Origin of the sequence: Janthinobacterium sp. PLB04 (assembly GCF_021165895.1) — a bacterium.
GTDB classification, from domain to species: Bacteria; Pseudomonadota; Gammaproteobacteria; order Burkholderiales; family Burkholderiaceae_D; genus Janthinobacterium; species Janthinobacterium lividum.
In genome coordinates, this window is record NZ_CP088968.1 from 4,960,674 (window position 1) to 5,422,046 (window position 461,373).

The 461,373-nt window shown below is 63.1% G+C and carries 394 protein-coding genes, 1 tRNA gene and 1 pseudogene (2 of these 396 running past the window's edge); 194 read left to right on the forward strand and 202 right to left on the reverse strand.

The features are described 5' to 3' along the window. The 18 genes from LSO07_RS21965 to LSO07_RS22050 all read right to left on the reverse strand — a co-directional run. Window positions 1-278 carry the start of a cupin-like domain-containing protein gene (locus LSO07_RS21965; protein WP_151096568.1) on the reverse strand. It extends 769 nt beyond the left edge of the window, so the window shows 278 of its 1,047 coding nt (coding positions 1-278); it begins with the start codon at window positions 276-278; its stop codon lies beyond the left edge, outside the window. Between the two features lie 78 nt (window positions 279-356). Continuing rightward, entirely contained in the window at window positions 357-2,294 is a 1,938-nt protein-coding gene (locus LSO07_RS21970) for a glycosyl hydrolase family 18 protein (protein WP_263643053.1), read from the reverse strand. A 396-nt stretch (window positions 2,295-2,690) separates the two neighbouring features. Further along, entirely contained in the window at window positions 2,691-4,034 is a 1,344-nt protein-coding gene (gene rlmD, locus LSO07_RS21975; protein ID WP_070282092.1) for a 23S rRNA (uracil(1939)-C(5))-methyltransferase RlmD, read from the reverse strand. Between the two features lie 240 nt (window positions 4,035-4,274). Further along, window positions 4,275-5,306: an RNA polymerase sigma factor RpoS gene (rpoS, locus tag LSO07_RS21980; RefSeq protein WP_151096569.1), complete on the reverse strand. Its 1,032-nt coding sequence runs from the start codon at window positions 5,304-5,306 to the stop codon at window positions 4,275-4,277. An 8-nt stretch (window positions 5,307-5,314) separates the two neighbouring features. After that, entirely contained in the window at window positions 5,315-6,232 is a 918-nt protein-coding gene (locus LSO07_RS21985) for a peptidoglycan DD-metalloendopeptidase family protein (RefSeq protein ID WP_151097878.1), read from the reverse strand. Window positions 6,233-6,274: 42 nt separating this feature from the next. Continuing rightward, entirely contained in the window at window positions 6,275-7,165 is an 891-nt protein-coding gene (locus LSO07_RS21990; protein ID WP_070254077.1) for a protein-L-isoaspartate(D-aspartate) O-methyltransferase, read from the reverse strand. A 9-nt stretch (window positions 7,166-7,174) separates the two neighbouring features. Beyond that, a complete protein-coding gene (gene surE / locus LSO07_RS21995) occupies window positions 7,175-7,912 on the reverse strand; it encodes a 5'/3'-nucleotidase SurE (RefSeq protein WP_034789072.1) in 738 nt (245 codons plus the stop codon). Window positions 7,913-8,006: 94 nt separating this feature from the next. After that, on the reverse strand, window positions 8,007-10,487 hold the full coding sequence (locus LSO07_RS22000; RefSeq protein ID WP_151096570.1) for a tetratricopeptide repeat protein: 2,481 nt from the start codon (window positions 10,485-10,487) through the stop codon (window positions 8,007-8,009). A 19-nt stretch (window positions 10,488-10,506) separates the two neighbouring features. Beyond that, on the reverse strand, window positions 10,507-11,112 hold the full coding sequence (locus tag LSO07_RS22005) for a toll/interleukin-1 receptor domain-containing protein (protein WP_034752049.1): 606 nt from the start codon (window positions 11,110-11,112) through the stop codon (window positions 10,507-10,509). A gap of 270 nt (window positions 11,113-11,382) precedes the next feature. Then, window positions 11,383-13,425, reverse strand: coding sequence for an ATP-dependent DNA helicase (locus LSO07_RS22010; RefSeq protein WP_034789073.1), 2,043 nt, complete (start codon window positions 13,423-13,425; stop codon window positions 11,383-11,385). Between the two features lie 43 nt (window positions 13,426-13,468). Next, complete coding sequence (locus LSO07_RS22015) at window positions 13,469-13,669, reverse strand: YdcH family protein (RefSeq protein ID WP_034752051.1); 201 nt, start codon at window positions 13,667-13,669, stop codon at window positions 13,469-13,471. A gap of 139 nt (window positions 13,670-13,808) precedes the next feature. After that, window positions 13,809-14,528: a hypothetical protein gene (locus LSO07_RS22020; RefSeq protein ID WP_225317386.1), complete on the reverse strand. Its 720-nt coding sequence runs from the start codon at window positions 14,526-14,528 to the stop codon at window positions 13,809-13,811. 19 nt (window positions 14,529-14,547) lie between these two features. Further along, window positions 14,548-15,645, reverse strand: coding sequence for a cell division protein ZapE (zapE, locus tag LSO07_RS22025; RefSeq protein WP_034789077.1), 1,098 nt, complete (start codon window positions 15,643-15,645; stop codon window positions 14,548-14,550). Window positions 15,646-15,715: 70 nt separating this feature from the next. Continuing rightward, entirely contained in the window at window positions 15,716-17,146 is a 1,431-nt protein-coding gene (gene lpdA / locus LSO07_RS22030) for a dihydrolipoyl dehydrogenase (protein ID WP_070282088.1), read from the reverse strand. Then, entirely contained in the window at window positions 17,136-17,525 is a 390-nt protein-coding gene (locus LSO07_RS22035; RefSeq protein WP_151096571.1) for a PspC domain-containing protein, read from the reverse strand. The genes lpdA and LSO07_RS22035 overlap by 11 nt, the downstream gene beginning before the upstream one ends. A 94-nt stretch (window positions 17,526-17,619) precedes the next feature. Then, on the reverse strand, window positions 17,620-18,876 hold the full coding sequence (gene odhB, locus LSO07_RS22040) for a 2-oxoglutarate dehydrogenase complex dihydrolipoyllysine-residue succinyltransferase (RefSeq protein WP_034789085.1): 1,257 nt from the start codon (window positions 18,874-18,876) through the stop codon (window positions 17,620-17,622). Between the two features lie 117 nt (window positions 18,877-18,993). Next, window positions 18,994-21,846 carry a 2-oxoglutarate dehydrogenase E1 component gene (locus tag LSO07_RS22045; RefSeq protein ID WP_034789088.1) on the reverse strand — a complete coding sequence of 951 codons (2,853 nt, stop codon included), beginning with the start codon at window positions 21,844-21,846 and terminating at the stop codon, window positions 18,994-18,996. A gap of 257 nt (window positions 21,847-22,103) precedes the next feature. Then, a complete protein-coding gene (locus tag LSO07_RS22050; protein ID WP_034789090.1) occupies window positions 22,104-23,078 on the reverse strand; it encodes a LysR family transcriptional regulator in 975 nt (324 codons plus the stop codon). A 116-nt stretch (window positions 23,079-23,194) separates the two neighbouring features. Here LSO07_RS22050 and LSO07_RS22055 point away from each other — a divergent pair, with 116 nt between their 5' ends. Beyond that, a complete protein-coding gene (locus LSO07_RS22055) occupies window positions 23,195-23,650 on the forward strand; it encodes a hypothetical protein (protein ID WP_052140697.1) in 456 nt (151 codons plus the stop codon). Between the two features lie 17 nt (window positions 23,651-23,667). On the opposite strand, the gene LSO07_RS22060 is transcribed toward LSO07_RS22055, so the two are convergent. The 9 genes from LSO07_RS22060 to LSO07_RS22100 all read right to left on the reverse strand — a co-directional run bounded on the left by LSO07_RS22060 (window position 23,668) and on the right by LSO07_RS22100 (window position 31,208). Next, window positions 23,668-24,210 carry an NAD(P)H-dependent oxidoreductase gene (locus tag LSO07_RS22060; RefSeq protein ID WP_151096572.1) on the reverse strand — a complete coding sequence of 181 codons (543 nt, stop codon included), beginning with the start codon at window positions 24,208-24,210 and terminating at the stop codon, window positions 23,668-23,670. 223 nt (window positions 24,211-24,433) lie between these two features. Continuing rightward, window positions 24,434-24,775 (reverse strand): winged helix-turn-helix transcriptional regulator, encoded by a 342-nt coding sequence (locus LSO07_RS22065; RefSeq protein WP_151096573.1) that lies wholly within the window; start codon window positions 24,773-24,775, stop codon window positions 24,434-24,436. 124 nt (window positions 24,776-24,899) lie between these two features. Further along, window positions 24,900-26,201, reverse strand: a complete 1,302-nt coding sequence (gene gltA, locus LSO07_RS22070) for a citrate synthase (RefSeq protein ID WP_035820759.1) — start codon at window positions 26,199-26,201, stop codon at window positions 24,900-24,902. 122 nt (window positions 26,202-26,323) lie between these two features. Next, window positions 26,324-26,605, reverse strand: coding sequence for an FAD assembly factor SdhE (locus LSO07_RS22075; RefSeq protein ID WP_034752073.1), 282 nt, complete (start codon window positions 26,603-26,605; stop codon window positions 26,324-26,326). Window positions 26,606-26,721: 116 nt separating this feature from the next. Next, window positions 26,722-27,432, reverse strand: a complete 711-nt coding sequence (locus tag LSO07_RS22080; RefSeq protein WP_034789099.1) for a succinate dehydrogenase iron-sulfur subunit — start codon at window positions 27,430-27,432, stop codon at window positions 26,722-26,724. 10 nt (window positions 27,433-27,442) lie between these two features. Next, entirely contained in the window at window positions 27,443-29,224 is a 1,782-nt protein-coding gene (gene sdhA, locus LSO07_RS22085) for a succinate dehydrogenase flavoprotein subunit (protein WP_034789101.1), read from the reverse strand. Between the two features lie 2 nt (window positions 29,225-29,226). Continuing rightward, entirely contained in the window at window positions 29,227-29,592 is a 366-nt protein-coding gene (gene sdhD, locus LSO07_RS22090; protein WP_034789102.1) for a succinate dehydrogenase, hydrophobic membrane anchor protein, read from the reverse strand. Beyond that, the gene (gene sdhC, locus LSO07_RS22095) at window positions 29,592-30,014 is read right to left on the reverse strand and encodes a succinate dehydrogenase, cytochrome b556 subunit (protein WP_034789105.1); all 423 of its coding nucleotides are present in this window, start codon (window positions 30,012-30,014) and stop codon (window positions 29,592-29,594) included. The genes sdhD and sdhC overlap by 1 nt, the downstream gene beginning before the upstream one ends. A gap of 306 nt (window positions 30,015-30,320) precedes the next feature. Next, window positions 30,321-31,208: a GntR family transcriptional regulator gene (locus LSO07_RS22100; RefSeq protein ID WP_081345455.1), complete on the reverse strand. Its 888-nt coding sequence runs from the start codon at window positions 31,206-31,208 to the stop codon at window positions 30,321-30,323. A 305-nt stretch (window positions 31,209-31,513) separates the two neighbouring features. Here LSO07_RS22100 and LSO07_RS22105 point away from each other — a divergent pair, with 305 nt between their 5' ends. The 5 genes from LSO07_RS22105 to LSO07_RS22125 all read left to right on the forward strand — a co-directional run bounded on the left by LSO07_RS22105 (window position 31,514) and on the right by LSO07_RS22125 (window position 38,463). Next, complete coding sequence (locus tag LSO07_RS22105) at window positions 31,514-32,503, forward strand: malate dehydrogenase (RefSeq protein WP_034789110.1); 990 nt, start codon at window positions 31,514-31,516, stop codon at window positions 32,501-32,503. A 111-nt stretch (window positions 32,504-32,614) separates the two neighbouring features. Beyond that, on the forward strand, window positions 32,615-33,613 hold the full coding sequence (locus tag LSO07_RS22110) for an HpcH/HpaI aldolase/citrate lyase family protein (protein ID WP_034789112.1): 999 nt from the start codon (window positions 32,615-32,617) through the stop codon (window positions 33,611-33,613). 13 nt (window positions 33,614-33,626) lie between these two features. Continuing rightward, window positions 33,627-34,187 (forward strand): hypothetical protein, encoded by a 561-nt coding sequence (locus LSO07_RS22115; RefSeq protein ID WP_034789113.1) that lies wholly within the window; start codon window positions 33,627-33,629, stop codon window positions 34,185-34,187. 88 nt (window positions 34,188-34,275) lie between these two features. Further along, window positions 34,276-36,996, forward strand: coding sequence for an aconitate hydratase AcnA (gene acnA, locus LSO07_RS22120; RefSeq protein ID WP_070254090.1), 2,721 nt, complete (start codon window positions 34,276-34,278; stop codon window positions 36,994-36,996). 213 nt (window positions 36,997-37,209) lie between these two features. After that, window positions 37,210-38,463 carry a DUF2863 family protein gene (locus LSO07_RS22125; RefSeq protein ID WP_151096574.1) on the forward strand — a complete coding sequence of 418 codons (1,254 nt, stop codon included), beginning with the start codon at window positions 37,210-37,212 and terminating at the stop codon, window positions 38,461-38,463. A 170-nt stretch (window positions 38,464-38,633) separates the two neighbouring features. Here LSO07_RS22125 and LSO07_RS22130 read toward each other — a convergent pair whose 3' ends face one another. Further along, the gene (locus LSO07_RS22130; protein ID WP_070282242.1) at window positions 38,634-39,098 is read right to left on the reverse strand and encodes a CYTH domain-containing protein; all 465 of its coding nucleotides are present in this window, start codon (window positions 39,096-39,098) and stop codon (window positions 38,634-38,636) included. Window positions 39,099-39,110: 12 nt separating this feature from the next. Beyond that, the gene (locus tag LSO07_RS22135; RefSeq protein WP_034789119.1) at window positions 39,111-40,232 is read right to left on the reverse strand and encodes a M14 family metallopeptidase; all 1,122 of its coding nucleotides are present in this window, start codon (window positions 40,230-40,232) and stop codon (window positions 39,111-39,113) included. A 461-nt stretch (window positions 40,233-40,693) separates the two neighbouring features. Here LSO07_RS22135 and LSO07_RS22140 point away from each other — a divergent pair, with 461 nt between their 5' ends. Together LSO07_RS22140 and LSO07_RS22145 are read left to right on the forward strand one after the other, a co-directional pair. Continuing rightward, window positions 40,694-41,356: a TetR/AcrR family transcriptional regulator gene (locus LSO07_RS22140; RefSeq protein WP_070282084.1), complete on the forward strand. Its 663-nt coding sequence runs from the start codon at window positions 40,694-40,696 to the stop codon at window positions 41,354-41,356. 96 nt (window positions 41,357-41,452) lie between these two features. Next, window positions 41,453-41,824: a hypothetical protein gene (locus LSO07_RS22145; protein WP_151096575.1), complete on the forward strand. Its 372-nt coding sequence runs from the start codon at window positions 41,453-41,455 to the stop codon at window positions 41,822-41,824. Window positions 41,825-41,888: 64 nt separating this feature from the next. Here the strand turns inward: LSO07_RS22145 and LSO07_RS22150 are convergent, their stop codons facing one another. After that, window positions 41,889-43,382 (reverse strand): acetyl-CoA hydrolase/transferase family protein, encoded by a 1,494-nt coding sequence (locus LSO07_RS22150; RefSeq protein ID WP_034789193.1) that lies wholly within the window; start codon window positions 43,380-43,382, stop codon window positions 41,889-41,891. Between the two features lie 160 nt (window positions 43,383-43,542). On the opposite strand from LSO07_RS22150, the gene LSO07_RS22155 reads away from it, so the two are divergent. Then, window positions 43,543-44,436 carry a LysR substrate-binding domain-containing protein gene (locus tag LSO07_RS22155; RefSeq protein WP_151096576.1) on the forward strand — a complete coding sequence of 298 codons (894 nt, stop codon included), beginning with the start codon at window positions 43,543-43,545 and terminating at the stop codon, window positions 44,434-44,436. 51 nt (window positions 44,437-44,487) lie between these two features. Here the strand turns inward: LSO07_RS22155 and fucP are convergent, their stop codons facing one another. Next, a complete protein-coding gene (gene fucP, locus LSO07_RS22160; protein ID WP_151096577.1) occupies window positions 44,488-45,792 on the reverse strand; it encodes an L-fucose:H+ symporter permease in 1,305 nt (434 codons plus the stop codon). Between the two features lie 436 nt (window positions 45,793-46,228). Between fucP and LSO07_RS22165 the strand changes: the two genes are divergently transcribed. Both LSO07_RS22165 and LSO07_RS22170 read left to right on the forward strand, forming a co-directional pair. After that, window positions 46,229-46,462, forward strand: a complete 234-nt coding sequence (locus LSO07_RS22165) for a DUF3563 family protein (RefSeq protein ID WP_080698581.1) — start codon at window positions 46,229-46,231, stop codon at window positions 46,460-46,462. 99 nt (window positions 46,463-46,561) lie between these two features. Further along, window positions 46,562-47,089 (forward strand): NADPH-dependent FMN reductase, encoded by a 528-nt coding sequence (locus LSO07_RS22170; RefSeq protein WP_151096578.1) that lies wholly within the window; start codon window positions 46,562-46,564, stop codon window positions 47,087-47,089. 58 nt (window positions 47,090-47,147) lie between these two features. On the opposite strand, the gene LSO07_RS22175 is transcribed toward LSO07_RS22170, so the two are convergent. The 4 genes from LSO07_RS22175 to LSO07_RS22190 all read right to left on the reverse strand — a co-directional run bounded on the left by LSO07_RS22175 (window position 47,148) and on the right by LSO07_RS22190 (window position 51,903). Next, the gene (locus LSO07_RS22175; protein WP_151096579.1) at window positions 47,148-48,851 is read right to left on the reverse strand and encodes a lactate permease LctP family transporter; all 1,704 of its coding nucleotides are present in this window, start codon (window positions 48,849-48,851) and stop codon (window positions 47,148-47,150) included. A gap of 87 nt (window positions 48,852-48,938) precedes the next feature. Next, window positions 48,939-50,384 carry a LutB/LldF family L-lactate oxidation iron-sulfur protein gene (locus LSO07_RS22180; RefSeq protein WP_151096580.1) on the reverse strand — a complete coding sequence of 482 codons (1,446 nt, stop codon included), beginning with the start codon at window positions 50,382-50,384 and terminating at the stop codon, window positions 48,939-48,941. Then, on the reverse strand, window positions 50,381-51,097 hold the full coding sequence (locus LSO07_RS22185) for a LutC/YkgG family protein (RefSeq protein WP_151096581.1): 717 nt from the start codon (window positions 51,095-51,097) through the stop codon (window positions 50,381-50,383). The genes LSO07_RS22180 and LSO07_RS22185 overlap by 4 nt, the downstream gene beginning before the upstream one ends. Then, a complete protein-coding gene (locus tag LSO07_RS22190; RefSeq protein ID WP_034789131.1) occupies window positions 51,094-51,903 on the reverse strand; it encodes a (Fe-S)-binding protein in 810 nt (269 codons plus the stop codon). Before LSO07_RS22190 ends, LSO07_RS22185 begins: the two co-directional genes overlap by 4 nt. A 152-nt stretch (window positions 51,904-52,055) precedes the next feature. On the opposite strand from LSO07_RS22190, the gene LSO07_RS22195 reads away from it, so the two are divergent. The 9 genes from LSO07_RS22195 to LSO07_RS22235 all read left to right on the forward strand — a co-directional run bounded on the left by LSO07_RS22195 (window position 52,056) and on the right by LSO07_RS22235 (window position 60,464). Continuing rightward, the gene (locus LSO07_RS22195; RefSeq protein WP_225317387.1) at window positions 52,056-52,757 is read left to right on the forward strand and encodes a FadR/GntR family transcriptional regulator; all 702 of its coding nucleotides are present in this window, start codon (window positions 52,056-52,058) and stop codon (window positions 52,755-52,757) included. Between the two features lie 21 nt (window positions 52,758-52,778). Next, the gene (locus LSO07_RS22200; protein ID WP_151096582.1) at window positions 52,779-53,252 is read left to right on the forward strand and encodes a hypothetical protein; all 474 of its coding nucleotides are present in this window, start codon (window positions 52,779-52,781) and stop codon (window positions 53,250-53,252) included. 239 nt (window positions 53,253-53,491) lie between these two features. Next, window positions 53,492-54,283, forward strand: a complete 792-nt coding sequence (locus LSO07_RS22205; protein WP_191909752.1) for a TorF family putative porin — start codon at window positions 53,492-53,494, stop codon at window positions 54,281-54,283. A 57-nt stretch (window positions 54,284-54,340) separates the two neighbouring features. Then, window positions 54,341-56,425, forward strand: a complete 2,085-nt coding sequence (locus tag LSO07_RS22210) for a methyl-accepting chemotaxis protein (protein WP_151096583.1) — start codon at window positions 54,341-54,343, stop codon at window positions 56,423-56,425. A gap of 61 nt (window positions 56,426-56,486) precedes the next feature. Then, on the forward strand, window positions 56,487-57,179 hold the full coding sequence (locus LSO07_RS22215) for a hypothetical protein (RefSeq protein WP_208672426.1): 693 nt from the start codon (window positions 56,487-56,489) through the stop codon (window positions 57,177-57,179). A gap of 130 nt (window positions 57,180-57,309) precedes the next feature. After that, window positions 57,310-58,338, forward strand: a complete 1,029-nt coding sequence (locus LSO07_RS22220; protein ID WP_099388501.1) for an acyl-CoA dehydrogenase — start codon at window positions 57,310-57,312, stop codon at window positions 58,336-58,338. A gap of 1 nt (window position 58,339) precedes the next feature. Beyond that, window positions 58,340-59,110, forward strand: coding sequence for a PIG-L deacetylase family protein (locus LSO07_RS22225; protein WP_151096585.1), 771 nt, complete (start codon window positions 58,340-58,342; stop codon window positions 59,108-59,110). Window positions 59,111-59,121: 11 nt separating this feature from the next. Beyond that, the gene (locus LSO07_RS22230; RefSeq protein WP_070254110.1) at window positions 59,122-59,751 is read left to right on the forward strand and encodes a class I SAM-dependent DNA methyltransferase; all 630 of its coding nucleotides are present in this window, start codon (window positions 59,122-59,124) and stop codon (window positions 59,749-59,751) included. Then, complete coding sequence (locus LSO07_RS22235) at window positions 59,748-60,464, forward strand: glycosyltransferase (protein WP_034789143.1); 717 nt, start codon at window positions 59,748-59,750, stop codon at window positions 60,462-60,464. The genes LSO07_RS22230 and LSO07_RS22235 overlap by 4 nt, the downstream gene beginning before the upstream one ends. Window positions 60,465-60,531: 67 nt before the next feature. On the opposite strand, the gene LSO07_RS22240 is transcribed toward LSO07_RS22235, so the two are convergent. Next, window positions 60,532-68,367: a putative Ig domain-containing protein gene (locus LSO07_RS22240; protein ID WP_231772993.1), complete on the reverse strand. Its 7,836-nt coding sequence runs from the start codon at window positions 68,365-68,367 to the stop codon at window positions 60,532-60,534. Between the two features lie 593 nt (window positions 68,368-68,960). On the opposite strand from LSO07_RS22240, the pseudogene LSO07_RS22245 reads away from it, so the two are divergent. The 4 genes and pseudogenes from LSO07_RS22245 to LSO07_RS22260 all read left to right on the forward strand — a co-directional run. Then, a pseudogene (locus LSO07_RS22245) lies at window positions 68,961-69,059 on the forward strand (tail fiber protein); the annotation flags it as partial. A gap of 144 nt (window positions 69,060-69,203) precedes the next feature. Beyond that, window positions 69,204-69,461 carry a phage tail protein gene (locus LSO07_RS22250; RefSeq protein WP_225317486.1) on the forward strand — a complete coding sequence of 86 codons (258 nt, stop codon included), beginning with the start codon at window positions 69,204-69,206 and terminating at the stop codon, window positions 69,459-69,461. Window positions 69,462-69,491: 30 nt separating this feature from the next. Then, window positions 69,492-70,025, forward strand: a complete 534-nt coding sequence (locus LSO07_RS22255) for a phage tail protein (RefSeq protein WP_151096587.1) — start codon at window positions 69,492-69,494, stop codon at window positions 70,023-70,025. Window positions 70,026-70,073: 48 nt separating this feature from the next. Further along, complete coding sequence (locus tag LSO07_RS22260) at window positions 70,074-70,607, forward strand: phage tail protein (RefSeq protein ID WP_151096588.1); 534 nt, start codon at window positions 70,074-70,076, stop codon at window positions 70,605-70,607. 72 nt (window positions 70,608-70,679) lie between these two features. Here LSO07_RS22260 and LSO07_RS22265 read toward each other — a convergent pair whose 3' ends face one another. Beyond that, the gene (locus tag LSO07_RS22265; protein WP_225317388.1) at window positions 70,680-70,973 is read right to left on the reverse strand and encodes a DUF6916 family protein; all 294 of its coding nucleotides are present in this window, start codon (window positions 70,971-70,973) and stop codon (window positions 70,680-70,682) included. A 168-nt stretch (window positions 70,974-71,141) separates the two neighbouring features. Continuing rightward, window positions 71,142-73,154, reverse strand: a complete 2,013-nt coding sequence (locus LSO07_RS22270; RefSeq protein ID WP_151096589.1) for a S9 family peptidase — start codon at window positions 73,152-73,154, stop codon at window positions 71,142-71,144. Between the two features lie 337 nt (window positions 73,155-73,491). Between LSO07_RS22270 and LSO07_RS22275 the strand changes: the two genes are divergently transcribed. Continuing rightward, window positions 73,492-73,980 (forward strand): DinB family protein, encoded by a 489-nt coding sequence (locus tag LSO07_RS22275; protein WP_331717117.1) that lies wholly within the window; start codon window positions 73,492-73,494, stop codon window positions 73,978-73,980. 596 nt (window positions 73,981-74,576) lie between these two features. Here the strand turns inward: LSO07_RS22275 and LSO07_RS22285 are convergent. From LSO07_RS22285 to LSO07_RS22310, 6 genes are all read right to left on the reverse strand, one after another. Beyond that, window positions 74,577-74,653 (reverse strand) — tRNA-Pro (locus LSO07_RS22285). Between the two features lie 102 nt (window positions 74,654-74,755). After that, window positions 74,756-75,370, reverse strand: coding sequence for a TetR/AcrR family transcriptional regulator (locus tag LSO07_RS22290; protein WP_070282345.1), 615 nt, complete (start codon window positions 75,368-75,370; stop codon window positions 74,756-74,758). A 62-nt stretch (window positions 75,371-75,432) separates the two neighbouring features. Continuing rightward, window positions 75,433-76,881: an AdeC/AdeK/OprM family multidrug efflux complex outer membrane factor gene (gene adeC, locus LSO07_RS22295; RefSeq protein WP_099394341.1), complete on the reverse strand. Its 1,449-nt coding sequence runs from the start codon at window positions 76,879-76,881 to the stop codon at window positions 75,433-75,435. Between the two features lies 1 nt (window position 76,882). Next, entirely contained in the window at window positions 76,883-80,047 is a 3,165-nt protein-coding gene (locus tag LSO07_RS22300) for an efflux RND transporter permease subunit (protein ID WP_151096590.1), read from the reverse strand. A 15-nt stretch (window positions 80,048-80,062) separates the two neighbouring features. Continuing rightward, window positions 80,063-81,271, reverse strand: a complete 1,209-nt coding sequence (locus tag LSO07_RS22305) for an efflux RND transporter periplasmic adaptor subunit (protein ID WP_269450108.1) — start codon at window positions 81,269-81,271, stop codon at window positions 80,063-80,065. A 103-nt stretch (window positions 81,272-81,374) separates the two neighbouring features. Further along, a complete protein-coding gene (locus tag LSO07_RS22310) occupies window positions 81,375-81,608 on the reverse strand; it encodes a hypothetical protein (protein ID WP_151096591.1) in 234 nt (77 codons plus the stop codon). Window positions 81,609-81,694: 86 nt separating this feature from the next. On the opposite strand from LSO07_RS22310, the gene LSO07_RS22315 reads away from it, so the two are divergent. Next, the gene (locus LSO07_RS22315; RefSeq protein WP_151096592.1) at window positions 81,695-83,206 is read left to right on the forward strand and encodes an ATPase domain-containing protein; all 1,512 of its coding nucleotides are present in this window, start codon (window positions 81,695-81,697) and stop codon (window positions 83,204-83,206) included. A gap of 7 nt (window positions 83,207-83,213) precedes the next feature. After that, window positions 83,214-84,758: a hybrid sensor histidine kinase/response regulator gene (locus LSO07_RS22320; RefSeq protein WP_151096593.1), complete on the forward strand. Its 1,545-nt coding sequence runs from the start codon at window positions 83,214-83,216 to the stop codon at window positions 84,756-84,758. A 3-nt stretch (window positions 84,759-84,761) separates the two neighbouring features. On the opposite strand, the gene LSO07_RS22325 is transcribed toward LSO07_RS22320, so the two are convergent. Beyond that, the gene (locus tag LSO07_RS22325; protein ID WP_092606387.1) at window positions 84,762-86,648 is read right to left on the reverse strand and encodes an MFS transporter; all 1,887 of its coding nucleotides are present in this window, start codon (window positions 86,646-86,648) and stop codon (window positions 84,762-84,764) included. Window positions 86,649-86,893: 245 nt separating this feature from the next. Here LSO07_RS22325 and LSO07_RS22330 point away from each other — a divergent pair, with 245 nt between their 5' ends. Both LSO07_RS22330 and LSO07_RS22335 read left to right on the forward strand, forming a co-directional pair. Continuing rightward, a complete protein-coding gene (locus tag LSO07_RS22330; protein WP_151096594.1) occupies window positions 86,894-90,106 on the forward strand; it encodes a DUF2339 domain-containing protein in 3,213 nt (1,070 codons plus the stop codon). Continuing rightward, window positions 90,103-91,560 (forward strand): DUF3999 family protein, encoded by a 1,458-nt coding sequence (locus LSO07_RS22335; RefSeq protein ID WP_151096595.1) that lies wholly within the window; start codon window positions 90,103-90,105, stop codon window positions 91,558-91,560. The genes LSO07_RS22330 and LSO07_RS22335 overlap by 4 nt, the downstream gene beginning before the upstream one ends. Window positions 91,561-91,584: 24 nt before the next feature. Here the strand turns inward: LSO07_RS22335 and LSO07_RS22340 are convergent, their stop codons facing one another. Next, window positions 91,585-92,328, reverse strand: coding sequence for a helix-turn-helix domain-containing protein (locus tag LSO07_RS22340; RefSeq protein ID WP_034785491.1), 744 nt, complete (start codon window positions 92,326-92,328; stop codon window positions 91,585-91,587). Between the two features lie 160 nt (window positions 92,329-92,488). Between LSO07_RS22340 and LSO07_RS22345 the strand changes: the two genes are divergently transcribed. Genes LSO07_RS22345 through LSO07_RS22355 form a run of 3 tightly spaced genes read left to right on the forward strand, consistent with a single transcriptional unit; the run spans window position 92,489 to window position 94,140 of the window. Further along, on the forward strand, window positions 92,489-92,911 hold the full coding sequence (locus tag LSO07_RS22345; RefSeq protein ID WP_151096596.1) for a hypothetical protein: 423 nt from the start codon (window positions 92,489-92,491) through the stop codon (window positions 92,909-92,911). Between the two features lie 24 nt (window positions 92,912-92,935). Further along, the gene (locus LSO07_RS22350; protein ID WP_151096597.1) at window positions 92,936-93,349 is read left to right on the forward strand and encodes a hypothetical protein; all 414 of its coding nucleotides are present in this window, start codon (window positions 92,936-92,938) and stop codon (window positions 93,347-93,349) included. Between the two features lie 5 nt (window positions 93,350-93,354). Beyond that, window positions 93,355-94,140, forward strand: coding sequence for a DUF2145 domain-containing protein (locus tag LSO07_RS22355; RefSeq protein WP_034785488.1), 786 nt, complete (start codon window positions 93,355-93,357; stop codon window positions 94,138-94,140). A gap of 48 nt (window positions 94,141-94,188) precedes the next feature. Here the strand turns inward: LSO07_RS22355 and LSO07_RS22360 are convergent, their stop codons facing one another. From LSO07_RS22360 to LSO07_RS22380, 5 genes are all read right to left on the reverse strand, one after another. Beyond that, window positions 94,189-95,262 carry an ABC transporter ATP-binding protein gene (locus LSO07_RS22360; protein WP_034785487.1) on the reverse strand — a complete coding sequence of 358 codons (1,074 nt, stop codon included), beginning with the start codon at window positions 95,260-95,262 and terminating at the stop codon, window positions 94,189-94,191. Window positions 95,263-95,297: 35 nt separating this feature from the next. Continuing rightward, window positions 95,298-97,088, reverse strand: a complete 1,791-nt coding sequence (locus LSO07_RS22365) for an ABC transporter permease (RefSeq protein ID WP_034785486.1) — start codon at window positions 97,086-97,088, stop codon at window positions 95,298-95,300. A 183-nt stretch (window positions 97,089-97,271) separates the two neighbouring features. Next, window positions 97,272-98,369, reverse strand: a complete 1,098-nt coding sequence (locus tag LSO07_RS22370) for an ABC transporter substrate-binding protein (protein WP_151096598.1) — start codon at window positions 98,367-98,369, stop codon at window positions 97,272-97,274. A 43-nt stretch (window positions 98,370-98,412) separates the two neighbouring features. Further along, window positions 98,413-99,408, reverse strand: coding sequence for a tripartite tricarboxylate transporter substrate binding protein (locus tag LSO07_RS22375; protein WP_070282362.1), 996 nt, complete (start codon window positions 99,406-99,408; stop codon window positions 98,413-98,415). Window positions 99,409-99,411: 3 nt separating this feature from the next. Further along, the gene (locus tag LSO07_RS22380; RefSeq protein ID WP_151096599.1) at window positions 99,412-100,473 is read right to left on the reverse strand and encodes a porin; all 1,062 of its coding nucleotides are present in this window, start codon (window positions 100,471-100,473) and stop codon (window positions 99,412-99,414) included. A gap of 214 nt (window positions 100,474-100,687) precedes the next feature. Here LSO07_RS22380 and LSO07_RS22385 point away from each other — a divergent pair, with 214 nt between their 5' ends. Together LSO07_RS22385 and LSO07_RS22390 are read left to right on the forward strand one after the other, a co-directional pair. Beyond that, window positions 100,688-101,410 carry a response regulator gene (locus LSO07_RS22385; RefSeq protein ID WP_035827948.1) on the forward strand — a complete coding sequence of 241 codons (723 nt, stop codon included), beginning with the start codon at window positions 100,688-100,690 and terminating at the stop codon, window positions 101,408-101,410. Continuing rightward, window positions 101,407-102,912 carry a sensor histidine kinase gene (locus LSO07_RS22390; RefSeq protein WP_151096600.1) on the forward strand — a complete coding sequence of 502 codons (1,506 nt, stop codon included), beginning with the start codon at window positions 101,407-101,409 and terminating at the stop codon, window positions 102,910-102,912. The genes LSO07_RS22385 and LSO07_RS22390 overlap by 4 nt, the downstream gene beginning before the upstream one ends. A 40-nt stretch (window positions 102,913-102,952) precedes the next feature. On the opposite strand, the gene LSO07_RS22395 is transcribed toward LSO07_RS22390, so the two are convergent. Further along, window positions 102,953-103,930, reverse strand: coding sequence for an alpha/beta hydrolase (locus tag LSO07_RS22395; RefSeq protein ID WP_151096601.1), 978 nt, complete (start codon window positions 103,928-103,930; stop codon window positions 102,953-102,955). Window positions 103,931-104,010: 80 nt separating this feature from the next. Between LSO07_RS22395 and LSO07_RS22400 the strand changes: the two genes are divergently transcribed. The 3 genes from LSO07_RS22400 to LSO07_RS22410 all read left to right on the forward strand — a co-directional run bounded on the left by LSO07_RS22400 (window position 104,011) and on the right by LSO07_RS22410 (window position 106,191). Further along, entirely contained in the window at window positions 104,011-104,916 is a 906-nt protein-coding gene (locus tag LSO07_RS22400) for a LysR family transcriptional regulator (protein WP_151096602.1), read from the forward strand. A 203-nt stretch (window positions 104,917-105,119) separates the two neighbouring features. Beyond that, entirely contained in the window at window positions 105,120-105,680 is a 561-nt protein-coding gene (locus LSO07_RS22405) for an outer membrane beta-barrel protein (protein ID WP_034785479.1), read from the forward strand. A gap of 145 nt (window positions 105,681-105,825) precedes the next feature. Next, window positions 105,826-106,191 (forward strand): ribonuclease E inhibitor RraB, encoded by a 366-nt coding sequence (locus LSO07_RS22410; protein WP_151096603.1) that lies wholly within the window; start codon window positions 105,826-105,828, stop codon window positions 106,189-106,191. Window positions 106,192-106,254: 63 nt separating this feature from the next. Here the strand turns inward: LSO07_RS22410 and LSO07_RS22415 are convergent, their stop codons facing one another. Together LSO07_RS22415 and LSO07_RS22420 are read right to left on the reverse strand one after the other, a co-directional pair. After that, entirely contained in the window at window positions 106,255-107,577 is a 1,323-nt protein-coding gene (locus LSO07_RS22415; protein ID WP_151096604.1) for a homoserine dehydrogenase, read from the reverse strand. A gap of 73 nt (window positions 107,578-107,650) precedes the next feature. After that, complete coding sequence (locus LSO07_RS22420; protein WP_151096605.1) at window positions 107,651-108,880, reverse strand: pyridoxal phosphate-dependent aminotransferase; 1,230 nt, start codon at window positions 108,878-108,880, stop codon at window positions 107,651-107,653. A gap of 424 nt (window positions 108,881-109,304) precedes the next feature. Here LSO07_RS22420 and LSO07_RS22425 point away from each other — a divergent pair, with 424 nt between their 5' ends. The 10 genes from LSO07_RS22425 to LSO07_RS22470 all read left to right on the forward strand — a co-directional run bounded on the left by LSO07_RS22425 (window position 109,305) and on the right by LSO07_RS22470 (window position 120,135). Further along, window positions 109,305-109,697 (forward strand): Mth938-like domain-containing protein, encoded by a 393-nt coding sequence (locus tag LSO07_RS22425; RefSeq protein ID WP_070260554.1) that lies wholly within the window; start codon window positions 109,305-109,307, stop codon window positions 109,695-109,697. Then, window positions 109,694-111,367 (forward strand): glycosyltransferase family 39 protein, encoded by a 1,674-nt coding sequence (locus LSO07_RS22430; protein WP_151096606.1) that lies wholly within the window; start codon window positions 109,694-109,696, stop codon window positions 111,365-111,367. Before LSO07_RS22425 ends, LSO07_RS22430 begins: the two co-directional genes overlap by 4 nt. A gap of 206 nt (window positions 111,368-111,573) precedes the next feature. After that, window positions 111,574-112,710, forward strand: a complete 1,137-nt coding sequence (locus LSO07_RS22435; RefSeq protein ID WP_070260552.1) for a DegT/DnrJ/EryC1/StrS family aminotransferase — start codon at window positions 111,574-111,576, stop codon at window positions 112,708-112,710. 11 nt (window positions 112,711-112,721) lie between these two features. Further along, window positions 112,722-113,717, forward strand: a complete 996-nt coding sequence (locus LSO07_RS22440; protein WP_034785511.1) for a glycosyltransferase — start codon at window positions 112,722-112,724, stop codon at window positions 113,715-113,717. Beyond that, window positions 113,717-114,634, forward strand: a complete 918-nt coding sequence (locus LSO07_RS22445; RefSeq protein ID WP_151096607.1) for a formyltransferase — start codon at window positions 113,717-113,719, stop codon at window positions 114,632-114,634. The genes LSO07_RS22440 and LSO07_RS22445 overlap by 1 nt, the downstream gene beginning before the upstream one ends. A 21-nt stretch (window positions 114,635-114,655) precedes the next feature. After that, window positions 114,656-115,708: a bifunctional UDP-4-keto-pentose/UDP-xylose synthase gene (locus tag LSO07_RS22450; protein ID WP_151096608.1), complete on the forward strand. Its 1,053-nt coding sequence runs from the start codon at window positions 114,656-114,658 to the stop codon at window positions 115,706-115,708. Continuing rightward, window positions 115,708-116,667, forward strand: coding sequence for a polysaccharide deacetylase family protein (locus LSO07_RS22455; RefSeq protein ID WP_151096609.1), 960 nt, complete (start codon window positions 115,708-115,710; stop codon window positions 116,665-116,667). The genes LSO07_RS22450 and LSO07_RS22455 overlap by 1 nt, the downstream gene beginning before the upstream one ends. Window positions 116,668-116,789: 122 nt before the next feature. After that, on the forward strand, window positions 116,790-117,212 hold the full coding sequence (locus LSO07_RS22460; RefSeq protein ID WP_217916808.1) for a peroxiredoxin: 423 nt from the start codon (window positions 116,790-116,792) through the stop codon (window positions 117,210-117,212). A 290-nt stretch (window positions 117,213-117,502) separates the two neighbouring features. Then, window positions 117,503-119,323: a PhoH family protein gene (locus tag LSO07_RS22465; protein ID WP_034785467.1), complete on the forward strand. Its 1,821-nt coding sequence runs from the start codon at window positions 117,503-117,505 to the stop codon at window positions 119,321-119,323. Window positions 119,324-119,460: 137 nt separating this feature from the next. Further along, entirely contained in the window at window positions 119,461-120,135 is a 675-nt protein-coding gene (locus LSO07_RS22470) for a site-2 protease family protein (protein WP_151096610.1), read from the forward strand. Between the two features lie 34 nt (window positions 120,136-120,169). On the opposite strand, the gene LSO07_RS22475 is transcribed toward LSO07_RS22470, so the two are convergent. Next, window positions 120,170-122,581 (reverse strand): TonB-dependent siderophore receptor, encoded by a 2,412-nt coding sequence (locus tag LSO07_RS22475; protein ID WP_225317389.1) that lies wholly within the window; start codon window positions 122,579-122,581, stop codon window positions 120,170-120,172. A gap of 146 nt (window positions 122,582-122,727) precedes the next feature. Further along, a complete protein-coding gene (locus LSO07_RS22480) occupies window positions 122,728-124,407 on the reverse strand; it encodes a serine hydrolase (protein WP_151096611.1) in 1,680 nt (559 codons plus the stop codon). A 197-nt stretch (window positions 124,408-124,604) separates the two neighbouring features. Between LSO07_RS22480 and yidD the strand changes: the two genes are divergently transcribed. The 3 genes from yidD (at window position 124,605) to LSO07_RS22495 (ending at window position 126,520) form a co-directional block, all read left to right on the forward strand. Next, window positions 124,605-125,030 carry a membrane protein insertion efficiency factor YidD gene (gene yidD / locus LSO07_RS22485; protein ID WP_151096612.1) on the forward strand — a complete coding sequence of 142 codons (426 nt, stop codon included), beginning with the start codon at window positions 124,605-124,607 and terminating at the stop codon, window positions 125,028-125,030. 265 nt (window positions 125,031-125,295) lie between these two features. Then, a complete protein-coding gene (locus LSO07_RS22490; protein WP_034788620.1) occupies window positions 125,296-126,237 on the forward strand; it encodes a bestrophin family protein in 942 nt (313 codons plus the stop codon). 82 nt (window positions 126,238-126,319) lie between these two features. After that, entirely contained in the window at window positions 126,320-126,520 is a 201-nt protein-coding gene (locus tag LSO07_RS22495; RefSeq protein ID WP_151096613.1) for a heavy-metal-associated domain-containing protein, read from the forward strand. A gap of 46 nt (window positions 126,521-126,566) precedes the next feature. On the opposite strand, the gene LSO07_RS22500 is transcribed toward LSO07_RS22495, so the two are convergent. From LSO07_RS22500 to LSO07_RS22535, 8 genes are all read right to left on the reverse strand, one after another. Further along, window positions 126,567-127,295, reverse strand: a complete 729-nt coding sequence (locus LSO07_RS22500) for a glutathione S-transferase (protein ID WP_151096614.1) — start codon at window positions 127,293-127,295, stop codon at window positions 126,567-126,569. Window positions 127,296-127,315: 20 nt separating this feature from the next. Then, window positions 127,316-127,735, reverse strand: a complete 420-nt coding sequence (gene cueR, locus LSO07_RS22505; RefSeq protein ID WP_034788623.1) for a Cu(I)-responsive transcriptional regulator — start codon at window positions 127,733-127,735, stop codon at window positions 127,316-127,318. A 1-nt stretch (window position 127,736) separates the two neighbouring features. Then, window positions 127,737-130,172 (reverse strand): heavy metal translocating P-type ATPase, encoded by a 2,436-nt coding sequence (locus LSO07_RS22510; protein WP_151096615.1) that lies wholly within the window; start codon window positions 130,170-130,172, stop codon window positions 127,737-127,739. A gap of 104 nt (window positions 130,173-130,276) precedes the next feature. Further along, on the reverse strand, window positions 130,277-131,032 hold the full coding sequence (locus LSO07_RS22515; RefSeq protein WP_225317390.1) for a FecR family protein: 756 nt from the start codon (window positions 131,030-131,032) through the stop codon (window positions 130,277-130,279). Next, a complete protein-coding gene (locus LSO07_RS22520; protein ID WP_151096616.1) occupies window positions 131,001-138,908 on the reverse strand; it encodes a YDG domain-containing protein in 7,908 nt (2,635 codons plus the stop codon). Before LSO07_RS22520 ends, LSO07_RS22515 begins: the two co-directional genes overlap by 32 nt. A 16-nt stretch (window positions 138,909-138,924) precedes the next feature. After that, the gene (locus tag LSO07_RS22525) at window positions 138,925-140,535 is read right to left on the reverse strand and encodes a ShlB/FhaC/HecB family hemolysin secretion/activation protein (protein ID WP_151096617.1); all 1,611 of its coding nucleotides are present in this window, start codon (window positions 140,533-140,535) and stop codon (window positions 138,925-138,927) included. A 210-nt stretch (window positions 140,536-140,745) separates the two neighbouring features. Then, window positions 140,746-143,001, reverse strand: a complete 2,256-nt coding sequence (locus LSO07_RS22530) for a CHASE2 domain-containing protein (protein ID WP_225317391.1) — start codon at window positions 142,999-143,001, stop codon at window positions 140,746-140,748. Then, complete coding sequence (locus tag LSO07_RS22535) at window positions 142,998-144,620, reverse strand: GAF and HD-GYP domain-containing protein (protein WP_151096618.1); 1,623 nt, start codon at window positions 144,618-144,620, stop codon at window positions 142,998-143,000. The genes LSO07_RS22530 and LSO07_RS22535 overlap by 4 nt, the downstream gene beginning before the upstream one ends. A gap of 197 nt (window positions 144,621-144,817) precedes the next feature. Between LSO07_RS22535 and LSO07_RS22540 the strand changes: the two genes are divergently transcribed. After that, complete coding sequence (locus LSO07_RS22540; protein ID WP_151096619.1) at window positions 144,818-145,714, forward strand: MBL fold metallo-hydrolase; 897 nt, start codon at window positions 144,818-144,820, stop codon at window positions 145,712-145,714. A 169-nt stretch (window positions 145,715-145,883) separates the two neighbouring features. Here the strand turns inward: LSO07_RS22540 and LSO07_RS22545 are convergent, their stop codons facing one another. From LSO07_RS22545 to rpsF, 7 genes are all read right to left on the reverse strand, one after another. Then, on the reverse strand, window positions 145,884-146,894 hold the full coding sequence (locus tag LSO07_RS22545; protein ID WP_034783457.1) for an inorganic phosphate transporter: 1,011 nt from the start codon (window positions 146,892-146,894) through the stop codon (window positions 145,884-145,886). Window positions 146,895-146,936: 42 nt separating this feature from the next. Further along, window positions 146,937-147,563 (reverse strand): DUF47 domain-containing protein, encoded by a 627-nt coding sequence (locus LSO07_RS22550; protein WP_010400015.1) that lies wholly within the window; start codon window positions 147,561-147,563, stop codon window positions 146,937-146,939. Between the two features lie 94 nt (window positions 147,564-147,657). Then, complete coding sequence (locus LSO07_RS22555; protein ID WP_034750488.1) at window positions 147,658-149,043, reverse strand: replicative DNA helicase; 1,386 nt, start codon at window positions 149,041-149,043, stop codon at window positions 147,658-147,660. Window positions 149,044-149,178: 135 nt separating this feature from the next. Next, window positions 149,179-149,634, reverse strand: a complete 456-nt coding sequence (gene rplI / locus LSO07_RS22560) for a 50S ribosomal protein L9 (protein WP_034783456.1) — start codon at window positions 149,632-149,634, stop codon at window positions 149,179-149,181. Window positions 149,635-149,661: 27 nt separating this feature from the next. Next, a complete protein-coding gene (rpsR, locus tag LSO07_RS22565) occupies window positions 149,662-149,952 on the reverse strand; it encodes a 30S ribosomal protein S18 (protein ID WP_010400024.1) in 291 nt (96 codons plus the stop codon). A 25-nt stretch (window positions 149,953-149,977) separates the two neighbouring features. Then, window positions 149,978-150,277 carry a primosomal replication protein N gene (gene priB / locus LSO07_RS22570; RefSeq protein WP_034783455.1) on the reverse strand — a complete coding sequence of 100 codons (300 nt, stop codon included), beginning with the start codon at window positions 150,275-150,277 and terminating at the stop codon, window positions 149,978-149,980. Window positions 150,278-150,297: 20 nt separating this feature from the next. Then, complete coding sequence (gene rpsF / locus LSO07_RS22575; RefSeq protein ID WP_034750499.1) at window positions 150,298-150,687, reverse strand: 30S ribosomal protein S6; 390 nt, start codon at window positions 150,685-150,687, stop codon at window positions 150,298-150,300. Window positions 150,688-150,962: 275 nt separating this feature from the next. On the opposite strand from rpsF, the gene lexA reads away from it, so the two are divergent. Continuing rightward, window positions 150,963-151,598 carry a transcriptional repressor LexA gene (gene lexA, locus LSO07_RS22580; protein WP_034783454.1) on the forward strand — a complete coding sequence of 212 codons (636 nt, stop codon included), beginning with the start codon at window positions 150,963-150,965 and terminating at the stop codon, window positions 151,596-151,598. Between the two features lie 67 nt (window positions 151,599-151,665). Here lexA and LSO07_RS22585 read toward each other — a convergent pair whose 3' ends face one another. From LSO07_RS22585 to leuC, 16 genes are all read right to left on the reverse strand, one after another. Then, window positions 151,666-152,907, reverse strand: a complete 1,242-nt coding sequence (locus tag LSO07_RS22585; protein ID WP_034783452.1) for a cystathionine gamma-synthase family protein — start codon at window positions 152,905-152,907, stop codon at window positions 151,666-151,668. 43 nt (window positions 152,908-152,950) lie between these two features. After that, entirely contained in the window at window positions 152,951-154,474 is a 1,524-nt protein-coding gene (gene purF, locus LSO07_RS22590; protein ID WP_034783451.1) for an amidophosphoribosyltransferase, read from the reverse strand. Between the two features lie 39 nt (window positions 154,475-154,513). Continuing rightward, window positions 154,514-155,002 carry a CvpA family protein gene (locus LSO07_RS22595; protein WP_034783449.1) on the reverse strand — a complete coding sequence of 163 codons (489 nt, stop codon included), beginning with the start codon at window positions 155,000-155,002 and terminating at the stop codon, window positions 154,514-154,516. 20 nt (window positions 155,003-155,022) lie between these two features. Next, window positions 155,023-155,994 carry an SPOR domain-containing protein gene (locus tag LSO07_RS22600; protein WP_151096620.1) on the reverse strand — a complete coding sequence of 324 codons (972 nt, stop codon included), beginning with the start codon at window positions 155,992-155,994 and terminating at the stop codon, window positions 155,023-155,025. A 24-nt stretch (window positions 155,995-156,018) separates the two neighbouring features. Continuing rightward, on the reverse strand, window positions 156,019-157,317 hold the full coding sequence (gene folC / locus LSO07_RS22605) for a bifunctional tetrahydrofolate synthase/dihydrofolate synthase (protein WP_151096621.1): 1,299 nt from the start codon (window positions 157,315-157,317) through the stop codon (window positions 156,019-156,021). Window positions 157,318-157,418: 101 nt separating this feature from the next. Then, complete coding sequence (gene accD / locus LSO07_RS22610; protein ID WP_010400390.1) at window positions 157,419-158,291, reverse strand: acetyl-CoA carboxylase, carboxyltransferase subunit beta; 873 nt, start codon at window positions 158,289-158,291, stop codon at window positions 157,419-157,421. A 197-nt stretch (window positions 158,292-158,488) separates the two neighbouring features. Further along, complete coding sequence (gene trpA, locus LSO07_RS22615) at window positions 158,489-159,286, reverse strand: tryptophan synthase subunit alpha (RefSeq protein ID WP_099388740.1); 798 nt, start codon at window positions 159,284-159,286, stop codon at window positions 158,489-158,491. A 133-nt stretch (window positions 159,287-159,419) separates the two neighbouring features. Further along, window positions 159,420-160,670, reverse strand: a complete 1,251-nt coding sequence (gene trpB / locus LSO07_RS22620; protein WP_151096622.1) for a tryptophan synthase subunit beta — start codon at window positions 160,668-160,670, stop codon at window positions 159,420-159,422. Next, window positions 160,663-161,346, reverse strand: a complete 684-nt coding sequence (locus LSO07_RS22625; RefSeq protein ID WP_151096623.1) for a phosphoribosylanthranilate isomerase — start codon at window positions 161,344-161,346, stop codon at window positions 160,663-160,665. The genes trpB and LSO07_RS22625 overlap by 8 nt, the downstream gene beginning before the upstream one ends. A 28-nt stretch (window positions 161,347-161,374) precedes the next feature. Continuing rightward, complete coding sequence (gene truA, locus LSO07_RS22630; protein ID WP_070260513.1) at window positions 161,375-162,178, reverse strand: tRNA pseudouridine(38-40) synthase TruA; 804 nt, start codon at window positions 162,176-162,178, stop codon at window positions 161,375-161,377. A gap of 173 nt (window positions 162,179-162,351) precedes the next feature. Beyond that, a complete protein-coding gene (locus LSO07_RS22635) occupies window positions 162,352-164,835 on the reverse strand; it encodes a FimV/HubP family polar landmark protein (RefSeq protein WP_225317392.1) in 2,484 nt (827 codons plus the stop codon). Between the two features lie 244 nt (window positions 164,836-165,079). Continuing rightward, entirely contained in the window at window positions 165,080-166,207 is a 1,128-nt protein-coding gene (gene asd / locus LSO07_RS22640; RefSeq protein WP_071653368.1) for an aspartate-semialdehyde dehydrogenase, read from the reverse strand. A 45-nt stretch (window positions 166,208-166,252) separates the two neighbouring features. Beyond that, window positions 166,253-167,323 carry a 3-isopropylmalate dehydrogenase gene (leuB, locus tag LSO07_RS22645; RefSeq protein WP_099388745.1) on the reverse strand — a complete coding sequence of 357 codons (1,071 nt, stop codon included), beginning with the start codon at window positions 167,321-167,323 and terminating at the stop codon, window positions 166,253-166,255. An 11-nt stretch (window positions 167,324-167,334) separates the two neighbouring features. Beyond that, window positions 167,335-167,982 carry a 3-isopropylmalate dehydratase small subunit gene (gene leuD, locus LSO07_RS22650; RefSeq protein WP_034783435.1) on the reverse strand — a complete coding sequence of 216 codons (648 nt, stop codon included), beginning with the start codon at window positions 167,980-167,982 and terminating at the stop codon, window positions 167,335-167,337. 51 nt (window positions 167,983-168,033) lie between these two features. Then, window positions 168,034-168,156: a lipoprotein gene (locus LSO07_RS22655; RefSeq protein ID WP_010400408.1), complete on the reverse strand. Its 123-nt coding sequence runs from the start codon at window positions 168,154-168,156 to the stop codon at window positions 168,034-168,036. Between the two features lie 68 nt (window positions 168,157-168,224). Beyond that, window positions 168,225-169,628: a 3-isopropylmalate dehydratase large subunit gene (gene leuC, locus LSO07_RS22660; protein ID WP_099388746.1), complete on the reverse strand. Its 1,404-nt coding sequence runs from the start codon at window positions 169,626-169,628 to the stop codon at window positions 168,225-168,227. A 328-nt stretch (window positions 169,629-169,956) separates the two neighbouring features. Here leuC and LSO07_RS22665 point away from each other — a divergent pair, with 328 nt between their 5' ends. Next, window positions 169,957-171,087 (forward strand): S41 family peptidase, encoded by a 1,131-nt coding sequence (locus LSO07_RS22665; protein WP_191909754.1) that lies wholly within the window; start codon window positions 169,957-169,959, stop codon window positions 171,085-171,087. 64 nt (window positions 171,088-171,151) lie between these two features. Here the strand turns inward: LSO07_RS22665 and LSO07_RS22670 are convergent, their stop codons facing one another. Then, window positions 171,152-173,038, reverse strand: a complete 1,887-nt coding sequence (locus LSO07_RS22670; protein ID WP_151096626.1) for a chemotaxis protein CheA — start codon at window positions 173,036-173,038, stop codon at window positions 171,152-171,154. Then, window positions 173,038-173,910, reverse strand: a complete 873-nt coding sequence (locus LSO07_RS22675) for a protein phosphatase CheZ (RefSeq protein WP_151096627.1) — start codon at window positions 173,908-173,910, stop codon at window positions 173,038-173,040. The genes LSO07_RS22670 and LSO07_RS22675 overlap by 1 nt, the downstream gene beginning before the upstream one ends. A gap of 478 nt (window positions 173,911-174,388) precedes the next feature. Here LSO07_RS22675 and LSO07_RS22680 point away from each other — a divergent pair, with 478 nt between their 5' ends. From LSO07_RS22680 to LSO07_RS22705, 6 genes are all read left to right on the forward strand, one after another. Then, entirely contained in the window at window positions 174,389-174,856 is a 468-nt protein-coding gene (locus tag LSO07_RS22680; RefSeq protein WP_070260284.1) for a universal stress protein, read from the forward strand. 155 nt (window positions 174,857-175,011) lie between these two features. Further along, on the forward strand, window positions 175,012-175,656 hold the full coding sequence (locus tag LSO07_RS22685; RefSeq protein ID WP_034783426.1) for a response regulator: 645 nt from the start codon (window positions 175,012-175,014) through the stop codon (window positions 175,654-175,656). A 340-nt stretch (window positions 175,657-175,996) separates the two neighbouring features. After that, entirely contained in the window at window positions 175,997-176,803 is an 807-nt protein-coding gene (locus tag LSO07_RS22690; protein WP_034783488.1) for a Crp/Fnr family transcriptional regulator, read from the forward strand. 251 nt (window positions 176,804-177,054) lie between these two features. After that, window positions 177,055-177,252 carry a hemin uptake protein HemP gene (gene hemP, locus LSO07_RS22695; RefSeq protein ID WP_034750559.1) on the forward strand — a complete coding sequence of 66 codons (198 nt, stop codon included), beginning with the start codon at window positions 177,055-177,057 and terminating at the stop codon, window positions 177,250-177,252. 85 nt (window positions 177,253-177,337) lie between these two features. Beyond that, window positions 177,338-177,664: a hypothetical protein gene (locus LSO07_RS22700; protein ID WP_070260285.1), complete on the forward strand. Its 327-nt coding sequence runs from the start codon at window positions 177,338-177,340 to the stop codon at window positions 177,662-177,664. Between the two features lie 39 nt (window positions 177,665-177,703). Then, on the forward strand, window positions 177,704-178,930 hold the full coding sequence (locus tag LSO07_RS22705; RefSeq protein ID WP_151096628.1) for a DUF2325 domain-containing protein: 1,227 nt from the start codon (window positions 177,704-177,706) through the stop codon (window positions 178,928-178,930). 3 nt (window positions 178,931-178,933) lie between these two features. Here the strand turns inward: LSO07_RS22705 and LSO07_RS22710 are convergent, their stop codons facing one another. The 6 genes from LSO07_RS22710 to LSO07_RS22735 all read right to left on the reverse strand — a co-directional run bounded on the left by LSO07_RS22710 (window position 178,934) and on the right by LSO07_RS22735 (window position 184,023). Continuing rightward, complete coding sequence (locus LSO07_RS22710; RefSeq protein ID WP_151096629.1) at window positions 178,934-179,485, reverse strand: glutathione peroxidase; 552 nt, start codon at window positions 179,483-179,485, stop codon at window positions 178,934-178,936. A gap of 69 nt (window positions 179,486-179,554) precedes the next feature. Next, a complete protein-coding gene (locus tag LSO07_RS22715; protein WP_151096630.1) occupies window positions 179,555-180,919 on the reverse strand; it encodes a sulfite reductase subunit alpha in 1,365 nt (454 codons plus the stop codon). Window positions 180,920-180,931: 12 nt separating this feature from the next. Beyond that, entirely contained in the window at window positions 180,932-181,960 is a 1,029-nt protein-coding gene (locus tag LSO07_RS22720) for an FAD:protein FMN transferase (protein ID WP_151096631.1), read from the reverse strand. A gap of 26 nt (window positions 181,961-181,986) precedes the next feature. Then, complete coding sequence (locus LSO07_RS22725) at window positions 181,987-182,811, reverse strand: DUF4198 domain-containing protein (RefSeq protein WP_034783418.1); 825 nt, start codon at window positions 182,809-182,811, stop codon at window positions 181,987-181,989. Window positions 182,812-182,821: 10 nt separating this feature from the next. Continuing rightward, window positions 182,822-183,337: a DUF2271 domain-containing protein gene (locus tag LSO07_RS22730; RefSeq protein ID WP_034783417.1), complete on the reverse strand. Its 516-nt coding sequence runs from the start codon at window positions 183,335-183,337 to the stop codon at window positions 182,822-182,824. Window positions 183,338-183,369: 32 nt separating this feature from the next. Beyond that, window positions 183,370-184,023 carry a PepSY-associated TM helix domain-containing protein gene (locus LSO07_RS22735; protein ID WP_099394377.1) on the reverse strand — a complete coding sequence of 218 codons (654 nt, stop codon included), beginning with the start codon at window positions 184,021-184,023 and terminating at the stop codon, window positions 183,370-183,372. 280 nt (window positions 184,024-184,303) lie between these two features. Here LSO07_RS22735 and LSO07_RS22740 point away from each other — a divergent pair, with 280 nt between their 5' ends. Next, window positions 184,304-184,801: a pyridoxamine 5'-phosphate oxidase family protein gene (locus tag LSO07_RS22740; protein WP_070260468.1), complete on the forward strand. Its 498-nt coding sequence runs from the start codon at window positions 184,304-184,306 to the stop codon at window positions 184,799-184,801. Window positions 184,802-184,934: 133 nt separating this feature from the next. Here the strand turns inward: LSO07_RS22740 and LSO07_RS22745 are convergent, their stop codons facing one another. The 13 genes from LSO07_RS22745 to LSO07_RS22805 form a co-directional block, all read right to left on the reverse strand. Next, entirely contained in the window at window positions 184,935-185,198 is a 264-nt protein-coding gene (locus tag LSO07_RS22745) for a hypothetical protein (RefSeq protein ID WP_034783412.1), read from the reverse strand. Window positions 185,199-185,404: 206 nt separating this feature from the next. Then, window positions 185,405-185,767, reverse strand: coding sequence for a KGG domain-containing protein (locus tag LSO07_RS22750; protein ID WP_070281141.1), 363 nt, complete (start codon window positions 185,765-185,767; stop codon window positions 185,405-185,407). A 193-nt stretch (window positions 185,768-185,960) separates the two neighbouring features. Then, window positions 185,961-186,635 carry a ligase-associated DNA damage response endonuclease PdeM gene (gene pdeM / locus LSO07_RS22755; protein WP_151096632.1) on the reverse strand — a complete coding sequence of 225 codons (675 nt, stop codon included), beginning with the start codon at window positions 186,633-186,635 and terminating at the stop codon, window positions 185,961-185,963. Continuing rightward, window positions 186,632-189,091, reverse strand: a complete 2,460-nt coding sequence (locus LSO07_RS22760) for a ligase-associated DNA damage response DEXH box helicase (RefSeq protein WP_151096633.1) — start codon at window positions 189,089-189,091, stop codon at window positions 186,632-186,634. Before LSO07_RS22760 ends, pdeM begins: the two co-directional genes overlap by 4 nt. A gap of 7 nt (window positions 189,092-189,098) precedes the next feature. Continuing rightward, window positions 189,099-190,742: an ATP-dependent DNA ligase gene (locus LSO07_RS22765; protein ID WP_151096634.1), complete on the reverse strand. Its 1,644-nt coding sequence runs from the start codon at window positions 190,740-190,742 to the stop codon at window positions 189,099-189,101. Next, entirely contained in the window at window positions 190,735-191,775 is a 1,041-nt protein-coding gene (locus LSO07_RS22770; RefSeq protein WP_151096635.1) for a ligase-associated DNA damage response exonuclease, read from the reverse strand. The genes LSO07_RS22765 and LSO07_RS22770 overlap by 8 nt, the downstream gene beginning before the upstream one ends. 89 nt (window positions 191,776-191,864) lie before the next feature. Then, window positions 191,865-193,556: a RecQ family ATP-dependent DNA helicase gene (locus LSO07_RS22775; RefSeq protein WP_404811506.1), complete on the reverse strand. Its 1,692-nt coding sequence runs from the start codon at window positions 193,554-193,556 to the stop codon at window positions 191,865-191,867. 113 nt (window positions 193,557-193,669) lie between these two features. Then, entirely contained in the window at window positions 193,670-194,068 is a 399-nt protein-coding gene (locus LSO07_RS22780) for an MAPEG family protein (RefSeq protein WP_034783403.1), read from the reverse strand. Window positions 194,069-194,116: 48 nt separating this feature from the next. Continuing rightward, complete coding sequence (locus LSO07_RS22785; protein ID WP_151096636.1) at window positions 194,117-197,500, reverse strand: hybrid sensor histidine kinase/response regulator; 3,384 nt, start codon at window positions 197,498-197,500, stop codon at window positions 194,117-194,119. Next, window positions 197,497-198,621 carry a hybrid sensor histidine kinase/response regulator gene (locus LSO07_RS22790; RefSeq protein WP_151096637.1) on the reverse strand — a complete coding sequence of 375 codons (1,125 nt, stop codon included), beginning with the start codon at window positions 198,619-198,621 and terminating at the stop codon, window positions 197,497-197,499. Before LSO07_RS22790 ends, LSO07_RS22785 begins: the two co-directional genes overlap by 4 nt. 108 nt (window positions 198,622-198,729) lie before the next feature. Continuing rightward, window positions 198,730-199,338 carry a chemotaxis protein CheB gene (locus tag LSO07_RS22795; RefSeq protein WP_151096638.1) on the reverse strand — a complete coding sequence of 203 codons (609 nt, stop codon included), beginning with the start codon at window positions 199,336-199,338 and terminating at the stop codon, window positions 198,730-198,732. Between the two features lies 1 nt (window position 199,339). Further along, complete coding sequence (locus LSO07_RS22800; RefSeq protein WP_200880276.1) at window positions 199,340-200,164, reverse strand: CheR family methyltransferase; 825 nt, start codon at window positions 200,162-200,164, stop codon at window positions 199,340-199,342. Window positions 200,165-200,302: 138 nt separating this feature from the next. Next, window positions 200,303-201,295: an aldo/keto reductase gene (locus tag LSO07_RS22805; RefSeq protein WP_151096639.1), complete on the reverse strand. Its 993-nt coding sequence runs from the start codon at window positions 201,293-201,295 to the stop codon at window positions 200,303-200,305. An 88-nt stretch (window positions 201,296-201,383) separates the two neighbouring features. Between LSO07_RS22805 and LSO07_RS22810 the strand changes: the two genes are divergently transcribed. Together LSO07_RS22810 and LSO07_RS22815 are read left to right on the forward strand one after the other, a co-directional pair. Then, a complete protein-coding gene (locus LSO07_RS22810; RefSeq protein WP_225317393.1) occupies window positions 201,384-202,274 on the forward strand; it encodes a LysR family transcriptional regulator in 891 nt (296 codons plus the stop codon). A 68-nt stretch (window positions 202,275-202,342) separates the two neighbouring features. After that, window positions 202,343-202,852: a GAF domain-containing protein gene (locus tag LSO07_RS22815; RefSeq protein ID WP_151097896.1), complete on the forward strand. Its 510-nt coding sequence runs from the start codon at window positions 202,343-202,345 to the stop codon at window positions 202,850-202,852. 4 nt (window positions 202,853-202,856) lie between these two features. On the opposite strand, the gene LSO07_RS22820 is transcribed toward LSO07_RS22815, so the two are convergent. Together LSO07_RS22820 and LSO07_RS22825 are read right to left on the reverse strand one after the other, a co-directional pair. Next, window positions 202,857-203,453 (reverse strand): O-methyltransferase, encoded by a 597-nt coding sequence (locus tag LSO07_RS22820; RefSeq protein ID WP_225317394.1) that lies wholly within the window; start codon window positions 203,451-203,453, stop codon window positions 202,857-202,859. Between the two features lie 38 nt (window positions 203,454-203,491). Beyond that, window positions 203,492-204,382 (reverse strand): DMT family transporter, encoded by an 891-nt coding sequence (locus LSO07_RS22825; protein WP_151096640.1) that lies wholly within the window; start codon window positions 204,380-204,382, stop codon window positions 203,492-203,494. Window positions 204,383-204,484: 102 nt separating this feature from the next. On the opposite strand from LSO07_RS22825, the gene LSO07_RS22830 reads away from it, so the two are divergent. Together LSO07_RS22830 and LSO07_RS22835 are read left to right on the forward strand one after the other, a co-directional pair. Next, complete coding sequence (locus LSO07_RS22830; RefSeq protein WP_034783391.1) at window positions 204,485-205,264, forward strand: AraC family transcriptional regulator; 780 nt, start codon at window positions 204,485-204,487, stop codon at window positions 205,262-205,264. 80 nt (window positions 205,265-205,344) lie between these two features. Continuing rightward, window positions 205,345-207,807 carry a tetratricopeptide repeat protein gene (locus LSO07_RS22835; protein WP_151096641.1) on the forward strand — a complete coding sequence of 821 codons (2,463 nt, stop codon included), beginning with the start codon at window positions 205,345-205,347 and terminating at the stop codon, window positions 207,805-207,807. A gap of 138 nt (window positions 207,808-207,945) precedes the next feature. On the opposite strand, the gene LSO07_RS22840 is transcribed toward LSO07_RS22835, so the two are convergent. The 4 genes from LSO07_RS22840 to LSO07_RS22855 all read right to left on the reverse strand — a co-directional run bounded on the left by LSO07_RS22840 (window position 207,946) and on the right by LSO07_RS22855 (window position 210,610). Beyond that, window positions 207,946-208,590 carry an FABP family protein gene (locus LSO07_RS22840; protein WP_070260323.1) on the reverse strand — a complete coding sequence of 215 codons (645 nt, stop codon included), beginning with the start codon at window positions 208,588-208,590 and terminating at the stop codon, window positions 207,946-207,948. 78 nt (window positions 208,591-208,668) lie between these two features. Next, window positions 208,669-209,193, reverse strand: coding sequence for a hypothetical protein (locus LSO07_RS22845; RefSeq protein WP_151096642.1), 525 nt, complete (start codon window positions 209,191-209,193; stop codon window positions 208,669-208,671). A 2-nt stretch (window positions 209,194-209,195) separates the two neighbouring features. Beyond that, window positions 209,196-209,999, reverse strand: a complete 804-nt coding sequence (map, locus tag LSO07_RS22850) for a type I methionyl aminopeptidase (RefSeq protein ID WP_052140206.1) — start codon at window positions 209,997-209,999, stop codon at window positions 209,196-209,198. Window positions 210,000-210,013: 14 nt separating this feature from the next. Further along, complete coding sequence (locus LSO07_RS22855; protein WP_034783384.1) at window positions 210,014-210,610, reverse strand: TetR/AcrR family transcriptional regulator; 597 nt, start codon at window positions 210,608-210,610, stop codon at window positions 210,014-210,016. A 122-nt stretch (window positions 210,611-210,732) separates the two neighbouring features. On the opposite strand from LSO07_RS22855, the gene LSO07_RS22860 reads away from it, so the two are divergent. Together LSO07_RS22860 and LSO07_RS22865 are read left to right on the forward strand one after the other, a co-directional pair. Next, window positions 210,733-212,247 carry an AMP nucleosidase gene (locus LSO07_RS22860; protein WP_034750639.1) on the forward strand — a complete coding sequence of 505 codons (1,515 nt, stop codon included), beginning with the start codon at window positions 210,733-210,735 and terminating at the stop codon, window positions 212,245-212,247. A gap of 435 nt (window positions 212,248-212,682) precedes the next feature. Continuing rightward, a complete protein-coding gene (locus tag LSO07_RS22865; RefSeq protein ID WP_151096643.1) occupies window positions 212,683-215,208 on the forward strand; it encodes a TonB-dependent receptor in 2,526 nt (841 codons plus the stop codon). Window positions 215,209-215,344: 136 nt separating this feature from the next. On the opposite strand, the gene LSO07_RS22870 is transcribed toward LSO07_RS22865, so the two are convergent. Beyond that, complete coding sequence (locus tag LSO07_RS22870; protein ID WP_151096644.1) at window positions 215,345-215,815, reverse strand: cyanophycin metabolism-associated DUF1854 family protein; 471 nt, start codon at window positions 215,813-215,815, stop codon at window positions 215,345-215,347. 2 nt (window positions 215,816-215,817) lie between these two features. Next, on the reverse strand, window positions 215,818-218,088 hold the full coding sequence (locus LSO07_RS22875; protein WP_151096645.1) for a cyanophycin metabolism-associated ABC transporter: 2,271 nt from the start codon (window positions 218,086-218,088) through the stop codon (window positions 215,818-215,820). 467 nt (window positions 218,089-218,555) lie between these two features. Here LSO07_RS22875 and LSO07_RS22880 point away from each other — a divergent pair, with 467 nt between their 5' ends. The 11 genes from LSO07_RS22880 (at window position 218,556) to LSO07_RS22930 (ending at window position 239,623) form a co-directional block, all read left to right on the forward strand. Further along, window positions 218,556-220,733 (forward strand): cyanophycin synthetase, encoded by a 2,178-nt coding sequence (locus LSO07_RS22880; protein ID WP_151096646.1) that lies wholly within the window; start codon window positions 218,556-218,558, stop codon window positions 220,731-220,733. Between the two features lie 77 nt (window positions 220,734-220,810). Further along, window positions 220,811-223,381, forward strand: coding sequence for a cyanophycin synthetase (cphA, locus tag LSO07_RS22885; RefSeq protein WP_070281178.1), 2,571 nt, complete (start codon window positions 220,811-220,813; stop codon window positions 223,379-223,381). 194 nt (window positions 223,382-223,575) lie between these two features. After that, complete coding sequence (locus tag LSO07_RS22890; RefSeq protein WP_225317395.1) at window positions 223,576-226,722, forward strand: EAL domain-containing protein; 3,147 nt, start codon at window positions 223,576-223,578, stop codon at window positions 226,720-226,722. Window positions 226,723-226,948: 226 nt separating this feature from the next. After that, on the forward strand, window positions 226,949-229,612 hold the full coding sequence (locus tag LSO07_RS22895; protein WP_225317396.1) for a TonB-dependent receptor: 2,664 nt from the start codon (window positions 226,949-226,951) through the stop codon (window positions 229,610-229,612). A gap of 296 nt (window positions 229,613-229,908) precedes the next feature. Next, window positions 229,909-230,193, forward strand: coding sequence for a hypothetical protein (locus LSO07_RS22900; RefSeq protein WP_070281185.1), 285 nt, complete (start codon window positions 229,909-229,911; stop codon window positions 230,191-230,193). Window positions 230,194-230,237: 44 nt separating this feature from the next. After that, window positions 230,238-231,125, forward strand: a complete 888-nt coding sequence (locus LSO07_RS22905) for a MurR/RpiR family transcriptional regulator (protein WP_151096648.1) — start codon at window positions 230,238-230,240, stop codon at window positions 231,123-231,125. 80 nt (window positions 231,126-231,205) lie between these two features. Beyond that, window positions 231,206-232,528: an aspartate aminotransferase family protein gene (locus tag LSO07_RS22910; RefSeq protein ID WP_151096649.1), complete on the forward strand. Its 1,323-nt coding sequence runs from the start codon at window positions 231,206-231,208 to the stop codon at window positions 232,526-232,528. Window positions 232,529-232,727: 199 nt separating this feature from the next. Further along, window positions 232,728-234,947 (forward strand): serine/threonine-protein kinase, encoded by a 2,220-nt coding sequence (locus LSO07_RS22915; RefSeq protein ID WP_151096650.1) that lies wholly within the window; start codon window positions 232,728-232,730, stop codon window positions 234,945-234,947. Further along, window positions 234,944-235,501 carry a hypothetical protein gene (locus LSO07_RS22920; protein ID WP_139091538.1) on the forward strand — a complete coding sequence of 186 codons (558 nt, stop codon included), beginning with the start codon at window positions 234,944-234,946 and terminating at the stop codon, window positions 235,499-235,501. Before LSO07_RS22915 ends, LSO07_RS22920 begins: the two co-directional genes overlap by 4 nt. A 397-nt stretch (window positions 235,502-235,898) precedes the next feature. Beyond that, window positions 235,899-238,589 (forward strand): DNA mismatch repair protein MutS, encoded by a 2,691-nt coding sequence (gene mutS / locus LSO07_RS22925; RefSeq protein WP_151096651.1) that lies wholly within the window; start codon window positions 235,899-235,901, stop codon window positions 238,587-238,589. Beyond that, window positions 238,586-239,623 (forward strand): hypothetical protein, encoded by a 1,038-nt coding sequence (locus tag LSO07_RS22930; protein ID WP_151096652.1) that lies wholly within the window; start codon window positions 238,586-238,588, stop codon window positions 239,621-239,623. The genes mutS and LSO07_RS22930 overlap by 4 nt, the downstream gene beginning before the upstream one ends. A 190-nt stretch (window positions 239,624-239,813) precedes the next feature. On the opposite strand, the gene LSO07_RS22935 is transcribed toward LSO07_RS22930, so the two are convergent. Further along, window positions 239,814-240,359, reverse strand: a complete 546-nt coding sequence (locus tag LSO07_RS22935; protein WP_034783360.1) for an FKBP-type peptidyl-prolyl cis-trans isomerase — start codon at window positions 240,357-240,359, stop codon at window positions 239,814-239,816. 93 nt (window positions 240,360-240,452) lie between these two features. On the opposite strand from LSO07_RS22935, the gene LSO07_RS22940 reads away from it, so the two are divergent. Together LSO07_RS22940 and LSO07_RS22945 are read left to right on the forward strand one after the other, a co-directional pair. After that, a complete protein-coding gene (locus LSO07_RS22940) occupies window positions 240,453-241,574 on the forward strand; it encodes a cupin domain-containing protein (protein WP_034783359.1) in 1,122 nt (373 codons plus the stop codon). Between the two features lie 354 nt (window positions 241,575-241,928). Continuing rightward, on the forward strand, window positions 241,929-242,183 hold the full coding sequence (locus LSO07_RS22945) for a hypothetical protein (protein WP_034783358.1): 255 nt from the start codon (window positions 241,929-241,931) through the stop codon (window positions 242,181-242,183). A gap of 279 nt (window positions 242,184-242,462) precedes the next feature. Here LSO07_RS22945 and bamC read toward each other — a convergent pair whose 3' ends face one another. From bamC to LSO07_RS22985, 8 genes are all read right to left on the reverse strand, one after another. Next, a complete protein-coding gene (gene bamC, locus LSO07_RS22950; protein WP_034783356.1) occupies window positions 242,463-243,656 on the reverse strand; it encodes an outer membrane protein assembly factor BamC in 1,194 nt (397 codons plus the stop codon). Between the two features lie 80 nt (window positions 243,657-243,736). Further along, window positions 243,737-244,615 (reverse strand): 4-hydroxy-tetrahydrodipicolinate synthase, encoded by an 879-nt coding sequence (gene dapA, locus LSO07_RS22955; RefSeq protein WP_151096653.1) that lies wholly within the window; start codon window positions 244,613-244,615, stop codon window positions 243,737-243,739. 84 nt (window positions 244,616-244,699) lie between these two features. Continuing rightward, window positions 244,700-245,272 carry a class I SAM-dependent methyltransferase gene (locus LSO07_RS22960; protein WP_151096654.1) on the reverse strand — a complete coding sequence of 191 codons (573 nt, stop codon included), beginning with the start codon at window positions 245,270-245,272 and terminating at the stop codon, window positions 244,700-244,702. Window positions 245,273-245,314: 42 nt separating this feature from the next. Beyond that, window positions 245,315-245,992, reverse strand: a complete 678-nt coding sequence (locus LSO07_RS22965; RefSeq protein ID WP_034783349.1) for a site-2 protease family protein — start codon at window positions 245,990-245,992, stop codon at window positions 245,315-245,317. A gap of 93 nt (window positions 245,993-246,085) precedes the next feature. Then, the gene (locus tag LSO07_RS22970; protein ID WP_034783341.1) at window positions 246,086-246,709 is read right to left on the reverse strand and encodes an L-threonylcarbamoyladenylate synthase; all 624 of its coding nucleotides are present in this window, start codon (window positions 246,707-246,709) and stop codon (window positions 246,086-246,088) included. 38 nt (window positions 246,710-246,747) lie between these two features. Beyond that, window positions 246,748-247,632 carry a protease HtpX gene (htpX, locus tag LSO07_RS22975; protein WP_151096655.1) on the reverse strand — a complete coding sequence of 295 codons (885 nt, stop codon included), beginning with the start codon at window positions 247,630-247,632 and terminating at the stop codon, window positions 246,748-246,750. A gap of 213 nt (window positions 247,633-247,845) precedes the next feature. Further along, window positions 247,846-248,679, reverse strand: a complete 834-nt coding sequence (locus LSO07_RS22980) for a 3',5'-nucleoside bisphosphate phosphatase (RefSeq protein WP_151096656.1) — start codon at window positions 248,677-248,679, stop codon at window positions 247,846-247,848. 90 nt (window positions 248,680-248,769) lie between these two features. Next, a complete protein-coding gene (locus tag LSO07_RS22985) occupies window positions 248,770-249,645 on the reverse strand; it encodes an alpha/beta fold hydrolase (protein ID WP_070260478.1) in 876 nt (291 codons plus the stop codon). Between the two features lie 206 nt (window positions 249,646-249,851). Between LSO07_RS22985 and LSO07_RS22990 the strand changes: the two genes are divergently transcribed. From LSO07_RS22990 to LSO07_RS23010, 5 genes are all read left to right on the forward strand, one after another. Continuing rightward, window positions 249,852-250,376: a gamma carbonic anhydrase family protein gene (locus LSO07_RS22990; protein ID WP_070260363.1), complete on the forward strand. Its 525-nt coding sequence runs from the start codon at window positions 249,852-249,854 to the stop codon at window positions 250,374-250,376. A gap of 4 nt (window positions 250,377-250,380) precedes the next feature. Continuing rightward, window positions 250,381-251,361: an Hsp33 family molecular chaperone HslO gene (gene hslO, locus LSO07_RS22995; protein WP_070281206.1), complete on the forward strand. Its 981-nt coding sequence runs from the start codon at window positions 250,381-250,383 to the stop codon at window positions 251,359-251,361. A 138-nt stretch (window positions 251,362-251,499) separates the two neighbouring features. Then, entirely contained in the window at window positions 251,500-253,908 is a 2,409-nt protein-coding gene (locus LSO07_RS23000) for a TonB-dependent receptor (RefSeq protein WP_225317397.1), read from the forward strand. Continuing rightward, window positions 253,908-255,038, forward strand: coding sequence for a glycerophosphodiester phosphodiesterase (locus LSO07_RS23005; protein ID WP_151096657.1), 1,131 nt, complete (start codon window positions 253,908-253,910; stop codon window positions 255,036-255,038). Before LSO07_RS23000 ends, LSO07_RS23005 begins: the two co-directional genes overlap by 1 nt. A 152-nt stretch (window positions 255,039-255,190) precedes the next feature. Then, complete coding sequence (locus LSO07_RS23010) at window positions 255,191-255,469, forward strand: hypothetical protein (protein WP_099394404.1); 279 nt, start codon at window positions 255,191-255,193, stop codon at window positions 255,467-255,469. A gap of 348 nt (window positions 255,470-255,817) precedes the next feature. Here LSO07_RS23010 and ftsB read toward each other — a convergent pair whose 3' ends face one another. The 3 genes from ftsB to LSO07_RS23025 all read right to left on the reverse strand — a co-directional run bounded on the left by ftsB (window position 255,818) and on the right by LSO07_RS23025 (window position 259,281). After that, window positions 255,818-256,141, reverse strand: a complete 324-nt coding sequence (gene ftsB, locus LSO07_RS23015) for a cell division protein FtsB (protein WP_010400534.1) — start codon at window positions 256,139-256,141, stop codon at window positions 255,818-255,820. Between the two features lie 62 nt (window positions 256,142-256,203). Next, a complete protein-coding gene (gene eno / locus LSO07_RS23020) occupies window positions 256,204-257,487 on the reverse strand; it encodes a phosphopyruvate hydratase (RefSeq protein WP_070260371.1) in 1,284 nt (427 codons plus the stop codon). A gap of 141 nt (window positions 257,488-257,628) precedes the next feature. Further along, window positions 257,629-259,281, reverse strand: a complete 1,653-nt coding sequence (locus tag LSO07_RS23025; RefSeq protein ID WP_034783327.1) for a CTP synthase — start codon at window positions 259,279-259,281, stop codon at window positions 257,629-257,631. A gap of 246 nt (window positions 259,282-259,527) precedes the next feature. On the opposite strand from LSO07_RS23025, the gene LSO07_RS23030 reads away from it, so the two are divergent. Next, on the forward strand, window positions 259,528-259,929 hold the full coding sequence (locus LSO07_RS23030) for a PRC-barrel domain-containing protein (RefSeq protein ID WP_034783326.1): 402 nt from the start codon (window positions 259,528-259,530) through the stop codon (window positions 259,927-259,929). A 138-nt stretch (window positions 259,930-260,067) separates the two neighbouring features. Here LSO07_RS23030 and LSO07_RS23035 read toward each other — a convergent pair whose 3' ends face one another. From LSO07_RS23035 to LSO07_RS23055, 5 genes are all read right to left on the reverse strand, one after another. Continuing rightward, window positions 260,068-262,326 carry a TonB-dependent receptor domain-containing protein gene (locus LSO07_RS23035; protein WP_151096658.1) on the reverse strand — a complete coding sequence of 753 codons (2,259 nt, stop codon included), beginning with the start codon at window positions 262,324-262,326 and terminating at the stop codon, window positions 260,068-260,070. A gap of 52 nt (window positions 262,327-262,378) precedes the next feature. Continuing rightward, complete coding sequence (locus LSO07_RS23040; RefSeq protein WP_151096659.1) at window positions 262,379-263,152, reverse strand: energy transducer TonB family protein; 774 nt, start codon at window positions 263,150-263,152, stop codon at window positions 262,379-262,381. Further along, window positions 263,149-263,574, reverse strand: a complete 426-nt coding sequence (gene exbD, locus LSO07_RS23045; protein WP_151096660.1) for a TonB system transport protein ExbD — start codon at window positions 263,572-263,574, stop codon at window positions 263,149-263,151. The genes LSO07_RS23040 and exbD overlap by 4 nt, the downstream gene beginning before the upstream one ends. Window positions 263,575-263,577: 3 nt before the next feature. Further along, entirely contained in the window at window positions 263,578-264,339 is a 762-nt protein-coding gene (gene exbB / locus LSO07_RS23050; RefSeq protein ID WP_151096661.1) for a tonB-system energizer ExbB, read from the reverse strand. Between the two features lie 141 nt (window positions 264,340-264,480). Beyond that, a complete protein-coding gene (locus LSO07_RS23055; RefSeq protein ID WP_151096662.1) occupies window positions 264,481-265,398 on the reverse strand; it encodes a ChaN family lipoprotein in 918 nt (305 codons plus the stop codon). A 189-nt stretch (window positions 265,399-265,587) separates the two neighbouring features. On the opposite strand from LSO07_RS23055, the gene LSO07_RS23060 reads away from it, so the two are divergent. Beyond that, window positions 265,588-266,997 carry an FAD-binding oxidoreductase gene (locus LSO07_RS23060; RefSeq protein ID WP_092606577.1) on the forward strand — a complete coding sequence of 470 codons (1,410 nt, stop codon included), beginning with the start codon at window positions 265,588-265,590 and terminating at the stop codon, window positions 266,995-266,997. On the opposite strand, the gene LSO07_RS23065 is transcribed toward LSO07_RS23060, so the two are convergent. Both LSO07_RS23065 and LSO07_RS23070 read right to left on the reverse strand, forming a co-directional pair. After that, window positions 266,998-267,471, reverse strand: coding sequence for a GNAT family N-acetyltransferase (locus LSO07_RS23065; protein ID WP_071653369.1), 474 nt, complete (start codon window positions 267,469-267,471; stop codon window positions 266,998-267,000). A gap of 39 nt (window positions 267,472-267,510) precedes the next feature. Beyond that, a complete protein-coding gene (locus LSO07_RS23070) occupies window positions 267,511-270,657 on the reverse strand; it encodes an error-prone DNA polymerase (protein WP_151096663.1) in 3,147 nt (1,048 codons plus the stop codon). A gap of 96 nt (window positions 270,658-270,753) precedes the next feature. On the opposite strand from LSO07_RS23070, the gene LSO07_RS23075 reads away from it, so the two are divergent. From LSO07_RS23075 to LSO07_RS23090, 4 genes are all read left to right on the forward strand, one after another. Continuing rightward, window positions 270,754-271,539, forward strand: coding sequence for a PhzF family phenazine biosynthesis protein (locus tag LSO07_RS23075; RefSeq protein ID WP_151096664.1), 786 nt, complete (start codon window positions 270,754-270,756; stop codon window positions 271,537-271,539). A gap of 177 nt (window positions 271,540-271,716) precedes the next feature. After that, window positions 271,717-274,119, forward strand: coding sequence for a TonB-dependent receptor plug domain-containing protein (locus tag LSO07_RS23080; RefSeq protein WP_151096665.1), 2,403 nt, complete (start codon window positions 271,717-271,719; stop codon window positions 274,117-274,119). A gap of 455 nt (window positions 274,120-274,574) precedes the next feature. Next, entirely contained in the window at window positions 274,575-276,773 is a 2,199-nt protein-coding gene (locus LSO07_RS23085) for an OsmC domain/YcaO domain-containing protein (protein ID WP_099388789.1), read from the forward strand. An 86-nt stretch (window positions 276,774-276,859) separates the two neighbouring features. After that, window positions 276,860-277,459 (forward strand): 2-hydroxychromene-2-carboxylate isomerase, encoded by a 600-nt coding sequence (locus tag LSO07_RS23090; protein WP_151096666.1) that lies wholly within the window; start codon window positions 276,860-276,862, stop codon window positions 277,457-277,459. Here the strand turns inward: LSO07_RS23090 and coaD are convergent. The 5 genes from coaD to LSO07_RS23115 all read right to left on the reverse strand — a co-directional run bounded on the left by coaD (window position 277,456) and on the right by LSO07_RS23115 (window position 282,966). Beyond that, window positions 277,456-278,610 (reverse strand): pantetheine-phosphate adenylyltransferase, encoded by a 1,155-nt coding sequence (gene coaD / locus LSO07_RS23095; protein ID WP_151096667.1) that lies wholly within the window; start codon window positions 278,608-278,610, stop codon window positions 277,456-277,458. The two genes, LSO07_RS23090 and coaD, sit on opposite strands and share 4 nt — an antisense overlap. A 94-nt stretch (window positions 278,611-278,704) precedes the next feature. Next, the gene (locus LSO07_RS23100; protein ID WP_151097904.1) at window positions 278,705-280,039 is read right to left on the reverse strand and encodes an ATP-binding protein; all 1,335 of its coding nucleotides are present in this window, start codon (window positions 280,037-280,039) and stop codon (window positions 278,705-278,707) included. 2 nt (window positions 280,040-280,041) lie between these two features. After that, complete coding sequence (locus tag LSO07_RS23105; protein WP_034783312.1) at window positions 280,042-280,701, reverse strand: response regulator; 660 nt, start codon at window positions 280,699-280,701, stop codon at window positions 280,042-280,044. Window positions 280,702-280,730: 29 nt separating this feature from the next. Continuing rightward, entirely contained in the window at window positions 280,731-282,245 is a 1,515-nt protein-coding gene (locus tag LSO07_RS23110; RefSeq protein WP_070281235.1) for a Do family serine endopeptidase, read from the reverse strand. A gap of 259 nt (window positions 282,246-282,504) precedes the next feature. Further along, a complete protein-coding gene (locus LSO07_RS23115) occupies window positions 282,505-282,966 on the reverse strand; it encodes an Hsp20 family protein (protein ID WP_034783311.1) in 462 nt (153 codons plus the stop codon). 222 nt (window positions 282,967-283,188) lie between these two features. Here LSO07_RS23115 and LSO07_RS23120 point away from each other — a divergent pair, with 222 nt between their 5' ends. Beyond that, window positions 283,189-283,539: a hypothetical protein gene (locus LSO07_RS23120; RefSeq protein WP_035827997.1), complete on the forward strand. Its 351-nt coding sequence runs from the start codon at window positions 283,189-283,191 to the stop codon at window positions 283,537-283,539. 74 nt (window positions 283,540-283,613) lie between these two features. Here the strand turns inward: LSO07_RS23120 and LSO07_RS23125 are convergent, their stop codons facing one another. From LSO07_RS23125 to imuA, 4 genes are all read right to left on the reverse strand, one after another. Next, the gene (locus LSO07_RS23125) at window positions 283,614-284,372 is read right to left on the reverse strand and encodes an alpha/beta hydrolase family protein (protein WP_151096668.1); all 759 of its coding nucleotides are present in this window, start codon (window positions 284,370-284,372) and stop codon (window positions 283,614-283,616) included. Between the two features lie 70 nt (window positions 284,373-284,442). Next, window positions 284,443-285,147, reverse strand: coding sequence for a glutathione S-transferase N-terminal domain-containing protein (locus LSO07_RS23130; RefSeq protein WP_070260403.1), 705 nt, complete (start codon window positions 285,145-285,147; stop codon window positions 284,443-284,445). Window positions 285,148-285,228: 81 nt separating this feature from the next. Then, window positions 285,229-286,716: a Y-family DNA polymerase gene (locus tag LSO07_RS23135; protein WP_151096669.1), complete on the reverse strand. Its 1,488-nt coding sequence runs from the start codon at window positions 286,714-286,716 to the stop codon at window positions 285,229-285,231. Further along, window positions 286,646-287,356, reverse strand: coding sequence for a translesion DNA synthesis-associated protein ImuA (gene imuA, locus LSO07_RS23140; protein ID WP_151096670.1), 711 nt, complete (start codon window positions 287,354-287,356; stop codon window positions 286,646-286,648). The genes LSO07_RS23135 and imuA overlap by 71 nt, the downstream gene beginning before the upstream one ends. A 206-nt stretch (window positions 287,357-287,562) precedes the next feature. Here imuA and LSO07_RS23145 point away from each other — a divergent pair, with 206 nt between their 5' ends. Beyond that, window positions 287,563-288,828: a putative Na+/H+ antiporter gene (locus LSO07_RS23145; protein WP_151096671.1), complete on the forward strand. Its 1,266-nt coding sequence runs from the start codon at window positions 287,563-287,565 to the stop codon at window positions 288,826-288,828. 52 nt (window positions 288,829-288,880) lie between these two features. Here LSO07_RS23145 and LSO07_RS23150 read toward each other — a convergent pair whose 3' ends face one another. The 3 genes from LSO07_RS23150 to LSO07_RS23160 form a co-directional block, all read right to left on the reverse strand. After that, entirely contained in the window at window positions 288,881-290,914 is a 2,034-nt protein-coding gene (locus LSO07_RS23150; RefSeq protein ID WP_151096672.1) for a GNAT family N-acetyltransferase, read from the reverse strand. A gap of 83 nt (window positions 290,915-290,997) precedes the next feature. After that, window positions 290,998-292,212: an MFS transporter gene (locus LSO07_RS23155; protein ID WP_151096673.1), complete on the reverse strand. Its 1,215-nt coding sequence runs from the start codon at window positions 292,210-292,212 to the stop codon at window positions 290,998-291,000. A 308-nt stretch (window positions 292,213-292,520) separates the two neighbouring features. Then, window positions 292,521-293,720, reverse strand: coding sequence for an extracellular catalytic domain type 1 short-chain-length polyhydroxyalkanoate depolymerase (locus tag LSO07_RS23160; protein WP_151096674.1), 1,200 nt, complete (start codon window positions 293,718-293,720; stop codon window positions 292,521-292,523). 237 nt (window positions 293,721-293,957) lie between these two features. On the opposite strand from LSO07_RS23160, the gene LSO07_RS23165 reads away from it, so the two are divergent. Beyond that, window positions 293,958-294,563, forward strand: coding sequence for a PRC-barrel domain-containing protein (locus tag LSO07_RS23165; protein WP_070281252.1), 606 nt, complete (start codon window positions 293,958-293,960; stop codon window positions 294,561-294,563). A gap of 116 nt (window positions 294,564-294,679) precedes the next feature. On the opposite strand, the gene hrpA is transcribed toward LSO07_RS23165, so the two are convergent. Next, a complete protein-coding gene (gene hrpA, locus LSO07_RS23170; RefSeq protein ID WP_151096675.1) occupies window positions 294,680-298,903 on the reverse strand; it encodes an ATP-dependent RNA helicase HrpA in 4,224 nt (1,407 codons plus the stop codon). 56 nt (window positions 298,904-298,959) lie between these two features. Here hrpA and argA point away from each other — a divergent pair, with 56 nt between their 5' ends. Then, window positions 298,960-300,270, forward strand: a complete 1,311-nt coding sequence (gene argA, locus LSO07_RS23175) for an amino-acid N-acetyltransferase (RefSeq protein ID WP_046685875.1) — start codon at window positions 298,960-298,962, stop codon at window positions 300,268-300,270. A 47-nt stretch (window positions 300,271-300,317) separates the two neighbouring features. Here argA and kdsA read toward each other — a convergent pair whose 3' ends face one another. Then, a complete protein-coding gene (gene kdsA, locus LSO07_RS23180) occupies window positions 300,318-301,163 on the reverse strand; it encodes a 3-deoxy-8-phosphooctulonate synthase (RefSeq protein ID WP_034750794.1) in 846 nt (281 codons plus the stop codon). A 219-nt stretch (window positions 301,164-301,382) separates the two neighbouring features. Between kdsA and LSO07_RS23185 the strand changes: the two genes are divergently transcribed. Together LSO07_RS23185 and LSO07_RS23190 are read left to right on the forward strand one after the other, a co-directional pair. Continuing rightward, on the forward strand, window positions 301,383-301,655 hold the full coding sequence (locus LSO07_RS23185) for an oxidative damage protection protein (RefSeq protein ID WP_034750797.1): 273 nt from the start codon (window positions 301,383-301,385) through the stop codon (window positions 301,653-301,655). A 188-nt stretch (window positions 301,656-301,843) separates the two neighbouring features. Then, window positions 301,844-302,368 carry a DUF6622 family protein gene (locus LSO07_RS23190; RefSeq protein WP_151096676.1) on the forward strand — a complete coding sequence of 175 codons (525 nt, stop codon included), beginning with the start codon at window positions 301,844-301,846 and terminating at the stop codon, window positions 302,366-302,368. Between the two features lie 32 nt (window positions 302,369-302,400). Here the strand turns inward: LSO07_RS23190 and rpiA are convergent, their stop codons facing one another. After that, a complete protein-coding gene (rpiA, locus tag LSO07_RS23195; RefSeq protein WP_092606625.1) occupies window positions 302,401-303,078 on the reverse strand; it encodes a ribose-5-phosphate isomerase RpiA in 678 nt (225 codons plus the stop codon). Window positions 303,079-303,284: 206 nt separating this feature from the next. Between rpiA and LSO07_RS23200 the strand changes: the two genes are divergently transcribed. The 23 genes from LSO07_RS23200 (at window position 303,285) to LSO07_RS23310 (ending at window position 323,293) form a co-directional block, all read left to right on the forward strand. After that, window positions 303,285-303,653: a response regulator gene (locus LSO07_RS23200; RefSeq protein ID WP_034786991.1), complete on the forward strand. Its 369-nt coding sequence runs from the start codon at window positions 303,285-303,287 to the stop codon at window positions 303,651-303,653. 2 nt (window positions 303,654-303,655) lie between these two features. Further along, window positions 303,656-304,282 (forward strand): chemotaxis protein CheC, encoded by a 627-nt coding sequence (locus LSO07_RS23205; protein ID WP_034786994.1) that lies wholly within the window; start codon window positions 303,656-303,658, stop codon window positions 304,280-304,282. A 5-nt stretch (window positions 304,283-304,287) separates the two neighbouring features. Next, a complete protein-coding gene (locus tag LSO07_RS23210) occupies window positions 304,288-305,259 on the forward strand; it encodes a sensor domain-containing diguanylate cyclase (protein ID WP_070281254.1) in 972 nt (323 codons plus the stop codon). 150 nt (window positions 305,260-305,409) lie between these two features. Continuing rightward, a complete protein-coding gene (locus LSO07_RS23215) occupies window positions 305,410-307,077 on the forward strand; it encodes a sensor histidine kinase (protein ID WP_170846325.1) in 1,668 nt (555 codons plus the stop codon). After that, window positions 307,074-307,775, forward strand: coding sequence for a response regulator (locus LSO07_RS23220; RefSeq protein ID WP_225317398.1), 702 nt, complete (start codon window positions 307,074-307,076; stop codon window positions 307,773-307,775). The genes LSO07_RS23215 and LSO07_RS23220 overlap by 4 nt, the downstream gene beginning before the upstream one ends. 248 nt (window positions 307,776-308,023) lie before the next feature. Next, window positions 308,024-308,170 carry a hypothetical protein gene (locus LSO07_RS23225; protein WP_157814672.1) on the forward strand — a complete coding sequence of 49 codons (147 nt, stop codon included), beginning with the start codon at window positions 308,024-308,026 and terminating at the stop codon, window positions 308,168-308,170. 83 nt (window positions 308,171-308,253) lie between these two features. Beyond that, window positions 308,254-308,427 (forward strand): Flp family type IVb pilin, encoded by a 174-nt coding sequence (locus LSO07_RS23230; protein ID WP_070281259.1) that lies wholly within the window; start codon window positions 308,254-308,256, stop codon window positions 308,425-308,427. Between the two features lie 95 nt (window positions 308,428-308,522). Further along, window positions 308,523-308,696 (forward strand): Flp family type IVb pilin, encoded by a 174-nt coding sequence (locus LSO07_RS23235; RefSeq protein WP_071653370.1) that lies wholly within the window; start codon window positions 308,523-308,525, stop codon window positions 308,694-308,696. Beyond that, window positions 308,693-309,763, forward strand: coding sequence for a phosphatase PAP2 family protein (locus LSO07_RS23240; protein ID WP_151096677.1), 1,071 nt, complete (start codon window positions 308,693-308,695; stop codon window positions 309,761-309,763). Before LSO07_RS23235 ends, LSO07_RS23240 begins: the two co-directional genes overlap by 4 nt. Then, window positions 309,760-310,347 (forward strand): A24 family peptidase, encoded by a 588-nt coding sequence (locus LSO07_RS23245; RefSeq protein WP_052140553.1) that lies wholly within the window; start codon window positions 309,760-309,762, stop codon window positions 310,345-310,347. The genes LSO07_RS23240 and LSO07_RS23245 overlap by 4 nt, the downstream gene beginning before the upstream one ends. A gap of 39 nt (window positions 310,348-310,386) precedes the next feature. Further along, a complete protein-coding gene (locus tag LSO07_RS23250; protein ID WP_151096678.1) occupies window positions 310,387-311,007 on the forward strand; it encodes a methyltransferase family protein in 621 nt (206 codons plus the stop codon). 31 nt (window positions 311,008-311,038) lie between these two features. Continuing rightward, window positions 311,039-312,385: an ATPase gene (locus LSO07_RS23255; RefSeq protein ID WP_070281263.1), complete on the forward strand. Its 1,347-nt coding sequence runs from the start codon at window positions 311,039-311,041 to the stop codon at window positions 312,383-312,385. After that, window positions 312,382-313,230: a Flp pilus assembly protein CpaB gene (gene cpaB, locus LSO07_RS23260; RefSeq protein ID WP_070281266.1), complete on the forward strand. Its 849-nt coding sequence runs from the start codon at window positions 312,382-312,384 to the stop codon at window positions 313,228-313,230. The genes LSO07_RS23255 and cpaB overlap by 4 nt, the downstream gene beginning before the upstream one ends. 22 nt (window positions 313,231-313,252) lie before the next feature. Further along, window positions 313,253-314,842, forward strand: a complete 1,590-nt coding sequence (locus tag LSO07_RS23265; protein ID WP_092606634.1) for a type II and III secretion system protein family protein — start codon at window positions 313,253-313,255, stop codon at window positions 314,840-314,842. Between the two features lie 9 nt (window positions 314,843-314,851). Further along, entirely contained in the window at window positions 314,852-315,130 is a 279-nt protein-coding gene (locus LSO07_RS23270; protein ID WP_034787014.1) for a hypothetical protein, read from the forward strand. A gap of 46 nt (window positions 315,131-315,176) precedes the next feature. Beyond that, on the forward strand, window positions 315,177-316,727 hold the full coding sequence (locus LSO07_RS23275; protein ID WP_151096679.1) for a Tad domain-containing protein: 1,551 nt from the start codon (window positions 315,177-315,179) through the stop codon (window positions 316,725-316,727). Between the two features lie 7 nt (window positions 316,728-316,734). Next, on the forward strand, window positions 316,735-317,202 hold the full coding sequence (locus tag LSO07_RS23280) for a TadE/TadG family type IV pilus assembly protein (RefSeq protein WP_034787020.1): 468 nt from the start codon (window positions 316,735-316,737) through the stop codon (window positions 317,200-317,202). 10 nt (window positions 317,203-317,212) lie between these two features. After that, entirely contained in the window at window positions 317,213-317,731 is a 519-nt protein-coding gene (locus LSO07_RS23285; RefSeq protein WP_099388799.1) for a TadE/TadG family type IV pilus assembly protein, read from the forward strand. 22 nt (window positions 317,732-317,753) lie between these two features. Beyond that, window positions 317,754-318,905 carry an AAA family ATPase gene (locus LSO07_RS23290; RefSeq protein ID WP_151096680.1) on the forward strand — a complete coding sequence of 384 codons (1,152 nt, stop codon included), beginning with the start codon at window positions 317,754-317,756 and terminating at the stop codon, window positions 318,903-318,905. A gap of 38 nt (window positions 318,906-318,943) precedes the next feature. Continuing rightward, a complete protein-coding gene (locus tag LSO07_RS23295) occupies window positions 318,944-320,311 on the forward strand; it encodes a CpaF family protein (RefSeq protein WP_034787023.1) in 1,368 nt (455 codons plus the stop codon). A 10-nt stretch (window positions 320,312-320,321) separates the two neighbouring features. Further along, window positions 320,322-321,296, forward strand: a complete 975-nt coding sequence (locus tag LSO07_RS23300) for a type II secretion system F family protein (protein WP_151096681.1) — start codon at window positions 320,322-320,324, stop codon at window positions 321,294-321,296. A gap of 19 nt (window positions 321,297-321,315) precedes the next feature. Further along, on the forward strand, window positions 321,316-322,263 hold the full coding sequence (locus LSO07_RS23305) for a type II secretion system F family protein (RefSeq protein WP_151096682.1): 948 nt from the start codon (window positions 321,316-321,318) through the stop codon (window positions 322,261-322,263). A gap of 13 nt (window positions 322,264-322,276) precedes the next feature. Beyond that, window positions 322,277-323,293: a LytR C-terminal domain-containing protein gene (locus LSO07_RS23310; protein WP_151096683.1), complete on the forward strand. Its 1,017-nt coding sequence runs from the start codon at window positions 322,277-322,279 to the stop codon at window positions 323,291-323,293. Window positions 323,294-323,319: 26 nt separating this feature from the next. On the opposite strand, the gene LSO07_RS23315 is transcribed toward LSO07_RS23310, so the two are convergent. From LSO07_RS23315 to edd, 3 genes are all read right to left on the reverse strand, one after another. After that, complete coding sequence (locus LSO07_RS23315) at window positions 323,320-323,832, reverse strand: type IV secretion protein Rhs (RefSeq protein ID WP_151096685.1); 513 nt, start codon at window positions 323,830-323,832, stop codon at window positions 323,320-323,322. A gap of 61 nt (window positions 323,833-323,893) precedes the next feature. Continuing rightward, the gene (gene eda, locus LSO07_RS23320; RefSeq protein WP_070260457.1) at window positions 323,894-324,523 is read right to left on the reverse strand and encodes a bifunctional 4-hydroxy-2-oxoglutarate aldolase/2-dehydro-3-deoxy-phosphogluconate aldolase; all 630 of its coding nucleotides are present in this window, start codon (window positions 324,521-324,523) and stop codon (window positions 323,894-323,896) included. A gap of 3 nt (window positions 324,524-324,526) precedes the next feature. Continuing rightward, the gene (edd, locus tag LSO07_RS23325) at window positions 324,527-326,440 is read right to left on the reverse strand and encodes a phosphogluconate dehydratase (protein WP_070281272.1); all 1,914 of its coding nucleotides are present in this window, start codon (window positions 326,438-326,440) and stop codon (window positions 324,527-324,529) included. A 334-nt stretch (window positions 326,441-326,774) separates the two neighbouring features. Between edd and pgi the strand changes: the two genes are divergently transcribed. Beyond that, window positions 326,775-328,439, forward strand: a complete 1,665-nt coding sequence (gene pgi / locus LSO07_RS23330; protein ID WP_151096686.1) for a glucose-6-phosphate isomerase — start codon at window positions 326,775-326,777, stop codon at window positions 328,437-328,439. 9 nt (window positions 328,440-328,448) lie between these two features. Beyond that, a complete protein-coding gene (locus LSO07_RS23335) occupies window positions 328,449-329,345 on the forward strand; it encodes an SMP-30/gluconolactonase/LRE family protein (RefSeq protein WP_151096688.1) in 897 nt (298 codons plus the stop codon). 171 nt (window positions 329,346-329,516) lie between these two features. Here the strand turns inward: LSO07_RS23335 and LSO07_RS23340 are convergent, their stop codons facing one another. Continuing rightward, window positions 329,517-330,470 (reverse strand): chemotaxis protein, encoded by a 954-nt coding sequence (locus tag LSO07_RS23340; RefSeq protein WP_070281275.1) that lies wholly within the window; start codon window positions 330,468-330,470, stop codon window positions 329,517-329,519. Between the two features lie 561 nt (window positions 330,471-331,031). Between LSO07_RS23340 and zwf the strand changes: the two genes are divergently transcribed. Together zwf and LSO07_RS23350 are read left to right on the forward strand one after the other, a co-directional pair. Beyond that, window positions 331,032-332,504, forward strand: coding sequence for a glucose-6-phosphate dehydrogenase (zwf, locus tag LSO07_RS23345; RefSeq protein WP_070260463.1), 1,473 nt, complete (start codon window positions 331,032-331,034; stop codon window positions 332,502-332,504). Between the two features lie 111 nt (window positions 332,505-332,615). Next, window positions 332,616-333,470, forward strand: a complete 855-nt coding sequence (locus LSO07_RS23350) for an SIS domain-containing protein (protein WP_034750862.1) — start codon at window positions 332,616-332,618, stop codon at window positions 333,468-333,470. Between the two features lie 50 nt (window positions 333,471-333,520). Here LSO07_RS23350 and LSO07_RS23355 read toward each other — a convergent pair whose 3' ends face one another. The 5 genes from LSO07_RS23355 to LSO07_RS23375 are packed head-to-tail and all read right to left on the reverse strand — an operon-like array spanning window position 333,521 to window position 340,421. Next, window positions 333,521-333,976 (reverse strand): DUF3304 domain-containing protein, encoded by a 456-nt coding sequence (locus tag LSO07_RS23355; RefSeq protein ID WP_151096689.1) that lies wholly within the window; start codon window positions 333,974-333,976, stop codon window positions 333,521-333,523. A gap of 35 nt (window positions 333,977-334,011) precedes the next feature. Next, a complete protein-coding gene (locus LSO07_RS23360; RefSeq protein WP_225317399.1) occupies window positions 334,012-336,246 on the reverse strand; it encodes a phospholipase effector Tle1 domain-containing protein in 2,235 nt (744 codons plus the stop codon). Then, window positions 336,182-336,634: a DUF3304 domain-containing protein gene (locus LSO07_RS23365; protein ID WP_151096691.1), complete on the reverse strand. Its 453-nt coding sequence runs from the start codon at window positions 336,632-336,634 to the stop codon at window positions 336,182-336,184. The genes LSO07_RS23360 and LSO07_RS23365 overlap by 65 nt, the downstream gene beginning before the upstream one ends. A 42-nt stretch (window positions 336,635-336,676) precedes the next feature. Continuing rightward, on the reverse strand, window positions 336,677-337,606 hold the full coding sequence (locus LSO07_RS23370; RefSeq protein WP_151096693.1) for a DUF4123 domain-containing protein: 930 nt from the start codon (window positions 337,604-337,606) through the stop codon (window positions 336,677-336,679). A gap of 13 nt (window positions 337,607-337,619) precedes the next feature. Further along, a complete protein-coding gene (locus LSO07_RS23375; RefSeq protein WP_231772994.1) occupies window positions 337,620-340,421 on the reverse strand; it encodes a type VI secretion system Vgr family protein in 2,802 nt (933 codons plus the stop codon). 207 nt (window positions 340,422-340,628) lie between these two features. On the opposite strand from LSO07_RS23375, the gene tal reads away from it, so the two are divergent. Next, window positions 340,629-341,564, forward strand: a complete 936-nt coding sequence (gene tal / locus LSO07_RS23380) for a transaldolase (protein WP_034787048.1) — start codon at window positions 340,629-340,631, stop codon at window positions 341,562-341,564. A gap of 228 nt (window positions 341,565-341,792) precedes the next feature. Here tal and LSO07_RS23385 read toward each other — a convergent pair whose 3' ends face one another. Further along, window positions 341,793-342,650 carry a hypothetical protein gene (locus tag LSO07_RS23385; RefSeq protein ID WP_231772995.1) on the reverse strand — a complete coding sequence of 286 codons (858 nt, stop codon included), beginning with the start codon at window positions 342,648-342,650 and terminating at the stop codon, window positions 341,793-341,795. Between the two features lie 203 nt (window positions 342,651-342,853). Here LSO07_RS23385 and LSO07_RS23390 point away from each other — a divergent pair, with 203 nt between their 5' ends. The 3 genes from LSO07_RS23390 (at window position 342,854) to LSO07_RS23400 (ending at window position 347,086) form a co-directional block, all read left to right on the forward strand. Continuing rightward, window positions 342,854-343,927, forward strand: a complete 1,074-nt coding sequence (locus LSO07_RS23390) for a patatin-like phospholipase family protein (protein WP_099388810.1) — start codon at window positions 342,854-342,856, stop codon at window positions 343,925-343,927. A gap of 122 nt (window positions 343,928-344,049) precedes the next feature. After that, entirely contained in the window at window positions 344,050-345,768 is a 1,719-nt protein-coding gene (locus tag LSO07_RS23395) for a methyl-accepting chemotaxis protein (RefSeq protein ID WP_151096695.1), read from the forward strand. Between the two features lie 130 nt (window positions 345,769-345,898). Then, window positions 345,899-347,086 carry a tetratricopeptide repeat protein gene (locus tag LSO07_RS23400; protein ID WP_151096697.1) on the forward strand — a complete coding sequence of 396 codons (1,188 nt, stop codon included), beginning with the start codon at window positions 345,899-345,901 and terminating at the stop codon, window positions 347,084-347,086. 14 nt (window positions 347,087-347,100) lie between these two features. On the opposite strand, the gene hemW is transcribed toward LSO07_RS23400, so the two are convergent. The 3 genes from hemW to rph form a co-directional block, all read right to left on the reverse strand. Continuing rightward, a complete protein-coding gene (gene hemW / locus LSO07_RS23405; RefSeq protein ID WP_151096698.1) occupies window positions 347,101-348,375 on the reverse strand; it encodes a radical SAM family heme chaperone HemW in 1,275 nt (424 codons plus the stop codon). Continuing rightward, the gene (rdgB, locus tag LSO07_RS23410) at window positions 348,372-348,956 is read right to left on the reverse strand and encodes an RdgB/HAM1 family non-canonical purine NTP pyrophosphatase (RefSeq protein WP_070281283.1); all 585 of its coding nucleotides are present in this window, start codon (window positions 348,954-348,956) and stop codon (window positions 348,372-348,374) included. Before rdgB ends, hemW begins: the two co-directional genes overlap by 4 nt. A gap of 138 nt (window positions 348,957-349,094) precedes the next feature. Beyond that, entirely contained in the window at window positions 349,095-349,823 is a 729-nt protein-coding gene (rph, locus tag LSO07_RS23415) for a ribonuclease PH (RefSeq protein ID WP_034787067.1), read from the reverse strand. Window positions 349,824-350,124: 301 nt separating this feature from the next. On the opposite strand from rph, the gene LSO07_RS23420 reads away from it, so the two are divergent. From LSO07_RS23420 to LSO07_RS23440, 5 genes are all read left to right on the forward strand, one after another. Further along, on the forward strand, window positions 350,125-351,015 hold the full coding sequence (locus tag LSO07_RS23420; RefSeq protein ID WP_034787070.1) for a YicC/YloC family endoribonuclease: 891 nt from the start codon (window positions 350,125-350,127) through the stop codon (window positions 351,013-351,015). Window positions 351,016-351,018: 3 nt separating this feature from the next. Next, the gene (locus LSO07_RS23425; RefSeq protein ID WP_099388811.1) at window positions 351,019-351,342 is read left to right on the forward strand and encodes a hypothetical protein; all 324 of its coding nucleotides are present in this window, start codon (window positions 351,019-351,021) and stop codon (window positions 351,340-351,342) included. 138 nt (window positions 351,343-351,480) lie between these two features. Continuing rightward, complete coding sequence (gene gmk, locus LSO07_RS23430) at window positions 351,481-352,119, forward strand: guanylate kinase (RefSeq protein ID WP_080753685.1); 639 nt, start codon at window positions 351,481-351,483, stop codon at window positions 352,117-352,119. Window positions 352,120-352,179: 60 nt separating this feature from the next. Continuing rightward, a complete protein-coding gene (gene rpoZ, locus LSO07_RS23435; RefSeq protein WP_010400723.1) occupies window positions 352,180-352,383 on the forward strand; it encodes a DNA-directed RNA polymerase subunit omega in 204 nt (67 codons plus the stop codon). Window positions 352,384-352,464: 81 nt separating this feature from the next. Next, the gene (locus LSO07_RS23440; protein WP_151096700.1) at window positions 352,465-354,747 is read left to right on the forward strand and encodes a RelA/SpoT family protein; all 2,283 of its coding nucleotides are present in this window, start codon (window positions 352,465-352,467) and stop codon (window positions 354,745-354,747) included. A gap of 55 nt (window positions 354,748-354,802) precedes the next feature. Here the strand turns inward: LSO07_RS23440 and greB are convergent, their stop codons facing one another. Continuing rightward, on the reverse strand, window positions 354,803-355,369 hold the full coding sequence (greB, locus tag LSO07_RS23445; protein ID WP_151096701.1) for a transcription elongation factor GreB: 567 nt from the start codon (window positions 355,367-355,369) through the stop codon (window positions 354,803-354,805). A 115-nt stretch (window positions 355,370-355,484) separates the two neighbouring features. Between greB and LSO07_RS23450 the strand changes: the two genes are divergently transcribed. From LSO07_RS23450 to LSO07_RS23510, 13 genes are all read left to right on the forward strand, one after another. Continuing rightward, a complete protein-coding gene (locus tag LSO07_RS23450; RefSeq protein WP_070259339.1) occupies window positions 355,485-356,072 on the forward strand; it encodes a hypothetical protein in 588 nt (195 codons plus the stop codon). A gap of 17 nt (window positions 356,073-356,089) precedes the next feature. Beyond that, entirely contained in the window at window positions 356,090-357,598 is a 1,509-nt protein-coding gene (locus LSO07_RS23455; protein ID WP_225317401.1) for a sensor histidine kinase, read from the forward strand. Window positions 357,599-357,621: 23 nt separating this feature from the next. Next, window positions 357,622-358,269 (forward strand): response regulator, encoded by a 648-nt coding sequence (locus LSO07_RS23460; RefSeq protein WP_034753998.1) that lies wholly within the window; start codon window positions 357,622-357,624, stop codon window positions 358,267-358,269. Window positions 358,270-358,470: 201 nt separating this feature from the next. Next, the gene (locus LSO07_RS23465) at window positions 358,471-360,042 is read left to right on the forward strand and encodes a GGDEF domain-containing protein (protein ID WP_151097914.1); all 1,572 of its coding nucleotides are present in this window, start codon (window positions 358,471-358,473) and stop codon (window positions 360,040-360,042) included. Window positions 360,043-360,255: 213 nt separating this feature from the next. Continuing rightward, window positions 360,256-360,912 carry a PEP-CTERM sorting domain-containing protein gene (locus LSO07_RS23470; protein WP_225317402.1) on the forward strand — a complete coding sequence of 219 codons (657 nt, stop codon included), beginning with the start codon at window positions 360,256-360,258 and terminating at the stop codon, window positions 360,910-360,912. Window positions 360,913-361,390: 478 nt separating this feature from the next. Beyond that, window positions 361,391-362,860, forward strand: coding sequence for a flagellin N-terminal helical domain-containing protein (locus LSO07_RS23475; RefSeq protein ID WP_151096703.1), 1,470 nt, complete (start codon window positions 361,391-361,393; stop codon window positions 362,858-362,860). Between the two features lie 84 nt (window positions 362,861-362,944). Then, window positions 362,945-363,307, forward strand: coding sequence for a flagellar protein FlaG (locus tag LSO07_RS23480; RefSeq protein ID WP_151096704.1), 363 nt, complete (start codon window positions 362,945-362,947; stop codon window positions 363,305-363,307). A 231-nt stretch (window positions 363,308-363,538) separates the two neighbouring features. Then, the gene (gene fliD, locus LSO07_RS23485) at window positions 363,539-366,214 is read left to right on the forward strand and encodes a flagellar filament capping protein FliD (RefSeq protein WP_225317403.1); all 2,676 of its coding nucleotides are present in this window, start codon (window positions 363,539-363,541) and stop codon (window positions 366,212-366,214) included. A 22-nt stretch (window positions 366,215-366,236) separates the two neighbouring features. After that, window positions 366,237-366,683, forward strand: a complete 447-nt coding sequence (gene fliS / locus LSO07_RS23490; protein WP_092608516.1) for a flagellar export chaperone FliS — start codon at window positions 366,237-366,239, stop codon at window positions 366,681-366,683. A 3-nt stretch (window positions 366,684-366,686) separates the two neighbouring features. Continuing rightward, window positions 366,687-367,013 carry a flagellar protein FliT gene (locus tag LSO07_RS23495; protein ID WP_070259351.1) on the forward strand — a complete coding sequence of 109 codons (327 nt, stop codon included), beginning with the start codon at window positions 366,687-366,689 and terminating at the stop codon, window positions 367,011-367,013. A 17-nt stretch (window positions 367,014-367,030) separates the two neighbouring features. Beyond that, window positions 367,031-368,218, forward strand: a complete 1,188-nt coding sequence (fliK, locus tag LSO07_RS23500) for a flagellar hook-length control protein FliK (RefSeq protein ID WP_151096705.1) — start codon at window positions 367,031-367,033, stop codon at window positions 368,216-368,218. Beyond that, window positions 368,211-368,537, forward strand: coding sequence for an EscU/YscU/HrcU family type III secretion system export apparatus switch protein (locus tag LSO07_RS23505; protein ID WP_034787205.1), 327 nt, complete (start codon window positions 368,211-368,213; stop codon window positions 368,535-368,537). Before fliK ends, LSO07_RS23505 begins: the two co-directional genes overlap by 8 nt. 25 nt (window positions 368,538-368,562) lie before the next feature. Then, window positions 368,563-369,309, forward strand: coding sequence for a flagellar brake protein (locus LSO07_RS23510; RefSeq protein ID WP_080753686.1), 747 nt, complete (start codon window positions 368,563-368,565; stop codon window positions 369,307-369,309). A 139-nt stretch (window positions 369,310-369,448) separates the two neighbouring features. On the opposite strand, the gene fliE is transcribed toward LSO07_RS23510, so the two are convergent. After that, window positions 369,449-369,751 (reverse strand): flagellar hook-basal body complex protein FliE, encoded by a 303-nt coding sequence (gene fliE / locus LSO07_RS23515; protein ID WP_230539976.1) that lies wholly within the window; start codon window positions 369,749-369,751, stop codon window positions 369,449-369,451. A gap of 338 nt (window positions 369,752-370,089) precedes the next feature. Between fliE and fliF the strand changes: the two genes are divergently transcribed. The 13 genes from fliF (at window position 370,090) to fliR (ending at window position 381,380) form a co-directional block, all read left to right on the forward strand. Next, entirely contained in the window at window positions 370,090-371,805 is a 1,716-nt protein-coding gene (gene fliF, locus LSO07_RS23520) for a flagellar basal-body MS-ring/collar protein FliF (protein ID WP_070281292.1), read from the forward strand. After that, on the forward strand, window positions 371,798-372,796 hold the full coding sequence (fliG, locus tag LSO07_RS23525) for a flagellar motor switch protein FliG (protein ID WP_034787109.1): 999 nt from the start codon (window positions 371,798-371,800) through the stop codon (window positions 372,794-372,796). Before fliF ends, fliG begins: the two co-directional genes overlap by 8 nt. 43 nt (window positions 372,797-372,839) lie before the next feature. After that, window positions 372,840-373,541, forward strand: a complete 702-nt coding sequence (locus LSO07_RS23530; protein ID WP_052140559.1) for a flagellar assembly protein FliH — start codon at window positions 372,840-372,842, stop codon at window positions 373,539-373,541. 89 nt (window positions 373,542-373,630) lie between these two features. Next, window positions 373,631-374,947, forward strand: a complete 1,317-nt coding sequence (fliI, locus tag LSO07_RS23535; RefSeq protein ID WP_225317475.1) for a flagellar protein export ATPase FliI — start codon at window positions 373,631-373,633, stop codon at window positions 374,945-374,947. A gap of 32 nt (window positions 374,948-374,979) precedes the next feature. Next, a complete protein-coding gene (gene fliJ, locus LSO07_RS23540) occupies window positions 374,980-375,420 on the forward strand; it encodes a flagellar export protein FliJ (protein ID WP_070259362.1) in 441 nt (146 codons plus the stop codon). Window positions 375,421-375,439: 19 nt separating this feature from the next. Further along, window positions 375,440-376,708, forward strand: coding sequence for a flagellar hook-length control protein FliK (locus LSO07_RS23545; protein WP_225317404.1), 1,269 nt, complete (start codon window positions 375,440-375,442; stop codon window positions 376,706-376,708). Window positions 376,709-376,894: 186 nt separating this feature from the next. Continuing rightward, complete coding sequence (gene fliL / locus LSO07_RS23550) at window positions 376,895-377,407, forward strand: flagellar basal body-associated protein FliL (RefSeq protein WP_070259366.1); 513 nt, start codon at window positions 376,895-376,897, stop codon at window positions 377,405-377,407. A 6-nt stretch (window positions 377,408-377,413) separates the two neighbouring features. Beyond that, window positions 377,414-378,400 (forward strand): flagellar motor switch protein FliM, encoded by a 987-nt coding sequence (fliM, locus tag LSO07_RS23555; RefSeq protein WP_034754035.1) that lies wholly within the window; start codon window positions 377,414-377,416, stop codon window positions 378,398-378,400. 50 nt (window positions 378,401-378,450) lie between these two features. Beyond that, the gene (fliN, locus tag LSO07_RS23560) at window positions 378,451-378,885 is read left to right on the forward strand and encodes a flagellar motor switch protein FliN (protein ID WP_034754038.1); all 435 of its coding nucleotides are present in this window, start codon (window positions 378,451-378,453) and stop codon (window positions 378,883-378,885) included. Next, window positions 378,882-379,457, forward strand: a complete 576-nt coding sequence (fliO, locus tag LSO07_RS23565; protein ID WP_151096707.1) for a flagellar biosynthetic protein FliO — start codon at window positions 378,882-378,884, stop codon at window positions 379,455-379,457. The genes fliN and fliO overlap by 4 nt, the downstream gene beginning before the upstream one ends. A gap of 7 nt (window positions 379,458-379,464) precedes the next feature. Continuing rightward, window positions 379,465-380,223: a flagellar type III secretion system pore protein FliP gene (gene fliP / locus LSO07_RS23570; RefSeq protein WP_370385431.1), complete on the forward strand. Its 759-nt coding sequence runs from the start codon at window positions 379,465-379,467 to the stop codon at window positions 380,221-380,223. A gap of 10 nt (window positions 380,224-380,233) precedes the next feature. Further along, entirely contained in the window at window positions 380,234-380,503 is a 270-nt protein-coding gene (fliQ, locus tag LSO07_RS23575) for a flagellar biosynthesis protein FliQ (protein ID WP_034754044.1), read from the forward strand. A 22-nt stretch (window positions 380,504-380,525) separates the two neighbouring features. Continuing rightward, window positions 380,526-381,380 carry a flagellar biosynthetic protein FliR gene (gene fliR, locus LSO07_RS23580; protein ID WP_034787136.1) on the forward strand — a complete coding sequence of 285 codons (855 nt, stop codon included), beginning with the start codon at window positions 380,526-380,528 and terminating at the stop codon, window positions 381,378-381,380. Window position 381,381: 1 nt separating this feature from the next. Here the strand turns inward: fliR and LSO07_RS23585 are convergent, their stop codons facing one another. The 13 genes from LSO07_RS23585 to flgB all read right to left on the reverse strand — a co-directional run bounded on the left by LSO07_RS23585 (window position 381,382) and on the right by flgB (window position 394,360). Next, window positions 381,382-382,641 (reverse strand): MFS transporter, encoded by a 1,260-nt coding sequence (locus LSO07_RS23585; protein WP_151096708.1) that lies wholly within the window; start codon window positions 382,639-382,641, stop codon window positions 381,382-381,384. Between the two features lie 48 nt (window positions 382,642-382,689). Next, a complete protein-coding gene (locus LSO07_RS23590) occupies window positions 382,690-383,133 on the reverse strand; it encodes a MarR family winged helix-turn-helix transcriptional regulator (protein ID WP_151096710.1) in 444 nt (147 codons plus the stop codon). A 167-nt stretch (window positions 383,134-383,300) separates the two neighbouring features. Beyond that, on the reverse strand, window positions 383,301-384,542 hold the full coding sequence (flgL, locus tag LSO07_RS23595) for a flagellar hook-associated protein FlgL (protein WP_191909756.1): 1,242 nt from the start codon (window positions 384,540-384,542) through the stop codon (window positions 383,301-383,303). 52 nt (window positions 384,543-384,594) lie between these two features. After that, a complete protein-coding gene (gene flgK, locus LSO07_RS23600) occupies window positions 384,595-386,562 on the reverse strand; it encodes a flagellar hook-associated protein FlgK (protein ID WP_151096711.1) in 1,968 nt (655 codons plus the stop codon). 214 nt (window positions 386,563-386,776) lie between these two features. Continuing rightward, a complete protein-coding gene (gene flgJ, locus LSO07_RS23605) occupies window positions 386,777-387,703 on the reverse strand; it encodes a flagellar assembly peptidoglycan hydrolase FlgJ (RefSeq protein ID WP_070253729.1) in 927 nt (308 codons plus the stop codon). 10 nt (window positions 387,704-387,713) lie between these two features. Beyond that, window positions 387,714-388,829 (reverse strand): flagellar basal body P-ring protein FlgI, encoded by a 1,116-nt coding sequence (locus LSO07_RS23610; protein WP_034787148.1) that lies wholly within the window; start codon window positions 388,827-388,829, stop codon window positions 387,714-387,716. A gap of 2 nt (window positions 388,830-388,831) precedes the next feature. Then, a complete protein-coding gene (locus LSO07_RS23615; protein WP_070281299.1) occupies window positions 388,832-389,482 on the reverse strand; it encodes a flagellar basal body L-ring protein FlgH in 651 nt (216 codons plus the stop codon). Window positions 389,483-389,532: 50 nt separating this feature from the next. Beyond that, window positions 389,533-390,315: a flagellar basal-body rod protein FlgG gene (gene flgG / locus LSO07_RS23620; RefSeq protein WP_034754070.1), complete on the reverse strand. Its 783-nt coding sequence runs from the start codon at window positions 390,313-390,315 to the stop codon at window positions 389,533-389,535. A 72-nt stretch (window positions 390,316-390,387) separates the two neighbouring features. Beyond that, window positions 390,388-391,131, reverse strand: a complete 744-nt coding sequence (locus LSO07_RS23625) for a flagellar basal body rod protein FlgF (RefSeq protein ID WP_070253727.1) — start codon at window positions 391,129-391,131, stop codon at window positions 390,388-390,390. A 60-nt stretch (window positions 391,132-391,191) separates the two neighbouring features. Further along, window positions 391,192-392,739 (reverse strand): flagellar hook protein FlgE, encoded by a 1,548-nt coding sequence (locus LSO07_RS23630; protein ID WP_151096713.1) that lies wholly within the window; start codon window positions 392,737-392,739, stop codon window positions 391,192-391,194. 53 nt (window positions 392,740-392,792) lie between these two features. Then, on the reverse strand, window positions 392,793-393,488 hold the full coding sequence (locus LSO07_RS23635) for a flagellar hook assembly protein FlgD (RefSeq protein WP_151096714.1): 696 nt from the start codon (window positions 393,486-393,488) through the stop codon (window positions 392,793-392,795). 15 nt (window positions 393,489-393,503) lie between these two features. After that, on the reverse strand, window positions 393,504-393,905 hold the full coding sequence (gene flgC / locus LSO07_RS23640; RefSeq protein WP_034754081.1) for a flagellar basal body rod protein FlgC: 402 nt from the start codon (window positions 393,903-393,905) through the stop codon (window positions 393,504-393,506). A gap of 2 nt (window positions 393,906-393,907) precedes the next feature. Beyond that, entirely contained in the window at window positions 393,908-394,360 is a 453-nt protein-coding gene (gene flgB, locus LSO07_RS23645; protein WP_034754084.1) for a flagellar basal body rod protein FlgB, read from the reverse strand. Window positions 394,361-394,551: 191 nt separating this feature from the next. On the opposite strand from flgB, the gene flgA reads away from it, so the two are divergent. From flgA to LSO07_RS23660, 3 genes are all read left to right on the forward strand, one after another. Then, window positions 394,552-395,247 carry a flagellar basal body P-ring formation chaperone FlgA gene (gene flgA / locus LSO07_RS23650; protein WP_151096716.1) on the forward strand — a complete coding sequence of 232 codons (696 nt, stop codon included), beginning with the start codon at window positions 394,552-394,554 and terminating at the stop codon, window positions 395,245-395,247. 111 nt (window positions 395,248-395,358) lie between these two features. Beyond that, window positions 395,359-395,667, forward strand: a complete 309-nt coding sequence (gene flgM / locus LSO07_RS23655; protein WP_034787161.1) for a flagellar biosynthesis anti-sigma factor FlgM — start codon at window positions 395,359-395,361, stop codon at window positions 395,665-395,667. A gap of 8 nt (window positions 395,668-395,675) precedes the next feature. Further along, window positions 395,676-396,143 carry a flagella synthesis protein FlgN gene (locus tag LSO07_RS23660; RefSeq protein ID WP_034787165.1) on the forward strand — a complete coding sequence of 156 codons (468 nt, stop codon included), beginning with the start codon at window positions 395,676-395,678 and terminating at the stop codon, window positions 396,141-396,143. 48 nt (window positions 396,144-396,191) lie between these two features. Here the strand turns inward: LSO07_RS23660 and LSO07_RS23665 are convergent, their stop codons facing one another. The 12 genes from LSO07_RS23665 to LSO07_RS23720 all read right to left on the reverse strand — a co-directional run bounded on the left by LSO07_RS23665 (window position 396,192) and on the right by LSO07_RS23720 (window position 409,360). Next, on the reverse strand, window positions 396,192-397,046 hold the full coding sequence (locus tag LSO07_RS23665; protein WP_151096717.1) for a hypothetical protein: 855 nt from the start codon (window positions 397,044-397,046) through the stop codon (window positions 396,192-396,194). A 72-nt stretch (window positions 397,047-397,118) separates the two neighbouring features. Continuing rightward, complete coding sequence (locus LSO07_RS23670; protein WP_151096718.1) at window positions 397,119-397,481, reverse strand: translation initiation factor Sui1; 363 nt, start codon at window positions 397,479-397,481, stop codon at window positions 397,119-397,121. Between the two features lie 94 nt (window positions 397,482-397,575). Beyond that, window positions 397,576-399,186: an S-layer protein gene (locus LSO07_RS23675; RefSeq protein WP_225317405.1), complete on the reverse strand. Its 1,611-nt coding sequence runs from the start codon at window positions 399,184-399,186 to the stop codon at window positions 397,576-397,578. A gap of 98 nt (window positions 399,187-399,284) precedes the next feature. After that, entirely contained in the window at window positions 399,285-400,055 is a 771-nt protein-coding gene (gene motD, locus LSO07_RS23680; RefSeq protein WP_151097926.1) for a flagellar motor protein MotD, read from the reverse strand. Between the two features lie 5 nt (window positions 400,056-400,060). After that, the gene (locus LSO07_RS23685; protein WP_151096720.1) at window positions 400,061-400,807 is read right to left on the reverse strand and encodes a flagellar motor protein; all 747 of its coding nucleotides are present in this window, start codon (window positions 400,805-400,807) and stop codon (window positions 400,061-400,063) included. Beyond that, window positions 400,789-401,520: an RNA polymerase sigma factor FliA gene (locus tag LSO07_RS23690; RefSeq protein WP_010400804.1), complete on the reverse strand. Its 732-nt coding sequence runs from the start codon at window positions 401,518-401,520 to the stop codon at window positions 400,789-400,791. The genes LSO07_RS23685 and LSO07_RS23690 overlap by 19 nt, the downstream gene beginning before the upstream one ends. Window positions 401,521-401,565: 45 nt before the next feature. Further along, window positions 401,566-402,429 carry a MinD/ParA family ATP-binding protein gene (locus tag LSO07_RS23695; protein WP_034785294.1) on the reverse strand — a complete coding sequence of 288 codons (864 nt, stop codon included), beginning with the start codon at window positions 402,427-402,429 and terminating at the stop codon, window positions 401,566-401,568. After that, window positions 402,422-403,750 (reverse strand): flagellar biosynthesis protein FlhF, encoded by a 1,329-nt coding sequence (gene flhF / locus LSO07_RS23700; RefSeq protein ID WP_034785293.1) that lies wholly within the window; start codon window positions 403,748-403,750, stop codon window positions 402,422-402,424. Before flhF ends, LSO07_RS23695 begins: the two co-directional genes overlap by 8 nt. Window positions 403,751-404,017: 267 nt before the next feature. Beyond that, window positions 404,018-406,114 carry a flagellar biosynthesis protein FlhA gene (flhA, locus tag LSO07_RS23705; RefSeq protein ID WP_151096722.1) on the reverse strand — a complete coding sequence of 699 codons (2,097 nt, stop codon included), beginning with the start codon at window positions 406,112-406,114 and terminating at the stop codon, window positions 404,018-404,020. Then, the gene (gene flhB / locus LSO07_RS23710) at window positions 406,111-407,304 is read right to left on the reverse strand and encodes a flagellar biosynthesis protein FlhB (RefSeq protein WP_034785289.1); all 1,194 of its coding nucleotides are present in this window, start codon (window positions 407,302-407,304) and stop codon (window positions 406,111-406,113) included. The genes flhA and flhB overlap by 4 nt, the downstream gene beginning before the upstream one ends. Window positions 407,305-407,563: 259 nt before the next feature. After that, window positions 407,564-408,562: a fumarylacetoacetate hydrolase family protein gene (locus LSO07_RS23715; protein WP_151096724.1), complete on the reverse strand. Its 999-nt coding sequence runs from the start codon at window positions 408,560-408,562 to the stop codon at window positions 407,564-407,566. An 87-nt stretch (window positions 408,563-408,649) separates the two neighbouring features. Further along, window positions 408,650-409,360: a pseudouridine synthase gene (locus tag LSO07_RS23720; protein ID WP_034785285.1), complete on the reverse strand. Its 711-nt coding sequence runs from the start codon at window positions 409,358-409,360 to the stop codon at window positions 408,650-408,652. Window positions 409,361-409,616: 256 nt separating this feature from the next. Between LSO07_RS23720 and LSO07_RS23725 the strand changes: the two genes are divergently transcribed. Next, on the forward strand, window positions 409,617-409,988 hold the full coding sequence (locus tag LSO07_RS23725; RefSeq protein ID WP_151096726.1) for a hypothetical protein: 372 nt from the start codon (window positions 409,617-409,619) through the stop codon (window positions 409,986-409,988). A gap of 367 nt (window positions 409,989-410,355) precedes the next feature. On the opposite strand, the gene LSO07_RS23730 is transcribed toward LSO07_RS23725, so the two are convergent. The 4 genes from LSO07_RS23730 to LSO07_RS23745 all read right to left on the reverse strand — a co-directional run bounded on the left by LSO07_RS23730 (window position 410,356) and on the right by LSO07_RS23745 (window position 413,514). Beyond that, window positions 410,356-411,357, reverse strand: a complete 1,002-nt coding sequence (locus LSO07_RS23730; RefSeq protein ID WP_034785283.1) for a S49 family peptidase — start codon at window positions 411,355-411,357, stop codon at window positions 410,356-410,358. 39 nt (window positions 411,358-411,396) lie between these two features. Then, window positions 411,397-411,774, reverse strand: a complete 378-nt coding sequence (locus LSO07_RS23735) for a Rieske (2Fe-2S) protein (protein WP_099388829.1) — start codon at window positions 411,772-411,774, stop codon at window positions 411,397-411,399. Continuing rightward, window positions 411,771-412,430 (reverse strand): HAD-IIIA family hydrolase, encoded by a 660-nt coding sequence (locus tag LSO07_RS23740; RefSeq protein ID WP_151096728.1) that lies wholly within the window; start codon window positions 412,428-412,430, stop codon window positions 411,771-411,773. The genes LSO07_RS23735 and LSO07_RS23740 overlap by 4 nt, the downstream gene beginning before the upstream one ends. An 88-nt stretch (window positions 412,431-412,518) precedes the next feature. Further along, window positions 412,519-413,514, reverse strand: coding sequence for an RluA family pseudouridine synthase (locus tag LSO07_RS23745; RefSeq protein ID WP_034785281.1), 996 nt, complete (start codon window positions 413,512-413,514; stop codon window positions 412,519-412,521). Between the two features lie 686 nt (window positions 413,515-414,200). On the opposite strand from LSO07_RS23745, the gene LSO07_RS23750 reads away from it, so the two are divergent. The 5 genes from LSO07_RS23750 (at window position 414,201) to LSO07_RS23770 (ending at window position 423,066) form a co-directional block, all read left to right on the forward strand. Next, window positions 414,201-417,344 (forward strand): Rne/Rng family ribonuclease, encoded by a 3,144-nt coding sequence (locus LSO07_RS23750; protein ID WP_151096730.1) that lies wholly within the window; start codon window positions 414,201-414,203, stop codon window positions 417,342-417,344. A 92-nt stretch (window positions 417,345-417,436) separates the two neighbouring features. Then, window positions 417,437-418,774, forward strand: a complete 1,338-nt coding sequence (gene chrA / locus LSO07_RS23755) for a chromate efflux transporter (protein ID WP_151096732.1) — start codon at window positions 417,437-417,439, stop codon at window positions 418,772-418,774. 29 nt (window positions 418,775-418,803) lie between these two features. Beyond that, complete coding sequence (moaA, locus tag LSO07_RS23760; RefSeq protein WP_151096734.1) at window positions 418,804-419,925, forward strand: GTP 3',8-cyclase MoaA; 1,122 nt, start codon at window positions 418,804-418,806, stop codon at window positions 419,923-419,925. A 62-nt stretch (window positions 419,926-419,987) separates the two neighbouring features. After that, the gene (gene moeA / locus LSO07_RS23765) at window positions 419,988-421,835 is read left to right on the forward strand and encodes a molybdopterin molybdotransferase MoeA (RefSeq protein ID WP_225317406.1); all 1,848 of its coding nucleotides are present in this window, start codon (window positions 419,988-419,990) and stop codon (window positions 421,833-421,835) included. A gap of 316 nt (window positions 421,836-422,151) precedes the next feature. Then, a complete protein-coding gene (locus tag LSO07_RS23770) occupies window positions 422,152-423,066 on the forward strand; it encodes an MHFG family PEP-CTERM protein (RefSeq protein ID WP_151096738.1) in 915 nt (304 codons plus the stop codon). Between the two features lie 9 nt (window positions 423,067-423,075). On the opposite strand, the gene rmuC is transcribed toward LSO07_RS23770, so the two are convergent. Both rmuC and LSO07_RS23780 read right to left on the reverse strand, forming a co-directional pair. Further along, window positions 423,076-424,446 carry a DNA recombination protein RmuC gene (gene rmuC, locus LSO07_RS23775; RefSeq protein ID WP_034785265.1) on the reverse strand — a complete coding sequence of 457 codons (1,371 nt, stop codon included), beginning with the start codon at window positions 424,444-424,446 and terminating at the stop codon, window positions 423,076-423,078. 5 nt (window positions 424,447-424,451) lie between these two features. Further along, window positions 424,452-424,847 (reverse strand): group II truncated hemoglobin, encoded by a 396-nt coding sequence (locus LSO07_RS23780; RefSeq protein ID WP_034785429.1) that lies wholly within the window; start codon window positions 424,845-424,847, stop codon window positions 424,452-424,454. Window positions 424,848-424,979: 132 nt separating this feature from the next. Between LSO07_RS23780 and LSO07_RS23785 the strand changes: the two genes are divergently transcribed. The 3 genes from LSO07_RS23785 to LSO07_RS23795 are packed head-to-tail and all read left to right on the forward strand — an operon-like array spanning window position 424,980 to window position 427,130. Beyond that, the gene (locus LSO07_RS23785) at window positions 424,980-426,245 is read left to right on the forward strand and encodes an MFS transporter (protein WP_151096740.1); all 1,266 of its coding nucleotides are present in this window, start codon (window positions 424,980-424,982) and stop codon (window positions 426,243-426,245) included. 12 nt (window positions 426,246-426,257) lie between these two features. Then, a complete protein-coding gene (locus tag LSO07_RS23790) occupies window positions 426,258-426,605 on the forward strand; it encodes a GIY-YIG nuclease family protein (RefSeq protein ID WP_151096742.1) in 348 nt (115 codons plus the stop codon). Between the two features lie 57 nt (window positions 426,606-426,662). After that, window positions 426,663-427,130 carry a MarR family winged helix-turn-helix transcriptional regulator gene (locus tag LSO07_RS23795; RefSeq protein WP_070281316.1) on the forward strand — a complete coding sequence of 156 codons (468 nt, stop codon included), beginning with the start codon at window positions 426,663-426,665 and terminating at the stop codon, window positions 427,128-427,130. A 10-nt stretch (window positions 427,131-427,140) separates the two neighbouring features. On the opposite strand, the gene cqsA is transcribed toward LSO07_RS23795, so the two are convergent. After that, window positions 427,141-428,388 carry an alpha-hydroxyketone-type quorum-sensing autoinducer synthase gene (gene cqsA, locus LSO07_RS23800; protein WP_070281317.1) on the reverse strand — a complete coding sequence of 416 codons (1,248 nt, stop codon included), beginning with the start codon at window positions 428,386-428,388 and terminating at the stop codon, window positions 427,141-427,143. Window positions 428,389-428,540: 152 nt separating this feature from the next. Between cqsA and LSO07_RS23805 the strand changes: the two genes are divergently transcribed. Beyond that, on the forward strand, window positions 428,541-429,839 hold the full coding sequence (locus tag LSO07_RS23805; protein ID WP_070253703.1) for a sensor histidine kinase: 1,299 nt from the start codon (window positions 428,541-428,543) through the stop codon (window positions 429,837-429,839). A 3-nt stretch (window positions 429,840-429,842) separates the two neighbouring features. Next, a complete protein-coding gene (locus tag LSO07_RS23810; RefSeq protein ID WP_151096744.1) occupies window positions 429,843-430,850 on the forward strand; it encodes a response regulator in 1,008 nt (335 codons plus the stop codon). Between the two features lie 2 nt (window positions 430,851-430,852). Here the strand turns inward: LSO07_RS23810 and LSO07_RS23815 are convergent, their stop codons facing one another. Then, window positions 430,853-433,384, reverse strand: coding sequence for an ABC transporter permease (locus tag LSO07_RS23815; RefSeq protein ID WP_151096746.1), 2,532 nt, complete (start codon window positions 433,382-433,384; stop codon window positions 430,853-430,855). Window positions 433,385-433,408: 24 nt separating this feature from the next. Further along, window positions 433,409-434,440 carry an adenosine deaminase gene (locus tag LSO07_RS23820; RefSeq protein ID WP_151096748.1) on the reverse strand — a complete coding sequence of 344 codons (1,032 nt, stop codon included), beginning with the start codon at window positions 434,438-434,440 and terminating at the stop codon, window positions 433,409-433,411. Between the two features lie 597 nt (window positions 434,441-435,037). Here LSO07_RS23820 and LSO07_RS23825 point away from each other — a divergent pair. The 14 genes from LSO07_RS23825 (at window position 435,038) to LSO07_RS23890 (ending at window position 451,938) form a co-directional block, all read left to right on the forward strand. Then, entirely contained in the window at window positions 435,038-436,960 is a 1,923-nt protein-coding gene (locus LSO07_RS23825) for a PrkA family serine protein kinase (protein WP_034785249.1), read from the forward strand. Window positions 436,961-437,032: 72 nt separating this feature from the next. After that, window positions 437,033-438,301 (forward strand): YeaH/YhbH family protein, encoded by a 1,269-nt coding sequence (locus LSO07_RS23830; RefSeq protein WP_034785247.1) that lies wholly within the window; start codon window positions 437,033-437,035, stop codon window positions 438,299-438,301. Beyond that, complete coding sequence (locus tag LSO07_RS23835; protein ID WP_052140385.1) at window positions 438,301-439,902, forward strand: SpoVR family protein; 1,602 nt, start codon at window positions 438,301-438,303, stop codon at window positions 439,900-439,902. Before LSO07_RS23830 ends, LSO07_RS23835 begins: the two co-directional genes overlap by 1 nt. A gap of 539 nt (window positions 439,903-440,441) precedes the next feature. Beyond that, a complete protein-coding gene (locus LSO07_RS23840) occupies window positions 440,442-441,098 on the forward strand; it encodes an energy transducer TonB (protein ID WP_034785244.1) in 657 nt (218 codons plus the stop codon). Between the two features lie 86 nt (window positions 441,099-441,184). Then, window positions 441,185-442,117, forward strand: a complete 933-nt coding sequence (locus LSO07_RS23845; RefSeq protein ID WP_162835768.1) for a MotA/TolQ/ExbB proton channel family protein — start codon at window positions 441,185-441,187, stop codon at window positions 442,115-442,117. A 5-nt stretch (window positions 442,118-442,122) separates the two neighbouring features. Further along, on the forward strand, window positions 442,123-442,551 hold the full coding sequence (locus LSO07_RS23850; protein ID WP_034785240.1) for an ExbD/TolR family protein: 429 nt from the start codon (window positions 442,123-442,125) through the stop codon (window positions 442,549-442,551). A 105-nt stretch (window positions 442,552-442,656) separates the two neighbouring features. After that, entirely contained in the window at window positions 442,657-443,088 is a 432-nt protein-coding gene (locus tag LSO07_RS23855) for an ExbD/TolR family protein (RefSeq protein ID WP_177886013.1), read from the forward strand. A gap of 78 nt (window positions 443,089-443,166) precedes the next feature. Further along, on the forward strand, window positions 443,167-444,378 hold the full coding sequence (locus LSO07_RS23860; RefSeq protein ID WP_034785237.1) for a hypothetical protein: 1,212 nt from the start codon (window positions 443,167-443,169) through the stop codon (window positions 444,376-444,378). Between the two features lie 186 nt (window positions 444,379-444,564). Continuing rightward, window positions 444,565-445,536, forward strand: a complete 972-nt coding sequence (locus tag LSO07_RS23865) for a bifunctional riboflavin kinase/FAD synthetase (protein WP_034785236.1) — start codon at window positions 444,565-444,567, stop codon at window positions 445,534-445,536. Between the two features lie 81 nt (window positions 445,537-445,617). Next, complete coding sequence (ileS, locus tag LSO07_RS23870; RefSeq protein ID WP_151096750.1) at window positions 445,618-448,518, forward strand: isoleucine--tRNA ligase; 2,901 nt, start codon at window positions 445,618-445,620, stop codon at window positions 448,516-448,518. Between the two features lie 83 nt (window positions 448,519-448,601). After that, window positions 448,602-449,111, forward strand: coding sequence for a signal peptidase II (gene lspA, locus LSO07_RS23875; protein WP_034754175.1), 510 nt, complete (start codon window positions 448,602-448,604; stop codon window positions 449,109-449,111). Window positions 449,112-449,128: 17 nt separating this feature from the next. Then, window positions 449,129-450,349 (forward strand): bifunctional phosphopantothenoylcysteine decarboxylase/phosphopantothenate--cysteine ligase CoaBC, encoded by a 1,221-nt coding sequence (coaBC, locus tag LSO07_RS23880; RefSeq protein WP_034785232.1) that lies wholly within the window; start codon window positions 449,129-449,131, stop codon window positions 450,347-450,349. A gap of 25 nt (window positions 450,350-450,374) precedes the next feature. After that, window positions 450,375-450,824, forward strand: a complete 450-nt coding sequence (gene dut / locus LSO07_RS23885) for a dUTP diphosphatase (RefSeq protein ID WP_034785229.1) — start codon at window positions 450,375-450,377, stop codon at window positions 450,822-450,824. A gap of 10 nt (window positions 450,825-450,834) precedes the next feature. Next, window positions 450,835-451,938 (forward strand): M48 family metallopeptidase, encoded by a 1,104-nt coding sequence (locus tag LSO07_RS23890; RefSeq protein ID WP_099388841.1) that lies wholly within the window; start codon window positions 450,835-450,837, stop codon window positions 451,936-451,938. Between the two features lie 146 nt (window positions 451,939-452,084). Here the strand turns inward: LSO07_RS23890 and LSO07_RS23895 are convergent, their stop codons facing one another. Next, window positions 452,085-452,225: a hypothetical protein gene (locus tag LSO07_RS23895; RefSeq protein WP_162835767.1), complete on the reverse strand. Its 141-nt coding sequence runs from the start codon at window positions 452,223-452,225 to the stop codon at window positions 452,085-452,087. Between the two features lie 98 nt (window positions 452,226-452,323). On the opposite strand from LSO07_RS23895, the gene LSO07_RS23900 reads away from it, so the two are divergent. From LSO07_RS23900 to LSO07_RS23920, 5 genes are all read left to right on the forward strand, one after another. After that, window positions 452,324-453,331 (forward strand): XdhC family protein, encoded by a 1,008-nt coding sequence (locus LSO07_RS23900; RefSeq protein ID WP_151096752.1) that lies wholly within the window; start codon window positions 452,324-452,326, stop codon window positions 453,329-453,331. Window positions 453,332-453,399: 68 nt separating this feature from the next. Further along, window positions 453,400-454,317 (forward strand): DNA-3-methyladenine glycosylase family protein, encoded by a 918-nt coding sequence (locus tag LSO07_RS23905; protein ID WP_151096753.1) that lies wholly within the window; start codon window positions 453,400-453,402, stop codon window positions 454,315-454,317. A gap of 57 nt (window positions 454,318-454,374) precedes the next feature. Beyond that, window positions 454,375-454,746 (forward strand): COG4315 family predicted lipoprotein, encoded by a 372-nt coding sequence (locus LSO07_RS23910; RefSeq protein ID WP_151096755.1) that lies wholly within the window; start codon window positions 454,375-454,377, stop codon window positions 454,744-454,746. Window positions 454,747-454,767: 21 nt separating this feature from the next. Further along, window positions 454,768-455,289: an RNA polymerase sigma factor gene (locus LSO07_RS23915; RefSeq protein WP_070253694.1), complete on the forward strand. Its 522-nt coding sequence runs from the start codon at window positions 454,768-454,770 to the stop codon at window positions 455,287-455,289. After that, entirely contained in the window at window positions 455,286-456,077 is a 792-nt protein-coding gene (locus LSO07_RS23920) for an anti-sigma factor family protein (protein ID WP_151096757.1), read from the forward strand. Before LSO07_RS23915 ends, LSO07_RS23920 begins: the two co-directional genes overlap by 4 nt. Window positions 456,078-456,120: 43 nt before the next feature. Here the strand turns inward: LSO07_RS23920 and mug are convergent, their stop codons facing one another. Then, window positions 456,121-456,642: a G/U mismatch-specific DNA glycosylase gene (gene mug, locus LSO07_RS23925; RefSeq protein ID WP_151096759.1), complete on the reverse strand. Its 522-nt coding sequence runs from the start codon at window positions 456,640-456,642 to the stop codon at window positions 456,121-456,123. Between the two features lie 150 nt (window positions 456,643-456,792). On the opposite strand from mug, the gene LSO07_RS23930 reads away from it, so the two are divergent. Beyond that, window positions 456,793-457,269 carry a (2Fe-2S)-binding protein gene (locus LSO07_RS23930; RefSeq protein WP_070281329.1) on the forward strand — a complete coding sequence of 159 codons (477 nt, stop codon included), beginning with the start codon at window positions 456,793-456,795 and terminating at the stop codon, window positions 457,267-457,269. Further along, window positions 457,266-459,572, forward strand: a complete 2,307-nt coding sequence (locus LSO07_RS23935; RefSeq protein WP_151096761.1) for a xanthine dehydrogenase family protein molybdopterin-binding subunit — start codon at window positions 457,266-457,268, stop codon at window positions 459,570-459,572. Before LSO07_RS23930 ends, LSO07_RS23935 begins: the two co-directional genes overlap by 4 nt. Here LSO07_RS23935 and LSO07_RS23940 read toward each other — a convergent pair. Further along, the gene (locus tag LSO07_RS23940; protein WP_151096763.1) at window positions 459,569-460,765 is read right to left on the reverse strand and encodes an MFS transporter; all 1,197 of its coding nucleotides are present in this window, start codon (window positions 460,763-460,765) and stop codon (window positions 459,569-459,571) included. The genes LSO07_RS23935 and LSO07_RS23940 overlap by 4 nt on opposite strands. A 110-nt stretch (window positions 460,766-460,875) precedes the next feature. On the opposite strand from LSO07_RS23940, the gene LSO07_RS23945 reads away from it, so the two are divergent. Next, a protein-coding gene (locus LSO07_RS23945) for a helix-turn-helix transcriptional regulator (RefSeq protein WP_099394472.1) crosses the window boundary here: on the forward strand, window positions 460,876-461,373 show its 5' portion. 291 nt of this gene lie beyond the right edge of the window; 498 of the gene's 789 nt are visible here — the first part of the coding sequence; its start codon is at window positions 460,876-460,878; the stop codon falls past the right edge of the window.

The window sequence follows — 461,373 nt, forward strand, 5'->3', positions numbered from 1 at the left end:
TGGTTCAGCTTGCGCTGGATGTCGATCACCCAGTCGCGCTTGGCCAGCCGGTTCGACAGGCGCACGGCGCCGGCCAGGTAGGGACTCTGCAGCGCCAGCTCCACTTCGCGGCGCGCCAGGGGCTCCGTAATGCCTGCCTTTTGCAGCACCGGCATCAGCGCCGACGGGTGGCTGCCCAGCATGAGGTTTTCCGCGATCCAGCTGCGCCATTCGCGGCTCAGCTCCTGTTCCGGCTGCTGTTCTTTCTGCTTGACTCCGAATGTCGATACCGCCGCCATCGCCCGTCTCCTGTTTTTTATGTGAACAAGCGGCCGGGCAGCGTATGCCGCCCGGCCGCCTCCTACTCTAGCGCAGTATTACCGCACCTTCCACACCTCGGTTGCCAGCACGCCATTCGCGTCGCCATCGAGTTCCCACGAGAACGCGCCGCGCAAGCCCTGGTCCTTCACATATTTCACCTTGGTGCCGATGACGGTCGGGTCATCATAGCTCCACCACTGGCCACCTGCACCCGTGTACAGGTACAGCTGCTTGGTCACGGGATGGTAGTAGCGCGTGCCAGCCTTGGCCACGAGGATTTTATAGTCCTCGATGCCCGACTCGTACGTGCCCGGCGCCGTGCCCGTGGCCGCCTGGTACAGGCCATCGCCATTCGGCCCCGGCGCCACGCCCGTCCAGCCGCGACCGTAGAACGGTATGCCCAGCAGCAGCTTGTCGCGCGGCACGCCGGCGGCAATCATGTACTGCACCGCCTTGTCACCCACGTATTCACGTGCCATGCCCGTCGACGGATCGGCAGGATCGGCAAACAGCTGGGCGTTGAAGTTGGTGCTGTTTTCCCAGCCGCCGTGGAAGTCGTAGGTCATCAGGTTGATCCAATCCATGTACTGCGAGTACAGGGCCGGTTCCGTGTTGTCGATCTTGTCCTTGCCGGCACCGACAGCGGCCGTCAACAGGTAGCGCTTGCCGTTGGCTGCACCGAGCGCATCGAGCTGGCTGCGGAATTCCGCCATCAGCAAGGTGAAGTTGCGCTTGTCGTTGGGGCTGACCGTGTTGTACGGCTGGCCGCCGCCGACCGGATATTCCCAGTCGATGTCGATGCCATCAAAGATGTTGGCCGCCGCGCCCACGCCACCGCGACCGCCCTGCACCGGCAGGTTGCCCTTGATGTAGATATCGATGCAGGAACGTACCATCTGCTTGCGCAGCGCATCCGTGGCCGAACCGACGGAGAAGTTCTTCGACCAGCTCCAGCCGCCCAGCGAGATGAACAATTTCAGGTTCGGGTGCGCCGCCTTGAGTTTTCTCAGCTGCAGGAAGTTGCCCGACAACGGTGCATCCCAAGGAATCGCCTGGCCATCGACGGTGCGCTTCGGCGTGCGGATGTAGTCGGCCTCGGCATCGCCGCCCGTGCCCGCGTCCGGCGAATTCGGATTCGTCGCCCCCGGCTCCGTCTTGGTGATCATGGCGCATTCATAGCCGCCGTTTTTCGGATAGATGTTGCCGAAGGCATAGTTGATGAAGGTCAGCTTGTCGGCCACGCCGCTCGTGTGCACGTTCGCCACTTCATAGTCGCGGCCATACACGCCCCACTGCGCAAAATAGGAGCCGACTTCGCGGCCCGTTGGCGTTGGCGTTGGCGTCGGCGTTGGCGTCGGAGTAGGTGTTGGAGTAGGCGTTGGCGTTGGCGTTGGCGTCGGCGTTGGCGTCGGGGTTGGAGTAGGTGTCGGTGTCGGCGTGGTACTGCAGATCTCCAGGCTGGTCCACGGCTTGCCCGTGCCGGCGGCGCCGCTGCTGGTCGACGGATTGTCGCCCTGCGTCCAGTAGTTGGCGCGGTAATTCGTGCCCGCATAGCTGACGGTGGCGCCCGCGCTGTAAGCCGTGCCGGCCACCCACGCCAGCGCGCAGGTGCCGCCGGTTGGCGTGGGTGTCGGAGTGGGCGTCGGATTCGGCGTAGGCGCCGGGGTCGGGGTTGGCGTTGGAGTCGGCGTTGGGGTGGGAGTCGGCGTCGGCGTGGTGCCACCGTCGCAGGTGCCGCCGGCACTCCACAGGCTCGGCGTGGAAACGGGATTCCAACCCGAGCCCACGTGATCCGTCTGCGTCACCAGGGCCGTATAGTTGGCGCCCAGGTAGGTGACCACCGTGCCCGCGTTATAGGTGCCGCCTTCTTGCCACGGCACGCAAGCGACCACCGTACTGGTCGCCAGCAATTGCGACCCAGCCGGCGCGCCGGCGTCACCGCCGCCACCGCCGCATGCCGCCAGCACGCCACCGCTGGCCAGACATACCATCATGTTCCTGATCGTTTTTTTGAGTATTAAATTTTCCACGTTGTCTCCTGTTCAGGTTTGCGGAAATACCACTTTGCTTCAATGAAGAGCTACCCTGTGATTTTGTTTTTTGCAGTTGCAAGAACAGCATGCTGCTGAAAAAATAGGCGGTCAAGTGGTTTTGAAGTGGCCTCAAAGTGGGCAATACCACTTTGTGCAAGAAGCGCAGCGGCGGAGGCAAATGGCGTGTTGTCCTACTGGACAATGAAAAAACGGCAGAGGAAGGATGTAAAAAGACGCTGGATCGGGAAAATACAGACCAGTTTTATAACACGCTGTAAGTGGTATTGGGGGAGCTCGCGGCGCCGCTGAACGCGGCAGCGGCGGGTGCCTGCCTGGCCACCCGCCGCGCGGCACTACTTATTGAGGCAAATCAAATACCGCCATCGACTCCACGTGCGACGTATGCGGGAACATGTTCACCACGCCCGCCTTGCTCAGCACATAGCCGGCTTCCAGCGCCAGGATGCCGGCGTCGCGCGCCAGGGTCGACGGGCTGCACGAGACGTAGACGATGCGTTTCGGCAGCAGGTCCGGACGCACTTGCGACAGGCCGACCAGCGCCTGGCACAGGGCCATGGCGCCATCGCGCGGCGGGTCGACGAGGATGCGGTCGAACTTGCCCAGCGCGATCAGGTCGTCCGTCGTCACTTCGAACAGGTTGCGCGTCGAGAACGAGGTTTTTTCCGCCAGGCCATTGGCCAGCGCGTTTTCCAGCGCCCGCTCCGTCAGGGTGGTGCTGCCTTCGATACCAACCACCTCGCTGCCCTGCGTGGCCAGCGGCAAGGTGAAATTGCCCAGGCCGCAGAACAGGTCGGCCACGCGGTCTGTCGGCTGCACTTCCAGCAGGCGCAAGGCTTTCGACACCAGCACGCGGTTGATGTGGTGGTTCACCTGCGTAAAATCGACGGGCTTGAACGGCATCTTGACGCCGAATTCCGGCAGCAGGTAATGCAATTGCTTGTCCAGCGGATAGAACGGCACGGCCGTTTCCGGCCCCTTGACTTGCAACCACCATTGCACGCCGTATTCGTCGGCAAAGGCCTTCAATTTCGTTTCGTCATCCGCCGTCAACGGCGCCATGATGCGCAAGACCATGGCGGTCACGTCTTCGCCCACGGCCAGTTCGATCTGCGGCATCTGGTCGAAGATCGACAGCGAAGCAATCAATCCACGCAGCGGCAGCAGCATGGCCGAGATGTGTGGCGGCAAGATCTCGCAGCTATCCATGTCGGCAACGAAAGCCGATTTCTTTTCATGGAAGCCCACCAGCACGGCGTCCTTCTTCTTGACGTGGCGCACGGACAGGCGCGCGCGGTAGCGGTAGCCCCAGGTCGGGCCATACATGGGGCGCATGATGCTTTGCGGACGCACCTTGCCGATATGCCACAGATTATCTTCCAGCACGCGCTGCTTGATCGCCACCTGCGCCGACGGCTCCAGGTGCTGCATCGAGCAGCCGCCGCAATTGTCGAAATGCTTGCACTTGGGCGTCACGCGCATCGACGATTCGCGGTGCAGCGCCGTCATGCGGGCCATTTCCCAGTTCTTCTTTTTCTTGAACGTCACAAAGCTGACGCGCTCGCCCGGCAACGCGCCTTCGACAAACACAACCTTGCCCGGCGAGCCGTCTTCGTTCTCAATATGGCCAACGCCACGGGCGTCCATGTCGAGCGATTTGATTTCGATGATATTTTCTTGCATAGCGATCAATAGGTAAGAGTGGGCCAGGGACGCAGGGCCGCGCTGGAACTTGAAAGAATGGGGGAAAGGTCAGGCGCCGCGAGCGGGGCGTATGATAGCAGATCGCGACAGGCAAAAGCCGCTCAAGCCCGCACCGGGCAGCAAGCCTGAGAAAATGCGCAGGGCAAGGCGCGTGGCCGAAGACAGTACGACAGTACGGCAAGGCCATGCAACGCCGCCATGGGCGTTTTATCAGACTTGCTACAGTAAGGAGTCGCGCACGACGCCGCGCGCGGCCATAGCCCGTTTGAGCTTGATCAAGGCCTCTTGCTGAATCTGGCGCACGCGCTCGCGCGTCACGCCCATTTCCTCGGCCAGGGTTTCCAGGGTGGCAGGATCGTCGTTGTCGAGGCCGAAACGGCGCATGATGACCACGCGCTGCTTGTCGGGCAGCTTGGTCAGCCAGTCGCGCACCAGCACCGTCATTTCATGGTGCTCCGCGCGCGCGTCAGGACCGTCTTCGCTGGCGCCGGGCAACATGTCCATCAGCGACGATTGCGGGTCGTTGTCGAGCGGCGCATCGAGCGAAGTAGCGTGCTCGGACAGGGCCAGGATATCCTGCACCTCTTCCACGGGTCGGCCCACCAGGTGGGCGATGTCTTCCGCCGTGGCATCCTTGCCATCGTGGTGCTGGGCTTCCAGGTGGTACTTGCCGCGCAGAATTTGATTCAGTTCGCGCACCATGTGCACGGGCAGGCGCACCGTGCGCGCCTGATTCATGATGGCGCGCTCGATGCTCTGGCGTATCCACCAGGTGGCGTAGGTGGAAAAACGGAAACCGCGCTCGGGCTCGAACTTGTCGATGGCCCGCATCAGGCCGATGTTGCCCTCCTCGATCATGTCGAGCAACACCACGCCGCGGTTGATGTAATGCTTGGCGATCGACACGACCAGGCGCAGGTTGTGCTCGATCATGGTTTGCCGGGCTTCGAAATTGCCCTGCTTGGCGAGGGTGGCGTAATGGACCTCTTGCGCCGCCGTCAGCAGAGGCCGCGTGCCGATCTGGTTCAGATAGTGCTGCGTGGTATCGGTCGACAGCTCGGCCGCCAGCACTTTTTTCAGTTCATCGACACTTTCGACCAGCACGCTGACGCTGGCCACCTCGCCGCCCTCGCCCGCGTCGACGGCGTCAATGCCGTCGAGTTCGCCGACATCGTCCGTCACGACTTCGTCTGCCCCGTCTTCCGGGGGGTCCGGGTCATCGTCCAGCTGATCGTGCGGCGCGTGTGTCATTGCTTTACCTAACGGTTAGGCAGGAATTTCGAAGGGTCGACAGGCTTGCCCTGCTGGCGGATTTCAAAGTGCAGCTTCACGCGATCGGCATCGGAATCGCCCATTTCGGCGATGGCCTGGCCTTTGTTGACGTTCTGCCCTTCCTTCACCAGGATGCTGCGGTTATGCGCATACGCCGACAATAAACTATTACTGTGCTTCACGATGACAAGATTACCATAACCACGGATTCCGCTCCCGGCATACATGACTTTTCCCGCGCCGGCGGCCACCACCTGCTGGCCCGCCTTGCCGGCGATATCCACGCCCTTGTTCTTGCCTTCGTCGAAAGTGCCGATGACCTTGCCTTCGGAAGGCCACATCCAGCTGATTTTCTCGTCGCCGGGCGCCGATGCCGCTGGGGCTGCCGCGGCGGCGGCCGGTGCGGTGGCGACGGCTGCCGCCGGGGCCGGCGCAGGCTTGACGTCGCTGCTGCCGCCATCGGCGCGCAATTCGGCCAGGGTGGCGTCGGAGTACGCGCGCTTCTCGCCGCGCGGGCCCGTTTTCTTCGGCACGACAGGCGCGGCCGGCTTGACTTCCGTCACCGGCGGCATGACGATGGCCGACGTTTGCGCGCCGCCCGTGTCGCCATTTGGCGGCAACACGCGCAGCACCTGGTCGACCTTGATGTCGTTCGGGTTGCTCAAGTCATTCCAGGCCACCAGGTCGCGGTAATTCTGCCCGTACTCGAGGGCGATACGCAACAGGGTGTCGCCACGCTTGACCGTGTAATAAGCCGGGTCGCGGTCGCGCGGATCGCTGGCTGCGGCGCTGCTGCTCGATGGCTGGCGCTCCACGACGGGCGCCTGGACGCCCGTGGTGCCGCAACCGCTCAACAGCGCGGCCAAGGTGATGCCACATAGAAGTATGTTACTTTTCTTAATCATTCGCATGTAATTGTATGTCCTGCTTGCTAGCTGATCCGGGGATCATATGGTGCCCGGGCGCAAAGGTACGAAATGGCAATCTTCCAGGGTTTGGCTAGTCCATTCCATTTTCCCCACCCGGGTAATGAGTTGTAAGTGTTGCAATTTAGCCCCCACCGGCGCAACCAGACGCCCGCCGGGCGCCAGCTGTTCCAGCAGGGCTTGCGGGACTTCCAGGCCGGCTGCGGCAAGGATGATCCCGTCGAAGGGCGCCGCCTGCGGCAGGCCAAGCATACCATCTCCGTACTGCAAGCGCAGATTTGACACGCGCAGCGGACGCAGATTGGCCTTCGCCAGCTCGTGCAGGGGCCGGATGCGCTCGATCGAATACACCTCTTTCGCCACCAACGACAGCACTGCCGCCTGGTAGCCGCAGCCCGTGCCGATTTCCAGCACGCGCTGCAGGCTGCCGCCCTGGCGCATCACTTCGATCATGCGCGCCACGATGTACGGCTGCGAAATGGTCTGGTGGTGGCCGATGGGCAAGGAGGCGTCGATATACGCCTGCGACGCCAGCGCCTCGTCCATGAACATGTGGCGCGGCACGGCTTGCAGGGCGTCGAGCACCACCTGGTCCTTGACGCCCTGCTTCGCCACGCGGGCTACCATGGCCCGGCGCACGGCCTCCGAGACGAGCGGGTTTTGTCGCGGCGGCGATACCACCGCAGGCTGCGCCCGCTCATTGGCGATGGCCTGGGCGCGCGACGGCGCGATGGCCGCGTGCGTGCCGTACGGCTGCGCCACGCCCCGCGCCGCGTTTTGCGCCGCATTCTGCGTGGCCGTCTGCGGCGTGGCGATCCTGGACTGGGCCAGCGACTGTCCCCCGCCCTGCCTGGCGGGCTTGCCGGCCAGCGAATCGAGGGACAGGGGGAAGGTACGCGGCTTATCGGTCATAGTGAGCGCTCATGCCAGGCCTTTTGCCAGTGCATCGAGTTGGGTGGTATGGGTCAGGTCGATCTGCAGCGGCGTGATCGATACTTGTCCATGCTCAACGGCATGGAAGTCCGTGCCCGGACCGCCTTCCTTGGCCGCGCCGGCAGGACCGATCCAGAAGATTTCACGGCCACGGGGGTCGAGCGCGCGTATCACGGGCTCGGCCGAATGGCGCTTGCCCAGGCGCGTGGCCACCACGCCTTGCATTTGCTCGTAAGGGATGGCCGGGATATTCACGTTCAGCAGATACGGTTTCTGCAGGGCGTCAAACTGGCGCTCGACGATTTCCCTGGCCACGCGGGCGGCCGCGTCCAGGTTGGCCCAGCCGAACTGCGACTGGGAAAAGGCGATGGCGGGAATGCCGAACAGATAGCCTTCCGTGGCGGCCGCCACGGTACCCGAATACAGGGTGTCGTCGCCCATGTTGGGGCCGTTGTTGATGCCGGAGACCACCAGGTCGGGGCGCTCGATGAGCATGCCCGTCAGCGCCACGTGCACGCAATCGGTGGGCGTGCCGTTGACGAAGTAAAAGCCGTTGGCGGCCTTGTGCACGGACAAGGGCCGGTCCAGGGACAGCGAATTGGATGCGCCCGAACGGTTGCTGTCGGGCGCCACCACGACGATGTCGGCAATGGGTGCGAGCGCGTCGGCCAGGGCCGCCAGGCCTGGCGCCAGGTAACCGTCGTCGTTACTGATAAGAATTCTCATAACGGGATTTTACCCGAAGCGATGCCAACACTGCGCATGCCGCACGCCGATAGACAGCATTATTTGTGCTGCCGCGCGGACATGGCGCGCCGCATCAGCGCTGCTCGATGCGCGCTTCCGACAACGCCCCTTCCAGCGCCTGCACTTCATCTTCCTGCAAGGCCAGCAAGGCATTCAGGTCGCCTTGTAATTTGTACATTCTTTTCAGCTGCGCCATGCCGCGCCTGCGCAGCTTGCCCGGTACGCCCGGGCGCAGCAGGCAGGACTTCAGATGTTCGGCCAGTTCGCCCGCCTGCGCATACTGTTCGCGTTCTATCATGCCTTGCAACATCGAGATCATGCTGGCCAGGGTATCCGGCTCGGCCCCTTCGTGCCCGTTGGCGCGGCCGGCCAGGATGGTTTCCTGCAAATGCCGCGCGCCGTCCAGCACGCTGTCCGCATGCCCCGTGACGGGCGCGTTCAAGAGCCGGTCGCTGCCGCTGAGCACGGCGTCTTCCAGCAGGCGCGCGGCCGCGCTGTCGCCCTGCTGCTGCAGGGTGCCGGCCAATTGCGTCTTGCTGTGCAAGGTATCGAGGTGGTCTTCGCCCAGCAGGCGCGCATGCACTTCCAGTACCTGCTCCTGCACGCTGCGCGCCGCATCGAGTTCACCGCGCCGCAGCAGCGCCTCGGCCAGCTTGCGCTGGCTCATCAGGGTTTCCGGATGGTCGAGCCCGCGCGTGCGCTCGCGCGCCGCCACCTGGTCTTCATGCAACTGGCGCGCGCCGGCCCAGTCGCCCTGCCCGGCCACGATATCGGCCAGCAAGTCGCGCGTGGCCAGGGTGGCCGCATGGTCGCTGCCCAGGCGCCGCTCCTGCGCCTGCAGCACGGCAGCGAACAGGCGCCGCGCCCCTTCCAGGTCGCCTTCGCGCCCCAATGCCTGCGCCAGGGCCAGCTTGCTGCGCAAGGTATCGCCATGCTCGGCGCCAAACAGGCGCTCGCGCGCCGCCACCACCGTGGACAGCACTTGCTGCGCCTGCGCCAGCCGGCCCATGCGCAGCAAGGTGGCGGCGCGGCCATCCATCGCTTCCAGGGTCAGCGGATGCTCGCCGCCCAGCTGGCGCGCATGGCTTGCCAGCACGGCATCCTGCAGCAACAGCGCCGCCGCCAGCTCCCCCTGCAGCAACAGGGTTTTCGCCAGGCAGGCGCGGGCAGCCAGAGTATCGGGATGCTCGCCGCCCAGCACGCGCTCGCGCACGTCGAGCACGTCCTCTTCCAGGAAGCGGGCTTCATCGAACTTGCCCAGCTGGCGCAGCAGGCGCGCCATGCCGCTCTTGCACGCCAGGCTGTCGGGATGCTCCTCGCCCAGCAGGCGCACGCGGATCTCGACGCTCTGGCGGAAGGCGTCGAGCGCCTGCCCGCTGCGTCCATCCTTGCGGTACAGCTCGCCCAGACGGGCCAGGTCGCGCGCCAGCGGCAGGGCCACGGCGCGGCCCGGTTCGGCCAGCAAGGCCTGGCGCGCTTCGCTGATGGCCCCCAGCAAGGCGATTTCACGGCTCGATTGCCAGGGGAAGTAGCCGCCCGTCAGCCAGTGCAAAAACGCTTCGAAGGTGCGCGTGAGGGAAAAACGGTCGCCGCCCTGGTCGATGCGCACGGCCAGCTGCTCGCCGTAGGCAAAGGTTTTCGTCTGCTGCAGCTGGACTTCGTCGAAATAGCTGTCGAGGGCGATCTGCGGCAAGCCGTAGGAAGCGCGCAGCAGGCGCTCGAACATGGGCTGGAAGCCGGCGATGCCCTTGTGCGCGTCGCCGCGGCGCCACTCGGCGCGCTGCGCGCCATCGCCCATTTCTATGCGCGAGGGCAAGGGGTACACGAGCAGCGGACGCTGTTCGTCTTCATGGCTGCGGCGGTACTCGATGGCCCGCGTGACGAGCGCATCGACGCCTTCCAGACTTTGCCGGTTCGGCGTGAAGACCACCACCAGTTTTTTCGGCAGCAAGGTGGTGCAGATGCCGGCGCTGTCCGTGCGTCCCGTGCGCGAATCGACCAGCACATAGCGGAAATGCTGGGCCAGGGTATCGGCGAAGCAGCGGAACAGGGCCGGGCACGTGTCGAACAGCTGATCCCAGCGCATCTGCGCCAGGCGCTCGCTGTAGCTGGCGTCGAAGCGTCCCGCGCGCATCAGGTACAGCGGGCTGCCCTGGTCGACGCGCACCACGTACTGCTGCCAGTCGATGGCGTCGAGCACGCGCTGGGCCAGCGCCGCGTCCTCGCCCCCCCCATCTTCGCGCCCCCTGGCCTGCCCGCCGGCGCGTCCGCCCGCCGTTTCCAGGCTGATGCGCTCAAGCTGCTGGCGGCACGCTTCGAAGAACTCGAGCACGCCCGGCCGCTCCTCGTGCTGCTCGAAATAATGGTGCAGGCCCGGCGCTTCCATGTCCCAGTCCAGCATCAGCACGGGCACGCTGGCGTTTTCACGGCGCGCCAGCAGGACGGCGATGTTCGACAGGGCCATGGTGCGGCCGGTACCGCCCTTGTAGGAATAGAAGGTGACGACTTCGCCAGGGGCGCTCAAAGGCGGCAGGGAGAGGCGTTGGCATTCCATGACAGGACCTTTTACGTGATTAACGCGGAAAGTGGGGAGGCGGAATGGCGCGCCATTCCGGTGGAATATCGGGCAACACGAAACGGCTGCAATCGTGGCCGGGCGGTGTTGACCGCTTGAGCAAGTGGTAATGCGTGGCGATGCGCTGCACGATGCGTTCGATATCGGGCAGGTATTGCGGATTCGATTTCAGGTCGCCGCTGGCCAGGGTGTAGCCGGAAAAATCGACATACAGGCCCGACTCCGTGATTTGCGGCGGCAAGCCGTCCGGATGGCGCGTCATGATGATGGGGATGATCAAGTGGCTGGGCAGTTCATACCAGGCGCGCCGCTCCTGTTCGATCAGCTGCATGGCGGCAAATTCGCGCCGCGTATAGCCGTGCGCTTCATATTTGGGCGTGTACAGCACGATCATGCAGACGCTCTGGCACATGGCGCGCGCCACGCGCAGGTCGATATCGTCGCCGCCACCCAGCTGCTCGCTGTCGATGAACAGGACTTCCTCGCGGTCCAGGTGCGGCTCCAGATAGCACGCCAGCGCCTCGATGAGGTCATTCTTGAACTTGTTCATGAACGCATACTGGCCGTGCGCGTAGCTCAAGAAACAGCCGTAGCGGATCTCCATGGCATCCCCCTGTTCCCCGTGCGGCCTGCCATCGCCGCGCCTTGATCCTGCAAGGCATGAGCTCACTGTAGACCGCTCGGCAACAAGCCTGTTTGCGCTGGCACAAAGATGTGTCTGGCGTCCTGGACATGCAGAAAAAAGCCAGAAACTGGCGTGATCGCGCCGATTTCTGGCATGCCAGGCGCGCAAGGCGGCGCCGCGCATAAAACGCTACTCGCTTGATAACAAAGAGAAATACGCCGGCGCGCGGACGGCGCCGGCAAGCCGGGCTTAAGCGCCCTTGGCGGGCAGGCTGCGGAAGAACTCCACCACTTCGGCGGTGTCGCGCGTGCGCTTGAACGGCGGCAGGCTTTGCCAGATGCGCTTGCCGTACGGCTTGGAAATGAGGCGCGGATCGCAGATCATCAGCACGCCACGGTCGCCCTCGTCGCGGATCAGGCGGCCCGCACCCTGCTTCAGGTTGATGATGGCCTCCGGCAGCGAGTGGTGCATGAATCCATTCTTGCCCTGCTTTTCCATCACTTCGATGCGCGCGGCCAGCACGGGATCGTCGGGCGGCGCGAACGGCAGCTTGTCGATGATCACCAGGGATAAGGCATCGCCGCGCACGTCGACGCCTTCCCAGAAGCTCTGGCTACCGATCAGCACGCCATTGCCGGCCGCGCGGAACTGGTCCAGCAATTCCGTGCGGCCCTTTTCTCCCTGTACGAACAGGGGGAAGTTCAGACCGCGCTGCTTGAATTCGTCGGCCAGGCGCTCGGCGGCCCGCTTGACGGCGCGCAAGGTGGTGCACAGGAAGAAGGTGCGCCCGCCCGCCGCCTCGATGATGGGCAGGGCGCAGTCGATGACGGCATCCGTGTAGCCCAGCGAGTTCGGTTGCGGCAGGTTTTGCGGCACGAACAGCAAGCCTTGCTGGCCATAGTCGAACGGACTCGGCCACGTATGCGACGGTTCGCCCGTCAAACCCATCTGTTCGGAAAAATGCTTGAAATCGTTTTTCACGGCCAGGGTGGCGGACGTGAAAATCCAGCTGCGCGGCGTGCCTTCGCGCTGGTTGTTGAAGATCGGTGCGATCGACAATGGCGTTTTATGCAACTGCAAGGAACTGGAAAACGCTTCCACCCAGAACACGGCTTCTTCGCCAGCCGCTACCTTGGCCTTCGGATCGAACTTCCAGCCGCTCAGCTGCTGCGCCAGTTCGACGCCGCGCACCCTGCACTGTTCCAGGGTTTCCGCCCGTTCCGCCTGGGTTTCCAGCACGGCCACCATGCCGTCGAGCTCATCCTTGAGTGTGTCGAGCGCGGGGAAGAAATCGCTCGACGGGGCGATCTGCGGCAGGGACAGGCGCACGATATCCTGCGGGAAGGTCAAACGCAGGTCGCGCGCCGCCTTTTCCACCACCGTGACCGTCTTGGCCCAGTCGATGCCGCGCGCATGCGCCAACCCTTCGGCCAGCACGTCGCGGCACAGTTCCAGGATTTGCGAGGTCGATACCGTATTGCCAAAGAATAAAGTGGCCGTATCGGGCAGCTGGTGCGCCTCATCGAAGATGATGGTGTTGGCCGATGGCAGCAATTCCGCCACGCCCGTGTCCTTCAGGGCCACGTCGGCAAAGAACAGGTGGTGGTTGACCACCACGACGTCGGCCTGCTGGGCTTCCTTGCGGGCCTTCATGACGAAACAATCCTGGTAATACTGGCACTCGGCGCCCATGCAGGTGTCGCGCGTGGACGTCACCAGGTTCCAGATCATGGCGTTTTCCGGCACCTTGGTCAGTTCCGCCTTGTCGCCCGAGCTGGTCATCTTGATGAAGCGCGAGATTTCGCGCAGATGGCCCACGTCGTCGCGCGACGTCATGCGGCCGTTTTGCAGGGTGCGTTCCAGGTGGTAATGGCAGACGTAGTTCGAGCGGCCTTTCAGCAAGGCGACGGAAACGGGCGCCTGCAGCGCGGCGCGCACGGTGGGTATATCGCGCAGGAACAATTGATCCTGCAAGTTCTTGGTACCGGTGGATACAATGGTCTTGCCGCCCCACATCAGGGCCGGTACCAGGTAGGCAAAGGTCTTGCCGGTGCCCGTGCCGGCCTCGGCGATCAGGGTCGTCTGGCTGTCGATGGCGCTGGCGATGGCTTTCGCCATCTCCGTTTGCGAACGGCGCGGCTTGTAGCTGCCCACCGCCGGACCGAGCGGGCCGCCGGCGCCAAACAGGCGCTCGATGTCGGCATCATGCTTGCCAGGCGCCGCCTGGGGTTCGGCTGGCAGATCGGCAGGCTGGCCATCTGGACTTGCGGGCAATAAATTGTGATCGGTCAAAATATACTTAGGTGAAGGCTGGACTGGACGCTACTGGCGCCCCTCAGGCGGGAACGTCGGGCACCAACTGCATTTTCAGCAAGGTGATGTGATCCTTCAATTGCAATTTGCGCTTTTTCAGGCGGCGCAGCTGCAGCTCGTCATGGTGGCCATCGAGTATCAGCAACTCGATGACGGCATCGAGGTCGCGGTGTTCCACGTTGAGTTCAATCAGGCGCCGCTCTATTTGCTGTGCATCGCTCATGTGTTGCGTTCCAGGCAGTGTTGGTAACAGTAATGGGAAACCGGCGCGCGCAGCGTACACAGGCAGCCATCGTGCGTAGTTTAACCTGCCGCGCGCGTTAGGGCACGCCATTTCCGGCATGCCCCCTGCGCGGCAGGTCTTATTTGGCAGGCGGCACAGGCACAGCCACGGCCGGCGTGCTGGCAGCGGCGGCAGCCGCCTTGGCAGCCTTAGCCTGCGCTTCGGCCTGGCGCTCGGCCAGGCGTTGCGCCACGCGTTTCTGACGCGCCACGGCATCCGCCTGTTTTTTCGCATACTGCGCTTCACGGGCCGCGCGGCGCGGCGCTTCGGCGGCATCGGCGGCGGCCTGTTTCGCCATCTTCGCCGCGTGCTCGGCTTCGCGCTCGGCCACGCTCTTGCCTTGCGCCTTCGGTGGCGCCGGCTCGGGCGCGACCACTTTCACGGGCTTGGGCACGGCCGCGGCGCGCTGCTCGGCATCCAGGCGCGCACTTTCCTGCGTCCGGGCCAGGTCGATATCGCGCAGGCGCACGGATTCGGCCCGCTTGAAGTAATTCGCTTCCGCGTCGACGGCACGCAGGCGCACGAGGATCAGGCGGCGCTTTTCCTTGGCCTGGTCCAGGCAGTTATTCACGAAAAACTTGTTGTAGCACTCGAGTTCGCGCGCGGCAAACTCATTTTCCGCCGCCTCGCGCTCGCTGGCCGACTGCTTCAGCTTGGCATCCGCTTCTTCCACCGACAAGGTGGCGGGCACCTGCGGCGCGCCGACCTCATCCAATGCTGCGCTACCCTGATGCGCGCAGGCGGACAACGCCAAGGCAAGGCCCAGCGCCGCGCCCAGCTTGTATAGTGTATTTGCCATCATGTTCCTTATCCCTGCCTCAAACGATCGCGTCGGCCGCGCCGCGCTGTTCTTTTTCCATGTATTCGCGCGATTGCATCTCGATGATACGCGAAACGGTGCGGTGAAACTCATTGGCCAGCATGCCGTTCGTGTACAGCTCATCCGGCGGCACTTCGGCTGACATGATCAGCTTCACCTTCTGGTCATAAAACACATCGATCAGCCACGTAAAGCGGCGCGCTTCGGACGACTGCGCCGCCGACATGGCCGGTATGCCGGACAATATCACCGTATGGAAGCGGCTGGCGATTTCCAGGTAATCATTTTGCGAGCGGGGACCGCCGCACAGGGTGGCGAAATCGAACCAGATGATGCCGCCGGCGCGGCGCAGGCAATGGATTTCGCGGCTCTCGATGCGGATGCGCGCGTCTTCGTCGGCTGTCTCGGCGATGCGCGTGTAAGCGTCGCGCAGGGCCTTGTCGGTGTCCGCGCCGAGCGGCGTGTAGTAGCTTTCCACCTGCTCCAGCGCGCGGCCGCGGTAATCGACGCCGGCGTCCACGTTCATCACGTCGAGCTTGTCCTTGAGCAGCGCGATGGTCGGCAGCATGCGGTCGCGGTGCAAGCCATCCGGATACAGCAGGTCCGGGTCGTAATTCGAAGTCATGATGAAGGACACGCCATTGGCGAACAGGGCCGACAGCAGGTTGTACAGGATCATCGCGTCGGCGATGTCGGAGACGTGGAATTCATCGAAACAGATCAAACGGTATTTCTTGGCGATGCGCTTGGCCACCTCGTCGAGCGGGTCGGCCACGCCTTTCAATTCATCGAGCTGCTGGTGCACGCCGCGCATGAATTCGTGGAAGTGCAGGCGCGTCTTGCGCACCAGGGGCACGACCGAGTAAAAACTGTCCATCAGGAACGATTTGCCGCGCCCCACCCCACCCCACATGTACACGCCTTTCGGCACGGCAGGACGGTTCAGCAGGCGCTTGAAGGTGCTCGAGCGCTGGCCCTTGTAGGCCACCCACTCGTCATAGCACAGCTGCAGGCGGTCGACCGCGCGCCGCTGGGCGGCATCGGCCTTGAAATCACGCTTCTGCAGCGCGTGCTGGTAAAACTCTTCTACGTTCATGGGATTCGCTTTAACGCACAAGGGCGCCGGCGGAAAAAATCCGCGAGCGCCCCTGTAGGACTAACTACAATTAAAAGTTCAACGTGCGCTTGTCAACCGCCAGTGCCGCTTCCTTGGTCGCTTCCGACAGGGATGGGTGAGCGTGGCAGATGCGCGCGATGTCTTCGGCCGAGGCCTTAAATTCCATCGCCACGACGGCTTCGGAAATCAGTTCGGACGCCATCGGGCCGACGATGTGCACGCCGAGGATTTCATCGGTGGTTGCATCGGCCAGGAATTTCACCATGCCCGAGGTGTCGCCCAGCGCGCGCGCACGGCCGTTGGCCATGAACGGGAAGGTGCCGGCCTTGTAGGCAATGCCTTCGGCCTTCAGGGTTTGCTCGGTCTTGCCGACCCACGCGATTTCCGGCGAGGTGTAGATCACCCAGGGAATCGTGTTGAAGTTGGTGTGGCCATGCTGGCCGGCGATACGCTCGGCCACGGCAACGCCTTCTTCTTCCGCCTTGTGCGCCAGCATCGGGCCGCGCACGACGTCGCCCACTGCCCATACGTTCGGCAGGTTGGTCTTGCAGTCGCCGTCGACGGCGATGAAGCCGCGCTCGTCCAGCTGCAGGCCGACCTTGTCGGCACCCAGGCCATTCGTGTTCGGCGTGCGGCCGATCGAGATGATCAGTTTGTCGAACACGGCTTTTTGCGCTTCGCCCTTGGCGTCCACGAATTCCACGGTGACGTCTTTCTTGCCCGGCGTGATCGCACCGATCTTGCAACCGAGGTTGATCTTCAAGCCTTGCTTGGTGAACAGCTTCGACGCTTCCTTGGCGATCTGCTCGTCCACGGCGCCCAGGAAGACCGGCAGGCCTTCCAGCACGGTGACGTCGGAACCCAGGCGGCGCCAGACGCTGCCCATTTCCAGGCCGATCACGCCGGCACCGATGACGCCCAGCTTGGCTGGTACGGCGTCGATGGCCAGTGCGCCCGTGTTCGACAGGATCAGTTTCTCGTCGAATGGTGCGCCCGGCAGTTCGCGCGCATTCGAACCTGTGGCGATGACCACGTGCTTGGCCGTCAGGGTTTCGTTGGCTTCGCCCGTCACGCTGATCTCGTACGCGCCAGCGGCGGCGGCAGCAAAGGCGGCGCGGCCATGGAAGAAGGCGATCTTGTTCTTCTTGAACAGGTACAAGATGCCGTCGTTGTTTTGCTTGACGACGGTGTCCTTGCGCTTGAGCATCTGGCCCAGGTTCAGCTTCAGGCCGGCGACATCGATGCCGTGCTCGGCGAAGCTGTGGCCCGCGTGTTCGAAATGCTCGGACGATTGCAGCAGCGCTTTCGACGGGATGCAGCCGACGTTGGTGCAGGTACCGCCAGGAGCGGCACCGCCCTTGGCGTTCGACCACTCGTCGACGCAGGCGACGGAAAAGCCCAGCTGCGCTGCGCGGATGGCGGCGATGTAGCCGCCAGGGCCCGCACCGATGACAACTACGTCAAATTGTTTAGTACTCATGTTTTGTTATTCCAATCTCTTCGTCTGGTACGAAAATCCACAATAGAAGGTAAATCACCACGCCGAAGCCGAAGGTCAATGTAAACAGGACGAAGACGAGGCGCCAGATCCACGCTTCCATGCCGGAAGCGCGGCCCAGGCCGCCGCACACGCCGCCAAGCCAGCGGTCGTTGCGCGAACGGCGCAGGCGGTTGAATTCCTGCACCAGGTCGTTCCCCGGGCCGGCCGCCGCATCGGCGCCGGCGCCGGACGTGCTGTCGGGCTTGTCCAGGTTGATATTGCTCAGGAGCTTGGCTTTCGCTTGCGCGAATTCCGCGTCGCTCAGGGCGCCCGCCAGGTGCAACTCGTGCAGACGCTTGATTTCTTCAGAGACGTTCATGGGAATCCTCTTTCATTGAGATCAGCCAGCTGCGTCTTCTGGCAAGGGGTATCAGCTACATTGCCCCGGCGGCGACGCCGGGGGACTACGGTGCTTACAGGTCCAGCAGCAGGCGTGCAGGATCTTCCAGCGCTTCTTTCATCGCCACCAGGCCCAGGACGGCTTCGCGGCCGTCGATGATGCGGTGGTCGTAGGACATGGCCAGGTAGTTCATCGGACGTACCACGATCTGGCCGTTTTCCACGACAGCGCGGTCCTTGGTCGCATGCACGCCCAGGATGGCCGATTGTGGCGGGTTGATGATCGGGGTCGACAGCATGGAGCCGAAGGTGCCGCCGTTCGAGATCGAGAACGTGCCGCCCGTCAGGTCGTCCAGGGTCAGCTTGCCTTCCTTGGCTTTCGCGCCAAATTCACCGATTTTTTTCTCGATGTCGGCGATCGACAGCTGGTCCGCGTTGCGGATGATAGGCACGACCAGGCCGCGTGGCGAACCGACAGCGATACCGATGTCGAAGTAGCCGTGGTAGACGATGTCGTTGCCGTCAACGGAGGCATTGATGATCGGGTACTTTTTCAGGGCGGCGACGGCGGCCTTGACGAAGAAGGACATGAAGCCCAGCTTGACGCCGTGCTCTTTCTCGAACTTGTCCTTGTACTTGTTGCGCAGGTCGATGACCGGCTGCATGTTCACTTCATTGAACGTGGTCAGGATGGCGTTCGTCGATTGCGATTGCAGCAGGCGCTCGGCGATACGTGCGCGCAGGCGGCTCATCGGCACGCGCTCTTCAGGGCGGTCGCCCAGGCTGGCGGCCGACGGCGTGGCAACTTGTTGCAGCGCTGGCTTGGCAGCGGCTGGCGCCAGTGGCGCGACAGCTGGCTTGGCGGAAGCGGCCAGGGCGTCGCCCTTGGTCACGCGGCCGTCTTTGCCGGAACCGGCGACATCGCCAGCGGACAGGCCTTTTTCGGACAGGATCTTGGCAGCGGCAGGCATGGCGACATCGCCTTTGGTCGCGGCGGCTGGCGCCGTAGCGTTAGCGGTGTCTTGCGCAGCGGCAGCCAGGGCTGGCGCGGCAACGGCCGACACTTCCATCGGGCTGACCTTGGCCGAGCCGTCGGTGTCGATGATGGCGATGACTTCGCCGGCGACGACGGTGGCGCCGTTATCCTTGATGATCTGCACGATCACGCCAGCGGCAGGCGCCGGCAGTTCCAGCACCACTTTATCGGTTTCGATATCGATCATGTTTTCGTCGCGCGCAACTGGTTCGCCGACTTTCTTGTGCCATGCCAGCAGGGTCGCTTCTGCAACCGATTCCGACAACTGGGGAACTTTGACTTCGATTTGTGCCATGTAAAACTCCGTTTATTTTGTTATTGCGGCGCCGCCCCTGCGTAGCAAGGGCGGCGCTCCGTCACGATGTATGCGAACAGGCGCCATGCATGCGCATGGCACCCGCTATCCTGCCACTTACTTGGTCAGGATAAAACCCTTCAGCTTCGAGAATGCCGTTTCCAGCAGATCTTTTTGCTGGGCGTAGTGCTTGTCATAGTAACCGACAGCAGGCGACGCCGAAGCAGGACGGCCGGCGTAGGCCAGACGCTGACCCGATTCCAGGCCTTCGAAGATGTTGTGCTGGATCTGGAACCAGGCGCCCTGGTTTTGCGGCTCGTCCTGCGCCCAGACGACTTCGACCAGGTTCGGGAACTTCTTCAGTTCAGCAGCGAACGACTTGTGCGGGAACGGATACAGCTGTTCCAGGCGCACGATGGCCGTGTCGGTCTGGCCACGGGTCTTGCGTGCGTTGACCAGGTCGTAGTAGACCTTGCCCGAGCAGGCGACCACGCGCTTGACTTTCTTGGCGTCGATTTTGTCGTCGACTTCGCCGATGACGGTCTGGAAACCACCCTTGGCCAGGTCGGTCAGCGGCGAACCGGCATCCTTGTTGCGCAACAGCGACTTCGGCGTCAGGATGACCAGCGGCTTGCGGAACTGACGGACCATCTGGCGGCGCAGCAAATGGAAGATCTGCGAAGCCGTCGTCGGCTGCACCACTTGCATGTTGTTGTCTGCGCACAGCTGCAGGAAGCGTTCCGGACGCGCGGACGAGTGCTCAGGACCCTGGCCTTCGTAACCGTGCGGCAGCATCATGACCAGGCCCGAAGCGCGGCCCCACTTCACTTCGCCGGAGCTGATGAATTGGTCGATCACCACTTGCGCGCCGTTGGCGAAGTCGCCGAACTGGGCTTCCCAGATCGTCAGGGTGTTCGGTTCAGCGGTCGAGTAGCCGTATTCGAAGGCCAGTACCGCTTCTTCGGACAGCACCGAGTCGATGACGGTGAACGGCGCCTGGTTGTCCGACACGTTTTGCAGCGGAATGTAGGTACCTGCATCCCAACGCTCGCGGTTCTGGTCATGCAAGACGGCGTGGCGGTGCACGAACGTGCCGCGGCCGGCATCCTGGCCCGTCAGGCGGATGGCATAGCCGGACGATACCAGCGATGCGTAGGCCAGGTGTTCGCCCATGCCCCAGTCCAGGTTCATTTCGCCACGGCCCATGGTGCCACGGTCGCCCAGTACTTTTTCCACCAGCGAGTGGACCTTGAAGTCTTCCGGCACGGTGGTGATGCGGGTGGCCAGGCGTTTCAGTTCCGTCATCGGCACGGCGGTATCGGCCGAATCGGTCCATTTCTTGTTCAGGAACGGCAGCCAGTCGACGGCGTACTTGTTCTTGAAGTTCGAGATGACCGGATCGACGGTATGCTTGCCGGCGTCCATGGCGTCGCGGAACGCGGCCACCATCTTGTCGCCGCCATCGGCAGGGATCACGCCTTGCGCTACCAGCTTGTCCGCGTACAGCTTGCGGGTGCCTGGATGCTGGCCGATCTTCTTGTACATCAGTGGCTGCGTCAGTGCCGGCGTATCCTGCTCATTGTGGCCAAGCTTGCGGTAGCAGATGATGTCGAGGACGATGTCCTTCTTGAATTCCATGCGGTAGTCGAGCGCGATCTGCGTCGCCAGCACCACGGCTTCCGGATCATCGGCGTTGATGTGCAGGACCGGTGCTTCGATCATCTTGACGACGTCCGAGCAGTACAGGGTCGAGCGGGCATCGCGCGGATCCGAGGTGGTGAAACCGATCTGGTTGTTGATCACGATATGCACCGTGCCGCCCGTGTGGTAGCCACGGGTTTGCGCCAGATTCAGCGTTTCCATGACCACGCCCTGGCCGGCGAAAGCGGCATCGCCGTGCACCAGGATAGGCAGCACTTGCGCGCCCTGCGCGTCGCCGCGGCGATCCATGCGGGCCTTGACGGAACCTTCGACCACAGGGTTGACGATTTCCAGGTGCGACGGGTTGAACGCCAGCGACAGGTGGACCGGGCCGCCCGCGGTGGAGATGTCCGACGAGAAGCCTTGATGGTACTTCACGTCGCCAGCAGGCAGGTCGTCGCCATGCTTGCCTTCGAATTCTTCGAACAGTTCCTGCGGCGCCTTGCCCAGGGTGTTCACCAGCACGTTCAGGCGGCCGCGGTGGGCCATGCCGATAACGATTTCCTGCACGCCTTTTTCGCCGGCGCGCTGGATGGTTTCGTCCATCGAGGCGATGAAGGTTTCGCCGCCTTCCAGGGAGAAGCGCTTCTGGCCCACGTAACGGGTGTGCAGATAGCGTTCCAGGCCTTCAGCCGCGGTCAGGCGGTCGAGGATGTGGATTTTTTTCTCTGGGGTGAAATTAGGGGTGGAGCGGATCGCTTCCAGTTTCTCTTGCAGCCAGCGCTTTTCGGCCGGGTCGGAGATGTACATGAATTCGGCGCCGATCGAACGCGTGTAGGTATCGCGCAGATAGTTCAGCAGATCGCGCAGGGTGGCGGTCTCGGGGCCAAAATAGGTATTGCTGATGTTGAACACGGTGTCCATGTCCGCGTCGGTGAAGCCGTAGAAGCTCGGCTCCAGTTCCGGGATCATCGGACGTTCCTGGCGTTGCAGCGGATCCAGGTTGGCCCAGTGCGAACCGAGGTAGCGGTAAGCGGCGATCAGCTGCGTGGCGGCGACGCGCTTGCGGCCCATTTCAGCATCGAAGGAAGCGGTCACTGTGCGGATAGGACCTGCTTTTGCGCGCTCGGCGAACGAGGCGACGACGGAGGCATGCGCCACGTCAGGCTTGTTGGTGCCATCGACGGCAGGCACGTGCTGCATTGCGTCGAAGTAGGAACGCCAGTTATCGGGTACCGAGCCTGGATTGTTCAGATACGCCTCGTACAGGTCTTCCACGTACGGAGCATTCCCACCGAACAGGTAGGAGTTGGTCGTTAATTGCTGCATATATTGCTCACCTTTCTTCGCGCTTCGCGAGGAATTAGCGGGTTAATCTAACCTTCCGCGACACGGCCTGACCGGTTAGCGGATTGCACATCAAGTTGTGGGGAAGGGCTTTTTTATTGCACCAGCATTCTGCATACCGTCATTTAGAATAGCACGCGGTATTGTAACGCAACAACGCCTAGTTGAATTTTATTTGGCAAGCAAATGTAAGCTGTGTTGTTGATTTTCCCGGGCTTGCAAGCCTGTCACTGTTATGCTTACAACACATCGGCGGCCCTGCCGGCGTGCCGCTTGCGTCCAACTGGTCTGCCCGGCAACGGCGCCGCCGCGATGGCCGCCAACCAATCGGGATCACCGGCAAACCACTCCACCAGGAAGTCGAGCATGGTGCGCAGCAGGGGCGACATGTGCTGGCGCGAGGTGTAGACGCCGTAGATGCCCATGTCCTGCGGCTGGTACGCGGGCAAGAGCTCCACCAGCTGCCCGCTGGCGATCAGCGGCGTGGCCGAAAAGCGCGGCTGCATGGCGATGCCCGCCCCCGCCACCGTGGCCACCAGCAGGACCAGCGATTCATTCGCCGACAGGCGGCCGCTGACGGGGACAGTGAGCGCTTCCCCGTCATGCGTAAACTGCCACAGGCTCTTGCCGAAATACGTGTACGTCAGGCAGTTGTGCAGGGCCAGGTCTTGCGCCCGGCGCGGCGTGCCGTGCGCCGCCAGGTACGATGGTGCGGCGCACACCACCGAGGCGCAGCTGGCCAGCTGGCGCGCGATCAGGTTAGGCTCGAGCGCGTTGGTGATGCGGATCGCCAGGTCGATGCGCTGCTCCACCAGGTTGACGGCGCGGTTCTCCATCTGCAGGTCGACGGCGGCGCGCGGATAGCGCCGCAGGTAAGCGGTTACTGCGCCAGCCAGCGCCGTCTGCGCAAGGGATTGCGAACAGGTGATGCGCAACAAGCCGTGCGGCGTATCGAGGCCCTCGGGCGAAGTGACGGCCATGGCGCCAGCCACTTCCAGCATCTGCCGGCAGCGCGCCAGGGTGGCATCGCCCGCATCCGTCAGGCTCAGCCGGCGCGTGGTGCGATGCAACAGCCGCGCGCCCGCCCACTGTTCCATTTCGGCCAGGTAGCGCGTCACCATGGCGCGCGACATGTCGAGCGCTTCGCTGGCGGCCACCATGCTGCCACGCTCGGCGATGGCGACGAATACTTGTGCGGCGGTGATGCGGTCCATGCGGTACTCCCTTGATTCGTCCGATCCATGCAACTAAGTATTGCAATCTACCCTATTTCTCGCGCCTGGTCGAAAGGATAATATGCGACAAGAGCATCCAATGCAGAAAGAATAATATGTTTGCACGCGCCGCCCGCCCCTCCCGCACGCTGGAGACCTTCCGCCTGGATGTGCTGGGCCGCGCACCGTCCACTTCGCTGCTGCTGAGCGGCATGGCGGACGCCATCCTCGTCAACACCCAGTTCCTGCGCGGCGATGCAGCGCAGTTAGCGCACACCATCGCCGCCAGCGGCAAGCGCCTGACCACCATCTATATCAGTGCGGCCGAACCGCAAGCCTATTTCGGCCTGGGCGTGCTGCAGCAAGCCTTTCCGCAAGCCCGCATCCTCGCCAGCGGCGCCACGGTCGAGGCGATCCGCCGCCAGGCCGGCGCCAGGGTCGCCCACTGGGGCGGCATCCTCAAGCACAATGCCCCGCACCGCATCGTCATGCCCCAGCCCTATGAGGGCGACAGCCTGCAACTGGAAGGCCGGCACGTCGCCCTGCGCCAGCTGGAAGCGGCCTTCAACTGACACGACGCAGGCCTGCCCTACAACGCACCCAGGAAGCGCTCGTATTCTTGTGCGCTGCGCGCCAGCCGATCGGCATAGCCCGCCTCCTTCGGCCCGTCTTCCGCGCCATAGAAGGCAAAGAAGCGGCGGTTGTCGGCGCCGATGTACGCCAGGGTGACATCGAACGGCGCCAGCAGCTGCGCCAGGGTGACGCTCCACTTGCCTTCCGGCGTGAAATCCTCCTCGCGGATGCCGGCCGTGACGGCCAGCGCCACCTTTCTCCCCCTGAAGGCATCGCCTCCCGTGCCGTAAGCCCAGCCATATGCCAGCACCTCGTCGAGCCACCGCTTCAGCAAGGGCGGGCAGTTGAACCAGTACATGGGGAATTGCAGGACCACATTGGCGTGCGCCTCCACCAGCGCCTGCTCGCGCGCCACATCGATGTTTCCATCCGGATAAGCCTGCTGTACGTCGTGGATGGTGTAGCGGTCCGGATACTGCGCCAGTTCCTGCAGCCAGCGCTTGTTGGCGACCGACGTGTCGATGGCGGGATGGAAGACGATAACGAGGGTTTTCATCATGCTGCTTTCCTGAAAATGGATGGATGCACCAGCCCGCCTGCACAGGAAAGCAGGCAAGCCGGTACCCTGCCCCGTGGCACGCGGCATGTGGCCGCGCGCCGGCAGGGGCAAAAACAGCATAACCATGGCGAGTACTTTTCACAAGTACGCACATTTACCACTCATACAGTAAGAAAAGTAAGCTGCAAGGCCGTGAAAAGACGTTTGGCCATGCGCATCCGCCTCAGGCTGGCTGGTGCCGTTCGCCCCACGCGCACAAGGCATGCAGCACGGGGATCAGCGAGGCGCCCTTGCTGGAAAGCGAATATTCCACCTTGGGCGGCACTTGCGGATATTCCTTGCGGACGATCAGCCCATCGGCTTCCAGCTCCTTCAGCACGACGCTGAGGGTCTTGAAAGCGATGCCACCGAGATGGCGCTTGAGTTCGTTATGCCGCAGCACGGTGTTTTCCGCCAGCGCATACAGGATCAGCATCTTGTATTTGCCGCCGATCAGCGACAAGGTATAACCAAATGCCGTATCGCCGAGAGCCACGCCGCTGGGGGCGCATATTTCTTCATTCATCGCGTTGCACTTCCTGTTGAACCAGGAACCGAGCATAACAGCCCGGCGGCCCTGGCTTGCATCGAACACGCACATAAAAAAACGGGCCGAAGCCCGTTTTTTGTTTGCTTGATACCGCTCTGGATTAACGCTTGTCCAGTGGCAGTACTTCGCGCGTGGTCGAACCGACGAACAGCTGGCGCGGACGGCCGATTTTTTGCTCTGGGTCGGCGATCATTTCGTTCCACTGGGCGATCCAGCCGATCGTACGGGCCATAGCGAAGATACCGGTGAACAGCGACACAGGGATGCCCAGTGCCGATTGCACGATGCCCGAGTAGAAGTCGACGTTCGGGTACAGTTTGCGCGACACGAAGTATTCGTCGTTCAGTGCAATCTTTTCCAGTTCCATCGCCAGCTTGAACAGCGGATCGTCTTGCAGACCCAGTTCTTGCAGCACTTCGTAGCAGGTTTCACGCATCAGCTTGGCGCGTGGATCGAAGTTCTTGTACACGCGGTGGCCAAAGCCCATCAGCTTGACGCCGGAGTTCTTGTCCTTGACTTGCTCGATGAAGGCAGGGATGTTCTCGACGGTGCCGATTTCCTTCAGCATGTTCAGTGCCGCTTCGTTGGCGCCGCCGTGGGCAGGGCCCCACAGGCAGGCGATACCGGCAGCGATACAGGCGAACGGGTTGGCGCCCGACGAACCGGCCAGACGGACGGTCGATGTCGATGCGTTTTGCTCGTGGTCCGCGTGCAGGATCAGGATGCGGTCCAGGGCGCGCACCAGCACGTCGTTGACCTTGTACTCTTCGCACGGGTTGGCGAACATCATGTGCATGAAGTTGGCGCTGTACGACAGGTCGTTGCGTGGGTACACGAACGGTTGGCCGACCGAGTACTTGTAGGTCATGGCGACCAGGGTTGGCATCTTGGCGATCAGGCGGATGGCCGACACTTCGCGGTGACGCGGGTCGTTGATGTCCAGCGAGTCATGGTAGAACGATGCCAGCGCGCCGACGGTGCCCACCAGGACCGACATCGGATGCGCGTCGCGGCGGAAGCCACGGAAGAAGAATTGCATCTGTTCGTGCACCATCGTGTGCTTGGTGACGGTGTCGACGAACTTGGCTTTTTGCGCCGCGTTCGGCAATTCGCCGTTCAGCAGCAGGTAGCACGATTCCATGAAGTCGGCGTTGACGGCCAACTGTTCGATCGGGTAACCGCGGTACAGCAGCTCGCCCTTGTCGCCGTCGATGTAGGTGATCGACGAGTTGCAGGCGGCCGTCGACATAAAGCCTGGGTCGTAGGTGAACTTGCCGCTACCGGCGTACAGTTTGCGGATGTCGATGACGTCCGGGCCAACCGTGCCTTTGTAGATTGGAAATTCAAGCGATGGGCTGCCATCGGAGAACGACAGGGTAGCTTTTGTGTCAGAGATATTCATGGGCTCTTCCTTCTCGGGAGTGAGTCGAAATTAAAATCAAAAATTCTGGCTGCAATTCGCACCGCAATTCGGCAGTGCTACAGCGCGCCACTCGCACCGTTTGCAATATATCGCCCAGGCGTCTAGGCAATGCGCAGTCGTTGCAGCAGTGCGCGCACATGCGGCAGATCGACTTCGCCTTCCGGCTCTTTACGGGCCAGTACCAGATCCATTAACGCATTGTCCGATAAATCCAGCAAACGCGTCAGCGCGTCAACTTCTTCATCGGTCAATTCGGTTTCATACGCATCGAGAAAACGGGTCAGGATAATGTCGTTTTCCAGCAGGCCACGGCGTGAACGCCAGCGCAGGCGGGCGCGGTTGGCCGGGTCGGCCTGATGCGAGGACAAAATTGATTCTGTCATTTGGTTTACCACTTTACGTGTGCCTTGCGGCACGGTGCTGCTTTGCAGGCGCCGCCTGCAGGCAAGAGAGGATACCCTCTTCCCGCAAACGGCGCCCGGCGGACGCGATCAGGGGATCAGATCGCGCGGCGGACCATCAATTCCTTGATCTTGCCAATCGCCTTGTTCGGGTTCAACCCTTTCGGGCAGACGTCGACGCAGTTCATGATCGAATGGCAGCGGAACAGGCGATACGGGTCTTCCAGGTTGTCCAGACGCGCACCGGTGGCTTCGTCGCGCGAATCGGCGATGAAGCGGTAGGCTTGCAGCAGGCCGGCCGGGCCGACGAACTTGTCCGGATTCCACCAGAACGACGGGCACGACGTGGAGCAGCATGCGCACAGGATGCACTCGTACAGGCCATCGAGTTCTTCGCGCTGTTCCGGCGACTGCAGGCGTTCTTTTTCAGGCGGGATCGAGTCGTTGATCAGGAAAGGCTTGATCGAATCGTATTGCTTGAAAAATTGCGTCATGTCGACGATCAGGTCGCGGATGACTGGCAAACCTGGCAACGGACGCAGCACGATAGGCTCCGACAGTTCGTTCAGGTTGGTGGTGCATGCCAGGCCGTTCTTGCCGTTGATGTTCATCGCGTCCGAACCGCACACGCCTTCGCGGCACGAGCGGCGCAGGGCCAGCGAGTCATCGACGTCCGACTTGATGCGCTGCAGTGCGTCGAGCAGCATCTTGTCGGTGTCTTTCAGTTCGACCGTCAGGTCTTGCATGTAAGGCTTGGCATCCTGGTCAGGATCGTAGCGGTAGATTTTGAATTTGAGAGTGCGTGCCATGTTCTGACCTTTAGAAAGTACGTGGTTTTGGCTTGAAGGTATCGACCGTCAGCGGTTTGGTCACGACTGGCTTGTATTCCAGGCGGTTGCCTTCCGAGTACCACAGCGTGTGCTTCATCCAGTTGTCGTCGTCGCGGGTCGGGTGATCATCCTGGGCGTGGGCGCCGCGCGATTCCTTGCGGGCTGCTGCCGAGACGATGGTCGCTTTCGCCGTTTCGATCAGGTTGTCCAGCTCCAGCGCTTCCACGCGGGCCGTGTTGAACACCATCGATTTGTCCTTGAACGAGACGTGCTTGCGGCGCTCGTCGAGCTTCATGATTTCGATCACGCCCTGGTCCAGCATCGCGTCGGTACGGAACACGCCACAGTACTTCTGCATGGTGGCGCGAATCTCGTTCGCCACGCCCTGCACGGTTTCCGTGCCGGTCGAATTTTCCAGGCGCGCCAGGCGGCCCATGGCGAAATCGGCAGCGTCGGCTGGCAAAGGCTTGTTTTCCTTGGCTTTCAGGCCGCTGTTGACGATGTGGTTGCCGGCCGCGCGGCCGAAGACCACCAGGTCGAGCAGCGAGTTCGTGCCCAGGCGGTTGGCGCCGTGCACGGAGACGCAGGCGCATTCGCCGATCGCGTACAGGCCGTTGACAACCTTGGCCGAATTGTCCGGACCGGTCGGGGTGACGACCTGGCCGTGGATGTTCGTTGGAATGCCGCCCATCTGGTAGTGAATCGTCGGCACGACAGGAATCGGTTCCTTGGTGGCGTCGACGTTGGCGAACTTGTGGCCGATTTCCAGGATCGACGGCAGGCGCTTGGCGATGGTGTCGGCGCCGATATGGCGCAGGTCCAGCATCACGTGGTCCTTGTTCGGACCGCAGCCGCGGCCTTCCTTGATTTCCTGGTCCATCGAACGCGAAACGAAGTCGCGCGGCGCCAGATCCTTCAAGGTTGGCGCATAGCGCTCCATGAAGCGTTCGCCTTCGCTATTGATCAGGATGCCGCCTTCGCCGCGCACGCCTTCGGTGATCAATACGCCCGCGCCGGCCACGCCGGTCGGGTGGAACTGCCAGAATTCCATGTCTTGCAGCGGCAGGCCGGCGCGTGCCGCCATGCCCATGCCGTCGCCGGTGTTGATGAAGGCATTGGTCGATGCGGCGAAGATACGGCCTGCGCCGCCCGTTGCCATGACCGTCGTTTTTGCTTCCAGGATCATGCATTCGCCGGTTTCCATTTCCAGCGCAACAACACCGATCACGTCGCCGTCGGCGTCACGGATCAGATCGAGTGCCATCCATTCGACGAAGAAGTGCGTACGGGCGCGGACGTTGCGCTGGTACAGGGTGTGCAACAGGGCGTGACCGGTACGGTCGGCTGCCGCGCAAGCGCGCTGCACCGGCTTTTCGCCGAAGTGGGCCGTGTGGCCGCCGAAAGGACGCTGATAGATGGTGCCGTCAGGGTTGCGGTCGAATGGCATGCCGAAGTGTTCCAGCTCGTACACGACCTTCGGTGCTTCGCGGCACATGAATTCGATGGCATCCTGGTCGCCCAGATAGTCGCCACCCTTGACGGTGTCGAACATATGCCAGAACCAGTTGTCTTCGGCCATGTTACCGAGCGACGCGCCGATACCGCCCTGCGCCGCAACGGTGTGCGAGCGGGTCGGGAAAACTTTCGACAGTACAGCGACGTTCAGACCGGCTTCAGCCAGCTGCAACGACGCGCGCATGCCGGAACCGCCGGCGCCAACGATTACCGCATCAAAGCGGCGGGTAGGGATTGCAGATTTATATGCTGCCACGATTACACACTCCAGAGTATCTGTACCGTCCAGCCGGCACAAGCGATCAACCACAGCATGGTGGCAATTTGCAGGGTCATGCGGAGGCCAACGCTTTTCACGTAGTCCATCCAGATATTGCGTACGCCGACCCATGCGTGGTAGAACAGGGCGACAAACGTCACCAGGCTGAATAATTTGAACCATTGCTGTGCAAACAATCCTGCCCAGCCTTCATAGCTGAAGTTGCTGCCGGTCAGGAAGGCGATCAGCAGGATGGCGACGTAGGCCACCATGACGAGGGCGGTGACGCGTTGCGCCAGCCAGTCGCGCAAGCCGTAATGGGCGCCGACGACGAGGCGTTTCGGTCCGATGTTATTGTTTGCCATTAAAATACTCCAAACAGTTTCAAAGCGACCAGAGCGGTCAGTACCAGGCTGATCACCAGAACGAACTTGGCGGTATTGCGCGCGGGCTCTTTCTCGGCGGCGACGTGCACGTCCATGAGCAAGTGGCGGATGCCGGCGCAGAAGTGATGCAGGAAGGCCCAGACCAGACCCAGCGTGATCAGCTTGACGAACCAGTGCGAGGCGATGCCCTGGAAGTAGGCGTAGGACATTTCGGAACGCAGGCTCAGTTCCAGCATGTACAGGATGCACGGCAGCAGGGCGAAAATGATGATGCCGCTGATACGATGCAGGATCGAGACGATGGCGCCGATCGCCATGCGGTAGTTCGACAATTCGGTAACATGGATGTTACGGAATTGCGGCCGTTCTTTTTTTGGTACTTCTCTTACGGCTTCAGACATAACAAAAACCTCCCCTTTGAATTTCAACTAAATATTGAAGCCGCGATTTTCGCCGATTTTCGCAACCGATACCAATATCTATTGTTACATATAACCAAAATGGTTTTTTACTACAAAATACCGCGCTACTTTCCGTAGTTCACGTAATTTAATTACAGAATCGCCGGCAAAACACGGCCCGCCGGGGCGGGCCATGCTGTCGCTGCGCTTTCCGTTGTCTCCGTTGCCCGCCTTGCGGCAGGCATCTTGCAAGCGATGCACTTCAGCCTTGCTGCTTGTTCGGACGCCCACGGGCGCCCCGCCGCTTCAGCTGAGTTCATTCTGATAATGATGGCGACTGGTCAGGTACAGGCCCCGGCGCAGTTCGACCGGCTTGTCGCCGTAGGTAAACGACACGCGCTCGGAACTGAGCAGGGGCGTGCCGAGGTCGATATTTAACAATTGCGCGGCGCCCGCGTCGGCGCACACGGCGCGAATCTGTTCGGACGCGCGTATCATGCGCGTGCCGAATTCCGTTTCAAACAGGCCGTACATGGGGCCCTTGTATTCCACCAGGCGTTCGGCCGTCAGGCCCTTGAAGATCAGGCCGGGCAGCCACAGCTCTTCGACGATGGTCGGCACGCCGTCGAAATACTGCACGCGCTTGATGAAGATGACGGCGTCGCCGGACTTCAGATCCATCAGGCGCGCCACGTCGGCTGGCGCGCGCACGCGCTTGACTTCGATAAACTTGCTTTCAGGATAATGCGGTACGCCTTCGTCCGGCACCAGGCGCAGGAAGCGGAAATGCGCGCGCGCCTCATGGTGGGTGGAAACGAAGGTGCCCTTGCCCTGGCGCCGCATGACGAGATTCTCGGCGGCCAGTTCATCGATGGCCTTGCGCACCGTGCCCTGGCTGACCTTGAAGCGCCCTGCCAGCTCGACTTCGCTGGGAATCAGTTCGCCCGGTTTCCATTCGCCCGATTGCAGGCTTTGCGTGATGAGCGCCTTGATCTGCTGGTACAGGGGGCTGAAGGTGGGCGATGCAGTTGCGGCAGGCGCGGCCACGGCAGCAGTGGTATTCACGCTGGCAACAGGGGTGGCGGCAGTGCCGGCCGCTGCGGCAACGGGCGTGGCCGGGGTGCCCGCGGTCGGACTGACCGCCCCGCTTGCAGCAGTGGCATTGTTGGTCAGATTGGACGAGGCGGAATTCATAGTCCGACATTTCAACACAAATCACTGCCCGCGTCCAGTAAAAGACTCGTAGTTATCTGTCTTATATAAGACATAAGATATGATTGACAGATGCAGATCAGGGGCCTAAACTGCCCTCGATAAAACTTGTGAGCCAGCGTTTTATGTTGTCGGCCAGCCACTCAGGCCTCGTGCAGCACAAGCGTGACGGCAGCGTACACCAGCAATTCGGTGGCGCGGGCCGGTTTTGGTATCATTATAGTTTTTCCGGATAAGCGTAAGCCCAGCTTCAAGCCCGTTTTCTTTCCCATTTTTGGAGATTCATCATGGCTAAAACCCCAATGCGTGTTGCAGTGACCGGCGCCGCCGGCCAGATCGGCTACGCCCTGTTGTTCCGCATCGCCAATGGCGACATGCTCGGCAAAGACCAGCCTGTCATCTTGCAACTGCTTGAAATCCCGGACGAAAAAGCCCAGAAGGCGCTCAAGGGCGTGATGATGGAAATCGACGACTGCGCATTCCCGCTGCTGACGGAAATGACCGCCCACTCCGATCCGCTGACCGCATTCAAGGATGTCGACGTGGCCGTACTGGTTGGCGCGCGTCCGCGCGGCCCAGGCATGGAACGCAAGGACCTGCTGGAAGCGAACGCCCAGATCTTCACGGTGCAAGGCAAGGCGCTCGACGCCGTCGCTTCGCGCAATGTCAAAGTGCTGGTGGTCGGCAACCCTGCCAACACCAACGCCTACATCGCCATGAAATCGGCGCCATCGCTGCCAGCGAAAAACTTCACCGCCATGCTGCGCCTGGACCACAACCGCGCGCTGTCGCAAGTCGCTGCCAAGACCGGCACCGCCGTGAAAGACATCGAGAAGCTGACCGTCTGGGGCAACCACTCGCCAACGATGTACGCCGACTACCGCTTCGCCACCGTGAACGGCAAGGCTGTGAAAGACCTGATCAACGACCAGGAATGGAACGCCAACACCTTCCTGCCAACCGTCGGCAAGCGCGGCGCCGCCATCATCGAAGCGCGCGGCCTGTCGTCGGCAGCGTCGGCAGCGAACGCCGCCATCGACCACATCCATGACTGGATGCTGGGCACCGCCGGCAAGTGGACCACCATGGGCGTTCCTTCGGATGGCTCGTATGGCATCCCTGAAGGCACCGTGTTCGGCTTCCCGGTCACCACCGACAATGGTGAGTACACCATCGTTCAAGGCCTGGAAATCGATGCATTCTCGCAAGAGCGCATCAACCTGACCCTGAAAGAACTGACCGAAGAGCGCGAAGGCGTGAAACACCTGCTGGCCTAAGTCCAGTTTTGGCGGCGCGGCAATGCGCCGCCCGCCAAAGAAGGCCGCCCTGCGAGATTCGCGGCGCGGCTGTTTTATCAAGTAGTTTTTACCTGCAGAAATGCCTTAAGCATGCACCCTTCCGAGGTTTTATTCCAAGGCAAACGCCAGCCGCTGTTGCTCGCCGCTTGCGACCACTACGCCGGCTCTGAAAAGCTGATGCGTAAATCGATTGCTTTGCAACAAGAGCTTGGCCCCCTGTTCGACATCACGTTCGACTGCGAAGACGGCGCCAGCGCCGGCAATGAAGAATCTCACGCTCTGATGATCGCGGGCCTGCTGGCCAGCGACGAGAACCAGTTCAACCGCATCGGCGTGCGCGTGCACGACGTCGACAGCCCGTTTTTCGCGCGCGACGTGGAAATCATCTGCACCGCCGCCTCGCGTCTGGCCTACATCGCCGTGCCCAAGGTGGGCGGCGTGCAGGATGCCATGCTGGCCATCGACCTGATCAACCTGCACGCGCGCCGCGCCGGCCGCGACAACCTGCCCGTGCACATCCTGATCGAGACGCATGGCGCGCTGCGCGACGCCTATGCGATCGCCGCCCTGCCCCAGGTCGAATGCCTGTCCTTCGGCATCATGGATTTCGTTTCGGCCCATTACGGCGCCATTCCCGCCGCCGCCATGCGCACGCCGGGCCAGTTCACGCACCCGCTGGTGGTGCGCGCCAAGCTGGAAGTGGCGGCCGCCTGCCATGCGCACGGCAAGGTGCCGTCGCACAACGTGACGACGGACGTGCGCGATTCGGCCGTGGTGGCCAACGATGCCCAGCGCGCAACAGCCGAGTTCGGCTACACGCGCATGTGGAGCATCCACCCGGACCAGATCAAGCCCATCATCAAGGCCTTCACGCCGCGCCTGTCCGAAGTCAACGAGGCCAGCAACATCCTGAATGAAGCGCTGCGCGCCAACTGGGGACCGATTGCGCAAAATGGCCGCTTGCACGACCGCGCCAGCTACCGATATTATTGGACCGTTTTGCAACGCGCCAAACTGGCAGGCCTCGGCCTGCCCGAGGCGGCCGCTGCATTACTCAACGCCCCCTCTTCCAGCACCACTGAAAACTGACAGGAATTACACGATGTCCCTCTCCAAATTAGCAATTGCCTGCAGCGTCGCGCTGGGCGCCATGACCCTCACGCTGGCGCCAGCCAGCTTCGCCGCCACGGATACCAAGGAAGCGGCAAACGCCAAGGCGGTCAAAGCCAAGGCCAAGCCGAAAGCCAAGGCCACCAAGGCAAAGGCTGCCGCCAAGGAAGCGCATCCGCTGGCCATGTCCATGGTCGACAAGGAAGAGTCCGACGAGCCGGATACCGCGGGTTCGGCCTCCACCGATTTCAATTGTGAACTTGGTAATAAAATTACCATCTACACCAATGCTACTGACGACAAACACATCGCCCTGCGCTGGAAGAAGCGCCTGCACCGCCTGAGCCGCGTTGGCACCACCACCGGCGCCAACCGCTTCGAGAACCGTTTATATGGTCTCGTCTGGATCGGCATCCCGGCCAAAGGCATGCTGCTCGATTCCAAACAGGGCCGCCAGCTGGCCAATGAATGCAAGGATGCAGAGCAAGCCAAGCCGGCGGCAGTGGTGGAAGCCGCGCCATCGCTGGGCGTGCTGCCGGCCACCGGCGGCTGATGTGCGTAGCAAGGGCCTCTTCGGGGGCTCAGTCATGTTTTGTAATTTGAATAATCAATAAATAGACGATACCCAACAAGGAGAGGTCATGTCCCGCAACACTCTGAACACGCTCAAGGACTTTAATATTTCGGATAGCAAGAAGGGCAAGCTGTACTCCCTGCCTGCACTGGAAAAAAGCCTGGGCATCAATGTCTCCCGCCTGCCAGTGTCGATTCGCATCGTGCTTGAATCGGTATTGCGCAACTGCGACGGCAAAAAAGTCACCGAAGAACACGTCAAGCAATTGGCGAGCTGGGGCCCGACCGCCGAGCGCACCGACGAGATCCCGTTCGTAGTGGCGCGCGTCGTGCTGCAAGACTTCACCGGCGTACCGCTGCTGGCCGACCTGGCAGCCATGCGCAACGTGGCCGCCAAGATGGGCATCAACGCCAAGAAGATCGAACCGCTGGTACCAGTCGACCTGGTGGTCGACCACTCGGTGACCATCGATCACTACCGCGAAAAGAAAGCGCTGGACCTGAACATGAAACTGGAATTCTCGCGTAACAACGAGCGTTACCAGTTCATGAAATGGGGCATGCAGGCATTCGACACCTTCGGCGTCGTGCCACCAGGCTTCGGCATCGTCCACCAGGTCAACCTGGAATACCTGGCGCGCGGCGTGCACCACGCAGGCAAGAAAGCCGGCGACGTGTACTACCCTGACACCCTGGTCGGCACCGACTCGCACACCACCATGATCAACGGCATCGGCGTGGTCGGCTGGGGCGTGGGCGGCATCGAGGCGGAAGCCGGCATGCTGGGCCAGCCGGTCTATTTCCTGACGCCTGACGTCATCGGCGTGAACCTGTCGGGCGCGCTGCGCGAAGGCTGCACCGCCACCGACCTGGTACTGACCATCACCGAATTGCTGCGCAAAGAAAAAGTCGTCGGCAAGTTCGTCGAATTCTTCGGCGAAGGCACCGAATCGCTGACCCTGACCGACCGCGCGACGATCGCCAACATGGCACCGGAATACGGCGCGACCATGGGCTTCTTCCCGGTCGACGAAGCCACCATCGATTACTTCAAGGGCACCGGCCGCAGCAAGGCTGAAATCGCCGCGTTCGAAGGCTACTTCAAAGCGCAAAACCTGTTCGGCGTGCCAAAAGCCGGCGAGATCGACTACACCCGCGTGGTGGAACTGAACCTGGCCACGGTCGCTCCGTCGCTGGCCGGCCCGAAGCGCCCGCAAGACCGTATCGAAATCGGCAACGTGAAAGCGAACTTCGCCGAGCTGTTCGCCAAGCCAACCACGGAAAACGGCTTCAACAAGAACCCGGCCGACCTGGCTGCCGTGTACGAAACGACGAACGGCGTGAAAGTGTCGAACGGCGACGTGCTGATCGCCGCGATCACCTCGTGCACCAACACCTCGAACCCGAGCGTGATGCTGGCTGCCGGCCTGCTGGCCAAGAAAGCCGTGGAAGCCGGCCTGAAAGTCGCTCCGCACATCAAGACCTCGCTGGCCCCCGGCTCGCGCGTCGTGACCGAGTACCTGACGGCTGCCGGCCTGCTGCCATACCTGGAAAAACTGGGCTTCGGCGTGACCGCCTACGGCTGCACCACCTGTATCGGCAATGCGGGCGACCTGACGCCTGAGCTGAACGCCGCCATTGCCACGCACGACATCGTCGCGTCGGCCGTACTGTCGGGCAACCGCAACTTCGAAGCGCGTATTCACCCGAACATCCGCTCGAACTTCCTCGCTTCGCCACCGCTGGTCGTCGCTTACGCCATCGCCGGCAACATGACGCGCGACCTGATGACGGAACCTGTCGGCAAGGGCAAGGGCGGCAAGGATATCTACCTGGGCGACATCTGGCCGACCTCGGCTGAAGTTTCGGCCATGATGAAGTTCGCCATGAACGCCAAGGTGTTCAAGGACAACTACGCCGACGTCAAGGGCGCACCAGGCAAGCTGTGGGAAAAAGTCACGACCGTGTCCGGTCAAGTCTACAACTGGCCGAAATCGACCTACATCGCGGAACCACCGTTCTTCGACAACTTCTCGATGACGCCAGCGGCAGTGGCCACCGGCATCGAAGGCGCGCGCGCACTGGGCGTGTTCGGCGATTCCATCACCACCGACCACATCTCGCCAGCCGGCTCGATCCAGGAAAACGGTCCTGCAGGCAAGTGGCTGAAGGAAAACGGCGTCCTGAAAGCGGACTTCAACTCCTACGGCTCGCGTCGCGGCAACCATGAAATCATGATGCGCGGCACGTTCGCCAACGTGCGTATCAAGAACCGCATGATCCCTGCCAAGGCGGACGGTTCGGCGGTCGAAGGCGGCATCACGATTCACCAGCCTTCCGGCGAACAGATGTCGATCTATGACGCAGCGATGAAATATGTTGCTGAAGGCACGCCAACCATGGTCTTCGGCGGCGAAGAGTACGGTACGGGCTCGTCGCGCGACTGGGCGGCAAAAGGTACGCAACTGCTGGGCGTGAAAGCCGTGATCACCCGTTCGTTCGAGCGTATTCACCGCTCGAACCTGGTGGGCATGGGCGTGTTGCCGCTGCAATTCATCGGCGACGACAGCGTGCAAACCCTGGGCATCACCGGCAATGAAACCTTCGACCTGAAAGGCCTCGAAGGCGAAATCAAGCCACAGCAACTGGCCACCCTGGTGATCCACCGCGCCGACGGCACCAGCGTCGACGTGAAAGTGCTGCTGCGCATCGATACGCCGATCGAAGTCGATTACTACAAGCATGGCGGTATCCTGCCATTCGTGTTGCGTCAACTGCTGGCCGAGTAATCAGCCCAGCTGTGAGGTAAGATAAAAGCGCCGGTTCCGACCGGCGCTTTTTTTCGTCCCTGCGCCCCGTTCCGACTTGAAATTCCGACTATTGGCATGATCTGAGGATAGCTTACGTATTGCGTGCGGCTGAATCCTCTACAATACGGTTATAAGGGTTTATCATTGTTTGACTGATCCATTTTTTTCACTTTCCGAGACTCTTATCCCGCCATGCGTCGTCCTTCCAAAGATTCATCCCATAAACTGACTGCCGACAGCCAGCGCCTGGTCACCTTTGCCCAGGCGATCGTACAGGCAGCCAGCCGTCTCGAAGAGCGGTCCTGGGAACACAGCCTGGATACGCAGCTCCAGAAATTACTCAAAACCGGCCACCAGGACACCATCGACAACACCCTGGGCAGCCTGTTCAAGGAAGACTTGAACGCCTACGACGTGCTGATGGACTGCGTTGAAGCCGTCAGCGAATCGACCGTCATTACGCATGAAGACGTGCGCTACGACGCCCTGCTGGTCGCCGTGCCCATCCTCGCGTGGACGCGCTTTTCCATCGCCTCCGGCCCCATGGCCGGCGACGCGCATGGCGTGCTGTCGGCGCATTTCGCCGCCCACCTGCTGGCCGATGGTACGAAGATGGCCATGGCGCCCACCCTGTATTCGATCGACCAGCTGCCGCGCAGCCACGTCGAGACCTATGCCAAGACGCAGAAGCTGGCACTGGCCGCCCTGAAAGGCACAGCCGTCAAGCCGTCGGCCAAAGAGGCGGAAACGGCGCCCTTCCTGGCCGACACACGCTACCTGCTGGTGGCCGTGGTGGCCCCTGCTGGCGCACCGCTGTTCCGCTGGCAGACGCCGGCCAGCCAGCTCGACTTCATCGCCGAGCGCAGCGCCGCCCTGGAACAATGGCGCACGCAGGCCACGCCGACGATCGCCCGCCTGCTGCCCGGCTGCGGCCTGGAATTGCTGCTGCCGGAAGCGTATTACGTGGCCTGCCGCGAAGCGGACAAGCTGATACGCCCCGTCTCCGTGCGCGCCGCCGTGCACTACCTGACGCACACGCTGGCCATCGAGCCGTCGGAACTGCGCGCCGTCATCGCCGGTTTCGGCGAGGAAGCGGCCGATGGCCAGGTGGACGAGTACCGCATCGCCTTCACCCTGCGCCAGGCGCCGGACGTGATCTACGGCATCGTCTGGCCTTTATATGGCCAGGAAGACGAGGATGGCACGCCGATCGAAGGCCTGATCCAGGTCGGCATCGCCGCGCTGGACAAGCAAAAGACGCCCGTCGATGAAATCATCGAGCACCTGAACGCCGCCGGCGTGACGCAGATCAAGCGCCACGCGGAACGTTTTGTCGGTGAATACTGCGACGATTGCGGCGCGCCCCTGTTTGCCGATCCCGTGGGCGAGCTGGCGCATGCGGAAATGCCGGAAGATACGCCGCAAGGCACGGAACACTTCCATTGATGCTGTAACGGTGTTGTCGGATTACGCGCTGCGCGCTAATCCGACCTACGTTGCTGGCATAGGCCGTAGGTCGGATTAGCCGGCACGGCGTAATCCGACAATACCCCTGATGCAAAAAAAGGCGGAACCGAGGTTCCGCCTTTTTCATTACAACGTCCAGTAATCCACCATCACCACTGCGAAAACGGGTGGCGGATCAGATTCGCGTTGTAGTAGCGCGCGTCGCCCGACACTTCCGCGCCGATCCAGTCGGGCTTCTCGAACGGCTGGTCTTCCGAGGCCAGTTCGATCTCGGCCACCACCAGGCCCGCATTCGCGCCCAGGAACTCGTCGACTTCCCACACCATGCCCGCATGTTCGATGCGGTGGCGGACCTTTTCGATCAGCGGCTGTTCGCACAGGCCGTCGAGCAGTTCGGCGGCGTCGGCCAGCGGAATCGGATACTCCCACTCGCCGCGCGTCGCGCCCACGTTCGCCCCCTTGATGGTCAGCATCGCCTGTTCGCCCTCGATGCGCACGCGCACCACGCGCTCGCGCGCGGACGACAGATAGCCCTGGCGCAGCAGGACCGCCTGGCCCAGGCCGCGCCAGGCGTCGCCGGCAAGCAAAAATTTACGCTCGATCTCGATACCCATGAACAACGCCGTTCAATCCAGCGACAGCAGGATAGGCTGCAGCATGGCCGCGCCCAGGGCCGCGCTGCGCGCGCCGTTCCAGCCGACGGCCGGATCCGGCAAGTCGGCGTTTTCCTTGAATGGCATTTCCAGCGTCAGCGCCAGGCAGCCGAAGTGGTGGCCGATGTATTTCGACGCCAAGGTCAGCATGTCCGATTTGTACTTGCTGGCCGCATAGCCGAACTTGTCCTGGAAATCGGGGCTGGCCTGCTTGTAGCGCTCGATGAAGGCTTTCTGGTGCGCCGCTTGCGCCGGCGTGAAGTTTTCCAGCATTTCATTGCCGGCCACAAAGTTGTACGGCAGCGCTTCATCGCCATGGATGTCGAAGAACATGTCGACGCCCGTTTCATGGATCTTGTTTTTCACGCACAGCACTTCCGGGCTCGATTCCAGCGAAGGCGTCATCCATTCGCGGTTCAGGTTGGCGCCTGCCGCATTCGTGCGCAGGTTGCCGCGGATGGAACCGTCCGGGTTCATGTTCGGCACGATGTGGAACACGGCGCGCTGCAGCAGTTTGCGCGCGATCGGGTTGGCGTCGTCCAGCAGCGAGTCGATCAAGCCTTCGACGAACCATTCCGCCATCGATTCGCCCGGATGCTGGCGCGCGATGACCCAGATCTTCTTTTCCGCCTGCGGGTTGCCGATGGTCACCATGTTCATGTCGCGGCCGTCGACCGTGCTGCCCAGGTCGGACACGCGCGCCAGCGGATGCTCGGCCACTTCGCCCAGCAGACGCAGATGGCGCTCCCACGAATACGGCTCGAAATAAGCGTAATACACGCTGTCGAGTTCCGGCGTGTGCGAGATCGTCATGACCTGGCCGTCGAACGAGGTCGGCACGCGGAACCAGTTTTCGCTGTCGTAGCTGGCCACGGCCTGGTAGTCTTCGTAGCCGGCCGGATAGGTGGCCTGGCCCGCGTTCAGGAAACGCATCGTGCATGCCTGGCCACGCGCGCCCTGCAGGCGGAAGTGGAACCACTGGTGGATGTCGGCGTGGCTATCCTTGCGCAAGTTCAGGTCGATGGCGCCGGCACTGGTGGCGCTCACCACGTCGATGGCGCCCGAGTCGAAGTTCTGGCTGATTTTAATGGTCATGTAATGATCCCGTCCGAATGTAAGTGTTCCGGCGTTGCCTCGTGGGCTGGCGCCGGCGCGCTAAGTAACCCCCAATAAATTCTTCTGATTTCTAGTCTCCACAATCGGCGCGCTGCTGTGTTGCCCACCGCTAGCAGTGCTCGCACTACGTCGCGGCGAGCGCCTTGCATCGCATCCGCTTCTGTTCGCTATAAATTCACAATAATTTCCCGGGGATTACTTAAAAACGCAGTGTAAGCTATCCCGCTATTTTCCGCCCTTTGGGCCCATTCGCAAAGCCTGGCCAGGCGATTTGTGCACCAATCCGGGGCATCGATGGAAAAGTGACGGGCAAAAGCACGAAAAATCGGTCAGCTGTTGCATCTACCGGACAAAAAACTGATTTGTAACAGCCGCTGACACATTGGCGCCCAATCGCCCCCCTATAATTCTTGCTTTCATAGAGTCGCCAGGAAAGAGTCGTGGACAAGAAGTTAACTAATATCCAGGAAAGAAAGTTACGCGAGGCTCAGGCGCGGCGCGAGCACATCATCGACGTCGTCAAAGATCTCATCAAGAAAGGAGGCGCGCGCGCCGTCTCCATCCGCAAGGTGGCCGAGGCGGCCGGCTTTTCCACCACCGTCGTGTACGCCCTGTTCCGCGACAAGGCCACCCTGATCGCCCAGGCCATGGACAAGGACTTGCTGGAACTGGTGCGCGCCATGCGCACGGCCTGCGCCGCCAGCACTGAGCCGTGGGAACGCATCCGCCTGGTCGGCCGCGCCTACATCGAGTACGGCTTCCAGCATCCCGACGAATATTCGCTGATCTTCATGGAGCTGCGTCCGCATGCGGAGCTCGACGCCGTCGAAGTCGAACACGGCAATATCGAGCAGGATCCGTACGCCTATGCGCTGCACCTGTTCGGCGAACTGGCGCAGGCGGGCCTGGTGCGCCAGGACGAGCCGGCGCTGCACACGATGACGCAAATCTTCTGGCAATCGCTGCACGGCCTCGTCTCGCTGCGCATCGTCATGGATGCGGGCGACCCATGGACGCCGCACCCGGAAATGAACGCGCATATCGACGATTTGCTGGCCGTCGTCACGGCAGGCATCCGTTTACGCTTTGCACCGGCTTCCTGACGTTTGATCCAGCGCAAACCGTCCCGACAGAAAAGGCGGACAGTGGAGTGAAGCCGCCTGCGCTGGTGCAGCGCGGCTCGCGCGAAGGAGGGCGAAATGAACGAAGCCTATGCCACGGACCAGCTTGACAAACAGCAAGGCCCGCACAATGCTGTACGCATGGAAGCGCGCCTGACAAAACTGGAAACGGACCGGGAACATGACCGGCTATGGTTCAAGACCCTGGAACAGCGTCTTGGCGACGGCCTCGACAATCTACGTACGGAGTTGCGCGACGAATCGCAGTTGCTGCGCGCCGACCTGACGCAGTTTCGCGGCGACTTGCGCGGCGACTGCCACGCCTTGCGCACGGAACTGGGCGACATCCGCAAGCACATGCACACCCACTTCCTGTGGTTCATGGGGATACAGGCCACCACCACGTTTGCCCTGCTGGGCCTGGGCGCCAAGGCGCTGCATATGTACTGAGGAAAAACAAAAAGGCAGGCGCGGTGCAGCACCGCCCTGCCTGTCCTGAGGTTAGCGAAGCCTGCTACGCTGCCAGCATGCTCTGCGTTTCCTGGTAGCGCGTATGCCACGACAGCGCCTGCTCCAGGATGTGCGGCGTATGGCCGCCGCGCTGGCATGCCGCGTCATAATAAGCACGCAGTTGCGCGCGGTAATCGGGATGCGTGCAGCGCTCGATGATCAGCGGCGCCCGTTCGCGCGGCGCCAGTCCGCGCAAGTCCGCAAAACCCCACTCCGTCACCAGCACGTCGACGTCATGCTCCGTATGGTCGACATGCGAGACCATCGGCACGACGCTGGAAATGCGCCCGCCCTTGGCCGCCGATTTCGACACGAACATCGACACTTGCCCATTGCGCGCAAAGTCGCCCGAGCCGCCGATGCCGTTCATCATGTGCGTGCCGCACACGTGCGTGGAATTGACGTTGCCGTAGATATCGAACTCGAGCGCCGTGTTCAGGGCGATGATGCCCAGGCGGCGCACGATCTCGGGATGGTTGCTGATCTCTTGCGGGCGCAGCACGATTTTCGAGCGGTAATGATCGATATTGTCCATCAGCTTCTGGTGCACGGCGGCCGACAAGGTAATCGACGAGGCCGACGCGAACGCCAGCTGGCCCGAATCGAGCAGCTCGATGGCGCTGTCCTGCAGCACTTCGGAATACATCGTCATGTTCTGGAAGGGCGAGCCGATCAGGCCATGCAGCACGGCATTGGCGATGGTGCCGATGCCCGCTTGCAGGGGCAGCAGTTCCGGGCCCATGCGCCCGGCCGCCACTTCGCCTTCGAGAAAAGCGATCACGTGGCCGGCGATGGCCTGCGTTTCCGCGTCGGGCGGCAAGGCGTTCGACGGGCTGTCGGGGCTGTCCGTGATGACGATGGCGGCGATGCGGGCCGGGTCGATGGCGATGGCCGTGCTGCCCAGGCGCTGGTCGACGCGCGTGAGCGGTATCGGTTCGCGGCCCGGCAAGGTTTGCGGTATATAAATGTCATGCAAGCCTTCCAGCGCCAGCGGCGTGGACAGGTTGATTTCGATGATCACTTGCGTGGCCTGCTGGGCAAACGCGGCGGAGTTGCCCACCGACATGGTCGGGATGATGGCGCCGGCGGCCGTGATGGCCGTCGCTTCGATGACGGCGATGTCGACGGCGGCCAGGTTGCCCGAACGCAGCTGCTCGGCCGTTTCCGACAGGTGCTGGTCGATGAACATGACTTCACCGTTGTTGATCTTGCCGCGCAAGACGGGGTCGACCTGGAACGGCATGCGGCGCGCCAGCACGCCCGCCTCGGCCATCAGGCCATCGCTGCCATTGCCCAGTGAAGCGCCCGTGATCAGGGTCAGGCTCAATGGATCTTGCAGGGCGCGTTCGGCCAGCGCGCGCGGCAAGGCCTTGGCGTCGCCGGCACGGGTAAAGCCGCTCATGCCGACACGCATGCCGTTGTGGAACAATTTGGCTGCCTCATCGGCGCTCATGATTTTGCTGAGCAAGCCTGGGTGGCGGATACGGTCCTCGTACATCGTGATGCTCCTGATATTCTTAATATTCTTAAACTGGATGGCTGTCATACACCAGCCCCATAAGTGGTTTCAGTATAAAATCCTGTCCACATGCATGGCATGAATTAATTTCGTCACATTCAGTCGATATTTTCATGCCCTGCCAACGCTGAGCACTCCCTTGGATATCCGTTCCCTGCGCTATTTCGTCGAAACCGTGCGCCTGTCGAGCTTTACGCAGGCGGCCGAGTCGCTGCACCTGACCCAGTCGACCATCAGCAAGATGGTGCGCCAGCTGGAAGACGAGGTGGGCGCCCAGCTGCTGGTGCGCGACGGGCGCAAGCTGACCCTGACGGACACGGGCCGCATCGTCTACCAGCACGGCAAGGAGATGCTGGCCAATATGCGCCAGCTGACCCTGGAAGTGCGCGACACCCAGGCCTTGCAGCGCGGCAGCCTGGCGGTCGGCATTCCACCCATGATCAACGTGCTGTTTACGCCCGTATTAAAAGCCTTTCGGGCGCGCCATCCGAACATCAGCCTGACCCTGCAGGAAGACACGGGCCAGCAGATCGAGCGCAAGGTGGCGGGGGGCGAGCTGGAAATCGGCATGACGGTGCTGCCGGCCGACCCGGAACTCGACCTCGTGGCGGTGGAAGTGGCCAACTACCCGATCTGGGCCCTGGCCGAGCCGGGCACGTTCCAGAAAAACCGCACGACACTGCCCTTCAAGGCGCTGGCAGAGCTGCCGCTGGTGTTATTGAAGGATGATTTCGCCCTCACGCGCAGCCTGCGCCAGCATTTCGCGCAAGCGGGATTCACGCCGACCATCGCCGCGCAGAGCGGCCAGTGGGACTGGCTGGTGGCGATGGCCTCGGCGGGCCTGGGCGTGGCCCTGCTGCCCGAGCCGTTCATCCACCGCCTGGCCGGCGAACGGCTGGAGGCGGTGCGCATCGTCGAACCGGAAGTGGCATGGCAGGTGGCGCATGTCTGGAGCGGACGTTATCTGTCGCACGCGGCGCGCGCCTGGCTCGAGGTGTGCCAGGACGTGCTGGGCACGCCATTCGCGCACTGACAAAAAAAAGGGTGGCCGAGGCCACCCTTTTGATTAATCACGCCACCTTGCTTATTTGGCGGCATCGTCCTTGTACATGCTGGCGTATTTCCAGCCGAAGTACAGGATGAAGGTGTAGCACAGGGCCGGCACGAGGAAGGACAGCTGCAGGTTGATGTGGTCGGCCAGGAAACCCTGGATGAACGGCACGATGGCGCCGCCGACGATGGCCATGCACAGGATGCCCGAACCTTGACCCGTTTGCGCGCCCAGCTTGTTCAGGGCCATGCTGAAGATGGTCGGGAACATGATGGAGTTGAACAGGCCGACGGCGATCAGTGCCCACATGGCCGTGTGACCGCTGGAGAACACGGCGACGAGGATCAGCGCGATGACGACGGCGGCGTTGAAGGCCAGGGTCTTGCCCGGGCTGACATAGCGCATCACGGCAAAGCCGACGAAACGGCCCAGCATGGCGCCACCCCAGTAATAGCTGACGAAATAGGCGGCATCGGCGTGGCTGAGGCCAGCGATATGGCTCTCGCCCAGGAAGTTGATCAGGAAGCTGCCGATGCTGACTTCACCGCCCACATACAGGAAGATGGCCAGCGCGCCCAGCACCAGGTGGCGGTGCGACCAGATCGAGGCCTTGTTGCCTGCCTGCGCCACGGCAGCCGCATCATCGGCGTGCGAAATCTTCGGCAATTTTGCCAGTGCGAAAAGCACGGCCAGTATCACCAGGGTGGCGGCCAGCACCAGGTACGGGCCTTGCACGGAGGCCGCTTCCTTGGCGCGGTAAGCCAGTTGCTCGGCTGCCGGCAGCAGGTCGAACTGCTGCACCGTCAGCACGGTGCCCGACAAAATCAGCATGCCGCCCAGGGCCGGCGCCACGGTGGTGCCCAGCGCGTTGAACGCCTGCGTCAGGGTCAGGCGGCTCGACGCCGTCTGCGGGTCGCCCAGTTCCGTCACATACGGATTGGCCGCCACCTGCAGCACGGTGATGCCGGCCGCCAGGATGAAGAAGGACAAGAGGAACAGCGCATAGCTGCCGGTGGACGCCGGGTAGAACATGGCGCAGCCGGCGGCCGCGATCAGCAAGCCGGCGACGACGCCGCGCTGGTAGCCGATCTTCTTGATCAGCATGCCGGCCGGCAGCGAGACGATGGCGTAGGCGCCAAAGAAGCAGAACTGTACCAGCATCGCCTGGACATAGGTCAAGGTGTAGATCGAGCGCAGATGGGGAATCAGCACATCATTGAGCGATGTCAGCAATCCCCACATGAAAAACAGCACCGTGACAATGATCAGGGCGCCTGTATTGTTTTGCGTGCCGGCCCGTGCGGACGGTACGCCCTGGCCTTGCTTTACGTATTCCATACCTTCTCCATTTTTCAATTCCAAGTTGATCGCGCCAGGCATGGAAGCGTTTCCACCCGGGCAGCGCCAGGACGCGCAAGCGCCACGCAGATATCAGCGTGGGCCATGACTGCCATCAACGATAGAGGGGCAGGCATGGCACGTCTCGCGCGCGGCAGGCGCACGGCCGACCGTTTCTCGTCAGAACGATGTCTTGTGGGCGCGGCACGCCTGCGGGCTGCGTCTGAAAACAACATCCAGGACAAAAACGTCTTGTAGTAAAACTACGGTACTGCGCCGGCATTATGCCTTAAAGCCCCGTATTGCGCAGCTTTCCCGCCTGTTATTTAAAAAATGAATAGCTGACATTTGAAATCAAAAGTAGCCTTATAACTTGGAATCGCTATACTTATATTGCAGTGCAGCACAACGCGGCACGCCACACAAGGAGTCTGCCATGTCTACCGCATTTACTTACCACACCACGCAAAACAGCAATATCGTCGCCACCCTCGTTCACGCCGCCAAGCGCGTGGGCGCCTGGCTGAACCAAAGCAGCGACCGCCGCGAGCGCGCTTACGAAGAAGCCTACCTGGCCGAATCGACCGACCGCTACGACCTGGAATACCGCATGCGCGAACTGGCCCGTGCCAACCCGCAGCCAAGCTGGATGAGCGGCCTGAGCCGTTAATCAGTACTGCAGCACGCAGCCCATCACCGGCTGTAGCAACAACGATAGCGCCATCCTGCTCGCCTTGCGCTTGAGCACAGGATGGGCTATACAGGCGGGATGCAAACGCCCATTACCATCCTCGCCATCGCCGGCAGCCTGCGCGCCGCCTCGCTGAACACCGCCCTGCTGCACGCCATCGCAGGGCTTGCCCCAGCGCCATTCGAGATCCGCATCTATCCCGGACTCGGTGAATTACCCCTGTTCAATCCCGACCTCGACGCCGACAGCCTGCCGGCCGTGACGGCCCTGCGCGACGCCATCCTGGCGGCCGATGTGCTGATGCTGGCCAGCCCCGAGTACGCGCACGGCGTGAGCGGCCCCATGAAAAATGGGCTGGACTGGATGGTGGGAAATGAATCGTTCATCGACAAGCCGCTGGTGCTGCTGAACGCCTCGCCGCGCGCCACGCATGCGCAGGCGGCCTTGCGCGAAACGGTACGCACCATGTCGGCGCGGCTGATCGACGAAGCCTGCATCAGCCTGCCCCTGCTGGGGTCGGGTCTCGATGCGGAGGGTATCGCCGCTGACCCGGCATTGCGCCGGGCCATCCTCGATATGTTGCAGTGCATCAGGTCATTTTCATGACCCTTTGCACGTTTTACTATCATTTCATCTAGTTTTACTACGCACTTCTACGGATCGCTCAGTGCGGGATCATGCCGGTGAACACGTACGCCTGCAGCATGGTGATGATGCCGATGATCACGGCAAACAGCAGGCTGTGCTTCAAGGTAAAGCGGAACAGGTCCGATTCCTTGCCCACCAGGCCAGTGGCGGCGCAGGCGACGGCGATCGACTGGGGCGAAATCATCTTGCCCGTCACGCCGCCCGTCGTATTGGCCGCCACCAGCAAGGTATCGGACACGCCGATCTGGTGCGCCGTGGTGTTTTGCAGGGAGCAGAACAAGGCATTCGACGACGTATCGGACCCCGTCAGGAACACGCCCAGCCAGCCCAGGAACGGCGAGAAGAACGGGAAGGCGGCGCCGCTGCCAGCCAGCAGCAGGGCCAGGGTGGACGACATGCCGGAATAGTTGGCAACGAAGGCAAACGCCAGCACCAGGCCGATCGACAGCACGGGACGGCGCAATTCCACCAGCGTTTCCACGAAGGCCTTGATGCCATCGCGCGGCGTCATGCGCAGCATCCACATCGACAGCACGGCCGTCAGCAAGATCGCCGTGCCCACGGCCGACAGCAGGTCGAGCTTGAAGACGGCGTCATACGCTTTCGGCGCGGCGACGATGGGCATCGTCTTGATCACAAGCTGGTCCAGGTAAGGCACGTGGATCTTCACGACCAGGCTGGATAACGCGCCGCCGACGGCGAACAGGGACTTGAAGCCGGGCAGGCTCCAGACGGTGACGATGGCCGTCAGCAGGCCGAACGGCGCCCAGGCGCGCGCCGTTTGCGCCAAGGTATAGGGCGAGGCAGCGCGGCTGCCGCTGCCGCGCAAGTCCGCACTGCCTGCTCCGCCAAAACCGGACAGCGCAGCGGCGCCGCCGCCGACGGCGTTGACCACCTTGGCATTCTTCGGCTGCCATACTTTCAGGAACAGGGTCAGCGACACCAGGCTGACGAGGGCCGAAGTGATGTCCGGCAGCTCCGGCCCAATATGGTTGGACGTGAAATACTGGGTAACGGCAAAGCTGGCGCCCGTCACCAGGGCGGCCGGCCACACCTCGCGCACGCCGCGCACGCCATCCATCATGAACACCAGCCAGAATGGCACGGCCAGCGACAGCAGCGGCAACTGGCGGCCCGCCATGGCGCCGATCAGGAACGGGTCGATGCCCGTCACCTGGCCTGCCACGATGATGGGGATGCCCATGGCGCCAAAGGCCACGGGCGCCGTATTGGCGATCAGGCACAGGCCCGCCGCATACAGCGGGTTGAAGCCCAGGCCCACCAGCAACGCCGAGGTGATGGCCACGGGCGCACCGAAACCGGCCGCCCCTTCCAGGAAGGCGCCGAAGGCAAAGCCGATCAGCAGCACCTGCAAGCGCTGGTCATCCGTCACCGACAGCACGGAGGCGCGGATGATCTCGATCTGCCCCGTCTTGACGACGATCTTGTACAGGAAGACGGCCGTGACGATGATCCAGGCGATGGGCCACAAGCCATACGCGAAGCCGTAGCCGGCCGCCGCCAGCGCCTGCGGCACGGGCATGCCGTACGCAAAAATCGCCACGGCCAGCGCCAGCGCCAGGGTGACGGCGGCCGCCACGTGTCCCTTGATGCGCAGCGCGGCCAGGGCGATGAAGAAGAAAATGATGGGAACGGCTGCCGCCAGCGACGACAGCCACAGGCTGCCGAGCGGTGTATAAAGTTGGGTCCAGGTTTGCATGTCGGGTCTCCTCCGGTGGATGCGGGTTAAGTGAAAAAACGGCTTTGCTGTATTTTTTTGCGGCGTATTTTTCTGTGGAAGCCGGTGCTACTCTTCCTGGCCCCGCGCATTGAGCAGGTCGGCCAGGCTGCGCGGCGCCGGCGTCAACGGCTTGCGGTGCTGCGTCCAGCCCAGTTGCGCGCGCGGCGTCAGCATCCGCAGGCGCGTGGCGGCCCAGCGGAACAGGCGGTAGCTGGCGGGGCGCGCAAAGGCGCCGCTCCAGAAGCGCCAGATCAGGCTTTCGCCGCGGCTGAACTTGGCGCCCTGGCCGCGCAGCGGATGCGCCACCTGCTCGCCGGGATTGCGATTGGCCTCCGTGCGCAGGCGCACCAGCAACTGCGGAATCGGGATGCGCACGGGGCACACTTCGCCGCAGGCGCCGCACAGGCTCGATGCGGTGGCCAGGTCCGCCGTCGCAGCTAGGCCCAGCAAGTGGGGCGAGATGATCTTGCCGATCGGCCCCGGATACGTGGTGCCGTAGGCGTGGCCGCCGATGCGCGTGTAGACGGGACAGTGGTTCATGCAGGCGCCGCAGCGGATGCATTGCAGGGTGGCGCGCAGTTGCTCGTCCGCGTAAGCCTGGCTGCGGCCGTTATCGAGCAAGACCAGGTGCACTTCGCGCGGCCCATCCTGTTCACCGGCGCGGCGCGGGCCGGAAATCAGGTTGAAATACGTGGTGACGGCCTGGCCCGTCGCCGAGCGTGTCAGCAAGCTGGCCAGCGGGACGATATGTTCGAGCTTGGCCACCACTTTTTCCATGCCCATGATGGCGATGTGGATCTCCGGCACGGACGTCGTCAGCCGGCCATTGCCCTCGTTTTCCACCAGCCACAGGGTGCCCGTGTCGGCTGCCGCGAAGTTCACGCCGGACAGGCCGATGTCCGCCTCGACAAACGCCTGGCGCAGGGCGCGCCGCCCTGTCTGGATCAGGCTGTCGACATCTTCCGTGTAGGGCGCGTCGGGAATATGCTCGGCGAACAGGCCGGCGATATCGGCTTTCGTCTTGTGAATCGCCGGCATGACGATGTGCGACGGCTTTTCGCCGGCCAGCTGCACGATGTACTCGCCCATGTCCGACTCCAGGCACGTCATGCCGCGCGCTTCCAGGTAGTGATTGAGCTCGATCTCCTCGCTGGCCATCGACTTGCCCTTGATGAAGCGCGTCGCCCGGTTCCTTTCCGCGATGGCGTGGATGATGGCATTGGCCTGTTCGCCATCCTCGGCCCAGTGCACCTGCACGCCGGCCGCCGTCAGCTTGTCTTCCAGCTGCACCAGCAAGTCGGGCAGGCGCGCCAGCGCGTGCCGGCGCACGGCTTCGCCGATGTCGCGCAGGCGTTCCAGTTCGTCGCCGTCGGGGAACTGGGCGCTGCGCTTGTCCTGTAAAAAATCCATGGCGCCGCGAAAGCTCTGGCGCAGCTTCGGGTCGTCCAGCGCGGCGCGGGCGCGCGCATGGAAGTCGGCCGGCTTGACGAATTGCAGTGGCTTGGCGTTCATGGCTGGCCTCCTTCCTGGGCGGGCAAGTCATCGATGATCAGCACCCACAGCCAGCGCGGACCGTGCGCGCCATAGGCGAGGGTTTGCTGGATGTCGGACGTTTTCGAAGGACCCGACACGAGCACCAGGTTGGCCGGCATACCGTCGGCCCAGCGCTCGGCGCGCGCCGCCGCATGCAAGTCCACGTGCAGGGTGCTGGCATACACGAGGCAGACATGCAGGGGCGGCGCCAGCGATACCGTGCGCGGCGTGGCCGCGTCGGGCGCGATGACCAGGGTACCCGTGGCGGCAATGCCGGAACGGGCGACGGTAAAACCGGCATCGACGGTATCGAACAATTCGCCCTTCCACTGCGCCAGCGGACGCTCGAAAGACAGCGCTTCCACGCCAGCTGGCAAGGCGGCGCGCAAGGCCCGCCCTTCGGCGCTGCCGGCATCCATCAGCAGGCGGCGCACCTGCTGCGCGCCCAGGCGCTGCGCCAGCAAGGCTGGCCAGGCATCGCTGCTCACGCAGTCGACTTCCGCATGCGCGGCGCGCAAGGCTGCCTGCATGGCGGCGATCCTGTTCCGAGCCGGCAGCGGTGCTGCGGCGCGGCGCGCCGAATAGTGCCTGTCGATGGCGGCATCGATGGCCTCCACCGCTTCGAGCGCGGAAGGCGCGGCGGCGCGCAGGCGTCCCAGCATGCGTTCGCGGGCCGTCAAGATCGCGCTCATGCCGCGCCTCCCGTGCGGCGCCACAAAAAGCTGGCCAGGTGTTCGACGGGCAGCGGCGCGCCCTGATGCTGCGCGGCGTGGCCGATGTTGAGCAGGCAGCCGCAGTCGGCCGAGACGAGCCGGTCGCAGCCCGTGGCGCAGGCCGAGGCGATCTTGTCGCTGACCATGGCGCCGGAAATGTCCGGGTGCTTCAATGAAAACGTGCCGCCAAAGCCGCAGCATTCCGATTCGCGCTGGTGTTCGATGCGCGTCACGCCGGGCAAGGCGTCGAGCAGGGCCACGCCGTGCACCCGCGTGCCCATCTCGCGGCGCGCACCGCACGAGGTATGCAGCACCACGTTTTCCTCCGCTTGCCCGGGGGCGGCCAGGGCCAGGCCGGCCAAGTCGAGCTGCAGCACGCAGACGAGAAATTCGCTCAGTTCATACACGCGCTCGGCCAGTTCGGCAGCCTTGGGACCGGCCACCGGGTCGTCCTGGAACAGCTGCGGCCAGTGGTGGCGCATCATGCCGGCGCAGGAGCCGGATGGCACGATCACGGGCCATGGCTGCGCAAACAGGTCCAGCTGCGCGCGGGCCACGGCGCGCGCCTGCTCCGGATTGCCGCTGCTGTAGGCGGGCTGGCCGCAGCAGCTCTGGCCGCGCGGATAATGCACCAGCAAGCCCTCCCGCTCCAGCAGGCGCACCGCGTCGAGCCCCGCCTGCGGCACGAACAGGTCGACCAGGCAGGTGGCGAACAGGTACACCTGGAGCGGCGCATGTGGGTAGTGGCGTGGAGCGTGGCGTGGCTGGCGCGGGTCTGGCTGCATGAGTGTGTCTCCCCGGCGCTCTGTGTGTTGCTGCGGCGCCGCTGTGTGTTGTTAAGAATGACCGGTTCACGCATAATTCCAGCTTCCGCAAGCCACTTCAAATTGCTCGGACCACTTTAAAACAACACCGGAAGACAGCGATGGCGACAGGCATGCAAACGCGGGGCAGGGTCGAGATGGTGATGCGCAGGCTGGAAACGTCCCTGCTGGACGGCAGCTTGCCAGCGGGCGCACAGTTGCCGGCAGAACGCCTGCTGGCGCTGCAATATGGGGTCTCGCGCAATACCGTGCGCGAAGCGGTGCAGCGGCTGGCGGCGCGGGGACTGGTGCGCAGCCGGCGCGGCGCGGGCGTGTTCGTGACGGATCAATTGCGCACGGGCATGGCTTCGCCGTGGAGCCAGCTGGTGGCCGACCACCCTGCCCTGCGCGACGACATCCTGGAATTTCGCCGCGTGCTGGAAGGAGCGACGGCCTACTTTGCGGCGCAGCGGGCCAGCGGCGACGAACGCGCACAGATCATGGCGCTGCTGGCCGAGCTGGAACAGGCGCGCGCCAGCGATGACAAGCACGGCGAGGCGCAGGCCGATGCACGGCTGCATGAAGTCATCGCGCAAGCGTCGCACAACACCATGTTTTTGCACCTGCACACCAGCATCATCGGCATGCTGCGCGAACACATCACCATCAATGGCACGGGCTTGCGCCAGCAGGACGACGCCACGTCGCTGCACCTGCTGTCGCAGCACCGCACCCTGTGCGAGGCCATCTGCGCCAGCCAGCCCGAGGAAGCGCGCACGGCCATGCAAAGCCACATCGATTTCGTGCGCACGCGCGTCACCAGCGACGACGATTGAGGCCACTGGTAGGACCAGTAGATGAGCACAGTGGCCGCAAAAACTGCTACTATCGCGCGCCGCCACCTGATCCATCCTGCCATGACCGTCCTCGTCCACACCCACCCGCTGGTGCTCCAGCTGGAAAACGACTTGCTGCCCCTGTTCCGCGCCGCCCTGCCGCCACTCGCGGCCGCCGTGCCCCGGGCGCTCGCCTCCGTCTTCGCCTTTTCCAGCGGTACGGCCAGCGCTTTCCAGGATTATCACTTCGGCATTTCCTGCCTGCTCGAGGACATGCCCGACGATGCCCCGGAAGAAGTCGCGCTGCTGGTCAGCGTCACGGGCCTCGACGCCGGCGCCCGGCTCAGCGCACAGGTTGTCTGGGGCCAGCCATCGGGCCGGGTGGAAATGCAGGCCGAACTGCAGGCCGGCGACATGCCAGCCTTGCATGCGGCCCTGCCAGGCTTGCTGGCCGGCTTGCAACAGGCCGCCAGCCGGGGCAGGCCGGAAATGTGACAAGAGCATGAAAAAGTGCCAGGAAACAACAACTTACGCTTTCCGCAGCGCAACTTTGTTGACTTCCACTAGCCCCAGCCCCTATCCTTTCAGTTACGTTTGGTGAGAATGTGTGCATGTTCATGCGAGCATGCCCGCAAGCTGCCTTGCCCCCACAAAAGTCCATTCCGCATTTTTATTGCAACCATCAGGGCAACGCGCCTGGACGGCCGCTGCCAGCAAATACGGAGCTGACTGCCATGCCATCGCACCACCATTTTCCTGCAACACCCTTGCTCGGCTGCCTCCTCCTGGTGGCCGCCCTGCCCGTGCAGGCGCAGACGACGGACAATCCTGCCGCCACCTTCAGCGCCAATGCCAGCCTCACTTCGCAATACATTTCGCGCGGCTTTCGCCAGACCTGGGGCAAACCCGCCCTGCAGGCGGGTGCCGACTACGCGCACCCGAGCGGCTGGTCGCTGGGCACCTGGGCTTCCACCGTCAGCGACCGCTATATCGAGGATGCGACCATCGAATGGGACCTGTACGGCGGCTACAGCGGCACGGTGGGAGAACTGGGCTACAGCCTGCTCGCGTATTACTACAAGTATCCGGGCGCCGTGTACCGCGCCACGGGTGTCAAGTACGACTATGGCGAACTGTCGCTGGGCCTCAGCTACAAGATGCTGTACGCCAAATACAACCATACCGTCACGCGCGATTTCTTTGGCATCACGCATGCGCGCGGCACGGGGTATCTCGACGTGGGCGCAAATGTCGACCTGGGCAATACCTGGACCTTTAACCTGCACGCCGGCAATGGCCGGGTGGCGGGCACGGGCAATGCCATCTGGAACTGGCGCGACGCCAAGATCGGCGTCACCAGGGCCTTCGACGGCGGCTGGAACGCCAGCGCCGCCATCACGCGCGCCTGGGGCGCCACCGATGCCTACGACCATTACACCCTGGGCATTCCGAATGCGTCCGGCCAGTTCGACACGTCGAATCCCGCCGCGGCCACCGTCGTGCTGGCCGTCAGCAAGACCTTCTAGGCGCGCTACCCGCGACGCCCATGACACCGATATCCATCCCCATCAAGGAACAGCCTCATGCAACTCTCACTCAACAGTAAAATCTGCGTCGCCGCCACCGCGCTCGCCGTCCTCAGCCTGGGCGTCACGGCGGCCGTGATCGGCTACAAGAGCAGCGCCAGCGCCGAGGCGGCCGCGCTGGACCTGGCGCGCACGTCGGCGCGCGAAGTGGCCGGCGCGCTGCAGGCGCGCATCGCCAGCAACCTGTCCAGCGTGTCCAGCCTGGCCGGCGCCATGCGCGGCACCAAAAGCGCCAGCTTGCCCCTGCAGCGCGAGCAGATCAATGAGCTGACCAAGGCGACCCTGACCAGTTCGGAAGACTTGCTGGGCTCGGCCGTGACGTGGGAGCCGAACGCGCTCGACGGCAAGGATGCGGATTTCGCCAACCAGAAGCCGTACTACGACGCCAGCGGCCGCTTCATGCCCTACTGGACGCGCGGCGCCGGCGGCAAGCTGCAAGTCGAACCCATCGTCTTCGACCCGAAACCGGGTGCCAACGACTGGTACGACGTGCCCAAGCGCACCGGCAAGACCTACTTTACGGAACCGTATATCTACCCCGTCGATGGCAAGAATGTGCTGATGGCTTCGCTGGTGGCGCCCATCATGATCGACGGCAGCTTCAAGGGCACGGCCAGCGCCGACTTCATGCTCACGCGCCTGGCGAAGATCCTGGCCGACCTGAAAGTGATCGAGGGCGGCAAACTGGCCCTGATCTCGAATGGCGGGCTGTACGCGAGCCACCCGGTGCCTGAGCGCCTGGGCAAGAAGGCGGACGACGTGCCGGCCGCCGGCCTGGAGAAGGTGCGCCAGGGCCAGCCATATGAATACGAGGACGACAAGGGCTACATCCACTTGCTGCAGCCGCTGCAGATCCACCCCGATATCGCCCCGTGGAGCGTGGAACTGAACTTCCCGAAAAGCGTGGCCACGGCCTCGGCGCGCGACCTGATGATCTATACCCTGATCGTCGCCCTGCTGTGCGCGGCGGCCACGGCCGGTATTTTGATCCTCGTCGTCAACCAGCTGACGCGTCCATTGCGCACCCTGGGCCGCACCATGACGGATTTGTCGAGCGGCGACGCCGACCTGCGCGTCAAGCTGGAAGTCAAGGGCACCGACGAGCTGGCCGTCATCGGCAAGGGTTTCAACGCCTTCGTGGAAAAGATCCACGCCGTGCTGCTGCAAGTGCAAGCCAGCGCCGACAACGTGGCCCGTGCCAGCGCGGAAATTGCGCAAGGCAATAACGACCTGTCGGCCCGCACGGAACAGCAAGCCAGTTCGCTGGAAGAGACGGCCGCCTCGGTGGAAGAGCTGACGGGCACCGTCAAGGAAAACGCCGACCATGCGCGCCAGGCGAACCAGCTGGCCGCCTCGGCGTCGGACGTGGCGCAAAAGAGCGGCGCAGTGGTCGGCAAGGTGATCGAAACGATGACCTCGATCAACGATTCGTCGAACAAGATCGTCGACATCATCAGCGTCATCGACGGCATCGCCTTCCAGACGAATATCCTGGCCCTGAACGCGGCCGTGGAAGCGGCGCGCGCGGGCGAACAGGGGCGCGGTTTCGCCGTCGTCGCCACGGAAGTGCGCAACCTGGCGCAGCGCTCCGCGGCGGCAGCGAAGGAAATCAAGCTGCTGATCGACGATTCCGTGGGCAAGGTGGCCGTCGGCAGCAAGCTTGTCGATGAGGCGGGCGCCACCATGGAACAGGTGGTCGACAGCGTACGCAAGGTGACCGCCATCATGGCCGACATCAGCGTCGCCACCACCGAGCAAAGCGACGGCATCGCGCAAGTGAACCAGGCGCTGGCGCAGATGGATGGCGTGACGCAGCAAAACGCGGCCCTCGTCGAGGAAGCGGCAGCGGCCGCCGAAAGCCTGCAAGACCAGGCCAGCCATTTGGCCGAGGTGGTCAGCGTGTTCAAGCTGGGCGCGCAGCAACAGGCGGCGGTGCCGGCAGTGAAGACAGTGGCTGCGCCGCGCACGCCGCCAGCCGTCAAGGCGCCGCCGCCAGGCAAGCGCCTCGCCTCGATCAAGCCGGCGCCAGCGGAAAGAACGCAAGCCAAGACGCCGGCAGGCGATGACTGGGAAGAGTTTTAAGCCGGCCTTTCCTGCCGGCAGCGAGTTACTCTTGATTTAAATCAAGTCACGAATACATTCGGTGAGAATTGCCCCCCATCCATCCTTTTATACTGTTGCCGCGCTCACGGCACGCATGCTTGCCGGAATAAAAGGATGGGGCATGAAAAAAATAGTGGCAGTCTTATTGGCATCAAGCACCGCACTGCTGGCAGGTTGCGGCGGTGGCGGCAGCAGCGGCGATGCAGGCAATTCCAATGCTGGATCGGCGCTGGCTCCCTATGTCGGTACCTGGCAAGCGCCATGCGATGGACACGAGCGCGAGATCATGGTCGTCGCAGCCAAAGCCGATGGCAGCGGCGCCATGGAACTCAGTTCCACCACCGAAATCTATCTCAAGACCGGCTGCGGCGGCACCTTGCTGGGGACGGAAACCATGACGGCAAAGATCAGCGCGACACCGGATGGCGTGGTCGACGTTCTGGTCAAACTGACGGAAAATGGTGCCGCGAGCAACGTGCGCATCGACAAGCTGAACCTGTCCATTCCCGCCTATGCCTTCAACGTCACGGGGCCTGGTGTGCAATACGTGAAGAAAGATGGCAAACAGCAATGGTGCATCGAATATGAAGGCGGCTCCACCTGCCTGCTCGACGAAGGCATGCGCCCGGCGCAAACCATCAAAGGTGGCATCGTCTTGCGCGACAACAACCTCTACACCTTCTCGCATAACGGCACCGCTTATGAACCCGACATGCTGTATGTAAAAAAATAAGCGCGTAACTTGCTGCGGAGCCCGTGGCCCCGCAGCTTCAGCGCCTCGGGTCCGTTAGCGAACATATGTGTAGAACCGAACATACATTGCGAAAATAGAAAGCTATTCTGTTGAAAAACAGGAGCTTGCCATGTCGCCCACCGCCTTTACGCTGCCATCCCACGCCGAGCTGACCGCCTTGCTGCGGCCACACGACAGCACTTTCTCCCCCGTCGAAGGCTTGCGCCGCTTGCGCGAGGCGGGACTGGACCAGCTGCCCCTGCCCGGCCACGGCGCCACTCTGCAGCGCTGGCAAATGCTGGCCGCCATCGCCGCCATCGACCTCTCCCTGCTCAAGCTGTATGAAGGCCATACCGATGCGCTCGCCATCCTGGCGGAAATCGATGGCCCCGGCGTGCCGGCCGGCAGCAGCTGGGGTGTCTGGTGTGCGGAAATGCCGGGCGCGCGCGTCCGCTTGCAGCAGGCAGCCGATGGCCGCTATGTGCTCGATGGACGCAAGGCATGGTGTTCCGGCGCGAATGGCCTCAGCCATGCCTTGATCAGCTGCTGGAATGAGGACGGCCAGGCTTGCCTGGCCTCCGTGGCCCTGTCGCAGCCGGGTGTGCACGTCACGGACGAAGGCTGGCAAGCCGTTGGCATGCTCGCCTGCGCCAGCGTCGACGTGACCTTTTCCGCCGCGCGCGCCTTTCCCGTGGGTGCGCCGGGCGCGTATCTGCAGCGCCCCGGTTTCTGGCATGGCGGCGCCGGCATCGCGGCCGCCTGGTATGGCGCGGCATGCGCCGTCGCCAGCCACCTGCATGCGCGCGCGCAGCACGCCGCCCCCGATCCCGTCCGCCTGGCGCAACTGGGGAAAATCGATTGCGCGCTGCGCGCCGCCGGCGCCCTGCTGCGCGAAGGAGCCGCCGAAATCGACGCACAGCCGCAGCGCGACGTCATGGGCCTGGCGCTGCGCCTGCGCCTGGCGGTGGAAGATGCCGCCACCCTGGTCCTGCACCTGGCCACGCGCGCCCTCGGCGCCGGCCCCCTGTGCCGCGATGCCCGCTTCGCCCGCCTGGTGGCCGACTTGCCCGTCTTCCTGCGCCAAAGCCATGCGGAACGCGATCAGGCCGTACTGGGCGGAATCGTCGCCGGTGCCGAAGACCATCCCTGGGCGCTCTGACATGCCCGCCCATCCCGATACGCATGCGCGCCGCATCGAAGGCCGCGGCACGCCGGACGACGTATGGCTATCCTGGCCGGGGCTGCACGATATCCCCGCCATCGGCGCCCACACACTGGTGCCGCCGGGATCGCGCGCCGTCATCGTCGCGCCCCATCCCGACGATGAAATCCTCGCCTGCGGCGGCTTGCTGCAGCTGCTGGCGGCGCAGGGCAGCGAACTGCTGTTCGTCGCCGTCACCGATGGCGACGCCAGCCACCCGGGCTCCCCACTCTGGCCGCAGGAACGCCTGCGCCGCGTGCGTCCGCAGGAATCCGCGCAGGCGCTGCAGGTACTGGGGCTGGCGTCGCCCGCGTGGCTGCGCCTGCACCTGCCCGATGGCAGTGGAGAAGCCATGACGCCGCAGCTGAGCACGACCCTGGCAGCGCAGCTGCGTCCCGGCGACACGGTGTTTACCACCTGGCGCCTGGATGGCCACCCGGACCATGAAGCCTGTGGCTGGTCCTGCGCTGCGGCATGCTCGGCCAGCGGCGCCACCCTGGTGGAAATGCCCGTCTGGGGCTGGCACTGGGCCGCGCCCGGCGATGCGCGCGTACCATGGCACCGCGCGCATCGCCTGCCATTGCCGGACCCGATCCTGCAGCGCAAGCGCGCCGCCCTGCGCTGCTTCGCCAGCCAGATGGATGCCGATCCGTCTACCGGCCGTCCCGCCATCGTGGCTGGCGATGCCTTGCAGCGCCTGCTGCACGCCTGCGAAGTGTATTTTCTATGAATGCCTCGTCCATGCCAGACGACCAGCGCGGCAGCTATTTCGAGCAGCTGTACCGCCAGGATGCCGACCCGTGGCTGGTGCGCCAGCGCTGGTACGAGGAACGCAAGCGGGCCCTGCTGCTGGCCAGCCTGCCGCAGCAGCGCTACCGCCACGCGTATGAACCGGGCTGCGGCAACGGCGAATTGACGGTCGAACTGGCACGGCGCTGCGAGCGCCTGCTGGCGGCCGATCTCTCGGCCGAAGCGTTGCGCCTGGCCCGCCAGCGCCTGCAGGACGCGGAACAGGATGCGCATGTCACCCTGGCACAGCACCGGCTGCCGCAGGACTGGCCGCGCATCCCGCCCGGTGCCGGGAAATTCGACCTGATCGTCTTCAGCGAGATCGCCTATTACCTGTCGCCGGAAGAACTGGCGCGCGTGGTCGAACACAGCATCGCCAGCCTGGCGCCGGGCGGCAGCATCGTCGCCTGCCACTGGCGCGCGCCGTTTGCGCAGCGCATCATCTCGACCGTGCGCGTGCATGCGGTCTTCCAGGACGCGCACGGTCTGCACCGGGTGCTGCGCCACGAAGAAACCGACTTCCTGCTGGAGATCTGGTCGAACGATGCGCGCTCGGTGGCGCAACGCGAGGGCTTCGCATGATAGGCGTGGTCGTTCCCGTACATGACGAGGAAGCGTGCCTGGGCGACTGCCTGGCGGCGCTGCGCTTTGCCGCCACCTGCCCGCTGCTGTCTGGCGAAGCCGTCAGCATCGTCATCGTGCTCGACGCCTGCAGCGATCAGTCGCAGCGCATCGTGCTGGCGCACGCCATGCAGGCAGATCTGCGCTGGCGCCTCGACTGCATCGCCGTCAATGCCCATAACGTGGGCGCCGCACGCGCCGCCGGCGCGCAGCTGCTGCTGCAGCAAGGCGCACGCTGGCTGGCATTTACGGATGCGGACACGCGCGTCTCGCCCTCCTGGCTGAGTACCCAGCTGGGCTTGAACGCCGATGCCGTCTGCGGCACGGTGGCCGTGGACGACTGGTCGCCGCACGGGGCCAACGCCGATGCGCTGCGTGAACACTACGCCCGCACCTACACCGATGCCGACGGCCACCGCCACATCCATGGTGCCAACTTCGGCGTACGCGCCAGTGCCTACCTGCGTGCCGGCGGCTTCGCGCCATTGGCTTGCAGCGAAGACGTGGCCATGGTGGCGGCCCTGCAAGAATCCGGTGCGCACATCGCCTGGAGCGCCGCGCCGCGCGTCACGACCAGTGCCCGCCGCCATGCCAGGGCACGCGGCGGCTTTGGCGACACCTTGCTGCAGGTGGTGGCGGCGATGGAACAGTCCCCGCTCCTCACGCTGACATAGCCAAAAAAAATCGCCGGACCGGATGGACTCCGGGCCGGCGATCAGGGCTGGCCTGAAAGCTAACTGATTACTTGAGCGGCATGGCAATGCCGAACATCACCGACTGGCTACGTCCGCTATCCATGTTCAGATTGCTGTTGTAGTCCAGCGTGATGGTCATGCCGTTCGACAGCAGCAGCTTCACGCCCAGCCCCGCCGTCCAGTTGCCCGTCTGCTGCGGCACCGTGCGGATCACGTACACGGGGCCGTCGGCCGCCAGGTCGGCATAGGCCAGGCGCGCATCATCGGCGCCCTGGAACTGGTGCCGGTACTCGAGCCGCGCCCGCGGGAACCACGTTCCCAGGCCACCCACATAGATGCCCTCGGCCCGCACGCCCAGCGCGCCGATGCGCGAACGCACCGTCTGCTTGAAGTAGCTCAGCGCGTTGATGCCCGCCGCCTTCTCCGTGTACGGATCGAGCTTGGCCGACATCAGTTCCACCCGGCCATACGGCGACCACATCCACGTTTCCTGGCGCATCTCGATGCCGCCCACCAGCGCGCCGAACACTTGCTTGCCGTCGCGTTCACCGGTGGCGAAACCGCTGCCATCGGTAAGGTAGCGCGACGCATCGTATTGCAAGGTACCGTAGCCGAGCACGCCGTCAAGGAAGACGCCCTTGCTCGGACGCAAGCTGCCATACACGGCCGCCACGGCGCTGTCGGCCGTGCTGCGGCTGCCGTTCTGGCCCACGTCGCTGCGGTCATGGCTGAAACCGGCGCCCACGCCCAGGGTCGCCAGGTCGCTGATGCGGTAATCGCCACCCACGCTCACGCCGTTGGTGCGGAAACGGAAGCCCGTGTCACGGCCATTCACATAGTGCTGGCCGAAGTCCACCGCGCCGCCAAGCCACAGCGCCAGGGCCTGCTTCTGCGTGTCCGGACGCTGCGGCATGTCCGGCAAGCCGTTCGTGGCGCCGCTGACATCCACCTGTTGCCGCTCGCTGCTGAAACCGGCATCGGGCTGGCGCAGGGAAGCCTTGCGCATGAACGGTTTCACGGCCGTGCCGAACACGCGGTCCGCTTCCTGCTCCTGCCAGCGCGCCAGCGCCGCCGTCGGGTTGCCGCTGTCGTTCGGCGGCGTCAGGCTCAGGCCAAAGCTGGAACGTCCCCAGCCGTCGCCATGCAGGCTTTCCAGGCGCTGCGTGAAGTTCGACAGCTGCGCGCTGGCGAAACGCCGCGCCGCATCGGCTTGCGCCGCCTGCAAGCCGATCACTTCCGGATCGACCGACGGATCGCGGCGCGCCGTCACGGTGACGTTGACCACGCCCGGCTTCGAGGTGGCAAAGGCATTGCTCAGGGTGTAGCTGACCACCGCTGCGCCGGCAAACTTGCCCGACGCCGCAAAGCTCAGCTGGTACGACGGCTTGCCGGCCGTGCCCACGTCGCGCACCACCGCCTTGCCCGCCTCCGCCGGCGCCACGCTCAGCACATTCGCCGCCGTGAACGGACCGCCCGTGGCGCCCGCCGTCAGGTCCACATTGACCGTCAGGCCGGCCACCACCGTGGCGCTCTGGCTGGCCACCTGCGGCATCGGATTGACGGAAATCGTCGACGTCACCGGCGCCGAAGTGCCGAACACGTTCGACACGGTGTAGCCGATGCTGATGTCGCCGCTGGTGCTGATGCCTGGCGTGTAGACGATGTCCATGCCATTCACCACTGCCGTACCGCTGGCCGGCTGCGTCGTGATGGCCACTGCCGTGAACGGGCCGCCCGTGGCGCCTTGCGTCACGGGCAGGGTCACCGGCGTGCCCGCCAATACCGTGACCGTCTTGGCGACAGGTACCGGCACCGGCTGCGGCGCCACCGTCACACTGACCGTCGCGGGCGCGGACGTGCCGCCCGGCCCGGTCGCCGTGTAGCTGAAGGCGTCAGGACCGAAGTAGTTCGCATTCGGCACATACGTCACTTTAAAACTCGCGCCGACGGCGCGTGCCATCCGTGCCGAAGCTCCCGTCGACACCACCGTGACGCGCCCATGCTGCGGCGGCGTAACGATGGTGACTTCGGTAATCGGGCTGCCATCGGTGGAAGCGATGGTCAGGCTCACTTCCTGGTTGGCCGAGGTGGTGGTGGTCTCGTTGGCCACCGGTGGCGGCGCCTGGTTCACCTGCAAGGTCAACGCTTGCTGCACCGTGAACTGGTGCGCGTCCTTCGCTTGCAAGGTGAAGTTGTAGCTGCCCGCCACCGTCGGCGTGCCGCTGACGATGCCGCTTGCCGCATCGAGTACCAGGCCGGTCGGCAAGGTGCCGCTGCTGAGCGAGTACGCATAGGGCGCAATACCGCCGGCGGCCGTGAATGACTGGCTGTAGGCATCGCCGGCGCGGATCGCCGCCAGGCTGGCTGGCGTCAGTGTCAGGATGGGCGCCGCTACCGCCAGCGTGTAGCTGTTGCTGGCGCTGAATGGCGCGCCCACGCCCGTGCTGCTGTCGGTGGCCTTGATGCTGAACGGGAAACTGCCCGCCACATTCGTCGTGCCGGACAGCACGCCCGTCGCCGTATTCAGGCTCAGGCCCACGGGCAAGGTGCCCACCACGGCATAGCTGTAAGGCGCCGTGCCGCCCGTCGCCGTCAGGGTCGCACTGTAGGCCGCCTCCGCCGTCGGATTGGGCAAGCTGGCCGGCGTCAGGCTGACAGTGGCTGACGCCACTGTCAGGGTATAGCTTTGCGTACCCGTAAACAGGTGCGCATCGGTCGCTTGCATGTTCAAGGTGAAACTGCCACCTGCGGTCGGCGTGCCGCTGAGCAAACCACTGCTGCTCAAGGTCAGGCCTGCTGGCAGGCTGCCGCTCGACACCGTATAGGCATACGGGCCGACGCCGCCGCTGGCCGACAGTTGCTGGCTGTACGCCGTGGCCACTGTCGCCGCCGGCAAGGTGCCAGGTGTCACGGTGATCGTCGGCGCGGAAACCGTCACGGTATAGCTGTTGGCGGCGCTGAACGGCGCGCCCGCGCCCGTGCTGCTGTCGCTGGCGCGCAGGCTGAAGGTAAAGCTGCCGGTCACATTCGTCGTGCCGGACAGCACGCCCGTGGCCGCGTTCAGGCTCAGGCCAGCGGGCAAGGTACCGCTGCTGACGCTGAAGGTGTACGGCGCCGTGCCGCCCGCTGCCGTCAGCGTCGTAGTGTAGACCGCTTCCGCCGTTGGATTCGGCAAGGTGGCCGGCGTCAGGCTGACCGTGGCCGAGGACACCACCAGGGTATAGCTTTGCGTGCCGGTGAACTGGTGCGCATCGGCCGCCTGCACGGTCGCGGTGAAACTGCCGCCCGCCGTTGGAGTACCGCTGAGCAGACCACTGCTGCTCAGCGTCAGGCCCGCAGGCAGGCTGCCAGCCGACACCGTGTAGGCATAGGGAGCGACGCCGCCGCTGGCCGTCAATTGCTGGCTATACGCCGTGGCCACTTTCGGCGCCGCCAGCGAACCTGGCGTCACCGAGATTACGGGGGCAACCACTATCAAGGTATAGCTGTTGCTGGCGCTGAACGGTGCCCCCGCGCCGGTGCTGCTGTCCGCGACCTTGATGCTGACAGGGAAGCTGCCGGCCACATTGGTCGTACCGGACAACACGCCGGTGGCCGCATTCAGGCTCAGGCCGACGGGCAAGGTGCCGCTGGTCACGCTGTAAGTATACGGCGCCGTGCCGCCCGTCGCCGCCAGGGTCGCAGTGTAGGCTGCTTCCGCCGTCGCATTGGGCAGCGCTGCTGGCGTCAGACTAATGTTGGCCGACGACACGTTCAAGGAATAGCTTTGCGTGCCGGTGAACTGGTGCGCATCGGCCGCCCGCACGCTCACGGTGAAATTGCCGGCCGCCGTCGGTGTACCACTGAGCAAACCACTACCGTTCAAAGTGAGACCGGCAGGCAAATTGCCGCTCGACACCGTGTAGGCATATGGAGCGACGCCGCCGGCGGCCGACAGTTGCTGGCTGTACGCCGTGGCCACTGTCGCCGCTGGCAAGGTGCCTGGAGTGACCGAGATTACGGGCGCGGCGACGCTCAAGGTATAGCTGTTGCTGGCGCTGAACGGCGCCCCCGTCCCCGTGCTGCTATCGGTGACCTTGATGGTGATAGAGACGCTGCCAGCCACATTGGTCGTACCGGACAGCACGCCCGTGGCCGCATTCAGGCTCAGGCCCACGGGCAAGGTACCGCTGCTGACGCTGAAGGTGTACGGCGCCGTGCCGCCCGCCGCCGTCAAGGTTGCAGTGTAGGCCGCCTCCGCCGTCGGATTGGCCAGGCTGGCAGGTGTCAGGGTGACAATGGGAGTGCCCACCACCACCGCCACGCTAGCCGACGCTGACGTGCCACTGGTATTCGTGGCCGTATAGGTGAAGCTGTCTGGACCAGCGTAACCTGCCGTCGGCGTATAGCTGATGCTGGTGCCGTTGGCTGTCGCCGTGCCGTGCGCCGCGCCGGTCGCCACCGCGACCGAAGCCGCCGCACCGCCGCTCAAGTTCAGGGGAATCGCGGTGGCGCCACTGCCATACGGCACGTTGACACTGACGTTGCCAGCAATGGGCACAGCAACAGCTACAGTGCCCGAATAATTTATCTGGGCATTGAAGGGAGTACCTGTCCCGGTGCTGCTGTCGGTAGCCGTGACGGTGAAATTGTATGCGCCTGCCGTGGTAGGAGTGCCGGACAGGGTGCCGTTCGCCGCCAGCGTCAAGCCCGCAGGTACGGTGCCGCTGGCGACGAAGCCATACGTGGCCGTCCCGCCAGTGGCGGTGATGCTCTCGTTGAAGGCAACGCCGACCACCATCGCCGACAGGGCTGTCGGCGCGACGACGATCGTCGGCGCCGCCACCGTCAGCGTATAGGCTTGCGAGCCATAATACGGGCCGCTGCCCGTCGAGCTATCCTTGGCACGCACGGTGAAATTGAAGGTGCCGGCCGCCGTCGGCGTACCCGACAGAATGCCGCCGCTGGACAGACTCACGCCGGCCGGCAAGGTACCGCCGGCAAGGATCTCATAGGTATAGGTATCCTTGCCGCCCGAGGCCGTCACAGTCTGGCTATATGCCGTGCCAACCTTTGCTGCTGCCACGCTGGTCGGTGCCAGCGTCACGGTCGGTGGGCTGACCGTGATCGTCACGGTGGCCGCCGTCGAGGTGCCGACGCCGTTGCTGGCCGTATAGGTAAAGCTGTCGTTGCCGCCGAAACCTGCCGTCGGCGTATAGCTGATGCTGGTGCCGTTGGCTGTCGCCGTGCCGTTCGAGGGAACGCTTGCCACGGCAACCGAGGTCGGCGCTCCGCCGCTCAAGTTCAGGGGGATTACGGTGGCGCCGCTGCCATACGCCACCGTCGCGCTGGTATTGCCGGCAACTGGCGCACCCGGTGCCACCGTGCCGGAATATGTATGCGTACCTGTAAAAGGAGCGCTTGCACCTGTGCTGCTGTCGGTAGCCGTGACGGTGAAATTGTATGCGCCTACCGTGGAAGGGGTACCGGACAGGGTGCCGTTCGCCGCCAGCGTCAAGCCCGCAGGTACGGTGCCGCTGGCGACGAAGCCATACGTGGCCGTCCCGCCAGTGGCGGTGATGCTCTGGTTGAAGGCAACGCCGACCACCATCGCCGACAGGGCTGTCGGCGCGACGACGATCGTCGGCGCCGCCACCGTCAGCGTATAGGCTTGCGAGCCATAATACGGGCCGCTGCCCGTCGAGCTATCCTTGGCACGCACGGTGAAATTGAAGGTGCCGGCCGCCGTCGGCGTACCCGACAGAATGCCGCCGCTGGACAGACTCACGCCGGCCGGCAAGGTACCGCCGGCAAGGATCTCATAGGTATAGGTATCCTTGCCGCCCGAGGCCGTCACGGTCTGGCTATATGCCGTGCCGACCGTTGCTGCTGCCACGCTGGTCGGTGCCAGCGTCACGGTCGGTGGGCTGACCGTGATCGTCACGGTGGCCACCGTCGAGGTGCCGACGCCGTTGCTGGCCGTATAGGTAAAGCTGTCGTTGCCGCCGAAACCTGCCGTCGGCGTATAGCTGATGCTGGTGCCGTTGGCTGTCGCCGTGCCGTTCGAGGGAACGCTTGCCACGGCAACCGAGGTCGGCGCTCCGCCGCTCAAGTTCAGGGGTATTACGGTGGCGCCGCTGCCATACGCCACCGTCGCGCTGGTATTGCCGGCAATTGGTAAGGCCACAAAAGTAAACTGATCCGCCAAACTGGTGACGCTAGTGCCGCCAGCCGTGGTGACCGTCACGTCCACCGTGCCTGCAATGCCCGAGGGTGCCGTCGCCGTGATCTGCGTGGCGTTGTTGAACGTAAAGCCGCTGGCATTGTTGGCGCCAAACTTCACTGCCGTGACGCCGCTGAAATTCAAACCGGTGATGATGACGCTGGCGCCGCCTGCGACGGATCCAAAGCTTGGCGAAATGCCGCTCACCACGGGTACTGCCGCATACGTGAATTTATCCGCCCCGGCGATGACACTGGTGCCGCCCGCCGTGGTCACGCGCACATCCACGGTGCCCGTACCGGCTGGCGCCGTCGCCGTGATCTGCGAGGCGTTGTTGACCGTGTAACCGGTCGCCGCCACGCCGCCGAAGGTCACCGCTGTCGCGCCGGTCAAGTCCGAGCCATTGATGGTGACCGTTGTGCCGCCAACCAGGGGACCCGCCGTCGGCGAAATGCTGCTCACCACGGGTACTGCGGCATACGTGAATTTGTCCGCCCCGACGATGGCGCTGGTGCCGCCGGCCGTTGTGACGCGCACATCCACCGTGCCCGTACCGGGGGGCGCCGTCGCCGTGATCTGCGAGGCGCCGTTGACCGTGTAACCGGTCGCCGCCACGCCGCCGAAGGTCACCGCTGTCGCGCCGGTCAGGTCCGAGCCATTGATGCTGACCGTGGTGCCGCCACCCAAGGGACCCGCCGTCGGCGAAATACTCGTGATCGCTGGCGCCGGAACATAGGTGAACCGGTTTGCCGCATCGGCGATGTTGGTGCCGCCTGGCGTAGTGACGAATACGTTCACGACACCGGTACCGGGTGGCGACGTGGCGGTGATGCTCGTGGCATCGACCACGGTAACGCTGAGGCCATTGTTGCTGCCGAATTTGAGTGCCGTTGCGCCGGTAAAGCCGGTGCCGGTAATGTTGACGGCGGTGCCGCCGCCAAGCGGACCGAGCGCCGGCGACACACCCGTGATGGTCGGCGGCGGCTGGGCGTTGATCACCAGGGAATAGCTTCTGGACGTGTTGTAGGGTCCATTGCCGCCCGTGCTGTCCGTCGATTTCATCACAAAGTTGTAGGTGCCCAAGGCACCGGGCGTGCCCGAGAGCAAGCCGCTGCTTGACAGGGTCATGCCCGCCGGCAGGCTGCCCGATTCCACCACATACGCAAATGGCTCGGTACCATTGGCGGTAGACATCGGTTGGCTGTAGGGCACCGACAACCCGCCTGCCGCCAGCACGGTGGGCGTGATGCTCAGGGTGGGCACGGCGATCGACACGGAGTAATTCTTGGTGACGGTCAGAGGCGTGCCTGCGGTCGAGTCGGTCACCTTGATGCCGAACACATAGGCGCCGGTCGCCTTCACGGTGCCGGAAATGACGCCGGTCGACGACACAGTGATGCCAGGAGGCAAAGCGCCAGATACAAGTACGTAGTTGTAAGGCTCGACACCGCCGGTCGACAACATCGCCTGGCTGTACGGCACGCCGATCACGGGTGCCGATATGCTGCCCGGTGTCACGGTGAAGGCAGCCGCAGGGGGCAGCACGGTCACCGTAAAAGTCACCGCCCTGCTGTCCTCATCCCACAGGACAAAGCTGTCGGACAGCGCCCCGTCGCCGTTATTGATGTAGGTCGCAATACCGGTACCGTTGTTGACGAGACCGGTAATCGTGCCGTGCAAGGCCGTCGCGCCATTGTCCGTCAGGCCAAATAAGCTACACGACGACAAATCAACGACGTACGAACCGCCTGATGCGACGGTAAAACTCCTCTGATTGGGAATACATTTCGTGCTCGGATCACCGTTGGCTGCCTGCGCCGGGCCTGCGCCAAGCGCCAGCATCAGCAGGCACAGCGTAACGCAGCAATGCAGGAAACGGCCAAACGCTGGCGCCAGGCCAACCCGGCGAGCCGCTGCCCGCCTTCGAGTTCCTGCGATAAAAGCAAGGAACAAAAAATGTGCCGGGCGGGCGACGATATCGTTGCAAATACGCAACATGATTTCTCCAATACAGAGTTTTTTAGACAAAAAGAACCATGGATTCAGGCTGCAAGCGATCCCTATTCCGGGCTCTTCCATAGAGCCAACAGATGTTGACGCTTGCCATACGACAACGTATGCTACCTCGAGATTTCAATAAAGTAACTATAACAAAAAGGGTTTTTCAAAAAACAATATTGATTGCAAATGGAAAATATTATTCCTTTAGCATTTAATAACATTCCAACCGCGGGAGAACGATGATGGCTGAAGTGTATTTGGGACAAATCATGATGAGCGGATTTGGGTTTGCGCCGCGTGGATTTGCGGCATGTAACGGGCAATTGCTGCCAATTACGCAGAATCAGGCGCTGTTTGCCCTGTTGGGTACCTTTTACGGCGGGAACGGCACGACCAACTTTGCCTTGCCAAACTTACAAGGCAGCACCCCTGTCGGCGCAGGCAGTTCAGTGGACGGTTCCTGGCAACCCGCCCCCTACCAGGTCGGTGCCCGTAACGGTGCGGAAGCTATCACTTTGACACTGAGTCAGATTCCACCGCATACGCACGCGGCCAATGCGCTGACCACGCCGGGCACCACCAAGAATCCCACCAACACCCTGTATGGCGGCAGCGGCACGGAAGCCATCTATGGCACGGCAGGCCCGCAAGTGCCCTTGAACAATCTGGTCCTGGCCCAGACAGGCGGCAGCCTGCCGCATAGCAATATGCAGCCATTCCAGGTACTCAATTTCAGTATCGCCCTGAACGGCGTCTTCCCATCGCGCAACTAACATGCCAGCCACTTCCCACGGAGCAGAGTCATGACTACACCTTATGTCGGCGAGATCCGCCTGTTTTCCTTTCCCCGCATACCGCAAGGCTGGTTTGCCTGCGACGGCAGCCTGAAGTCTATCGCCAATAACGAGGTGCTATATACCCTGCTGGGCACCACCTACGGCGGCGACGGCGTCAATACATTCGGTGTACCCGACCTGCGCGGCCAGGTGCCCTTGCATCAGGGCACCGGCCCTAGCCTGACACCCCGGGCCATGGGACAAAAGGGGGGCAGCGAAACGGTGACCTTGCTGCCGACCCAGATGCCTGCGCATACGCACGTATTCAGTGCGATCAGCACACTGGCGACGATCAACACGCCAGGCACCAGCGCACAGCTGGCGGCACCGGTAAATAACGACAAGATGTACACGAGCAGCCTGGCTGGCCTCACGACCTACGACATGGCACCCGCAGCAACGGGCACTGCAGGCAGCGGCTTGCCGCATGACAACACCATGCCCACCCTGACCGCCTCGTTTTGCATCGCATGGGCAGGCATTTACCCATCCCAACAATAACAGCCAGCACGCAAGCGCAGCCCATAAAATCGATCAGGAGAACCTACCGTGACATCACCATATCTTGGCGAGATACAAGTCTTTGGCTTCAATTTCACACCCTACGGATGGGCCAGCTGCAATGGCGCCACCCTGCAAATCCGGCAATATACCGCCCTGTTTTCACTAATCGGCACGCAATATGGCGGTGATGGCGTCAACACATTCCAGTTGCCCAACTTCACGGGACGTGCGCCTTGCAGCCAGGGCCAGGGGCCAAGCTTGACGCAGCGCGTGATGGGCGAAACGTTCGGCAGCAATAGTGTCCAGCTGAATATCACGCAGATTCCCAACCACACCCATCAACTGACCTTGAGCCGCCAGACCAATGCCACCCTGCAGCGCAACGTGCCGCAAAATGGCGATGGCCTGACCAGCATCACCGGCACGAACGCATTCGTGCCGGCGACAACGCCGAACACCACCTTGTCGCCACTGACCATCGGCAGCGCGGGTGGCGGCCAGGCGCATGAAAATCGCCAGCCCTTGCTGGCGGTAAATTTCTGCATCGCCCTGCAGGGCGAGTTTCCCGCGTTTGATTGAGGCTTGAACGCTCCGGCCAGGCGGCGCCATCGGGCTCCGCCTGGCCCTGCCTGCCCCGCCTCAGCGGCATTCTCAGTTGAACACCGCCTGATACAAGAAGCCTTGGTTGTCACGCGCCACCGGCACCAGGAAGATACCCACCTCGCCAAACGCATCATGCTGCAGCTGAAAGATTTTCTGGCTGAAGAGGATGGGGGAACTGTTATGGAATAACAAGCTGAACGGCGCCCGCAACAGGCCTTCCAGTGTGGCCGATGGCAACGGGCGCGCTTCCTTCAGGATGAAAGCGGCATTCCCGTCGCCGACCGAGATAAACGTGTCGTTGACGCGCGCGGCAAAGTGTTCCAGGGTCAATACATTCATCATTGCAGGCATTCCATTTCATGGGCTGTGTGATTGAAACAATGATTTATTCTAATGGAAGCATTGCTGCTTTTACACAGTTTTTGACATGAAAGTCCTCACCTCTGCACGCGGCAGCCAGGGGCATCCGTCCCGACCGCCTGTGCAGAGCCTGCCGCACTGTTTCTTCGCCTACCGCATCGCCTCCTCCAGCCCAGGCGCAAACCCGGCGCCGTGCTTGACCTGCGCGGTGGACGCCTTCAGGGTGGCGCCGATGGGCTCGGCGCGGCCAGCCAGGCATTGCCCCAGGAAGTTTTCCGTCACCGCATTGAAGGCGATGTTGTTCACGGGCCGGGCAAAGCCATGGCCCTCGTCGGGGAACAGCACATACGTGACGGGGATGTTCTTGGCCGCCATGGCCGCCACGATCTGGTCCGATTCAGCCACGTTGACGCGCGGGTCGTTCGCGCCTTGGCCGATCAGCAGCGGGCGCTGGATATTCTGCGCAAAGTTCAGCGGCGAGCGTTCCTTCAGCAGCGCCTTGCCCTCTTCCGTGGTCGGGTCGCCCATGCGCTTGTAGAACTGCTGCTTGCCCGCTTCCCAGTACGGCGGTATGGTTTGCAGCAAGGTAAACAGGTTCGACGGGCCGACGATGTCGACGCCGCAGGCAAACGTCGTCGGCGTGAACGCCATGCCGGCCAGGGTGGCATAACCGCCATACGAGCCGCCCATGATGGCCACCTTGTCGGCCGTGGTCACGCCGCTTTTCACCGCCCATTGCACCGCGTCGAGCAAATCGTCATGCATCTTGCGGCCCCACTGCAGGTCCCCGGCCGAGATGAATTGCTTGCCGAAGCCCGTCGAGCCGCGGAAGTTCACCGACAGCACGGCGTAGCCGCGGTTGGCCAGCCACTGGTGATAGCCGTTGTAGCCATACGTATCGCGCGCCCACGGGCCGCCGTGCACCAGCAGCACCATCGGCACCGCCTGCGATGGCGTGCCGCCGGCGCTCGCCTTCGATGCTTGCGGCAGGGTCAGATACGACACTAGGTTCAGGCCGTCGCGCGCCTTGATTTGCTGCGGATACATGGGCACCAGCGGTGCGCCTTCCAGTTCCGGACGCGTCACGTACAGCAGCGTGAGCTTCCGGGTCTTGCGTTCGTACAGCCAGCTCGATGGCGGCGCCGTGACGGCATCGACGGCCACCAGCCATTTATCGTCGGCATCCGTGCGCGACGTTACCGTGAACTGGCCCTGGGTATTTTTTTTCAGGAAGGCCAGGTCGGCTTTCAGGTCGTTCGTCAGCGGCAAATACTCCTGCTGCAGAAAATTGACCGTGTAGGCTTGCACGCGGCCCGTGCGCGTGTCGTACAGCGCATCGGCAATATCCGTGCGCGGGTCTTGCGCCACCACCGTGCTCTTGCCGCTGGCCACGTCCTGCGCCAGCAGCGCCGAGGTATTGCGGCCGCGCGAATCGTTCCAGTACAGGGTCTTGCCATCGACCGTGAACGCCAGCGGCGACGTGGTCTGCGCATCTTCCAGGCCCACTTCGGCCAGCGGCGTGCTCTCGACCTTGCCATCGGCCAGGCGGAAATACGTCATGCCGCCATCGGCGCGCGCCTTGCTGGCGATGCGCAAGTTGAGCAGTTCATCGGCGACATAGCCGCCATAGCCATCATTCTGCTGCACCAGGGTCAGCTTGCCGCTGGCCAGGTCCAGGCTGTACACGTCGTGCCAGCGCGCATCGCGGTTATTGATGCCGACGAGGATGCGGTCCTTCACCTTGCTGCTGATCTGGACTATCCGCACGCGGGTCTTCTCGAACGGCGTGTAGTTGATCTGCTTGCCGCTCGCCACGTTCACGCCGTACAGCAGGAAGTTTTCATCGCCGCCCTTGTCCTGGATGAACAGCAGGGTTTTCGAATCGGGCGACCAGAAGCTGCTGCGGATGGGCCGCACCTTTTCTTCCGTCAGCGGGCGAGCTTGCGCCAGGTCGCTGGCCGGCGCCACCCACACATTGAGCACACCGTCGCGCGGCGCGATCCACGACAGCCACTTGCCATCCGGGCTGATGCGCCCGCCGGACTTGCTGGGATTGCCAAAAATCTTCGCCCGCTCGATCAGCGGCGTGTCATTGGCAGGGGCTTGGGCGTGCGCCGGCAGGGCGGCGGCAAACAACAGGGCAGGCAGGGCATAACGGATCATGGACACCTCATGGTTGATGAATGAAGGGAAACTTCACACGTGCATGTGCCAGGCCATCATAGGCCAAACGGCTGTTGCCAGGCTGATCACAATGACCAAATCAGAAAACGGGGGAACAGAATGCCTGTAGCGGGGAATGAAATGCCGGAGGCAAGAATTGAGCAAGCGCAAGACGCTGGCACGATGGCACGATGGCGCGACCCGAGCGGACGTAGCACGCTTGCCAATTCTTGCAAAACCATACACTATTTGCGTGCAGTAATTCAGCCCTGACATGGAGAGAGCACTCATGAGCACATGTGACCATATCGTCCGAATGGCCGCCTACAATGAAGTAATGAATGAGAAACTGTATAGTGCAGCTGGGCAACTATCTCAGGAGGAGCTCTTTGCCGACCGCAAGGCTTTTTTTGGCTCCCTCTTCGGCACGATGAACCACCTTGTCGTCGCCGATACGATCTGGCTCAAGCGTTTCTGCGGACATCCGGCACGCCAGCCGGCGCTCGACGCCATCCGCGCGGCGGCCGCTCCGGCGGCGCTGAACCAGCCGCAGGCCGAAGACCTGACGGGCCTGCTCAGGCTGCGCCATACGCTGGACCAGACCATACAGCGCTGGGCCGCCGACCTGACGCCAGACGACCTGGAACAGCCGCTCGGCTACGCCAACATGAAAGGCATGGTGTCGCGCAAACGCTATTCGAGCCTGATCATGCATTTTTTCAATCACCAGACGCATCACCGGGGCCAGGCCACCACCCTGCTGTCGCAAAGCAGCATCGACATCGGCGCCACCGACCTGCTGATGCTGATTCCCAACGAAGACTGACGAGCGCAGTGTTCGTTTGCTCGCAGAATTGACCCACTCTGTTTGACCCGCCTTCCACCGCTTGGCAAACGCTGCCACGCGGTCGTATGACCCTACGTAGCCCAGCTCTTTCAGGTCTTCATGGATCTGCTTCAAATTGCGCCGCTGCTTACGCGGCCTAGTCGTCTCGGCCTTGAGCCAGCCAGATAGCTGCACCGAGTATTTGTCTAATCCGCTAATTGATCGCCGCTCCGCATAGGAGGGCTCAGTGTCTAGCTGGAAAATACACGAAATCTCACTCGCCGGTGACATGAACCAGGATGCGCCGAAAGGCTGGGCTCCACGAGGACTTAAAAGAGTTGGGGTTCGATGGGGGGCTTACGACAGGGTCGCGGCGTTCGCGAGGACATGAAGGGGCGTCAAGTAGGCCTGGTCAATTCGGCCAGCAAACAAACATGCTCGGGCCTAGGAAAGAATCGTCAGCAGGAAAAACCTGTTTCAACCCATGCCAAATGATTGCAAACAAGCCCATGTTTTCGTAGGGGTAAATGCAGGGATAAAAACTCTCACCAAAGAAAAAGGCCACTCCGAAGAGTGGCCTAAGTCCTTGAATCTAATGGTCGGGGCGAGAAGATTCGAACTTCCGACCCCATGCACCCCATGCATGTACGCTACCAGGCTGCGCTACGCCCCGACGAGGTGGGAATTATAGCAGAGCCTTTTAGGTTTTTGCCATGCTTTGCGCATGATTCATATCGAACTGCGCAAACTTTTTTGCATGGCCCTGGCAAGCGGCCTATTCGTTCAGCAGCAGCGCCGTCAGGACGATGCGGAAGCCCGCGATCAACGGCTCGACTTTCACGTCCGGATTGTGAATGAGGCGCACGGGCAAGCCCTGGTAAATGGCGACGAGGGCATTCAGGCGGCCTTCCAGCATCTCTTCATCGGCCGGCAAGCCGCGCTTGATGCGCGCATCGCGGATGATGGAGAGAAACAACTGGCGCGAACGCTGGTCCGAGCATTGCAGCATTTCCGCGATCACCGGATTGCGCGAGGCTTCCGCAAAAATTTCCAGCGGCATCATCCACGTTTTCGGGTCCAGCGCTTCAAGCACATGCTCGCCCGCATTGTCGATCACGGCCTGCAGCGGGTCTTCGCGCTGCGCCAGGTCCTGCATCAGGTTCGACACCCGCTCCGTATTCTGCATGACGAAGGCGGCGATGATCGCATCCTTGCTGTCAAAATAGTTATAGATGTGGCCCGCGCTCATGCCGGCCGCTTTCGAGATCTCGGCCATGCTGGCGCCGTGGAACCCGCGGCGGCTGAAACAGCTTTCGGCCGCATCGAGCACCTGCTTGCGCCGCGTGTTGGCGCGCTCGGGGTCCGGATGCTTCTTTTCAACTTGGTTCATGATTTTCCAGTAGCGCGCCGGCCCTGCCCTTGCGGGCAAGGCCGGCGTCGGCGTCCCCGTGATTATTGGGCGCCGCCAGCCGCCGCGACGGCTGTCTGCTCAGGCTGCCAACCGCCGCCCAGCACCTTGTACAAGGTCACCAGGTTGGTCGATTTGGCCAGGCGCGCCGTGATCAGGCTCTGCTGCGCCGTGTACAGCGCGCGCTGGGCCACCAGGGCGTTCAGGTAGGACTCGGCGCCCTGCTTGTAGCGCGCGTCGTGGATGGTGTAGCTCTTCGTCGACGCCTCGACCAGCGAGACCTGCGATTGCAGGCGCTCGTCGATGGTGCCGCGCTGGGCCAGCGCATCGGACACTTCACGGAAGGCGACCTGGATCGCCTTTTCGTATTGCGCCACGGAGATTTCACGCTGCACCTTGGCGATATCGAGGTTGGCGCGGTTCACGCCGCCATCGAAGATCGGCAAGCTGATCTGCGGAATGAAGCTCCACGTGCCGCTGCCCGCCTTGAACAGGCCCGACAGGTTGTCGCTCAGCGAACCGGCCGTGGCCGTCAGCGAAATGCGCGGGAAGAAGGCCGCGCGCGCCGCGCCAATGTTGGCGTTGGCCGCGCGCAAGGTGCGCTCGGCCGCCAGCACGTCGGGACGGCGTTGCAGCACGTCCGACGGCAAGCCGGACGGAATGTCCGCCAGGGCCGTGACGGCGCCGAACTCGCCTTGCGGCAGCAGATCGGCCGGCACGGGGCCGCCCACCAGCAAGACCAGCGCATTCTGATCCAGCGCTACCTGGCTCGTGTAGACAGCCACGTCGGAACGGGCCGACTCGACGCTGGTCTGGGCATCGTACTTGTCCAGGCCGGAGGTAGCACCGGCACTGAAGCGGCGCACGGCCAGGTCATACGACGACTGCTGGCTCTTCAAAGTATCTTGCGCCACGCGCAGGCGCTGCTGGTCGGCCACCAGGTTCAGATAGGTGCTGGCCACTTCGGCCACCAGGCTGATCTGCTGTGCACGGCGTGCTTCTTCCGTGCCCAGGTATTGTTCCAGCGCGCTGTCGGACAGGCTGCGCACGCGGCCGAAGAAGTCCAGCTCGTACGCCGACACGCCCAGATTGGCCGTGTACTGGCGGTTGATGGACGCTTCGCCGTTGGCGCTGGCGTTCTTCGGCACGCGGCTGGCCGACTGGCCGCCGGACGCCGACAGGGTCGGGATCAGCGCGGCGCGTTCGATGCCGTAGGTGGCGCGCGCCTTCTCGATGTTGAGGATCGAGACGCGCAGGTCGCGGTTGTTGGCCAGCGCCAGTTCCAGTACCTGGCGCAGGCGCGCATCGGCAAAGAACTCGCGCCAGGCGACGTCCGCCACCGGCTTGGCGTCGGCGGCGGCCGTGTCGGCCTTGTAGGAAGGACCGGTCGGCCAGCTTGTGGGCGCCGGCGCTGCCGGACGCTCATACGTGGGGGCCAGGCTGCAACCGGCCAGCAAGGCCAGTGCCGCCATGGAGAGTAGCGATTTTTTCATATTAATGTGCATCCTTGGAAAGCGTGACGGCTGGCGAACCAGGCGTCGCCGGCGTGGTTGGCGCGTCCGACTTCGAGAAGAAGCCGCGCACCAGCACGAAGAACACCGGCACGAAGAAGATACCGAGGAACGTGGCCGTCAACATACCGCCCAGCACACCGATACCGATGGCGTTCTGGCTGCCGGAACCGGCGCCGCTGGAAATGGCCAGTGGCAACACGCCCAGGCCGAAGGCAATCGAGGTCATCAGAATCGGACGCAGACGCAGACGCACCGCGTGCAAGGTCGCGTCCAGCAGCGACATGCCCGATTCCTGCATTTCCTTGGCAAACTCGACGATCAGAATCGCATTCTTCGCCGACAGGCCCACCACCGTGAGCAAGCCCACCTGGAAGTACACGTCGTTCGACAGGCCGAACATCCACGTACCGAGCACGGCGCCGATCACGCCCAGCGGTACCACCAGCAGCACGGAGAATGGAATCGACCAGCTCTCATACAGCGCGGCCAGGCACAGGAAGACGATCAGCAGGGACAGCGCGTACAGCTGCGGCGTCTGCGAACCGGATTCGCGCTCTTCCAGCGACACGCCGGTCCAGCTGAAGCCGATGCCAGGCGGCAGCTTGGCCACCATTTCTTCCATCGCGTTCATGGCGGCACCCGTGCTTTGGCCCGGCGCCGGCGTACCCAGGATCTCTACCGACGGCAAGCCGTTGTAGCGTTCCAGGCGTGGCGACGCGTAAATCCACTTGCCGGTGGCGAAGGCCGAGAACGGCACCATCTGGCCAGCGGTATTGCGCACGAACCATTTGTTCAAGTCTTCCGGCAGCATGCGCGAACTGGCGTCACCCTGGATGAATACTTTCTTCACGCGGCCACGGTCGAGGAAGTCGTTCACATACGAACTACCCCAGCCGACGCTCAGCACGCGGTTGATTTCCGAGATCTGCAAGCCCAGCGCCGTTGCCTTCTGCTGGTCGATGTCGATCTTGTACTGCGGCGTATCTTCCTGGCCGTTCGGGCGCACGCCGACCATGGCCAGATTCTGCGACGCCATGCCCAGCAACTGGTTACGCGCCGCCATCAGGGCGTCATGGCCGACACCGCCGATATCCTGCAGCTGCATGTCGAAACCGGTGGCGTTACCCAGTTCCAGCACGGCAGGCGGTGCAAACGTAAACACCATCGCATCCTTGATCTGCAACAACTTGCCCATGGCGCGGCCCGCTACTGCCGGCGCTTTTTGCGCCACGTCCTTGCGCAGCGACCAGTCTTTCAGGCGCACGAAGGCGATACCCGTATTCTGGCCGTTACCGCCGAAGCTGAAACCGGCCACGGCAAACACGGAAGCGACGTTATCTTTCTCGCTGTTCATGAAGTGGTCTTCGACCTGTTCGATCACTTTCAGGGTGCGCTCTTGCGTGGCGCCCGTCGGCAATTGAATCTGCGTAAACAGGATGCCCTGGTCTTCTTCCGGCAGGAACGACGTTGGCAAGCGCATGAAGATGAACACCAGGCCAGCCAGCAACAGCACATACAGCAGCATCGAGCGGGCGCGGTGCGTGATCATGGCGCCAACCATGCCCTGGTACTTGTTGCTGCTGCTATCGAAGCTGCGGTTGAACCAGCCGAAGAAACCCTTGTTGGTCGCGTGATGGCCCTTTTCGACCGGTTTCAGCAAGGTGGCGCACAAGGCTGGCGTAAACACCAGCGCGACGACGACGGACAGCACCATCGACGAGACGATCGTGATCGAGAACTGGCGGTAAATCACGCCCGTCGAACCGCCAAAGAAGGCCATTGGCACGAACACGGCCGACAGCACCATGGCGATACCGACCAGCGCGCCCGTGATCTGCGTCATGGACTTGCGCGTCGCTTCCAGCGGCGACAAGCCCTCTTCGCTCATCACGCGCTCGACGTTTTCCACCACCACGATCGCATCGTCGACCAGCAAGCCGATGGCCAGCACCATGGCGAACATGGTGAGGGTATTGATCGAGTAACCGAATGCATTCAAGATGCCGAAGGTACCGAGCAGCACGACCGGCACGGCCATGGTCGGGATCAGGGTAGCGCGGAAGTTCTGCAGGAACAGATACATCACCAGGAATACCAGGATGACCGCTTCGACCAGGGTTTTGACCACTTCTTCGATGGACAGTTTCACGAACGGGGTCGTGTCGAACGCCACCTGGTAGCTCATGCCTTCAGGGAATTGCTTGCTCAGGTTGCCCAGCATGGCTTTCGCCGCATTGGCCGTATCGAGCGCGTTGGCGCCCGTCGCCAGCTTGATCGCCACGCCGGTTGCCGCATGGCCGTTGTAGCGGGCCACGGTGTTGTAGTTCTCGCGGCCCAGCTCCATGGTGGCCACATCCTTCAGATGCACCATGGCGCCGTCGGTCGTGGTTTTCAGCAAGATGGCACCGAACTGCTCCACCGTTTGCAAACGGCTTTGCGCCGACACGGTAGCGTTCAGCTGCTGGCCCTTGATGGACGGCGTGCCGCCCAGTTCACCGGCCGACACTTCCGCATTCTGCGCCTGCACGGCCGTGATCACGTCCGCCGGGGTCAGGTTGAAACTTTGCAGCTTGGCCGGATTGAGCCAGATACGCATGGCGTACTGCGAACCGAACAGCGTCACATCGCCCACGCCGGCAACACGGCTCAGCGGATCGACGACGTTGGCGGCCACATAGTCGCTCAAGTCGGTCTGGTCCATCTTGCCGTTTTCGGAAATGAAGCCGAACACCATCAGGAAGTTCTTCGTCGCTTTCGACACGACGAGACCCTGTTGCGTGACAGCCGTCGGCAGCAGTGGCGTGGCCAGCTGCAGCTTGTTCTGTACCTGCACCTGGGCGATGTCGGGGTTGGTGCCGCTGGTAAACGTCAGCGTAATGCTGATGCCGCCAGTGGCGTCGCTCGACGAAGCCATGTAGCGCAAGCCGTCGATACCCTTCATCTTTTGTTCGATGACCTGGGTGACGGCGTCTTCCACGGTCTTGGCGGAGGCGCCAGGATAGGAGCCGCTGATCGAAATCGACGGCGGAGCAATACTCGGGTACTGCGCGATCGGCAGGCTGAGGATCGAAATCACGCCGGCAAGCATGATGACGATCGCGACCACCCAGGCAAAAATCGGGCGGTCAATGAAAAAACGGGCCATTAATATTCTCCTGAATTAGTGGGCGCTGGCAGCCGATGCTGCGGCAGAGGCGGCAGCGGCAGGCGCGGCAGGCGCCTTGGCCGGCACGGCAACGGCTGGTGCGCCTGGCTTGACTTTTTGCAAGCCTTCCACGATCACGCGATCGCCTGCGGCCAGGCCGGACGTCACCAGCCAGTCGTTGCCGACCGTACCGCTGGTGGTCAGCACGCGTTGCTCGACCTTGTTTTCCTTGTTCAGGATCAGGGCCGTTGCCTGGCCCTTCTGGTTGCGCGTCACGCCCACTTGCGGCACGGTGATGGCTTTTTCATCGACGCCCGTTTCCAGCTGGGCACGTACGTACATGCCTGGCAGCAATTCGCCTTTCGGGTTCGGGAACAGCGCGCGCAAGACCACGTTGCCGGTGGTCGGATCGACCGTCACGCCAGCGAACTGCAGCTTGCCCGGTTCGCTGTACTTGCTGCCATCCGGCAAGATCAGGTCGACCTTGGCCTGGCCTTCGCCCACTTTTTTCAGCGAACCGTCGGCCATCTGGCGCTTCAGGCGCAGCAGATCCGTGCTCGACTGTGTCACGTCGACGTAGATCGGATCGAGTTGCTGCACGGTGGTCAGGGCTTCCGCCTGGCCCGCCGTGACCAGCGCGCCGGCCGTCACGGTCGAGCGGCTGGTGCGGCCGCTGATCGGCGCCGTCACGGTGCTGTATTTCAGGTTGATATTCGCCGATTCCAGCGCCGCTGTGGCGGACTCGACGTCGGCCTTGGCTTGCTCGAACGCCGCGACGGCGTCATCGTATTCCTGGCGGCTCACGCCTTCGATGGCGACCAGTTCCTTGTAGCGCGATGCTTTCGGACCGGCCGTCAGCAGGTTGGCCTTGGCTTTCGACAGCGCGGCCTTGGCCGAATTGTAGGCTGCCTGGTAGGTGGCCGGATCGATCTGGTACAGGGCCGTGCCTGCTTTCACATCGCTGCCTTCGACGAACAGGCGCTTCTGGATCAAACCACCGACTTGCGGGCGCACATCGGCGACCTGGTAGGCATTCGTGCGGCCGGGCAGTTCGGCGCTCATCGGCAACGCGGCCGGATTAACAGTAAACACGACCACCTGTGGCGCTTGCTGCGCGTGAGGTGCTTCCTGTTTTTTACTGCAGCCGGCCATGATTACAGTGGCGCACAGAACGGCAATAGCGCCGCTCGTACGCGGCGACGTCAGGGAAAAAGTTGGTTGCATCTTGGACTTTCTGAAAAAGAAGCTGGCTAGTGTCGTTAGAAATGACTAAATTTATTAACGCAGATCAAAGAATGAACGATCATTCTAAAATCGTCAAGCATCGTTACAATTGAAACATAGTAACTATCAAGCGAATTAAATTATCAATGAAGCAATAAAATGAGGACAGCGACAGCGTCTGCACGTCAGCCAATTGGAACAGGAAGCTGGCGGACGGCGGCAAAACGGCAATGCGGGAAAGTTGGATTGAATGAATACTGTAGCAGGGTAATGCGTTTTTTGCTGAAGCCTTGATCGCGCGCGCAACACTGCCCCACGCGCGGCCGTCGGCCGCCATGAATATTTACCAATGGTATCGAAAAGACATGCCGCGGCGAACGCGCTAGTATAGTCTCCACAGCGTGGCAAAGCGGGGGCGCAACGATGACAGCACAGGCGCGAAAAACACGGCGGCAGGATGGCGCCAGCGGCCCGGACACGCCGCCACTGCTGTCGACCGGCGTCGAAGGCCTCGATGCCATCCTCTCGGGCGGCTTGCTGGCCGAGCGCCTGTACCTGGTCGAAGGCGTCCCCGGCACGGGCAAGACCACCCTGGCGCTGCAATTTCTGGCCGAAGGCGCGCGCAGCGGCGTGCCCGTGCTGTATATCGCCCTGGCGGAATCCGAGATCGAACTGCGCGGCGCGGCCCTGTCGCATGGCTGGGACCTGGCCGGCATCGCCATCGAAGAAGTGGCGCCCAACGACGACATCCTCGACCCCGAGCGCCAGTACACCATCTTCCACCCGTCGGAAATCGAACTGGCATCGACCAACCAGCGCCTCCTCGCCGCCATCGAAAAGCACCGCCCTGCCCGCCTGGTGCTCGACTCGCTGTCCGAACTGCAACTACTGGCGGAAAACCCCCTGCGCTACCGGCGCCAGGTCGTGGCATTGAAACAATACCTGGCCAGCCGGCACTGCACCACCCTGCTGATCGATGACCGTTCCGCGGTGGACGACGGCTTGCAAGTGCGTAGCGTGGCCCACTGCGTCATTTCCCTGGAGCTGCAAAACCAGGATTATGGCAATGACCGGCGCCGCGTGCGGGTGGTGAAATACCGGGGCGTGCCGTTTCGCAGCGGCACCCACGACTACAAGATCGCCCATGACGGCCTGCTCGTCTTTCCGCGCCTGGTGGCGGCCGACACGCGCCGCGATGGCGACCATCGGCGCCTGTCGAGCGGCGTGCCGGAACTCGACACCATGATAGGGGGCGGCCTGGAAGAAGGCATGAGCACGCTCATTTCCGGCCCGGCCGGCAGCGGCAAGTCCACCCTGGCGGCGCAATTCGTGCACGCGGCCACGGCGCGCGGCGAACCGTGCGCCATGTTCCTGTTCGAGGAAGCGCGCAGCAAGCTGCTGAACCGGGCCGACAACGTGGGCATGCGCCTGCAGGCGGCGCTCGACTCCGGCCTCCTGAGCGCACAGCAGATCGATCCGGCCGAACTGACCCCAGGAGAGTTCGCCCAGGCCGTGGTCGACGCGGCAGAACGGGGCGCCCGGGTCATCGTCATCGATAGCCTGAACGGCTACATGCACGCGGTGCCCGACGAGCGCTTCCAGAGCACCTATCTGCACGAACTGCTCAATTACCTGGGCCAGCGCGGCGTGGCCACCCTGCTCGTCGGCGTGCAGCAAAACATGCTGGGCACCGCAATGACGACCTCGGCCGACGCCAGCTACCTGGCCGACGGCGTCATCATGCTGCGCTATTACGAAACGGAAGGCGAGGTGCGGCAAGCCATTTCCGTCTTCAAGAAGCGCGGCAGCGCGCACGAGCGCAGCATCCGCCGCTTCGAGATCAGCCCGCAGGGCATCCGCATCGGCCCGGCCCTGGCCGGCTTTCACGGCATCCTGTCCGGTTTGCCCACCGTCGGCGGCACGCCCTTCCCCTAGGAATGCCATGGAGCAGCGTATCCTGATCTACGCGCCTGGCGGCCAGGACGCCTCCCTGACCACCAGGGTACTCGCCAGCGTAGCCATCGCCAGCCACGCCTGCCGCTCCGCCGGCGAGCTGGCCGAGCAGCTTGCGCTGGGCGCCGGCGGCGTGCTGACGGTGGACGAGGCCTTGCCTGCAGGCGTCTACGCCGTGCTCGACGCCTACACCCGCCAGCAGCCGGACTGGTCCGATTTGCCCATCATCCTGCTGACGCATGCGGGACTCGATTCCTTGCCCTTGCGGCAAGCCGTCGCCACCCTGGGCAACCTGACCCTGCTGGAACGTCCCGTGCACATATTGACCCTGATCACCTCGGCCCACGCCATGCTGCGCGCGCGCCAGCGCCAGTACCAGGTGCGCGAGACGCAGCGGCGCAAGGACGAATTCCTTGCCAGCCTCGGGCATGAACTGCGCAATCCGCTGGCGCCCATCAAGACTTCGGTGGCCCTGCTCAAGCACCTGTATCCGGCCTCGGAGCAGGTCAGCAAGGTCAGCGGCGTGATCGAGCGCCAGGTGACGCATCTGACGCGGCTGGTGGATGACTTGCTCAACGTGGCGCGCATCACCAGCGGCAAGGTACTGCTGCAGCGCGAAAATATTGAATTACAGCAAGTACTCGACCATGTGATCGAACTGTGCCAGCCCGCTGCCGACAGCCGGCACATCAGCATCACGCAGGCGTTGCCGCCGCTTGCCATCACGCTGCACGCCGACTATGCCAGGGTGGTGCAGATCTTTGCCAATATCGTTTTGAATGCCGTGAAGTTCACGCCGGAGGGCGGCCGCATCCACATCACGGCGCGCCTGGCGCAGGGGCAACTGCAGGTGACGGTCGAAGACAATGGCATCGGCATCGAGCCGGATGCCATCCCACGCATCTTTTCCATGTTCGAACAGGGGCGCACGGTGGAAGGCCAGATGGCCAGCGGCCTGGGCATCGGCTTGAGCCTGGCGAGCCAATTTGCCGAGATGCATGGCGGCAGCATCGACGCGCACAGCGACGGCCCCGGCCGCGGCAGCCGCTTCATCGTCACCTTGCCGGTCAGCGCCGGCGACGCCCAGACAGCCACCCCGGCCACCCCGGCGGCGGCCGGCAGCGAGGCGCCCACCGGCGCGGACCCGCCCGTGCAAGTGCTGGTGGTGGATGACAACCTCGATGCGGCCGATTCATTGCAAAGCCTGTTCCAGCTCGTAGGCTATGCCGCCAAGGTCGCGTACAGCGGCGCGCAAGCGCTGGCGGCCGTCGAGATGGCCTGGCCACAACTGATCGTGATGGACCTGGGCATGCCGGACATGGATGGCTATGAAGCGGCACGCCAGATACGCCAGCGTGCGCAGGGACGCGAGGTGCTGCTGATTGCCCTGACGGGCTGGGGAGAGGCGCGCTCACGCACGGAACAAGCCGGTTTCGACCATCATCTGACGAAACCGGTGGACTTCGCCGCCATCGCCGCCCTGCTGGAACAGCACCTGGCGCGGCGGACGGGGACAGCTACGCGGACAAAATAGCGTTTATTTCCACTTGCCGCGCAATTCCTGCACCCTTTGCTGCAGCAATTCCGGCGTGGCGGCCTCGGGCGCCACGGGCATGCCCACGGCCAGCGACAAACGCGAGCGCAAGCCCGCCTTGAAAGCGCGCTCGAACAGATGGCCATTGCGATGGCTCAGCAGATGCCCCCACAAGCCGCGCAGCGCCAGCGGAATCACGGGTACCTTGCTGCGCTCGACGATCTTGGCGATGCCGCCCTTGAATTCGCTGATCTGGCCCGTGCGCGTCAGCTTGCCTTCCGGGAAGATGCACACCAGCTCGCCTTCGTGCAGCGCTTGCGCGATATCGATGAAAGCCTTTTCCATGAGGAACGGGTCTTCCTTGGCCGGCGCGATGGGGATGGCCTTGGCCGTGCGGAAGATCCAGCCCATCAGCGGCATCTTGAAGATGCGGTGGTCCATGACGAAACGGATGGGGCGCGGACTGGCTGCCATGATGACGATGGCGTCCACATAGCTGACGTGGTTGCATACCAGCACGGCCGCTCCTTCCGTAGGGATGCGTTCGCCATCGACCACTTTGACGCGGTGCACGGTCTGGATGAGTATCCACGCGAGGAAACGCATGAGGAATTCCGGCACCAGCGAAAAGATGTAGGCGGCCACCAGCGCGTTCAGGATGGCCGTGACGAGGAACAGCTGCGGAATCGTAAATCCTTGTCCCAGCAGCACGATGGCCACGCCGGCCGCCGCCACCATGAACAGCGCGTTGAGGATATTCATGCCGGCGATCGTGCGCGAAATGTGTTTCGGGTCGCAGCGCGTCTGGATCAGGGCGAACAAGGGCACGATGAAGAAGCCGCCGAAGACGCCGATCATGACGATGTCGATCAAAATGCGCGGCACGCCCGCCTGGCTGACGAACGCCAGCGCATCGACCACTTGCGTATTCGCATACGCATTGCTGGCGAAATACAGGTCGATGCCGAACAGCGACAGGCCGATGGAGCCGAACGGCACCAGGCCGATCTCGATCTTGTGGCCGGACAGGCGTTCGCACAGCAAGGAACCCGTGCCGATGCCGACGGAAAACACCGTCAGCAGCAGCACGAAGACGCTGTGGTCGCCATGCAGGAAATCCTTCGAGTACACGGGGAACTGCGCCAGGATCAGGGCGCCATAGAACCAGAACCAGGAATTGCCCAGCATGGCCAGGAAGACGGGACGGTTCTTGCGCGAAAAATTCAGGTTGCGGAACGATTCGGCAACAAAATTCAGGCTCACCTTCAAGTCCGGCTCCGGCGCCGGCGTGCGCGGCACGCGGTAGCTGGCGACCAGGCCGAAGACGGCCACGGCGATGGTGGCGCCAGCCACCAGTTCCACGCCCAGCGGCTTGTGCACGATCAGCACGGCGCCAAGGATTTCACCCAGCAAAATGCCGACAAAGGTGCCCATCTCGATCAGGCCATTGCCGCCAACCAGTTCCTCGGGTTTGAGCTGCTGCGGCAGGTACGCATACTTGACGGGGCCGAACAGGGTCGAATGCACGCCCATGCCCACCACGGCCGCCACCAGCAGCCACAGCGTATGCGTCATCCAGCCGGCGGCGGCCACGGCCATGATGGCCAGTTCCATCCATTTCACGAAACGGGCCAGGCCCGCCTTTTCAAACTTGTCGGCCAGCTGGCCCGCCGTGGCTGAAAACACGACGTAGGGCAGGATGAACAGGCCGGGAATCAGGTTGGTGATGGTGGACGGATCGAGCGTGGTCCAACTCAGCGCATCGTAGGCGAGGATCACCATCAAGGCCGTCTTGAACAGATTGTCGTTGAAGGCGCCAAAGAACTGGGTCCAGAAGAAGGGCCCGAAACGGCGCTGCGACAATAAGGAAAACTGGCTGCTTTGACTCATGGCATGGGGAACTGGCAATTAAGGAATTGCTAAAATACAGCACTATCTTGCGCACGACAATGTGAATGTCGACATCTTGCTTGGCGTCAATATGGAAAACGGCATGCCACGTCATGCTCGCCTTGCCGCTCCATGCGCTGGCTGGCACTTACCCTGACACAACAGAAATCGCTTGTTTCTTGATAATAAGGTAATGTGCGCATACCGCTGGCGCCCCTGCCCGCCCCTTCCGGAAAGCTGCCTCCATGTCTGGATTCACATCATTGACCATCCTGGCCTTGCTGGTCACCGCCTTCGTGCTGGTGCTGCAGCACCGCAGGAAAGTAGCGGATCTGGAGTTGCTGACGGCGCGCTTGCGCAAGGAAGTCGACAGTATCCAGCAGCGCCTGCGGGCGCTGGAAGGCCAGGCCGAAGCGCCTGCGGCTACGTCCGTCGTTGCCGTAGCACCCTCCGTACCCGCTAGCGTGGCGCCGGTGGCAGTGCCGGCACCCATGCCGCCGCCCACGCCCGCCCCCGTGCCGCAAGCGGCCGCACTCAAGGTGGCCGAAGTGGCGCAGGCCGCGCCGGCAGCAGCTCCCGCACCCGCCGCGCCCGTGCCGCCAAAACCAGCCCCGCCGATTCCAGCCCGGCCCGCTCCTGCCGTCCCCGACACTCCTTCCTGGATCGCGCACCCGGACGGCCTCGTTGCCAAGGCAAAGAACTGGCTATTCACGGGCAACCTGGTTGCCAAGCTGGGCTTGCTGATCCTCTTTCTCGGCGTCAGCTTCCTGCTCAAGTACGTGTCGGCGCAGGTCACGCTGCCCATCGAACTGCGCCTGGCCGGCATCGCGCTGGCCGATATCGCCCTGCTGGCCTGGGCCTGGCGCATCCGCCTCAGCCGTCCCGGCATCAGCCTGCCGCTGCAGGGCACGGCGCTGGCGATATTGATGCTGGTGACGTTTGGCGCCTTCCGCCTGTATGAACTGATCCCGGCCGGCCTGGCGTTTGCCGTGCTGTTCGTGCTGACGGCGTTCACCTGCCTGCTGGCCGTGCTGCAAAACGCCGTCTGGCTGGCCGTGTTCGGCATCGTCGGCGGTTTTGCCGTGCCCCTGCTCGTGTCGACGGGCAGCGGCAACCATATCGGCCTGTTCAGCTATTACGCGCTGCTCAATGCGGGCGTCTTCGCCATCGCCCTGAAACGCGCCTGGCGCGTCCTGAATGTGCTGAGCTTTGGCTTTACCTTCGTCGTCGCCACCACCTGGGGCCTGCTGCGCTACACGCCCGAGCACTACCTGTCGACGCAGCTGTTCTTGATCCTCTTCGTGCTGTTCTACGTCGGCATCGCCATTGCCTACTGCGCGCGCCAGGCGCCGCGCCTCAAGCATTACGTGGATGGCACCCTCGTCTTTGGCACGCCGCTGGCGGCCATGGGCTTGCAATACGGCCTGGTCCAGCACTTTCACTTCGGCCTGGCCTTTTCCGCGCTGATTGCCGGCCTGGGCTACACGGGACTGGCCGTGGCACTGTGGCGCCGCGCAGGTTTCAAACTGCTGGCCGAAGCCTTCCTCGCGCTGGGCATCGTCTTCGGCACCCTGGCCATCCCGTTCGCCCTCGATGGCCGCTGGACCTCCGCCGCCTGGGCGCTGGAAGGCGCGGGCATCGTCTGGGTCGGCTTGCGCCAGCGCCAGACACTGGCCTGGGCCTTCGGCCTGCTGGTGCAGGGGGCCGCCTGGATTGCCTTCCTGATCGCCATGCAGGAACTCGATACGGCCGCGGCCCTGCACGCCAACATCTGGCTCGGCTGCGCGCTGCTGGCCGCCGCCGCGCTGGTGATGGCCTACAATTTCCGCCGCCACGCCAGCCATTTGCATCCGGAGTTCATGAGCAGCCTGTCCGTGCTCTTCCTGACGGCCGCCGCAGCCTGGCTGCTGGGCGGCATCTGGAGCGAAATCCTGCTGCGCACGGATGCCACCACGCAACTGAACCTGCTCACCGTCAGCGCGCTGGCTGTGGCCGCCTTGCTGGCGGCGCTGGCGCGGCGCGAACAATGGCATGCGCCGCGCGCGCTGCTGCTGGCCGTGCAGGTGCTGGCCGGCATGGTCATGCTCAGCCGCGCCAACTGGGCCTGGGACCAGCACCCGGCCAGCCTGTTCGACGGTTCCTTCCTCAGCGCGCTGCTGCTGGGCGCCGCCGCCTTTGCCAGCGCCCATTTCCTTGCGCTGCGCGCGCGCGGCGGCGACGAACTGCTGGCCCTGGCAGCACGCCCCCTGCTGGTCTGGAGCGGCTTACTGTGGTTTGCCGCCATCCTCGTGCCGCTCGTCAGCTGGCTGCTGCGCCTGATCGACGGCGACCTGGAGCTGCAGCCGCACGCGGGCGAGCAGTGGCTGGCGCTGTACCTGATCGCCGTGTGCGTCACGACGCCCGCGTTCGCCATCCTGGCGCGGCGCCTCGATTGGCCGCAGCTGCGCTGGTTCACCGTCGCCACCTGGCTCGGTCTGGGCTTGTGGAGCGCCAACATGCTGCTGGCGCTGTACCTGCGCGATTACCTGCCGACCGGCTTGAGCTGGCTGGCGCTGGCCAGCGCCCTGGCCGCCGGCGAATACCTGCTGCTGGCCTGGCCGCAAGCGGGCTGGCAACTCGGCCTGCGGGCGCAGCGCCTGCTGCATACGCTGCGCACTGCCGCGCCATGGCTGATGCTGTGGCCGGTCGGCGCCATGCATGTCAACGCCTGGCTGGCACAGCATGAAGACCGCGTCAGCCCGGCCTGGGCCCGCTACTTGCCAGCCTGGGCCATGATGCTGGTGCTGGCCTTGCTGATCCGCCGCTGCCGCGCGGGCGCCTGGCCGGTGGCGCCGATTGCAGAGTGGTACCAGCGCACCTTGATACCGCTGGGCGCACTCTGGTCGCTGCTGCTGATTGCCGCCTGGAATATCTTCGACGATGGCGCCATGGCCCCGCTGCCCTACTTGCCGCTGCTCAATCCGCTGGACTTGAGCACGGGCTTTGCCATCCTGCTGGCCATTGCCAGCTACCGCCTGCTGCCGGCGAAGCAGTTGCCCCTGCCTGCCCTGTGGCAAGCACGTCTGCCTGCCGTGGCCGCCTGCTGTGTGTATGTGTGGTTCAACCTGATGCTGCTGCGCACGGTATCGCACTATGTCGGCGTGCCGTATACCTTTGACGCCATGCTGGCCTCGCAATTCGTGCAAGCGATGCTGTCGCTGGTATGGAGCATCACGGCCCTGCTGCTGATGCGCCACGCGGCGCGCCATCAACGGCGCCAGCAATGGAGCATGGGCGCTGTGCTGTTGGGACTGGTTGTCTTGAAACTGTTCCTGATCGACCTGTCGAACGTGGGCGGCATCGAACGCATCATCTCCTTTGTCGGTGTCGGCTTGCTGATGGTCTTGATCGGCTACCTGGCGCCTTTCCCCAAGGCTGCCGCGCCAGCGCCAGCCGAACCGCAACAAGGAGCAGCATGAAACACTCATTGATCTGCTGCAGCCTGCTGCTGGCAGGCGCCGCGCTGGCCGCTCCTGGCCAGGACAGGCCACAGGACTACGGCTGGAGCATGCCGGTGACCGTGCCGGCCGGCGCGGGCATCGTCAAGTTGGCATTGCCCAGGGAAGTCTACCTGCACGCCAGCTCGGCCAGCCTGGCCGACGTGCGGCTGTTCGATGCCGACGGCAAGCGCCTGGCCTATGCCATCGGCGCACCGCCCGCCCAATCGGCGACGCAGCGGACAGCCATTCCCGTCCGCATTTTCCCCGTGACGGGCGCGCCGGCAACTGGCGACGGCTTGCAAGGCATCGACATCCGCACGGCGGACGATGGCCGCTTGCTGTCGGTCAGCACCCGCGCTGGCACGGCAGCGGCCACGGCGGCGCTGCAAGCGCTGATACTCGACCTGGGCAAGCAGACGCAAGACCAGCGCATCGCCGCCTTGCGCTTCACGCCACCGGAGCGCACGCAAAATTACAGTGCGCAAGTACTGCTGGAAGTGAGCGACGACCTGAAGCAATGGGATGCCATCGGCACCACCACCTTGAATTGGCTCAGCAACATTGACACGCAAACCCTGGCCAACGACAGCATCGCTTTTGCGCCACGCGCTTTCCGCTACGCGCGCCTGAGCTGGCAGGAAGGCCAGCCGCTGGTGTTTGCATCGATTGCGGCGCAAGCCGTCAGCGAAACCGAGGCGGCGCCGCCACGCGCGAGCATCGTGCTGCGCGGTGCGCCAGGCAAACTTGCTGGCGATTGGGCGTATGCCACGCCGATCGCCATTCCCGCCGACAGCATTGCGCTGCAATTCAAGGAGCGCAATGTGGTGCTGCCCGTCACGCTGGGCGTGTATCGCCAAAGTCATTATGTGCCGCAGCGCCGGCTGTCCCTGCACCGACAAACGCGACCGGCAAATGGCGAATATTTTGAGCCGCTGCTGACTACCAGCTTTTACCGCATCAGCGAGGCTGGCAAGGAACGCGTCTCCGGCGACTTGGCCATGCCCGTGGTGCAGACCACGCAATGGGTGCTGCGGCCCGAGTCGCAAAGTACGGCGATGCCGACCAGCGCGCCGCTGTTGCGCCTTGGCTGGACGCCGGAAACGCTGGTGTTCCTGGCCGGCGGCAAGGGACCATATCATCTGGTGTTCGGCAAAGCCGACGCGCAACCGGTGGAGCAGCCGCTGTCGCAGGTGGCACCAGGCTATCGCGACGGCGAACTGCAGGCGCTGCCGATCGCCACATTGGGTGCGTTGACGGCGCGCGCTGGCGCAAGCGACGCCGCGCCGGCACCGGCTGGAACCAGTGCGCCATGGCGCCTGGCCGCGCTATGGGCGGCCCTGCTGCTGGGCGTGTCCGTGCTGGGCTTTTTTGCCTGGCGTTTGCTGACGCAGATGAAAGAGGAACAAGGCAGTACCGACAAGCAGCAACATTAGCCGGTTGGCCGCGATATCGCTGCCTTATTGCCGCAGCAGCGCCTTGAACGTCTGCGGCATCCACGGCCGCGCCGCCAGCATGAAGCTGATGGCCAGGCGCTCCTCACCAGGCAGGCGCGCGTCTTCCTGGTGTTGCTGCGAGAATTCCACCGCGACTTGCTTCAGGCGCTCCAGCAAGGCCGCCGTGGACTTTTTCGACAGCATCACGTTCACCAGGCGCAGCAATTCCGTTTCGCCATCGAATTGCGAATTCAAATAGTCGCCATAGGCTTCCTTTTTGAAATACGTATGGATGGGACCGTTCGGTATCCACGCAAACGTGCGCGCCACCAGCAGTTTGACCCGGTTATTCGGCAGCAGTTCCAGAAACCCGATCTTGTCGAGGCGCAGCAGGTATTTCACGGCTTGCGCTTCGCTGATGTCGTAGATGGCGACGATCTGTTCCAGCGGTAACAGGTTCAGGGCGGACACGGCCACCACGAACAGCCGGGTGTCCTCGATGATTTCCTTTTCCTGCGCATACGTCAGCCCCGTGATCAGGGTGGGCGCGGCCTGGGCTGACTGCACGGCCAGCGCCAGCTGCTGGAAATCGCTGCCGATGGCCACCAGGATCTGGTCCAGCCGCTGCAGGGTAAATTGCTTCTGCGAAAACATCCGCTTGACGCTGGCTTCGGATACGCCGATGCGCTGGGCCAGCTCGGCATACGTGACGGAACGCGCTTTCAACAGGCGTTTCAAGGCTTCGATCAAGGCGTGGGTTTGCGGCATGCACTTCCTTTATATAAATAGCATCGGTTCCAGCGGCAAAAAAGTAGCGCAATACGCTACCTGCGGTATGCCTGCCCGCTACGAGTAGCGTTTTCATTGACCAATTGCCCACAGTCTACAATGATGGCGTTGCCACTTGGCACACTTGAAGGAGAAACACATGAAACGCCTGCTGCCCCTCTGCCTGTCCCTGTCGCTGTTGACGCTCTCCGTGGCCGCTCCCGGCCTGGTCCACGCCGCCGCCTCCGAGAACCTGTCGAAAGGCTCGCAAAACCTCAGCCAGGGTTCCGCCGTCGCCGTCGCGGGTTCCATGTCGATGCTGGTCGCCTCCGGCCAGGTGGTCGTCGCCAGCGTGGAAACGGTAGGCGAAGGCATCGTCATCGTGCTGAAAGGCGCCTCTGAGGCTGGCGGCGCATCCATCCAGATGAGCGCGCAAGCGGCCAAGGGCCTGTCGCTGGCAGCCGGCACCGTGGTCAACGTGGTGGCGCTGTCCACCGGCCACATGCTGGTCATGTCCGGCAAGGCCATCGCCTTCATCCCGAACGAACTGGGCAAGGCGCTGCTGCACCACTCCAAAGTGTAACCACCAATGAAGAACGGACATCCAATGAAACATCTGCTCGCCACTGCCCTGCTGTGCGCCGCCATGGCGCCGCTGGCCCAGGCCGCCAATTCCGACACCACCAACGCGTCCGACAACGCCAGCATGGCCTCGGCCATCGTGCTGGTCGGCTCCATGTCGGTGCTGGCCGCCGCCGGTGAAATTGTCATCGACAAGGTGGAAGACGTGGCCGACGGCAGCGTCCTCGTACTGAAAAGCACGGCCCGGGGCACCTCGCAGGCAGCCACGGCTTCCGTCAAACTGAGCCAGAAGGCCACGCAAGGCCTGTCGCTGGCGGCCGGCACGGTCGTCAACGTGGTGGCCGTCTCGACGGGCCACATGCTGGTGCTGTCGGGCAAGGCCATCGCCTATGTGCCGAACGCCGCCGGCCAGGCCATCCTCTACCATTCGAAAGCGTGAACCCCATGAAACGCCTGACCGTGATTGTCATCAGCCTGGCCCTGGCCGGCGCCGCCCATGCGGGACGCTCGTGCGAGGAAAAGCAAACGGATGCGAGCACCCTCGTCAAATCGATGGACCTGGCGCAAAAGACCCTGCAGGCGCTCGATGGCTCGGGCGCGCAGGTAGCGCTGGTGGCGCGCGCCGGGCAAGACCTGTCGAAGTACAATTTGCGCTATTCGCACATGGCGCTGGCCTGGCGCGACCACCCGAAAGGCCGCTGGCTGGTGGTGCATGAACTCAATGAATGCGGCACGGCGCAATCGTCGCTGTACAACGAAGGCTTGGGCAATTTCTTCATGGATGATGTGTTCATGTATGAAACCCTGATCCTGATTCCCGGCCAGGATACGCAGCAGCAACTGGTGCGCCTGCTGACGTCGAACACGCCCAAGCGTCTGCATGAGCCGCACTACAATATGCTGGCCTACCCGTTTTCCACCAAGTACCAGAATTCGAATCAGTGGGTACTGGAAACCCTGGCCGCCGCCAGCAACGAGCCGGGCAAGATCGAAACGCGCGCCGAAGCGCAAGGCTGGCTGCGCAGCGCCAGCTACGCGCCGCAAACGCTCAGCATACCCGCCGCCACGCGCCTGGGCGCGCGCATGTTCCGCGCCAATATCGCTTTTGACGATCACCCGTTCGAACGCCGCATGACGCGCCAGATCGATGTCGTCACCGTCGACTCCATCGTGCGCTTCATGCGCCAGCGCGAACCGAAGGTGCAGGAAATCGTCGTGCGGGGAAATTAAGGACGCGGCAGCACGGATGAGGTGGCCAGCATGGCCACCTCGTCACCGTTAAAACACCCAGAGCTTATCGGCCGGCATGTGCAACCAGTACTTGCCCGCCTCGAGCTTGTGGCGCGAATACGCGCGCAGGCTGATATTCTCGGCGCCACCGCGCTCGAACAGGCATTCCCAGCGGTCGCCCAGGTACATGCACGTCAGCAGCGGCAGCTCGATGGCGTTGTCGACCTGCGTGGCGCTGATCTTGACTTCCTCGACGCGGATCATGGTGGTCACTTCCGTGCCCACATTGGCGCCGCGCGCCACGCCCTGCATGGACGCGCCATCGACCAGCAGGCGCACCTGATTGCCTTCGCGCTGCACCACCTTGCCGGGCAGGCGGTTGTTACTGCCCATGAATTCGGCCGTGAACAGGGTGTCCGGCGTTTCATACATGCTTTGCGGCGTGCCCTGCTGCTCGATCTTGCCGTTATTGAGCAGCAGGATGCGGTCGGAAATGGCCATCGCCTCGCCCTGGTCATGCGTCACCATCAGGGCCGACAGGCCCAGGCGCACGATCAGTTCGCGCAGGAAGGCGCGCGCTTCCTCGCGCAGCTTGGCGTCCAGGTTCGACAGCGGTTCATCGAGCAGGATCACGGGCGGGTTGTACACCAGCGCACGGGCGATCGCCACGCGCTGCTGCTGGCCGCCGGACAGCTGATGCGGATAGCGCTCGCCCAGATGGCCCAGGCCCAGCTGCGTCAGCACTTCCTTGATGCGAGCGGCGATCTCCGTGCTGCCCATCTTGCGCAATTTGAGGCCGTAGGCGACGTTGTCGAATACGGTCTTGTGCGGCCACAGCGCATACGACTGGAACACCAGTCCCAGGTTGCGATGCTCGGCCGGCATCTCGAAATGCTGCGCGCCGTCGAAGACATTGCGCTCGCCGATCTGGATGGTGCCCGCCTTCGGGCTTTCCAGCCCGGCGACGGCGCGCAGCAAGGTGGTCTTGCCGCTGCCCGAAGGCCCCAGCAAGGCGACCACTTCGCCTTTTTTCAGGTGCATCGAGACACCCTTCAGGATCTGGTTGGCGGCGGCGCCGGTGCCGTAGTCCAGGTACAGCTCATTGACGGTCAGTTCATTCATGATGTGGTCTCAGTTCTTGTATTTAGTTATGCAACTCAGTTGTGTAACTTGACGCCGAAGCGCAGCGCGATGCCCAGGCCGATGGCCACCAGGGTGATATTGATGAAGGACAGCGCCGCCACCAGGTCGGTCGAGCCGCCTGCCCACAGCGATACCAGCATGGCGCCGATCACTTCCGTGCCCGGCGAGAGCAGGTACACGCCCGTCGAATATTCGCGCTCGAAGATCAGGAACACCATCAGCCAGGCGCCCAGCAAGCCGTACTTGATCAGCGGCAGGGTCACATCGCGCGTCACCTGGCCGCGGTTGGCGCCGACGGCGCGCGCCGCCTCTTCCAGCTCCGGTCCCACCTGCAGCAGCGCCGTGGAAATGAGGCGCATGCCGTAAGCCATCCACACCACCGAATACGCGAGCCACAGGGCGAAGATCGTCGAGCGCACTTCACGCAGCACGGGAATCACATGGCCGCTCAGCCACAAGGCCACGCCGTTGTCCATGCCTTTCAATATGCCGTCGAGCCAGGCCGGCACGAACAGGAACACCCACAGGAACGACAGGCCGGCCAGCAGACCCGGCACGGCGCGCGGCACCAGCACGCTGTAATCGAGCAGGCGCGTGATGCCGTCCTGCTTGCGGTGCATGGCCAGCGCGATGAAGCTGTAGCAGCCCACGGCCAGCGCGCCGCCGACGACGCCGATCAGGATGGTGTTGACGATGCCGCGCACCAGCGATGGCTGGTCAAAAATGTCGCGGAAATGCTGCAGGGTCAGCACGTCGGCCAGGTGCACGCCTTCGCCCCAGTACTGCACGAAGGAGCGCAGCACGATGCCTGTCAACGGCAGGATGATGGTGAAGATCAGCCAGCCGGCAAGCAAGGCAAACGCCAGCCACTTCCAGCGGCCCAGCGGCATGGCCTTGCTGCGTGCGCCCTTGCCCTTGATCGACACATACTTGTTCGCCGATTTCAGCAGCCAGCGCTGTATCATCACCAGCGGCATGGTCACCATCACCAGGCAGACGGCGACGGCGGCCATCAGATGGTACGACGGCGTGCCCAGTTTGTTCGTCAGCTTGTACAGATAGGTTGGCAGCACCAGGTGGCCTTCCGGATCGCCGAGCACCAGCACCAGGCCGAACACTTCGAAGCCGAGGAAGAACACCAGCACGCCCGCATATGCGAGCGCCGGCATGATCATCGGCAGCGACACGTTCAGCATCACCTGGATCGGGGAAGCACCGGCCACGCGGGCCGCTTCTTCCACGTCCGAGCCCAGGCTTTTCAGGGCCGACGAGGCATACAGGTAGACGTGCGGCACGTGCGTCAGGCCGGCGATGATGACGATGCTGGTGAAGGAATAGATATTCCAGGGCACGAAGCCGAACAGCTCCTTGGCCCAGATCGAATAGAAGCCCACGGGCCCCATCGAGACGACGTAGCCAAAGCCCATCACCATCGGCGACACAAAGATCGGCACCAGCAGCATGGGCGCCACCCAGCCGCGGCCCGGCAAATCCGTGCGCACCATCAGGAAGGCCAGCATGCCGCCCAGCGGCACGGCGATCACGGTCAGACCGCAGGCCAGCATCAGGCCATTCTTGAAGGCCATCGAGAAATCGGGATCATCAAAGATGAAACGGTAGGAGTCGAAGCCGAATTCGCGCACGGGCATGAAGAAGGGCGCGTTCAAAAAGCTCTGGTAAAAAATCAGGAACAGCGGCAGGAAGATGGCGACCAGGGTAATCGCCACGACCACGCCGCGCGACCAGTTCAGGCGCGACAAGGGAGAGCGCGACCGTGCAGGCAGCGGCAAGATAGCAGTTTGCATGATGAATCCAATGAATGAAGGGTGCGGCATCCAGCCGCCGGCGAACGCCCGCGGCTGGCCAAGGAACTCCGATAAAACCGTAGCGAGCGGCAGTGAGTTGTGGCTGAGAAGCGGATCTGTGCGAATGCACAGTGAGCATCGGAGGCCGCAAATCGCGACGCGCAGTAGGTTTTTCGGATGTTCCTATTTTTTGCCGGCTGTTTCTTTCCACTGCTTTAAGAAGGCCATGCGCTTGGCAGGTCCCAAAAATTGCAGGATGATCGGATGCACGGGAATCGGCTTGACGTTGGCCGCGCCGATTTCCTTGATCAGGTCCGCCGAGGTGGTCTCGCCCGTGACGTCGGCGCGAATCGCGTATAGCTTGGCGCCATTGGCGATGATGGTCTGGCCGCGGTGCGACAGGATGTAGTCGAGCCACAGCTTGCTGGCGTTGACGTTCTTCGCGTTCTTGTTGATGAACTGCACGCGCGACAGGATCAGGGTGTAGTCCTTGGGCAGCACCACGCCGATCGACGGGTCGGTCTTGGCGCGCACCAGGGCGTAGGAACCCAGCACGTTATAGCCGATCAGGTTTTCACCCGACGAAATGCGCTCCATCATGGTGCCCGTCGACGACTGCACGCGCACCTTGGCCACGCCAAACGCGTTTTGCAGCGCCAGGAATTTCGGATACTCCTTGGCGTCCTGCGACATGAACATGAAGCCCACGCCCGACTTTTCAATGTCGTAGGTGGTGACCTTGTCCTTGAACTTCGGCGTGGCGATCAGCTTGGCGAAGTCGTCGTGGTTCTTCGGCACTTCCTTCGGATCGAGCAAACGCTTGTTGTAGACGATGGCGGCCGGCTCGAACGTGGTGCCGTAAGCCTGGTCGTCCCACATGGCCCAGCCGGGGATCTTGGACGCTTCCACGGATTTGTACTTGAGCGCATAGCCGTCCGAGGCCAGGCGCATCTGCAAGTCCATAGCCGACGACCACATCACGTCGGCCGTGTTGCCGCCGGCGGCCACTTCGGAAATGAAGCGGTTGTACACTTCGGTGGAATTCATGTCGTTGTATTCGACCGAGATGCCGGGATACAGGGCGCTGAAATCCTTGATCAGCGGCGCGGCGGCCTTGCTGTCGGTGGCGCTGTAGATCACCACCTTGCCTTCCTTCTTGGCCGCGTCGATGATCTTCTGATAGTCGACCGGATAACCTGCCGGTACCTGGGCGAAAGCGGCGCCGGTGGTACCGGCGAAAGCGGCGGCCAGGGCGATGGCGAGAATGGTCTTGGTTTGCATGGTTTGTCTCCGTCTGTGATTGTTGTATGGTTGGCTATTGGATTCAGCGCATCAGGCCCAATTCGGCCGCCTGCCTGGAGTAGCGTTCGACTGCCTGGTTCACGTACTGCGTCAATTTGTCGCCCGTCAGCGCGAACGGATACATGCCCGCCTGCGTGCGCCACTGGGCAAACTGCGGCGTGGCCATGGCACGGTCGAACGTGGCCACCCAGCGCTGGTAATCCTGCTCCGGCACCTGCGGCCCCATCCACAAGCCGCGGATGATGGGCCACACCACGTCGATACCCTGTTCGCGCGCCGTCGGCACGCTGGCCAGCACGCCGGGCAGGCGCTTTTCCGACAGCACCGCCAGCACGCGCGCATGGCTGTCGCCCGCGTTCAGGGTCGCTTCCGACGTGTCGCCCGACATCACCTGCACGTAATTGGCCTGCATCGCCGTGAAGATCTCGCCGCCGCCTTCCAGCGCGACGAAGCGCAGCACTTTCGGGTCGATGCCGGCCCGGCGCGCCACCAGCGCCATCTTCACCCAGTCCTGGCTGCCGATGGTGCCGGACACGCCGATCAGCACCTTGTCGGGGTGGCGCTTGAGCGCGGCGATCAGGTCAGCCAGGGTCTTGTAGGGCGAGTCGCTGCGCACGGCGATCATGCCGTAGTCGGCGCCCAGCGCCGCCACCCAGCGCACGTCGCCCGTCTTGGCGTTGCCGAACTTGCCTTGCGCGAGGTTCAGCAGCGAGCCGCCCGAAAACACCACCAGGGTGTTTGCTTCGGCACGCCGGCGCTGCGAGCCCATCGAGCGCCACGCCACCGCGCCGATGCCGCCTGGCAAATAGCTGATGCGCACCGAGGACGCGAACGGTGCCGCCGCCGCGGGATCGGGCTGCAGCAAGCCTTTCTGCGCCAGCTTGCAGGTCAGGTCCATGGCGCCGCCAGGTTTGGACGGCACCACGCAGTCGACTTCAGGCGCGGCGGCATTTGCCAGCGCGGGCAGCAGCGCGGACAACAGCAGCAGCGACAGGAACGCGGTGCGCAGCATGGTCATGCCTTAGAAGCGGTGCTGGATGCCGGCGATCAGGCCGCGCTGCGTGTCGCCAAAACCGGCATCGTCACGCGACAGGCTGACCAGCTGCTTGTGCTTGGCCTTGGCGTAGGCGCCGGCCACGTACAGGTCGGTGCGCTTGGACAGGGCATAGCGCACGCGCGCCACGTACATGATCGGATCGGCATCGAGGTTGGCGGCCACCTTCTTCACGTCCTGGTAGTAGATCACGCCCGTCAGGGTGACGACCGGCGTGGTCTTGTAGCTGACGCCGCCCCAGTACAGGGTGCCGCGCACGTCGGCCTTGCCGGCGGCAGCCGGATCGAGCTTGTAGTCGCGCGCCGCCGCCTGCACTTTCCACGGGCCGTCGTCATACATGGCGCCCAGGTGGTAGACGGTGGTCTTGTCGCGCGCGCCGCCGGCGATGGTGTTGCCGTTCACCTGTTCATACGTGGCCAGCAGGCTGACGGGACCCGTCTTGTAGGTGACGGCCGTGGACAGCTTGGCGCTGTCCGAATTGCCCGTCGACTGTTCGCCGAAGCCGTACGATGCGCCGTAGCTGAAGTCGCCCGTCTTGCCCGAATACTTGACCATATTGTCGAAGGCCGTCGTCATGCCGTATTTGCTCGGACCCGTCGCGTGGGCCGAGGTGGCCCAAGAGTAGAACGGCGCATAGGCCATCGGATCGAATGGCAGCACGAAGTCATACACGGTGGTGAACGAGCGTCCCAGCACGACGCGGCCAAACGCGCCTTCCAGGCCCACGTTGGCCTGGCGCTTGAACAGCGCGCCGTCGGCGGCGCCCGTGTCGACCAGGATGCCGCCTTCCAGATTGAAGACGGCCTTCAGGCCGCCGCCCAGGTCTTCGCTGCCCAGGATGCCCCAGCGCGAGGTGTTCATGCCGCCCGAGCTGACTTGCGTCATCGAGCTTTTGTTCGGACCAGCGTTGCTGGTGTTGCTGATGCCGGCGTCTAGGCGACCGTACAGGGTGACGTTCGACTGGGCGTGGGCGCTGCCGGCTGCGGCGAGTAGCGCCATGGCGGCCAGCGAGAATGCAGTTTTCTTCATGTAGAGTGTCTCCCTTAGATATAGTTATTAGTGATATGCCTGATCATTTTCATGAATCAGGATCACACTATATGAGCGCGATCCTTTCAATTCGCTTTCAGACTGACAGGTGTCGTCCGCCAGCCACAAGGCGGGCAAACATATTCATCGCCGCCCCTGTCGGCGCGGCGCCGGCAGGCTTACACTGCACCAATTCAAACGAATGGCGGAGACCATGCGCATATTATTAGTGGAAGACCATCTGGAGCTGTCGCACTGGCTGGCAAAGGCCCTGCGCGACGCGCACCTGACGGTGGAGACCGCCCACAACGGCGCCGATGCCGACGCCCTGCTGCATACGCAGGAATATTCCCTGGTGCTGCTCGACCTGACCCTGCCGAAGATGGATGGCCTGGACGTGCTGCGCCGCCTGCGCGCGCGCGGCGGCACGCGCGGCAAGACTCCCGTCATGATACTCACTGCGCGCGGCGGCCTCGATGAAAAAGTGCAGGGCCTGAACCTGGGCGCGGACGATTACATGGCCAAGCCGTTCGAGCTGGCCGAACTGGAAGCGCGCGTGAAAGCCCTGCTGCGCCGCAGCCAGGGCAACGAGGCACTCGTGCACACCTGCGGCGCCCTCAGTTTCGACACCGTCACGCGCATGTTCAGCTATGGCGGCGCGGCGCTGGCCCTGACGCCGCGCGAACACGCGGTGCTCGAAGCGCTGATCACGCGCTCGGGGCGGGCCGTGTCGAAGGAAAAGCTGTTTGACGAAGTCTTTGCGCTGGCCGACGACGCCAACCTGGACGCCATCGAACTGTATATCCACCGCGTGCGCAAAAAACTCGAGAACGGCGTGGAAAGCGGCTCGCCCGACGGCGCCGTCATCACCACCCTGCGCGGCATCGGCTACCTGCTGCAGCCGCGCAGCGCGATGGCGCCGGCCGCGCCAAAATGACCGTGCGCTCCCCACGCCTGCCGCTGCTCGAACGCCTGCGCCGGCGCTGGGCGCAGAGCCGGCCGCTGGGCAGCCTGCGCAGCCAGCTGCTGCGCTGGCTGCTCATTCCGCTGGTGATGCTGGTGCTGCTCGATGCCGTTTTTGTCTACCGCAACGCGCTCGACGCGGCCGACATGGCCTATGACCGCTCCTTGCTGGCATCGACGCGGGCGCTGGCCGAGCGCGTCTCCATCGTCGGCGGCAAGGTCGTCGCCGAAGTGCCTTACGTGGCGCTCGACAGCTTCGAGACCGACACCCTGGGCCGCATCTACTACAAGGTGACGGGCATCAATGGAGAGCTGGTGTCAGGCTATGGCGACTTGCCGCCCGTGCCGAAAAACGTGCCACGCTCGCAGAACTATCCTGCCCTGGTGCGCTTCTACCACGCCGACTACCACGGCAAGCCGATCCGCATCGCCGCCCTGCTGCAACCCGTGTATGACGACTCGATGCGCGGCATCGCCCTGATCCAGGTGGCCGAGACGCTGGACGCGCGGCGCGGCCTGTCGAACCAGATCCTGTTCGACACCCTGATCTGGCAGGCGGCGATGATACTGGTGATGGGCGCCCTCGTGTGGTTTGCCGTGCGCCTGGTGCTGCGTCCGCTGATGCGCCTGAAAACGGAAGTCGAGACGCGCACCCTGTCCGATTTGTCCGACGTCGATCCCACGCTGGTACACAAGGAAATGCGCCCGCTGGTCAGTGCCATGAACGGCTCCATGTCGCGCCTGCAGCAGCTGATCGCCAGCCAGCGTCGCTTCATCGCCGACGCCTCGCACCAGTTGCGCATGCCGCTGACGGTGCTGAAAACCCAGGCCGAACTGGCCATGCGCGAGTGCGACCGCCAGGCGGGAGCGCCGCCGGACATCGCCGCCCTGCGCGACATCGTGCGCTCGATCGCCGCCACCACCGATTCGACCGTGCTGCTGGCCAACCGCCTCCTGACCCTGGCGCGCATCGAGCATGGCGGCGAGAATCTGGCGATGGATACCGTCGCGCTGCGCGACGTGGCGCAGCAGGTGGGACTGGAAATGGCCATGACCGCAGTCGCCAAACATATCGACCTGTCGCTGGAAGCGCCCGACGAGGCATCCGTGCATGGCCAGGCCCTGCTGCTGCATGAACTGGTGGCCAACCTGGTCGACAACGCCCTGCGCTACACGCCGCAGGGCGGCAGCGTGATCCTGCGCGTGCGCGCGGCGCAGGCGGGGAACGGACACGAACACGGCGCCGTGCTGGAAGTGGAAGACAGCGGCAAGGGCATCCCGCCGGCCGAGCGCGAGCGCGTGTTGACGCCGTTCTACCGGGTCGGCGCGGCGCTCGAGAGCAATCCTGGCGGCGCCGGGCTGGGCCTGGCCATCGTGCGCGACATCGCGGCCCTGCACGGCGCCCGGCTGGAACTGGCGACGGCGGCGAACGGACATGGACTGAAGGTCAGCGTGCATTTCAGCGGTGCCGCATGAAGGGCGGCGCCCGGCCAGGACGGCCGGGCGGTGCTGGCCGCTAGGCTCCGTGCGTGCGGAACCAGTCGGCGGCATGGCCAACGGTACGGTCCACCACGTCGGGCTGCTCGTAGTACTGGAAGTGATGCGTGCCGTTTTCCCAGATCAGCTTTTTGTCTTCCGTCGGAATCGACTCGAAATGCCGCCGCGCGGACGCCGGGTTCATGCAGGTATCGGAATGCACGACCAGGGCCGGCTTTTTGAGCCTGGCCACGCCAGGCACGGTGGTATAGGCGAAGTGATCGAGATCGCTCATGATGGCGTAGCGGTTATCCCACCCTTTGAGCGTCCACGGTCCATACCAGCTCCACACGAGAGGCCCCGGCAAGCCGGCATTCGATCCGGCAACCGGATCGCCCAGATCGGGAGAAACCAGCGGCTGGTATACGACCGTGCCGTTCGCCGCGTAGTCGGCCCTGGCGGCGCGGGCGCGCTCGAGCCGCGCCGCCAGCAAGGCTTCCAGCTGGGCCGTCGTCGGTGCGCTGGCGACGTCGAAAGGATTCTCGGTGACGCCGGCGGCGATCATGAACAGGTCCGTTTCACGGTCGCGGTAATAGCCGGTGACCGAGGCAACCGCCTTGACGCGGTCTTCATACGAGGCGATGTCGAGCATCTCTGGACCGCCCTGGCACACGCCGAGCAGAAAGACGCGCGCCGGGTCCACATCATCGCGGGCCAGCAGGTAGTCGAGCGCCGCCACCACATCCTCATTTTTCATCTGCGGGTTTTCCAGCCGGCGCGGCATGCCGCCGCTCTCGCCCACTGTGCGCGGATCGAAGGCCAACGCGGCAAAGCCCTCGTCGGCCAGGCGGGTGGCGTACTGGGTCGGCGCCTGCTCCTTGGAAAACGAATAAGGGCCCAGGATCACGACGACGGGAAATGGCCCCTGGCCCTTGGGGCGGTAGAGCACGCCGACCACATCGTCGCCGTGCGATTTGAACGTCACCTTCTCGGGCAGATAATTGCCGTGTGTGGACATGGGTTCCTCCAAAGTTGTCAGTTCATTCAGTATATGAGACACTGATTAGCAAAACTATCTCCACAATTCTTTACACACCAATGAGCAACACTCATCAATTGAATGGCACGGACCTCTTTACGCTGAATGTATTCCTGGCGGCGGCCAGGCATTGCAACTTCCGTGCGGCAGCGGTGGAACTCGACGTCACGCCATCGGCCATCAGCCATTCGGTGAAGACCCTGGAGCAGCGGCTGGGCATACGCCTGTTCAACAGGACCACCCGCAGCGTGTCGCTGACCGATGCGGGCGAACGGCTGGCGGCCCGGCTGCGGCCCGCCCTGTCGTCGATCGCCGAGGCGATCGGGGAAGTCGATGAGCAGCGCGCGGCGCCCAGCGGCACGGTACGCATCAATGCCAGCGAGGGCGCGATCCGCATGATCCTGCGGCCGGTACTGGCGCGCTTCCTGCGCAGCTACCCGCAAGTGCATCTCGATATCGTCACCGATGGCAAGCTCAGCGATATCACCGCCGGCGGCTTCGACGCGGGGATACGGCTGGTCGAGGCCGTGCCGCAGGACATGGTAATGATACGGCTGACCGACACGGTGCGCTTCGCAGCGGTGGCCGCGCCCGCCTATTTCGCCGCACACGGCCGCCCCGGCGTGCCGCAGGACCTGCTGCGGCACGACTGCATCCGCTTTCGCTTCGACAGCGGGGCGATCTACCGCTGGGAATTCGAACATCGGGGCGCTGTCGAAACGATCAATGTCACCGGCCCCCTCACCCTGACCGACCAGCCCCTGATGGTCGATGCCGCCATCGACGGCATCGGCATCGCCTTCGTGCCCGAACACCTGGCGCTCGATGCGTTACGCGATGGACGGCTGGAACGGGTACTCGACGACTGGTGCCCCGGCATGCCGGGCCTGGCGCTGTACTATCCGGGCCACCGCCATGTCTCGGCCGGGCTGCGCGCCTTGATTGCGACGATACGCCAACCGTAACACAGCGCCACTGCCTGGTGCATGGCGCCGCCGGATGGCCAGTACGGCTATTTTTTTCGCGATTGGTGTCACAAAAAAACAACGCGTATTTTATTTGTAATATTTTTTAAATAATTGCCTTACATAAACATATTTTCCCCTATACAATTCGGCTCCCATTAAGCGGCGAGACAGTCTCTCCGCATTAATTATCTAGGATTAATATGAAAAAGCAATTGTTTGCAGTAGTCGTCGGCGCCGCTCTGGCATTCCCTTTGTTTGCACAAGCTGAAAACATTTATGTCGGCGCGAATGCCGGCCGTTCGGAATTGAAATTGTCGGGCGATGTCGCTTCGGGCAAAGAAAACAAAACCGGTTTTAAAGTTTATGCCGGTTACGACTTCACGCCTAACTTCGGCGCGGAAGCCGGTTATGTCAATTTCGGCAAACTGAAAGAAAGCGAAGGCAAGGAATCGCTGAGCATGGAAACCAGCGCAATCTACGCAGCCGCCACCGGCACCTTGCCACTGAACGCTGAATTCTCGCTGTTTGCAAAAGTTGGCGTTACTCAAAACCACACCAAAGCTAAATTGAACCTGATCGGTTTCAGCGCCAGCGAATCGAAAAACAAAACCGCTGCCCTGTTTGGCATCGGTGCTGCTTATAACTTCAATAAAAACCTGTCGGCCGTTGCTGAATATGAAAACTTCGGCAAAACGATGAGCCAGGATGGCATGAAACTGAAAGCCGACCTGCTGTCGATCGGCCTGCGCTACAAGTTCTAATTCACGCTCGCGCGAATCAGAATCAAGCCGTTGTTAGCGGCTGATAAAAAAAACCGGCCATGCAGCCGGTTTTTTTATGGGTGAATGGTAAGCAGGCGGCATGGATGCTAAGATCGCGCCCTGAGATTTTAAGGAAGGCACCGCCATGATGACCAAAGAAGATGTAAGCGAACTGTTTGCCAATATCGCCGAGAACGCGCCATGGGACCTGTCCCAGCCGCTGCTGTGGGGCTATTACTTCACCAACCCGGCGTCCGAACCGCTGGAGCAGGCCGCCACCCTGCTGGCGCTGCAGGGCTACCGCCCGGTGGAACTGTACCAGCCGGAACTCGACGATCCGGCAGCACCGCCCGTGTGGGTGCTGCACGTGGAAAAGGCCGAAGTGCATGGCGTCGACAGTCTGCACGCGCGCAATGGCGAACTGATGGCGTTTGCGCAGGACAATCAGCTGGCCAGCTATGACGGCATGGATGTAGGCCCCGTCGGCGCGCCCGACGTGCCGCAGCATTAAGACCGCCATCGGATGAAAAAACGGCGCCCGCGGGCGCCGTTTTGCATGGCTCGCTGAAAACGCTCAGCTCAGGTTTTCCAGGCGGATCTTGGTCACCGTGCCCACCACGCTGTTCAACGCTTCCATCTTCTCGATGGCGGCCGTGACGTTCTTTTCCTGCGTCAGGTGCGTCAGCATGATGATGTCCGTGTGCGTCTCGCCCTCGGCTGGCTCTTTTTGCAGCATGGCATCGATCGAGATGCCGCGTTCGGCCAGGATGCGCGTCAGGTCGGCCAGCACGCCCGGCTGGTCGGCCACATGCATGCGCAGGTAGTAGCTGGTGGTGATTTCCGACATCGGCAAGATCGCGATATCGGTCATCGCGTTCGGCTGGAACGCCAGGTGCGGCACGCGGTGTTCCGGGTCGGCCGTGGCCAGGCGGGTGATGTCGACCAGGTCGGCGATCACCGACGAGGCGGTCGGCTCGGCGCCCGCGCCGCGGCCCGAGTACAGGCTGGCGCCGACGGCGTCGCCATGCACCAGCACCGCATTCATGGCGCCTTCCACGTTGGCGATCAGGCGCTTGGCCGGGATCAGGGTCGGATGCACGCGCAGCTCGATGCCTTCCACGCCATTGACGGTGGCGCGCTTGGTGATGCCCAGCAGCTTGATGCGGTAGCCCAGTTGCTCGGCGTAGCGGATATCGACGGCATTGAGGTTGCTGATGCCTTCCACGTAAGCCTTGTCGAACTGCACCGGGATGCCGAAGGCGATGGCCGACATGATGGTGGCCTTGTGCGCGGCGTCCACGCCTTCGATGTCGAAGGTGGGATCGGCTTCCGCATAGCCCAGTTCCTGTGCCTGTTTCAGCACGGTGGCGAAATCGAGGCCCTTGTCGCGCATCTCGGACAGGATGAAATTGGTGGTGCCGTTGATGATGCCGGCGATCCATTCGATGCGGTTGGCCGTCAAGCCTTCGCGCAGCGCCTTGATGATGGGGATGCCGCCGGCGACGGCCGCTTCGAAGGCCACCATCACGCCCTTGTCCTGGGCGGCGGCGAAGATTTCGTTGCCGTGCACGGCCAGCAGGGCCTTGTTGGCAGTGACCACATGCTTGCCGTTGGCAATCGCCTGCATCACCAGGGTTTTCGACAGGTCGTAGCCGCCGATCAGTTCGACGACGATGTCGATCTCGGGATCGTTGACGATCAGCATCGGGTCATTGACGACCTTGCAGCCGCCGGCGACCAGCGCTTCGGCGCGCGCCACGTCGCGCACGGCGACGGCGACGACTTCAATGCCGCGGCCCGCGCGGCGCTTGATTTCTTCCTGGTTACGTTTCAGGACGCTGAACGTGCCGTAACCGACATTGCCCAGGCCCAGCAGGCCGATCTTGATGGATTTCATAGTTGTGCTTGACTGCTCATAAGTGGCGCCCCCTTGGGCGGCGCCAGGTTGATCGAGATTGCTGCTGGCTGATTCAGCCCCGGCCGTGACGCTTGCGGCAACCTTCGAGGAAGCGCGCAATGCGCCCCATGGCCTCGGTCAGGTCATCGGAGTTGGGCAGGAAGACGACACGAAAATGGTCGGGCGCGATCCAGTTGAACCCCGTGCCCTGCACGATCAGGACCTTGGCTTCGGCCAGTAATTCATAGGCAAACTGCTGGTCGTCGGCGATCGGGTAGATCTCCGGGTCCAGGCGCGGGAACATGTACAGCGCGGCCTTCGGCTTGACACAGGTGACGCCCGGAATATCGGTCAGCAGCTTGTGCGCCAGATCGCGCTGTTTCAACAGGCGCCCGCCGGGCCCCACCAGGTCTTGTATGCTCTGGTAGCCGCCAAGCGCCGTCTGGATGGCAAATTGCCCCGGCGCGTTGGCGCATAGCCGCATCGAGGCCAGCATGTTGAGGCCTTCGATGTAATCTTTTGCGTGGCGTTTTTCGCCCGAGACCACCATCCAGCCGGAACGGTAGCCGCAGGAGCGGTAATTTTTCGACAGGCCGTTCATGGTGATGAACAGCACGTCGTCGGCCAGCGAGGCGATCGACACGTGCTCGGCTTCGTCGTACAGCACCTTGTCGTAGATCTCGTCGGCGAAAATGATCAGCTGGTGCTGGCGCGCCAGTTCGACGATCTGCAGCAGCACGGAAACCGGGTACAGCGCGCCCGTGGGATTGTTCGGGTTGATGACGACGATGGCTTTCGTTTGCGGCGTGATCTTGCGGCGCATGTCCTCGATGTCGGGATACCACTCGTTCTGCTCGTCACACACATAATGCACGGGATTGCCGCCCGACAGGCTGACGGCGGCTGTCCACAGCGGGTAATCGGGCGCCGGCACCAGCACTTCATCGCCGCTGTTGAGCAGGGCGTTCATCGACATGACGATCAGTTCGGAAGCGCCATTGCCCAGGTATATGTCATCGATGGTGACGCCGGCGATATTCTTGCCCTGCGTGTAGTGCATGACGGCCTTGCGCGGCGCGAACATGCCTTTCGAATCCGTATAGCCGGCCGCGTTCTGCAGATTGAGCATCATGTCGCGCACGATCTCGTCGGGCGGATCGAAGCCGAATACGGCCAGGTTGCCGATATTGAGCTTGGTGATCTTGTGGCCTTCTTCTTCCATTTGCCTGGATTTTTCCAGGACCGGGCCGCGGATGTCGTAGCAGACGTCCGCCAATTTATTCGATTTCTGAATCGGTCGCAAAATAAATCCCTGTCGTGATGCGGCGCGGTGACCAGAACTTGCAGCATGATAGCCGCGCCAGAACTATGAACCCGTGAAACTGCAATGCGAAAGACTGCAAGGCGAAAACAACCATTCTCGCCGAAAACAGGCCATTTTATCAAATTAAACATGGCCAACCCCAGCATTTGACGCCGATTCTGCCACGCCGGCGCCTCCGGACGACAATCGGGCAGGCGCCATCTTCATCTTCCCTTAATCTTGCAGCATTACCATGGCGAAAGCAGGCATCGCCACTGTGGCGCCGAACATTGCAATTTGGAAAGGATGTTGCTTTTCAGTCGCTCTTTTCTGTCATTTATGGCATGCTTACGCCCTTGGCCGCGGCACGCAATTTGGCCGCGCGCGCACCGATCAACCGACACGACCAGCCCCCGATATCGCCATGAAACTCCATGCCAGCAGCACCCAACAATACCAGACTGTCACCGGCTATGACGAAAACGGCGTCGAGATCAATGCCCAGCCGTATAACTACAGTCTGATCGTCATGCCGGAAATGCCCCCGCGGGCGTGGGAGGTGGACAGTTTCGAACAGCTGAACGAGGCGCATTTCGCGCAAATCCTGGCCGATGCGCCCGACGTGGTCATCCTCGGTACGGGCGAGCGCCAGCGCTTCGTGCACCCGAAGCTGACGGCCGCGCTGACCATGCGCCGCATCGGCGTCGAATGCATGGATAGCCAGGCTGCCTGCCGCACCTACAATATCCTCATGGGCGAAGGCCGCAAAGTCACCCTGGCACTGATCCTGGCCCCGGCTGCAGGCAAGGCCGCATGAAAATCAATGTCAACGAGCTGCACTCGTCGCGGGTGCTGATGTGGTCGCTGCTGGGCATCTTCATCGTCGTCACCCTGTATGCGCTGGGCGTGCGCACCCTGGTGCCGCCCGACGAAGGCCGCTACGCGGAGATGGCGCGCGAAATGTTCGTCACGGGCGACTGGATCACCACTCGCCTGAACGGCATCAAGTACTTTGAAAAACCGCCGCTGCAAACGTGGATGAATGCGCTGACCTTCGCCGCCTTCGGCCTGGGCGAATGGCAAGCCCGTTTGTGGACGGGCCTGTGCGGCATCATCGGCGTGTGCATGACGGCCTACGCGGGCAAGAAAGTGTTCGGCCCGCGCGTGGGGCTGTATGCCGGCCTGGTGCTGGCGTCGAGCCTGTTCTGGCTCGCTTCCGGCCAGATCAATTCGCTGGACATGGGCCTGTCGGGCATGATGACCCTCACCATGGGCAGCCTGCTGATCGCCCAGCGCGACGACGCCACGGCGCTTGAACGGCGCAACTGGATGCTGGCCTGCTGGGCCGCCATGGCGCTGGCCGTGCTGGCCAAGGGCCTGATCGGCATCGTGCTGCCGGGCGCCGTGCTGGTGCTGTATTCGCTGTGCGCGCGCGACTGGCGCATCTGGACGCGTTTGCATCTGGTCAAGGGCTTGCTGGTGTTCTTTGCCATCGCCACGCCTTGGTTCGTGCTGGTCGCCCTGCGCAATCCGGAACAGCCGCACTTCTTCTTCATCCATGAGCATTTCCAGCGCTTCCTGATGAAGGGCCACAAGCGCGAAGGCGCCTGGTATTACTTCCTGGTGCTGCTCATTCCCGGCATCCTGCCGTGGATAGGCGTACTGCCGCAAAGCCTGGCCGCCGCCTTCCAGCGCCAGGAAGGCGCCTTCCAGCCCCGCTTGATGCTGCTGGTCTGGGCCGTCTTCATTTTCTTCTTCTTCAGCTATTCGACCTCGAAGCTGCCTGGCTACATCGTGCCCATCTTCCCGGCGCTGGCCCTGCTGGTGGCGCTGTACCTGGAATCGGCCTCGCGCCGCCAGCGCATGCTGGCCGCCGGCCTGCTGTGCGTGCTGGGCGCGGCCGTCCTGATCGGCGGACCGATCGCCTTTGGCAAGGCCAGCGCGCGCGACGCGGAAGCCTTGATCGCGCTCAAGGGATACCAGCCATGGCTGATGGCGGCCGGCTTCTTCGCCCTGGCCGGTGGCGCCCTGGCCTTGCTGCATGCGCGCCAGCTGCGCCGCGACATGACGGTGCTGACCATCGCTGGCGCCGGCTTCCTGGCCACGCACTGCATCCTGGCCGGCTCCGAACTGTATGGCCAGAACCGCGCGGGCACCGACATGCTGCCGCAGATCCAGGCCGAACTGACGGTCGATACCAAGCTCTATTCGGTCGGCATCTATGAACAGTCGCTGACGTACTACCTGCAGCGGCCAGTGATCCTCGTCGATTACTGGGATGAGTTCACGTTTGGCCTGAAACAGCAGCCCGAGCTGTCCATCCCGAGCATCGAGACTTTCATCACGCAATGGACGAACGATGCCAACGCCGGCGTGCGCGACATGGCCATTATCAGCCTGTACCGTTACAAGGAATTGCAGGAACGTGGCGTGCCCATGCGTGTCATTGCCAAGGATGCGCGCCGCATGGTCATTGCCAACAAATAAATGTTTAAAGGGGCGCGAGGCAGCATGGATCGCGCCCCCGGCCAGCTTGCCCCGCCCCCGCATCAGCAGGATTTTTCACCGCTGAACCGGCTGCGCCGCCGTACTGACGATATAAAATAGCCATGCCTGCCAGCGGCCATTCACCGCACTGGCAGCCTCGGCAACGCCGACACCCTGACACAATACAGATCCAAGAACTGCGCCCCATGACCTCTACCCTGCCCTTTTTGCCATTTTCCAAACCCACCATCGATGAAGCGACCATCGCCGCCGTCGGCGAAGTGCTGCGCTCGGGCTGGATCACCAGCGGCCCGAAAGTGCAGGCATTCGAAGCCCAGCTGTCCGAGTATTTCGGCGGGCGTCCCGTGCGCACCTTCAATTCGGGCACGTGCACCATGGAAATCGCGCTGCGCATCGCCGGCATCGGCCCCGGCGATGAAGTCATCACCACGCCCGTGTCGTGGGTAGCGACGGCCAACGTCATCATCGAAGTGGGCGCCACGCCCGTGTTTGCGGACATCGATCCCGTCACGCGGAATATCGACCTCGACAAGCTGGAAGCGGCCATCACCCCCCGTACGAAGGCCATCATCCCCGTCTACCTGTCCGGCTTGCCCGTCGACATGGACCGCCTGTACGCGATCGCAGAAAAGTACAATTTAAGGGTCGTGGAAGACGCGGCACAAGCGTTCGGCTCCACCTGGAAGGGCAAGCGCATCGGCGCGTTTGGCGACTTCGTCTCGTTCAGCTTCCAGGCCAACAAGAACATCACCACGGGTGAAGGCGGCTGCCTCGTCCTCAACAATCTGGAAGAAGCGAAGCTGGCCGAGAAATACCGGCTGCAGGGCGTCACGCGCAGCGGCGTCGACGGCATCGACGTCGATGTACTGGGCGGCAAATACAACATGAGCGACATCATGGCCGCCATCGGCCTGGGCCAGTTCGCCAATATCGACGCGATCACGGCCCACCGCCGCGCGCTGGCACGCCACTATTTCGCGCAATTCGGCAGCGATTTCGAAGCGCAGAGCGGCGCCCAGCTGCCCGTGCAGGACTTTGAAAACAGCAACTGGCATTTGTTCCAGATCATCCTGCCCGACAATGGCCCCGGCACGCGTGCCGCCTTCATGCAGCAAATGGCGCAGCAGAACGTGGGAACGGGCTATCATTACGCACCGATCCACCTGTTTACCATGTACCGCGAACGCGGCTTTACCGAAGGCATGTTCCCCGTCTCGGAAAAGATCGGCCGCCTGACCGTGACCTTGCCGATGTTCTACGCCATGACGACACAGGACGTGGAACGCGCCGTCGCCACCGTCAAATCCATTCTCATCAAATGAGCAGCGCGCCGATGAAACCTGAACTGTCCATTATCATTCCAATCTACAACGAGCAGGATGGCCTGGCCAGCCTGTTCGCCCGCCTGTATCCGGCCCTCGATGCCCTGCAGACGAGCTACGAGATCATCTTTGTCAATGATGGCAGCCGCGACAATTCGGTGGCCATCCTGGCGGAACAGTTCCGCCAGCGCCCCGACGTCACGCGCGTAGTCCTGTTCAACGGCAATTATGGCCAGCACATGGCCATCCTGGCCGGCTTTGAAGCTTCGCGCGGGCAAATCATGGTCACGCTCGATGCCGACCTGCAGAATCCGCCCGAAGAAATCGGCAACCTGGTGGCAAAGATGCGCGAAGGCTACGATTACGTGGGCTCGATCCGGCGCAAGCGGCAAGATTCCGCCTGGCGCACCCTGGCGTCGAAGATGATGAACCGGCTGCGCGAGCGCATCACCAACATCAAGATCACAGACCAGGGCAACATGCTGCGCGCGTATGGCCGCAACGTGATCGACCTGGTCAACCAGTGCGCCGAAGTCAACACCTTCGTTCCCGCCCTGGCCTACACGTTTGCCCGCAAGCCCACGGAAATTACCGTCGAGCACGAGGAACGCTCGGCCGGCGAGTCGAAATACTCGCTGTACAGCCTGATCCGCCTCAATTTCGACCTGGTCACGGGCTTTTCGCTGATTCCCCTGCAAATCTTTTCGATGCTGGGCATGCTGCTGTCACTCAGTTCGGCCCTGCTGGTGATCTATCTGCTGGCGCGCCGCTTCCTGTTCGGCGCCGAGGCGCAGGGCGTGTTCACCCTGTTCGCCATCGCCTTCTTCCTGATGGGCGTGATCCTGTTCGGCATCGGCCTCGTGGGCGAATACGTGGGACGCATCTTCCAGCAAGTGCGCGCCCGTCCCCGCTACGTGGTGCAAACCATCTTGCAGGACGGCATGGCCCAGGCGGAAGCCGAGGCGCCATCGTACGTGCGCCTGGAAAAGCGCCAGGTGGGCCGCTGATGGGCGCCCCGCGCGCCGTCGTCTTCGGCTACCACAATGTGGGCGTGCGCTGCATCAAGGTGCTGCTGGCCGGAGGCGTCGATATCGCCCTGGTCGTCACGCACGAAGACAGCGCCACGGAAAACCTGTGGTTCGAGTCCGTCGCCAGCCTGTGCCAGGCCGAAGGCATCCCGTACATCACGCCCGGCGATCCGCGCGCGCCCGAGCTGCTGGCGCAGGTGCAGGCGGCAGCGCCGGACATGCTGTTCAGCTTTTACTACCGCCACATGCTGCCCGCCAGCATCCTGGAAGTCGCGCCCGCCTACAATATGCACGGCTCGCTGCTGCCGCAGTTCCGCGGCCGCGCGCCCGTCAACTGGGCCGTGCTGCATGGCGCCCCGCAAACGGGCGCCACCCTGCATGAAATGACGGTCAAGCCTGATGCCGGCGCCATCGTCGCGCAAACGGCCGTGCCCATCCTGCCCGATGACACGGCCTTCGAAGTCTTCGGCAAGGTCACCGTGGCGGCGGAACAAACCCTGTGGAACGTGCTGCCGGCCTTGCTGGATGGCACGGCGCCACGCCAGCTCAACGATTTGCGCCAGGGCGGCTACTTTGGCGGGCGCAAGCCGGAAGACGGCCGCATCGACTGGAAGTTACCCGCGCAGCAGGTGTACAACCTGCACCGGGCCGTCGCGCCGCCCTATCCCGGCGCCTTCACCGAAGTCAATGATGTCATTTACACCATCGAAAAAGCCCGCTTGAGCAAGCATTCCGCAGGAAGTTTGCCACCGGGCTTGGCGGTAGTGGATAATTGCATCTTTGGCGTCTGCGGAGACGGCCGCATGCTGGCCATTTCCGCGCTGAGGGCTGCCGGGGAGCCGATTTCGGCTCAGCAATTGCAAGCAAGTCTGACCACCCGCGTCAGCACACACTGATATCACTCAAGAGAATCTCACATGAAAAAAGTCCTCATCTTAGGCGTCAACGGCTTCATCGGCCACCACCTGTCCAAGCGCATCCTGGAAACCACCGACTGGCATGTCTACGGCATGGACATGAACACGGACCGCATCACGGAATTGCTGGAAGATGACAACTACAAGTCGCGCATGCACTTCTTCGAAGGCGACATCACGATCAACAAGGAATGGGTCGAGTACCACGTCAAGAAGTGCGACGTGATCCTGCCGCTGGTGGCCATCGCCACGCCATCGACCTACGTCAAGCAGCCGCTGCGCGTCTTCGAACTGGACTTCGAAGCCAACCTGCCCATCGTCCGCTCGGCCGCCAAGTACGGCAAGCACCTGGTCTTCCCGTCGACCTCGGAAGTGTATGGCATGTGCCATGACGAGGAATTCGATCCGGAAAACTCGGAACTGATCTGCGGCCCGATCAACAAGCCGCGCTGGATCTATTCGAACGCCAAGCAGCTGATGGACCGCGTGATCTGGGGCTACGGCATGGAAGGCTTGAACTTCACCCTGTTCCGTCCATTCAACTGGATCGGCGCCGGCCTGGACTCGATCCACACGCCAAAAGAAGGTTCTTCGCGCGTGGTGACGCAATTCTTCGGCCATATCGTGCGCGGCGAGAACATCTCGCTGGTCGACGGCGGCGCGCAAAAACGCGCGTTCACCTACATCGACGACGGCATCGATGCGCTGATGCGCATCATCGCCAACAAAAACGGCATCGCCAGCGGCAAGATCTACAACATTGGCAATCCGATCAATAACTATTCGATCCGCGACCTGGCCGGCATGATGCTGACCCTGGCCGCCGAATACCCGGAATACGCCGAAGGCGCGAAACACGTGAAAATCGTGGAAACGACCTCGGGCGCCTACTACGGCGCCGGCTACCAGGACGTGCAAAACCGCGTGCCGAAAATCACGAATACCTGCGAAGAGCTGGGCTGGGCGCCGGCCACCACCATGGCCGATTCCCTGCGCAATATTTTCGACGCCTACCGCAGCCAGGTAGCCCAAGCCAAAGCCCTGATGGATTAATGTTGAGCAAGCCGTTCCTGACCCTGAAAATCGACGTCGATACCTATCGCGGTACCCGTGAAGGCATGGGCAATCTGGTGCGCATGCTGGCCGCGCACCAGGCCAAGGCCACCTTTCTGTTCTCGCTGGGCCCCGACCACACGGGCTGGGCCCTGCGGCGCGCCTTGCGGCCCGGCTTTTTCAGCAAGGTGTCGCGCACCTCGGTGGTCGAACACTACGGCTTGAAAACATTGATGTACGGCACCTTGCTGCCGGGACCCGATATCGGCAAGCTGTGCGCGGCGCAATTGCGCGCCGTGCGCGATGCCGGTTTCGAGTGCGGCATCCACACCTGGGATCACACCCTGTGGCAAGACAACGTGGCCAAGCGCAACGCCGCCTGGACCATCAACATGATGCGCAAGGCCGCCAACCGCTACGAACAGGTGTTTGGCGCCAAGCCGCACACGCACGGCGCGGCCGGCTGGCAAATGAATGTCAGCGCCTTTGTCGAACACGACACGGCCAGCTACCGCTTTGCCTCCGATGGCCGCGCCATGCTCGACGCACGCGGCGCCATGGTGCATCCTGGCAATGGCCCACACCGCGTGCGCAACGGCAACACCATCCTGCAATGCGTGCAATTGCCTACCACCCTGCCCACCCTGGATGAATTGCTGGGCTGCGAAATCGACGGCAAACTGATCACAACGAGCAATGTTGCCGCGCATATATTGTCGCTGACGGCGGATAATCCCCGCGATCACGTATATACCTTGCATGCGGAACTTGAAGGACAGAAACTCGCCCCCATTTTCGAACAACTGCTGGCTGGCTGGAAAGCCCAGGGCTACCAGTTTGCAGCGATGGGCGATTATTATGAAAAGATAAAAAATACGGACTTGCCCGTTTGTCCCGTCACCTGGGATGAGTTGCCAGGCCGTTCGGGACGCCTGATTGTGCAGGGCAAAGCGGCCTGAATGCTGTATTGTTGCACCTGGATGCGTTGCCAGATTAAAAACAGCGCTGATGATCACCGTTCAGGAGAGAACCTGTGGCTGATAGCCAATCCCTCGTTAGCATACCCGACTTTAGCGCCGCCATGACCAGCGGCAAGACCTTTCAGTTGCTGGGCCGCCCGGCCAAGGCCACGGTGCTGTTTTTCTATCCGAAGGACAACACCCCTGGCTGCACCACGGAAAACATCGCCTTCCGCGATGCGTATTCGCAATTCGTCGCAGCCGGCGTGGAAATCTACGGCATCAGCCGCGATTCCCTGCGCTCGCACGAAAGTTTCAAAGCCAAGCTGGAACTGCCGTTCGAGCTCATTTCCGACCCGGACGAAGCCGTTTGTCTGCTGTTTAACGTCATGAAGATGAAACAGATGTACGGCAAGACGGTCCGTGGCGTCGAGCGCAGTACGTTTGTGATTGACGCCCAGGGCCGATTGGTGAAAGAATGGAGAGGCGTGAAGGTCGCAACTCACGTGGAAGAAGTGCTGGAATTCGTAGCGCATCTGAATTGATCGTCCATTTTTGATCCAATGCGCGTTGTCGGCTTCCAGCGAGCCTGGTTCAACCGCAGTTCAGTTCACGGTACCTATCGCCATTTTGAGTCAACGAAGCGCCTCCATCCACTCCGCCAGGCGGGCATGCAGCCCGTCGATGGCGTCCATGACCGGCCATGCTGCCGGCCTTCCGGCAGTTACTCGTCCTGTAGCATTGTTGTTCCCCCGCATCCACCCCATGAGAAGTGCCGCCAGAAGCTGGCTGCCCATGGGCGATTCATTCCAGAAATTTTTTGATTGAGATCCTGATGCCACTGCCAAAATTACCGAGCAAGCCAGCCACCATCCTGGCCACCCAAGATTACCCAACCGCAGGCGCAGCGCGCCCGGCCACCAAAACCCCGGCAGCCAAGAAAGTGGCTGCACCGATTATTGAAGCGGCGATCGCCGAAGTTGCCAAGCCGGTCCGCAATGCGGCCACGAAGATCAAGCAAGTGGCGGCCCTGATGGTCGCCAAGCCGGCGCCAGCCGTTGCTGCACCGGCGCCGGTCGCGGCCGCGCCTGCCGCCGTTGCTGCGCCTGCAGCGAAAGCCAAGCCGGCGGCAAAAGGCAAGGTCACGCCGATCAAGCCCGTCAAGCAAGCCGAGCAGCCACATCCGGCCAAGCACAAGGCTGTCGAAGTGCAGCTCAAGTCGTCCGCCAGCCGCGCCGCCGACCAGCGCGGCATCAGCAAGCTGTTCGTGCTCGACACGAACGTGCTGATGCACGATCCATCCTCGCTGTTCCGCTTCGAGGAACACGATGTGTACCTGCCGATGATGACCCTGGAAGAGCTGGACAACCATAAAAAGGGCATGACGGAAGTGGCGCGCAATGCACGCCAGGTCTCGCGCACGCTCGACGCCCTGATCAGCAACACGGATGACGACGCCATCGAACACGGCATCCTGTTGTCCAAGCTGGGCAACAAGGATGCCAAGGGCCGTCTGTTCTTCCAGACGCGCCTGCAAAGCGCCGACTTGCCGGCTGGCTTGCCAGTGGGCAAGGCCGACAACCAGATCCTCGCCGTCGTGCGCTCGCTGGAATCGGAACAGGAAGGCCGCCCTGTCGTGCTGGTGTCGAAAGACATCAACATGCGCATCAAGGCGCGCGCCCTGGGCTTGCCGGCCGAAGATTACTTCAACGACCATGTGCTGGAAGACACGGACTTGCTGTACTCGGGCATCGTGCAATTGCCGGACGATTTCTGGAACAAGCACGGCAAGGACATGGAATCGTGGCAGGAAAGCAAGAACGGCTACAGCTCGACGTTCTACCGAGTGACGGGCCCGTTCATCCCGTCGCTGCTGGTCAACCAGTTCATCTACCTGGAACCGAAAAACGGCGAAACGCCGTTCTACGGCCAGGTGAAACAGATCAACGGCAAGACGGCCGTGCTGCAAACCCTGCGCGACTTCAGCCATACGAAGAACAATGTGTGGGGCGTGACGGCGCGCAACCGCGAGCAGAACTTCGCGCTGAACCTGCTGATGAATCCGGAATGCGACTTCGTCACCCTGCTGGGCCAGGCCGGTACCGGCAAGACCCTGCTGGCCCTGGCCGCCGGCCTGGCGCAAGTGCTGGAAACCAAGCTCTACAATGAAATCATCGTTACCCGCGTCACGGTACCGGTGGGCGAAGACATCGGTTTCCTGCCAGGCACGGAAGAAGAAAAGATGTCGCCATGGATGGGCGCCTTCGACGACAACCTGGAAGTGCTGAACAAGTCCGACTCCGATGGCGGCGAATGGGGCCGTGCGGCAACGCAAGACCTGATCCGCTCGCGCATCAAGATCAAGTCGCTCAACTTCATGCGCGGCCGCACGTTCGTGAACAAGTTCCTCATCATTGATGAAGCGCAAAACTTGACGCCGAAGCAAGTCAAGACCCTCGTCACGCGCGCCGGTCCCGGCACGAAGATCCTGTGCCTGGGCAACATCGCGCAGATCGACACGCCGTACCTGACGGAAGGCTCGAGCGGCCTGACCTACGTGGTTGACCGCTTCAAGGGCTGGACCCACAGCGGCCACGTCACCCTGGCCCGCGGCGAGCGCTCGCGCCTGGCCGACCACGCCAGCGAAGTACTGTAAGTGATAGCGGGCGGCGCGAGCTGCCCAGTCATTCGAAGCCCCGGCTGCAGCGATGCAGGCGGGGCTTTTTTCATGTGCGCGACTTTTCATGGCGGCATGTTCTAATACCGCTCCTTTCCTTCTGGACACATAGCCCGATGCATCCCGCCTTTCAGTTGTTGCTCTGCTTCATCCTCTTCATGTTCATCCACATTTCCGTCATGGCGGCCTGCGCCAGGCTGTCCGGCATCACGATGCGCAGCATCAGCTATGGCGTGGGACCGACTGTGCTGACCTGGGGAAAAGTCCACGTCAAGCTGCTGCCGCTGGCCGGCAGCTTGGTACTGAAAGATACGCGTGAAGAAGAACTGTATGACGACGATCCCTGCCTCGATGCCTACAACTTCCAGCCGCTGTGGAAGCAGGTGCTGCTGCCATTGAGCGGCGTGGGGCTGCTGCTGGCATTGTCGCTGGGCATCATGGGAGCCTCGGGCTGGGACAGCTTTGTCGCGGCCTTCGGGCAAATCGTCCACGGCGCGCTGGCACCGTTGTCAACGGCGCAGGAATTGCTGGGCAATGGAGAGGCGTTTGCCCGCACACACGGCTTTGCGCTGGCGTTCGCCCTGTTCTCGTTGAAACTGTGCGCCTTGAACCTGTTGCCGTTTGCCGGCTTGAACGGGGGACAGGCGCTGCTGGCCATCGCGCGCGGCGGCAAGCCGTATGTGACGTGGGAAGAGACGGCAGCAAAATGGCTGTTGCTGCCAGGACTGGCGATCCTGCTGGCGTGGGCGGCGGCACTGGCCGTGTATTGCTGGCGCGCGCTGGGACTGTAATCGCACAGCCCCAGCTGCTTACACCCTGCTACAGCTAGAAATTCACCTTCAGGCTCAGCAGGGCTTCGCGTTCGGCGCCACGGAAGATGCCGCCAAAGTATTTCTTGTCAAATACATTGCCGATATTCATAGCCAGGCGGTAACGCGCCGTTTCGTAGGCCACGGCGATATCGGCCAGGGTGTACGGATCATTCATGTACAGCGCATTGGCCGCGCCATTGTAGGGTGAACTGCCACGGTAGCGCAGGCCGCCAGCGAGCATCAGGCCGGGCACGGCCATGGGCCGGTAGTCGAGCCAGACACTGGCCGCATGGCGCGTCGTCTGCAGGGTCTGGCGGCCGATTTCGTAGTCGCGGTTGCTCTTCGTCGTGCGCGGGTCCAGATAGGTATAGCCGGCCAGCACGCTCAACTCGGGCAAGGGTTTGAACGTACCTTCCAGTTCCACGCCCGTCGAACGTACCTCGCCCGTCTGTAGTGACGAACGCGGGTGCAGCGGATCCGGCGTGGTGACATTCGTTTGCGTCAGATCAAACAGCGATGCCGTCAACATGGTCGATGTGCCGGCAGGCTGGTACTTGATACCCAGCTCCACCTGCTTGCCCTTGCGTGGCTGAAAAGCCTTGCCGTCAAAGTCGCGGCCCGTGGCCGGGTCGAACGAGGTGGCATAGCTGGCATACGGCGCCACGCCATTGTCGAACAGGTACAGCAGGCCGGCACTGCCCGTGGTGGCATTGTCGTCGATGCGCGTGCTCGCCGAATTGAGCTGCGTGCTGCGCGCGCGGTCGTGGCGCAGGCTGGCATTCGCCACCCATGCGCCCAGCTTGAACTGGTTCAACGTGTAGATGCCCGTCTGCTTGAGTTCAGTGTCGGTATAGTCGAGTCCCGGCGCGGCGATCGATTGATGGTAGACCGGCGCATGGATATCGAGGTTCGGCACGTCCCAGCCAAAGCCCAGGCCATCGTTTTCCTTGTATTTCAGGTAATCGATGCCCGCCACGAAGCGGTGCCCGATCTCGCCCCAGCGAAAGTCCTTTTGCGCGCGGCTGTCGACCGTCCAGGTCTTGCCGTCCACTTTTTCCGCCAGGCTGCCGCGCGTGGCCGTGCGCCCGTCAGGCAGCAAATCCATGGCGTAGATATGCTGGTAATCAACCTTGATGGTCGCATAGCGCAAATTTTGCGTCAGCTTCCATCCATTCCCTGTTGCATGCTCGAACATATAGCCAAGGGCGCGCGTATCGCGGTCGAAATAGTCGAAGGACGGGTCGCCCGCCGTGCGGCTGACGGGCAAGTCCTTGATCTGCGGATGGACAAACAGGCTGGGCCACCATGGCTTCGGCGTGCCCCGCTCTTGCGAATATGTGCCCAGTACGGTCAGGCTGGTGCGCGCCGAGATGTCCCAGCGCAGCGAGGGCGAGATGGAAACGCGGTTGTTCTTCGATTCGATGGGACGATCGTCGGCATCGCGGCCCGTCAGCGTGACGCGGTACAGCAAGCCATCGTTGCCCGCGACAGCGCCGCCCAGGTCGGCATTGATCTGATAGCGGTGATAGCGTCCCGCGGAAAACCCCACGCTATTGACGTGGTCTGCATCCGGCAGCTTGGAAGTGACATTGATCATGCCGCCCGGGCGGCCCTGGCCGTAGAAGACGGACGCGGGCCCCTTGATGACTTCGACGCTGTCGAGATCTGCCATTTCGCTATTCCACGAACCATAACTGCCCGCCGACAGCAGCTTCAAGCCATCTTGGTAGTACGAGCTGCCATCGCTGAAGCCGCGGATGGTGGCGCCCGACATGCGCACGTCGGCACCCGTCACGTCCGTCAGCACGCCCGCCGTATAGGCCAGCGCCTGTTCGATGCTTTTCGGGGCCTGCGTCTTGATCTGTTCACGCGTGACAACGGAAATGGCGCGCGGCGTCTCGAGCAATGGCGTGCCCATCTTGGTGGCGGCCACGCTGATGGGCACATAGCCGCGCGACACCGTGCCCTCGCCTGCGTCAGCCGCTGCCATGACGGAAATCAATGGCATGACGGCGTCGGGCGCCGTGCTGGCCACGGCAGGCGCGGCGCGCAGCACGTAGCTGCCCGCCTCCAGTTCGACCGCCTGCAAGCCCGTACCCGCCAGCAAGACGGCCAGGGCAGCCTGCGGCGTGTACTGGCCTTGCAGGCCGGCCGTGCTCTTGCCGCTGGCCTGGTCTGGCGTGTAGCTGAGCAAGACATTCGCCGCACTGGCCAGGCTGCGCAGCGCGGGGGCCAGCGGACCGGCAGGAATGTCGTAGGCCAGGCGCATGGCGCCAGCCTGCTGGGCATTGGCCGCTTGCGCCTGCGCCAGGGCTGGCGTGGCGGCGTACAGCGCCAGGCTGCACACGGCCAGCGACACGGCACGGGCGATGGGAAGGATTTGCGGTGTAGAAATATAGTAGCGCTGCTTGCGACGAACGGACATGGTGTAAAGCCTCTCAAATGGACTGCTGAAATGATTCCCTTACTTAGCAGGTGCCTTGAGAATGCGAATCGGTCAGGCTGGACACGAAAAAATAATGCCTGCCGGCAGTATCGACTGGCCGGCAGGCATGCGCTGTATTGCGGCGATCAGTTCACGCGTTTGGCCGGCATATCCTGCCCCTCCTGGCGCAGCACCAGTTGTTGCGTCTTGCCGTCGGCATCCTTGCTGAAACGCACTTCCGCATCGACTTCATTCGAGAAGAAAGCCGTCTCGCTCATCGGCAGCATGGCCAGCTTGCGGAAACCCGTCACCTGGGCGAAGAATTTATCGCCTTCGCGCGTCACTTCCAGGTAGACCTCGGGCGCCAGCGCATACCTGCCCACGTAGGCATCGAATTGCGCCGTCGTCATGGCGACCACCGTACGCGCCGGCTTGGCGGCGCTGGCGCGTTCGTGCACCGTCTTCGATTCGCCGCCGTCATTGAGGATCAGCTGCGCCTCGCCCTTCGGTCCCCGCTCGAATTCGGCAGTGGTGAGCGTATTTTCGATCAGAAAGCCATTTGGCGAGTACGCCAGCATGCGCTGGGCGGGACGGCCCGTGCGCTGCAGCAGCAAGTTGCCCTCAAAGTTGCGGATCGTATAGCCGGCCTTGTCGTTGATGGCGTACACGCCCGCGTACGCATCGAGGATGGCGGGCTTGAGCGTGATGACCTTGATCTCGGGATACGGCCGGCCCACGGCGACAGCCGCCGCCTTGCGCGCCACCACGTCGGGATTGACCAGGCCCGTGTCCGAGTTTTCCAGCACGGCCACATAGACTTTTTCCTTCGGCAAACGCATCGCATACGTGGCAAAACCATTGATGCCGCCGCTATGGTGGATGACGGGCGTGTTTTGCCAGGTGCCCACCTTCCAGCCCAAGCCGGAACGGGTCGCCTTGCCATCGTTCAGCTTGGCCTGCGTGAACGCCTGCTGCCAGGTGGAAGCCTTGAGCAGCTTGCCGTCGGAGATGGCCGCGTCCCAGCGCGCCAGGTCATCCACGGTGGACACGAGCGCGCCGGCCGCATACGGCTGCGTCATGCTCAGGGGCAAGTTCGGCACATAGGTCTCGCCCGAACGGATATGCCCGGCCGCGCGCTTGGCCGGCCGGCGCTCGTGGCCTTCATAGGCAGTATCGTACATGCCCAGTGGCACGAAGATCTGCTGTTCCACAAACGTGGCATACGGCTGGCCCGATGCCTTTTCAATGATGGCGCCCAGCAGGAAATAGCCGGAACTGCTGTAACTCCACTGCGTGCCCGGCTCAAAGTCGGGCGCATCGTTCTTGAAGAAATCGATCATCTGCGCCACGCTCAAGTCTTTCGTGCTGTTGGGCACAAATTCCGGCTTCCTTGTGTAGTCGTGGATGCCGGACGTATGCGCGAGCAGCTGTTCGATCGTGATTTTCTTGCCATGCGTCGGATAGTCGGGCAGGAACTTCGTGATGTCATCGGTGATGGCCAGCTTGCCCTGGTCGGCCAGCAGCAGGATGGCGACGGCCGTGAATTGCTTGGAAATGGACCCCAGGCGCAGCGACATGTCAGGCGTCAGCGGCTGGCCATCCTTCACGCTGGCCAGGCCATACGCCTTGCGCAACAGGGGCTGTCCATCCTTGACGACGATGACGACGGCGCCAGGTTCCGTGGCCTTGTAATAGGGAGCGATACTGGCGTCGATTTGCGCGGCCAGCGCTTGCTGCTGGCTCAGGGGCGCCGGCTGGCCAGCCCAGCCGGTTGGCGCTTGCAACAGGATCAACGTGGCGAGGCAGATGCTGGAAACTGTAAACATGCAGATCACTTTCACAGGAAGGATAAACAAGCTTGGCCATGCCCCTGGCGGCGGCTATCGGGATGACATTTTTTGCTTTAGGAAATATTTCCAAATAGCTCATTCAGCCTAGCAGACACAACCTGAGCAATTCTCTCCATTTGTCACATTGATAATTCATGCGGGCCCAACGCTATGCATTTCGGGCCACCTGTCGTATGCTCGAAACACGGCTTTACGACCATCGCAAAGGATGCATCATTTTTACCCTCGATACCTGTGGCAAGCACCTGGCCCTGTGGACCATACGCGCCTATCAGCGCTACCTGTCGCCCTGGAAGGGGTTTTCCTGCGCCTACCGCGTGCTGACCGGGCGCGACAGTTGCTCCGCCTATGGCTACAAGGTGATTGCACGCCACGGCTTGCGCGCAGGCTTGCCCTTGCTGCAACGGCGCTTGCGCGCCTGCGGCGAACGCCATCGCCAGCATCGGGAACTGCACCCGCAGGCGCGGCGTAGCGGCAGACACCTGGCCCAGGCGGGCTTTTGCGATTGCGACATTCCTTCGCCGGACTGCCACCATTGTTCCTGCGACCCATGCGACTTGCTCAATTGCGACTGGCCAAGACGAAAAAAGAGACCGTAGTTTCAGTCGTTATAGAGATTTTAATTACAAATGAAATATTCATTCATGAAATGAATAACGTCTATCGCCATTATGAATTGGCTGGAAGCGGGCCTGCGGCCTATACTCATGCCGTCTCCCCTACTTTGCTTCCCATGCACACCCTGCTCAGCCCGCATATATCGCGGGCTTTTTGTTCCCGGCAATTGCCACTCTGTCTTTCCCCTCTTACCGATCACCAGGTGCGCGTTTCCCCGCCAGCCCAGCTGCAAGCCGGGAGTACAGCATGATCGTGCGCGAGCGTCCTTCGGCGCTACGGCTGTTCCTCGTGGTGCGCGGTTCCGTCCTGCCGCGCATCCGCACCACGCTCATCGTCAATACCCTGATCGCCACCCTCGTCACCTGGTGCCACGGCACCTTGTTCGACCACAAGGTCATCCTCACCACCATCCCATTTACCCTGATCGGCTTGCCACTGGCCATCTTCCTGGGCTTTCGCAACACGGCCGCCTATGACCGCTACTGGGAAGCGCGCAAGCTGTGGGGAGAACTGGTCTTGCGCAGCCGTAATTTCTCGCGCCAGTGCCAGACGATGATACGCAGCGACACGCCGGCCCACGCAAGGCTGGGCCTGGACGATGTGCGCGTGCGCATGATTTACCGTACCATCGCCTTTTGCCATGCACTGCGCCACCAGCTGCGCGACACGCGCGGACCGGCCGACTTGCAGCCGCTGCTGCGCCCGGCCGAATGGGAAGCGGCCTGCAAGGCGGCGAACCCGTCCGACTACCTGATGCTGCAGATGGGTCACGACCTGGCCGATTGCATCGCGCAAGGCCGCATCGACAGCATCCTGGCCACGCAGATCGATAACACGGTCTCGGCCATGGTAGCGGCAGGCGCCTCGTGCGAGCGCATCCGCAGCACGCCGATTCCCTTCTCGTACTCGCTGCTGCTGCACCGCACGGCCTATCTGTACTGTTTCCTGCTGCCCTTCGGCCTCGTCGATTCGCTCGGTTTCATGACGCCCTTCGTCGTCGCCATCGTCGCCTACACCTTCTTTGGCCTCGATGCGCTGGGCGACGAGATCGAGGAGCCGTTCGGCGAAGATGCCAACGATCTGCCGCTGTCAGCCATGTGCCGCGCCATCGACATCAGCTTGCGCGAATCCGTGCAGGACGAAAACGTGCCGCCGCCCATGCAAGCCGTCGACTTCCTGCTCCATTAAAACGCCGCAACGCTTCCGCTTGACCTTCCCACCGGGGCAAGGATTACAGTGGAAGCACTTAATCATTCAAGGAGTGCTTGTCATGTATCAGTTACAAGTTGAAAACATGAGTTGCGGCCATTGCGTCGGCGCAGTCACGAAAGCGGTGCAGACCATCGATCCTGCGGCACAGGTGCAGATCGACCTGGCAAGCAAGCGCGTCACGGTGGAGTCACCCGCCGAACTGGGCGCCATCAGCGCCGCCATCGTGGAGGCGGGCTACCCCGTCACCAGCGCACAATAACAGCAAAGCAGCACCAGGACAGCCGGCCTTTGCGCCGGCTGTTTTTTTATCCGTCCAGTTCGGGGTAATGGCGGAAGATGCCTTCTTCATTGAACGGGATCCTGCGCTTCGACTTCAGGTAGCGGGCAATATTCGGCCGCGCCGCCACCGCATCGTGCAGCGCAAACAGGGCTGGATACTGCGGCGCCAGGCGCGCCATGGCTTGCGGAAACGCATAGCGCAGGCCGGCCAGCATCTGGAACAGCGACAGGTCGCCATACGTGAGTCTGGCACCCACCAGGTACTGGCCGCGGCTGCGATTATTCAACAACACTTGCGTGAAATAGGAAAGAAACTTGGGCAAACGTGTTTCGCGGAAATCCGCGCTGCGCAGCATGGCCGCCTGCTGTTGCTCCTCGTAATATTGATTCATCGACAGCGGATGATGCGTGTCGTGCACTTCCGTCAGCCAGTCGGCCATCGTCAGTTGCAGCTGGTTCAGCCACAAACGGCCGCTTTCCGTACGCGGCGCCAGGCCCAGGCGCCGGCCCAGGTACAAGAGGATATTCGTGGTCTGGCCGATCAGCACGTCGCCATCGCGCAGCACGGGCGGTGCGTAGGCTGCCTGTGGCATGCTGTCGCCATCGAGGCAGGCCAGCATGGCGGGAACGCCTTGCCCCTTGCGTTCAGGCAAACGGGCGATATCGCGGTAGTCGGCGCCCGCCTCTTCCAAGGCCAGCCGGATGAATTCGCCGCGCCCCTGTATCGTGGGCCAGTAATACAGTTCATACGCCATAGCCCCTCCGTTGATTTACATCAATGGCAACATGCTTTCGCGTCCGTGTCACCAGCCAACCCCAGGCTTTGCAGGATGGGGCAATCGGGCTTGTCGTCGCCATGGCACGATTGCGCCAGGTGAGCCAGGGTATCGCGCATTTCCGTCAGTTCGGCGATGCGCTTGTTGAGCTCGGCAACGTGGGCCAGGGCGATGCCTTTCACGTCCGCGCTGGCGCGCTGGTCGTTTTGCCACAGCGACAGCAACTCGCGGATCTGTTCCAGCGAAAAGCCAAGACCCCGCCCGCGCTTGATGAAGCGCAAGGCGTGCAAGTCGTTCGGCGTGTAGATGCGGTAACCGGCGTCGCTGCGCGCGCTGGGTTTTAATAATGCAATACTCTCGTAGTAGCGTATCATTTTTGCCGATACGCCCGTTTCGCTTGCCGCCTGGCCGATATTCATCCTATGACTCCTTGGTATGCGCGCTAGCTGCATGACTGCGGGCTTTCCAGCGCCGCAGCAACAGGGCATTGCTGATCACACTGACCGAACTGAAGGCCATCGCCGCGCCCGCCACCATGGGGTTGAGCAAGCCGAAGGCGGCCAGCGGAATGCCGATCAGGTTATAAATGAAGGCCCAGAACAGATTCTGCCGTATCTTGCTGTAGGTGCGGCGCGAGATATCGATGGCGTCCGCCACCAGGGCCGGATCGCCGCGCATCAGCGTGATGCCGGCCGCATGCATGGCCACATCCGTGCCCGTCGACATGGCGATGCCCACGTCGGAGGCCGCCAGCGCGGGCGCATCGTTGATGCCGTCGCCCACCATGGCGACTTTCGCGCCCTCGCCTTTCAGCGCGACAATTTTAGCGGTTTTATCGGCCGGCAGCATTTTCGCCGCCACCGTGTCGATGCCCAGCAGCTTGCCGACGGCGTCGGCGCTGCCCTGGTTATCTCCCGTCAACATCACGGTGCGGATGCCCAGGCTGTGCAAATGGGCAATGGCCGCCTGCGCGTTCGGCTTGACCTGGTCGCTGAAGGCAAACAGGCCCAGCAGTTCCGATCCCGACGCCAGCCACGAGATCGTGTTGCCCGTGGCTTCCAGTTCCTGCGCCTGCGCGGCCAGCGGCGTCATGTCCACGTTCAACTCCTGCATCAGCCGGGTGCTGCCCAGCTTCAATTCCAGGCCATCGACGTGGGCCGCCAGGCCGCGGCCCGGCAAGGCCGACAGGGCCGTGGCTGGCAAGGGGTCGATGTGGCGCGCGGCAGCAGCATCCAGCACGGCCGTCGCCAGGCTGTGTTCGCTGCCACGCTGGATGCTGGCCGCCAGCTGCAGCAGCCGCGCATCCTCGATGCCATGCGCATGCAGGGCCGCCAGCGCCGGTTTTCCCACCGTCAGGGTGCCCGTCTTGTCGAACACGACGGTATTGACGGCGTGCGCCACTTCCAGCGCTTCCGCATCTTTGATCAGGATGCCGTAGCGGGCAGCCACGCCCGTGCCGGCCATGATGGCCGTCGGCGTGGCCAGGCCCAGCGCACAGGGGCAGGCGATGACCAGCACGGCCACGGCATTGATGATGGCGTTCTCCAGCTCGCCGGTAGCGAGCCACCAGCCCAGCATGGTCAGCAGCGCCAGCACCAGCACCACGGGCACAAAGATGGCGCTGACCTTGTCGACCAGATGCTGGATCGGCGCCTTGGCCGCCTGCGCATCTTCCACCAGGCGGATGATGCGCGAGAGGGTCGTCTCGCCGCCCACGGCTTGCGTGCGCACCAGCAGCAAGCCGTCCGCATTGATGGCGCCGCCCGTGACCTTGTCGCCCACATGCTTATCGACCGGCAAGCTTTCGCCCGTGATCAGCGATTCGTTGATCTGGCTGGCGCCTTCCACCACCACGCCATCGACGGCTACCCGCTCGCCGGGACGGATGACCACCAGGTCGCCCACTTTCACCTGCTCCACGGGCAAGTCCAGCTCCACACCGTCGCGGCGCACGCGCGCCGATTCCGGACGCAAGACTTGCAGCGCGCGGATGGCAGAGGCCGTCTGGCGCTTGGCGCGGCTTTCCAGCCATTTGCCCAACAGCACCAGGGTGATGACGACGGCCGACGCTTCGAAATACAGGTGCGGCAGCATCGCGCCCGCCGTCAGCCATTGGTAGACGGACAAGCCATACGCGGCGCTCGTACCCAGCGCCACCAGCAAGTCCATGTTGCCGCTACCGGCGCGGGCAGCCTTCCAGCCCGCCTTGTAGAAGCGCGCGCCAAAGTAAAACTGCACGGGCGTGGCCAGCGCGAATTGCAGCCAGCCTGGCAACATCAAATGGATGCCGGCCCACTCGAGCAGCATGGGCAGCATCAAGGGGAAAGCCAGGACGGCCGCGAACGCCACTTTCATGCCATCACGGTTCGGTGCGGCAGCGGGCGCGCTGGCCTGGCTGGCGGCGGGCACCTTGGCGGCATAGCCGGCCTTGTCGATGGCGGCGATCAGGGTGCCCGCTTCCAGGCCGCCCGTCACCTTGATGCGCGCGCTTTCCGTGGCCAGGTTGACGCTGGCGGCCAGCACGCCTGGCACTTTCAGCAAGGCTTTTTCCACCCTGCCCACGCAAGAGGCGCACGTCATGCCGGCGATGTTCAGGTCGATCTCGCGCTGCGCCACCGTGTAGCCGGCCTTTTCCACTGCCGCCTGCAAGGTGGCCAGGGGAATCGGCGTGCTGGACGTGACTTTTGCCACTTCGGTGGCCAGGTTGACGCTGGCCTGGCTCACGCCAGGCACGGCGGCCAGGGCCTTTTCCACGCGGCCCACGCACGAGGCGCAGCTCATCCCTTCGATGGCCAGCGCCTGCGCATGCGCGGCGTCGGGAGGGAAAGCGGCGGGGACGAGTGCACTCTGGTTCATGGCAGATCCTGTACGAAAGATTAACGAATAGGGTCAGGATCTGCTATCCAACGATGGGAAGGTCAAGCCCTATTTGCAAAGTGTGCGGGCTTGTTTGCGGATGCTTAACGCACCACGCAGTCGATGGCGGCAGGCTTGCCGCTGTTGGCGCCGGCGCCCGTGCTGGACAGCGGCGTCGAAAACGCCGGCGGCGGGGTGAACGGGATGCCGGGATTGACGGGCAGCATCACGGGCGGCTGCTTGAAGCTGGGCGTAAAACCGAACTGGCCGGCAGCAAAATTTTGCGTCCCGGCAGGATTGGTGACATGAATCAAGCCATCGAGCACCTGCACATACAAGCCCGGCGCCCTCGCCGCCCCGACTGGCGGCGATACCGTTGGCAGCGCCGGTGCCGACGGTGCTACGTAACTGGCAACAAACGTCGTGCCGCGGATGCCGATGGTGGCGGCCGGCGTCTTCATCTCGAAGCGCTCCTTGTTGCGCTTGCCCAGCAATCCCGTGACGGAACGCAAGCCGCCCTTGAGCAAGCTGAAGATGGCATGGTCGCCGTCAGGCTGCTCGGCCGTGTAGCTGAATTGCTCGATCACGAAACTGGTATTCGGCTTCAGGGTGATTTCGCTATTGTCGATCAGCTTGATCAAGGCATAGGTCTCCTTTTCCGTCAGCAAGGTGTCCCCCTGCTCGACTTCGGACTTGATGGCCAGGATCTTCACCTTGCCATCCGCCTTCTTGGCCATCAGCGGACCACTCAATTGCATGACGGTACCGGCCACCTGGCCGGCCCAGGCGTGCGCGCCCATGCACATCAGGGCCAGCCACAGCAGGGCCTTAATTGCAGTACATTTTTTTAGTAGGGTCATCGAATTTGTATCCTGTGGGTTTATCTGTGGCATCGGCAACATCCTTGCTATCCGGCTTCTTGTCGTCCAGCTTGGCTGGCGGCGTGGACGCGAGCGTGTCGTTGGCACGGTCCGCCTGCTTGATGATGCGCAAGGCATCGTCGATGGCCGCGCTCGTGGCGGCATCGATCACGGGCTTGTCGATGGTCGTCGCTGGCAGGAAGATGGCGTCCGCCATGCTCACCGTGCCATTCGGCGCCAGCAGAATCACGCCGCTGCGCTGGCGGTTGATGCGCACGCCCGAGTCGCCCGTGATGCTGCCCGTTTTCGCCAGCACGCTCATGCTGGACGCTGCCGGCAAAGCGACGCTTGCCGTGTCAGCGAAGCGCACATGGCCTTCCGCGCTGGCGGCAAAATTGCCACCGCTAACAATCTGCGCATTGCCGCCGACATGGATGTCGCGACCCGCCGTCAAACTGACATGGCGCACAGCTGCCAACTGCGCCCCATCGCCCAGCAGCACGTCCGTGCTGGCATTGAGGGCGATATCATTGCCCTCGATCTTGCCGTTGACAGTGACGGGGCTGTGCGCCGTCACGCTGACGTTGCCGCCATGCGCATTGATATTGCCAGCCGCGACACCGCCCGTGTTGTCGATGGCGATATTGCCCGCGCCCGTGGTGAGCGTTCCCAGGGTCAAGATACCCGGCGCCGAGGTATTGTTCAGCGCAATGCCGCCCCCTGCACTATTGCTGGCGGTAAAACTACCCACCTGGTTGCCCGCATTGCCCAGCACGATGCCATCGCGCGCCTGCGCAGCCAGGCTGCTGGCGAGCAGCGCGCCGTCCTGGCCGATGGCGCCGTTCAGGGCGCTCAATTTCACTTCGTTCGCCGCCAGGCTGGCGAAACGCAAGTCGCCAGCCGCTTGCGTGATGACCAGCTGGCCCGCGAGCCGGATGGCGCCGGCCGCCTGGCTGAAGCTGTTTGCGACGAGCAAGTTGCCGTTGCCGCTCAGCAGCCCGCCGCCTTGCGCGTAGCGCTCCGTCGACAGGCTGCCGTTCAGCAACAGGCTGCCGCCGTTGATTTCCAGGCCGGCCAGGCCGCTCAGCACGGAGAGGTCCAGCGCGCTTTCCCCCAAGGTCAGGCTGCCGCCCGTCAACAGCAAGCCCGTCGCCGAGTTCAGGTTTTTCAGGATGGTGCTGCCGGCCGCCGCGCTGTAGGTGACGATGCCCTTGCTGTTGCTGAAGTCGACCGCCAGCACGTTCGCGCCTTCCGGCACCACGCCGCCGTCCCAGTTGGCGGCATCGCTCCACAAGCCGCTGCCGCTGCCGACCCAGGTGGACAATTGTTTTTGAGCAATTGATGCCTGCGCCGTGCCGCCCGTCGTTTCCAGGGTGTAGTTGCCCGCATCGGCGCCCGCCAGGCGGAAACCGCTGGCCGTCACCAGCTTGCCCGTACCCGCATTCTTGTCGGCAAAGCTGCCGCTGCCGCCCACCACGCTGACCACATCCTGGCCCAGCACGCCGTTCGCCGACGCGCTGACCGCCGCGGAAGTCGTTCCGTCATACACCTTGCCGGCGGCGCTCAGGCTTGCCAGGGTCAGGCTGGCCGGTGTAATGCTGGCCAGCAAGCCCGTCGGCAAGACGATAAAGTAATTGCCCGCATCGGCGCCCGTCAGCGCCGCGCCGCTGAGCTGCACGGCCTTGGCCGCGCCCACGTTCTTGTCCGCAAAGCTGGCTACCGCCGAGGCCGTCAAACTGTCGCCAGCGATACGGTCATCGCCCAAACTCAGCTGCGCACCCGTCGTGCCATCGTAGACCTTGCTGCCCACCACGCCGGACAGGTTCAGCGCGCGCGCCGCGATATCGGCCGTGGTGCTGCCCGCATTGCTGCTCAGCACATAGTTGCCCGCATCGCCGCCACTCAAGGCCACATCCGTGACATTGACGGCCTTGCCGGCCCCCGCATTCCTGTTGCCAAACGCGGCACTGCCGCTCACGCTCAAGGCATCGCCCTGGATGCGGTCGTCGCCAAAGTGCACCTGCGCGCCCGTCGTGCCGTCATACGTCTTGTTGACGCCGTTGAAGCTCACGTTCAGGGTGCGCGCTGCGATGTCGGCCGTCGTGCTGCCGGTGCTTGCGCCCAGCACATAGTTGCCGGCATCGCCGCCGCTCAGCGCCACGTTCGTGACATTGACGGCCTTGCCCGCACCCGCATTCTTGTTGCCGAACGCGGCATTGCCAGCCACCGTCAAGGCATCGCCCTGGATACGGTCGTCGCCAAAGTGCACTTGCGCGCCCGTCGTGCCGTCATACGTCTTGTTGACGCCATTGAAGCTCACGTTCAGGGTGCGTGCCGCGATGTCGGCCGTGGTGCTGCCTGCATTGCTGCCCAGCACATAGTTGCCCGCATCGCCGCCGCTCAAGGCCACATCCGTGACATTGACGGCCTTGCCCGCACCCGCATTCTTGTTGCCGAACGCGGCATTGCCAGCCACCGTCAAGGTATCGCCCTGGATACGGTCGTCGCCAAAGTGCACTTGCGCGCCCGTCGTGCCGTCATACGTCTTGTTGACGCCATTGAAGCTCACGTTCAGGGTGCGCGCCGTGATGTCGGCCGTGGTGCTGCCCGCATTTCCATTCAGCACGTAGTTGCCCGCATCGGCGCCCGTCAGCTGGCCCGTCGCCACCTGGTAATCGACCACCTTGCCAATACCGACATGCTTGTCGCGGAAGCTGCCCTGCAAGCCGGTCATGCTGACCTGATCGCCCGTCACCAGGCCTTCGAAGTAGCCGTTCAGGCCAGCTTGCAAGGTGCCGTCGTAGACGCGGCTTTGCGCGCCCGTGACGCCATAGTTCAGCACGCGCGCCGTGATGTCGGCCGTCGTGCTGCCCGCATTTCCATTCAGCACGTAGTTGCCCGCGTCGGCGCCCGTCAGCTGGCCCGTCGCCACCTGGTAATCGACCACCTTGCCAATACCGACATGCTTGTCGCGGAAGCTGCCCTGCAAGCCAGTCATGCTGACCTGATCGCCCGTCACCAGGCCTTCGAAGTAGCCGTTCAGGCCCGCTTGCAAGGTGCCGTCGTAGACGCGGCTTTGCGCGCCCGTGACGCCATAGTTCAGCACGCGCGCCGTGATGTCGGCCGTGGTGCTGCCCGCATTTCCATTCAGCACGTAGTTGCCCGCATCGGCGCCCGTCAGCTGGCCCGTCGCCACCTGATAATCGACCACCTTGCCAGTACCGACATTCTTGTCGCGGAAGCTGCCCTGCAAGCCGGTCATGCTGACCTGATCGCCCGTCACCAGGCCCTCGAAGGAGCCGTTCAGGCCAGCTTGCAAGGTGCCGTCGTAGACGCGGCTTTGCGCGCCCGTGACGCCATAGTTCAGCACGCGCGCCGTGATGTCGGCCGTCGTGCTGCCCGCATTTCCATTCAGCACGTAGTTGCCCGCATCGGCGCCCGTCAGCTGGCCCGTCGCCACCTGATAATCGACCACCTTGCCAGTGCCCACATGCTTGTCGCGGAAACTGCCCTGCAACCCTGTCATGCTGACCTGATCGCCCGTCAGCAGGCCTTCGAAGTAGCCGTTCAGGCCAGCCTGCAAAGTACCGTCGTAGACGCGGCTTTGCGCGCCCGTGACGCCATAGTTCAGCACGCGCGCGCTGATGTCCGCCGTGCCGTCCGCCGTGGTCGCGGCCAGGCTGTAGTTGCCCAGTTCATTGCCGCCCAGGGCCAGGCCGCTGGCATGCACGGCCTTGCCGTTGCCCGCATTCTTGTCGAGGAAGGCGGCGCTGCCACTGATGCTGATATTATCGCTCGCCACCACATTGCCCAGCACAAAATTGGCACCGTCGTAACCCAGGGTGCCGTCATATATCTTGCCATTACCGCCGATACTCACCGTCAGCGCGCGCGGCGTGATGGCGAAGGTCGTCGTGCCGCCCAGGCTGATGTCGTACTTGGTCGACCACAGGCCTGTCGCGGCATAGCTGCCCACATTGCGCGCGTTGCTGCCGTAGCCGAGGCTGCCATTTACGCCCGTGTCGCCGTCGATCAATCCCACATAGCCGATTGAACCGAGGAAGGCAGCCAACTGGCCATCGTAGACCTTGCCCGCAGCATTGCCAGAAAGGTTCACTTGCAGCGGTTTCAGGAAAGCCTTCAGCATCGGTGTCGTGTAGCCATCGTAGATGCGCCACACGCTGCTGAAATTGTAGTCGTTGAACATGCCCTGCTGCTTCATCTGCGCCGTGCTGCGTCCGCTGGAACCACCGCCATCCATCAGCACCAGCGATGTTTCATAATTAAAAAAACCATAGCTGAACGGGGAACCGGAAGACACGCGGCCGGCTACCGCGCCTACTGCCGCATAGCCGCTGCCAGTCACGGCGCCACTGCTGAAGACATGGCTGACGCTGCCCGTGCTTTCGCCGACCAGCCCGCCCATGTTTTCCCAGGCGAGGATGGGATCGGCAACGCCGGCCCGGCCCACGGCACCGCTGGCATACGCATCATCGATGCTGCCGCCGTTCAGGCCCACCAGGCCGCCGATGCTGCGCGCGCCAGTGACATTGCCGGTGGCATAAGACTGGCTCAGCGCGCCCTGGTTATTGCCAACCAGGCCGCCGATCATTTCACGCGCGCCCGTCACCACGCCGGTGGCGTACGAGGTCGTGATGCTGGCGCCGGACGCATTCAATCCCGCCAGGCCGCCGATGGCGCCGCCGCCATCGGCATTGATGCCGGTGACGGCGCCGCTGCTGGCGGACAGCGTGATGGCGCCCCCGTTGCTGCCCACCAGGCCGCCAACATTGCGCTGGCCGCTGACGGCCATGCTGCTGTTCACGCCATCGATGTTGCCGCTGACGACCTCGCCCGCCAGCGCGCCCACGTTGGCCGTACCGGTGACGCTGCCACCGCTCAGGGTCAGGTTGCGCAAGGTGCCGCCCTGGACGGTGCCAAACAGGCCTGCCGCCGAACCGGACGCCAGGCTGCGGTCGATTTTCAAGTTACTGAGAGTAAATCCGGCGCCATCGAACATGCCGGAAAAACCGCTGCCGCTGCCGGCGATCGGCATAAAACCCTGGCCATCGTTCCAGTTCGCGGTGCCGCTGGCGTCGATATTGCCCGCCAGGCGATAGCTGTTGCCAAGGCCGAGGCTGCCGATGCCTTGCAAACCATGGATATCGGCGATCAGATAGGGCGAGGACGAACCGCCGTCGCCGCCTGCCGCGCGCAGGAAGCTCCCCTGCGCGATGCTGAAACCGCGCGCGGAAAACGCGGGCAGGCTGGCGCTGTTCTGCACCCAGCGGCCGCCATCGAGCACGAAGTCGCCGCCCACGCTGACGGCGCCGCTCGCGCTGATGTTATTGCCGGAAGCCAGGGTCAAGCCCTTGGCCACGCTGAGGGGGCCGTTCAGGTTGATATTGCCGCCCGTGCGCAGCACAAGCTGGTTCAACTCGCCTTGCGACGCCAGGTCCATCGCGCCCACGAGATTGACGACGCCGGTAAAACTGTCGCCACCCACCTGCACGGTGCCGGCGCTGATGGTCTTCAATTCCGCTTCGCTCAAACCCAGGCTGCCGGCATTGTCCGCCGCGCCCGTGCCCAGGGTGATGGCGCCCACGCTGGAACGGCGGTTCAGGCTGACGGTGCCACCCGCCGTGGCCGCTATCGATTGCGCACCGCCGCCCAGGCTCATATTGTCGGCAACCAGATTGACCGCGCCGGCGGACAAGCCGCCGTCACTGGCAAGCGACAGCAAGCCACCGGCCGTGGCGGTGATACTGCTGCCGTCCTGGCGCAGCGCCAGCGTGTTCGAGACGAGCACATTGCCGCCGCTTTCGAGCACCAGGTTTTTCACGCCGCCGTCCGCCGCGACCGTTGCCAGGTCGATCGCCTGCTCCACCGTCAGGTCGCCGCCTGCAGCGCTGCCGATATGCACACTGCCGGCGGCGATGCGGTTCAGTTCGGCGTTTGTCAGGCGCAGGCCGCTGCCGGGCTTGTCACCCAGCGCGATCTGCCGTGCCGCGCTGAACGCTTGCAGGGTCACCCCGGCATTGCCGGCGGCGCCGCCAACATTGATGGCGCCGTTGATGCTGATGTTGTCCGCCTCCAGCAGCACCGTCTGACCGGTGACGCCACTGCCCAGCAGCTGATCGCCGCTGCCCGTCAGGTCGATGGATCCACCGGCGACATTCGCGCGCAAGGTCAAATTGCCGTTGCCGACATTCACGGAGCCGACGCCGAAAGTGACGCCGGCGCCGGACAACCGTACGTCGCCATTGCCGCTGCCGAGCGCCGCGTTCAGATTCACATTCGAGCCGACGCCATAGGCCATGCCAGCGGCTGCATCATTGGCCGACAGCGTGATATGGCCGCCATTGGTGGTGATGGGCGCATTGACATTGATGATCTCGCCAGCCTGCGCCGTCAAGCCCACGCCTTTCTGCGCGATGTTGATGGCGCTGTTGAAATTGATGCGGTGCAGGGCCTGCAGCGTGACGTTGCTGCTGGCGCCGGAAATGAGGTCGGCGCCGATGCTGGCGTTGCCGGTGGCCGGAGAGTCGGCGAATTGATCGAAGGAACTCAACTGGCCGCCCGAACCGGCGACCACGGTGATATCGTAAGGATCGAGCAGCCAGTTGCCGCGCTTGCCATGCGCCGCACTGGTATTGACGCGGATGCCATCGACGGCCAGGTAATGGCCGGATGTTTCCACGAAGCCCCCGTCGCCGCCCTGCGCGCCGCCGCGCGCGGAAATACTGCCGTGTACCTGGGCCGATTCATTGCCCCAGGCGATGACCTTGCCGCCGTTGCCGCCATGGACGGCATCGGCATTGACGCTGGCGTCCTTGCCGACGAGCACCTGCCGCGCATTCTGCACGGCCGCGTTCTTGCCCTGGTAGTCGCCGCCCAGCAAGACCGTGCCGCCGCTCGTGGCGCCGCTGGCGTCGATTGCCGCATTGCCCAGCAAACCCACTTGCTCGCCCAGCACCTGGATGTCTCCCCCCTTGCCCACCGCGCCAGTGGCGCTGGTAACGCTGCCCGCCTCCAGCAACGCCTTGCCGCTGGCCTTGAGCACGATCCTGCCATTCTCGCCGACGACGGCGCTGTTGGCGTTGAGCACGCCGCGCTGGCTGACCAGCGCGCCGGCCATGCCGATGCTGCCGCCCTGGGCGATGATCTGGCCCAGGTTCAGGGCCTGGTCCGCTGGTGCCGAGACCAGCACGCGCAATTGCGGATTGCCGGGGTCGGCCAGCTGCACGCTGCGTCCGGCCGCCAGGATCACTTCGCCATTTGGCGCCGTGATGATGCCCGTGTTTTCCACGTTCGGCGCGATCAGCAGCACTTGCCCGCCCTTGCCCGCCTGGATCAGGCCCGCATTGCTGACACCGCCGGCCACGCCGCCGGCCGTGAACTGGCGCTTGCCGGCCAGGAAATCCTCGTTCGTCATGCCCAGGCTGGACGCCACCAGCCCGTTCACGTCCACTTTCGCGCCCTGGCCAAAGACGATGCCGTTCGGGTTGATCAGGAAGACCTTGCCGTTCGATTCGAGCGCGCCCAGGATCTTGCTGGGGTCTTGTCCCGTGATGCGGTTGAGTACGGCGCTATTGCCGTTCTGCTGGATGAAACGCGTGATTTCGCCCGCATGGATGGAAAAGCTCTGCCAGTTGATGATGGTGTTGGGCGTGTTCGTGATCGAGAAGATGTTGCCCTGCTGGTTGAACGTCGCCTGTCCGTTGACCACCTGCGGCAAGGCGGGGTTGGCCTGCGCCGCGCCGAAACAGCCGGCCAGCAGCAGCGCCAGCGCCGTGCGGCGCAGGGGCAGCGCAAAGGGTGACGAAAAGGATGGCGTCAGGATGAAAACGGAAGCGTGCTGGACATGGTTGTGCATGGTGTTCATCCTGATACTAGTAGGCCAAGGCGAGGCGGAAATGCAGGCGGTTGGCGCCCCGCTGTCCCGTGTCGCCGCCATTGACGACATGGGCGTAATCGAGTTGCAGATTGGCATAGCGGCTCAGCAGTAAACGCAGGCCAAGGCCGCCGCTGCTGATGCCTTGCGACGCGCTTTCGCCGGGCAGCCCATGGTTGCGGCGCAGCCAGGCCGTGTCATAGAACGCCAGTGCGCGGCATTGGTAGCCGAGTGCCTGGCCGCACCAGTTCGGCGTATACAGTTCCAGGTTCAGGTTGACGCCCGAATCATTCGATACCTCGCGCTCGGCAAAGCCGCGCACGGACGCGGCGCCACCGGCGCCGAACTGCTCGCCCGGCACCAAGGCATCGGGCGTGACTTGCGCGTTGACGAGCGCGCGCCATTGCCAGTCGCCGGCCAGCACGCGCCCCGAGCTGGCGCTCAGGCGCAGGGTGTTGTAGGCCGCCTTGGCATGCGCGCGCACGCGGTCGAAATCGGCTTGCGCGCCATGCTTGCCGCCAGGGATATTGTGCGCGAAGGTGACCGCCACGCTGGTCTCGCCCGTGGGCAAGGTCCAGCTGCCGATGTAGCTGACGCTGAGCGGATGCACGGTGACGTCGGCGCCCAGCTCCATGCCGAACAGCTGCACGCTGTTGCGGTAAGCCTTGTAATCGACGCCGTACACGAGCTTGGGTTCGAAGTCGCCGCTGCGGGCAAAGTTCTGGTTGTAGCGGATGCCGGCCATGCTGCCCTGGCCGCTGACGGCCAGGTCGAAGATGCCGGCCGAGACGCTGCCCGAATCGACGTTCGAATAGCTGGCGAAGAAATCCATCGAGTCGCCCAGCGCATACAGCGGCAGGTGGTAGCCGGCGCCATACACGCCCACCTTGTCCGGCTTTTCCAGGCTGCTCGTGTACTGCAGGCTGGCGACATGATCGCGGCCGAACAGGTTGGCATGCTGCAGCACCACGCCCACATGCGTCTTGCCCGTTTGCGCATTGCCCGTATTGTCGACGTTAAGCATGGCTTTCCAGGGCTTTTCATCGGCCACCGTGACGATGGCGTCGATGGCGCCCGCCGGCTCGTCCGCTTGCAGGCGCACTTCGATCTTGCGCGCCGGGTTTTCATTGGCCAGCTTCAGGCTTTGCGACAGGGCCGGCACGTTCGGCGTCTCGCCTTCGCGCAGGGACGGCAGGGCGCGCCGCACGTTGGCCTCGTCGACATGCGCGTTGCCGCTGATGGCGAGCTTGCCCAGCGGCGTTTGCAGCACGCTCAGGCGCACCACGCCCCGTTCCAGTTCCTGCTCGGGCAATTGCACCTGCACGGCGCTGTAACCGCGCTCGCGGTAGGCCGCTTCCAGCGCCTCGACGGCGCGGGCGATGTCGGAAAAATCGCGCTGCGCGCCCGTGTAAGGTGCCAGCAAGGCTTGCACCTGCGCGGACGTGAGCAGGGTATTGCCCTGGACGTCGAAGCGGCGGATCTCGAAGCGCGGCACGCCGTCTTCCTGCGTGGCAGGAGCAACTTCATCCATGGGAACGGCAGCGCCGGCGGCGCCGACGGCGAACAGCAGCGCGGAACCCGCAAGCAGGTGCACCAAACGATATGTCATGTGAAGGATTTCTTGTGTAACCGGACAAGCGCGCGGCCCGCAGGCGCCAGCATGTCCGGCAATGGATTGAAGACAAATTTTAGACGGCTTTTAGTTTCCAGTCAGAAATTTCTAACATTTCTCCCTGATTTTTATCGCAGCGCAACAAACCGTGCGCCGGCGAGGATGAAAAATGCCGCCATCGCTTGCTTTTTCGGGCGCGATGGCGGTCTATTTGCTGTGCAATGCTGTCACGCCATCCCAGTCGGTAGGCGGTGGCGCGTTGCGGTACTGCTCCAGGCGCGCCGCGTACAGCCGGTACAGGCCGTCATCGGGAAAGTCCGCCTGCAAGCGGGCCAGCTGCGCGCCAGCCTGCTCCCAGTCGCGCGCGCGCAGACTGGCCAGCACCGCATGCCAGCGTTCCAGCTGCGTCAGCTCCGCTTTGCCGGCGTCGGCCAGCAGGCCGCGCGGCTCGAAGATGGCCACCGCTTCCTGCTTGCCCAGCACGCGTATGCGATCGAGCTCGCGGTACAGAAAATCCGGGGCGGCGGCGCGCGTGACCTCGCCCACCACGATGCCCACGCCATACAGCTTGCTGGCGCCTTCCAGGCGCGCGGCCAGGTTGACGCTGTCGCCCATCACGGTATAGGCGCGGCGGATGCGCGAGCCCATGTCACCCACATGCATGGATCCCGTATTGATGCCGATGCCGATGCGCAGCGCCGGCCAGCCGCGCGCACAAAACTGCCGGTTCAGCCGTGCCGCGCTGCCCTGCATCAGCAAGGCGCTGGCCACGGCCCGGCGGGCGTGATCGCCAAAGGCGACGGGCGCGCCCCAGAACGCCATCACGGCGTCGCCGATGTATTTGTCCAGGGTGCCGCCATGGCTGTCGCGGATATCTTCCGACATGGCCGTCAGGTATTCATTGATGTATTCGCGCAGCGCGGCCGGCGCCAGCTGCTCGGAAATGGCCGTGAAACCGCGCACGTCGGCAAACAGCACCGTCAGTTCGCGGTTCTCGCCCTCCATGGTATAGCGCTGCGGATCGTCGGCCATCTCGGCCACCAGCTCGGGCGCCACATATTCGCCGAAGCGCGCCACCAGCGCGCGTCCCTTGCGCACCTCGAAAAAATAGCCCCACGCCAGGTTGGCGATGAACAGCGCAAGGATCAGCAGCAGCAGCACGGCGCCGCCCAGCACCAGGTCGTGCGCGGCGTACAGGTACAGGTTGATGCCGATGGCCGCCGCCAGCGCGCCCACGGTGGCCAGCATCACGCCGGCCGGCGGCAGCACTGCCAGGGCGCCCGCCAGCAGCAGGCCAAACATCACGATCTGCACCAGTTCCAATGCCAGCGCATAGTCGGGCCGCGCCTTGAAGCGCCCGTCGAGCATGGACTTGATCAGGTTGGCGTGCACCTCCACCCCCGGATACTCGGCATTCACGGGCGTGGCGCGGATATCGTTCAAGCCGGGCGCCGTGGTGCCCACCAGCACAATGGCGCCCTTCAGCAGCGCGGGCGGCAGCGTGCCGGCCAGCACGTCGGACGCCGAGACGTAGCGGAAGGCGCCGCCATCGGGGCCGCCCGTGCCGCGGTACTGCACCGTGGTGGTCAAGGCTTCGCCCACGGGGATCGCCATCGCGCCGCGCGGAGTGAACAGCATGAGGTGTTCGAGTCCGCCGTTGGCCAGCTCGCGCGCCGACAGGGTGTCGGCCGTGCCCGTGAAGCGGGGGGCGATGGCGCGCGCCTGCAGGTAGACGGCGACGGTGGCCAGCGACAGCGAAGGATAATAGCCGTCGCCGATGCGCTGCAACAGGGTCGAGGAACGCACCACGCCATCGGCGTCGGTCAGGGCCGTGAAGATGCCGGCGCCTTGCGCGGCCGCCTGCAGGGGCGCGATATTGGCTTCGTAGCCGCGCGCCACGTAGGCCGTGACGCTGCGCCCGTTCAAATCGGCCACGGTGAAGGCCGGCTTGGGCAGCACGCCCTTCCTTTGCTGCTCAGAGACGCTGTAGCCGAGCACCACGGGCTGGCCGCGCATGGCCTCGGCAAACAGGCCATCGTAATCCATGGCGGGGCGCAGTTTTTCCAGCTGCGCCGGCAAGCCGGCCACGCCCGCCAGTTCGCCATGCGCCAGGCCTTGCAGCACGGCGTAGCCGGAACTGGTGTCCGCTTCGGGAAACGCGATATCGAAGCCCAGCGCAGACACGCCGTAATGGCCGGTGAGCTGGCGTACCAGACGCGCCTGGATATCGCGGCTCCAGGGAAAACGGCCCACCCGGGCCAGGCTTTGCTCGTCGATGTCGACGATGACGATGCGGCGGTCGAGCTGCGGCTTTTCCGCGCGCATGCGCCAGTCGCCCAGCATGGCGTCCAGGCGCGCGATGTTGTCGTTGCCGGCCAGGCACAGCACGGCCGCCGCCAGCGTCAGCAGTATGCCCAGCAAGCAGCGCGCCCCATGCTTGCGCAAGGCCAGCGAGGGCTTCAAGGGGTATAGCCTGGAATGGCTGCCTCGTCGACGGCATCGATCTGGCTTGGATGCATGTGCTTTTCAGCGAAGGTCAGATAGACTTTGCTGCGGATGAAGACGTCGAACAGCTCCGGGTCGATATGCCCGTTCAGGCTGAAATTGCCGAGGATGCGCAGGGATTCGGACAGCGACTTGCCCTTCTTGTAGGGCCGGTCGCGCGCCGTCAGGGCCTCGAAAATATCGGCGATGGCCATCAGCCGCGCCGGCACCGACATCTGCTCTTTCGTCAGCCCGCGCGGATAGCCCTTGCCATCCATGCGCTCGTGGTGGCCGCCCGCATACTCGGGCACCTTTTGCAGGTGCTTGGGCCACGGCAGCGCTTCGAGCATGCGGATCGACACGCTGATATGGTTGTTGACGATGGCCCGCTCGGCCGCCGTCAGGGTGCCGGCGCGGATGGTCAGGTTTTCCGTCTCGTCGGCGTCCAGAAAATCGCGCAGTTCGCCATCGGCCGCGCGCCAGCGGCGCCTGGCGATCTGCCGCACGCGCTCCTGGTCCGCCTGCGCCATGCTCTCGCCGCCGACGTTCACCCTGCGGATGAAGTCGCGCTCTTCGCGCAGCGCGGCCTGCTCCTGCGCCAGCGCGCGGGCAATGGCATCTTTCTGCTGCGGCTGCGCCGCCTGCTGGCGCAGGGCCGCGATCTCGGCGTCGCGCAGCAGCACTTCGTAGCGCGTATCGATCAGGGCGATGCGGTCAAAAATGGTTTCCAGCTTGGTCGCCTTGTCGACCACGTGCACGGGGGTGGTGATCTTGCCGCAATCGTGCAGCAGGCCGGCCAGCCACAGCTGCTTGCGCTCGTTGTCGCTGAGCCGGAAATCGGCCAGCGGCCCGGTGTCCGTCGCATGCGCGGCATCCGCCAGCAGCATCGTCAGCTCGGGCACGAACTGGCAGTGGCGCCCCGTGTACGGCGACTTTTCATCGATGCCGATATTGATCAGGGTAACCAGCGATTCAAGCAACTCTTCCAGCTGCGAGATGAGCAGTTGATTCGTCAGCGCCACGCCCGCCTGCGCGGCCAGCGCCTCGATGAAGCGCTGGTCGGTGGAGGAAAAGGCGCGCACCTGCCCCGTTTCCCCATCCTTGGCATTGACCAGCTGCAGCACGCCGATCAAGTCGCCCTCGTGGTCGCTCATGGGCACCGTCAGGATCGATTGCGTGTGGTAGCCGTGGTGGCGGTCGAACTCGCGCATGCCGGAAAAATTGAAGCCCTCGTCGCGGTAGACGTCGGCGATATTCACACTGCGGCGCAGGTTCGCCGCATACGCGGCCACCGATGCCAGGTTGGGCTGGCCGGCAGCGTCGAACAGGGGCACGCCAGGCAAGCCCATGTCCGCCCCCTGCGCGATGCCGAGGCTGTCGTTGACGCTGATGTCGAACGCCAGCTGGCGGCCCTCGGCCATGGGCCGGTACAGGGTGGCGCCATCGGCGCCGCTCATGCTTTTTGCCAGCAGCACGATGCGCTGCAACAGCGCGCCGATATCGTGCCCCTCGCCGCCCAGGCCATGGCCGAGCGCGACACTGAGTTCGGTCAATTGCTCCAGTCTGTGGGCGATTTTCTCAGGGTGCAGCTGAGGCATGTTGGCGGCAATCAGGTAATGGGCAAGCAAAAAAGGGAAGTCGGCAAGCGCCAGTGTAACGGCCACCCTGCGCACTGTACATTACTTAGTTACAACAAAATGAAATAACTTTCCGTATCGCAACACGCATAAATGTTGCCGCCAATCTCATTAATTAGAATAGAATCAACAATAATTACACCGTAACAAGGTACTGAATGAAATTCACGTTCAGGGGCGTGCGCGGCTCCATCCCCTCTCCCGGCCCGCGCACGGCGCGCTATGGCGGCAACACCACGTGCATCGAAGTACGCACCGACAGCGATGGCCTGATCATTCTCGATGCGGGCAGCGGCATCTTCTCGCTGGCGCAGCAACTGCCGCCAGGCGAGCCTGTCGACGCGCACGTCTTCATCACGCACAGCCACTGGGACCACATCCACGGCCTGCCCATGTTTTCGCCCCTGTTTGTGGCCGGCAACCGCATGCGCCTGTACGGCGCCCACGATGCCGTCGCCGGACGCGGCATCGAGCACGTGATGGCGGTGCAGCTGCAAAACAGCTATTTTCCCGTCAGCGAAGCGGCCATGGCGGCCTGCATCGAGTACCGCACCCTGGCGCCCGGCGAGGCCGTCGAGGTAGGCGGCGCGCAGGTGCGCGGCGCGGAAATGAACCACCCCGTCGTCAACCTCGGCTACCGCATCGACTGCGGCGGCGCCGCGCTGTTTTTCAGCGGCGACCATGAACCGTTCTACAACCTGCATCCGCCCGGCCATGCCGAGCATGCGGCCTGCGCGGCGCGCAATGCACAGCGCCAGGCCGGTATCGATGCACTGGTCGCCGGCGTCGATGCGCTGATCATGGATTGCTCGTACACGCGCGAGGAATACCCGGGCAAGCAGGGCTGGGGCCACGGCACCTTCGACGCCGCCTTCGACCTGGCCCTGCGCTGCGGCGCGCGGCGCCTGTACTGCACCCACCACGAACCGACCCGCAGCGACGAGCAGCTCGAAGCCGTGTTTGCCGACGTGATGGGCCGCTATGCGAACCGCCTGGCCGGCCTGCAGGTGTTCCTCGCCTACGAGGGGCTAACGGTAGAACTGGCCGGCGCATAAAAAAAAGGAACCTTGCGGTTCCTTTTTTTGAATGTGCCCAATTGGCCCAAGGCCCTCTGAAAACCGTAGCGAGCAAGCCCAATATCGGATTGAGTAGCGGAGCTGTACTTTAGTACAGCGAGCAACGGAGATTCGATAGGGGGCTGCGCAGTAGGTTTGCAGAGGTGCCTTACATGATGTGGTGGCCAATCCACCAGGCGACTGCGGCAACAAATGCGGAGGCAGGAATCGTGAAGATCCAGGCCCAGACGATATTGCCCGCCACGCCCCAGCGCACGGCCGACATTTTTTGCGACGAGCCGACGCCGACGATGGCGCCCGTGATCGTGTGCGTGGTCGACACGGGAATGCCCAGCGCCGTCGAGACAAACAGGGTGATCGCGCCACCGGTTTCGGCGCAGAAGCCGCCCACCGGTTTGAGCTTGGTGATCTTCTGGCCCATGGTCTTGACGATGCGCCAGCCGCCGAACAGCGTACCGAAGCTGATGGCCGTGTAGCACGAGATGATGACCCACATCGGCGGCATCGCATCGGCCGCGCTCGAGTAGCCGGCGGCGATCAGCAGCATCCAGATGATGCCGATGGTTTTTTGCGCATCGTTGCCGCCGTGGCCCAGGCTGTAGGCGGCCGCCGATACCAGCTGCAAACGGCGGAACCACTTGTCTACCTTGCGCGGCGTCGAACGCACGAATATCCACGACACGAGCAGCATCATGATCGAACCGAACACAAAGCCCAGCACGGGTGCGATGACGATGAAAGCCACGGTTTTCCACAGGCCGGCCGCGACCAGCGCGCCCGTGCCGGACTTGGCGACAGCGGCGCCCACCAGTCCGCCGATCAGCGCGTGCGAGGACGACGAAGGAATGCCGTAGTACCAGGTAAACAAATTCCAGAAGATGGCGCCCATCAGCGCGCCGAAGATCACGTACTGGTCGATCACCGCCGGGTCAATGGTGCCCTTGCCCACCGTGGCGGCCACGGTCAGCTGGTGGAACACGAAGATGGCGACGAAGTTGAACGTGGCGGCCATGGCAACCGCGGTCTGCGGTTTCAATACGCCCGTCGAGACCACCGTGGCGATCGCGTTGGCGGCATCGTGGAAGCCGTTCATGAAGTCAAACAGCAGCGCGAGGACGATCAACAGGCCTAGCACGTAGATGCTGATTTGTATGGTCATTGTAGTTTCTTTTCTGATTCTGGTTCAGGACAGGCCCAACGCTTACGCGTTTTCGACGATGATGCCTTCGATAATATTGGACACATCTTCGCAACGGTCGGTCACGGTTTCCAGAATTTCGTAGATCGCTTTCAGCTTGATCAGGTTGCGCACGTCCGGCTCATCGCGGAACAGCTTGGACATGGCAGCGCGCATCACGTGGTCGGCATCCGATTCCAGGCGGTCGATCTCTTCGCAGATGGCGACGATCTTGCGCGAGTTGTCCATGTTATGCAGCATGGCGACGGCGTCGCGCACTTTTTCGGTACAGGCCAGCACCAGTTCGGCCAGGCGCTTGGCTTCCGGCGTGACGGCTTTCAGGTCGTACAGCGAAACGGTTTGCGCCGCATCTTCCAGCAGGTCGAGGATGTCGTCCTGGCGCGTGATCAGCTGATGGATGTCGTCGCGGTCGATCGGCGTGATGAAGGTCTTGTGCAGCATTTCCACGGTGGCGTAGGTGACTTTGTCCGCCTGTTTCTCGATGCTTTCGATCGCATGCACGCGGTTTTCCAGGTCGTCGAAATTGGTCATCAGGCCGAGCATCTCTTTGGCGCCCTTGACGCACAGTTCCGCGTGCTGGTTAAACAATTCAAAAAACTTGCCCTCAGTGGGCATCAAGCGTCCAAACATGTCATTCTCCGTTAAGCATTGAGTCGTGTTATTTACTACAGAAAGCCGCCCCTTTTGATGAAGGGGCGGCCAATGGAATATCAGTGCTGCTGTGTTAGTCGCCTTGGTAAAGCGCCAGGCCACCACTGTAATTGCCAAATTTGGTGTACTGCCCCATGAAGGTGAGGCGGATGCTGCCGATTGGACCGTTACGTTGTTTACCGATGATGATTTCGGCCGTTCCCTTGTCTGGCGAGTCGGGGTTATACACCTCGTCGCGGTAAATGAACAGGATCACGTCGGCATCCTGCTCAATAGCGCCCGATTCGCGCAAGTCGGACATGACAGGACGTTTGTTCGGGCGTTGCTCCAGCGAGCGGTTCAGCTGGGACAGCGCGATCACGGGGCAACCGAGTTCTTTCGCCAGGCCTTTCAAGCCCCGTGAAATCTCGGAAATCTCCGTGGCGCGGTTGTCGCCCGGCGTATTGGCCGACATCAGCTGCAAGTAATCGACGATGATCAGACCCAGCTTGCCGCATTGACGCGACAGGCGGCGCGAGCGGGCGCGCAATTCGATCGAGTTGAGCGCCGGCGTTTCATCGATGTACAACTGCGCGTCGTTCATCTTCTGGATCGCATTCGTCAGGCGCGGCCAGTCCTCGTCGTTCAGGCGGCCCGTGCGCAGGCGGTGCTGGTCGAGCTGTCCGACGGAGCCGAGCATACGCATGGCCAGCTGGGCGCCGCCCATCTCCATCGAGAACACGGCCACGGGCAAGCCGCTGTCGATGGCCACGTTTTCGCCGATGTTGACGGAAAACGCCGTCTTGCCCATCGACGGACGGCCCGCCACGATCACCAGGTCGCCCGGCTGCAGACCGGAGGTCATGCGGTCGAGGTCGATGAAACCGGTGGGCACGCCCGTGATTTCACTCTGGTTGTCGCGGCTGTACAGTTCGTCGATGCGCTCGACCACTTGGGTCAGCAGGGGCTGGATGGCGGTCCAGCCCTGGGCGCCGCGCGCGCCCTCTTCGGCGATGGCGAAAATCTTCGACTCGGCCTCGTCAAGCATCTGCTTGACTTCCTTGCCTTGCGGGCTGAAGGCCGTGCCGGAAATATCGTCGGCGACGGTGATGAGCTTGCGCAGCACGCCGCGGTCGCGCACGATCTCGGCGTAGCGCCGGATGTTCGCGGCCGATGGCGTGTTTTGCGCCATGGCATTCAGGTAAGCGAGTCCGCCCACATCATCGGCCTTGCCGAGCTGGGTCAGGGTTTCAAAAACAGTAATGACATCGGCTGGCTTGGAAGCGTTAACCATCTTGACGATTTGCTCGAAGATGATGCGATGGTCATAGCGATAGAAATCCTCCGCATGCATGAAGTCGGCGATGCGGTCATACGCGGCATTGTCGCGCAGCAGACCACCAATGACGGATTGTTCTGCTTCGATCGAATGCGGCGGAATACGGAGGGAATCCAGTTGCGGATCAGAGGGGGCGTTCATGGCGCGAATTATACCCGCTTCGGCGTGCTGGCAAAAATAAAGGGCTGAAATTGAGCGAAAAAAAGGCCACAAAAAAGCCGGGCGAACCCGGCTTTTCATAGTGCGGCAACGCTTGCGGGCCAGGCCCGCAGACGATTACGCGTTCGCGTCTGGTACGACAGCGATAACAACTTCCACGACCACGTCGGTGTGCAGAGCAACCGAAACGTTGTGCTCGCCAACGATCTTCAGCGGGCCGGTAGGCATGCGGATTTGTGCTTTTTCAACAGCAAAACCTTGCTTGGTCAGCGCTTCAGCGATGTCGAAGTTGGTGACGGAACCGAACAGACGGCCATCAACACCAGCTTTTTGAGCAACTTGAACGGTCAGGCCGCTCAGTTTTTCGCCCTGGGCTTGCGATGCGGCCAGTTTGGCGGCAGCAGCTTTTTCCAGTTCGGCGCGCTTGACTTCGAATTCAGCCACAGCGGTTGCCGTAGCACGACGTGCCAGGCGTTGCGGGATCAGGAAGTTACGTGCGTAACCGTCTTTGACTTTGACGACTTCGCCGAGGTTACCGACGTTAACAACTTTTTCTAACAGAATGATTTGCATAGTTCTTCTCCAGGAATATCTGACCGATTAAGCGTGGTGCAGATCGGTGTATGGCAGCAGCGCGAGGAAGCGAGCGCGCTTGATTGCGGTGTCAACTTGGCGCTGGTAGTGCGCTTTGGTACCGGTCAGGCGTGCTGGCATGATCTTGCCGTTTTCTTGGACGAAGTCTTTCAGCGTGTCGACGTCTTTGTAGTCGACTTGCTCAACGTGAGCTGCGGTGAAGCGGCAGAACTTCTTGCGTTTGAACAACGGGTTTTGCTGTTTGCGTTTTTCTTTAAGCTTGAGCTTATTTTTGTCGAACTTTTTACCGAATGCCATGTCAGGCTCCTGTATCTAAAATGCGCTAGTCAGAATTGACTGCACTAAAATCAATGATGTGAAACACCAAACTCTTGCTGTTGCGGCTCTTCCTGGCCAGGAAACCCGTGAACTGATATACCCCGCCCAAGCTTGCCTGACTGAACCTGCCTGAAATTTCGCCAGCGGCTAGCGCGGCAACATCAAACTCGGTCAAACGGGCAATCCCTGCTTCCATCTGCTGCGAACTGTGTTGCAATACTGCATTCACAATCGGCAGCCCTGCCGGGGTATAGCGCAATATTTCGCGCTCGGCAATGATGGCGGTTACTTGTAGCTGGTTCAGCGCACGATCCTGGTCAAGAATTAAGCTGCTGCTGCGGCTGGAGCGGCTGCTGGTGCTTCGGTGCGGTGGCTTTTGGCCGCGTCTTCGCGTTGTACCGATTTCATCATCGGCGAAGGAGCTGTTTCAGCTTTCTTCATTTTAACGGTCAGGTGACGCAACACGGCATCATTGAATTTGAATGCTGTTTCCAACTCGACCAGGGTCTCGTTGTCGCATTCGATGTTCAGGCAGATGTAGTGTGCTTTAGGCAGCTTTTGGATCGAGTAAGCCATTTGACGGCGGCCCCAATCTTCCACGCGGTGAACCGAACCGCCGCGGGTGGTTACGCTGGCTTTGTAGCGTTCGATCATCGCGGGCACTTGCTCGCTTTGGTCCGGATGGACGATAAAGACTATTTCATAATGACGCATGCAAACTCCTTCAGGTCGGATTGATAATCGCCCACCCCGGCGTCAAGACGGGTGTGGGAAGGTCAGCCGAAGATTATAACCGCCTTTTGCAAACGTTTCAATCATTCCTTCCACCAGCCCCCGAAAAGCCCGCGCGCCACCGTGCTTTCCGCCCCTGGACAAGTATTTATTGCGAAATTCGCCTAAAACACGGAAATCCCCTTGCATAGTGGGCGATACTGTACAAAAATACAGACTGTTCATATAGACAGCATTTTAGTATGCACCCACCGCTCATGATCAAGCTGACAGCACGACAAGAACAAATCCTGAACCTGATCAAGGATGCGATTGAAAACACGGGCTTTCCTCCCACCCGTGCCGAAATCGCCAATGAACTGGGTTTCAAATCGGCCAACGCGGCCGAAGAGCATTTGCAGGCCCTGGCCCGCAAGGGCGCGATCGAGATTTCTCCCGGCACCTCGCGTGGTATCCGCCTGATCGGCGCGGCCGCTGAAGCCCTGCCATCGAAAGTGCCGGCAGCGCTGCTGATGTCGCTGCCCCTGATCGGCCGGGTGGCGGCAGGCTCGCCCATCCTGGCACAGGAAAACCTGGAAGCGAGCTACAACGTGGACCCCGCCCTGTTTTCTGCCAAGCCCGACTTCCTGCTGAAGGTGCGCGGCTGGTCCATGCGCGACGCCGGCATCATGGATGGCGATTTACTGGCCGTCAAGAAGGTCGATAGCGCCAAGAATGGCCAGATCGTCGTCGCCCGCATCGGCGACGAAGTCACCGTCAAGCGCTACAAGAAAACGGGTTCCGTCATCGAATTGCTGCCGGAAAACCCCGACTTCAAGGTCATCACCGTATCGCCGGAAGATGAATTCGCCCTGGAAGGTTTGGCGGTAGGCTTGATGCGCAGCTGGCATTGAACCTCCGCATGTAAAAAGGGCCGCAACAGCATGACTGTTGCGGCCCTTTTTTTATTGCCCAGGCGTTTTATGCGTCCAGGGCGCTACGGAAATCCTCGAGCAAGTCCGCCTCATCCTCGATACCGACGGACACGCGGATCAGGGATTCGGCGATGCCCATGCTGGCGCGACGCTCAGCGCCCATCTCGTAAAAGATCGTGTGGGCGACGGGAATGACCAGGGTGCGCGTGTCGCCGAGATTGCTCGCTGGAATGGCAAGATTGAGACGATTGAGGAAATCGAAGCAATCGATGCCATCCTTCAGCTCAAAGCTGAACAGCGAGCCATAGCTGCGGAACAAATCCGTCGCCAGCGCGTGCTGCGGATGCGCGGCCAAGCCCGGGTAATGCACGGCCGCTACCCGCGGGTCGGCGGCCAGCATGGTGGCCAGCGCCAGGGCGTTCGAGCAGGTGCGGTCCATGCGCAAGGCCATGGTTTCCGCGCCGACGGCGATATGGTGCGCCGCCTCCGGCCCCAGGGAGGCGCCGAAATCGCGCAAGGCCTTGGCGCGGATTTGCGCGATGCCCCACTGCGCCGGCGCCGCCTTCTTGTAATTGTCGAAAATGTTCGGATACTGCGTCCAGTCGAACACGCCCGTGTCCGTCAAACTGCCGCCCAGGGCATTGCCGTGGCCGCCGATGGATTTTGTCAGCGCATTGACCACCAGGCCCGCGCCCACGGCTTTCGGGCGGAACAGGTAAGGCGTCGTCATCGTGTTGTCGACGATGTACAAAATGCCGCGCTCCTTGCACAACGCGCCGATCTTCGCCAGGTCGGCGATTTGCGTGCGCGGATTGGCGATGGTTTCGACAAACACGATGCGCGTTTGCGGCGTGATGGCGGCGGCCACGTTGGCCACGTCCGTGGCGTCGACGAACGACACGGCGACGCCCTGCCCCGTCACCGTTTGCCACAGGCTGTTGGTGTTGCCAAACAAAAAGGCCGACGACACGACATGGTCGCCAGCGCGCAAGAGCGCCTGCACCACGGCGCCGATGGCGCCCATGCCGGTGGCGAAGCACAGCGTGGCGACGCCGTCTTCCATCTTGTTGACCTTGTCTTCCAGCGCGGAGACGGTCGGATTGCCCTGGCGGCCGTAGCGGAAGCCGGGCTCCTTGCCCTGGAATACGGAAGCGAGCTGGCGCGCATCGCCGTAGCCGAAGGCAACGGAAGTATGCACGGGCTTGTGCAGGGAACCGTGCTCGATGCCCTTGCGGCGGTCGTTATGCAGGATGGTGGTGGTAAAGCCGTAGTTTTTTTTATCGTTCATGATCGCGGAGCAAAAAAAGCCCGGCGCTAGCCGGGCAAGATAATTACGCTTCTGTTGTCGCCAGGTTCAGGTTCAGCTGGGAACGCGGCGTATCTTCGGGCGCTGCCGCCTTCGGATGGTGGCGCGCATATTCCAGGCGGTCCAGGTATTCCTGCGACACGTCGCCCGTCACGTACACGCCATCGAAGCACGACGCTTCGAAGTTGGTCAGGGCCGGGTTGACATCGGCGATGGCCTGCTTGAGCGCGCCGATATCCTGGTACACGAGGTAGTCGGCCGTGATTTCGCGGCACACTTCTTCCGTCGTGCGGCCATAGGCGATCAGTTCGTCGCGCGTCGGCATGTCGATGCCGTACACGTTCGGGTAGATCACCGGCGGCGCAGCCGAGGCGAAGATAACTTTCGTCGCGCCCGCTTCGCGCGCCATCTGCACGATTTCACGGCTGGTGGTGCCGCGCACGATGGAATCGTCGACCAGCAGCACGACCTTGTCCTTGAATTCGGACGGGATTGCGTTGAGCTTCTGGCGCACGGATTTTTTGCGCGCCGCCTGGCCCGGCATGATGAAGGTGCGGCCGATGTAGCGATTCTTGATGAAGCCTTCGCGGTACTCGATGTTCAGCGCCATGGCCAGCTGGATGGCGGCCGGACGCGAGGAATCGGGAATCGGCATGACCACGTCGATATGCACGCCTGGCAATTCGGCGCGGATCTTCTCGGCCAGGTACTCGCCCATTTTCAGGCGCGTGGCGTACACGGAGGCACCGTCGATGACGGAGTCGGGACGGGCCAGGTAGACGAATTCGAACACGCACGGGTTCAGGCTGGCATTATCGGCGCATTGGGCGCTGTGCAATTGCTTGTCAGCATCGATGAAGACGGCTTCGCCGGGACCGATGTCGCGCACGAAGCGGAAGCCCATGCCTTCCAGGGCCACGGATTCGGAAGCGATCAGGTATTCCGGACCTTGCTCCGTTTCATTGATGCCCAGGCACAGCGGGCGGATGCCGTGCGGATCGCGGAAGGCCAGCAAGCCCACGCCGGCGATCTGCGCCACGGCGGCGTAACCACCCTTGACGCGGCGGTTCAGCACGGTAACAGCCTTGAAGATGGCTTCCGGGTCCAGGTTCAGGCCCGTCGTCGCTTCCTGGATTTCATGCGCCAGCACGTTGAGCAGCACTTCCGAATCGGAATCGGTATTGATGTGGCGGCGGTCATTCTTGAACATTTCCAGTTTCAACTGTTCCCAGTTGGTCAGGTTGCCATTGTGCGCCAGGGTGATGCCGAACGGCGCATTCACATAGAACGGTTGTGCTTCCTCTTCGCTCGACGAACCGGCGGTCGGGTAGCGGCAATGGCCGATGCCCGTCGTGCCTTGCAGCGAACGCATGTTGCGCGTACGGAAGACGTCACGCACGAGGCCATTGGCTTTGTGCATGGAAAACATACTGCTGTGATTGGTCGCAATCCCTGCCGCGTCCTGACCGCGATGTTGCAGGAGCAACAATGCATCATAGAGCAATTGATTGACAGGTTGATGGGAAACGACGCCGACGATGCCACACATGGTGTGCTCCTAAACTGTGCTACTGATTTTAAAAAAAATTCAAAATTTCACATGCTGCGCGTAAGCGGCAGGCAGATAAGGCTTGATGGCGCGCGCGCCCTGCTCCGCGAGCGGGCTGAGCTGCGCATTTTTCCAGAATGGCTGCTGCGGTATGGAAGTCATGCCACACAAGATGACGGCGGTCAGCACGATCACAAGGCCCCGCGCCACGCCGAACAGGCTGCCCAGGGTGCGGTCGGCCAGGCTCAGGCCCGTTACCTTGACGAGCGCGTCGACCGTCATGGACAGCAATCCCATCAGAATGCGTACGCCGATGAACAGCACCACGAAAGCCAGCAACAAACGGACAGCTTCGCCCGGCACGGCTTCCGGCAGGAATTTCGCCAGCGTGGCGCCATAGGCGTTGGCAATGACGAAAGCCACGATCCAGCTGACCAATGACAGTATTTCCTTGACCAGGCCGCGCATCATGCTGATCAGCACGGACGTCACCAGCACGAACAGCACCAGGTAATCGAATATCGTCACGCGCGCTCAGCCTTGCAACATCACGCCGGTACCAGGCTGCCGCCCAGGCCCAGCTTTTGCAGCTTGGCGCGGGTCTTTTCGGCGTCTTCGCGGCTGCCGAACGGGCCCACGCGCACGCGGATGCGCTCGCCCGCCGGGCTGGAGACTTTCTGCGTATACGACTTGATGCCCGCTTCGCGCAGCTTGTCCTGCAATTCGTCGACCTTGTCCTGCGTCGCCAAGGCCGCCACCTGGACCACGAACTTGCCGCTGCCGGCGTCGTGCGCCTTGTCTTGTGCTTTCTCTTGCGGCTTGCCTTCCAGGATAGCCAGCGCGCGCGCGGCATCGTCGGCCGATTGCGCCGGCTTGGCAGGCTTAGTCTCGGGCTTCGCTTCCGGTTTTACTTCATGCTTGGGCTCGGGCTTGGGCTCGTGTTTCGGCTCAGGCTTGGGTTCGTGCTTCGCTTCTGGTTTCGGCTCCACCTTGACAGGCTTGGGCTCAGGCTTGGGCTCAGGTTTCGGTTCCACGTAGGCTGGCTTGACCGGTGCAGGCTGCACGGCGGCCAGCACGGGTGCCGGTGTGGGCGTAGGCTTGGCGGCAGGCGGCAGCGGCGCATCGACGATTTCCTCGGACTGGTCCAGGCCATTCGCTGCGGCCTGGGCCGGAACGGCCGGCACGGGCGCCGGTGCAGGTGCGGCGGCCTTTTCCTTCGACGGAATGTCGATGGCGATATCGTTGAAGGGCGCCTTCGGCTCGGAATCGAGCAGCATCGGCAAGCCGACAGCTACGCCCAGGGCCAGGGCAATCGCCCCGATCAGGCGGCGGCGTGCGCGCTTCTTTTCAGGCAAGACCGGATCCGGCGCTTCCTTGCCGCCACGGCGCGATCCGCCGCCACCGGAGGTGTTGGCTGCGCGCTTGCGGGTCGGCGACTGTGCTTCGCCAGGGACATAAAAGCCGCTGTCTTCGCCAGAGGATTCTTGCTTGTTTTTAAACAGTTTCGAGAACAAGCCCATGCGTGATTTTCAGTCGAGTGCGTTTCAGTGAAGTGAGGATTTTCGGGCCTTCATCACGCCGGCAACGGTGAGGAAAGAACCAAAGACCACAATTCTATCATTCTCACCGGCCCGGCTCATTGCATTTGCAAAAGCTTGTGCCGGATCATCGAAAATAGACACAGTATGTTCGCTGCTGTCGGGCTTGTCTTCGAGCATGATCTGCACCTTGGCGGCCAGTTCGGAGGCCGTGGCCGCGCGCGGCGAAGGCAGGCCCGTCAGGCACCAGTGGTCGACGTGCTCGCTCATCGCGGCCAGTACGCCATCGATATCCTTGTCCAGCATGGAGCCGAACACGGCATACGTGTACGGGTGGAAACCCATATTGCCCAGGTTCTGGTTCAGCGCCGAGGCTGCATGGGGGTTGTGCGCCACGTCGAGGATCACGCTGGGGCGGCCAGGCAAGACCTGGAAGCGGCCCGGCAGTTCCACCGTCACGAGGCCGGTGCGTACTTCCTGCGCGCCCACGGGCAGTTTCAGCTTCAGCACTTCCAGCGCCGCCAGCACGGCCGTCGCATTGAGGATCTGGTTGGCGCCGCGCAAGCTCGGGTAAGCGAGCGAATTGCGGCGCTGCTCGCGCCCGCCATAGTTCCACTGCTGCTTGTCGCCCGAATAATTGAAATCGCGGCCCATCAGCCACAGGTCCGCGCCGATGGCTTCCGCATGGTCGATCAGCGACTGCGGCGGCACGGGGTCGCTGCAAATGGCCGCCTTGCCCGGACGGAAGATACCCGCCTTTTCAAAGCCGATCGCTTCGCGCGTGTCGCCCAGGTAATCCGTGTGGTCGATATCGACGCTGGTGACGATAGCCACGTCGGCGTCGATCACGTTGACGGCGTCGAGGCGCCCGCCCAGGCCCACTTCGAGGATGGCCACGTCCAGCTTGGCCTGCGACAGCAGGTGCAGGATCGCCAGGGTGGTGAATTCGAAATACGTCAGCGGCGTGTCGCCACGCACGGCTTCAACAAAGTTGAAGCTGGCAACGAGCTGTTCGTCGCTGGCCATCTCGCCCAGCACGCGGGCGCGCTCGTTAAAATCAAGGAAGTGCGGCTTGATGTAGAGCCCCACTTTGTAGCCGGCACGCAACAACACGGATTCCAGCATGGCGCAGGTGGAACCCTTGCCATTCGTGCCGGCCACCATGATCACGGGGCAGGTAAAAGCCAGCTGCATGCGCGCCTTGACGGCTTGCACGCGGTCCAGGCCCATGTTGATCTGGGTTTCCGAATGGCGGGTTTCCAGCATGGCGAGCCAGTCCGGCAAGGTGGTGGGGAAGTTTTGCATGGGAGACTTCTTGATGAGGAGACAGTGCGCGAAGCGCGGAGACGGTGTGGCGTGGCAACCGGGCGGGTCCTTCGGACGCCGCCCGGCCTGTTACTTTGGCGTTAAGCCAAGACTTCGACAGCCTGGTTTTGCAACAAGGCCAGCAGGCGGGCGATTTCTTCGCGCATCTTGCGGCGGTCGACGATCATGTCGACGGCGCCCTTGGTGACGAGGAACTCAGCGCGCTGGAAGCCTTCCGGCAGTTTTTCACGCACGGTGTTTTCAATCACGCGCGGGCCGGCAAAGCCGATCAGCGCTTTCGGTTCAGCAATGACCACGTCGCCCATGAAGGCGAACGAAGCGGACACGCCACCCATGGTCGGGTCGGTCAGCACGCTGATGAATGGCAATTTCTTTTCCGACAGCTTGGTCAGCATGGCCGTGGTTTTCGCCATCTGCATCAGGGACAGCAAGCCTTCCTGCATGCGCGCGCCACCGGTGGCGGTGATGCAAATGAACGGTACCTTCTGTTCCAGCGCGATCTGTGCGCCGCGCACAAAGCGCTCGCCCACGACGGAGCCCATGGAGCCGCCCATGAATTCGAATTCGAAGCACGCCACGACAACCGGCAGGCTCATGATGGCGCCGCCCATGACGACCATCGCATCCGTCTCGCCCGTCGCTTCCATGGCGGACTTCAGGCGGTCCGGGTATTTCTTGCTGTCCTTGAATTTCAAGGTATCGACTGGCAGGATTTCCTGGCCGATTTCATAGCGGCCGCCCGCGTCGAGCAGGCTGTCGAGGCGTTCACGCGCGCGGATGCGCATGTGGTGGTCGCATTTCGGGCACACGTGCAAATTCGATTCCAGGTCCGTACGGTACAGCACGGCTTCGCACGACGGGCACTTGACCCACAGGCCTTCCGGCATGGTCTTGCGCGCGGCGGCATCAGAACGCTGGATGCGCGGTGGCAGCAGTTTTTCCAACCAACTCATATTTTCTCCTTGGGCCCTTGTAGGGGTAGCGTCGGTGGACGCCCCCGGCAGACGGTAAACGGCGACGCCCCGCAGGGCGCCACCAAAAATTTTATCTATTGCACAATAACAGGCAAATCAGTGGCCGAAGTGTAGCCGTTTATCGCCGGGCTGTCGAACTTTGCCGCCAACGCATCTTGCGTAAACGGCAAGCTTGCTCAGGCGTCCAGTGCGGCGCGGATGCTTGCCGTAAAGCTGCGCACGGCGTCGACGGCGCCACCTTCCGGGGCATTTTCAATCTCCTGGATGATGCGGCTGCCGATCACGACGGCATCGGCCACCTTGGCAACGGCCTTGGCCGTGGCGCCATCGCGGATGCCGAAGCCCACGCCGATAGGTAATTTTACATGCTGGCGGATGGCCGCGAGGCGCTCCGCCACCTGTTCCGTATCAATGTTGCCGGCGCCCGTGACGCCTTTCAGCGACACATAATAGCTGAAGCCGCCGCCAACCTTGGCCACTTGCGCGATGCGCTCTTCGGTCGAGGTGGGCGCCAGCAGGAAGATCAGGTCGAGCCCAGCCTCGCGCATGGCGGCGGCGAATTCCTCGCACTCTTCCGGCGGATAGTCGACGACGATGGCACCATCGGCGCCGGCCGCTTGCGCCGCATCAATAAACGCGGCGCTGCCGATACGCTCGATAGGATTCGCATAGCCCATCAGCACGACGGGCGTCGTCTGGTTGGTTGCGCGGAACTGGCGCACATAGCCGAACACATCGTGGATGCCGACATTGAATTTCAAGGCCCGTTCGCAGGCACGCTGGATGACGGGGCCTTCGGCCATGGGGTCGGAAAACGGCACGCCCAGTTCCAGCACGTCGGCGCCGCCCTCAACGAGCGCGTGCATCAGGGGCACGGTGGCGTCAGGGCCGGGGTCGCCGGCGGTAATGAAAGTGACCAGGGCGGTCTTGTTGTTGGATTTTAAGTTGGCAAAAGTGGCGGAGATACGGGACATGATGAGCTTTCTTAATGATGGATAGATGGAATGATTTCAACCCAAAGCAAAGGCTGGGGTCAGTCCCTGCGGGATCGGAATGCGCACCACTGGCGCGCACTCCCCCGGCGGGTCTGACCCCGTTGACACGCTGTTAGTTGAAATTGAGTCCCATGCGCTCCGCCACGGTATGCATGTCCTTGTCGCCACGGCCCGACAGGTTGGCCAGTACAATTTTGTCTTTCGGCAAGGTGGCCGCCAGCTTGGCCGCGTAGGCCAGCGCGTGCGACGATTCCAGGGCCGGGATGATGCCTTCGATATGGCAGCAATCGTGGAACGCCTGCAGCGCCTCGTCGTCGGTGATCGACACGTATTGCGCACGGCCCGAATCTTTCAGCCACGCATGTTCCGGGCCCACGCCCGGATAGTCGAGGCCGGCCGAGACGGAGTGCGTCTCGATGATCTGGCCATTTTCGTCCTGCAGCAGGTAGGTACGGTTGCCGTGCAGCACGCCCGGAAAGCCCGCCGTCAGCGAGGCCGAGTGCTTGCCCGTGTCCAGCCCTTCGCCGGCCGCTTCCACGCCGATCAGTTTCACGTCCTTCTGGTCGATGTACGGGTAAAAGATGCCCATGGCATTCGAGCCGCCGCCGATACAGGCCAGCACGTAGTCGGGCTGGCGGCCCGTCATTTCCGGCATCTGCACCAGGCATTCCTCGCCGATCACGGACTGGAAGTCGCGCACCATCATCGGATACGGATGGGGGCCGGCCACGGTGCCGATGATATAAAAGGTGTTTTCGATATTCGTGACCCAGTCGCGCATGGCTTCGTTCAGCGCATCCTTGAGGGTCTTGGAGCCGGATTCGACGGGCACGACGGTCGCGCCCAGCAGTTTCATACGGTAGACGTTCTGCGCCTGGCGCTTGACATCTTCGCTGCCCATGTAGACCACGCATTCGAGGCCGAAGCGGGCGCAGATGGTGGCCGTGGCCACGCCATGCTGGCCGGCACCCGTCTCGGCGATGATGCGCGGCTTGCCCATGCGCTTGGCCAGCAGGGCCTGGCCAATCACGTTATTGATCTTGTGCGCGCCCGTGTGGTTCAAGTCTTCGCGCTTGAAATAGATTTGCGCACCGCCAGCCATCTCGGACCAGCGCTTGGCGTGGTAGATCGGTGATGGGCGCCCGACGAAATGCTTGAGCTCGTAGCGGAATTCTTCGAGGAATTCCGGATCGACGCTGTAGCGTGCATACGCTTCCTTCAGCTCGGCCAGCGCATGCGTGAGCGTTTCGGCAACGAAGGAACCGCCGTACGGGCCGAAGTGGCCGCGCGGGTCGGGAAAAGGGTAATCGGTGGCGTGGAACAATGCGGCGGCTGCGCCGGGCGCGGTGGTGTGGTCATTCATGGTGGTTTCCTCTGGCAATGATGGCATCGGCATCCTGCACCGCGGCGATAAACGCGCGGACTCGGGATGCGTCCTTGATGCCCTTGGACGCTTCGACACCACTGCTGATGTCGACGGCGTAAGGGCGCACGCGCACCACTGCGTCAGTCGCGTTTTGTACGCTCAAGCCACCACTTAAAACGACCCGAGGCGCGAGTTCTTTTGGAATGAGGGACCAATCAAATACCTTTCCTGCACCGCCGTAGGCATCCACATAGGTATCGAGCAAGAGGCTGGAGAACAAGGGACTGGCGGCGCGATAGCGCTGTTCGTATTCTAGCAAATCTTCAAAGGAGGTGTCGGGTTTGACGCGGAACACTTGCGTAAAGGGCGTATTCACGGCGCCCGCCAGCGCGGCGCTGTGTTCGGGCGTCTCGTCGCCATGAAATTGCAGCAGGGACAAGGGCGCCACGGCCCTGGTGGCCCGCACCTCGTCCAGCGTGGCATTGACGAACAGGCCCACCGTCGTCACGTAGGGCGGCATGGCGGCGATCAGGCTGGCGGCCTGCTGCGGCGTGACGTAACGGGGGCTTTTCGGATAAAACACGAAGCCGATGGCGTCGGCGCCCGCGGCCACGACGGCCCGGATGTCTTCGGCGCGGGTCAGGCCGCAGATCTTGATGCGTGTGCGAGGCATGGCAATCCTTTACTTGATTTGATGCAGATCAAAACCAGGGCAAAGCGCTACTACTGTCTTGCGGCAATGCCCATTTCGGATCGTAATCGATCTGCGCCAGGTACAGGCCGTCCGGCATGAAGGTGGGCGCCGCCGCGTGGCGGTCTTTACTTTCAAGCAAATGCCCCAGCCAGTCCGGCTTTTCGCGCCCCGTACCGATGTAGACGAGCGAACCGACCAGGTTGCGCACCATGTGGTGCAGGAAGGCATTAGCCGTAATGGTGAAAATCACGCAATCGCCGCGCCGCTCGATGCGGATGTCATGCATCAGCTTGACGGGCGACTTGGCCTGGCATTGCGCGGCGCGGAAAGCCGTGAAATCGTGCCAGCCCAGCAGCGGTTGCACGGCTTGCCGCATCAGTTCCACGTCCAGCGGACGGAAAAAGAAGCCGGCGCGCCCTTCCACCAGCGGCGAACGGGTGGCGTTGTTGTACAACACATAATGATAGGTACGCGCGCGGGCGCTGAAGCGGGCGTGGAAGAAGTCATTGACCGTCGGATCGCCTTCAAGTTCCTTGGCCCAGCGCACGGCGATGGATTTCGGCAGGAAGGCGTTGACGCCGCGCACCCACGAGTGCACGTCGCGGTTCAATTCCGTATCGAAATGCACGACTTGCTCGAGCGCATGCACGCCCGTATCCGTGCGGCCGGCGCACGTGGTGGCCAGGCGCACGCGGGCAAACTGTTCCAGCGCGTTTTCCAGCTGGTCCTGCACCGTTTGCCCGTCTTCCTGTTTCTGGTATCCATGCCAGGCCGTGCCGTCGTACTGCAGGCCGAGGACGATACGCTTCAATGGCGTTGCTGTCGTAATATTTTGCATCGAAGCATTATACCGGCGCGCAGACGGCCCCGCCTCCCGACGACACAAGCGCCTGAGACGGCGTTCAGGGCAAGGCGCACGGTCGAAGACAGTACGACCAGTACGGCGAGACCGTGCAACGCAGCCATGGACGTCGTATCAGGTGCTTAACTGAGCAAAGCTCTCATCGTATTCGCTTTCGCGACCTGTTCGGCGCTGCCGCCCTTGATGACCTCATCGATCAGCTCGCGCGCGCCTTCCTTGTCGCCGATTTCCTGGTAAGCGATCGCCAGGTCCAGCTTGGTATCCATTTCCATGTGGATGGCCGACAGCGGGTCGTCCACGCCAGCGCTGGCCGTCTTGCCATCGTTGAGGTCCAGGTCGATGCCGGACAGGTCGAATTCCTGTGCCGGCGGTATGGCTTCCGGCAAGGTGGCGGGTGTTTGCGCGTCGTCGAACAGGCTGCCGAGGGAAGGCTCGGCCGCCGCGACCGGCGCGGCAGCTGGCGCCACCGGTTCGTCGAGGTCGAAATGGGCCAGGTCGACATCCTTCAACGGATCAGGCAAAGGCGTCAAGCCGGCACCTACGCCATTCACGGGTCCGGCTGGCGGCTCCAGGTCCAGTCCGAAATCCATGCTGGCGTCATACTGCGCATCCTGCGCGGCGGAGACCGGCTTGCTGTCCGGTCCCGGCATGACGATCGGGTCGCTGGTGGAAACGGGCTCGAAATCGAGGCTGTCGAGGTCGAAGTCGAGGGGCGCGCGCGTATCGCGGGCCGTCACGGAGGACACGGGCTCGGCGGGCGCCAGGTCAGCTGCCGGCGCTGATTCAGGAGCAGACAGATCGTCGGACAAGTCCATGCTCTGGCCATGCAAGTCGTCGCCCGCAGCCTTGCTCAGGCTGACGACAGCGTCGTCTTCCGTATCGCCATACAGGGGATTGGTGGGATCGAGCGCCAGGCCCAGCGCGGCCGCCTGCGGCCACTCCTCGCCCTGGCCCCGCGTCAAGCTGTACAGCTCGCTGGCCTGGTCTTCAAATGCGCGCACGTCGTTGCGGGCCGAATAAATCTCAAGCAACTTCAGGCGGGCTGCATGGCGCTCCGGGTGGATACGCAAGGCTTCCTTGAGGATATCTTCCGCCTGGCCATCGCGGCCGTAGGCGATATACACGTCCGCTTCGGCGACCGGGTCCGTTTCATTCGCATCGAGCATGCTAGCGCCCGCCGCGGCGGCCACGCCGGCAGCGGCGGCACCCGTGCCGAACAGGTGGTTGCTCGCTTCGGACTGCTGGTCTTCCGGCGCCAGGCCGGCCGGCGGCGTCACCGGCGCTTCCGGCTCGAACACGGGGGCAACATTGTCGGTGGGCGGCGGCATCTCCTTGCGGCGGCGCGCAATCACCAGCGCGGCCACGGCGGCCAGCAGCGCGGCCAGGCCGATGCCGATGGCACCCATATGGTCATTGATCTTGTCGGCGAAGGTCGGTTCCAGCGGCGACGGCTTTCTCACCAGAGGCACCGGCTTCGCCTTCGGCACGGGCGGCTGCGCTTCGGCGGCCGGGGCAGGAACGCTGGCCGGTGCGCTGGCAGCGGTCTCGGCCGGCTTGGCGGGCGCCGGGGCGGTCTTGTCCGCCATGGCCTTGCTCTTGACCGCCATCAACTTTTCCAGGTCGCTGACGTTCTTTTCCAGCTCTTTGACGCGCGCGGCAGCTTCATCGACCTGCTTCGCCTTGGCGATCTTGTCTTCCTCGCTGGCGACGGCGCTCTTGCCGGCCGACTTGGCCGCCGGCTCCGCCTTCGACAGTTTCAGCTTGTCTTGCGACTCGCTCACGGCCGTCGGCTTTTCCTGCACCTTCGTCGCGCCGATCTTGCCAGCCGTGCTTTGCGTCGCTTGCGCCGCCTTGGCCGGCTTGCTTTGCGACACCTGGCCCGCCAGCTTGTTGCGGTAGGCTTCGAAATCGATGGCGTGCGCCGTCACGATGCCCTTCGCTTCAGCCGCGCCGGTGGCGCGCACGGTGTCCGCGCCCGGCACGGCCAGGATGCGTCCGGCCTGCATGCGGTTCATGTTCTCGCCCTTGAAGGCATCGGGATTGGCGCGGTACAGGGCGACGAGCATCATGTCGAGCGAGACGCCCGAAGGCTTCAGCTCGCTGGCGATGCGGCTCAGGGTATCGCCCGTCTTGACCTTGTATTCGCCTGCCGCCTTTTTCGCGGCCGGTGGCGCAGCATCGGCCGCGGCGGCAGCCGGTTTGGCCTTGCCTGGCTCGACTGGCGCCGTCACTTGCGCGCCGCGCGTCTGGCGCGCTTCGGGCGTGTCGAGCACAAACGCATATTCGCGCACCTGGCGACCGCCCTTGCTGCTCAGCTCCAGCAAAAGATCCACCATGGGTTCGGCCACCGGTTGCGCCGAGCTGATGCGGATGAAGGGCTTGCCATTGCGGTTTTCTACGGCAAACGTCAGCGCGTTCAGGGCGGGATTGAATTCCACGTTGGCCTGGCGGTAGGCGTCCGGCGGCGCCAGCTTGGCCAGCAGGTTCGCGGCCTCGCCTGGCTTGACGGCCGATAATTCGACCTCGGCGCGCAGCGGCTGGCCGGCGGCGGACAGCACCGTGATCTTGCCCAGCTCGGCTGCGGATGCCGCCGGTGACAATAACACCGCACAGGCGACAGCACTGCTGAGTGTTTTAATGGCAAGGGAGGCGACCCGGGGACGAGTGTGTACAGGCATAGTTGGCGGCATCTTAGTTGACATGGGAAAACTGTTACTTTTCCAGAGGTATCAACATATCATCATGCCCAGAGCTATGCAAGCTCCGCATGGTTGAGCCTTGAGGGGCTCAGGACGAAAAAAAAGCCGGGAAAACAGCCCCGGCTTGATCTGGATCAGCAATTTATTGCCATTACGCGTCCAGCAGGATGCGCAGCATGCGGCGCAGCGGCTCGGCCGCGCCCCACAGCAACTGGTCGCCCACGGTGAATGCGGACAGGTATTCGCCGCCCATGCTCATCTTGCGCACGCGGCCGACAGGAATCGTCAGGCTGCCCGTGACGGCCGCCGGCGACAGGTCGCGCACGGACGCTTCGCGCGTGTTCGGCACGAATTTCACCCATTCATTGTTGCTGGCGATGATGTCGTTGATTTCATCAAGCGGCACGTCTTTTTTCAGCTTGATGGTCAAGGCTTGCGAATGGCAGCGCATGGCGCCGATGCGCACGCACAGGCCGTCGACAGGGATTTCCTTGGTGCCAAAGTCGATGCCGCGGCCCAGGATCTTATTCGTTTCCGCGCCCGCCTTCCACTCTTCCTTCGACTGGCCGTTGCCCAGGTCCTTGTCGATCCACGGGATCAGGTTGCCGGCCAGCGGCGCGCCGAATTGCTTGATTTCATCCGGGGAATAGCCGTGCTGGGTAGCCAGCACCTGGCGGTCGATTTCCAGGATGGCGGAAGCCGGGTTGTCCAGCAGCGCCTTGACGGAACCGTTGATGGTGCCAAATTGCGTCAGCAGTTCGCGCATGTGCTGCGCGCCGCCGCCCGATGCCGCCTGGTAGGTCATCGACGTCATCCAGTCGATCAAATCGTGCTGGAACAGGCCGCCCAGGCCCATCATCATGCACGATACCGTGCAGTTGCCGCCGATGTAATTCTTGACGCCCTTGCCCAGCGCATCCTTGATGACGTGCAGGTTGACGGGGTCGAGCACGATGACGGCGTCTTTTTCCATGCGCAGGGTCGAAGCCGCATCGATCCAGTAGCCATTCCAGCCCGCTGCGCGCAGCTGCGGGAAGACAGCGCTCGTGTAGTCGCCGCCTTGGCAGGAAATGATGATGTCGCACTTGGACAGTTCGGCGATGTTGTTGGCATCCTTGAGGATGGTTTCATTCTTCGCCATGGCCGGCGCCGCGCCGCCCGTGTTCGAAGTGGTGAAAAACACCGGTTCGATATGGGCGAAATCGCCCTCTTCCTGCATGCGCTGCATCAGGACCGAACCGACCATACCGCGCCAACCTACCAAGCCAACTAATTTCATTACCATTCCTCAAGATGAGACGGCGACTGCCGTCATTAGACTATTTTATCCCAGCGCTTTTACAACTGCATCACCCATCGCCTCGGTACCGACCAAAGTCGTGCCCGCTTCATGGATGTCGGCCGTGCGCAGGCCCTGCGCCAGCACTTGCTTGACAGCAGCCTCGATGCGGCTTGCCTGCTCTTCGCGGTTGAGCGAATAGCGCAGCATCATGGCCGCCGACAAGATCGTCGCCAGCGGATTGGCGATGCCCTTGCCCGCGATATCGGGCGCCGAGCCGTGCGACGGCTCATACAGGCCCTTGTTGTTGGCGTCGAGCGAGGCCGACGGCAACATGCCGATCGAACCCGTCAGCATGGCGGCCGCATCCGACAGAATGTCGCCGAACATGTTGCCGGTCACCATGACGTCGAATTTCTTCGGCGCCCGCACCAGCTGCATGGCCGCGTTGTCGACATACATGTGATCGAGCGCCACATCCGGGTATTCCTTGTGCACGTCGGTAACGATGTCTTTCCAGAACTGGAAGGTTTCCAGCACGTTCGCCTTGTCCACGCTGGTGAGGCGCTTGTCGCGCTTTTGCGCGGCCTGGAAAGCCACGTGGGCGATGCGGCGGATTTCCCCTTCCGCATAGCGCATGGTGTCAAAACCTTCGCGCTGGCCCTTGAACGGACCATCCGGGCACTCGCGCACGCCGCGGGGCTGGCCGAAATAGATGTCGCCCGTCAGTTCACGGATGATCAAAATGTCCAGGCCGGACACCACTTCAGGCTTCAGGGTCGAGGCGCCCGCCAGTTCCGGATACAGAATGGCCGGACGCAGGTTGGCGAACAGGCCCAGGTTCTTGCGCAAGCCCAGGATCGCCTGCTCGGGACGGAACTGGCGTTCCAGATTGTCGTACTGGTAGTCGCCGACAGCGCCGAACAGCACGGCATCGGCCGCTTTCGCCAAGGCCAGGGTGCCTTCCGGCAAGGGATGGCCATGGGCCGCATAGCCGGCGCCGCCCACGGGCGCCGTTTCCAGCTCGAACGATTCGCCCAGCACATTCAAGACCTTGACGGCTTGCGCGACGATTTCAGGACCGATGCCGTCGCCGGGTAAGATTGCAATTTTCATATTCTAATCGTTTAAATGACGTTGGCCAGCCAGGGCTGAGCAGAAAGATGGCGTTCTTCGAAGGCGCGGATATCGTCGGCGTGGCGCAGGGTCAGGCCGATATCGTCGAGGCCATTCATCAGGCAATATTTGCGGAAGGCGTCGATCTCGAACGGATACGAGACGGAACCGTTGCTGGTGCGCACGCATTGCTGCTCCAGGTCCACCACCAGCTTGAAGCCGGGGAAAGCCTTGACTTCATTGAACAGGTGCTCGACCTGGCTTTCCGACAGCACGATGGGCAGCAAGCCGTTCTTGTAGCAGTTATTGAAGAAGATATCGGCAAACGATGGCGCGATGATGGCGCGGAAACCATATTGATCCAGTGCCCACGGCGCGTGTTCGCGCGAGGAGCCGCAACCGAAGTTCTTGCGCGTAAGCAAGATCGAAGCGCCCTGGTAGCGTGGCTCATTGAGCACGAACTCCGGATTCAGCGGACGGCGGCTGTTGTCCTGCCCAGGCTCGCCATGGTCGAGGTAGCGCCATTCATCGAACAGGTTGGGGCCGAAGCCGCTGCGGTGGATCGATTTCAGGAATTGCTTCGGGATAATCGCGTCGGTGTCGACGTTGGCGCGGTCCAGCGGGGCGACCAGGCCTTCGTAAATCGTAAATTTATCCATGCTGTTTCTACTCGGTAGGACGCGCGGCGCGGGGCGCCGGCACGTCGCGGTTTATTTTCCGCCGGCGCCAGTGACGACCTGGCCGACTTTCTGCACATCGCGGCCGATGCCGGAGACGGTGTTGCAGCCAGACAGGATGACGGTGGCGATGAGGAGGGCGAAGAGTTTTTTCATGATGATTTCTTGATAGTAAGTAAGGGACCGGGAACGCTAGTGTAAACCAGCGGCGCCGGTCCCTGCCGTCATCGCAATCCCCGCACGTCGACAAAGTGGCCGGCGATGCCTGCTGCCGCCGCCATCGCGGGCGACACCAGGTGGGTACGGCCGCCCTGCCCTTGCCGGCCTTCGAAGTTGCGGTTCGACGTAGACGCGCAGCGTTCGCCCGGCTCCAGGCGGTCCGCATTCATGGCCAGGCACATGGAGCAGCCCGGCTCGCGCCATTCGAAGCCGGCATCCTTGAAGATGCGGTCCAGTCCCTCGCGCTCGGCCAGGTCCTTGACGAGGCCGGAACCTGGCACCACCAGCGCCAGGGTGACGTTCGAGGCGCGGTACTTGCCGCGCACCACGGCGGCCGCCGCACGCAAATCCTCGATGCGCGAATTGGTGCAGGAACCGATGAAGACCTTGTCGATGCGGATGTCTTCGATGGCCGTGTTGGGCTTGAGGTTCATGTAAACCAGCGCCTTTTCCATCGCATCGCGCTTGACGCTGTCTTTTTCCAGGTCGGGGTCCGGTACGCGGCCATCGACGCCGATCACCATCTCGGGCGAGGTGCCCCAGGTCACCTGCGGCACGATTTCTGCCGCGTTGAGCGTGACGACCAGGTCGAAGCGGGCGCCAGGATCCGAATGCAGGGTGCGCCAATAGGCCACGGCGCGCTCCCAGTGCGGACCTGCCGGGGAAAACGGACGGCCCTTGACGTAATTGATGGTGGTGTCATCCACGCCGATGATGCCGGCCCGTGCGCCCGCCTCGATGGCCATGTTGCACACCGTCATGCGGCCTTCCATCGACAGCGCGCGGATGGCCGAGCCGCCGAACTCGATACAGTAGCCCGTGCCGCCGGCCGTGCCGATCTTGCCGATGATGGCCAGCACGATATCCTTGGCCGTCACGCCGGCCGGCAAGGCGCCGTCGACTTGCACCAGCATGGATTTGGATTTCTTTTGCAGCAAGGTTTGCGTGGCCAGCACGTGTTCCACTTCGGACGTGCCGATGCCGTGCGCCAGCGCGCCAAACGCGCCGTGCGTGGACGTGTGCGAGTCGCCGCAGACGACCGTCATGCCGGGCAGGGTCGCGCCCTGTTCGGGGCCGATCACGTGCACGATACCCTGGCGCTTGTCGTTCATGTTGAAGTAGGTCAAGCCATAGTGCTTGGCGTTCTTGTCCAGCGTTTCCACCTGCAGGCGCGAGACCGGGTCGGCAATGCCGTCGACGCGGCTGGTGGTGGGCACGTTATGGTCGGCCACGGCCAGGTTGGCGGAAATGCGCCACGGCTGGCGGCCCGCCACGCTGAGGCCATCGAAGGCTTGCGGGCTGGTGACTTCGTGCAGCAGGTGCCGGTCGATGTACAGAATTGTCGTGCCATCATCTTCGGCCCGAACAACGTGGGATTCCCAAAGTTTGTCGTAAAGCGTCTTCATCATGATTTATGCAGCGTTGCCACAGCCTGTTTAAGTGATCAAGTGATACCAGGTCATACGGTGATCCACAAGGATTATGCCATATATTGGGGAATACAGAACCGAAATAGGCAAAAGCGTGGGATTGGCGATACAAAGTTTGGCCGCATTGCTCGATATGAGCTGGAAATTGCCGATATCGGCTTATCAGCGCCATCACAAGCCCATCCGCACGCGGCTTGCCGAAGGACTGACGGCGGCGGCAGAAAGGCATGTTTTTTCCTCAATCTTTCGTGTATTGTGTTTCGACAATAATGACCGGCGCACGCGCGCCACCACACTGGGGACTTCGATGAAACTGAACTTGTTGGCGCTGGCCGCCCTGACCCTGGCCGGCACCCATGCGGCGGCCGCCACGCCGGGAGACACCTGCGTACAGGACTTGCGCGCCATTGCGCCCTTCCTGCTGGAAAATGACACGGGCGCGCGCCAGCACCTGGAGCAAAAAGGACAGGCGTATTTCGACCTGGCGCTGGCCACGGCCACCACGGCGGCGGCCGGCGCGGCCGATGGCCAGGCCTGCGATGCGGTCCTGGAAAACTATGCGCGCATGTGGCGCAAGGGCCACCTGCATGTGAAGCCGGGCAGCGCGCTCGATATCGCCAAACCGGCGCCGGCACGGCCCGCCGCGCCGGGACAGGCGGCAACATCGAAGGAACCGGTGCTGCGGATATTGTCGGACTCGACTGTACTGCTGACCTTGCCCAGCTTTCACGGCAGCTACCGCGCCGCCGTGGCCGCCCTGCTCGATATGCATCGCGCGGCACTGGCGGCGCGCCCCAACTGGATCCTCGACGTGCGCCGCAACGGCGGCGGCAGCGACAGCACGTATGCGCCGCTGCTATCCTGGATCAGTTCGGGAGAGATCGTCCGCATGGGCGCCGAATGGCTGTCCACGCCGGCCAATATCGAAGGCCAGGAAAACGTCTGCGCGCTGCTGGCGCCCGGCGACCAGGCCTGCGCCGCCTTTGCGGCCCAGGCCGTGACGCAGATGCGCAGCGTCAAGCCGGGCCAATACGCGCCGCAGCACGGTAGCGGCACCATCAGCTATATGCGCGCGGACACGCCGGAACCGCGCCGGCCGGCGCGCGTGGCCGTGCTGGTCGATCGCGACTGCGCCAGCTCCTGCGAAGAATTCCTGCTGGCGGCGCGGCAAAGTTTTCATGTGAAATTGATCGGCCGCAACAGTTACGGTGCACTCGACTATTCCAACCTGCGCCTGCACGCCCTGCCATCGGGACAGCGCCACCTGCAATACGCCACCTCGCGCTCGGCCCGCTTGCCGCAGCTGCAGGTGGATCTCGGTGGCATCATGCCCGATATCTACCTGCCGCCACCGAAGGACGAGGTGGAACGCGCTCAGGAAGTGCTGCGCGTGCAGCGCTGGCTTGAAGGGGGCACTTTACGCCCGGATAACATCTGACATCGCTGGCGCCATAAAAAAAGCCCGCCATACCTGGCGGGCTTTCTAATGAATAAGGCAAGACTTAAGCTGCCAACCGGACGCTCCCCCGGCACCCATCCATCAGGAACGACAGGCCAACAACCAGCACCAGCTCGCCCTCGGCCGAGCGGGCCGTACCCGTGATGCCTTCCACGGTGATGGCCGTCATCGGCTTGATCACCAGGTCGGCCGTGCCATCGACGGCTTCCACGGCCAGGATGTACGGCTGTGGCGCGGCGACCACGATGCCGACGCGCTCGCTGCACGATTCGTAGCCCAGGGAGCCGGCCAGCGACCGCACGGGCAATGGACGGCCCTGGTCTTTCAGCACGGGCGCGCCGCCCACTTCCATGAAGGTTTCCGGCAATTCGACGACGCGTTGCACCACCGCCATCGGCAGCGCCAGCGCGGCACCCGACGTCGACACCAGCATGGTCGGCACGATCGACAGTTCGATCGGCAGGCGGATGGCAAATTTCGTGCCCTTGCCCAGCGCCGACTCGATATGGATGGCGCCGCGGTTTTTCTCCACGGCCGTTTTCACCACGTCCATGCCCACGCCACGGCCGGAGACGCTGGACGCGACTTCCTTGGTCGAGAAGCCCGGCAGGAACACCAGCTGGAAGCATTCGTCGTTGCTCAATTGCGCGTTTTCGCTGATCAAGCCCTTTTGCTGGGCCTTGCTGCGCAGGAAGGCCGGATCCATGCCCTTGCCGTCATCCTGCAGCACGATCATGACACTGTTGGCTTCCTGCCACGCTTTCAGTGAAATATACGACTTGGCGGGCTTGCCGGCAGCCAGGCGTGCTTCCGGCGATTCGACGCCATGGTCGAGCGAGTTGCGCAGCATGTGCACGAGCGGATCGTACAAGCTGTCGACCACCACGCGATCGACTTCCGTCTCCGCGCCCTCGATGGTCAGCTCGACATCCTTGCCCAGATCCTTCGCCAGCTCGCGCACCAGGCGCGGGAATTTCTGGAACAGACGGCCCACGGGTTGCATGCGCGTGGCCAGGGTGGCCCGCTGCAGTTCCGTCGAGTAGCGCGAAGCGCGTTCCAGGGTTTCCGCCAGAGTCGCCATCAGGGTGGCGGCCTGGCCTTCGAATTTGAATTGCAGCAAGCGCTCGAGCAGCACGGCAGCCTGGTTGGCGGCCTGCACGGATTCGCCGGCCACTTCCAGCAGGGCGTCGAGCTTGACGGCGTCGACGCGGATGCTGTCTTCCTTGACGGGCGCGGCATGGCGCACTTCCGGACGCTCTTCGCGTCGTTCGGCGCCATCCCAATTCTTGGCGGCCGGCTTGGCGGCAGCGGCAGCGGCCGGCGCGGCGGCCACGACGGCAGGGGCAGCGGCGACGGCGGACACCGGCGCGGCAGCGACCCGGCTGCCCTCGGGCACGACAGCGTTATACATGCCTTCCCAGTCCAGGCCATCGGCGCCGGCGGTGGAAACGGAGGCGGGCGCGGCCACGGCAACTTCTGCGACCTCGGCAACGACCACGGCCGCTTCCGCCACCACGGCGGCGGCCGGCGCAGGCGCATCCATGCCCTTGCCTTCGATGGCGTTCGTCAGGATGTGTTCCAGCTCTTCCGGCATGGCCGGCAAGCTTTCCGGCGCGGCGCCATTCGCCAGTTCCGTCAGCTGGTCGGCCACGAAACCGGACGCTTGCAGCGCCGCCTCGATGGCGATGGGGGTTACCGGCGCGGCGCCCGTGCGCAAGGCGTCAAACAGGTTTTCCGTCAGATGGCAGGCCGCCACCAGCGCGGGCAAGCCCATGAAGCCGGCACCGCCCTTGATGGTGTGGAAAGAACGAAACACGGCATTCAGTGTTTCCTTGTTGTCAGGATCACGCTCGAGGCGCAATAAGTGCTCTTCAACATTAACCGCAAGATCCATCGCCTCAACGACGAAATCCTTGAGCATATCGTCCATTAGAATCCCAAATCCGCAAGAAGGTCGTCTACATTATCCTGGTCCAGCGCCACCGACGGCACGGACGGGCCCTGCATCAGCGGTACCGGCTTTTGCGCCAGCTTTTCGCGCACCTCGGCCGGCGCGTTGTCGCGCAGCAGCTGAGCCAGCTCGTGCTCCACCGTCTTGGTGATGTTGACCACTTTTTTGATCAGCTGGCCCGTGATGTCCTGGAAGTCCTGGGCCATCATGATTTCCAGCAAGCGTGCTTTTTCCGCTTCCGTTGCTTCGGCAACGGCTTGCGCGAACTGGCGTGAATCGCCGGCCAGGGCCTTGAATTCTTCCAGGCTCAGCTTGCCATCGAACAAGGCTGTCCAGCGGCTGTCCATGTCCTTGGCTTTCTTCGACAGCACGTCTTGCGCCGGCATGCCTTCGTCGAGCGTATTCAGGACCTTGTTGGCGGCCTGCTCCGTCAGGGTGGCGACATATTCCAGGCGGTCCTGGGCGTCGACGATCTGCGACGACGCTTCCGTCAATGCCTTGTCGTAGCCCAGTTCGCGCAGCGAGTCGTGCAGCAGGCGCACGATGCCGCCCAGGCGCTCGAACATCGGCTTGTCGGACTGGTCGACCGGATCGGCCGCTTCGCCAGACGCATCGGCGCCGGCCACGGGGGCCGCTTCCGCTGCGGCTGGCGCGGCAGCCACCGGCGCCGCTGCGGCTGCAGCTGCCGGTGCGGCGGCGCTGGCCGACACGGAGTCGAACAGCGCGTCAAAATCGTCATCCGCGATCACGGCGGGAGCGGGCGCGGCGGCAGGCGCCGGCGTGGCTGCGGCCGCGCTTTGCGCGGATACTTCATCGAATAATGCATCGAAATCATCAGCGGCGTTGGTCATATCCCTGCTTCTCCATAATTTGTCAAAATTCCGCCTGAACTGTGCGTTTTACAGACTGATACCCACAATTTCTCGATTAAGATGATTTGAGGCAATACCGCTGCGATGGTGCGAGTGTAGCAGGGCGCCGCCCTGTTGGTAAATCTCAAAACGCGCTTCCCGGTGCAAAGCTGGCCCACAAGAGCTTTTCCGCCAGGAAATAAGTGTTCCTGCTGTTGTATTTTGAAATACTACCATTGGCGTGCGTGCAAGACCACGCGCCGCACAAGAAATCCTGCCCGCGGGCGCCTGCGCAACAGCGCCATATGGATATCGCTGGGACATCGTTGCACCTTAAACACGATCTTTCTGCCAATGTTGTCTATACTGAAGGTGCAGTAGTATTGACAATTATCAAGTCTTTACATGAATACAATGCTGCCGCCACGTCTACAATAAGAGGCGTTGCGCGCGCTGAGTCATCGCCAAAGGACCTGCCATGTATAAGAAAATTCTGATCGCCACGGACGGCTCCACCGTCTCCAACTTGACGGCCTGCGCCGGCGTTGCCTTTGCCGAACAGATGCACGCCGACATCCTTGCCGTGTACGTGGCACCCGAGTACCAGTACCCGGTGTACATCGAAATCATTCCGCCAAGCTATCCCAGCGAAGAGGAATACCGCATCGCCATGCGCAAGGCGGGCGCCGACCACTGGCAGCCCATCCTCGACGCGGCTGCCAAGCGGGGCCTGCAGGCGACGGGCTTGACGGCCTTTTCCGACAGCCCGGCCCTGAAAATCGTGGAAGTGGCGCAATTGCAGCAATGCGACCTGATCTTCATGGGCTCGCATGGCCGCAGCGGCTGGGGCCAGTTGCTGCTGGGCAGCGTCACCAACAAGGTGCTGTCGCACTCGAAATTGCCCGTGCTCGTGCATAGGCTGATCAAGGAACCCCCGGCAAAATAAGGGGTCACATGGCCACGGAGGCCGCCGTTGCCGGCACAGCAAGAAAAAGGCAAACGTGCGGCCACTTCAGTTAAAATGACAACATTTCTCGTTTCTTAACATTTGATTGTCCGGTAACGGACACAGCAGATTACACGCCACCAGATTGCCCGCCTATGATACGTATTGTGATTGCCGACGACCACACCATCATGCGTGAAGGATTAAAGCGCATCCTTGACGGCGCGCCGGATATCGACATCGTGGGTGAGGCCATCGACGGGTTTGAAGTCCTCAACCACGTGCGCCAGGGCGGCTTCGACCTGCTGCTGCTCGACCTGTCGATGCCGGGCCGCAGCGGCGTCGACCTGATCCGGCAAATCCGCAGCGAGGCGCCCAAGCTGTCCATCCTGATCCTCACCATGCACGAGGAAGAGCAATATGCGGTGCGCGCCATCCGCGCCGGCGCGCAAGGCTATCTGACCAAGGAAAGCGCGGGCACCCAGCTCGTGGGCGCCATCCACAAGGTGGCGTCGGGACGCCCCTACATCAGCGCCGAGGTGGCGGAGCAGCTCGTGCTCAACATCATGATGCCGAATGAAAGCTTGCTGCATAAACAGTTGTCGGACCGCGAATTCGAAGTCTTTTCCCTGCTGGTGGCCGGCAAGTCGATCACGGAAATTGCCAACAACCTGCATCTGAGCGTGAAGACGGTGAGCACGCACAAGACGCGCATCATGCAAAAGATGGGCATGAGTTCCCTATCGGAAATGGTCCAGTATGCCGTCGCGCACCGCCTGCTATCGCCCTTCAAGACGTGATCCTCCTGGCGCGCGTCCGCGCGCCAACTGTAGGAACAATCCTACCTCACCTACCGCAGCTCCTACTGCCATATTCAGCCACTGCTGATATTAATTGCATACGCTTGTTGGCATACTGAAACCAGTCATCAAGTTGCTGGAAAGTTATTTCATCACACAGCAAGTCTTCAGCGAATTGAGCATTACCTGCCTGGACGCGCGCCGCCGACCCTTGCCCGCCCGCCGCCCCGAGCACCCCGTCATTCAACTCTGAACTACCTGTCACCAGGAGATGAACATGCTGTCCACGCAAACGCCCGACACCCGCGCTGCCTCACCGTCGCTGGCCCCCTCCTCCCCGATGGAAGCGGGACGCCAGCGCCAGGGCCGGCTCTGGTCGAACCTGAAGGAGGTGTGCGACCTGCTGCATATCTCCAGCGCCTGCACCATCGCCGCTGACGAACTGCTGTTCCAGCACGTGCAATTCAAGACGGGCCAGCGCGTGCACACCATCGGCCAACCGTTCGACACCCTGTACATCGTCAATTCGGGCTTCCTGAAAACCGTGCTCATCGATGAATTCGGCAATGAGCAGGTACTCAGCTTCCCCATGAAGGGCGACATGCTGGGCGTCGACGGCATCCACTCGCGCCATTACTCCTCGGAAGCGGTGGCCCTGTCCGACTGCGACCTGATCCTGCTGCCGTTCAAGAAGCTGACGGCGCTGGGCAGGGTGCACCTGGAACTGGAAAACGTCATGTATGGCGTGATGAGCCGCGAACTCGTGCGCGAGCAAGCCATGATCGGCATGCTGGGCGCCCTCAGCGCCGAAGCCCGCGTGGCGCGCTTCCTCGTATCGCTGGCCGACCGCTTCGCGCAGATGGGCTATTCGAGCAAACTGTTCAACCTGCGCATGACGCGCCATGAAATCGGCAGCTACCTGGGCCTGACCCTGGAAACGGTCAGCCGCACCTTGTCCGCATTCAATGAAATTGGCCTCATCACGGTTGACCAGCGCACCATCGGCATCAAGGATCCGGATGCCCTGAAAACCCTGCGCCGCCTGCCGCCGTCACGCTCGCGCGCCAAACAGCTGGCCGCCGCCAAACTCAAGGCCGATACCACCGCGGCCGCCACCGCCTCGGCGCAATTGCTGGCCACCATTTAGCGCCATCCCGATTTCTTCAAGCTTGGCACAGGCTTGGCCCGGCCAAGGCGCACAACGCCTTGCCGGGTCTTTTTTGCGGCCACTCCCCTTCCGCGCCGCGCCAGCGGCCACCTTTGCGCAGCAGCATCTTCCACGCTGCCATCTCGCCGCAAAAAAGCGCGGATTCCACACAAATAAGCCTTGCTTTTCGGGCCACATTCAACAATAATGCAAATACGAATCATTCTCAACTGAGATAAAGAAAGCCCAACATGCAAAGCTCAAAACCAGCCTTGATCCAGGATGCCGCTACCGCCCACGTCCGTCCTCCCGTCAGCATGGCCCAGCCGGCGCGCCGCATCACCAGCGAAGCGCTGCTGCAGCAAGGCCGCGAAGTGGAGATTGAGCACAGCGGCAAGATCTATCGCCTGCGCGTCACCCAGTTGAACAAGCTGATCCTGACTGCCTGAAGCAGCACGGCAGCCAGTCACCACACTCGCCAGCCAGTCGCGCTCCGTGCGCGCAGCCAGCCAAACCACCGCACAGGAGTGTTTGATGGCGAACGACCGACCTTCCACGATGTTTCCCTCCCCGCAAGGCCAACAGCCTGAATTGCTGCTGTCGGCCGTGCTGCATCTGATGTCGCACTACCATGCGGGCAGTCCCTGCGAGAAACTGGCCGGTGTCATCGAACGCCATCTGCAAGTGCTGTCAAATTCGCCCGGCCTGGGCCCCGTGCTGCAAGCGACGTGCCAGCAGCTGTCGCAGCAGTGGGCTGCCCTGGTGGCGCTGCACCGGCCCGCGCCGCCGAAGACCACATTGCTCGAGCGCCTGGCACGCATGCTGAGCGCCAAGCGCCCTGCCTCGCCCCTGCCGCAATAATTTCTCTTCAACACTGCCACCGCCCAACAGGATACCGCCATGTGTGACAAAGACCAGTCCCTGCCCGTCATCAGCAATTGTTCCAGCGACGGAGCCGAAACGGCCGCGCTCGCTTCGCGCCGCCGCCGGCTGTGGGAACTGTCGCATACCTGCCATTGTCCGCTGGTCGGCGTGGGCTTGCCATTGGGCTACCTGCGCAAACTGGTGGGCAAGATGACGGGCGGGCGCGTGCTGGCAGACGACTACGAAGTGCACGTGGGCGCCGTGACGGAATGCGGCGCGCGCAACCGTCTGTCCGAAGCGCTGCAAAAGGAACTCGAACGCCGCTACGCTCCCGTGATCCTGCGCTTTCGCGGCGCCAAGACCACGGAGCAGGTAGCGCAACTGTGGCGCACGGCCGTCGCCAACGGCGACGTGTCGGGCGCCTTCTGGGCTGGCCTGACGCACCCGCGCTGCGATGCCGAGCTGGAAGAGCAGATGTGCAGAGACTTGCACATGATCCAGCACCAGGCCGGCGCCTGCGTGCGCGCCGACATGGGCAAATTTACGGCCTTGCAGGAAGAAAACGCGCGCCTGGCGCACGAACTGGCCAAGCTGCAACAGCGCAGCCAGGCCGCACTGATGGAAAAAACGGGCGAGCTGGAGCGTCAGGAAGCCGTGCTGCTGCGCACGCGTGCCGAGGCCATCGGCAAGGATAGCGTGATCGATGGCTTGCGCGCGGAACTGGCGCAATTGCAGGCCGCCATCCCGGCGCTGGAATCGCGCACGCGCCTGGTCGAACGCCTGGCGCAAATGGATGAGCGCGAAAAGGAATTGCGCCAGCAAATCGCGGAATTGAAACAGGCCCAGCCACGCCCAAGCGCGGCCGTGCCGCCGCCGGCGCCGAAGCTGGAAGTGCCGACCGGCGGCAAGCTGAAAATGCCGATCCGCCTGGTCGATCAAAGCGTGCTGTGCGTGGGCGGGCGCAGCGGCAATGTCGCCACCTACCGCGCCCTGATCGAGCGGGTCGGCGCGCAATTCGCCCACCACGACGGCGGCCTGGAAGACAATGCCAACCTGCTCGATTCGAGCCTGGCGGCGGCCGACCTGGTGATTTGCCAGACGGGCTGCATCAGCCACAGCGCCTACTGGCGCGTCAAGGATTATTGCAAGCGCACGGGCAAGCGCTGCGTCTTCATCGACAACCCCAGCATTTCCAGCCTGGCGCGCGGCTTGCAGGAAGTCAGTGGCGAGATGGAGCCAGCCGCACTGGACGCCTCCGACTAAAACCTAGGCCTGCAACTCGCGCGCGATCGCTTCGCGCAAGAGCGCATCATCGGCCGTGGTGTCGGGCGCGAAACGCCCCACCACCTTGCCGTCCTTGCTGATCAAAAACTTCTCGAAATTCCACAGCACGTCGCTGGGCTGCTCCTGCGTGATGCCGTAGCCGGCCAGCTTGGCGCGGAAATCGCTGCCCGGCTTTTCCTGCGCCCGCGGCTGCTCTTGCACCAGGCGCTGGTACAGCGGATGCTGGCCCGGACCCTTGACGACGATTTTCTCAAACATGGGAAATTGCACGCCAAACGTGCCACGGCAAAAGTCCGCGATCTCGGCATTGGTGCCCGGCTCCTGCGCACCGAATTCATTGGCGGGAAAACCGGCTACCACCAGGCCCTCGGCCTGCTTGTCGGCGTAGAGTTTTTCCAGTCCTTCGTACTGCGGCGTCAAGCCGCAGGCGGAGGCCACATTGACCACCAGCACGACCTTGCCGCGATAAGCGTCCAGGCTGGTGGGTTCGCCATTGATGCGGCGCAAGGGAATGTCGTAAATGCTGTCGCTCATGATGTGTCTCCTCGGATGAAACAATCATGATAGCCGTGTGTGCGCGAACGCGCTGGCGGCGTCAAAAACTCAATACACGTCGCGCCGGTAGCGCCCTTCGGCCGCCAGCGCGTCGAGCGCGGGCCGGCCCAGCATCTCCTGCAGGGCCTGGTCGACGCCGCCCGCCATGCCGGCCAGGCTGCCGCAAATGTAGATGGCCGCGCCCTGCTCCAGCCACAGTTTCACCTCGTCGGCATTGCCGCGCAAGCGGTCCTGCACGTAGGTCCGCTCCGCCTGGTCGCGCGAAAACGCCAGGTCCAGGCGCGGCAAGTCGCCGCTGGCGTGCCAGCGCTCAATTTCCTCGCGATAATGGAAATCGTGGGCCAGGTTGCGCTCGCCAAAGATCAGCCAGTTGCGCCGCTGCCCCGCCATCACGCGGCTCTTCAGGTGGCCGCGCAAGCCGGCGATGCCGCTGCCGTTGCCGATCAGAATTAATGGCCGCCGGGCATTGTCTTCCAGGCGGAAGCGTTTGTGCTGGCGCAGGCGCAACTGCACCACGTCGCCGACCTTGGCTTGCGCCGTGAGCCAGCCCGAGGCCAGGCCCAGGCTGCCATCGGGATGCGCATGCTGGCGCACCAGCAGATGCACGCCGCCATCATGCGGAATCGAGGCGATCGAATATTCGCGCGGCTGCGACGGGTCGGCCGGGGCGGTCACCTGCACCAGATCGCCCGATTGCCAGTCTGGCAAGCTGCCCGTCACCGGCGCCAGTTCCACGTGGTAGATGGCGCCGCCGGCGCTGCCAGGGTTGAGGTGGCGCCGCTGCGTCAAGCGCCAGTCGCCAAAAGCGGGGGCGCTCCAGTCGGGCGCGTCGCTGGTGCCGGCCAGGTGGCTCAGGTGCTGGAACCATTGCTCGATGGCGGCGCTGGCGCTGCGGTCGACTTCGATGCGCTCGAACAGGCGCGACGCGCCCTGCGCCGCCAGCCAGGCATCGAGCGCGCGGCCGAAGCCGCAATAATGGCCATAGCTGCGGTCGCCCAGGGCCAGCACGGCGTAATGCAATTGCGGCAGCGCCAGCTCGCCCGTCATCAAGCGGCCCATGAAGGCGGCCGCATTGTCAGGCGCGTCGCCTTCGCCATAGGTGCTGACCAAAAACAGGGCCCGCTCGGCTTGTTGCAGATCCTTGGCCGTGACGTCGGCCAGCGCACACAGGCGCACGGGGATGCCGGCCAGTCGCAGGCTCTGCGCCGTTTGCGTGGCCAGTTCCTCGGCATTGCCCGTCTGGCTCGCGTACGCCACCAGCCAGGCGGGACTGTTGGCCAGCGCCGCCCTGGCGGCGTCGGACGCGCGGCGCTTGGCGCGCGCGCGCAGCCAGGGCGCCAGGCACACGCCCGCATAACTGAGGGACAGGGCGGCCAGCAAGGCCAGCCGCGTCGTATCGTGCGTAAAAATCATGGAATCAATCGTTCATTCGTCGAGCATGGCCAGCATGTGGCTGCTCAGCGTTTCGTGGTAGCCCTCGCCGTCGCGCTGCAGGAAGCGCGCGGCCAGGCCCTGCTCTTCGGCCAGCGCCATGCCGGCTTCTGGCCCCAGCACGGTCAGGGCCGTCGACCAGGCATCGGCCGCCATGCATTCGGCATGCACGACGGTGACGGAAGCGAGTTGGTTGGCGATCGGCATGCCGCTGCGCGGATCAATGGTGTGCGAGAAACGCACCGTGCCGTCCTGGAAGAAACGCCGGTAGTCGCCCGAGGTCGCCACGGACAAGCCGTGCAGCGCCAGCAGCATTTCCGCCGGATGCTGTGCAGCATCGGCGCCATCAACCTGTTCCAGCATGACCCACCACGGCTGGCCATCGGGCTTGCTGCCGGCGCCGCGCAGCTCGCCGCCCACTTCCACCAGGTAATGGTGGATGCCCTGGCTTTCCAGGTAGCGGGCCAGGCGGTCCACGCCATAGCCCTTGGCGATGGCGGACAAATCGAGCTGCAAGCCACCCGGCTGGCGCGCGCGGCGGGCCGGCAAGTCGAGTTCCAGGCGGCGGCGCTGGCGCTGCGCCAGCAGCAGCGCCACGGTATCGTCTTTTGGCGGCAGAAAGCCAGGCTCGTCATAACGGTTGCGGGGGCCGAAGCCCCACAGGTTGACGAGCGCGCCCGCACACGGGTCGTACGCGCCGCCGGACGCTTGCGACACGTGCATGGCAAAGCCCAGCACCTCGCAAAACGCGGCGGGCAGGCTGTGCCAGCTGCCAGGCTCGGCCCGGTTGAAGCGGCCCAGGTCGGACTCGTCGCTCCAGTGGCTCATTTGCGCAACCACCAGGTCCAGCTGCTGCTGCAAGCCCTGCTGCAAGTCGGCGCTGCCCGCGCGTCCCGGCATGGCGGACTCGAGCAAGCGTACCGACCAGCTGGTGCCCATCGACAGGCCGCGCAAGTCCCGGAGCGCGGCGCCGGGCGGCGCGACCTGATCGGAAATATGCTGCGGCAGCAGGACCCGGCGCATCGGCGCTCTCGTGACGATGCCGCCGCTTACTGCGGCAACACTTCCACGGTGGCCGCGTACGTCATGCGGCGCTCGGGCATGGCTGGCGGCTGGCCGGCCACGGCCGGTGCGGCCGCTGGCCAGGTGCTGCTCAGGTAGTACATGCCGGCCGCAGGGACCGTAAACGTGATCTCGCCCTTGGCATCCGTGCTCTGACGGATTTCACCGAGCACGCCACGGTAGCGCACGCCGCCTGGCACGAGGCTGAACGCCTGGTTCGCCGCCGGCTTGCCGTCGACCAGGAAGCGCCAGGTGGCTTTCTCGCCCGCGCGCAAGTCGTTCGGGTGCGTCACCGGCACGAATTCCAGGCCCACGCCTGTCGGCTTGAACACTTCCGTGCTGGTTTCGCCATTGCTGAAGAAGGTTTCCAGGCGCGCTGCCGTGCGCGTGATTTTCAGTTCTTGCGCGTCAGCCGGCACTTCCTTCTTGAACGTTTCCTCGTTGCCACGGAAACGCTTCTGCTCGCCATTGAGCTTGTAGCTGCCCATCACGTTTTGCGACACGATGGCCGCTTTATACGTGCCAGGCTTTTCCATTTTCACATCGAAGACGCTGCGCAAACGGCCCGTGACCGTGTTCGCCGGCGTGACTTTGGCGCCGTCCGGACCGGTGACTTGCAGCGCGTCCAGGCGCAGCGGCTGGTGGTCGATCTCGAACAGGCCGTCGGACACGGCTGCGTCCACCGTCACCCAGGCGTCCTTGCTTTCCACCATCGTGCTCGATGGCACCATCCAGCCGCGGTGGGCGTGGGCGTTCATGGCCAGGCCGGCCAGGGCCAGGGCGATCAGGGATTGGTTGAATCGATTGAACATGATGTGCGCCTTATGGTTTGAGTTGGACGACGACATTGCCGAGTTCTTCCTTGCCTTTGGCAGGCACGGACTGGGCCGACTTCAGCGGCCACTGGAACGGCACGCGCACCAGCTCGCGTCCACCCGCTTCGCGCGCCGCTTCCACCACCACCTGGTATTCGCCGGCCGGCAGCTTGTCGAGCAAGGCCTTGGCACCGGGGAAAGTCAGGGTATGTTCGCCCGGCGCACGCGTGGCGCCGCTGACGCCGTCAACGGGCATGGCCAGGTCGCGGCCGCTCTTGCGCCACCATTGACGCATGTCCTTCAGCCATTTTTCGCCGGCCTTGTCCTTCTTTTTCACGTCATACAGCACCGTCAGATTGCCGACGACCTTTTGATCGGCCGTTTCCAGCCATGCCGCCACGTAGGGACGGTGGTACTCCGCCACGTTCAGTTGCGGGATTTCAATCTTGAGGGCCAGGTCGGCCGCCATCGCCGAAGTGCCGATCAGGGGAAGGCCAAGCGCCAGGGAGTAGCGTAATTTCATGGTGTGCCTGTAAAAAGGAAAAATAAAAACGATCAGTGAATAAACAGCAAGGCGATCGCGCAAGGTATCAAGATACCGAGACCAACCATCGGCCAGGTAAATGGCCGGTTGGCCGCGTGGAACTTCAAAATCAATAGCCCCGTCAGGCAAAACACGATGCAGGCGCCGGCAAAGATGTCGATGAACCAGCTCCAGGCCACGCCCGTGTTGCGGCCCTTGTGGACATCGTTGAGCCAGGATACCCAGCCCCGGTCCGTCAATTCATATTCGGCGGCCCCGTCTTCCAGTCCGATGCGCACCCAGGCATCGCCGCCCGCCTTGGGCAGCGGCAAATACACTTCGTCGATCGACCATTCGGCGGGACGGCCGCCCGCATTGAGCGACCATTGCTGCTTGAGCCAGGCTTCGGCGGCGGCCGGCATGGGCGCATTGGCACCATCGTGCTTGGCGGCATACGCGGCCAGTTCCGTGACGAGGGGTGCCGGCAACGCCGCCTTCTGGCGCGTGATCGCCGGCTTGGATTCGATCTGGCCTGCGTGGTTCAGGGTGATGCCGGTGATGGCGAACAAAAACATGCCCAGCAGGCAAAGCGCTGAGCTGATCCAGTGCCATTGATGCAAGTTCTTCAGCCAGACGGCGCGGCTGGCGTTGTTCTTGGCCTTGTCTGCGGCGCCCGCATTACCCATCAAGCGCTCCCGGCAAGGAGCGGGCCAGGTGGCGCGACAAGTCAGTGTGCTTCATTCCCATCCTTCAATCAAAGTTCATGCGGACATTTTCAAACAAATGATAATGATTATCATTTATTAAGTCAATACATGGGGCGCCCCGCCGGGCCAGCGTTTTGTAACAGCTTTGAAACATGCACGGCGTGACAGGGCGATGCGCGCCGCTACGTAAGCTGCCGTACAGAGCCGCGAGCCATGCCCGCCTATGCTGTTGTTCAGGACAATCAAACAGGAGCACAACATGCAAGCGTATTCCAGCGAACAACTGGCCAGCATCGCGGCCAAGATCAAGGATGTCAAATTCGGCATGCTGACCACCAGCGACGACATGCGCACCCTCACCAGCCGGCCGCTGACGCAGCAGCAGGTCGACAAGGAAGGGCAAATCTGGTTCTTTGTCTCGGACGAGGCCGCCTACACGCGCGACTTGCTGAACAATCCACAAGTCAATGTCAGCTTTGTCGACACGGGCGACAGCCTGTATGTATCCGTCTGCGGCCACGCGCAGCTGCTGAAGGACCGCGCCAAGGCGGAGGAATTGTGGAACCCGCTGGTCAAAGCCTGGTTCCCGGGCGGACTCGACGATCCGAAGCTGTCGCTGATCAAGGTGACGATCCAGTCGGCCGAATACTGGGATAGCAGCGCCAGCAAGATGATGCAATTCTATGAAATGGCCAAGGCCGCCATTACGGGCGAGCCGCCGAAGGACTTGGGCGAACACGGCAGGGTCGATCTGTAGCCGAGTCGCCAATGTTACCCGCGCCGGCAAGCAGCCGGCGTTACTCCCCGTATGGAGGAATGGCCAGCCGGCGTGCGCGAACACGTCCAACGGCTGGCCCTGCGGGAATTACCAGACAGTCAAGATGGGAAGCTCAGACGCCGGTACTGCCCGTGGTGTCCGGCCCATCGTCGGCACTCTGCCTGCTCTGCCCGGCGGAACCGGACTGGTGATGGGGCAAGCGGTCGGCGCGCCGCACTTCGCCGATGGAAAACAGATCGTCGCCGATATCGAGGCCTTGCTCGCTATCGACCAGCACAAAGTTTTCAGCCGAGTCGGCCGTGCTTTGCTTGCTGCCCGCCGTGGATGGCGTGCCGCCCTGGCTATTGCCCGGTTGCGGCGTATTCGAGTTGCCCATTATCTTCTCCCTGATCATCGATGCGGTTGACTGCGAGGTGATTGCCAGGTGATCGCACATTGCCGGCGCAGCTCATTCATCATAGTCCATGCCTGCTGCATTGCATCAAAATTTTGCGGCTGCCGGACAGATGCGGCCATGGCCAGCGGCGTGCCTGCCTGCCGCTGGCCATGATCACTTGCTACTGCTCATGACTACTACTTGCACTACTGCTTGTTGCGCGAGCCCGAGCTCGATCCCGAACCGCCGCTTTGCTTGTTGCCACTGTCGCGGTTGCCTTCCTGGTTCATGCTGGCATTGTCGCGCGAGCCGCTGGAGCTGGCTGCGCTTTGCCGGCTGGCATCGTTCTTGTGACTTTGGCTGCCTGCGCGGCGGGCCTCTTCCGAGGTGAATTCATGCGCCGTGCCTTTTTCATGCGCGGCACGCCCCCCTTCGCTGGCGATTTCGCGCTGCTGGGCGGGGTCCATGGAAGCGAAACCCCGTTTGCTGGTATCGCTTTGCTTGTTGCCGCCGCTGCTACTGCTACTGGTTTTACTACCTTGCTGTTTATTGTCGCTCGATGTGGCCATGATGATCTCCTTGATCGATGGAATCAGAAACAGTGCAAACCATGCAATTCTTCCCCCTCGCATGGCAAGGGAACAGTCATCTTAGTGCGCACATGGGGCACAAGAAATAGGAGGATGGCAAGAGCGTATGTAGGATGTATCCCGCCTACGGTAACGCAGTTACTTTCAGTTTTCTACCAAAAGTACCAGACACTCAGCAGTTAGCGGGTAGTGCGAAAATCGCCGCGTCGGCCGTCACGTAAACGCGCTCGTCAGCGGCTGGCCGCACCGCATGGCCGCCCGTGAATGCGCCAAACGAGGGCAGGATGGCGCGATGCTGGCCCAGCAGGAAACACGGCAGGCGCAAGCCGCCCCTTTCAGCACGCAAGTGAAACACGGGATGCACGTGGCCGGCCAGCACATAACCGGGCGCGGCGGTGTCCGGATGATGGCAGAACGACAGATTGCCCACCTGATGCGGCTCATCGACCATGCTGATCCCCAGCGCGGCGGCCGGGTCGCCCGCATGCGCATCGTGGTTGCCGCGCACCACCGTCAATCGCACGTCCGGATGGCGCGCGCGCCAGGCCAGCATGGCGGCCACGGTGGCGGCCCCATGCGCGGCGCGCGCGTGCAAAAAATCGCCGAGAAAGACGATTTCCTCGCAAGCGTAACTGGCCAGCAAGGCGTCGAGCGCCAGCAGGTTTTGCGTGGTGGTGCCGCGCGGCACGGGCACGCCCAGCGCGCGAAACGCGGCCGCCTTGCCGAAATGGATGTCGGCGATGACCAGCATCCTGCGCGCGGGCCAATACACGGCCTTGTGCGCCAGCAGCCACAGGATCTCGCCGGCCAGTTCCACCACGCAGTGCGCTTGCTGCGGGCCGCTCATGCAGCCGCCTTTTCCAGCACGCTGACCAGGCGCGCTACCCGGTCCGACAGCTTTTCCGTCGTCAACTGTTCGCGGAAGCGCTCGACCATCAGGCCGAAGGCAAACGGCGATGCCCGCTCCAGCGCTTGCAGGGAAATCTGCCGGCCATGCAGCTCGCGCAAGGTGGTGCGCAAGCGCGTCAATTCCAGTTCCTGTTCCAGCACTTCGCGCTGCGCCTGCGTGAGCAGCAAATTGGCCGCGTCGTGCTTGCGGAACACTTCAAAGAAGAGCGAGGAAGACGCCTGCAGCTGGCGCGCACTTTTCGGCTGGCCCGGATAGCCCTGGAACACGAGGCCGGCGATGCGGGCGATTTCGCGGAAGCGCCGCTGCGACAATTCCGTCGCGTTCAGGCTGGCCAGCACGTCTTCCAGCAGATTGTCCGTGCTGAACAGGGGAAGATCGGCGCCGCTGGCGCCCGCCAGCAGCGGCGCATAATCGATGTCGTCCGCGCCCAGCAATTCAAAGCCGTAGTCGTTGACGGCAATCGACAAGGTCGCCGGCTGCACGCGCGCGATGCGGTACGCCAGTAGCGACGCCAGGCCCAGGTGCACCGAACGGCCCGCAAACGGATACACGAACAGGTGATGGCCTTCGCGGCTGGACAAGGTTTCAAGCAACAGGCTGGCGCGCGTGGGCAGGCTCGACCATGCCTGCTGGATGGCCAGCAGCGGCGCCAGCGCGCGCATTTCCGGCCCGCTGGCCTTCCCTTCTTGCGCCAGCTGCAACTGGTCCAGCACGGCATGCGCGAGTTCCGACGACAGCGGCATCTTGCCGCCCTGCCAGCGCGGCACGGCGCCGCGGCTGCCTGTTGCGCGCCGCACGTAGGCCGTCATCTCGTGCACGCGCACGAATTCCAGGATGCGCCCGCCAAACAAAAAGTGGTCGCCCTGCTTCAGGCGCGCGATAAACGATTCCTCGATGCTGCCGATGCGCGCGCCACCGAGAAACTTGACCTGAATGGCCGCCTCCGACACGATGGTGCCGATGCTCATGCGGTGGCGCCGCGCCAGGGCCACGTCCGGCACGCGGTACACGCCCTCATCGTCCGGCAGCACTCGCCGGTATTCCGGATACACGGTCAGGCTTTGCCCGCCGCGCGCAACGAAGTCGAGCGCCCATTGCCACTCGTCCAGGGTCAGGTGGCGATACGACCAGGCGGCGCGTACTTCCTCATACAATTGGGCCGACTGGAAGCCGCCACCCAGCGCGATCGTCACCAGGTGCTGCACCAGCACGTCGAGCGGCTTGTCCGGCACCGGGCGCGCTTCCAGGTGGCCCTGCGCCAGGGCAGCGCGGGCAGCGGCCGCTTCCAGCAATTCCAGGCTGTTGGTGGGTACCAAGGTGACGCGCGAGATGCGTCCCGGCGCGTGGCCGCTGCGCCCGGCCCGCTGTACCAGGCGCGCGATACCCTTCGCGCTGCCCACCTGCAAGACCCGCTCGACGGGCAGGAAGTCGACGCCCAGGTCCAGGCTGGACGTGCACACGACGGCTTTCAGTTCGCCCGTTTTCAGGTGCTGTTCGACCCACTCGCGCACTTCGCGGTCCAGCGAACCGTGGTGCAGGGCGATCAGTCCCGCCCAGTCGGGCCGCGCATCGAGCAAATGCTGGTACCACAGCTCGGCCTGCGAACGCGTGTTGGTAAATACCAGGGTGGTGGCGCTGCCCTCGATCTCGGCGATCAGGGGCTGCAACATCTGGATGCCCAGGTGGCCGCCCCAGGGAAAGCGCGTGGGGTTGACGGGGATCAGGCTGTCGACAAGGATGCGCTTCTTAATTTTACCTTCCACCAGCACGCCGGCGTTTTCCTCGCCCAGCAAGACGTCCTGCGCCTGCTGCAAGTTGCCCAGGGTAGCCGACAAGCCCCACGTCATCAGGTCTTCCTGCCAGCGACGCAAGCGGGCCAGGGCCAGTTGCACCTGCACGCCGCGCTTGCTGCCCATCAATTCGTGCCACTCGTCGACGATCACGGTTTCCAGCAGGCTGAAACGGTCCCGGGCGTCCGCCTGGCTCAGCATCAGGGACAGGCTTTCAGGCGTCGTGACGAGCACCTCGGGCCAGGCCTTCGCCTGCCGCGCCCGCTGCGCGGCGCTCGTGTCGCCCGTGCGCGCCTCGATGCGCCAGCCGGGAGCGAGCTCCGCGCTGGAACCTTGCAGCGCGCGCACAGTGTCGGCGGCCAGTGCCCGCATGGGCGTGATCCACAGCACGCGCAAGCCCTGCTTTCTCCCCTTGCCCGCCAGCCGCTCGGTGCGCAGCAAGGCGCCGAACCACACGGCATACGTCTTGCCGGAACCCGTGCTCGCATGCAGCAGGCCGGAGCGGCCCTGCGCGCCAGCACGCCAGACGGCGCGCTGGAACGGAAACACCGTCCAGCCGCGCGTGACAAACCACGCATCGATTCGCTGCGCCGGTGTACTCATCGCTTGCTCATGTGGTCTGGGCCAGCATGGCCTTCAGGGTGACCAGCGTGTCCGCGTCGGCGATGGCCTTGTCTTCGCGCCGGCGCAGGATGCGGGGAAAGCGCACGGCGATGCCCGCCTTGTGGCGGCTCGACGCAGCGATGCCTTCGAAACCGATCTCGAACACCATCGTCGGCCGCACGCTGCGCACGGGACCGAATTTTTCTATCGTCGTCTTGCGGATGGCGGCATCGACCTGGCCGATCTCCGCATCCGTGAGGCCGGAATACGCCTTGGCGAACGGCACCAGCTTGCGTTCTTCACCGCCCTCCTCATCCGTGTCACTGTCCCAAACGGCAAAGGTGTAGTCCGTGTACAGCGACGCGCGCCGGCCGTGGCCCGCCTGGGCGTAGATCAGCACGGCGTCGATGGCATACGGGTCGATCTTCCATTTCCACCACGTGCCCACGTCCTTCGTGCGGCCCACGCCATATGCGGCCGACACAGCCTTGAGCATCAAGCCTTCCACGCCGCGCGCCCGCGATTCGCTGCGGATGGCCGCCAGCGCCTCCCAGCTTGCCGCCTCGATGCGCGGCGACAGGCGCAGCGCGGGAGAATTCACGCCGGTCACCACGGTTTCCAGCAACGCGCGGCGCTCCAACTGGGGCAGCTGGCGGACATCGACGCCATCGATTTCCAGCACGTCGTAGGCCACCAGCACGGCGGGCAGCTCGGCCAGCAGCTTGGGCGACACAGTCTTGCGGCCCATGCGTTGTTGCAAGTCGGCAAATGGCGCAGGCACGTCACCCGGCTGCCAGATGAGGATTTCGCCATCGAGCACGGTCCCCTCGGGCAAGGCCAGCTGCGCCAGTTCGGGAAAGCGCTCCGTAATCAATTCCTCGCCGCGCGACCACAGCCAGTTCACGCCCTCGCGGCGCAGCAACTGGGCGCGCATGCCGTCGTATTTCCATTCGGCCAGCCAGCCGCCGATGTCGCCCAGCGTCTCCGGCCCCGCCTGCAAGGGGTGCGCGAGGAAGAACGGGTAAGGCTGGCCGCCGCGCAGCGCATGCTCGCCCTCCGACTGCGCGGCGATCAGTTTGAGAAAGCCCGCGCCCGTGGGGCTGACCTTGCCATCGGTCCAGCCCATCAGGCGCTGGGCGATCAGCTTGCTGTCGACGGCCGCGATGGATGCCAGCGCGCGCGTCACCAGCAATTTTGACACGCCCACGCGAAAGCCGCCGCCTATCAGTTTGAGCAACAAAAACCGTTCGCGCGTTTCCAGCTCGTCCCAGTAGGCCAGCAAGTCGGCGCGGATGGTGTCGGGCGCCGCGCCGCGCAACGGTGCGATGCGCTGCTCGACCCACTCGGCCAGGCCGATGTCGCTGCGCCTGGCGGGCGCGGGCAGGATCAGGGCGATGGTTTCGGCCAGGTCGCCCACGGCGTGGTAGGCCTCGTCGAACAGCCAGGCATCGAGGCCCGCCCGCTCGGTCGCGTACTCGCGCAACAACCTGGTGGGCACGGCCTGGCGCGGCTTGCCGCCGGCCAGGAAATACACGGCCCAGGCCGCATTGTCGGGCGAGGCGCCGCGAAAATAGGCTTGCAGCGCCGCCAGCTTGCGGCTGGTCGAGGTGGTTTCGTCGAGTTCCGCGTACAGCCGGGCAAAGTCACGCATGGGTGACGTCCTCCGCTGCCGTGGACGCACCGGGCGCATTGTCATCGGCCTCGTCGTCGCCATATTCCGTCTCGAAGCCGCCCGCCTGCCAGCCGTTCTGCTGCAGCCAGCGCACCATCACGGGAATCGAGCCATGCGTGACGATGATGCGTTCAGCCTGCGTAGCCTGGATGGCTTGCATCAGGCCGGGCCAGTCGGCATGGTCGGACAGGACAAAACCCCGGTCCACGCCGCGCCGCCGGCGCGCGCCGCGCAGCAGCATCCAGCCGCTGGCAAACGCATCGCTGTAGTCGCCGAAACGCTTCATCCACGGCGAGCCGGCGGCCGACGGCGGCGCGATCACCAGCGCCGTCTTCAGGGCCGCCTTGTCCGTGACGTTATCGACCATGACGGTGGCGGGCAAGGCCACGCCGCACTCGCGGTAGACCTGCGTCAATGCCTGCGCCGCGCCATGGCAGATAATGGGACCGATGGTCGCGTCCAGTCCCGCCAGGATGCGCTGCGCCTTGCCGAAGGCATAGCAGAACAGCACGCTGGTGCGTCCCTCGGCCGCATTCCTGCGCCACCACTGGTTGATATCGTCATAAACCTCCTGCGGCGCCTGCCAGCGGTAGATGGGCAGGCCGAAGGTCGATTCCGTGATGAATGTATCGCAGCGCACGGGCTCGAACGGTGCGCAGGTGGGGTCGGGCTGCAGCTTGTAGTCGCCGGACGCCACCCACACTTCACCGCCGTGCTGCATGCGCACCTGGGCCGAGCCCAGCACGTGGCCGGCCGGATGCAGTGACACTTGCACGCCGTGGTGTTCTATCGTGTCGCCATACGCGAGTGCCTGGATGGAAACGGCGCCCAGGCGCGCGCGCAGCACCTGCTCGCCGGGAGCGGCGCACAGGTAATGCCGGTGTCCGACTCTCGCATGGTCGGCGTGCGCATGCGTGATGATGGCGCGCTCGACGGGGCGCCACGGGTCGATGTAGAACTGACCCGGCACACAATACAAGCCTTCCTTGCGCACCACCACCATGTCTGTCATGCCCTGCTCCCTGCGTTAAAAAAGCGCGTTGGAATGGGCTGATTCTAGCGCGCTTGCGGCAGATCACTGTTCGGCAGCGCACCATGGCTTCATGCGGGGACAACGAATTCCGCCATGAAGGTACGCGTGGTGTTTTCTGGAAAGGCAATGGTGACCTGGTCGCCCGCCACGGACAGCACGGTGCCGATCTGATAGCGGGGCACGCGCACGCGGCTGCCGACGGCGATCTGGGGCGCCGGTGCCGGCGCAGGTACCTGGACAGGCGCCGGCGGCAACTCGTCCAGGGTGATGGGCGCGGCCAGCGCGGGCGGCGACTGGCAATTATCGCAAGTGCAGCAGCGCTCGAAATCGCCGGCATCGCCAAAGTAATCGAGCAGCAGTTTCCAGCGGCACAGGCCACTTTGCGCATATGCCACCATCTGCTCGAGCGCCTGTTTGTCGCGCTCCTGCTTGTCGACATAGACTTGCGCCAGCTGCGCAAACGAGGGCGTGGCGGCCGAGGGAGCTTTCAAGCTGTAGCCCAGCTTGCGGTCCTGGCGCAGCAGCTTGCCGTCTTTCAAGAGTTTCAGGCACACCTTCAAATGGCCGTCGGAAAACTCGGGCAGGCTGGACGCCAGTGCAGCGAAAGCAAAGGTGGCGGGCAAGTCTTGCGCGGCGGCGACGATGGCCGCCAGTTCGTCAGCCGTGGGATAGTGTTTTGCCAGAAAAAACTGCTGCACCCGCTTGTCCTCCTGGAAATACAGCAAGGTACAGTCGGCGGGCAAGCCATCACGTCCCGCCCGGCCCGATTCCTGGTAGTACGCTTCCAGGTTGGCCGGCACCTGCAAGTGGATGACGAAGCGCGTGTCGGGCTTGTCGATGCCCATGCCAAAGGCGTTGGTGGCCACCATGATGCGGCGTTCGCCGTTCATGAACAGGTCCTGGTTGTGCTTGCGCTCGCGCGCCGCCAGCTTGCCGTGGTAGCACGTGACGCTCTCGCCCAACTCCCCCAGCCGCGCCGCCAGGTCCTCGACAGCCTTGACGGTGGCCGCATACACGATGCCCACGCCCGCCGTCTCGCGCAGCAGGCGCAAGACTTCGTCCTGTTTCTCTCCCGCATTCGTGACCTGGATCACGCGGTAGCGCAAATTGGCGCGGTAGATGCCGGTATTGATCACCTGCAGCTTGCGCGCTTCCAGTTGCGCGTCGATATCGTCTACCACTTCGCCGGTGGCCGTGGCCGTCAGCGCCAGCACGGGCGGACGGCCCAGCGCGCGCAGGGCGGCCGCGATTTCCAGGTAGGCGGGACGGAAGTCGTGGCCCCACTGGGAGATGCAATGGGCTTCATCGATGACGACCAGGCTGGGCGGCGAGGCTCCCAGCAGGGACAGGAAGGCGGCACTGGTCAGACGCTCCGGTGTGCAAAAGATGATGATCCTGCCGCCCTGGCCGATGCGGGCGATGGCCTCGTCCTCTTCCGCGCGCGACAGGCTGCTGTTGAGCTGCACGGCCGTGATGCCCAGTTCTTGCAGCTTTTCCAGCTGGTCTTTCATCAGCGAAATCAGCGGCGACACGACCAAAGTCGCGCCGGGCAACAGGGCGGCGGGCAGCTGGTAGCACAGGGACTTGCCGCTGCCGGTGGGCATGATGGCCAGGGTGTCGCGCCCGGCCAGCACGCTGTCGATGACTTCCTGCTGACCCGTGCGCAGCCGCGCCACGCCAAAGACCGAGCGCAGCAGGCGCTGGATATGCTTGCCTCGCTTGCCGGGCTTGCCGGATTGGTTCGCTGCACTGCTCATCATTGTCGTCCCGAAAGTAACACTGCGATGCCGGCGCCCCAGCGCCCAGGTGCAGCTACTTTACGGCCGGGCCTGGCGCACCGCCATAGGACGGGCGCCACAGCCGGCGTAGGAATTCAGGAAGCAAACAGGATGGCCCAGAACAGCATCAGCAGACCGGCAATCGACACGCACCAGACGAGCGTGCGCACGACAGGCACGCCAAACGCGTACAGGGGCAAATACAGCACGCGCGCGGCCAGGTACAGAGCGGCGCCGTACAGGGTCAGCGCGCTTTCCTGCGCCGTCACGTGAGCGATCAGCACGGCGGCGGCGAACAGGGGCAGGGTTTCGAACAGGTTCGCCTGGGCCCGCCGCAAGCGGCCCGTGATCTTGCCCACGGGCGGCCCGTCGCCATCGCGCGCGCTCACGTTATAGGCCGTGCCTGTTTCGCGCGTGCGAAACAGCGCGGGCAGCAGGATTTGCAGCAGCGCCAGCACCAAAGTACAGGCCAGCATCGTCAATTCAGGGGTCATCCTTTACCTCTGCGGGTGAGACGGGCAAGCCGTGCCGGCGCATGCCTGTCAGGGTTGGTCGAGTGCCGCTTGCAACTCCATCAAATCATAAGGCTTGCGCAAGACGCTGGCGGAAAAGCCCAGCTCATCCATCGATTCCTTGCCATAGCCCGTGGAAAAGATGATGCGCATGTCCGGTTTATCGCGCAGCACCATGCGTGCCAATGCGATGCCGGACATGCCGGGCAGGCTGACATCCGTAAACAGGATATCGAAGTCTTGCTCGTTGAGCAGATCCCACGCCGCCTCGCCATCGGACACGCCGCTGACCGTGTGGCCCAGCATACCCACCAGTTCGCACACCATCAGCTGCGAATCGAGATTGTCTTCCACCACGAGTATTTTCATCGATGTCGGCATGTCACCCTGCGGTGTTGGCGCATGGCCCGTCAAGTCCAGCCCCGGCGTGCCGCTTCCCCGCACGCTGGCCGAGGTGCTGCCGGCCACCGGCGCGCCGGACCGTTCAAACTGGCGCGCGCGCATTTGCTGCTGGCGGTTGGCCAGCACATGGCGCAGCTTGCGCGCCAGCTCTTCGCGCCGGTACGGTTTGCTGAGCAATTCCACCCCCGCGTCGAGACGCCCTTCGTGCACGATGACATCCTGCGCGTAGCCCGAGGTAAACAGCACGGCGATATCGGGCTGCAACTCGCGCGCCTGGCGCGCCATCTCCGTGCTGCTGACGGGACCGGGCATGATCACGTCCGTAAACAGCAAGTCGATCTGCGCGCCGCTGTGCAGCACGGCCAGCGCGCTTTCGCCATCCTCGGCCTTGAGCACCTTGTAGCCGAGCGCCCCGAGCATGTCGACCACGGTGGTGCGCACGCCCACGTCGTCTTCCACCACCAGCACCGTTTCCGTGCCGCCCGTGACGACGCCGCTCAGCTCCAGTTCCTCGTCCGCTTCCGCCATCAGCGAGCGGGGCAAATAGATTTTGACCCCCGTGCCCACGCCAGGTTCACTGTAGATGCGGATATGGCCGCGGCTTTGCGTGACAAAACCATACGCCATCGACAGGCCCAGGCCCGTGCCCGCGCCTTCCGGCTTGGTCGTGAAGAACGGCTCGAACGCGCGCTGCAGCACGGGGCCGCTCATGCCGCGGCCCGTATCGGTCACCGACAGCATCACGTACTGACCTGCCGGCACGTCGACCAGGTTATGCACATACTGTTCGTCGAGCACGACGTTGCCAAGCTCGATGGTCAGCTTGCCCACGCCATCCATGGCGTCGCGCGCATTGATGGCCAGGTTGAGGATGACGTTCTCGATCTGGCTGCGGTCGATCAGGGTATTCCACAGTCCGCCGCCGCCCACGAGCACGATGTCGATCGCTTCGCCCAGGGCGCGCCGCAACAGCGCATCCATGTTGCGCACCACGCGCGCCAGATCGGCCACCACGGGTTGCAAGGGTTGGCGCCGCGCAAATGCCAGCAAATGCGACGACAGCTTGGCGCCCCGCTCGACGGCGGCAATCGCCGTGTCCAGGCGCTGGCGCATCAAGCCATCCGTGCCCGCCAAGTGATGCAGCAAATGCAAATTGCCGGAAATGATTTGCAGCACATTGTTGAAATCGTGCGCGATCCCCCCCGTCAGCTGGCCCACGGCTTCCATCTTTTGTGCCTGGCGCAAGGCGTCTTCGGCCTTGGTGCGCTCACCCACTTCCTGTTCGACCCGGTGTTCCAGCGTTTCGTTCAATTCATGCAGCGCTTTTTCCACGCGGCGCCGGTCCGTGATATCCGTCTTGACGGCGATCAGGGAACGCGTATGACCCTGCTCATCGACCAGGCGGCTGACATTGCTCGACACCCACACTTGCGAGCCATCGGGCTTCAGGTAGCGCTTTTCCAGCGAGAACGACTCGCCCGTTTCCACCAGGCGCCGGAACAGCACGCCGTTGCCAGGCACGTCCGCCGGATGCATGATGTCGTTCATGTTCAGGCTCAGCAGTTCTTCGGCGGAACGCCCCAGCATGCGGCACAGGGCGCCGTTGACGCGCTGGAAGCGGCCATCGAGGCCCAGCTCGGACAAGCCCACCGAGGCCTGGCCGAAAATGGCCGCCATGCGCTCCTGGCTGGCGTTCAGTTCATCTTCGATGTGGCGCCGCTCCGTCACGTCGAACGACACGCCGACGTAGCGGCGCTGGCCCGGCACGCGGCCGGCCACCACCTCGCCCTGGCGCGCGATCCAGCGCAGCGCGCCATCGGCGGGACGGCGGATCCGGTACTCCACGTATTCGAGGGGATTGGGCGCCAGATCCAGCTTGCTGGGTCCGACTTTTTGCTGGTCGCGCGCATCGACCAGGCTCACCAGCAGGCGTTCCGTCACCACTTCCTCGTCGGCAATGCCCCACAGGCGGCGGAAGGTAGGCGACACCACCATCGCGCCCGTATCGGGGAACCATTCGAAGGTGCCGATGCCGCCCGCCTGCTGGGCCAGGCGCAGCCGCTCCTCGCCTTCCATGCGCTCGGTGACGTCGATGCCTTCGACGAGGATGCCCGTGACCACGCCCTCGTCATCCTTGATGGGCTGGTAGACGAAGTCGATATGGCGCTGGCCCGTCAGCCCGTCCGCCGTCTGCAAATCCACCTTCACCTGGCGCCCTTCGAAGGGCACGCCCGTGCGGTAGACCTGGTCGAGCAGCTCGATGAAACCTTGCGCCTTGACTTCGGGCAAGGCCATTTCGACTGTCTTGCCGAGCAAATCGCGGCGCCCCACCAGGCGCAGATAATGTTCGTTCGCCAGCTCGAACACGTGCTGCGGCCCGCGCAGCATGGCCATGAAGCTGGGTGCCTGCTGGAACAGGGCGCGCAGCAGCGCGCGCTCCTCGCCCAGGCGGCGGTTGGCCTCGCGCACGGCCTCGCCCTCGGCCTGCAAGGTGGTGTTGAGTTCGCCCAGCTCGGCCGTGGCCAGCTTCAGCTGGCGCCCCTCCTCCATGCGCGCCGTCAATTCCAGCGCCGTGCACAGTACGCCATCCACCTGGCCGTCGGCGCCATGCACGGGCGTGTAATACAGGTCGAAACAGACGTCCGTGCGCTGCCCGTCACGCAACAGCGGCAGGCAGCACTCGCGGTGCACCTGCGTCTCGCCGCGCAGCCCCGCTTCGAGGATGCGCGCGTTCCAGTCCCATATCTCGGGCCAGACGGCCGGCACCGTGCCGCCCAGCGCCGCCGGATGGCGCTCCCCGGCGATCTGGATATAGTCGTCGTTGTAAATCATCACGTGCTGCGGCCCCCACATCAGCACCATCGCCATCGGCGAATGGAGGACGATATCGACGCTGGTGCGCAAATTCGCGGGCCAGCCATCGAGGGCGCCCAGGCTGGTGGCGGACCAGTCGCGCCGGCGCAGCAGCTCGCCCATGCTGCCGCCGCCGCGCGGCCAGGCTGGCGCGCTCATGTGGACAGTCCCGCTTGCACGCGCACCTGGCACTGGCGCGGGATGCGCACCGTCGCCACCGTGCCCTGCGTCGCCGTCGAACTGAGCTCGACCGTGCCACCGTGGGCCTTGACGAACATATTCACCGTGTACAGGCCCAGCCCCAGGCCCTGCCCCGTCTTGCGCTTCTCGCCCGCCTGCTGGAACGGTTCGAACAGGGTTGGCAGCAAGGCGGCCGGGATGACACCACGATTGGCGATGCGCAATTCAATGCTGTCGGCATCGCGTCCGTCCAGGGCCAGTTGCACCGGCGTGCCCGCCTCGCCATGCGTGATGGCATTGCATAACAGATTCGAGATGACTTGCGACAACAAGCCCGCATCACATTGCCCGTGCAGCTCGCCCACGCTGCTGATCTCGACCAGCGGGGCCTGGCCCGCCGTCTCGAACTCGTCGACGATAGCGCGCGCCAGCGCCAGGTAGTCGTGCGTGCTGCTGCGCAACTCCATCGTGCCCGAGCGGATGCGCGCCAGGTCCAGCAACTGGTCGACCATGCGGCCCATGCGCTTGGCGCTGCTTTCGATGCGCTGCGCCGTGACGACCACCTTCGGGTGGTCGCTCATCATCGGCAACAGCATGGCGCCGTTCATCACCACCGACAGGGGCGTGCGCAAGTCGTGGCCCAGCACGGCCGTGAACAGTTCATTGAGGTGCAGCGCATGCTTGAGCTCGTCGAGCTGGGCCGACAACTCGCGTTTCTGCTGGTACAACTGGACCAGCACGGCCACCTTGCTTTGCAAGGCTTTCACGTCGATGGGCTTGTACAGGAAATCGACGGCGCCCGCCTCGTAGCCGCGGAAGCTGTAGCTCGGTTCGCGCGACGCGGCCGTGAGGAAAATCAGGGGAATGCTGCGCGTGCGCTCGCTGCCGCGTATCAGCTCGGCCAGCTCGAAACCATCCATCTGCGGCATTTGCACGTCGATCAGGGCCAGCGCCACTTCATGCGTCAACAGCAATTCCAGCGCTTGCGCGCCCGAGCTTGCCTTCAGGATGATAATACCGGGCCGTGCCAGCACGGCTTCGGCGGCGACCAGGTTTTGCGCGATGTCATCAACGACGAGGATATGGATAGGAGCGGTCACGGATCGGTCTTCAGGCATCGTCACGGCAAAATGCCATAATGTTTTGATATGGAAATTAATATTGTTTCAGTCTTTGCATATATATTACACGCACTGTCATGCCGCCATTCACTTGTCCTCCCCGTTATCCAGCAGAGCCAGGCTGGCGGCCATCTGCGGCAAATCGAGCACGCGGTCGGCGCCGGCCCGCTTGAGCGCGGCGGCCGGCATGATGCCATAGCTGGCCCGCTGCGGGTCTTGCACCCAGGCACTGCCGCCCAGCTGCCGCACGCGCGCCAGGCCCGCCGCGCCATCGGCCGAGGCACCCGTCAGGATGATGGCCAGCATGGCGCGCCGGTAGGCGTACGCGGCTGTTTCCAACAGAACATCGATGGACGGGCGCGAAAAATACACGGGCGCTTCCTGCGACAGGGAAAAACAGCCATCGGGTTCGACTTGCAGGTGGTAATCGGGTGGGGCGAAATACACGACCCCCGTCTCCAGAGGTTCCTTGTCCTGCGCCTCGCGCAAGGGCAAGTGGCAACGTTCCGCATACAGATGCGGCAACTGGCTCGAGCGGCCCGGCGCCAAGTGCAGCACCACCACCACGCTTGCGCGGCAGGTGACGGGCAAGGCGCGCAGCACGATGCCCAGCGCTTCCACGCCGCCGGCCGAGGCGCCGATGGCGATCAGGCGCAGGCCGGCGGGCGGTGGCGCGACGTCGCTGGTCGGCAACATGTCAGGCACGCTGGAAGATGCGTTCAGCCGGGCTCAGCTCGTTGAAGCTGGCCGCATGGCGGCTGAAGTGCAGGCTTTCCTTCATGCCCAGGCCCAGGAAGCCCCGGTTCACCAGCGCTTCGTGGAACAGGCCCAGGCTGCGGTCTTGCAAGTCTTTATTGAAGTAAATCATGACGTTACGGCAGGAAACCATGTGCACCTCCGAAAACACGCTGTCCGTCGCCAGGCTGTGGTCGGCGAAAACGAACTGGCGCCGCAAGCGCCGCTCAAAGATGGCGCCCTTGTAGGCGGCCGTGTAATAGTCGGACAGCGAGCGCTTGCCGCCCGCCAGCTGGTAATTCTCGCTGAACTGGGCGATACGCTCGATCGGATAGATGCCCGCTTCGGCCGCAGCCAGCGCTTCCACATTGATATCGGTCGCGTAAATCATGCTGCGCTCAAGCAAGCCCTCTTCTTCCAGCAAGATGGCCAGCGACCACACCTCTTCCCCGCTGCTGCAGCCCGCCACCCAGATCTTGATGGAGGGATAGGTGTGCAGGATGGGTACGACTTTTTCGCGCAAGGCGCGGAAATACGCGGGATCGCGGAACATCTCGCTCACTTGCACCGTGAAAAACTGCAGCATCTGCGCGAACATGGCCGGCTCGTGCAAGATGCGGTCCTGCAATTGCGACAGGCTGGCGCAGCCGAAGCGCTCCATGGCCTGGCGCATGCGCCGACGCAGCGACGCGACGGAATAGTCGCGGAAATCGTGCTGATACCGCAGCAGTATTCCCTCAAGCAATAACTTCAGTTCTATATCGAAAATATCGTCATCTAACAACATCCACCTCATCGGATACCAGACCGTTGAACACAGTGCAACGCACACCATGCAGCACTGCCAAATGCTAGCAGATCACTGGCGATTATCCCGCAGGGAAAGTATCAGTTAGGTACGCTGGCGTACACTGCGCCATCTTTTTCAGGCATCCACGCCCTTCATCCCTTCCTCCGTGTAGCGCGCGCCCGCTGCCATGCCCAAGGGAAAGGCGGCGTTCATCGCCGCCAGTTCGGCCCCGTCCAGATGCACGGCCAGCGCGCCGAGGTTGTCGTGCAGGTAGGCGATGCGCTTGGTGCCGGGAATGGGAATGATGTCGTCGCCTTGCGCCAGCAGCCAGGCCAGCGCCAGCTGGGCCGGCGTGCAGCCTTTTGCGCGCGCGATGCCCTTGACTTGCGCGACGATGGCCTGGTTGCGCGCCAGGTTCTCGGCGACAAAGCGTGGATTGAACTGGCGAAAGTCGCCCGCGTCGAGACTGGCCGCATCGGCAATGGCACCCGTCAGGAAACCGCGCCCCAGCGGGCTGTAGGCAAAGAAACTGGCGCCCACTTCGCGGCAGGCGGCCAGCACGCCCTGCTCCGGTTCGCGCGTCCACAGCGAATATTCGCTCTGCACGGCCGCCACGGGGCAGAGCGCCGCCGCGCGCAACAGGGTGGCGGCACTTACTTCGCACAGGCCCACGGCGCGGATCTTGCCCTCTTGCAGCAGCTGCGCCAGCGCGCCCATCGAGTCTTCCAGCGGTGTGTCGAGGTTCAGGCGGTGCAGGTAGAACAGGTCGATGCTCTCCACGCCCAGGCGCGCCAGCGACGCTACACATGCCTGGCGGATGTAGGCGGGGGAATTGTCGACGCGGCGCGCATAACTGCCCGCCTCGCGCGCCAGACCGCACTTGGTGGCGACCAGGGCCTGTCCCCGATGGCTGGCCAAAAAGCGCCCCAGCAATTGCTCGTTGTGACCGAAACCGTAGGCGTCGGCCGTGTCGAACAGGGTCACGCCCGCCGCCAGCGCCGCTTCCAGGGTGGCCAGCGATTGCGCCTCGTCCGTCGCGCCATAGAATTCCGACATGCCCATGCAGCCCAGGCCCAATGCCGAGCTGCTCAAGCCGCTATGACCGATCCGTCGTTGTTGCAGTTGCATGTAGATCTCCCTCTCGTTGACTCAATGCAGCCAGTCTAGGCCGCACCGGCTGGCGGGGGAATGCGCGATTTCGTGATACCTTTCTGGTATGAGAGCCCTCGATACCCATGCCTTGACCCTGTTTTGCGCCGTCGCCCGATGCCTGAACTTCCGCCAGGCGGCGGAACAGTTGCACATGACCCAGCCGCCATTGTCGCGCGCCATCAAGGGGCTGGAAGAGCGGCTGGGCGCGCGCCTGTTCGAGCGCAACACGCAGGGCGTGGCCTTGACGCAGGCGGGCCGCACCCTGCTGCCGCAGGCGCTGCACATCCTCGATTTGCTGGAGACGGCGCAAGCATCGCTGCAGCGTGACAGCGCGCCCGCGCGCCTGCGCCTGGGCCTGACGAGTGCCGTGGCGGCCGGCCTGTTCCGCCCACTGCTGGCGGCGCTGGAGGGGCAACTGGGCAATATTCGCCTGGAACTGACGGCCGCACCGTCGCCGCGCCTGGTCGCGGCCGTGCGCAAGGGCCAGCTCGATGCGGCCCTGCTTGCCTTGCCCAGCGCCACGTTCGAGCTGGCCGTGCAGCCGCTGGCGCGCCAGCCCATGATGCTGGCCCTGCCCGCCGGGCACCGGCTGGCGAAAAAGCGCAAGCTCAGCCTGGCCGACATCGCGGCAGAATCGATTTACTGGTTCGAACGGGCGCGCCAGCCCGCCTTCTTCGACCATTGCCAGGTAGTTTTCCGCCGGCATGGTTTCGCGCCGATATTCCTGCGCGAAGCGCCCGACCACCATGTGCTGCTCGGCGATGTGGCGGCCGGCAAGGGCATGGCCCTGTTGGCCGATTCCTTCCGCGCGCTGCGCCTGGCCGGCGTGGTCTACCGGCCATTGCTGGAAGGCGAGGAATTGGCGGCTGGCATCGGCCTGGCCTGGCGGGAAGAGCACGGCCATGCGGCCGTGCCCCTGCTGCGCCAGCTGGCGCAAGAACATCTGAAAAAATGAGGGCCGGGCACGGATGCGCCAGACGCGCTACCATGGCGCCTTCCCCATTTTCGAGCGCCACCACGACCATGACGTTTACCATCAGCGACGCCGCCTACGGCACCGATACTCCCGCAGCCAAGCAAGCCATGTATGTGGACCTGCGCTCCCAGCTGCAAGGCTTGCTGTCGGGCGAGAGCGATTTCATCGCCAATACGGCCAACTTCAGTTCGCTGGTCTTCAATACGATGCCGGGCCTCAACTGGGCCGGCTTTTACTTCCTGAAAGGCGAGGAACTGGTGCTGGGACCGTTCCAGGGCAAGCCGGCCTGCATCCGCATCAAGAAGGGCCGCGGCGTGTGCGGCACCACCGTGGTCGAAGGCAAGTCCATCGTCGTGCAGGATGTGCACGCGTTTCCCGGCCACATCGCCTGCGACGTCAATTCCCGTTCTGAACTGGTGGTACCCGTATTTGCGCAGGGTCAAATCATCGGCGTGTTCGACCTCGACAGCCCCTTGCCCGGCCGCTTCGATGACGTCGACGCGCAGGGCGTCGAATCGCTGGTGCGCGTGCTGGAAGCGGCTATCGTCGCCGAGTAATTAACTAGTTGCCCGCCTTGACGGCGATGAATTCGCCCTTGCCGACCGTCGCCAGGCACGCCGTGTAGCGGCTGTCGGCGCGGATGGCCTCGATAAAACCGGCCATGTCCGCGTAGTGCGAACTGGCGTTGTCGACCACCAGCACGCCGCCGGCCGCCAGCACGCGGTCCAGCTGCGGCCACCAGGACTCATATTGCTGGCGCGCGGAATCGAGGAAGATGAAATCGTAGGCGCCGTCGGCCGCATCGCGCAGCACGTCGCCCGCGTCCGCCAGCAATTGCCCGATCACGCCCTGCAATTGCGCGCGCACAAAGTTGGCATGCGCCATGTCGAACTTGTCCTGCGCCTTTTCCACCGTCACCACGCTGCCGCCCAGCGCCTGTACCGCGCGCGCCAGCCACAGGGTGGAATAACCGTTCGAGGTGCCGATTTCCAGCACCCGCCGCGCACCGCGCGCGTGCACCAACACGGCCAGCAATTCACCCGTGTCGCGCGTGATGTTGAGCATGCGGCTGGCCCGCTCCACATGCGCCGCGTCATTGGCGTTGCCGAATGCTTCCAGTTCGCTTAATAGGGTATCGAGGGTATCGATGCTGTGCATGCCGCCTCCTTGTGCAAAACATCAGCATAGCAAGAAAACTAGGCTTTGGCACGGCGCAGGGGGCGCTTCAGATATTGCACCATCACCACGCCCAGCAGGGTCACGCCGCCACCGATCACATCGTAGCTGTGCAAGGTTTCACCGAGGAACAGCATGGCGATGATCACCGTGAACACGGGCAGCAGATTCATCAGCGTCGTGGCGCGGCTCGGTCCCAGCTTGGCCAGGCCATGCATCCACAAGAACGGCGCGATGATGGACGCGGGGATGCCGGCAAACAGCACCAGCGGCAAGCCGGCGCCGGTCACGGGCGGCGCGGACTGGCTCAGGTAATACACGAACAGCACTGGCACGGCGCACCACACCTGGATCAGCAGCGAGTGCCAGTTATTCAGGGGAATCCTCCAGCGCTTGAGCAGCACGCCATAGCCCGCATATGACAAACACGCCAGCAGCATCAGGGCGTCGCCCACGGCCGCGCCATGGGAAATCAGGGCGGCCGGATCGCCATGACTGAGCAGATAGCCGAGTCCCAGCAGCGACACGAGGCCGCCAAACACGCCGCCCACGGTGGGCGCCTCTTTCAACAACAGCACGGACAGGCCCACGGCCAGCAGCGGCATCAGGGAGGCGAGGATGCCCATATTCGTCGCCGTCGTCGTTTGCGCGGCGATGTAGGCGAGGCACTGGTACATGACCATGCCCAACATGCCCAGCACAAACAGTTTTCCCAGATACGGTTTTACGATGGCCCGCTGCTTCCACACGGCGCGGCTGAAGACCAGCGCCAGCAGCACGCCGGCCAGCAGCCAGCGGTAGAACGAGATGGCGGCCGGATCGATCACGCCCACGGCCATCTTGCTGACGATGGTATTGATGGCCCAGATCAGCACGGCGATCACGGGAAACAGGTAATGCTTGGCTTGCATGCGGCGTACTCCATTATTCAACGAGCGTCATTTTCGCATGGTCTGATTCCATGGATATAATGAATACCGGACAAATGATGCGAAGAACAGGACAAAGACACCATGGCCAGCAACCAGCATTTCCCCGCCGTTTCCGACGCCCTGCCCTATCCCGTGTATTTCCGTCTCGACGACTATCACGCGCACCAGCAATTCGATTACCAGAGCCATCCGTGGGGCCAACTCACGTATTGCTCGACGGGCGTGATGGAAATCATGGTGGCGGGCCAGCGCTATCTGTCGCCGCCCCAGTACGCCGTGTGGATACCGCCCGAGACCTTGCACGACGGCTATATCCGCCAGGATGTCGTATTTCACTCGGCCTATATCGATGCCAGCCTGTGCGCGCAGCTGCCGGCGCAGCCGTGCGCGCTGGTATTGAGTCCCTTGCTCAAAGCCATACTCGGCGACTTTGCCGAACGCGGCGTCACCACGCCCGCCACCCTGGCCGACCAGCGCCTGGCGCAAGTGCTGGTCGACCAGTTGCAGCTGGCGCCGTGCAGCCGCAACTACCTGCCGGGCAGCGACGAGCCCGTCATCGCGGCGCTGCTGGCGGCCCTGCAGGCGGAGCCGGGCAGTAACCGCTCACTGGCAGAGTGGGCCGCGCAACTGCATGTCACGGAGCGCACCCTGGCCCGGCGCTGCCAGCGCGAACTGGGCATGCCGTTCGGCGAATGGCGCCAGCGCCAGCGCTTCCTGGCCGCCCTGCCCCTGCTGGAACAGGGAGACACCGTGCAAGCGATCGCGCTGGAACTGGGCTACAGCACGGCTTCCGCTTTCATCGCCATGTTCCGGCGCCAGAGCGGCGGCACGCCCGACCAGTTCCGCCGCGGCCTGCGCTGAAAAAGCGGACCAGGGCTGTCGGCTTTGTCATATGGGGATGCTAAAATTCAAACATCTTTCCAGAGAGCAAAAGGACGCGCATGAACCCCAGCACCGACACGGCCACCGATACCCAAGGCAGCGAGGACATGCCCCAGGCATCAGCAACGGCCGTAACGGCGCCAGCGCCCATCAAGCTCGACAAGGAAGAGATACCCACCGTCCTGGGCAAGCTGCGCAGCCTGGTGCAGGACAAGACGCGTTTCGAGCCGCACGACATCACGCCGCTGGGCGAAGAAGACGTGCTGCAGGATTTTTCCCTGCAAGCCAATTACGCACTGGAAGCGCGCTTCGAGCAGCGCGTCATCAATGGCTATTTCGCGCCAGCGGGCAATGACTGCCACTGTGGCTCCCACGAGGTGGGAGCACTCGCTCACGCGCAGGAAAAGGAACGGCTGCGCCGCGCGGCAGGCAAGCTCGACAATGCCTTGCGCCAGGCGGGCCAGGCCTACAACGGCGTCGAAGCGGGCGTCTACCTGCCGCATGCCGTCAAGTACTGGCACCTGGACACTTGCAGCAACTGTTCCGGCAAAGGCCGCATCAGCTGCCACACCTGCCACGGCGCGACGACGGAAACCTGCTGGAGCTGCCACGGCGGGCGCACCGTCAGCTGCGACGCCTATGGCTGCTACGGCAGCGGCAAGGTATCGTGCTCGTATTGCAGCGGCAGCGGCACGGTGTCCGAGCAGGTCACCGACTACATCACGGTGCAAGTGCCCACTACCACCTACAGCAACGGCAGCTCGCACACCAGCTACCACAGCGAAACGCGGCCCCAGTACCGCACCGAATACCGCTCTTGCTACCATTGCAGCTACGGCAAGGTCAGTTGCAGCACCTGCCATGGGTCCGGCAACATCAATTGCGGCACCTGCCGCGCCAGCGGCAGCGTCACCTGCCGCACCTGCAGCGGCGTGGGCGACTTGCGCTGCAACCCCTGCGACGGCTCCGGCAAGGTGGGCAAGGCGGCCTGGGTCGACGTGCACGTGGCGCCCGGCTACAGCGTCAGCCTGCCCAAGCAGGCGCCCGACGACGCGCGCCGCATCCGTGACAAGGAAAGCGTGCACTCACTGGCCGCCATCGCCAGCAGCCTGGCCCTGGCGAAAGTGAGCATTTACAATGAAGACCAGCCGCAGGAAGTCGACGCCCTGTATGCGGCCAAACTGCGCATCGTGCGCCTGGACGCATCTTGCAACGCAGAAAAGCACCACCTGGTGGCGTACGGCACGGACTTGCGCTGGCTGACCCTGGACGACATCGTGGAAAAGCTGCTGCGCGGCGACCTCAAGGCGCTCAGCGATGCGCTGGCCGGCAGCGCCGACGACGGCCTGTTCTCGGCCCACGTGCAGGGTTTATTGACGCCGCTGCGCGACGTGGCCGCCTCGGAACTGAACGCGGACGTGATCGAGTCTGTCCTCAGCGGCGACGCGGACCACGCGCACGTCGATGTCGTCTCCGCCGACTATGCGCAGAATGTGCGTACCTGCGTGCTCGGCGCATTGCGCCAGGTCTACACGCGGCTGGCCAAGCAATTCTGGTGGAAAAGCGCGCTGGCCGCCCTGGCCGCCGCCATCGTCACCTGGTTCTTCGCCGGTCGCGGTGCGGCCGCCGTGGCCGGCTTGCTCGCTACGGGCGCCGGCTATTGGCTGTTCAACCGCAAGGTGAAGGCCGTGCTCAGCGAGGCGCTGGGCGGCGAACAGCAAGCCGAACGCGCCATGGGCATCGCCGGCAAGGGCCGCCGCAACCAGCTGGCGCAAGTGCTGATCCTCGTTCCCGCCAGCCTGGCCGTGCTGGCCGCCAGCTATGGCTTGCCCGTGCGCGTGCGCCCGGTTTCCGCGCCGCCGCAAACGGCCATGGCGTCCGTGCCTGTCGCGCCCCATGCGCCGGCCGCCGTGCCGCCGGACGCCAGTAGCGCCAAAGCCGTCAAGCTGTACGAAAATGGCGACAAGGCGCAGGCGCTGGCCATGCTGGAAAGCCTGGTCGGCAAGGGCGACGCCGGCGCGTATGGCCTGTATGGCTGGATGCTGCTGATGGGCGAAGGCAAGCCCGCCCCCGTCACGGCGCCCACGGCGCAGCAGCGCGAAGCGCGCCAGCTGGCCGCCAAGCCCCTGATCGGCAAGGGCCTCGTGAAGAACGACAGCTATGCGCTGACGGCGAAAGGCGTGATGCTGGCCGAGGGCTGGCAGGAACCGCGCAACATGGCGCGCGGGCTCGACCTGCTGAAACAGGCCGCGAACAAGGGCAATGCGCAAGCCATGCACTTATTGGGGCTGTACCATGTGCGCGGCTACCAGATCCCCGTCAACCACAAGGAAGCGCGCAAATGGTTCACCCTGGCCGCCGACAAGGGCAGCGCGGGCGACATCTACAACCTGGGACTGATGGACTGGGAAGGCGCGGGCTTGAAACGCCCCGACCGCGCCAGCGCCATGCAGCGCTGGAAGATCGCCGCCGCCATGGGAGAGGAGCGCGCGATCAAGGCCGTGGCCCAGGGACAGCCTTAAGGAGCACCTGAGAAAAAGCCCATGGCGTTGTTGCGTTGCCTGGCCGTACGTTCGTACTGCCTGCGGCAACGCGCCTAGCCCTGAGCATTTTTCAGGCGCTCCAGCAGAGCGGCGGAAAAAGTCGCCGCTTTTTGATTTTTACACCGCCGCCAGCGCCTGCAAGGCCATCGGGTTCGGCGTCGGCTCGCCGACTTTCGTCAACAGGTTGCGGTCCGTATGATGGAACGGTTCATCCTTGCCGCGGATCAGCATGACCGTGTCTTCGTCGTAGCCCCAGGTGCCGTCGGCGTGGATATCGACCTTGATGCGGTATTCGACGGTGGTGAACGCATGTTCGAGGAAAGGGTTCGAGCAGATGCCGTACGCCGTCGAATCGCGCTTGGCCACCAGTTCGAAACTGGTGGCGTCCGCCGTCGTCGTGCCGGACGCCATGGCGATCTGGCCGCGCGGGATGGCCAGGGTCTGGATCACGGCGCCCGTGGCCGGCTCCCACAGCCAGTAGCCCACCTGTTCATGATACGTTTTGACCTGATCCGGCTTGGTGATGTGGATGTAGTAGCGCAAGCCGTAGAACAGTTGCGGGCCGTTGGTGACGGGGTCGATCGGTTGCAGTTCGATGCGCTCGACGAAAGCCTGCTTGCGCGGGCCGTCGGCCTTCGGCTTGACGTCCAGACCGCGCGTGCCTGTCCAGATGCCGGCCATGCCGGTCAATGGGCCCAGGTTGTTCAGGGTGTGCACGTCGGCGGACGGCTCGGTATAGATATCTTCGGGAAAATCGCTCATGCGGAAATCTTCAAAATGGGGCAACAGTGCTTGCCGCCATTGTAAGATGCGCGCCGCCCGGCGGCAAAGCGCCAGCCGTCAGGGAAACTGCGTAGTGTGGCGCTCGATAAACAGCAGGGCCGCGGCAGCCAGCGCGGGGCGCTGCGTTTCAAACACGGCTTCATCGCGCGTTTGCAGCAGGTTGGCAGCCACCTCGGGCAGGCCCAATGCACCGGCGATGATCGCCGCCACCGCGTCGATATTCGCGTACAGGGCGCTGTCGAAGCCTTCCCAGTCCACATAAGCCAGCCACTCGGCCAGCGTGAGCACGCATGCCACTTCCGGCGCCAGGGCCGCGATACGTTCGGCACGCAGCACGCTGTCGCTGCGGATGCCTTCGTGCTGCAGCACGGCCAGCGCCACGTGCTGCAGCGCGTCGTCCGGATCGCGCCGGTACTTGTTCAACAGACGCTGCGTCAGCGTGTAGCGTTCCACGTCGATGCCGCGCAGGGCGGCCGCCACGTCGCCATCATGCAGCGCCAGGTGGCGCGCAGCGCAAGCGACATCCACGCCGGCTTTCGCGGCGACGATATCGGTGAGCTGCTGCCGGCGCGCGTCATCCATGCTTACACCAGCGGCGCGGTCGAACCGGTCAGGGTGAAAATCTCGAAACCCGTTTCCGTCACGGCCAGCGAGTGTTCGAACTGCGCCGACAGCGAACGGTCTTTCGTCACCGTCGTCCATTTGTCCGGCAAGACCTTGACCTGGTAGCTGCCCACGTTGAGCATCGGTTCAATGGTAAAGATCATGCCCGGCTCCAGCACGATGCCCGTGCCGGCGCGGCCATAGTGCAGCACTTGCGGCGTGTCGTGGAAGACCTGGCCCACGCCATGGCCGCAGAAGTCGCGCACGGAGGAAAAACCCTGTGCCTTGGCCACCGCTTCAATGGCGGCGCCCACGTCGCCCAAGGTAGCCCCGGGACGCACGGTGTGGATGCCGGCCATCATGGCTTCATACGCCGTGTTGACGAGGCGGTTGGCCAGGATGGAGACGGCGCCCACCTTGAAGGTGCGGCTGGTGTCGCCGAACCAGCCGTTGAACTTCGGCGTCACGTCGATATTGAGGATGTCGCCTACTTTCAGGATCTTGGTTTCGGACGGGATGCCGTGCGTGACCACGTGATTGACGGAGATGCAGCTGGCGTGCTTGTAGCCGTGGTAGTCGATGGTGCCGGGGATGGCGCCGGCGGCGCGCATGAACTCTTCGCACAGGGCGTCGAGTTTGGCCGTCGACACGCCAGGCTTGACGAAAGGCGCGATGTAGTCGAGCGTGTCGGCGGCGATGCGGCCGGCCGCGCGCATGCCGATGAAACCTTCTTCGTCATGCAGGGGAATTTTCTTGCCGTGTTCAAGCTGGGTGGAATAGCGCATGGTTTTCTTCTTGGTTAGTGTGTGGTGTGTGCGGCCCAGCCGCGCACGGCATCGTGCGAGGCGCGCAGCATGGCGTCGACGCTGGCAGGTATCGGCCGCTCCTGAGTCAGGTAAGGCTTGACGACGGCCACGGGCGCGTCGATCAGGACAAATTTGAGCAGCATGTGATCGAGATCCAGTTCCGTGGTGGCGGGCATGGCTTCGGCGCAGCGGACAAAGCAGGCGTCGAGCGCGGCCTGCTCTTCTTCGACGGCGGCCAGCAACTCCTCGCTGAGGCCACTGCTGAAATCGGGGCTGTCCGCGCATTGCAGCAGGAAGCGCGCATACACGGGCTTGCGCCGGCACCAGTCCAGCAAGCCGTGCACGCCGGCCCAGGTGTCGCCACCGAGCCAGCGGCTGGCCACTTCCTCGCGGAAGTCGCTCTTCACGCGCAGCCAGGCGCGCGCCAGGATGGCGTTGCGCGAATCGAAGCGGTGATACACGGAGCCGATGGGCGCACCGGCCTTGACGGCGATGGCGGCCATCGAGACGGCACCCACGCCGCACTGGGCGGCGACGGCAATCGCGCTGTCGATGAAGTTGTTTTCGTTGAATTTGGCTAGTCTGACCATTCAAATAGAATACAGATTCTATTTGAATCCGTCAAGCGCTCCCGTTCGGCGAAGACGGGACAAACAAGAGTTGCCTCGCTGCCTTACAATGGTATGCACGAACCGCCACAAGGAGAATCCGCTTGCTTACGCCCCCCTTCATCGCCTCCTCCCGCTTCGACGATCCACGCCTGGCGCTGGAACAAGTGCAAGCCATCTACCGCAGCAGCATCGAACACTTGCGCGATGCGCTGCAGCGCTTTGTCGCCGGCGAAGACATGCACGAAAGAGTGCGCGCCTGCTACCCCTTCGTGCGCATCCAGACGGACACCGTGGCGCGCGCCGACTCGCCGCTGGCCTACGGTTTTGTCGCCGGCCCCGGCGTGTTTGAAACCACCCTGACGCGCCCCGACCTGTTCGGCGATTATTACCTCGACCAGTTCACCCTGCTGCTGAAAAACCATAACAGCGGCCAGAAGGTGCACCTGGAAGTGGGCGTGAGCGCCCAGCCCATTCCCGTGCATTTCTCGTTCGCCGAGCATGACCATATCGAAGGCAATATGGATGCGGGCCGCCGCCTGGCCATGCGCGACCTGTTCGACCTGCCCGACCTGTCGGCCATGGACGACGGCATCGCCAACGGCACGCACGAACCGGCGCATGGCGAAGCGCAGCCGCTGTCGCTGTTCACGGGGCCGCGCGTGGATTACTCGCTGCAGCGCCTGCGCCACTACAGCGGCACGTCGCCGCAGCATTTCCAGAACTTCGTCCTGTTTACCAATTACCAGTTCTACATCGATGAATTCATCCGCCTGGGCCACGCCATGATGGACCGCGCACCCGATGCGGCCGCGCCATCGGACGACGATGGCTATATCGCCTTCGTCGAACCGGGCAACGTCGTCACGCGCCGGGTCGGCCAGACGGTCGAAAGCGAGGATGCGCTGGGCGCCGCGCCGCCGCGCCTGCCGCAGATGCCCGCCTACCACCTGCTGCGCGCGGACGGCAGCGGCATCACCATGGTCAATATCGGCGTCGGTCCCGCCAATGCCAAGACCATCACCGACCATATCGCCGTGCTGCGCCCGCACGCCTGGCTGATGCTCGGCCATTGCGCGGGCTTGCGCACTACGCAAAGCCTAGGCGACTATGTGCTGGCGCATGCGTATGTGCGCGAAGACCATGTGCTCGACGAAGACTTGCCGCTGTGGGTGCCGATCCCGCCGCTGGCGGAAATCCAGCAGGCGCTGCAAACGGCCGTGGCTGAAATCACCCAGCTGACGGGGCACGATCTGAAACACATCATGCGCACGGGGACCGTGGCCAGCACGGACAACCGCAACTGGGAACTGCTGCCGCAGCGCACGCCGGAGCGCCGTTTCAGCCAGAGCCGCGCCATCGCGCTGGACATGGAAAGCGCGACGATCGCCGCCAACGGCTTCCGCTTCCGCGTCCCCTACGGCACCCTGCTGTGCGTGAGCGACAAGCCGCTGCACGGCGAAATCAAGCTGCCCGGCATGGCCAATCACTTCTACCGCGAGCGGGTCGACCAGCATCTGCGCATCGGCATCCGCGCCGTGGAACTGCTGCGCCGCCAGGGCGTGGACCGGTTGCACAGCCGGAAATTGCGCAGTTTTGCCGAGGTCGCGTTCCAGTAACACCCGCCATGCGCCACGTCAGCCGCCCTTGCCGGGCGGCTTTTTTTTGCCCGCTGCCCTGCCCCGGCAACGCCGTTTGCACCACCGTTATCGGGCGTCCATATCGTCACAAAAAAACAACAGCTGTCTAGACAGGCACCTCGCAAACACCAAACTTTCAACGACATTTTTTCCAATTGGAAAATTTAATTTAATTAACAATTGAAATTTGACACTTTCCTGCTCCTCGCAAATAAAATTCATCCGCTTTCACTCTGGTCGCTGCCATGCACATGCACAAATTCTCGGCAGTTCTTGACAGCCAAGATCAAAAAATGGTCTGATGAATTGCAAATTTAATCTATCAAATTTGTAAACATGGTAATTTTGAAAATAATTTCAAATGGCTAAATAAAACCCTAAGGAAACTAAAGTTTCCTAGTTGGAGGACAGACAATGATTGAAAAGAAATTAAGCAAATCCTTGCGCATGATGTTCGCAGGCACCTTGATGATGGGCGCCGGTTTCATGCACCAGGCAGCCCAGGCACAGGAAGCCAAGGCTGGCGAGGAGAAGCTGCAACGCGTGGTCGTGACCGGCTCCGCCATCAAGCGCGTGGATGCCGAAACGGCCGCGCCAGTGGAAATTTACAGCAAGAAAGATATCGAGCGCACGGGCGCCACCAGCGTCGCCGAGCTGGTACGCAACCTGGCCTCCATCGACATCAATGACCAGGGCGAACTGAGCGCCAGCTCACCTTCCGGCTCCGGTACTACCAACATCAAGATGCGCGGCTTGAGCGAGCGCAACGTGCTGATCCTGTTGAACGGCCGCCGCTTGCCGACCAATGCGCTGGCTGACGGTTCGGGCGCGGGTGCCGCGGTCGACGTCAACGCCATCCCGCTGAGCGCGCTGGAACGCATTGAAATCCTGAAAGACGGCGGTTCGGCCATTTATGGCGCCGATGCGGTGGCCGGCGTGATGAACTTCATCACCAAAAAGAACTACCAGGGCCTGGAAGCGAAAACCAGCTACGGCCAAAGCTCGCGCTCGGACGCCAAGGAAAAGACGGCCAACCTCGTCTACGGTTTTGGCGACTATGACACCCAAGGCTTCAACGTGCTGGCCACGGTCGACGTGTTCAAGCGCGATCCGATCTACCGCAAGGACCGCGACCTGACCCGTTCGGCCGACTTCCGCCGTTTTGGTGGTCCCGATGGCCGCAGCGGCTTCCATCCTAGCGGCAATATCGCCGGCGGCGGCACCCTGGTGCCATGCCCACCGGGTGACCTGAGCGCCGGCTCCTGCCGTTTCGACGTCAACAAGACGTTGCTGACCTCGACCAATGGCGCCGACCGCGCCAGCGGCATGCTGATCGGCAGCCTGAAAATCAGCGACAGCATCCGCGCGTTTGCGGAATTTACGTATTCCGAAAGCAAGGATGACTTCGAATCCCAGGCCGCACCTGGCAATTTCCAGGTCAACGGCAAGACTGTTGCCGGCCGCTTCATGCAGATGGGTCCGCGCAAGACCAACCGCAAGGGCACAATGACCCAGTTCTCGACGGGCCTGGAAGGCACGACGCGCGGCATCGACTGGGATGTAGCCATCGGCAAGGGCGTGAGCAAGGCTACCAACCGCGATTCGAACTACGCGCACTACGATCTGTTCAACGAAGCGATCGAGAATGGCTCGATCGACCCGACCCGTACCGACAACGCGCAGGCAGCCGTCGACAAGATCCGCCTGACGCCTACGCGCGCCGGCAAGTCGGAACTGACCTTCTTTAACGCCAAGGCTTCCGCGCCGATCATGGACCTGGCAGGCGGCGCGATGGCTTACGCCGTCGGCGTGTCGTACAACAAGGAAACGCTGAGCGACCAGCCCGACCAGAACCAGATCGATGGCGTGGTCTTCGGCAGCATCCAGCAGGCTGCCGTCAAGGCGGACCGCAATTCCAAGGGCATCTTCGGCGAACTGTCGATTCCATTCCTGAAAAACGTCGAAGCACAGGTCGCCGTGCGCTATGACGACATCTCGAATGTCGGCAGCAAGACCAGCCCGAAACTGGCCTTGCGCTACCAACCGCTGAACAACCTGATGTTCCGCGGCTCGTATGCGGGCAGCTACCTGGCGCCATCGCTGAAACAGATGTTCGGCGGCGTCGATGCGGGCGCCTACACGACGAACGACAAGGAAGTCTGCAATGCCTTCCCTTCGATCTCGGGTAACTGTACCAACTTCTCCTACTACCAGGTCTCCGGCTCCAACAAGGACTTGAAACCGGAAACGGGCAAGACCTACAACCTGGGCATGGTGTTCTCGCCAGTGAACTCGCTGACGGTCAGCATCGATTACTTCAAGATCGACAAGAAGAACGAGATCGGCACTCTGTCGGAACTGAAGGCCATCGAGCGCGGCAACGTCGAAATCAAGAATGGCGACGCCCGCATCCTGCTGAACAACCAGAACCTGGCCACCACCGAAGTGCGCGGTTTCGATACGGACCTGCGCTACACCTCGCCGCAAACGATGTTCGGCAAATTCACGATCCGCAATGCGTCCACCATCTACACCCGCATGGAAACGCAGGATACGGAAACCGATCCGGTGCAAAGCACGCTGAAGACGTTCATGAATCCGAAGTACCGCAACACGTTCACGGCCAGCCTGGAAAAGGACAATATGTCCGGCTCCCTGGTGATCCGCACGACAGGCGACATGATCGACTCGGACTTGCGCCGCGACGAAATCAAGCCTGGCACCCGCACGATTCCTTCGCACACCGAAGTGGATCTGACGGGCCAGTACGTGGCGATGAAAAACCTGACCTTCACGGCCGGCATCAAGAACCTGTTCGACAAAATGCCGCCGTTTAGCATCATGGGCGCAGGCAACCAGTACGGCACCCTGGGCTTTGCCCAGTTGTATAACGTGCGTGGCCGTTACTTCTACATCGGCGCAGGCTACAAGTTCATGTAATGTAGCGCAATCCCCGGCGGCCTGAAACGGGCTGCCGGTACTGCCCTCGAAAGCCGCATTCTTATGCGGCTTTTTTCATGTCCGGCAGGCGAAAAAAAAGCCGCTGCAGGCAGCGGCTTTCGGACAGCTCTGGCGCCTACAGGAAGCGGTCGAGTATCTTGCGCGTGTTCTTGTCGATACCGAACATGTCGCGGATCAAAAAGTGAATGCCGTGGTTATCGGCGATCAGCAGCGAAGTGGCGCCGATGCGGCGGATGTCTTCCTCGCCTTTCAGCACGAATTGCGTCTCGCCCCGGTCCGTATCGACATGCCAGGTGCATGGCGTGGCGAAGCTGCTGACGCTTTTCACGCGCGCGATCTCGGGCATGAATTCGCGCCCTTCCAGCTCTTCCTGCAGCAGGCTGCGCGCCGGTTCCGGCAAGGCGTCGATGCGGTCGATCCACGCCACTTCCTTGCCATTGCCCAGCACCAGCGAAATGCCTTCGTCGGGTGACTGGATGGGGAAGGCGCGCACGGGCGCCACGCCCTCAAAGACCTGGCCGTCCCCGTCCGTCATCACCAGCTTGCCGAAGGTGTCGCGGCTTAATGTAAAAGTTGTACTGGCCATGCTTATTCCTTGTCATCCAGGGCGAGTTCGTTGTTGCGCGCCTGTGCTTCGTAGAGGCGGAAATAGGCGCCCTCTTTCGCCATCAGTTCATCGTGACTGCCCACTTCGACGACCTGGCCGCGGTCCAGCACCACCAGGCGGTCGGCCCGGTGCAGGGTCGACAGCCTGTGCGCGATGGCGATCGTCGTGCGGCCCTGCACCAGGTTGTCCAGCGCCTTCTGGATTTCCTTCTCTGTTTCCGAGTCGACCGACGATGTTGCTTCATCCATGATCAGGATGCGCGGGTCGATCAACAGGGCGCGGGCAATCGAGATGCGCTGGCGTTCGCCGCCGGACAAGCCCTGACCACGCTCGCCCACCATCGAATCGTAGCCTTGCGGCAAGCGCAGGATGAATTCGTGCGCATGCGCGGCGCGCGCGGCGGCGATGATCTCCTGGCGCGTCGCGTGCGGCTTGCCATAGGCGATATTTTCCGCGATGGTGCCGAAGAACAGGAACGGCTCCTGCAGCACCAGGCCGATGTTGCGGCGGTAGTCGGACACGGCGAACGAGCGGATGTCGACGCCATCGAGCAAGATCGCGCCTTCCGACACGTCATAAAAACGGCAAATCAGGTTGACCAGCGTGCTCTTGCCCGAACCGCTGTGTCCCACCAGGCCGATCATCTCGCCCGCCTTGATGTTCAGGGTGATGCCGCGGTTGACGGCCCGGTTGCCATAACGGAAACCGACTTCGCGCAAATCGATGCGTCCTTCGATCTTGTCCAGTTTGACGGGCTGCGCCGGTTCCGGCACGCTCGACACGTGGTCGAGGATGTCGAAGATGCGCTTGGCGGCGGACGCCGATTTCTGCGTCACGGAGACGATGCGGCTCATGGAATCGAGGCGGCCATAGAAACGCGTGCTGTAGGCGATGAAGGCGGTCAGCACGCCGACGGTGATTTCGCCGCGCGACAATTGCCAGATGCCGAAGCACCAGATGACCAGCAAGCCCATCTCCGTCAGGAAGGAAACCGTAGGCGAGAACAGCGACCAAACCTTGTTCAGCTTGTCGTTGACGGCAAGGTTGTGCGCGTTGGCGTCGCGGAAGCGGGCCGCTTCGCGTTTTTCCTGCGCAAACGCCTTCACGACGCGGATGCCGGGGATGGTATCGGCCAGCACGTTGGTCACTTCGCTCCACACGCGGTCGATCTTTTCAAAGCCCGTGCGCAAGCGGTCCCGCACCAGGTGGATCATCCAGGCGATGAAGGGCAGCGGCGCCAGGGTCATGATGGCCAGCCACGGATTCATCGACCACAGGATCACGCCTGTCATGATGATCATCAGCACGTCGGAAGCAAAATCGAGCAAATGCAGCGACAGGAAGACGCAGATGCGGTCGCTGCCGCTGCCGATGCGCGCCATCAGGTCGCCCGTGCGCTTGCCGCCGAAAAATTCCAGCGACAGCTTCATCAGGTGTTCATAGGTGGCCGAGCGCAAGTCGGCGCCCATGCGTTCGGACACCAGGGCCAGCACATAGGTCTTGCCCCAGCCCAGCAGCCAGGCCAGCAGGGCCGAACCGAGCAATCCGCTCATGTAGTACACCACCAGCCAGGGGTCGATATGCTTGCCGTTCTGATACGGGATCAGCACATTGTCCATCAGCGGCGCCGTCAGGTAGGGCGGAATCATGTGCGCGGCCGTACTCAGCAGCATCAGCATGAAGCCCAGGGCCAGCTGGCCACGGTAGGGATGGGCGAAGCGCCACAGGCGGAACAGGGTCCAGGTCGATGGCGGCGTGTGCAGTACCTTGGCGCAGATCGGGCATTCTTCCTGCTCCGGTTCCAAGGGCGCCTTGCAGCTGGGGCACACTTCCTGCTCCGCTTCCAGCACGGGCTGGCCCGTCAGGTGGCTGTCGAGGCGCTCGACGAACTGTTCCAGCACGCGGATCGCATGCAGGTTCTGGCCCAAAGTGAAACGCCACGACGCCAGGCGGCCGTGGTCGTCAAACAGTTCCAGGTGGCCGACACCGGCGTGGTCATGGTGCGTCAGGCGCAGTCCGGGGCGGAAAGACCAGCTTTTCCAGACGGTATCGCCCGGGGAGCGGGCCAGTAAACGCTTCTCTGTGACAACAATTATGCCTTTTGTGAAACGTAATCGCGCATCGAGGTCAACCTCAACGCTACTTAAAACGTTCTCCCCTGGAGAAAGGTTGCTTTCCACTTCCGCCAGCCAGTGTTCCGGCAGCGAAGTGAAGGGAATAGTTGTTGCAGGAACACTCAGTTCAGTTGTCATCGTAAAGCATACTCCGGCTCGAGGCCAAGCCCTTCAGGGCGGGATTTGGGGGATGGGGCAGACGCCCGATCAATGTTTGTGTACTGCGCGATGGCGAGGCAGATGCACCAGTGGCAATTTCCTGTATTGTATCGAATGGATGCCTGCCGGTAAGGAATGATGGCAAAACGGAGCAAAAAAATGAGCGGCCATCGACCAGCGGCAAGTATACAACAGCCCGCTGTTGCGCAAATGCTCCAGCTTAGCCCAGAGTCGGTATCTTTATAACAAGTATGGCAACAATTAGTAACAATTAGAATGACAACACCAGCAGAATACGAGAAGCAAACGCGACAAGAGGCCGCTAAAAGTGGCACACTGCGCATACCCGGGATAAAGAACCAAGCACGAGCCTGAAAAGACTCTGTAGAGCCAACATAAAGTATCTGGCGCCCAGACGCCTGGCTTGTTATCAAGAAACCACTTACATGATCAAGAAGAAGAACATCGAATTTGCCCGCGTCACCCACTTGCGCGGCCCCAACATCTGGACTTACCGCCCGGTGATTGAAGCCTGGGTCGACATCGGCGAACTGGAAGACTATCCATCGAATACCCTGCCCGGCCTGTACGAGCGCCTGGTGGCGTGGCTGCCCGGCATGATCGAGCACCGCTGCGGCGTGGGCGAACGGGGCGGCTTTTTCGAGCGCCTGCGCGAAGGCACGTGGTCGGCCCACATCCTCGAACACGTCGTATTGGAACTGCAAAACCTGGCAGGCATGCGCACGGGCTTCGGCCAGACGCGCTCGACCAGCCAGCGCGGCGTCTACAAGATGGCCTTCCGCACGCGCGAAGAGCACGTGGGCCGCGCAGCCCTGGCCGCCGCGCGCGAACTGCTGATGGCTGCCATCAACGATGAAACCTACGACCTGGAAGCGGCCCTGGCGCCCCTGCGCGACATGGTCGACGCGCGCTGCCTGGGCCCGAGCACGGCCAGCATCGTCGATGCGGCCACCGAACGCGGCATCCCTTCGCTGCGCCTGAACGACGGCAACCTCGTGCAACTGGGCCACGGCGCCGCGCAGCGCCGCATCTGGACGGCCGAAACGGACCGCACCAGCGCGATCGCCGAAGGCATCGCCAGCGACAAGGATCTCACCAAATTCCTGCTCAAATCGTGCGGCGTGCGCGTCCCCGAAGGCAGCCTGGTACGCAGCGCCGAAGCGGCCTGGGAAGAAGCGCAGGACATCGGCGTGCCCGTCGTCGTCAAACCCTATGACGGCAACCATGGCCGCGGCGTGTCCCTGAACCTGATGACGGAAGCGGACGTGAAGGCAGCCTACGAACTGGCAGCGCGCAAGGGCGACAGCTCGGCCGTGCTGGTGGAAAGCTTCATCACGGGCGATGAACACCGTCTGCTCGTGGTCGGCAACAAGCTGATCGCGGCCGCCAAGGGCGAATCCTTGTGGGTCGACGGCGACGGCGTCTCCACCGTGCTGGAACTGGTCAACACGCAGATCAATACCGATCCGCGCCGCGGCGAAGGCGAGGATTTCCCGCTGGGTACCGTCAAGCCGCATGAATCGGGCGAAATCGTGCTGGAACTGCAGCGCCAGGGCATGACCGCCCTGTCCGTGCCGCAGGCGGGCCAGAAAGTGCTGATCCAGCCGAACGGCAACGTGGCCATCGACGTCACGGACGACGTGCATCCCTCCGTCGTGCATGCGGCCCTGCTGGCCGCGCGCGTGGTTGGCCTGGATATCGCCGGCATCGACCTGGTCACCACCGACATCACGCGTCCGCTGGAAGAGCAGCGCGGCGCCATCATCGAAGTCAATGCCAGCCCTGGCCTGCTGGCGCACATCAAGCCGGGCGTGGGCCAGCCCCGCCCTGTCGGCGCGGCCATCGTCGACCATCTGTTCGCGCCTGAGGAAACGGGCCGCATTCCGCTGATCGGCGTGACGGGCACGCGCAGCGCCAGCCTGATCGTGCGCATGCTGTGCAAGCTGCTCAACCTGTCGGGCCTGCACACGGGCGCCGTCTGCAGCGAAGGCATGTATCTGGACCAGCGCAGAGTCGTCAGCAGCGATTGCGTGAACTGGGATGCGGGCCAGCGCCTGCTGCTCAACCGCACCGTGCAGACGGCCCTGTTCGAGAGCAATCCGCGCATGATCCTGGCCGAAGGCCTGGCTTACGACAAGTGCCAGATCGGCGTCGTCACGGACATGGGCAGCCTCGATAGCGTCAAGGATTTCGACGTGCTGGACGAAGCGGGCCTGTACAAGGCCGTGCGCAGCCAGGTCGACGTGGTGGTGCCGACGGGCGTGGCCGTGCTCAATGCCGCCAACGCGCACGTGCTGGAACTGGCCGAGCTGTGCGACGGCACGGTGACCCTGTATGCGCAGGATGGCAGCCTGGCCGCCATCGCGGCGCAACTGGCCGCCGGCCAGCGCGCCGTATTCGTGCGCGGCAACCACATCGTGCTGGCCGAAGGCGGCATCGAAACGGTCTTGCTGTGCCTGGACCTGCTGAAACCGGCCACGGCCGGCAATGTCGACAGCGTGCTGGCCGTCGCGGCGGCCGCCTGGGCCCTGAACCTGCCCGTCGATCTGATTTGCGCCGGACTGCGCACCTTCGACGCGGCCCCCGGCTGCATCGGCAACTGACAGCACAGGCAAAGCAGCACTCAAGCCCGGCCATGAAGGCCGGGCCCACAAGAACACAACAGGATTACGGTTTAATTATGGAAGTATCTCGCGTACGGGCCTTGCGGGGCCCTAACCTCTGGAGCCACGACACCGCCGTGGAAGCCATTGTTTCCTGCACCACGCAGGAACTCGACATCGCCCAGCTGCCCGGCTTCGAAGCCCGCCTGCGCGCGCGCTTTCCGCAACTGAGCCCGCTGCAACCGCTGGGCAATTACAACGCCGCGCCGATGGCGCAAGTGCTGGAACTGGCGGCGCTGGGCCTGCAGGCGCAAGCCGGCTGCCCCGTCACCTTCAGCCGCACTACGCCGACCCTGGAAACGGGCATCTTCCAGGTCGTCGTCGAATACTCGGAAGAAGCCGTCGGCCGCCTGGCGCTGGAACTGGCGCAGCAGCTGTGCCAGGCCGCGCTCGACGATGCGCCGTTCGACCTGGCCGGCGCGCTGCACCAGTTGCAGGAACTCGATGAAGACGTGCGCCTGGGCCCATCGACAGGCGCCATCGTCAACGCCGCCGTGGCCCGCAACATCCCGTTCCGCCGCCTGACCGAAGGCAGCCTGGTGACGTTCGGCTGGGGCAGCAAGCAGCGCAAGATCCAGGCCGCCGAAATGGACGGCACCAGCGCGATTGCCGAAGCCATCGCGCAGGACAAGGAACTGACGAAAAAACTGCTGGATTCTGCCGGCGTGCCGGTGCCGCACGGGCGCGTCGCCGTCGACGCGGACGATGCCTGGGCCGCCGCATGCGAGATCGGCCTGCCTGTCGTCGTCAAGCCGAAGGACGGCAACCAGGGCAAGGGCGTGACCGTCAATGTCACCACGCGCGAACAACTGACGGCCGGCTTCCTCGCGGCGCAGGAATTCCGCGACGATATCCTCGTCGAGCGCTATCTGCCGGGCCACGATTTCCGTTTGCTCGTCATCGGCAACAAGATGGTGGCAGCCGCCCGCCGCGACCCGCCGCAAGTGGTGGGCGACGGCCAGCACACGGTGCGCGAACTGGTCGACCAGGTCAACCTGGATCCGCGCCGCGGCAGCGGCCACGCCACCTCGCTGACGAAAATCCGCTTCGACGACATCGCCCTGGCCAGCCTGGCCAAGCAGGGCTATGTGGCCGAATCCGTGCCGCCCGTGGGCCAGCGCGTGATCTTGCGCAATAACGCCAACCTGTCGACGGGCGGCTCGGCCACCGACGTCACCGTCGACGTGCACCCGGAAGTGGCGGCGCGCGCCGTCGCGGCCGCGCACATGGTGGGCCTGGACATCTGCGGCGTGGACGTCGTCTCCGAAAGCATCTTGAAACCGCTGGAAGAGCAGAACGCCGGCATCGTGGAAGTGAACGCCGCGCCGGGCCTGCGCATGCACCTGGCGCCGTCGTTCGGCAAGCCGCGTCCCGTGGGCGAAGCCATCATCGCCGCCATGTTCGCCGAAGGCGACGATGGCCGCATCCCCGTCGTCGCCGTCACGGGCACCAACGGCAAGACCACCACCGTGCGCCTGATCGCCCACCTGCTGACGGCTTCCGGCCTGCGCACGGGCATGACCAACACGGATGGCGTGTATATCGAAGGACGCCAGATCGACAGCGGCGACTGCAGCGGCCCGCGCAGCGCGCGCAACGTGCTGCTGCACCCGGACGTGGACGCGGCCGTGTTCGAAACGGCGCGCGGCGGCATGCTGCGCGAAGGCCTGGCCTTCGACCGCTGCCAGGTCGCCGTGGTGACCAACATCGGCGCCGGCGACCACCTGGGCCTGAACTACATCACCACCGTGGAAGACCTGGCGGTCCTGAAGCGCGTGATCGTGCAGAACGTGGCCGACAGCGGCGTGGCAGTCTTGAACGCCACCGACCCCGCCGTGGCGCGCATGGCCAAGAATTGCAGCGGCACGGTGACCTTCTTCGCCGCCGACAAGACGCATCCCGTGATGGCCACGCACCGCGCACAGGGCAACCGCGTGGTGTACGTGGAAGACGGCAAGCTGGTCGCGGCGCAGGGCAAGGAACGCCACGAAATCGCCCTGTCGCAGGTGCCGATCACGCGCAACGGCGCCATCGGCTTCCAGGTCGACAACGTCATGGCGTCGCTGGCCGCCGCCTGGGCCGTAGGCCTGGACTGGAAAACCATCGCGCTGGGCCTGAAAACCTTTGCCAATGAAGCCGACAATGCGCCGGGCCGCTTCAACGTCTTCGATTATCGTGGAGCCACGCTGATCGCCGACTACGGCCACAATCCGGACGCCATCCTGGCGCTGGTGCAAGCCGTGGAAAGCATGCCGGCCAAGCGCCGCTCGGTGGTCATCAGCGGCGCCGGCGACCGCCGCGACGAAGACATCCGCCAGCAGACGGAAATCCTCGGCGCCGCCTTCGACGATGTGCTGCTGTACCAGGATCAATGCCAGCGCGGCCGCGCAGACGGCGAAGTCGTGGCGCTGCTGCGCCAGGGTTTGGACGGCGCCAAGCGCACCAGCCATATCGATGAAATCAACGGCGAATTCGTCGCCATCGACAAGGCCCTGGCGCGCTTGAACGAAGGCGATCTGTGCCTGATCCTGATCGACCAGGTGGAAGAAGCGCTGGCGCACATCGCCAAGCGCGTCGCCGAAGCATAAGCGCAGTATCATCGCGCACAAGGGCGGCCTGCGGGCCGCCCTTTTTTATGCGCGCGCGCCGCCTCCCTGCCCGCACCCGCATGGTGCAAAAGCCCCCTTGCAAGCTTGTAAATTCAGGCATGGAAATTGCTCATAAGAAAACATAAATGGGCTGACAAGAAGGTGGGGCACGCATGGTGGGCAGAATCTCGCGCATGATCGGGAAATTGACGGTGGGGCGCAAACTGGCGCTGATCTATTTGCTCGACCTGTCCGCCGTCATCTTCATTTCCGGCATCCTCATCAACGAAAAATACATCGCCATCGATTTCTCGCGCAAGGAGATGGCGGGCAACGACTATATCGCCGCGATCCGCGATGCGCTGCTGCCCCTGGCACGCGCGCAAGCCGATGCAGCCGGATCGGCAGCTGGCATCGAACTGGCCGAGCGCCAGTTCGGCAGCGATATGCGCAGCGCGGAATTGAGCAGGGAATTTTCCACCCTGCTGCGCCAGTCCGGCAGTACGACCTTTGCGCCGGACGACGGCATCGCGCCCTCGCCCGCCTTCGTTGCCGGACGCGCACTGCTCACGCGCGTAGGCAACCAGTCGAACCTGATCCTCGACCCGGACCTGGACAGCTACTACACCATGTCGCTGGTGATCCTGCGCTTTCCGGAACTGCTGGAAGTGATCAACAGCACGCGCGCCCTGGCCCTGCAACTGGCGACGGCCGAAGGCGCGCAGCGCCAGCGCCTGCAAACCCAGTTCCTGATCCTGGAAGGGCGCATGGACGCCACCATGGGCGGCATCGGCAGCGACTACACGGAGGCGTTCGCGGCCAGCACGCCGCTGCTGCGCCAGCACCTGGACGGCTCGCGCGCGGCACTGCAGCAAGCCGTGGCGCAGTTTCGCGCCAGCACCCAGGCGCTGGCCGGCGCGCCTGTCCGTGCCGCTGGCGGCGCCGCGCTGCTGCGCCACGATGCAGCCGCCTCTGCGGCCCTGCTGCATGCCTGGCGCGAAGCGGAAGGCGAACTGCACCGCCTGATCCAGCTGCGCGTGGACGGCTTCTTTACGCGCATGTGGCTGCACCTGGGCACGGCCGTGCTGCTGCTGGTAATGATATTGGGCCTGGTGTTTTTCGTCGCGCGCCAGATCGCCCTGCCCATCCGCCGCCTGGCGCGCGTGGCGCAGGAAGTGCGCGAAACGGGCGACCATAGCCTGCGCGCCGTGTGGGACAGCGAAGACGAAACGGGGCGCCTGGTCAGCGCCTTCAATACCATGCTGCAGCAGCTCGATTTCCAGCGCATGGCGCAGCAGGAACTGGTGGCCAGCGCCAGCGCGGCCGATGCGCAGCGCCAGCTGGTCGACGCCATTCCCATCCCGCTGATGGTCACCTCGATCCCCCATCACCAGGTGCTGCACGCGAACCAGGCCGCGCACGCGTGGCAGGGCGGCCTGGAACTGGACCCGTGGGTGGGCGGCATGAGTCCGCAAGCCCGTTCGCGCTTCTTCCAGCGCTTGAGCGACCTGGGCGCCGTCGATGAATTCGAAGTGTGCTGGAGCGGCAGCGGCACGCCAACGTGGGCCCTGATTTCCGCGCGCCTGATCGACTACCAGGGCCAGCGCGCCGTGCTGTCGACCTTCACGCCGATCAACAAGATGAAGCTGATGGAGTCGCGCCTGGAACTGTGGGCCAAGGTCTTCGAGGCGTCCGCCGAAAGCCTGATCGTGATGGACGCCGGCATGCGCATCATCACCGTCAACCAGGCCTTCCGCCGCCATTCGCTGTACGACATGGTGGAGCTGATCGGCAAGCGCCCGGCCTTTTTGCTCGCACCCGACAACAGTCCCGAGCAGCTCGACAGCCTGCGCCGGACCCTGGCGCGGCGCGGCTACTGGCAGGGCGAGATCCGGGTGCAGCGCAAGTCGCTGGAAAGCTATCCCGCCTGGCTGGTGATGAACGCCGTGCGCGACCTCGATGGCGTCACCACGCATTTCATCGCCAGTTCGCTCGATATCAGCGAACGCAAGGCCAGCGAGCGGCAGATCGAGCACATGGCCCACCACGACGCGCTGACAGGACTGGCGAACCGCCACGTGTCGAAACTGCGCCTGGCGGCAGCCATCGCGCAGGCGCGCCGCAGCGGCGAAAAGGTGGGCGTGCTGTTCGTCGACCTGGACCGCTTCAAGCACGTCAACGACGCGCTGGGCCACCACGTGGGCGACGCGCTGCTGCAATCGGTGTCGGCGCGCCTGCTGCAGCTGGTGCGCGAAGGCGATACCGTCAGCCGCCTGGGCGGCGATGAATTCGTCGTCATCCTCAATGGCATCGGCGACGCCGCATCCATCGCCGCCCTGCTTGACACGCGGCTGATACCGGCCATGCGCCAGCCGCACCAGGTGGAAGGCAACGAGCTGTATGTCTCGTGCAGCGTGGGCGTGGCCATCTATCCGGACCACGGCGGCGACATGGATACCCTGATGCGCCACGCCGATGCGGCCATGTACCAGGCCAAGAGCGGCGGACGCGATCACGCGCGCATGTTCACGCCGCAGATGCAGGAGCAGCAGTTGCAGCAGTTGCACCTGGAAAGCGATCTGCGTCACGCCATCGAACGGCAGGAACTGGTGCTGTACTACCAGCCGCGCATCGATGCGAAAAGCAGCCGCCTGAATGGCGTGGAAAGCCTGATCCGCTGGCAGCATCCGCAGCACGGCCTGATCGCGCCCGACAGCTTCATCCCCGCCGCCGAGGAATCGGGCCTGATCGTCTCCATCGGCGCGTGGGTCATCCGCGAGGCGTGCCGCCAGCAAGTGGCCTGGCGCGAAGCGGGCGCGGGCGACATCGCCGTGTCGATCAACCTGTCGGCCATCCAGTTGAAGAGCGGCGGCCTGGTGGCCACCTTGCGCGAAGTGCTGCGCGAATTTCCCGTCACGCCGGGACAGATCGAATTCGAGCTGACCGAGTCCATCCTGATGGACAACGTGGACGACACCATCGCCACCCTGCACGCCATCAAGGCACTGGGGTTTGCGCTGTCGATCGACGATTTCGGCACCGGCTATTCGAGCCTGAACTATCTGTGCCGCTTCCCGCTCGACAAGCTGAAAATCGACATGAGCTTCGTGCAGGACATCCACGGTTCGCCGCAGAATCTGGCGGTGACGAAAACCATCATCGGCCTTGGCCATACCCTGGGTCTGACGGTCACCGCCGAAGGCGTGGAAAGCGCGGCCGATGCCGACGTGCTGCGTCATGCCGGCTGCGATGAATTGCAAGGGTATTACTTTGCCCGCCCCATGCCGCAGGCGCACTTCATGGCCTGGCTGGCGCAAACCACCGCGTCCTGCGCCGCCTGACACTTCCTGTGGAGCGCCCGCAACGCGCAGGCGCCAGGTTCGACAACGCACGGCGGCCGCCAGGGCGCATGAATGCAGCAGGGATACCGGAATTGGTATTGACATCGAAAAAGAAGTCATTTGTGGGGCAAAGTCATTCCCACCTACCATGTTTCTGAGCAAGTTCCAGCTCTGGCGGCGACTGCCGCAGCGTTCTCAACATAACTAAAATACAGGTGGAGACAAGATGAAGCAATTGATGGCAACGGGCACCCGCACGTCCCGACAAAACACACGGTTGACCTTGAAGGCCACGGTGGCCGCCCTGGCCGGCGCAGGCCTGCTGAGCAGCGCTTCCGTCTGGGCGCAACAGGTGCCCGCCGTGGACACGCCAGTGGAAGAAACGGCACCGGCAGCAGCACCGGCGGCCGACAATGCCGGCATCGCCGTCGTCGCCGTCACCGGTGTGCGTCGCGCGGCGCAAAGCGCACAGACGATCAAGAAAAACAACGACCAGGTGGTCGATTCCATCGTCGCCGATGAAATCGGCAAATTCCCCGACAAGAACGTGGCCGAAATCCTCGGCCGCGTGACGGGCGTGCAGATCCGCCGCGAAGGCGGCGAAGCGGGTACCGTCATCATCCGCGGCTTGCCCGGCGTGGTGACCTTGCTCAACGGCCGCGAAATGTTCACCTCCGTGGGCCGCAGCCTGTACCTGGCCGACATCCCGACGGCCATGCTGCAGCGCGTGGACGTGTACAAATCGCAGGGCGCCGACATGGTCGAAGGCGGCACGGCCGGCGTGATCGACGTGCGCACCAACCGCCCCTTCGACTTCAAGGGCTTTACGGCATCGGGCAACGTGCGCGCCGAGCACCGCGACAAATCCGGCTCGACGGACCCGAACGTCAGCGGCATGGTCTCGAACCGCTGGAAGACCCCATACGGCGAGTTCGGCGCACTGCTCGGCCTGTCCTACCAGCGCGGCAAATACTATGACGAGACGATCTGGAATGCCGAACCCGTCAAGCGCCCCGAAGCGGGCAATATTACGGGTCCCGATTCCGTCGGCATGATCCCGACCGTGGGCGACCGCAAGCGCTATGCGGCGAATGCCGCCTTCCAGTGGCGCCCGAACTCGCAGGTGGAAGTGTATGCGGAAGGCATGTCGACCCTGATCAAGCACGCGTTCGACAGCCAGTTCTTCGTCGGTTCCCTGCCTTGGGGCCAGAACCCGGACATCACGCTGATCCCCGGCACCAATCAGGCGGCCACGGTGGGCAAGATCGACGGCCCATGGTCGCCGTTCACGCTGGGCTCGACCCAGGCGCGGCGCGACCGCTCGATCGGTTCGCAAGGCGCCATCGGCGCGCGCTGGGATATCACGCCGCAGCTGCGCGCCACCACGGAACTGGCGCGCACGGTCAGCAACTTCGAGCGCGAATTTCCCATCCTCGACTTCCTCGCCCATCCGACCAGCGTGATCGGCAGCACCAACGTCAACGGCGGCGCGCAGATCAGCTACCCCGGCTACAACATGACGGATCCGAAGAACTACACCCTGCTCGGCTTCTACGACAATCACAGCCACGATGAAGGCAGCTCGACCGACTGGCGCGGCGACGTGACCTACGACATGGACAGCACGGGCTTCTTCCGCGAATTCTCGGGCGGCGTGCGCCTGGCCAAGCGCAAGGCGGAATCCATACGCGAAAAGAACGTGCAAGGCGGACTGACGTCGGTCATGACTGCCGACGCCCTGCCCGGCCTGGCCTGCACTTCGCACAAGAACACGGGCAATTTCGGCCTGCAAAGCTGGCTCACGCCATGCCGCGACTTCATGCTCAACAACACGGATACCTTGCGCCAGCTGTTTACGGGCAGCAGCGAGCGCAGCCCGGACGATCCGATGACCCACTTCAAGGATGTGGAAAAAACCAATGCCGTCTACGGCAAGGCGCGCATCGGCTTTGACCTGGCGCAAGTACCGGTCGATGGCACCCTGGGCGTGCGCGTGGTGCAGACCAAGCAGGACTTGCAAGGCAATTCCTCGCAAAACGGCATCATCACGCCCGTACGCGTGAAGACTTCGGATACGGACGTGCTGCCCAGCATGACCCTGAAAGCCATGCTGCGCCAGGACCTGATCGCCCGCATGACGGCAGGCAAGGCCGTGCAGCGCCCGAACTTCGCCGACTTCAACCCCGGCGTGACTCTGGGCCAGAGCCTGGAGATGGTGCGCCCGACGGGCAACGGCGGCAATCCCGACCTCAAACCCGTGGAAGGCAAGAACCTCGACGTGGCGCTGGAATGGTATTTCGCGCAAACGGGTTCCGTCACGGCCACCGTGTTCCGCCACAACTTCAAGAATTACATCCTGTCCGGTTCGGCCAAGGAAACGTATGGCGGCATCGAGTACGACATCACGCGTCCGCGCAACACCTCGAAGGGCCATCTGCAAGGCGTGGAAATGGCTTACCAGCAATTCTACGACAAACTGCCAGGCTGGATGAGCGGCCTCGGCCTGCAAGCGAACGCCACGTACATGACGGGCGAGCTGGAAGAATTGAATGGCAGCGTGCATCCGTTCACGGGCATGTCGAAATGGTCGGCCAATATCGTCGGCCTGTACGAACAGGGACCGTGGTCGGCGCGCCTGGCCTACAGCTGGCGCGACAAGTACGTCGACGACTACAACTACCGCGGCAAGGGCATCCACCTGACCGTCGCGCCAACCAAGACCCTGGACGCGTCGGTCTCGTACAAGCTCAACCCGAACACCACGGTGACTTTGGACGCGAACAACCTGCTCGACTCGACCTACCGCGACTACCACGACACGCCGGACTATGTGCGCGATGTGCGGCGCTACGACAAGGTCGTCGGATTGTCGGTCCGCTGGAGCTACTAAAAACGCCCAGGGCGTTGTTGCCGCGCCTAGCCCTGGACGTTTTTAGGACCGGCAGCAACACCTGACCAAACCGGCCGCGCGGCGCGCTTTGCGGCCGGCGATGGTTTTGTCAGGCGTCGAAACGTCATTGCAATACATATTCTTTCTTCCTTGCGAGGGTTTCAGCGCCAGCCGGCAACGGTTGGCGTTTTTTTGCTTTGCGGAATCTATCCGACAGTGGAATTGATTTAACGCAAAATGGCGCCGCCGGGGGCTTTTATGCTGGCAGCTTGACTAGCGAACCCGGCGGGGACAGCATGCGCAATGCACGGCACGTCGACACACAGTTATTTCAACCCGACATCCCGGTGCGGCTCGACATGCGCACGGCGGCGCTGGTCGAGCATGCGCTGGCCTTGCAGGAAATGGCCGGCACGGGCGCCGCCGCCCTGTTTTTGCACTGCCACGACGTGCCGCTGCCCACCGCCCTGCGCGTGCTGACGACGGGACCGCGCCGCAAACCGGCCGGGCCGCACCTGTTTGCACGCCTGCGCCCGCGCACGGCCGCACTGGCGCAAGGCTTGCCGCTACCGGCGCGCTGACGAATCCTGTACCATCGCCGCAACCGATCACATGAGGCACGGCGATGCAGGCAGCGACACCCCACGACTCCTATGCGGCACTGATGGACCTGATCAAGGCGCGCCATGCGGAACTGAGCCCGCAATTCCAGGCCGGCGCCCGCTACCTGGCCGACCATCCGGACGAAGTGGCCGTCTCATCGATGCGCAGCATCGCCGCGCGCGCGCAGGTGCAGTCGGCCGCCCTCGTGCGCCTGGCGCAACAGCTGGGCTTTGCCGGCTGGCCGGAACTGAAAGCCATCTTCGTCGAGCGCCTGCGCACCGCACCGGCCGGCTATGCGGCAAAGGCAGACGCGCTGGCCGGCAAGGACGGGAACCTGGTCACCGAAGTGTTCACGGTGCAGCAGCGCAACCTGGCCGCCACGGAAAGTGCCAACCACGCCGCCCTGGACGCGGCCGCCAACCTGCTGCAGGCGGCGCCCCGCGTGCATGTGGCCGGCTTTCGCGCCGCCCACCCCATCGCCTACACCCTGCACTACCTGTACCGCTTGCTGCGCCCCAGCGTGCAGCTGCTGAGCGGCCAGGGCGGCACCCTGGAAATGGACTTGCGCGCCCTGCAGGCAAACGAAGCCGTCGTCGTCGTCAGCTTCGCGCCCTATTCCAGCGAAGCGCTGCTGGTGGCGCAGACCGCGCGCCGGGCTGGTTGCCAGCTGGTCGCCATCAGCGACAGCCCCATGTCGCCGCTGGCCCTGCAAGCCGATGCCAGCATCGTCATCGCCGTCGACAGCCCCTCGTTCTTTCCCTCCATCGTGGCCGGCGTCGCGGCCGTCGAAAGCCTAGTGGAACTGCTGGTGGCGCGCGCGGGGCCCGATGCCGTCACCGCCATCGGCGCGGCGGAAAGCCAGCTGCGGGCGCTGGGCGCCTACGCAAAAACATCAAATGGTGTAAACTAAAAACAAATACATCAAACGTTGTTAAATGGCGCAACGCCTTCTATAATCGGTCTTCCCCTTGCCGATAAGAAAGCGATGCCATGAGCCATGTCTTCCACCGCAGCTTGACCGCCAGCTATCCCGTCGCCACGGGCGGCGATGGTCCCTACCTGATCGACGCCGACGGCAAGCGCTACCTGGACGCCTGCGGCGGCGCGGCCGTCTCCTGCCTCGGCCATGCGGATGCGGCCGTCATCGCGGCCGTGCAGCAGCAGGTTGCCAGGATGGCGTACGCGCACAGCTCGTTTTTCACCAGCGAGCCGATGGAGCAGCTGGCCGATTTCCTCGTCGCCCGTGCGCCTGCCGGCATCGACAGCGTGTATTTCGTCTCGGGCGGTTCGGAAGCGGTGGAAAGCGCGCTCAAGATGGCGCGCCAGTATTTCGTGGAACGGGGCCAGCCGCAGCGCCGCCACGTCATTGCGCGCCGCCAGAGTTACCACGGCAACACACTGGGCGCACTGGCCACGGGCGGCAACGCCTGGCGCCGCCAGCAATTCGAACCGCTGCTGATTGGCGTGACCCATGTCTCTCCCTGCTACGCCTGGCGCGACCAGCCAGCCCATGAAACGGACGGCGACTACGTGGCGCGCCTGGGCCAGGAACTGGAAGACACTATCGCCGAGCTGGGCGCGGACAAGGTCATGGCCTTCATCGCCGAACCCGTCGTCGGCGCCACGGCCGGCGCCCTGCCCGCCGTCGCCGGCTACTTCCAGCACATGCGCGACATTTGCCAGCGCCATGGCATCCTGCTGATCCTCGACGAAGTCATGTGCGGCATGGGGCGCACGGGCAGCCTGTTCGCCTGCGAGCAGGAAGGCATCACGGCCGACCTGATCTGCATCGCCAAGGGCCTGGGCGCCGGCTACCAGCCCATCGGCGCCGTGATGGTCTCCAAGGACATCCGCGACACCATCCGCGCCGGCACGGGATTCTTCCAGCATGGCCACACGTATATCGGCCACGCCACGGCCTGCGCCGCCGCCCTGGCCGTGCAGCGGCAGATCGAGGAACGCGGTCTGCTGCTCAACGTGCGCGCCATGGGCAACTTGCTGAAAGAGCGGCTGCTTGCGCGTTTCGATGGCCATGCGCACGTGGGCGACATCCGCGGCCGCGGCCTGTTCCTGGGCCTGGAACTGGTGCAGGAGCGCGCCAGCAAGCAGCCTTTCGACCCTGCCCGCCGCCTGCATGCGCGCATCAAGGCGCAAGCCATGCACAACGGACTGATGTGCTACCCCATGGGCGGCACCATCGATGGCCTGCATGGCGACCACATCCTGCTGGCGCCACCCTACATCATCGACGCCAGCCACGTCGATGAGATCGTCGACAAGCTGGGCGCGGCCATCGATGCTTGCGTGGGGTAGCCGCGCAAGCCGCGGCAGAAATGCGCAAGGGCCTCGACCAGCAACTTTTGTTCACTCCTTGCCAATATTAATTGACTTATTTTAAACAATCGTTTTAAATCAGGAAGTTACTCAAAATCAATCATCTTGAGCATTCAAACATCGCATTGCCCTTTTCGATGCTGGACGCCCACGTTGATGCACTCTGAAGCCAAGGTATATGGAACTGCTCGACTCCCTGCGTCAGCCCCCACTGCAAGACGACACGATCAGCGGGCACTATGAAGTGCGCCGCTTGCTGGGCGAAGGCGGTTTCGGCCATGTATTCGAAGCCTGGGATGCCAAGCTGTGCCGCAGCGTGGCGCTGAAACGCCTGAAACCGCAAGCCGACGTGCTGCATCCGGAAAAACTCATCAATGAAGCGCGCCTGGCCGCCTCGCTCAAGCATGCCGCCTTCGTGCGCATTTTCGCCATCGAAGGCCAGGGCACGAGCCAGTCCATCGTCATGGAACTGGTCGAAGGCCAGACCTTGGGCCAGTTCATGCACAGCGGCAAGGCTGACCTGCAAGCCGCGCTCGACATCGCTTACCAGATCGCCGACGCCATGGACGAGGCGCACGCCATGGACCTCGTGCACGGCGATCTGAAACCGTCGAACCTGATGCTGGAGGCAAACGGCAAGGTGCGCATCCTCGACTTCGGCCTGGCCCGCCACATCGACCCGCAAGCAACGCAAACGACCACCCTGTGCGACTTGCAGGGCACGATTGCCTACATGGCGCCCGAGCGCCTGATGGGCCGCCTGCCCGACACGCGCGGCGACGTATATGCCCTGGGCGCCATGCTGTACGAAATGCTGGCCGGCCAGCGCCACTTCGCCCACCTGAACGGCCTGGCCCTGGCCGCCGCCCACATGCAGGCAACGGAAGCCTGGCCCGACCTGCCGGAAACCGTCCCGCCCACCATCAACGCCCTCGTGCGCGCGATGACGGCGCACGACCCGGCGGAACGGCCACGCACCATGCGCGATGTGCGCGACGTCATACAGGCGCGGCAAAACGGACCGGTAACACAGGCAGTACCGGTAGCCGATGCGCCAACGGTCAAACCACCGACTTCGATTGCCATCCGCCTACAACTACCGCTCAAGCGCAGCCTGCTGGCGGCTGGCGCCATCCTTGTACTGGGCCTTACCGCATGGCAAGGCCCCGAGCTGATAATGTCCTGGCGTGACCACCATGGCACCTTGCCGTACTCCGAAGTGGGATCCATGAAGGCTGGCATGGACGCCATGCGCACGTTTGACCAGGACAATAGCCAGAAACAGGCTGTCACGCATTTCTCGACTGTGTTACAGCACAACCCCAATAATGCCGCGGCGGCCGCAGGGCTGTCTCTCGCATCGAGCCTGCGCTATATAGGAGAGGGCCGCGACGATACCTGGCTACATCGGGCTGAAATCAATGCCAGGCAGGCTCTGGAAGCAGACAATCAACTGGCACTGGCGCATGTCGCGCAAGCATGGGTATATGAAATACAGGGCAAGAGCGACGAAGCGCTGCATGCGACGTCGAACGCCCTGAATCTCGAACCGAACAGTTTCCTCGGCTTGTATTGCAAGGCACGCGTGCTGATCGCCACCAATAAATTCGATCTGGCCAAGTCCATACTGGACCAGGCCATGACGGCCTATCCCGGCGAGCATGTGTTTGTAACCTTGCTTAGCGTCATGCAGTATAGGCAGGGAGACTACCCCCGTGCCGAACAAGGCTTCCGGAAAAGTATTTCCATGTCGCCCCACTCCCCCAGCACCTATGCCTTCCTCAACGCCACGCTGTTAAGGCTGAATCGCGATGTGGAAGCGCTACAGGTCTTGCAGCAAGGCTTACAGATCGCTCCATACTGGGAGCTTTACACCAACCTAGGAACAACCCTGTTTGCCAAGGGCGACTATCTCGGTGCCGTGCAGGCGTTTGAGAATGCCGTATCCGAAACCAAGGGCAGTCCCGGCATCTACTTGCTGTGGGCCAATCTGGCCGATGCACAACGCTGGGTTCCGGCGCAAATGCAGGCGTCCAAACAATCCTATGCGCGCGCCATCGCCCTGCTACGGCCCATCGTCGAACGCAAACCCAACGATGTCACCGTCATTTCGCGCCTGGCGCTTTACCAGGCCTACACGGAAGAAAAGCAAGCCGCGCTACTGGGCGTGCAGCACGCACTTAGTCTCGCCCCAGAAATGGCTGACGTGCAGTTTCGCGCCGCCCTCACGTATGAACTTACGGATATGCGCGGAGAAGCGCTGGCTGCGCTGCAACAAGCCAGCACGCTTGGCTATCCCCTCAATCTGATCGAGTCAGCCCCCGATCTGTTGAACCTGCGACGAGATGCTCGCTACCAGCAGTTTATTATTAACCTGAAAAGAGATCGTAAAACATGACGCCTGTAAGCCCTTGGATGAAGTTATCCGTGCATTTTGATGCAGATCAAATTACCAACCAGCTCGACTACAGCTTCACCTCGTGCGACGGCACGGCCGATCCACGCCATGGCCCCTATATGGGCGGGGTACACTTCCAGAAGGGACAACATGTCTATCTCGACGTGACTTGCTGCGGCTCCAAGGAGAGCGGCTTCAGCTCGTTCCAGATCATCGATTGTTGCATCATCAGCGTGCCACAACTGACGCAGATCGGTCCGAAAGTCCCTACCATCTACTCACCGCCATCGCCCTTCCTGCAAGCCGTAGGCGCCACTTATAGCTTGCCACTGGACTTCGAAATCCAGCAACTGCTGGGCGATACCGTACCGCCAACGCTGCATCATATCCGCCAGGAATGGAAACATACGCTGGACGTGGGCTATGCAAGCGGCCGCTGGGAATTGTCTTTCGTCATCACCGTACGCATCATGCGCGGCGAAGACTCGCCGCCAGAATTGCGCGTATTTTCCTTTGACCCGGAAAGTTCAGTCGGCGGGAATGTCCTGATGTAATGCCCCGCACCTGATCCCGCCCATCGGCATGGCGTGCGGGATCAGGTGCGGCAAGCGACACGGACTCCGGCCAGCCATGCGGGTACACCCTGCAATCCGTGCGCGACAGGGCCGATGTCTGCGGCTAGCGGCCAGGGAAATCCTGCCGGCACCACAGCGGCGTCCCGCGCCCGCAGTCAAGCGTACCGCTTTGACAAAAATTCATCCCTCCCCTCACAAGTCGTCGCAGCCCTCGCCACCCGGTGATGGTAAAGTGTGGCCTGCTGCGGAAAATTTGATCACGCGTATATTCAATGAACATCCCCGCCGTGCAAGGCGAGGGGCGACGACGATGCGCGCAGGCTCCGCCAGGCACACGAACACCACACAGAACAACGCTTAAAATCAAAGACTTACAATGAATATGCAGTCAAATACCGAACTGGCAAACATCGCCAAGAGCAAACTCACGCCCATGATGCAGCAATATTTAGGCATCAAGGAAAACCACCCGACGATGTTGGTCTTCTACCGCATGGGCGATTTCTACGAGCTGTTTTTCGAGGATGCGGAGAAAGCCTCGCGCCTGCTGGGCATTACCTTGACGGCGCGTGGCGTGGCCAGTGGCAACCCGATTAAAATGTGCGGCGTGCCGTTTCATTCGCTGGACGGCTACCTGGCCAAGCTGGTCAAGCTGGGCGAGTCGGTGGCCATTTGCGAGCAGATCGGCGACCCGGCCACCAGCAAGGGTCCCGTCGAACGCAAGGTCATGCGCGTCGTCACGCCCGGTACCCTGACGGATGCGGACTTGCTGCCAGAGAAGGCCGAGCGCCCGCTGCTGGCCATGTGCAGCATCACGCAGCGCAAGACGGTCACCACTGGCCTGGCCTGGCTGTCGCTGGCGAGCGGCGCTTTGAAGTTGATGGAGTTTTCCGGCGACAGCGGCACCGTGGCCGTGCGATTGCAGCAGGAACTGGAACGCATCGTGCCGGCTGAAATTCTCAGCGGCGACAATGGCAACCTGTTCGACGACTACGCGGGCACGCACATCAACCGCGTGCCGGACTGGCATTTCGACGTGGTGGGCGGCCACAAGGCCTTGCTCGACCAGTTGGGCGTGGCGACTTTGACGGGCTTCGGCGCCGATGGCCTCGGCGCCGCGTTCGGCGCGGCCGGCGCGCTGCTGCGCTATGCGCAATCGACGCAGGGACGCGGCTTGCAGCACGTGCGCTCCCTGACGACGGAAACGGAAAGCGAATTCATCGGTCTGGACGCGGCCACGCGGCGCAACCTGGAATTGACCGAAACCATCCGCGGCCAGGAATCGCCTACGCTGTTTTCCCTGCTGGATCATTGCCGCACGGCCATGGGTTCGCGCATGCTGCGCCACTGGCTGCACCATGCGCGGCGCGACCAGAACGTGGCCCGCGCGCGCCATGAAGCCATCGCCGCGCTGGCGCAAAGCGAAGCGGCCGGTCCGCTCGCTGCCACCCTGGCGCAAGTACCCGATATCGAACGCATCACCACGCGCATCGCGCTGCTGTCGGCGCGTCCGCGCGACTTGGCCGCCCTGCGCGACGGCTTGCTGCAACTGCCGGCCCTGCGCGGCGACGTGGTCCGTTGCTATAGGGGTGAACAATGCGGCCAGGGCGGCGAAACCGGTTTGCTGGCCGCCATCCATACGGCGCTGGCCACGCCTGTTGCCTGCCTGGACTTGCTGGTGCGCGCCGTGGCGCAGGAACCGGCCGCGATGGTGCGCGACGGCGGCGTCTTCGCCACCGGTTTCGACGCCGAACTCGATGAATTGCGCGCGCTGTCGGAAAACGCGGGCCAGTTCCTGCTCGACCTGGAAACGCGCGAACGGGCACGCACGGGCATCGCCAACCTGCGCGTCGAATACAACAAGGTGCACGGCTTCTACATCGAAGTCACGCACGGCCAGACGGACAAGGTGCCGGACGACTACCGCCGCCGCCAGACCCTGAAAAACGCCGAGCGCTACATCACGCCGGAACTCAAGGTGTTCGAAGACAAGGCCCTGTCTGCGCAAGACAAGGCCCTGGTGCGCGAAAAGCTGCTGTACGACCTGCTGCTGGCCGACCTGGCGCCGCACATCGGCACCCTGCAGACCATCTCGCAAGGCCTGGCCCAGCTCGACACCCTGAATGCGCTGACGGAACATGCGCAGCAACACAACTGGGCCGCGCCGCAACTGGTCGAGGAACCGTGCATCAACATCGTCGAAGGGCGCCACCCCGTGGTGGAAAAGCAGATCGAACGCTTCATCGCCAACGATTGCCGCTTCGTCAACGAGCGCCGTCTGCTCCTGATTACCGGTCCGAACATGGGCGGTAAATCGACCTTCATGCGCCAGGTGGCCCTGATCACCCTGCTGGCCTACGTGGGCAGCTACGTGCCGGCCGCTTCCGCCACCATCGGCCCCATCGACCGCATCTTCACGCGTATCGGCGCCACCGACGACCTGGCGGGCGGACGCTCGACCTTCATGGTGGAAATGACGGAATCGGCGGCGATTTTGAACGGCGCCACCGAGCATTCGCTGGTGCTGATGGATGAAGTGGGCCGCGGCACCTCGACCTTCGACGGCCTGGCTCTGGCCTGGGCCATCGCGCGCCATCTGATCGATACGAGCCGCAGCTTCACCCTGTTCGCGACGCATTACTTTGAGCTGACGCAACTGCCGGACAGCCACCCGAGCGCCGCCAACGTGCATCTGTCCGCCGTCGAGCACAAGGACAGCATCGTCTTCCTGCACGCCGTGCAAGCCGGTCCCGCCTCGCAAAGCTACGGCTTGCAGGTGGCGCAACTGGCTGGCGTGCCGCAGCCCGTGATCAAGGCGGCGCGCAAGCACCTGGCGCGCCTGGAAGCGCAGGCGCTCGACGCCACGCCGCAGCGCGACCTGTTCGCCGCACCGGCAGCCGATCCGTATGCACAGGAGGAAGAAGAGGAAGCGGCGGCGCCGCTGGCAGCGCTGAACGCGGCGCAGCAAGCCTTGCTCGACGCCATCGCCGACCTCGATCCCGATGCGCTCACGCCGCGTGACGCGCTGGAACAGCTGTATCAGCTGAAACGGCTGGCCGCCGCATGACCTGCCGGCGCAGCTCGATACGCCTGCTGGCCGCCGGCTTGCTGGCTGCCAGCCTGCCATGGCAAGCGGCGCTGGCCGCCCCGGGCGACCAGGCCGGCTTCGAGTTTGCCGTGCTGGGCCATTCCTTCAACGCGGGACCGGACGACGGCCCCCTGAAAAAAGCCATCGCCGACACCAGCGCCTTCAATGCCTCGTTCGTCGTGGCCACCGGCATCAAGGCCGCCAGCGAATCGTGCAGCGACAAGCTGTATGGCCAGCGCAAGGATTTGCTGGACGCCAGCGGACCGCCGCTGATCGTTTCGCTGTCGGCCAGCGACTGGGCCAACTGCCGCAATTCGCGCGGCAGGGTCAACGCGATCGAACGCCTGAACCGCCTGCGCGACGTGTATTTTGCCGATGACCAGAGCCTGGGCCAGCGCAGGCTGACCCTGTCGCGGCTGTCATCGACGGCGAAGTTCCGCAGCTATGCGGAAAACGCCCACTGGGAATACGGCGGCGTGCTGTTTGCTACCGTCAACCTGCCCGCGAACAACAACCATTTCTTGCCAGAAGCGGGACGCAACAGCGAATTCGAAGACCGCCTGGTCGCCAACCGCTCCTGGCTGCAGCGCCTGTTCGCCATGGCGCAACGCAAGCAGCTCGACGGCATCGTGCTGTTTTCCGATGGCGACGCGGGCGTGCTCGATGAAGACGACAATTCGCTGCTGCCCAGCTTCAGTTCGAAACAGGACGGCTTTGCCGGACCGCGCAAGCAGATCCGCACACTGGCGAAGAAGTTCAGCGGCAAGGTGTTATTGGTCGATACGCAGCGCGATGGCGACACGGATGGCAAGGAGGGGAAAACCAAAAAAGCCGCAGCCAAAACAGGCGGGCCGAAGATCAGCTGGAAAGGCAACCTGGGCCACGTCAGCATCAACAACGACTGGGCCGCCATCGCCGTACGGCCCGGCAAGACGCCATTCTTTGAGGTGCGTCAACGCGCCGTCAGGCCATCGGCACAAGCCAGGGCCAGGGCGTCGACCGTGCGCCGTTAGCGCATAAGCAAACAGGCCGGCATGTAGCCGGCCTGTTTTCATTCAAGCAGCGTCACGCCCAACAGACGTCACGACGCCTGACAAAACCGTAGCGAGCAGCTGCGCGGCGTGGCCGAGAAGCGCAACCGTACTAGAGTACGGTGAGCATCGCCGGCCGCGCCCCGCTGCGCGCAGCAGGTTTGGTCAGGTGTTAATGAATAGGGTGGGTGCGGAAGTGGTCGCCCTCTTCGCCTTCATCATCTTCATCGCCATGGTCATGGCCGTGGGCGCCATGCACGTGGCCATGGGCGATTTCTTCGTCGGTGGCTGCGCGCACGTCAGCGACGGTCAGCGAGAAGCGCAGCGCGATGCCGGCCAGTGGATGGTTACCGTCCAGCACGACCTTGTCGTCGGCGATATCGGTGACCGTGAAGATCATCGCTTCTTCGTCCGGCGAATCGCTTTCCGGCATGCCTTCGAACTGCATGCCCACTTCCAGCGGCTCAGGCAGGCGATTGCGCGGCTCGACCTTCACCAGGGCTGGATCGTATTCACCGAAAGCATCATCCGGTTCGATCTGGATCGTGTTGGAATAGCCAACTTCCTTGCCGTCGAGCTCTTCTTCGATCTTCGGCAGGGTGTTTTCATAATCACCGTGCAGGTAGACCATAGGCTGACGGCCGTCTTCGATCAGATTGTCTTGCGCGTCTGACAGTTTGTAGTTGACAGTCACGACCGTATTTTTGGCAATCTTCATTATGCTTCCTTTCATTGTATAAGCTGGCAAATTATACCTTCACGCCGCCAACGGCAGGCGCATTCCTGCATTTCCGGTTGTTATAATGGGCGCATGAAAAAATTAACTCTCCTCGGCGATATCACGCCGGCGCAATTCCTGCGCGACTACTGGCATAAAAAACCCTTGTTGATCCGTCAAGCTGTGCCTGGTTTCAAGGCACTGTTCGATTTCAAGGCCCTGGCCGAGCTGGCTACCCTGGACCACGTCGAATCGCGCCTGGTCAGCCATGCGGATGGCCACTGGAACATGCAGCAAGGTCCATTGACCAGCCTGCCCTCGCTGAAACAGAAGGAATGGACCTTGCTGGTACAGGGCGCCAACTTGCACAGCGCCAAGGCCGACGCCCTGCTGCGCCAGTTCCGTTTCCTGCCGGACGCGCGCCTGGACGACCTGATGGTCAGCTTCGCCACCGATGGCGGCGGCGTGGGCCCGCATTTCGATTCGTATGACGTGTTCCTGCTGCAAGGCCAGGGCAAGCGCCACTGGCGCATCGGCGCGCAGAAAGACCTGAGCCTGATCGACGGCTTGCCGCTGAAAATCCTCAGCAACTTCACGCCCGACGAAGAATTCACGCTGGAACCGGGCGACATGCTGTACCTGCCGCCCCACTACGCGCACGACGGCGTGGCCATCGGCGACTGCCAGACGTATTCGATCGGCTTCCGCTCGCCATCGTTCCAGGAACTGGGCGAAGCCTTCCTGCAATTCATGGCCGACTCGATCGACTTGCCGGGCATCTATAGCGATCCGGACCTGAAGGCGTCGGGCAAGCCGGCGGAAATCCCCCGTGAAATGCTCAGCACCATCACGGAAGAAATGAACAAGGTGCGCTTCACGGAAGAAGATGTGACCATTTTCCTCGGTGAACACCTGTCGGAACCGAAGCACAATGTATTTTTCACGCCGCTGTCCAAGCCGCTAACGGTGGGCCGCTTCGCGGACGCCGCACAGAAAAAGGGTGTCGTGTTGTCGCGCAAGACGCTGATGCTGTATCGTGGCAAGAATGTCTTCATCAATGGCGAATCGTTTGCCATTGGCAAGGCCGATAAAACGGCCTTGGAAACCCTGGCCAACGAACGCGCCCTCGATGGCACAGCCGTAGCCCAGGCTTCCGATGACGTGATGGATGCCTTATATACCTGGTATCAGGATGGCTGGATCGAACTGGCTTGAATGGGTGCAGCGTAGTAAAAGTGGTATTACAGCAGGGGGAATATCGGCATCTGCGCTAGCGCAATAAAACATATTATTTTTATATCGTTTTGTCGCGCTTTCGCAAATCGCTTACACTTGCTTGCAATTTGCTTCGGCAAATATTGCGATATCACAAAATAGTTGCGAATTTGCCTCTTGCTCCTATTGCGACGCACCAAAAATCGCTATAATATTCGGTTAGGAAGTTTCCGTTGTCTGGCAGGCACCACCTGGTACGAAAAGCCTTCGAAGACGACCTAACGAGCGATAATTACCGGTAATTATTCATCGCAACAATATTGATTTATTTTTTGAAATAATTAAGGAAAACAAATGAAAAAATCCCTGCTGATCGCCTCCCTGATGGTTGTTGCTCTGGCTGCTTGCAGCAAAAAAGAAGAAGCTCCTGCACCAGCACCAGTAGTTGAAACCCCAGCACCAGCACCAGCAGTTGAAGCTGCTCCAGCTGCTGCTGCTGACGCTGCTGCTTCGGCCGCTACCGACGCTGCTGCTGCTGCTTCGGCTGCCGCTTCGGCCGCTACCGACGCTGCTTCGGCTGCTTCGGCTGCTGCATCGGCTGCTAAGTAATTTAGCACCCTGCACTAAAGAAAGCCGGCCTTCGGGCCGGCTTTTTTATTGGGCAAACGCCCAAGCAAACCTACCGCGCCGCGCTTTGCGGCCTGCGATGTTCACCGTACTCAAGTACGGCTACACTTCTTGGCCACCAATCACTGTCGCTCGCCACGGTTTTGCTGGACGCCGCAAGCACCTATTGCATACCCAAAATAAAAAGGCTGACCCGGTTTTTACCGGGTCAGCCTTTTTTATGATGTGTGACAGCTTTTGATAGCCGCCACTCAGCGAACCTTATTTCAACTGGTCATTCAGCAGACCCAGAATCTTCTCTGCCACTGGCGAGACATCCGGCTGGCCTTCGTTGCTGAGAATGCTGACCAGGCTGGTCGAGCCATTGCCGGCCTTGACCAGAACGCGGTAGCGCTGCGCGCCCTTGTCCTTGTCGGACGACGAGCCCCAGCTGAACAGTTTCGAGAAGAAGCCATCTTTCTTGACGGCATCCGGATCGACGTAACGCACGAAATACGTGCCTTGCGTGCGGTCGCGGTCTTCCACGGTGAAGCCAACGCGGTCCAGTGCCAGGCCGACGCGGCGCCAGGCGCGGTCGAAACTTTCATCGACTTCGATGGCGCGCGCCGGCGTGGCGGCGTCGCCCACCAGCTTGGCGTGCTGCGGCTGCACGATGGCGGCATCGACAGCCGTCTTCGCCTGCGCATCGTCGCTGGCCGCGCCCAGGCGCGTCATCAACTTGGCGAGGAATTGCGCTTCCAGGCCCGGATCGTTCGGACGCGCGGTCCAGGTGGTGGTTTCCTTGTCGCGGCCCGTGACAACCTCTTCCACGCCACGGTGGCTGATGTAGATCTCGGTCGAACCATCGGCCAGGCGCTCCACGCGGGTACGGTATTTGTCTTTTTCGCCGCTCGAATACAGGCCGTCGAAAGCCTTGCCGATCGTGCTGCGAATGATATCTTGCGGGATCTTGGCGCGGTTTTCGTTCCACTCTGTTTCCATGATGCCAGCCGTCGGCTGGTCGATGGCGATGGTAAAGCCAGAATCTTCCCAGAATTGCTTGAGCTGCGGCCACAGCACTTCAGGCGACTGCTTGACGACCAGCCAGCGCTGGTTGCCCGCGCGCTCGACCTTCACGCCGCCTGCCGTGACAGGCACGACGCCCACCACGCCGTCGGCGCCCACGACGACGGGCGTACCGGCCGTGGCGTTGCGCTGCGCGTTGTAGCCGGAAGCCGTGGCCACGCCATTTTTCGAATCCGGCAAGGAATAACGGTTGTCCTGCTGCAATTGCGTCAGGTCAGGCGGCACGTCCAGGGTGCCGGCTTTCTTGACCGACTTGTAGTCGACCTTGTCGCCACCGACTACCGAACTGATCATGCCACAGCCCGCGAGGCTGGCTGCGACGGCGCCGATGACGATGCCGCGGACGGCGATGGTGGCAGGCGCCGATTTGGTTTTCTTGCAATTAGTCATGTCGTAACTGGATAAGAAGCTAAGTAGCAGCTGGAATCAGGGAAGGTCCGGACTGGTCGAGTCCGGGCTTGAAGTTCGGCTTAAGACAGGATGCCAGCGTCGCGCAAGGCATCGCGCACGGTGGCATGGCAATTCTCAGCCAGCGGCACCAGTGGCAAGCGTATGCCGGCTGGCATCAGGCCCATTTCGGCCAGCGCCCATTTGACGGGCACCGGGTTGGGCTCGACAAACAATTTCTGGTGCAAAGGAAAAACTTTGTTATTGATGCCAATCGCCGTGGCGCGCTCGCCCGCCATGGCCGCGACGCACATGTCGTGCATGGCGCGCGGCGCGACGTTGGCCGTCACGGAGATATTGCCGTGGCCGCCGCAGAACATCAGCGCCATGGCGGTCGGATCATCGCCCGAGTACACTGCGAAGTCGGCCGGCACGAGGCGCAGCAGGTCGATGCCGCGGCCGATATTGCCGGTCGCATCTTTCACGCCAACGATATTCGGGATGGCGGACAGGCGCACAATGGTTTCGTTGCTCATGTCGGCAACCGTGCGGCCAGGCACGTTGTATAGGATGACGGGGATGTCGACGGCTTCGGCGATGGCCTTGAAGTGCTGGTACATGCCTTCCTGGGTAGGACGGTTGTAGTACGGCACCACTTGCAAGACAGCATCGGCGCCCGCTTCTTTCGCGTAGCGCGTCAGTTTGATGGCCTCGGCCGTGGAGTTGCCTCCGGCGCCGGCGATGATAGGAATGCGTCCCTTGGCATGTTCGACGGTCAACTGGATCAGTTCGCAGTGTTCTTCCACGCTGACTGTTGCCGATTCGCCCGTCGTGCCAACGATGACGATGCCGTCCGTACCCTCGGCGATATGCCAGTCGATCAGCTTGCGCAGGCCTGGAAAGTCCAGACTGCCGTCTGCGTGCATCGGGGTGACGATTGCTACAATGCTGCCCTTGATCATAGTAAGTTTATAGCGCCGATAAATAAAACAACGATTGTAGCGGATAGCCCGCGCCTGTGGTGCATTCTGACATAGTATGGCCGCTCAAAACGTCGGCAGCAGGGCTGCCAACCGTGGAAAATCCGGCCGGACGGCACAAATTCGTTGCACCAGAGCAGCTTTTGGCTGTTCCACGCGCCCATCCTCATACGCTACCACACGCAAGCCGTGCTGGACCGCCCAGGTCAGCATTTCGCCTTCCTTCAGCAGGAACTTCGGATTCGACGGCTTGCCGAACTGCTCATTGCCTTCAGCAAACGTTTCATACAGCAGCACGCCATCGGGCGCCAGGCTGGCAATCATGGCTTCCAGCAGGGGCCGGTGCAGGTAATTGGTGACGACGATGCCGGCAAAACGGCCGGGGGCGAAAGGCCACACGGCGCCCTGCCCTTCCAGGTCCACCAGCGACGTGGTGATGCCCGTGCCAGCCGCCTTTTCCAGCATTTCCGGATCATGGTCGAGCGCGATCACGGGGTGGCCCAGGCTTACCAGGTGGCGCGCGTGGCGGCCCGCGCCGCAGGCCAGGTCCAGCACTTCGCCGCCGGGGATCAGGGGCGCCCAGCGGCGCAGCCAGCCGGAAATCGCTTCGGTTTCTAATATTGGTTCAGTTACTTGCATCGGTACTTCCATCAATTATTTGCGTCCATCCAGTTGCTTGCATCAAGTCAACAGGGCTGTCAGGGGCGTGACCAGGGTGACAAAAATGCCAATGACAAATTCGATCGCCGCCAGCAAGGCGCGGTTCAATACGCCCGTGTACATCAGCAGCACCAGGGCGCCGAAGACATACAGGCTGTAGCGCTCGATACTGGCGTAAGGACGCGCCAGCTGCATCGGCAGCAAGCCCGTCATGATGCGTCCGCCATCGAGGGGCGGCACGGGAATCAGGTTAAAGACAAACATGGCCGCATTCACGCTGACGCCGGCGCCCGCCATCTTGCGGAAAAACATGCCCATTTCCGTCGGCGGCATCACGCTGAGCACGACAAAGGCGATCATCCAGCCCAGGCCCATGACGAAATTGGCGCCAGGACCGGCAAACGCCACCCAGGCCATCTGCTTCTTCGGATTGCGCAGGCGGCTGAAATCGACAGGCACCGGCTTGGCATAGCCGAACGGCACCTGGATCGTGAAATACAGCATCAGGGGCAGCAAGATCGTGCCGAAAGGGTCGATATGCCGGATGGGATTGAGGCTCAGCCGGCCTTCGTTCGAGGCCGTGGGATCACCGAAATAACGGGCGGCATAGCCATGCGCCGCCTCATGCAGGGAAATGGCAAACAGCACCGGCACCAGGTACACCGCAACGGTCTGGACTATCGTATTGAAATCGCTCATGACCGCGATTCTACCAGAGGCGAACTAGGCTCTTTCTTACGTTGTCATTAAGAACAGATGAAGAACGGCGCCAGAACAGGCCTGCGATGCCGCCTACAAACCCAGCACGGCCGGGTCGCCCCGTCCCACGCGCACCACTTCCGGCTCCGCTCCCGTCAGGTCGATCACGGTGCTGGGGCCATGCGCGCAGACGCCGCCATCGATGATCAGGTCGACCAGCTTTTCCAGCCGTTCGCGGATCGTGTCGGCGTCCGTCAGGCTGTCTTCATCGCCGGGCAGAGTCAATGTCGCGCCCAGCAGCGGCTGGCCCAGCTCTTCCAGCAGGCATTGCACGATGCGGTGCTGCGGCACGCGCAGGCCGATGGTCTTGCGCGAAGGATGGCTGAGGCGGCGCGGCACTTCCTTCGTCGCTTCCAGGATGAAAGTGTAGGCGCCCGGCGTGGCCGCCTTGAGCAGGCGGAACTGGCGGTTGTCCACGCGGGCATACACGCCCAGCTCGCTCAAGTCGCGGCACAGCAAGGTTAAATGGTGCTTTTCATCCACGCCCCGGATGCGGCGCAGGCGCTCGACGGCGCCCTTGTCGTCGAGCTGGCACACCAGCGCGTAGCAGGAATCCGTGGGCAAGGCCACGACGCCGCCGGACTGGATGATTTGCGCCGCCTGCTTGATCAGGCGCATTTGCGGATTGTCAGGGTGAATCTGGAAAAATTGACTCATGTGTAAGCGTTCTGGCGAACCAGCTTGTTAAGTTAGCATTATTGTACGCCGCGCAGCGCGGCGATGCGTTGTTCGAGGGGCGGATGGGTGGCGAACAGCGCGCCCCAGCCGCCATTGCCGCCGCTGATGCCCAGCGCCTGCATCGATTGCGGCAGCTCGCCCGGCGGCACGCCGCCCAGGCGGGCCAGCGCGTGCATCATCGGCGTGGGGCTGCCCAGCAGCTTGGCGGAACCGGCGTCGGCGCGGAATTCGCGCTGGCGCGAGAACCAGGCCACGATGATGGAAGCGAGCAAGCCGAAGATCACTTCGCACACCATGACGGTGACAAAATAGCCAATGCCGCGCCCGCCGCCTTCGCGGTTGTTATTTTTCAACAGCACGTTATCGACAAAGAAACCCACCACGCGGGCCATGAAGACGACGAAGGTATTCACCACGCCCTGGATCAGGGTCAGGGTCACCATGTCGCCGTTTGCGACGTGGGCGATCTCGTGGCCCAGCACGGCTTCGACTTCATCGCGGTTCATGTTTTGCAGCAAACCGGTGGAGACGGCCACCAGCGCGGAATTCTTGAAGGCGCCCGTGGCAAACGCATTCGCGTCGCCCTCGTACACGGCCACTTCCGGCATGCCGATGCCGGCCCGCTCGGACAAGGCGCGCACGGTATTGACCAGCCACAATTCCGTCGACGAAGTCGGGTTGTCGATGACGCGCGCGCCCGTGCTCCACTTGGCCATCGGCTTGCTGATCAACAATGAAAAGATCGAACCCGTGAAGCCCACCACCAGCGAAAACACCAGCAGGCTGCCCAGGTTCAGGGTGCTGCCGCGCGCCGGATTGCCCACGCCCAGCAAACTGAGCACGAGCGACAGCACCAGCATCACGGCCAGGTTGGTTGCGATAAACAGGACGATACGTTTCATGGGCGATGGCTCCGGATGACTATGTATAACAAGAATAACAAAAAGATATGCACGCTAACGCAGATTTCAAGCAGCGACACGACGGCGCATCGGCAGCCAGGAAAATCGTCGCGAGCGGCAGTGATTTGTGGCCGAGAAGCGCAACCGTACTGGAGTACGGTGAGCATCGCCGGCCGCAAAGCGCGCCGCGCAGCAGATTTGCCTGGCTGTCAGCTAAAACCAGTCGTGCCAGATCGGGGTGACGTTGGCTGGCAAAGGCGGCAGCATGGCAAAATCCACGCGCGACTCGCCCGGCGCATGGAAATCCGTGCCGCGCGAGGCGAGGAAGCCGTAAGCGTTGGCCAGTTGCGCGTATTCCGGATACTGGTCCGGACTGTGGCTGCCCGTGACGACTTCGATGGCCACGCCGCCGAGTTGTTTGAATTCATCGAACAGCACGCCTTGCGCCATGTCGCTGAAGCGGTAGCGGCCCGGATGGGCGATGACGGCCACGCCGCCCGCGCCGCGTATCCAGCCCACCGCTTCGGCCAGGGTGGCCCAGCGGTGCTCGACGTAGCCCGGCTTGCCTTCCGACAGGTATTTCTTGAACACGTCGGGGATGTTCGCGCATTTGCCCGTTTCCACGATGTAGCGGGCAAAGTGCGTGCGCGACATCAGGTCTGGGTTGCCGACGAATTTCAAGGCCCCTTCATAGGCATCGGGGATGCCGGCCAGGTCAAGCTGGCGGGCGATTTCGCGGCCGCGCGCGTCGCGCCCGGAACGCGTCTGGTGCAAGCCCTGCACCAGACCCGGATTATTTTCATCGACTTGCAAGCCGACGATGTGCACGGTTTCGCCAGCCCACGTAATGGAAATTTCCACGCCGGCCACGAAGCGCATGCCCAGGTCCAGCGCGGCCGTGCGCGCGGCGGCGATGCCGGACACTTCATCGTGGTCCGTCAACGCCCACACGTCGACGCCCGCCTTGCGTGCGTGCGCGGCCACGGCGGCGGGGGACAGCACGCCGTCGGAGATATTCGAATGACAATGCAGGTCGACTTTAAGCATGTGAAAACAATACCCTGCACGGGCTCAGCATGGAAGAAGTTTTCATTGTACGCTGCTTGTCAAATAGCGCTGCAGCGTTCCCGACACACATCAGGCCAAAAAGGCTTCCACCAGCCGTGCCAATGCTTGCGGCTGATCATGATGCAGCATGTGGCCCGCGTCCAGCATCATCTCGCAGCGCACATCCTTGATGCAGGCCAAACGCCGGTCGATTTCGATGCGCGCCTGCTCCTTGGGCCCCATCCATTGCCACATATTCGTGTCATCGGCCTCCACCCACAGCACGGGCGCCGTGATGCGGCGCCAGCAGGCCATCACCTCTTCCACCTGGTACAGGATGGGATTGACGCGCTTGTGCTGCGGGTCGCCCATGATGTCCCACTCGCCCGCCTCGTTCTGCGCCGACCAGTGTTCGGCGAGAAAAGCCGCGCGTTCGTCCGGCAGGCGCGGATTGGTCTTTTGCAGGCGCCCGGCCACGGCCTGTTGCGTGGGATAGCTGCGCATGGCGGGCGGCTCGCGCAATTCATCGAGCCACTTGGCGTAGCGGCCCGGCGCCTGCTCCGGCTTGGTGGCCATCATGCCGAAGCCTTCCAGGTTGATGAAGCGGCTGATGCGCTCGGGCCGCACGCCCGCGTACAGGCCGGCCACGTTGGCGCCCATGCTGTGGCCCAGCAGGTTGACGGGTGCATCCGGCGAATAGTGCAGCAGCATGGCGTCCAGGTCGGCCAGGTAGTCGGGGAACCAGTAGGTATCCGATTGCGTGTAGTCGCTGAGGCCAAAGCCGCGCCAGTCGGGCGCGATCACATGCCAGTCGCCTTGCAACTCGTCGACGACGAATTGGAACGAGGCTGCCACGTCCATCCAGCCATGCACCATGAACAGGATGGGCGCGCCTTCGCGGCCCCAGTGGCGCACATGCGTGCGGGCGCCGCGGATGTTGATGAATTCGGAACGGGAAAGTTTCATGGGTTTCATCGGATGCCTGCCTTGAAAGTGGCGCAGATGGCGCCACATGCTGTGTCTGTAGATAGGGCGCGCATAAAAGTACGACCGTTCGATAATTATACCGGATTAATGCCCGGCGCTCGGACTTGCCCTGCAACAGCGTAAAATAGCGCAAAACTTCCGCGTCCGGCCGTGCCCGGCGCTTCCACCACCGCCACAGGCTAACGATGACACTCTACCAATTGGGCGCCGATGCGCCGCTGATTGATGCTTCCGCTTTTGTTGCCGACACGGCCAATGTGATCGGCAAGGTGACCCTGGAAGCGAATACGTCCGTATGGTTCGGCGCCACGATTCGCGGCGACAACGAACGCATCACCGTGGGCGCCAACAGCAATGTGCAGGAAGGCGCCGTGCTGCATACGGATCCGGGCTATCCGCTCGACATCGGCCGGAACGTCACTATCGGCCACCAGGCAATGTTGCATGGCTGCACGATCGGCGATGGCGCCCTGGTCGGCATCCAGGCCGTGATCCTGAATGGCGCGAAGATCGGCAAGAACTGCCTGGTCGGCGCGGGCGCGCTGGTCACGGAAGGCAAGGAATTTCCCGACAATATGCTGATCATCGGCTCACCGGCGAAAGCCGTGCGGGCCCTGACGGCAGACGATATCACCAGGCTACAAGGCAACGCCGTGAACTATGTGCAACGCGGCCAGCTATTTAATACGCAACTCAAGAAGATTGGATAAAAGAATGACGACTGAAACCACGGGCGCAGTCAGCGCAGCCCTTACCGGCCAGGATACCCTGCAAAAATTTATTTTCGACAACGCCGCCGTGCGCGGCCAGTTCATCGACGTTTCCGGCACCTGGCAGGAAGTGGTCTCGCGCCACGCCTACCCGACGGCCGTGAAAAAAGTGCTGGGCGAAATGGTGGCCGCCGCCGCCCTGCTGTCGGCCAACCTGAAATTCAACGGCTCCATCATCATGCAAATCCACGGTGACGGTCCCGTGCGCCTGATGGTGGTCGAGTGCGATTCCGACCTGCGCCTGCGCGCCACGGCCAAGCTGGACCCGGACGCCACGATTCCCGACGTGGCCACCGTGCCGCAGCTGCTCAACGCCACGGGCAAGGGCCGCTTCATCATCACCCTGGACCCGGCCGACAAGGTGCCGGGCCAGCAACCGTACCAGGGCATCGTGCCGCTGGACGGAGACGACATGGCCACCGTGATCGAAAACTACATGTTGCGCTCGGAACAGCTCGATACGCGCCTGTGGCTGGCCACGGACGACACCGTCTCGCGCGGCCTGCTGCTGCAAAAGCTGCCACACCATGGCGGCAAGGCCGAAGCGACGCCTGTGTCGGAAGAAGATGCGCTGGACACGTGGAACCGCGCCGTGATGCTGGCGTCGACCCTGAAAGAGGCGGAAATCCTGTCGACGGACATCGATACCCTGATGCAGCGCTTGTTCTGGGAAGAAACGATCCGCGTCTTCGACCCGCTGCACCCGAGCTTCCATTGCACTTGCACGCGCGAAAAAGTGGGCAATATGCTCAAGATGCTGGGCGAGGAAGAAGTCAACAGCACCCTGGAAGAAGTGGGCCAGGTGGGCGTGAACTGCGATTTCTGCGGCCAGCACTACGAGTTCGACAAGGTCGATTGCGCGCAACTGTTCATCACGGATGCGCCGGCCGAAGTGCTCATCCCGCCAGCCGCCAGCATTAACTAATTGTAATAATCTCCGCGCCGCCCCTCAGGCGGCGCAATTGTTTCTACTGTCATCTTCCCGTCATCAGTTCGTCATCAGCCCGTCACGCGCCGCCGTTACGCTGCGCAGCTTGTATTACTTCCCACTTTCCACAGGCTGATGATGACCACCCACTTGACGCTGGCCCTGCGCCGCCATTCCTTTCACGTGTTGCTGGGCGCTTGCGCCGCGGGCTTGAGCCTGCCGGCCCTGGCGCAAACGGCCGTCGCCGCCGCCGTGGCGTCCGCCGCCACCGACATGGCCGCTGCCCCGGCTGCCGACGACAATGCCCCGATCACCACCGTGGAGATTTCCTCGCGCAAGACGCGTTCTTCCGTCGCCCTGAGCAAGAGTGAAATCCAGAAAATCCTGCCCGGCACGAATCCCCTGAAAGCCTTGCAAACCTTGCCCGGCGTCAGCTTCCAGACGGCCGATCCATGGGGCAACAACGAGCAGAACCTGTCGCTGTTCGTGCATGGCTTTTCCGGCCAACAACTGGGCTACACCATGGATGGCGTGCCGCTCGGTGACCAGCAGTACGGCAACTACAACGGCTTGTCGCCGCAGCGCGCCGTGATCAGCGAAAACGTGCGCAGCGTCGTGCTGTCCTCGGGCGCGGGCGACCTGGCCACGGCCTCGACCAGCAACCTGGGCGGCACCATCGAAACCTATTCCAGCGACCCGCTGGCCACACAGGGCGCCAGCGTGCAGCAAACGGTGGGCAGCCACCGTACCTCGCGCACGTTTGCCCGCTACGACACGGGCGCCTTCGGCGACGGCAGCAGCGCCTATTTTTCCATCCTGCACCACGAAGCGCGCGCCTGGGACTTCGATGCGCGCCAGGGCGGCGACCAGTTCAACGCCAAGTACGTCAACCGCAGCGAGGCGGGCAAGCTGACCCTGTTCTTCAATTACTCGGACAAGATCGAGCCGAACGAAGACAGCACCGTGCACGTCGCCGGCGAAACGAGCGCGCCGTACACGCGTCCCTTCCTGTATCCGGATTTCAAGGCGGCCCTCAACTACCTGTCGCCGACGGGCGCGACGCCTGCCGCGGACGGCAACAATTACCGCAATTACTACAGCGATGCGCAGCGCACCGATTACCTGGCCTACGCCAAGTTCGACGCCAATTTGTCCGAAGGCATGACATGGTCGAACCAGGTGTATTACCACAAGGATGACGGCGCGGGCGTGGTGGCCGGCCCCATCGGCGTGGCCGGCTTGCCGGGCCTGTTCAGCGTGTACTACCCGAAACAGAACCTGAAGGAAGTCTTCGGCAACTCGGGCTACGCCGTGCGCACGACGGAATACGACATCAAGCGCGGCGGCTTCATTTCCACCCTGCGCAAGGAAATCGGCGAGCATCAGCTGGAAGCGGGCTTGTGGCTGGAACAGAATCGCTCGTCCGCCTACCGCCGCTGGTATGCGCTGGACGTCAACAACCCCACGTCGCCGTATGACCGCCCCAGCAATCCCTTGATCACGCAATACGGCAGCGAGATCGACAACAAGGTGGTGCAGCTGCACTTGCAGGATGAATGGCGCATCCGTCCCGATATCGCCCTGCAGGCCGGTTTCAAGTCCAGCCTGCAGTTTGCCGATGGCCAATTCCCCGTGCAGCCGGCCAAGGGCGCCATTTCCGGCGGCTCGACGGCCTTGCCGGTCGGTACCATCAACACGAAAAAATGGTTCTTGCCGCAAGTGGGCGCGCGCTGGGACTTTACGCCGCAAGACCAGCTGTACTTCAATATCCAGAAGAACATGCGCCAGTTCGTCACCTACGGCGGCGGCGGCGCCTCGCCGTGGAGCTTGTCGAGCCAGGCCGCGTTTGATTTGTTCAAGCGCGATGCCAAGCCGGAAACGGCCCTCACCTATGAAGTGGGCGTGCGCGGCAGCCACGCCTTGAACCTGGGCGCCATCACGGCCATCGATGGCCAAGTCAACGTCTACCACGTCGATTTCAGCAACCGTTTGCTGCAGATCAGCCCGACGCCCGTGATTTCCTCCATCATCGGCGGCAACCCCGTGCTGGCCAACGTGGGCAGCGTGCGCACGGACGGCATCGATATCGCGGGCACCGTCCACTTTGGCAACAATTTCTCGTTCTACAATGCCCTGTCGTACAACCGCTCGCAGTACGCGGACAATTACAACAATGGCGCCGCGCTGGTGCTGACGGCGGGCAAGAACGTGCCAGGCTCGCCTGAATGGCTGAACAAGTTCGTCGCTTCCGCCACGGTTGGCGATATCGAAGTGCAACTGACGGGAGACTATGTGGGCAAGCGCTACGCGACGTACACCAACGATCTGTCCGTCCCCAGCTATTTCCTGATGGGCCTGGGCGTGTCGGGCAAGCTGCCGGCCATGGCCGGCTGGCTGAAAAATCCGCGCTGGAGAGTGAATGTCAGCAACCTGGCCAACCGCAAAGGCGCGCTGAACGTGGTGGTGGGCGCGGCCGACAAGACGTACAACACCTTCCCGATCGCCCCGCGCCAGGGCTTCCTCACCTTGACGGCGGATTTCTGATGCGCGCGCCCGCTCTGCCCCGGCGTCACCTTTCGCGCCGCAGCTTTGTCCGGGCGGCCGCCGGCGGCCTGGCCCTGGCCGCCGCGCCCGGCTTCGCGGCCGGCCTGCTGGAGACAAAACCGGCGCGTCCGCTGGTGTTTGCCCACCGCGGCGCCAGCGCCCTGCGTCCCGAGCACACGCTGGCGTCGTACGCCAAGGCCATCCTCGACGGCGCCGACTACGTCGAGCCGGACCTGGTCGCCACGCGCGACGGCATCCTCGTGGCGCGCCATGAAAGCAACCTGATCGACACCACCGACGTGGCGCGCCGTCCCGAGTTTGCCAGCCGGCGCGGCAAGAAGCTGGTCGACGGCGAATGGCACGAAGGCTGGTTCGTCGACGACTTCACCCTGGCCGAGCTGAAAACCCTGCGCGCCATCGAACGGCTGCCGAAAGTACGCACCGGCAACACCTTATATGATGGACAATTCCAGATCCCGACGTGGGAAGAAATCATCGATTTTGTTGCAGCGCAATCGGCCGCCAGCGGGCGCATCATCGGCCTCGTGCCGGAACTGAAAAGCTCGACCTACTTCCGCGATGCGGGCCTGGCGCTGGAAGACCGTTTCCTGTCGACCATGCTGGCGCACGAGTACACGCGCCGCGCGCCGATCGAGATCCAGTCCTTCGAAGTGGCGAATCTGAAATACCTGCGCGAAAAGCTGGGACGGCGCGCCAACGTGCGCCTGATGCAACTGGTGGTGGGCGGCGATGTGCGCCCGATGGATGTGGCCAAGGCGGACGGCAAGCTGACCTTCGGGCAAATGATCACGCCGTCCGGCCTGCGCGACATCGCCGCCTACGCGGACGTGGTGGCGCCGCCCACGCGGGGCGTCATCCCATTGGGCGCCGACCAGCGCCTGGCCAAGCCCTCTTCCATCGTCGACGATGCGCACCAGGCGGGCTTGCTGCTGCACACGTGGACCTTCCGTCCGGAAAACCGTTTCCTGGCGGCCGACTTCCGCGACGGCAATGGCGAGAATGCGCGCAACGAGGCCGGTTCCGTGGCGGAAATGCGGCGCTATATCGAGACGGGACTGGACGGCTTTTTCAGCGACGATCCGGGTCTGGGACGCATCGCCGTCGGATAAACATTTCGTAACAAATTCATTTTCAGGGCGTGGCCGATGGCTACGCCCTTATTATGCGTTTCTTGAATTTCTGAAATTGGAATTTGAAATTGGACGCATATCGCAAACTCCATTATTGTGCAATGCAACAACAGACCATTCATGGAGGGCATATGTCCACTTTTACCAACACCTACAGCAACGACAACAATAACTACTTCAGCAACCTGGGCCGCGCCACGCGCGCCTTCCTGGGCGCCCTGCTCGCTTCCAAGCCATACAGCGAACTGGCGCAGAAGGAAGTCATCGCCAGCAGCGTCACCGATGAAGAACAGCGCTATGTGCGCCCAAGCAAGCGCGATTTCGCCCTGCTGAACTCGGAAGCGAACCGCTACGAAAAGCTGATGCCGAATCTGGCCGCAGAACTGCGCTTCCTGGCGTCGCGCGGTTAAAAAACGTTCATGGCGGCGTTGCCTGCGCCTCGCCGTACTGACGTATTGTCTTCGGCTTGGCGCCTGGCCCTGGACGTTTTTTTAGCTCACTAAATATTAACAAGGAATTTTTATGATGTTTCTCGAAACCGCATTGATCGCCGTGGCCGTCGTGGTCACCGGCATCCACTTTTACCTGATCACGACCGGCAAGGCCCGTTTCTGATCAGCAAGCAGCAAGGCAGTAGCAGCACGCCGCGCCATGCGGCCAGTCGTGTGCAGCAGTACAAGGTAATAAGTACAAGGTAGTCATGTGATATGTCAGCCTGGCAATCGGTCCAGGCTGGCAAGTGGGAAGTTAGTACTGTCTTAATGTGGCGCAGCAGCGTCCACCGGTGTTTCCAGCAGTGGCGGGGTCTGGCCCTTGCGCACGATCTGCACGAAAATCTCATTCTGTTTGACCATGCCCAGCTCATAGCGGGCACGCTCCTCGACGGCGCCCGTACCATCTTTCAGGTCGCGCACTTCGGATTCGAGCTTGGCGTTTCGCGCCTTCAATTCCACGTTCTTCTTGTTGGCCACCGCCACTTGGGCTTCCATGTCGGCAACACGCAGCCAGCCGCCTTTACCCAGCCAGAGGGGAAATTGTATCAACAGCAGCAGGGCTGCCAGGGCGAGCGTAATCAGGCGCATGGGACATTCAGTTAAAAAACCGGCCGGAACATCTCCGGCCGGCCAGTGGGTTTTACATCAGCTTACTTCAGATTATAGAACGCATCGCGGCCAGGGTAGCTGGCGATGTCGCCCAGGTCTTCCTCGATACGCAGCAGCTGGTTGTACTTGGCCATGCGGTCCGAACGCGACATCGAGCCGGTCTTGATCTGCAGGGCATTGGTGGCCACGGCGATATCGGCGATGGTCGAGTCTTCCGTTTCGCCCGAGCGGTGCGAAATGACGGCCGTGTAACCGGCGCGCTTGGCCATTTCGATGGCGGCGAAGGTTTCCGTCAGGGTGCCGATCTGGTTGATCTTGATCAGGATCGAGTTGGCGATGCCTTTCGAGATGCCTTCTTTCAGGATCTTGGTGTTGGTGACATACAGGTCGTCGCCGACCAGTTGCACTTTCTTGCCCAGTTCCTTTGTGAGGATCGCCCAGCCGTCCCAGTCGCCTTCATGCATCGCGTCTTCGATCGAGATGATCGGGTACTTGTCGCACCAGGTCGCCAGCAGGTTGGTGAATTCGGTGGCCGTCAGGCTCAGGCCTTCGCCTTCCATTTCGTACTTGCCGTTCTTGTAGAACTCGGACGCGGCACAATCGAGGCCGATGGCGATCTGCGTGCCTGGCTCGTAGCCCGCTTCTTCGATGGCCTGGATGATCAGCTTGATGGCTTCTTCATGGTTGGCCAGCGATGGCGCGAAACCGCCTTCGTCGCCCACGTTGGTGTTCAGGCCCTTCTTGTGCAGGATCTTTTTCAGCGTGTGGAATACTTCCGCGCCGTAGCGGACGGCTTCCTTGAACGACGGGGCGCCCACGGGAATGATCATGAATTCCTGGATGTCCAGGTTGTTGTCGGCGTGCGCGCCGCCGTTGATGACGTTCATCATCGGCACTGGCATCTGCATGGCGCCCGAACCGCCGAAATAGCGGTACAGCGGCAAGCCCGCTTCTTCAGCGGCAGCCTTGGCGACAGCCATCGAGACGGCCAGGATGGCGTTGGCGCCCAGGCGCGATTTGTTTTCCGTGCCGTCCAGGTCGATCAGGGTACGGTCCAGGAAAGCCTGTTCATTGGCGTCCAGGCCCATGATGGCTTCGGAGATTTCGGTATTGATGTTTTCGCATGCTTGCAGCACGCCCTTGCCGAAGTAGCGCTTGGCGTCGCCATCGCGCAATTCCACGGCTTCGCGCGAACCGGTCGAGGCACCCGACGGCACGGCCGCACGGCCCATCACGCCCGATTCCAGCAACACATCGCATTCGACGGTCGGGTTACCGCGCGAGTCCAGGATTTCGCGACCGATAATATCAACAATAGCACTCATGTCATTCTCCAAAGTTAAGCGTAACAGGGGCTGCACACTGCGTTCTGATGCGCAATTGCACAAAGTGGGCAAAGAAACTCCCGGCGGAGACTATCAGGCCGGGAGCTGTCTTACAGGTAATACTGTCGCTATCGACCGGCGTTATTCAGCGACGGCGTTGGCTTCCTTGTGCGCCAGCGCTGCCTTGATGAACGAGGTAAACAACGGATGGCCGGTGCGTGGCGTCGACTTGAACTCAGGATGGTATTGCACGCCCATATACCATGGGTGGGCATTCTCACCCGTGCGTGGCAATTCCATGATTTCGCACAAATCTTCGCTCGGCGTACGGGCCGACACGATCAGGCCAGCCGCTTCGACACGGGCCAGGTAGTGATTATTGGCTTCGTAGCGATGGCGGTGACGCTCGGTCACCACGCTGCCGTAGATCTCGGCGGCGAGGGTGCCCGGATTGACGGCGCAGGTCTGCGCGCCCAGGCGCATGGTACCGCCCAGGTCCGAGTTTTCATCGCGCAACTCGACTTTACCATCGTGGTTTTGCCACTCATTGATCAGTGCAACGACAGGTTGATCCGTATCAAGGTCGAACTCGGTCGAATTCGCGTTTGGCATGCCTGCCTTGTTGCGCGCGTATTCGATCAGGGCCACTTGCATGCCCAGGCAGATGCCCAGGTAAGGGATCTTGTTTTCACGGGCGAACTGGGCCGCCTTGATCTTGCCTTCCACGCCGCGCTTGCCGAAGCCGCCCGGTACCAGGATGGCATCGTACTTGCCCAGGTTGTCGCAACCGGTCGTTTCGATTTCTTCCGAATCGATGTATTCGATGTTGACGCGGCTTTCCGTGTGGATGCCGGCGTGGCGCAGCGCTTCGATCAGCGACTTGTACGACTCGGTCAGCTCGACATACTTGCCGACCATGCCGACGGTGATTTCCGCCTTCGGGTGCTCCATCGTATAGATCAGCTTGCTCCAGATCGACAGGTCGGCCGGCGCCGGATCGAGGTCCAGCGCGTCGCAGATGATCTTGTCGAGGCCCTGGTCGTGCAGCATTTGCGGCACTTTGTAGATGGTGTCGACATCCCATACGGAAATGACGGCGTCTTCCTCGATGTTCGAGAACAGCGAGATTTTCGCGCGCTCGTCTTCCGGGATGGCGCGGTCGGCGCGGCACAGCAGCGCGTTTGGCAAGATGCCGATTTCGCGCAGCTTTTGCACCGAGTGCTGGGTCGGCTTGGTTTTCAGTTCACCGGCCGAGGCGATGTAAGGCACCAGGGTCAGGTGGACGAAAGCCGTGTTCTTGCGGCCGGCGCGCAGGCTCAGCTGACGCGCCGCTTCCAGGAATGGCAGCGATTCGATATCGCCGACGGTGCCGCCGATTTCGCACAGGGCCACGTCGTAGCCTTCGGCGCCACGGCGGATGTAATCCTGGATTTCATTGGTGATATGCGGAATCACCTGCACGGTCTTGCCCAGATATTCGCCCCGGCGTTCCTTGCGGATCACCGATTCATAGATCTGGCCAGTGGTGAAGTTATTCACCTTTTTCATGCGGGTGGAGATGAAGCGCTCGTAGTGACCGAGGTCGAGGTCGGTTTCGGCCCCGTCATCGGTGACGAATACTTCACCGTGCTGCATAGGGCTCATCGTGCCAGGATCGACGTTGATATACGGGTCGAGCTTGAGCATGGTGACTTTAAGGCCGCGCGATTCGAGGATCGCGGCGAGGGAGGCGGCGGCAATCCCTTTTCCAAGGGAAGACACAACGCCACCAGTGACGAAGACAAATTTGGTCATTGCAGATGGTGCCGAACGGCACGTGCGGGAAATTGAAATTATACACTAAAGCCCGCCTGCGTCGCTCCCCGCGCGCGGAAATTTGCGCCAAATGACGACTATCCCTCCCCCTCCTGCTGTCTACGCGCAACAAAATTACCCAATAACAATAATTGAAATATTTCCAATTCCATATTTTGTGTGGGAGACCGAACAGACCCTGCCACGGCAGACGTCCAGACTGGAATTTTTCAACGGAGGTACATCATGAGCTACGAAGAACGCGACGCCTACGGCATGTATGTCAACCGCGGCCACAAAGGCCCCGGCCCTGAACTGATGGGTGCAGACACCCTGATCGGCGACCATGTGCACAACGCCAAGGATGAACATCTGGGCGAAATCAAGGAAATCATGATCGACATGCGCAGCGGCAAAATCGCCTACGCCGTCATGTCGCACGGCGGCGTCTTCACCATCGGCGAAAAGCTGTTCGCCGTGCCGTGGGAAGCGCTGCTGCTCGACACCGTCAACAAGCGCTTCACCCTCAACGTCGACAAGGAACGCATCGAAAACGCCCCCGGCTTCGATACGGATAACTGGCCGAACATGGCCGATACCACGTGGATCAATTCCATCCACAGCTACTACGGCACCACGCCGCGTTGATAACACCTGACAAAACTTACTGCGCGGTGCGCTTTGCGGCCGGCGATGCTCACTGTGCTATAGCACAGCTGCGCTTCTCGGCCACAAATCACATCCGCTCGCTACAGTTTTGTCAGGCGTCGCCGCTTTGCTAAAAAACTAGAAGCGGTACTCCAGCCCTGCCACATACGTCCTGCCCCGTGCCGTGCTCAGCGGCGTATTCTCTTGCGACTGCGATGGCATCGAGTTCAAGCGGTTCAGCGCTTCCGAGAAATCCTTGTTCATGGCGTTTTGCACGGACAGGCGCAGGAACAGGTTCTTGCTGACCTGGTAACTCGCATACAGGTCGATCACGGCTGGGATCTTCGGATTGTCGGCCTTGAGCACTTCGCCCGTCGCTTCATCGGCTTCATTATCCGGCGACAGGCGGCGGTTCGAGCCCGTGTGCTTGAGGATGGCGCCCACTTCCAGCTTGTTGTCCAGCAGGCGCGTGCCCACGTCGAGGTTGTAGTACACGCTGGGCAGCTCGCTGATGTCGGCCGCGCCAAACCAGGCGCTGGCGATCGACGTGGGCTGGCGCGTCGTTTCGCGCGTGTACGACAGGCGCGCATAGGCCGGCCCCAGCTGGTACTGCGCTTCCAGTTCCCAGCCGCGCGTATGCACGGGTGTGGCCGAGTTAATGTAGATATACATATTCGTCACGTACGCATCGACGGTCTCCCAATCCGTGGCGATCACTTCCGATATATTGCACTTGCGCCCGTTATCGCACACGAGGAAGGATTGGCTGGTGATATAGCCATCGATCTTGCTCTTGAAATACAGGGCCTTGAAATTCAGCACGTCGTTCTTGCTCAGCAAACCATGCAGGCTGGAATTAAAACCCAGCTGGTAGGTGCTGGCCCGCTCGCCCTTCAGGAAGGGGTTCATCGACGCCCCGCCGTCATTCGAGAAAAACACTTCCTGCGGATTCGGCCCGCGCATGGTGCGCTCGGCGCTGGCAAACGGCTGGAACCATGGCGTCACCTGCGCGGAAACGAGCAGCGAGGGATTGATGCCATGCTCCTTGAGCGCAATATTGCTTGCCCCTTGCGGGAAGCACTGCACGCGCAAATCGCAGGCGGGCTTGTGGCCCGTCAAATCAAAATGCGTGTAGTTGAGGCCCGCATTGACTTGAACAATGCCGCGGTTGTATTGCAGGCCCGCATACAGGCTGTTGATCTTTTGCACGCCCTCGGGACCGAACGTATTGTTTTCAATCGATTGCTGGTTCGCATCCGGGTTGTCCGGATCGTCGACCAGGCTTTCCACGTGCTTGCTGTATTTATTACGCATCAGCTTGCCGCCAATGGTCACCAGCGCATCGCCGCCGGCCAGCCTGAAGCTGCTGGTGTTGTTGATGTCGAAGGCGTCGGCGCGGTTGGCCGCATTCGTGTTGATGAAATTGGTCAGCGCCTCGGGCATGTATTTCTGGTTGCCGCGGCTGCTGCTGGCCACCACATTGAGATCGATCAACTCGGAAAACGGCGTGTAGTGATATTTGACGTAGTAGTCATCGCTGTGGATATCGCGGCGCGTAAACGTGCTGCGGTAATCGCGCGCCGACAGTTCCAGCGCATGGAAGTCGCTCAATTTGAGGTCCAGCTTGAGCAATTGCGACTTGGGTTTTTGCTTGTAATAGCGGTTGTAGCCAAAACCGAATTCCTCGCTGTTGACGCCCTTCGCATTCTTGTAGTTGTTGCCGATCACGCTCGCGCTGGTGGCGGCCATGAAGCCCACGCTGCCGCCATCGAAGGCCGGATTTTTCATGGCCACGGCCAGCATGGCGCTGCGTCCCACGCCGTTATTCCCAGCCGACATCTTCGTGCGCGCCCCCGTTTTTTCCCCGGCGAAGACGACGTCATCGACGCCGATGGTGCGGAAATTGGCGCTGCCGGCCAGCGCATTGACGCCGTCGCCGCCGACGACATTGCCACGCGACACATCCACCCCGATGATGAAATTCGGATCGATCAGGGCGCCGAACTGACTGCTGGGCACGCCGCCGTGCGACACGGACGAGGGTGCGCTGCCATAGTAATTCTGACTCACGCCATCGACCATCATGTTGACGCGCCCCAGGCCCGACAAGCCGCGGATGTTGACGCTGACGGCGCCCTGCGCCGGATCGATCTGGGTAAACGTGCCTGGCATGCTGCGCACGATCTGGTCCACGGGCTGCAAGCGCGTGTCCGGCCCGCGCGCACTGACGGCGCCCGGTTTTTCCAGCGCCTGCTGTTCCGCCGGCACCGTTTCACCCGATACATTCAGTGGCGGAAATTCCACCTTGCCACTGTCTTGGACTTGTTGTGCCCATGCCTGCTGCGCGAGCAAGGCCATGCAGATGCCCACGGCCTGCGTCATTGTCTTGATATGCATACACCCTCGATTTGTTATGGATAGATTTTTTGAATGAAAAGCGATGGCATCCTCATGCCTTGTCCTGTCCTGGCTCCAGCTTGAACGAGACGGGCAAGGTGACGGTCACCGTGCCCTGGTGCAGGACGTTATCGGGCGGCGCCGGCAACGGTTGCGCGCGCTCAAGCACCTGCAGCGCTTCGCGGTCGAGCAGCACCGTGCCCGATGAAGTGACCAGTTCGCTGGCCAGCAGCTTGCCGTCGCGGTCCACTTGGAAGCGCACCCAGGCGGCGCCAGCCCGCTTGCGCTGGCGCGCATCGCCCGGATAGCGCTTGAAGTGGGCCAGATGGACGAGCACGCGGCTTTGCCAGCTGGCCGGCGCCGCGCTGCTTGACGGCGTGTCGCTATTGAACGGCGCCGCCTGCGGACCGCGCACGGCAGCCGGTGCCGGCGTGGCGCTGCTGCTGGCCTGCGCGGGCACGGCAACTTCCTTGGCGGCATCCTTGCCCGGCTCCGTCGATGGGCTGGCAGCCGCCTTTTCCTCTTTTTCCGCCGCGACGATCTCCGGCACGGCGGCGCGCGCCAGCACGGGCAGCGCCTCTTGCCGGATGGCGCTCCTTGGCGGCCGGGCCGAGCTGGAGGCAGCCGACTGGCGTGCGCCCACAGCATGCGCGACCTGTGTTTCCGGCGACATCGCCTGTGCGGCAAATACCACCATCACGCTGGCCGCCGGGTTGGCGGGCGCCACGGTAACGGAATGCCAGCTGGTCCACAGCAGCAACGCCAGCATGCCCGCTACCACCAGCGCCGTGGCGATGCCCCAGTTCAATACAGGGCGCGGATTCACCCACCCTCCCGGCCGACCAGGCCCACTTTCAGATAACCGGCCTGGCGCAGGGCATCCATCACGCCCAGCACGTCTTCATACGCCGCTTGCTTGTCGGCCTGGAAAAACAGGGTGCGCTGGCGGTCGCCGCCCGTCTGGGCGTCAAGCAAACCGCCCAGCTGCTCGCGCGCCACGGGCGACTCGCCCAGATACAGGCTGTGGTCCGCTTTCAGGGACACGAACAGGGGCTTTCCGGGGCGCGGTTCCGGCTTGGCAGTGGCGGCCGGCAAGTCGATTTTCAGGTCGACCGTGGCCAGCGGCGAGACCACCATGAAGATGATCAACAGCACCAGCATCACATCGATGAAGGGCGTGACATTGATCTCGCTCAACTCTGGCATGTCGGCCGTGTCGTCGTCCGGGGAGGGAAACAGGGAAGCCATGGCTCAGGCCTGCTTGCGCGTGTCGAGGTCGCGGCTCAGCATCAGCAGCACTTGCGCGGAAGCGGCCCGCAGCTGCGCCTTGTACTGGTTGATGCCACGGCTGAGCACGTTATAGATGACGACGGCGGGAATCGCCGCCACCAGGCCCAGGGCGGTGGCCAGCAAGGCTTCCGCGATGCCGGGCGCGACGGTTGCCAGATTCGTGCTCTGGCTGACGGCAATGCCGATAAAGCTGTTCATGATGCCCCACACGGTGCCGAACAGGCCGACGAACGGCGCCACGGCGCCGATGCTGGCGAGCAGGCCGATGCCTTGCGTCATGGCGCGTACCTGCTGCGCAATGAACTGTTCCTGGCGAAAGCCGGCCCGCTCTTTCAGGGCCGCCGCCGGCGCGCTGGCGTGCGACAGATCCAGTTCCTGCTGCACATCGTCGAGCAACTGCTGCGCCAGCGAAGTGCTACCTGCCCCCTCCACTTTGGCGGCCGCGTCAGGCAGCGAGGTGGCCGTCTTCAGCATGGCGACGGCTTGCGCCGCCACGCGCCGGGCTTGCAGCAAACTGGCGCCCTTCACCAGCAACACCACCCAGGTGGCCAGCGCGGCAATCAGCAAGCCGATGAGCACGCTTTTGACGACCTGGTCGGCGGCGAAAAACATGCCCAACGGCGACATATCATGCGGCAAGGCGGACGCTTGCGCGGTGGCGTGGAACAGGGAAAGAAACATGCCGCCAGCGGCGGCTTTGATATGGAACAAGGGGATACGCATGGGAGCTTCAACAGGTAACAGGCATGGCTGCGCCAACGGCGCGCACGCGCATGCAAAAAAATCGGACGGACTACCTGGCTGCTGCGGGGAAGCTTGCTGGGGGAGAATGCCGGGCTGACCGCCCGGCGGAGGTGAAACGGCTTACTTGGCGCTGGCGATAGCGGATGCGGCAACCGGCGTGAACCAGACGAAATCCGCCTGCGGCGCCAGCACAGTGGCGCCCGTCTGCGCCAGGACCAGCACCAGCGGCGCAGGGCCGCCCGTCAAGTCCTGCACGTGCAGCGGCACGCCCAGGTCCTTGTGCGCATGGTAGGCGCCGGCGATCAGCACGGCCGGCGCGGGCGCGGCCAGCAGGCGCTCGGCCATGCGGCGGTCGCGCTGCTGCTGCACCGACAGCATGGCGGCCAGGCGCGGTTCGTCGATCTGGTTGTCATGCATGACGCGTATGATGTCTTTCAGCTTGGCATGCACCTTGCCATCGTTGGCCAGGTTCGAGTACTTGCCCTGCACGGCCGGCTTATCGACAAACATTTGCTTGATCTCGCTGCGGTCCAGGTTGGCCGACCAGACGGGATACGGCGCGCGCATCACGGTCATGACCAGGTCGCCATACTGCTCCCACTTCCAGCTGGGCTGCCAGGCCAGCAGCTCGGCCACGTGCTCGGGGCGCACGACGGGATCCGTCTGCAGCCACGGCTTGACCTTGTCCACCTTGGCTTGCTGGTCCGGGTTCAGCATTTCCAGCAGCACGCTGCCTTGCGGGCGCCGGCCCTGCAACTGCTGCAGCAGCCATTGCTCGATCTGATGATGGCTGAGCTGGTCATGCTGTTCGCCCACGATGATCCTCGGCGCGGCAGCCAGCTGGGCCAGCAGTTGTTCGGCAGTCACGCGCTGGCCGCTGCGCAAGTCGACGATCTCGCCCAGCTGGCGCACATCCTGCGCGGCGGACGTCGCGGCGCCGCCGGTGGCCGCGCCAGTTACGGGGGCGACACTGCTGCAGGCGCTCAGGGCCAGCACGCAGGCGGGCAGGACGGCAGCGATGGACAGGGAGAATTTCATGGGCATGGCCTTTCGGGTCTAAGCACGCATTGCAAAATAACTACTGGCGGGCATTTTAATAGAAATGATTCTCATTTACAACCAATGCATGGCGAACCATACAGATTTTTTTACTACTGGCAAAAACCAATATGCTGCTTCGGTGAAATCCCCGGGCGCGGAGTAGAATAAAAAAAACGGAGGACTCGCGTGAATCAAACTGACCAGTTGGCGGTACTGAAAAAACCGCTGCCCGTATCCCTTGCTGCCGTACTTTCCCTGATCTTTGCCGACCGCTTTTCCATGACGCAAGCCATGCGCGAACACCATGGCCGCGACGAGTCGAGCTATCCTCCCATGCTGCCGGACGCCGTCATCTTCGCCCATTCCACCGAGGAAGTGGCCGCCGCCGTCAAGCTGTGCAGCGCGCACGACGTGCCCATCATCGCCTACGGCAGCGGCACTTCGCTCGAAGGCCATGTGCTGGCCCTGCATGGCGGCGTGACGATTGACCTGTCGCAAATGCACCAGATGGTGGCGGTGCATGGCGAAGACTTGACGGCCACCGTGCAGGCAGGGGTGACGCGCAAACAGCTGAACGAGGAAATCCGCGACACGGGCCTGTTCTTCCCCATCGACCCGGGCGCCAATGCGTCGCTGGGCGGCATGGCCGCCACGCGCGCCTCGGGCACGAACGCCGTGCGCTACGGCACCATGCGCGAAAACGTGCTGGCCCTGACCGTGGTGACGGCCGATGGCCGTATCATCAAGACGGGGACCAGGGCGAAAAAATCGTCGGCCGGCTACGACCTGACGCGCCTGTTCGTCGGCAGCGAAGGGACCCTGGGCATCATCACGGAAGTGACGGTGAAACTGTATCCGCTGCCGGAAGCCATCTCGGCTGCCGTCTGCTCGTTCCCCGGCACGGGCGAAGCCGTCAGCGCCGTGATCCAGACCATCCAGATGGGCATTCCTGTGGCGCGGGTCGAGTTTCTCGATGAAAATGGCGTGAAAGCCATCAATGCCTACGACAAGATGGCGCTGCCGGAAAAGCCATTATTACTGTTTGAATTTCACGGCACGCCGGCCAGCGTGGCCGAGCAGGCGCAGCTGGTGCAAGCCATCACGGCGGAGCATGGCGCCAGCGATTTCGAGTGGGCCAGCCGTCCCGAAGACCGCTCGCGCCTGTGGGCCGCGCGCCACAATGCGTATTTCGCCCTGCTGCAACTGCGCCCCGGCAGCCGCGCCATTTCCACCGATTGCTGCGTGCCGATTTCGCGCCTGGCCGAATGCATCCTCGCCACCAAGGCTGATTGCGAAGCGCAGGGGCTCGTCTACGCCATCATCGGCCACGTGGGCGACGGTAATTTCCACGTGCAGATGCTGGTCGACCCGGACGACCCGGCCGATATCGCGCGCGCGGAAAAGGTCAACAGCGACATGGTCACGCGCGCCATCGGCATGGATGGCACCTGCACGGGCGAGCACGGCGTGGGCATGCACAAGATGGCCTTCCTCGTGGAAGAACATGGTGCAGGCGCGATCGACACCATGCGCGCCCTCAAGCACGCGCTGGATCCGAAGAACATCATGAATCCGGGGAAGATCGTGCGCTGGTAACTATACTGCCATGCGCATCGGCACGAAAGCGATACCGCCCTCCTCCACCTTCGGCCCCGTGGCGACAAAGCCCAGGCTTGTGTACAGGGGCAAGGCGTACAGGGAGGAATTGACGGTAAACGCCGTCACATCGCCTTTGGCCAGCGACGCATCGCGGGCTGCCTGCCACAGGCGGCGCGCCATGCCGCGCCGGTGCCAGGCGCGCGGCACGAACATGTGGAACAGATGCGTGTTGTCGCGCATGGCCACCACACCGGCCAGTGCACCGTCGATATGCGCGAGCTGGTAGGCATAGCGAGTCTGCGACAGATAGCCTTCGATGGCCGGCTGGCGGCAATGTTCGATGAATTTTTCCGCCCCCGCGCCATCCGGGTGCAGGGTCAAAAAGGGCATCAGGTCGTCGATCAGGGCGACGATGGCGGGCGCGTCGGCGACCAGGGCGGGACGCAGTGTCGGTTCGGGCAAGGTTGTCATCTTCAAATAATGCCATGGCCTCCTCCCCGCCGGCAACTCTCAACAGAAATCGCGGCTGCTGGTCCGCAAGCGTCCCAGCAAATGCGACATGTCGACCAGGCGCTTGGCCACCAGGTTGCGCACGATGCCTTCGCGCTGCCACACGCCGTACACGCCCAGCAGCGGCGCACTCAATACTTCGCGCCGCTGGCTTTCCACCAGGTCGGGCCAGACGATGGCGTTGACCGTGCCCGTCTCGTCTTCCAGTGTCATGAAGATGACGCCCTTGGCCGTGCCCGGCCGCTGGCGCACGGTGACGATGCCGCAGGCGCGCGCCAGCTGTCCGCTCGTGTAGGTCATCAAGGTGGACGCGGGCAGGAAACGCTGCTCCAGCAATTGCTTGCGCAGCAGCGCCAGCGGGTGGCGGCCCAGGGTCAGGCCTTGCGCGCGGTAGTCGCTGACGATGCTCTCGCCTTCCGTCGGCACGGCCAGCACGGGCAAGTCTTCCTCTTGTGAGGTGGCGCGCAGCAAATCCCTGTCGGGCACGGCGCCGGCCGCCTGCCATAGCGCCGCGCGCCGGTGCCCGGCCAGCGCGTGCAGCGCGTTGCCGGCGGCGAGCACCTGCAAATCATGACGGTCCAGGCCGCCACGGAGGGCCAGGTCGGCCACATCAAGAAAGACGGCGATGGCGCGCGCATCCTCGATGCGCCGGGCCGCTTCCGCGCGCATGCCGAACAGGCTGTTCAAGCCCAGGCGCACGGCGGGTGCGACACCCCGCCCCCCCTGCTCTTCCAGCTCCGCCTCCCAGCCGCTGATGGCCACGTCGACGGGCAGCACTTGCACGCCATGCCGGCGCGCATCCTGCACCAGTTGCGAGGGACTGTAAAAGCCCATGGGCTGGCTGTTGAGCAAGGCGCACAGAAAGGCGGCCGGTTCGTGGCATTTCAGCCAGGAACTGGCGTACGTCAGCAGCGCGAAACTGGCCGCGTGCGATTCGGGAAAACCGTATTCGCCAAAGCCCTCGATCTGGCTGAAGATGGCTTCCGCAAACGTCCGATCGTAATCATTTTTGACCATCGTTTCGACGATGCGTTTCTTGTAATTGTTCATGCCGCCCTTGCGTTTCCAGGCCGCCATGGCGCGCCGCAACTGGTCCGCTTCGCCGGGTGTGAAATCGGCCGCGATGATGGCCACCTGCATTACCTGCTCCTGGAAGATCGGGATGCCCAGGGTGCGTCCCAACGCCTTTTCCAGGCCCTTCGGATAATCGATTGGCTCCTTTTTCTGGCGCCGCTGCAGATACGGATGCACCATGCCGCCCTGGATGGGGCCGGGGCGCACCAGCGCCACCTCGATGACGAGGTCGTAGAATTCCCGGGGACGCAGGCGCGGCAGCATGCTCATCTGGGCGCGCGACTCGATCTGGAACACGCCGATGGTGTCCGCCTCGCACATCATGTCGTAGGTGACGGGGTCTTCCGCGGGAATATCCTGCAGGCGGAATTCCTCGCCGCGCCGCGCCCCCACCAGTTCCAGCGCACGGCGCAGGGCCGACAGCATGCCCAGCGCCAGCACGTCGACCTTCATCAAGCCCAGCTCCTCGAGGTCATTCTTGTCCCACTCGATGACGCTGCGTTCGGCCATGGCCGCGTTTTCAATCGGCACCAGGCGTGACAACTTGCCCTGAGCAATGACAAAGCCGCCCGGATGCTGCGACAAATGACGGGGAAAGCCCAGCAACTGCTGCGCCAGGCCAGCCCACTGCTGCGACAATGCCGCTTCCGGGTCGAGTCCGCATTCGGCCAGGCGCTCCAGCAGATCGCGCTTGCCATCGAACCAGCGATGCGCCTTGGCCACCTTTTCCACGATGGCCAGGTCGATCCCCAGCGCCCGGCCGCTGTCGCGCAAGGCGCTCTTGGGCCGGTAGCTGATCACCACGGCCGCCAGCGCGGCCCGTTCGCGGCCATATTTGCCATAGATATACTGAATCACCTCTTCGCGCCGCTGGTGCTCGAAATCGACGTCGATATCGGGCGGCTCGTTGCGCTCGCGCGACATGAAACGCCCGACCAGCGAGTTGCCGCGCGCCGGGTCCACTTCCGTGATGTGCAAGCAATAGCAGACGGCCGAATTGGCGGCCGAGCCCCTGCCCTGGCACAGGATGTTTTGCGAGCGGGCAAAGCGCACGATGTCGTACACGGTCAAAAAGTACGCTTCATACGACAGCTCGGCGATCAGTTCCAGCTCCTGCTCGACCTGCTCCTGCACGTTCGCCGGAATGCCCAGCGGAAAGCGGATACGCGCGCCCGCATACGTTTCTTCGCGCAGATACGTCGCCGGTGTGTGGCCGTGCGGCACCAGCTCGTCGGGATAGTCATAGCACAGGCTGTCGAGGGAGAATGTGCACAGCTCCGCGATGCGCAGGGTTTGCGCCAGCGCCTGCGGCGGATACACATTGGCCAGGCGCAAGCGCGCGCGCAGATGCTGCTCCGCGTTTTGCGCCAGCGCATAGCCGCACTCGCTCACGGGCTTGCCCACGCGGATCGCGCACAGCGTGTCGAGCAAGGGCTTGCGCGAACGCACGTGCATGCACACGTGGCCGACAGCCACCACGGACAAGCCCTGCGCTTGCGCCGCCTCCTGCACGGCGCTGCGGTGCGCGTCATCCTGCGCCCGCTGCAGCAGGTTCAGGCCCACCCAGCTGCGCTCGCTGCCAAAGGTAGCCGCCATCCACGCCCCCTGCGCGCGCAGCGCCTCGGGCTGGGCAGGATAGCTGGGCAGCAAGATCATCAGACAGCCGGGCAGCCCCCGCAAATGGGCAAACTCGGGCGATGGCGCGGCGAAATCATCGGGCGTCAGCAAATAGCGCCCCTTGGCCGCCCGCGTACGCGCCATGGTGATCAGTTCCGACAAGTTGCCGTAACCGTCGATGTCTTGCACCAGCGCCAGCAAGGACAGGGCCGGACTGCCGTCGGACTGCGTCAAATGAAAATGCGCCCCGATAATCAGGGGAAAATCGGCCCGCTTGGCCACCGCATGGGCACGCACGACACCCGCCAGCGAACACTCGTCGGTAATGGCCAGCCCCTTGTAACCGAGCTGGACGGCGCGCGCCACCAGCTCTTCCGCATGCGAGGCCCCATGCAGGAAGCTGAAATTGCTCAGGCAGTACAACTCAGCATACTCGGGTAAGACTGCGCCCCACATGATCCACCTCAATACTGTACATAAACACAGTATATTATACTTATCTGGAATCGGGCTTATCGTTTATGCTGGTGTTTTACCTCCACATCGACCGCCATGATCGTCCATCTCTTGAAATGTTTCGGCGCCGCACCCGGTGGCGGCAATGCGGCACTGGTCGTGGAAAACGACCACGGCAGCGAAACGGCGCGCCAGCAATTCGCCCAGGAGCGGCAAGTGAGCGCCTGCGTCTTCCTCGACCGGCAGGCGGACGGCAGCATCGTGCTCGACTATTTTTATCCGCACACGCGCAGCCCCCTGTGCCTGCACGCCACCCTGGCGGCCGCGCATGTACTGCTGACGGCGCCTGGCGCGCCGGCAACCCTGACGGTACGCACCGCCATGCGCGGGCAAGCCTTGCAGCTGGTGCGCCGTGCGGAGGGATTGTTCATCGGCCTGGCGCCGCAGCCGGCGCCTGCCGTCCTGGTGGAAAAGTATGTGCCGTCCGAGCTGATGGGCCAGCATATGCACTTGCTGTCGCCGCCCGTGGTCGCCTCCGTCGGCAGTCCGAAGCTGTTGCTGGAAGTGGCCGACCGCACCACCCTGCGCGCGCTGCGGCCGAACCTGGAACTGATCGCCGACTGGAGCGCCTTGCATCAGGTCAGCGGCTGCTATGCGTATTGCCGCACGGGCGAGCACGAGTATGAGGGGCGCAACTTCAACCACCTCGATCCGGCGCTGGAAGACAGCGCCACGGGCGTGGCGGCGGGCGCGCTGGCGGTGCATCTGCAACAGTCGCTGCGTCTGCACCAGGGCCACGTGACGCAGCAGCCGTGTTTGATCGAGGTGCAATACAGCGCGCAGGCCATCTGGGTGGGCGGCATGGTGCAACGCAGCACCTGAATAGGGCGCGCCGCACCAGCACAAGGCAAGCCAGGCAGCGGCCAAAAGATAATCAACCAGGAAACAACAGTTACCGCAAATTTGTAATAACAAAACAAAGTATCGCTGGTGAATGCTGAAATGATGGCACTAGAATCAAGTCACGAATCTTGCTCATCAGCCACTTGGAGATACTGCGTGCCGACCCTCACTACCTTGCGTAAAGCAGTCCTCATCAGCCTGTACGGCAGCGCCGCCCTGGCCGCCTTCAGTCCCGCCGCCATGGCCCAGAGCACGGAAGCGGCCGCCACGGACGGTCCCGTGCAAACGGTCAGCGTGGTCGGTTCGCGCCGGGTCGCCAGTTCCGCTACCGATACCATGGTGCCGGTCGATATCATTCCGATTTCCAAGGTGGCCGAGCAAGGCGGCCAGTTTGACCTGGCGCAATCGCTGCAATACATCTCGCCCTCGTTCAACTCCACGCGCCAGACAGGCGCCGACGGGGCCGACCTGATCGATTCGGCCGCCCTGCGCGGCCTCGGTTCCGACCAGACCCTCGTGCTGGTGAATGGCAAGCGGCGCCACACGACGGCCCTCGTCAACCTGTTCGGTGCGCGCAACCGCGGCAACACGGGTACGGACATGAATGCGATTCCTTTATTGGCGATCAAGAACGTGCAAGTGCTGCGCGACGGCGCCGCCGCCCAGTACGGCTCGGACGCCATTGCCGGCGTGATCGACATCGAACTCAAGAAAAGCCTGGGCTGCGAAGCCGTGGCCGGCTACAGCCAGTATTCCGAAGGCGACGGCAAGAATTACATGACCTCCGCCTACTGCGGCATCGCGCTGGGCGACAAGGGCACCCTGGCCATCACGGGCGAATACCTGGACCGGGGCCGCTCGAACCGCGCCGACTCCGACAGCATGCGCATCATCGGCGACACCAAGTCCAAGAACAAAACCCTGTATATCAATGGCGACTACGCCACCAGCGGCGCGGGCAAGCTGTACTTCACGGCCGGCGCGCAGACGCGCGACGCGTCCAGCGCCGCGTTCGGCCGGGGCGGCATCGGCAGCGACGACATCCCTGCGCGCAATTCGGCCGCCATGTACCCGGACGGGTTCGTGCCTTTCATCAATGGCAAGATCGACGACCAGTACGCCACCATCGGCCACCGCAGCCAGATCGGCGAATGGCATGCTGACTTTTCGCAGACCTATGGCTACAACAAGATGCGTTACGACATCAGCAACACGCTGAACGCATCGATCGCCAACCTCGACCTGATGAACGGCGGCAAGGGTGTCAGCGCCAGCAGCTTTGACGCGGGCGGTTTCTCGTTCCAGCAACTGACCAGCAATGCCGATTTCAGCCGCTATTATGATACGGTGATGCGCGGCATGAACGTGGCTTTCGGCGCCGAATACCGCAGCGAGGAATACAAGATCATGGCCGGCGAACCGGGCTCCTACATCGATGCCGACGGCGTGGGCACGGGCGGCAATGGACGCAGCCAGGGCTTTCCCGGCTTCCAGCCCAGCGACGTGACGAAAGCGAAACGCCACAGTATCGCCGCGTATGGCGACGTGGAACTGGACTGGACGGAACGCCTGAAAACCCAGGCGGCTTTGCGCTATGAAAAATTCAGCGACTTCGGTTCCACCGTGACGGGCAAGCTGGCCGCCAGTTACAAAGTGGCACCGGATGTGCTGCTGCGCGGCTCGGCCAGCACGGGTTTCCGCGCGCCATCGCTGCAGCAAGTGTATTTCTCGTCCACCTTTACCGACTTCGTCAGCGGCGTGGCCACGGACGTGGTGCTGGCGCCGAATGGCGGCGCCGTCGCCAACGCGGCCGGCATTCCCAAGTTGAAAGAGGAAAAATCCACCAGCTTTACGCTGGGCACCACCTGGACGCCGACGCAAGCCATTTCCGTGACGGCCGACTTGTACAACATCAAGATCAAGGACCGCATCGTGCTGTCGGGCCGCTTCAATGCCGACAACTACCCGGACCTGGCCGCGCGCCTGGCCCTCCTGGGTGTGACGGAAGCGCAATTTTTTGTCAACTCCGTCGACACGCGCACGCGCGGACTCGACTTGACGGCCTCGGACAAGGGCGAACTGGCCGGCAACCGCCTGAACACCTTCCTGGCCTTGAATTTGAGCAAAACGGAAGTGACGAAAGTCAAGACGCCCGCCTCGCTGACAGGCTTCGAGGATGTCTTGCTGTCCGAGCGCGAACGCCTGTTCATCGAACAGGGCGGCCCGCGCGCGAAAGCCACCCTGGGCTTCGACTACATCACGGGCAAGCTGGAATCGGACCTGCGCATCATCTACTTTGGCCCGCAAACCCTGGGCACCTTCAGCGGCACGGCCGAAGGCGTACCGAACGCCCGCTACAAGGCCAAGACGTCCGCCGACCTGAGCTTTACCTACAGCATCAGCAAGAACACCAAGCTGACCTTTGGCGGCAACAACATCTTCAACGTCAAGCCCACCACGCAGAACGCGGACGAAACGGATAACGGCTTCAAATACGACAGCGTGCAGTTCGGCCTGAACGGCGCTTCGTACTTCGGGCGGCTGTGGGTGAAGTTCTGATCACCGTGTCCGCATAAAGACAGCGGCTGCGCCAGCTTGGGCAGCCGCTGTTTTTTTATGTCGGCATCAATGCATGGTCAGATGGCAGGAGCTTGATTGGATAATTGCATCAGCTCATCCTTGCATCAAGTTAGGCAAAGCGAAAGTGACGGAGTGTAACGGGCAGGAGATTCAGATGCTGTCAACCGTCCAGTAGTGACTGCAGGCAGCCCCCATGGAGGATAGCCAATTATCAATCCGAAAAACTCCTGCATTGTCACGAAAACACCGGTGACCGCCGATGGACGATCGCCCGCATGCACGGAGAAGGCATCAGCCCCCTGTTTTTCGCACACATTCGCTTTTCCGGCCCCCGGCGGCTCCCCGCCAGCCCGGCCGCCGCGAACAATCTTTGCCCTGCGGCGGAAAGCACGGATAATAGCGGCTAACTCATAAGCACAGTATTGGATTACCTCATGGAAATTAAAGTCAACTTTCTCGACAAGCTGCGTCTCGAAGCCAAGTTCGACGATTTTACGGTCATCGCCGACCAGCCCATCCGCTACAAGGGCGATGGCTCGGCGCCAGGCCCGTTCGATTACTTTTTGGCATCATCGGCACTGTGCGCGGCCTACTTCGTGAAGTTGTATTGCGATACGCGCAATATTTCCACGGAAAATATCCGTTTGTCGCAAAACAATATTGTCGATCCTGAGAACCGCTACCAGCAGATTTTCAAGATCCAGGTTGAGTTGCCGGCCGATATCTCGGCCAAGGACCGCCAGGGCATCTTGCGCTCGATCGACCGTTGCACGGTGAAAAAAGTGGTGCAAACGGGTCCCGAATTCGTGATTGAAGAGGTAGAGAACCTGGACGCCGACGCCCAGGCCTTGCTGGCCCTGAATCCCGCCCCTGGGGCGAATACCTATATCGTCGGCAAGGACTTGCCGCTGGAACAGACCATCGCCAATATGTCGGGCCTGCTGGCGGGCCTGGGTATCAAGATTGAAATCGCCTCGTGGCGCAACATCATTCCGAATGTGTGGTCGCTGCATATCCGCGATGCGCATTCGCCCATGTGTTTCACCAATGGCAAGGGCGCGACCAAGGAAAGCGCGCTGGCGTCGGCCCTGGGCGAGTATATCGAGCGCCTCAGCAACAACCATTTCTACGCGGGATCGTTCTGGGGTAACGACATCGCCAACGCGGAGTTTGTCCATTACCCGAACGAGCGCTGGTTCAAGCCGGGCCGCAAGGATGCGCTGCCGAAGGAGATTCTCGATGCCTACTGCCGCGACATCTATGATGCCGATGGCGAGCTGCGCGGCTCGCACCTGATCGACACCAACTCCGGCAATGCCGAGCGCGGCATCTGCTCGCTGCCGTATGTGCGCCAGTCCGACGGCGAGGTCGTGTATTTCCCGTCCAACCTGATCGAAAACCTGTACGTCAGCAATGGCATGAGCGCCGGCAATACCCTCGTCGAAGCACAGGTGCAATGTCTGTCGGAAATTTTTGAGCGGGCCGTCAAACGCGAAATCCTCGAAGGCGAAATCGCCCTGCCCGACGTGCCGCAGGAAGTGCTGGCGAAGTATCCGGGCATCCTGGCCGGCATCGTCGGCCTGGAAGAACAGGGTTTCCCCGTGCTGGTCAAAGATGCGTCGCTGGGCGGCGTGTACCCGGTGATGTGCGTCACCCTGATGAACCCGCGCACGGGCGGCGTGTTTGCCTCGTTCGGCGCGCACCCGAGCCTGGAAGTGGCGCTCGAGCGCAGCCTGACGGAATTGCTGCAGGGCCGCAGTTTTGAAGGCTTGAACGACTTGCCGCAACCGACGTTTGCCAGCGAAGCCGTCACCGAGCCGAACAACTTCGTCGAACACTTCATCGATTCCAGCGGCATCGTCTCGTGGCGCTTCTTCAGCGCCAAGGCCGATTACGATTTTGTCGAGTGGGATTTTTCCGGCCACGGCGAAAACTCGAATGCCGAGGAAGCGGCGACCCTGTTCGGCATCCTCGCCGGCATGGGCAAGGAAGTGTACACGGCCGAGTATGACCAGCTGGGCGCCAAGGCCTGCCGTATCCTCGTGCCCGGTTATTCCGAGGTGTACCCGGTCGAGGATTTAATCTGGGACAACACCAACAAGGCGCTGCTGTTCCGCGCCGACATCCTGAACCTGCATGGCCTGGACGATGCCAGCCTGGAAGACCTGCTTGACCGCCTGGAAAACAGCGAGCTCGACGAGTACGGCGACATCGCCACCCTGATCGGCATCGAGTTTGACGAAAATACCGTCTGGGGCCAGCTGACGACCCTGGAATTGAAGCTGCTGATTCATCTCGTCCTGCAGCAGTTCGAGGAAGCGAAGGAGCTGGTGGAAACCTTCCTGCAGTACAACGACAACACGCTCGAGCGCAAACTGTTCTATCAAGCCTTGAACGTGGTGCTGGAAGTGGAACTGGACGACGAGCTGGAGCTGGACGATTACGTCGTCAATTTCCGCCGCATGTTTGGCGACGCCCGCATGGACGCGGTGCTGGGCTCGGTGGACGGCAGCGTGCGCTTCTTCGGCCTGACCCCAACCAGCATGCAACTGGAAGGCCTCGACCGGCACCAGCGCCTGATCGACAGCTTCAAGAAATTGCACGCGGCGCGCGCCAAGGCGGCGGCCCGCTAGGACGACAAGCGGAGGCCGGCGCGGCAGTCGCGCCTTCGCGCCCCGGCGCAGGAATCAACCCTGCGCGACCGCATGGAAAAGAGACCATGGCCACACTGGAATTCTGGTTCGATTTCGGCAGCAACTACAGCTACCTGAGCGCCATGCGCATCGGCGCGCTGGCGCGTGAAAAGAAGGTGGATGTGATCTGGAAACCCTTCCTGCTGGGCGTCGTCTTCAAGGCGCTGGGCTGGAAGACATCGCCCTTCATCTTGCAAAAACTCAAGGGCGACTACACGTGGCGCGACATGGCGCGCCAGTGCGAAAAGTACGCATTGCCATGGCAGCAACCGAGTTCCTTCCCCCGCACAGCCCTGCTGCCCATGCGCGTGGCGCTGATCGGCGCGGACCAGGGCTGGATCGCGCCCTTTGCGCGCCGCATGATGGCGATGAATTTTGCCGAAGACCGCGACATCGACCACATCGAGGCCGTCAGCGAGGCCCTGGAGGGGCTGGGCCTCGATGCGCGCACCGTCCTGGCGCTGGCTATGACACAGGACAACAAGCTGCGGCTGCGCCGCCAGACCGAGCAGGCACAAGCGCTGAACCTGTTCGGCGCCCCCAGCTTCGTCAGCGCTGGGGAATTATTCTGGGGCAATGATCGGCTCGAGGATGCACTGCTGCATGCGGTAGCCAGCCGCCGTTAAACCCCACTCCCCGCCAGCGCCGCGATTTCCTTCTGCATGTTCTCGATTGCCCGCTCGTTGTACTGGTCGGCAAAGTACGCATCGCCAAACAGCTGGCCCGCCTGCGCCTTGCCGCACAGGTGCTGCAGGGCCAGGCCCCGCTGCTCGTTGAAGCGCACGGGGTCCACGTGCGCGTATTCGCGGCCGATGGCTTGCGTATAGGCTTGGTACACCTCGTCATCCTGGCCCAGGATGGCCAGGTCGGCGCTGAGCATGGCGTCCTTCAGCGGATGGCTGATGCCGGGGCCCTGGAAATGGTCGGTAACGCGTATCAATTGCGCCACATCGAGGTTGTCGCCCGCATCGAGGCCGCTCGCCAGCCACAGCTGGGCGCTCGCCTCTTCGCTCGAATACAGGGCATCGTCGTCGTGGCTGTAAACGGCGTCGTGGAACCAGAACGCTTTCTTGACCAGCGCGCTGTCGCGCTTGGGCGCAAAAGTATTGTCGGCCCACACGCGGATCTCGGACAGGCCGTGCACCAGGTGGTCGAGGTTGTGATAGTGGCGGTCCGCGCCGCCATACGCCTGCGGCCCCGTCAGGTGGGCGAACCAGTGATCCGCCAGCGCGATATCCGCTTGCGAGGCTGTCGCGTAATTCCACAGCGCTTCCCACTCCTTGCGCAGGCAGTCGAGTATCCACGCCTGGTAGGCCGGGCCGGGGACGAATTTCTTCATGGTCCAGTTCCAGCCGACGGGACCTTCCAGCGCCTTGACGAAGCTGGAACTGACGGAACCGAGGTCGCGCGGCGGCATGACGAAAATCGTCTTGGCGCCCTGCAGCACGTCCACATTGGTTTGCTGGATCAGATTTTCATAGTCGAAATCGGCCGTCGTGCGAATGCCGCGGATCAGGTAGTCGCAGCCATGCTTTTTCGCCGCGCGCGCCGTGTAGTCGCCCTTGACGATGACCACCTGCACATTGTCCCAGCCGCACTCGCGCGCGCTCTGCTCGATGATGCGCTTGCGGTCTTCGGCGGGAAATTGGGGGCGTTTGGCGGGGTTTTGCGACAGGAACACGATCACCTCGTCGGCGAGCGAACGCGCTTCGCCGATCACCCACATGTGGCCGTTGGTGATGGGGTCGAGGGTTCCTGAAAAGCCGATCTTCTGCATGCTGCGCTCCATTTGCTTGAATGCTTATTGCGCAGACAATATATGCCAGCGGCGCGCGCGTCAATGCAACATGCCAAAGATCATGATCAAAACGTTATTTTTTCACGGCTTGCGGGAATTCCACGCGCACGCACAGGCCGCCCAGGCGCTCGGACTTGTCCAGCACCAGGCGCGCGCCGTGGCGCTCGGCGATGGCCTTGATGATGGCCAGCCCCAGGCCGCTGCCGTTGGCATCCGTGCCGGGCACGCGGTAGAAGCGGCTGAAGACGCGCTCGCGCTCTTCGGACGGGATGCCCGGGCCGCTGTCTTCCACGGACAAGGTCACGCCGACGGGGCTGGCGCGCAGGTCGATGTCGACCGTGCCGCCCTGCGGCGTGTACTTGATGGCGTTGTCGACCAGGTTGCGCAGCATGATGTTGAGGGCATCGGCCTGCCCCGCCACCTTGGCCGGGTCCATGTGATGCAGGCCCAGGTCGATCTTGCGCGCCTGCGCGATGCCGGCCATGTCGCCCAGCGCACGCTTGACGACATCGTTCAAGTCCACAGCCTGCAGCTGGTCGCCGCTGGCGGCGCTCGCCTCCTGGCGCGCCAGCACCAGCAGCTGCTCGACCAGGCGCGTGGCCCGTTCGATGCCGGCGCTCACGCGACTGATCGCCAGGCTGCGTTTTTCCTCGGATTCGGCCCGCTCCAGGCTCAATACCTGCAGCTTCAGGGCCGCCAGCGGCGTGCGCAATTCATGCGCGGCGTCGGCAACGAAATGCTGCTGCGCGTCGAACGCCGTCTTCACGCGGCCGAACAGCAGATTCAGTTCATGCACGAGGGGCCGCACCTCATCGGGCAAGCCCGCTTCCGAGACGGGCGACAGATCGTCCGCCTGGCGCGCCGCCACCTGCTTGCGCACGCGCGAGACGGGCGCCAGCGAGCCGCTGACGACCCACCAGACGACCAGCATCAGAATCGGCGCCATCAGCGCGATCGGGCCCACCGTGCGCAGCGCCAGGCTGCCGGCCATGCGCTTGCGCACGGCCATGTCCTGAGCGATCTGCACGGTCTGGGAACTGGTTTGCACGGAGAAGATGCGGTAGGTCGTGCCGTTGGCCTTCACATTCGAAAAGCCCAGCACGGCGCGCTGCGGCAGTTCCGCGCGCGTAATCGAGCGGAACACCTGCACGCCGTCCGGCGTCCATACCTGCACCACCATGTCGTTGTTGACGGGGTCGGCCGGCAAGGCTTGCGCATGGTTGGCCAGCGGCGCGCCGGAGCGCAGCGACAGGGCCATCTGCTGCATGTGATAGTCGAAGATCTGGTCGGCGTCGTACAGGGCGCTGCGGTAGGCGATCGACGCCTGCGCCAGGGCCGCCATGATGATGGCCGCCAGCAAAAACCACAGCAGGCGGCCGCGCAGCGAGTGCGTCACCGTGACCTTCATCCTCATGCCTTGGGCACCATGTAACCGAGGCCGCGCACGTTCTGGATCAGATCGCTGCCCAGCTTCTTGCGCAAGCCGTGGATATACACTTCCACGGCATTGCTGTTGACTTCATCCTTCCAGCTGTACAGCTTTTCTTCCAGCTGCGCGCGCGACAGCACGATGCCGGGACGCGCGATCAGCGCTTCCAGCACGGCCCATTCGCGCGCCGACAGGTTGACGGGATGGCCCTCGGCGATCACTTCGCGCGTCAGCGGATTGATACTCACGCCCTGGTGCTCGAAGATCGGTTCCGGCCGCCCCGAGGCGCGCCGCAGCAGGGCGCGTATGCGCGCCAACAATTCGTCGAGGTCATACGGCTTGAGCACGTAATCGTCGGCGCCCGCGTCGAGGCCGGCGATGCGCTGCTCGATGGCGTCGCGCGCCGTGGCGACCAGCACGGGCGTGTCGAGCTTGCGCAAACGCATCGAGCGCAGCACGTCGAGGCCATCCTTGCGGGGCAAGCCCAGGTCCAGCAGCACCAGGTCATAGGTCTGCGTCTGCAGGGCCGTATCGGCCATGTCGCCATCCTTGACCCAGTCCACCGCGTAATGCTCGGCGCGCAGCAAATCGAGCACCACCTCGCCGATCATCGTATCGTCTTCTACCAGCAATAAGCGCATGGCTTGCCTCTCTCTAGTTACTCTTGTTTTCAGCCCAAACGCACGGGAATGAAGATCTTGTCCGGTCCCCGCTGGATCAGCAAGGCCACCGACTTGGCGGATTTTTCCACCACGTCGCGCACCTGCTCGACCGTGTTGACGGGACGGCCATTCACCGACAATAGCACGTCGCCCGGCTGCACTCCGGCATTCGCGGCGGCGCCGCCCGCGTCTTCCACCAGCAGGCCGGCACTGATGCCCGCCTCGCGTTTTTCATCCGATTGTAACGGACGCAGGGCCAGGCCCAGCTTTACCTTGCCGGCGGCGCTGTCGCTCTTCGCCACTTCGGCCACCTTGTCGGCCGCATTGCCCAGGGTCGCCGTCAGGCTGACGATCTTGCCGTCACGCCAGACATCCATGCTGATCTTGTCGCCTGGCAAGGACGTGCCCACCAGCGCCGGCAAGTCGGCCGAGCCGATGATGCGCTGGCCATTCACCTTGCGCACCACGTCGCCCGATTTCAGGCCCGCCTTGTCGGCCGGGCTGCCCCGCTCCACGTTGGCGACCAGGGCGCCTTCCGGCGTGGCCAGCTTGAACGAGTCGGCAAAGCCCTGGTTGACTTCCTGCACCGTCACGCCCAGCTTGGCGTGGCTGGCCTTGCCGGTGGCGACGATCTGATCCTTGATGCGGCCCGCCAGGTCGATGGGGATGGCGAACGACAGGCCCTGGAAGCCGCCCGTCTGGCTGTAAATCTGCGAATTGATGCCGACCACTTCGCCGCGCGTGTTGAACAGCGGACCGCCCGAGTTGCCGGGGTTCACCGCCACGTCCGTCTGGATGAACGGTACATTGCTGTCGTCCGGCAGGGAACGGCCCTTGGCGCTGACGACGCCAGCCGTCACCGTGCTGTCGAAGCCGTATGGCGAACCGATGGCCAGCACCCACTCGCCCACTTTCAAGTCGCTGGAATGGCCGAGCGGCACGATGGGCAGGTTGTTGGCGTCGATCTTCAGCACGGCGATGTCGGTCTTCGGATCCGTGCCGAGCACCTTGGCGCGGAATTCGCGGCGGTCGTTCAGCTTGACGGTCACTTCGCGCGCATCGCGCACCACGTGGGCATTCGTCATGATGATGCCGTCCGGACTGACGATGAAGCCGGAACCGAGGCCATGCGTGGGCACGTCGCGGCCACCGCGCTGCCCGCCTTGCGGACCCTGGAAGCGGCGGAAGAACTCGAAGAAGGGGTCGTTGCCGAAATCGTCGTTGCCGGCCTGGGCCGAGGGGTCATAGGCCACCTTGGTGCTGCCCGTGACGCTGATATTCACCACGGCCGGGCTGTTGCGCGCGGCGATCTGGCTAAAGTCGGGCAAGGCCACCAGCGGCGCGGCAGCGGCGGGCGCCACGGCGGCAGCCACGGGAGCGGCAGGTACGCCAGCGGCGGCATTCGCGCCAGCATTGTTCTGATGCACCACCATGGCGCCACCGGCGCCCAGCACACCGATCGCGGCCAGCGCGGCTACGGTGCGTTTGATTTTCAGGGATGCGGTATTCGTTTGCTGTTCCATGAATTGCTCCTCATTCAATGAGATTTTGATGTATGCAATATTGGGCCACGAGTCTTAGGCGGTGCTTAACATTTTTCTATTTGGAAACAGGCATTTGCGCCTTTAAGCATGGTTTAATCTTGCGTGCCGCGCGCACCGCGCATGGCGGGCGATGAAGGGCCCGAACGGGCTCCGGACGTGACACTGGCCGGATCAACCGGCCAGTATTTTACTGCATGAAAGGAACCTGCCCGGGCGCCCGGACGGCGCCACGATCAGATCAGGCTGCCTGACGCTGTTCCAAAGTGCTGACGGTGGCGCCAGTGGTGGTGCCGATCTCGATCTTGCGCGGTTTCAGCGCTTCCGGCACTTCGCGCACCAGGTCGATGGTCAGCATGCCGTTTTCAAACGTGGCGCCCGTGACCTTCACGTGGTTGGCCAGCTGGAAACGCTGTTCGAAATCGCGGGCAGCGATGCCACGGTGCAAGAAGGTGCGCTCGACGCCATCTTTCTGCTTGCGGCCCGTGACGTGCAGGGAGTCGCGTTCGGTGATGATGTCGATCTCTTCGCGCGAGAAGCCGGCCAATGCCATCACGATGCGGTATTTATCTTCCGACACCAGTTCGATGTTGTACGGCGGATAGCTCGGTTGCGCATCGGCGCGCTGTTCGTTGAGCAGCTGTGCCAGGCGGTCAAAGCCAATGGCGGAACGGTACAGGGGAGCAAGGTCAAAAGTACGCATGATAAATATCCTTTTCAAATGAAGCGATAAGAGGGGCGGACCTCACCATGAGCATCCGCTTGTTACCGATATACGGCCTCTCCAGCCCCTTTCAAGGCCTTGAAATTGGCGAAAAGCGCCCCAGACGCCGCCAAATTTGTAAGAAATTTTTACATGGCCAGCCCAAGAGGATTTTGCATGGCGTCCCCCATGCGGCACCGGCTTTTGGTGTATGCTGGCGGCATGAACAATGACACCGACATCCAGCTCAGCGGCCCCTTCAAGGCCACCGACGGCTCCGGCCGTGCCCACGACATCAAGGCCATCCGCATCTTCGACGAAGGTTACGGCATCATCGACGTCTACGTCGATTTCGCCGCCCCGCTCGAAGCGGGCGCCTATAAGGACAAGACCCTGGTCGGCCACATCCTGGCCCGCTTGCGCAGCCTCGGCTACGTAGGCCCCGATTTCGGCCACGGCGACCTTGGCTTGCAAGACAAGAAACTGATCGTTCTGGAAGCGCCCGAGGAATTTTCGGCCTTTGCCATCAGCAAGGGCTGGAAGGATCTTTCGGCGGAGTTTGACGAAGACTGATCCTCTTTCTCCCCATCTGCGCCGTACCCGCGACTTGCCGGTACGGCGTTTTTCATGGGCGACCGCTTGCTTACTTAGCTGATATAGCGCGTGCTCCAGGTAGCGATGACGTTGGCAACATAGGCCGCGTCATCGCGCCCCGTCAACAGATGGTCGGCGTCGTCGAGCGAAACGAAGCTTTTCGGGTGCTTCGCGGCCGTGAAGATATCCATCGCGTTCGACAGGCTCACCGTCGTGTCGTTCGGCGCGTGCATCACCAGCAGGGCGCGGCGCAGGCCGGTGATGTGGGTCTTGAGGCTGTGGCTGCCCGCGTCGTCGACGAATTGCTGGCGGATGCGGAAAGGCCGCCCTTCCAGCTGCACCAGCGCTTCGCCTTCGGCGGCGATTTGCTCCAGGTGGTCGCTGAACATGCGCGTCACGTAGGCGGGCGTGCTGGGTGCGGCCAGGGTGGCGATGGCGGTCGCTTCCGGCACTTGCGCGGCAGCGGCCAGCACGGCCGCGCCGCCCAGGCTATGGCCGATCAGCAATTGCGGCGCGGCATGTTTTGCCCGCATGAAATCAGCGGCGGCGACCAGGTCGTCGACGTTCGACGAGAAATTGGTGGCGGCAAACTCGCCCTCGCTGGCGCCCAGTCCCGTGAAGTCGAAGCGCAGCACGGCGATGCCGTGTTCCGTGAGACCTTGCGCGATGCGCCGCGCGGCCAGCACGTCCTTGCCGCAGGTAAAACAGTGGGCGAACAGCGCATACGCGCGGATGGCGTCATCGGGCGCATCGAGGCGCGCCGCCAGCACATGGCCGTGCGCGCCGGGAAAATCTTGCCGGGTGGATTTCATTGTCTCAGATCAAAGCTGCCGCGCAGGGCGGCCGATGGCGCATTGTAGCGCCGCCCGGCCACTTCCTGCTTTAATCCCGCTTGGGAATATTGACTCCTTTGGCAACGGCTGGCCTGGCCAGAAACGCGTCCAGCGCGCGCTGCACATGCGGGAAATTGCCAAAGCCGACGAGGTCGCCCGCACCATAGAAACCCACCAGGCAGCGCACCCACGGGAAGATGGCGATGTCGGCAATCGTGTACTGGCTACCCATGATCCAGTCGCGGCCCTGCAGGCGCTGCTCGAGCACGCCCAGCAGGCGCTTGGCCTCGCCGATATAGCGTTCCAGCGGCCGCTTGTCCTCGTAATCCTTGCCGGCGAATTTATGGAAGAAGCCCACCTGGCCAAACATGGGGCCGATACCGCCCATCTGGAACATCAGCCACTGTATCGTTTCATAGCGCAGGCCTGCGTCCTGGGGGATGAACTTGCCCGTCTTTTCGGCCAGGTACAGCAGGATGGCGCCCGACTCGAACAGGGCCAGCGGCTTGCCATCGGGACCGTCCGGGTCGAGGATGGCGGGAATCTTGTTGTTCGGATTGAGGGACAGGAAGGCGGGCGACAGCTGGTCATTCTGCTCGAAGCTGACCAGGTGCGGCTCGTACGCCAGGCCCAGTTCTTCCAGCAGGATGGAGACCTTGATGCCGTTCGGCGTCGGCAGCGAGTACAGTTGCAGGCGCTCGGGATGCCGGGCAGGCCATTTTTGGGTGATGGGGAAGTCGGAAAGCTGTGTCATGGATATCCTTCATTTCAATTAAAGATGCGGCGCCGGGCAGCCAGTATAGCCAAGCATGGCAGTTTCAGCAGGACAGCGCATTCAGCCAAACAAGCCATGCAAAAACCAGCGCGGCGCGGCATCTTCTCCGCTGCCGGCGATGCGTTCACGGTAGACCCAGTAGTGGGCGTGGTCGAGGCCTTCGGCGATGAAGTAATCGCGCGCCTGCGACTGGCCCCACCAGCCCGCTTCGATGCGCTCGGCGACAGACACCATTTTCAGGGGCGAGCCATAGAATGGCCGGTGTTCGCGCATCAGGAGGGCGATGGGCTGGGCCAGCAGCCAGCCGGGACGGGGCATGCCGGGCAAGCCGGGCGGCAAGTCCGGCACCGCGTTTCTGCCGCCGGCCTTGGCAGGCAGCGGCAGCCACTGGTTGGCCGCCTCGGGACGGTAATCGGCGCGCGGCGCGGCCTGCAAGACATTCTCCGTGCCCAGGCGCGCCACCAGCAATTCCATCAAGCGCTGGCGCTCTTGCGGCGTGCCGCCCGGCTCAGGAAACAGAGTGTCGCTGGGCGGCGCCATCGGCTGCACCTGCAGCGCTTCCAGCGTGAGGCCGATAACGGGTGCGTCCAGCACCAGCTGCGCCAGGCGTTCCTTGAGCAGGCGCACCAGGTGCTCGTCGCGCCAGACGGCCTCGCCCAACGCAAGGTCGATGACGGTGGGCGCACGCGCCACCCGGCCCCGCTCGTGCGCCAGCAACAATTGAATGCGCTCGACGGCAAATTGCCGCGCGCACAGCCAGCCCGTCATTTGCTGCAGCAGCCGGCGCGCGCCGAACAGCAGCGCGTCGGCGTGCTCCACGCGGTCGAACAATTCCAGGCTGGCGCGGAACGTGGGCGGCGCTTCGAGCCATAGGTACAGTTCCGTGCCGTGGCCATGCGCATCGTCGAGCATGTCGAGCAAGGCCCCGCCGCAGCGGCGCTGCAAGCCGGGCCGGGGCAAGTGGCGCAGCTGCCCCAGGGTGCGGCAGCCGATGCCGTCCAGCCATTCCAGCCAGGGGCGCGCCGGCGGCAGCAAGGCGCACGGCAGGCGGTCGAGGCGGCGCACCAGGCTGGCCATGCTCAATGTCCGGCCCCGGCGCGTCCCGGCGCGCGCCAGCAGCCAGGCGCCGCGCGCCGTGGGGGCGCAGGACAGCTGGGCCGTGTAGCCGAGCGCGCGCAAGCTGGCCGCGATTTGCCGGCACAGGGCGCGCACGCCGCCGAACAGGCGCAGGCTGGCGCCCGCATCGACGAGCAGGGTCGCTTCCTCGCCCTGCGCCACCAGCGGCGAATATTGCAGCAGCGCCAACGCTACCGCTTGCAGGGCTTGCGCTTCCAGTTCCTGGGAGCGTTCGTGCAGGCGCGCCTGCGGCGCCAGCATCAGCGCACCGGCGCGACGCATGCCCGGCCGGATGCCGGCTGCCCGCGCCAGCGGCGACACGGCCATCACTTGCTCCTGCTCCAGCACCACGCCGAGGCTGTCAACCGACCAGCGCGGGCAAAACACTTCGAGCGGGAGCCGGGGCAGGCACAGGCCGATCCAGAGTCGCATGGCGTAGCAGTAATGAAGGAGGTTGCAGGGGCAGGAACAGGGGCGCGTCGCGCTGCGGTCCCCGGCGCTTGATGAAGCCGATCTCGATGCCGCCGGCGGCCGGACGCACGGACAGGCGCAGCGGCGCCGGCGATGCATCCTGCGCGCCGTGCAGCGGGCGCAGCATGCAAAACAGGGTGTTGCCGGACTGCGCGGCCAGGTGCAGCCGGCGCAGGCTGTCGGCGCGCACGTGCGGCTGCCAGAACAGCAAGGCGCCGCACGTGCCGCTGCGCAAGATGTTTTCCGCCGCCCACAAGGCATCCTTGCTGCTGGCGCTTTTTAACCACAGCAATTGCGACGGCGCCAGCCCCTGCGCGGCCAAGGCCAGCGCCTGCGGCGGATGGGGCGGCTGCAGCAGCACGATGGGCAAGCCCGGCAACTGCGCCAGCGCGGGCGCCAGCAGCCGCAATTCGCCGCTGCCCGGCTGCTGCACCAGCAGATCGATGAGGCTGCCGCTGGGCCAGCCGCCGCCCGGCAACTGCGCGGACAGGGCGGCAAAGCCCGTGTCCAGGCAGCGCGTGGCGCCCTGCCCCAGCTGCGATGCGCGCCACAGGGACGGGTGCAAGGCTTCCGGCGAAGCCATCAATTGGGAATGTTGCATAATTGAATATGAAGATAAATACTGTATGCATATACAGTACTATCCAGTCCCGCTTTTGGCAAGGCTTATCTGCGCCGCAGCTCCCCGGGGGCCGTCCCGCCACGTCCGAAAAACACCGTTTTTCACATCGATTGCTGTACCATAAGCACTCTCCTTACCGTCTGGCAACGTACCAGTCGGCCTCCTCCGTCCATAAGGAAACGCATTTGACCACCATCCAACTCATCAGCGCCATCGTCTTCGGGCTTGCGCTCATCCACACCTTTGCCGCCAAGTCGTTTGAAACCTTGTCGCGGCGCCACCCCCGCCATGCGGGCCTGCTGCACTTGCTGGGCGAAGTGGAAGTCGTGTTCGGCTTCTGGGCCTTCATCTTGATCATCATCATGGCCTTTGTCTCGGGCGGCGATGCGGCCATCGAGTATGCCGAGTCGCGCCATTACACGGAGCCGCTGTTCGTCTTTGTCGTCATGGTCGTGGCTGCCTCGCGCCCCGTACTCGACGCCGTGCAGCGCCTGTTGAAAGGCGTGGCGCGCGTGATGCCGCTGCGCACGGAACTGGCCCTCGTCTGGCTGGGCCTGGCGCTTGTGCCCCTGACGGGTTCGTTGATCACGGAACCGGCCGCCATGACCCTGGCCGCGCTGATGCTGGCACCGCAAATCTTCCGCCCGGGCATTCCTGAATGGCTGAAATACGGCGCGCTGGGCGTGCTCTTCGTCAACGTTTCCATCGGCGGCACGCTCACCTCGTACGCGGCGCCGCCCGTGCTGATGGTGGCCACCACGTGGAACTGGGATAGCGCCTACATGGCCACCCACTTCGGCTGGAAGGCGGCCATAGCCGTCCTCGTCAACGCGACGGGCGTGAGCATTTTGCTGCGCAAATATCTGCACAGCAACACCTCCGACATCAAGCCGAAGGCCGGTGAAGTGGAAGCGCCGAAAGTGCCGCTGGCCGTCAGCCTGGTGCACATGATCGTGCTGGCCGGCGTCGTCGCCCTGGCGCACCATCCCGTGCTGTTCATCGGTCTGTTCCTGTTCTTCCTCGGCTTCGTGCAGGCGTATGAGCGCTATCAAAGCCCGCTGATCCTGAAAGAGGGTTTATTGGTCGGCTTCTTCCTCGGCGGCCTGGTGGTACTGGGCGGCATGCAGCAATGGTGGCTGCAGCCCATCGTTTCGAGCCTGAAACCGCTGGCCCTGTTCTTCGGCGCCCTGGGCTTGACAGCCATTACCGACAATGCGGCCCTCACTTACCTCGGTTCGCTGATCGTCGGCATGACGGACGAAGCGAAATACATGCTGATGGCCGGCGCCGTGGCCGGCGGCGGCTTGACCGTCATCGCCAATGCGCCGAACCCGGCCGGCGTGGCCCTGCTGCGCCGCGGCTTCAAGGATGAATCGATCGGCGCCGTCGGTTTGCTGGCCGGCGCCCTGCTGCCGACGGCCGTGGCGGGCCTAGCCTTCCTGGCCCTGTAAGCCTCATCACGGGGCGGCTGCCGGCCGCCCCTGCTGCCTTCAGTTTCCCTCTTCAGTTCCCTTCATACACGAGGAAATGCAGCCGGTCATAGAACAGGCTGTAGGCATAGTCGAACGTGCCCACGCTGCGAAAACCCTTGTGCAGATACACTTGCAGCGCTTCGCTTTTTTCCCATACCGTCAAGGTGATGCGCGCACAGCCCTTGCGGCTGGCCAGGTCGCGGATTTCATGGAACATTTGCCGGAACAGGCCCTGCCCCCGGTATTTCTCGTCGATGGCCAGGCTGCTGACGAAACAGTCGTCGGTGCGCGCATGCGCGAGCACGAATGCGTCATACGCATCGTCGAGCGCCTTCATGTCGTCCCGGTAATACGAGACGGCGCCGCAAGCCTGGAACTCGGCCATCGTGGCGGCCGTGAAGAAGCCGATGAAACGCCCGTCTTCGTCATGCAGGCCGTGAATGTGCTGCAGATACGGGTCGATATTCTGCCGCCGCTGCAATTCGACGAACTGCAGATTGAGTTTATTGCCGAACGAACAGTATTCGAGATAGCTGGTGGCAAACAGCAGTTTCGCCATGCGGTTCCTCGTCTCATCGCCCAGCAGTTCACCCGGCACCAGCTTGAGCGGCGCATGCGACAGCAGGCCCGCCTGCGTCTCGTCGCCGGACGGGACGGCATCGCTGGCGGCCGGCATGCGACTGCCGTGGCGGCCCACGGTCGGGCGCCAAAAATCGCCAGCGGCAATATGCCGCGAACGGTGGGCCAGCAGATAGCGGCAAAAGACGCCATTCACGCGATCGAGCTGCGGGTCGTCCGACAGTACCGAGTAATAGTGAAAATGGTCGATGTCCGCCCGCAGCTGGGCCGCATACGCCATGCGCGGCACTTCCTCGATATCGAACACATCGACGATGTCGGGCAGGCTCAAAGGATCGTCAAGCTGCCAGCCGATTTCGTCGAGCCTGGCGACGCAGCGCGCATACGCGCGCCGTTCCTCGTCACTGAGGGGAATGTGCACGTCGGTAATGATATCGTCCAGCAAGCGCATGCCCCGGATGCCGCCCGCCACCGCTTCCCTCGCACCGTCATACAGCACGCAATAGCGCTGGTAGAACTCGGCATGGCTGAGCAGGGTCACGCCCAGGTTTTTCTTCCATTCGGCATAGAACTGGCCAAACAGCTGCGCCTCGAATTGCGGGCAGGAACGAGGAATCCGCGCATCGATACCCGCATAGGCGATGTTCACATTGCGCTGGATCACACGCAGCGCGGCATCGTTCTTCTTGGCGATCAGCATGCCCGTTTCATCGAGAAACAGATTCATCCAGCTGACATGCTGGCGCTCTTCGCTGTCGCCATCCTTGCGCTGGAAATAATCGGGCACTTCCGGCTTCATCAGGAAAATCGTCGCCGGATTGTGCGGGATCGTATCGACATCCATATACATGCCGCCGTATTCGCACATGATGAGGATGCGGAAATAATCGGACAAGGTGGCGAAGTAGCGCTGCATATGCAGGGTATCGAGTACGCCGAAGCGGGCCGGCGCGAAATCCAGCGCCAGCGCGCGCAGCGAATTGATATGCAGGGTCGTGCCGCCGATGGCGTAGCGGCCTATCGTGTAGCGCCCGGCGCCGCCCGTGGGGCTGAAGCGCTCGTCATTACGCAGCTGCTGCGCATCCCACACCCACAGGATGGAGACGTACGGCGCGCCGCCGTTGTGCCGCACCGCTTCCAGCGCCGCGCCCCACTGCTGGATCGCTTCGGCTGCGATGGCCGGCAACGGTCCGCCCATCCAGATGCGGTGCAGGTAGCGCTCGTCGTCGCCGAGCGCGCGCGTGGGGATGCAGCTCAGCGACGAGCAGCTTGCTGCATTGAAATGGTTGAAATTCAGGGCGACGAAGCTGCGCAGGGCCGCGATGCCCGCCTGGTGCTCCACGGCCAGCTGTTCCAGGTCGCTGCCGGCCGGCCGGACATCGGCCAGGGTGATGTAGTCGAGTTTCAGCCGGTTGATGCGGAACTCGTATTCCAGGTTGAAGATCTTTGCTTGATCGTGTTTCGAGGCCAGGTCATCTATTTTCATGGGCGCACCATTTTCCGCAGGAGAGTGTCAATAAACTTCGCAGGAGGTAAAACAAGGTCGACAACATGCGCATCGCTGCGCCATCAGTGCCGGGCGAGCAGCACCTCGCTTTCCCGGCGCCCCGCCATGCCCCGCGTAAACAGCAGCAGGCAGGCGGCGATGACCACGATGACGGGGATATTGAGCAGCGCATACGTTTCCAGCGCATAGCCGAAGCGCTGGCACAGCACGTTATAGAGCTGCAGCCAGGCGGACAGATAAATGCAGTACAGCAAGCTCATGGCAGCCGTCGTCAAGGTCACCGATTCCTTGCTGGCCGTGATCGCGCTGCGTATCAGGGCGCCATTGAACAGGCCGAAGCCGATGGAATAGACAAACATGCAGGCGGCAAACACGTCAACGTGATGGCGGCCCACGCCGGCGCCCAGCATGCCGGCGGCCGCGACCAGCCCGCCCAGGCGCAGCAGATGCACGAGGGGGAAATCCTGGCGCAGGCGCTGGATGGCGATGCTGCTGAGGACAAAGCCCGACAAAATCACGCATTGCAGGGCGATATACGTGGCGTAGGAGGCGCCCATTTCCTGCAGCACGAAGATGGGCGAAAAGCCGATCCAGGCCGTCAGGGGCACGGTGGCCAGCCCGGCCGTGAACATGCCGAACATGAAGCGCTTGTTGCTGAAAATGGCCGCGTAGCTGCGCACGATGGCGGCAAGGTCCAGGCGCGTGACCCTGGGGGCCGCGCGCGGCATGGTCTTGAACAGGCCCAGCAAGGACAGCAGCGCCAGCAAGCCGGAGAGGAAAAAGACGTAGCGCCAGTCCAGCCGGCTGATGATGGCGCTGCCGAGGATGGGGCCGGCAAGGGGCGCGAGGATGGTGGTGCTCGACAGGATGCTGCTCAGCTTGACGGCAGCCATGTCGTCGAACAGTTCATGGATCATGGCATAGCCGACGAAGATGAAGCAGCAGCCCATGCCCTGGATGAAACGCGCGGCGAGAAATTGCTCGATCGACGCGGCAAATGGCACGGCCAGCGTGGCCAGCAGGAATAAGGTATTACCAGTCAGCACCAGCTTGCGCTTGCCGATGGTGTCGGCCAAAGGCCCCAGGAAAATCTGCAGGGAACTGCCGCCCAGCAGATACAGGCTCAGGGACAGGGGGACGAATTTTTCCTCCGCCTGGAACTCGCCGACGATGCCCAGCATGGCCGGCATGATCATGTCGTTCGACAGATAGATATTCAGTTCAAAGACGAGGAAAAACGCAAAAAACCACAGCAACTGCTTGGACTTGATGGACATGGCGCGTTCCGTAACGTGGGTGGCTGCCGTCAGTGCATATCTGCCGTCGGGGCATGGGACGGCAGACACGCTTCACACTGAAAACGTGTACCAATTGTATACCAGTTCGTATTTTTAGCGCCTGTTTTTGTGATTTTTAAATACCGCAGCAATACCAATTAAATAAACTCGATGGTGCTGCGGCATGTGGAATCTGTGCTGAGATGGGCGCGGCCAGCGCCCCGGCGCGCGGCAGCGGCCCTGAGGGGGAATGCAAGAACGATGCGTACCAGTGCCTGCGCGCCGTTGCGGCGCGCAGGCACGCCGGCTTACCGGCGGCGGTGGCTGGCGAAGAAATCGAGCAGCATCCTGCTGGCGTCGGGCTTGGCCTTGTCGTTGAACGGCAGGCTGGCATCGCCGCCGCTCCACGCGTGCTCGAGGTGCTCGACCTGCGCCACGCGCAGCAGCACATCCTTACCCACCTGATAGTCGTGCAGCCCATACGCATGGGCCGGATTGCGTCCGCCCGCCGCGCCGCCAGGCAGACGCTGCGCCGTCACCACGGTATCAAACGGCAAGCGATTCACGCGCACGCTCTGACGGACCAGCTGCGTCTGGTTGATGGGCCGCACCACCTTGTCGGCCAGCCCTTGCAGCAGGATGGTCGGCAGGCGGGGAAACGCGGGCTGGCGCGCCAGCACTTCATCGATGGCCGCGTCGGCACGGGCGGCAGCGCCATGCTGCATCACGCCCAGCGCGCCGATCAGGTTATGCCCGGCGCCAAACACGGGCCCGGAATGCAGGCCCAGCGCGGCGAACAGATGGGGATGGTTCAAGGCCACGATATGCGCCATGCCGGCGCCGGCGGAAATGCCGCAGATATAGATGCGCGCGCGGTCGATCGCATAGCGGGCCGCCACCTGCTCGATGGCGCCGACGATCAGGCGCACGTCGCCGCCGCCCTCCTGCGTCAGCTTGTCGTACCACTTCCAGCAGCGGCGCGCATGCGAGCGCAGCGACTGCTGCGGATACAGCACGGCATAACCCTTGCGTTCGGCCAGGCGGTTCATGCGCGTGCCTTCGGCAAACTGCGTGGCGCTCTGTTCGCAGCCGTGCAGCATCACCAGCAGCGGCCGGCCACGGCTGCGCATGGCGGCGCTGGGCGCCTTCTCGGGCAGGTACAGGAAATAGGGCAGGCGCCGGCCCGGCAACTGTCCCAGTTCCGGCAATGGCGCATAGTGGGCGGCCAGCCACTTGCCTGGCGGAGGCGGCGTTCGCTTGCGCACGCGCGGGGGCGACAGGGGCGTGGCAAAGGGCGCCAGCGAGGGCACGGCGCCGCTGGCGGGCCTGGCGCGCGGCGTCGGCCTGGTCTTGGCCACGGGCTTGCTGCGGGGCTTAGGTTTAGATTTAGGCGTGGGCTTGGCCGGCACGGGCCCGAACAGCACCTTGGCCAGCTTGGTCGCCGTGCGCTGCTGCGCCTTACCGGCGCGCAATAACCCGCGCAGCCATTTGGTGGCGGGCTTTACCATGGCAAGCGGCGCGCATGGCGTGGTGGAGCGTACCGCAAGTTCATCCCACTGCATCGTTGCATCGTCAGCATGTGCGGCCTCCTCTTTAGAACGCATAGAGTACCGCAATTGGCTGACCACACCGTACGCTTGCACACCGATAAAAGTGCCGCTGGCACCATTGAGGCAGATCAAGCGCGACTTGGTGCGCATGCGTAATCTGGGTGTTCGATCAGCACTTCACGAGGAGAGAACACCATGAGCTATCTGGACCGCGACATCCTGGGCATGTACCGCAACCACGACGGCCCGGGGCCGGCCCTGATGGGGGCCGACACCCTGCTCGGCGACGATGTCTACAATCACAGCGGCGAGGAACTGGGCGACATCAAGGAAATCATGCTCGACATGCGCACCGGCCAGATCGCCTATGCCGTACTATCCTTCGGCGGCATGCTGGGCATGGGCGACAAGCTGTTTGCCGTGCCCTGGGAACGCCTGACCCTGGACACCGTCAACAAGCGCTTCCTGCTCAACGTGGACAAAGACTTGCTGAAAGAGGCTCCCGGTTTCGACAAGAACAACTGGCCCGACATGGGCAGCGATGCCTGGAACCAGCAGATGGAAGCGTTCTATGGCAGCGGCATGCGCTACGGCAGCGGTGCCATGGCAGGCAGCCGCATGCCATCCGGCAGCGACCTGCGCAGCGGCGCCAGCCTGCAATCGGGCAGCGAAGGCAGCCTGACCGGCACCTCCATGAGCGGCAGCCGCGCTGGCACGGGCAGCAGCCAGGGCGACCTGGGCTCGCGTTCGGCGCTCGGCGACGATGAGTTCGATAAACATGGGTCGGGTAGGTCGGATTAGCGGCTAGCCGCGTAATCCGACACCACCAGCGACACCGATAACACCGTTGACACGGCACCACCGGTCGCGCCAACGATGTTGTCGGATTACGCGTGGCTTTGCCCCGCTAATCCGACCTACCGCTGCATCGACTCCCACACTTTCTGTAAACGCTTGGCAGAAACAGGCATCGGCGTGCGCAATTCCTGCGCAAACAGCGACACGCGCAGCTCTTCCAGCATCCAGCGGAAGTCGACCAGTTTCGGGTCCGTATTCTTGCCGGCCTGGCGGTCCTTGGCCTGGCGCAGATACGGCGCGGCGGCCGATTGCCATTCGGCCATCAACTTGGTGTCGCGCGCGGGGTCGGCGCGCAGCTTTTCCAGGCGCACGTTGATCGCCTTCAGATAGCGGGGGAAATGCGCCAGCTGCGTGTACTCGTTTTCCGTCAGGAAACGCTTATGCACGAGGCCTTGCAGCTGCGACTGTATATCGGCGGCTGCCGCTGCGGGAATATTCTGCAGGCGCTTGGGCAAGCCGTGGAATTCCGTCAGCACTTGCGACAGCAAACGGGCGATTTCATTGACCAGCAAGACGAGGCGCGACTTGCCCTCCGCCTGGCGCTTGGCAAACGAGGCGGCGTCCAGCGGCAGCGGATCTTGCAGGCAAGCGATGTCGAGCGCCTTGTTGATGATTTGCTCGCGCAACTCTTCCTGCGAACCGAGGGCCATGAATTGCATGCCCATCTGCTGAAGGCCGGGGATGCTTTTCTCGACGTACTTGATCTGTTCCTTCATTTGCAGCGCGAACAATCGGCGCAAACCCACCTTGTGCGTGCGGGCGGCTACGGTCGGATCATCGAACACTTCCAGGTCGCAATGCGTACCCCTGTCGACCAGGGCGGGGAAACCGATCAGGGTCAGCTTGCCCTGCACGATTTCGAGCAACTCCGGCAACTCGCCAAAGGTCCAGCCCGTCAAGCCCATGTGCTGCGAGACGGTGGCATTCGGGGACGCCGGCGCTGCAGCGGCAGCCACTCCCTTGGCCGGCGCGCCGCCCTTGCCTGCTGCCGCGTTGGCGGCGGCGCCTTGGGCTTGCGCCTGGAGCCGCGATGCCACTTGCGCGCCCGCCACCTTGGCACCGGGCGTGCCCGTGCCGGAAACGCCCGACACTTCGGCCAATTTTTGAAAACTCTGGCGCGCCTGGCCGCCGAATTCCGCCTGCAAAGTGGCCAGGTTGCGGCCCATGTCGAGCTGGCGGCCATGCTCGTCGATCACCTTGAAATTCATGAAGTGATGGGCAGGCAGGGTTTCCGGCTTGAAGTCCGTCGTCAGCACATTGATCGTAATCTGCGTGCGGATGTCGGCGATGATGGCGTCGATCAAGTCGCCGCGGCCAAACACGCCCGCCTCATGCACGCGCTCGCAGAACCTGGCCGCGTAATCGGGCAGCGGCACGCAGTGGCGGCGCAGCTTTTGCGGCAGGGATTTGAGCAGCAGATGCACTTTTTCCTTCAGCATGCCCGGCACCAGCCATTCGCAGCGCTCGCGCGGCAACTGGTTCAAGGCATACAGCGGCACGCTCAAGGTCACGCCATCGCGCACGCTGCCCGGCTCGAAGTGGTACGTCAGGCCCATTTCCAGGCCCGTCACGGACATAGTCTTGGGGAACAGGTCCGTCGTCACGCCGGCCGCCTCGTGGCGCATCAGCTCTTCGCGGTTCAAATACAGCAGCTTCGGGTTTTCGCGCGTGGCTTCCTTGTGCCATTTCTCGAAACCGGCGCCATTGCACACGTCTGCCGGCAGCAGCTTGTCGTAGAAGGCGGCGATCAGTTCATCGTCGACCAGCACGTCCAGGCGGCGCGATTTGTGTTCCAGGTTTTCGATATCCTTGATCAGCTTGTGGTTGTGCGCAAAGAACGGCGCGCGCGTGTCGAAGTCGCCGCCCACGAGGGCATCGCGGATGAAGATTTCGCGCGCTTCCGGCAAATTGAAATTGCCGTAATTGATGCGCCGCTGGCTGTACACCACCAGGCCATAAAGCGTAGCCCGTTCGGACGCAGTGACCTGCGCCGAGCGTTTTTCCCAGCGCGGTTCGCCCCAGGATTTCTTCAGCAAGTGTACGCCGACTTTTTCCAGCCATTCGGGCTGGATCTGCGCCACGCAGCGCGCGTACAAACGCGTCGTGTCGACCAGTTCGGCCGCCATGATCCACTTGCCCGGCTTTTTCAACAGCGAGGAACCGGGCCAGATGTGGAACTTGATGCCGCGCCCCCCGAGGTAGCCGGCGCCCGGTTCGTCTTCGCCCTTGAAGCCGATATTGCCCAGCAAACCGGTCAGCAAGGCCATATGCAGGTTGTCATAGGTGGCCGGTGCCTCATTCAATCGCCAGCCCTGCTCCTTGACGATGGTCAGCAGCTGAGAATGCACGTCGCGCCATTCGCGCAAGCGCATCTGCGACAGGAAATTCGTGCGGCAATTATCCTGCAACTGGCGGTTGGTTTTCTTGTGCTCGATGGCGGACTCGAACCAGCGCCAGATTTTCAGGTAGCTCAGGAATTCCGACTTTTCATCGGCGAATTTCTTGTGCGCCTCGTCGGCCGCCTGCTGGTGTTCCATCGGACGGTCGCGCGGGTCTTGCACGGACAGGGCCGAGGCGACGATCAGCACTTCCGTCAAACACGCGTTATCGAGCGCGGCCAGGATCATGCGGCCCACGCGCGGGTCCAGCGGCAGCTTGGCCAGCTTGTTGCCCAAGGGCGTGAGTTTATTGACTTCATCGACGGCGCCGAGTTCCTGCAGCAACTGGTAGCCATCAGCCACCGCGCGCGCCAGCGGCGGCTCGATGAAGGGGAAGGTTTCCACGTCCGTCAGGTGCAAGGATTTCATGCGCAGGATGACGGCCGCCAACGAGGAACGCAGGATTTCCGGCTCCGTGAATTTGGGCCGCAGCAGATAATCCTGCTCTTCGTACAGGCGGATGCAGACGCCATCGGCGACGCGGCCGCAACGCCCGGCGCGCTGGTTGGCGGCCGACTGGGCGATCGGCTCGACTTGCAGCTGCTCGACCTTGTTGCGGTAGCTATAGCGCTTGACCCGCGCCAGGCCCGCATCGACCACGTAGCGGATGCCGGGCACCGTCAGCGAGGTTTCCGCCACGTTGGTAGCCAGCACGATACGACGCGCATTGCTGGTTTTAAAGACGCGCTCCTGCTCTTCGGCCGACAAACGGGCGAACAGGGGCAGGATTTCCACGTGCGGCGGATGGTGCTTGCGCAGCGCTTCGGCGCAGTCGCGGATTTCGCGCTCGCCCGGCAAGAACACCAGCACGTCGCCCGAGCCGATGCGGCACAGTTCTTCCACGCCATCGACGACGGCATCCATCAAGTCGCGCTTTTCGCGCGCGGCGGCCGTGCGCTGGCCCGGCTTGTCGGCGTTCGCGCCCGAACCAGGCATGGCCACCTGCTCGCGCTCCACGGGACGGTAGCGCACTTCCACCTGGTACAGACGGCCCGACACTTCGATCACGGGCGCCGGTTTTTCCGGCGTGCCGAAATGGCGCGAGAAGCGTTCCGCATCGATGGTGGCCGAGGTGATGATGATTTTCAGGTCCGGCCTGCGCGGCAGCAGCTGTTTCAGATAACCGAGCAGGAAATCGATGTTCAGGCTGCGTTCGTGCGCTTCATCGATGATGATGGTGTCGTAATTTTTCAACAACGGATCGGTCTGCGTCTCGGCCAGCAAGATACCGTCCGTCATCAGCTTGACGGACGCGCCACGGCTCAGGGTATCGGTAAAGCGGACCTTGAAGCCCACGGTTTCGCCCAGCGGCGTACCAAGCTCCTGCGCGATGCGCTTGGCCGTCGAGGAAGCGGCGATACGCCGCGGCTGCGTGTGGCCGATCATGCCCTTCTGGCCGCGTCCCAGTTCCAGGCAAATCTTCGGCAACTGGGTCGTCTTGCCGGAACCCGTCTCGCCCGAAACGATGATCACCTGGTTTTCCATCAGGGCCTTGGCGATTTCCGCGCGCCGGCCCGAGACGGGCAAGTCTTCCGGATACGTAATCGGCGGCAGCGGATTGCGGAAAGCCTTTTCCGCCTCGCGCGCGGCGCGGGCCGCATCGCGGGCTTCGCGGCTTTCCTGCCCCTCGCGCGGCGCGCGCGCGGCCTGGGGCTTGCCCTCTCCCGATCGCTGCTGCTGTTGCTGTTTCTGCTGCTCCGCACGCGGCGGCTGCTGCCTTTGCTGGCTCACGGGCGGGCGCTGGCGGCCCTGCGCAGGCGTGGCGGCAGGCGCGGAAACATCCCCGATGGCGGGCACATTTGCAACGTTGGAAGGAGGGGAAGACTTATTGCTGGCTGAAGACATTGTTTTTTACAGGTATTTTAAGCGCGCACATCGCGCAGCGAATTATAATGCGCTTAATGGAAAACCCTACCCAATTCGTCCAATGGCTGCGCTCAGTCGCGCCCTACATCCACGCCTTTCGCGGCAAGACCTTCGTGGTCGCCTTCCCCGGTGAACTCGTCAGCGCCGGGGCGCTGCAGGTGCTGGCCCATGATTTGTCCCTGCTGCATGCGCTGGACATCAATGTCACCGTCGTCTACGGCTCGCGGCCGCAGGTGGCGGAACAACTGGCCCTGCGTAACGTCGAAGGCCGCTTCCACAATGGCGTGCGCATCACGGATATCGCCGCGCTGGAATGCGCGAAGGAAGCCGCCGGCGAGCTGCGCCTCGATATCGAGGCCGCGTTCAGCCAGGGCTTGCCGAACACGCCCATGTCGCATGCTGCCATCCGTATCATTTCCGGCAACTTCATCACGGCGCGCCCGCTGGGCGTGATCGATGGCGTGGACCTGGAACTGACGGGCATCACGCGCAAGGTCGACGCTGAAACCATCCATTCCATCCTCGGTTCGGACGGCCTGGTGCTGCTGTCGCCGCTGGGCTTCTCGCCGACGGGCGAAGCATTCAACCTCACCATGGAAGACGTGGCCTGCAGCGCCGCCATCGCCCTGCACGCGGACAAGCTGATTTTCATCACGGAAACACCGATGATGGAAGACGCCACGGGCGTGGAAATCCGCGAACTGTCGTCGCACCAGGCCGAAGCCGTGCTGATGGCGGGCTTCCTGCCGGACGCGACGGCGTTTTACCTGAAACATTGTGTCAAGGCATGCCATAACGGCGTCGAACGCTCGCACATCGTGCCGTTCTCGATGGATGGTTCTGCCCTGCTGGAATTGTTTACCCACGATGGCGTGGGCACCATGATCAGCCATGAAAACCTGGAAAGCCTGCGCCAGGCCACCATCGAAGACGTGGGCGGCATCATCAAGCTGATCGAACCGCTGGAAGCGGACGGCACCTTGGTCAAGCGGGGCCGCGAGCTGATCGAGCGCGAGATCGATTATTTCTCCGTCATCGAGCATGATGGCGTGATCTTCGGCTGCGCTGCCCTGTACCCGTTCCCCGCACAAAAAATGGCGGAAATGGCATGTTTGACGGTCAACCCGGAAGTGCAAGCCCAGGGCGACGGCGAACGCATCCTGAAACACATGGAAAACCGCGCGCGCGCCGCCGGCCTGAACAAGTTGTTCGTGCTGACCACGCGCACCTCGCACTGGTTCAAGAAACGCGGCTTCGTGCCGGCCACCGTCGACGATTTGCCGAAGGATCGCCAGCATATGTATAACTGGCAACGCAAGTCCCAAGTGCTCATCAAGACACTGTAAAACTGAAAAAGCCCGGCATGCCGGGCTTTTTCTTTACTTAGATACCATTACTTGATATTCAGCGGCGCAAACGATTTGACCAGGTCGTCGAGCGCCTTCAATTGCGCCAGGAACGGTTCCAGCTGGTCCAGCGGCAAGGCGCTGGGGCCGTCGCAGCGGGCATTGTCGGGATCGGGGTGGGCTTCCAGGAACAGGCCGGCGATGCCGACGGCCAGGCCGGCGCGGGCCAGGTCCGCCACTTGCTGGCGGCGGCCGCCCGAAGCGGCGCCACCGGGATCGCGCTGCTGCAGCGCATGCGTGACGTCGAAGATGATCGGCAAGTCGTCGCAGGTTTTCTTCATCACGCCAAAGCCCAGCATGTCGACCACCAGGTTGTCGTAGCCGAGGCAGGTGCCGCGGTCGCACAGGATCAGTTGATCGTTGCCCGCTTCCTTGAATTTCTCGACGATATTGGCCATCTGGCCAGGGCTGAGGAACTGCGGCTTCTTGATGTTGATGACTTTGCCCGTTTTCGCCAGGGCCACGACGAGATCCGTCTGGCGCGCGAGGAAAGCAGGCAATTGCAGCACATCGACCACTTCGGCCACCTGCTGCGCCTGCCATGGCTCATGCACGTCGGTAATCACGGGCACGCCGAACGCCGCCTTGACGTCCTGGAAGATGCGCATGCCCTCTTCCAGGCCCGGGCCGCGGTAGGAATGGATCGACGAGCGGTTGGCCTTGTCGAAGCTGGCCTTGAACACATATGGAATACCCAGTTTTTGCGTCACGCGCACATATTCTTCGCAGGCGCGCATGGCGAGATCGCGCGATTCGAGCACGTTGATGCCGCCAAACAGCGCGAAGCTGCCGGTATTGCTGACATCGATGCCATGGACTTTCACTGAGGTCATAGGGATTCCATCTTGGTTAATTACTACTACTTGGTTGGAAGGGGCGCAGCCAGCGGCTGGCGCGATAAGGCATCTTACTAGCTAGGGCGGCGCAGATCAAATTTGATCCAGCGCAAGGGCGCGGCAAACGGCGTGTCGCCAGGCCGCGACGGCCCCGCGAGGGCTGGCGCAAAGTGCCTTATAATCACGCTTTATCTCTACACTGATTCAGGAGCACAGATGGCCCGCACGATCCACTGCATCAAACTCAACAAGGAAGCCGAAGGACTGGATTTCCCGCCGTACCCGGGCGAACTGGGCAAGAAAATTTACGAATCCGTGTCGAAAGAAGCCTGGGCTGCCTGGCTCAAGCACCAGACCATGCTGGTCAATGAAAACCGGCTGAACCTGGCCGACGCGCGCGCCCGCAAATACCTGGCCACGCAGATGGAAAAACATTTCTTCGGCGATGGCGCCGATGCGGCCATGGGCTACGTTCCGCCGACCGAGTAAGTTTTTCCGTATTCCCGCCCGTGGCCACCGCGCCGCGGGTAGTTTCCCCTTGATTCTCCCCTCCCCCTTTCACGCCGCCTGACGCTGTTTCACGGCTGCCCTTCCCCGTTTCGTCGCACACCGCTCGCCGCCCCCGCCGCCAGCTGGCACAGTACGTCCATCGACAACCTCATTCCAAGGCGGACACCATGTTGCAGCAAATCTTCAGCCACACTCCCCTCTACGTCTGGGCCATCCTGGGCTTTCTCGTCTACCGCGGCGTGCTGGCCAGCCGGGCACGCGAAGTGAGCTTGCGCAAGCTGTGCATCATTCCCCTGGTCATGCTGGCCCTGTCCCTGAGCGGCGTGCATGGCAGTTTCGGCTTGGCCGGCGTGGCGCCGTTCGCCTGGGGCGCCGGCGCGCTGGCCGGCGCGGCGCTGGCGTGGAGGCTGGCCGATGCGCGCAAGATAGCCGCCATTCCCGCGCGCGGCAGCGTGCAGCGTCCCGGCAGCTGGGTGCCCATGATCTTGATGATGAGCATTTTCTGCATGAAATATGCGGTCGCCGTGACCCTGGCCATCGCCCCGGCCTATGCTCATGCGACCGGCTTCATCGTACCCGTCTGCCTCGCCTATGGCTGCTTCAGCGGCATCTTCCTCGGCGGCTTGCTGCGCACCGTGGCCGTGTATCGCGAGGCGCAAATGACAAGCGGCCCGCAAGGGGCCGCCGTGTAAAACATCTATGCCGGCGAACGCCGGCTATCATCTTAGTACGCCAGGGTACGCACGCCTTCCGGCATGCCCAGCAGGCAGACATTCGCGCCGCGCACGGCGAACAGGCCGACGGCGATGACGCCGACGATCTGGTTGATCTGCTGTTCCAGCGCCACCGGGTCGGCAATTTTCAAGCCCAGCACGTCGATGATTTCGCCGCCATTGTCGGTAATGAACGCTTCCGTGCTGCCGGCCTTCAGGCGCAAGCGGGGCGTGCCGCCCAGCGCAGCCAGCTGGCGCGATACGGCAGCGCGGGCCATCGGCACCACTTCCACCGGCAGCGGGAAGGCACCCAGGGTTTCCACCAGCTTGGAGCCGTCGGCGATGCAGACGAACTGTTTCGCGACGGAAGCAACGATCTTTTCACGCGTCAATGCCGCGCCGCCACCCTTGATCATGGCGCCGCTGGCCGTGATTTCATCGGCGCCGTCGATGTAGACGGCGATCGACTCGACATCGTTCAGGTCGAAGACGGGAATGCCATGGCCAGCCAGGCGCGCGGCCGTCGCTTCGGACGAGGCGACCGTGCCCTTGATGCTGTCCTTGATCTTGGCCAGTTCATCGATGAAAAAATTGGCGGTGGAACCGGTGCCGACGCCGATGATTTCACCTTTTACTACGTAGTCGATGGCGGCGCGGGCTACGGCTTGCTTCAATTCGTCTTGGGTCATGGCATTCAGGCTAAAGTGAGGAATGGCGCTATTTTAACGGATTGCCAGCCTGGCCAGCCGGCCAGCATGCCCGGCGATGCGACTCAATACAACAGGCAAGCGGGAAAACTTTGCCCTAGGGCAATCGCGCACCCAAATACACTCTATGCCCTCTAAAATATGCGAAAATGGCACGATAGTCCGATATGACGTTTCAGGAATAGCACATGAATCACAGTAAACAGGTACTTGTTGTCGATGACAGCCGGGTTTCACGTTTGATGTCGCATCAATTCATCCTCAGCAAACATGCCGACTGGCAAGTGATTGAGGCGGCGACGGGTGAGGAAGCCCTGGAAAAAGTCAAGACCGTCAACCCTGTGCTGATACTACTGGATGTCAACATGCCCGGCATGGGCGGCATGGCGGCGGCAGAACAATTGCGCGTGCTGTGCCCGCAGACGCACATCATTCTCGTCACGGCCAATGTGCAGAACGCCACCCGCAACCGCGCCAGCGAACTGGGCGTGGGCTTCATGGAAAAACCGATCACGGAAACGCGCATCCACCAGTTGATCGAATCACTGGGGCTGTGAGCATGGTCAATCTTTCCGAACTCGAGAACGACGCCCTGGTAGAGATATTCAACATCGGGGTGGGCCATGCGGCGGCGGCCATGAGCGAGATCGTGAATGAAGAAGTCACCATGTCGGTGCCGTCGATCACCTTCCTGAACCGTGCCGACGCGGCAGCCTTGCTCGGCAGCAAGAAGGATGGCGAACGCATCTGCGGCGTCAGCCAGCATTACGATGGCGCTTTCGCCACCGAAGCCATTCTGATGTTTCCCGAGGACAAGAGCCTGGAAATCGTGCGCCTGATGGTGGGCGACGCCATGCCGCTGCAGGAACTGACGGAGATGGAACAGGAAGCGATGAGCGAGATCGGCAACATCATCCTCAATTCCTGCGTCGGGACGTTGGCCAACCTGTTCGACAGCGAACTGCATGGCTCGCTGCCCCTGTACCACGTGGGCACCAGCGCGGAAATCCTCTCCTCGTTCGGCGGCCAGGATGACGAAGCCGTCGTGCTGATGCTGCATATCGACTTCGTGCTGTCCAAGCACCAGATCCACGGTTATGTGGCATTCGTGCTCGACCTGTCCGCCTTGCACGACCTGAAACAGCAAGTCAGCCGCTACCTGGCCAAGGTGCTGGGACAGGCGTGACGATCATGCCGGATGTCTTGCATCGACTCGCCCTGCTCGAGAGCATACTCGGCGCCGTCAACCTGGGCGCCATCGTGCTCGATGAGCAGCATCGCATCGTGCTGTGGAATAAGTGGATGGCGCGCCACTCGGCCTGCCAGGCCGACGCCGTGCTGGGCCAGGATTTCTTCGCCGTCTTTCCGGAACTGCGGCACAAGCGCATGGATTCGGCCATCACCCAGGCACTGCGCGACAATTTCCAGTCGCTGCTGTCGCAAACCCTGCACAAGGCGCCGTTTGCGCTGTACACGCATGGCGCGGCCACGGGCGGCAGCGACGGCGAGGAGCGCATGCAGCAAGCCATCGCCGTCACGCCGATCAACCTGCCCGGCTCGCCACGCCATTGCCTGATCCAGATCAATGATGTCACCATCGCCGTGGGGCGCGAAAAGCTGCTGCGCGAACAGACCATGGTCTTGCGCTCGCAAACCTTTTCCGACGGCTTGACGGGCATCGCCAACCGCCGCCATTTCGACGTGGCGATCGAGAAGGAAATGCGGCGCGCCATGCGCACCAGCAGCCCGCTGTCGCTGCTGATGATCGATATCGACCATTTCAAGGATTACAACGACCATTACGGCCACCAGCAGGGCGACGATTGCCTGATCCGCGTGGCAGCCGAACTGGCCGCCATGCTGCAGCGCCCCACCGACCTGCTGGCCCGCTACGGCGGCGAAGAGTTTGCCGCCATCCTGCCCGACACGGACGCGGCGCAGGCGCTGCGCATGGCCGAGGCGATCCGCCAGCACGCGGCCGAGCTGCGCATTCCGCATGCCAAGACGGGCAATGACGTCAAGCACATCACAGTGAGTATCGGCATCGCCACGCAGCAGCCGCAGCAGCCACTGGCCATCTCCGCCCTGATCGGTGCGGCCGACCGCGCCCTGTACCTAGCCAAGCGCGCCGGACGCAACCGCGTGATGGTGCAGCCGCTGTAAAAAAAGCAACATCGGAGAAAGGATTCCAGTAGACATCTTTACGGCGTGTGCGTAGACTCGTCATTGCTTGCAGCAACAATAACAAGAATTTATCTGTGGTATCTATCCCTGCGCATGGCCCCACCATGCGGGACATGGCCAGGAGCGCTTGTGAATCTCGATCCTCCCCTCAGATCAGGCTTGCCGGGTGCCGGCATGGATACGACCATGGTGAACGGCATGCGCCTGCTGCTGTCGAGCGCCACCCTGCTGACCCTGTTCATCGACCCCGAAAGCGCCGGCAAGCTGACCAAGATCACCTGGCTGATCTTTTCCGCGTACACCATGCACAGCCTGCTGCTCTACGTGCTGGCCCTACTGGGCCTCAGCCTGCCCCAGGACATCTTGCTGTACTGGCTCGACGTGGCCTGGTATGCGCTGATCGTGTTTTCCACCAGCAGCCACAACAATTTATTCTTCCTGTTTTTTTTCTTTGCCATCCTGACATCGTCGTTCCAGCGGGGCTTCGAGGAAGGCGCGCGCGTCACCCTGGCCTCTGCCGGCCTGTTCGCCGCCACCGCCCTGTTCGGCGAAACGGATGCAGAACTGTCGCGCCTGCTGCTGCGCACCACCTTCCTGCTGGCGCTCGGCTACATGATCGCCTACTGGGGTGGTTCGGCCATCACCCAGCGCAGCCACCTGGCGCTGCTGCGCGATGTCAGCCAGCTGTCCAATCCGCGCTTCGGCGTCGACCAGACCATCACCTCGGTGCTGGAAAAAACCCGCAGTTATTTCAACGGCCGCAGTTGCCTGCTGATCATGCAGGACAAGGGCACGCGGGTCTGGTCCCTGCGCAGCGTGATTCACACGGGCACGGGCGTCGTGCATACCAGCTCGCTCCTCAGCGACGACGCGGCCAGCCCCCTGCTCGCTTTCCCGCACGATAAAATCGCGCTGTACAACCAGCCCGCCGGCCCCTGGCTGCCATGGATAGGCGGCGCGCGCATGCTCGAGCCAAACAGCGGACGCTGGCTGCGGCATGACGACGCGGCGGGCGCCCGCCTGGCCGAACTGCTCGAAGCGCACGCCTTCATCAGCGCGCCGCTGCCCCTGCGCAATGGCAAAGGCCGGATCTTTATCGTGTCCGCCACCAGCATGAGCAAGACGGACGCCCTGTTTCTCAGCCATATCGGCGCGCAGGCGTTTCCCGTCATTGAAAACATCAACCTGCTCGACCGCCTGGCGTCGCAGGCGGCCTCGCGCGAACGCGAAAAGATCGCGCGCGACCTGCATGACACGGCCGTGCAGCCGTATATCGGCTTGCGCCACGGCCTGGCCGCCCTGCGCAACGAAGCCACGCCGGGCAACCCGCTGCTGCCGGAACTGGAAAAGCTGATCATCATGTCGGGCCAGGTGATCACCGACCTGCGCAGCTACGCGCGCACGTTCAAGAATGGCCAGGTGCAAAGCGAGCCGGAACTGCTGGTCGCGCTGCGCCGCCAGGCCACGCAGATCCGCGAATTCTATGGCATCGACATCGCCCTGCATATCGAAGGCGACCTGCACATCAACGACCGCCTGGCGGCCGAGGTGTTCCAGATCGTCAACGAAGGCATGAGCAATATCCGCAAGCATACGTCGGCGCGCCACGGCGCCGTCAAGCTGACCTGCGTGCAGGGCGCGCTGCACATCAGCATCGACAACGAATGCGCCGCCGCGCACGTCCCCGATTTCCTGCCCGACTCGCTGGCCGAGCGCGCCGCCGCCCTCGGCGGCACGGCCCGCGTCACGCATGGCATGCTGGGCAACACCTCCGTCCAGATCGAGATCCCCATATGAATGACGTACGCCACATGCCACCGGCCAGCCATGTCATCAGCGTCATGCTGGTCGACGATCACAAGACCATGCTGTGGGGCCTGGAGCGCCTGATCGGCGGCGAGCACTCCGGCATGCGCGTGGTCGCCACGGCGTCCGACGGCACCGAGGCGCTGGAGCAGGCGAAGGCGCTGCAACCGGACGTGATCGTGCTGGACCTGGACCTGGGCGGCATCAGTTCGCTGGCCATCCTGCCCGCGCTGGCGCAATGCGGCGGCACGCGCGTGCTGGTGCTGACGGCCAGCCACGACCAGGCCATCCTCGACCAGACGGTACTGAAAGGCGCGCGCGGCATCGTCAGCAAGGACGCGCCGGCGGAGATGGTGTTGAAGGCCATCGAAAAGGTGTACCAGGGCGAGCTGTGGCTGGAACACGCGATGCTGGGACGCATGCTGACGCAGTTGACCCAGCCCGGCGGCGGTTCGGCGCACGCCATCGCCATCGCCAGCCTGACCCTCAAGGAAAGAAAGATCATCGCCGCGCTGGTGCACGGCAGCGGCACGCCGGCCAAGCTGCTGGCGGACCAGCTGTTCATCTCCGAACACACCTTGCGCAATCACCTGACATCGATCTACCGCAAGCTGGGCGTGTACAACCGCCTGGAACTGTACGCCTACGCCACCAAGCACCAGCTGGGCCAATTGCCGCCCGACGCCTGACACCACTGTCCTCCTGCACGGCCACTGCACGGCCGCGCATTCCCTCCCTCCCTCCCATCGCCAACCAGCGGCGCGGCATGCGCTCCTGCGCGCGCCAGACTCGACCATGACAATTGTCACGAAAAAAACGAGCAGTTCCTCCTTGCAATAAAAGGATGTTCTTCTGATGTAGATCAAGGTGCCGACTTCTATAGTGGATTTACCGGAGTGCAAATCACCGCGCGGCCCACCACGACACGGAGCACAGCATGCGCCTTGACAAGTTTCTTCCGACGGCCCTGATTACCTATTTGCAGGGCAAGGAAAAGGCTGCGTTCTACCGCTATGCCCTAGTGGCGGCCCTCATGGCGGTGGTCTGCATCATCGGATTGCTGGCACTGGGCGAAAGTCCATGAGCGCGCCAGGTCGTAGCACCAGGAAGCAACGCTGCAAAACCGTTTCATCCACCGTCGTACCTTAACCACCACCAGGAGTTGTCATGAACCTCATCAAAAACTTTATCCGCGAAGAAGATGGCGTCACCGCAATCGAATACGGCCTGATCGCTGCCCTGATCGCCGTGGTGATCATCGCCGCCGTCACCATCGTCGGCACGCAGCTGAAAAAAACCTTCAGCACCATCGGCACCAAGCTGACCACCGCCAATGCCTGACGCGCTGCTGTCCGGGCCGGCCCAGCGCCAGCCCGGACTACGCCGCCCAATATTCCCGGCACGCCCACCTTGACGAACGCATAGCGAGGCCCATCGTGAAATCTTTCTTCAGCCGTTTATCCGACGAGTCCGCCGTCACAGCGATCGAATACGCGCTGCTGGCCGGCCTGATCGCGGCAGTGCTGGTGGTCACGATCACCCTGCTTGGCGACCAGGTGAAGCTGCTGTTTGTCTACGTCAAGGACCAAGTGGTCCTGGCCCTGTCATGAACACCCTGCGCGCCTCGCTGCGCACCCACCGCGCCCTGCTGCTGATCGTGCTGCCGTACGCCGCCGTGGCGACACTGCTGGCCGGCGGCCTGCCCAGCGCATCGGACACCCTCAACGTGCTGGCCGGCTTCTTCATGGCCATCCTCATTGGCCCCGTCTTCATCCTGTGCGGCTACACCATCCATGTCATGGTGATGAAACGCCCGCACCGCCTGTGCCACTATCTGTACCACGATCTGCGCCGTTACCTGAGTAACGAGCGCCTGCTGCACGCGCTGCCGGCCATGCTGCTGATCCCCGTCTTCGCCTCCAGCTTCACCGTCATCAAGGGCGCCATCCCGCGCCTGCATCCCTACACCTGGGATGCCACCCTGTCCGCCTGGGACATCGCGCTGCATGGCGGCAAGGCCCCATGGGAAAGGCTGCAGCCACTGCTGGGCCACCCGCTCGTCACGGGCTTGCTCAACTTCAGCTACCACTTCTGGTTCTTCCTGTTCTACGCCATCCTGTACTGGCTCATCCTCGACACGCGCCGCCCCCTGCTGCGCATGCAGTTCCTGCTCAGCTTTGCGCTGACCTGGATCGCCCTGGGCAGCATCCTGGCCGTGCTGTTTGCCTCGGTCGGCCCCTGCTACTACGGCCACCTGCATGCCAGCGACCCGTATGCGCCGCTGATGGTCTACCTGCATGACGCCAACCAGCACGTCCCCGTCTGGGCCCTGCAGGTGCAGGAGATGCTGTGGCAAGGCTATCAAAGCAAGGGCGCGAACGGTGAACTGGGCATCTCCGCCATGCCCAGCATGCATGTGGCCACGGCCGTGCTGCTGGCCATGATGGGCTGGCGCGTCAACCGCGCCGCCGGGATCTCGCTGAGCGCCTTTGCCGTACTGATCCTGCTCGGCTCCATCCACCTGGGCTGGCACTATGCGCTCGACGGCTATGTGGGTGCGGCCGGCGCGGCGCTGGTGTGGCGCCTGGTGGGACGGCTGCTGGGCAGCCAGGCCGCGGCGCCGGCCATGCACATGGCCACGGCTCCCTGCATGAGCAAGGAAGGACTGACATCATGAACGCCCACCTGCCCATGCTGCTGTGCCTGGCCGTACTCGCCACCCTGCTCGCCGCCGCCCTGTGGCACGACCTGCGCACGCGCCGCATCCCGAACCGGCTGGTGCTGTGGGGCACCCTGGCGGGACTGATCATCAACAGCTTCGTGCCGTCCGGCGCCGGACTGTTCGACGCCTCCTTCGGCGGCCTGGGCCTATTGCAGGCGCTGGCCGGCGCCGCCGCCGGACTGGCCCTGCTGCTGCCCATGTATCTGCTGCGCGCCCTGGGCGCCGGCGACGTCAAGCTGATGGCCATGTGCGGCGCCTTCCTCGGTCCCGACGCCGTGCTCGAAGCGGCCCTGCTGACCTTCCTGTGCGGCGGCGTGCTGGCCCTGGCCGCCGCGCTGGCCGGTCAGCGCCTGCGCCAGGTACTGAAAAACACCTATCACATGATGCTCGGCGCGCTGCTGCACAGCCTTGCCGGCGGCGCCGCCACGATCGCCGAACCGCCGCCTGCCACCGGCAAGCTGGCCTACGCCTTCGCCATTGCCAGCGGCACCCTGCTACAGGTCTTCCTGCACTACACCCACCTGTGGAGCCTGCGCTGAAACGCGCCGCTCCGACGACCAGCCCCCTAGGACCTGACCATGCACACTCTCACCACCCTCTGCCACTCGCGCCACGCCAGCCTGTTCACCAGCATCGCCATGGCTTGCCTGTGGACGTTCTTCGCCAGTGCCCACGTGATGGGATTCCTGCACAGCGGCGACTGGAGCTATCTGCTGTTCTGCGCCGCCGAAACCCTGGCCGCCCTGTTCTTCATCGTGCGCACGGCCCCCGTCAGCGTTTCCACCGATGCGGGCGACTGGCTGCTGGCCATCGGCGCCACCTTCGCGCCCTTCCTTTTGTCTCCCGCCGACATGGCCATCTGGCCCAGCGCGCGCTACCTGCTGGCCGTCGGCAGCCTGCTGCAGATCGCCGGCCTGCTGTCGCTGAACCGCAGCTTCGGCCTGGTAGCTGCGCAGCGCGAGATCAAGACGGGCGGCGTCTACCGCGTGATACGCCATCCGCTGTATGCCAGCTACCTGATTTCCCTGAGCGGCTACCTGCTGGCCAACACCTCGCCCGTCAACACCGTCATCTATGTCGCGACGATGAGCATGATGGTGATGCGCCTGCTGCGCGAGGAGCGTTTCCTGTCCACCGACGTGCGCTATCGCGTCTACATGCGCCAGGTGAAGTACCGCCTGCTGCCTTTCATCTTCTGATATCCGGCCACCCGAACGAGGAGTACCCATCATGCCTGACACCTATCCAGAACGCAGCGACGGCGGCGGCGTCGAACCGGCGGCCAAGCGCGCGCCACGCACGGTCGAGGAAACGGGATTGCCCTTCCTGTTCCTGGTCGAACTGCTGGTCAAGATACTCTTCCTGCGCGGCCAGATCGGCCTGCCCGCCCTCTCGACACACGTGAAACTGGGCGCCGGCGTGCTCGAACCGCTGCTCACCTTCATGCGCGCCGAAAAGCTGTGCGAAGCGCGCCGCAACGGCGGCAGCGGCACCGACGCCGACCTGTGTTACCTGCTGGGCGACCAGGGCCGCCTGCGCGCCGCCGAGTACATGCGCCGCAACGCCTACAGCGGCCCCGCCCCCGTCACCCTGGCCGACTACAGCAACCAGGTGCTGGCGCAAAGCGTGGCAAACATGCAGGTCACCCGCGATGACGTGCAGCGCGAGTTCCGCGACGTGGTGGCCAGTTCGGCCGTGCTCGACCAGCTGGGCGCGGCCATGAATTCCGGACGCGCCCTGTTCTTCCACGGCCCCGCCGGCAGCGGCAAGAGCTACCTGGCCGAGCGCCTGAACGGCCTGCTCAGCGGCGCCATCGCCCTGCCCCATGCCGTGATGGTCGATGGCGAAGTGCTGCCCTTCCTCGACCCCATGCTGCACACCCTGTCGCGCGGCGGCCTCGTGCCATCCGACCCGCGCTGGGTGCGCGCCGAACGCCCCGCCGTGCTGACGGGCGGCGAGCTGACGCTCGACATGCTGGACCTGCAATTCGACCATGGCAACCGCTTGTACCAGGCGCCGCCGCACCTGAAGGCCAACAACGGCATCTTCGTCATCGACGACCTGGGCCGCCAGCGCTGCTCGCCCGTGGAACTGATGAACCGCTGGATCGTGCCGATGGCGCGCCACATCGATTACCTGTCGCTGCACACGGGCTACAAGTTCCCCGTGCCCTTCGACGTCATCGTCGTGTTCTCGTCGAACCTGGCGCCGCAGCACCTGGCCGACGACTCCTTCCTGCGCCGCATCGGCTACAAGATCCATGTCGGCCCCCTGAGCGCCTACCACTACCTGGCCGTGTTCCGCAGCACCTGCGCCCAGCTGGGCATCAATTTCGACGAAGCCTCCTACACCTACCTGCTGCACCTGCATAGCCTCTACAAGCGGCCCTTGCTGGCCTGCTATCCGCGCGACATCCTCGCGCAGATCTGCGACCAGGCGCGTTATGAAGACCACCCGGCGCAACTGTCTCCGGAAGTCCTGTTCTGGGCATGGCAAAACTATTTCGGCAGCGATGACGACCTTGCAAGCACACACACCGGACCGGAAGCGGTCCAGCACAAAGGGGAAGCAAAATGAGAAACGCACGCGCTCTGACGATGATGGCCATTGCGGTCATCCTGGCGTTCGCCGCGGTCATCGTGGCCGCGCGCTGGATCAATGCCCAAGCCTCGGGCAACATCAACAAGGTGGCCGTGGCCCAGGTCGACATCAGCCTGGGGGCCCGCCTCACGCCCGACATGGTGCGCATGGTGGACTGGCCATCGAATGCGCTGCCGCCGGGCGCCGTCAACGATCCGAAACTGCTGGAAACGCGCGTCACGCGCACCAGCATCCAGCACGGCGAACCGATCATGGAAGGCAAGCTGGCGCCTCCCGGCACGCAAGGCGGCCTGTCGGCCGTCGTCGCCGAGGGCAAGCGCGCCATGACCGTGCGCGTCAACGATGTGGTGGGCGTGGCCGGCTTCGCCCTGCCCGGCAATTTCGTCGACATCCTCGTCAATACCCAGGGCGAAGGAGCGCGCAAGACGCCGGACCGCGACCCTAACATTTCCAAGATCGTGCTCGAACGCATCCTCGTGCTGGCCATTGCCCAGGAATCGAGCCGCGACGACACCAAGCCCAAGGTGGTCAACGCCGTGACCCTGGAGCTGACGCCGGAGCAGGCGGAAAAACTCGACCTGGCACGCAGCGTGGGCACCCTGTCGCTGGTGCTGCGCAACCAGGTCGAGGACAAGCCCGTCAACACGGAGGGCGCCACCAAGTCCAGTTTGCTCGATGAAAAGGTCGCCATGGCAGCCCCCGCCGCCATGGTGCAAGCCAAGCCGCTCCCGCGCCGCCGTCCTGCAGCCACAGCCGCGCCACAGGCCGGTCCGCGCGTCGATGTCATCAAGGGGCTGGAACGCAGCTCCCAACAATTCTAACCTGCACCAGAGGAGTCACGCCATGAGCACATATTGCACAGCAAGCGGAAGCCGGGTACTCAGCCTGGCGCTTGCCCTCGCCATGATCGGCGCCCTGGCGCCCCAGGCACGCAGCGAACCCGTTGCCGCCACCGCCGTTGCCGCCGACACCGGCGCCGCCCGGACCAGCCGGGCCGCCGCCCGCCCCAAGGCCACGCCGCCGCAAAGCGAATCGCGCGCCGGCCGCACCGAAATGGCGCCGCAAATGAGTCTGGCCGAAGGCAAGTCGACCCTGATGCGCTTGCCGTTCGCCGCCAGCCGCATGTCCGTCGGCGACCCGCGCATCGCCGACGTCATCCTGCTCAACCCCAACGAGGTGTACCTGCTGGGCCGCTCCGTCGGCACCACCAACCTGATCCTGTGGAACAAGAGCAATGACGCCACCATCATCGACCTGGCCGTCGGCATCGACAGCAGCAGCCTGCAGGCACGCATGGCCGAGCTGCTGCCGAACGAAAAGATCAACGTCACGGTGGCGGGCGACACCCTGATCCTGTCGGGCATGGTCAGCGATGTCGTCAAGGCCGACCAGGCCCTGTCGCTGGCCAACGCCTATGTGCAGCGCAGCGCCCGCAGCGGCAACGCCGCCTCCGGCGCCGCGCCAGCCGCAGGCGCCGCCGCGCCCGCTCCCGCCGCTGCGCCCGATGCGGGCATGCCGCGCGTGATCAACCTGCTGTCGATCGCCGCGCCGCAGCAGGTGATGCTGGAAGTGAAGGTGGCCGAAGTGTCGAAAGTACTGGTCGACCAGCTGGGCGCCAGCCTGGGCATCAACAAGACCATCGGCAGCTGGTCGTACTCGCTGCTGTCCAGCCTGCTCAGCAACAATCCCAGCGGCTTGAGCGGCGCCAGCAAGAACAACTTCTTCAACCTCGACGCGCAAAAACGCGATGGCCTGATCAAGGTGCTGGCCGAACCGAACATCATGGCCATCAGCGGCCAGGAGGCCAGCTTCCTGGCCGGCGGCAAAATCTTCATCCCCGTCAGCCAGACCAACAATAACGGCGTGCCGACCATCACCCTGGAAGAGAAGGAATTCGGCGTGGCCGTGAAATTCACGCCCACCGTGCTCGAAGGGGGACGCATCAACCTGAGGGTGGCGCCGGAAGTGTCGGACCTGAACAAGGACGGCATCGGCATCACCGCCACCGGCATCTCGGCCACGGCCATCCTGCCATCGTTTACCACGCGGCGCGCCACCACCACGGTGCAGCTGTTCGACGGCCAGAGCTTCGCCATCGGCGGCCTGATCAAGAACAACGTGACCAGCAATATCAAGGCCCTGCCAGGCCTGGGCGAAGTGCCCGTGCTGGGCGCCCTGTTCCGCAGCACGGACTTCCAGACGGACCGTTCGGAACTGGTCTTCATCATCACGCCGCACCTGGTCAAGCCGCTGCCGCCCGACTACAAGCTGCCCACCGACGGCTACATCCAGCCGACGCGCGGCGACATGTTCATGCAGGGAAAAATGGAAGGCAGCGCACCGGCGCCCGCCCCCGCAGCGGCACAGGCACCGGCCCCCATGCAGCCGCAAGCGGCCGCGCCCCAGCCTGCCGCCGGCTTCGACCTCAAATAGGAGAACACCATGAAAACCGCACATCGCCTGCCTTGCGCCGCCCTGTTCTGCCTGCTGGCCGGCTGCGCCGCCACCACCACGCCCGTGCTCGATTCGCACTTTGGCGAATCGGTGGCCCTGCTCAAGGCGCAGCAGATCATGTATCCGGACGCCTACCGCAATGCCAACCCGGTCAGCGGCATCGACGGCAAGGCCGGCGTCAGCGCCTACCAGCGCTACCAGAAATCGTTTGCGGCGCCGGAACCGCAACCGAATGTCTTCACCATCGGCGTGGGCGGACGCCAGTAGGCGCCAGTCCAGCGATGCACTTTTCCCAGGCCACCAGGAGACAGCCATGAACACCACATTTCGCAGGCACGACAAGCAGCAGGGCGCGATCGCCATCGTGCTGGGGCTGACCCTGGTGGTGCTGTTCGCCATGGGCGGCCTGGTGCTGGATCTGGGCCACCTGTACATCGCCAAGACGGAGCTGCAGAACGGCGCCGACAGCGCCGCCCTGGCCGGCGCCGTGGAACTCAACCAAAGCGCCACCGGCATCGACAACGCGCAGGCCAAGGCCATCGCCATCGCGCAAAAGAACCGCTACGACTTTTCCACCACGCTGACCCTGACGGCCGCCAACATCAGTTTCGGCCCCAGCCCCGACGGGCCGTGGTCTTCCGGCGCCAGCGCCCGCACCAGCCCCCAGGGCCAGACCTTCATCCGCGTCGACACGGGCAGCAAGACCTTCGCCACCTACCTGATGGGCATCGCCGGCATCGCCAGCACCAGTACCTCGGGCGTGGCCGTGGCGGGCCGCTTCGTCAACGACGTCACGCCGATCGGCGTGTGCGCCGTCGATCCGGCCAACAAGACGGCGCAATACACGTATCCGGCCGCGCCGGCCGGCACGGGCCTGACGGAACTGCTGGAATTCGGCTTCCGCCGCGGCGTCACCTACAACCTGTTCGGCCTCAATCCGCTGGGCGGCCCGTCCGACCCCTACCTGATCAACCCCGTCGACGCCCCGCCCGGCAGCTGCAGCGCGTCGCATTCGAGCGCCGCCTCCACCGCGCCATTCATGTGCACGGGCAGCAGCGCCGTCATCACCAGCGGCACGGGCCAGGTCTACACGAACACGGGCCTGTCGGCCTCGCTGGCCGCCTCGCTCAATTCGCGCTTCGACGATTACGGCGGACCCTCCGTGTGCGACCCCGCGACGGCGCCGCCCGATACCAATATCAAGGAATTTCCCTGCGTAGGCGGCGCGTCGCCCTGCGCCGCCACCGCCGCCAACTCGCCGCCCACCGGCTGGATGCAGCCGGGCGCCAGCACCCTGCCCAGCCAGCAGCCCGTCAGCCTGTCCGGCAACAAGCCGAATTACCAGCTGCCGTCGGCCGGCCCCGTCCCCGCGCCCTCGGCCACGTTCGCCCAGTTCGCCGGCTACGGCGTGCTGTGGTCCTACGGCCCTGCCTACCAAAGCAATGGCGCCACTCCGGCCAAGGCCGGCACGGCGTACAGCGTCGCGGACGCCAACGCCAACCCCATGTACAGCACGGCCAAGGCGAATTACTTCGACACGGCCAGCTACCCCGTCAGCCCAGGCGCAGGCTTTCCTGCCAGTACGCCGCCTTCGCCGTACAACCAGACCAGCGGCCCCACGTTCCAGGCGCCCTCGGCCGCCCATCCGGGCCAGCGCAACCGGCGCATCCTCAACGTGGTGCTGGTCGACTGCCGCACGGCGCCAGTGGGGCCGGCTTCGTGCGGCGTCATGAATGCGGTGGGCATCGGCAAATTCTTCATGACGATGAAGGCCGATTTCAGCGGCGGCACCAAGCGCCTCGACGTCGAGTTCGCGGGCCTGATCGAGCCCGTGCCGAATTCCGAAATCAAACTCTACAAGTGAGGCGGCCATGCGCATCCACCTTTCCCCCCTCAGGCAGCGCGGCGGCGCCGCCGTCGAATTCGGCATCGTGCTGGCCCTGCTGATCACCCTGCTGGCGGGCATCTTCGGCTTCGGTCGCGCCTTCTGGTACTACGACGCGCTGACCAAGGCCACGCGCGATGCGGCGCGCAACATGTCCGTCAAGGCCAAGGCCGGCATCGCATCGCAGGGCGTGCCTGCCGCCAAACAGACGGTCGTCGATGCGGCCACCAGCGCCGGCATCAGCGGCTTCACCACGGCCAATGTGACGGTCACCTGCCTGGATGCGGCGTTCAACGACAGCAGCTGCACCGATGGCACGGCGCCGGGCGGCATCCGCGTCGAAGTCGTCAACTACACGCTGTCGGTGGGCCAGTACCTGCCCTTCGTGATCGGCGCGGCCAGCAGCTATGCCACGCCGCTCTCGCCGCGCACCACCATGCGCTACATGCTGTAAGGAGAACGCCATGCGCCACCGCCTTTCATCGTCTCCTCCAGCCGGCCGCCAACGCGGCGCCGCCGCCGTCGAATTCGCCCTGGTGGCACTGCTGTTTTTCACCCTGCTGTTCGGCATCCTCGAATTTGGCCGCATGCTGTACCTGTACAACACGGTGCAGGAAGTGAGCCGCCGCGCCGCGCGCGAGGCGGTAGTGCGCTGGATCGACCAGACGGACACCGTCAAGACGCTGGCCCTGTTCGGCGGCACAGCCCTGCCTGCCGCGCCGGAACTGACGGCCGCCAACATCACCATCCGCTACCTGAACAAGAGCGGCGCCGAAGTGACCTTGCCGCCGCTCGATCCGGGCGACAACCTGTCGGCCTGCGGCGACATCACGCGCACGGCAAGCTGCATCGACAGCGTGCGTGTGTCGATCGACAACGTCAGCTATACGCCGATGGTCAGCCTGTTCGGTTTTCTCAATATCGCCGTGCCAGCCTCGGTCGTGGTCATGCACGCCGAAAGCCTGGGCTTCCAGATCAACTGAACGCCATTACCGGGAGTACCAAGTGAATATCGTCATCGTCTCGAAGAATGAAGCCCAGCTCAAGCGGCTCACCCGCTTGCTGCGCGAACGCAGCGCGGCCGACCGCGTCGCGCTGCTGGCGAGCATACCGGATGTATTCGACAACGGCGCCACGCCGGACTTGCTGCTGCTGGAGCAGGAGCAGGCGGGCGAGACGGAGCTGGAGCGGCTCGAACTGCTGGGCGGGCGCCATCCGAACCTGGCCATCATCGTGCAATGTCCGCAGCAAAGTCCGCAATTCCTGCTGCGCGCGATGCGCGCCGGCGTGCGCGAAGTGCTGCTGCCGGACGACGACGCGTCCCTGTGCGCCGCGCTGCGCCGCATCGAGGACAAGCTGCAAAAGCAGGTCACGCGCAAGGGCCAGGTGCTGGCCTTCGTCTCGTGCAAGGGCGGCAGCGGCGCCACCTTCATCGCCGCCAACCTCGGCTACGCGCTGGCCGCCGGCGAACAGCGCAAGGTGGCGCTGTTCGACCTGAACCTGCAGTTCGGCGACGCCGCCCTGTTCGTCTCGGACCACAAGCCGGCCACCACCCTGTCGCAGCTGTCGCAGCAGATCGTGCGCCTCGACGCCTCGCTGCTGACCGCCAGCATGATCCAGATCACGCCCGCCTATAGCGTGCTGGCCGCCGCCGACGATCCCGCCCATGCGGCCGACGTCGAGGCGGACCATATCGACCGCTTGCTGACCCTGGCGCGCAGCCAGTACGACTACATCCTGCTCGACGTGGGACGCGGCCTCGACCCCGTCAGCGTGCGCGCGCTGGACCGGGCCGACCTGATCTTCCCCGTGCTGCAAGCCACCTTGCCGTATGTGCGCGACGGCAAGCGCCTGCTCGACGTATTCCGCGGCCTCGGCTACCGTGAAGACAAGATCCGCCTGATCCTGAACCGCTATGCCAGCAGCGACAGCATCCGCGTGGCCGATCTGGAAACGGCGTATGGCAAGCACGTCTACAAATCCATCCCCAACCACTACGAGGCGGTGGCGGCCTCCGTCAGCCAGGGCGTGCCCATCCTCAAGCTGGCGTCGCACAATTCCGTCTCGCGCGCCCTGCAAGAACTGGCCGCCAGCCTGGCCGGCGAAACCCCGCCCGCCGCGCAAGGCTGGGTTTCGCGGCTGCTGGCGCGTGCCTGAGGTTCCAACCAGATCCCCCCATACACCGGAGACCGACCATGACTGCCGAAAAACTCACCCTGCGGGACCGCCTGGGCTATGCCCAGGATGACGCCAGCCTGAATGACGATGCCGCGCACCAGGGCGCATCGAGCCAGAGCTACCAGCAACTCAAGCACCGTACCCACCAGGCGCTGCTCGACCGCGTCGACCTGGAAGGCATGCAGCGCCTGTCGCGCGAGCAGATCCGCGAAGAGCTGAAAATCCTCGTCAGCGACGTGCTCACGGAAGACAATGTGGTGATCAACGAGCTGGAACGGCGCTCGCTGATCCGTGACATCCAGGACGAGGTGCTGGGCTTCGGCCCGCTCGAACCGCTGCTCGCCGATCCCGGCGTGTCCGACATCCTCGTCAACACCTACCGCCAGGTGTATGTCGAGCGCCACGGCCGCCTGGAGCTGAGCGACATCTGCTTTACCGACGACGCCCACCTGATGAAGATCATCGACAAGATCGTCTCGCGCGTGGGCCGGCGCATCGATGAATCGAGCCCCATGGTCGATGCGCGCCTGCCCGACGGTTCGCGCGTCAACGCCATCATCCCGCCGCTGGCCATCGACGGTCCCGTGATGTCGATCCGCCGCTTCTCGGCCCAGCCCCTGCGCCTGGCCGACCTGATGCTCAAGCACAGCCTGACGGAAGAAATGAGCACCACCCTGCAGGCGCTGGGCAAGGCCAAGGTCAACATCCTGATCTCGGGCGGCACGGGCAGCGGCAAGACCACCATGCTCAATGCGATTTCCGGCTTCATCAGCACGGCCGAACGCATCGTCACCATCGAGGACGCGGCCGAACTGCAGATGCAGCAGCCGCACGTGGTGCGCCTGGAAACGCGGCCCGCGAACATCGAGGGCAAGGGCGAAGTGACGCAGCGGGCGCTGGTGCGCAACGCGCTGCGCATGCGCCCCGACCGCATCATCCTGGGCGAGGTGCGCGGCGCCGAGGCGCTCGACATGCTGGGCGCCATGAACACGGGCCACGAAGGCTCGATGGCCACCATCCATGCGAACACCCCGCGCGACGCGCTGACGCGGCTGGAAAACATGATCAGCATGGCCTCGGCGGGCCTGCCCGTGAAGGCCATGCGCCAGCAGATCAGTTCCGCCGTCAGCGTGGTGGTGCAGGTGGCGCGCCTGACGGATGGCAAGCGCAAGATCATTTCGATCCAGGAAATCACGGGCATGGAAGGCGAGATGATCACCATGCAGGAAATCTTCACCTTCCGCCAGACGGGCATCGGCGAGGACGGCACGGTGCAGGGACATTTCCATGCCAGCGGCGTGCGGCCGCACTTCCTGGAACGCCTGCGCGCCTTCGGCATCAGCCTGCCGGAAACCCTGTTCGATCCCGCCCGCCAGTACCATTAAGGGGAGCATCATGGACTATCTCTATTACGTATTCGCCATCCTCACCTTCATCGCCGTGGTGCTGCTGATCGAGGGGGTGTACCTGGCGTGGAACACCTCGCGCGGCCCGGAAGCGGAAAGGGTCGCGCGCCGCCTGCGCATCATGTCGGCCGGTGCGCATGGCGACACGGGCAGCTCGATGATCAAGAAGCGCCTGCTGAGCGACACCCCGGCCCTGCAGCGCCTGCTGCTCAGCGTGCCCCGCGTGCATGCGCTAGACCGCCTGCTGGAGCAATCGGGGCTGACCTGGAGCGTGGCCAGCTTCGCCGGCGTGATGCTGGCCACGGCCGGCGGCGCGTTTTTGCTGCTCAGCTACTTCGGCGTGCCGTGGATGCTGCGCCTGCCGCTGGTGGCTGGCGCGGCCCTGCTGCCGCTGCTGGTGGTCTTGCGCGCCAAGGCCAAGCGCCTGCAGCGCATCGAACAGCAATTGCCCGATGCGCTCGACCTGATGGCGCGCGCCCTGCGCGCCGGCCACGCCTTCCCCACCGCCCTGAAAATGGTCGGCGATGAAATGAACGCGCCGCTGGCCGTGGAATTTCGCGCCACCTTCGACGAAGTCAATTTCGGCATCGCCATGCAGGACGCCCTGATGAACCTGGCCACGCGCGTGCCCAGCACGGACTTGCGCTACTTCGTCATCGCCGTGCTGATCCAGCGCGAAACGGGCGGCAACCTGGCCGAGCTGCTCGACAGCATCAGCCGCATCATCCGCGAGCGCATCAAGCTGCTGGGACAGGTGCGCGTGCTGTCGGCCGAAGGCAGGCTGTCGGCCTGGATCCTGTCGCTGCTGCCCTTCGGCGCGGCGGCCATGATCCACCTGACCAATCCGCAATTCCTGGAAATGCTGTTTGTCGACCCGGGCGGACGCAAGATGCTCGTCGGCGCCCTGCTGCTGATGGTGTGCGGCGTCCTTGTCATGCGCAATATCATCCGCATCCGTGTCTGAGCCCGCAAGGAGAACCCTCATGAACCCCGTCCATTTTGCCTTTCTCGCCCTGCTCTTCATTGCCGTCTTCGGCACCGTGCTGGTGGCCATGCGCAGCTTTGCCCCCGATCCCTTGCGCCAGCGCATGGACAACGCCACCGGCAAGAACGCGGCGGCGCCTGGCGCATCGGGGCCCAGCCCATGGCTGGCGCGCATGGTGCGCCTGAGCGGTCCGCTGGCCAAACTGTCGCTGCCCGACCAGGGCTGGGAAGGGTCCGTGATGCGCCGACGCTTCATGAATGCCGGCCTGCGCCAGGCATCGGCGCCCATCCTGTTCTTTTCCGCCAAGACCATGCTGGCCATCGGCCTGCCCCTGCTGCTGTTCCTGGGCCTGAGCGCGTCGGGCAGCCAGATGGCGGGCAAGGCATTGCTGTTCTGGCTGCTGATCGTGGCCGCCATCGGCTACTACCTGCCCAATATTGTCCTGGCACAAATGATCAAGCGGCGCCAGCGCGATATCTTTGAAAGCTTTCCCGATGCGCTGGACTTGATGACGGTGTGCGTGGAAGCGGGCCTGGCCATGGATGCCGCGCTGGCCCGGGTGGCCGCGGAGATCGCCCTGAAAAGCACCGTGCTGGCCGAGGAATTGCACCTGGTGATGCTGGAACTGCGCGCCGGCAACACCAAGGAGCGGGCCCTGCGCAACCTGGCCCTGCGCACGGGCGTCGAGGATGTCGACGCGCTGGTGGCCATGCTGATCCAGGCCGAACGCTTCGGCACCAGCATCGCAGCCTCGCTGCGCGTGCAGTCGGACCAGTTGCGCACCAAGCGCCGCCAGATGGCCGAGGAAGAAGCGGCGAAGATCGCCCTCAAGCTGCTGTTCCCGCTGATCTTTTTCATCTTCCCTTCGCTGCTGGTCGTCTTGATGGGACCAGCCTTCCTGCAAATCTACCGCGTGCTCCTGCCCAGCATGGGCAGCGGCAGCTGACCGGAGAACCGCCATGTCACAGCACACCACCCTGATGCTCATGCTCGCCTGCGCCGGCCTGCTGCCCGCCTGCGGCCACCTGCCCGGCCCGGCCAGCCAGGGCAGCCATGTTGCGCCACCCCAGGCGCGCATCGATGACAGCCCCGCCACCCGCACTGCCGCGTTCTGCAAGCTGGGCAAGCGCATGCTGGAACTGGGCGACCCGCGCGCCGCGCTGGCCGCCTACCGCGAAGCCCTGCTGCTTGAGCCCGACTCGGCCGATGCGCGCAATGGCGCCGCCGTGCTGCACGCGCAGCTGGGCCAGCTGGAAACGGCCCGCAGCATGCTGCAGGCACTGGCGCTGCAAACGCCGACGGCCAGGACCTACAACAATCTCGGCTACGTGCTGTACCTGCAGGGTGAGTATGCCCAGGCGGCCGACGCGCTGCGCCAGTCGCTACAGCTCGACAACGGCCAGCAGCCGGCGCGCGCCAACCTGGACCTGGCCATCGCGGCGCTGGCGCGCAGCATCGGCACAGTCGATGCCACCGCGGAGACCATCGCGCCCGACCTGGCGCCCGCGCCCATGCCAGCGGCGCCGGCCAGCCGCTTGCAGCTGACGCAATTGCAGCCGAATATCTTTGCGCTGAGCTGGCGCGACGCGCCCGTGGCGGCGCAAGCCGCGCCAGCGGCTATCCCCGCCCTGGCCAAGCCGGCGATGCCGCTGCCACGGCTGGAAGTCATCAACGGCAATGGCGAAACGGGGATGGCAGCGCGCATGCGCGGCATGCTGGGCGGCATGGGCGTCAGCGTGCTGCGACTGGGCAACCAGCGGCCGTACGGCATCCAGGCCAGCAGCATCGTCTACCGTCCCGGCCACGCCGAGGCAGCGGCCGCCCTGGCCCTGGCGTTGGGCGGCATGCCGCAACTGCAGGCGGCAGGCGACAGCGGCATCGGCGCGGGCGCCGACCTGCGTTTATTGCTGGGCAAGGATGCGGCGGCCAGCCTGCGCGCGCCGGACGTGCGCCTGGCATCGAACACGGCACCGTAGCAGTGGCATCAGCGGCGGCGTCAGCGTCAGCGTGGCAGCAGGCGGCGGTCGGCAGGGTTGATCAGGAAGCCCTGCAGGATATCCTGCAGCTGCGGCAGTTTCGCCACGTAGGCGGGAATGCCCAGCTGGCGCGCGCCGAAGTAGTGGGCGATGATGTCGCCCTGCTGCTCCATGTTGAAGTCGGACAGGACGCCGCCAGCCTGCGCATCGTAGCGGTAGGCGCGCTGCCCGATGTAGCCGCCGCGCAGCGCGAGCAGCACGCCATGCAGCAGCACGCCGTAGCCGAGCTGGTACTGCCACACGTGCACCATCTCGTGGATGAAGAACAGCTTGCCGCTGTGGCCTTCGCGGGAAAAATCGTCGCGGTACTGGGCCGGCATGAAGTGCAGGCTGCCGCGCGGCGTCATGGCCGTGTTCTGGTCCTGCAAGCCAAACGGAAGAAAGGAGCCGCGCACGACGCGCACGCGCGCGTAGTCGATGGCGCCCTGGAAGACGCTGCGGGCCATGGCGGTTTCGCCGATGGTGAGGGGACGGCGCAAAACTCGCATGAGAGAAAGAAATAAAGCGCGGCAAGCGGGAAGCCTGCCGCGCCGGAGCCGCTTACGCTGAACGCAGGCCGCTGGCCGCTTTCGCGATTTCCGTGATGCGGTCCCAGTTGCCGGCCGCGATCGCGTCTTTCGGCGTCAGCCACGAGCCGCCCACGCAGGCGACGTTCTTGCACGCCAGGAACTGCGACGCCGTCTCTTGCGAGATGCCGCCCGTCGGGCAGAACGTGATGTCCGGCAGCGGGCCGTAAATCGCGTTGAGCATGCCGATGCCGCCCGCCGGCACGGCCGGGAACAGTTTCAGCTGCTGGAAGCCGTTTTCACGCGCCGCCATCACTTCGCCTGGCGTCATCACGCCTGGCAGCAACGGCAGGCCGCTGCTTTTCGCCGCCGCCACCAGGGCGGAAGTCAGGCCTGGCGAGACGCCGAACACGGCGCCCGCATCGCGCGCCTGCGCGAATTCCTCGGGACGGGTCAAGGTACCGACGCCGACGATGGCGCCCGGCACTGCCGACATGGCGCGGATCGCTTCGAGGCCGTGCTTGGTGCGCAGGGTCACTTCCAGCACGCGGATGCCGCCCGCCACCAGCGCGCGCGCCAGCGGTACGGCGTGTTCAGGATCGTCGATCGCAATCACGGGGATCACGCTCGAAGTGCGCATAATTTCCAGTAGTGTCATGGTCATCTCTTATTTCCTAGCCAAAAAGTCTTCATCGGAACCCGGTACGGTATCACCGACATTGTCGGCGTCGTGCAAGGCGACGGTGGTGGGAATCGGCGACGGCAGGCCGAAGGTGGTGGCACCCTCTTCCGCCGCGCTGACGGTGGAACGGAACATGGAAAACAGCTCGCGGCCCATGCCGACGTGGTTCGGCGACAAATCGGCCGTGACCAGCGAACGGGCGTGCCAGACATCGGCTGGCACCAGCGCTTCCAATACGCCGGTGAACGCGTCGAGACGGATGATGTCGCCGTCGCGCACCAGGCCCAGCGGGCCGCCGGCGAGAATCTCCGGCGAGACGTGGATGGCGGCCGGCACCTTGCCCGATGCGCCCGACATGCGGCCATCGGTGACCAGCGCCACGTGGCGGCCCGCATCCTGCAGGTTGGCCAGCGCCGGGGTCAGCGCATGCAGTTCCGGCATGCCGTTGGCGCGCGGTCCCTGGAAGCGCAGCACGGCGACGAAGTCGCGGTCCAGGGTGCCCGCCTTGTAGGCGGCCATGAAATCTTCCTGCGAATTGAACACCAGCGCCGGCGCTTCCACCGTGCGGTGCTGCGGCTTGACGGCCGAGACCTTCATCACGGCGCGGCCCAGGTTACCTGCGACCAATACCATGCCGCCGTCCGGCGCGAACGGGTTCGAGGCGGGACGCAGCACGTTTTCGTCGGCGCTGGTGGCTGGTGCATCTTTCCAGAAAACCTTGCCGTCTTCGCCGAGGAACGGCTCCATGCAGTGGGCGCGCAAGCCGTGGCCCAGGATGGTGTTGACGTCGTCGTGCAGCAAGCCCGCGTCCAGCAATTCGCGGATCAGATAGCCCGTGCCGCCGGCTGCGTGGAAATGGTTCACGTCGGCGTCGCCGTTCGGGTAGATGCGCGTGAGCATCGGCACGATGGCCGACAGTTCATTGAAATCGTTCCAGTCGATGACGATGCCGGCCGCCTTGGCGATGGCCACCAGGTGCAGGGTGTGGTTGGTCGAACCGCCCGTGGCCAGCAAGCCCACGACGGCGTTGACGATACATTTCTCGTCGACGATATGGCCGACCGGCAAGTAACTGGCGCTTTGCGCCGTGATGACGGCGGCGCGCTGGGCGGCCGCTCTTGTGAGCGCATCGCGCAGCGGGGTATTCGGCGTGATGAAGGCGGCGCCCGGCAAGTGCAGGCCCATCACTTCCATCAGCATCTGGTTGCTGTTCGCGGTACCGTAGAAGGTACAGGTGCCGGCGCCGTGGTAGGCTTTCGATTCGCCTTCGAGCAAGTCTTCACGCGTGGCCTTGCCTTGCGCATACAGCTGGCGCACCTTGGCTTTTTCCTGGTTCGACAAGCCCGACGTCATCGGACCGGCCGGCACGAAGACGGCTGGCAAATGGCCGAAGTGCAGCGCGCCGATCAACAGGCCCGGCACGATCTTGTCGCACACGCCCAGGTACAGGGCCGAGTCGAACATATTGTGCGACAGCGCCACGGCCGTCGACATGGCGATGGTGTCGCGCGAGAACAGCGACAGTTCCATGCCCGGCTGGCCTTGCGTCACGCCATCGCACATGGCGGGCACGCCGCCGGCGAACTGGGCCACGGCGCCTACTTCGCGCACGGCTTGCTTGATGATCTGCGGGAAGCCTTCAAACGGCTGGTGCGCCGACAGCATGTCGTTGTACGAGGAAACGATGGCCACGGAAGGCTTCTTGTATTCCTTCAGCGACAGCTTGTCGTTAGCAGGAAAGGCGGCAAAGCCGTGCGCCAGGTTGGTGCACGACAGGGCGCCGCGCTGCACGCCCTGGATGCGGGCAGCATCCAGATGCGCCAGGTAGGCGCCGCGCGATGGCCGGCTGCGCGCGATGATGCGCGCTGTTACGGATTCGACTACTGGATGCAGCGCCATATGGATTTCCTTAAAAATGAGTATTTCGTGAAATTTTACTACAAAATGGTCGCGCAGAAGCACTCTTGCAGTGGCCAGTGGCAGAAATAATCCATTTTTCCACGACCTTTCAAGGCAAAACAACAGCGTGCCACGCCCACTCGTCTTGCTTGCCTATCTATTGCAGCACGGATAAAACGCTGAAAAAACGCTGAAAATGCCATGCGCCTGCACAAACTGTAGTGAAATTACGTTTTTCTGATGTATTATTCTCATACCAATGCCAGATCCGCTGTTCGCCATCACGAACGCGCCGCGCCCCTTTCAACCGAGACAAGCACCCAAGCCGACCGCCATGCGCCAGCCAGCACCTACTCCTGCCATCACCGCCACCGCCAGTTTCCAGTCCCTGCAAGCACATGGCGCCAGCCTGCGCGACGTGCATCTGCGCCAGCTGTTCGCGGCCGACCCCGCGCGTTTCTCGACGATGACGGTCGATGCGGCCGGCCTGCTGCTCGATTACTCGAAGAACCGTGTCGACGCCACCGCCATGCGTCTGCTGATGGACCTGGCCCGCGAGCGCGGCGTGGAAGCGCAGCGCGAAGCCATGTTCACTGGCGAGAAAATCAATCTTACCGAACATCGGGCCGTTCTGCATACCGCCTTGCGCGCGCCACGCGGCACCAAACTGGTGGTCGACGGCCAGGATATCGATACCGACGTGCAAGATGTGCTGCAACGCGTCAAGGCGTTTACGGACAAGGTGCGCAATGGCAGCTGGCTCGGCTACACGGGCAAGCCGATTTGCGACATCGTCAACATCGGCATCGGCGGCTCGGACCTTGGCCCGAAAATGGCTTGCCTGGCCCTGCGCTCGTATGCCAACCCGGGCCTGGAAATGCACTTTGTTTCCAACGTCGACGGCCACGACATGGAAGCGACCCTGTCGAAAGTCGATCCGGAAACGACCCTGTTCATCGTGGCCTCGAAAACCTTCGTTACGGCCGAAACCATGCTCAACGCCAACACGGCGCGCGCCTGGTTCCTGCTCGAAGGCGAAGAAACCGACTTGGCCAAGCATTTTGTGGCCGTCTCGACCAACACGCAAGCCATCGTCGACTTCGGCATTTCGCCGGACAACATGTTCCCGTTCTGGGACTGGGTCGGCGGCCGTTACTCCGTCTGGTCGTCGATCGGCCTGGCCGTGGCCCTGTCCGTCGGCTTTGAATACTTCAGCGATTTCCTCGCCGGCGCGCATGCGATGGACCAGCACTTCCGCCAGGCGCCGCTGGAACAGAACATGCCCGTCGTGCTGGCCATGGTGGGCTTCTGGAACCGCCAGTTCCTCGATTGCGGCTCCGTTTCCATCGCGCCCTACCACCAGGACTTGAGCCGCTTTGCCGCCTATTTGCAACAGCTGGACATGGAAAGCAACGGCAAGAGCGTCACCAAGGATGGCGTGCCCGTCGACGTGCCGACCGGCCCCGTCATCTGGGGCGACTGCGGCACGAATGCGCAGCATGCGTACTTCCAGCTGCTGCACCAGGGCACGGACATCACGCCCATCGATTTCATCGCCGCCCTGCGCGCCACGCACGATTTACCGGGCCACCACGACGCCCTGCTGGCGAACTGCTTTGCCCAGTCGGAAGCCTTCATGACGGGCAAGACGGGCGATGAGGTGCGTCTTGATCTGCAGGCGCAAGGCTTGCCGGACAGCGAGATCGAGGCGCTGGTGCCGCACAAGACCTTCCCCGGCAACCGTCCCAGCAACACCATTTTGATGGACCAGCTGACTCCGACCACCCTGGGCGCCCTGATCGCGCTGTACGAACACAAGACCTTCGTGCAGGGCGTCTTGTGGAACGTCAACAGTTTCGACCAGTGGGGCGTGGAACTGGGCAAGGTACTGGCCAAGAAAATCCAGGCCGAACTGACGGGCGAAGCCCGTCCCGACCACCACGACAGCTCGACCAATGGCTTGATTGCGCTGGCTAAAGCTGCAAAAGCCGCATACTAAAAGAGATAGATGAATATTTACGAAATTAAAGTAGTGAGCGACAAACCCATGCAAGTGGGCGAATGCCCGCTATGGCATGGCAAGGAAGCGGCCCTGTACTGGGTCGACATCGATGGCCGCGCCGTGCACCGCTTGCACCCCGCCAGCGGCAAGCATGACCAGTGGAGCATGCCGACGGAACCATCGGCGCTGGCCATCAACGCGGGCGGCGGCCTGATCGTGGCCTTGCGCAGCGGTTTTGCCCATCTCGACACGAAGACGGGCAGCCTGGCGGAAATCGCCCCGGCGCCGTTCGACATGGCCACCACGCGCTTCAACGATGGCAAGGTCGACCCGGCAGGCCGTTTCTGGGTCGGCACGATTTTCGAGCCGCGCAACGCCGATGCGGCGGAAATGTTCGTGCTGGAAAAGGGACAAGTGCGCAAGGTCTGGTCGGGCGGCATGACCGTCTCGAACGGCCTGGGCTTTTCCCCCGACAAGCGCACCATGTATCACTCGGATACCACCACGCACCGCATCGACCGCTTCGATTTCGATGCGGCCAGCGGAGCCATTTCCGCGCCGCAGCCGTTCCAGCGTTTTTCCATGGACAAGAAAGCTGCGGACTATGGCGGGCGCCCCGATGGCGCGGCCGTCGACAGCGAAGGCAATTACTGGTCGGCCATGTTTGAAGGCGGCAAGATCTTGCGCTTCGCCCCCGATGGCCAACTGCTGGGCGAAATTACCGTGCCCGTGCGCTGCCCCACCATGGTGACGTTTGGCGGCCCCGACCTGCGCACCCTGTACATCACCAGCGCCAGCCACAACCGCTCGGCCGAGGAAATTGCCAACTACCCTTTGAGCGGCCACGTGCTGTCCGTGCGCGTGGACGTGGCAGGCCAGCCGGAGACGGCCTACCAGGCGTAATCGTTTCAAACATGAAAAAGCGCCGGCACCTGCGAGGGTCCGGCGCTTTTTTTACGCTCACGTAGGTCGGATTAGCGGGGCAAGGCCCCGCGTAATCCGACAACAGTGTTGTCCATGGTGGCGTCGGATGACGCGGCGTACGCCGCTAATCCGACCTACGGTTGCTTCAGCTTACCGCGCCAATACTTTACGGATCGTCTCGGCCAATTCGGCCGCCACAAACTTGGCCACATAACCATCGGCACCCACGCCCTTGACGTGGTCTTCGTTGGTCGAGCCCGTCAGCGACGAGTGGATCACCACGGGGATGTTGGCGAAGCGGCCATCGTTCTTGATGTTGCGCGTCAGGGTAAAGCCATCCATTTCCGGCATTTCCAGGTCGGTCAGCACCAGCGCCACCTTGTCTTTCGCCGTCTTGCCTTCCGTGGCCGCCTGGGCCGAGATGGCCTGCAGGCGTTCCCACGCTTCCTTGCCCGTCTTGGTCATGATGAAAGGCACGCCCATCGCTTCGAGGCCCTTTTCGATCAGCGAACGGGCCAGCGAGGAATCGTCGGCCGCGAGGATCACGGCGCCGGCAGGCAAGCGCACTTGCGGGCCGATGCTGTTCTCGTCCACGTCCGGGTCGCCCGACGGCAGCACGTTGCGCAGGATTTGCTCCACGTCCAGCACTTGCGCCAGGCGCGTCTTGTCCGTATCGCCATCGAGGCGCGCGATGCTGGTGACGAGACCGCCGCCGACGCTCGATTCGGCCGACAGCACCTGGTTCCATTCCAGGCGCACGATTTCATCGACCTCTTCCACGGCAAACGCCTGTGTCGAGCGAGCAAATTCGGTCACCATCAGTATCTTCAAGCCATTGCTCTTGCAGCCGACCGCCATCGGCAAGTCGATCACGGGCACGATCTGGCCACGGATATTGACCACGCCCAGCATGTGCGGGTGCGAACCGGCCACGGCCGTAATGGCCGGCATTTCCATGATTTCACGGACTTTGAACACATTGATGCCGAATAGTTCGCGGCTGGTCGAGTGATCACTGGTGCCCAGCTTGAACAGGAACAGTTCGAATTTGTTATTGCCTGTCAGGCTGGTGCGTTCATCGACATCTTGCTGCATTGAATTCATTGTGTCCCCTTGAGCCGTCTTGTAAAGTTAAGTCGCCTGCCCTGATGCTGCGGACAGTGCGGACTGCACGTCGCATGGACGTCGGATGGCGGGTTCGGGGCATGGCCGGCGCTAGCGGTGCAGTGTATATCGTACAATTTCTTACAACCAATAGTTGCTATCGATTCGAGCTTGAATTATACGGTTTTTTACTTTCTTCAAAGCTACTTTACGCTGCCAACAGCGATCCTGACAGCATTTCTTGATTTGCTTGTTGCTACAGCGCAAATGATGACGGAGAGAACTAGAAATTTCCCTGGCAACCATGGTTGCTTTGAAAAGGCTATGAAAAGCAGGACACCGCGCCGGCACCGGCGAACGGCATATAATGGCCATGCCGGCGCCGCTGGCGGGCATACCGGGCAAAATGGCGACGGCAGGGGCTGGAATGTAGTAAAATTTCTTGCAATTGCCTGTTCTACGTAGTAAATTTACACCACCGATTATAGTAGCGACAGACTGGCACTTCCGGTCGGTTTCCTCCCCGCTCCGGCCCTTTTACTTTTGCGACGACACTCACTTATGGCACTTACCGATTTTGACCTGGTCCTGTTTGGCGGCAGCGGCGATTTAGCAATGCGCAAATTGTTGCCTGCGATGTATGCGCGCGACGTCGCGAACGATTTGCCGCCGACGGCGCGCATCATCTGCGTGGGCCGCCAGGACAGCGGCCAGGATGCCTTCCTGAAAATGGTGGAAAGCAACTCGCGTCCCCACATCAAGGCCAGCACCCTGAATGCCGCCACCTGGAGCAAATTCTGCGCGCGCATCGTGTATGTGTCGCTCAACGCCAGCGATGCGGCCACGTATGCGCCGCTGGTCGAAGCGCTGCGCGGCGATGCCGACCTGACGCGCGTGTATTACCTGGCGACGCCGCCGCATCTGTTCGCTCTCATCTGCGACAACCTGGAAGACAACGGCCTGGTGACGCCGAACTCGCGCGTGGTGCTGGAAAAGCCGCTGGGCCGCGACCTGGCCAGCGCCAAGCAGATCAATGCCGAAGTGGGCAAGGTTTTCCAGGAATCGCAGATCTACCGTATCGACCATTACCTGGGCAAGGAAACCGTGCAGAACTTGCTGGCCCTGCGCTTCGGCAATATCCTGTTCGAACCGCTGTGGCGCCGCGAGTGGATTTCCGACGTGCAGATCACCATCGCCGAGAAACTGGGCGTGGGCAACCGCATGGGTTACTACGACACCTCGGGCGCGCTGCGCGACATGCTGCAAAACCACTTGCTGCAACTGCTGTGCATCGTCGCCATGGAACCGCCGACCTCGATCGCGCCGGACGCCGTGCGCGATGAAAAGCTGCAAGTGCTGCGCTCGCTGAAAAAATTCACGCCCACCACCCTGGCGCAGAACATCGTACGCGGCCAGTACCGCGCCGGCCACGTCGATGGCGCCACCGTGCCGAGCTACCGCGACGAGCCGGATGCGCCGGAACATTCGCGCACCGAAACCTTCGTTGCGCTGAAGGCAGAAATCGACACCTGGCGCTGGGCCGGCGTGCCGTTCTACTTGCGCACGGGCAAGCGCATGGCCGACAGCCTGGCCGAGATCGTCGTGCGCTTCAAGCAGATTCCGCACTCGATCTTCAACCAGCCCACATCGAGCTTCCAGCCGAACTGCCTGGTGATCCGTTTGCAGCCGGACGAAGGCTTGCGCATGAACCTGATGGCGAAAACCCCGGGCGACGGCATGCGTCTGAAACCGGCGGAACTGGAACTCGATTTCCGCGAATCGTTCAAGACCCCGCGCATGGACGCCTACGAGCGTTTGCTGCTCGACGTCCTGCGCGGCCAGCTGACCCTGTTCATGCGCGGCGACGAACTGGAAGCGGCCTGGGAATGGGTCGAGCCGATTCTCGACAACTGGGAACAGAACGACAGCGCGCCGATTCCGTACACGGCCGGTACCTGGGGCCCCGCAGCCGCCAGCGCCCTGATCGGCCGCGACGGCTTGCAGTGGCGTGAAGAGGCGCTTCCTGAAGACTAGTTTGGAAGCGCAAGGAGTCTGGCCTTGCAAGGCCAGACCGTTACGCAGGCGTGGAGCGGTGCTCCACGAAACCCCTGCTTCACCCCTGCCAGAAGATAGAAGACTAATTTAATGCTGCTTGACTCCATCCGCACCCAGCTCGATTCGCTCTCCAAGTCGGAGAAGAAGGTCGCGCTGGCCGTGCTTGACCAGCCTAACCAGACGGTTAGCCAGAACATCACGGCGCTGGCGAAAAGCGCGCAGGTGTCGGAACCGACCGTGGTGCGCTTTTGCCGCACCCTGGGTTATGACGGCTGGCATGAATTCAAGCTGAAGCTGGCGCAGGGCCTGGCCCTGGCCATGCCGGGCGCAAACGAACAGCCGGCGCAGGACGACCTGGCGGCCGACCTGGTGAATAAAATCTGCAGCCGCTCGATCAACACCCTGCTCGACCTGCGCAACAACCTGAACCCGGAAGCGATCCAGCGCGCGCTCGACATCCTGTCGCGCGCCAGCAAGATCGAATTCTATGGCCAGGGCACGTCGGGCATCGTGGCGGCCGACGCCCAGCACAAGTTCTTCCGCTCGGGCGTGCCGACGGTGGCCTACAGCGACCCGAACATCCACAGTATCGCGGCGGCCCTGCTGCGCGGCGGCGACTGCCTGGTAGCCATCTCGCAGCGCGGCAACAGCCCCGCCCTGGTCCGCTCCGTGAAACTGGCGCGCCGCGGCGGCGCCGACGTCGTCGTGCTGGCCCCATCGGGCACGCCGCTGGCCGACCTGGCGACCGTGCTGATCCCGATCGACCTGGTCTTCAATACCGACCCCTACACCCCGATTTCCGCCCGCCTGGCCTACCTGGTGGTGATCGATGTGCTGGCCGTGGGCCTGGCCCTGCAACGTGGCCCGGAGTTCCGCAAGAAGATGCAGAATGCACAGAAGGCGCTGCAGGAATTCGACATGCAGTTCGATTCCTTCATCGGCTGATCCTCCATCGGCGCCAGCCTCGCTGGAGCTTCTCCTTTGCGCGACAGGCATCAAGGCATATCGGCAGGTTTTCCCGAATGGAGAATAGGATGCGTTTTTGCACGTCCGCCTGCATTTGACACGACAACCCTCACCCCGTCATCGGGGAAGAAATGCATATAGATATCCCCGGGCTCATCGTATTTCTCCACTTCCACCATTTTTTCTTTGATAACGTCGGTATGCCCCTCAGGCATATTCCACCGCACCAGGACTTTCATTCCCGGATACCACACACGAGGAATGGATGTGCAGCAAATATTGGCAAGTCCCGCCCCCCATCTGGCCATATTCCCCCCTCCAGCCCCGTCAACCGACGCGGAGTAAATGAAATTCCCGGTATGGTTCACAATACCCACCTGCGCCGTCGCGGTAGGACTTGGGCCGGCTTCCTCAACCTGCCTGGCCTTGAACGCGCAGCCGCTCAGCAGCAAGGTAGCGCCAAGATAAATAATCCATTTCATCATTTTCCTTTCGGCTCCAGCCGTGCAGAACTCACGCCCTATGCGAGCGCCTCGACCCGGCTTGCGTAGCGCTGCTGCGCCAGGTAAATTTCTTCATCGACTTTGGCTTGCGCAATATCCTGTGTTAAGTTGTCGCTCCATACGAATTCTTCGGGTACTTCTTTTGCCTTGATGCCGGCCGTCGGCATGCGTTGCAGCTCGTTTTCGTGCACGCTTTTCCGGAAGAAGCCGCTTTGCGGATAATAGCCTCGGCGCAAGATATAGCCGCCACCCTCGCGACGCGTATAGGTTTGCGTGGTGATCACCGCGCTGCGCATGGCGGCGCTGTCGGCATCCGTACGGATTGGGTAGGGCGTGCCATACTGCGCTTCCTTGACCAGTGCTTCCTCATCCGGCGTCAATGCTTCGCCATTCTTCTGCTTCAGTTGCGCGGCTTCCGTCTTCCGGCTGAGCTCATACGCGCGTTTATAAAAGCCGTCTTCAGGCGGTTTATTGGCGAACGAGGCGATCTTGGCCCGCTTGTCGTATTCCGTCACTTCGCCCGCCATATAAAAGCCGGCAAGGGAATCATGTACATAATCGTCAAAAAACCGCATCACTTCGAGCGGTAGCGGTTTGGGGTGATCGAATATATCGAGCGCCCATGCTTCCCATTCATCCAGGGGCGTGTGATTTTGGGCGCGATAGTATTGCCAGTGATTGATGCGCGCAATATCCCGGGCGCTGAACGGTTTCTCCTCATCACCATGGCGAAAGGCCTTGCGCGCGCGCAACGCTTCCAGATCGCCTGCCAGCAAGCGGTTGTAGGAACCTAGATCCTCGCGCTCCTGCGCGCTGGCTGCCTTGAAGCTGGCCGTGGCTTCCAAGGTCTTGACGCGCACGGCGCGCCAGCGGTAATACAGCTCCATATGCTTGCTCAGCAAGGCGCCTTGCTTGTTAAGCTCGGCGGTATATGCTTCCCATGCCTTGGCAAGCTCTTGACTGACCTGAAAATCATCTCGGTCCGTTGCCTCCAGTTCACTGAACGGTATCAAGGGCACGCCCTTGATACGGGCCTCCTTGAACATATGTGCCAGCGGGATTTGCGACAGCAAGGCCGCTTGTCCGCCACGCCCCTTTCCCTGCTCGCCCGGACCATAGCCGCCTCCCACGTCCGAGTGCACACCAGGAAAATATACTTCCTCGATCTTCCCTGTCAGGCGCGTGACGGGAAAATTCATGCGCTGCTCATGCGTGGCAATGCAATGCAAGCCTGCCTGAACGCAGGGAGGCAGCGGCTTGAGCAATTCGTTAGCCCAGGCCCAATGGCCATCGAACATCGCGCCGGGTGCGATCGTGGTTTTCGCTACAGACGCCGAGCTGCCCACGGTTGCCACCGTGTCAAAGACGCCAAGAAAATCGATGCTGACGGGGATGCCGGCAAACTTCTGCACCTCACCTTCACCCTGCGTGAGCAAATCGGCAAACAGCTGGCAGAACGCCACCGCCTCGGCAGCGCCCCGCGAAAAACCGAACACGGACAGGGTCAGCGATGGAATATTCGGCTTGGGTTGTGCCGCGATCGCGACTTTTAACTTTTCGATATGCTCAGCGAACCAGTCCGAGTGGGTCATGAAGCGCTCTCTGCCGGTTGAGGGATGCGGCACCTTTTTGTGACCTACGGCATTATCATAAGTGCGGGCAAGTTCGCCAGCCTCATCTGATTCATACAGCAACTTACCAACAAGAGTCCGATGAACTGCATTTAAAACCTGCAACAACCCCCATATAATACGCGGTTGCCCTCCTTTGGCAAAAGCCTTCCCCTCGTCCGATTCAGTCAATTCACCAATTTCCTTAAATGGCGTTCCCACGCCAGGAATATAATATCGGAAATAACCGGCACCCCGCTTATCAGATGGAAAACTGGAAAATAGACGCGCCACATTGCTATGACTGGCATCATTGGCGTCTACCACGACATTATTTATTGGAATTGGCTTCTTTGTTTTCGGGTCGAGCACGCCTGTTCTAACCCCATTTCTATCGCGCTCCAGGTTATTATTGGTTCCATCAAAGAAAAGCCCAACCCTCACTGGAATACTGCACGGCGCGCTATCTTTCTTATCACATGCCTCCTTCGCAATTTTTGATTGTTCTTTCGTCGACGGATTTAAAAAAATATCTACGGGAAACGGCGCGGAATGGGGAGTTTCACTGATCATGATATCAAGGAATATTGGCAGGTTTTCCGGAATGAAGAATAGGATGATTTTTACTATCGCCGTCCACATTTGACACAACCACTCTCACCTCGTCATTGGGAAAAAAATGCATATAGATATCCCCTGGTCTATCATATTTTTCCACTTCCACCATTTTTTCTTTGACAATATGCGTATGTTCTTCCGGCATATCCCACCGCACCCGAACCATCATTCCCGGATACCACACTCTCGGGATAGAGGTGCAACAGATTTCTGCCCCCCCCGCTCCCCATCTGGCCATATTGGCACCTCCTGCCCCATCCACTGATGCGGAATAAATATACTTCCCCGTATGGTTGACAATACCCACCTGCGCCGTCGCGGTAGGACTTGGGCCGGCTTGCTCAACCTGCCTTGCCTTGAGGGCACAACCGCTCAGCAGCAAGGCGGCGCCAAGATACATAATCCATTTCATGATTTTCCTCTTATAAAAAAATTAGCAGTTGAAGGAACAAGGCTAGGCAGCTGATCGCGCCTGCCAGAAATCGTCGGGCAGCGTGTCGAGCTCGGACAGGTAATTCGCACCCTGGCGCGTCCGCCGCAGCAGGCTGGCCATCGCCGGATGCAAGGTGAAATCATCGGCCAGCATCAAGGCCAGGGCGCTGAAATGCTGACGCAGGCCCGCCGCCTCGATGCCGCTGGCGTTTGCCACAAGCAAATGACGCGCCACGCGCGCGTGGCACTCGGCCGGGGTACCGGAATGAAACAGGTCCGGCTGCACATCATGCAGATTGGCCAGGATGGCGTCGGCCTCGGCGATATCCACCAAGGAGGCAAAGGCGGTGTCGCTCAAGGGAAATTTATCAAACTCCGCAGGGACGGGACTGGGCTGAGCCTCGCCATGCCAATTGATCAGGGAACCATCGCGCCGCAGCGACCACCAGCGGTAGATGGGACTCAGCAAATGCGCATATTGGGTTTGCGTCAAGGCCGCCAGCAAGGCCGGCAATGTGCGACTATCGGCCCAGCGCACTGGCCATTCGACGGTATCTGGCGTGATGGCAATCAAATAGGGGCGCAGATGCTGCTCCAGCTGGTCGATATCGAGCGTGCTGGCGATGATGCTGAGCATGGGCTTGCCTGCGCATAGCGAAAACAGGCGCTGCAGCCACGCGGCCTGCTCGCTGCTTGCCGATGGCGCCGCCATTAAATACGGTGCGGCGCTCTTGAAGTTTTGCAACGAGGTATACGCATACAGCGACTGGCGCCGCAAGCGGCTCGGGTAGCGCTTGGTGAAAAATTCCTCGTCGCAGGCGCCGTCGAGCAGCGCCAGCAGATGCAGGGGCTGGCCGCCGTTCGCCACTACCGCGTCCGCACGCAAGGCCTGCAGTTGCTGCGTGATCAGCGCTGGAACTTCTGGGTCGGGAACATCGATGGCAAAGTACATCAGGGCTCCTTTTCTAGGCTGCCGTGGGTGCGACAAACGGACTACCGCTACGCAACGCTGCCAGCAGACACGCTTTACAGACGCTGGCAGGCAGCGCCGGCAATGGATAAGCGAGCCGTGTCGGCCCGATAAAACTCTTCCTGCCGGCATGCACCGTGATCTTGCCCGGACACTGGATCGTAATATTGCCGCCCTCGATGGTGATATTCGCCCCGCCCGCCGTCGACAGGCGGATGCTTTTGGCCGCCGCCCAGTCGATATGCGCGGCGGCGCTGACGATATTGACCTCTTCGCGCGCCTGGACTTGGAGCACGTCGGCCTGCGCCTGCACGTCGATGGCCTGTTTGGCGGCGATCATCTGCAGGCCGATATTGTTCTCGCCCGCCTTGACCACGCCGCCCAGGGCGCCGATGGCCTGGCCACTGTGCACGCGCAACTGGCCGCCGCCGGTGAACTGGGTATCCTGGCCACTCATCAGTGTGACGGTTTCGCCGCTGGCCAGTTGCATGTCTTGCCCCGCGACAACGCCCAGTCCGGCCCTGGCGGCAATCGCGATGATGGCGCCCTTAGTCTGTGGCAGCTCTTCATGCATGCCCGACACGCTGGCCAAGAGCGCCTTCAATGGCGGCGCCTGGTCGTCGAGTTCGCTGGCATTCGGTGCGGTGACGCCCACATGGCTGGCGTAAGCCACCGTCTGGTGCGTCTTGGCGGCAGCGCTGAAGGTATCTCCCAGCAGTACCGCCTGTTTCATCAACGCGATACCGCCGGCATTGTCGCCGGACGGCTCGCGTTGCGCGGCCTCGTGCTTGAGCACATAACTGGTGATCAGCAAGCCCGCCCTGGCGCGCACCGCGCCGTACGCATCGGTGCGCAGCTCGGCGCCGGCGCCGCGCAGGCTGCCGCGGTAATTGTCGGCACCGTGGATCAGATGCCCCAGGCTCAGTTCGCTGACCGCATGGCTGCTTTTCAGCTGCACCCGGCCCTGGCTGTCGGTGTCGTCGAACAGCAGCTGGTTGTAACCGGCCATGCCGCCCGCCTTGCCGAACTCCTTGCTGCGGATGCCCCATTGCGCTGCTCCATTGCGGTGCGCCGCGCTGGCGCCTGCGGCGCCATGCCACAGCGGACTGTTGCCGCCCGCCAGATTACCCTGCCCCGCTACCGCGTGATCGTGGGCCGGCTGGAAAACGCCAGCATCGTTTTGATCGCGCGCAATACCGCCCGGCGTGGCTGCGGTGCCGCCCTCGCCCTGCCCGTTGTACAGCGCGCCGACGATGACGGGACGGTCGATATCGTTTTCCAGGAATTGCACCAGCACTTCCTGGCCGATGCGCGGCAGGAACTGGCTGCCCATGCCGCCACCGGCCGCGCGCTGCGCCACGCGCACCCAGCAAGTCGCGCCCGTCTCCTGCTGCCAGTGGAAACGGATGCGCACCCGGCCCAGCCTGTCGCAGTAAATTTCATCGGCGCCGCTGGCCGCGTCATTGCCATCGGCGCCGACCACGATGGCGCTCTGGCTGCCCAGGGCGGTCGGCGTGGCGTGCTGGCGCGCATCGCTGCCATCCTGCAACGGACGCCACGGCGTGCTTGCGGTGATCATCTCGATGCAGTTGGCGTGACCGCTGGCTTGCGCCTGGGCGATCGCGGCAGCGATATCGGGAAACCCTGCGCCCCACTCTGCCACGGTTTCTTCCAGCAATTCCGGTATCGGGCCGAACAGTTCCGCCAATCCCTCCAGGGCCGGCGCCGGCAGGTTGTTGACGCCGATGCTGGCCACGCGCAACACGACATATTCGGACGCGGCACCATCGGCCTGCGGTAACGGTCCCTGCGTCAGGGTAAAACGCGTGCCGGCGCGCAGGGTGCGCACGGTCGAACGCGCCTGCCACAGCTGGGCGCGCGCTTCATGGGCCTGCATCTGCAACTGCGCGTAGCGCTGCGCCTGGGCGGCGCTGGCGTACCAGTACTGGCCCGGTGTGTCGTAGCTTTCCAGCACCGGCGCGTTCTTGCCGCCAAGCGCGATGTTGGCCGGCACGCTGGCGGCCACGGCCTTTTTCGCCTTGTAGTCATAGCTGAGCACGCTGCTCAGGCCCACCTGCAGGCTGCGCCGCGCACTCAAGGCTTGCACGCTGTCGCCCGGCTCGCCGACGCGCGCGCCATGAAAGCGCAGTCCGCCCGCCTGCGCGCTGCTGGCGTCTTCGGGCGTGGCGCAGGGCTGGCTGCTATCGGCGAACAGGACCAGTGTGTGCGCCTCGAAGCGCCAGGCGATGCCCTCTTCCGTCAGCAGGCGGCGGATAAAATCGAAATCGGATTCACGGTACTGGCAGCAATAGCTGCGTTCGCCCACGTCCTGCATGAAAGATGCGACCTCGTCGCTCCAGCGCCACAGCGCATATGGCGCATACGCCTGCAATACCTCGTCGATGATGGCCGTCACGCTCCGATCTTGCCAGACGCGGCTGTTACGCACCTGCGTCAGCAGCCACAACCAAGGCGTGATGCGCAGGCGGTAGCGCGCCAGGCCGCCATTGCTGCCCAGCATGGCCGCCTCGCTGATGTAGCCGGAAAACTGCGTGCGCGTGCCGTCCGCCAGGCTGATATGCAGGCTGGCCGGCTGGCCCAGCAGGGACGCCAGCGCAACATGGGCGCTGGTGGACAAGGCAATGATGTCGCGCGCGCCGACCTCCTGCAGCCGTTCGTCGGCGGCAAAGGCTTCGACCAGCAAGCCGCTGTCCTGGCCATCGTCGCCGATAGCCAATGCATACAGGCGGGCCGCGCCGTTGAAGGCGGCCACTGCGCTAACGATATCTTGTGTCAAAAGATGCTCTTCATTTGGAGTGTGGCATCGCACATTGCTTATCAGAACAGTGTGCAAAATAAACAAGTCCAGGCAATTATGCGCGAGTTCTCAAAAAAGCAAGATTCAATTGAGCAAGTAGCGCACGGGGAAGACAATAGTCGATGCTTGATGCAACGGATTCGGTACAATACTCCGGCAAGCCCATTCACTCTTTCCCGTGCAGCCATGAACCAACTCGAACAACTGAAGCAATTTACTACCGTGGTGGCCGACACCGGCGACTTCCAATCGATCCAGGCTTACACGCCGCGCGATGCGACGACGAATCCGTCGCTGATCCTGAAGGCCGTGCAAAAGGATGAATACAAGCCGCTGCTGGAAAAGGCCGTGCGCGACCATCCGAACGCCTCCACCGCCGAAATCATCGACCGCCTGCTGATCGCGTTTGGCGTGGAAATCCTGCAAACCATCCCCGGCCGCGTCTCCACCGAAGTCGATGCGCGCCTGTCGTTCGACACGGAAGGTACTGTCGCCAAGGGCCGCGACCTGATCGCCCTGTATTCGAACGCCGGCATTCCACGCGAGCGCGTGCTGATCAAGATCGCTTCCACCTGGGAAGGCATCCGCGCCGCCGCCATCCTGGAAAAGGAAGGCATCCGCTGCAACATGACCCTGCTGTTCTCGCTGGCCCAGGCCATCGCCTGCGCCGAAGCGGGCGCGCAGCTCATTTCTCCGTTCGTCGGCCGCATCTACGACTGGTACAAGAAATCGACGGGTATCGACTACATGGGCGCGGAAGATCCGGGCGTGCAATCGGTCCGCCGCATCTATAACTACTACCGCAAGTTCGGCTACAAGACGGAGGTGATGGGCGCGAGCTTCCGCAACACGTCGCAAATCCTCGAACTGGCCGGCTGCGACCTGCTCACCATCAGCCCCGACCTGCTGCAAAAGCTGGCCGACAGCGATGCGCCGGTGGAGCGCAAGCTGAGCGCCGAAGCGGCGCCATCGACCAACATCGTACAAATGTCGCTGAACGAGGAAGCCTTCCGCTTCATGATGAATGAAGACGCGATGGCGACGGAAAAACTGGCTGAAGGCATCCGCGCCTTCTGCGTCGATTCCGGCAAGCTGAAACAGATGATCTCGGCACTGCGCTAAGAGCCTATCCCGGTAGGGAGCGTCTTCTGCTGGCAGCACATCAGGAGCGCGGACAAGGCGTGAGGAGGACGCGTGGCGAGCCACGCGACGACGATCAACGCAGTCCCCGCTTCTGAGGCGCGCCAGCGGGGGATGTATTCATCTACCGGGATAGGCTCTAGGCACGACGTGCATAAAAAAAGCGGCGCCCGTGCAATGCACGGCGCCGCTTTTTTCATGCCTGCGTGATCAGGAACAGCGGAAGGTGGCCACGCCCTGGTAATTGGCGCCATTGGCCAGCTGCGCCTTGTAAGCGGCGATCAGCAGATAGCGGCCAGCGCCGCCGTCGCCCAGCATCAGCTGCGCGCCCGTGCCATTCGACAGGTAGCCGCCAGTGATGCTGCTCGACGCGGCCGAAGCCATGCTGGTAGCAGCACTCACCTTGCCCGTGCTGCCACCGGCGCTGGCATCGATGGACAGCGCCACCTTGGCGCCGGAAGCATCGAACGATACGCTGGCGGTGCCGCTGGCCGTGCCGAAGTAAGCGGTCGACGAGACGCTGCTGCCGCCCGTATAGCTTGGCGCCGTGAACGCACCGGCATCGCAGGTCAACGTACCGGTCGCTGGCAGTGCGGCGAGCACGTTATAGGCGACATAATGCGCACTGGCATTATTGCCGGTCAAGGTCGTGGCGCCGGAAATATTGCTGAACGCGCCCTTGAACCAGCGGCCCTGCGCGAAGGCGGCGTCGCCGCTGATGTCACGCGTCACGGACGGATTGCCCGTCAGGACGATGCTGCCGATAGTGCTCAAGGCGCCGGAGGCGTCCTGCACCAGCGTGCTGGCCTTGCCATTGCTCTGCAAGCCGATCGACGTAAAGACGAAACGGCTGTTGTCGCCATTGACGAAACGGGCGCTGACGGTACCCGTGTTTTCGCCAGTGGCGGTCGGCGTGACAGGCACCACTGGCGGGGCAACAGGTACTACGGGCGTCACGGGTGGATTCACGGCGACTACCGGGTCAGCTGGGGAGGACGAGCCGCCACCGCCGCAGGCAACGAGAGAGCCAGCGATGAGGGTCAAAACAAAAGCGTGATTCAATTGCATACGATTCCAATAAAAAAGCAGGGCATAAGGAATCCTTGGCACATGCCAAAAATTCAACGTCCAATATTATGCAACATTTCTCAAGAGAATGGTTGCCTTAAAGAAATTTACTAATACTAACAATGTGACTATAACGAGCGCGACTGTTTCGTGACGCCACGCTGGCGGTAAAATAGCTGGCCACAGGCCGTCAACGACTACTCATGCAATCACCGATCACCATCCGCCTGGGCCGCCGCGCCCGGGCGCGCATCGCCGACAACGGCTTGCGCGCGCTTGACGTCGCCATCGTCCCTGCTGCCGCAGGCGGGCCAAAAGGCTTGATCCTGCACCAGCTCGATTGCTGGCTGTTCGGCGACTTCCTGGCCCAGGCGCCGCGCCCGCGCCATTTCGTCGGCGCCTCGATCGGCGCCTGGCGCATGGCCGCCGCCGTGTTCCCCGACCCGGTGGCCGCGCAGCGCCGCCTGGTGCGCGAATACGTGGGCCAGCGCTATCCCGACAAGCCCGATGCGGCGCACGTCAGCCGCACCTGCCGCGCCCTGCTCGACGCGGTCCTCGATGGCCAGGATGCGCAGCTGCTGCGGCACGAGCGCCATAGCCTGTCGGTGCTGGCCGTGCGCGGCATCGGCGCGCTGGCGCAGCCGGGCAAATGGCGCGACCGGCGCGGCTTCCTGCTGGCCGCCGCCGGCAATGCCGTGGCACGGGCGCACTTGGCCGCCTCGCTGGAACGCGCGGTGTTCCATGCGGGGCCGGACGGCGCCAGTTGGTTGCGCTCGCGCTTCGACGCCTTTCATTCGCATTTCGTGCCCCTGGCGCAAGAGAACCTGCGCGACGCGCTGCTGGCCTCCGGCTCCATCCCGCTGGTGCTCGACGCCGTGACGGACATCGCCGGCGCGCCGCCCGGGCGTTACTGGGACGGCGGCCTGGTCGACTACCATTTGCACCTGCCTTACCAACGCGAACCGGACCTGGTGCTGTACCCGCATTTTGCCGACCATATCGTGCCGGGCTGGCTGGACAAGGCCATGCCCTGGCGCCGCGCGCGCAGCGGCGATAGCGCACTCGACAACATGATCCTCGTCTCGCCCTCGCCCGCCTTCGTGGCCAGCCTGCCGAATGGCAAACTGCCGGACCGGCGCGACTTCCCCCATTACGGGCAAGACCACGCGGCGCGCATGCGCGACTGGCGCCGCGCCATCGCGGAAAGCGAGCGCATGGCGGCGGCCTTCGCCCGCTGGGCCGAGCAGCCGGACCTGCGCCAGGCGCTCGATCTGTAGCAAGGGCAAGACTGCAACACGCGCCAAAACAAGCGCGCTTTTCCCTCGCCTATTGGTCACTTATCAGTGCATACTATGTCGCACAGGCAACCTTCAATCCCTCTGCGACAGGAGTTTCAACCATGCACGCCCTCTCCCACCTTCGTATCGGCACGCGCCTGGCTGCAGGCTTCGCGCTGGTGCTGCTGCTGTCCGTGATCTCCACCTCGTACGCGCTGTACAGCGCCCATGTGAATGCCGAAGCGACGCGGCAAATGATGGAAAAACCGCTGGCCAAAGAGCGCCTGGTATCGGACTGGTACGTGCTGATCTACTCGGCCATCGCGCGTACCTCGATGATCGCCAAAAGCACGGATGAAACCTTGTCGAGCGTGTTTGCCGACACCATCGCCGACAGCACGAAACAGGGCAGCGAACTGCTGAAGAAAATCGAGACGCTGCTCGACAGCGATGAAGAAAAAGCCATCTTCAAGTCGTCCATCGCCGAACGCGTCAAGTACCAGGATGCCAAGACCCTGGTAATGAATGCGCGCAAGGCCGGCAACGCGGCGCAGGCGGAAAGCGCCTACCGCGACAGCTTCGCGCCGGCCGCCGCCAAGTACCAGAACAACGTCAAGGCCCTGCTGTCGCAGCAGCGCCAGGCCATCGACGCCACGGCGCAAGCGATCGAGGAAGCCAACGGGCGCAGCTTCACCCTGCTGCTGACCTTGTGCGCGCTGGTGGTGGCGCTGGGCAGCGTCTGTGCCTGGCTGATCACGCGCTCGATCACGCAGCCATTGAAGGCCGCCGTGAAGGTGGCTGAAACGGTGGCCGACGGCGACTTGCGCACGCATTTCGGCACGCCCGCCAGCGATGAAATCGGCGACCTGATGCGCGCGCTGCACGGCATGAACGAAGCACTGCGCAAGGTGGTGTCGGAAGTGCAGACGGGCACCAATGCAATTGCCACGGCCTCCGGCGAAATCGCCGCCGGCAACCAGGATCTGTCGGCGCGCACGGAGCAGCAAGCCAGTTCGCTGGAAGAGACGGCGTCGTCGATGGAAGAACTGACCAGCACCGTCAAGCAGAATGCGGACAATGCGCGGCAGGCAAACCAGATGGCGGTGGCCGCTTCCGGCGTGGCCGAACGGGGCGGCAACATCGTCAGCCAGGTGGTCGACACCATGGGCGCCATCGATACGGCATCGACGAAAATCGTCGACATCATCGGCGTCATCGACGGCATCGCCTTCCAGACGAATATCCTGGCCTTGAACGCAGCCGTCGAAGCGGCGCGCGCCGGCGAGCAGGGGCGCGGCTTTGCCGTCGTCGCCACGGAAGTGCGCAGCCTGGCGCAACGCTCGGCCGCGGCGGCGCGCGAAATCAAGACCCTGATCGGCGACTCGGTGGAACAGGTCAACAATGGCACGCGGCTGGTACATCAGGCCGGCAGCACCATGAACGAAGTGGTCGACAGCGTACGCCGCGTCACCGACATCATGGCCGAGATCACCGCTGCCAGCGCCGAGCAAAGCATGGGCATCGACCAGGTCAACCAGGCCATCGCGCAGATGGACCAGGTGACGCAGCAAAATGCGGCCCTGGTGGAGGAAGCGGCGGCAGCGGCCGAAAGCATGCAGGACCAGGCCGCGCGCCTGGCGCAGGTGGCGGCCGGCTTCCAGCTCGAACACATGGCGACAAAGGCGCCGGTACGCAGCGCGCGGCCGGCGCCCACCCAGCTGGCCAAGCCGGCGGCCAGGAGCGCCGCCGCCAGGCAGCCAGCCATCGCGGCCAGGAGCGCGCCTGCTGCGCGCAAGCCCCAGGCGCAGGTGGCTGGCGAGCAGGATTGGGAAGAGTTTTAAGACTGGCAACAGGGCCAGTCAAAAGGGTTTGACAGCGCCGTGGCGCGCGAGGATACTTGTTTCAGGTGGCAGGGCGCACCACCGGCAGCAATACGTGTTGCGCCTGACATCGTTCTGCGGGAGCACGAACATGAAATGTATCCGCCGCGTCAGCGCACAACTGCGCCTGGGCCTCCTGTCCCCCTTGCTGCTGTGTGCAGCCCTTGCCGGCTGCGCCACGGCACCCGCCACCCCGCCTCCGGCCGACCTTTTCAACGATGCCAGCTTTGCCGCGCCGGCCGTGCCGGTCGACCCGCGGCAGGCGTTTGCCATGAGCGACGCCATGCGGCAGTATGTGCGCGTCGATATCGCGCGCGAGGGGCGCAGCAAGAATCCCCGCCGCGCGCTGGCCGATGCCTTGCGCAACAGGGCCGGGCTGCAGCTTGAATATGATGCCGCCATGACGCGCACGGCGGCACAGGCGTTCGATGCGCGCAGCGGCAATTGCCTGTCGCTGGTGCTGATGACGGCCGCGCTGGCCAAGGAAATGGGACTCAATGTGCACTACCAGCTGGTTCTGGGAGAAGAGAGCTGGAGCCGCAGCGGCGGCATGTATTTCGTCGCCGGCCACGTCAACCTCGCGCTGGAACGCCGTGCCGCCGGCAATACCGTCGGCTACGAGGCCGACGCCATCATGCTCATCGACTTCCTGCCTGGCGAAGACCTTGCCGGCCAGCGCACGCTGCAAATCAGCGAGGCGACCATCCTGGCCATGTACCTCAACAATCGCGCCGCCGAAACCATGGCCAGCGGCGAGCTCGATCAAGCCTACTGGTATGCGCGCGCCGCCATCCTGCAAGACCCCACGTTTGCGGGCGCCTTCAATACGCTGGGCATCATCCAGCTGCGCCACGGCGACACGGAACCGGCGCGGCGCACGCTCGCCTACGCACTGGAACGCTCGCCATCGAATACCGTGCTGCTGTCGAACCTGGCGCAGGCACTCGACGGCCTGGGGCGCGCGAACGAAGCGCAGCTGCTACGGCGCAAATTGCTGGCCCTGCAGCCGGAACCTCCGTTCCACTTCTTCAACCTGGGCCAGCGCGCCATGGAAATGGCCGACTACCAGGAAGCGGCGCGCCTGTTCAAGCGCGAGATCGCGCGCGATCCCTACTACCATGAATTCCACTTCTGGCTGGCGCAGGCGTATGCGCGCATGGGACAACTCTCGCAGGCGGGCAGGCAGCTGGAATTGGCGATGGACAACAGCACCACGCGTAGCGAGCATGGGCTGTACGCGGCCAAGCTGCAGCGCCTGCGCGCCGCCACCGCGCACTAGCGCATCAGACCGCGTCAGTCTTCCAGGAACATCTGCTGCAGGTCGTTCAGGAAGCACAACCCCCGCTCCGTCGGGCGGATGACCTGGTGGTCGCGGTACAGCAAGCCTTTCGCTTCGGCCGCGTTCAGCGGCTGCTCGATGGCGTTGATGGCCAGGCCCGTGCGCTCGGCGAACAGGTTCGGTGTAAAGCCCTGCGTCAGGCGCAGGGTATTCAACATGAACTCGAAGCCCATCTCCTCGCGCGCCAGTTCGCGCTCTTCCTGCACCGGGTTACCGGCCAGTACCGCGTCCATGTAGGCGCGCGGCTGCTTGTAGCGGGCCTGGCGCAGCACGCGGTGCGGGAACGAAATCTTCGAGTGGGCGCCCGCGCCGATGCCCAGGTAGTCGCCGAATTCCCAGTAATTGCGGTTGTGCTTAGCCTGGCGGCCCGGCTGCGCATAGGCCGACACTTCATAGCGGCCGTAACCGGCCTGCGCGGCGCGCGCGGCCACCATGTCGGCGATATCGGCGCTCTCGTCGTCGTCCGGCAGCACGGGCGGATACTTGGCGAACAGCGTGTTCGGTTCGAGCGTCAGGTGGTACAGCGACAGGTGCGGCGGCGCGAACGACAGCGCCGTTTCCAGGTCCTGCTGCGCCTCGGCCAGGGTTTGCGTGGGCAGCGCGTACATCAGGTCGAGGTTGAAATTGTCGAAATTGGCGTGCGCGATGTCCACCGCGCGGCGCGCCTCGTTGTCGTCGTGGATGCGGCCCAGCGCCTGCAGGTGGCGGCCATTGAAGCTCTGGATGCCGATCGACAGGCGGTTGATGCCGCTGGCCCGGTAGGACTTGAATTTTTCCGCTTCAAAGGTACCCGGATTGGCTTCCATGGTGATTTCGCAGTCGGGCTCCAATGGCAGCAAGGTGCGCACGTCCGACATCAGCCGGTCCAGGCCCGCCGCCGACATCAGGCTGGGCGTGCCGCCGCCGATGAAGATGGTGTGGATCTTGCGGCCCCAGATCAGCGGCAGCGCCATTTCCAGGTCCAGCCGCAGGGCTGCCAGGTATTCCCCTTCCGGCAAGTCGCCGCGCACCTCGTGCGAATTGAAATCGCAGTACGGGCATTTTTTCACGCACCACGGGAAATGGATGTACAGCGACAGCGGCGGCAGTGTCGTCAGGTTCAGCGCGCCCGGCTGCAGGTATTTCAGGGCAGCCCCGGCCGCGCCGGAAATGCCTTCCTGCGGCGCGGGAGCGGCTCCCGCCCTGGCTGCCGGCTTGGCGGCGGCGCCCACCAGTTTGATCGGGATCATCGCAGTTTTTCCACCAGCGCGCGCAGGGCCTGGCCACGGTGCGACAGCGCGTTCTTTTCATCGGATGTCAATTCGGCCGCGCACTTGCCCAGCGCGGGGAGGAAGAAATGCGGATCGTAACCAAAGCCGCCGTTGCCACGCGGCGTAGCAATCATCTCGCCATTCCAGCGTCCGTCTGCGATCACCGGCTGCGGGTCGTCCGCATGGCGCACGTACACCAGCACGCAGTAGTAGTACGCGGACTTGTCGGCATGCGCTTCCAGGTCGGCGATCAGCTTGGCGCTGTTGGCCGCGTCCGATTTCGGCTCGCCCGCATAGCGGGCCGAATATACGCCCGGCGCGCCACCGAGCGCATTGACGCACACGCCAGAATCGTCGGCCAGGGCCGGCAAGCCCGTCAGGCGCGACGCATGGCGCGCCTTTTGCAGGGCGTTTTCAACGAAGGTGTGGAATGGTTCGTCGCTTTCCGGCACGGCGTACTCGCCCTGGGCGTGGACGGAAAAACCGATGGTCGAGAGCAGCTCGTTGAATTCCTTGAGCTTGCCGGCGTTGTTGGAGGCGAGGATGAGGCGTTGGGTCATGTCAGTAGTCCGGTTGAAGTGCCGACATTGTAAACCTTTTGCGCTCCCCTCACCCTGGCCCACAGCTGCCGCAAAAAGCGGCAGCTGTGGGCTTTTTGCCCGGCGCGGCGGGCCAGCGGATGTAAATCTATGTAAAGATCAGATCCCCAATGCCTGCTTCTGCAGGGCGATCAGGTCGGCGATGCCGCCCTGCGCCAGGTCCAACAGGCGGTTCATGCCGGCGCGGTCAAACGCGGCGCCTTCGGCCGTGCCCTGCACTTCGATGAAGTGGCCCGCTTCCGTCATGACCACGTTCATGTCCGTGTCGCAGCCCGAGTCTTCCACGTAGTCCAGGTCCAGCACCGGCATGCCCTGGTAGACGCCTACCGAGATCGCGGCCACAAAGCTTTTCACGGGAATGGCGGCAATCGCGCCGCGTGCCTGCAACTGGGAAAACGCGTCATACGCGGCCACCATGGCGCCCGTGATCGAGGCCGTGCGGGTGCCGCCATCGGCCTGGATGACGTCGCAATCGAGGTGCAGGGTGCGTTCGCCGAACGCCTGCAAATCAAAGGCGGCGCGCAGCGAGCGGCCGATCAGGCGCTGGATTTCCTGCGTGCGGCCGGACTGCTTGCCGCGCGCCGCTTCGCGGTCCATGCGCGTGTGCGTCGAGCGTGGCAGCATGCCGTACTCGGCCGTCAACCAGCCCTGGCCCTTGCCTTTCAGGAAACCCGGCACCTTGTCTTCGATGCTGGCGGTGCAGATGACCTTGGTGTCGCCGCACTCGATCAGCACCGAGCCTTCGGCATGCTTGGTGTACTGGCGGGTGATGCGGATGGCGCGCAGCGCGTCGACGGCGCGGCCGCTCGGGCGGGATTCAAATGTCATGGGATGTCCTGTGTGATTGGGGTTGCGGCAGCGATTTTACCACCGCGCGCCCGTCTATTTGCAGTCATGCAACAGCGCAAGACGCAATGGCAGGCGGCGCACACATGATCCCTACAATCCTGCCCCGCCAAACACAATTTTCTTTACAATGCCGTAAAACGCACACTATTCAGCAATTTTCAGGCCATCGTGCTCTTCGGTCCTGTTTTGCGGCGCGGGCGGTATTGCCTGCGCTGGCTGATTAAGTGTATAAGTGACTGTATACAAGATCAAATCGGGGAATCCTTTGAGCATTTCAAGCATGACAGGCTACGCGGTTGCCACCAGCGAAGGTGCTGCAGGCACACTGACAATTGAAATCAAGAGCGTCAACTCGCGCTTTCTCGACCTGCAATTCCGGATCAACGACGATCTGCGGGCCCTGGAGCCAGACTTGCGCGCCGCTGTCATGTCCGCCATCACGCGCGGCAAAGTCGAGGTACGCCTGAGCTTTGGCCGCAAGGCCGCGACGGCAGGCACGCAGGCCCTGAACCTGCCCCTGCTGGCCGAACTGGCGCGCCTGCAAAACGAAGTAGGCCAGCATTTTGTCTCCGCCCCCGTCATGACGGTGGCCGAACTGTTGCGCTGGCCTGGCATCATCGAAGAAGCGCAAGTGGGGCAGGAGTCCTTGCAGGCGGACGTGGGCGCGCTGACCAAACGCACCGTGGCGGCCTTCGTCGACAGCCGCAAGCGCGAAGGCGCGGCGCTCGAAGCGGTGCTGGTGTCGCGCATCGAAGCGATGGAAGCCATCGTCAAGCGCATCACGCCATTGATACCGCAAGTGGTGGCGGCCTTCCAGCAAAAAGCCATCGAACGCATGCAGGATGCGCTGGGCCTGGCCAGCCAGGGCTCGAATTCTGCCCTGTCGCGCCAAGACGCCATGGAACGCATCCGCCAGGAAGTCATCCTGTACGGCATCCGCATCGACGTGTCGGAAGAACTGGCACGCCTGTCGGCCCACCTGGGCGAAACGCGCCACATCCTCACCAAGGGCGGGCAAGTAGGCAAGCGCCTCGACTTCATGATGCAGGAACTCAATCGCGAAGCCAATACGCTGGGTGCCAAGGCGTCCGTCAAGGAACTGGCCGACGCCTCGATGGACTTGAAGCTGCTGATCGAGCAGATGCGCGAACAAGTGCAGAACCTGGAGTAAGCCATGGCCACGCCACGCACAGGGACATTCGCCGCCTTGCTGGCGCTGCTGGCAGCCGGAGCGCAGGCGCAAACGGCGCAGTTGCCGTCGCCATATGCGATCGAAAGCTGCACGGCCGGCTGTTTCACCCTCAAGGAGCGCGGCGCATCCATCTACACGGGCGCCGATGCCGCCTCCTACCGCATCTGCTCGCGCAGCAGCCTGGGCGCGGAAGTGTCGGTCGACAGCACGGTCGTGCGCATCAGCAACCGCGACTGTACAGATGTGAATGGCCGGGCCATCATCCTGAACACGGGCGAAATCACGCTGGGACGGCTGCCCCGCTGAAACGCCCCGGCCAGCTTGATTTTTTACCATGTCGCCAGCGGGGGCTGGCTCACCGCCTTGCCTCTTGGTAAAATACCGGATTGGGCGGCGCCCGTGCAAGCGCAAACGCCGCCATCACACGCATATGGAAAGATCCGCATGAGCCACCCTACCGCCTTCTCCGGCAGCCTGTTCGTGGTCGCCGCGCCATCGGGCGCCGGCAAATCGACACTGGTCAATGCATTGCTGGCGCAAGAGCCCGGCATCAAATTGTCGATCTCGACCACCACGCGCGCCCCCCGTCCGGGCGAGCAGCACGGCCGCGAGTACTATTTCACGACGGCGGAAGACTTTGTCGCGCGTGCCGACCAGGGCGAATTCCTGGAATGGGCGGAAGTCCATGGCAATTACTACGGCACCTCGCGCATCATGGTGGAACAGCAAATGGCCGCCGGCACCGACATCCTGCTGGAAATCGACTGGCAAGGCGCGCGCCAGGTGCGCAAGCAATTCCCCCGCGCGGCCGGCATTTTCATCCTGCCGCCATCGATCGATGCGCTGGAAGAACGCTTGAACAAGCGCGGCCAGGACGAGCCGCACGTGATCACGCGCCGCCTGCTGGCGGCTGGCGGCGAAATCGCACACGCTCCCGAGTTCGAGTATGTTATTATCAATGAAGAGTTTACGGTCGCTTTGTCCGAACTGAGCGCGATCGTGAGAGCGGCCCGTTGCCGGTTTGCGCAACAAGCGGCCCGCAACGCATCGCTATTCGCCCAGCTGGGCCTGCACGCAGAGTAATTAGTCTGCACGCCAGTTCATACAGCGCCCCGCACCACGCATAAAAATTTAGGAGTTACTATGGCCCGTATCACAATCGAAGATTGCCTGAAGCAGATCCCTAACCGTTTTCAGCTGACCCTGGCTGCGACTTATCGCGCACGTCAGTTGTTGCAAGGCCACACCCCAAAGGTGGAAGCCAAGGACAAGCCTACCGTTGTCGCACTGCGTGAAATCGCTGCCGGTAAAGTCGGCATCGAAATGCTGAAAAAGGTCCCGATGTAGTGGGAAGCCGCGTGCCGGAACAGTGCTGACCCCTGGTTCTACCGTATCCTTTATTCACACTGTGAAGCAACGCGACGTTTTATGAGTCTGACCCCAGCCGACACGACTTCCGCAGCACTGCCGTCCCTGGCCTCGCGCCAGGCGGCAAAATCGCAGGGCGCTTCCGCGCCCGGCACCGGCACGTCCGGCAGCAACACCCCCGCTGCACCGCCAGCGCCCGCCTTGGGCGTGGCCTCCGTCAGCCACCTGGCCGACAAACTGGCCGAATACCTTTCCCCTGCCGACCTGAAAAAAGTCAAGGAAGCCTACCGCTTCTCCGACGAAATGCACCTGGGCCAGATGCGTCGCTCGGGCGAGCCGTATATCTCGCATCCGATCGCCGTCGCCGAAATCTGCGCCGACTGGAAGCTCGACGCGCAAGCCATCATGGCCGCCCTGCTGCATGACGTGATGGAAGACCAGGACGTCAAGAAGGATGAATTGATCGAGCGCTTCGGCGCACCCGTGGCGCACCTGGTCGACGGCCTGTCGAAGCTGGAAAAGATCGAATTCCAGAGCCAGATCGAAGCGCAGGCGGAAAACTTCCGCAAGATGCTGCTGGCCATGGCGTCCGACGTGCGCGTGATCCTGATCAAGCTGGCCGACCGCCTGCACAATATGCGCACGCTGGATTTCATGACGGCGGCAAAAAAGCGCCGCATCGCCAGCGAGACCATGGAAGTGTACGTGCCGATCGCGCACCGCCTCGGCCTGAACAATATCTACCACGAACTGCAGGACCTGTCGTTCTCGCACCTTTACCCGATGCGCTACCGCACCTTGGCGAAAGCCGTCAAGGCGGCGCGCGGCAACCGGCGCGAAGTGGTCAACAAGATCATGGAAGCGGTGAAAAGCACCCTGTCCATGGCCGAGCTCGAGGCCGACGTCACGGGCCGCGAAAAGACCCTGTACGACATCTATAAGAAGATGCGCAGCAAGCATTTGTCGTTCTCGCAAGTGCTGGACGTGTACGGCTTCCGCGTGGTGGTCGGCAGCTTTGCCGACTGTTACGTGACCCTGGGCACCCTGCACAGCCTGTACAAGCCCATGCCGGGTAAGTTCAAGGATTACATCGCGATCCGCAAACTGAACGGCTACCAGTCGCTGCACACGACCGTCATCGGTCCCTACGGCACGCCCGTCGAATTCCAGATCCGCACCCAGGAAATGCACCGCACGGCCGAATCCGGCGTAGCGGCGCATTGGCTGTACAAGAGCGGCGAATCGAACCCGTCCGATCTGCAGCAGCGCACCCATGCGTGGCTGCAATCCTTGCTCGACATTCAGCAGCAGACGGGCGACTCGGCCGAATTCCTCGAACACGTCAAGGTCGACCTGTTCCCCGATTCCGTCTACGTATTTACGCCGAAGTCGAAAATCATCGCCCTGCCGCGCGGCGCCACGGCCATCGACTTCGCCTACTCGATCCATACGGGCATCGGCGACCAGACCGTGGCCGTCAAGATCAACAACGAAACCTCGCCCCTGCGCACCGAGTTGCACAATGGCGACATTGTCGAGATCATCACCGATTCCTCGTCGCGCCCCAGCCCGACCTGGCTGTCATTCGTGCGTACAGGCAAGGCCCGTTCGGCCATCCGCCACCATTTGCGCACGATCAACCTGCCTGAATCGATCGCCCTGGGCCAGCAATTGCTGTCACAGGCGCTGCACACCCTGAACATCGACGCCGACCTGCCGACGCCATTGATCGAACGCCTGCTCAACGAATCGAGCGCCAATTCCATGGACGAGTTGTACGCGGACATCGGCATCGGCAAGCGCATGGCCACCCTGGTGGCGCGCCATATCTTCGGCCTGATCGGCGGCGAAGCGGCCAGCATGCCGGTGGAACACAATAGCGGCAGCGAGCTCGACCCCGTCACCATCTGCGGCAGCGAAGGCGTTTCAGTACAACTGGCGCCATGCTGCCTGCCGATCCCGGGCGACCAGATTATCGGCCAGCTGCGCCGCGACCAGGGGCTGCTGGTACACACGAGCGACTGCTCGCAAGCGAAGCGCCAGCGCGCCAAGGAACCGGACCGCTGGATCGCCGTGCGCTGGGGAACCGAACTGAACCGTCGCTTCGACTGCCGCATCAAGGTGCTGATCAACAGCGAACGGGGCATCCTCGCCCGCGTGGCCGCCGAAATCGGCGAGTCCGACGCCAACATCATCTATGTCGGTATGGACGAAGACAAGGACAACGTCCTCGACCAGCTGCGCTTCACCGTGCAAGTCAAGGACAGGGTCCACCTGGCCGCCCTGCTGCGCAATGTGCGCCGGGTAGCCGGGGTCAATAGGATATTGCGCGAACGCAACTAGAAAACGGCTGGCCAGATTCTCTGCCCAGCCGTTTTTTCATGCGGAACACATCAATTCAAGTCTCCCCAGGCGCCGGATACGTCACTTCCAGCAACTCCAGTTCCTGCTCGCCCAGCGGTGTGGTGAGGGTGATTACGTCGCCTTCGCGCGCCTTGGTGATGGTGCGGGCCATGGGCGAGATCCAGCTGATCTTGCCGTTCAGGGGGTCGAATTCATCGATGCCGACGATGGTGATCGTGTGCGTTTCGCCGTCGCTGGTGCGGTAAGTTACCGTGGCGCCGAAAAACACCTGATCGTTGCCATGGTGCACGCTGGGGTCGACGATGGCGGCCAGGTCCATGCGTTTCGTCAGGAAGCGGATGCGGCGATCGATTTCGCGCAGGCGCCGCTTGCCGTAGATATAGTCGCCATTTTCCGAACGGTCGCCATTCGACGCCGCCCAATGGACGATGCGCACGACTTCCGGACGGTCGACGTCGATCAGCTGCAGCAGCTCATCCTTGATGCGCTGGTAACCGGCCGGCGTGATGTAGTTCTTGGCGCCGGCGGGAATGGCCAGCGCCAGCGCGGCCGCTTCTTCATCGTCGTCGTTGTCGGATTCTTTTACAAAGGCTTTATTCATCTGCCTATTGTAGCCCTGCCAGGGACCCGCAGGCACACGGGATGCGGGGGCAGACGGGCTTTTTTGACGTATCATCGTGGCAATCGCGGCAAACCTGCGCCGCACACGGAGACGGATGAAAAAATTCTACAGAGTCAGGCGCTGGCTGTTCGCCCCACTGGTCTACCTGGCCGCCATCTTCCTGCTGATCGAGGAATGGCTGTGGGCGACCGGGGCGCGCATCATGCAGGTGGTGGCGCAATTTCCGCCCCTGCATGCACTGGAAGCGTGGATCAGGCGCCTGCCGCCGTACTGGGCGCTGGCCATCTTCGTGCTGCCGGCCGTACTGCTGTTTCCCGTCAAGCTGCTGGCCCTGCTGGCGATCGCGCGCGGCCATGCGTTTTCCGGCATCGGCGTGATCGTCATTGCCAAGCTGGGTGGCGCGGCCGCCGTGGCCCGCCTGTACAGCCTGACGCGTCCCACTCTCCTGACCTTGCCGTGGTTTGCGCGCTGGCATGGCCTGTTCATGGAAACCAAGGACCGCTGGATCGCCCGCCTGCGCGCCACGCGTCCGTGGCGCAGGATCAGCCGCCTGTCGGCCACGCTGGGCCGCGCCCGCCGTGCTTGGTGGCAACGCTTGCGCAAAGGCACGCCAGGCCGGCATAATTCCCGCCCAGCCAGGGTGCTGCGCCGCTTCGCCGCCTTCTGGCGCGCCCGCCGCTGATGAAGAAAGACGACTCCATGCACGACACTCTCCAGCTGGCCCCCGCCATGCGCGCGGCGGCGCCGGAAATCTACCTGTACGACTCTGCCAGCTTGCAATTGCTCGATGCCAACGACGCCGCCTGCGACAACTTGCAGTACACGCGCCAGGAATTGCTGGCGATGACGCCGTTCACGCTGGCGCCGCAGCTTGACGCGCAGCACTTGGCCGCCGTGCTGGCGGCCCTGGACGACAGCATCGGCGCGCAAGCCCGGCTGCATGTACAGCAGCGCCGCCGCGATGGCAGCCTGTATTCGCTCAGCCTGCAACTGTCGCGCGCCAGCCGCCAGGGACGCGCCCTGCTCCTGGCCGAGGGCGAAGACTTGCACACGCCGCAGGCGACGGCGGCCGCCCTGGCGCAGGTGCAGTCACGCTTCAACGCCATCGTCTCGAATACGCCTGGCCTCGTGTACCAGTTCTGCCTGCATGCGGATGGCCGTGCATCCTTCGCCTACCTGAGCGACGGTTGCCAGGCCCTGCTGGGCCTGGGGCCGGCACAGCTGCATGCGCGTCCGGAACTGTTCTATCAATTGATACTGGCCGACGACCGCGCCTCGTATCTGGAATCGATGCAGGCCTCAAAAAACGCCTTGTGGAGCTGGAACTGGGAAGGCCGCATCTGGATCGATGCCTGGAAAGACGTCAAATGGATCAACCTGCGCTCCACGCCGCGCGCGCTGGCCGACGGCACGGTGCAGTGGGAAGGCATCATGACGAATATCACGGAAAGCCGGCTGGAACAGATCGAAGTGCGCCAGTCGCGCGCCCGCCTGGCCGAGCTGACTGCGCATATCGACAAGGTCAAGGAACACGAACGCACGCGCCTGGCGCGCGAACTGCACGATGACCTGGGCGGCAATCTGACGGCGATCAAGATGGCGCTGGCCATGCTGGCGCGCCGCCTGCCGCCGGACGACCCGCTGCTGCAGGAAAAGGCCGACTATGTCGATGCCCTGGTCGACCGCAGCATCGACGCCGTGCACCGCATTTCGCTGGACTTGCGCCCCTCCATGCTGGACCTGGGCCTGGTCGCCGCGCTGGATTGGCAAGTGAAGGAATTCGCGCGCCAGGCCGGCATCGAATGCCAGTTCATGTCGAACCGCCAGCACATCGAACTGGAACTGGACCAGGCGACCAGCCTGTTCCGCATCGCCCAGGAAGCGCTGACGAATATCGCCAAGCATGCGCAGGCGAGCAAGGTCAGCGTGCGCCTGGCCCGGCAGCGCCAGCATCTGCGCCTGACCATCGCCGACAATGGCGTCGGCATGCGCCTGTCCGACCGCGCCAAGCCGCAATCGTTCGGCATCCGCGGCATGGCCGAGCGCGCCAGCGCGCTGGGCGGCACCCTGAGCCTGATGGACGGGCCGGACGGCGGCACCATCCTGAGCATAAAAATCCGGCTGACCACGCCGCGAGAGGCGATAATAGCGGCTGCAGCCAGTGCGCCCGCGCACAGCGGGCCGCCACCAGAAGCGGCCAGTGGGTGAATTAGATAGGAAACAACGCAGTCATGAAAGAAAAAGCCACCATCCGGGTATTCATCGCCGACGATCACGCGATCGTGCGCGAGGGCTTGAAACAAATCCTCGCCGATACCAAGGACATCATCGTGGCCGGCGAGGCTGAAAATGGCCACGACGCCATCAAACTGTTCCGCGGCTCGAAATGCCAGGTGTTGCTGCTCGACATCTCCCTGCCCGACCGCAGCGGTATCGAGGTGCTCAAGCAGATCAAGAAGGAAAAGCCGGAACTGGCCGTGCTGATGCTTTCCATGCACCGCGAGGACCAGTACGCCATCCGTTCGCTCAAGGCGGGCGCGGCCGGCTACCTGACGAAACAGAGCGCGCCGCGCGAACTGGTCACGGCCATCCGCCAGGTGGCGCAGGGCTTGAAATACATCAGCGCCTCACTTGCGCAGGAACTGGCCAACACGGTGGGCGAAGACCACGAAACGGCCTTGCACGATACCCTGTCGGACCGCGAATACCAGACCCTGGTCATGATCGCCTCGGGCAAGGCCGTGGGCGCCATCGCCGAAGAGCTGAAATTGTCCGTGAAAACCGTCAGCGAATACCGCGCCCGCCTGCTGGTCAAGATGAAACTCAAGAACAGTGCCGAACTGACACATTACGCCATCCGCAACCAGCTGGTGGATTGATGGCAAAGCGGCATGCATGCTGGCATCGGGCGAATTGACAGGACTTCTCCTTGCTTCTCGCACAATAAGTTCTTTGCCAACTCGCATATCATGAGGATAATGAGAAATATCTAAAAAGGCTGTGCCTACATGTCCAGTAAATTGCCCTCTTCACCAGCAAGCGCTCCCGCTGGCGCCACGAGTACTGCCGCCGCTGCGGCGATGAACCCGGCCGATATCGCCCGCGAAGCGTTTCGCCGCCTGGCCACCCGCCGCATCGCCCCCACGCCGAGCGCCTACCGCGATATCTACAATGAAATCGCCGGCATCAGCGAACCGGCGGAGACGCCCGGCGCGCCCGCCGCCGTGTTGGCCGCCAGCGCCAATGTGGAAAGTGGCGCGGAAAACGTCCTGACGCAGTTTGCCGCCAAGATGAGCGAATCGACGGGCGAACTGGGCGACTTTGGCAGGCGTTTCCAGCGCGCCCTGAAAGCGCGCGACTGGGACAGCTATGCGCGCACCCTGGCACAACTGGCGGAAAAACAGGTCAAGAAAGGCGGCGGCATCGAATTGCCGCCCCTGCCGGACGGCGAACAGACGCGCACCCTGCGCGAATTGCTCAGCCGCACCCTGGGCTTTGCCGTCGCCACCTTGCTGACGGGAACGCCCGCGCTGGTGGAAGAAGCCGAATCGCTGGGCGCGGCCATCAAGCTGGCCCACACGGAAGAAGCGCTGAACGAAGCGGCCCTGCGCCTGAAACAGCTGTGCTACCAGATCGAATTGAAAAGCGGCGACACGGCCGAACAGCAGGAATTGCTGCTGCGCCTGTTCAAGTTGCTGCTCGATAACGTCAGCCAGTTGCTCGACGACGACAGCTGGCTGCGCGGCCAGGTCGATGCCGTGCAAAACCTGATCGCCGGCCCGCTCGACCAGCGCGCGCTGGAAGACGCCACGCGCAGCCTGAAGGAAGTCATCTACAAGCAAGGCCAGCTCAAGCACAGCCTGTCCGACGTCAAGCTGACGGTCAAGAACATGATGATGACCTTCATCGACCGCCTGGGGCAAGTGGCGGCCAGCACGGGCGACTTCCATGAAAAGATCGGCGGCTATTCGGAAAAGATCAGCCAGGCGGAAAATATCAGCGAACTGAACAGCGTTCTCGACGAAGTCTTGCGCGAAACGCGCATGGTGCAGAACGAAGCCTTGCGCGCACGCGACAAGATGGTGCTGGCGCGCCAGGAAGTGCAGGATGCGGAACAGCGCATCCACACGCTGGAAGCGAAGCTCCAGCATATGAGCGAACTGGTGCGGGAAGACCAGCTGACGGGCAGCCTGAACCGCCGTGGCCTGGACGACGTGTTCGAGCGCGAGACGGCACGCTCCGACCGCCGCGGCACGCCGCTGTGCATCGCCATGCTGGACCTGGACGATTTCAAGCGCCTGAACGACACGTATGGCCACCTGGCTGGCGATGCGGCGCTGAAACACCTAGTGAAGATCGTCAAGGAAACCCTGCGCTCGATGGACGTCATCGCCCGCTTCGGCGGCGAGGAATTCCTCATCCTGCTGCCGGAAACCACGGTCGAGGCGGCATCATCGACGATGACGCGCTTGCAGCGCGAGCTGACCCGGCATTTCTTCCTGCACGACAACGAAAAGGTCTTGATCACCTTTTCCGCCGGCGTGGCCCTGCGCCTGCCCAACGAAGACCAGGCCGAGCTGGTCAAGCGCGCCGACCGCGCCATGTACCAGGCCAAGCAGACGGGCAAGAACCGGGTGGTGGTGGCGGACTGAGTTCCATGCGGTGCGCAGCAACGCACTGCATCTCGATGATCTTGTCTAGAACACGACCGCCCTACAAATTGCAAAAAAACTACGGCTTTTTGACAATTTAATTAACAATATGAAATAGCAGTCGCATTTTTCAATGCGGGAGGATTAAACACGCCAAAATAATTTCATTTAAAGCAATAATTTCATTAAGCCAACCACTTCAAAGCATGCCACATGAAAAAAGATCTACTTAACAGCGTTAAAAATAAAGCATCGACCAAGGTAATCGCGCTCGCCATCTTCATGGCTACCATCATGCCGGCAGCCTCCCAGGCGGCGGTCGAAGAAATTTCCCTTTCAAGCAGCAAGCATCTATCGACTTTTTACAACAACGGCACCACAAATACCTACGATAATGGTGGCGTTGGGGCTGTCTTTGGCGGTGGGTACACCCGTCTGTATGAAAAATTTATTTTGCCCGCCTACGATCCCTCCATCACCCTGACATCCGGACTTTTATGGACACCGGTAACCTCCCGTAGCATGGAGGTGTATCTGACCGATGGTAATTGGGTATCCTTTAATTACTATACCGCTCCGAAAACCATCGGAGGATTGGTAGCAAAGACAGCAACCAATATAAACCAAAATAAACCCATCGACCTGACTGAATATCTGAACAAGGCGTACCAGAATGGCACGCCAGTGGGATTCATGATGAAGTCCGCCATCGAGGGACAAAACTGGACTGACGCCACCATTTTCCCCTCAGGTGCTCAAAAGTTGTCCCTGACATTTACTTCCGCGGTTCCCGAACCCGAAACTTATGCCATGTTCCTCGCAGGTTTAGGCTTGATGGGTTTTATCCTGCGACGCAAGCAGAAATCCTGAACACAACAACTGGCTAATGGCAAGCTTTCGCTTGCCCGACACGAACCATATGTTCACCGTATCACGTCAGCCCTGATCACCTTTTCGGCAGCGTAGCCTTACGCCTCCCCAGCTAAAGCCAAGATGTGAACGACTGAACCCTGCCCGTTCCGTCACATGCCGTCCCGCCACCCGGCCGGACGGCATTTTTCATAATAAAAATAACAACATTAGTCTGCACTGCAATCCGCTACGACCGTCTGCGCGATATGAAAATAAAACTATTTTCACCCTCAAGTTTCTTTAAATCATGTCGTCTAGCGCGCGGCCGGCGACAAACTGAAGGGCTAAAAATTAAAATTTAAAGCACTTTTCGCCATAAATTTTCCCGCAGAGCAACCGTTACCCTAAACAACAGCGGCTTGATTGTCCCGGAACAGCGGGGCAGGCCAAAGTGACTAGCACATAGCGCAATGTAGTACCTGTCTGGAGAATTATCATGGCTGCAGTAATTAACACCAACATCGCTTCCCTGAACTCGCAACGCAACCTGTCGACCTCGCAATCGGCCTTGAGCACATCGCTGCAACGCCTGTCCTCCGGCTTGCGCATCAACAGTGCCAAGGATGACGCTGCTGGTCTGGCGATTTCCGACCGTATGACGTCGCAAATCCGCGGCATGACCCAAGCAACCCGCAATGCAAACGACGGCGTCTCGCTGGCCCAAACGGCCGAAGGCGCACTGTCGAGCTCGGGCGACATCCTGCAACGTATCCGCGAACTGGCCGTGCAATCGTCGAACGCCACCAACTCGTCGAGCGACCGTCAGGCGCTGCAAACCGAAGTTGGCCAACTGAGCTCGGAACTGAACCGTATCGCCCAAACCACCTCGTTCAACGGCCAGGCGCTGCTGGACGGCACCATGGGTACGGCCAACTTCCAAGTCGGCGCCGATGCGAATCAGCTGATTTCGGCCAGTGGCGCGAACTTCCTGACGAACACCTACGGTAACAACCGTGTATCGAACGACTCGACCGCAGTCAAGGCCACCACCAATGCCGATGCCGCCACCAAGGATATCAAGATTTCCGGCTCGCTCGGTTCGGCAACCTACAAAACTACTGCCGCCACGGAAACGGCCAAAGGCATCGCTGCCGGCGTGAACAAAATGACCTCCAGCACTGGCGTGACGGCAACGGCCTCCACCGAAGCCAACCTGGCACTGGGTTCGAGCGAAGCGTATTCGATCGACGTCAAAGGTGACAACGGTACCGCCGTCACCGTCTCGTTCTCGGTTGGCGCAGGTCAATCGGCATCGGACTACGCTGCGGGTATCAACGCCTTCAACGCACAATCGGCAAAAACCGGCATCACCGCCGAATACGATTCGAAAAACGGCGGTATCAAACTGAACCATGCCACCGGCGCGGACATCAGCTTGGCCAACTCCGGCACGGTTGCAAATACAACGTTCGCCGTCGGCAGCTACAAGCACTCGGACAACACCGTGGTAGCCGGCGTCACACCGACGGCAGCTGCCGCTACGGCAGTCGTCAACGGCCACGTGACCTACGATTCGGACAGCAGCTTCGCCGTGACCGATGCTTCCGCATTCGCTACCGGCACGGGCGCCACCGGCGTATCGAAACTGAGCTCGGTCGCTGACATCGACGTCACCACGTTTGATGGTGCACAATCAGCACTGAAAGTTGCTGATGCAGCCCTGGCCCGCGTCAACGGCCAACGCGCCCAGTACGGTGCTTTGCAATCGCGCTTCTCGTCGGCGATTTCGAATCTGCAATCGACCACGGAAAACCTGTCCTCGTCGCGCAGCCGCATCGTCGATACCGACTTTGCTGCGGAAACGGCCAGCCTGACGCGCGGCCAGATCCTGCAACAAGCTGGTACCGCGATGTTGGCACAAGCGAACTCGCTGCCAAACGGCGTTCTGAGCCTGCTGCGCGGCTAATCTTCGATTAGCCTCACGACATCGCTGGACTCAGGTTCCCCTGCCGATTTTTTTCGGCAGGGGAATTTTCACTAGGAGAACACCATGGCTATTGAGACGATAGGGGCCGCCTCTGCGTCCCGAATCGACAAGAGTTACACCCCGGCAGATACTGCCCCCTCCCGCACGGCAACGGCCAGCAGCATTGGCGTAGCAACTGCACAGAAAAATGACCCGGAACCCAGCCGTGCGCAACTGGACCAGGCAGTATCGGAACTAAACCAGTCATCGCAGATCAAGACCCAGGGCCTGGAATTTGCCGTCGATGAAGATAGCCAGCGCACAGTGGTCAAAGTAATTGACCAGGAAACCAAGGAAGTCTTGCGGCAAATCCCGACTAAGGAAGCATTGGCGCTGGCCAAGGCCTTCGACTCGGCCAAAGGTTCCCTGATCAGCCAAAGTGCCTGAGGGATGAGCTTCTGCCCATATACGCCGCACAGTATCACCAGCATCCACACGGCACCAGGGTCCGATAAGCAGCATATCGGACCCCGTATTTTCATTGCGCCAACAACAAGTTTCCACATACCTCCTGCCGCTTTCTTTCCCGAATTGAAAACAGCGCGGTAAATCCCCCTCTCAAGTCCTGATCGATTCTGCCGATAACAGCTTATATTAGTGTTTTCCTAGGAGCATGTAGTGGCCATCACACCAACCTTATCCTCTCCAGGCATCGGCAACAGCACGCTGGATGTGAATGCCATCATCGAGAAGCTGATGGCGGCGGAAGCTGTGCCACTGGGCACCTACGACAAGAAAACCGCCTCGTACCAGGCAAAGCTGAGCGCGCTCGGCACCCTGAGCGGCACGATCAGCACCTTCCAGAATTCGCTTTCCTCCCTGAGCAAGACGGATAACTTCCGGGCCGTGTCGGCCACGCCGACCGATCCATTGATCCTGACGGCAACGGCGGGGGCCAAGGCCGTCGCCGGCAGTTACAACATCAACGTCAGTCAGATGGCGCAGGCGCAGACACTGACTACGGGTGGCATGTCGAGCAAGCTGTCGAATATCGGCCTCGGTGCCAAAACGACTATTTCCTTCCAGCTTGGATCGGTTGGTGGCGGTACGTTTGGCCTGGCCGGTACCAAGCTCGGTGGCAATACCTTGCTCACGGGCATTAACAATGGATCGTTGAGCATCAACGGCACGGCCATCCCCACCGATGCCACCACAAAAAGTGCGCGTGCGCTGGCCGAAGCGATCAATGCCAAGAGCAGCACGACCGGGGTCACGGCCACGGCGCAGCCGGTATCGTCCGACCCGACCATGTTCAGCGGCTTTGGCAATGTCAGTACGGGCGCGGGCAGCAGTTACTCGCTGTCTGTCGGCGGCGTCGAGATTTTCACGCAAGGTGAAAATACCGCGGCAGGCGCCGGCCTGACAGCTGGCAGCCTCGACACGACACTGGAAGGACCAAATGCCGTTTCGAACGCCTTGGCTGCGGCCAATATCACGGTCACCGGCAAGGCTGCGGACGGCACCCTGAAATTCACGCGGGCCGACGGTTCGAATCTGAACATTGAAGAAATCGTCACGGGCGATACCCGTGGCGGCATCGGGCTCGCGACCGGCGCCGTCAATGACGGTTCCAATATCACCATCGCCGGTTCGATCACGCTGGCGTCGAGCAACGCCAGCCCCATCATGATCGGCGGCAGCAACCCTGCCGCTGCAGGTTTGACAGCCGGCTCCGGCGGTGCTTATATGAATACCAACTTTACCCAGGACGGCAACCAGTCCACGGGTTCGGTTGTGATCGACTCGAGCAACAATACCCTGCAAGGCATTCGCGACGCCATCAACAACGCCGGACTGGGCGTAACGGCCAGCATCGTGTCGGACGGTACGGACAAGCCGTTCCATCTGGTGCTCGCGTCGACCAAGACAGGCGCCAGCTCGGCGATGAAAGTTACGCTAAGCGGCAGCGACGGCCAGCCAGCCGACAGTGCATTGACATCCCTGCTGGCGTATGACCCTTCCGGCGTACAAAACCTGAAGCAGAACAGCGCTGCGCAAAATACGCAGCTCAGCGTCAATGGCATTCCCATCACCAGTAGCTCGAACAGCATCGACAGTGCTATCGAGGGCGTAACCATCAACGTGGCGAAAATCGGTTCGACCAACCTGTCTGTATCAAAAGATATTTCTACCGTCAAGACAAGTATCAACACCTTCATCAAGGCATACAACGAGTTGAATACGGCGATGGCGAAACTGACATCGTACGATCCCGATACCAAGGCAGCTGGCTTGCTGCTGGGAGATTCCACTGCCCTGTCCATCCAGAGTCAGCTGCGCAAACAGATGGGTGCATCAATTACTGGACTGACAGGCAACCTGACGGCCCTTAGCCAGGTTGGTATTTCGTTTCAAAAAGATGGTAGCCTGAGCCTGGATACCACCAAGCTGGACAAGGCTATCGGCGAAAACTTTTCCGATGTGGCAGGCCTGTTCGCAGCCCTCGGCAAAACCACTGACAGCACGGTGTCCTTTACCAGTTCTACCTCGGCCACCAAGCCAGGCACCTACGCACTGAACGTGACGACCATGGCCAGCCAGGGGACGCTGAAAGGCAATACCGCCCTGCCCGCCAACACCGTCATTGGCAGCGACACCGTATGGAACGTAACCCTGAATGACAGCACGCCGGCGGTGGCGAAAAATACGGCAAAGGTCATCATTCCTGCGGGCAGCTATACCCCCACGCAGCTGGCCAGTCTGATTCAATCGTCGATCAATGGCATCAAGGCGTTTTCCGATACAGGCTCCTCGGTGGCTGCCACAATCGATGGCACTGGCAAGCTCAGCGTTGCATCAGCCCGCTATGGTTCCGTCTCCAATATCGCCATTTCCAACGGCACGGGTACTCCCATCGACGGCCTGTTCGGTGGTGCCACGCCAACCGTCGGCACCGACGTGGCCGGCACGATCGGCGGACAACCGGTGGTCGGTTCCGGCCAGAGCCTGACTGGTGCCGCAGGCTCGCCAGCGGAAGGTTTGAAAGTGGAAATTACCGGCGGCACCATCGGTGCACGCGGCAATATCAGTTTTTCCCAAGGCTACGCTTACCAGTTGAACAATCTGGCCACGTCCTTTCTTGGCACGGGCGGCATGATTACCAGCCGCAGCAAGGGCATAAACGATAGCATCACACAGGTGGCGGAGCAACGCCAGCGCTTCTCGGACAAGCTGAACGATATCGAGGCGCGCTATCGCGCCCAGTATTCACGCCTGGACGTGACGCTGAGCAAATTGGCGACCACCCAAACCTATTTGACCCAGCAGCTGGCCGCGATCGCCGCCAACCGCTAAGCGCTATCATCAGGAGAATTACATGTTTGGAACCCAACAACGCGGCGTCAACGCCTATGCCAAGGTCGGCCTGGAGACGGGCATCGTCTCGGCCTCGCCGCACAAGCTGATCGTGATGCTATACGACGGCGCCCTGGTGGCTGTGCTCAGCGCGCAGATGCACATGAAATCGGGCAATGTGCCGGAAAAAGGCAAGTCCATCTCGAAAGCCATCCAGATCATCGACAATGGCTTGCGCGCCAGTCTGGACAAGGAAGCGGGCGGCCAGATCGCCGAAGGCCTCGACGCCCTGTATGAGTACATGAGCGCGCGCCTGCTGACGGCCAACCTGAACAACGATGTTACCCTGCTGGAAGAAGTGCAGCGCCTGCTGACCGACCTGCGCGAAACCTGGAACGCCATCGGCGCCACCCCCGCCGCCATTCCCGGTGCCGATTTGAAACGTATGCCCAGCCTTGCGAGCGCCTGACCCATGATGACCAATCAAGAAGTCCTGACCACCTACGAAGCCATGCAGACCCTGACGGGCCAGATGGTAACCGCCGCCACCAACGCCGACTGGGACGAACTCGAAGCGCTGGAACAGCGCATCAGCGCGCATGTGGCCACGCTGAAGGCGAATGAAGAAAAAGTCGTGCTGGAAAGTGCTGGCCGCCAGCGCAAGGTTGCCCTGATCAAGCAGATCCTGGAAGACGACCGCAAGATCCGCGACCTGACCATGCCATGGATGGCGCAATTGTCCAAGCTGATCAACAGCACCGGCACTGAACGGCGCCTGGCCAACGCCTACGGCGCGTAAGCGCACACGGGGGCGCCATGTTGCCGAAGATGGATGCGATCGGCATGACGCCCTTGACCCCGGTCAAGGCCACGCGGGTGGCCGATGCCGTCGCCGACCCGCGCCAGGCCGAGTTCCAGCGCTCGCTGCAGGGACTCATCGGCAAATCCATGCAGGGACAAGTACTGGCCCGCATGGGCGACGGCAGCTTCCTCGTGCGCGTGGCCGGCACTCCCGCCCGCATGCAGCTGCCTGCCGGCGCCCAGCCGGGTACGGAAATCCCTCTGACCTTGATCGGCATCAATCCCCGCCCCTCTTTTCAGATCGGCAATAACCGCGACCAGCCCGCCAGCGCCTTGCTGACGTATGCGGACGCGGAGGCAGAGCCGGACGCGGCCGAAACGCGTGGTCCCCAGGCCGGCGCCGCCCAGGCGGGCACGCGCGCCAGCAGCACGGCCGCCACCCTGCTCAGCCGTGCCCCTCTGACGCCAGCCAATCTACTGCCCGCCCTCGCCGGCGACACGCCTGCTCCCGAGCTGAGCACTACCGCGCGCGCCATCAGCAGCGTGCTCAGCCAGGCCGAAAGCGTGCCCGGCGCGCCCCTGTCCCTGGTCGGCAAGACGCCGCTGATGGCCACGCCGGGCGCCGCTCCGGCCCAGGTAGCCCATAACCTGCGCGACGCGGTCGGCAGCAGTGGCCTGTTCTATGAATCGCATGTGGCCGAATGGGCCGAAGGCAAGCGGCCGCTGGCGTCGCTGCTGCTGGAGCCGCAAATGCAGAAGGCGGCACAGGGCGACATGGCCAGAACGGGTACCGACCTGGCCTCGGCACAACTGATCAATTTACAGCTGCATACGCACGAACAGGCGCGCGTGCAGTGGCAGGGCGAAGCCTGGCCCGGCCAGAAGATGCAGTGGGATATCAGCAAGGATGCGCCGGAAGGACAGCAGCACGATGGCCGCGATGGCGACGAGGAAGCGACTGCTTGGCGCAGCAATGTGCGCTTCCAGTTTCCCCTGCTGGGCGATCTGGCCGCGCACGTGGTCTTGCAGGGCGGCCGCGTGGCCATCCAGCTGCAAGCGGGCAGCGAAGGCAGCGCCGACACCTTGCGCCAGCATGCGGCGCGGCTGGAAGCGTCGCTCGACGCGGCGGGATGGCCACTGTCGTCGCTGACGATCGCCGGCAAGCCGGACGCTGCCGAGCCAGCGGAAGCAGATGATGCTTGACGACACCAGGCGCAAGGTGCCGCAGACGGCCGTCGCGCTGGCCTACCAGAGCGGCACGCCGGCACCCAAGGTGGTGGCCAAGGGCAGCGGCCTGATCGCGGACCAGATCATCAGCACGGCGCGCGAACACGGCGTCTTCGTGCATGAATCGAAGGAATTGGTGGCGCTGTTGATGGATGTCGACCTGGACCGCCAGATTCCGCCCGGCCTGTATCGGGCGATTGCGGAACTGCTGGCCTGGTTATATCATATTGAATCTGCGAATGGCGGGCCGATCCCGCCGCCGCCCGACACCAGCGTCAACCTCACCGATACATAGACAGGCATCAATGCAAGCACATATTATGGATTCCGGCCTCGAAAACTGGCATGATTTTGAAGTGGAATCGCGGCGGGAAATCATCGCCTTGCTGCGCAGCATCAGCGAAAAGAACCAGCTGATCCGCATGCTGATCCACGGTGAATCCGATGTGTGCGTCACCTCCATCCTGGAAGTCGATGCGGAACGCGATACCGTCATCCTCGACCGTTCCGTAAACGCCGACCAGAACCGGCGCATGGTGGCCGCCACTGGCATCTCGTTTGAAACCTCGCTCGACAAGATCCGCATCCTGTTTGCCAGCGCCCTGGTGGAAGAGTGCAATTATGGCGGCACGCCCGCCTTGAAAATTGCCATTCCAGAAACGCTGATCCGCTTGCAGCGGCGCGAGTATTACCGCATGACGACGCCCGTGAGCAATCCCGTGCGCGTGGCGATTCCCCTGCCGCCATCGCTGGGCGGCGCCGACACCCTGTTCCCGCTGGCCGACATCAGCTGCGGCGGCATCGCCATCCTCGACAATAAACTGATGCTGGGCGAGACCATCGGCAGGGACTATCCGGGCTGCCGCATCGACCTGCCCGACGTCGGCATCGTCACCGCGACTTTGCAAATTCGCAATTCGCTGGACATGACCCTGCTGAACAACAAGCTGAACCGCCGCCTGGGCTGCCAGTTCGTCGACCTGCCACGCAGCATGCTGGCGCACGTGCAGCGCTATATCACGCGACTGGAGCGTGAACGTAATGCGCGCATGGCGGGGTTGGGTTAAGGAAGAATTGAAGGCCACAAAACGTCCCGCCAAAGCGTAGCGAGCGGCGATGATTTGCGGCCGAGACGCACAGCTGTACTGAAGTACAGCGAGCATCGCAGGCCGCAAAGGGCGCCGCGCAGTAGCTTTGGTGCGACGTTTACACCTGCATGTTCATGATCTCATGATATGCCGAGACTAACTTATTGCGCACCTGCACCGTCGCCTGGAATTCGATGCTCGACTTTTGCATCGACACCATCACGTCCGACAGGCTGACCTTTTCATCGCCCATGGTAAAGCGCTGGCCCAGCGCCGACGAGGCCTTTTGCGCGCCGCTCACGGAGTCCAGCGCGCTCTTGAAGGCATCGGCAAAATTCACCTTCGCTGCCGGCATCTCGGTCTGGATCGCCGGTATTTTCGCCTCCGGCCGCGTGGCCGCCGACTTCAGTTGCGCGATCATCGCCTCGATCCTGCTGCTATCGATACCGCCTGTTTTCACTTTGCCTCCCGATTCTGGTCTGCTGCATAACTGTTCCTTGCCTGTTGCACCCAGAGAACAAAACCCTGGCTTGCCAGGCAACGACGGGTACAATAACTTCCGTCACATGTTGCCAGGGTTCCACAATACCAGCGCCAACGCCAGCCGCTCGGCCGAGCAGGCGGCAAAAGCGCCTTCTATTTGGACGATTGAAGCGCGTGACAGTGGCGGATAATTCTGCATATCGCCCCCTCCTCCTGAGGAAGCGGCCCCCACGCAGCACCGAATACCCGTCAAACCACACGCCCTGGAAGGCAATCATGGCTGTAGCCGAAGAAATCGATGTAAACCGCATACCGCCTGAACCGGCGCCTGCCCGCTCGCCCGTGGAATCCGTGCAAGCCTTCGCCAAGACGCCGATGGGCAAGAATTTCCTGCGCGGCCTGGGCGTGGCGGCATTGATCGCCATCGGCGTGGCCCTGTACATGTGGAACCAGCCGCCCGAATACAAAGTCCTGTTTTCCAATTACACGGACCGCGACGGCGGCGCGATCACCGCGTCGCTGGACCAACTGGGCATCAAGCACAAGTTTTCCGAAGGCGGCGGCGCCATTCTCGTGCCATCCGAACAAGTCCACGATGCGCGTCTGAAACTGGCCGCGCAAGGCTTGCCGAAGGGCGGCAACGTGGGCTTCGAGTTGATGGAAAACCAGAAACTGGGCGTGTCGCAATTCCTGGAACAGGTCAATTTCCAGCGCGCGCTGGAAGGCGAACTGGCGAAATCGATCGAATCGGTGTCCGCCGTCGATACGGCGCGCGTCCACCTGGCCCTGCCGAAACCGTCCGTCTTCGTGCGCGAACAGCAAAAACCGACGGCTTCCGTGCTGCTGAACCTGCACCCGGGCCGCGGCCTCGACCAGCTGCAGGTGAGCGCCATCGTGCACCTGGTGGCGTCCAGCGTACCGGAATTGCTGCCAATCAATGTCACCGTGGTCGACCAGGCCGGCACCCTGCTGTCGAACCAGGAAAAGGACAAGGACCGCGCCAACGGCATCAAGAGCCTGGACCCGAACCAATTAAAGTACGTGCAGCAGTTGCAGCAAAGCGTGATCAAGCAAGTCGAATCGATCCTGCTGCCCATCGTCGGCGAAGGCAATGTGCGCGCCGAAGCGACGGCCGACGTGGATTTCTCGCAAAGCGAGCAGGCGGCCGAAACCTACAAGCCGAATTCGCCGCCGGAAGCGTCCACCATCCGCAGCCAGCAGACGAGCGAATCGACGGGCGCCGGCAATGCCAACCCGTCCGGCGTGCCGGGCGCGCTGTCGAACCAGCCGCCAGGCGTGGCGACGGCTCCGCTGACGGCCGAGGCGCCTGGCGCCCCGGGTGGCGCGCCGACAGCACCGACACAGAAGGAATCGACGACGAATTACGAAGTTGACAAGACCGTGCGCTACGAACAGAAATCCATGGGCGGCCTGCGCCGCCTGTCGGTCGCCGTCGTCGTCAATTACCGCCGCACCTTCGACAAGGATGGCAAGGTCACGGTCAAGCCGATTTCCCCTGCCGAAATGGTCCAGATCAATAATCTGGTGAAGGAAGCGATGGGCTACAACAAGGAACGCGGCGACAGTTTCAGCGTGGCCAACTCACCCTTCGACGGCATCGACCGCGCGCCGGAAGGCAAGCTGGAGTGGTGGCGCGACCCCGCCAACTTGCCGCTGGCCAAGGAACTGGCGAAATTCCTCATCACGGCCCTGATTCTGCTGTATATCTTCATCAAGATCGTGCGTCCGATGCTGCGCCCCGTGATGCGCAAGATCGACGATTTCGGCGCGCCGCCGCCCGTCATCGAGCCGGAACTGGCCAAGGACGGCGAAGAAAACGAAGTCCTGCTCAGCGAAGCGGAGCTGGAAGAACTGGAAGAAGATACGGCCCGCGGTTATCGCGAAAACCTGGCGATGGCCAGGAAACTGGCGCAGGAAGACCCGCGCGTGGTGGCCAACGTAATCAAAGCATGGATAGGCAATAATGACTGAGACAACGGGACTGCAAAAAGCATCGATCCTGATGCTGGCACTGGGCGAGAGCGAAGCGGCCGAGGTCATGAAATTCCTCGGCCCGCGCGAAGTGCTGAAACTGGGCGCCGCCATGGCCACCATGAAGGGCATCGCACACGAGCAGGTGGTCGAGGTGCTCGACGACTTCCGCGCGCAGACGGAACTCAATTCCACCGTCGGCCTCGATTCGGACGAATACATCCGCCAAGTCCTCACCAAGGCGCTGGGCGACGACAAGGCGTCCGTGCTGCTGTCGCGCATCCTGGGCGGCAAGGATGCGTCCGGCATCGAATCGCTGAAGTGGATGGATTCGCAATCCGTGTCCGAGCTGATCCGCAACGAACACCCGCAGATCATCGCCACCATCCTCGTCCACCTGGAACGCGACCAGGCTTGCGAAATCCTCGGCCACTTCACGGACCGCCTGCGCAACGACGTGGTCTTGCGCATCGCCACCCTGGACGGCGTACAGCCGGCCGCCTTGCGCGAACTCAACGACGTGCTGACGAAACTGCTGTCCGGTAACGAAAACATCAAGAAATCGTCGCTGGGCGGCGTGCGCGCGGCGGCAGAGATCCTGAACTTCATGAGCGGTGAGCAGGAAGGCTCCGTCATGGACAATATCAAGAACTACGACAACGACATGGCGCAAAAGATCATGGATGAAATGTTCGTGTTCGACAACGTGATCGATATCGACGACCGCGGCATCCAGCTGCTGCTGCGCGAAGTGCAGTCGGAAATGCTGATCATCGCCCTGAAAGGCGCCTCGCAAGAGCTGCGCGACAAGATCTTCAAGAACATGTCGCAGCGCGCGGGCGAGATGATGCGCGAAGACCTGGAGTCGAAAGGCCCCGTGCGCCTGTCGGAAGTGGAATCGCAGCAGAAACAGATCCTGCAGATCGTGCGCCGCCTGGCGGACGAGGGGCAGATTGTCTTAGGCGGAAAAGGCGAGGATTCGTTTGTCTAATTTGATTCCCAAAGAGCAGCAAACCGCCTACCAGCGCTGGGAAATGACCTCGTTTGGCGACGAGCGTCCCAGCGTGGTGGCGGCGCGCAAGCTGCTCGAACCGGACCCCGAGCCCGAGTTCGACCCATTTGCCGAGCTGCACGAGGAAGAACCGGCTCCGCCGCTCGAATATCCGACGCAGGAAGAACTCGACGCCATCCGCGAGGAGGCGCGCGCCACGGCCTTCGACGAAGGCCGCGCGGCCGGCTATGCGGAAGGCCATGCGGCCGGACATGCCGATGGGCACGCGCAATCGTATGCGGAAGGCAAGGCGGCTTCCGCCATCGAGCTGGCGCATCTGCAAACCATCGCCGTCGACTTCGGCACGGCCGTGCACCAGGCCGACGAACTGATCGCCAATGACGTGATGGAACTGGCCCTGCAGTTGGCCAAGGGCATGCTGAAGACGGCCTTGCCTGTGCGTCCCGAACTGATGCTGCCCGTGGTGCGCGAAGCCATCGAATACTTGCCTGTGCTACAACAACCTGCCTTGCTGATGCTCAACCCGGAAGACGCGCAAGTCGTGCGCGACGGCATCGGAGACGAACTCGACAAGGGTGGCTGGCGCGTCATCGAAGACCCCAGCGTGGAACGCGGCGGTTGCAAGATCGACACGGCCAGCAACCAGATCGACGCGCAGACGTCCACCCGCTGGCACCGCCTGACGCATGCGCTGGGCAAAGACCTGGACTGGCTGGCGCCGTGAGCGAGCCCGTCAAAGGCCCCACCGCCCATGCGGCGCGCTGGCGCGCCTACCTGAGCGACTGTTCGGCCGTGGTCGGTTTTGTCGAACCGATGCAAATTTCAGGCCGGGTGACGCGCGTGGCCGGCCTGGTGATGGAAGCCGTGGGCCTGCGCCTGGCCGTCGGCGCCGCCTGCACCGTGCCGCTGCCGAATGGCGGCCGGGTCGAGGCGGAAGTGGTGGGGTTTGAAGGCGAACGCCTGTTCTTGATGCCGCAAAGCGACGTCGAAGGCATCGTGCCCGGCACGCGCGTGTTTTCCGTCGAACCGGCCATTCCCCGCCCCGGCAGCGTGGCGCACCCGCGCCGCCGTCCCAGCGACCGCGCGCGCCACCTGCCCGTGGGTCCGCAACTGCTGGGCCGCGTGCTCGATGGCGCGGGCCGTCCGCTCGACCAGCTGGGTCCGCTGCACACGACCGACAGCGCCCCCATCAACGTGCGCCCCGCCAATCCCCTGGGCCGCGCGCCCATCGTCGACACGCTCGACGTGGGCGTGCGCTCGATCAATGCCATGCTGACCGTGGGCCGGGGCCAGCGCATGGGCCTGTTTGCCGGTTCTGGCGTGGGTAAAAGCGTGCTGCTGGGCATGATGGCCCGCTACACGGAAGCGGACGTGATCGTCGTCGGCCTGATCGGCGAACGGGGACGCGAAGTCAAGGAATTCATCGAGCAGATTCTCGGCGCCGAAGGCCTGGCCCGCTCCGTCGTCGTGGCCGCGCCGGCCGACACGCCGCCGCTGATGCGCCTGCAAGGGGCCGCGTATGCGACGGCGATTGCCGAGTATTTCCGCGACCAGGGGCAAAACGTGCTGTTGATCATGGATTCGCTGACCCGCTACGCCATGGCCCAGCGCGAAATCGCCCTGGCCATCGGCGAGCCGCCTGCCACCAAGGGCTATCCGCCGTCCGTCTTCGCCAAGCTGCCCGTGCTGGTGGAGCGGGCCGGCAATGGCGAGGAAGGCGGCGGCTCGATCACGGCCTTCTACACCGTGCTGACCGAGGGCGACGACCAGCAGGACCCGATCGCCGACTCGGCGCGCGCGATTCTCGATGGCCACATCGTGCTGAACCGCCGCCTGGCCGAAGCGGGACACTATCCGGCCATCGACATCGAGCAATCGATTTCGCGTGCGGCCCATTCGATCACCACGCACGAGCACCAGCAGCAGGCGCGCAAGCTGAAACAGCTGTATTCGCGCTATGAACGCAGCCGCGACCTGATCAGCGTGGGCGCCTACAGCGCCGGCACGGATCCCGTGCTGGACCAGGCCATCGCCCTGCATGAAAAGATTGAAGCGTTTTTACAACAGCAAATCACGGAGCGGGTCAGCATGGACGAGAGCTTGGGGCAACTTACCGCTCTATTCGAGTGATTAGGGCTTGCATAGCGGGAATATAATCAGTCATGGCTTCTCCTTCCCAACTTGCAACCCTGATCGACCTTGCCCAGCGCGAAACGGACGACTGTGCAAAGCGCCTGGGCGCGGCCCTGAAAGCGCTCGACGATTGCCGTGAAAAGCTCGACATGCTGTCCGGCTACCGCGACGACTATGCCAAGCGCTTCGAGGCCAGCATGAGCAGCGGTATCACGCCCATGGCTTACCGCAACTTCCAGGCCTTCATGGTCAAGCTCGACAGCGCCATCCTGGGCCAGCAGCAAGTAGTCGAGCATGCACAGGCGCGCAGCGACAATGAAAAGATGCGCTGGCAGCTGGCCGAACGCAAGCGCATGTCGTACACCACCCTGAACAACCGGGCGCAGGAACAGGCGCTGAAGCTGGAAAACAAGCGCGACCAGAAAGCAATGGATGAGCACGCGGCGCGACAAGCCTATTACAAACGCTAAGCAACACTGAGGCAGCATCATGCAAACCCAGCCAACCCCGATTTCCCAGATAGTCTCGCCGAATGCCACGCCGGGCGCCGCCAACCGCAGCCAGCCAGCCACCAGCGGCACGGCCGGCGACTTCCAGCGCACCCTGAACCGCCAGATCGAGCAACGCCAGGCCAGCCGCAATATGGCGCAAGCGCAAGTACAAGCACCTGCGCCGACGGCCCGTCCTGCTGCCACGCCAGCACCCGCCCAGGCGCCAGCGACCGAAGCGAAGCCGGCGCAGGCAGACACGGAACAGGCGGCCAGCAGCGAACAGCCGCCCGCGCAATCGAGCGAGGCGGCGACACACGACAGCGCCACGGCCGAGGCCAGCGTGCCTGCCGCCCCCGCCGCAACAGTCACGCCGCCAGCCGATCCGGCCGCCGAGATGCTGGCCCTGGTGGGCAGCATCCAGTTGGCCATCCAGCCGCCAGCGGCCAAGGCCGTGCCGGAACTGCCGGCCCGCGCCAGCGTCAAGGCCGAGGGCAAGAACCTGGCAACAGGGCCCTTGCTGGCAGCCGGCCAGGGCAGCGGCAAGGCCGCCGCCACCGTCATCGCGCAAGCCGACAGCGGCGACTTTGCCGACAGCCTGCTCCAGGCTCAGGGCAAGACGGCCGCCGCGCCAGGCGCCAGCGTGCTGGCCGGCAAGGCCGAACCTGGCAAGCTGGCCATCGACGCGCAACTGGCAGCCACTGCCAAGGCTGGCGCCGCCATGGCCGAGCCGATCATCAAGGAAACACCTGCCGACCTGAGCCGCCTGGCGGCCCAGTTGCAGCCGGGCGCGCTGCAGCAGGCCGCGGCCGCTGTGGCCGTGCCGAGCGACAAGCTGGCGGGCCGGGTCGGCACGCCGGCCTGGGACCAGCAACTGGGACAGAAAGTCGTGTGGATGGCGGCCGGCGGCGACCAGAGCGCCACCCTGACCCTGAATCCGCCCGACTTGGGCCCCGTGCAAGTGGTACTGACGGTCACCAATGACCAGGCCGATGCCGCCTTCATGTCGGCCCAGCCGGAAGTGCGCCAGGCGCTCGAAGCGGCCATGCCGCGCCTGCGCGAAATGATGAGCGAAGCGGGCATCGCCTTTGGCAGCGCCACGGTCTCGGCCGGCACGCCGGAACAGCAGGACCAGGGTAACCGGGAAGCATCTGGCGGACGCCGTGGCAATGGCCAGGGTGGCGGCGTCTCCGGTGGCGAGATCGCCATCGCGCCGGCCACCGGCACACGCAGCCGGCCCAGCCTGAGTGCAGTGGATACCTTTGCCTGAGGATAATTCGTCGTCCTCGGGCCACAGGCGTGCCCCACAGCGTAACTTTTCGTCTAAAAACAGCGAGTTGAGGGCGCTTCCGCCCTCTTTTCACTGCATCCTTCTGCGCAGAATTTGCCGATAATGACATAATGGCGTCGTGATCCACTTCCATGCACTCGAGTACCATTGAAAGCAAATCCAAAAATGAAAGCAGATCCGAAAGCAGATGCAGGCCTGGCTCCCGCCGGCGCCTCGAAAAAAAAGCTTCTGATCATCGTGCTGGCCTCGGTGCTGGTGGCTGGCGGCATCGGTGGCGGTGCCGCCTGGTACTTCCTGCATGGCAAGGCCGATAAAGAAGAATCGGCGCCCAGCAAGAAAAAACATGCCGCGTCCAAGGCAGGTCCGCCCGTCTTCGTGCCCGTCGATGCCTTCACCGTCAACTTGCAGCCGGAAAATGGCGAACAATACCTGCAGATCGCGTTTACCCTGCAGGTGAGCAGTCCGGAAGAAATGGATTCCATCAAGCTGAACATGCCGAAGGTGCGCAGCCGCCTGCTGCTGCTGCTGTCCGGCAAGAAGGCATCCGAACTCAATACCGTGGAAGGCAAGCAGCAGTTGGCGGCCGAAATCATCAATCAGGTGAACCAGCCGTTCGAGGACAAAGGGCCGGAGCAGGACGTGACGGACGTATTATTTACCGCATTCATCATTCAATAAGCAGCCATGGCCGATAATTTCCTCTCCCAGGAAGAAGTCGATGCCCTTCTGAAGGGCGTCAACGGAGACCAGGACGACGCGCAGGCGCCGGAAGATGTCACGGGAGTTCGTACCTACAACCTGGCAACCCAGGAGCGCATCGTGCGCGGCCGGATGCCAACGTTGGAAATTATCAACGAGCGTTTCGCCCGGCTGCTGCGCGTGGGCCTGTTCAACTTCCTGCGCCGCAGCGCCGAAGTGTCGGTCGGTTCCGTGCGCGTCTCGAAATACAGTGAGTTCATCCGTAATCTGGTGGTGCCGACCAATCTGAATTTGGTGCACATGAAGCCGCTGCGCGGCACGGCCCTGATGGTCTTCGATCCGGGCCTGGTCTTCCTGCTGGTCGACAACCTGTTCGGCGGCGACGGACGTTTCCATACGCGCGTCGAAGGGCGCGACTTTACGCAGACGGAGCAGCGCATCATCCTGCGCATCCTCGACATCGTCTTCGAAGCCTATACCAAGTCGTGGGAGCCGGTCTTCCCCGTCGAGTTCGAATATATCCGTTCAGAAATGAACACGCAGTTCGCCAACATCGCCACGCCGAACGAGGTGGTGGTGGCGTCCACGTTTACGGTGGAATTGGGCTCCGTTTCCGGACAAATCCACTTCTGCATGCCGTATTCGATGATCGAGCCGATCCGCGATTCGCTGACCTCGAGCCTGCAGGGCGAGGCGCTGGAAGTGGACAAGCGCTGGATCCGCCTGATGACGCAGCAGATCCAGATCGCCGAAGTCGAGCTGGTGGCCTCGCTGGGCACGGCGCGCGTGTCGTTCGACGAAATCCTGAACATGAAGGTGGGCGACATCATCCCCCTGAATATTCCCGAACTGATCGCCGCCACCGTCGACGGCGTGCCCGTGATGGATTGCACCTACGGCGTGTTGAACGGACAATATGCATTGAAGGTGGAGAAACTCCTCGCCAATGCCGATAACATGAATAACCACTAAATAAAATACCCGGGCCGCTGCGGTCCGCATCAGTACAACAGGAGAAACACATGTCTGACAACCAAGACGACCAAAGCGCGGAAGACGATTGGGGCGCGGCCATTGCCGAGCAGGCCAAGGCGGAAGCCGAAGCGCTGCAGAACCAGGCCGCCAATACGGCCAGCGCAGCCAGCGCCGCCGTGTTCAAGGACTTTTCCAAGCAGGCATCAAAGTCGGAAACGCACAACGATATCGATTTCATCCTCGATATCCCCGTGCAACTGACGGTCGAACTGGGCCGCACCAAGATCGCCATCAAGAACCTGCTGCAGCTGGCACAGGGTTCCGTGGTCGAGCTCGACGGCCTGGCCGGCGAACCGATGGACGTGCTGGTGAACGGCTGCCTGATCGCCCAAGGCGAAGTGGTGGTGGTGAATGACAAGTTCGGTATCCGCCTGACCGACATCATCACGCCTTCCGAACGCATCCGAAAACTCAATAAATGAAGCCTGGCCTGTTGATTTCCACCGTGCTGCCGCTCCTGGCCGCATGCAGCATTGCCCAAGCTGAACCGGCAGCGGCCTCGGCACCGGCGGCCAGCACCGCCAGCGCTTCCGTCGCGGTGGCAAGCGAGACGCCGCCAGCCGCCACAGCGGTGCCGGCCTCCGCGCCTGCCGCCGTCCTGCCCGCCATGCCACCCGGCGCACCGATGACGATGGCGCCGACCAGCTCGGCCGGCAGTCTGCTGCAAACCATCCTGGCGCTGATGTTCGTGCTGGCCCTCCTGATCGGCCTTGCCTGGTTCATGAAGCGCTATGGCCCCAAGGTCATGGGCGGCAACAACAAGATGCGCGTCGTCAGTTCGCTCAACCTGGGCGGACGCGAACGCATCGTCCTCGTCGAAGTGGCCGACCAGTGGATCGTCGTCGGCGCCTCGCCCGGCAGGATCAACGCGCTGGCCACCATGCCGCGCCAGGAAGGCGATCTGCCGCAACTGGCCACGGCGCAAAACGGCCCCGCGGCCGCCAATTTTTCCGAGTGGCTGAAACAGACCATCGAAAAACGCAATGGGAAATAAGCAGCAGATGGCGTGGTCCACCTTGAAGACTCCTCTGACCTGGCTGCTGGCGGCAGCCGCCCTGGCCTTGCCGCTATGGGCCATGGCCCAGCCGGGCATCCCGGCCTTCAACAGCACGCCGGCGCCGGGCGGCGGCCAGAATTACTCGCTGCCGGTGCAGACGCTCATCCTGATGACGTCGCTCACCTTCCTGCCCGCGGCCTTGCTGATGATGACCTGCTTTACGCGCATCATCATCGTGCTGTCCCTGCTGCGCCAGGCCATCGGCACGCAATCGGCGCCGCCGAACCAGGTGCTGGTGGGCCTGGCCCTGTTTTTGACCCTGTTCGTCATGGGTCCCGTGTTCGACAAGATTTATACGGATGCGTACCAGCCCTATCAGGAAAACAAGATCACCATGCAGCAGGCGATGGACAAGGGCGTCGATCCCCTGAAAACCTTCATGCTCAAGCAGACGCGCCAGGCCGACCTGGCCCTGTTCGCCAAGATGTCCCGCTCGCCGGCCCTGCAAGGTCCGGAAGACGTGCCGCTGCGCATCCTCGTGCCGGCCTTCGTCACCAGCGAACTGAAGACGGCGTTCCAGATCGGCTTTGCCATCTTCATCCCGTTCCTGATCATCGACATGGTGGTCGCCAGCGTGCTGATGTCGATGGGTATGATGATGATGTCGCCGGCCACGATCTCGCTGCCGTTCAAGCTGATGCTGTTCGTGCTGGTCGATGGCTGGCAGTTGCTGCTGGGCTCGCTGTCACAGAGTTTTTACTAGGGGAAATACGATGACACCCGAAAGCGTCATGACCCTGGGCCGCCATGCGATGGAAATCACCCTGATGGTGGCGGCGCCCATGCTGCTGGTCGCCCTCATCATCGGCTTGATCGTGAGTATCTTCCAGGCGGCCACGCAGATCAACGAGGCGACCCTGTCCTTCATCCCCAAGCTGGTCGGCATTTTCGTCGCCATCGTCGTGGCGGGCCCCTGGATGCTGTCCGTCATGCTCGACTACATGCGCCAGGTCTTCACGGGCATCCCGAACCTGGTGGGTTAGTGCAGCCATCGCTGATCCTCCTATGCTGACCCTGTCCAGCATCGAACTCAATACCTGGATCGCAGCACTGCTGTGGCCGCTTAGCCGCATCCTCGGCCTGATCGCGGCCGCCCCCCTGTTCGGCAACGCGGCCGTGCCCGCCACCGTGAAGGTGACCCTGGGCGCGCTGCTGGCCATGATCATCGCCCCCACCGTGCCGGCCTTGCCTGCCGTCAACCCGATGTCCTTGCCCGGCTTGCTGATCCTCACGCAGGAGATGCTGGTGGGCCTGGCCATGGGCTTTTCCATCCGCATCGTGTTTTCCGCCATCGAAATGGCCGGCGAGATCAGCAGTCTCACCATGGGCCTGGGCTTCGCCTCGTTCTTCGATCCGCAAACCAAGGGCAGGTCTTCGGCCATCAGCCAGTTCCTCGTCATGCTGGCCACCCTGATGTTTTTGACCGTCAACGGCCACTTGGTCTTGCTGGCGGCGCTGGCGGAAAGCTTTGTCAGCCTGCCAATCTCATCGAGTCCCATCAGCGGCGGCGGTTTCCAGCAATTGGCGGCCTGGGGCGGGGAAATCTTCCGTTCCGGCCTGCAAATTTCGCTGCCCATCATCGCTGCCTTGCTGCTGACCAACGTGGCGCTGGGCATCTTGACACGGGCCGCGCCGCAGCTGAACATTTTCGGTATCGGCTTCCCCGTCACCCTGGGCGTGGGCTTGCTCGTGATCGGCATGGTCCTGCCCTACCTGGCCACGCCCTTCCAGAACATGTTCCTGCGCGGCATAGAAACGGCGCGCCTGCTGCCGCGCGGCTTTGCCACGCGCGACCGGCCACCGCCGCCCGCGCCACCGAATCCCTTGCGCCCCCCGGCGCCGGCCGCGCCGGCGCGCTAACTCACCGCTGGTCGCTGCTGAGCGCGAAGCGCCAGCGCCGCAGGTCGACATTCAAACGCAACTGGTGATGCCTGACCAGGTAGCGCACGCCGACGAGGGCCGCCGCCAGGCCCGACAGGGCGGCTATGCCCAGCGCCCAGCGCGGGCCGAAGGTGTCGGCCACCCAGCCTACGATGGGCGCGCCCAGCGGCGTGCCGCCCGCCGAGATGGCCAGCAGTATCGCCATCACGCGGCCCCGCATGGCGGGTGCCGTCGACAGTTGCACACTGCTGTTGACGCTGGTGGTAAAGGTTTGCGCGGCAATGCCGATAACCACCAGCATCATGCCGAACAGCCAGTAATTGGGCATCACGGCGGCCAGCGCGCAGGCCAGGCCGAACAGCGCAGCCGCCCCCAGCAGCAAGGCCAGCGTGGGCTGGCCACGTCCCGCCGCCAGCAAGGCGCCGGCCACGGAACCGCACGCCATCACGGAACTGAGCACGCCATACTGGCTGGCGCCCGCATGGAAGGCCGTCACCGACATGGTCGACAGGAAAATCGGGAAGTTCAGTCCGAAGGTGCCGATCAGGAACAGCATCAGCAGGATAGCCATCAGGTCGGGCCGCTGGCGCACATAGCGGAAACCCTCGCCCAGGCTGGCGCGCGTGGCCTTCAGGCGCGGCGCGCGGCGCAGCAATTCCACGCGCAGCAGCAACAGCGAACCGATCACGGCGGCAAACGAGACGGCGTTGATGATGAAGACCCAGCCGCTGCCGACGCTGCTGATGAGCAAGCCGGCGACCGCCGGGCCCAGCATGCGCGCCGCATTGAACGAGGTGGAATTGAGCGCCACGGCATTCGTCAAATCTTCCTCGCCGACGATTTCGGCAACAAAAGTCTGGCGCACGGGCGAATCGAAGGCCGTCACGCAGCCCAGCAGGAAAGCAAACACATACACGTGCCACAGTGCTACCTGTCCACTGATGCACAATATCCCGAGTCCCAGCGCCAGCAGTCCCATGGCCGCCTGCGTGCACAGCAGCAATTTCCTGCGGTCTAGCAAGTCGGCCGCCATGCCAGTGAGCGGCAGCAACAGCAGTTGCGGACCGAATTGCAAGGCCATGACGATGCCGACGGCGCTGGCATTGTGCTGCGTCAATTCGCTCAGCACCAGCCAATCCTGCGCCGTGCGCTGCATCCACGTGCCGATATTCGACACGAGGGCGCCGCCGGCCCAGATACGGTAATTGGGAATGCGTAGCGAACGGAATGTGTTGTTCATCTGGGCGTGCGGGCTCCTTGCCGGGGTCGTGGTGAAAAATTCAGCGGATCACTCCGCCAAGCGTTTGAGCAATGCCACCGCATGGTTCAATTCGGTGACTTCGTCCGGCGTGAGCCGGGTTTCAATGGTGCGCGCCAGCCAGTCTTCGCGCGCGGCACGGCTGGCCGCGATCCAGGCGCGGCAGCTGTCCGTCAAGGTCAAGATGGTTTGCCGGCCATCCAGCGGATCGGGCGAACCCGTCACCATCTGCGCTTCCGTCAACGCTTGCACGGTGGCGGCCATCGACTGGGGCCGCATGCCTTCGGCGCGCGCCAGGCTGCTGGCCGTGGCCGGACCGTCGCGTTCGAGGCGACTGAGCACGGATGCCTGCGACATGCTGACATCGCCCAGGTGCGCCTCTTCGCGCAGGCGGCGGCGCAATTTGCCGACCAGGATGCGCAATTCGCCGGCCAGTTGCAGAACTTGTTCGTGGTCTTCTTGTGGGGTGCGCATACTAGCCGTGTGGTGGATCAACAGCCCCTACTATAACAGATAGACAGGTAGACTGCACAGTTTGACTGCATATCTTGTCAAGACAGCCATCTTGCGGACGCAAAAAAAGCCGGGGCGGGAGATGGCCTCCCTGCCCCGGCTTGCCGGTCCTGCTGCGCTGCGGACGCTTAGCTGATGTAATTGAACAGCGACAAGCCCGAGATGGAGGTGAACGATTTTTGCGCCGCCTGCAGGGTGATCTGCTGCTGGCTGAACAGGGAAATCGCCTTCACCATGTCCAGATCCTGCAAGCCCGACAGGGTGCTTGCATATTGCAGGTCGAGGTCGTCGCCGGCGCTGTCGAGGGTATCGAGTTCCTTCAGGCGCGAACCGACTTCCGCGCGCACCGACAGCACGTTGTCGTAAGCCGTGTCGAGGAGATCGTGCGCCGCGTTCAGGCTGGCCGTCAGGCGCGCCTGGCCTGCGTCGCCCGAGGCCGGCTGGCCCAGTGCGCCGATCAGGTTGGTAATCGTGGTAAAGATCGATTCCTTGCCGCTGGGCTCCAGGGTGAACTTGTCCAGGTCGGCCGGCTTGCCCGCGACATTGACTTGCTGGCCGTCAAAGTTGATGGCGTCGCCCGATTTATAGGCCACCGGCACGGCAGGATTCGGAATGGTCTGGCCCAGGGTCACGTCCGTCACGGTATAGGTCGTCTTGGCATCCGTGCCCGTGCCCGTCACCTGGAAGTCGATCGTGTACTTGTGTCCCGTCAACTTGGTGGGATCGGTGACGGTGCCGCCGGAAATGATGCCGGCGCCGCCGCGCGTGAAGTTGCCTGGATCGGGGGCCGTGGTGAACTTGCCGTTGCCCGTCAAATTGTTCTCGAAAACGGCCGCGCCAGAATCGCTGGTGGCCAAATAGCGGGCTGAACCCACTTGCAGCTCGCGCTGGCCCTGGTCGCCCACGTAGGTGGCGCCGCCCGGCGTCTGGCTGAACGGCTGGGTAGTCGACTTGTAGCCGCCGAACAGATAGCCACCCGCGTTGTCGGACGTGTTGGCGATACCCATCAGGTCGGTCAAGCGCCCCTTCAGCTCCGTGGCCAGGCTCTGGCGGTCGATATCCTTCAATGACGGATTACCGGCCTTCAGCACCAGGTCTTGCACGTCGGCGATCAGCGAGGTGGTGCTGGCCAGCGCCAGCTCTTCCTGCGAAAGGAAATTCTTGGCGTTCGAGCGGTTCGTCACGAATTGCGTGTTGATCGTTTGCGACTGCGTCACTTCCAGCGCGCGCGCCGAGGCGATCGGGTCGTCGGCCGGCGTCAGGTTGCGGCGATTCGCCGACAGCTGCATCTGGGTGCGGTTCAACGCGCCCTGCAGATTGTTCAGCTGCGTGCTGCCCGCGTCATAGATCATTTTGGTACTGATGCGCATGATGCTGCCCTTCCTGATGGCGGCGGGGCGCTATGCGCCGCCGCTTGAATAATTAACGTCCGAGGCCGATGACCACGTCGAACAGGGTACTGGCGATCTGCATGACCTTGCCGCAAGCCTGGTAGGCTTGCTGGTAGCGCAGCAGGTTGGCCGCCTCTTCATCGAGATTGACGCCGGAAACGGCCTGCTGCTGCGTGCTGGTTTGTTGCAACAACGCAAGACTGGCCAGGCCGCTGACCTGTACTTCGCGCGTCTTGTTGCCGACATAGCTGACGGTTTCCGCGTACGAACCCTGGAACGTGGCCTTGCCGCCATCGAGAATGTTCTTCGTCTGCAAGCCCGCCAGCAGGGAGGCATTGCGGTTGTCGCCCACACCGCCCGAGTTCGGCGCGATGGTGAATTTATCGCCCTGCGCAGGCGCGCCCGTCATGTTGACGTTGATGCCGCCAAAGCTGAAGCTGTCGCCTTCCGTGTACGGGATATTCGCCGTGCCGGCCGGGTACGTGGTGGTGGCGCCGTTCAAGCCTTTCACCGTCACGGCCTGGCCCGCGGGGAAACCCGACAGCGAAGTGGTCGCCTTGTCATACGTCAAGGTGACGGTACCCGTCAAGGCATTGCCCGGCGTTAGATACGCCTTGTCCACGCTACCTGCGCCGAGCTTGCCGCTACCCGTGTTGCTGACGGGCGCGCCCGTGGCGATCGGCGCGCCGGCGGCCAGCTTGTTGCGGTCGGTAATCGCCACGGCCAGGTCGGAAGCGCCGTGCGCGGTCGGCCTGACCATGAAATTGTCGCCTTCGGCAGCCGCGCCCGAGATCGAGAAATCCACGCCGTCGATGGTTTGCGGCACGGTTTGCGGATAGGGGTTGATGGTCGTTTTCGCGCCGTCGCTCTGGCGCGTCACCACATAATTGGCGCCGTCATACTTGACGGCATAATCGCTGGCCGTCAGCTTGGTCGGATCGCTGACCTTGGCCGACAGCACGGTCGTGCTGGTCGCGTTGTTACGGTAGTCGGCGCCGATGACGGGATCGGGCAACTTGAAGAAATCGGCCCCCATGTCGCCATTCAAGTCCTGGCCCAGCTTGTGCTGTTCATTGAAGGTGGAGGCCAGCGCGATGGCGACCTTGCCCAGCGAATTCTGGATGCGGTCCAGGCTGCCGCTGCGGAATTCCAGCAAGCCGCCCAGCGCGCCGCCGCTGAGGGAACTTTCCGACAGCTTGGTGACGGAAGTACCCGTCACATAGCCCACGTCCAGGCGGTTCGGGTCCGTCGGCGACGGCGTGGTGGCCAGTTCAAAGTTCTTGTCGCCCACCACCAGCGGCTGGCCCGAGCCGATCGAGACGGTAATCGAGTTGCCGGCGCCAGGCTGAACAGTTGCCTTGACGTATTTGTTCAGCTCCGTGATCAGCTGGTCGCGCTGGTCCAGCAAATCGTTGGGCTGATTGCTTTCATTCACGGTCAGGTTGGTAATCGCCGTATTGAGTTCCGCGATCTGCTTGGCGTAGGAGTTGATCACCTTGACGTTCGAGGTGATCTGCGAATTGACGCCGTCGCCGATTTCCGTCAGGCGCGCGCTGAGGCCCTGGAAGCGCGCGGTCAGCGAATTTGCGCTCGACAACAATGCCTGGCGCGACGAGACGGAAGATGGATTCGAGCTGAAATCCTGCACGCCCTTGAAGAAATCGGCCATCGCCGGCGACAGCCCGGCCGTGGGGTCGGCCAGCATATTGTCGATCTGGCTGATCTGCGTGTAATACGCATCGAGCGAACTGGTGGCCGACTGCGCGCCATTCACCTGGGCCGCCATGAAACCGTCGTACTGGCGCTTGACTTGCGATACCTCGGTACCATTGCCAACAAAGCCATAACCGGCATTATTGAACTGCGCCGTCTGCTGCAGCACCACCTGGCGGTTGTAGCCGTCCACGTTGGCATTGGTGATGTTATGCCCGGTCGTCGACAGGCCCACCTGCGCTGCAAGCAAACCGCTCTTACCGATGCTGAGTAGATTCGAAGTCATGGTGTCTTATTGGTTACCGTCAAATGTATTTACGGCAGCCGCGGCGAAAACTTGAAGCGCGCGGCTTGCACAGGGAGAAAGGATGTCTCTTATAACACCTAACAAAACCGTAGCGAGCGGATGTGAGTTGCGGCCGAGAAGCGGAACTGTGCGGATGCACAGTGAGCATCGGAGGCCGCAAATCGCGACGCGCAGTAGGTTTTGATAGGTGTTCTTAGCCGACCAGCGAATTCTTGATGATCTTTGTCAGTTTGGCAGCGTAATTCGGATCCGTCGCATAGCCGGCTTTCTGCAAGCCATGGGCGAACGTGCTGGCGTCGCCCGCGCTGGCCAGCACTTTTTCGTAGCGTTTGTTGTTGGTAATCAATTGTGCATAATCCTTGAAACTGTCCGCGTAGCTGTCATAGGCGCGGAATTTTTCCACCTTGCGCTGCGCCTTGCCATTCACATATTCCGTGGTGACGGCTTCCGTGACCTTGCCCTTCCAGTCGCTTGATGCCTTGATGCCGAACAGGTTATGGCTGCTGCTGCCGTCGCGGGCGATGATTTCGCGCTTGCCCCAGCCGGTTTCCAGCGCCGCCTGGCCCAGCATGAACTTGGCCGGGATGCCGGTGGCGCGGCTGGCTTCTTCCGCATGCACGCCCAGTTTTTCCTGGAAGGCGCGCACGTGCGGCGCCTGCGTGGCGTTGGCCTTGTCGCTCAGGGTCTTGCCGCTGGCGGCGGCGCTGCCGGCGCCTTCCGTCAGGGCGCCCTGCTGCTGGCGGAAGGCGGCCAGCGCCTGCGCCATGCTCGATGAACGGGGCGACGGCGCTTCGGCGCCATCGGCGGCCAGCGCCTGGTTCGACGACGACAGTTGGCGGATCAGCACGTCCGCCAGGCCCGTGCCCCGCTTGGCCAGGTTCTGGCTCGTCTGCTGGTCCAGCATCGAGGTGTACATCTTGCTTTGCTGGCTATCCATGATGCCGTCCTGCGGCGTGGCTTCGCGCATGCTTTTCATCATCATGTTGATGAACATGGCTTCGAATTGCGTGGCCGCCTCTTTCAGGGCGGCGGGATCCTTCGCCTTGGCGGACTGGCGCAAGCCATCCATGCCCTTGACGTCATAGGCGGCGGTATTGCTGAGGTCGGTTTGACTGATCATGGCGTACCCATCAAATGATTTCGAGTTCGGCGCGCAGCGAACCGGCCGCTTTCATCGCCTGCAGGATGGCCAGCAAGTCTTGCGGCGAGGCGCCGATGGCGTTGAGGGCCTTGACCACGTCGGACAGCGAGGCGCCGCCCTTGACCAGCATGACTTTGCCCGGTTCCTTCTTGATATCGATCTGCGCCGTCTGCGTGACCACCGTGCGCCCGCCCGACAAGGGTGCCGGCTGGCTCACTTGCGGCTCGACATTGATGGTGACGGATAGGTTGCCGTGCGAAATGGCGCATGTTTCCAGGGTCACGGACTGGTTCATCACGACGGAACCGGTGCGCGCATTCATGATGACCTTGGCCGCCAGGCGGGCCGGATTGACTTCGATGCTTTCCAGCTGGCCCAGGAAGGACACGCGCTGGTCGCTGCCGCTGGGCGACTGCACCTGGATCACGCGGCCGTCGAGCGCGGCGGCCGTGCCGGCGCCGTAGCGGCTGTTGATGGCGTCGACCACGCGGCTGGCGGTGGCGAAATCGGTGGCATTCAATTCCAGGCGGATGGTGTTGTTGGCGCCCAAGGCCGAAGGCACGCTGCGCTCAACGGTAGCACCGCCCGAGATGCGACCCACGCTCAGGTGATTGATGACGACGGAGCTGCCGGCCGCCTGCGCGCCCACGCCGCCCACCAGCACGTTGCCCTGCGCCATGCCGTACACCTGGCCATCGGCGCCCTTCAATGGCGTCATCAGCAAGGTGCCGCCGCGCAAGCTTTTCGCATTGCCCATCGACGATACCGTCACGTCGAGCAACTGGCCCGGCTGGGCAAACGCGGGCAAGGCCGTCGTCACCATCACGGCGGCCACGTTTTTCAGCTGCAAACTAGTGCCTTGCGGCAAGTTGATGCCCTGCTGCTGCAGCATCGCCGCCACGCTCTGAATGGTAAATGGGGTTTGCGTGGTCTGGTCGCCGCTGCCGTCGAGACCGACGACGAGGCCATAGCCCATCAGCTGATTCTGGCGCACGCCGGCGATGCTGGCCAGGTCCTTGATGCGCTCGGCTTGCGCCACGGGCGCCAGCAGCGAGGCAGCCAGGCCGCAGATGGCGAGAAAACGGGGAAAGGTCAACGTTGCCATGATCAGAAAGGCAGCAGGCTGAGGAAGAAGCGCGACGCCATCGAGGCCATTTCGGCGCGGTCGATCTGGCTGTTGGTGCGGTATTCGACGCGCGCTTCGGCCACCTGGGTCGATGGCACGACGTTGCCCGTGCCTATGGTGTCGGGATTGACCATGCCCGAGAAGCGGATGAATTCCGTGCCCTTGTTCATGGCGATCTGTTTTTCGCCGGCGACGATCAGGTTGCCATTCGGCAGCACTTCAATGACCGTCACGCCGATCACGCCGGAAAACGTGTTGCTGGCGGACTGGTTGTCGCCATCGGCAAATTTCGTCGCGCCATTTGCCGCCACGGTGCCGCCCAGGCGGCCCTGCAGCATGCCCGGCGTGCTGAAGCCCACGCTGCCCGACTTGTTGCCGGAACTGGCGCCCGCCTTGACGGCATTCGTGCGCTCGGTGATGGCGATCGTCATGGTGTCGCCCACGTGGCGCGCGCGGCGGTCTTCGAAGGCGGGACGGTAGGTCGACGGCTGGTAGATCGAGCCGTTGTTGACGACCACCGGTTCCGGCATCGGCGCGCGCGTGCTGGTAGGATATTGCACGATGGACGTAGGCGTGATGGCGCAGCCGGACAGCAGGGCTGCAGAGAACAAAGCGATGATGGGGTATTGCATGGCGAACCTCCGCTGCCATCCGGCGGCGGATGGCATGACGACTATGAAAATTAAAGTTGCGACAATTTCTGCAGCATTTGATCGGATGTGGTGATGGCCTTGCTGTTGATCTCGTAGGCGCGCTGCGTCTGGATCATGTTGACCATTTCCTCGGCCACGTTGACGTTCGACGTCTCGATATAGCCTTGCATCAGCACGCCGGCACCGTTCGTGCCCGGGGTGTTGGTTTGCGCCACGCCGGAAGCGCCCGTTTCCATGTACAGGTTTTCGCCCTTCGATTCCAGGCCGGCGGGATTGACGAAGGTGGTCAGTTGCAGGGAGCCGATTTGCGATGGCGCAACGGTGTCGGGCAAGGTGACGGACACGGTGCCGTCGCGCGCCACGGTCAGGCTCAGCGCATTGGTCGGCACGGTGATGGCGGGCTGGATCACGAAGCCTTCCGAGGTGACGAGCTGGCCGTTGGCATCCGTCTGGAACGAGCCGTCGCGCGTGTAGGCGGTGGCGCCGTCCGGCATCAGCACCTGGAAAAAGCCGGTGCCGTTGACCATCACATCGCGCGAATTGCCGGAAGCCTGGGGATTGCCCTGCGTATGGATGCGTTCGGTTGCCACGGTGCGCACGCCGGTGCCGATCTGCAAGCCCGATGGCAGCTGGGTTTGCTGCGACGATTGCGCGCCCGGCTGGCGCACATTTTGGTAGAGCAAGTCTTCAAACACGGCGCGCGACTTCTTGAAGCCCGTGGTGCTGACGTTGGCCAGGTTATTGGCGATCACGTCCATCTGCGTCTGCTGCGCTTCCAGGCCGGTCTTGGCAATCCAAAGGGAACGAATCATGATTTTTCTCCAATAACAGCGCTAACCAGCCCTGTAGACTATTTCTATGTGACCATTATGCGGTGGCCCCCGTCAATTCAAAGCGAGGATCTGGGTGGCTTTCGCCGCGTTATTCTCGGCATTCTTCAACAAGCTCATTTGCGTTTCGAACTGGCGCGCCAGGGCGATCATGCTGACCATGGAGTCGACGGGGCTGACATTGCTGCCTTCCAGCGCGCCCGTGGTCAATTTGACGGCCTGGTCGGCTTGCGCCACCGTGCCATCCTTCAGGCGGAACAGGCCGTCATCGCCGCGCACCAGTTGCTGCTCGGGCGGATTGACCAGTTTGATGCGTCCCAGCACCGTCGACGGGCCTGGCGGCACGTCGGTGGAAATCGTGCCCACCGTGCCATCGCTGGCGATGGCCACCGTCACGCCGGGCGGAATCGCCATGGGGCCCGTATCGCCCTGCACCATCAGCCCGCCCTGCGTTTGCAGCATGCCGTTTTCATTGAGTTTCAAGGCGCCGTTGCGCGTGTAGGCTTCGGAACCGTCGGCCGACTGCACCGCGATCCAGCCGCCGTTTTCCACGGCCACGTCGAGCGCGCGGCCCGTGTGCTGCATCGGACCTTGCGTGAAATCGGAACCGACCGTCGAATCGACGACAAAGGCGCGCGTCGGCATCATGCCGTCGGCCACCACGGGCACGGCGCGGAACGAGTCGAGCTGGGCGCGGAAACCCGTGCTGGTGGCGTTCGCCAGGTTATTCGCCGTAGTCGCCTGCTTGTCCAGGATGTGCTTGGCGCCCGAGCCGGCGGTGTAGATGAGACGGTCCATGTGTTTTCTCCGTGCAAAACGAAAGCCGGGAGCAGTCCGAAAGAACCGCTCCCCTTACTCTTAACGCAGGTTGACGAGGGTCTGCAAAACGGAATCCTGCGTCTTGATGGTCTGCGCATTTGCCTGGTAGGCGCGCTGGGCCGTGATCATGTTGACCAGTTCCGCCGTCAAGTCGACGTTCGACACTTCCACGGCCGAGGCGCGCAAGTTGCCCAGGTTGCCCGTCTTGGGCTCGCCCGTGACGGGCTTGCCCGAGGCCGAACTTTCCACCCAGGCGTTGTTGCCCAGCGGCTCCAGACCGTTCGGGTTGACAAAGTTGCTCAACACCACCTGGCCCAGGCTGCGCGTCTTGCCATTGTTGTACTGGCCCTGGATGACGCCGTCGTCGCCGACGATGAATTGACTCAGCTGGCCCGCCTTGTAGCCGTCCGCTTCCGTTTTCTTTTCCGCCGTGGCGCTGCCCAGCTGGGTCGACTTGGTGAAGTCAACCTGGACCGACAGGGTCGCATTCGCGCCCGTGGCCGGGAAGATCGGCAGGTTGACGGTGACAGGCAAGGTTTGCGGCGGCGTCAGGGCCAGCATGGCGGCCCGGTCCAGGCTGCCGACGGTGTTGAAGACCAGCGAACCGGTCTTGACGGCTGGCACATTGGTGACGGCGCGGATGGCAGCGTCGATCTGGTCGGGCGTGCGGCTCGAATTGACGCCATTCGGCACGGCACTGCCGTAGGTGGCGGCGATGGCGGCCAGTTGCGCCGGCGTGGCGCCTGCGGCGGCGGCGGCCGCCGAGACGGCGGCACCGACCGCATTGCCATAGGCGACGGCGGCCGTCGTCACGTTGGCCGGCACCAGCGGCACGGCCGTGGCGGCAGCCTGGTAGGCGGCGCGCGCGGCCAGCGAGGCCGGGTCCGTCTGCAGGGCGGCGGCGGCCTTCATGCTGGTCACTTCCGTGCCGTCAACGGCCGAGTAGACATCCCAGGTGTTGGTGCCCGTCTTGACGTAGAAATTCGACATGATGTGGGAATTGCCCAGCGAATCGAAGACTTCGACGGGAAACTGCTTGCTGAACGATGTGTCGTCCCCTGTCTTGAACGGCACCGTGGTCGGCATGGCCGTATTCGAATTGAGGTTGACTTCCGTGCTGACCTTGGTCGTTGCCTGGGGCTTCATGTCCGACTGGTCGATTTGCAGGGGCACGACGGCGCCGGCAACGATCTTGCCGTTGACGTCAGCCGCATAACCGGTCAGCTGCGCCAGCTGGGCGTTGACGATGAAGCCGCTCTTGTCGACCTGGAACTGGCCATTGCGCGAGTACTGGATGGCGCCGTTGACGCTGGTACGGAAGAAGCCGCCGCCATTGATGGCGATATCGAGGGGATTCGACGACGATTCCAGGTTACCCTGGTTGAATTGCTGGGCGATTTGCGAGACCGACACGCCGATCCCCGCCTGGTTGCCGCCCACGCCGTACAGCGAGTTGGCATAAATGTCGGCGAACTGGGCCTGCGACTGCTTGAAACCCACGGTCGACGAGTTGGCGATGTTGTTGCCGATGACGTCCAGCGATTTGGCGGCGCCATTCAAGCCGCTCAGGCCTTGTTGGAAAGACATTGTGTTCTCCTGGTAGAAATTAGGGGTAGAGGGTCACGCTAAGGGGAAGCGGCTTACAGAATCTGTTTCACGTCGGCCATGGTGATGCTGCCCACGCCCGGGACATTCAATTTCACGCCATTCGCGCCCGTCGACACGCTGGCGACCGAACCGAACATCAGCGCCGTTGCATCCTTGAGCTTGGTACCGCCGCGCGTGGCTTCCACCGTGAAGGTATAGGCGCCATCGGCCAGCACGACCGGCTTGCCATCCTTGTCGAGATCGGCGGTGGAACCGTTCCAGCCCAGCGGCAAGGTGCCCGCCGCCTGTGCGCCCAGGTCGATGGAATGGACTTCCTTGCCATCCTTGTAGATGACGACCTTGACCTTGTCGGCTGGCGTGGCCAGGTCCACGCCCAGCAGCGCGGCGCTCTTGCTCAGGTTGATGTCCTTGCCCGCCGTCAACACGCCATGGCCGATGATGTTGGCCGCCTGCATCGATTCGGCTTGCTGATAGCTGGCCTTCAGGCTTTCCACGGTGGTATTGAGCTTGTTGACACCGGTCACCGTCGACAGCTGGGCCAGCTGACTGGTCAGCTGTGCATTGTCCAGCGGATTCATCGGATCCTGGTTTTTCAGCTGGGTAACCAGCAGGGTGAGGAATTTGTTTGTTTCCGCTTCGACACTGCCTGGCTCGGCCGTACTCTTCTTCGGATTCATCGTCGCCATCAGGTCGGTGACTTTGGAGGTGCTGGTATCGATGGTTGCCATAATGATCAGTCAGCCTTATTGGCCAATGGTGAGGGTTTTCAGGAGCAGCGACTTGGCCGCGTTCATGGTTTCCACGTTGGTCTGGTACGAGCGCGAAGCCGACAGCATGTTGACCATCTCGTCGACCGTATTCACGTTCGGCATGGTGACGTAGCCCTTCTCGTCGGCCAGCGGGTTCTTCGGGTCGTAGACCAGCTTCATCGGCGACGGGTCTTCGATCACCTTCTGCACCTTGACGGCCGTGGCGCCATTGGCCATGGGCACGGCTTCGAACACCACCTGCTTGGCGCGGTAGGCTTCGCCCGTGGCGCTGGTGGCGCTGTCGGCATTGGCCAGGTTGCTGGCCACCGTGTTCAGGCGCTGCGCCTGGGCGCTCATGGCCGAACCGGAAACATTGAAGATATTAAATAGCGACATGATTATTGTCCTCCCTGGATGGCCGTCAGCATGCCCTTGATCTGCGAGTTAAGGAACGTCACGGCCGCCTCGTAGCGGATGGCATTGTCGGCAAAGGCGTTGCGCTCGAGATCCATGTCCACCGTATTGCCATCGACGGCGCCCTGGGCCGGCGCGCGGTACAGCAGCGGCGTGCCGTCGGCCAGGGTCTCGACCTTGCCGCCGCCGGCTGCGCCCGCAGCCGCGGCCACGCCCTTGCCCGGCATATGCTGCGGTGCCGTGCCCTTCAGGGCCGGCGGCACGCCATCCTTGCGCGCCATCGCGCCCTTCAGCGCGGCGGCGAAATCGACATCGCGCGCCTTGTAGTTGGGCGTGTCGGCATTGGCGATATTCGAGGCGAGCAATTCCTGGCGCGTCGAGCGCAGGCTCAGCGCCGTCTCGTTGAAGCGCATGTAATCGTCGAGTTTCCCTATCATGTCAGGCTCCGGAAAGATCTGCCACTGGCGCCCGAGATGGCGGAAGGATGGCGGATTAGTGATGACAGGAAACATAGTACGGCGCCCACCAGCAAGACCATCGCCGGATCAGACCGTACTTTTACCCCTTAATCGGGGCTTCGAACGGGGCCGCGCGCACTATCATGGCACTATTCCAGAGGCCTATCACCATGAAAACAACGCTTGCTTTCCTCTTCGCTCTTGCCTCCCTGCCACTGCTGGCCCAGGCGCAAAACGCCGGCCGCCAGACGCCGGAAGCGCTGCGCAACAGCGTGGAACAATTCCTGCAAGTGCAAAGCAACGGCTTGCCCGGCAAGGTGACGGTGACCGTCGGCGCCGTCGATCCGCGCCTGAACCTGGCCGCCTGCCCCGCGCCGCAAGCATTCATGGCGCCGGGCGCGCGCGCCTGGGGCAAGACCACCGTCGGCGTGCGCTGCACGGCGCCAAGCAACTGGACCATCTATCTGCAAGCGAACGTGGCCGTCGTCGGCGACTACGTGGCCAGCGCCGTGCCGCTGGCGCAAGGGCAAGCCATCGACGCCAGCCAGCTGGTAACGATGCAGGGCGACCTGGCCGCATTGCCGGCAGGCATCGCCACGGACATGGCCCAGGTGGTGGGCGCCAGCACGAATATTTCCTTGCCACCCGGCACGCCGATGCGCCTCGACACCCTGCGCCGCAAGCCGGTGGTGATGCAAGGCCAGCTGGTACGCGTCGTTTCCAGTGGCAATGGTTTCCAGGTGGCATCAGAAGGGCGCGCCATCGGCAGCGCCGGCGATGGCCAGACGGTGCAGGTACGCACGCAGAGCGGCCAGCAGATCAGCGGCGTGGCGCGCGCAGGCGGCTTGGTGGAGGTCGCCTTTTAAACACGGATGGACAGCGATATTGTGGTCTGGCGCACTAAAGTTTCGGGAGAAGGTGCCGATAATGACACATATCCCGGAGTTTTTTGACTTCGACCAGACGAGGATCACGCTGTGAAAATTACCGACAACACCATTAAAAGCAATCCCGGCCTGCCGGTGGCGCCCGCGAGTACCTCCGGCGCCCGGAATGCCGAGAAAGCCCAGGCAACACCGACAACGTCGGACAATGTACGCCTGTCGCCGCAAGGACAGGCATTAGCGGCCAGTGCAACTGCCGGCAGCGGCGCCGTGTTCGACACGAAAAAAGTCGAACGCATCAAGCTGGCGATCGCCGACGGCCAGTTCCAGGTCAACTCAGAAAAAGTGGCGGACGGTCTCCTCGACACGGTCAAGGACTTGCTGCACTCACGAAATAGATAGGTTCCCTCATGCAATCAGTGACTCCGTTTTCCAGCCTGCGCGACGAGCAACAGCTCATGACCACATTGCTGGCATTGATGAAAGAAGAACAGCGGCATCTGGTTGCGGCTGACATCGATGCAATCACGGAGCTCACGGTGCGCAAGACGGCACTCGTAGGACAATTGAGCCAGCTGGCGGCGCAACGCCACCAGGCGCTGGCGGCGGCCGGTTTCATGGCGGCCGAAGCGGGCATGGAAGACTGGCTGGTGGGTGCCGGCGAAGCGGAAGCGGCGCCCCTGTGGAAAGCCCTGCTCGAGACGACGCGCGAAGCCAAGGAACAAAACCGCCTGAACAGCCTGCTCGTCAACAAGCATATGGTACATACGCAAGGCGCCCTGAACGCCATGCGCCCCCCGGCCCAGAGCGGCAATTTCTACGGCCCCAGCGGCCAACCGACGACAAACACGGCCAGCCGGCGCGTCGTCATCGGCTAATCCCCCTTAGTTAACAGCAACCCGGCAAGGAGCAGCGGCCTTGCCAGCTCAACCGTGCGCGGGACGCCCCGCATGCTGGCGGTATTTCGCCACGATGGCTTGCGCCCTGGCGCTGGCCGCGGCTTGCTGCTCCGGCGTCAGCTCCGCCTGCAGCCAGTGCCAGTACTCATCCTGATACGGATTGGTGACGCCGGGCGCGAGGATATCGTCGTAGACCTGGCGCAGGGCCAGCAGGTAGCCATACGCTTGCGGCGCATCCTTCCGCACCACCTCGCCATCGCGCAAGTACGCCATCATCAGGGTAGCCACGCTGGTCAGTTCAGCCTCGTCCGCCTGCGCCGTCAACTGGGCGATGGCTTGCCGTTTCCATGCCTGCACCAGCGGATCGTCGGGACGGTTGCGCAGCGCGCTGCGGTCGCCGAACGGACCTTCCGACAGGAACAGGGTGGCCGCGCCCGGCACGCCCGCCTTGGCGGCGGTGGCCAGGTAGCCGAGCCGGTCCTCGCGCTGGCGCTGTGTCAGGCCCGCGCACAGCTGCTGCTGGGCGGCTTTTTCTTCCACCGTCATCTCGCGGCCCAGCTCGAATTCCATGCCCGGCAAGCGCCCTTCCTGCTGGAAGACGATGCAGTCGTCGATCAGGCTGAACGCCGCATACGCGTCTTCCGCCCTGCCGCTGGCGGCCAGGCGCGCAAGCTGCTGTGCCAGGGTCACGGGAACGGGCGCGGCATCGGCGACGGGGGCGGCGTCGATATTCAGATACGACGCCAGGCTGCGTCCCGCCGGCGCGCTGGCTGCAGCCGCATCCGCTTGCGGCGCGCTGGCGTCGGGTGCGGGCCAGTACACGAGCGCCAGTACCGCCGCGATGGCAGCGGCGCCGGCGATGCCGGTCAGTTTGCTATTCATGATGAGGTGGCGCATAAAAGGAAATGCACGTTACCACAGGCCTGCGGCAGCGGGCCGCACGCCTCCGCACGCTCAGCCGCCAGCCTTTTTCGGCTGGTGGCCCAGCCTGGTCAGCGCGGCCAGGATGGCGTCGACATGGTCGCCCTGCACCTCGATCACGCCATCCTTGACCGTGCCGCCCGAGCCGCACTGCGTGCGCAACTGCTTGCCCAGCAGGGCCAGCGCCATGGCGTCCAGCGGCAAACCCTTGACCACGGTGACGCTCTTGCCGCCACGGCCCTTGGTCTGGCGCGACACGCGCACCACGCCATCGCCCGCAGGCGCCGCCTTGGCCTGCGCCTTGCATGCGCATTGCGCCAGCGGCTGGCGACAGGCGGGACACATGCGGCCCGTTTCGGTGGAATAGACGAGACCGCCCTGGGAGCTGCTTTTCATGATGGGGAGATAAAAAGGGAGAAGGCGCGATTGTACCAAGTGGAAGCGGGATCAAGCCCGGCGCGCCCCATCCGGTGGCGCGCCGTGCAGCGTATTAACGCAAGGTGACGAATACGGGATTCGAATAGAACCACAGGCTGCGGTAATTGCGGTCGTTGATGTCATTGAAACGCTGGGTGCTGTCCGTCGTGCCCGTTCGCTGGTCGGCCAGCGGCTCGCCAGCCTGCGTCAGGCCGGCGACATCGGTACCCAGATTGGTGCCGCGCAAACGGAAATACTGGTTCTTCGTCGCCGTCGTTTCGTAGCTTACGCTGTAGTAGCCGTCGGCCCCGACTTTCCAGTCCGCGCTGGTGAAGCGCTTGAGCACCCGCGTGCTGGCATTGGCGGCAACGTTGTAGGCCGGCGTACCCGCCGCCGCCTTCGCGCCCACATCGCCGACGATCAGGTCGACATGGTCGACAACGGGCTTGACGCCGGCGGCCACGCCGCTATCGACGGGCTTTTCGTAGTTGTTTTTGGCCGGGCTCCTGAAGCGGATGGTAATGGTGACTTTATCGCCGTTGCCGACCTTCAGCTCCCCGCCCATCTCCTTGCGGTCGTCCTTGCTGGCCAGGTTGAAGTCCAGCGCGTTGATCAGATCGCCGTAAGTCGAGAACATCTTGCCCGAACGCAAACCGGCCAGCAAGTCTTTCGCCAGCGGCGCACCTTGCGCGCTGTTGAACACATAGTTCTTCGCATACTCTCCGGGGAAATAGCCGCTGCTGTTGCCGCCGACGATCTTGAAGTGGGTATCCGAATCGGTCAGGTTCCAGATGCGGCGCCCCTCGCCCAGGAGCGCATCCCATGGCCCGCCCAGCTTGGCCACCACGTAATCGACGCCCCCATACACGCGCAGCAGCGCATTGTCGTCCGTATAGGCGGCCGTGTAGCCGCCGCGGTCCGGTTCCATCTGGTTGCCGACCATGCCTTCGATGGCGAACATGATGTTGGGGGCGGCATCGTTAAAGGCGCGCAAGTCGGCGATGCTGTAACTGCCCTTGTTGCGCGATGGATGGTTGATGACGGCGTAGCTGGTCTCCGGATAGTTCTGCTTGAGCCAGTTGATGGCTTGCAGCGCATCGGCTGCCGTCTTGTTATAGCGGGTTTCTCCATGTTTGGCTTTCCATGCTGCAACATCGGCAGCGTCGAACATGCTGGCGTCGCGCGTGGTAAACAGGTACTCGAACTCCTTCATGCCCCGGGTGCTGGCACTGAGCTTGTCCGCGCCCTCGAACAGGCCGATGCCGATGTGATCGTGGGTCGGCATGTCCCACTCGAAGCCGGAAAAGACCAGTTTGTCGGCATAGGTGCCGCCCGCCTGCAGCGCCTGCACGCGTGGAATTTCATAGCGCTCAGCACCGATGGACATCGGGATGGGCGTCGGCAGCGGCGCGCCCAGTGCGTCGCGCGTGGAGACGCGCAAATGGTTGGACAGCGCCATCCAGTCGAGGCCGTAGCTGCCGAACGCCTTGACCAGCACCTTGTCCAGCGTCTGGCTGACATCCGCATCGGCCGATTGCGTGGTGTGGGTATGCAGGTCGCCGGCGATCCAGCGGCCAGTCGGGACCGGTGGCACGCTGCTGGACGGGTCGCTATCGCCGCCGCAAGCGGCGACGCTCAACAGGATGGCGATAGCCGAAGGAAGCAACATTCTGGAGTAAGACATGGGATAGACCTGGAGGCTGAAAAGAAGTGCGACAGCCTAGCATTCCAGTATGACCACCGAATGACATGCGCCTGACCTTAGCGGCCCGAAAGACCCGTCTAGTTGGCCACCGGTGCCGTCGGCACTTCCGTCACCGTTTCGGGGATGCCCGACAAAATCGTCACGGCGACCCGGCGGTTGCGCGCGCGCCCTTCCGCCGTTTCGTTCGGCGCCACGGGGATATTGTCGGCGTGGCCGACGGCCGTCAGGCGCGACGCCTTGACGCCGCTGGCGATGAACAGGCGCACCACGGCGCTGGCGCGCGCGGCCGACAATTCCCAGTTCGAGGCAAAGTTGGAATTACTGATCGGCTGCACGTCCGTATGCCCTTCCACCTGCACGTCGTGCGTATCGTCCTTGAGCAGCACGGCGACGGCGCGCAGGGCCTGGTCCGATTCCACCGTCAGGCGCGCCGCGCCCGGGTCGAACAGCACGCTGGCATTGATTTCCACGCTCACGCCGCGGCTCGTCTGCGTGACCCGCACCTTGCCTTCCTTCACCAGCGGCGCCAGGGTGGAGGTCAGGTCCTGCGCCAGGCGCGTCATGTGTTCGCGCTCGCGGCGGATGGCTTCCGTGCGGCGTTTCAGGGCCGGGTTCGGCAGCGGAATGGCCTGCGGCGCCTCCATGATGATGGGCGGCGCGCCCTTTTCCAGGCTGAAGGCCTGGCCGATGGCATTCTGGAAGACGCGGTATTTGCCTTCGTTGACTTGCGAAATCGCGTACATGACAACGAAGAAGGCGAACAGCAGGGTGATGAAGTCGGCGTACGAGATCAGCCAGCGGTCCTGGTTGTCCGGTTCCTCGTCATACTTCCTGCGCGCGCGCCGCATCATGGTCAGTGCTCGTGCAGCAGGCTGGAAACGCGCTCTTCGATGATGCGCGTATGGTCGCCCGTGGCGATGTCGTACAGCACGGCGGCCGTGATTTCGTATTGCAGCACGCGGCGCGAGACGATGGCCTTGAGTTTATTCGCCACCGGCAGGAACAGCAGGTTGGCCAGGCCGACGCCATAAATCGTCGAGACAAACGCCACGGCAATGCCGCCGCCCAGCTTGCTCGGATCGGTGAGGTTTTCCATCACGTGGATCAGGCCCAGCACGGCGCCCAGGATGCCGATGGTGGGCGAATAACCGGCCGCCGATTCCCACACCTTGACGGCCTGGCGCTCGGCCATTTCATAGGCGGAGATTTCCACGTCGAGCAGCTGGCGCAGCTTGTCGGGCGCGATGCCGTCGACGATCATCCTCAAGCCCTTGGCGTTGAAGCGGTCGGCCGTGTTTTCCATCAGGCGCTCGAGCGCCAGCGGGCCGTCGCGCCGCGCCGTCAGGCTCCACTGCCCGATGTCGCGCGCCAGCGCGGCACGCGTGTCGGGCGGCGGCAAAAACACCCAGCGCAGCATTTCCAGGCCGCGCACGAAGGTGCGCAGCCGCGTTTGCAGCAGCACGGCGCCGAAGGTGCCGATGACAACGATGGCAAAGGCGGCCGGCTGCAGCAGGGAGGCCATCTTGCCGCCTTCCAGTGCCTGGCCGACCAAAAGGCCCGCCAGCGCCAGCGCCAGCCCGATTACGCTGGACCAGTCCACGCCTGCTCCCTCAAGGTTGCGCGCAGGCGCGCGACGGCCTGGGTATGCAGCTGCGAGACGCGCGATTCCGACACGCCCATCACCGCGCCGATCTCCTTCAGGTTCAGCTCTTCTTCGTAATACAGGCCCATGAGTATTTTCTCGCGTGGTGGCAGCGCGTCGATGGCATCGATCACGGATTGCCGGAAATCGGTATCTAGCAGGGAGCGCAAGGGGTCGCTGTCTTCGTCCACGCAGTGGCGGTCGAGGAAGCTGTCATTGCCGTCCGGGTCATGAAAGTCTTCGTAGTACACGAGCTGGTGGCCGCCGCCGTCGCCCAGCATTTCCTGGTAGTCGGCCAGCGACATCTTCAGCAGCTTTGCCACTTCCGACTCCGTCGGCGGATGGCCGAGGCGCTGCTGCAAGGTACTCATCGCCTCCTCGATCTTGCGCATGTTCTGGCGCATGCTGCGCGGCAGCCAGTCGCTGGTGCGCAATTCGTCGAGCATGGCGCCGCGGATGCGCAGCACGGCATACGTCTCGAACTGCGCGCCATGCGTCTCTTCATAGCGGCTAATGGCATCGAGCAGGCCGATCATGCCGGCCTGGATCAGGTCATCGACCTCGACCGAAGGCGGCAATTTCGCCTTCATATGGTGCGCCAGACGCTTCACCAGCGGAATGTGCTCCGTCAGCAAATAGTCCTTGTTCGATTTCCCTTTGACCGTGTACATAGGCTGCTTATTGTTTTCTCATCTTATCTGGTGCTACGGTTCGATTCAGGCGCTGAACTGGTGCGGGCTCCCCGTCTGGTACAAGGTGCCGCCAAGCACCGGTGCCGCCGAACGGGCCAGCCGCTCGGCCAGTCCGCGAAACGCCACCGAGGCGCCCGCCAGCGGAAACGCATCGACCACGCTGCGGCCCAGCCGCGCCGCGCGGTGCAGATACTCGTCGGCAGGCACCGAACCCATCGAGGTCAGCTTCACGGCCAGGTAGCGGCTCGCCGCCTGCGCCATATTATCGTATACCACTTTTGCCTCGGATTCGGAAGCGCCGGTGACGAGAATACCGAACGGACGGCGCCCCAGTTCCTGGCTCAGGCGCTTGATCAGGCAGTACGCCGCCTTGATCGAGGTGGCGCTGGTCGACACTTGCACGACGATATCGGACGAGGCCATCAGGGGCACGGGGAAGCAATCGCCCTCGTCGGCCACGACGCCGTCGACCAGCACGATGCCGCTCTGGCGCGCCAGCACCTCGAACGTCTTGCCCAGGCGGCGCAGTTCGTCCTCGCCCGCATAGTCCATGCTGTCCATCAAATGGTTGCGCGCACCCAGGCTGGCCACGCCAAAGCCTTGCGGCACCTGGTGGATGACCTGGTTCAAGCCGCACTGCTGGCGCGCCACGTCGCGCAGGCTGGCGCCGTGCGCCAGTCCCAGGCGCGCCGCCACGCCATCGCTGCCGCCGCTGGCGTCGAGCAGCAGCACGTCATTGCCGCCGTAGACGAGCGAGGCGCCCAGGTTGACCAGCATGGCGCCCTTGTCGTCCTGCGGCGTGGCCGAGAGGAACGTCATGACGCGCGGCTGCGGGCCGGCCAGCATGCGGCGCAAGCCTTCGGCCTGGTCGAAATCGAAATTAGCCAAGGTGCACCCCGCGCGCTTCATTGTTGCGGGCGGCCGCCTGCGCCATCAGGAGCGGCAGTTCGGCATCGGAAAACTGCGTCGCCGCCGCATCGCGCTTGAGCTTGAAGGCGCGGTCGATCAGGTAGCCGCGGTCGGCCAGGTACAGGTCTTCCGGCACGCGCTGGCCGTTCGACACATAAAACAGGTTCAGCTTCTGGCGGATCACCACGTCGAGCACGTTGCCGATCGAGGCCGCTTCATCGAGCTTGGTCATGATGCAGCCGGCCAGGCCGCTGCCCTGGTAGGCGCGCACCACTTCGTTGAGGGTTTCCTGGGTCGCCGTGGAGTTCAGGCACAGCAGGCGTTTCACATCGGCGCCGGCGCCCGACAGCATGGCCACCTGCTCCGTGACCATCTGGTCGCGCTGGCTCACGCCGACCGTATCGATCAGCACCGTGTGCTTGTTCTTCAATTCCTTCAGGGCGATGCGCAAGTCCGCCTCGTCCTTCACGGAATGCACCATCACGCCGAGGATCTTGCCGTAGATGCGCAGCTGTTCGTGCGCGCCGATACGGTAGGCATCGGTGGTGATCAGGGCCAGCTTTTCCGGGCCGTGGCGCATCACGCAGCGGGCCGCCAGCTTGGCCGTGCTGGTGGTCTTGCCGACGCCGGTCGGGCCCACCAGGGCAAACACGCCGCCCTGCTCCAGCATGGCGTCTTCATTGGCCACCGTATTCAGGTTGCGGCTGAGGACGGTCTTGATCCAGCGCATGCTTTGCGCGCCATCGAGGCCGGCCGGCAGCTTGTCGATCAGGTAGCGCGCCAGGCTGGCCGAAAAACCGGCAGCCAGCATTTCGCGCAGCACGACGGCTTTTTGCGGCTCGCGCTGCTGCGTCGAACCCCACGAGATTTCCGCCAGCTGGGTTTCCATCATGCCGCGCATGGCACGGATTTCATTCATCATGCCGCTCATCTCGGCGGCGGCGTTTTCCTTGACGTGCGCCAGCGCGCTGGCCATCATCTGCTGCATGCGGGCCATGTCCACTGGCTCGGAGGCAGCCTGGCGCGGTGCGGCGGGACGCGGCGCGGCCGGGCGCTGTGCCGGGGCGGCCGGACGCTGCGGCGTGGCGAACTGGGTCTGCAACTGGGGACGGGGCTGGGCCATTTCGGACGCGGCCGGCGGCGACGCCAGCGAAGCGGCATCGTCATTGGCCAGCGCGAGGATTTCCACCACGCCATCGGCCTGGCGGTTCGACAGGATCACGGCATCGGGGCCCAGCGCTTCGCGCACCTTGCGCAGCGCATCGCGCGACGAGGCGCCCGTAAATTTCTTCACATTCATGACCGGCCTCCCAAGGCGGGGGTGGCGCAATATTGGCTGAACTGTGTGACCATCATCGACTCCTGTTGCTTGAGTGCTGTCTTCCACATGGACACAGATCACCCGGACAGTTTCCATTATTAGCGATGCTTGCAGGAAACGATCGAAGGAACAGGACGGGAAAGTACCCGTTATTCAGTTTGCCGAGAGGAAATTGATGTTTATTTGACCAAAGGCAAGGGCTGGGGCCAGACCCGGCGGGCCTGACCCCGGTACTAATGCTGTCAACTACTGCGCCCCCACCAGCGCCGTGACGCGGATGGTCTTGGTTTCCGGCACTTCCGCATGCGACAGCACTTTAAGCTGCGGCAAGGCGCGGCGCAGGAAACGCGACAGCAAGGCGCGCAGCGGCGCCGGCACCAGCAGCACCGGCGTCAGGCCCAGCGCTTCCTGCTGCTGCGCGGCCAGGCCCGCCTGGTGCGCGATGGTGTCGGCCAGGCCAGGCTCGATGCCGGCGCCATCGCCGCCATTGCCCATCGCCTGCATCAGCAGGCGCTCCAGGCGGCTGTCGAGCGTCATCACGGACAGTTCGGCCGCGCCGGGGAACAGTTGCTGCACGATGGCGCGGCCCAGGGCGACGCGCACCAGCGCAGTCAGGTCGTTCGGGTCTTGCGTATTGACCGTATGCTCGGCCAGAGTTTCGATGATGGTGCGCATGTCGCGGATGTGCACGCCCTCGGCCAGCAGGTTCTGCAGCACTTTTTGCAGGGTCGACAAGGACAGCATCTTCGGCACCAGGTCTTCCACCAGGCGCGGCGCATCCTTGCCCAGGTGGTCGAGCAGCGACTGCACTTCCGCGCGGCCCAGCAGCTCGGAAGCGTGCGAGGTGATCAGGTGATTCAGGTGCGTGGCCACCACGGTGCCTGCGTCGACCACCGTGTAGCCCATCGATTGGGCCTGGTCGCGCAAGCTCGCGTCGATCCAGGTGGCGGGCAAGCCGAAAGCGGGATCGTTCGTGGCCAGGCCCGGCAAGGTGCCGCTGGCCATGCCGGGATTAATCGCCAGGAACTGGCCGTTGAACGCTTCGCCCACGCCCACTTCCACGCCCTTGAGGGTGATGCGGTAGGCGGACGGCTTCAATTCCAGGTTGTCGCGGATATGCACGGGCGGTGCCAGGAAACCCACTTCCTGGGCAAATTTCTTGCGGATGCCCTTGATGCGTTTGAGCAATTCCCCGCCCTGCGTCTTGTCGACCAGGGGGATCAAACGGTAGCCCACTTCCAGGCCCAGGGTATCGACGGGCATGATGTCTTGCCAGCTGGCTTCTTCCTGCTCGGGCGCCACGGTCGCTTGCGGCACTTCGGCCGGCTTTTCGGCCGCCGCTTTTTCCTGCGTGCGTTTCTTGCTGATCAGATAGGCGGAACCGGCCAGCAACGAAGCCAGCAGGATGAAGACCATGTTCGGCATGCCGGGAATCAAGCCCATGCCGCCGATGATGCCGGCGGTAATATAGAGCACCTGCGGTTTCGCAAACAATTGCCCCACCAGCTGGGTGCCGATGTCCTGTTCGCTGGCCACGCGCGAGACGACGATACCGGCCGCCGTGGAAATGATCAGCGAAGGAATCTGCGCCACCAGGCCGTCACCGATGGCCAGCAGGGTGTAGTTCTTGAGCGCATCGGCAAAGCCCATGTCGTGCTGCAGCAAGCCCACCAGCAAGCCGCCGACGATATTGATGACGGTGACCATGATGCCGGCGATGGCGTCGCCGCGCACGTATTTGCTGGCGCCGTCCATGGCGCCGTAGAATTCCGCTTCCTGCGCCACTTCCGTGCGGCGGCGGCGCGCTTCGTCTTCGCCGATCAGGCCCGCGTTCAGGTCGGCATCGATGGCCATCTGTTTACCAGGCATGGCGTCCAGCGCGAAGCGGGCTCCTACCTCGGCGATACGGCCCGCACCCTTGGTCACCACCGTAAAGTTGATGATCGTCAAAATGATAAACACGACGATACCGACCGTGTAGTTGCCGCCGATCAAGAAGTGACCGAACGCCTCGATCACTTTACCGGCCGCGTCGGCGCCCGTATGGCCTTCCGTCAACACCACGCGCGTGGACGCCACGTTCAGCGACAGGCGCAGCATGGTCGACACGAGCAGGATGGTCGGGAACGCCATGAAGTCGAGCGGCTTGACCGTGTACAGCGCCGTCAGCAGCACGATGATGGACAGCGCGATATTAAAACTGAAGAAGATGTCGAGGATGAAGGCCGGCAGCGGCAGCACCATCATCGCCAGCAGCATGATGATGATGACAGGCGCTGCGATGCCCTTGCTGGCGTTGCCACCCATTCCGCTGAGCCAGGCTGGCATTCTCAGGCCGTTCATGGTGTACTTCCTTTATTCTTGTCTTCTGCGCCGGCTGCGGGCGGTGTCTGTGAGGCGGGATTCTGCGGGTCGAGCTCGGGCGGCACGTCGAGTTTCTTCGGCTTGTCGGGACGCTCGCCCTGGCCCTTGCCGTAGCTGCGCAGCTGGAACACGTAGGCCAGCACTTCGGCCACGGCGCCATACAGCGCCTCGGGAATTTCGTCGCCGATGTCCGTGTGCTTGTACAGCGCGCGCGCCAGGGCCGGCGCTTCCAGGATGGCAACCTTGTGTTCGCCGGCCAGTTCGCGGATCTTCGCCGCCACCTCGTCGATGCCTTTGGCCACCACCTGCGGCGCGCCGCGCGAATTCTCGCCATACTTCAAGGCCACCGCGTAGTGGGTAGGATTGGTCACCACCACGTCGGCCGTCGGTACATCGGCCATCATGCGGCGGCGCGACATTTCATGCTGCATCTGGCGTATCTTCGCCTTGATCTGCGGATTGCCGTCCGATTCCTTCGACTCTTGCTTGACTTCCTGCAAGGACATTTTCATCTTGTTAGCGTAGTGCCACATCTGGTACGGACCGTCGATGGCGGCAATCAAGCCCAGCGCGCCGACGATCAGCAAAAAGGCCGTGATCAGCAAGCTGATCAGATGAGCCGATCCGGCGCGCAAGGATTCCACCGACAAGCCCAGCACGGCGTCCTTTTGATGCTGCATCACCATCCAGGCGACGACGCCGACGACGAGGGTCTTGGCGATGGCCTTGAGCAATTCCACCAGCGCATTCTTCGAAAACATGTTGCCCAGGCCGCGAATCGGGTTGAGCTTGCCAAAATTGGGGGTGAACGCCTTGGAACTGAACAGCCAGCCGCCCACCAGCACGGGCGAGGCCAGGGCGACGAGCATGATGGCCAGCGCGTACGGCAGGCAAGTCAGCAAGACGGAGCCCACGTCGTAGCCGATGCGCAACATCATCGCATCGGGATTGAGTATCTGCTCCCGGTCCAGGGTCAGCCCGGAAACCATGACAGCCGTCAACCGCCGCACGATGGCGTCGCCGGCAAACCACAGGCAGCAGCCGGACGCCATCAGCACAGTGAACGTTGCCACTTCACGCGATCGCGGAACGTCGCCTTCCTCACGCGCCTGCTCGAGGCGCTTCGGTGACGCGGCTTCGGTCTTTTCTGCGTCGCTGTCTTCCGACATCAATCAACTCCGGTGAAGTCCTGCAGCCTGGCTAGGCGCAATACGGACTGGGCATGTGGCATTATCGGTTCAATTACCGCAACGCCATCAAGGGAAAAGGAGGGCGAATCCCCTGCTTTTCCTTTGCCTGAATGAAACAGCCGCAGGCGCCCACTTCAAAGGAGACCGAAAAATGGTCAGGGCAAGGCGCAGCCCCGAAGACAGTACGAACAGTACGGCGAGGGGTTGCAACGCAGTCATGGCCATTTTCTCGGGGCTCCTAACGGCTTTTCCTCGCCTCGGCCTGCTTGACGGTCTGCTCGATGGCGCCAAACAAGGACTTGCCGTCGTCACCCAGCACTTCCAATCGAACAACATCGCCAAACAACAGAAATGGCGTGCTGGCAACGCCATCGGCGATCATCTCCTGGTTACGTCGTTCAACGATACTGGAAAACCCCTTCTTGACTTCCTTGTTGGCGACCCCGCCCGCGCTGACCACGCTACCGGCGCGCGCGTTGCGCGTCTGGCACAGATGGGCGAGCAATTGCGGGTAATTGAACGCCATGTCGGCGCCCGCGTGGGGCTGGCCCGTCAACTTGCCGTTCAGGCTGCAGCGCAGGGCGTGATGCACCTTGCCGCCGCGCCAGGCATCGCCCAGCTCGTCAGGCGTGATGGCGACAGGAGAGCAGGCCATGGCCGGTTTCGCTTGCAGGAAACCATATCCACTCGCTTGCTCGTCCGGCACCAGGTTGCGCAAGGTGATGTCGTTGACCAGCATTAATAGCTTGATGTTCAGGTGCGCCTGGTCGGGCGTGGAGCCCATGGCCACATCTTCCGTGATGGCGGCGATGCCTGCCTCGTAATCGATGCCCCACTGCTCGTGCGCCAGGATGATCTCGTCCTGGGCGCCGAGAAAATCGTCGCTGGCGCCCTGGTACAGGCGTGGCGCATCGCGCAGATTGGCGGGCGCCTCGGCTCCCGCCGCCTTGCAGGCCCGCTCGATCTGCTGCAGGTAGGAGGCGCCGGCCACGCGCAGGCTGCTGCGCGGCAAGGGCGCCATGCAGTTGGCGGGGTCGAATTCGAAGGCGCGATGGCCGCGGCCGCTATTGATGGTCTGGTACAGCAAATCGAGCTGGGGCGCGATGAAACTCCAGTCGTCGAGCGCCTTTTGCAGGGTCGGGGCAATGCCATCGGCCAGATGGGCCGTTTTCAGGTCGCGCGAGACGACAGCCAGCTGGCCGTCGCGCGTGCCATCCTTCAGGGTAGCTAATTTCATGGGCGGGAAACTTCGTCAAATGCAGGCAATGGAGGCTAAAGACGCCAAAAAGCCGGGATATCCCCGGCTTTGGCGGTCAGGAAGGGACTAGGCCAGGAGCGCGATCTGCTCGGGCGTGAGGTAGCACCACTCGCCTTCGGCAATGCCCAGCGATTCCAGGGTCAGGCTGCCGATGGCGGAACGGTGCAGCGCGCTGCAATGGTTGCCGGCGGCGGCCAGCATGCGCTTGACCTGGTGGTATTTGCCCTGTTCCAGCACGATTTCCAGCTGGTGCTCGCCCCGCTTGACGCAGACGAGGGCCGCCAGCGGGGCCGGTTCGTCGTGCAATTGCACGCCAGCCAATAGCAGGGCCACCAGTTCATCCGTTACGGGTTCTTGCGTGGTGGCCTGATAAATCTTGGGAACGTGGCGCTTCGGCGACGATTGGGCATGGATAAACGGGCCATCGTCGGACATCAGCAGCATGCCGGTCGTATCGTGGTCGAGCCGGCCGACGGGCTGGACTTCGCGCCAGGTGAATTGTTCCGGCAGCAAGGTCAGCACGCCAGGGTGATGGCTGGGCTTGCGCGAGCATTCGAAGTTGGCAGGCTTGTTCAGCGCCAGGTACAGGTGCTGGCGGACCACCCACTCTTCTTCGAACACGTGCAGCACCAGGCCTTCGGTCTCGACGGTGGTGCGGTAATTGGTCTGGGTGACGCCATCGATGACGACATCGCCATCCTCGATGAGGGAACGACAATATTTACGGGTGCCAAAACCCTGCGATTGCAGGATGCGGTCTAGGGATAATTTACTCATGGGCGTGACTTTACCAGAAGCGGCTGGCAGCGTGAAGCGGCGGCACCTGGCGCCCGCGCGGCGGCCCAGGCAGCATGAAACCATGGCACACGCAGAAATACCAAAAAGAACAAGGTGAGATTTGGCGAGAAATGGTTGATTCCTTTGAGAAATATCAAGCGCTCGGAATATCGCATTGATAGACTGAAACTTCGGTAGGAATCCGCCTAACGAGCTTTAGGAATAATAACCAGGCAACGACCCACAAGGACATTGTATGAAGCATACCGATACCATCGCCTTACAAGGCAGCATCGCCGACATGCGCCAGCGCATCGCTGCGGAACAGGCGGCCATGCACAAAGTCAGACTCGGCGTGGCACGCTGGAGCAGCACCCCTGCGCCGCAGGATGCGGACGCGCCGCCATCACCAGCCAGCCAGACGCACTGGCATGCCGAGGCGCAATGCCATTTCATGTGCTGGCTGGAACTGGGTGGTTTTGCGCACGCGGATGCGGACGCAGACGCGGAAACCGACAGCGTGACCGCGCCTGCCACGGCGGACATACCGTCCGACACTAACGCCAGCGTCGGCGCTGCGGCAGCCAGACAGCCCCTGCCCGCGCACTGCAACGGCTGCGCCGTCTGAGCGCGGCCCGTCCGACCAGCCATGCCCTGCCTTCGCATGCCTGCCTTGCCAGCGCACCCAGACGCATCCGCCGACACCGGCCCATCCAGCACACACAAAAGGAAACGGCGGCATTGCGCCGCCGTTCCCAAGCCCCATCGGGACTTTAGTGAGGAATGTAAATTCACTCAAAACCACATCTGCGATGCGGCGAGTAGTTCCAAGACCTGCCAATCAAGTTAGTACTGACAACATAGTTGATATATCGCCCCTCCTTGAAAAGAACTACGCTTTCACTATAGCCCAAGCAGCCCCGTTTTCAAGCCAATTTACCACCTTATTGAAAATCATTCTCGATTGGCTTGCCTGCCAGCCAAGAGTGATGTCCTCAGCGCAACGCCGGTTGTGACTGCTGCACGGCCGCCTTCATGGCGCCCGCGCCCATGGCGGCGCCAAACTTTTTGAGCACCCGTTCCGGCAAGCCTTCATGCTGCGTGTAGTCGACGATGTCTTCCGCCTTGACGATATCGCGCGCCACGCTGTCGACCGTGCCGAAATCGTCGGCCAGGCCCATTTCCACGGCTTTCGCGCCCGTCCAGTACAGGCCGGAGAAGGTATCGGCCGTTTCCTTCAGGCGCTTGCCCCGTCCCGTGCGCACGACGTCGATGAATTGCTGGTGGATTTCATTGAGCATGCTCTGCGCATACGCCTTGTGTTTTTCCGTCAGTGGGCTGAACGGGTCCATGAAGCCCTTGTTCTCGCCCGCCGTCAGCAAGCGGCGCTCGACGCCGACCTTTTCCATCACGCCCGTGAAACCGAAGCCATCCATCAGCACGCCGATGGAACCGACCACGCTGGCCTTGTTGACGTAGATGCGGTCGGCGGCGGCGGCGATGTAATAGCCGCCCGAGGCGCACATTTCATCGACCACCACATATAAAGGCTTGTCCGGATAGCCCTTGCGCAGGCGCTGCATCTCGTCGACGATCATGCCGGCCTGCACGGGACTGCCGCCCGGACTATTAATATGCAGCACCACGGCCACGGAACCGGCATCGGAAAACGCCTTGTCCAGCGCGGGGATGACGACGGCGGCCGAGCCGCTGCCTTCGGACTCGATGGCGCCGCTGATGTCGATCAGGGCCGTGTGGCGCCCCAGGGTTTCGCTGTCGTCGGCCGTGTTGTAGTCATAAAACACCCACAGGGCGAACAGCACGATCAGCAGGCTGAAGACCTTGAAAAAGATGCTCCAGCGGCGGTGTGCGCGTTGTTCTTGCAAAGTGGCAAATACCAGCTTTTCCAGCACGTCGCGCTCCCAGTGTCCCGCAGGGGCGCCGTGGCCGGCGGCTGGCGCGCTGCTGGCCAGCTTGTCATTCGTGTTATCGCTCATGGTTCACTTTGCTTAAATTACAAAAAGCCCGTCCCGGCCTCAGGCCGGCAGTGGCTGGACATATTCGTCGGGTTGCCAGTACAGCTGGCCATCGCGCTCGGCCACGGCAATCGGACGCAAGCGCCCGCCCTTGCAGGGGCCACCCGCGCACAAGCCGCTTTCCGGCACATAGATGGCGCCATGCGTCGAACACATCAGGTATAAGCCGCTGGACTCGAAAAACTCGCCCTCGGCCCAGTCCAGTTCGATCGGCACGTGGGCGCAGCGGTTCAGGTAGCCATACGCCTTGCCGCCGTGGCGCACGACAAAACCGGTGGTCGTCTCGCCACCGGCCGAGACGGGAAAGCGCACGCCCTTGCCGCCATCGGCCACGGCGTCGGCGGCGCAAATGAATACATCGACAACATCGTTCATCATGCGTGCTCGCTCAGCCATTGATGCAGGTCGGCCACCGTGGCGGCCGAATACAGGGGATGGCAAGCTTGCAACTGCGCCACCGGATGCGCTCCATACTCTACGGCAATACTGGCCGCGCCGGCATTGCTTGCCATCAACAAATCATGACTGGTGTCGCCGATCATCACGGTGCGGCGCATATCCTGCCCCAGTTCGCGCGTCAGTTCCTGCAGCATGGCCGGATGGGGCTTGGAAAAGGTTTCGTCGGCGCAGCGCGTCGCATCGAACAGGGACAGCAGCTTGACGGCATTCAAGGAGCGGTTCAGGCCGACACGGCTCTTGCCCGTGGCCACCGCCAGGAAATACGCCTGCTGCGAGAGTTCCTGCAGCATTTCGTAGACGCCCGGAAACAGGGCCAGCTCATGGTCGCGCGACAGGTAGTGATAGCGGTAGCGCTCGGCCATGCGCGCATGGTATTTCGGCTCCACGTCGGGCATCACCAGCTGCATGGCTTCCTGCAAGCCCAGGCCGATCACATGCGAAGCGAGCAACTCGGTGGGAATTGGCAAGCCCAAGTCTTTGGCCGAAGCCTGGATGCACTTGACGATGGTCGAGGTACTGTCTATCAGCGTACCGTCCCAATCGAAGACGATCAGATCAAATTGCTTTCTTGCCATGTTTCCCGACGGCATAGCCGCCGGCTCCTTGATAGTGAATGACGGCGACTGACTACCTTGTGAGTAGTGTCACGCGCACAGTGCTTACTTATCGTGCGGCAACGGCCAATGGTTTGCCCAAGCTTACCAAGAAACGCTCGCATTCGGCAGCCAGCGGCGCGTTCAGGGTCATCGTCTTGCCCGTTTCCGGATGCGTAAACGTGATCTGGTGCGCGTGCAGGAACATGCGTTTCAGGGCACCGCGCGTGCTGTCGGCTTTCAACAGGGCACGGTTGAGGGCAAAGTCGCCATATTTATCGTCGCCGGCGATGGGGAAACCGGACGAAGACAGGTGCACGCGGATCTGGTGCGTGCGTCCCGTCTTCAATTCCGCTTCAAGCAAGGCGAAGTTGTGATATTTATGCAACAGTGAAAACACCGTGTGCGACGCCAGGCCATCAGCCTGCACGGCCACCCGTCGCTCGCCTTCGGCCGTCGTATATTTATGCAGCGGCAACTTGATATGCTGGCGCGCATTCTTCCAGTCGCCGGCCACCAGCACCAGGTAGCGCTTGTCCGTGACGCCATCGCGCATCTGCTCGTGCAAGTTCGTCAACGCGGAACGTTTCTTTGCCAGCAACAGCAGTCCGGACGTGTCGCGGTCCAGGCGGTGCACCAATTCCAGGAACTTGGCGTCGGGGCGCGAAGCGCGCAATTGCTCGATCACGCCGAACGACACGCCCGAGCCGCCATGCACGGCCACGCCGGCCGGCTTGTCGATGACGAGCAGCTGCGCATCTTCGAAGATGATCTTGAATTCGGCGGCCGGCGCGCCCGTGGGCGCCTTTTCGGCCACGCGCACGGGGGGAATGCGCACCACGTCGCCAGCGGCGAGACGGTACAGCTGATCGATACGGCCTTTATTAACCCGCACTTCTCCCGATCGCAAGATCCGGTAGATGTGGCTTTTAGGCACTCCCTTGCACACTCTTAATAAGTAGTTGTCGATGCGCTGGCCTGCTTCTTCCTCGGCGATCGTTACGAATTGGGCTTGCGGCTGAACCGGGGGTGTTGAAGGGGGAACAACATCATTTTGACTCTTCATTTACTATGTCTTCCCAGAAATCTCTCTAAGTCCTTCATTTTGAATATATAATTGTTTTTGCTGCGGCCCTGGCTGCTGCGAGTGTAAGAATAAAAGCACATTTTACACAGGGGCGTCTCTACCGGCCTCGCCAAATTGCAAATTCGGTGGAAAAAAATGTATATGCACCATCCCTGCGCGAATCAAGGTTGCACCGTAGTTGTAATCGGATAACGCGTGGAGATGCTGAAGTGAGTGTATTGGATTATAAGGATAAGTACCCGTTAGCGCGACTTATCGAGTCGGGCTCGCGGGTTGATGAAGTTGATAACGCTTGCCGTTTTCGCCAAACCCCGTATGCGGCCACAATACTGAGGGTTGTCGATGAATAGGCTGAGGCCAAGCCTCGCCATCGCGATCCCTGTAATGAGCCGGCTTACGATTTGGCTCTGAATTTGCTGACCACTTGCATTCTCTGCCCCCGACATCCGGGCTGCTTCAGATGAGTTGCAAGTGTCCTGTGCACTCGGCATGACGATCGACCTCACCGCGCCTGTTGCGGCCGTAACGTATACCTCGTACGCGTTGTTGCTCCGCACGCCTAGGCATTTCCCCCGCCAGCACTCCCGTTCTCGCATATATCCCTGTACTTCGCCGCTTCCCCGGAAGCGGCTTTGAGATGGCCTACGGGTCGCGGAGTTATAAAAATGAAACGCATGTTGTTTAATGCCACGCAGCAAGAAGAACTGCGCGTAGCGATTGTCGACGGACAAAAACTGATCGACATCGATATCGAGACAGCCGGGCGCGAACAGCGCAAATCCAACATCTACAAGGGCGTGATCACGCGCATCGAGCCATCGCTCGAAGCGTGCTTCGTCAGCTATGGCGAAGACCGCCACGGCTTCCTGCCTTTCAAGGAAGTTGCCCGCACGTACTTCCGTGAAGGCGTGGACGTGCGTAACGCTTCCGTCAAGGAAGCGCTGCGCGAAGGCCAGGAAATCATGGTCCAGGTGGAAAAGGAAGAGCGCGGCAACAAGGGCGCCGCCCTGACCTCGTTCGTCTCGCTGGCCGGCCGTTACCTGGTCCTGATGCCGAACAACCCGCGTGGCGGTGGCGTATCGCGCCGCGTGGAAGGGGAGGAGCGCCAGGAATTGCGCGAAACCATGGATAAACTGGACTTGCCTGCTGGCATGTCCGTCATTGCCCGCACGGCAGGCATCGGCCGCAACGTCGATGAACTGCAATGGGACTTGAATTACCTGATGCAACTGTGGCGCGCCATCGAAGGCGCCGGCAAGTCGGCCAACGGCGCTTTCCTGATCTACCAGGAATCGTCGCTCGTCATCCGCGCCATCCGCGACTACTTCCAGCCCGACATCGGCGAGATCCTGATCGACACCGACGAGATCTACGACCAGGCGCACCAGTTCATGAGCCACGTGATGCCCGACATGGTGCACCGCGTAAAACGCTACAGCGACGACGTGCCGCTGTTCTCGCGCTTCCAGATCGAACACCAGATCGAAACGGCGTACAGCCGCACCGTGCCGTTGCCATCGGGCGGCGCCATCGTTATCGACCACACGGAAGCACTGGTCTCCGTCGACGTCAACTCGGCCCGCGCCACACGCGGCTCGGACATCGAGACGACCGCCTTCAACACCAACTGCGAAGCGGCCGAAGAAGTGGCCCGCCAGCTGCGTCTGCGCGACTTGGGCGGCCTGATCGTCATCGACTTCATCGACATGGAAGTGGCAAAGAATCAGCGCGAAGTGGAACAGCGCCTGAAAGATGCGCTGCACCATGACCGTGCCCGTGTACAAATGGGCAAGATTTCCCGCTTCGGCCTGATGGAACTGTCGCGCCAGCGCCTGCGCCCTTCGCTGTCCGAAGGCTCGCACGTGACGTGCCCGCGCTGCTCCGGCACCGGCCACATCCGCGATACGGAGTCGTCCGCCCTGCAGGTGCTGCGCATCATCCAGGAAGAGGCGATGAAGGAAAACTCGGCCACCATCCACGTGCAGGTGCCCGTGGACGTGGGCGCCTTCCTGCTGAACGAAAAGCGCGGCGAAGTACTGAAAATCGAGAACCGCCACCGCATCGCCGTGATCCTGATCCCGAACAAGCATCTGGAAACGCCGCACTACAAGCTGGAACGCATCAAGCACGACGATCCGCGTCTGGAAGACAGCCAGGCCAGCTACAACCTGGCTGAAAGCGCTGAAACCGACATGGCTTACAGCAAGCGCCAGAAGGAAGAAGCCAAGCCGCGCCAGGAAGCCGTCGTCAAGACGATCACCCCTGACCAGCCGGCACCGCTGGTCGAGCGCAAGCCCGTCGAAGCGAAACCGGCTCCCGTGGCCGCGCCTGCCGCACCACAGGGCCTGATCGCCAAGATCATCAGCTTCTTCACCGGCGCCCCGGCACCGGTGGCACCGGCACCCGCCCCTGTCGCACCAGCCAAGCCGGCCGGCGCCGACCGCGGCGACCGCAACAGCCGTGGCCCGCGTGGCCGTGGCCGCAACGGCAAGCCTGGCCGCGAAGAACGCGAACCGGGCCAGGGCCGTCCAGCCCAGGACGATGCAGCAGCGGAAGCACTGGAAAAAGCGGCACGTCCGCCACGCCCACCGCGTCCACCACGCGAACCGCGTGAGGCCCGCGAAGGCGGCGATGCAATGGCGGCACCACGCGAACGCGGTGAGCGTCCTGAACGCGCCGAGCGTCCGGAACGCGCAGAACGTCCAGAGCGCGCCGAACGTCCACCGCGCCAGCCACGCGAAGGCCGCGAACCACGCGCCGACAAGGCTGTTGTGGCTGAAGTGAAAGCTGAAGAGCTGGCACTGGTTGGCGCCACCGCCAGCGCAGTGAATGTCATCGTGCCGTCCAACGGCCCGGAATCCGACGCCGCACCGGCCAACCTGCTGAAAGCGCCGGCCAATGCCGGTCCTGAAGGCGAAGAGATGGAAAACGACGTGGAAGGCGAAGAACCGCGCCGCCGCCGCCGTCGTGGTGGCCGCAACCGCAACCGCCGCGACCGCGAAACGGGCGAGCTGATCGAATCGGCAAACGGTGAAAACGAAGGCCAGGACGCACCGGTAATCAGCTTCACGGTTGCTCCGGCGCCGGAAGCTGCCGCCGATGCCGCTCCAGTAGCCGTCGTGGCTGCCGCCGCTGTCGTCGCCGTCGCTGCGCCAGTGGAAGCTGCTGCCGAAACCGCTCCTGCCATCGTGGCTGAAGTGGTCGAAGTGGTCGAAATCGCCAAGGTCGTGGACATCGCCAAGGTCGAAGAAGCCGCACCAGCCGCTGAAGTGATCGTAGCGCCAGCCCCTGTGGAAGCGGCTGCAGCGCAAGCTGAACCAGCCGCTGCCGAACCAGTACCAGCTGCCGAGTACAGCTTTGCCGAGAAAACGGAAGCTGCACCGGCGCAAGCGCCTGCTCCAGCGGAAGTCATCGTCGAAGCTGCGCCAGTCGTGGAAACGGTTGCTGTCGTGGAAACCGTCGCCGTAGCTGAAGAGGCGCCAGTCGCCGAAGCGGCACCGGCCGTGGTGGAAGCGGCCCCGGTGGTTGCCGAAGTGGCTCCCGCCCCTGTTCCTGCACCTGCTCCGGCGCCTGCCCCTGTCGTTGCTCCTGCACCGGCTCCTGCTGCGCCAGTCGCCGCGCCGCTGGACTTGAGCGCAGTGCTCGGTTCGGCCGGCCTGACCCTGGCTGCCACCGATCCGGAAAAACTGCGCCTGGCGCAGGAAGCCGCTGCCAAGGCAGTCGCTCCCGTGCGCAAGCCGCGCGAACGCAAGCCATTGCCGCCGCAATCGGATGAGCCGTTGATCCAGGTCAACACGCAACGTCCATAAGCGCGCCGGGTTCGCCCAGCCGCCAATGATGAAAGGGGAAGCTCAGGCTTCCCCTTTTTTACGTCCACTTCTTTGCCAGCCATCCGCCCGCCATGCACGAGAACGCCAATCAAGCTCCCGCCCCCGTCAGCCTGCGCAGCGCCTTCCGCTACTGGCTCAAGCTCGGCTGCGTCAGTTTTGGCGGCCCGGCCGGGCAAATCGCCATGATGCATGCGGAGCTGGTGGAAAAGCGGCGCTGGATTTCCGAGCAGCGCTTCCTGCACGCCCTCAACTACTGCATGCTGCTGCCGGGGCCGGAAGCGACCCAGCTGGCCATCTACATCGGCTGGCTGATGCACCGCACGCGCGGCGCCCTGGTGGCGGGCCTGCTGTTCTTGCTGCCCTCGCTGCTGGTGCTGATCGTGCTGTCCTGGCTCTACATGGCGTATGGCCATGTGGGCGCCATCGCCGGCGTCCTGTACGGCATCAAGCCGGCCGTCGTCGCCATCGTGCTGGCGGCCGCCTGGCGCCTGGGCCGACGCACCTTGCGCAGCCCCGGCCTGATCGCCATCGCCGCGGGCGCATTTGTCGCCATCGCCGCGCTACAGCTGCCATTTCCGCTGATCGTGCTCGCCGCAGCCCTGCTGGGCATGGCGGGCGGGCGCTGGCTGCCGGCCCACTTCCATGTCGGCGCCGCCTCGCATGGCGGCGCGGCCCGCTACGGCGCAGCCCTCATTGATGACGACACGCCCACGCCGGAGCACGCGCGCTTCAGCTGGCCGCGCCTGCTTGGCACGGCCGCCGTGGGCCTGGCCCTGGCCTTCCTCGCCTGGCTGGGCCTGGCGCTGGCGGGCGGCGCGGACCAGCCGCTGGCGCAGATGGGCGTGTTTTTCAGCAAGGCGGCCCTGCTGACGTTTGGCGGCGCGTATGCCGTGCTGCCCTACCTGGTGCAGGGCGCCGCCGACCACTACCACTGGATCACCAGTGCGCAAATGATGGATGGCCTGGCGCTGGGCGAAACGACACCCGGCCCCCTGATCATGATCGTCGCCTTCATCGGTTTTGTCGGCGGCTGGAGCCATGCCGTGACAGGGGAGCAGCTGTGGCTGGCGGGCGTGTGCGGCGCGCTCGTCGCCAGCTGGTTTACCTTCCTGCCCTCGTTCATCTTCATCCTGGCCGGCGCGCCGCTGGTGGAAGCGTCGCGCGGCAATCTGCGCCTGAGCGCGCCCCTGACGGCCATCTCGGCAGCCGTGGTGGGCGTCATCGCCAGCCTGGCCCTGTTCTTTGGCCGCCATGTCTTCTGGCAAGAAAACCCGCTGCCGCACTGGGACTGGCTGGCGATGTTCATCGCGCTGGCGGCCGGCGTGGCGCTGATCAGGTTTCAAGTGGGCACCATCAAATTGCTGCTCGCCTGTGCCATCTTCGGCCTCGTGCTATCGTATCTGCCTTGAACGACTCAACGTAAGTGGTATCACCTTTCATGGCTGACAAGATTATCTACCTCGCCGAAGCCCGCAACGGGGCACCGGCGATCCCTGCGCAGCTGGAAAGCCCCAGCGGCAATGTGGCCGACAGCCTGGGCCGGCCCTTGCACGACTTGCGCATCTCGATTACCGACCGCTGCAATTTCCGTTGCGTGTATTGCATGCCGAAGGACGTGTTCGACAAGAACCACGTGTATCTGCCGCACACGGATTTGCTGTCGTTCGAGGAAATCACGCGCATCGCGCGCCTGTTCGTCGCGCACGGCGTGGAAAAGATCCGCCTGACGGGCGGCGAACCGCTGCTGCGCAAGAATATCGAAAAGCTCATCGCCATGCTGGCCGACCTGCGCACGCCGTCGGGCCAGCCGCTGGACCTGACCCTGACGACCAATGGTTCATTACTGGCAAGAAAGGCGCAGGCGCTCAAGGATGCGGGCCTGAACCGGGTTACAGTGTCGCTTGACTCGCTCGACGACGCCACCTTCAAGCGCATGAACGATGTTGACTTTGCCGTGGCCGACGTGCTGCACGGCATCGATGCGGCACACCAGGCAGGACTCGGCCCCATCAAGATCAACATGGTCGTCAAGGCCGGCATGAACGAGCAGGAAATCGTGCCCATGGCGCGCCACTTCAAGGGCACGCCGTACATCCTGCGCTTCGTCGAATACATGGACGTGGGCGCCTCGAACGGCTGGAACTTGCAGGAAGTCATCCCTTCGGCAGAAGTCGTGCGCCGTATCGGCGCGCAGATGCCCTTGCTGCCCATCAACCCGAACTACACGGGCGAAACGGCGGCGCGCTGGCGCTATGCGGATGGCAGCGGCGAAATCGGCCTCATTTCCAGCGTCACGCAAGCGTTCTGCGCCGACTGCAGCCGCGCCCGCCTCTCGACCGAAGGCAAGCTGTACACGTGCCTGTTCGCCAGCAGCGGCCACGACTTGCGCAGCCTGCTGCGCGGCGGCCACAGCGATGCGGAAATTTCCTCGGCCGTGGCGCAGCTGTGGCGCGGCCGCGGCGACCGCTATTCGCAATTGCGCACCAGCCAGACGGATCTGACGGGCGGCGCACTTGAGCACGGTAAAAAGAAAGTGGAAATGTCGTACATCGGCGGCTGAATCGGGAGCGGCGCACGCCTGCCGCTGCTACCATGGCGTATGCATCCACATTTTCGCCTCTCATGATCAATCAACACGACATTACCGGCCTGATCCTGGCCGGCGGCCTCGGCACGCGCATGGGCCAGCGCGACAAGGGCATGCTGCCCCTGCATGGCCAGCCCCTGGTCCGCCACGTGCTGCAGCGCCTAGCGCCGCAAGTGGGCCAGCTGGCCATCAGTGTCCATGCGGATGCCGGAGACTACGCGCGCTTCGGCCTGCCCGTGTGGCCCGACGCGCTGCCTGGCCAGCTCGGTCCGCTGGCCGGCTTGCACAGCGGCATGCAGCATGCCACCGCCCCCTATCTGCTCACCGTGCCGTGCGACTCGCCATTGCTGCCGCCCGACCTGGCAGCGCGCCTGGCCGCCGGCCTGGCCGAACACAATGCGGACCTGGCCATCGCCGTCACCGAGGACATCGATCCCGCGACGGGCCAGACGGTGCGCCGCCCGCACCCCGTCTTCTGTCTCGTCAAGACTTCCGCCCTGTCCCAGCTCGATGCGTACCTGCGCGGCGGAGAGCGCCGCATGCGCACCTGGCATGGCCCCTTGAAACTGGCCGAGGTGCTCTTCGAGAACAATAGCGCGTTCGGCAACATCAATACCCCGGACGAGCTGGCGGCCCTGCAGGCGCAGGGCCTGTCCGTGCCGATGGCGCAAGCCATCCTGGCCGACACCGTCGCGCCTGTCGCCGAGATCGAGGAACTGCCGCTGCCGCAAGCGTTCGAGCGCATCCTGGCGGCCGACATCATCTCGCCCATCAGCGTGCCCGCGCACGACAATTCCGCCATGGATGGCTACGCCCTGCACGGCGCCGACCTCGGTGGCGACACTGCTGTCACCCTGGCCGTGGTCGACACCATCCTGGCCGGGCGTCCCGGCACGGTCAACATTGGACGCGGCCAATGCGCGCGCATCATGACGGGCGCCGTCATGCCGGACGGCTGCGACAGCGTGGTGCCGCAGGAACTGGTGCAGCACGCCAGCGCACAGCACATCACCGTGGCGCCGGACTGCATCCGCGCCGGCGACAACCGCCGCTTCAAGGGCGAAGACTTGATGCAGGACCAGCCTGCCCTGCTGCAGGGCAAGATACTCGGACCGGCCGAGCTGGGTCTGCTGGCCTCGCTGGGCATCGCCACGGTGCCCGTACGCCGGCGCCTGCGCGTGGCCTTCTTTTCCACCGGCGACGAGTTGCGCTCGATCGGCGAGCCGCTCGACGCGGGTTGCATCTACGACAGCAACCGCTACACCCTGCTGGGCATGCTGACCCGCCTCGGCTGCGAAGTGCTCGACATGGGTATCGTCAAGGACAATCCGCAAGCGCTGGAAGCGGCCCTGCGCGGCGCCTGCGCCTCGGCCGACGTCATCGTCACGTCGGGCGGCGTGTCCAGCGGCGCGGCCGATTTTACGCGCGACATCCTGGCGCGCCTCGGTGACGTGGCCTTCTGGCAAATCAACATGCGCCCGGGCCGCCCCATGGCCTTCGGCCGGATTGCCAGCGAAGGCGAATCGGCACTACTGCTGGGCCTGCCCGGCAACCCCGTGGCCGTGATGGCGGCGTTTTATTTCCTCGCCCGCCCGACCCTGCTGCGCCTGATGGGCGCCGACGCGGACACATCCGCCCTGCAGCTGCTGCAGGTGGCGGCGCAAGCGCCCATCCGCAAGAAACGGGGCCGCACGGAATACCAGCGCGGCATCGTCGAGCGGGGCGCGGACGGGCGCCAGCACGTGCGCGTGACGGGAGCGCAAGGCTCCGGCATCCTGCGCTCGATGACGCAAGCCAATTGCATGATCGTGCTGCACGAAGCGCAAGGCCATGTGGCGGCCGGCGACCTGGTCGATATCGTGCTGTTCCATGGATTGACCTGATGCACCACCACCGGCCAGGCTGACGCGCTGGCCGGGCCGCATTCCACGCTGCGTCACCTGCGTTTCGCCCTCCTCTTCACAACGGCCCGCCCTGCGCGGGCCGTTCGCATTGCCCCTTCGCAATCAATTTATCCTGCACGGCAACTGTTCGGCTATCAAGATAAAAATATTAATCATTTCCATGACCAATAAATCAATAAAGACAACACTAATTGTAATAATTTTATTTATTAGTTGATATTGAAGTTTCTTCGGTGATAACATTCAAGCTTGTATAAAGTTCAATTTTGATATTGTTTTCATGAGGAAACTAACAATGAGACACAGCTCATGGATCGCGGGAGCCAGCATGCTAGGCGTGGCATGCCTGCTTGCTACCTTGTCCCTGGCGCCCTTGACCGCCAGCGCGAAAGGCATCGCGCGCGCCGGTGTGCTGGATAACTGCAACTGGAACCGTCCAGGCGTCGACCCGTTCATGGGGGACGTGGTGGCGGCGGTGGACCGCTATACGGATATCGCGCCGCCAGTGCGCGAACAATTGAAGGAGCGCATGCGCGCGCGCCAGTATGATGAGATCGTGGTGATCAGCCGCGACGCCATCCGCGGCAAGGGCAACTACAACACGCGCATCAGCGACATGCATTTCGGCCCGGGCCGCGTTTGCCGCAATGTCACACGTGCAGGCTGGAGCGAACAGATGCAGGAACGGGGACTCGTGTATTGCGTACAGGGCCAGTGCATCCTCGTGCCGACGATTTGCCGTAACGTCAGCCGTATCACGCAGGCACCCGCGTCGGCGCCGCCGGCGGCAGGCGCCGCGCCCGGCGGTGCAGCGCCTGTTGCGGCCGCCCCGGCCGCCCCGGAAGCGGCAGGCGTGCCACTGATCGACAATCCCGACGCCTTGCGCGGCGGTTCTTTCACGGGCGGCGCCATGCCGCCCGAGGTGGCCAGCATTCCGTTCCTGCCTTTCAACAATTATGTGCGCACCGTCGGCGGCATCACGCCGCCGGCCGGCATGGGTGGTGGCGGCGGTGGCGGTGGCGGCGGTCTGCCGCCGGACCAGGGCAGCAGCATCATCGTGCCGCCCACCGTGATCATCCCCACCTTTCCCCCCACGGTGCCGACGGTCTTGCCGGCCGTGCCCGAACCGCAAACCTGGGCCATGCTGCTGGCGGGACTGGCGATGGTCGGTTACAGCGCGCTGCGCCGCCGCACTGTGCGGACGGCCTGAGGCGGCGCGCTACTCGCCGTCGCCGGCGTCCGCCTTACCCAGCAGCAAGGCGGCCGCCTCGCCCGGCAAGGCTTCCACGGATTTCAATTTGCGCGCCATCTGCCGGCTGCGCACTTCCGCGCTTTCGATATTCTTCGCCGCCTTTTCCAGGGTCAGCCGGGTTTGCGACAGCACGTCGCCGAATTTGCCGAATTCCGTCTTGACGGCGCCCAGCACTTGCCACACTTCCGACGAGCGCTTTTCCAGCGCCAGGGTGCGGAAACCCATTTGCAAGCTGTTGAGCAAGGCCGTCAACGTGGATGGTCCGGCGATGCTGACCCGGTGCACGCGCTGCAATTCGTCGGCCAGGCCCGGGCGGCGCAACACTTCCGCATACAAGCCTTCCGTGGGCAGGAACAGGATGGCAAAGTCGGTGGTGTGCGGCGGCGCCAGGTATTTCTCGGCGATGGTTTTCGCTTCGCCGCGCACGGCCCGTTCCAGCTCGCGTCCAGCCAGCGCCACGCCATCGGCATCGGCCCGCTCGGCCGCCTCGACCAGGCGCTCGTACTGTTCCTTGGGAAACTTCGCGTCGATCGGCATCCACACGGGAGGGCCGCCGTCGGAGAGGCCCGGCAATTTCAAGGCGAATTCCACGCGCGCGCCGCTGCCGGCCACGGTTTCCACGTTCTTCGCATACTGGTCGACAGTGAGTACCTGCTCCAGCAGCATTTCCAGCTGCACTTCGCCCCAGGTGCCACGCGTCTTCACATTGGTGAGTACCCGCTTCAAATCGCCCACGCCCAGCGCCAGCTGCTGCATCTCGCCGAGACCCTGGTGGACTTTTTCCAGCCGCTCCGACACTTGCTGGAACGACGCACTGAGGCGCGTTTCCAGGGTGGCGTGCAGTTTCTCGTCGACCGTCTTGCGCATCTCTTCCAGGCGTGCGCCATTGTCGGCCTGCAAGTCGCGGATCTTGTTCTCGAGCGTGGCGCGCACTTCCAGCATGCGCTGCGCATTCGATTCCGTCAGCTGGGCCAGGGTTTGATTGGTACTCTCGGCAAAGCGCGCCAGGCTTTGCGCCTGCTCTTCGCGCCCGACTTTCCCCTGTGCCTGCATCTGCGTGCGCAGGCTGTCGAGCTGTTGCAAGGTCGCCGCCTGGAATTGCGCCAGGCCGGTGGCCAGATCCTGGCGCGTCGCTTGCGCCGATGCCTGCAGTTGCAGCCGCACTTCGCGCTCGACCCGGTCGATGCGATCCAGGCTTTGCTGCTGGTGTTGTTGCACCAGGGCCAGGGTGGTGGCGCCATCGCCGGCCGCGCCACGCGGGCGCAGCAAGATCAATAGCAACAGGACGATGGCGACGATGGCGGCGCCCAGCAGGCTGTAAAACTCGATTGGGCTCATGGGTGTCAGTCAGGCTTGTTGCGCATCCAGTCGGCCGTCTGATAGAACGATTCCATCAGGCGTACGCGCAAGGATTCTTCGATGCCCGTGTCTTCCATGGCCCAGGCCATGGCGCGCAGCCACTGGTCGCGCTCGCTGGTGCCGATGGCGTAGGGCAAGTGACGGGCGCGCAGGCGCGGGTGGCCGAATTTCTCGATATACAAATCCGGTCCGCCCATCCAGCCCGTGAGGAAGAAATACAGCTTGTCGCGCGAGCCGTCCGTCGATGGCGGATGCATGACGCGGATGCCGGCGAACTCGGCTTCGAGTTCCATCAAGTCATAAAAACGGTCGACCATTTCGCGCAGCACGGGGGCGCCGCCGATGGTCTCGTACAGGGTGGGGGCAGTGGTATCAGTCATGGCCGCCATGATAGCGCAAGCGCTAGCGCCTCATGCGGCGGCAGCTGTCGCTGCCATAATAAAAAGCAATATACTTGACCACTCAAGCTTATATCAACTACTATGCAATCTTTAAACACGGGAAGATAAAGCATGTCGACCACCGCAGAATCCCACTTGATGCGCAATACCAACTTCCGCTGGCTGCTGGGCGGCGGCCTCGTGTCCATGCTAGGCGACCAGTTCAGCATGCTGGCCCTGCCGTGGCTGGTGCTGAGCCTGACGGGCGATAGCCTCAGCCTGGGCATCGCCGTGGCCCTGATGGGCGCGCCCCGCGCCGTGCTCATCTTGTTGGGTGGCACGGTCGCCGACCGGCATTCGCCCCGGCGCGTACTGCTGGCAAGCAAACTGGCCAATGCCGCCATCCTGCTGGCGCTGGCCGGGCTGCTGATGCTGGACCAGGCCAGCCTGGCGCTGGCGTATGCGGCCGCGCTGGCGCTGGGCATCGCTTCCGCCTTTGGCATTCCCGCCGGCACGGCCATCCTGCCGCAAGCCGTGCCGTCGCAGTCACTGCAAGCGGCCAACAGCCTGCAGATGGGTGCGCGCCAGTTTTCCTTGCTGGCCGGTCCCCTGCTGGCGGCGCTCGTGCTCGGCACCCACGATGGCGCCCGGCACACCGGCATGGCGGCGCTGGCCGCCGCCTTTGCCATCGATGCGCTGACGTTCCTGTTCTCGGCCTGGACCTTGCGGCAAGTCAGCCTGCGGCCACTGGCCGCGGCGGCGGCGCAGGGCATGTGGCGCGACATGGCGGCGGGCCTGGCCATGGTGTGGCGCGACATTCCCTTGCGCAGCTGCTATGTGTACTGGGCGGTGGTGGCCTTCTTCGTCATGGGGTCGCTACAAGTGGCCTTGCCCGTGCTGGCCAGCGAGCGCCTGCACGGCGCCGCGGCGCTGGGTGTGCTGATGGGCGCGCACGGCGCGGGCACCCTGGCCGGCATGCTGGCATCCAGCCTGGGCGGCGCCTGGCTGCGCCGCCGCTTCGGCGCCACCCTGCTGCTGGTCGATGCGGTCGTGGGCCTGCTGCTGATGGCGCTGGGGCAAATCGGCACGGCCTGGCAGGGCGCGGCCTTGCTGGCCGTCACGGGCATGCTGGGCGGCTATGTGCAGGTAGCCATCTTTACGTGGATACAGCGGCGCGTGGCGCCCGCCATGCTGGGCCGGGCAATGGCACTGTTCATGGGCATCTTCCTGGGACTGGCGCCCCTGTCGGCGGCGGCCACGGGCGCGTTGCTGCGCCAGCTGAGCGTGGGCGAGCTGTTCTGCGCTGGCGGCGCCCTGCTGCTGGCCGCCGCCGTGGCCGCCATATTGTGGACGGATATTCCCCGCATCGGGGCTAGCGATTATGCAGTTCAACCTTAAGGCAGTCACAGCATGGATAAACCACGACAAGCGGCCCTGAAAGCGGCCTACCGGCAACAAGCGCCCGCGCTGGGCATCATCGCGCTGCGCCACTTGCCCAGCGGACGCACCCTGCTCGAACGCAGCCGCAATGCCCCTGGCGCGCTGAACCGCCATCGCTTCGAACTGAATCTGGGCAAGCACCGCAACGCCCTCCTGCAGGCGGACTGGCAACGCGACGGCGCGGCGGCTTTCCGTTTCGAGCTGCTCGATGCCGTCAAGGTGCCCGACGATCCCGCCTTCGATGCGGATGCCGAGCTGGACGCCCTGCTGGCGCTGTACCAGGCACAGCTGCTGGAGCAGGGACAGGCACGCTATTGAGCGGCCATGCTTTACACTTGCGCACTCAAGCACTTCGCAGTGAATTAAAAGGACGTCATGATCGATCACACTCCCCCGCCGCCGGACGGCGCCAGCGCGCTGGACTTCTGCCTGCGCCTGGCGCGCGCCCAGGCCGTGCTGGTGCGCCGCTTCGACAGCATCCTGGGCAATCTGCATGGCCTGAGCTTCAGCGATTATCAGTTGCTGTACCACTTGCAGCGCGCGCCCGGCGGCCGCCTGCGCCGCATCGACCTGGCCGAACGCCTGGCGCTGACGGCGTCCGGCATCACGCGCTCCTTGATGCCGCTGGAAAAAATCGGCCTGGTGGCGCGCCAGGCCGATGCGCGCGATGCCCGCGTCGGCTATGCCGTCATCACGGAAGCGGGACAAGCCCTGCTGCTCCACGCCGATGCGACAGCGCAGGCACTAGGCCAGGAATTGCTGGGCAGCGCCAGCGCGGAACAGCTGGCACCGCTATCCATGCTGCTGGCCGGCATCGCCGGCAGCCAGCCAGCGAACGGCTGACGCATCGCCCTTACACGAGCGCCAGCTTGCGCAGGCGCCGCGTCGACTGCCAGTGTTCCACGCCCGTTTCGTCGCGGATGGCGGCGCAGGCGGCCAGCACTCTTGCGCACTCATCCTCGCGCAAGCCCGCATTCAGGGTCAGGCGCACGATGGCGCGGTTCTTCGCCGTAGCCGGGGCACAAAACATGGCGCCGTAAATGCCGTGCCGTTCCAGCGCCTGGCGCAGGGCCAGGGTGGCCGGTTCGCCGCCCGCCTCCAGCGCCACGATCTGCTCCGTGCCATCGCTGACGTTGTAGCCCAGCTCGCGCAAGCCGTCGCGCACCTGCAGCGTGTGGCGCCGCAGGGTGGCGCGGCGCTCGTCGGCGGCCATGATGAAATCGAGCGCCGCGCCCAGCCACGCCAGCTCATGCGCCAGCAGGCAGGAACTGAAGATGGCGGGGCGTGATTCGGACAAGAAATACCCCTTGAAGCGGCTGGAACAGCTGATGAAACCGGCCCGGCCCGCGAAGGCCTTGGCCAGCGATGCCGTGCGGAAATGCACGCGGTGGCCCAGTCCCCAGGCTTCCACCAGGCCCGCGCCCTGCGGGCCGTGCGTGCCCAGCGAATGCGACTCGTCGACCACCACCACGCAGTCGCTGCGCTCGGCGATATCGAGCAGCTCCAGCAGCGGCGCCAGGCTGCCGTTGGTGCTGTACAGGGCATCGACGACAATCACGCCACGGCCATGCTTTGCCACCTGCCGTCGCAGGTGCGTCATGTCGTTGTGCAGGAAGGGCACGGCCTGGGCCTGGGCCGACAGCACGCCTTCCCACAGCGACGCGTGAGCCTGCATGTCCAGGTAGACGGGAATGCCGGGGCCGGCGATACACTGCAGCAAGCCGACGTTGGCCGCCATGCCGGACTGCGCCAGGATGCCATCCTCGCAGCCCATGAAGCGGGCCAGCCGGCTTTCCAGCCGGTGCTGTTCGCTGCCTTCCTGCAAGTACACGGCCGACATCAGCATGCCGCCCGCATGCGCCTGCAGGGATGCCACCTGCGCCGCCACCAGCGTCGGCTCGGCGGCGATGGACAGGTAGTCATTGCCCGCCAGGAAAATAGCATGGGCGGGGGTTGGTTGCCAGGCATGGGGATGCTGGCCGCCCAGCAGTTTTTCGATGCGCGTGATGTGATGCGCATCCATGCGCCGCACGATGTAGTCGGGCAGGCAGTGTTCGGCACGGGCGAAAGATGGGGTATGCACGCTGGTAGCGATGGTCATGGTTTTTCTCCTAGGGAAAGGTTTGCTGCAAATTAAAGCCTTGACCGTGTTGCAAACCCATCCATTGACGTATATCAATGTCCGACGAGATAACCGTTCAACCAGGAAAATTTACGCGATGATAATGTTCTAAAGAGAATCTAGGCAGAGTCATGACGCAGCAATTGCAAGGACGATGGACACACTGGCGCAGGCGCCTGCTCCATTCGCTGCTGCATGAGCGCGTGCCGCATGAGGACCTGGCCGGCCGGGTCGCCATGCTGGCCGCCGTGGGCACGGTGGCGATGCCGCTGTACTACCTGCTGTGGCATTACTTTTTTCCGCAAGCCTATGAAAACCTGACCCTGCGCCTGACGGGCGTGGGCATCTGCATGGCTGGCCTGTTTGCCCGCCGCTTCTCGGTCCGCTGGCTGTCGCGTTACCTGCTGTTCGCGCTCAGCTACATCCTGCCCTTCTTCTTTACTTTCATGTTTCTGATGAACCATGCGTCGTCCATCTGGAGCGAATCGCTGCTGATCGGCCTGGTCGTGCTGTTTCATTTCGAAACGAAACTGGCGTGCTGCGCCTACCTGATCGGCACCAGCGCCGCCTGCCTCGCCGTCATCCTGCAGGGGGAAGGCGGCTTCCTGCTGCAACGTGAAGTGCTGCAGCAACTGCCCGTGCACTGGTTCACCATTGCCGCGCTGTCCGTGGTGAAAGTGGGCAGCAAGGTGCTGGAACTGGAACGGCTGGCAGGCCTGGCGGCCGGGCTCGGTTCCGTGGCGCACGAGCTGCGCACGCCGCTGACCAGCGTGGAAGCCAATGTGCGGGGCATGCGCCGGCTGCTGCCGCAGCTGGCCGACCAGGCGGACGACATGCCCCCGTTGCAGGAAGCCCTGTCGCGCATCCAGTTCGAAGTGCGCCACATGCATCACATGATCGATCTGTTCCTGATGAGCGCCAGTGCCGTGAACCGCAACCTCCAGCCTAGCCAGGCGCTATCGATGCTGGAGATGGTGAACTCCGTGCTCAAGCGCTACCCATTTACCAGCAACAGCCAGCGCAGCAGCGTCAAGGTGGACGTGCGTGCCGACTTCCAGTTCGCCGGCCAGGACGAACTGTGCGTGGTGATCCTGCTGAATCTGCTGAGAAACGCGCTGAAAGCCATCCAGCGGGCAGGCAAGGGACGCGTGCGCATCATCATCGACGGCGCCCGCCCCGTGCCCAGACTGCTGTTCATCGACACGGGCTGCGGCATCGCGAAGAACCGCCTGCCGCTGATCTTCGAGCGTTTTTACTCCTATCCCGTCCATAACGGCAGCGGCATCGGCCTGGCCCTGTGCCGGCAGATCGTCACCGCCTGGCAGGCGCGCATCCGCTGCGTGTCGCGCGAACACGCCTATGCGATTTTCATCCTGGAATTCCCCCAGCCCGTGCCTGCCCGCTTCCAACCCTCTTCCCCCGCAAGGTGACGCATGCAACTGCCCGTCTACACCCATCCGACCCTGACCGTATTGATCGACGACAGCGATTCCTTCCTGAAAAGCCTGGCGTTCCAGCTCGATCCCGGCCTGGCGCGCAAGACCTTCCACGACACCAGCAGCGCCCTGCACTGGCTGCGCCAGAGCGCGCAGCCGGGCGAAACGCCGCTGCACGTCAACTTCGACACGCAAAACCTGCCGCCCGACCAGTGCAACGTGGCGCTCGACATCGAACGCATCTGGCGCATCAGCGGCCAGGCCCAGCGCTTTGCCGTGCCGTCCGTGCTGGTGGTCGATTATTCGATGCCGCAGATGAATGGTCTGGAATTTTGCCAGGCCGTGCGCGACTTGCCGTGCAAGAAGATTCTATTTACGGGCGCTGCCGATGAAAAAGTGGCCGTGACGGCCTTCAACCGGGGCTTGATCGACCGCTACATCAAGAAGAGCGACGACGATGCGCTCGACATCCTGGAACAGGAAATCGTTGCCCTGCAGCGCGAATTCTTCCTGCAGCAATCGGAGACCGTGCGCGACTTGCTGATGCTGCACGACTACAGTTTCCTGCAAGACGAAGCGCTGGCCGCCGTCGTGCACGAGCTGTGCCAGCGCCATGGCTTTGTCGAATACTATATTTTCCCCAATCCCAGCGGCATCCTGTTCTTCACGCGCGAAGGCCACGCCAAGCTGATGATCATCGAGACGGAACGCAGCCTGCATACGCAGTACGAAATGGCGCGCGACAGCGACGCGCCCGAGTCACTGCTGCTGGCCCTGCTGGAAATGCGCGTGATTCCCTACTTTTCCGACGCCGACAGCGACGGCATGTACGCGGCGCAGATCGGCGAAAACTGGTTCCGCTACTGCGCCGCGCCCACCATCTGCCTGGGCCGCATGACGTATTTCTGGGCCCTGTTCGACGTGCCGGCGCACCAGCTGGGGCAGCCGGTGATGTCTTACGCGCAATTTCTGCGGGCGGGCACAGGCGATAGCGTCAGCGCTTAAGACTAGCCTTCCCGCAAGGTCTGCAGGGGAGGATGTTTCAGCACGTTACGCAAGCCCAGCCAGCCGCCGGCAATCGCGCACAGGGCGCCGGCCAGCAAACCAAAGGCCCACACGCCGGGCGCGAAGCTCCAGGCGAACTTGAACTGGTACGTGGCCAGCGCCCAGCCCATGGCGGCCGCGCCCGATGCCGCCAGCAAGCCGGCCAGGGCGCCGACGAGCGAAAACTCGATCAACTGGGCCTGCGCCAGCTGGCGCCGCGTGGCGCCCAGCGCGCGCAGCAGTCCCGCTTCGCGCGTGCGCTCGTCCTGCGAACCCATCAGGGCCGCATACAGCACCAGCAAGCCCGATGCCAGCGTGAAGGCAAACAGGAATTCGACGGCCGTCACTACCTGGTCCAGCACGCCCTGGATCTGCTTGAGCACGCCGCCCACGTCGACCACCGTCAGGTTCGGATAATCGCGCAGCAAGGCATTGCCCAGGTCCGCCTGCGCGGGTGGCAGGTGAAAGGCCGTGATCCACGTCTGCGGCGTGTCCGCCATGGCGGCCGGATTGATGATGACAAAGAAATTGACGCGCATCGAGCCCCATTCCAGCTTGCGCAAGCTGGTAATGGCCGCTTCCACGGGCTGGCCGGCGATGTCGAAGCGCAGCTTGTCGCCCAGTTTCAGTTTCAATGTCTTGGCGATGCCCTCCTCCACCGACGCCTCGGCCGGCGCACCGGGCCCATTGCCGAACCACTTGCCGGCGACCAGCTTGTTTTCTTCCTGCATCGTGGCCATCGTCGACAGGTTGAATTCGCGGTCGGCCAGGCCCTTGGCCCGGTCATCCTCGTAGGTGGTTTCCGTGATGGCGTTGCCGTTCACGGCCACCAAACGCCCGCGTATCATCGGATACAAGGGCGCGTTGGCCACGCCGGCCTGGGCCAGGCGCGCGGCGATCGGGTCTTTCTGTTCCGGCAGGATATTGATCATGAAGCGGTTCGGCGCGTCCGGCGGCGTGGCGTTGCGCCAGGCCACCATCAAGTCGCCGCGCACCACCGTCAGCAGCAGCAAGGCCATCAGGCCCAGCGCCAGCGACACCACCTGGATGACGGTGGCGCCCGGGCGGCGCTGCAGGGACGTGACGGCAAAACGCCAGCCCTGGTGATTGAAGGCGCCGCGCAGGGTTTTCAGCGAGCGGATGCCCAGCCAGCCGGCCAGGCCGAACAGAGCGAAGCCGCCCAGGAAACCGGCCGCCGTCAGCAGCGCCAGTTTCACGTCGCCCGCCTGCCACAACAGCAGCACGACGAAGGCGGCGATGCCCAGGCCATAGGTGGCCACGGCCAGCGCCTGCGGCGGCTCCTGTTCGCGGCGGATCACGCGGTTATGGGGAACATTGCGCAACTGCAAAATCGGCGGCAGGGCAAAGCCCAGCAGCAACAGCATGCCGGTGGCCACGCCCTGCAGCGCGGGCAGCATGGAGACGGGCGGCAAGTCGCTCTGCACCAGTTTCCCCAACAGCTCCAGCAGCACCAGATGCCCGCCGAAGCCCACCATCACGCCGACCACGCTGCCGGCCAGGCCAACGAGCAGGAATTCGATCACGTACATGGCCGTGACCTGGTTTTGCGTCAAGCCCAGGCAGCGCAGCATGGCGCAGGCATCCAGGTGGCGCAGCATGAAGCGGCGCGCCGCCATGGCCACGGCGACGGCCGCCAGCATGGCCGACAGCAAGCCGACGAGCGACAGGAAACGGTCGGCGCGGTCCAGGGTCGACTGCATCTGCGGACTGCCCGATTCCAGCGACTCGATGCGCACGCCCTTGATGGCCTGCGTCTTGATCTGGCTTTCCAGCCAGGTTTGATATTGCGCAAGCTCGGCCGCCTTGGCGGGCGGCGCCGACAGCAGCAAGCGGTATGACACGCGCGAACCGTTCTGCACCAGCGCCGTGGCGGCAAGATCACTGAGGGGCAGCATCACGCGCGGGGCGAAATTGAGGAAGGAGGCGCCGCGGTCCGGCTCGCTGGCGATCAATTGCGTGACCGTAAATGCCTTGTCGCCCAGAGTCAGGGTGTCGCCCAGCCTGGCGTTCAGGCTGGACAGGATGGCCGCATCGACCCACAGGGTGCCGGGCGCCGGCACCTGGTCGGTTGGCCGTCCCACGGCATCCTGCGCCTCGCTCGGTTTGGTCGTGATTTTCAGCTTGCCCCGCTGCGGGTAGCCGGGCGAGACGGCCTTGATGGACGCCAGCTGCGACAGCGACTGTTCGCCCTCGCCCGCCTGCGCCATGCTGGGAAACGTCACCGTGTCGGCCAGGAGGAAGCCGCGCTTCTGCGCTTCCGCGCGCCATGCGGCATTGACGGGCTGGTCGGCGCTGATGACCAGGTCGGCCCCCAGCAACTGGTGCGCGTCGCGGTTCAGGCCCGCGCGCAGGCGGTCGACGAAGAAGCCCACGGCCGACAGGGCCGCCACGGCGACGATCAGCGCGACGAGCAGGAAACGCAGTTGCCCGGCGCGCCAGTCGCGGCCGGTCATTTTCAGGGAGAGGCGGAACATGGGCGGCGGGTCTTTATGAAGATGTTATTGCGCGCTGCCGTGAGCGGCCGCGTGCTGGGCGAAATACGCATCGACGGTAGCGAGGAAGGCGTCTTTCTGCGCTTGCGGCAGGAAGGCGGCGATGAAACCGTTGCGCGCCAGGCGTTGCGCGTGGGACAGGCCCAGCGGCAAGGCGTCGAAGATGGCGTCGAAATTGTCGTTCATGTAGCCGCCGAAATACGCGGGATCGTCCGAGTTCACCGTCACCAGCAGGCCCGCGTCGAGCAGTTGCACCAGGTTGTGGTCATGCATCTGGTCGAACACGCGCAGCTTGGTGTTCGACAGCGGGCAGACCGTCAAGGCGACCTGCTCGCGCGCCAGGCGGGCCGTCAGGTCCGCGTCTTCCAGGCAGCGCACGCCATGGTCGATGCGTTCGACCTGCAAGTCGTCGAGTGCCGTACGGATGTAGGCTGGCGGACCTTCCTCGCCCGCGTGGGCCACCAGGTGCAGGCCCAGCTCGCGGCAGCGGGCAAACACGCGCGAGAATTTCTCGGGCGGGTTGCCCACTTCCGACGAGTCGAGACCGATGCCGATGAATTTGTCGCGGTGCGGCAGCGCGTCTTCCAGGGTCTCGAACGCTTCTTCCTCGCTCAGGTGGCGCAGGAAGCACAGGATCAGGGCCGCGCTGACGGGACTGTCCTGGCAGGCTCGGTGGATGCCGTTGATCACGTCGGCCATGGCCACGCCGCGCGCCGTGTGGGTTTGCGGGTCGAAGAAGATTTCCGTGTGCAGCACGTTATCGGCTTCGGCGCGGCGCAGGTAGGCTTGCGTCATGTCATAGAAATCCTGCTCTTTCAAGAGCACGCTTGCGCCAGCGTAATAAATGTCGAGAAAAGACTGCAAATCCGTAAAAGCATAGGCGCTGCGCAAGTGTTCCACCGATTCATAGCCCAGCGGCACGCCATTGCGCTCGGCCAGTGCGAAAATCAGTTCTGGCTCCAGCGAGCCTTCGATATGGATATGCAGTTCGGCCTTCGGCATGCCGCGGACGATCGCGCGCAATTGGGGGTTCATCATGGGTGTTCCTTATAGGGTGACGATAAAAATGCTGGCTCGCACGCGCCGGGCGCGGCGCGGAAGACGCACGCGCGGCGCGCAGGGCCATCAGACATGCAGGCATCTTAGCGCAAGATGGCCAGCCTCACCGGCGCCCGGCCGCCATGGCGCAGGCCGCGGCAGCGCCATGGCCGGCTCCGGCACGCGCTGGCGAATTGTCGTATGATGATTTAAAAGGTACAAAAAGGTTCATTGAAATTGATGGAAAATCTGATGATTTATCCAATTAAATCAACAATTTACAAACAAGTATTAAGGATATGCTGACATATCTTTTGACTTCCTGATCCTTTAGAGCAATAATAAATTTCATGGGGTAAAGGTAGGTGCAACAAGCGCTATCAACAGTGAAAAAAAAGCCGGCTGGCTACGTCAGCACACGGCATCAAGCGCCAGTTTTTTGGTCCGGGCAATCCGGACTCGCAAAGACAGCCGGGCTTGAAACAACAATAAAAATCGATACGGGGTACAGGAAAAGTTCAGACGGCAAGCCCAGGCGAGTGCCAGGCGGGCGGCCATGGTGACTGGCAGTACAGGTTTACATTAAAGGACATTGACATGACCATTTTTGATAACTATGCAGCACGCTACGAGCGCACCCGCGAAGAGGAAATGTCGCTCACCGAATACCTGGCCCTGTGCAAGAAGGACAAGCTGACCTATGCCAGCGCGCCCGAACGCATGCTGGCCGCCATCGGCGAGCCGCAACTGGTCGACACGCGCAACGACACGCGCTTGTCGCGCATCTTCGCCAACAAGATCATCAAGATCTATCCCGCCTTCCGCGAGTTCTACGGCACCGAGGAAGTCATCGAGCAAGTCGTCTCGTATTTCCGCCACGCGGCGCAAGGCCTGGAAGAACGCAAGCAGATCCTGTATCTGCTGGGGCCCGTCGGCGGCGGCAAATCGTCGATCGCGGAAAAGCTCAAGTCGCTGATGGAGCATGTGCCCTTCTATTGCCTGAAAGGCTCGCCCGTCAACGAATCGCCGCTGGGCCTGTTCAACGAGGAAGAAGACGGCACCATCCTGGAAGAGGATTACGGCATCCCGCGCCGCTACCTGCGCAACATCCCCAGCCCGTGGGCCGTGAAGCGCCTGCATGAATACAATGGCGATATCAACCAGTTCCGCGTCGTCAAGCGCTACCCGTCCGTGCTGAAACAGATCGCCATCTCGAAAACGGAGCCGGGCGATGAAAACAACCAGGATATTTCTTCGCTGGTGGGCAAGGTCGACATCCGCAAGCTGGAAGACTATGCGCAGGACGACCCGGATGCCTACAGCTATTCGGGCGGCCTGTGCCTGGCCAACCAGGGCTTGATGGAATTCGTGGAAATGTTCAAGGCGCCGATCAAGGTCTTGCACCCCTTGCTGACGGCCACGCAGGAAGGCAACTACAAGGGCACGGAAGGCTTCGGCGCCATCCCGTTCGACGGCATCATCCTGGCCCACTCGAACGAGTCGGAATGGAAGACCTTCAAGAACAACCGCAACAACGAGGCGTTTCTTGACCGTATCTATATAGTCAAGGTGCCGTATTGCCTGCGCGTCTCCGATGAAATCAAGATCTACGACAAGCTGGTGGCCAATTCCTCGCTGGTCAAGGCCCCATGCGCGCCCGGCACCCTGCGCATGATGGCGCAGTTCGCCATCCTGTCGCGCCTGAAAGACCCGGAAAACTCCAGCATCTTTTCGAAGATGCTCGTCTACGATGGCGAGAACCTCAAGGATACGGACCCGAAAGCCAAGTCCATGCACGAATACGTCGATTACGCGGGCGTGGATGAAGGCATGAACGGCTTGTCGACGCGCTTTGCCTTCAAGATCCTGTCAAAAGTGTTCAACTTTGACAATTCCGAAGTGGCCGCCAATCCCGTGCATCTATTATATGTACTGGAGCAGCAGGTCGAGCGCGAGCAGTTCGCGCCGGAACTCGAGCAGCGCTACTTCTCCTATATCAAGGAGCACCTGGCGCAGCGCTATGTGGAATTCATCGGCAAGGAGATCCAGACGGCTTACCTGGAAAGCTATTCGGAATACGGACAGAACATCTTCGACCGCTATGTGACGTTTGCCGATTTCTGGATACAGGACCAGGAATACCGCGATCCGGACACGGGCGAAAGTTTCGACCGCGAATCGCTGAACAATGAACTGGAAAAGATCGAGAAGCCGGCGGGCATTTCCAATCCGAAGGATTTCCGCAATGAAATCGTGAACTTCGGCTTGCGCGCGCGGGCCTCGAACGGCGGCAAGAATCCCGCCTGGACCAGTTATGAAAAGTTCCGCACCGTGATTGAAAAGAAAATGTTTTCGAATACGGAGGAATTGCTGCCCGTGATTTCCTTCAATGCCAAGGCCAGCGCCGACGATGCCAACAAGCACGCCGACTTCGTGGCCCGCATGGTGGAAAAAGGCTATACGGCCAAGCAGGTACGCCTGTTATGCGAATGGTACTTGCGCGTACGCAAGTCGTCATAGCGCGGACAGCGAAGGCGCGCTCCCGCCCGATGGATGGCGGGGCGCGCGAGACGAGAGGCAAGGAGGCACCCTTTGACATATCTCATCGACAGGCGCTTGCAAAGCAAGAATAAATCCGCCGTCAACCGCGAGCGTTTCCTGCGGCGTTACAAGGGCCAGATCAAGGATGCCGTGGGGCGTGCCATCAAGGGACGCTCGATCACGGACGTCGAGAATGGCGAGAAGGTCAGCATCCCCGTCAAGGACGTGGGCGAACCATCGTTCGGCCACGCGCATGGCGGCGTATGGGAAGTGGTCAATCCCGGCAACAAGGAATACCTGAAAGGCGACCAGATCGCCCGGCCGAAAGGCGGCGGTGGCGGCGGGCGGGGCAAGGCGGGCAATAGCGACGAGACGACGGAAGACGATTTCATCTTTGAATTGTCGCGCGAAGAATTCATGAATTATTTCTTCGAAGACTTGGAATTGCCGCATATGGTGAAAACCCAGCTGACGGCCACCACGGAATTCAAGAACCAGCGCGCCGGCTACAATATGTCGGGCACGCCATCGAACATCCATGTGCTGCGTTCCTTGCGCGGCGCGCTGGGGCGGCGCATCGCCGTCGGCGGCGGCGCCCGCAAGCAGCTGGCGCAGGCCGAGGAAGATCTGGCCGAACTGCTGCACGAAGGCGCGCCCGACAGCGACCCGCTGGTGACGGAACTGCGCCGCCTGATCCACCACCTGCACACGCGCCTGCTGGCCATTCCCTTCATCGACCCGTTCGACTTGCGCTACAGCAACCGCGTCAAGGTGCCCAAGCCGATGACGCAAGCCGTCATGTTCTGCATCATGGACGTGTCCGGCTCCATGGACGAATCGCGCAAGGACACGGCCAAGCGCTTCTTCATCCTGTTATATCTGTTCCTCAAGCGCGTCTACGACAAGATTGAAGTCGTCTTCATCCGTCACCATACGGCGGCGGCCGAAGTGGACGAGCATGAATTCTTCAATTCGCGCGAGTCGGGCGGCACCGTCGTATCCTCCGCCCTGCACTTGCTCAACACCATCATCGACGAGCGCTATGGCGCCGGGCAATGGAACAGCTATGTGGCGCAGGCGTCCGACGGCGACAACTGGGACAACGATTCCGTGCTGTGCCGCCAGTTGCTGATCAACACCATCATGCCCAAGGTGCAGTACTACACCTATGTCGAGATCACGGATGGCCCGCAGCAAAACCTGTGGGAGCAATACGCGGGCGTGCTCGACCATCACGCCCATTTCGCCATGCAAAAGATCGTCACGCCGGCCGATATCTACCCGGTCTTCCGCGAACTGTTCAAGAAACAGGTGAAATGATGAGTGCAGCCTTTGACCGCGCCAGCAACACCCCGGGCGAACCGTTCGTGCGCCTGCGCCACCCGAACGCCCTGCCCGAGCAGTCGGAATGGACGTTCGAGCTGATCGAGCAAATCCACGAGGAAATCCGCCGCGTAGCGAAACAGTTTGGCCTCGACACCTATCCGAACCAGCTGGAAATCATCACGGCCGAACAGATGATGGACGCCTATACCTCGGTGGGCATGCCCGTCTCCTACAACCACTGGTCTTTCGGCAAGCACTTTCTGTCTACCGAGAAAAGCTACAAGCGCGGCCAGATGGGCCTCGCCTACGAGATCGTCATCAACTCCAACCCCTGCATCGCCTATCTCATGGAGGAAAACAGCCTGACCATGCAGTCGCTGGTGATCGCGCATGCGGCCTACGGCCATAATTCCTTCTTCAAGGGCAATTACCTGTTCCGCGCCTGGACGGATGCGGACGCCATCATCGACTATATGGTGTTTGCCAAGAATTACATCGCCGAATGCGAACAGCGCCATGGCGTCGATGCCGTGGAATTGCTGCTCGACTCGTGCCACGCGATCCAGAACTATGGCGTGGACCGCTACAAGCGCCCGGCGAAACTGTCGATGGCGAAGGAATATGCGCGCCAGAAAGAGCGCGAAGCCTATGTGCAGTCGCAGATCAACCAGCTGTGGCGTACCCTGCCCCGGCGCGAGGATGACGAGGACGAGGAAGACCAGCGCAAGGCCGCCCCCCGCTTTCCGCCCGAACCCGAGGAAAACCTGCTGTACTTTATAGAGAAGTACGCACCGCTGCTGGAACCATGGCAGCGCGAGATGGTGCGCATCGTGCGCAAGATTTCCCAGTACTTCTACCCGCAACGGCAAACCCAGGTCATGAACGAGGGCTGGGCCACCTTCTGGCATTACACGATATTGAACCAGCTGTATGACGAAGGCGTGGTCGGTGACGGCTTCATGATGGAATTCCTGAAAAGCCATACCAATGTGGTCTACCAGCCGCCCATCGACAGCCCGTATTACAGCGGCATCAACCCGTATGCGCTGGGATTTGCCATGATGAGCGACATCCGCCGCATCTGCGAGCACCCGACGGACGAAGACCGCGCCTGGTTTCCCGACATGGCCGGCAGCGACTGGCGCAAGAGCCTGGACTTTGCCATGCGCAATTTCAAGGATGAAAGCTTCATTGCCCAGTATTTGTCGCCGCGGCTGATCCGCGAATTCCACTTCTTTGCCGTGCTTGACGACGACAAGAATGAAAAACTGGCCATTTCCGCCATCCATGACGATGCCGGCTACCGCTACGTGCGCCAGCAGCTGGCCGAGCAGTACAACCTGGGCAACCGCGAGCCGAACATCCAGGTGTGGTCCGTGAATACGCGCGACGACCGCGCCTTGACCCTGCGCCACACGCAATTCCAGCGCCGCCCGCTGAACCAGCAGGCAGCCGAGGTGCTCAAGCATGTGGCGCGGCTGTGGGGCTTCGATGTGCACCTCGATACGGTCGATCCCCAGGGCGTGGTCCTGGGCACCCTGAATTGCCGGCGCGAGAAGCGCAACCGGCGCGATGACCCGGTTGTCCGGCCATGAAATGTTTTGTTGATAATAATCAATAGCAAGAATATAAGCGCTTCCTATGCCCGTATAGGAATTCAGTATGGCCTGACGGCCTCAAATAGGCCTCCAGGAGCGCCTTTTTTGACCTGGGTGAAGTGCGTTCCGCACCCGTTTGGTGCGCACCGAAGGCTAAGTGGTCTGGTTCAGAGCCAAAACATTTCCATAAAGAAAGATTTTTCTCCAAATTTAGCAGTTTCCATATTGGATATCACGAAATATAATTCCGCCATATAGGCACATCGGAGAACTTAGCAGCGGTCGCCCAAAACGGCTGTAAAAAACCGATAAGACCGCCTTTTTTTCTGTCCGAAAGCGTGCAAAGATGACATAAGCAAGTACGTTTTCAGGGCGCAAAAGCGCCAAAAATTTAACCGGTTTTAGGCGTTAAAAATCTGTGTAAAATAAAGAATTCGTATGTATAATTCGGCGACGTCCCGGATACGGCTGGAGCTTTGTGTCGTCATTTTGGGGTTCAGTTGCAAGACAAGAGATGGTATTTGGAGAAAGCAGGCATGAATTTTTCGAACGAGAAAAGTCCCAAGAACTACACAGGCATAACTGTCGTTGTCCTGCTGCACGTTCTCGCGGCTTACGGGATCGCGACGGGCTTGGGCAAGCGGTTAGTTACCAAAATGATGGAACCGGTTGAAACCAAGATTATCGAGGAAGTCAAACCGCCTCCACCGAAGGATCTTCCACCGCCACCACCGCCGCCAGAAATGAAGGCGCCACCGCCGCCATTCATTCCGCCAGTCGAGGTGAACGTGCAGCAGCCGCCGCCACAACAGAACGTGATTGCAAATACGACTGCTGTGAAGCCAGCCACGAATGTATTGGCACCGCCAGCACCGCCTGCACAGCCTGCGCCAACTCCTGGACCAGCCAAATCGGTGCGTACACCGGCCGTGGTTGACTTCAGTGTCTGCGAAAAACCGGCTTATCCAAAGTCGTCGCAGCGCAATGAGGAAACCGGTGTGGTGACACTGTCGTTCCTGATCGGTGTAGACGGCAAGGTCGCTGATTCGAAGATCGTGAAGTCCAGCGGCTTCAGAGACCTGGACAAAGCCGCGGTGCAAGGTATTAGCCGCTGTACATTTAAGCCGGCAACAGTTGACGGCAAGCCGGAACAAGGCTGGCAGCAAATGCAATACGTTTGGTCGCTGGATTAAAACCCGAGACAGTTATCCCCTGTCTCACACTATGATTTCGTTGTCATTACGTTCAGCGATCTGTTATTTTTAATTTTGGAGGAAGCATGTTTAAGAATACCCGTTTGTCCGCATTTTTTGCCGCGGTTCTGTTGTCCGTTACCGCTACTACCGCTCTGGTAGCAGCTCCGGCATTCGCTGACGCGCCAGCATCGGCTGCCGCTTCGGCTCCTGCGGCAGACGCTGCACCAGCACCAGTTGCTGCAGATGCAGCCGCTCCAGCAGCAGACGCAGCAGCAACTCCAGCCGCTGATGCAGCAGCTCCAGCCAAAACCGAAGAAGTGCACAACCCGTTCGGCCTGTCCGCAGTATGGGACGGCGGCTTCGTGCCACGCGCTACCCTGATCATCCTGTCCATCATGTCGATCGGCAGCTGGTACATCATCATCACCAAACTGCTGGATCAAATGAAGATCTTCAAGCAAGCCAAAGAAGCCGCTTCCAAATTCTGGAAAGCTCCTTCGATCGCTGCTGGTTCGGCAACCCTGAGCGAAGGCTCGCCATTCCGCTTCATCGCTGAATCGGGCACCAAGGCAACCGCACACCATGACGGCGCCCTGCTGGAACAAATCGACCTGTCGACCTGGGTGACGATGTCGATCCAGCGCGCTTCGGACAAAGTCCAATCGCGTCTGCAAGATGGCCTGTCGTTCCTGGCAACCGTTGGTTCGACCGCACCGTTTATCGGTCTGTTCGGTACCGTTTGGGGTATTTACGGCGCGCTGACCGCTATCGGCATGACCGGTAACGCATCGATCGACAAAGTTGCAGGTCCAGTTGGTGAAGCACTGATCATGACCGCTTTCGGTCTGCTGGTCGCCGTTCCTGCCGTTCTGGGTTACAACTGGCTGGTTCGTCGTAACAAATCCGCAATGGAAGACATCCGCTCGTTCAGCGCCGACGTTCACTCGGTTCTGGTTTCCGGCGTAATGTCGACCAGCGAAGCTGGCCGTGCTGCCGGCGCTAAAAAGATCGGATAAGAATCATGTCGATGTCCGTCGGCTCCGACAGCGGAGATGAAGATCAAGTAATGTCAGAAATCAACACGACGCCGCTCGTCGACATCATGTTGGTTTTGCTGATCATTTTCTTGATCACCAGTCCGGTTGTCCTCAAATTGCAGAAAATCGATCTGCCGATCGAGGCCAACCAAGCCCTTCAAAGCAAGCCAGAAAACGTCAACATCGTTGTTAACAAGGACGGTGAGATTTACCTGGGCCAGACCAGACTGAAAGACACGAACGAATTGTTCGATTATCTTAAAGTTGAAGCAGTGAAAGTACCGCAGCCGGAAGTACACGTTCGTGGCGACCAAGAAACACGCTACGAATCGATCGGCCGGGTTATTTACACGACCCAACGTGCCGGGATCCAGAAGGTCGGCTTCATCACCGAACCACCTGACAAGGGCTGATAGCGACTGGCGGCGGCGTCCCGGCAACATGGGGATACCACCGCCAGAAGCTGACCGGGCGGCAGTTTCGCCCGGTGCTTCGTTGGACTTCTTAAAGGAAACACTATGAGTATGAATGTCGGTTCGGGAAGCGCAGCAGGCGCGGATCCGGAACCAATGATGGAACTGAACATGACGCCCCTCATCGACGTGATGCTGGTGCTGATTATCATGTTGATCATCACGATTCCTAAGCAAAACCACTCGGTGAACTTGAACATGCCGGTCGGCACCCCGCCGCCACCGACAACCGAACCAGTGGTCGTCACGATCGATGTCGATTTTGACGGTACGATCTTGTGGGACAATCAGGTCATTCCTGACCGCGCTTCGCTGGAAGCCAAGCTGAGCAACGTTGCTGCGCAAGCAGACCAGCCGGAAGTGCATTTGCGTCCGAACAAGCTGGTGGAATACAAAGTCGTCGCCGGTGTGATGGCGTCGGCGCAGCGTCTGGGCGTGACCAAAATCGGTCTGGTCGGCAACGAGCAATTCCAGTAAGCTGCAGCAATCAGGTTCTCTTTACATCCGAATAGGCAGGACTTCCTGCCTATTCGCTTTTTACTGAAAGACTTTCTTATGTCCAAGTTTCGTCTCGCTCATCTCGGCCTCGTCATGGCCGCTATCGGTTTTACCGCAGCAACTCCCGTAATCGGCCTGGGCTCGCTGGCATACGCCGCGGACACCGTGCGTGCCGAAGTGGGCAAGCCACTGCAAGAAGCGCAAAAACTCGCTAGCAGCGGCAAAAACAAGGAAGCGCTGGCCAAGCTGCGCGAAGCTGACAGCGTCGGCGGCAAGACCGCCTTTGAAAGCTACCAGATCGAACGCGTGCGCGCTTCGGCCGCTGCCGCCGCCGGCGACAACGGCACCGCCATCAAGGCCTTTGAAGCCGTCATCAATTCCGGCCGCCTGAGCGCCGCCGAAGCCCCAAAATTCACGCAAGCCCTGGCCGGCATGTACTACCGCGCCAAGGACTGGCCGAACACCATCACCTGGATCAAGCGCTCGCTGAAAGACCGCGACGATGCCCAGATGCGCGAACTGCTGATCCAGACTTACTACGTCAGCGGCAACTACGCCGAAGCGGCGAAAGAACTGCAATCGCGCGGCGGCAACTCGGAAGCAAGCCTGCAAATGCTGGCCAACATCCAGTTGAAGCAAAACGACAAGGGCGGCTACGTCGCCACCCTGGAAAAACTGGCATCGAGCTATCCGAAAACCAGCTACTGGGCTGACCTGCTGAACCGCGTTTCGGGCAAGCCTGGCTTCTCGCAACGCCTGGCCCTGGACGTCCAGCGCCTGCGCCTGGCCAACGGCCTGTTCAGCAAACCTTCCGAATACATGGAAATCAGCCAGCTGGCCCTGCAAGCGGGCAATCCTGGCGAAGCGCTGAGCATCATCGAGCAAGGCTACAAAAAAGGCGTACTGGGTACCGGCGCCGATGCGCCACGTCACCAGCGCCTGAAAGACCTGGCCCTGAAAACCCAGGCCGAGCTGAAAGCCAACGCCGCCAAATCGGAAGCGGAATACGTCAAGAACAAGGACGCCGACAGCTTGAGCAAGCTGGGCTTCGCCCTGGTCTACGACGGCCAGGCCGACAAGGGCCTGGGCTTGATGAACGATGCCGTGAAAATGGGCACCGCCAAGTATGCGGAAGAAGCCAAGCTGCATCTGGGCATCGCTTACATTCACGCCGGCAAGAAGTCCAATGCCTCGACAGCACTCAAAGCCGTCAAGGGCACGGATGGCGCGGCTGACCTGGCCCGCTACTGGACGTTGATGAATAAATAAGACAACATCCTCCGGGAGTTGCAGGCAGCTAGTCGAGTGCCATCCAAAAGCGTTGCCAGCACACCCGCCGGCAACGCTTTTTGTTATTTCAGCAGTGAAATTCGCCCTGTGCCCGCCCTGCCGGGTGTGCATCCCTGAAACAGTCCGTATAATCCCCCTTTTGGCACAGTTTTTCATCAGATTCCTATGAAGGTATTCCGCGGACTTCCCAATGCCCAGGCACGAGCGCCTTGCGCTCTGACCATCGGCAATTTTGACGGTGTCCACATCGGCCATCAGGCCTTGCTGGCGCGCGTGCGCGGCGCCGCGACCGAACTCGGCATTGAAGCGGCCGTGATGACGTTCGAACCGCACCCGCGCGAATTCTTCGCGCAGCGCGCGGGCGACCTGTCCAAAGCCCCGCAGCGCATCGCCAACTTGCGCGACAAGCTGCAATCGCTGGACGACGCCGGCATCGACCGTGTCGTCGTCGAGCACTTCAGCGCCCAGTTCGCCGCCTTGACGCCGCAGGAATTCACGGAAAAAGTCCTCGTCGATGGCTTGCACGTGAAATGGCTGATGGTCGGCGACGACTTCTGCTATGGCGCCCGGCGCGCCGGCGACGTGGCCATGCTGCAGGAAGCGGGCCGCCAATATGGCTTCCATGTAGAAACATTGCCTACCGTGATGAGCGGCAGCACGCGCATCTCGTCCTCGGCCGTGCGCCTGGCGCTGGCCGCCGGCGATTTCCCGCTGGCGACGCAGTTGCTGGGCCATCCGTACGCCATTTCCGGCCACGTCATCCACGGCCAGAAACTGGGCCGTACCCTCGGCTTCCCGACCCTGAACCTGCGCGTGGCGCACCGCCCCGCCCTGTCCGGCATCTTCATCGTGCAAGTGCATGGCCTGGGACCGGTGCCGCTGCCGGCCGTGGCCAGCCTTGGCGTGCGTCCCACCGTCGACGACAGCGGCCGCGTCTTGCTGGAAGTGCATCTGTTTGATTTCGCCCAGTCCTGCTACGGCAAGCTGGTGCGCGTGGAATTCCTGGAAAAACTGCGCGACGAAGAGAAGTACGACGATTTGCCCACCCTGACGGCCGCCATCGAGCGCGACTCGAACCAGGCGCGCGCGTATTTTGAGCAGCGCAGCGGCGCCATTACCGCCACCGACCGAATTTGACGCCGGCCAACTCCACCGCCTGGCGGCACCTGCCGCCGCCAACCCGCTGCAAAAATATACTCCATACCATTAAAGAAGATTATGTCCGATCAAAACAAGCCAGCCACGCCCAAGCAGAACAAGAAGCCTGAAAGCAAATACCCGGTCAACATGACGGAAACCCCGTTCCCGATGCGCGGCGACATGGCCAAGCGCGAGCCGCAATGGGTACAGCAATGGCAAGACAAGAAGATTTACGAGCGCGTGCGCAAGGCTGCCGCTGGCCGCCCGAAATTCATCCTGCATGACGGCCCGCCGTACGCGAATGGCGATATCCACCTGGGCCACGCCGTCAACAAGATCCTGAAGGACATGGTCGTCAAGTCGCGCTCGCTGGCCGGCTTCGACGCGCCGTACGTGCCGGGCTGGGATTGCCACGGCATGCCGATCGAGATCCAGATCGAAAAACTGCACGGCAAGAACCTGCCGACGGCCGAAGTGCTGGAAAAGGCCCGCGCCTACGCCAACGTGCAGGTCGAGCGCCAGAAAAAGGATTTCATCCGCCTGGGCGTGCTGGGCGAGTGGGACAACCCCTACCTGACGATGGCGCACGGCAATGAAGCCGACGAATTGCGCGCGCTGGGCAAGCTGCTGGAAAAAGGTTATGTCTACCGCGGCCTGAAGCCCGTCAACTGGTGCTTCGACTGCCAGTCGGCCTTGGCCGAGGCGGAAGTGGAATACGCGGAAAAACGCGATCCCGCCATCGACGTCGGGTTCAAGTTTGAAGAGCTTGAACGAATCGCGCAAGCCTTTGGCTTGCGCTCCCTGCCGACCGATAACGGTTTCATCGTCATCTGGACCACCACGCCGTGGACCATCCCGTCGAACCAGGCCCTGAACGTGCACCCGGAAGTCAAATATGCGCTGGTGAAAGCCGAGCGCGATGGCCAGCCGCTGCTGCTGATCCTGGCGCAAGACCTGGTCGTCGCCAGCCTGGCGCGCTTCAAGCTCGATGGCACGACCATCGCCACGTGCGACGGCGCGGCCCTGGCCGGCATCAGCTTCCGCCACCCGCTGCATGCGGCCGACGCGTTCTATGACCGCTTGTCGCCTTTGTACCTGGCCGAATACGTGACCACGGAAAGCGGCACGGGCGTGGTGCACTCGGCGCCAGCCTACGGCCTGGACGACTTCATCTCGTGCAAGGCGCACGGCATGAAGGACGACGACATCATCAAGCCCGTCATGGGCGACGGCAAGTTCGCCTCGACCCTGCCCCTGTTCGGCGGCATGACCATCTGGGAAGCGTCGAAGCCGATCTGCAACGCCTTGCGCGAAGCGGGCGCGCTGTTCGAAGTCAAGATGTTCGACCACAGCTACATGCATTGCTGGCGCCACAAGACGCCGATCATCTACCGCGCCACCTCGCAGTGGTTCGCCGGCATGGACGTGACGCCGAAGGACGGCGGCGCAACCCTGCGCGAAACGGCCTTGCAAGGCATCGCCGACACCGAGTTCTTCCCGGACTGGGGCCAGGCGCGCCTGCACGGCATGATCGCCAACCGTCCCGACTGGACCCTGTCGCGCCAGCGCCAGTGGGGCGTGCCGATGGCCTTCATCGTGCACAAGGAAACGGGCGACCTGCATCCGCGCACGCCGGAACTGCTGGAGCAAGTGGCCAAGCTGATCGAAAAGGACGGCATCGAGGCATGGCAGGCGCTGGACTTGAAAGACCTGATCGGCGACGAAGCGGCCATCTATGCCAAGAACAAGGACACGCTGGACGTGTGGTTCGATTCCGGCGCCACGCACCAGACGGTGCTGGGTGGCCCGCAAGGCCATGGTTCGCACTCGACGCAGCTGCAATTCCCGGCCGACCTGTACCTGGAAGGCTCGGACCAGCATCGCGGCTGGTTCCACTCGTCGCTGCTCGTATCGTCGATGCTGAACGGCCGTCCGCCGTACAAAGCCCTGCTGACGCACGGCTTCACGGTCGATGGCGAAGGCAAGAAGATGTCCAAGTCGCTGGGCAATACCCTGGCGCCGCAAAAGATCTCGGACACCCTGGGCGCGGACATCCTGCGCCTGTGGATCGCGTCGACCGACTACACGGGCGAGCTGTCGATCTCCGACGAGATCCTGAAACGCGTGACGGAATCGTATCGCCGCATCCGCAACACCCTGCGCTTCCTGCTGGCCAATACGTCGGACTTCAATCCGGCCACGGACGCCGTGCCGGTGGCGGAAATGTTCGAAATCGACCGCTATGCGCTGGCCAACATGGCGTCGCTGCAAACGCAGATCGAGAACAACTACGCGCGCTACGAGTTCCATCCAGTGGTGTCGAAGCTGCAGACGTACTGCTCGGAAGACCTGGGCGGCTTCTACCTGGACATCCTGAAAGACCGTTTGTACACCTCCGGCCTGACGTCGCACGCGCGCCGTTCCGCGCAGACGGCACTGTGGCACATCACGCAAAGCCTGCTGCGCCTGATGGCCCCTGCCCTGTCGTTCACGGCCGAAGAAGCATGGGCCGTCTTCGCAGGAAGCGAAGCCTATGCCGCCAGCGATGAAACCATCTTCACGCAAACCTGGTGGCAGTTGCCGGAAGTTTCGGACGCCGCCGGCCTGCTGGAGAAATACACGGCACTGCGCGCCGTGCGCACGGACGTCACAAAACAGCTGGAAGACTTGCGCACCTCGGGCGCCATCGGTTCGTCGCTGCAGGCGGAACTGACGATTAAGGCCGCGCCGATGAAGTACAAGCTGTTGACCACCCTGGGCGAGGACTTGAAGTTCGTCTTCATCACCTCGCAAGCCACGGTGGCCGAGGTGGCCGACGAAGCGGCAGAGGAAGTGGTCGTAACCGCGTCGACGGCGCCGAAGTGCGAGCGCTGCTGGCACTACCGTAGCGACGTGGGCACGGACGCCGCGCATGCTACCCTGTGCGGTCGCTGCGTCAGCAATCTGTTTGGCAAGGGCGAATCGCGCCGTTTCGCATAGACTGTCACCCCGGGGCGCTGCCTGCGTCCCGCTTCCAACCGCCGCCTGCCACCAGGCGGCGGCTTTATCTTCCCTGGAAAAATATGGCCACTAAAAACCGTTTTTCATCGAAATCGTCATCCTCGGCGTCGCTCGTGCCCTGGCTGGGGATTGCCGCCATCGTCATCCTGTTCGACCAGATCACCAAGATCACGATCCTGAAGACCTTCCGCTATGCGCAAGAGATGGTCATCACCTCGTATTTCAACCTGGTGCTCGCGTATAACAAGGGCGCCGCGTTCAGCTTCCTGTCCGACCAGGGCGGCTGGCAGCGCTATTTCTTCACCGGCATCGCCCTGGCGGCCGCCATCTACATCATCTATCTGCTGAAAAAGCACGCCGGCCAGCGCATGTTCTGCTGGGCCCTGGCGCTGATACTCGGCGGCGCGCTGGGCAATGCCATCGACCGCCTGATGTACGGCCACGTCGTCGATTTCCTCGACTTCCACTGGAAAAGCTGGGGCCATTTCCCCGCTTTCAATATCGCCGACAGCGCCATCTGCATCGGCGCGGCCCTGTTCATCATCGATGAACTGCGCCGGGTAAACAAATAGACACGCAGGAGAACGGCATGGAATTGTCCGGCAAAAAAATCGTTCTGGGACTTTCAGGCGGCGTCGCCTGCTACAAGGCGGCAGAACTGTGCCGCGCGCTGACAAAGGCCGGCGCCTCGGTGCAAGTGGTGATGACGGATGCGGCCAGCCACTTCATCACGGCCGTCACGATGCAGGCCCTGTCCGGCCACCCCGTGCACACGAGCCAGTGGGATGCGCGCATCGACAACAACATGGCGCATATCGATTTGACGCGCCATGCGGACGCCATCCTGATCGCGCCGTGTTCGGCCGATTTTCTGCGCAAGCTCGCGCACGGCGTGTGCGACGACCTGCTGTCGACCCTGTGCCTGGCCCGTCCCTCCCACCTGCCCCTGCTGGTGGCGCCGGCCATGAACGTGGAAATGTGGCAAAACCCGGCCACGCAACGCAATGTGCAGCAGCTGCGCGATGACGGCATCAAGCTGTTCGGCCCGGCCGCCGGCGAACAGGCGTGCGGCGAAGTTGGCCTGGGCCGCATGCTGGAGCCGGAACAGCTGCTGACGGAGCTGATCGCCGCCTTCCAGCCGAAAGTCCTGGCGGGCAAGCGCGTGCTGGTCACGGCCGGCCCCACGTTCGAAGCCATCGACCCCGTGCGCGGCATCACCAATCTGTCCTCGGGCAAGATGGGCTATGCGGTGGCGCGCGCGGCGCGCGAAGCGGGCGCCGAGGTGCTGCTCATTTCCGGCCCCACGGCGCTGGACGCGCCCTTCGGCGTGCGCCGCATCGACGTGCAAAGCGCGCAGCAGATGCATGATGCCGTGCTGGCCCACGTCGACGGCCAGCATGTCTTCGTCGCTGTCGCCGCCGTGGCCGACTGGCGCGTCGCCAACGCCAGCGACCAGAAGATGAAAAAGCAGGCCGACGGCTCCGTGCCCGAACTGCAGTTCGCGCAAAATCCCGACATCCTTGCCACCGTGGCGGCACGCACCAACCTGGCCGGCTATCCGTACTGCGTGGGCTTTGCCGCCGAATCGGAAAACCTCGTGGAATTCGGCTCGACCAAGCGAGAAAAGAAGGGGATTCCCCTCCTGGTCGGCAATATCGGCCAGAACACGTTCGGCCAGGACGACAACACCATCATCCTGTTCGACGAGGAAGGCCATACCGTGCTGCCGCGCGCCTCGAAACTGAACCTGGCGCGCCAGCTGATTTCGGAAATCTCGAAACGCCTGGCAAAAAATTCACTGCTCAAATAATCCATTTTTAGACGACTTAGCTTCAATGAAAAATATCGACATCAAGATCCTCGACGCCCGCATGAAAGAACTGCTGCCAGCCTACGCCACGCCGGGCAGCGCCGGCCTGGACCTGCGCGCCTGCATCGATGAAGCCATCACCATCGAAGCCGGCCAGACGGTGCTCATTCCCACCGGCCTGGCCATCCACATCGGTGACCCGTCGTATGCGGCCATGATTTTGCCGCGCAGCGGCATGGGCCACAAAAACGGCATCGTATTGGGGAATCTGGTAGGCTTGATCGACTCCGATTACCAGGGCCAGCTGATGGTATCGACCTGGAACCGGGGCCAGAGCGCTTTCACGCTCAATCCCATGGAACGCCTGGCGCAACTGATTATCGTGCCGGTGCTGCAAGTGGGCTTTAACGTCGTCGAGGAATTCGGCGACAGCGAACGCGGTGTTGGCGGTTTCGGCAGCACCGGCAAACATTAAGGATTTTCTCATGCCAGGTTTCCGCCATCTGATCCCAGCCCCGACTTCGCTGCGCCATCTGGCCTCGCCACTGCTGGTGGCTTGCGTTGCCCTTCTCTCTGCCTGCACCACGCCAACGACGCATGTCAGCGGTCCGTTCAACGTCGTGCCGGCACCCGATGCGCCCGCCCCGACGGCGCAGCAAAAGGCGGCGCAGGAAGAACTGGTGAAGATGGTGGCGCTGCAGGACCGCCTGTCGAAAGTCTCGGCGCCCCTGCTGATTAACAATGCGGACCTGTGCAAGACGTATGCGCGCAACCTGCTGGGCTTCACGGCGCAGAACAAGTATTCCTACCCTGGCATCTATGCCGACGCGGCCCAGGCGGCGCTCGGCTACGGCGAACAGATGCAGGTCTCCGGCGTCTTGCCGGGTAGCGGCGCCGCGCGCGCCGGCTTGCGCAAGGGCGACGGCTTGCTGGCCGCCGAAGGCAAGCCGCTGCCAGCCGGCCCGAAAGCGGAAGGCCCGTTCGGCGCCATCGTCGGCCCGCTGGCCTCGAAAAGCGCGAGCCTGAACATGACCATCGCCCGCGATGGCCAGCAGCAGGACCTGAAGATTCCCGTCACGCGCGCCTGCGCCTTCCGCGTCGCCCTGGGCAATGCGGACAATGTCAACGCCTACTCGGACGGCGCGCGCATCATGCTCACGCGCGGCATGGTCAATGCGGCGCAAAACGACGAAGGCATCGCCTTTGTCATCGCCCGCGAAATGGCGCACAACATCCTCGACCACGCGCGCAGCCAGCGCACGGCAGGCACGGCCGGCAGCATCATCGACAGCCTGGGCGCCGTGCAGCCCGACGTGTCGATGCTGACGGGCGCCGCCGGCATCAAAGCCATGCCGCAGGAACTCGACGTGCAAGCCGACACCCTGGCCATCTACCTGCTGGCGCGCGCCGGCTACAACGTCGATAACGCGGCCCGCTTCTGGCAGCGCCTGGCCACGCAAGTACCGGCCACGGTCGCCAATGGCTACACGGCGCTGCATCCCGGCACCAACTCGCGCATGGCCGCCGTGAACCGCGCCGTCACCGACGTGCGCGCCAAGCAGGCGGCGAAGAAACCGCTGAAGCCTTAGAACGCCTACCATAACCTACTGCGCGTCGCGCTTTGCGGTCTGCGATGCTCACTGTGCTCAAGCACAGTTGCGCTTCTCGGCCACAAATCGCTGCCGCTCGCTACGGTTCTGTCAGACGTTCTTCATCCTGATCAAACAGGGTTTGCTCAGGCCCCCGGGAAGTTGGGGAAGTAGGTGCCCATGATCCAGGTCAGGGCACCGCAGAACACCACGGCTAAAAACAGGACGATGAGCAGCTTGCCGAACTTGGGAATACCCTCTTCTTGCGTCTTGACTTCATTTGACATGAAAATTCTCCGCAGGGTGATGGAACAGGTAGTATATCCACAATCTTGAATACTTTTCCATACTTTGCCGCGTACCTGCGGCTTTCCTCCTGCGCGCCATGGACAGCATCGACCTTGAAGTTCTGAAAACCAGCGCCGCCTGGCTCGACGCCGGCCACCGCTGCGAACTCGTTACCGTCATCAAGACCTGGGGCTCCAGCCCCCGCCCCGTGGGCGCCACCCTGGCCATCTGCGACGATGGCACGGTGGTCGGCTCCGTGTCCGGCGGCTGCATCGAAGATGATTTGATCGACACCGTGCGCGTGCACGGCATCGTGCGCACGCTGCCGGAAATCGTCAGCTACGGCATCAGCGCCGACGAGGCGCACCGCTTCGGCCTGCCTTGCGGCGGCACCATCGAACTGGCCATCGAGCCGCTGCATGCGGGCAGCCGCGTGGCCGAACTGCTGGCGCGCCTGGAAGCCCATGAACTGGTCGAGCGCCGCCTCGACTTGCGCAGCGGCGCCGTCACCTTGCAGCGCGCCACGCCGGGCGCCGTGCTGGCCCTGGACGATGGCGTACTCACCACGCAGCATGGCCCGCGCTGGCGCCTGCTGATCATCGGCGCCAGCCAGCTGTCGCGCTTCGTGGCGCAAATCGCCACGGCCATGGATTACCACGTCATCGTCTGCGACCCGCGCGAGGAATACCGGGGCGCCTGGAACGTGCCCGGCGTGCCCCTGCTGCACGCCATGCCCGACGATCTCGTGCTGGAATTAAAGCTCGACAGCCGCAGCGCCGTCGTCGCCCTCACACACGATCCCAAGCTCGACGACCTGGCCCTGATGGAAGCGCTCAAGTCCCCAGCGTTCTACGTGGGCGCCATCGGCTCGCGCGCCAACAACGCCAAGCGCCGCGAGCGGCTGCTGCAGTTCGACGTCAGCGCGGAACAGCTGGCGCGCCTGCATGGCCCCATCGGCCTGTACATCGGCAGCAAGACGCCGGCCGAAATCGCCATTTCCATCCTGGCCGAACTGACGGCCGTGAAAAATGGCGTGCCCGACGCCCTGCAGATCCAGCACGCGGCGGCCCTGAGCCCGCCCACCACCGACATCTGCGCGCGCTGAAGGCAAACAGCAAGAAACGCGGTGCGTCCGCATCGCCTCCCTGATACCGTCCCTGACTTTGGCCCACCATGACCCTGCTGCACTGGACCCTCCCCCTGCCCGCCGGCTACCGCCGCGACGATGTCATCGCCTTCCACAGCCGCGATGCGCAAGCCGTGGCCGAACAAGTCACGCCGACGGGCCTGCGCAAGGGCATCCTGATGCAGGGCGTGCCCGTGGTACTGGACGTGGCCTTCACGGACGCTGCCGCCGTCTGCCGCGCCGAGATCGACAGCGATGCCGCTGCCGGCCTTCAGGAACGGCTGCACGGCGCCCTGCTCAATATCCTCGGCCTGCGCATCGACCCGCAGCCGTTCGCGCAACTGGCCGCCGGCGACACGCTGCTGGCGCCTTTGGTCCGGCGCAATCCGGGCTTGCGCATCGTGCAGTCGGCCAGTCCCTTCGAGGCGCTGACCTGGGCCATCATCGGCCAGCAGATCAACCTGCCGTTCGCCATCGCCCTGCGCCGCACCTTCATCTTGCAGGCGGGACGCCAGCACGGCGACGGCTTGTGGTGCTATCCCGAGGCGCGCGACGTGGCCAAGCTGGAAATCGAGGATTTGACCAGCCGCAAATTCTCGCGCGCCAAGGCGGAAACCGTGCTGCGCCTGGCCCACCTCGTCAACGATGGAGAGCTGTCGCTGGAGCTGCCGCCCTCCGGCGACGTGGCGGCCATGTCGCAAGCGCTGCTGGCCGTGAAGGGCATTGGCCCGTGGACCGTCAATTACGCGCTGCTGCGCGGCTACGGCTATGCCGACTGCTCGCTGCACGGCGACGTGGCCATCCGCGCCGCCCTGCAAAAGCTGCTCGGCGAAGAGAGCAAGCCGGACATGGCGCGCACGGAACAATGGCTGCGCCAGTATGCGCCGCACCGCACCATGGCGGCCGCCCACCTATGGGCCAGCCTGCATGCGCCGGAAATAAATATTTTGCCTGCGCGGGAATAAACGGCGGGCGGCATGCGTCTATCCCTTGCAAGCCCTCAAAACCTCAAGGAGACCATCATGCGCTTTACCACTTTCGCCGCCACCGCCCTTTTCACCGCCTTGTCCGCCCCGCTGGCCTTTGCCGCCGACGTCATGCCCGCCAACGGCATGCTGGTCAACGCCAGCGGCATGACCGTGTATGTGTTCGACAAGGATGTCGCCGACAGCGGCAAGAGCGCCTGCAGCGGCGGCTGCCTGGTGGCCTGGCCCGCCGTCATCGCCACCGAAGCGGCGCACGCCGCCCCGTATGGCAGCATCAAGCGCGAAGACAACGGCGCCATGCAGCTGACCTACAAGGGCAAGCCGCTGTACCTGTACAAGGAAGACAAGAAACCGGGCGACGTGGCCGGCGACAACTTCAAGAACGTGTGGCACGTCGTCAAGCCCTAAGCCCCCCATCCCGCCGCCACGATGACCACGCAAGAGGACAGCCGCACACTGCAAGCCTGCCTGCCCGGCCTGCGCCGCTATGCGCGCGCGCTGGTGGGCGCCGTGCACGCGGACGATCTGGTGCAGGACACCGTGGAGCGGGCCTGGCGCAAGTTCGACCAGTGGCAACGGGGTGGCGAGATGCGGCCCTGGCTGTTTTCCATCATGCACAACCTGCACGTGGATCAATTGCGCCGCCCCGGCCTGGCGCTGCAGGAGCTCGACGACGACGCCCTGCTACCCGCCCCGGAGCACGCGCCGGGGCAAGCCATCGCCATCGGCGAAATGGATGCGGCGCTGGCCCGTTTGCCGCTGGGGCAGCGCGAAGTCATCCTGCTTGTCGCGCTTGAACAGATGCCGTATGAGCAGGTGGCGTCCACCTTGGGCATCCCCGTCGGCACGGTCATGTCGCGGCTGTCGCGCGGGCGCGAGCGGCTGCGCGAACTGCTCGATGGCCGCCCCGCCGGCAGCCATGGCGCCCCTACCCTGAAAGTCGTGAAATGACAACGCAAGCCATCAGCGAAGCGCAATTGCACGCCCTGGCCGACGGCGTCCTGCCCCAGGCGCAGCGCGCGGCTGTCGACGCCCACCTGCGCGCACACCCCGAGGATGCCGCCAGGGTGGACGCCTGGCGCGAACAGAACCGGCAATTGCGTGCCCTGTTCGACCCCGTGCTGGACGAAGCCGTGCCGCCGGACTTGCTGCAGGCGGCATCGCCACCGGCGGCGAACGGCGCCTGGCAGCACCACGCCATGCAGGCGGCAGCGGCCATCGTACTGGTGATCGCCGGCGGCATGGGCGGCTGGCTGCTGCGCGGCGATGGCGGTGACATGCGGACCACCAGCGCCAGCCCGATGTCCCTGGCGCGCAGCGCCGCCATCGCCCATGCCGTCTACACGCCCGAAGTGCGCCACCCCGTGGAAGTGGGTGTCGAACAGGAGGCACACCTGGTGCAATGGCTGTCGAAACGCCTGGGCACGCAACTGCAGCCGCCCGCGCTGTCACCGCTCGGCTATCACCTGATCGGCGGCCGCCTGCTGCCCGGCGATGGCGACGGCCCCGTGGCGCAATTCATGTACGAAGATGGCGGCGGCAAGCGCCTAACCCTGTATGTGGCGAAAGAACGGGCCGGCAGGCAGGAAACGGCCTTCCGCTATACGCAGGAAAAGGAGCTGAGCGTGTTTTACTGGATCGACGGCCAGCTTGGTTACGCCCTCTCGGCGAGCCTGCCCAAACGGGAGCTGGGCAAGATCGCCGACGCCGTGTACGCGCAGCTGGAGCAAGCCCGCTAAGCCCCGCCATCCATGCGCAAGTGCGCTGAACGCCAGCCCGCTATCAGCCCAGCGCACGCCGCAGTTCCGCATACGCGTCGACCAGCCGCTCCTTCGAATAGCCGCGATTGAGCCCACTGGGGTTGGGCAAGATCCACACGCGCGCGCCGCCGAAGCGCTCCGGCTGTTCGCCCCACGCCAGCTGGCGCTTCCCCGTCATCGCCGCGTAGGCAGCCTTGCCCAGGAAGGCGATCCACTGCGGCTGCAGCAATGCCAGTTTATGCTGCAGGCCCGCCGCCGCTTGCGCGAACTCGTCCGCCCCCACCTGGTCCGCGCGGCTGGTCGGGCGCCCGACGGCCGCCGTCAAACCCAGCCCGAAACCGAGCACGCTGGCATCGTCTTGCGGCGCCACCAGATGCGGCGTGAAGCCGGCCAGGTGCAGCACCGGCCAGAAACGGTTGCCGCGGCCGAGAAAATGGTGACCGGCCGCCGCCGCGTCCACGCCCGGATTGAGGCCGCAAAAAACCACTTGCAAGCCGGGAGCGAGGATATCGGGCAAGCCCGGAGCCGTTGTGAGGTATGTCATGAAAACTCCGCTATCAGAAGCCGCAGTATGCCACCAGCCCCATGTCCTGCAGCGCAGGACGGGCGGTGCTACCATCCCGTACTGATGCGCTCATCCGTATGGTGGATGGCCGTCGCGCTTTCCCGCACCATCCCACACCGAGGAATACACATGACGACCCTGACCATCAATGGCAAGCAGCACGAGCTTGCGCTGCCTGAAGACACGCCCCTGCTGTGGGCCCTGCGCGACGAACTGGGCATGACCGGCACCAAATTCGGCTGCGGCATGGCCCTGTGCGGCGCCTGCACCGTGCACCTCGATGGCGAAGCCATCCGCTCCTGCGTAACGCCGATGTCGGCCGCCGCCGGCAAGAAGATCACCACCATCGAAGCCGTGGGCGAAGACAAGGTCGGCCTGGCGCTGCAGCAGGCCTGGCAGGAACACGGCGTGCCCCAATGCGGCTACTGTCAGGCCGGGCAGATCATGTCGGCCACGGCCCTGCTGCACAAGACCCCAAGACCGAACGACCAGCAAATCCGCGAAGCAATGAGCGGCAATATCTGCCGCTGCGGCACCTATACTCGCATCCACGCGGCCATCAAGCAGGCCGCGACCAGCATCAACGCGAAAGGAGCGGCCAAATGAGCATGCATGACACTCCTGCCGCACATTCGCCTGCGCGGCGCAACTGGCTCAAGGCCGCCGGCGCGCTGGCCGGTTTGACCCTGGTGGCCGGCCCTTCCGGCCTCGTGATGGCGGCCGATGCCGTCAAATACGGCGGCGAGAAGATGGCTGGCGGCGTGGTCGACGACAGCCTGGTCTTCCTGTCGGTCGGTGCCGACGGCATCGTCACCATCGTGGCGCACCGCTCCGAAATGGGCCAGGGCATCCGCACCAGCCTGCCCATGGTGGCGGCCGACGAACTGGGCGCCGACTGGGCGCAGGTGCGCGTGCAGCAGGCGCCCGCCGACGAAGCGCGCTACGGCAGCCAGGATACGGACGGCTCGCGCAGCATGCGCCACTCGTTCCGCGCCATGCGCCACGTGGGCGCCACGGCGCGCCTGATGCTGGAAACGGCTGCCGCCGTGCGCTGGGACGTACCCGTGACGGAAGTCAAAGCCGTCAACCACGCGGTCGTGCATGCGGCCAGCGGACGCTCGCTGTCCTTCGGCGCCCTGGCCGAAGAAGCGGCCAAATTGCCGGTGCCGCCACGCGCGCGCATCAGCCTGAAAACGGCGGGCGAGCTGCGCTACATCGGCCAAACCAGCACGCGCGGCATCGACTTGCACGACATCGTCACGGGCAATACCCACTTCGGCATCGATACGCGCCTCGACGGCATGGCGTACGCCGTCATCGCCCGCCCTCCCGTCTTTGGCGGCAAGCTGAAAAGCGTGGACAAGACGGCGGCCCTGAAAGTGCCGGGCGTGCTGCGCATCGTCGAACTGGCGGGCAGCCCGCCGCCGGCCATGTTCAATCCGCTGGGCGGCGTGGCCGTCATCGCCAGCAACACCTGGGCCGCCATCAAGGGCCGCGAAGCGCTGGTGCTGGAATGGGAAGATGGCCCGAACGGCAGCTACGATTCGAAGACCTTCCGCAAGACCCTGGAAGCGGCCGTGCGCCAGCCGGCCAGCCCGGCGCGCGACCAGGGCAAGACGGTGGCCACGCTGGCCGCAGCTCCCGCCGCGCGGAAATTCAGTGCCGAATACTATCTGCCCCACCTGGCCCACGCCACCATGGAGCCGCCCGCCGCCACCGTGCGCATCGCCAACGGCAAGGCCGAAGTGTGGGCCTGCGTGCAGGCGCCGCAAGCGACGCGCAGCAATGTGGCCAAGGCCCTGGGCCTGGCATATGACGACGTGACCGTCCACGTGACCCTGCTCGGCGGCGGCTTCGGGCGCAAATCGAAACCCGATTTCGCCGTCGAGGCGGCGCTGCTGTCGAAAGCCATGGATGGCGCGCCCGTCAAGCTGACGTGGACGCGCGACGACGACCTGCAGCACGACTACCTGCACACGGTGTCCGTCGAAAGGCTGGAAGCGTCGCTGGACGCGAAAGGCATGCCGACGGCCTGGCTGCACCGCACGGCCGCGCCCACCATCACCTCGACCTTTGCCGCCGGCGCGAACAGGCAGGCGCCGTTCGAGCTGGGCATGTCGGCCATCAACGTGCCGTTCGCCATTGCGAACATCCGCGTCGAAGTGCCGGAAGTGCCGGCCCACACGCGCATCGGCTGGTTCCGTTCCGTGTCGAATATCCCGCACGCGTTTGCCATCCAGTCGTTCACGGCCGAACTGGCGCATGCGGCGAAGAAGGACCATCGCGACTACCTGCTCGCGCTGCTGGGCCCCGCGCGCAAGATCAACCCGGCCGACCTGTCGGACGGCTGGAACTATGGCGAAGATCCGGCGAAGTATCCGGTCGACATCGGCCGCATGCGCCACGTGATCGAGCTGGCGACGGCCAAGGCGGGCTGGGGCCGCAAGCTGCCCAAGGGACGGGGGCTGGGCCTGGCCGTCTCCTACAGCTTTGTCACCTATGTGGCGGCCGTGATCGAAGTGGAGATCAATGCGGCCGGCGAAGTCATCGTGCCGAGGGTCGACATCGCCATGGATTGCGGCCCGCAAATCAACCCGGACCGCGTGCGCTCGCAGATCGAGGGCGCCTGCATCATGGGCCTGTCGCTGGCCATGAGCGGCGAGATCAGTTTCAAGAATGGCCGGGTCGAGCAAAGCAATTTCCACGACTACGCCGTGCTGCGCGCCGCCGACGCGCCGCGCGTGATCCACACGCACCTGGTGCCAGGCACCCTGGACATGGAGCTGGGCGGCGTGGGCGAACCGGCCACGCCGCCCATCGCGCCGGCCCTGTGCAACGCCATCTTCGCGGCCACGGGCAAGCGCATCCGCGCCCTGCCCGTGGGCATGCAGCTGGCGAAAAAGGCTTAGGTCCGCCGCGCGGCAGGCAACTGCAGCAGCAACGCTGCGGCGGCGACCAGCGCTGCACCGGCCGCCAGCAGCCACATGGGCCAGTCGAGCAGGAGCAGCACCCCGCCGGTGGCCGCGCCAATGGCGCTGCCCAGGTACAGCGCCGATTCGTTGAGGGCGATGGCCAGGTTGCCGTCGCCCTGCCGCGCGCGCACGGCCAGCAGTTGCTGGTTCTGCGGCACTTGCAGGGCCCAGCCAGCCGCACCCCACAGCACGATCGGCGCCAGCATCAGCCAGGCCGACCAGCCGGCCGCCAGCGGCAGCGCGCACAAGGCCAGCGCCAGCAGCAGCAAGATGAGCCAGGTCAGTTTCGGCGCCGCCACCTTGTCCGCCCACGGTCCGACCAGCACGCTGCCCGCGATCCCCCCCACGCCCCAGGCCCACAGGAAGGGCGTGGCGGACACCGCCGCCCCCTGCGCCGACCACGCCAGCAACGGCGCGATAAACGTGTACATGCCCAGGCTGGCGATGGCCGCCAGCAGCGATACCAGCAGGATGGACAGCACCTGCCCATCGGCCAGCAAGACCAGCTTGCGGCGCAGCGACGTGGCCGGCACCGCCGGCAGCGCGGGCAGCTTCCACAGCAAACCCGCCAGCGCCAGCCCGCCAAGGACGGTGACCAGCCACAGGGCCGCGGTCCAGCCCAGCTGCTGCGCCAGCAGCAAACTCAAGGGCACGCCCAGCACCGTGCCGCCCGCCATGCCGCCCATGATCACGCCGATGGCCTTGCCCCGCTGCTGCGGCGCCGACACGCCGGCCGCCGCCGCGATACCCAGCGCCAGGTAGACGCCCGCACCGACGCCGGCAATGGCGCGCCATGCCAGCAAACTGCTGAAACCGGGCGCCAGCGCGCTGGCCCCGTTCGCCAGCACGAACACGGCCAGGGCGATCAGGAGGCCCGAGCGCTGCGCGCGCGCCGGCAGCAAGGCCACCACCAGCGGCGAGCCGAGGCCATAGGCCAGCGTAAACGCCGTCACCAGTTGCGCGGTCATCGCCAGGGAGATGGAAAAGGCACTGGCAATCATCGGCATCAAACCCGCCGTCACATACGACGCCATGCCCAGCGCGAACGCGCCCATGGCGATCAGGTAGACGGTGGCAGGCAACGCGGCGATGGCAGGCGCGAGGCCACTGGAGGAGGAAGAGTCGGACATGGGCAAGCTTTCGGAAAGAAAGCAGGCATTCTGGAATACAATATAAACAATTACAATTTAACTGTTTATGCTATTACTGATAGCAACAGGCTTACCGGAAAGGCAACACCATGCGCACCTTGGCCCGCACCCGCCACGAACTGGCCGCCTACCTGCAGGCGCGCCGCGCGCGGCTGTCGCCGGAAGACGTGGGCTTGCCCGGCGGTGGAAGGCGGCGTACGCCGGGCTTGCGCCGCGAAGAAGTGGCGGCGCTGGCCGGCGTGGGGCTGACCTGGTACACCTGGCTGGAGCAGGGGCGCGACATCGGCGTCTCGAGCGCCTTTCTCGACAAGCTGGCCGAAGTGCTGAAACTGGACGCGGGCGAGCGCCGCCACCTGTTCCTGCTGGCGCATGCGCGTCCGCCGGCCGAAGAGGGCAAGACGTTTTGCGTGGTGCCGCCGCTGGTGCGGCGCCTGATGCACGAGCTGGCGCATCCGGCGTATGTGCTCAATTTGCGCTGGGACGTGCTGGCGTTCAACGGGGGCGCCGACACCCTGTTTGGCTTCGGTGCGCATGCTGCCTCGCGCCGCAATCTGCTGTGGCTCTTGTTTACCGACCCGCTGCTGCGA

Excerpts from the sequence above, each read along its gene's own strand:
- LSO07_RS21970 (WP_263643053.1), bottom strand. The coding sequence starts at position 2,294 with ATGATGGTATGTCTGGCCAGCGGTGGCGTGCTGGCGGCATGCGGCGGT.
- rlmD (WP_070282092.1), bottom strand. The coding sequence starts at position 4,034 with ATGCAAGAAAATATCATCGAAATCAAATCGCTCGACATGGACGCCCGT.
- rpoS (WP_151096569.1), bottom strand. The coding sequence starts at position 5,306 with ATGACACACGCGCCGCACGATCAGCTGGACGATGACCCGGACCCCCCG.
- LSO07_RS21985 (WP_151097878.1), bottom strand. The coding sequence starts at position 6,232 with ATGATTAAGAAAAGTAACATACTTCTATGTGGCATCACCTTGGCCGCG.
- LSO07_RS21990 (WP_070254077.1), bottom strand. The coding sequence starts at position 7,165 with ATGACCGATAAGCCGCGTACCTTCCCCCTGTCCCTCGATTCGCTGGCC.
- surE (WP_034789072.1), bottom strand. The coding sequence starts at position 7,912 with ATGAGAATTCTTATCAGTAACGACGACGGTTACCTGGCGCCAGGCCTG.
- LSO07_RS22000 (WP_151096570.1), bottom strand. The coding sequence starts at position 10,487 with ATGGAATGCCAACGCCTCTCCCTGCCGCCTTTGAGCGCCCCTGGCGAA.
- LSO07_RS22005 (WP_034752049.1), bottom strand. The coding sequence starts at position 11,112 with ATGGAGATCCGCTACGGCTGTTTCTTGAGCTACGCGCACGGCCAGTAT.
- LSO07_RS22015 (WP_034752051.1), bottom strand. The coding sequence starts at position 13,669 with ATGAGCGATGCACAGCAAATAGAGCGGCGCCTGATTGAACTCAACGTG.
- LSO07_RS22020 (WP_225317386.1), bottom strand. The coding sequence starts at position 14,528 with ATGGCAAATACACTATACAAGCTGGGCGCGGCGCTGGGCCTTGCCTTG.
- zapE (WP_034789077.1), bottom strand. The coding sequence starts at position 15,645 with ATGAACGTAGAAGAGTTTTACCAGCACGCGCTGCAGAAGCGTGATTTC.
- lpdA (WP_070282088.1), bottom strand. The coding sequence starts at position 17,146 with ATGAGTACTAAACAATTTGACGTAGTTGTCATCGGTGCGGGCCCTGGC.
- LSO07_RS22035 (WP_151096571.1), bottom strand. The coding sequence starts at position 17,525 with ATGAACGTCTCTGAAGAAATCAAGCGTCTGCACGAGTTGCACCTGGCG.
- odhB (WP_034789085.1), bottom strand. The coding sequence starts at position 18,876 with ATGGCACAAATCGAAGTCAAAGTTCCCCAGTTGTCGGAATCGGTTGCA.
- LSO07_RS22045 (WP_034789088.1), bottom strand. The coding sequence starts at position 21,846 with ATGCAGCAATTAACGACCAACTCCTACCTGTTCGGTGGGAATGCTCCG.
- LSO07_RS22050 (WP_034789090.1), bottom strand. The coding sequence starts at position 23,078 with ATGGACCGCATCACCGCCGCACAAGTATTCGTCGCCATCGCCGAGCGT.
- LSO07_RS22055 (WP_052140697.1), top strand. The coding sequence starts at position 23,195 with ATGTTTGCACGCGCCGCCCGCCCCTCCCGCACGCTGGAGACCTTCCGC.
- LSO07_RS22060 (WP_151096572.1), bottom strand. The coding sequence starts at position 24,210 with ATGATGAAAACCCTCGTTATCGTCTTCCATCCCGCCATCGACACGTCG.
- LSO07_RS22065 (WP_151096573.1), bottom strand. The coding sequence starts at position 24,775 with ATGAATGAAGAAATATGCGCCCCCAGCGGCGTGGCTCTCGGCGATACG.
- gltA (WP_035820759.1), bottom strand. The coding sequence starts at position 26,201 with ATGAATATCTCTGACACAAAAGCTACCCTGTCGTTCTCCGATGGCAGC.
- LSO07_RS22075 (WP_034752073.1), bottom strand. The coding sequence starts at position 26,605 with ATGACAGAATCAATTTTGTCCTCGCATCAGGCCGACCCGGCCAACCGC.
- LSO07_RS22080 (WP_034789099.1), bottom strand. The coding sequence starts at position 27,432 with ATGGCACGCACTCTCAAATTCAAAATCTACCGCTACGATCCTGACCAG.
- sdhD (WP_034789102.1), bottom strand. The coding sequence starts at position 29,592 with ATGGCAAACAATAACATCGGACCGAAACGCCTCGTCGTCGGCGCCCAT.
- sdhC (WP_034789105.1), bottom strand. The coding sequence starts at position 30,014 with ATGTCTGAAGCCGTAAGAGAAGTACCAAAAAAAGAACGGCCGCAATTC.
- LSO07_RS22100 (WP_081345455.1), bottom strand. The coding sequence starts at position 31,208 with ATGAATTCCGCCTCGTCCAATCTGACCAACAATGCCACTGCTGCAAGC.
- LSO07_RS22105 (WP_034789110.1), top strand. The coding sequence starts at position 31,514 with ATGGCTAAAACCCCAATGCGTGTTGCAGTGACCGGCGCCGCCGGCCAG.
- LSO07_RS22110 (WP_034789112.1), top strand. The coding sequence starts at position 32,615 with ATGCACCCTTCCGAGGTTTTATTCCAAGGCAAACGCCAGCCGCTGTTG.
- LSO07_RS22115 (WP_034789113.1), top strand. The coding sequence starts at position 33,627 with ATGTCCCTCTCCAAATTAGCAATTGCCTGCAGCGTCGCGCTGGGCGCC.
- acnA (WP_070254090.1), top strand. The coding sequence starts at position 34,276 with ATGTCCCGCAACACTCTGAACACGCTCAAGGACTTTAATATTTCGGAT.
- LSO07_RS22125 (WP_151096574.1), top strand. The coding sequence starts at position 37,210 with ATGCGTCGTCCTTCCAAAGATTCATCCCATAAACTGACTGCCGACAGC.
- LSO07_RS22130 (WP_070282242.1), bottom strand. The coding sequence starts at position 39,098 with ATGGGTATCGAGATCGAGCGTAAATTTTTGCTTGCCGGCGACGCCTGG.
- LSO07_RS22135 (WP_034789119.1), bottom strand. The coding sequence starts at position 40,232 with ATGACCATTAAAATCAGCCAGAACTTCGACTCGGGCGCCATCGACGTG.
- LSO07_RS22145 (WP_151096575.1), top strand. The coding sequence starts at position 41,453 with ATGAACGAAGCCTATGCCACGGACCAGCTTGACAAACAGCAAGGCCCG.
- LSO07_RS22150 (WP_034789193.1), bottom strand. The coding sequence starts at position 43,382 with ATGTACGAGGACCGTATCCGCCACCCAGGCTTGCTCAGCAAAATCATG.
- fucP (WP_151096577.1), bottom strand. The coding sequence starts at position 45,792 with ATGGAATACGTAAAGCAAGGCCAGGGCGTACCGTCCGCACGGGCCGGC.
- LSO07_RS22165 (WP_080698581.1), top strand. The coding sequence starts at position 46,229 with ATGTCTACCGCATTTACTTACCACACCACGCAAAACAGCAATATCGTC.
- LSO07_RS22170 (WP_151096578.1), top strand. The coding sequence starts at position 46,562 with ATGCAAACGCCCATTACCATCCTCGCCATCGCCGGCAGCCTGCGCGCC.
- LSO07_RS22175 (WP_151096579.1), bottom strand. The coding sequence starts at position 48,851 with ATGCAAACCTGGACCCAACTTTATACACCGCTCGGCAGCCTGTGGCTG.
- LSO07_RS22180 (WP_151096580.1), bottom strand. The coding sequence starts at position 50,384 with ATGAACGCCAAGCCACTGCAATTCGTCAAGCCGGCCGACTTCCATGCG.
- LSO07_RS22185 (WP_151096581.1), bottom strand. The coding sequence starts at position 51,097 with ATGAGCGCGATCTTGACGGCCCGCGAACGCATGCTGGGACGCCTGCGC.
- LSO07_RS22190 (WP_034789131.1), bottom strand. The coding sequence starts at position 51,903 with ATGCAGCCAGACCCGCGCCAGCCACGCCACGCTCCACGCCACTACCCA.
- LSO07_RS22195 (WP_225317387.1), top strand. The coding sequence starts at position 52,056 with ATGCAAACGCGGGGCAGGGTCGAGATGGTGATGCGCAGGCTGGAAACG.
- LSO07_RS22200 (WP_151096582.1), top strand. The coding sequence starts at position 52,779 with ATGAGCACAGTGGCCGCAAAAACTGCTACTATCGCGCGCCGCCACCTG.
- LSO07_RS22205 (WP_191909752.1), top strand. The coding sequence starts at position 53,492 with ATGCCATCGCACCACCATTTTCCTGCAACACCCTTGCTCGGCTGCCTC.
- LSO07_RS22210 (WP_151096583.1), top strand. The coding sequence starts at position 54,341 with ATGCAACTCTCACTCAACAGTAAAATCTGCGTCGCCGCCACCGCGCTC.
- LSO07_RS22220 (WP_099388501.1), top strand. The coding sequence starts at position 57,310 with ATGTCGCCCACCGCCTTTACGCTGCCATCCCACGCCGAGCTGACCGCC.
- LSO07_RS22225 (WP_151096585.1), top strand. The coding sequence starts at position 58,340 with ATGCCCGCCCATCCCGATACGCATGCGCGCCGCATCGAAGGCCGCGGC.
- LSO07_RS22230 (WP_070254110.1), top strand. The coding sequence starts at position 59,122 with ATGCCAGACGACCAGCGCGGCAGCTATTTCGAGCAGCTGTACCGCCAG.
- LSO07_RS22235 (WP_034789143.1), top strand. The coding sequence starts at position 59,748 with ATGATAGGCGTGGTCGTTCCCGTACATGACGAGGAAGCGTGCCTGGGC.
- LSO07_RS22255 (WP_151096587.1), top strand. The coding sequence starts at position 69,492 with ATGACTACACCTTATGTCGGCGAGATCCGCCTGTTTTCCTTTCCCCGC.
- LSO07_RS22265 (WP_225317388.1), bottom strand. The coding sequence starts at position 70,973 with ATGATGAATGTATTGACCCTGGAACACTTTGCCGCGCGCGTCAACGAC.
- LSO07_RS22270 (WP_151096589.1), bottom strand. The coding sequence starts at position 73,154 with ATGATCCGTTATGCCCTGCCTGCCCTGTTGTTTGCCGCCGCCCTGCCG.
- LSO07_RS22275 (WP_331717117.1), top strand. The coding sequence starts at position 73,492 with ATGAATGAGAAACTGTATAGTGCAGCTGGGCAACTATCTCAGGAGGAG.
- LSO07_RS22290 (WP_070282345.1), bottom strand. The coding sequence starts at position 75,370 with ATGAACCAAGTTGAAAAGAAGCATCCGGACCCCGAGCGCGCCAACACG.
- adeC (WP_099394341.1), bottom strand. The coding sequence starts at position 76,881 with ATGAAAAAATCGCTACTCTCCATGGCGGCACTGGCCTTGCTGGCCGGT.
- LSO07_RS22300 (WP_151096590.1), bottom strand. The coding sequence starts at position 80,047 with ATGGCCCGTTTTTTCATTGACCGCCCGATTTTTGCCTGGGTGGTCGCG.
- LSO07_RS22305 (WP_269450108.1), bottom strand. The coding sequence starts at position 81,271 with ATGCAACCAACTTTTTCCCTGACGTCGCCGCGTACGAGCGGCGCTATT.
- LSO07_RS22310 (WP_151096591.1), bottom strand. The coding sequence starts at position 81,608 with ATGGCGGCCGACGGCCGCGCGTGGGGCAGTGTTGCGCGCGCGATCAAG.
- LSO07_RS22315 (WP_151096592.1), top strand. The coding sequence starts at position 81,695 with ATGACAGCACAGGCGCGAAAAACACGGCGGCAGGATGGCGCCAGCGGC.
- LSO07_RS22320 (WP_151096593.1), top strand. The coding sequence starts at position 83,214 with ATGGAGCAGCGTATCCTGATCTACGCGCCTGGCGGCCAGGACGCCTCC.
- LSO07_RS22325 (WP_092606387.1), bottom strand. The coding sequence starts at position 86,648 with ATGAGTCAAAGCAGCCAGTTTTCCTTATTGTCGCAGCGCCGTTTCGGG.
- LSO07_RS22330 (WP_151096594.1), top strand. The coding sequence starts at position 86,894 with ATGTCTGGATTCACATCATTGACCATCCTGGCCTTGCTGGTCACCGCC.
- LSO07_RS22335 (WP_151096595.1), top strand. The coding sequence starts at position 90,103 with ATGAAACACTCATTGATCTGCTGCAGCCTGCTGCTGGCAGGCGCCGCG.
- LSO07_RS22340 (WP_034785491.1), bottom strand. The coding sequence starts at position 92,328 with ATGCCGCAAACCCACGCCTTGATCGAAGCCTTGAAACGCCTGTTGAAA.
- LSO07_RS22345 (WP_151096596.1), top strand. The coding sequence starts at position 92,489 with ATGAAACGCCTGCTGCCCCTCTGCCTGTCCCTGTCGCTGTTGACGCTC.
- LSO07_RS22350 (WP_151096597.1), top strand. The coding sequence starts at position 92,936 with ATGAAACATCTGCTCGCCACTGCCCTGCTGTGCGCCGCCATGGCGCCG.
- LSO07_RS22355 (WP_034785488.1), top strand. The coding sequence starts at position 93,355 with ATGAAACGCCTGACCGTGATTGTCATCAGCCTGGCCCTGGCCGGCGCC.
- LSO07_RS22360 (WP_034785487.1), bottom strand. The coding sequence starts at position 95,262 with ATGAATGAACTGACCGTCAATGAGCTGTACCTGGACTACGGCACCGGC.
- LSO07_RS22365 (WP_034785486.1), bottom strand. The coding sequence starts at position 97,088 with ATGCAAACTGCTATCTTGCCGCTGCCTGCACGGTCGCGCTCTCCCTTG.
- LSO07_RS22370 (WP_151096598.1), bottom strand. The coding sequence starts at position 98,369 with ATGCAAACCAAGACCATTCTCGCCATCGCCCTGGCCGCCGCTTTCGCC.
- LSO07_RS22375 (WP_070282362.1), bottom strand. The coding sequence starts at position 99,408 with ATGACCATGCTGCGCACCGCGTTCCTGTCGCTGCTGCTGTTGTCCGCG.
- LSO07_RS22380 (WP_151096599.1), bottom strand. The coding sequence starts at position 100,473 with ATGAAGAAAACTGCATTCTCGCTGGCCGCCATGGCGCTACTCGCCGCA.
- LSO07_RS22385 (WP_035827948.1), top strand. The coding sequence starts at position 100,688 with ATGCGCATATTATTAGTGGAAGACCATCTGGAGCTGTCGCACTGGCTG.
- LSO07_RS22390 (WP_151096600.1), top strand. The coding sequence starts at position 101,407 with ATGACCGTGCGCTCCCCACGCCTGCCGCTGCTCGAACGCCTGCGCCGG.
- LSO07_RS22395 (WP_151096601.1), bottom strand. The coding sequence starts at position 103,930 with ATGTCCACACACGGCAATTATCTGCCCGAGAAGGTGACGTTCAAATCG.
- LSO07_RS22400 (WP_151096602.1), top strand. The coding sequence starts at position 104,011 with ATGAGCAACACTCATCAATTGAATGGCACGGACCTCTTTACGCTGAAT.
- LSO07_RS22405 (WP_034785479.1), top strand. The coding sequence starts at position 105,120 with ATGAAAAAGCAATTGTTTGCAGTAGTCGTCGGCGCCGCTCTGGCATTC.
- LSO07_RS22410 (WP_151096603.1), top strand. The coding sequence starts at position 105,826 with ATGATGACCAAAGAAGATGTAAGCGAACTGTTTGCCAATATCGCCGAG.
- LSO07_RS22415 (WP_151096604.1), bottom strand. The coding sequence starts at position 107,577 with ATGAAATCCATCAAGATCGGCCTGCTGGGCCTGGGCAATGTCGGTTAC.
- LSO07_RS22425 (WP_070260554.1), top strand. The coding sequence starts at position 109,305 with ATGAAACTCCATGCCAGCAGCACCCAACAATACCAGACTGTCACCGGC.
- LSO07_RS22430 (WP_151096606.1), top strand. The coding sequence starts at position 109,694 with ATGAAAATCAATGTCAACGAGCTGCACTCGTCGCGGGTGCTGATGTGG.
- LSO07_RS22435 (WP_070260552.1), top strand. The coding sequence starts at position 111,574 with ATGACCTCTACCCTGCCCTTTTTGCCATTTTCCAAACCCACCATCGAT.
- LSO07_RS22440 (WP_034785511.1), top strand. The coding sequence starts at position 112,722 with ATGAAACCTGAACTGTCCATTATCATTCCAATCTACAACGAGCAGGAT.
- LSO07_RS22445 (WP_151096607.1), top strand. The coding sequence starts at position 113,717 with ATGGGCGCCCCGCGCGCCGTCGTCTTCGGCTACCACAATGTGGGCGTG.
- LSO07_RS22450 (WP_151096608.1), top strand. The coding sequence starts at position 114,656 with ATGAAAAAAGTCCTCATCTTAGGCGTCAACGGCTTCATCGGCCACCAC.
- LSO07_RS22455 (WP_151096609.1), top strand. The coding sequence starts at position 115,708 with ATGTTGAGCAAGCCGTTCCTGACCCTGAAAATCGACGTCGATACCTAT.
- LSO07_RS22460 (WP_217916808.1), top strand. The coding sequence starts at position 116,790 with ATGACCAGCGGCAAGACCTTTCAGTTGCTGGGCCGCCCGGCCAAGGCC.
- LSO07_RS22465 (WP_034785467.1), top strand. The coding sequence starts at position 117,503 with ATGCCACTGCCAAAATTACCGAGCAAGCCAGCCACCATCCTGGCCACC.
- LSO07_RS22470 (WP_151096610.1), top strand. The coding sequence starts at position 119,461 with ATGCATCCCGCCTTTCAGTTGTTGCTCTGCTTCATCCTCTTCATGTTC.
- LSO07_RS22475 (WP_225317389.1), bottom strand. The coding sequence starts at position 122,581 with ATGTCCGTTCGTCGCAAGCAGCGCTACTATATTTCTACACCGCAAATC.
- LSO07_RS22480 (WP_151096611.1), bottom strand. The coding sequence starts at position 124,407 with ATGTTTACAGTTTCCAGCATCTGCCTCGCCACGTTGATCCTGTTGCAA.
- yidD (WP_151096612.1), top strand. The coding sequence starts at position 124,605 with ATGCTCGAAACACGGCTTTACGACCATCGCAAAGGATGCATCATTTTT.
- LSO07_RS22490 (WP_034788620.1), top strand. The coding sequence starts at position 125,296 with ATGATCGTGCGCGAGCGTCCTTCGGCGCTACGGCTGTTCCTCGTGGTG.
- LSO07_RS22495 (WP_151096613.1), top strand. The coding sequence starts at position 126,320 with ATGTATCAGTTACAAGTTGAAAACATGAGTTGCGGCCATTGCGTCGGC.
- LSO07_RS22500 (WP_151096614.1), bottom strand. The coding sequence starts at position 127,295 with ATGGCGTATGAACTGTATTACTGGCCCACGATACAGGGGCGCGGCGAA.
- cueR (WP_034788623.1), bottom strand. The coding sequence starts at position 127,735 with ATGAATATCGGCCAGGCGGCAAGCGAAACGGGCGTATCGGCAAAAATG.
- LSO07_RS22510 (WP_151096615.1), bottom strand. The coding sequence starts at position 130,172 with ATGAACCAGAGTGCACTCGTCCCCGCCGCTTTCCCTCCCGACGCCGCG.
- LSO07_RS22515 (WP_225317390.1), bottom strand. The coding sequence starts at position 131,032 with ATGACCCTACTAAAAAAATGTACTGCAATTAAGGCCCTGCTGTGGCTG.
- LSO07_RS22520 (WP_151096616.1), bottom strand. The coding sequence starts at position 138,908 with ATGCACAACCATGTCCAGCACGCTTCCGTTTTCATCCTGACGCCATCC.
- LSO07_RS22525 (WP_151096617.1), bottom strand. The coding sequence starts at position 140,535 with ATGACATATCGTTTGGTGCACCTGCTTGCGGGTTCCGCGCTGCTGTTC.
- LSO07_RS22535 (WP_151096618.1), bottom strand. The coding sequence starts at position 144,620 with ATGCCTCAGCTGCACCCTGAGAAAATCGCCCACAGACTGGAGCAATTG.
- LSO07_RS22540 (WP_151096619.1), top strand. The coding sequence starts at position 144,818 with ATGAAATTCACGTTCAGGGGCGTGCGCGGCTCCATCCCCTCTCCCGGC.
- LSO07_RS22545 (WP_034783457.1), bottom strand. The coding sequence starts at position 146,894 with ATGACCATACAAATCAGCATCTACGTGCTAGGCCTGTTGATCGTCCTC.
- LSO07_RS22550 (WP_010400015.1), bottom strand. The coding sequence starts at position 147,563 with ATGTTTGGACGCTTGATGCCCACTGAGGGCAAGTTTTTTGAATTGTTT.
- LSO07_RS22555 (WP_034750488.1), bottom strand. The coding sequence starts at position 149,043 with ATGAACGCCCCCTCTGATCCGCAACTGGATTCCCTCCGTATTCCGCCG.
- rplI (WP_034783456.1), bottom strand. The coding sequence starts at position 149,634 with ATGCAAATCATTCTGTTAGAAAAAGTTGTTAACGTCGGTAACCTCGGC.
- rpsR (WP_010400024.1), bottom strand. The coding sequence starts at position 149,952 with ATGGCATTCGGTAAAAAGTTCGACAAAAATAAGCTCAAGCTTAAAGAA.
- rpsF (WP_034750499.1), bottom strand. The coding sequence starts at position 150,687 with ATGCGTCATTATGAAATAGTCTTTATCGTCCATCCGGACCAAAGCGAG.
- lexA (WP_034783454.1), top strand. The coding sequence starts at position 150,963 with ATGATCAAGCTGACAGCACGACAAGAACAAATCCTGAACCTGATCAAG.
- LSO07_RS22585 (WP_034783452.1), bottom strand. The coding sequence starts at position 152,907 with ATGAACGATAAAAAAAACTACGGCTTTACCACCACCATCCTGCATAAC.
- purF (WP_034783451.1), bottom strand. The coding sequence starts at position 154,474 with ATGTGTGGCATCGTCGGCGTCGTTTCCCATCAACCTGTCAATCAATTG.
- LSO07_RS22600 (WP_151096620.1), bottom strand. The coding sequence starts at position 155,994 with ATGGGCTTGTTCTCGAAACTGTTTAAAAACAAGCAAGAATCCTCTGGC.
- folC (WP_151096621.1), bottom strand. The coding sequence starts at position 157,317 with ATGCAAAACTTCCCCACCACCTTGCCGGACTGGCTCGCCATGCTGGAA.
- accD (WP_010400390.1), bottom strand. The coding sequence starts at position 158,291 with ATGAGTTGGTTGGAAAAACTGCTGCCACCGCGCATCCAGCGTTCTGAT.
- trpA (WP_099388740.1), bottom strand. The coding sequence starts at position 159,286 with ATGTCCCGTATCTCCGCCACTTTTGCCAACTTAAAATCCAACAACAAG.
- trpB (WP_151096622.1), bottom strand. The coding sequence starts at position 160,670 with ATGAATGACCACACCACCGCGCCCGGCGCAGCCGCCGCATTGTTCCAC.
- LSO07_RS22625 (WP_151096623.1), bottom strand. The coding sequence starts at position 161,346 with ATGCCTCGCACACGCATCAAGATCTGCGGCCTGACCCGCGCCGAAGAC.
- asd (WP_071653368.1), bottom strand. The coding sequence starts at position 166,207 with ATGAAATTAGTTGGCTTGGTAGGTTGGCGCGGTATGGTCGGTTCGGTC.
- leuB (WP_099388745.1), bottom strand. The coding sequence starts at position 167,323 with ATGAAAATTGCAATCTTACCCGGCGACGGCATCGGTCCTGAAATCGTC.
- leuD (WP_034783435.1), bottom strand. The coding sequence starts at position 167,982 with ATGGATAAATTTACGATTTACGAAGGCCTGGTCGCCCCGCTGGACCGC.
- LSO07_RS22655 (WP_010400408.1), bottom strand. The coding sequence starts at position 168,156 with ATGAAAAAACTCTTCGCCCTCCTCATCGCCACCGTCATCCTGTCTGGC.
- leuC (WP_099388746.1), bottom strand. The coding sequence starts at position 169,628 with ATGATGAAGACGCTTTACGACAAACTTTGGGAATCCCACGTTGTTCGG.
- LSO07_RS22665 (WP_191909754.1), top strand. The coding sequence starts at position 169,957 with ATGAAACTGAACTTGTTGGCGCTGGCCGCCCTGACCCTGGCCGGCACC.
- LSO07_RS22670 (WP_151096626.1), bottom strand. The coding sequence starts at position 173,038 with ATGGACGATATGCTCAAGGATTTCGTCGTTGAGGCGATGGATCTTGCG.
- LSO07_RS22675 (WP_151096627.1), bottom strand. The coding sequence starts at position 173,910 with ATGACCAACGCCGCTGATGATTTCGATGCATTATTCGATGAAGTATCC.
- LSO07_RS22680 (WP_070260284.1), top strand. The coding sequence starts at position 174,389 with ATGTATAAGAAAATTCTGATCGCCACGGACGGCTCCACCGTCTCCAAC.
- LSO07_RS22685 (WP_034783426.1), top strand. The coding sequence starts at position 175,012 with ATGATACGTATTGTGATTGCCGACGACCACACCATCATGCGTGAAGGA.
- LSO07_RS22690 (WP_034783488.1), top strand. The coding sequence starts at position 175,997 with ATGGAAGCGGGACGCCAGCGCCAGGGCCGGCTCTGGTCGAACCTGAAG.
- hemP (WP_034750559.1), top strand. The coding sequence starts at position 177,055 with ATGCAAAGCTCAAAACCAGCCTTGATCCAGGATGCCGCTACCGCCCAC.
- LSO07_RS22700 (WP_070260285.1), top strand. The coding sequence starts at position 177,338 with ATGGCGAACGACCGACCTTCCACGATGTTTCCCTCCCCGCAAGGCCAA.
- LSO07_RS22705 (WP_151096628.1), top strand. The coding sequence starts at position 177,704 with ATGTGTGACAAAGACCAGTCCCTGCCCGTCATCAGCAATTGTTCCAGC.
- LSO07_RS22710 (WP_151096629.1), bottom strand. The coding sequence starts at position 179,485 with ATGAGCGACAGCATTTACGACATTCCCTTGCGCCGCATCAATGGCGAA.
- LSO07_RS22715 (WP_151096630.1), bottom strand. The coding sequence starts at position 180,919 with ATGATTTTTACGCACGATACGACGCGGCTGGCCTTGCTGGCCGCCCTG.
- LSO07_RS22720 (WP_151096631.1), bottom strand. The coding sequence starts at position 181,960 with ATGCGCCGGGTCCTGCTGCCGCAGCATATTTCCGATCAGGTCGCGCCG.
- LSO07_RS22725 (WP_034783418.1), bottom strand. The coding sequence starts at position 182,811 with ATGTTCAATCGATTCAACCAATCCCTGATCGCCCTGGCCCTGGCCGGC.
- LSO07_RS22730 (WP_034783417.1), bottom strand. The coding sequence starts at position 183,337 with ATGAAATTACGCTACTCCCTGGCGCTTGGCCTTCCCCTGATCGGCACT.
- LSO07_RS22735 (WP_099394377.1), bottom strand. The coding sequence starts at position 184,023 with ATGGGTAATGCGGGCGCCGCAGACAAGGCCAAGAACAACGCCAGCCGC.
- LSO07_RS22740 (WP_070260468.1), top strand. The coding sequence starts at position 184,304 with ATGCAAGCGTATTCCAGCGAACAACTGGCCAGCATCGCGGCCAAGATC.
- LSO07_RS22745 (WP_034783412.1), bottom strand. The coding sequence starts at position 185,198 with ATGGGCAACTCGAATACGCCGCAACCGGGCAATAGCCAGGGCGGCACG.
- LSO07_RS22750 (WP_070281141.1), bottom strand. The coding sequence starts at position 185,767 with ATGGCCACATCGAGCGACAATAAACAGCAAGGTAGTAAAACCAGTAGC.
- pdeM (WP_151096632.1), bottom strand. The coding sequence starts at position 186,635 with ATGAGCGGCCCGCAGCAAGCGCACTGCGTGGTGGAACTGGCCGGCGAG.
- LSO07_RS22760 (WP_151096633.1), bottom strand. The coding sequence starts at position 189,091 with ATGAGTACACCGGCGCAGCGAATCGATGCGTGGTTTGTCACGCGCGGC.
- LSO07_RS22765 (WP_151096634.1), bottom strand. The coding sequence starts at position 190,742 with ATGCGTGACTTTGCCCGGCTGTACGCGGAACTCGACGAAACCACCTCG.
- LSO07_RS22770 (WP_151096635.1), bottom strand. The coding sequence starts at position 191,775 with ATGACAGACATGGTGGTGGTGCGCAAGGAAGGCTTGTATTGTGTGCCG.
- LSO07_RS22775 (WP_404811506.1), bottom strand. The coding sequence starts at position 193,556 with ATGATGAGCAGTGCAGCGAACCAATCCGGCAAGCCCGGCAAGCGAGGC.
- LSO07_RS22780 (WP_034783403.1), bottom strand. The coding sequence starts at position 194,068 with ATGACCCCTGAATTGACGATGCTGGCCTGTACTTTGGTGCTGGCGCTG.
- LSO07_RS22785 (WP_151096636.1), bottom strand. The coding sequence starts at position 197,500 with ATGAGCGCGCCAGCCTGGCCGCGCGGCGGCGGCAGCATGGGCGAGCTG.
- LSO07_RS22795 (WP_151096638.1), bottom strand. The coding sequence starts at position 199,338 with ATGTTGCCGACCAGCGACGTCGCGCCACCGCCCGCCGGCCTGCGCCTG.
- LSO07_RS22800 (WP_200880276.1), bottom strand. The coding sequence starts at position 200,164 with ATGTTGTTAGATGACGATATTTTCGATATAGAACTGAAGTTATTGCTT.
- LSO07_RS22805 (WP_151096639.1), bottom strand. The coding sequence starts at position 201,295 with ATGCAACTGCAACAACGACGGATCGGTCATAGCGGCTTGAGCAGCTCG.
- LSO07_RS22810 (WP_225317393.1), top strand. The coding sequence starts at position 201,384 with ATGAGAGCCCTCGATACCCATGCCTTGACCCTGTTTTGCGCCGTCGCC.
- LSO07_RS22815 (WP_151097896.1), top strand. The coding sequence starts at position 202,343 with ATGACGTTTACCATCAGCGACGCCGCCTACGGCACCGATACTCCCGCA.
- LSO07_RS22820 (WP_225317394.1), bottom strand. The coding sequence starts at position 203,453 with ATGCACAGCATCGATACCCTCGATACCCTATTAAGCGAACTGGAAGCA.
- LSO07_RS22825 (WP_151096640.1), bottom strand. The coding sequence starts at position 204,382 with ATGCAAGCCAAGCATTACCTGTTTCCCGTGATCGCCGTGCTGATCTGG.
- LSO07_RS22830 (WP_034783391.1), top strand. The coding sequence starts at position 204,485 with ATGGCCAGCAACCAGCATTTCCCCGCCGTTTCCGACGCCCTGCCCTAT.
- LSO07_RS22835 (WP_151096641.1), top strand. The coding sequence starts at position 205,345 with ATGAACCCCAGCACCGACACGGCCACCGATACCCAAGGCAGCGAGGAC.
- LSO07_RS22840 (WP_070260323.1), bottom strand. The coding sequence starts at position 208,590 with ATGAGCGATTTTCCCGAAGATATCTATACCGAGCCGTCCGCCGACGTG.
- LSO07_RS22845 (WP_151096642.1), bottom strand. The coding sequence starts at position 209,193 with ATGGATGACGCGCGCCGGCAGCAGCTCACCGATATCGTCGCCGCGAAA.
- map (WP_052140206.1), bottom strand. The coding sequence starts at position 209,999 with ATGCGCTATTCCACCCAGCTTGAACACGGCAAGAAAATTCCCCTGCAT.
- LSO07_RS22855 (WP_034783384.1), bottom strand. The coding sequence starts at position 210,610 with ATGGTCAGACTAGCCAAATTCAACGAAAACAACTTCATCGACAGCGCG.
- LSO07_RS22865 (WP_151096643.1), top strand. The coding sequence starts at position 212,683 with ATGATTGAAAAGAAATTAAGCAAATCCTTGCGCATGATGTTCGCAGGC.
- LSO07_RS22870 (WP_151096644.1), bottom strand. The coding sequence starts at position 215,815 with ATGGCCAGTACAACTTTTACATTAAGCCGCGACACCTTCGGCAAGCTG.
- LSO07_RS22875 (WP_151096645.1), bottom strand. The coding sequence starts at position 218,088 with ATGACAACTGAACTGAGTGTTCCTGCAACAACTATTCCCTTCACTTCG.
- LSO07_RS22880 (WP_151096646.1), top strand. The coding sequence starts at position 218,556 with ATGATCAAGAAGAAGAACATCGAATTTGCCCGCGTCACCCACTTGCGC.
- cphA (WP_070281178.1), top strand. The coding sequence starts at position 220,811 with ATGGAAGTATCTCGCGTACGGGCCTTGCGGGGCCCTAACCTCTGGAGC.
- LSO07_RS22890 (WP_225317395.1), top strand. The coding sequence starts at position 223,576 with ATGATCGGGAAATTGACGGTGGGGCGCAAACTGGCGCTGATCTATTTG.
- LSO07_RS22895 (WP_225317396.1), top strand. The coding sequence starts at position 226,949 with ATGAAGCAATTGATGGCAACGGGCACCCGCACGTCCCGACAAAACACA.
- LSO07_RS22900 (WP_070281185.1), top strand. The coding sequence starts at position 229,909 with ATGCGCAATGCACGGCACGTCGACACACAGTTATTTCAACCCGACATC.
- LSO07_RS22905 (WP_151096648.1), top strand. The coding sequence starts at position 230,238 with ATGCAGGCAGCGACACCCCACGACTCCTATGCGGCACTGATGGACCTG.
- LSO07_RS22910 (WP_151096649.1), top strand. The coding sequence starts at position 231,206 with ATGAGCCATGTCTTCCACCGCAGCTTGACCGCCAGCTATCCCGTCGCC.
- LSO07_RS22915 (WP_151096650.1), top strand. The coding sequence starts at position 232,728 with ATGGAACTGCTCGACTCCCTGCGTCAGCCCCCACTGCAAGACGACACG.
- LSO07_RS22920 (WP_139091538.1), top strand. The coding sequence starts at position 234,944 with ATGACGCCTGTAAGCCCTTGGATGAAGTTATCCGTGCATTTTGATGCA.
- mutS (WP_151096651.1), top strand. The coding sequence starts at position 235,899 with ATGAATATGCAGTCAAATACCGAACTGGCAAACATCGCCAAGAGCAAA.
- LSO07_RS22930 (WP_151096652.1), top strand. The coding sequence starts at position 238,586 with ATGACCTGCCGGCGCAGCTCGATACGCCTGCTGGCCGCCGGCTTGCTG.
- LSO07_RS22935 (WP_034783360.1), bottom strand. The coding sequence starts at position 240,359 with ATGAAGATTGCCAAAAATACGGTCGTGACTGTCAACTACAAACTGTCA.
- LSO07_RS22940 (WP_034783359.1), top strand. The coding sequence starts at position 240,453 with ATGAAAAAATTAACTCTCCTCGGCGATATCACGCCGGCGCAATTCCTG.
- LSO07_RS22945 (WP_034783358.1), top strand. The coding sequence starts at position 241,929 with ATGAAAAAATCCCTGCTGATCGCCTCCCTGATGGTTGTTGCTCTGGCT.
- bamC (WP_034783356.1), bottom strand. The coding sequence starts at position 243,656 with ATGACTAATTGCAAGAAAACCAAATCGGCGCCTGCCACCATCGCCGTC.
- dapA (WP_151096653.1), bottom strand. The coding sequence starts at position 244,615 with ATGATCAAGGGCAGCATTGTAGCAATCGTCACCCCGATGCACGCAGAC.
- LSO07_RS22960 (WP_151096654.1), bottom strand. The coding sequence starts at position 245,272 with ATGCAAGTAACTGAACCAATATTAGAAACCGAAGCGATTTCCGGCTGG.
- LSO07_RS22965 (WP_034783349.1), bottom strand. The coding sequence starts at position 245,992 with ATGAGCGATTTCAATACGATAGTCCAGACCGTTGCGGTGTACCTGGTG.
- LSO07_RS22970 (WP_034783341.1), bottom strand. The coding sequence starts at position 246,709 with ATGAGTCAATTTTTCCAGATTCACCCTGACAATCCGCAAATGCGCCTG.
- htpX (WP_151096655.1), bottom strand. The coding sequence starts at position 247,632 with ATGAAACGTATCGTCCTGTTTATCGCAACCAACCTGGCCGTGATGCTG.
- LSO07_RS22980 (WP_151096656.1), bottom strand. The coding sequence starts at position 248,679 with ATGCTTAAAGTCGACCTGCATTGTCATTCGAATATCTCCGACGGCGTG.
- LSO07_RS22985 (WP_070260478.1), bottom strand. The coding sequence starts at position 249,645 with ATGAAACTTTCCCGTTCCGAATTCATCAACATCCGCGGCGCCCGCACG.
- LSO07_RS22990 (WP_070260363.1), top strand. The coding sequence starts at position 249,852 with ATGACACTCTACCAATTGGGCGCCGATGCGCCGCTGATTGATGCTTCC.
- hslO (WP_070281206.1), top strand. The coding sequence starts at position 250,381 with ATGACGACTGAAACCACGGGCGCAGTCAGCGCAGCCCTTACCGGCCAG.
- LSO07_RS23000 (WP_225317397.1), top strand. The coding sequence starts at position 251,500 with ATGATGACCACCCACTTGACGCTGGCCCTGCGCCGCCATTCCTTTCAC.
- LSO07_RS23005 (WP_151096657.1), top strand. The coding sequence starts at position 253,908 with ATGCGCGCGCCCGCTCTGCCCCGGCGTCACCTTTCGCGCCGCAGCTTT.
- LSO07_RS23010 (WP_099394404.1), top strand. The coding sequence starts at position 255,191 with ATGTCCACTTTTACCAACACCTACAGCAACGACAACAATAACTACTTC.
- ftsB (WP_010400534.1), bottom strand. The coding sequence starts at position 256,141 with ATGCGCCTGATTACGCTCGCCCTGGCAGCCCTGCTGCTGTTGATACAA.
- eno (WP_070260371.1), bottom strand. The coding sequence starts at position 257,487 with ATGAGTGCTATTGTTGATATTATCGGTCGCGAAATCCTGGACTCGCGC.
- LSO07_RS23025 (WP_034783327.1), bottom strand. The coding sequence starts at position 259,281 with ATGACCAAATTTGTCTTCGTCACTGGTGGCGTTGTGTCTTCCCTTGGA.
- LSO07_RS23030 (WP_034783326.1), top strand. The coding sequence starts at position 259,528 with ATGAGCTACGAAGAACGCGACGCCTACGGCATGTATGTCAACCGCGGC.
- LSO07_RS23035 (WP_151096658.1), bottom strand. The coding sequence starts at position 262,326 with ATGCATATCAAGACAATGACGCAGGCCGTGGGCATCTGCATGGCCTTG.
- exbD (WP_151096660.1), bottom strand. The coding sequence starts at position 263,574 with ATGGCTTCCCTGTTTCCCTCCCCGGACGACGACACGGCCGACATGCCA.
- exbB (WP_151096661.1), bottom strand. The coding sequence starts at position 264,339 with ATGCGTATCCCCTTGTTCCATATCAAAGCCGCCGCTGGCGGCATGTTT.
- LSO07_RS23055 (WP_151096662.1), bottom strand. The coding sequence starts at position 265,398 with ATGAAATTCTCCCTGTCCATCGCTGCCGTCCTGCCCGCCTGCGTGCTG.
- LSO07_RS23065 (WP_071653369.1), bottom strand. The coding sequence starts at position 267,471 with ATGACAACCTTGCCCGAACCGACACTGCGTCCCGCCCTGGTCGCCGAC.
- LSO07_RS23070 (WP_151096663.1), bottom strand. The coding sequence starts at position 270,657 with ATGTGGGGCGCAGTCTTACCCGAGTATGCTGAGTTGTACTGCCTGAGC.
- LSO07_RS23075 (WP_151096664.1), top strand. The coding sequence starts at position 270,754 with ATGATCGTCCATCTCTTGAAATGTTTCGGCGCCGCACCCGGTGGCGGC.
- LSO07_RS23085 (WP_099388789.1), top strand. The coding sequence starts at position 274,575 with ATGGAAATTAAAGTCAACTTTCTCGACAAGCTGCGTCTCGAAGCCAAG.
- LSO07_RS23090 (WP_151096666.1), top strand. The coding sequence starts at position 276,860 with ATGGCCACACTGGAATTCTGGTTCGATTTCGGCAGCAACTACAGCTAC.
- coaD (WP_151096667.1), bottom strand. The coding sequence starts at position 278,610 with ATGCAGAAGATCGGCTTTTCAGGAACCCTCGACCCCATCACCAACGGC.
- LSO07_RS23100 (WP_151097904.1), bottom strand. The coding sequence starts at position 280,039 with ATGAAGGTCACGGTGACGCACTCGCTGCGCGGCCGCCTGCTGTGGTTT.
- LSO07_RS23105 (WP_034783312.1), bottom strand. The coding sequence starts at position 280,701 with ATGCGCTTATTGCTGGTAGAAGACGATACGATGATCGGCGAGGTGGTG.
- LSO07_RS23110 (WP_070281235.1), bottom strand. The coding sequence starts at position 282,245 with ATGGAACAGCAAACGAATACCGCATCCCTGAAAATCAAACGCACCGTA.
- LSO07_RS23115 (WP_034783311.1), bottom strand. The coding sequence starts at position 282,966 with ATGCGTACTTTTGACCTTGCTCCCCTGTACCGTTCCGCCATTGGCTTT.
- LSO07_RS23120 (WP_035827997.1), top strand. The coding sequence starts at position 283,189 with ATGAACAATGACACCGACATCCAGCTCAGCGGCCCCTTCAAGGCCACC.
- LSO07_RS23125 (WP_151096668.1), bottom strand. The coding sequence starts at position 284,372 with ATGAAATCCACCCGGCAAGATTTTCCCGGCGCGCACGGCCATGTGCTG.
- LSO07_RS23130 (WP_070260403.1), bottom strand. The coding sequence starts at position 285,147 with ATGACACAGCTTTCCGACTTCCCCATCACCCAAAAATGGCCTGCCCGG.
- LSO07_RS23135 (WP_151096669.1), bottom strand. The coding sequence starts at position 286,716 with ATGCGACTCTGGATCGGCCTGTGCCTGCCCCGGCTCCCGCTCGAAGTG.
- imuA (WP_151096670.1), bottom strand. The coding sequence starts at position 287,356 with ATGCAACATTCCCAATTGATGGCTTCGCCGGAAGCCTTGCACCCGTCC.
- LSO07_RS23150 (WP_151096672.1), bottom strand. The coding sequence starts at position 290,914 with ATGAAAATAGATGACCTGGCCTCGAAACACGATCAAGCAAAGATCTTC.
- LSO07_RS23155 (WP_151096673.1), bottom strand. The coding sequence starts at position 292,212 with ATGTCCATCAAGTCCAAGCAGTTGCTGTGGTTTTTTGCGTTTTTCCTC.
- LSO07_RS23160 (WP_151096674.1), bottom strand. The coding sequence starts at position 293,720 with ATGGTAAAGCCCGCCACCAAATGGCTGCGCGGGTTATTGCGCGCCGGT.
- LSO07_RS23165 (WP_070281252.1), top strand. The coding sequence starts at position 293,958 with ATGAGCTATCTGGACCGCGACATCCTGGGCATGTACCGCAACCACGAC.
- hrpA (WP_151096675.1), bottom strand. The coding sequence starts at position 298,903 with ATGTCTTCAGCCAGCAATAAGTCTTCCCCTCCTTCCAACGTTGCAAAT.
- argA (WP_046685875.1), top strand. The coding sequence starts at position 298,960 with ATGGAAAACCCTACCCAATTCGTCCAATGGCTGCGCTCAGTCGCGCCC.
- kdsA (WP_034750794.1), bottom strand. The coding sequence starts at position 301,163 with ATGACCTCAGTGAAAGTCCATGGCATCGATGTCAGCAATACCGGCAGC.
- LSO07_RS23185 (WP_034750797.1), top strand. The coding sequence starts at position 301,383 with ATGGCCCGCACGATCCACTGCATCAAACTCAACAAGGAAGCCGAAGGA.
- LSO07_RS23190 (WP_151096676.1), top strand. The coding sequence starts at position 301,844 with ATGTTGCAGCAAATCTTCAGCCACACTCCCCTCTACGTCTGGGCCATC.
- rpiA (WP_092606625.1), bottom strand. The coding sequence starts at position 303,078 with ATGACCCAAGACGAATTGAAGCAAGCCGTAGCCCGCGCCGCCATCGAC.
- LSO07_RS23200 (WP_034786991.1), top strand. The coding sequence starts at position 303,285 with ATGAATCACAGTAAACAGGTACTTGTTGTCGATGACAGCCGGGTTTCA.
- LSO07_RS23205 (WP_034786994.1), top strand. The coding sequence starts at position 303,656 with ATGGTCAATCTTTCCGAACTCGAGAACGACGCCCTGGTAGAGATATTC.
- LSO07_RS23210 (WP_070281254.1), top strand. The coding sequence starts at position 304,288 with ATGCCGGATGTCTTGCATCGACTCGCCCTGCTCGAGAGCATACTCGGC.
- LSO07_RS23220 (WP_225317398.1), top strand. The coding sequence starts at position 307,074 with ATGAATGACGTACGCCACATGCCACCGGCCAGCCATGTCATCAGCGTC.
- LSO07_RS23225 (WP_157814672.1), top strand. The coding sequence starts at position 308,024 with ATGCGCCTTGACAAGTTTCTTCCGACGGCCCTGATTACCTATTTGCAG.
- LSO07_RS23230 (WP_070281259.1), top strand. The coding sequence starts at position 308,254 with ATGAACCTCATCAAAAACTTTATCCGCGAAGAAGATGGCGTCACCGCA.
- LSO07_RS23240 (WP_151096677.1), top strand. The coding sequence starts at position 308,693 with ATGAACACCCTGCGCGCCTCGCTGCGCACCCACCGCGCCCTGCTGCTG.
- LSO07_RS23245 (WP_052140553.1), top strand. The coding sequence starts at position 309,760 with ATGAACGCCCACCTGCCCATGCTGCTGTGCCTGGCCGTACTCGCCACC.
- LSO07_RS23250 (WP_151096678.1), top strand. The coding sequence starts at position 310,387 with ATGCACACTCTCACCACCCTCTGCCACTCGCGCCACGCCAGCCTGTTC.
- LSO07_RS23255 (WP_070281263.1), top strand. The coding sequence starts at position 311,039 with ATGCCTGACACCTATCCAGAACGCAGCGACGGCGGCGGCGTCGAACCG.
- cpaB (WP_070281266.1), top strand. The coding sequence starts at position 312,382 with ATGAGAAACGCACGCGCTCTGACGATGATGGCCATTGCGGTCATCCTG.
- LSO07_RS23265 (WP_092606634.1), top strand. The coding sequence starts at position 313,253 with ATGAGCACATATTGCACAGCAAGCGGAAGCCGGGTACTCAGCCTGGCG.
- LSO07_RS23270 (WP_034787014.1), top strand. The coding sequence starts at position 314,852 with ATGAAAACCGCACATCGCCTGCCTTGCGCCGCCCTGTTCTGCCTGCTG.
- LSO07_RS23275 (WP_151096679.1), top strand. The coding sequence starts at position 315,177 with ATGAACACCACATTTCGCAGGCACGACAAGCAGCAGGGCGCGATCGCC.
- LSO07_RS23280 (WP_034787020.1), top strand. The coding sequence starts at position 316,735 with ATGCGCATCCACCTTTCCCCCCTCAGGCAGCGCGGCGGCGCCGCCGTC.
- LSO07_RS23285 (WP_099388799.1), top strand. The coding sequence starts at position 317,213 with ATGCGCCACCGCCTTTCATCGTCTCCTCCAGCCGGCCGCCAACGCGGC.
- LSO07_RS23295 (WP_034787023.1), top strand. The coding sequence starts at position 318,944 with ATGACTGCCGAAAAACTCACCCTGCGGGACCGCCTGGGCTATGCCCAG.
- LSO07_RS23300 (WP_151096681.1), top strand. The coding sequence starts at position 320,322 with ATGGACTATCTCTATTACGTATTCGCCATCCTCACCTTCATCGCCGTG.
- LSO07_RS23305 (WP_151096682.1), top strand. The coding sequence starts at position 321,316 with ATGAACCCCGTCCATTTTGCCTTTCTCGCCCTGCTCTTCATTGCCGTC.
- LSO07_RS23310 (WP_151096683.1), top strand. The coding sequence starts at position 322,277 with ATGTCACAGCACACCACCCTGATGCTCATGCTCGCCTGCGCCGGCCTG.
- eda (WP_070260457.1), bottom strand. The coding sequence starts at position 324,523 with ATGACCATGACACTACTGGAAATTATGCGCACTTCGAGCGTGATCCCC.
- edd (WP_070281272.1), bottom strand. The coding sequence starts at position 326,440 with ATGGCGCTGCATCCAGTAGTCGAATCCGTAACAGCGCGCATCATCGCG.
- pgi (WP_151096686.1), top strand. The coding sequence starts at position 326,775 with ATGCGCCAGCCAGCACCTACTCCTGCCATCACCGCCACCGCCAGTTTC.
- LSO07_RS23335 (WP_151096688.1), top strand. The coding sequence starts at position 328,449 with ATGAATATTTACGAAATTAAAGTAGTGAGCGACAAACCCATGCAAGTG.
- LSO07_RS23340 (WP_070281275.1), bottom strand. The coding sequence starts at position 330,470 with ATGAATTCAATGCAGCAAGATGTCGATGAACGCACCAGCCTGACAGGC.
- zwf (WP_070260463.1), top strand. The coding sequence starts at position 331,032 with ATGGCACTTACCGATTTTGACCTGGTCCTGTTTGGCGGCAGCGGCGAT.
- LSO07_RS23350 (WP_034750862.1), top strand. The coding sequence starts at position 332,616 with ATGCTGCTTGACTCCATCCGCACCCAGCTCGATTCGCTCTCCAAGTCG.
- LSO07_RS23355 (WP_151096689.1), bottom strand. The coding sequence starts at position 333,976 with ATGATGAAATGGATTATTTATCTTGGCGCTACCTTGCTGCTGAGCGGC.
- LSO07_RS23360 (WP_225317399.1), bottom strand. The coding sequence starts at position 336,246 with ATGTGGACGGCGATAGTAAAAATCATCCTATTCTTCATTCCGGAAAAC.
- LSO07_RS23365 (WP_151096691.1), bottom strand. The coding sequence starts at position 336,634 with ATGAAATGGATTATGTATCTTGGCGCCGCCTTGCTGCTGAGCGGTTGT.
- LSO07_RS23370 (WP_151096693.1), bottom strand. The coding sequence starts at position 337,606 with ATGTACTTTGCCATCGATGTTCCCGACCCAGAAGTTCCAGCGCTGATC.
- tal (WP_034787048.1), top strand. The coding sequence starts at position 340,629 with ATGAACCAACTCGAACAACTGAAGCAATTTACTACCGTGGTGGCCGAC.
- LSO07_RS23385 (WP_231772995.1), bottom strand. The coding sequence starts at position 342,650 with ATGCAATTGAATCACGCTTTTGTTTTGACCCTCATCGCTGGCTCTCTC.
- LSO07_RS23390 (WP_099388810.1), top strand. The coding sequence starts at position 342,854 with ATGCAATCACCGATCACCATCCGCCTGGGCCGCCGCGCCCGGGCGCGC.
- LSO07_RS23395 (WP_151096695.1), top strand. The coding sequence starts at position 344,050 with ATGCACGCCCTCTCCCACCTTCGTATCGGCACGCGCCTGGCTGCAGGC.
- LSO07_RS23400 (WP_151096697.1), top strand. The coding sequence starts at position 345,899 with ATGAAATGTATCCGCCGCGTCAGCGCACAACTGCGCCTGGGCCTCCTG.
- hemW (WP_151096698.1), bottom strand. The coding sequence starts at position 348,375 with ATGATCCCGATCAAACTGGTGGGCGCCGCCGCCAAGCCGGCAGCCAGG.
- rdgB (WP_070281283.1), bottom strand. The coding sequence starts at position 348,956 with ATGACCCAACGCCTCATCCTCGCCTCCAACAACGCCGGCAAGCTCAAG.
- rph (WP_034787067.1), bottom strand. The coding sequence starts at position 349,823 with ATGACATTTGAATCCCGCCCGAGCGGCCGCGCCGTCGACGCGCTGCGC.
- LSO07_RS23420 (WP_034787070.1), top strand. The coding sequence starts at position 350,125 with ATGACAGGCTACGCGGTTGCCACCAGCGAAGGTGCTGCAGGCACACTG.
- LSO07_RS23425 (WP_099388811.1), top strand. The coding sequence starts at position 351,019 with ATGGCCACGCCACGCACAGGGACATTCGCCGCCTTGCTGGCGCTGCTG.
- gmk (WP_080753685.1), top strand. The coding sequence starts at position 351,481 with ATGAGCCACCCTACCGCCTTCTCCGGCAGCCTGTTCGTGGTCGCCGCG.
- rpoZ (WP_010400723.1), top strand. The coding sequence starts at position 352,180 with ATGGCCCGTATCACAATCGAAGATTGCCTGAAGCAGATCCCTAACCGT.
- LSO07_RS23440 (WP_151096700.1), top strand. The coding sequence starts at position 352,465 with ATGAGTCTGACCCCAGCCGACACGACTTCCGCAGCACTGCCGTCCCTG.
- greB (WP_151096701.1), bottom strand. The coding sequence starts at position 355,369 with ATGAATAAAGCCTTTGTAAAAGAATCCGACAACGACGACGATGAAGAA.
- LSO07_RS23450 (WP_070259339.1), top strand. The coding sequence starts at position 355,485 with ATGAAAAAATTCTACAGAGTCAGGCGCTGGCTGTTCGCCCCACTGGTC.
- LSO07_RS23455 (WP_225317401.1), top strand. The coding sequence starts at position 356,090 with ATGCACGACACTCTCCAGCTGGCCCCCGCCATGCGCGCGGCGGCGCCG.
- LSO07_RS23460 (WP_034753998.1), top strand. The coding sequence starts at position 357,622 with ATGAAAGAAAAAGCCACCATCCGGGTATTCATCGCCGACGATCACGCG.
- LSO07_RS23465 (WP_151097914.1), top strand. The coding sequence starts at position 358,471 with ATGAACCCGGCCGATATCGCCCGCGAAGCGTTTCGCCGCCTGGCCACC.
- LSO07_RS23470 (WP_225317402.1), top strand. The coding sequence starts at position 360,256 with ATGAAAAAAGATCTACTTAACAGCGTTAAAAATAAAGCATCGACCAAG.
- LSO07_RS23475 (WP_151096703.1), top strand. The coding sequence starts at position 361,391 with ATGGCTGCAGTAATTAACACCAACATCGCTTCCCTGAACTCGCAACGC.
- LSO07_RS23480 (WP_151096704.1), top strand. The coding sequence starts at position 362,945 with ATGGCTATTGAGACGATAGGGGCCGCCTCTGCGTCCCGAATCGACAAG.
- fliS (WP_092608516.1), top strand. The coding sequence starts at position 366,237 with ATGTTTGGAACCCAACAACGCGGCGTCAACGCCTATGCCAAGGTCGGC.
- LSO07_RS23495 (WP_070259351.1), top strand. The coding sequence starts at position 366,687 with ATGATGACCAATCAAGAAGTCCTGACCACCTACGAAGCCATGCAGACC.
- fliK (WP_151096705.1), top strand. The coding sequence starts at position 367,031 with ATGTTGCCGAAGATGGATGCGATCGGCATGACGCCCTTGACCCCGGTC.
- LSO07_RS23505 (WP_034787205.1), top strand. The coding sequence starts at position 368,211 with ATGCTTGACGACACCAGGCGCAAGGTGCCGCAGACGGCCGTCGCGCTG.
- LSO07_RS23510 (WP_080753686.1), top strand. The coding sequence starts at position 368,563 with ATGGATTCCGGCCTCGAAAACTGGCATGATTTTGAAGTGGAATCGCGG.
- fliE (WP_230539976.1), bottom strand. The coding sequence starts at position 369,751 with ATGATCGCGCAACTGAAGTCGGCGGCCACGCGGCCGGAGGCGAAAATA.
- fliF (WP_070281292.1), top strand. The coding sequence starts at position 370,090 with ATGGCTGTAGCCGAAGAAATCGATGTAAACCGCATACCGCCTGAACCG.
- fliG (WP_034787109.1), top strand. The coding sequence starts at position 371,798 with ATGACTGAGACAACGGGACTGCAAAAAGCATCGATCCTGATGCTGGCA.
- LSO07_RS23530 (WP_052140559.1), top strand. The coding sequence starts at position 372,840 with ATGACCTCGTTTGGCGACGAGCGTCCCAGCGTGGTGGCGGCGCGCAAG.
- fliI (WP_225317475.1), top strand. The coding sequence starts at position 373,631 with ATGCAAATTTCAGGCCGGGTGACGCGCGTGGCCGGCCTGGTGATGGAA.
- fliJ (WP_070259362.1), top strand. The coding sequence starts at position 374,980 with ATGGCTTCTCCTTCCCAACTTGCAACCCTGATCGACCTTGCCCAGCGC.
- LSO07_RS23545 (WP_225317404.1), top strand. The coding sequence starts at position 375,440 with ATGCAAACCCAGCCAACCCCGATTTCCCAGATAGTCTCGCCGAATGCC.
- fliL (WP_070259366.1), top strand. The coding sequence starts at position 376,895 with ATGAAAGCAGATCCGAAAGCAGATGCAGGCCTGGCTCCCGCCGGCGCC.
- fliM (WP_034754035.1), top strand. The coding sequence starts at position 377,414 with ATGGCCGATAATTTCCTCTCCCAGGAAGAAGTCGATGCCCTTCTGAAG.
- fliN (WP_034754038.1), top strand. The coding sequence starts at position 378,451 with ATGTCTGACAACCAAGACGACCAAAGCGCGGAAGACGATTGGGGCGCG.
- fliO (WP_151096707.1), top strand. The coding sequence starts at position 378,882 with ATGAAGCCTGGCCTGTTGATTTCCACCGTGCTGCCGCTCCTGGCCGCA.
- fliP (WP_370385431.1), top strand. The coding sequence starts at position 379,465 with ATGGCGTGGTCCACCTTGAAGACTCCTCTGACCTGGCTGCTGGCGGCA.
- fliQ (WP_034754044.1), top strand. The coding sequence starts at position 380,234 with ATGACACCCGAAAGCGTCATGACCCTGGGCCGCCATGCGATGGAAATC.
- fliR (WP_034787136.1), top strand. The coding sequence starts at position 380,526 with ATGCTGACCCTGTCCAGCATCGAACTCAATACCTGGATCGCAGCACTG.
- LSO07_RS23585 (WP_151096708.1), bottom strand. The coding sequence starts at position 382,641 with ATGAACAACACATTCCGTTCGCTACGCATTCCCAATTACCGTATCTGG.
- LSO07_RS23590 (WP_151096710.1), bottom strand. The coding sequence starts at position 383,133 with ATGCGCACCCCACAAGAAGACCACGAACAAGTTCTGCAACTGGCCGGC.
- flgL (WP_191909756.1), bottom strand. The coding sequence starts at position 384,542 with ATGCGCATCAGTACCAAAATGATCTATGACGCGGGCAGCACGCAGCTG.
- flgK (WP_151096711.1), bottom strand. The coding sequence starts at position 386,562 with ATGACTTCGAATCTACTCAGCATCGGTAAGAGCGGTTTGCTTGCAGCG.
- flgJ (WP_070253729.1), bottom strand. The coding sequence starts at position 387,703 with ATGATCAGTCAAACCGACCTCAGCAATACCGCCGCCTATGACGTCAAG.
- LSO07_RS23610 (WP_034787148.1), bottom strand. The coding sequence starts at position 388,829 with ATGGCAACGTTGACCTTTCCCCGTTTTCTCGCCATCTGCGGCCTGGCT.
- LSO07_RS23615 (WP_070281299.1), bottom strand. The coding sequence starts at position 389,482 with ATGCAATACCCCATCATCGCTTTGTTCTCTGCAGCCCTGCTGTCCGGC.
- flgG (WP_034754070.1), bottom strand. The coding sequence starts at position 390,315 with ATGATTCGTTCCCTTTGGATTGCCAAGACCGGCCTGGAAGCGCAGCAG.
- LSO07_RS23625 (WP_070253727.1), bottom strand. The coding sequence starts at position 391,131 with ATGGACCGTCTCATCTACACCGCCGGCTCGGGCGCCAAGCACATCCTG.
- LSO07_RS23630 (WP_151096713.1), bottom strand. The coding sequence starts at position 392,739 with ATGTCTTTCCAACAAGGCCTGAGCGGCTTGAATGGCGCCGCCAAATCG.
- LSO07_RS23635 (WP_151096714.1), bottom strand. The coding sequence starts at position 393,488 with ATGGCAACCATCGATACCAGCACCTCCAAAGTCACCGACCTGATGGCG.
- flgC (WP_034754081.1), bottom strand. The coding sequence starts at position 393,905 with ATGTCGCTATTTAATATCTTCAATGTTTCCGGTTCGGCCATGAGCGCC.
- flgB (WP_034754084.1), bottom strand. The coding sequence starts at position 394,360 with ATGATAGGGAAACTCGACGATTACATGCGCTTCAACGAGACGGCGCTG.
- flgA (WP_151096716.1), top strand. The coding sequence starts at position 394,552 with ATGAAAACAACGCTTGCTTTCCTCTTCGCTCTTGCCTCCCTGCCACTG.
- LSO07_RS23660 (WP_034787165.1), top strand. The coding sequence starts at position 395,676 with ATGCAATCAGTGACTCCGTTTTCCAGCCTGCGCGACGAGCAACAGCTC.
- LSO07_RS23665 (WP_151096717.1), bottom strand. The coding sequence starts at position 397,046 with ATGAATAGCAAACTGACCGGCATCGCCGGCGCCGCTGCCATCGCGGCG.
- LSO07_RS23670 (WP_151096718.1), bottom strand. The coding sequence starts at position 397,481 with ATGAAAAGCAGCTCCCAGGGCGGTCTCGTCTATTCCACCGAAACGGGC.
- LSO07_RS23675 (WP_225317405.1), bottom strand. The coding sequence starts at position 399,186 with ATGTCTTACTCCAGAATGTTGCTTCCTTCGGCTATCGCCATCCTGTTG.
- motD (WP_151097926.1), bottom strand. The coding sequence starts at position 400,055 with ATGCGGCGCGCGCGCAGGAAGTATGACGAGGAACCGGACAACCAGGAC.
- LSO07_RS23690 (WP_010400804.1), bottom strand. The coding sequence starts at position 401,520 with ATGTACACGGTCAAAGGGAAATCGAACAAGGACTATTTGCTGACGGAG.
- flhF (WP_034785293.1), bottom strand. The coding sequence starts at position 403,750 with ATGAATGTGAAGAAATTTACGGGCGCCTCGTCGCGCGATGCGCTGCGC.
- flhA (WP_151096722.1), bottom strand. The coding sequence starts at position 406,114 with ATGAACGGCCTGAGAATGCCAGCCTGGCTCAGCGGAATGGGTGGCAAC.
- flhB (WP_034785289.1), bottom strand. The coding sequence starts at position 407,304 with ATGTCGGAAGACAGCGACGCAGAAAAGACCGAAGCCGCGTCACCGAAG.
- LSO07_RS23715 (WP_151096724.1), bottom strand. The coding sequence starts at position 408,562 with ATGAAATTAGCTACCCTGAAGGATGGCACGCGCGACGGCCAGCTGGCT.
- LSO07_RS23720 (WP_034785285.1), bottom strand. The coding sequence starts at position 409,360 with ATGAGTAAATTATCCCTAGACCGCATCCTGCAATCGCAGGGTTTTGGC.
- LSO07_RS23725 (WP_151096726.1), top strand. The coding sequence starts at position 409,617 with ATGAAGCATACCGATACCATCGCCTTACAAGGCAGCATCGCCGACATG.
- LSO07_RS23730 (WP_034785283.1), bottom strand. The coding sequence starts at position 411,357 with ATGAGCGATAACACGAATGACAAGCTGGCCAGCAGCGCGCCAGCCGCC.
- LSO07_RS23735 (WP_099388829.1), bottom strand. The coding sequence starts at position 411,774 with ATGATGAACGATGTTGTCGATGTATTCATTTGCGCCGCCGACGCCGTG.
- LSO07_RS23740 (WP_151096728.1), bottom strand. The coding sequence starts at position 412,430 with ATGGCAAGAAAGCAATTTGATCTGATCGTCTTCGATTGGGACGGTACG.
- LSO07_RS23745 (WP_034785281.1), bottom strand. The coding sequence starts at position 413,514 with ATGAAGAGTCAAAATGATGTTGTTCCCCCTTCAACACCCCCGGTTCAG.
- LSO07_RS23750 (WP_151096730.1), top strand. The coding sequence starts at position 414,201 with ATGAAACGCATGTTGTTTAATGCCACGCAGCAAGAAGAACTGCGCGTA.
- chrA (WP_151096732.1), top strand. The coding sequence starts at position 417,437 with ATGCACGAGAACGCCAATCAAGCTCCCGCCCCCGTCAGCCTGCGCAGC.
- moaA (WP_151096734.1), top strand. The coding sequence starts at position 418,804 with ATGGCTGACAAGATTATCTACCTCGCCGAAGCCCGCAACGGGGCACCG.
- moeA (WP_225317406.1), top strand. The coding sequence starts at position 419,988 with ATGATCAATCAACACGACATTACCGGCCTGATCCTGGCCGGCGGCCTC.
- LSO07_RS23770 (WP_151096738.1), top strand. The coding sequence starts at position 422,152 with ATGAGACACAGCTCATGGATCGCGGGAGCCAGCATGCTAGGCGTGGCA.
- rmuC (WP_034785265.1), bottom strand. The coding sequence starts at position 424,446 with ATGAGCCCAATCGAGTTTTACAGCCTGCTGGGCGCCGCCATCGTCGCC.
- LSO07_RS23780 (WP_034785429.1), bottom strand. The coding sequence starts at position 424,847 with ATGACTGATACCACTGCCCCCACCCTGTACGAGACCATCGGCGGCGCC.
- LSO07_RS23785 (WP_151096740.1), top strand. The coding sequence starts at position 424,980 with ATGTCGACCACCGCAGAATCCCACTTGATGCGCAATACCAACTTCCGC.
- LSO07_RS23790 (WP_151096742.1), top strand. The coding sequence starts at position 426,258 with ATGGATAAACCACGACAAGCGGCCCTGAAAGCGGCCTACCGGCAACAA.
- LSO07_RS23795 (WP_070281316.1), top strand. The coding sequence starts at position 426,663 with ATGATCGATCACACTCCCCCGCCGCCGGACGGCGCCAGCGCGCTGGAC.
- cqsA (WP_070281317.1), bottom strand. The coding sequence starts at position 428,388 with ATGACCATCGCTACCAGCGTGCATACCCCATCTTTCGCCCGTGCCGAA.
- LSO07_RS23805 (WP_070253703.1), top strand. The coding sequence starts at position 428,541 with ATGACGCAGCAATTGCAAGGACGATGGACACACTGGCGCAGGCGCCTG.
- LSO07_RS23810 (WP_151096744.1), top strand. The coding sequence starts at position 429,843 with ATGCAACTGCCCGTCTACACCCATCCGACCCTGACCGTATTGATCGAC.
- LSO07_RS23815 (WP_151096746.1), bottom strand. The coding sequence starts at position 433,384 with ATGTTCCGCCTCTCCCTGAAAATGACCGGCCGCGACTGGCGCGCCGGG.
- LSO07_RS23820 (WP_151096748.1), bottom strand. The coding sequence starts at position 434,440 with ATGATGAACCCCCAATTGCGCGCGATCGTCCGCGGCATGCCGAAGGCC.
- LSO07_RS23825 (WP_034785249.1), top strand. The coding sequence starts at position 435,038 with ATGACCATTTTTGATAACTATGCAGCACGCTACGAGCGCACCCGCGAA.
- LSO07_RS23835 (WP_052140385.1), top strand. The coding sequence starts at position 438,301 with ATGAGTGCAGCCTTTGACCGCGCCAGCAACACCCCGGGCGAACCGTTC.
- LSO07_RS23840 (WP_034785244.1), top strand. The coding sequence starts at position 440,442 with ATGAATTTTTCGAACGAGAAAAGTCCCAAGAACTACACAGGCATAACT.
- LSO07_RS23845 (WP_162835768.1), top strand. The coding sequence starts at position 441,185 with ATGTTTAAGAATACCCGTTTGTCCGCATTTTTTGCCGCGGTTCTGTTG.
- LSO07_RS23850 (WP_034785240.1), top strand. The coding sequence starts at position 442,123 with ATGTCGATGTCCGTCGGCTCCGACAGCGGAGATGAAGATCAAGTAATG.
- LSO07_RS23855 (WP_177886013.1), top strand. The coding sequence starts at position 442,657 with ATGAGTATGAATGTCGGTTCGGGAAGCGCAGCAGGCGCGGATCCGGAA.
- LSO07_RS23860 (WP_034785237.1), top strand. The coding sequence starts at position 443,167 with ATGTCCAAGTTTCGTCTCGCTCATCTCGGCCTCGTCATGGCCGCTATC.
- LSO07_RS23865 (WP_034785236.1), top strand. The coding sequence starts at position 444,565 with ATGAAGGTATTCCGCGGACTTCCCAATGCCCAGGCACGAGCGCCTTGC.
- ileS (WP_151096750.1), top strand. The coding sequence starts at position 445,618 with ATGTCCGATCAAAACAAGCCAGCCACGCCCAAGCAGAACAAGAAGCCT.
- lspA (WP_034754175.1), top strand. The coding sequence starts at position 448,602 with ATGGCCACTAAAAACCGTTTTTCATCGAAATCGTCATCCTCGGCGTCG.
- coaBC (WP_034785232.1), top strand. The coding sequence starts at position 449,129 with ATGGAATTGTCCGGCAAAAAAATCGTTCTGGGACTTTCAGGCGGCGTC.
- dut (WP_034785229.1), top strand. The coding sequence starts at position 450,375 with ATGAAAAATATCGACATCAAGATCCTCGACGCCCGCATGAAAGAACTG.
- LSO07_RS23890 (WP_099388841.1), top strand. The coding sequence starts at position 450,835 with ATGCCAGGTTTCCGCCATCTGATCCCAGCCCCGACTTCGCTGCGCCAT.
- LSO07_RS23895 (WP_162835767.1), bottom strand. The coding sequence starts at position 452,225 with ATGTCAAATGAAGTCAAGACGCAAGAAGAGGGTATTCCCAAGTTCGGC.
- LSO07_RS23900 (WP_151096752.1), top strand. The coding sequence starts at position 452,324 with ATGGACAGCATCGACCTTGAAGTTCTGAAAACCAGCGCCGCCTGGCTC.
- LSO07_RS23905 (WP_151096753.1), top strand. The coding sequence starts at position 453,400 with ATGACCCTGCTGCACTGGACCCTCCCCCTGCCCGCCGGCTACCGCCGC.
- LSO07_RS23910 (WP_151096755.1), top strand. The coding sequence starts at position 454,375 with ATGCGCTTTACCACTTTCGCCGCCACCGCCCTTTTCACCGCCTTGTCC.
- LSO07_RS23915 (WP_070253694.1), top strand. The coding sequence starts at position 454,768 with ATGACCACGCAAGAGGACAGCCGCACACTGCAAGCCTGCCTGCCCGGC.
- LSO07_RS23920 (WP_151096757.1), top strand. The coding sequence starts at position 455,286 with ATGACAACGCAAGCCATCAGCGAAGCGCAATTGCACGCCCTGGCCGAC.
- mug (WP_151096759.1), bottom strand. The coding sequence starts at position 456,642 with ATGACATACCTCACAACGGCTCCGGGCTTGCCCGATATCCTCGCTCCC.
- LSO07_RS23930 (WP_070281329.1), top strand. The coding sequence starts at position 456,793 with ATGACGACCCTGACCATCAATGGCAAGCAGCACGAGCTTGCGCTGCCT.
- LSO07_RS23935 (WP_151096761.1), top strand. The coding sequence starts at position 457,266 with ATGAGCATGCATGACACTCCTGCCGCACATTCGCCTGCGCGGCGCAAC.
- LSO07_RS23940 (WP_151096763.1), bottom strand. The coding sequence starts at position 460,765 with ATGTCCGACTCTTCCTCCTCCAGTGGCCTCGCGCCTGCCATCGCCGCG.